This window comes from Mucilaginibacter sp. P4_A11, assembly GCF_056402535.1.
This window is the reverse complement of record NZ_JBFUHE010000001.1, coordinates 1-461373: the sequence shown is the minus strand read 5'-3', so window position 1 is coordinate 461373 and position 461373 is coordinate 1. Positions and strand designations below refer to the sequence as shown.

Annotated in this window: 413 protein-coding genes, 3 tRNA genes, 1 pseudogene and 2 riboswitches (1 of these 419 only partly in view); of the genes and pseudogenes, 203 read left to right on the top strand and 214 right to left on the bottom strand. The window is 42.5% G+C overall.

Annotated elements, in window-relative coordinates:
* Both AC1DUD_RS02085 and AC1DUD_RS02080 read right to left on the bottom strand, forming a co-directional pair.
* Nucleotides 1–1380 carry the 5' portion of a S8 family serine peptidase gene (locus tag AC1DUD_RS02085; protein ID WP_477370943.1) on the bottom strand. 2358 nt of this gene lie to the left of the window's left edge, so only the first 1380 of its 3738 coding nucleotides appear in the window; the start codon lies at nucleotides 1378–1380; its stop codon lies beyond the left edge, outside the window.
* A 109-nt stretch (nucleotides 1381–1489) separates the two neighbouring features.
* Nucleotides 1490–3139: an NAD+ synthase gene (locus tag AC1DUD_RS02080; protein WP_477370940.1), complete on the bottom strand. Its 1650-nt coding sequence runs from the start codon at nucleotides 3137–3139 to the stop codon at nucleotides 1490–1492.
* A 136-nt stretch (nucleotides 3140–3275) separates the two neighbouring features.
* Here AC1DUD_RS02080 and gldB point away from each other — a divergent pair, with 136 nt between their 5' ends.
* Nucleotides 3276–4313, top strand: a complete 1038-nt coding sequence (gene gldB, locus AC1DUD_RS02075; RefSeq protein ID WP_477370937.1) for a gliding motility lipoprotein GldB — start codon at nucleotides 3276–3278, stop codon at nucleotides 4311–4313.
* Between the two features lie 67 nt (nucleotides 4314–4380).
* On the opposite strand, the gene AC1DUD_RS02070 is transcribed toward gldB, so the two are convergent.
* The 13 genes from AC1DUD_RS02070 to AC1DUD_RS02010 form a co-directional block, all read right to left on the bottom strand.
* Nucleotides 4381–4578 carry a hypothetical protein gene (locus AC1DUD_RS02070; RefSeq protein ID WP_330859575.1) on the bottom strand — a complete coding sequence of 66 codons (198 nt, stop codon included), beginning with the start codon at nucleotides 4576–4578 and terminating at the stop codon, nucleotides 4381–4383.
* A 61-nt stretch (nucleotides 4579–4639) separates the two neighbouring features.
* Nucleotides 4640–5509, bottom strand: a complete 870-nt coding sequence (locus tag AC1DUD_RS02065) for a DUF4349 domain-containing protein (protein WP_477370934.1) — start codon at nucleotides 5507–5509, stop codon at nucleotides 4640–4642.
* Between the two features lie 176 nt (nucleotides 5510–5685).
* Nucleotides 5686–6276 (bottom strand): hypothetical protein, encoded by a 591-nt coding sequence (locus tag AC1DUD_RS02060; protein WP_477370931.1) that lies wholly within the window; start codon nucleotides 6274–6276, stop codon nucleotides 5686–5688.
* A gap of 154 nt (nucleotides 6277–6430) precedes the next feature.
* Nucleotides 6431–6817, bottom strand: coding sequence for a hypothetical protein (locus tag AC1DUD_RS02055; protein ID WP_477370928.1), 387 nt, complete (start codon nucleotides 6815–6817; stop codon nucleotides 6431–6433).
* A 586-nt stretch (nucleotides 6818–7403) separates the two neighbouring features.
* Nucleotides 7404–8057, bottom strand: a complete 654-nt coding sequence (locus tag AC1DUD_RS02050) for a hypothetical protein (protein ID WP_477370924.1) — start codon at nucleotides 8055–8057, stop codon at nucleotides 7404–7406.
* 95 nt (nucleotides 8058–8152) lie between these two features.
* The gene (gene atpG, locus AC1DUD_RS02045) at nucleotides 8153–9040 is read right to left on the bottom strand and encodes an ATP synthase F1 subunit gamma (protein ID WP_477370921.1); all 888 of its coding nucleotides are present in this window, start codon (nucleotides 9038–9040) and stop codon (nucleotides 8153–8155) included.
* 125 nt (nucleotides 9041–9165) lie between these two features.
* Complete coding sequence (gene atpA / locus AC1DUD_RS02040; protein ID WP_477370918.1) at nucleotides 9166–10740, bottom strand: F0F1 ATP synthase subunit alpha; 1575 nt, start codon at nucleotides 10738–10740, stop codon at nucleotides 9166–9168.
* 42 nt (nucleotides 10741–10782) lie between these two features.
* Entirely contained in the window at nucleotides 10783–11325 is a 543-nt protein-coding gene (gene atpH, locus AC1DUD_RS02035) for an ATP synthase F1 subunit delta (protein ID WP_477370915.1), read from the bottom strand.
* 120 nt (nucleotides 11326–11445) lie between these two features.
* The gene (atpF, locus tag AC1DUD_RS02030) at nucleotides 11446–11940 is read right to left on the bottom strand and encodes a F0F1 ATP synthase subunit B (protein ID WP_477370912.1); all 495 of its coding nucleotides are present in this window, start codon (nucleotides 11938–11940) and stop codon (nucleotides 11446–11448) included.
* A 98-nt stretch (nucleotides 11941–12038) separates the two neighbouring features.
* On the bottom strand, nucleotides 12039–12248 hold the full coding sequence (gene atpE / locus AC1DUD_RS02025; protein WP_091171878.1) for an ATP synthase F0 subunit C: 210 nt from the start codon (nucleotides 12246–12248) through the stop codon (nucleotides 12039–12041).
* Between the two features lie 45 nt (nucleotides 12249–12293).
* A complete protein-coding gene (atpB, locus tag AC1DUD_RS02020) occupies nucleotides 12294–13376 on the bottom strand; it encodes a F0F1 ATP synthase subunit A (RefSeq protein ID WP_477370907.1) in 1083 nt (360 codons plus the stop codon).
* A gap of 14 nt (nucleotides 13377–13390) precedes the next feature.
* Nucleotides 13391–13771, bottom strand: a complete 381-nt coding sequence (locus AC1DUD_RS02015; RefSeq protein ID WP_477370904.1) for a hypothetical protein — start codon at nucleotides 13769–13771, stop codon at nucleotides 13391–13393.
* 4 nt (nucleotides 13772–13775) lie between these two features.
* The gene (locus AC1DUD_RS02010; RefSeq protein ID WP_477370901.1) at nucleotides 13776–14006 is read right to left on the bottom strand and encodes an AtpZ/AtpI family protein; all 231 of its coding nucleotides are present in this window, start codon (nucleotides 14004–14006) and stop codon (nucleotides 13776–13778) included.
* A 117-nt stretch (nucleotides 14007–14123) separates the two neighbouring features.
* Here AC1DUD_RS02010 and porW point away from each other — a divergent pair, with 117 nt between their 5' ends.
* The 3 genes from porW to uvrC all read left to right on the top strand — a co-directional run bounded on the left by porW (nucleotide 14124) and on the right by uvrC (nucleotide 21310).
* Complete coding sequence (gene porW / locus AC1DUD_RS02005; protein ID WP_477370897.1) at nucleotides 14124–17042, top strand: type IX secretion system periplasmic lipoprotein PorW/SprE; 2919 nt, start codon at nucleotides 14124–14126, stop codon at nucleotides 17040–17042.
* A gap of 3 nt (nucleotides 17043–17045) precedes the next feature.
* Complete coding sequence (locus AC1DUD_RS02000; RefSeq protein ID WP_477370894.1) at nucleotides 17046–19310, top strand: transglycosylase domain-containing protein; 2265 nt, start codon at nucleotides 17046–17048, stop codon at nucleotides 19308–19310.
* Between the two features lie 188 nt (nucleotides 19311–19498).
* Nucleotides 19499–21310 (top strand): excinuclease ABC subunit UvrC, encoded by a 1812-nt coding sequence (uvrC, locus tag AC1DUD_RS01995; protein ID WP_477370891.1) that lies wholly within the window; start codon nucleotides 19499–19501, stop codon nucleotides 21308–21310.
* 63 nt (nucleotides 21311–21373) lie between these two features.
* Here uvrC and AC1DUD_RS01990 read toward each other — a convergent pair whose 3' ends face one another.
* The 9 genes from AC1DUD_RS01990 to AC1DUD_RS01950 all read right to left on the bottom strand — a co-directional run bounded on the left by AC1DUD_RS01990 (nucleotide 21374) and on the right by AC1DUD_RS01950 (nucleotide 30819).
* Nucleotides 21374–22021, bottom strand: coding sequence for a DUF1919 domain-containing protein (locus tag AC1DUD_RS01990; protein WP_477370887.1), 648 nt, complete (start codon nucleotides 22019–22021; stop codon nucleotides 21374–21376).
* Nucleotides 22022–22525: 504 nt separating this feature from the next.
* Nucleotides 22526–22921, bottom strand: coding sequence for a hypothetical protein (locus AC1DUD_RS01985; protein ID WP_477370884.1), 396 nt, complete (start codon nucleotides 22919–22921; stop codon nucleotides 22526–22528).
* A gap of 373 nt (nucleotides 22922–23294) precedes the next feature.
* Complete coding sequence (locus tag AC1DUD_RS01980; RefSeq protein WP_477370881.1) at nucleotides 23295–23432, bottom strand: hypothetical protein; 138 nt, start codon at nucleotides 23430–23432, stop codon at nucleotides 23295–23297.
* A 737-nt stretch (nucleotides 23433–24169) separates the two neighbouring features.
* Nucleotides 24170–25153, bottom strand: a complete 984-nt coding sequence (gene porN / locus AC1DUD_RS01975) for a type IX secretion system ring subunit PorN/GldN (RefSeq protein WP_477370877.1) — start codon at nucleotides 25151–25153, stop codon at nucleotides 24170–24172.
* A 6-nt stretch (nucleotides 25154–25159) separates the two neighbouring features.
* Nucleotides 25160–26680, bottom strand: a complete 1521-nt coding sequence (gene porM, locus AC1DUD_RS01970; protein ID WP_477370874.1) for a type IX secretion system motor protein PorM/GldM — start codon at nucleotides 26678–26680, stop codon at nucleotides 25160–25162.
* Nucleotides 26681–26721: 41 nt separating this feature from the next.
* A complete protein-coding gene (gene porL / locus AC1DUD_RS01965) occupies nucleotides 26722–27525 on the bottom strand; it encodes a type IX secretion system motor protein PorL/GldL (RefSeq protein ID WP_477370871.1) in 804 nt (267 codons plus the stop codon).
* A 65-nt stretch (nucleotides 27526–27590) separates the two neighbouring features.
* Complete coding sequence (porK, locus tag AC1DUD_RS01960) at nucleotides 27591–28910, bottom strand: T9SS ring complex lipoprotein PorK/GldK (protein WP_477370868.1); 1320 nt, start codon at nucleotides 28908–28910, stop codon at nucleotides 27591–27593.
* 253 nt (nucleotides 28911–29163) lie between these two features.
* Nucleotides 29164–29922, bottom strand: a complete 759-nt coding sequence (locus AC1DUD_RS01955; protein WP_330858655.1) for a uroporphyrinogen-III synthase — start codon at nucleotides 29920–29922, stop codon at nucleotides 29164–29166.
* 18 nt (nucleotides 29923–29940) lie between these two features.
* The gene (locus AC1DUD_RS01950) at nucleotides 29941–30819 is read right to left on the bottom strand and encodes a DUF4271 domain-containing protein (RefSeq protein ID WP_477370865.1); all 879 of its coding nucleotides are present in this window, start codon (nucleotides 30817–30819) and stop codon (nucleotides 29941–29943) included.
* 486 nt (nucleotides 30820–31305) lie between these two features.
* On the opposite strand from AC1DUD_RS01950, the gene AC1DUD_RS01945 reads away from it, so the two are divergent.
* Nucleotides 31306–33180, top strand: a complete 1875-nt coding sequence (locus AC1DUD_RS01945; protein WP_477370862.1) for a glycoside hydrolase family 97 protein — start codon at nucleotides 31306–31308, stop codon at nucleotides 33178–33180.
* Nucleotides 33181–33303: 123 nt separating this feature from the next.
* On the opposite strand, the gene AC1DUD_RS01940 is transcribed toward AC1DUD_RS01945, so the two are convergent.
* The gene (locus AC1DUD_RS01940; RefSeq protein ID WP_477370859.1) at nucleotides 33304–34011 is read right to left on the bottom strand and encodes a hypothetical protein; all 708 of its coding nucleotides are present in this window, start codon (nucleotides 34009–34011) and stop codon (nucleotides 33304–33306) included.
* Nucleotides 34012–34121: 110 nt separating this feature from the next.
* Between AC1DUD_RS01940 and hemW the strand changes: the two genes are divergently transcribed.
* The 3 genes from hemW (at nucleotide 34122) to AC1DUD_RS01925 (ending at nucleotide 37055) form a co-directional block, all read left to right on the top strand.
* On the top strand, nucleotides 34122–35243 hold the full coding sequence (gene hemW, locus AC1DUD_RS01935) for a radical SAM family heme chaperone HemW (RefSeq protein ID WP_477370856.1): 1122 nt from the start codon (nucleotides 34122–34124) through the stop codon (nucleotides 35241–35243).
* Nucleotides 35244–35357: 114 nt separating this feature from the next.
* Nucleotides 35358–35903: a fasciclin domain-containing protein gene (locus AC1DUD_RS01930; protein ID WP_477370852.1), complete on the top strand. Its 546-nt coding sequence runs from the start codon at nucleotides 35358–35360 to the stop codon at nucleotides 35901–35903.
* A 270-nt stretch (nucleotides 35904–36173) separates the two neighbouring features.
* On the top strand, nucleotides 36174–37055 hold the full coding sequence (locus AC1DUD_RS01925) for a cupin-like domain-containing protein (protein ID WP_477370849.1): 882 nt from the start codon (nucleotides 36174–36176) through the stop codon (nucleotides 37053–37055).
* A 244-nt stretch (nucleotides 37056–37299) separates the two neighbouring features.
* On the opposite strand, the gene AC1DUD_RS01920 is transcribed toward AC1DUD_RS01925, so the two are convergent.
* A complete protein-coding gene (locus AC1DUD_RS01920) occupies nucleotides 37300–38274 on the bottom strand; it encodes a phytanoyl-CoA dioxygenase family protein (protein WP_477370846.1) in 975 nt (324 codons plus the stop codon).
* Between the two features lie 127 nt (nucleotides 38275–38401).
* On the opposite strand from AC1DUD_RS01920, the gene AC1DUD_RS01915 reads away from it, so the two are divergent.
* Complete coding sequence (locus AC1DUD_RS01915; protein ID WP_477370843.1) at nucleotides 38402–39253, top strand: helix-turn-helix domain-containing protein; 852 nt, start codon at nucleotides 38402–38404, stop codon at nucleotides 39251–39253.
* A gap of 5 nt (nucleotides 39254–39258) precedes the next feature.
* Here AC1DUD_RS01915 and AC1DUD_RS01910 read toward each other — a convergent pair whose 3' ends face one another.
* Together AC1DUD_RS01910 and AC1DUD_RS01905 are read right to left on the bottom strand one after the other, a co-directional pair.
* Nucleotides 39259–39744, bottom strand: a complete 486-nt coding sequence (locus AC1DUD_RS01910; RefSeq protein WP_477370840.1) for an adenylyltransferase/cytidyltransferase family protein — start codon at nucleotides 39742–39744, stop codon at nucleotides 39259–39261.
* Nucleotides 39745–39807: 63 nt separating this feature from the next.
* A complete protein-coding gene (locus tag AC1DUD_RS01905; RefSeq protein WP_477370837.1) occupies nucleotides 39808–40227 on the bottom strand; it encodes a YybH family protein in 420 nt (139 codons plus the stop codon).
* Between the two features lie 200 nt (nucleotides 40228–40427).
* Here AC1DUD_RS01905 and AC1DUD_RS01900 point away from each other — a divergent pair, with 200 nt between their 5' ends.
* The 6 genes from AC1DUD_RS01900 to AC1DUD_RS01875 all read left to right on the top strand — a co-directional run bounded on the left by AC1DUD_RS01900 (nucleotide 40428) and on the right by AC1DUD_RS01875 (nucleotide 47151).
* Nucleotides 40428–41306 (top strand): PfkB family carbohydrate kinase, encoded by an 879-nt coding sequence (locus tag AC1DUD_RS01900; protein ID WP_477370834.1) that lies wholly within the window; start codon nucleotides 40428–40430, stop codon nucleotides 41304–41306.
* 235 nt (nucleotides 41307–41541) lie between these two features.
* Nucleotides 41542–42639, top strand: a complete 1098-nt coding sequence (locus AC1DUD_RS01895; protein ID WP_110585920.1) for a vWA domain-containing protein — start codon at nucleotides 41542–41544, stop codon at nucleotides 42637–42639.
* 162 nt (nucleotides 42640–42801) lie between these two features.
* Nucleotides 42802–44307, top strand: coding sequence for a sigma 54-interacting transcriptional regulator (locus tag AC1DUD_RS01890; protein ID WP_477370831.1), 1506 nt, complete (start codon nucleotides 42802–42804; stop codon nucleotides 44305–44307).
* A gap of 14 nt (nucleotides 44308–44321) precedes the next feature.
* Nucleotides 44322–45605: a metallophosphoesterase gene (locus AC1DUD_RS01885; RefSeq protein WP_477370828.1), complete on the top strand. Its 1284-nt coding sequence runs from the start codon at nucleotides 44322–44324 to the stop codon at nucleotides 45603–45605.
* Between the two features lie 31 nt (nucleotides 45606–45636).
* A complete protein-coding gene (locus AC1DUD_RS01880; protein ID WP_477370825.1) occupies nucleotides 45637–46527 on the top strand; it encodes a UbiA prenyltransferase family protein in 891 nt (296 codons plus the stop codon).
* 3 nt (nucleotides 46528–46530) lie between these two features.
* Nucleotides 46531–47151 (top strand): class I SAM-dependent methyltransferase, encoded by a 621-nt coding sequence (locus AC1DUD_RS01875; RefSeq protein WP_477370821.1) that lies wholly within the window; start codon nucleotides 46531–46533, stop codon nucleotides 47149–47151.
* A gap of 342 nt (nucleotides 47152–47493) precedes the next feature.
* On the opposite strand, the gene AC1DUD_RS01870 is transcribed toward AC1DUD_RS01875, so the two are convergent.
* The 3 genes from AC1DUD_RS01870 to AC1DUD_RS01860 are packed head-to-tail and all read right to left on the bottom strand — an operon-like array spanning nucleotide 47494 to nucleotide 51735.
* On the bottom strand, nucleotides 47494–48186 hold the full coding sequence (locus tag AC1DUD_RS01870; RefSeq protein ID WP_477370818.1) for a response regulator transcription factor: 693 nt from the start codon (nucleotides 48184–48186) through the stop codon (nucleotides 47494–47496).
* 3 nt (nucleotides 48187–48189) lie between these two features.
* Nucleotides 48190–49836, bottom strand: coding sequence for a sensor histidine kinase (locus AC1DUD_RS01865; protein WP_477370815.1), 1647 nt, complete (start codon nucleotides 49834–49836; stop codon nucleotides 48190–48192).
* Between the two features lie 6 nt (nucleotides 49837–49842).
* The gene (locus tag AC1DUD_RS01860) at nucleotides 49843–51735 is read right to left on the bottom strand and encodes a S9 family peptidase (RefSeq protein WP_477370812.1); all 1893 of its coding nucleotides are present in this window, start codon (nucleotides 51733–51735) and stop codon (nucleotides 49843–49845) included.
* Between the two features lie 155 nt (nucleotides 51736–51890).
* Between AC1DUD_RS01860 and AC1DUD_RS01855 the strand changes: the two genes are divergently transcribed.
* Both AC1DUD_RS01855 and AC1DUD_RS01850 read left to right on the top strand, forming a co-directional pair.
* Entirely contained in the window at nucleotides 51891–53699 is a 1809-nt protein-coding gene (locus AC1DUD_RS01855) for a tetratricopeptide repeat protein (RefSeq protein WP_477370809.1), read from the top strand.
* Nucleotides 53700–53815: 116 nt separating this feature from the next.
* The gene (locus tag AC1DUD_RS01850) at nucleotides 53816–54118 is read left to right on the top strand and encodes a DUF4286 family protein (protein ID WP_477370806.1); all 303 of its coding nucleotides are present in this window, start codon (nucleotides 53816–53818) and stop codon (nucleotides 54116–54118) included.
* Between the two features lie 394 nt (nucleotides 54119–54512).
* Here AC1DUD_RS01850 and AC1DUD_RS01845 read toward each other — a convergent pair whose 3' ends face one another.
* The 6 genes from AC1DUD_RS01845 to AC1DUD_RS01820 form a co-directional block, all read right to left on the bottom strand.
* The gene (locus tag AC1DUD_RS01845) at nucleotides 54513–56294 is read right to left on the bottom strand and encodes a Kelch repeat-containing protein (protein ID WP_477370803.1); all 1782 of its coding nucleotides are present in this window, start codon (nucleotides 56292–56294) and stop codon (nucleotides 54513–54515) included.
* Nucleotides 56295–56809: 515 nt separating this feature from the next.
* Nucleotides 56810–57298, bottom strand: coding sequence for a molybdopterin-dependent oxidoreductase (locus AC1DUD_RS01840; RefSeq protein WP_477370800.1), 489 nt, complete (start codon nucleotides 57296–57298; stop codon nucleotides 56810–56812).
* A gap of 11 nt (nucleotides 57299–57309) precedes the next feature.
* Nucleotides 57310–58452: a cytochrome-c peroxidase gene (locus AC1DUD_RS01835; protein ID WP_477370797.1), complete on the bottom strand. Its 1143-nt coding sequence runs from the start codon at nucleotides 58450–58452 to the stop codon at nucleotides 57310–57312.
* A gap of 157 nt (nucleotides 58453–58609) precedes the next feature.
* Nucleotides 58610–60616 (bottom strand): TonB-dependent receptor plug domain-containing protein, encoded by a 2007-nt coding sequence (locus tag AC1DUD_RS01830; protein WP_477370794.1) that lies wholly within the window; start codon nucleotides 60614–60616, stop codon nucleotides 58610–58612.
* Between the two features lie 105 nt (nucleotides 60617–60721).
* On the bottom strand, nucleotides 60722–61057 hold the full coding sequence (locus tag AC1DUD_RS01825) for a winged helix-turn-helix domain-containing protein (protein ID WP_477370791.1): 336 nt from the start codon (nucleotides 61055–61057) through the stop codon (nucleotides 60722–60724).
* A gap of 48 nt (nucleotides 61058–61105) precedes the next feature.
* The gene (locus tag AC1DUD_RS01820) at nucleotides 61106–61618 is read right to left on the bottom strand and encodes a YdeI/OmpD-associated family protein (protein ID WP_477370788.1); all 513 of its coding nucleotides are present in this window, start codon (nucleotides 61616–61618) and stop codon (nucleotides 61106–61108) included.
* Between the two features lie 173 nt (nucleotides 61619–61791).
* Between AC1DUD_RS01820 and AC1DUD_RS01815 the strand changes: the two genes are divergently transcribed.
* A complete protein-coding gene (locus tag AC1DUD_RS01815; protein WP_477370785.1) occupies nucleotides 61792–62220 on the top strand; it encodes a nuclear transport factor 2 family protein in 429 nt (142 codons plus the stop codon).
* Between the two features lie 68 nt (nucleotides 62221–62288).
* On the opposite strand, the gene AC1DUD_RS01810 is transcribed toward AC1DUD_RS01815, so the two are convergent.
* Entirely contained in the window at nucleotides 62289–62948 is a 660-nt protein-coding gene (locus AC1DUD_RS01810) for a GDSL-type esterase/lipase family protein (RefSeq protein ID WP_477370782.1), read from the bottom strand.
* Nucleotides 62948–63439 (bottom strand): cytidine deaminase, encoded by a 492-nt coding sequence (locus AC1DUD_RS01805; protein WP_477370779.1) that lies wholly within the window; start codon nucleotides 63437–63439, stop codon nucleotides 62948–62950. The genes AC1DUD_RS01810 and AC1DUD_RS01805 overlap by 1 nt, the downstream gene beginning before the upstream one ends.
* Nucleotides 63440–63555: 116 nt before the next feature.
* On the opposite strand from AC1DUD_RS01805, the gene AC1DUD_RS01800 reads away from it, so the two are divergent.
* Nucleotides 63556–64017, top strand: a complete 462-nt coding sequence (locus tag AC1DUD_RS01800) for a DUF4019 domain-containing protein (RefSeq protein ID WP_477370776.1) — start codon at nucleotides 63556–63558, stop codon at nucleotides 64015–64017.
* A gap of 73 nt (nucleotides 64018–64090) precedes the next feature.
* Here the strand turns inward: AC1DUD_RS01800 and AC1DUD_RS01795 are convergent, their stop codons facing one another.
* Nucleotides 64091–65989 carry a DNA topoisomerase IV subunit B gene (locus tag AC1DUD_RS01795; protein WP_477370773.1) on the bottom strand — a complete coding sequence of 633 codons (1899 nt, stop codon included), beginning with the start codon at nucleotides 65987–65989 and terminating at the stop codon, nucleotides 64091–64093.
* Between the two features lie 143 nt (nucleotides 65990–66132).
* Entirely contained in the window at nucleotides 66133–66798 is a 666-nt protein-coding gene (locus tag AC1DUD_RS01790) for a hypothetical protein (RefSeq protein WP_477370770.1), read from the bottom strand.
* A gap of 344 nt (nucleotides 66799–67142) precedes the next feature.
* Between AC1DUD_RS01790 and AC1DUD_RS01785 the strand changes: the two genes are divergently transcribed.
* The 5 genes from AC1DUD_RS01785 to AC1DUD_RS01765 all read left to right on the top strand — a co-directional run bounded on the left by AC1DUD_RS01785 (nucleotide 67143) and on the right by AC1DUD_RS01765 (nucleotide 74467).
* Nucleotides 67143–69890, top strand: coding sequence for a DNA gyrase/topoisomerase IV subunit A (locus AC1DUD_RS01785; RefSeq protein WP_477370767.1), 2748 nt, complete (start codon nucleotides 67143–67145; stop codon nucleotides 69888–69890).
* A gap of 340 nt (nucleotides 69891–70230) precedes the next feature.
* Nucleotides 70231–70839 carry a PLDc N-terminal domain-containing protein gene (locus tag AC1DUD_RS01780; RefSeq protein WP_477370764.1) on the top strand — a complete coding sequence of 203 codons (609 nt, stop codon included), beginning with the start codon at nucleotides 70231–70233 and terminating at the stop codon, nucleotides 70837–70839.
* A 418-nt stretch (nucleotides 70840–71257) separates the two neighbouring features.
* Nucleotides 71258–71533 (top strand): co-chaperone GroES, encoded by a 276-nt coding sequence (locus AC1DUD_RS01775; RefSeq protein ID WP_121233304.1) that lies wholly within the window; start codon nucleotides 71258–71260, stop codon nucleotides 71531–71533.
* Between the two features lie 147 nt (nucleotides 71534–71680).
* Nucleotides 71681–73312 (top strand): chaperonin GroEL, encoded by a 1632-nt coding sequence (groL, locus tag AC1DUD_RS01770; protein ID WP_330862153.1) that lies wholly within the window; start codon nucleotides 71681–71683, stop codon nucleotides 73310–73312.
* 363 nt (nucleotides 73313–73675) lie between these two features.
* Entirely contained in the window at nucleotides 73676–74467 is a 792-nt protein-coding gene (locus AC1DUD_RS01765) for a mechanosensitive ion channel family protein (protein WP_477370758.1), read from the top strand.
* A 168-nt stretch (nucleotides 74468–74635) separates the two neighbouring features.
* On the opposite strand, the gene AC1DUD_RS01760 is transcribed toward AC1DUD_RS01765, so the two are convergent.
* Genes AC1DUD_RS01760 through AC1DUD_RS01735 form a run of 6 tightly spaced genes read right to left on the bottom strand, consistent with a single transcriptional unit; the run spans nucleotide 74636 to nucleotide 80756 of the window.
* The gene (locus AC1DUD_RS01760; protein WP_477370755.1) at nucleotides 74636–75982 is read right to left on the bottom strand and encodes a DUF58 domain-containing protein; all 1347 of its coding nucleotides are present in this window, start codon (nucleotides 75980–75982) and stop codon (nucleotides 74636–74638) included.
* An 8-nt stretch (nucleotides 75983–75990) separates the two neighbouring features.
* A complete protein-coding gene (locus tag AC1DUD_RS01755; protein WP_477370752.1) occupies nucleotides 75991–76968 on the bottom strand; it encodes an AAA family ATPase in 978 nt (325 codons plus the stop codon).
* 2 nt (nucleotides 76969–76970) lie between these two features.
* Nucleotides 76971–78152: a DUF4350 domain-containing protein gene (locus tag AC1DUD_RS01750; protein WP_477370749.1), complete on the bottom strand. Its 1182-nt coding sequence runs from the start codon at nucleotides 78150–78152 to the stop codon at nucleotides 76971–76973.
* Complete coding sequence (locus AC1DUD_RS01745) at nucleotides 78149–78913, bottom strand: DUF4129 domain-containing protein (RefSeq protein WP_477370746.1); 765 nt, start codon at nucleotides 78911–78913, stop codon at nucleotides 78149–78151. Before AC1DUD_RS01745 ends, AC1DUD_RS01750 begins: the two co-directional genes overlap by 4 nt.
* A gap of 7 nt (nucleotides 78914–78920) precedes the next feature.
* Nucleotides 78921–79793: a hypothetical protein gene (locus AC1DUD_RS01740; RefSeq protein ID WP_477370743.1), complete on the bottom strand. Its 873-nt coding sequence runs from the start codon at nucleotides 79791–79793 to the stop codon at nucleotides 78921–78923.
* Nucleotides 79794–80756: a stage II sporulation protein M gene (locus AC1DUD_RS01735; RefSeq protein ID WP_477370740.1), complete on the bottom strand. Its 963-nt coding sequence runs from the start codon at nucleotides 80754–80756 to the stop codon at nucleotides 79794–79796.
* 89 nt (nucleotides 80757–80845) lie between these two features.
* On the opposite strand from AC1DUD_RS01735, the gene AC1DUD_RS01730 reads away from it, so the two are divergent.
* Nucleotides 80846–81580 carry an RDD family protein gene (locus AC1DUD_RS01730; RefSeq protein ID WP_477370737.1) on the top strand — a complete coding sequence of 245 codons (735 nt, stop codon included), beginning with the start codon at nucleotides 80846–80848 and terminating at the stop codon, nucleotides 81578–81580.
* Here the strand turns inward: AC1DUD_RS01730 and AC1DUD_RS01725 are convergent.
* Complete coding sequence (locus AC1DUD_RS01725; protein WP_477370734.1) at nucleotides 81574–81915, bottom strand: DUF2752 domain-containing protein; 342 nt, start codon at nucleotides 81913–81915, stop codon at nucleotides 81574–81576. The two genes, AC1DUD_RS01730 and AC1DUD_RS01725, sit on opposite strands and share 7 nt — an antisense overlap.
* Before the next feature lie 17 nt (nucleotides 81916–81932).
* Complete coding sequence (locus AC1DUD_RS01720) at nucleotides 81933–82409, bottom strand: DUF5684 domain-containing protein (protein WP_477370731.1); 477 nt, start codon at nucleotides 82407–82409, stop codon at nucleotides 81933–81935.
* A 141-nt stretch (nucleotides 82410–82550) separates the two neighbouring features.
* Between AC1DUD_RS01720 and AC1DUD_RS01715 the strand changes: the two genes are divergently transcribed.
* The gene (locus tag AC1DUD_RS01715; protein ID WP_477370728.1) at nucleotides 82551–83978 is read left to right on the top strand and encodes an L-serine ammonia-lyase; all 1428 of its coding nucleotides are present in this window, start codon (nucleotides 82551–82553) and stop codon (nucleotides 83976–83978) included.
* A gap of 174 nt (nucleotides 83979–84152) precedes the next feature.
* Here AC1DUD_RS01715 and AC1DUD_RS01710 read toward each other — a convergent pair whose 3' ends face one another.
* From AC1DUD_RS01710 to AC1DUD_RS01700, 3 genes are read right to left on the bottom strand one after another with little or no spacing between them, the layout of a single operon-like run.
* A complete protein-coding gene (locus AC1DUD_RS01710) occupies nucleotides 84153–84872 on the bottom strand; it encodes an SGNH/GDSL hydrolase family protein (protein WP_477370725.1) in 720 nt (239 codons plus the stop codon).
* Entirely contained in the window at nucleotides 84872–85627 is a 756-nt protein-coding gene (gene lipB, locus AC1DUD_RS01705; RefSeq protein WP_477370722.1) for a lipoyl(octanoyl) transferase LipB, read from the bottom strand. The genes AC1DUD_RS01710 and lipB overlap by 1 nt, the downstream gene beginning before the upstream one ends.
* Nucleotides 85627–86268 carry a 4'-phosphopantetheinyl transferase family protein gene (locus AC1DUD_RS01700; RefSeq protein WP_477370719.1) on the bottom strand — a complete coding sequence of 214 codons (642 nt, stop codon included), beginning with the start codon at nucleotides 86266–86268 and terminating at the stop codon, nucleotides 85627–85629. The genes lipB and AC1DUD_RS01700 overlap by 1 nt, the downstream gene beginning before the upstream one ends.
* A 211-nt stretch (nucleotides 86269–86479) precedes the next feature.
* Between AC1DUD_RS01700 and dcd the strand changes: the two genes are divergently transcribed.
* Nucleotides 86480–87016 carry a dCTP deaminase gene (gene dcd / locus AC1DUD_RS01695; protein WP_112568810.1) on the top strand — a complete coding sequence of 179 codons (537 nt, stop codon included), beginning with the start codon at nucleotides 86480–86482 and terminating at the stop codon, nucleotides 87014–87016.
* A 186-nt stretch (nucleotides 87017–87202) separates the two neighbouring features.
* Nucleotides 87203–89920 carry an Ig-like domain-containing protein gene (locus AC1DUD_RS01690; RefSeq protein WP_477370716.1) on the top strand — a complete coding sequence of 906 codons (2718 nt, stop codon included), beginning with the start codon at nucleotides 87203–87205 and terminating at the stop codon, nucleotides 89918–89920.
* An 85-nt stretch (nucleotides 89921–90005) separates the two neighbouring features.
* Here AC1DUD_RS01690 and AC1DUD_RS01685 read toward each other — a convergent pair whose 3' ends face one another.
* Nucleotides 90006–90866 (bottom strand): DOMON domain-containing protein, encoded by an 861-nt coding sequence (locus AC1DUD_RS01685; RefSeq protein ID WP_477370713.1) that lies wholly within the window; start codon nucleotides 90864–90866, stop codon nucleotides 90006–90008.
* A gap of 101 nt (nucleotides 90867–90967) precedes the next feature.
* Here AC1DUD_RS01685 and AC1DUD_RS01680 point away from each other — a divergent pair, with 101 nt between their 5' ends.
* Nucleotides 90968–91249: an ATP-dependent Clp protease adaptor ClpS gene (locus AC1DUD_RS01680; RefSeq protein WP_112568816.1), complete on the top strand. Its 282-nt coding sequence runs from the start codon at nucleotides 90968–90970 to the stop codon at nucleotides 91247–91249.
* Nucleotides 91250–91267: 18 nt separating this feature from the next.
* Nucleotides 91268–91816 (top strand): histidine phosphatase family protein, encoded by a 549-nt coding sequence (locus AC1DUD_RS01675; RefSeq protein WP_477370708.1) that lies wholly within the window; start codon nucleotides 91268–91270, stop codon nucleotides 91814–91816.
* 263 nt (nucleotides 91817–92079) lie between these two features.
* On the opposite strand, the gene AC1DUD_RS01670 is transcribed toward AC1DUD_RS01675, so the two are convergent.
* Nucleotides 92080–93150, bottom strand: coding sequence for a branched-chain amino acid aminotransferase (locus AC1DUD_RS01670; protein WP_477370704.1), 1071 nt, complete (start codon nucleotides 93148–93150; stop codon nucleotides 92080–92082).
* A 129-nt stretch (nucleotides 93151–93279) separates the two neighbouring features.
* Entirely contained in the window at nucleotides 93280–94233 is a 954-nt protein-coding gene (locus AC1DUD_RS01665; protein ID WP_477370701.1) for a tryptophan 2,3-dioxygenase family protein, read from the bottom strand.
* Nucleotides 94234–94316: 83 nt separating this feature from the next.
* Here AC1DUD_RS01665 and AC1DUD_RS01660 point away from each other — a divergent pair, with 83 nt between their 5' ends.
* Nucleotides 94317–94796 (top strand): universal stress protein, encoded by a 480-nt coding sequence (locus AC1DUD_RS01660; RefSeq protein ID WP_477370698.1) that lies wholly within the window; start codon nucleotides 94317–94319, stop codon nucleotides 94794–94796.
* Here AC1DUD_RS01660 and AC1DUD_RS01655 read toward each other — a convergent pair.
* The 3 genes from AC1DUD_RS01655 to AC1DUD_RS01645 form a co-directional block, all read right to left on the bottom strand.
* Nucleotides 94793–96082 (bottom strand): HAD-IB family phosphatase, encoded by a 1290-nt coding sequence (locus AC1DUD_RS01655; RefSeq protein ID WP_243485261.1) that lies wholly within the window; start codon nucleotides 96080–96082, stop codon nucleotides 94793–94795. The two genes, AC1DUD_RS01660 and AC1DUD_RS01655, sit on opposite strands and share 4 nt — an antisense overlap.
* Nucleotides 96083–96161: 79 nt before the next feature.
* Complete coding sequence (locus AC1DUD_RS01650) at nucleotides 96162–97151, bottom strand: acyltransferase family protein (protein ID WP_477370695.1); 990 nt, start codon at nucleotides 97149–97151, stop codon at nucleotides 96162–96164.
* Between the two features lie 66 nt (nucleotides 97152–97217).
* A complete protein-coding gene (locus AC1DUD_RS01645; RefSeq protein WP_477370692.1) occupies nucleotides 97218–98186 on the bottom strand; it encodes an NAD-dependent epimerase/dehydratase family protein in 969 nt (322 codons plus the stop codon).
* 180 nt (nucleotides 98187–98366) lie between these two features.
* Between AC1DUD_RS01645 and AC1DUD_RS01640 the strand changes: the two genes are divergently transcribed.
* The 4 genes from AC1DUD_RS01640 to AC1DUD_RS01625 all read left to right on the top strand — a co-directional run bounded on the left by AC1DUD_RS01640 (nucleotide 98367) and on the right by AC1DUD_RS01625 (nucleotide 104292).
* On the top strand, nucleotides 98367–99548 hold the full coding sequence (locus AC1DUD_RS01640; protein WP_477370688.1) for a formimidoylglutamase: 1182 nt from the start codon (nucleotides 98367–98369) through the stop codon (nucleotides 99546–99548).
* A gap of 57 nt (nucleotides 99549–99605) precedes the next feature.
* Nucleotides 99606–100793, top strand: a complete 1188-nt coding sequence (locus AC1DUD_RS01635) for a redoxin domain-containing protein (RefSeq protein ID WP_477370685.1) — start codon at nucleotides 99606–99608, stop codon at nucleotides 100791–100793.
* Between the two features lie 102 nt (nucleotides 100794–100895).
* A complete protein-coding gene (locus AC1DUD_RS01630) occupies nucleotides 100896–102023 on the top strand; it encodes a redoxin domain-containing protein (protein WP_477370682.1) in 1128 nt (375 codons plus the stop codon).
* Between the two features lie 190 nt (nucleotides 102024–102213).
* Nucleotides 102214–104292: a TonB-dependent receptor gene (locus tag AC1DUD_RS01625; RefSeq protein WP_477370679.1), complete on the top strand. Its 2079-nt coding sequence runs from the start codon at nucleotides 102214–102216 to the stop codon at nucleotides 104290–104292.
* Between the two features lie 257 nt (nucleotides 104293–104549).
* Here the strand turns inward: AC1DUD_RS01625 and AC1DUD_RS01620 are convergent, their stop codons facing one another.
* Both AC1DUD_RS01620 and AC1DUD_RS01615 read right to left on the bottom strand, forming a co-directional pair.
* Entirely contained in the window at nucleotides 104550–107108 is a 2559-nt protein-coding gene (locus AC1DUD_RS01620; RefSeq protein WP_477370676.1) for a family 20 glycosylhydrolase, read from the bottom strand.
* A gap of 132 nt (nucleotides 107109–107240) precedes the next feature.
* A complete protein-coding gene (locus AC1DUD_RS01615; protein WP_477370673.1) occupies nucleotides 107241–108167 on the bottom strand; it encodes a cobalamin-binding protein in 927 nt (308 codons plus the stop codon).
* Nucleotides 108168–108360: 193 nt separating this feature from the next.
* Here AC1DUD_RS01615 and AC1DUD_RS01610 point away from each other — a divergent pair, with 193 nt between their 5' ends.
* The gene (locus AC1DUD_RS01610) at nucleotides 108361–108984 is read left to right on the top strand and encodes a LysE family transporter (protein WP_477370670.1); all 624 of its coding nucleotides are present in this window, start codon (nucleotides 108361–108363) and stop codon (nucleotides 108982–108984) included.
* Between the two features lie 88 nt (nucleotides 108985–109072).
* Here AC1DUD_RS01610 and AC1DUD_RS01605 read toward each other — a convergent pair whose 3' ends face one another.
* The 5 genes from AC1DUD_RS01605 to AC1DUD_RS01585 all read right to left on the bottom strand — a co-directional run bounded on the left by AC1DUD_RS01605 (nucleotide 109073) and on the right by AC1DUD_RS01585 (nucleotide 113200).
* Nucleotides 109073–109999: a bifunctional riboflavin kinase/FAD synthetase gene (locus tag AC1DUD_RS01605; protein WP_477370667.1), complete on the bottom strand. Its 927-nt coding sequence runs from the start codon at nucleotides 109997–109999 to the stop codon at nucleotides 109073–109075.
* A gap of 76 nt (nucleotides 110000–110075) precedes the next feature.
* Nucleotides 110076–110798, bottom strand: coding sequence for a tRNA pseudouridine(55) synthase TruB (truB, locus tag AC1DUD_RS01600; RefSeq protein ID WP_477370664.1), 723 nt, complete (start codon nucleotides 110796–110798; stop codon nucleotides 110076–110078).
* A gap of 250 nt (nucleotides 110799–111048) precedes the next feature.
* Nucleotides 111049–111843: an undecaprenyl-diphosphate phosphatase gene (locus AC1DUD_RS01595; RefSeq protein ID WP_477370661.1), complete on the bottom strand. Its 795-nt coding sequence runs from the start codon at nucleotides 111841–111843 to the stop codon at nucleotides 111049–111051.
* A gap of 93 nt (nucleotides 111844–111936) precedes the next feature.
* A complete protein-coding gene (locus tag AC1DUD_RS01590) occupies nucleotides 111937–112230 on the bottom strand; it encodes a DUF3098 domain-containing protein (RefSeq protein ID WP_477370658.1) in 294 nt (97 codons plus the stop codon).
* Between the two features lie 91 nt (nucleotides 112231–112321).
* A complete protein-coding gene (locus AC1DUD_RS01585) occupies nucleotides 112322–113200 on the bottom strand; it encodes a permease-like cell division protein FtsX (RefSeq protein ID WP_121233334.1) in 879 nt (292 codons plus the stop codon).
* Nucleotides 113201–113621: 421 nt separating this feature from the next.
* On the opposite strand from AC1DUD_RS01585, the gene AC1DUD_RS01580 reads away from it, so the two are divergent.
* Nucleotides 113622–113825 carry a hypothetical protein gene (locus AC1DUD_RS01580; protein WP_477370655.1) on the top strand — a complete coding sequence of 68 codons (204 nt, stop codon included), beginning with the start codon at nucleotides 113622–113624 and terminating at the stop codon, nucleotides 113823–113825.
* Nucleotides 113826–113956: 131 nt separating this feature from the next.
* Here the strand turns inward: AC1DUD_RS01580 and AC1DUD_RS01575 are convergent, their stop codons facing one another.
* Nucleotides 113957–115708, bottom strand: coding sequence for an ABC transporter ATP-binding protein (locus tag AC1DUD_RS01575; protein ID WP_477371796.1), 1752 nt, complete (start codon nucleotides 115706–115708; stop codon nucleotides 113957–113959).
* A gap of 208 nt (nucleotides 115709–115916) precedes the next feature.
* Nucleotides 115917–116726, bottom strand: a complete 810-nt coding sequence (gene truA / locus AC1DUD_RS01570) for a tRNA pseudouridine(38-40) synthase TruA (RefSeq protein ID WP_477370652.1) — start codon at nucleotides 116724–116726, stop codon at nucleotides 115917–115919.
* Between the two features lie 129 nt (nucleotides 116727–116855).
* Between truA and AC1DUD_RS01565 the strand changes: the two genes are divergently transcribed.
* Both AC1DUD_RS01565 and AC1DUD_RS01560 read left to right on the top strand, forming a co-directional pair.
* Nucleotides 116856–117323, top strand: a complete 468-nt coding sequence (locus tag AC1DUD_RS01565) for a DUF4293 domain-containing protein (RefSeq protein WP_477370649.1) — start codon at nucleotides 116856–116858, stop codon at nucleotides 117321–117323.
* 372 nt (nucleotides 117324–117695) lie between these two features.
* Complete coding sequence (locus AC1DUD_RS01560) at nucleotides 117696–119567, top strand: DEAD/DEAH box helicase (protein ID WP_477370646.1); 1872 nt, start codon at nucleotides 117696–117698, stop codon at nucleotides 119565–119567.
* 141 nt (nucleotides 119568–119708) lie between these two features.
* On the opposite strand, the gene AC1DUD_RS01555 is transcribed toward AC1DUD_RS01560, so the two are convergent.
* From AC1DUD_RS01555 to AC1DUD_RS01535, 5 genes are all read right to left on the bottom strand, one after another.
* A complete protein-coding gene (locus AC1DUD_RS01555) occupies nucleotides 119709–120029 on the bottom strand; it encodes a hypothetical protein (RefSeq protein ID WP_477370643.1) in 321 nt (106 codons plus the stop codon).
* 47 nt (nucleotides 120030–120076) lie between these two features.
* Nucleotides 120077–120388, bottom strand: coding sequence for a hypothetical protein (locus AC1DUD_RS01550; protein WP_477370640.1), 312 nt, complete (start codon nucleotides 120386–120388; stop codon nucleotides 120077–120079).
* Nucleotides 120389–120420: 32 nt separating this feature from the next.
* Nucleotides 120421–121428, bottom strand: coding sequence for an NAD(P)H-dependent glycerol-3-phosphate dehydrogenase (locus tag AC1DUD_RS01545; RefSeq protein ID WP_477370637.1), 1008 nt, complete (start codon nucleotides 121426–121428; stop codon nucleotides 120421–120423).
* Between the two features lie 329 nt (nucleotides 121429–121757).
* A complete protein-coding gene (locus AC1DUD_RS01540; protein WP_477370633.1) occupies nucleotides 121758–123095 on the bottom strand; it encodes an efflux RND transporter periplasmic adaptor subunit in 1338 nt (445 codons plus the stop codon).
* A gap of 36 nt (nucleotides 123096–123131) precedes the next feature.
* Entirely contained in the window at nucleotides 123132–124577 is a 1446-nt protein-coding gene (locus AC1DUD_RS01535) for a TolC family protein (RefSeq protein WP_477370630.1), read from the bottom strand.
* 102 nt (nucleotides 124578–124679) lie between these two features.
* On the opposite strand from AC1DUD_RS01535, the gene AC1DUD_RS01530 reads away from it, so the two are divergent.
* Nucleotides 124680–125303, top strand: coding sequence for a polysaccharide deacetylase family protein (locus AC1DUD_RS01530; RefSeq protein ID WP_477370627.1), 624 nt, complete (start codon nucleotides 124680–124682; stop codon nucleotides 125301–125303).
* 149 nt (nucleotides 125304–125452) lie between these two features.
* On the opposite strand, the gene AC1DUD_RS01525 is transcribed toward AC1DUD_RS01530, so the two are convergent.
* A complete protein-coding gene (locus tag AC1DUD_RS01525) occupies nucleotides 125453–126247 on the bottom strand; it encodes an alpha/beta hydrolase (RefSeq protein WP_477370623.1) in 795 nt (264 codons plus the stop codon).
* A 180-nt stretch (nucleotides 126248–126427) separates the two neighbouring features.
* A complete protein-coding gene (locus tag AC1DUD_RS01520) occupies nucleotides 126428–127285 on the bottom strand; it encodes a helix-turn-helix domain-containing protein (RefSeq protein ID WP_477370620.1) in 858 nt (285 codons plus the stop codon).
* 159 nt (nucleotides 127286–127444) lie between these two features.
* Here AC1DUD_RS01520 and AC1DUD_RS01515 point away from each other — a divergent pair, with 159 nt between their 5' ends.
* The gene (locus AC1DUD_RS01515; RefSeq protein WP_477370617.1) at nucleotides 127445–128191 is read left to right on the top strand and encodes a class I SAM-dependent methyltransferase; all 747 of its coding nucleotides are present in this window, start codon (nucleotides 127445–127447) and stop codon (nucleotides 128189–128191) included.
* Nucleotides 128192–128195: 4 nt separating this feature from the next.
* Here the strand turns inward: AC1DUD_RS01515 and AC1DUD_RS01510 are convergent, their stop codons facing one another.
* The 3 genes from AC1DUD_RS01510 to bshA all read right to left on the bottom strand — a co-directional run bounded on the left by AC1DUD_RS01510 (nucleotide 128196) and on the right by bshA (nucleotide 131461).
* A complete protein-coding gene (locus AC1DUD_RS01510) occupies nucleotides 128196–129578 on the bottom strand; it encodes a voltage-gated chloride channel family protein (RefSeq protein ID WP_477370614.1) in 1383 nt (460 codons plus the stop codon).
* A gap of 57 nt (nucleotides 129579–129635) precedes the next feature.
* Nucleotides 129636–129700: riboswitch (Fluoride riboswitch) on the bottom strand.
* A 319-nt stretch (nucleotides 129701–130019) separates the two neighbouring features.
* A complete protein-coding gene (locus AC1DUD_RS01505; RefSeq protein WP_091215242.1) occupies nucleotides 130020–130211 on the bottom strand; it encodes a hypothetical protein in 192 nt (63 codons plus the stop codon).
* Nucleotides 130212–130318: 107 nt separating this feature from the next.
* A complete protein-coding gene (gene bshA / locus AC1DUD_RS01500; protein WP_477370611.1) occupies nucleotides 130319–131461 on the bottom strand; it encodes an N-acetyl-alpha-D-glucosaminyl L-malate synthase BshA in 1143 nt (380 codons plus the stop codon).
* A 176-nt stretch (nucleotides 131462–131637) separates the two neighbouring features.
* Here bshA and AC1DUD_RS01495 point away from each other — a divergent pair, with 176 nt between their 5' ends.
* The gene (locus AC1DUD_RS01495) at nucleotides 131638–132060 is read left to right on the top strand and encodes a VOC family protein (protein WP_477370608.1); all 423 of its coding nucleotides are present in this window, start codon (nucleotides 131638–131640) and stop codon (nucleotides 132058–132060) included.
* Between the two features lie 215 nt (nucleotides 132061–132275).
* Here AC1DUD_RS01495 and AC1DUD_RS01490 read toward each other — a convergent pair whose 3' ends face one another.
* Together AC1DUD_RS01490 and AC1DUD_RS01485 are read right to left on the bottom strand one after the other, a co-directional pair.
* On the bottom strand, nucleotides 132276–132740 hold the full coding sequence (locus AC1DUD_RS01490; protein ID WP_477370605.1) for a hypothetical protein: 465 nt from the start codon (nucleotides 132738–132740) through the stop codon (nucleotides 132276–132278).
* Between the two features lie 50 nt (nucleotides 132741–132790).
* Complete coding sequence (locus AC1DUD_RS01485; protein ID WP_477370602.1) at nucleotides 132791–133384, bottom strand: hypothetical protein; 594 nt, start codon at nucleotides 133382–133384, stop codon at nucleotides 132791–132793.
* Nucleotides 133385–133490: 106 nt separating this feature from the next.
* On the opposite strand from AC1DUD_RS01485, the gene AC1DUD_RS01480 reads away from it, so the two are divergent.
* Nucleotides 133491–133868 carry a hypothetical protein gene (locus tag AC1DUD_RS01480; RefSeq protein WP_477370598.1) on the top strand — a complete coding sequence of 126 codons (378 nt, stop codon included), beginning with the start codon at nucleotides 133491–133493 and terminating at the stop codon, nucleotides 133866–133868.
* 73 nt (nucleotides 133869–133941) lie between these two features.
* Here AC1DUD_RS01480 and rsmA read toward each other — a convergent pair whose 3' ends face one another.
* Nucleotides 133942–134721, bottom strand: coding sequence for a 16S rRNA (adenine(1518)-N(6)/adenine(1519)-N(6))-dimethyltransferase RsmA (rsmA, locus tag AC1DUD_RS01475; protein ID WP_477370595.1), 780 nt, complete (start codon nucleotides 134719–134721; stop codon nucleotides 133942–133944).
* A gap of 230 nt (nucleotides 134722–134951) precedes the next feature.
* Here rsmA and pdxA point away from each other — a divergent pair, with 230 nt between their 5' ends.
* A complete protein-coding gene (pdxA, locus tag AC1DUD_RS01470) occupies nucleotides 134952–136007 on the top strand; it encodes a 4-hydroxythreonine-4-phosphate dehydrogenase PdxA (RefSeq protein ID WP_477370592.1) in 1056 nt (351 codons plus the stop codon).
* Between the two features lie 84 nt (nucleotides 136008–136091).
* Nucleotides 136092–137279, top strand: a complete 1188-nt coding sequence (locus AC1DUD_RS01465) for a DUF5009 domain-containing protein (protein ID WP_477370589.1) — start codon at nucleotides 136092–136094, stop codon at nucleotides 137277–137279.
* A gap of 6 nt (nucleotides 137280–137285) precedes the next feature.
* On the opposite strand, the gene AC1DUD_RS01460 is transcribed toward AC1DUD_RS01465, so the two are convergent.
* Complete coding sequence (locus AC1DUD_RS01460; RefSeq protein WP_477370586.1) at nucleotides 137286–139190, bottom strand: DUF4153 domain-containing protein; 1905 nt, start codon at nucleotides 139188–139190, stop codon at nucleotides 137286–137288.
* A gap of 189 nt (nucleotides 139191–139379) precedes the next feature.
* Here AC1DUD_RS01460 and AC1DUD_RS01455 point away from each other — a divergent pair, with 189 nt between their 5' ends.
* Complete coding sequence (locus AC1DUD_RS01455; protein ID WP_121233488.1) at nucleotides 139380–140363, top strand: pyruvate dehydrogenase complex E1 component subunit beta; 984 nt, start codon at nucleotides 139380–139382, stop codon at nucleotides 140361–140363.
* A 95-nt stretch (nucleotides 140364–140458) separates the two neighbouring features.
* Here the strand turns inward: AC1DUD_RS01455 and AC1DUD_RS01450 are convergent, their stop codons facing one another.
* The 6 genes from AC1DUD_RS01450 to AC1DUD_RS01425 form a co-directional block, all read right to left on the bottom strand.
* Nucleotides 140459–141136, bottom strand: a complete 678-nt coding sequence (locus tag AC1DUD_RS01450; protein ID WP_477370583.1) for a YiaD family glycine zipper/OmpA-like lipoprotein — start codon at nucleotides 141134–141136, stop codon at nucleotides 140459–140461.
* A gap of 255 nt (nucleotides 141137–141391) precedes the next feature.
* Nucleotides 141392–142726, bottom strand: coding sequence for a sensor histidine kinase (locus AC1DUD_RS01445; RefSeq protein ID WP_477370580.1), 1335 nt, complete (start codon nucleotides 142724–142726; stop codon nucleotides 141392–141394).
* Nucleotides 142727–142730: 4 nt separating this feature from the next.
* Nucleotides 142731–143414, bottom strand: a complete 684-nt coding sequence (locus tag AC1DUD_RS01440) for a response regulator transcription factor (RefSeq protein WP_477370577.1) — start codon at nucleotides 143412–143414, stop codon at nucleotides 142731–142733.
* Between the two features lie 9 nt (nucleotides 143415–143423).
* Nucleotides 143424–144332 (bottom strand): hypothetical protein, encoded by a 909-nt coding sequence (locus tag AC1DUD_RS01435; protein WP_477370574.1) that lies wholly within the window; start codon nucleotides 144330–144332, stop codon nucleotides 143424–143426.
* Nucleotides 144322–144660, bottom strand: a complete 339-nt coding sequence (locus tag AC1DUD_RS01430) for a hypothetical protein (protein WP_477370571.1) — start codon at nucleotides 144658–144660, stop codon at nucleotides 144322–144324. Before AC1DUD_RS01430 ends, AC1DUD_RS01435 begins: the two co-directional genes overlap by 11 nt.
* 185 nt (nucleotides 144661–144845) lie before the next feature.
* The gene (locus AC1DUD_RS01425; protein ID WP_477370568.1) at nucleotides 144846–145784 is read right to left on the bottom strand and encodes an FAD:protein FMN transferase; all 939 of its coding nucleotides are present in this window, start codon (nucleotides 145782–145784) and stop codon (nucleotides 144846–144848) included.
* Nucleotides 145785–146586: 802 nt separating this feature from the next.
* Here AC1DUD_RS01425 and AC1DUD_RS01420 point away from each other — a divergent pair.
* On the top strand, nucleotides 146587–148032 hold the full coding sequence (locus AC1DUD_RS01420) for a glycoside hydrolase (RefSeq protein ID WP_477370565.1): 1446 nt from the start codon (nucleotides 146587–146589) through the stop codon (nucleotides 148030–148032).
* Nucleotides 148033–148262: 230 nt separating this feature from the next.
* Here AC1DUD_RS01420 and AC1DUD_RS01415 read toward each other — a convergent pair whose 3' ends face one another.
* On the bottom strand, nucleotides 148263–148739 hold the full coding sequence (locus AC1DUD_RS01415) for an Lrp/AsnC ligand binding domain-containing protein (protein WP_090532141.1): 477 nt from the start codon (nucleotides 148737–148739) through the stop codon (nucleotides 148263–148265).
* 152 nt (nucleotides 148740–148891) lie between these two features.
* Between AC1DUD_RS01415 and AC1DUD_RS01410 the strand changes: the two genes are divergently transcribed.
* From AC1DUD_RS01410 to AC1DUD_RS01395, 4 genes are all read left to right on the top strand, one after another.
* Nucleotides 148892–149002, top strand: a tRNA-Asp gene (locus tag AC1DUD_RS01410).
* Between the two features lie 325 nt (nucleotides 149003–149327).
* Entirely contained in the window at nucleotides 149328–149720 is a 393-nt protein-coding gene (locus tag AC1DUD_RS01405; protein WP_477370560.1) for a hypothetical protein, read from the top strand.
* Nucleotides 149721–149925: 205 nt separating this feature from the next.
* Nucleotides 149926–153348 (top strand): ThuA domain-containing protein, encoded by a 3423-nt coding sequence (locus AC1DUD_RS01400; protein ID WP_477370556.1) that lies wholly within the window; start codon nucleotides 149926–149928, stop codon nucleotides 153346–153348.
* A 218-nt stretch (nucleotides 153349–153566) separates the two neighbouring features.
* Nucleotides 153567–156608 (top strand): FG-GAP-like repeat-containing protein, encoded by a 3042-nt coding sequence (locus AC1DUD_RS01395; protein ID WP_477370553.1) that lies wholly within the window; start codon nucleotides 153567–153569, stop codon nucleotides 156606–156608.
* 119 nt (nucleotides 156609–156727) lie between these two features.
* On the opposite strand, the gene AC1DUD_RS01390 is transcribed toward AC1DUD_RS01395, so the two are convergent.
* The gene (locus tag AC1DUD_RS01390; RefSeq protein ID WP_330860296.1) at nucleotides 156728–157300 is read right to left on the bottom strand and encodes a porin family protein; all 573 of its coding nucleotides are present in this window, start codon (nucleotides 157298–157300) and stop codon (nucleotides 156728–156730) included.
* Nucleotides 157301–157493: 193 nt separating this feature from the next.
* Here AC1DUD_RS01390 and AC1DUD_RS01385 point away from each other — a divergent pair, with 193 nt between their 5' ends.
* The 6 genes from AC1DUD_RS01385 to AC1DUD_RS01360 all read left to right on the top strand — a co-directional run bounded on the left by AC1DUD_RS01385 (nucleotide 157494) and on the right by AC1DUD_RS01360 (nucleotide 163032).
* Nucleotides 157494–157709: a hypothetical protein gene (locus tag AC1DUD_RS01385; RefSeq protein WP_377021170.1), complete on the top strand. Its 216-nt coding sequence runs from the start codon at nucleotides 157494–157496 to the stop codon at nucleotides 157707–157709.
* Between the two features lie 63 nt (nucleotides 157710–157772).
* On the top strand, nucleotides 157773–159524 hold the full coding sequence (locus tag AC1DUD_RS01380; RefSeq protein WP_477370547.1) for a S41 family peptidase: 1752 nt from the start codon (nucleotides 157773–157775) through the stop codon (nucleotides 159522–159524).
* A gap of 125 nt (nucleotides 159525–159649) precedes the next feature.
* Nucleotides 159650–160156: a hypothetical protein gene (locus AC1DUD_RS01375; protein ID WP_477370544.1), complete on the top strand. Its 507-nt coding sequence runs from the start codon at nucleotides 159650–159652 to the stop codon at nucleotides 160154–160156.
* Nucleotides 160157–160407: 251 nt separating this feature from the next.
* A complete protein-coding gene (locus tag AC1DUD_RS01370) occupies nucleotides 160408–161283 on the top strand; it encodes an OmpA family protein (RefSeq protein ID WP_477370541.1) in 876 nt (291 codons plus the stop codon).
* A gap of 376 nt (nucleotides 161284–161659) precedes the next feature.
* Entirely contained in the window at nucleotides 161660–162235 is a 576-nt protein-coding gene (locus tag AC1DUD_RS01365) for a hypothetical protein (RefSeq protein WP_477370538.1), read from the top strand.
* A 140-nt stretch (nucleotides 162236–162375) separates the two neighbouring features.
* Nucleotides 162376–163032 (top strand): metal-dependent transcriptional regulator, encoded by a 657-nt coding sequence (locus AC1DUD_RS01360; protein WP_477370535.1) that lies wholly within the window; start codon nucleotides 162376–162378, stop codon nucleotides 163030–163032.
* Nucleotides 163033–163156: 124 nt separating this feature from the next.
* Here the strand turns inward: AC1DUD_RS01360 and AC1DUD_RS01355 are convergent, their stop codons facing one another.
* The gene (locus tag AC1DUD_RS01355; RefSeq protein WP_477370532.1) at nucleotides 163157–163657 is read right to left on the bottom strand and encodes a hypothetical protein; all 501 of its coding nucleotides are present in this window, start codon (nucleotides 163655–163657) and stop codon (nucleotides 163157–163159) included.
* Nucleotides 163658–163946: 289 nt separating this feature from the next.
* On the opposite strand from AC1DUD_RS01355, the gene AC1DUD_RS01350 reads away from it, so the two are divergent.
* From AC1DUD_RS01350 to AC1DUD_RS01335, 4 genes are all read left to right on the top strand, one after another.
* Nucleotides 163947–164336: an HYC_CC_PP family protein gene (locus AC1DUD_RS01350; protein ID WP_477370528.1), complete on the top strand. Its 390-nt coding sequence runs from the start codon at nucleotides 163947–163949 to the stop codon at nucleotides 164334–164336.
* A 68-nt stretch (nucleotides 164337–164404) separates the two neighbouring features.
* Nucleotides 164405–164905 (top strand): heavy-metal-associated domain-containing protein, encoded by a 501-nt coding sequence (locus AC1DUD_RS01345; RefSeq protein ID WP_477370524.1) that lies wholly within the window; start codon nucleotides 164405–164407, stop codon nucleotides 164903–164905.
* A 24-nt stretch (nucleotides 164906–164929) separates the two neighbouring features.
* Nucleotides 164930–165730 (top strand): hypothetical protein, encoded by an 801-nt coding sequence (locus AC1DUD_RS01340; RefSeq protein ID WP_477370521.1) that lies wholly within the window; start codon nucleotides 164930–164932, stop codon nucleotides 165728–165730.
* 12 nt (nucleotides 165731–165742) lie between these two features.
* On the top strand, nucleotides 165743–167134 hold the full coding sequence (locus AC1DUD_RS01335; RefSeq protein ID WP_477370518.1) for a hypothetical protein: 1392 nt from the start codon (nucleotides 165743–165745) through the stop codon (nucleotides 167132–167134).
* A gap of 202 nt (nucleotides 167135–167336) precedes the next feature.
* Here AC1DUD_RS01335 and AC1DUD_RS01330 read toward each other — a convergent pair whose 3' ends face one another.
* A complete protein-coding gene (locus AC1DUD_RS01330) occupies nucleotides 167337–168254 on the bottom strand; it encodes a hypothetical protein (RefSeq protein ID WP_477370515.1) in 918 nt (305 codons plus the stop codon).
* Nucleotides 168255–168590: 336 nt separating this feature from the next.
* Between AC1DUD_RS01330 and AC1DUD_RS01325 the strand changes: the two genes are divergently transcribed.
* Nucleotides 168591–170153: a glycoside hydrolase family 10-like protein gene (locus tag AC1DUD_RS01325; RefSeq protein WP_477370512.1), complete on the top strand. Its 1563-nt coding sequence runs from the start codon at nucleotides 168591–168593 to the stop codon at nucleotides 170151–170153.
* A 161-nt stretch (nucleotides 170154–170314) separates the two neighbouring features.
* Here the strand turns inward: AC1DUD_RS01325 and AC1DUD_RS01320 are convergent, their stop codons facing one another.
* The 4 genes from AC1DUD_RS01320 to AC1DUD_RS01305 form a co-directional block, all read right to left on the bottom strand.
* Complete coding sequence (locus tag AC1DUD_RS01320; protein WP_477370509.1) at nucleotides 170315–171103, bottom strand: DUF1835 domain-containing protein; 789 nt, start codon at nucleotides 171101–171103, stop codon at nucleotides 170315–170317.
* Nucleotides 171104–171296: 193 nt separating this feature from the next.
* Nucleotides 171297–174635 carry a vitamin B12-dependent ribonucleotide reductase gene (locus tag AC1DUD_RS01315; protein ID WP_477370506.1) on the bottom strand — a complete coding sequence of 1113 codons (3339 nt, stop codon included), beginning with the start codon at nucleotides 174633–174635 and terminating at the stop codon, nucleotides 171297–171299.
* A gap of 339 nt (nucleotides 174636–174974) precedes the next feature.
* Nucleotides 174975–175736 carry a phosphosulfolactate synthase gene (locus AC1DUD_RS01310; protein WP_477370503.1) on the bottom strand — a complete coding sequence of 254 codons (762 nt, stop codon included), beginning with the start codon at nucleotides 175734–175736 and terminating at the stop codon, nucleotides 174975–174977.
* 307 nt (nucleotides 175737–176043) lie between these two features.
* Complete coding sequence (locus tag AC1DUD_RS01305; RefSeq protein ID WP_110586176.1) at nucleotides 176044–177447, bottom strand: tetratricopeptide repeat protein; 1404 nt, start codon at nucleotides 177445–177447, stop codon at nucleotides 176044–176046.
* 238 nt (nucleotides 177448–177685) lie between these two features.
* Between AC1DUD_RS01305 and amaB the strand changes: the two genes are divergently transcribed.
* The 13 genes from amaB to AC1DUD_RS01240 all read left to right on the top strand — a co-directional run bounded on the left by amaB (nucleotide 177686) and on the right by AC1DUD_RS01240 (nucleotide 191645).
* The gene (amaB, locus tag AC1DUD_RS01300; protein ID WP_477370499.1) at nucleotides 177686–179227 is read left to right on the top strand and encodes an L-piperidine-6-carboxylate dehydrogenase; all 1542 of its coding nucleotides are present in this window, start codon (nucleotides 177686–177688) and stop codon (nucleotides 179225–179227) included.
* A 327-nt stretch (nucleotides 179228–179554) separates the two neighbouring features.
* Nucleotides 179555–181207 carry a S8 family serine peptidase gene (locus AC1DUD_RS01295; RefSeq protein WP_477370495.1) on the top strand — a complete coding sequence of 551 codons (1653 nt, stop codon included), beginning with the start codon at nucleotides 179555–179557 and terminating at the stop codon, nucleotides 181205–181207.
* A gap of 162 nt (nucleotides 181208–181369) precedes the next feature.
* The gene (locus AC1DUD_RS01290) at nucleotides 181370–181891 is read left to right on the top strand and encodes a YceD family protein (RefSeq protein ID WP_477370492.1); all 522 of its coding nucleotides are present in this window, start codon (nucleotides 181370–181372) and stop codon (nucleotides 181889–181891) included.
* Between the two features lie 16 nt (nucleotides 181892–181907).
* On the top strand, nucleotides 181908–182099 hold the full coding sequence (gene rpmF / locus AC1DUD_RS01285; protein ID WP_090534782.1) for a 50S ribosomal protein L32: 192 nt from the start codon (nucleotides 181908–181910) through the stop codon (nucleotides 182097–182099).
* A 16-nt stretch (nucleotides 182100–182115) separates the two neighbouring features.
* Nucleotides 182116–183054: a phosphate acyltransferase PlsX gene (gene plsX / locus AC1DUD_RS01280; protein ID WP_477370489.1), complete on the top strand. Its 939-nt coding sequence runs from the start codon at nucleotides 182116–182118 to the stop codon at nucleotides 183052–183054.
* 11 nt (nucleotides 183055–183065) lie between these two features.
* Nucleotides 183066–184055 carry a beta-ketoacyl-ACP synthase III gene (locus AC1DUD_RS01275; RefSeq protein ID WP_477370485.1) on the top strand — a complete coding sequence of 330 codons (990 nt, stop codon included), beginning with the start codon at nucleotides 183066–183068 and terminating at the stop codon, nucleotides 184053–184055.
* 254 nt (nucleotides 184056–184309) lie between these two features.
* On the top strand, nucleotides 184310–184783 hold the full coding sequence (gene accB, locus AC1DUD_RS01270; protein ID WP_477370482.1) for an acetyl-CoA carboxylase biotin carboxyl carrier protein: 474 nt from the start codon (nucleotides 184310–184312) through the stop codon (nucleotides 184781–184783).
* Between the two features lie 142 nt (nucleotides 184784–184925).
* Nucleotides 184926–186260 carry an acetyl-CoA carboxylase biotin carboxylase subunit gene (accC, locus tag AC1DUD_RS01265; RefSeq protein ID WP_477370479.1) on the top strand — a complete coding sequence of 445 codons (1335 nt, stop codon included), beginning with the start codon at nucleotides 184926–184928 and terminating at the stop codon, nucleotides 186258–186260.
* Between the two features lie 74 nt (nucleotides 186261–186334).
* Entirely contained in the window at nucleotides 186335–187201 is an 867-nt protein-coding gene (tatC, locus tag AC1DUD_RS01260; RefSeq protein ID WP_477370476.1) for a twin-arginine translocase subunit TatC, read from the top strand.
* Nucleotides 187202–187368: 167 nt separating this feature from the next.
* Nucleotides 187369–187806: a ribose 5-phosphate isomerase B gene (gene rpiB, locus AC1DUD_RS01255; RefSeq protein ID WP_477370473.1), complete on the top strand. Its 438-nt coding sequence runs from the start codon at nucleotides 187369–187371 to the stop codon at nucleotides 187804–187806.
* 120 nt (nucleotides 187807–187926) lie between these two features.
* Nucleotides 187927–189486, top strand: a complete 1560-nt coding sequence (locus AC1DUD_RS01250) for a M28 family peptidase (protein WP_477370470.1) — start codon at nucleotides 187927–187929, stop codon at nucleotides 189484–189486.
* A gap of 214 nt (nucleotides 189487–189700) precedes the next feature.
* The gene (locus tag AC1DUD_RS01245) at nucleotides 189701–191089 is read left to right on the top strand and encodes a LutB/LldF family L-lactate oxidation iron-sulfur protein (protein WP_477370467.1); all 1389 of its coding nucleotides are present in this window, start codon (nucleotides 189701–189703) and stop codon (nucleotides 191087–191089) included.
* 7 nt (nucleotides 191090–191096) lie between these two features.
* On the top strand, nucleotides 191097–191645 hold the full coding sequence (locus tag AC1DUD_RS01240; RefSeq protein ID WP_477370464.1) for a dihydrofolate reductase family protein: 549 nt from the start codon (nucleotides 191097–191099) through the stop codon (nucleotides 191643–191645).
* Nucleotides 191646–191939: 294 nt separating this feature from the next.
* Here the strand turns inward: AC1DUD_RS01240 and AC1DUD_RS01235 are convergent, their stop codons facing one another.
* Nucleotides 191940–193166, bottom strand: a complete 1227-nt coding sequence (locus AC1DUD_RS01235; RefSeq protein WP_477370461.1) for an MFS transporter — start codon at nucleotides 193164–193166, stop codon at nucleotides 191940–191942.
* A 279-nt stretch (nucleotides 193167–193445) separates the two neighbouring features.
* Here AC1DUD_RS01235 and AC1DUD_RS01230 point away from each other — a divergent pair, with 279 nt between their 5' ends.
* The 3 genes from AC1DUD_RS01230 to AC1DUD_RS01220 are packed head-to-tail and all read left to right on the top strand — an operon-like array spanning nucleotide 193446 to nucleotide 195641.
* Nucleotides 193446–194273, top strand: a complete 828-nt coding sequence (locus tag AC1DUD_RS01230) for a hypothetical protein (protein ID WP_477370458.1) — start codon at nucleotides 193446–193448, stop codon at nucleotides 194271–194273.
* Entirely contained in the window at nucleotides 194270–195232 is a 963-nt protein-coding gene (locus AC1DUD_RS01225; RefSeq protein ID WP_477370455.1) for a hypothetical protein, read from the top strand. Before AC1DUD_RS01230 ends, AC1DUD_RS01225 begins: the two co-directional genes overlap by 4 nt.
* Before the next feature lie 28 nt (nucleotides 195233–195260).
* Nucleotides 195261–195641, top strand: coding sequence for a hypothetical protein (locus AC1DUD_RS01220; RefSeq protein WP_477370452.1), 381 nt, complete (start codon nucleotides 195261–195263; stop codon nucleotides 195639–195641).
* Nucleotides 195642–195802: 161 nt separating this feature from the next.
* Here the strand turns inward: AC1DUD_RS01220 and AC1DUD_RS01215 are convergent, their stop codons facing one another.
* From AC1DUD_RS01215 to AC1DUD_RS01200, 4 genes are all read right to left on the bottom strand, one after another.
* Complete coding sequence (locus AC1DUD_RS01215) at nucleotides 195803–196699, bottom strand: SDR family oxidoreductase (RefSeq protein WP_477370449.1); 897 nt, start codon at nucleotides 196697–196699, stop codon at nucleotides 195803–195805.
* Between the two features lie 75 nt (nucleotides 196700–196774).
* On the bottom strand, nucleotides 196775–197353 hold the full coding sequence (locus tag AC1DUD_RS01210) for a Crp/Fnr family transcriptional regulator (RefSeq protein WP_477370446.1): 579 nt from the start codon (nucleotides 197351–197353) through the stop codon (nucleotides 196775–196777).
* 153 nt (nucleotides 197354–197506) lie between these two features.
* Nucleotides 197507–198328, bottom strand: coding sequence for an alpha/beta fold hydrolase (locus AC1DUD_RS01205; protein WP_477370442.1), 822 nt, complete (start codon nucleotides 198326–198328; stop codon nucleotides 197507–197509).
* Nucleotides 198329–198572: 244 nt separating this feature from the next.
* Nucleotides 198573–199469, bottom strand: coding sequence for a winged helix-turn-helix domain-containing protein (locus AC1DUD_RS01200; RefSeq protein WP_477370439.1), 897 nt, complete (start codon nucleotides 199467–199469; stop codon nucleotides 198573–198575).
* 103 nt (nucleotides 199470–199572) lie between these two features.
* Here AC1DUD_RS01200 and AC1DUD_RS01195 point away from each other — a divergent pair, with 103 nt between their 5' ends.
* Nucleotides 199573–200178, top strand: a complete 606-nt coding sequence (locus tag AC1DUD_RS01195) for a YceI family protein (RefSeq protein ID WP_477370436.1) — start codon at nucleotides 199573–199575, stop codon at nucleotides 200176–200178.
* Between the two features lie 39 nt (nucleotides 200179–200217).
* Here the strand turns inward: AC1DUD_RS01195 and AC1DUD_RS01190 are convergent, their stop codons facing one another.
* The 3 genes from AC1DUD_RS01190 to AC1DUD_RS01180 all read right to left on the bottom strand — a co-directional run bounded on the left by AC1DUD_RS01190 (nucleotide 200218) and on the right by AC1DUD_RS01180 (nucleotide 202488).
* On the bottom strand, nucleotides 200218–200598 hold the full coding sequence (locus tag AC1DUD_RS01190) for a VOC family protein (RefSeq protein WP_477370434.1): 381 nt from the start codon (nucleotides 200596–200598) through the stop codon (nucleotides 200218–200220).
* 63 nt (nucleotides 200599–200661) lie between these two features.
* Nucleotides 200662–201468: a helix-turn-helix domain-containing protein gene (locus AC1DUD_RS01185; protein WP_477370431.1), complete on the bottom strand. Its 807-nt coding sequence runs from the start codon at nucleotides 201466–201468 to the stop codon at nucleotides 200662–200664.
* Between the two features lie 156 nt (nucleotides 201469–201624).
* Nucleotides 201625–202488 carry a hypothetical protein gene (locus AC1DUD_RS01180; RefSeq protein ID WP_121232590.1) on the bottom strand — a complete coding sequence of 288 codons (864 nt, stop codon included), beginning with the start codon at nucleotides 202486–202488 and terminating at the stop codon, nucleotides 201625–201627.
* Between the two features lie 277 nt (nucleotides 202489–202765).
* On the opposite strand from AC1DUD_RS01180, the gene AC1DUD_RS01175 reads away from it, so the two are divergent.
* Nucleotides 202766–203440, top strand: a complete 675-nt coding sequence (locus tag AC1DUD_RS01175; protein WP_477370428.1) for a hypothetical protein — start codon at nucleotides 202766–202768, stop codon at nucleotides 203438–203440.
* A gap of 14 nt (nucleotides 203441–203454) precedes the next feature.
* Here AC1DUD_RS01175 and cysS read toward each other — a convergent pair whose 3' ends face one another.
* The 5 genes from cysS to mutL all read right to left on the bottom strand — a co-directional run bounded on the left by cysS (nucleotide 203455) and on the right by mutL (nucleotide 209625).
* Complete coding sequence (gene cysS / locus AC1DUD_RS01170) at nucleotides 203455–204921, bottom strand: cysteine--tRNA ligase (RefSeq protein ID WP_477370425.1); 1467 nt, start codon at nucleotides 204919–204921, stop codon at nucleotides 203455–203457.
* An 87-nt stretch (nucleotides 204922–205008) separates the two neighbouring features.
* On the bottom strand, nucleotides 205009–206115 hold the full coding sequence (locus AC1DUD_RS01165; protein ID WP_477370422.1) for an endonuclease/exonuclease/phosphatase family protein: 1107 nt from the start codon (nucleotides 206113–206115) through the stop codon (nucleotides 205009–205011).
* Nucleotides 206116–206988: a rhomboid family intramembrane serine protease gene (locus AC1DUD_RS01160; RefSeq protein WP_477370419.1), complete on the bottom strand. Its 873-nt coding sequence runs from the start codon at nucleotides 206986–206988 to the stop codon at nucleotides 206116–206118.
* 33 nt (nucleotides 206989–207021) lie between these two features.
* Complete coding sequence (locus AC1DUD_RS01155) at nucleotides 207022–207747, bottom strand: rhomboid family intramembrane serine protease (RefSeq protein ID WP_477370416.1); 726 nt, start codon at nucleotides 207745–207747, stop codon at nucleotides 207022–207024.
* Nucleotides 207748–207765: 18 nt separating this feature from the next.
* Nucleotides 207766–209625, bottom strand: a complete 1860-nt coding sequence (gene mutL / locus AC1DUD_RS01150) for a DNA mismatch repair endonuclease MutL (protein ID WP_477370413.1) — start codon at nucleotides 209623–209625, stop codon at nucleotides 207766–207768.
* Between the two features lie 127 nt (nucleotides 209626–209752).
* Between mutL and AC1DUD_RS01145 the strand changes: the two genes are divergently transcribed.
* Nucleotides 209753–211384: an amidohydrolase gene (locus AC1DUD_RS01145; RefSeq protein ID WP_477370410.1), complete on the top strand. Its 1632-nt coding sequence runs from the start codon at nucleotides 209753–209755 to the stop codon at nucleotides 211382–211384.
* On the top strand, nucleotides 211371–213188 hold the full coding sequence (locus AC1DUD_RS01140; RefSeq protein ID WP_477370407.1) for a serine hydrolase domain-containing protein: 1818 nt from the start codon (nucleotides 211371–211373) through the stop codon (nucleotides 213186–213188). Before AC1DUD_RS01145 ends, AC1DUD_RS01140 begins: the two co-directional genes overlap by 14 nt.
* Before the next feature lie 127 nt (nucleotides 213189–213315).
* Here the strand turns inward: AC1DUD_RS01140 and AC1DUD_RS01135 are convergent, their stop codons facing one another.
* Nucleotides 213316–214278 (bottom strand): AAA family ATPase, encoded by a 963-nt coding sequence (locus AC1DUD_RS01135; RefSeq protein WP_121232581.1) that lies wholly within the window; start codon nucleotides 214276–214278, stop codon nucleotides 213316–213318.
* A 4-nt stretch (nucleotides 214279–214282) separates the two neighbouring features.
* The gene (locus AC1DUD_RS01130; protein ID WP_477370405.1) at nucleotides 214283–215752 is read right to left on the bottom strand and encodes a peptidylprolyl isomerase; all 1470 of its coding nucleotides are present in this window, start codon (nucleotides 215750–215752) and stop codon (nucleotides 214283–214285) included.
* Between the two features lie 178 nt (nucleotides 215753–215930).
* Between AC1DUD_RS01130 and AC1DUD_RS01125 the strand changes: the two genes are divergently transcribed.
* From AC1DUD_RS01125 to AC1DUD_RS01110, 4 genes are all read left to right on the top strand, one after another.
* Nucleotides 215931–216524, top strand: a complete 594-nt coding sequence (locus AC1DUD_RS01125; RefSeq protein ID WP_477370403.1) for a hypothetical protein — start codon at nucleotides 215931–215933, stop codon at nucleotides 216522–216524.
* Between the two features lie 22 nt (nucleotides 216525–216546).
* A complete protein-coding gene (locus tag AC1DUD_RS01120) occupies nucleotides 216547–217131 on the top strand; it encodes a non-canonical purine NTP diphosphatase (protein WP_477370400.1) in 585 nt (194 codons plus the stop codon).
* A gap of 183 nt (nucleotides 217132–217314) precedes the next feature.
* On the top strand, nucleotides 217315–217482 hold the full coding sequence (locus AC1DUD_RS01115; protein WP_477370397.1) for a hypothetical protein: 168 nt from the start codon (nucleotides 217315–217317) through the stop codon (nucleotides 217480–217482).
* 49 nt (nucleotides 217483–217531) lie between these two features.
* Nucleotides 217532–218011, top strand: a complete 480-nt coding sequence (locus tag AC1DUD_RS01110) for a hypothetical protein (RefSeq protein ID WP_477370394.1) — start codon at nucleotides 217532–217534, stop codon at nucleotides 218009–218011.
* 161 nt (nucleotides 218012–218172) lie between these two features.
* Here AC1DUD_RS01110 and AC1DUD_RS01105 read toward each other — a convergent pair whose 3' ends face one another.
* Both AC1DUD_RS01105 and AC1DUD_RS01100 read right to left on the bottom strand, forming a co-directional pair.
* A complete protein-coding gene (locus tag AC1DUD_RS01105) occupies nucleotides 218173–219306 on the bottom strand; it encodes a lactonase family protein (protein WP_477370391.1) in 1134 nt (377 codons plus the stop codon).
* Nucleotides 219307–219387: 81 nt separating this feature from the next.
* Nucleotides 219388–220878 (bottom strand): pseudouridine synthase, encoded by a 1491-nt coding sequence (locus AC1DUD_RS01100; RefSeq protein WP_477370388.1) that lies wholly within the window; start codon nucleotides 220876–220878, stop codon nucleotides 219388–219390.
* A 231-nt stretch (nucleotides 220879–221109) separates the two neighbouring features.
* On the opposite strand from AC1DUD_RS01100, the gene AC1DUD_RS01095 reads away from it, so the two are divergent.
* From AC1DUD_RS01095 to AC1DUD_RS01085, 3 genes are all read left to right on the top strand, one after another.
* Nucleotides 221110–221895: a lytic transglycosylase domain-containing protein gene (locus tag AC1DUD_RS01095; protein ID WP_477370385.1), complete on the top strand. Its 786-nt coding sequence runs from the start codon at nucleotides 221110–221112 to the stop codon at nucleotides 221893–221895.
* 215 nt (nucleotides 221896–222110) lie between these two features.
* Nucleotides 222111–224957 carry an excinuclease ABC subunit UvrA gene (gene uvrA, locus AC1DUD_RS01090; protein WP_477370382.1) on the top strand — a complete coding sequence of 949 codons (2847 nt, stop codon included), beginning with the start codon at nucleotides 222111–222113 and terminating at the stop codon, nucleotides 224955–224957.
* 91 nt (nucleotides 224958–225048) lie between these two features.
* Entirely contained in the window at nucleotides 225049–226836 is a 1788-nt protein-coding gene (locus tag AC1DUD_RS01085; RefSeq protein WP_477370379.1) for a DUF885 domain-containing protein, read from the top strand.
* A 158-nt stretch (nucleotides 226837–226994) separates the two neighbouring features.
* On the opposite strand, the gene AC1DUD_RS01080 is transcribed toward AC1DUD_RS01085, so the two are convergent.
* The gene (locus tag AC1DUD_RS01080; protein ID WP_477370376.1) at nucleotides 226995–227879 is read right to left on the bottom strand and encodes a UbiA family prenyltransferase; all 885 of its coding nucleotides are present in this window, start codon (nucleotides 227877–227879) and stop codon (nucleotides 226995–226997) included.
* 132 nt (nucleotides 227880–228011) lie between these two features.
* On the opposite strand from AC1DUD_RS01080, the gene AC1DUD_RS01075 reads away from it, so the two are divergent.
* The 8 genes from AC1DUD_RS01075 to AC1DUD_RS01040 all read left to right on the top strand — a co-directional run bounded on the left by AC1DUD_RS01075 (nucleotide 228012) and on the right by AC1DUD_RS01040 (nucleotide 235192).
* Complete coding sequence (locus AC1DUD_RS01075; protein ID WP_477370373.1) at nucleotides 228012–228539, top strand: YceI family protein; 528 nt, start codon at nucleotides 228012–228014, stop codon at nucleotides 228537–228539.
* A gap of 20 nt (nucleotides 228540–228559) precedes the next feature.
* Nucleotides 228560–229669 (top strand): type III polyketide synthase, encoded by a 1110-nt coding sequence (locus tag AC1DUD_RS01070; RefSeq protein WP_477370370.1) that lies wholly within the window; start codon nucleotides 228560–228562, stop codon nucleotides 229667–229669.
* Nucleotides 229670–229672: 3 nt separating this feature from the next.
* Complete coding sequence (locus tag AC1DUD_RS01065; RefSeq protein ID WP_477370366.1) at nucleotides 229673–230797, top strand: NAD(P)/FAD-dependent oxidoreductase; 1125 nt, start codon at nucleotides 229673–229675, stop codon at nucleotides 230795–230797.
* 116 nt (nucleotides 230798–230913) lie between these two features.
* Nucleotides 230914–231612, top strand: a complete 699-nt coding sequence (locus tag AC1DUD_RS01060) for a methyltransferase domain-containing protein (protein ID WP_477370363.1) — start codon at nucleotides 230914–230916, stop codon at nucleotides 231610–231612.
* 9 nt (nucleotides 231613–231621) lie between these two features.
* The gene (locus tag AC1DUD_RS01055) at nucleotides 231622–232686 is read left to right on the top strand and encodes a sensor histidine kinase (RefSeq protein ID WP_477370360.1); all 1065 of its coding nucleotides are present in this window, start codon (nucleotides 231622–231624) and stop codon (nucleotides 232684–232686) included.
* Nucleotides 232687–232734: 48 nt separating this feature from the next.
* Entirely contained in the window at nucleotides 232735–233385 is a 651-nt protein-coding gene (locus AC1DUD_RS01050; protein WP_091209670.1) for a DUF47 domain-containing protein, read from the top strand.
* 21 nt (nucleotides 233386–233406) lie between these two features.
* The gene (locus AC1DUD_RS01045; protein ID WP_477370356.1) at nucleotides 233407–234417 is read left to right on the top strand and encodes an inorganic phosphate transporter; all 1011 of its coding nucleotides are present in this window, start codon (nucleotides 233407–233409) and stop codon (nucleotides 234415–234417) included.
* 37 nt (nucleotides 234418–234454) lie between these two features.
* Nucleotides 234455–235192 (top strand): DUF4197 domain-containing protein, encoded by a 738-nt coding sequence (locus AC1DUD_RS01040; RefSeq protein ID WP_477370353.1) that lies wholly within the window; start codon nucleotides 234455–234457, stop codon nucleotides 235190–235192.
* Between the two features lie 74 nt (nucleotides 235193–235266).
* On the opposite strand, the gene AC1DUD_RS01035 is transcribed toward AC1DUD_RS01040, so the two are convergent.
* The 3 genes from AC1DUD_RS01035 to AC1DUD_RS01025 all read right to left on the bottom strand — a co-directional run bounded on the left by AC1DUD_RS01035 (nucleotide 235267) and on the right by AC1DUD_RS01025 (nucleotide 239020).
* A complete protein-coding gene (locus AC1DUD_RS01035; protein ID WP_477370350.1) occupies nucleotides 235267–236640 on the bottom strand; it encodes a carboxypeptidase-like regulatory domain-containing protein in 1374 nt (457 codons plus the stop codon).
* Nucleotides 236641–236656: 16 nt separating this feature from the next.
* Nucleotides 236657–237226, bottom strand: coding sequence for an RNA polymerase sigma factor (locus tag AC1DUD_RS01030; protein WP_477370347.1), 570 nt, complete (start codon nucleotides 237224–237226; stop codon nucleotides 236657–236659).
* 228 nt (nucleotides 237227–237454) lie between these two features.
* The gene (locus AC1DUD_RS01025) at nucleotides 237455–239020 is read right to left on the bottom strand and encodes a M28 family metallopeptidase (RefSeq protein WP_477370345.1); all 1566 of its coding nucleotides are present in this window, start codon (nucleotides 239018–239020) and stop codon (nucleotides 237455–237457) included.
* Nucleotides 239021–239712: 692 nt separating this feature from the next.
* Here AC1DUD_RS01025 and AC1DUD_RS01020 point away from each other — a divergent pair.
* From AC1DUD_RS01020 to AC1DUD_RS01010, 3 genes and pseudogenes are all read left to right on the top strand, one after another.
* A pseudogene (locus AC1DUD_RS01020) lies at nucleotides 239713–239862 on the top strand (type II toxin-antitoxin system HicA family toxin); the annotation flags it as partial.
* Nucleotides 239863–239953: 91 nt separating this feature from the next.
* Complete coding sequence (locus tag AC1DUD_RS01015; RefSeq protein ID WP_477370342.1) at nucleotides 239954–240343, top strand: helix-turn-helix domain-containing protein; 390 nt, start codon at nucleotides 239954–239956, stop codon at nucleotides 240341–240343.
* 184 nt (nucleotides 240344–240527) lie between these two features.
* The gene (locus AC1DUD_RS01010; RefSeq protein ID WP_477370338.1) at nucleotides 240528–240971 is read left to right on the top strand and encodes a hypothetical protein; all 444 of its coding nucleotides are present in this window, start codon (nucleotides 240528–240530) and stop codon (nucleotides 240969–240971) included.
* Nucleotides 240972–241081: 110 nt separating this feature from the next.
* On the opposite strand, the gene infB is transcribed toward AC1DUD_RS01010, so the two are convergent.
* The 4 genes from infB to AC1DUD_RS00990 all read right to left on the bottom strand — a co-directional run bounded on the left by infB (nucleotide 241082) and on the right by AC1DUD_RS00990 (nucleotide 246549).
* A complete protein-coding gene (gene infB, locus AC1DUD_RS01005) occupies nucleotides 241082–244228 on the bottom strand; it encodes a translation initiation factor IF-2 (protein ID WP_477370334.1) in 3147 nt (1048 codons plus the stop codon).
* A gap of 65 nt (nucleotides 244229–244293) precedes the next feature.
* Nucleotides 244294–245529, bottom strand: a complete 1236-nt coding sequence (gene nusA, locus AC1DUD_RS01000; RefSeq protein WP_110587513.1) for a transcription termination factor NusA — start codon at nucleotides 245527–245529, stop codon at nucleotides 244294–244296.
* A 3-nt stretch (nucleotides 245530–245532) separates the two neighbouring features.
* Nucleotides 245533–245997: a ribosome assembly cofactor RimP gene (gene rimP, locus AC1DUD_RS00995; protein ID WP_477370330.1), complete on the bottom strand. Its 465-nt coding sequence runs from the start codon at nucleotides 245995–245997 to the stop codon at nucleotides 245533–245535.
* 126 nt (nucleotides 245998–246123) lie between these two features.
* A complete protein-coding gene (locus AC1DUD_RS00990) occupies nucleotides 246124–246549 on the bottom strand; it encodes a hypothetical protein (RefSeq protein ID WP_477370327.1) in 426 nt (141 codons plus the stop codon).
* A gap of 66 nt (nucleotides 246550–246615) precedes the next feature.
* On the opposite strand from AC1DUD_RS00990, the gene AC1DUD_RS00985 reads away from it, so the two are divergent.
* Nucleotides 246616–247221, top strand: a complete 606-nt coding sequence (locus tag AC1DUD_RS00985) for a murein L,D-transpeptidase catalytic domain-containing protein (RefSeq protein WP_477370324.1) — start codon at nucleotides 246616–246618, stop codon at nucleotides 247219–247221.
* Between the two features lie 33 nt (nucleotides 247222–247254).
* Here the strand turns inward: AC1DUD_RS00985 and AC1DUD_RS00980 are convergent, their stop codons facing one another.
* Together AC1DUD_RS00980 and AC1DUD_RS00975 are read right to left on the bottom strand one after the other, a co-directional pair.
* Nucleotides 247255–247815: a suppressor of fused domain protein gene (locus AC1DUD_RS00980; protein ID WP_477370321.1), complete on the bottom strand. Its 561-nt coding sequence runs from the start codon at nucleotides 247813–247815 to the stop codon at nucleotides 247255–247257.
* Between the two features lie 281 nt (nucleotides 247816–248096).
* Nucleotides 248097–250457 (bottom strand): S9 family peptidase, encoded by a 2361-nt coding sequence (locus AC1DUD_RS00975; protein WP_477370318.1) that lies wholly within the window; start codon nucleotides 250455–250457, stop codon nucleotides 248097–248099.
* 70 nt (nucleotides 250458–250527) lie between these two features.
* On the opposite strand from AC1DUD_RS00975, the gene AC1DUD_RS00970 reads away from it, so the two are divergent.
* Nucleotides 250528–251073 carry a GNAT family N-acetyltransferase gene (locus AC1DUD_RS00970; protein WP_477370315.1) on the top strand — a complete coding sequence of 182 codons (546 nt, stop codon included), beginning with the start codon at nucleotides 250528–250530 and terminating at the stop codon, nucleotides 251071–251073.
* A 240-nt stretch (nucleotides 251074–251313) separates the two neighbouring features.
* Here the strand turns inward: AC1DUD_RS00970 and AC1DUD_RS00965 are convergent, their stop codons facing one another.
* Both AC1DUD_RS00965 and pepT read right to left on the bottom strand, forming a co-directional pair.
* Nucleotides 251314–251808 (bottom strand): N-acetyltransferase family protein, encoded by a 495-nt coding sequence (locus AC1DUD_RS00965; protein ID WP_477370312.1) that lies wholly within the window; start codon nucleotides 251806–251808, stop codon nucleotides 251314–251316.
* Between the two features lie 115 nt (nucleotides 251809–251923).
* A complete protein-coding gene (gene pepT, locus AC1DUD_RS00960; protein WP_477370309.1) occupies nucleotides 251924–253174 on the bottom strand; it encodes a peptidase T in 1251 nt (416 codons plus the stop codon).
* A 77-nt stretch (nucleotides 253175–253251) separates the two neighbouring features.
* Between pepT and AC1DUD_RS00955 the strand changes: the two genes are divergently transcribed.
* The 5 genes from AC1DUD_RS00955 to AC1DUD_RS00935 all read left to right on the top strand — a co-directional run bounded on the left by AC1DUD_RS00955 (nucleotide 253252) and on the right by AC1DUD_RS00935 (nucleotide 257215).
* Nucleotides 253252–254001 (top strand): hypothetical protein, encoded by a 750-nt coding sequence (locus AC1DUD_RS00955; protein WP_477370306.1) that lies wholly within the window; start codon nucleotides 253252–253254, stop codon nucleotides 253999–254001.
* Nucleotides 254001–254354: an MmcQ/YjbR family DNA-binding protein gene (locus AC1DUD_RS00950; RefSeq protein WP_477370303.1), complete on the top strand. Its 354-nt coding sequence runs from the start codon at nucleotides 254001–254003 to the stop codon at nucleotides 254352–254354. The genes AC1DUD_RS00955 and AC1DUD_RS00950 overlap by 1 nt, the downstream gene beginning before the upstream one ends.
* A gap of 19 nt (nucleotides 254355–254373) precedes the next feature.
* Nucleotides 254374–254775, top strand: a complete 402-nt coding sequence (locus tag AC1DUD_RS00945; RefSeq protein WP_477370299.1) for a ribonuclease E inhibitor RraB — start codon at nucleotides 254374–254376, stop codon at nucleotides 254773–254775.
* Between the two features lie 64 nt (nucleotides 254776–254839).
* Entirely contained in the window at nucleotides 254840–256585 is a 1746-nt protein-coding gene (locus tag AC1DUD_RS00940; RefSeq protein ID WP_477370296.1) for a M14 family zinc carboxypeptidase, read from the top strand.
* Entirely contained in the window at nucleotides 256586–257215 is a 630-nt protein-coding gene (locus AC1DUD_RS00935; RefSeq protein ID WP_477370293.1) for a rhomboid family intramembrane serine protease, read from the top strand.
* On the opposite strand, the gene AC1DUD_RS00930 is transcribed toward AC1DUD_RS00935, so the two are convergent.
* Nucleotides 257184–258200, bottom strand: coding sequence for a hypothetical protein (locus AC1DUD_RS00930; protein ID WP_477370290.1), 1017 nt, complete (start codon nucleotides 258198–258200; stop codon nucleotides 257184–257186). The genes AC1DUD_RS00935 and AC1DUD_RS00930 overlap by 32 nt on opposite strands.
* Before the next feature lie 27 nt (nucleotides 258201–258227).
* Between AC1DUD_RS00930 and AC1DUD_RS00925 the strand changes: the two genes are divergently transcribed.
* The 5 genes from AC1DUD_RS00925 to lpxB all read left to right on the top strand — a co-directional run bounded on the left by AC1DUD_RS00925 (nucleotide 258228) and on the right by lpxB (nucleotide 261833).
* Nucleotides 258228–259238, top strand: a complete 1011-nt coding sequence (locus tag AC1DUD_RS00925) for a dipeptide epimerase (RefSeq protein ID WP_477370287.1) — start codon at nucleotides 258228–258230, stop codon at nucleotides 259236–259238.
* A 101-nt stretch (nucleotides 259239–259339) separates the two neighbouring features.
* Nucleotides 259340–259525, top strand: a complete 186-nt coding sequence (locus tag AC1DUD_RS00920) for a CsbD family protein (protein WP_091208858.1) — start codon at nucleotides 259340–259342, stop codon at nucleotides 259523–259525.
* 144 nt (nucleotides 259526–259669) lie between these two features.
* A complete protein-coding gene (gene surE / locus AC1DUD_RS00915; RefSeq protein WP_477370282.1) occupies nucleotides 259670–260443 on the top strand; it encodes a 5'/3'-nucleotidase SurE in 774 nt (257 codons plus the stop codon).
* Nucleotides 260444–260445: 2 nt separating this feature from the next.
* Nucleotides 260446–260712 (top strand): hypothetical protein, encoded by a 267-nt coding sequence (locus tag AC1DUD_RS00910; RefSeq protein ID WP_477370279.1) that lies wholly within the window; start codon nucleotides 260446–260448, stop codon nucleotides 260710–260712.
* The gene (gene lpxB / locus AC1DUD_RS00905; RefSeq protein ID WP_477370276.1) at nucleotides 260712–261833 is read left to right on the top strand and encodes a lipid-A-disaccharide synthase; all 1122 of its coding nucleotides are present in this window, start codon (nucleotides 260712–260714) and stop codon (nucleotides 261831–261833) included. The genes AC1DUD_RS00910 and lpxB overlap by 1 nt, the downstream gene beginning before the upstream one ends.
* Nucleotides 261834–262267: 434 nt before the next feature.
* Here lpxB and AC1DUD_RS00900 read toward each other — a convergent pair whose 3' ends face one another.
* From AC1DUD_RS00900 to AC1DUD_RS00875, 6 genes are all read right to left on the bottom strand, one after another.
* On the bottom strand, nucleotides 262268–263089 hold the full coding sequence (locus AC1DUD_RS00900; RefSeq protein ID WP_477370273.1) for a universal stress protein: 822 nt from the start codon (nucleotides 263087–263089) through the stop codon (nucleotides 262268–262270).
* A gap of 9 nt (nucleotides 263090–263098) precedes the next feature.
* The gene (locus AC1DUD_RS00895) at nucleotides 263099–264523 is read right to left on the bottom strand and encodes an inorganic phosphate transporter (RefSeq protein ID WP_477370270.1); all 1425 of its coding nucleotides are present in this window, start codon (nucleotides 264521–264523) and stop codon (nucleotides 263099–263101) included.
* 241 nt (nucleotides 264524–264764) lie between these two features.
* Nucleotides 264765–264929, bottom strand: coding sequence for a hypothetical protein (locus AC1DUD_RS00890; protein ID WP_158604167.1), 165 nt, complete (start codon nucleotides 264927–264929; stop codon nucleotides 264765–264767).
* 41 nt (nucleotides 264930–264970) lie between these two features.
* Nucleotides 264971–265099, bottom strand: a complete 129-nt coding sequence (locus AC1DUD_RS00885) for a hypothetical protein (RefSeq protein ID WP_477370267.1) — start codon at nucleotides 265097–265099, stop codon at nucleotides 264971–264973.
* A 32-nt stretch (nucleotides 265100–265131) separates the two neighbouring features.
* A complete protein-coding gene (locus tag AC1DUD_RS00880) occupies nucleotides 265132–265308 on the bottom strand; it encodes a hypothetical protein (protein WP_477370264.1) in 177 nt (58 codons plus the stop codon).
* A gap of 200 nt (nucleotides 265309–265508) precedes the next feature.
* Nucleotides 265509–266720 (bottom strand): MFS transporter, encoded by a 1212-nt coding sequence (locus tag AC1DUD_RS00875; RefSeq protein WP_477370261.1) that lies wholly within the window; start codon nucleotides 266718–266720, stop codon nucleotides 265509–265511.
* 680 nt (nucleotides 266721–267400) lie between these two features.
* Between AC1DUD_RS00875 and AC1DUD_RS00870 the strand changes: the two genes are divergently transcribed.
* The gene (locus AC1DUD_RS00870; protein WP_477370258.1) at nucleotides 267401–267658 is read left to right on the top strand and encodes a hypothetical protein; all 258 of its coding nucleotides are present in this window, start codon (nucleotides 267401–267403) and stop codon (nucleotides 267656–267658) included.
* A gap of 110 nt (nucleotides 267659–267768) precedes the next feature.
* Here AC1DUD_RS00870 and AC1DUD_RS00865 read toward each other — a convergent pair whose 3' ends face one another.
* Genes AC1DUD_RS00865 through AC1DUD_RS00850 form a run of 4 tightly spaced genes read right to left on the bottom strand, consistent with a single transcriptional unit; the run spans nucleotide 267769 to nucleotide 273072 of the window.
* The gene (locus tag AC1DUD_RS00865) at nucleotides 267769–268881 is read right to left on the bottom strand and encodes a DUF5074 domain-containing protein (RefSeq protein ID WP_477370255.1); all 1113 of its coding nucleotides are present in this window, start codon (nucleotides 268879–268881) and stop codon (nucleotides 267769–267771) included.
* 44 nt (nucleotides 268882–268925) lie between these two features.
* The gene (locus AC1DUD_RS00860; protein ID WP_477370252.1) at nucleotides 268926–269813 is read right to left on the bottom strand and encodes a cell surface protein; all 888 of its coding nucleotides are present in this window, start codon (nucleotides 269811–269813) and stop codon (nucleotides 268926–268928) included.
* A gap of 29 nt (nucleotides 269814–269842) precedes the next feature.
* Entirely contained in the window at nucleotides 269843–270985 is a 1143-nt protein-coding gene (locus AC1DUD_RS00855) for a YncE family protein (RefSeq protein WP_477370249.1), read from the bottom strand.
* 2 nt (nucleotides 270986–270987) lie between these two features.
* On the bottom strand, nucleotides 270988–273072 hold the full coding sequence (locus AC1DUD_RS00850) for a TonB-dependent receptor plug domain-containing protein (RefSeq protein WP_477370246.1): 2085 nt from the start codon (nucleotides 273070–273072) through the stop codon (nucleotides 270988–270990).
* Between the two features lie 102 nt (nucleotides 273073–273174).
* A riboswitch (cobalamin riboswitch) is annotated at nucleotides 273175–273375 on the bottom strand.
* Between the two features lie 119 nt (nucleotides 273376–273494).
* On the opposite strand from AC1DUD_RS00850, the gene AC1DUD_RS00845 reads away from it, so the two are divergent.
* Together AC1DUD_RS00845 and AC1DUD_RS00840 are read left to right on the top strand one after the other, a co-directional pair.
* A complete protein-coding gene (locus AC1DUD_RS00845; protein ID WP_477370243.1) occupies nucleotides 273495–274913 on the top strand; it encodes a cryptochrome/photolyase family protein in 1419 nt (472 codons plus the stop codon).
* Nucleotides 274914–275158: 245 nt separating this feature from the next.
* A tRNA-Ala gene (locus tag AC1DUD_RS00840) sits at nucleotides 275159–275232 on the top strand.
* 166 nt (nucleotides 275233–275398) lie between these two features.
* On the opposite strand, the gene AC1DUD_RS00835 is transcribed toward AC1DUD_RS00840, so the two are convergent.
* The gene (locus AC1DUD_RS00835) at nucleotides 275399–276112 is read right to left on the bottom strand and encodes a hypothetical protein (RefSeq protein ID WP_477370240.1); all 714 of its coding nucleotides are present in this window, start codon (nucleotides 276110–276112) and stop codon (nucleotides 275399–275401) included.
* The gene (locus tag AC1DUD_RS00830; protein ID WP_477370237.1) at nucleotides 276067–276660 is read right to left on the bottom strand and encodes a hypothetical protein; all 594 of its coding nucleotides are present in this window, start codon (nucleotides 276658–276660) and stop codon (nucleotides 276067–276069) included. The genes AC1DUD_RS00835 and AC1DUD_RS00830 overlap by 46 nt, the downstream gene beginning before the upstream one ends.
* 354 nt (nucleotides 276661–277014) lie before the next feature.
* Between AC1DUD_RS00830 and AC1DUD_RS00825 the strand changes: the two genes are divergently transcribed.
* Nucleotides 277015–278013, top strand: a complete 999-nt coding sequence (locus tag AC1DUD_RS00825) for a type I glyceraldehyde-3-phosphate dehydrogenase (RefSeq protein WP_477370235.1) — start codon at nucleotides 277015–277017, stop codon at nucleotides 278011–278013.
* 158 nt (nucleotides 278014–278171) lie between these two features.
* On the opposite strand, the gene AC1DUD_RS00820 is transcribed toward AC1DUD_RS00825, so the two are convergent.
* Together AC1DUD_RS00820 and AC1DUD_RS00815 are read right to left on the bottom strand one after the other, a co-directional pair.
* Nucleotides 278172–279215 (bottom strand): NAD(P)-dependent alcohol dehydrogenase, encoded by a 1044-nt coding sequence (locus AC1DUD_RS00820; RefSeq protein ID WP_477370232.1) that lies wholly within the window; start codon nucleotides 279213–279215, stop codon nucleotides 278172–278174.
* Nucleotides 279216–279308: 93 nt separating this feature from the next.
* Nucleotides 279309–280187: a helix-turn-helix domain-containing protein gene (locus AC1DUD_RS00815; protein WP_477370229.1), complete on the bottom strand. Its 879-nt coding sequence runs from the start codon at nucleotides 280185–280187 to the stop codon at nucleotides 279309–279311.
* Nucleotides 280188–280370: 183 nt separating this feature from the next.
* Here AC1DUD_RS00815 and AC1DUD_RS00810 point away from each other — a divergent pair, with 183 nt between their 5' ends.
* Nucleotides 280371–281306: a DUF6268 family outer membrane beta-barrel protein gene (locus AC1DUD_RS00810; protein WP_477370225.1), complete on the top strand. Its 936-nt coding sequence runs from the start codon at nucleotides 280371–280373 to the stop codon at nucleotides 281304–281306.
* A gap of 32 nt (nucleotides 281307–281338) precedes the next feature.
* Nucleotides 281339–281569 carry a hypothetical protein gene (locus AC1DUD_RS00805; protein WP_477370222.1) on the top strand — a complete coding sequence of 77 codons (231 nt, stop codon included), beginning with the start codon at nucleotides 281339–281341 and terminating at the stop codon, nucleotides 281567–281569.
* 40 nt (nucleotides 281570–281609) lie between these two features.
* Here AC1DUD_RS00805 and AC1DUD_RS00800 read toward each other — a convergent pair whose 3' ends face one another.
* From AC1DUD_RS00800 to AC1DUD_RS00780, 5 genes are all read right to left on the bottom strand, one after another.
* Nucleotides 281610–285860: a hybrid sensor histidine kinase/response regulator gene (locus AC1DUD_RS00800; RefSeq protein WP_477370219.1), complete on the bottom strand. Its 4251-nt coding sequence runs from the start codon at nucleotides 285858–285860 to the stop codon at nucleotides 281610–281612.
* A 267-nt stretch (nucleotides 285861–286127) separates the two neighbouring features.
* The gene (locus AC1DUD_RS00795) at nucleotides 286128–287636 is read right to left on the bottom strand and encodes a carboxylesterase/lipase family protein (RefSeq protein WP_477370216.1); all 1509 of its coding nucleotides are present in this window, start codon (nucleotides 287634–287636) and stop codon (nucleotides 286128–286130) included.
* A gap of 12 nt (nucleotides 287637–287648) precedes the next feature.
* Complete coding sequence (locus tag AC1DUD_RS00790) at nucleotides 287649–289247, bottom strand: S8 family peptidase (protein WP_477370213.1); 1599 nt, start codon at nucleotides 289245–289247, stop codon at nucleotides 287649–287651.
* A 115-nt stretch (nucleotides 289248–289362) separates the two neighbouring features.
* Entirely contained in the window at nucleotides 289363–291033 is a 1671-nt protein-coding gene (locus AC1DUD_RS00785) for a tetratricopeptide repeat protein (protein ID WP_477370210.1), read from the bottom strand.
* Nucleotides 291034–291098: 65 nt separating this feature from the next.
* Entirely contained in the window at nucleotides 291099–292844 is a 1746-nt protein-coding gene (locus AC1DUD_RS00780) for a PQQ-dependent sugar dehydrogenase (RefSeq protein WP_477370207.1), read from the bottom strand.
* Nucleotides 292845–293043: 199 nt separating this feature from the next.
* Here AC1DUD_RS00780 and AC1DUD_RS00775 point away from each other — a divergent pair, with 199 nt between their 5' ends.
* Nucleotides 293044–294360, top strand: coding sequence for an amino acid permease (locus AC1DUD_RS00775; RefSeq protein WP_477370204.1), 1317 nt, complete (start codon nucleotides 293044–293046; stop codon nucleotides 294358–294360).
* A 6-nt stretch (nucleotides 294361–294366) separates the two neighbouring features.
* Here the strand turns inward: AC1DUD_RS00775 and acs are convergent, their stop codons facing one another.
* Nucleotides 294367–296295 (bottom strand): acetate--CoA ligase, encoded by a 1929-nt coding sequence (gene acs / locus AC1DUD_RS00770; RefSeq protein ID WP_477371794.1) that lies wholly within the window; start codon nucleotides 296293–296295, stop codon nucleotides 294367–294369.
* A gap of 487 nt (nucleotides 296296–296782) precedes the next feature.
* On the opposite strand from acs, the gene rpmB reads away from it, so the two are divergent.
* From rpmB to bshC, 6 genes are all read left to right on the top strand, one after another.
* Nucleotides 296783–297016 carry a 50S ribosomal protein L28 gene (gene rpmB / locus AC1DUD_RS00765; RefSeq protein ID WP_022830076.1) on the top strand — a complete coding sequence of 78 codons (234 nt, stop codon included), beginning with the start codon at nucleotides 296783–296785 and terminating at the stop codon, nucleotides 297014–297016.
* A gap of 82 nt (nucleotides 297017–297098) precedes the next feature.
* A complete protein-coding gene (gene rpmG / locus AC1DUD_RS00760; protein WP_022830075.1) occupies nucleotides 297099–297281 on the top strand; it encodes a 50S ribosomal protein L33 in 183 nt (60 codons plus the stop codon).
* Between the two features lie 95 nt (nucleotides 297282–297376).
* The gene (locus AC1DUD_RS00755; protein ID WP_022830074.1) at nucleotides 297377–297541 is read left to right on the top strand and encodes a DUF4295 domain-containing protein; all 165 of its coding nucleotides are present in this window, start codon (nucleotides 297377–297379) and stop codon (nucleotides 297539–297541) included.
* Between the two features lie 185 nt (nucleotides 297542–297726).
* Nucleotides 297727–298692: a signal recognition particle-docking protein FtsY gene (ftsY, locus tag AC1DUD_RS00750; protein WP_477370198.1), complete on the top strand. Its 966-nt coding sequence runs from the start codon at nucleotides 297727–297729 to the stop codon at nucleotides 298690–298692.
* A gap of 108 nt (nucleotides 298693–298800) precedes the next feature.
* On the top strand, nucleotides 298801–300135 hold the full coding sequence (rimO, locus tag AC1DUD_RS00745; protein ID WP_477370195.1) for a 30S ribosomal protein S12 methylthiotransferase RimO: 1335 nt from the start codon (nucleotides 298801–298803) through the stop codon (nucleotides 300133–300135).
* A 135-nt stretch (nucleotides 300136–300270) separates the two neighbouring features.
* Nucleotides 300271–301887 (top strand): bacillithiol biosynthesis cysteine-adding enzyme BshC, encoded by a 1617-nt coding sequence (bshC, locus tag AC1DUD_RS00740; protein ID WP_477370192.1) that lies wholly within the window; start codon nucleotides 300271–300273, stop codon nucleotides 301885–301887.
* Between the two features lie 280 nt (nucleotides 301888–302167).
* Here the strand turns inward: bshC and AC1DUD_RS00735 are convergent, their stop codons facing one another.
* The 7 genes from AC1DUD_RS00735 to AC1DUD_RS00705 all read right to left on the bottom strand — a co-directional run bounded on the left by AC1DUD_RS00735 (nucleotide 302168) and on the right by AC1DUD_RS00705 (nucleotide 308887).
* Entirely contained in the window at nucleotides 302168–302485 is a 318-nt protein-coding gene (locus AC1DUD_RS00735) for a 2Fe-2S iron-sulfur cluster-binding protein (protein WP_477370189.1), read from the bottom strand.
* A gap of 2 nt (nucleotides 302486–302487) precedes the next feature.
* Complete coding sequence (locus AC1DUD_RS00730; protein ID WP_477370186.1) at nucleotides 302488–303498, bottom strand: NAD(P)/FAD-dependent oxidoreductase; 1011 nt, start codon at nucleotides 303496–303498, stop codon at nucleotides 302488–302490.
* Nucleotides 303499–303575: 77 nt separating this feature from the next.
* A complete protein-coding gene (locus AC1DUD_RS00725) occupies nucleotides 303576–304475 on the bottom strand; it encodes a LysR substrate-binding domain-containing protein (protein ID WP_477370183.1) in 900 nt (299 codons plus the stop codon).
* A gap of 150 nt (nucleotides 304476–304625) precedes the next feature.
* On the bottom strand, nucleotides 304626–305087 hold the full coding sequence (locus AC1DUD_RS00720; protein WP_477370180.1) for a MaoC family dehydratase: 462 nt from the start codon (nucleotides 305085–305087) through the stop codon (nucleotides 304626–304628).
* A 57-nt stretch (nucleotides 305088–305144) separates the two neighbouring features.
* Complete coding sequence (locus tag AC1DUD_RS00715) at nucleotides 305145–306761, bottom strand: ATP-dependent DNA ligase (RefSeq protein WP_477370177.1); 1617 nt, start codon at nucleotides 306759–306761, stop codon at nucleotides 305145–305147.
* On the bottom strand, nucleotides 306758–307849 hold the full coding sequence (locus AC1DUD_RS00710) for a ligase-associated DNA damage response exonuclease (RefSeq protein WP_477370174.1): 1092 nt from the start codon (nucleotides 307847–307849) through the stop codon (nucleotides 306758–306760). The genes AC1DUD_RS00715 and AC1DUD_RS00710 overlap by 4 nt, the downstream gene beginning before the upstream one ends.
* Before the next feature lie 135 nt (nucleotides 307850–307984).
* Complete coding sequence (locus tag AC1DUD_RS00705; protein WP_477370171.1) at nucleotides 307985–308887, bottom strand: S66 peptidase family protein; 903 nt, start codon at nucleotides 308885–308887, stop codon at nucleotides 307985–307987.
* Between the two features lie 138 nt (nucleotides 308888–309025).
* Between AC1DUD_RS00705 and metG the strand changes: the two genes are divergently transcribed.
* The 5 genes from metG (at nucleotide 309026) to AC1DUD_RS00680 (ending at nucleotide 314108) form a co-directional block, all read left to right on the top strand.
* Nucleotides 309026–311098, top strand: a complete 2073-nt coding sequence (gene metG, locus AC1DUD_RS00700; protein ID WP_477370168.1) for a methionine--tRNA ligase — start codon at nucleotides 309026–309028, stop codon at nucleotides 311096–311098.
* 136 nt (nucleotides 311099–311234) lie between these two features.
* Nucleotides 311235–311306: transfer RNA gene (locus tag AC1DUD_RS00695), tRNA-Arg, on the top strand.
* A gap of 259 nt (nucleotides 311307–311565) precedes the next feature.
* Nucleotides 311566–312861 (top strand): site-specific integrase, encoded by a 1296-nt coding sequence (locus AC1DUD_RS00690; protein WP_477370165.1) that lies wholly within the window; start codon nucleotides 311566–311568, stop codon nucleotides 312859–312861.
* Nucleotides 312862–312957: 96 nt separating this feature from the next.
* Nucleotides 312958–313464 (top strand): DUF6922 domain-containing protein, encoded by a 507-nt coding sequence (locus AC1DUD_RS00685; RefSeq protein WP_477370162.1) that lies wholly within the window; start codon nucleotides 312958–312960, stop codon nucleotides 313462–313464.
* Nucleotides 313422–314108, top strand: a complete 687-nt coding sequence (locus tag AC1DUD_RS00680; RefSeq protein WP_477370159.1) for a nucleotidyl transferase AbiEii/AbiGii toxin family protein — start codon at nucleotides 313422–313424, stop codon at nucleotides 314106–314108. The genes AC1DUD_RS00685 and AC1DUD_RS00680 overlap by 43 nt, the downstream gene beginning before the upstream one ends.
* 388 nt (nucleotides 314109–314496) lie before the next feature.
* Here the strand turns inward: AC1DUD_RS00680 and AC1DUD_RS00675 are convergent, their stop codons facing one another.
* The 3 genes from AC1DUD_RS00675 to AC1DUD_RS00665 are packed head-to-tail and all read right to left on the bottom strand — an operon-like array spanning nucleotide 314497 to nucleotide 316185.
* Entirely contained in the window at nucleotides 314497–314658 is a 162-nt protein-coding gene (locus AC1DUD_RS00675) for a hypothetical protein (protein WP_477370156.1), read from the bottom strand.
* On the bottom strand, nucleotides 314655–315707 hold the full coding sequence (locus AC1DUD_RS00670; RefSeq protein ID WP_477370153.1) for a serine/threonine-protein kinase: 1053 nt from the start codon (nucleotides 315705–315707) through the stop codon (nucleotides 314655–314657). The genes AC1DUD_RS00675 and AC1DUD_RS00670 overlap by 4 nt, the downstream gene beginning before the upstream one ends.
* A 1-nt stretch (nucleotide 315708) precedes the next feature.
* Nucleotides 315709–316185, bottom strand: a complete 477-nt coding sequence (locus AC1DUD_RS00665) for a hypothetical protein (RefSeq protein WP_477370150.1) — start codon at nucleotides 316183–316185, stop codon at nucleotides 315709–315711.
* 290 nt (nucleotides 316186–316475) lie between these two features.
* On the opposite strand from AC1DUD_RS00665, the gene AC1DUD_RS00660 reads away from it, so the two are divergent.
* A complete protein-coding gene (locus AC1DUD_RS00660; protein WP_477370147.1) occupies nucleotides 316476–317663 on the top strand; it encodes an ATP-binding protein in 1188 nt (395 codons plus the stop codon).
* Here the strand turns inward: AC1DUD_RS00660 and AC1DUD_RS00655 are convergent.
* From AC1DUD_RS00655 to AC1DUD_RS00640, 4 genes are all read right to left on the bottom strand, one after another.
* Complete coding sequence (locus AC1DUD_RS00655) at nucleotides 317652–319190, bottom strand: hypothetical protein (protein ID WP_477370144.1); 1539 nt, start codon at nucleotides 319188–319190, stop codon at nucleotides 317652–317654. The genes AC1DUD_RS00660 and AC1DUD_RS00655 overlap by 12 nt on opposite strands.
* 5 nt (nucleotides 319191–319195) lie before the next feature.
* A complete protein-coding gene (locus tag AC1DUD_RS00650; protein WP_477370141.1) occupies nucleotides 319196–319396 on the bottom strand; it encodes a hypothetical protein in 201 nt (66 codons plus the stop codon).
* A gap of 156 nt (nucleotides 319397–319552) precedes the next feature.
* Nucleotides 319553–319969, bottom strand: coding sequence for a hypothetical protein (locus tag AC1DUD_RS00645; RefSeq protein ID WP_477370138.1), 417 nt, complete (start codon nucleotides 319967–319969; stop codon nucleotides 319553–319555).
* Nucleotides 319966–320541 carry a helix-turn-helix domain-containing protein gene (locus AC1DUD_RS00640; RefSeq protein ID WP_477370135.1) on the bottom strand — a complete coding sequence of 192 codons (576 nt, stop codon included), beginning with the start codon at nucleotides 320539–320541 and terminating at the stop codon, nucleotides 319966–319968. Before AC1DUD_RS00640 ends, AC1DUD_RS00645 begins: the two co-directional genes overlap by 4 nt.
* Before the next feature lie 47 nt (nucleotides 320542–320588).
* Here AC1DUD_RS00640 and AC1DUD_RS00635 point away from each other — a divergent pair, with 47 nt between their 5' ends.
* From AC1DUD_RS00635 to AC1DUD_RS00595, 9 genes are all read left to right on the top strand, one after another.
* Nucleotides 320589–321101 (top strand): multiubiquitin domain-containing protein, encoded by a 513-nt coding sequence (locus tag AC1DUD_RS00635; RefSeq protein ID WP_477370132.1) that lies wholly within the window; start codon nucleotides 320589–320591, stop codon nucleotides 321099–321101.
* An 11-nt stretch (nucleotides 321102–321112) separates the two neighbouring features.
* Complete coding sequence (locus tag AC1DUD_RS00630) at nucleotides 321113–321481, top strand: hypothetical protein (protein ID WP_477370129.1); 369 nt, start codon at nucleotides 321113–321115, stop codon at nucleotides 321479–321481.
* The gene (locus tag AC1DUD_RS00625; RefSeq protein WP_477370126.1) at nucleotides 321478–322977 is read left to right on the top strand and encodes a ThiF family adenylyltransferase; all 1500 of its coding nucleotides are present in this window, start codon (nucleotides 321478–321480) and stop codon (nucleotides 322975–322977) included. Before AC1DUD_RS00630 ends, AC1DUD_RS00625 begins: the two co-directional genes overlap by 4 nt.
* A 257-nt stretch (nucleotides 322978–323234) precedes the next feature.
* On the top strand, nucleotides 323235–323993 hold the full coding sequence (locus AC1DUD_RS00620) for a hypothetical protein (protein ID WP_477370123.1): 759 nt from the start codon (nucleotides 323235–323237) through the stop codon (nucleotides 323991–323993).
* Nucleotides 323994–324248: 255 nt separating this feature from the next.
* A complete protein-coding gene (locus AC1DUD_RS00615) occupies nucleotides 324249–324512 on the top strand; it encodes a helix-turn-helix domain-containing protein (RefSeq protein ID WP_477370120.1) in 264 nt (87 codons plus the stop codon).
* Nucleotides 324509–324826, top strand: coding sequence for a hypothetical protein (locus AC1DUD_RS00610; protein WP_477370117.1), 318 nt, complete (start codon nucleotides 324509–324511; stop codon nucleotides 324824–324826). The genes AC1DUD_RS00615 and AC1DUD_RS00610 overlap by 4 nt, the downstream gene beginning before the upstream one ends.
* Nucleotides 324827–325232: 406 nt before the next feature.
* Nucleotides 325233–325769, top strand: coding sequence for a BfmA/BtgA family mobilization protein (locus AC1DUD_RS00605; RefSeq protein WP_477370114.1), 537 nt, complete (start codon nucleotides 325233–325235; stop codon nucleotides 325767–325769).
* 39 nt (nucleotides 325770–325808) lie between these two features.
* Nucleotides 325809–326150 (top strand): DUF5712 family protein, encoded by a 342-nt coding sequence (locus tag AC1DUD_RS00600; protein WP_477370111.1) that lies wholly within the window; start codon nucleotides 325809–325811, stop codon nucleotides 326148–326150.
* Nucleotides 326128–326784: a DUF5712 family protein gene (locus AC1DUD_RS00595; protein ID WP_477370108.1), complete on the top strand. Its 657-nt coding sequence runs from the start codon at nucleotides 326128–326130 to the stop codon at nucleotides 326782–326784. Before AC1DUD_RS00600 ends, AC1DUD_RS00595 begins: the two co-directional genes overlap by 23 nt.
* 373 nt (nucleotides 326785–327157) lie before the next feature.
* On the opposite strand, the gene AC1DUD_RS00590 is transcribed toward AC1DUD_RS00595, so the two are convergent.
* The gene (locus AC1DUD_RS00590; RefSeq protein ID WP_477370105.1) at nucleotides 327158–327586 is read right to left on the bottom strand and encodes a helix-turn-helix transcriptional regulator; all 429 of its coding nucleotides are present in this window, start codon (nucleotides 327584–327586) and stop codon (nucleotides 327158–327160) included.
* A 275-nt stretch (nucleotides 327587–327861) separates the two neighbouring features.
* On the opposite strand from AC1DUD_RS00590, the gene AC1DUD_RS00585 reads away from it, so the two are divergent.
* Together AC1DUD_RS00585 and AC1DUD_RS00580 are read left to right on the top strand one after the other, a co-directional pair.
* Entirely contained in the window at nucleotides 327862–329268 is a 1407-nt protein-coding gene (locus AC1DUD_RS00585) for a hypothetical protein (RefSeq protein ID WP_477370102.1), read from the top strand.
* A 22-nt stretch (nucleotides 329269–329290) separates the two neighbouring features.
* Nucleotides 329291–330193, top strand: coding sequence for a HEPN domain-containing protein (locus AC1DUD_RS00580; protein WP_477370099.1), 903 nt, complete (start codon nucleotides 329291–329293; stop codon nucleotides 330191–330193).
* Nucleotides 330194–330486: 293 nt separating this feature from the next.
* Here the strand turns inward: AC1DUD_RS00580 and AC1DUD_RS00575 are convergent, their stop codons facing one another.
* The 3 genes from AC1DUD_RS00575 to AC1DUD_RS00565 all read right to left on the bottom strand — a co-directional run bounded on the left by AC1DUD_RS00575 (nucleotide 330487) and on the right by AC1DUD_RS00565 (nucleotide 333284).
* A complete protein-coding gene (locus tag AC1DUD_RS00575; RefSeq protein ID WP_477370097.1) occupies nucleotides 330487–331005 on the bottom strand; it encodes a cupin domain-containing protein in 519 nt (172 codons plus the stop codon).
* Nucleotides 331006–331095: 90 nt separating this feature from the next.
* Complete coding sequence (locus tag AC1DUD_RS00570; protein WP_477370094.1) at nucleotides 331096–332358, bottom strand: epoxide hydrolase family protein; 1263 nt, start codon at nucleotides 332356–332358, stop codon at nucleotides 331096–331098.
* 68 nt (nucleotides 332359–332426) lie between these two features.
* Nucleotides 332427–333284 (bottom strand): SDR family NAD(P)-dependent oxidoreductase, encoded by an 858-nt coding sequence (locus AC1DUD_RS00565; protein ID WP_477370091.1) that lies wholly within the window; start codon nucleotides 333282–333284, stop codon nucleotides 332427–332429.
* A gap of 264 nt (nucleotides 333285–333548) precedes the next feature.
* Between AC1DUD_RS00565 and AC1DUD_RS00560 the strand changes: the two genes are divergently transcribed.
* Nucleotides 333549–334583 carry an SDR family oxidoreductase gene (locus AC1DUD_RS00560; protein WP_477370088.1) on the top strand — a complete coding sequence of 345 codons (1035 nt, stop codon included), beginning with the start codon at nucleotides 333549–333551 and terminating at the stop codon, nucleotides 334581–334583.
* A 49-nt stretch (nucleotides 334584–334632) separates the two neighbouring features.
* Entirely contained in the window at nucleotides 334633–335433 is an 801-nt protein-coding gene (locus tag AC1DUD_RS00555) for a helix-turn-helix domain-containing protein (RefSeq protein WP_477370085.1), read from the top strand.
* 61 nt (nucleotides 335434–335494) lie between these two features.
* Here the strand turns inward: AC1DUD_RS00555 and AC1DUD_RS00550 are convergent, their stop codons facing one another.
* From AC1DUD_RS00550 to AC1DUD_RS00540, 3 genes are all read right to left on the bottom strand, one after another.
* Nucleotides 335495–336565, bottom strand: a complete 1071-nt coding sequence (locus AC1DUD_RS00550) for a SphA family protein (RefSeq protein WP_477370082.1) — start codon at nucleotides 336563–336565, stop codon at nucleotides 335495–335497.
* Between the two features lie 102 nt (nucleotides 336566–336667).
* Nucleotides 336668–337060, bottom strand: a complete 393-nt coding sequence (locus tag AC1DUD_RS00545; RefSeq protein WP_477370079.1) for a hypothetical protein — start codon at nucleotides 337058–337060, stop codon at nucleotides 336668–336670.
* 161 nt (nucleotides 337061–337221) lie between these two features.
* The gene (locus AC1DUD_RS00540; RefSeq protein WP_477370076.1) at nucleotides 337222–337800 is read right to left on the bottom strand and encodes a Crp/Fnr family transcriptional regulator; all 579 of its coding nucleotides are present in this window, start codon (nucleotides 337798–337800) and stop codon (nucleotides 337222–337224) included.
* Between the two features lie 216 nt (nucleotides 337801–338016).
* On the opposite strand from AC1DUD_RS00540, the gene AC1DUD_RS00535 reads away from it, so the two are divergent.
* The 5 genes from AC1DUD_RS00535 to AC1DUD_RS00515 all read left to right on the top strand — a co-directional run bounded on the left by AC1DUD_RS00535 (nucleotide 338017) and on the right by AC1DUD_RS00515 (nucleotide 342460).
* Nucleotides 338017–338421: a nuclear transport factor 2 family protein gene (locus tag AC1DUD_RS00535; protein ID WP_477370073.1), complete on the top strand. Its 405-nt coding sequence runs from the start codon at nucleotides 338017–338019 to the stop codon at nucleotides 338419–338421.
* Nucleotides 338422–338518: 97 nt separating this feature from the next.
* Nucleotides 338519–339499 carry a hypothetical protein gene (locus AC1DUD_RS00530; RefSeq protein ID WP_477370070.1) on the top strand — a complete coding sequence of 327 codons (981 nt, stop codon included), beginning with the start codon at nucleotides 338519–338521 and terminating at the stop codon, nucleotides 339497–339499.
* A gap of 922 nt (nucleotides 339500–340421) precedes the next feature.
* Entirely contained in the window at nucleotides 340422–341153 is a 732-nt protein-coding gene (locus tag AC1DUD_RS00525) for a hypothetical protein (protein WP_477370067.1), read from the top strand.
* 49 nt (nucleotides 341154–341202) lie between these two features.
* Nucleotides 341203–342189 carry a hypothetical protein gene (locus AC1DUD_RS00520; RefSeq protein ID WP_477370064.1) on the top strand — a complete coding sequence of 329 codons (987 nt, stop codon included), beginning with the start codon at nucleotides 341203–341205 and terminating at the stop codon, nucleotides 342187–342189.
* Nucleotides 342190–342241: 52 nt separating this feature from the next.
* Nucleotides 342242–342460 (top strand): hypothetical protein, encoded by a 219-nt coding sequence (locus tag AC1DUD_RS00515; protein WP_477370061.1) that lies wholly within the window; start codon nucleotides 342242–342244, stop codon nucleotides 342458–342460.
* A 198-nt stretch (nucleotides 342461–342658) separates the two neighbouring features.
* On the opposite strand, the gene AC1DUD_RS00510 is transcribed toward AC1DUD_RS00515, so the two are convergent.
* Together AC1DUD_RS00510 and AC1DUD_RS00505 are read right to left on the bottom strand one after the other, a co-directional pair.
* Entirely contained in the window at nucleotides 342659–344293 is a 1635-nt protein-coding gene (locus AC1DUD_RS00510; RefSeq protein ID WP_477370058.1) for an ABC-F family ATP-binding cassette domain-containing protein, read from the bottom strand.
* Nucleotides 344294–344471: 178 nt separating this feature from the next.
* Nucleotides 344472–345296, bottom strand: a complete 825-nt coding sequence (locus AC1DUD_RS00505; protein ID WP_477370055.1) for a 3-keto-disaccharide hydrolase — start codon at nucleotides 345294–345296, stop codon at nucleotides 344472–344474.
* A 1007-nt stretch (nucleotides 345297–346303) separates the two neighbouring features.
* On the opposite strand from AC1DUD_RS00505, the gene AC1DUD_RS00500 reads away from it, so the two are divergent.
* Nucleotides 346304–347512, top strand: coding sequence for a sensor histidine kinase (locus AC1DUD_RS00500; RefSeq protein ID WP_477370052.1), 1209 nt, complete (start codon nucleotides 346304–346306; stop codon nucleotides 347510–347512).
* Here the strand turns inward: AC1DUD_RS00500 and AC1DUD_RS00495 are convergent.
* Nucleotides 347495–349882: a T9SS type B sorting domain-containing protein gene (locus AC1DUD_RS00495; RefSeq protein WP_477370049.1), complete on the bottom strand. Its 2388-nt coding sequence runs from the start codon at nucleotides 349880–349882 to the stop codon at nucleotides 347495–347497. The two genes, AC1DUD_RS00500 and AC1DUD_RS00495, sit on opposite strands and share 18 nt — an antisense overlap.
* A 216-nt stretch (nucleotides 349883–350098) precedes the next feature.
* On the opposite strand from AC1DUD_RS00495, the gene AC1DUD_RS00490 reads away from it, so the two are divergent.
* The 7 genes from AC1DUD_RS00490 (at nucleotide 350099) to AC1DUD_RS00460 (ending at nucleotide 355984) form a co-directional block, all read left to right on the top strand.
* A complete protein-coding gene (locus tag AC1DUD_RS00490; RefSeq protein ID WP_477370046.1) occupies nucleotides 350099–351139 on the top strand; it encodes a methyltransferase in 1041 nt (346 codons plus the stop codon).
* Between the two features lie 78 nt (nucleotides 351140–351217).
* Complete coding sequence (locus AC1DUD_RS00485) at nucleotides 351218–351799, top strand: Crp/Fnr family transcriptional regulator (RefSeq protein ID WP_477370043.1); 582 nt, start codon at nucleotides 351218–351220, stop codon at nucleotides 351797–351799.
* Between the two features lie 175 nt (nucleotides 351800–351974).
* Nucleotides 351975–352841 (top strand): alpha/beta fold hydrolase, encoded by an 867-nt coding sequence (locus tag AC1DUD_RS00480; RefSeq protein WP_477370040.1) that lies wholly within the window; start codon nucleotides 351975–351977, stop codon nucleotides 352839–352841.
* Between the two features lie 158 nt (nucleotides 352842–352999).
* Nucleotides 353000–353521, top strand: a complete 522-nt coding sequence (locus AC1DUD_RS00475; RefSeq protein WP_477370037.1) for an N-acetyltransferase — start codon at nucleotides 353000–353002, stop codon at nucleotides 353519–353521.
* A 20-nt stretch (nucleotides 353522–353541) separates the two neighbouring features.
* Entirely contained in the window at nucleotides 353542–354459 is a 918-nt protein-coding gene (locus tag AC1DUD_RS00470; RefSeq protein WP_477370034.1) for an aldo/keto reductase, read from the top strand.
* A gap of 395 nt (nucleotides 354460–354854) precedes the next feature.
* Nucleotides 354855–355229 carry a hypothetical protein gene (locus AC1DUD_RS00465; protein WP_477370031.1) on the top strand — a complete coding sequence of 125 codons (375 nt, stop codon included), beginning with the start codon at nucleotides 354855–354857 and terminating at the stop codon, nucleotides 355227–355229.
* Between the two features lie 128 nt (nucleotides 355230–355357).
* On the top strand, nucleotides 355358–355984 hold the full coding sequence (locus AC1DUD_RS00460) for a class I SAM-dependent methyltransferase (RefSeq protein ID WP_477370028.1): 627 nt from the start codon (nucleotides 355358–355360) through the stop codon (nucleotides 355982–355984).
* A gap of 61 nt (nucleotides 355985–356045) precedes the next feature.
* Here the strand turns inward: AC1DUD_RS00460 and AC1DUD_RS00455 are convergent, their stop codons facing one another.
* The 3 genes from AC1DUD_RS00455 to AC1DUD_RS00445 all read right to left on the bottom strand — a co-directional run bounded on the left by AC1DUD_RS00455 (nucleotide 356046) and on the right by AC1DUD_RS00445 (nucleotide 357882).
* Complete coding sequence (locus AC1DUD_RS00455) at nucleotides 356046–356348, bottom strand: putative quinol monooxygenase (protein ID WP_477370025.1); 303 nt, start codon at nucleotides 356346–356348, stop codon at nucleotides 356046–356048.
* 66 nt (nucleotides 356349–356414) lie between these two features.
* Nucleotides 356415–357083 (bottom strand): type 1 glutamine amidotransferase domain-containing protein, encoded by a 669-nt coding sequence (locus AC1DUD_RS00450; protein ID WP_477370022.1) that lies wholly within the window; start codon nucleotides 357081–357083, stop codon nucleotides 356415–356417.
* A 223-nt stretch (nucleotides 357084–357306) separates the two neighbouring features.
* Nucleotides 357307–357882 carry a Crp/Fnr family transcriptional regulator gene (locus tag AC1DUD_RS00445; RefSeq protein WP_477370019.1) on the bottom strand — a complete coding sequence of 192 codons (576 nt, stop codon included), beginning with the start codon at nucleotides 357880–357882 and terminating at the stop codon, nucleotides 357307–357309.
* Between the two features lie 229 nt (nucleotides 357883–358111).
* On the opposite strand from AC1DUD_RS00445, the gene AC1DUD_RS00440 reads away from it, so the two are divergent.
* Nucleotides 358112–358894, top strand: coding sequence for an FkbM family methyltransferase (locus AC1DUD_RS00440; protein ID WP_477370016.1), 783 nt, complete (start codon nucleotides 358112–358114; stop codon nucleotides 358892–358894).
* A gap of 204 nt (nucleotides 358895–359098) precedes the next feature.
* On the opposite strand, the gene AC1DUD_RS00435 is transcribed toward AC1DUD_RS00440, so the two are convergent.
* The gene (locus AC1DUD_RS00435) at nucleotides 359099–359356 is read right to left on the bottom strand and encodes a hypothetical protein (protein ID WP_477370013.1); all 258 of its coding nucleotides are present in this window, start codon (nucleotides 359354–359356) and stop codon (nucleotides 359099–359101) included.
* A 284-nt stretch (nucleotides 359357–359640) separates the two neighbouring features.
* The gene (locus AC1DUD_RS00430; protein ID WP_477370010.1) at nucleotides 359641–359829 is read right to left on the bottom strand and encodes a VOC family protein; all 189 of its coding nucleotides are present in this window, start codon (nucleotides 359827–359829) and stop codon (nucleotides 359641–359643) included.
* Between the two features lie 150 nt (nucleotides 359830–359979).
* On the opposite strand from AC1DUD_RS00430, the gene AC1DUD_RS00425 reads away from it, so the two are divergent.
* The gene (locus AC1DUD_RS00425) at nucleotides 359980–360594 is read left to right on the top strand and encodes a DUF1349 domain-containing protein (protein WP_477370007.1); all 615 of its coding nucleotides are present in this window, start codon (nucleotides 359980–359982) and stop codon (nucleotides 360592–360594) included.
* Nucleotides 360595–360963: 369 nt separating this feature from the next.
* Nucleotides 360964–362553, top strand: coding sequence for a ribosomal protection-like ABC-F family protein (abc-f, locus tag AC1DUD_RS00420; RefSeq protein ID WP_477370004.1), 1590 nt, complete (start codon nucleotides 360964–360966; stop codon nucleotides 362551–362553).
* 198 nt (nucleotides 362554–362751) lie between these two features.
* Here the strand turns inward: abc-f and AC1DUD_RS00415 are convergent, their stop codons facing one another.
* The 8 genes from AC1DUD_RS00415 to AC1DUD_RS00380 all read right to left on the bottom strand — a co-directional run bounded on the left by AC1DUD_RS00415 (nucleotide 362752) and on the right by AC1DUD_RS00380 (nucleotide 373864).
* Entirely contained in the window at nucleotides 362752–363837 is a 1086-nt protein-coding gene (locus AC1DUD_RS00415) for an efflux RND transporter periplasmic adaptor subunit (RefSeq protein ID WP_477370001.1), read from the bottom strand.
* A gap of 6 nt (nucleotides 363838–363843) precedes the next feature.
* A complete protein-coding gene (locus AC1DUD_RS00410) occupies nucleotides 363844–367089 on the bottom strand; it encodes an efflux RND transporter permease subunit (protein ID WP_477369998.1) in 3246 nt (1081 codons plus the stop codon).
* Between the two features lie 13 nt (nucleotides 367090–367102).
* Nucleotides 367103–368497 (bottom strand): TolC family protein, encoded by a 1395-nt coding sequence (locus AC1DUD_RS00405; protein ID WP_477369995.1) that lies wholly within the window; start codon nucleotides 368495–368497, stop codon nucleotides 367103–367105.
* A 155-nt stretch (nucleotides 368498–368652) separates the two neighbouring features.
* Complete coding sequence (locus AC1DUD_RS00400; RefSeq protein ID WP_477369992.1) at nucleotides 368653–369051, bottom strand: hypothetical protein; 399 nt, start codon at nucleotides 369049–369051, stop codon at nucleotides 368653–368655.
* Between the two features lie 114 nt (nucleotides 369052–369165).
* Nucleotides 369166–371424 (bottom strand): response regulator, encoded by a 2259-nt coding sequence (locus tag AC1DUD_RS00395; RefSeq protein WP_477369989.1) that lies wholly within the window; start codon nucleotides 371422–371424, stop codon nucleotides 369166–369168.
* Between the two features lie 24 nt (nucleotides 371425–371448).
* A complete protein-coding gene (locus AC1DUD_RS00390) occupies nucleotides 371449–372045 on the bottom strand; it encodes a DUF6436 domain-containing protein (protein ID WP_477369986.1) in 597 nt (198 codons plus the stop codon).
* Nucleotides 372046–372230: 185 nt separating this feature from the next.
* Nucleotides 372231–373316, bottom strand: coding sequence for an acyltransferase family protein (locus AC1DUD_RS00385; RefSeq protein WP_477369982.1), 1086 nt, complete (start codon nucleotides 373314–373316; stop codon nucleotides 372231–372233).
* Nucleotides 373317–373405: 89 nt separating this feature from the next.
* Nucleotides 373406–373864, bottom strand: a complete 459-nt coding sequence (locus tag AC1DUD_RS00380) for a DUF1569 domain-containing protein (RefSeq protein ID WP_477369979.1) — start codon at nucleotides 373862–373864, stop codon at nucleotides 373406–373408.
* Between the two features lie 166 nt (nucleotides 373865–374030).
* On the opposite strand from AC1DUD_RS00380, the gene AC1DUD_RS00375 reads away from it, so the two are divergent.
* The 6 genes from AC1DUD_RS00375 (at nucleotide 374031) to AC1DUD_RS00350 (ending at nucleotide 377897) form a co-directional block, all read left to right on the top strand.
* On the top strand, nucleotides 374031–374447 hold the full coding sequence (locus tag AC1DUD_RS00375; protein WP_477369976.1) for a hypothetical protein: 417 nt from the start codon (nucleotides 374031–374033) through the stop codon (nucleotides 374445–374447).
* A gap of 78 nt (nucleotides 374448–374525) precedes the next feature.
* Nucleotides 374526–374978 (top strand): carboxymuconolactone decarboxylase family protein, encoded by a 453-nt coding sequence (locus tag AC1DUD_RS00370; RefSeq protein ID WP_477369973.1) that lies wholly within the window; start codon nucleotides 374526–374528, stop codon nucleotides 374976–374978.
* Between the two features lie 21 nt (nucleotides 374979–374999).
* Nucleotides 375000–375344, top strand: coding sequence for a YciI family protein (locus AC1DUD_RS00365; RefSeq protein ID WP_477369970.1), 345 nt, complete (start codon nucleotides 375000–375002; stop codon nucleotides 375342–375344).
* A gap of 44 nt (nucleotides 375345–375388) precedes the next feature.
* Complete coding sequence (locus AC1DUD_RS00360) at nucleotides 375389–376633, top strand: RNA polymerase sigma factor (RefSeq protein WP_477369967.1); 1245 nt, start codon at nucleotides 375389–375391, stop codon at nucleotides 376631–376633.
* A gap of 276 nt (nucleotides 376634–376909) precedes the next feature.
* Nucleotides 376910–377383: a transcription elongation factor GreA gene (greA, locus tag AC1DUD_RS00355; protein WP_477369964.1), complete on the top strand. Its 474-nt coding sequence runs from the start codon at nucleotides 376910–376912 to the stop codon at nucleotides 377381–377383.
* A gap of 121 nt (nucleotides 377384–377504) precedes the next feature.
* Nucleotides 377505–377897: an HIT family protein gene (locus AC1DUD_RS00350; protein WP_477369960.1), complete on the top strand. Its 393-nt coding sequence runs from the start codon at nucleotides 377505–377507 to the stop codon at nucleotides 377895–377897.
* A gap of 79 nt (nucleotides 377898–377976) precedes the next feature.
* Here the strand turns inward: AC1DUD_RS00350 and AC1DUD_RS00345 are convergent, their stop codons facing one another.
* Nucleotides 377977–378513: a hypothetical protein gene (locus AC1DUD_RS00345; protein ID WP_477369957.1), complete on the bottom strand. Its 537-nt coding sequence runs from the start codon at nucleotides 378511–378513 to the stop codon at nucleotides 377977–377979.
* 132 nt (nucleotides 378514–378645) lie between these two features.
* Entirely contained in the window at nucleotides 378646–379146 is a 501-nt protein-coding gene (locus AC1DUD_RS00340; protein WP_477369954.1) for an RICIN domain-containing protein, read from the bottom strand.
* A 306-nt stretch (nucleotides 379147–379452) separates the two neighbouring features.
* On the opposite strand from AC1DUD_RS00340, the gene AC1DUD_RS00335 reads away from it, so the two are divergent.
* Nucleotides 379453–382026, top strand: coding sequence for a TonB-dependent receptor (locus AC1DUD_RS00335; protein ID WP_477369950.1), 2574 nt, complete (start codon nucleotides 379453–379455; stop codon nucleotides 382024–382026).
* A gap of 76 nt (nucleotides 382027–382102) precedes the next feature.
* On the opposite strand, the gene AC1DUD_RS00330 is transcribed toward AC1DUD_RS00335, so the two are convergent.
* On the bottom strand, nucleotides 382103–383374 hold the full coding sequence (locus tag AC1DUD_RS00330) for a DUF1501 domain-containing protein (protein ID WP_477369947.1): 1272 nt from the start codon (nucleotides 383372–383374) through the stop codon (nucleotides 382103–382105).
* Nucleotides 383375–383391: 17 nt separating this feature from the next.
* Nucleotides 383392–385338, bottom strand: a complete 1947-nt coding sequence (locus tag AC1DUD_RS00325) for a DUF1800 domain-containing protein (protein WP_477369944.1) — start codon at nucleotides 385336–385338, stop codon at nucleotides 383392–383394.
* 167 nt (nucleotides 385339–385505) lie between these two features.
* Here AC1DUD_RS00325 and AC1DUD_RS00320 point away from each other — a divergent pair, with 167 nt between their 5' ends.
* From AC1DUD_RS00320 to AC1DUD_RS00310, 3 genes are all read left to right on the top strand, one after another.
* Nucleotides 385506–385877: a hypothetical protein gene (locus AC1DUD_RS00320; protein WP_477369940.1), complete on the top strand. Its 372-nt coding sequence runs from the start codon at nucleotides 385506–385508 to the stop codon at nucleotides 385875–385877.
* A gap of 139 nt (nucleotides 385878–386016) precedes the next feature.
* Nucleotides 386017–386484, top strand: a complete 468-nt coding sequence (locus tag AC1DUD_RS00315) for a response regulator transcription factor (RefSeq protein WP_477369937.1) — start codon at nucleotides 386017–386019, stop codon at nucleotides 386482–386484.
* Between the two features lie 111 nt (nucleotides 386485–386595).
* On the top strand, nucleotides 386596–387135 hold the full coding sequence (locus AC1DUD_RS00310) for a DUF4199 domain-containing protein (protein WP_477369934.1): 540 nt from the start codon (nucleotides 386596–386598) through the stop codon (nucleotides 387133–387135).
* A gap of 46 nt (nucleotides 387136–387181) precedes the next feature.
* Here AC1DUD_RS00310 and nadD read toward each other — a convergent pair whose 3' ends face one another.
* The 3 genes from nadD to AC1DUD_RS00295 all read right to left on the bottom strand — a co-directional run bounded on the left by nadD (nucleotide 387182) and on the right by AC1DUD_RS00295 (nucleotide 389394).
* Nucleotides 387182–387754: a nicotinate (nicotinamide) nucleotide adenylyltransferase gene (nadD, locus tag AC1DUD_RS00305; protein ID WP_477369931.1), complete on the bottom strand. Its 573-nt coding sequence runs from the start codon at nucleotides 387752–387754 to the stop codon at nucleotides 387182–387184.
* Between the two features lie 90 nt (nucleotides 387755–387844).
* Nucleotides 387845–388426, bottom strand: coding sequence for a guanylate kinase (gene gmk / locus AC1DUD_RS00300; protein ID WP_477369928.1), 582 nt, complete (start codon nucleotides 388424–388426; stop codon nucleotides 387845–387847).
* Nucleotides 388427–388518: 92 nt separating this feature from the next.
* A complete protein-coding gene (locus AC1DUD_RS00295; protein WP_477369925.1) occupies nucleotides 388519–389394 on the bottom strand; it encodes a YicC/YloC family endoribonuclease in 876 nt (291 codons plus the stop codon).
* Nucleotides 389395–389629: 235 nt separating this feature from the next.
* Between AC1DUD_RS00295 and AC1DUD_RS00290 the strand changes: the two genes are divergently transcribed.
* Nucleotides 389630–390439, top strand: a complete 810-nt coding sequence (locus AC1DUD_RS00290; protein ID WP_477369921.1) for a hypothetical protein — start codon at nucleotides 389630–389632, stop codon at nucleotides 390437–390439.
* Between the two features lie 16 nt (nucleotides 390440–390455).
* Here AC1DUD_RS00290 and rnc read toward each other — a convergent pair whose 3' ends face one another.
* From rnc to AC1DUD_RS00275, 3 genes are read right to left on the bottom strand one after another with little or no spacing between them, the layout of a single operon-like run.
* Nucleotides 390456–391181, bottom strand: a complete 726-nt coding sequence (gene rnc, locus AC1DUD_RS00285; protein ID WP_110586156.1) for a ribonuclease III — start codon at nucleotides 391179–391181, stop codon at nucleotides 390456–390458.
* Nucleotides 391182–391191: 10 nt separating this feature from the next.
* Nucleotides 391192–392445, bottom strand: coding sequence for a beta-ketoacyl-ACP synthase II (fabF, locus tag AC1DUD_RS00280; protein ID WP_477369917.1), 1254 nt, complete (start codon nucleotides 392443–392445; stop codon nucleotides 391192–391194).
* A 20-nt stretch (nucleotides 392446–392465) separates the two neighbouring features.
* The gene (locus tag AC1DUD_RS00275) at nucleotides 392466–392702 is read right to left on the bottom strand and encodes an acyl carrier protein (RefSeq protein ID WP_031266521.1); all 237 of its coding nucleotides are present in this window, start codon (nucleotides 392700–392702) and stop codon (nucleotides 392466–392468) included.
* Nucleotides 392703–392856: 154 nt separating this feature from the next.
* Between AC1DUD_RS00275 and AC1DUD_RS00270 the strand changes: the two genes are divergently transcribed.
* Together AC1DUD_RS00270 and pyk are read left to right on the top strand one after the other, a co-directional pair.
* Nucleotides 392857–393276, top strand: coding sequence for an IPExxxVDY family protein (locus AC1DUD_RS00270; RefSeq protein ID WP_477369915.1), 420 nt, complete (start codon nucleotides 392857–392859; stop codon nucleotides 393274–393276).
* 65 nt (nucleotides 393277–393341) lie between these two features.
* Complete coding sequence (gene pyk / locus AC1DUD_RS00265; RefSeq protein WP_477369912.1) at nucleotides 393342–394781, top strand: pyruvate kinase; 1440 nt, start codon at nucleotides 393342–393344, stop codon at nucleotides 394779–394781.
* A 593-nt stretch (nucleotides 394782–395374) separates the two neighbouring features.
* On the opposite strand, the gene AC1DUD_RS00260 is transcribed toward pyk, so the two are convergent.
* On the bottom strand, nucleotides 395375–398227 hold the full coding sequence (locus AC1DUD_RS00260; RefSeq protein ID WP_477369909.1) for a response regulator: 2853 nt from the start codon (nucleotides 398225–398227) through the stop codon (nucleotides 395375–395377).
* 223 nt (nucleotides 398228–398450) lie between these two features.
* Here AC1DUD_RS00260 and AC1DUD_RS00255 point away from each other — a divergent pair, with 223 nt between their 5' ends.
* The 3 genes from AC1DUD_RS00255 (at nucleotide 398451) to AC1DUD_RS00245 (ending at nucleotide 400557) form a co-directional block, all read left to right on the top strand.
* Entirely contained in the window at nucleotides 398451–399257 is an 807-nt protein-coding gene (locus AC1DUD_RS00255; protein WP_477369906.1) for a shikimate dehydrogenase family protein, read from the top strand.
* Nucleotides 399254–399832 (top strand): gliding motility lipoprotein GldD, encoded by a 579-nt coding sequence (gldD, locus tag AC1DUD_RS00250; RefSeq protein WP_477369903.1) that lies wholly within the window; start codon nucleotides 399254–399256, stop codon nucleotides 399830–399832. Before AC1DUD_RS00255 ends, gldD begins: the two co-directional genes overlap by 4 nt.
* 164 nt (nucleotides 399833–399996) lie before the next feature.
* Nucleotides 399997–400557: a hypothetical protein gene (locus tag AC1DUD_RS00245; RefSeq protein WP_477369900.1), complete on the top strand. Its 561-nt coding sequence runs from the start codon at nucleotides 399997–399999 to the stop codon at nucleotides 400555–400557.
* A 529-nt stretch (nucleotides 400558–401086) separates the two neighbouring features.
* Here the strand turns inward: AC1DUD_RS00245 and AC1DUD_RS00240 are convergent.
* Nucleotides 401087–401791, bottom strand: coding sequence for a Crp/Fnr family transcriptional regulator (locus AC1DUD_RS00240; protein ID WP_477369897.1), 705 nt, complete (start codon nucleotides 401789–401791; stop codon nucleotides 401087–401089).
* A gap of 412 nt (nucleotides 401792–402203) precedes the next feature.
* Here AC1DUD_RS00240 and AC1DUD_RS00235 point away from each other — a divergent pair, with 412 nt between their 5' ends.
* Complete coding sequence (locus tag AC1DUD_RS00235) at nucleotides 402204–402437, top strand: hypothetical protein (RefSeq protein WP_477369894.1); 234 nt, start codon at nucleotides 402204–402206, stop codon at nucleotides 402435–402437.
* Nucleotides 402438–403265: 828 nt separating this feature from the next.
* Here the strand turns inward: AC1DUD_RS00235 and AC1DUD_RS00230 are convergent.
* From AC1DUD_RS00230 to AC1DUD_RS00220, 3 genes are all read right to left on the bottom strand, one after another.
* Nucleotides 403266–403634, bottom strand: coding sequence for a hypothetical protein (locus tag AC1DUD_RS00230; protein WP_477369891.1), 369 nt, complete (start codon nucleotides 403632–403634; stop codon nucleotides 403266–403268).
* Between the two features lie 189 nt (nucleotides 403635–403823).
* Nucleotides 403824–404234 carry a response regulator gene (locus tag AC1DUD_RS00225; RefSeq protein WP_477369888.1) on the bottom strand — a complete coding sequence of 137 codons (411 nt, stop codon included), beginning with the start codon at nucleotides 404232–404234 and terminating at the stop codon, nucleotides 403824–403826.
* 573 nt (nucleotides 404235–404807) lie between these two features.
* On the bottom strand, nucleotides 404808–405260 hold the full coding sequence (locus tag AC1DUD_RS00220) for a cupin domain-containing protein (protein WP_477369885.1): 453 nt from the start codon (nucleotides 405258–405260) through the stop codon (nucleotides 404808–404810).
* Between the two features lie 90 nt (nucleotides 405261–405350).
* Between AC1DUD_RS00220 and AC1DUD_RS00215 the strand changes: the two genes are divergently transcribed.
* Nucleotides 405351–405980 (top strand): Crp/Fnr family transcriptional regulator, encoded by a 630-nt coding sequence (locus tag AC1DUD_RS00215; protein ID WP_477369882.1) that lies wholly within the window; start codon nucleotides 405351–405353, stop codon nucleotides 405978–405980.
* A gap of 164 nt (nucleotides 405981–406144) precedes the next feature.
* On the opposite strand, the gene AC1DUD_RS00210 is transcribed toward AC1DUD_RS00215, so the two are convergent.
* The 3 genes from AC1DUD_RS00210 to AC1DUD_RS00200 form a co-directional block, all read right to left on the bottom strand.
* Nucleotides 406145–407014: an SDR family oxidoreductase gene (locus tag AC1DUD_RS00210; RefSeq protein ID WP_477369879.1), complete on the bottom strand. Its 870-nt coding sequence runs from the start codon at nucleotides 407012–407014 to the stop codon at nucleotides 406145–406147.
* Between the two features lie 35 nt (nucleotides 407015–407049).
* Entirely contained in the window at nucleotides 407050–407997 is a 948-nt protein-coding gene (locus tag AC1DUD_RS00205; protein WP_477369876.1) for a polysaccharide deacetylase family protein, read from the bottom strand.
* 87 nt (nucleotides 407998–408084) lie between these two features.
* The gene (locus tag AC1DUD_RS00200) at nucleotides 408085–408834 is read right to left on the bottom strand and encodes an SDR family oxidoreductase (protein WP_477369872.1); all 750 of its coding nucleotides are present in this window, start codon (nucleotides 408832–408834) and stop codon (nucleotides 408085–408087) included.
* Nucleotides 408835–408940: 106 nt separating this feature from the next.
* Between AC1DUD_RS00200 and AC1DUD_RS00195 the strand changes: the two genes are divergently transcribed.
* The 4 genes from AC1DUD_RS00195 to AC1DUD_RS00180 all read left to right on the top strand — a co-directional run bounded on the left by AC1DUD_RS00195 (nucleotide 408941) and on the right by AC1DUD_RS00180 (nucleotide 411820).
* Nucleotides 408941–409345: a winged helix-turn-helix transcriptional regulator gene (locus AC1DUD_RS00195; protein WP_477369869.1), complete on the top strand. Its 405-nt coding sequence runs from the start codon at nucleotides 408941–408943 to the stop codon at nucleotides 409343–409345.
* Nucleotides 409346–409442: 97 nt separating this feature from the next.
* The gene (locus tag AC1DUD_RS00190) at nucleotides 409443–410375 is read left to right on the top strand and encodes a bifunctional helix-turn-helix transcriptional regulator/GNAT family N-acetyltransferase (protein ID WP_477369866.1); all 933 of its coding nucleotides are present in this window, start codon (nucleotides 409443–409445) and stop codon (nucleotides 410373–410375) included.
* A 16-nt stretch (nucleotides 410376–410391) separates the two neighbouring features.
* Nucleotides 410392–411342, top strand: a complete 951-nt coding sequence (locus AC1DUD_RS00185) for a ketopantoate reductase family protein (protein WP_477369862.1) — start codon at nucleotides 410392–410394, stop codon at nucleotides 411340–411342.
* A gap of 292 nt (nucleotides 411343–411634) precedes the next feature.
* The gene (locus tag AC1DUD_RS00180; RefSeq protein WP_477371792.1) at nucleotides 411635–411820 is read left to right on the top strand and encodes a LuxR C-terminal-related transcriptional regulator; all 186 of its coding nucleotides are present in this window, start codon (nucleotides 411635–411637) and stop codon (nucleotides 411818–411820) included.
* 121 nt (nucleotides 411821–411941) lie between these two features.
* Here AC1DUD_RS00180 and AC1DUD_RS00175 read toward each other — a convergent pair whose 3' ends face one another.
* From AC1DUD_RS00175 to AC1DUD_RS00145, 7 genes are read right to left on the bottom strand one after another with little or no spacing between them, the layout of a single operon-like run.
* A complete protein-coding gene (locus AC1DUD_RS00175) occupies nucleotides 411942–413471 on the bottom strand; it encodes a glycoside hydrolase family 32 protein (protein ID WP_477369859.1) in 1530 nt (509 codons plus the stop codon).
* A 26-nt stretch (nucleotides 413472–413497) separates the two neighbouring features.
* Nucleotides 413498–414982 (bottom strand): glycoside hydrolase domain-containing protein, encoded by a 1485-nt coding sequence (locus AC1DUD_RS00170; protein ID WP_477369856.1) that lies wholly within the window; start codon nucleotides 414980–414982, stop codon nucleotides 413498–413500.
* 50 nt (nucleotides 414983–415032) lie between these two features.
* A complete protein-coding gene (locus tag AC1DUD_RS00165) occupies nucleotides 415033–416424 on the bottom strand; it encodes a DUF4960 domain-containing protein (RefSeq protein ID WP_477369853.1) in 1392 nt (463 codons plus the stop codon).
* Nucleotides 416425–416440: 16 nt separating this feature from the next.
* Complete coding sequence (locus tag AC1DUD_RS00160; protein WP_477369850.1) at nucleotides 416441–418162, bottom strand: RagB/SusD family nutrient uptake outer membrane protein; 1722 nt, start codon at nucleotides 418160–418162, stop codon at nucleotides 416441–416443.
* Between the two features lie 19 nt (nucleotides 418163–418181).
* Nucleotides 418182–421271 (bottom strand): SusC/RagA family TonB-linked outer membrane protein, encoded by a 3090-nt coding sequence (locus AC1DUD_RS00155; RefSeq protein ID WP_477369847.1) that lies wholly within the window; start codon nucleotides 421269–421271, stop codon nucleotides 418182–418184.
* 39 nt (nucleotides 421272–421310) lie between these two features.
* Nucleotides 421311–422219: a carbohydrate kinase family protein gene (locus AC1DUD_RS00150; RefSeq protein ID WP_477369844.1), complete on the bottom strand. Its 909-nt coding sequence runs from the start codon at nucleotides 422217–422219 to the stop codon at nucleotides 421311–421313.
* An 11-nt stretch (nucleotides 422220–422230) separates the two neighbouring features.
* Nucleotides 422231–423556, bottom strand: coding sequence for a sugar porter family MFS transporter (locus AC1DUD_RS00145; RefSeq protein WP_477369841.1), 1326 nt, complete (start codon nucleotides 423554–423556; stop codon nucleotides 422231–422233).
* Nucleotides 423557–423906: 350 nt separating this feature from the next.
* Here AC1DUD_RS00145 and AC1DUD_RS00140 point away from each other — a divergent pair, with 350 nt between their 5' ends.
* From AC1DUD_RS00140 to AC1DUD_RS00120, 5 genes are all read left to right on the top strand, one after another.
* Nucleotides 423907–426663: a hybrid sensor histidine kinase/response regulator transcription factor gene (locus tag AC1DUD_RS00140; RefSeq protein ID WP_477369838.1), complete on the top strand. Its 2757-nt coding sequence runs from the start codon at nucleotides 423907–423909 to the stop codon at nucleotides 426661–426663.
* 537 nt (nucleotides 426664–427200) lie between these two features.
* Complete coding sequence (locus AC1DUD_RS00135) at nucleotides 427201–428727, top strand: PAS domain-containing sensor histidine kinase (protein ID WP_477369834.1); 1527 nt, start codon at nucleotides 427201–427203, stop codon at nucleotides 428725–428727.
* A 1-nt stretch (nucleotide 428728) separates the two neighbouring features.
* A complete protein-coding gene (locus AC1DUD_RS00130; protein ID WP_477369831.1) occupies nucleotides 428729–429100 on the top strand; it encodes a response regulator in 372 nt (123 codons plus the stop codon).
* 177 nt (nucleotides 429101–429277) lie between these two features.
* A complete protein-coding gene (locus AC1DUD_RS00125) occupies nucleotides 429278–429646 on the top strand; it encodes a response regulator (protein WP_477369828.1) in 369 nt (122 codons plus the stop codon).
* An 80-nt stretch (nucleotides 429647–429726) separates the two neighbouring features.
* Nucleotides 429727–430257 (top strand): DUF892 family protein, encoded by a 531-nt coding sequence (locus AC1DUD_RS00120; RefSeq protein ID WP_477369825.1) that lies wholly within the window; start codon nucleotides 429727–429729, stop codon nucleotides 430255–430257.
* 5 nt (nucleotides 430258–430262) lie between these two features.
* On the opposite strand, the gene AC1DUD_RS00115 is transcribed toward AC1DUD_RS00120, so the two are convergent.
* Together AC1DUD_RS00115 and AC1DUD_RS00110 are read right to left on the bottom strand one after the other, a co-directional pair.
* A complete protein-coding gene (locus AC1DUD_RS00115; protein WP_477369822.1) occupies nucleotides 430263–431384 on the bottom strand; it encodes a PAS domain-containing sensor histidine kinase in 1122 nt (373 codons plus the stop codon).
* 90 nt (nucleotides 431385–431474) lie between these two features.
* A complete protein-coding gene (locus tag AC1DUD_RS00110; RefSeq protein WP_477369819.1) occupies nucleotides 431475–433106 on the bottom strand; it encodes a PAS domain-containing protein in 1632 nt (543 codons plus the stop codon).
* 607 nt (nucleotides 433107–433713) lie between these two features.
* Here AC1DUD_RS00110 and AC1DUD_RS00105 point away from each other — a divergent pair.
* The 6 genes from AC1DUD_RS00105 to AC1DUD_RS00080 all read left to right on the top strand — a co-directional run bounded on the left by AC1DUD_RS00105 (nucleotide 433714) and on the right by AC1DUD_RS00080 (nucleotide 437175).
* Nucleotides 433714–434475, top strand: a complete 762-nt coding sequence (locus AC1DUD_RS00105; protein ID WP_477369815.1) for a hypothetical protein — start codon at nucleotides 433714–433716, stop codon at nucleotides 434473–434475.
* 210 nt (nucleotides 434476–434685) lie between these two features.
* Nucleotides 434686–434955 carry a helix-turn-helix domain-containing protein gene (locus AC1DUD_RS00100; RefSeq protein WP_477369812.1) on the top strand — a complete coding sequence of 90 codons (270 nt, stop codon included), beginning with the start codon at nucleotides 434686–434688 and terminating at the stop codon, nucleotides 434953–434955.
* Complete coding sequence (locus AC1DUD_RS00095) at nucleotides 434952–435269, top strand: hypothetical protein (protein ID WP_477369809.1); 318 nt, start codon at nucleotides 434952–434954, stop codon at nucleotides 435267–435269. Before AC1DUD_RS00100 ends, AC1DUD_RS00095 begins: the two co-directional genes overlap by 4 nt.
* A gap of 342 nt (nucleotides 435270–435611) precedes the next feature.
* Nucleotides 435612–436163 carry a BfmA/BtgA family mobilization protein gene (locus AC1DUD_RS00090; RefSeq protein WP_477369806.1) on the top strand — a complete coding sequence of 184 codons (552 nt, stop codon included), beginning with the start codon at nucleotides 435612–435614 and terminating at the stop codon, nucleotides 436161–436163.
* Between the two features lie 2 nt (nucleotides 436164–436165).
* Nucleotides 436166–436495, top strand: coding sequence for a DUF5712 family protein (locus tag AC1DUD_RS00085; protein ID WP_477369803.1), 330 nt, complete (start codon nucleotides 436166–436168; stop codon nucleotides 436493–436495).
* Nucleotides 436492–437175, top strand: coding sequence for a DUF5712 family protein (locus AC1DUD_RS00080; RefSeq protein ID WP_477369800.1), 684 nt, complete (start codon nucleotides 436492–436494; stop codon nucleotides 437173–437175). The genes AC1DUD_RS00085 and AC1DUD_RS00080 overlap by 4 nt, the downstream gene beginning before the upstream one ends.
* 467 nt (nucleotides 437176–437642) lie before the next feature.
* Here AC1DUD_RS00080 and AC1DUD_RS00075 read toward each other — a convergent pair whose 3' ends face one another.
* On the bottom strand, nucleotides 437643–439190 hold the full coding sequence (locus tag AC1DUD_RS00075; protein ID WP_477369797.1) for a hypothetical protein: 1548 nt from the start codon (nucleotides 439188–439190) through the stop codon (nucleotides 437643–437645).
* 394 nt (nucleotides 439191–439584) lie between these two features.
* Here AC1DUD_RS00075 and AC1DUD_RS00070 point away from each other — a divergent pair, with 394 nt between their 5' ends.
* From AC1DUD_RS00070 to AC1DUD_RS00045, 6 genes are all read left to right on the top strand, one after another.
* Complete coding sequence (locus AC1DUD_RS00070; protein ID WP_477369792.1) at nucleotides 439585–440871, top strand: glycoside hydrolase family 99 protein; 1287 nt, start codon at nucleotides 439585–439587, stop codon at nucleotides 440869–440871.
* A 281-nt stretch (nucleotides 440872–441152) separates the two neighbouring features.
* The gene (locus tag AC1DUD_RS00065; protein WP_477369789.1) at nucleotides 441153–444311 is read left to right on the top strand and encodes a SusC/RagA family TonB-linked outer membrane protein; all 3159 of its coding nucleotides are present in this window, start codon (nucleotides 441153–441155) and stop codon (nucleotides 444309–444311) included.
* A 10-nt stretch (nucleotides 444312–444321) separates the two neighbouring features.
* Nucleotides 444322–446112, top strand: a complete 1791-nt coding sequence (locus AC1DUD_RS00060; protein ID WP_477369786.1) for a RagB/SusD family nutrient uptake outer membrane protein — start codon at nucleotides 444322–444324, stop codon at nucleotides 446110–446112.
* A 14-nt stretch (nucleotides 446113–446126) separates the two neighbouring features.
* Nucleotides 446127–446864 carry a DUF3823 domain-containing protein gene (locus AC1DUD_RS00055; RefSeq protein ID WP_477369783.1) on the top strand — a complete coding sequence of 246 codons (738 nt, stop codon included), beginning with the start codon at nucleotides 446127–446129 and terminating at the stop codon, nucleotides 446862–446864.
* 516 nt (nucleotides 446865–447380) lie between these two features.
* Nucleotides 447381–450689, top strand: a complete 3309-nt coding sequence (locus AC1DUD_RS00050) for a glycoside hydrolase family 2 protein (RefSeq protein WP_477369779.1) — start codon at nucleotides 447381–447383, stop codon at nucleotides 450687–450689.
* A 373-nt stretch (nucleotides 450690–451062) separates the two neighbouring features.
* The gene (locus AC1DUD_RS00045; protein ID WP_477369775.1) at nucleotides 451063–453657 is read left to right on the top strand and encodes a Kelch repeat-containing protein; all 2595 of its coding nucleotides are present in this window, start codon (nucleotides 451063–451065) and stop codon (nucleotides 453655–453657) included.
* 428 nt (nucleotides 453658–454085) lie between these two features.
* On the opposite strand, the gene AC1DUD_RS00040 is transcribed toward AC1DUD_RS00045, so the two are convergent.
* Both AC1DUD_RS00040 and AC1DUD_RS00035 read right to left on the bottom strand, forming a co-directional pair.
* Nucleotides 454086–454349 carry a hypothetical protein gene (locus tag AC1DUD_RS00040; protein WP_477369772.1) on the bottom strand — a complete coding sequence of 88 codons (264 nt, stop codon included), beginning with the start codon at nucleotides 454347–454349 and terminating at the stop codon, nucleotides 454086–454088.
* Entirely contained in the window at nucleotides 454349–454765 is a 417-nt protein-coding gene (locus tag AC1DUD_RS00035) for a helix-turn-helix domain-containing protein (RefSeq protein WP_477369769.1), read from the bottom strand. The genes AC1DUD_RS00040 and AC1DUD_RS00035 overlap by 1 nt, the downstream gene beginning before the upstream one ends.
* A 184-nt stretch (nucleotides 454766–454949) precedes the next feature.
* Here AC1DUD_RS00035 and AC1DUD_RS00030 point away from each other — a divergent pair, with 184 nt between their 5' ends.
* The 4 genes from AC1DUD_RS00030 to AC1DUD_RS00015 all read left to right on the top strand — a co-directional run bounded on the left by AC1DUD_RS00030 (nucleotide 454950) and on the right by AC1DUD_RS00015 (nucleotide 458731).
* Entirely contained in the window at nucleotides 454950–456404 is a 1455-nt protein-coding gene (locus AC1DUD_RS00030) for a hypothetical protein (protein WP_477369766.1), read from the top strand.
* Between the two features lie 15 nt (nucleotides 456405–456419).
* The gene (locus tag AC1DUD_RS00025) at nucleotides 456420–457001 is read left to right on the top strand and encodes a hypothetical protein (protein WP_477369763.1); all 582 of its coding nucleotides are present in this window, start codon (nucleotides 456420–456422) and stop codon (nucleotides 456999–457001) included.
* A gap of 27 nt (nucleotides 457002–457028) precedes the next feature.
* On the top strand, nucleotides 457029–457931 hold the full coding sequence (locus tag AC1DUD_RS00020; protein WP_477369760.1) for a HEPN domain-containing protein: 903 nt from the start codon (nucleotides 457029–457031) through the stop codon (nucleotides 457929–457931).
* A 224-nt stretch (nucleotides 457932–458155) separates the two neighbouring features.
* Nucleotides 458156–458731 (top strand): hypothetical protein, encoded by a 576-nt coding sequence (locus AC1DUD_RS00015; RefSeq protein ID WP_477369757.1) that lies wholly within the window; start codon nucleotides 458156–458158, stop codon nucleotides 458729–458731.
* Nucleotides 458732–459213: 482 nt separating this feature from the next.
* Here AC1DUD_RS00015 and AC1DUD_RS00010 read toward each other — a convergent pair whose 3' ends face one another.
* Together AC1DUD_RS00010 and AC1DUD_RS00005 are read right to left on the bottom strand one after the other, a co-directional pair.
* The gene (locus tag AC1DUD_RS00010; protein ID WP_477369754.1) at nucleotides 459214–459765 is read right to left on the bottom strand and encodes an ORF6N domain-containing protein; all 552 of its coding nucleotides are present in this window, start codon (nucleotides 459763–459765) and stop codon (nucleotides 459214–459216) included.
* An 84-nt stretch (nucleotides 459766–459849) separates the two neighbouring features.
* The gene (locus AC1DUD_RS00005) at nucleotides 459850–461067 is read right to left on the bottom strand and encodes a site-specific integrase (RefSeq protein ID WP_477369751.1); all 1218 of its coding nucleotides are present in this window, start codon (nucleotides 461065–461067) and stop codon (nucleotides 459850–459852) included.
* Nucleotides 461068–461373 lie beyond the last annotated feature (306 nt).

Sequence of the window (461373 nt, the reverse complement as noted above, 5' to 3'; positions counted from 1 at the left end):
CTTTTCGCTCACTATGCTCTTACCGCCGTTATCCGTCAAAGCCTGTGCAGCTTCGGTCATGTTAAGCAGGCCCCAGCCATAAACATAATCGGGCCCAACATTGCCGGCATCAAAAGCGGTATGGCAAACCAGTCCTTTCAATGTAGCCGATCTCATAAATGCCCCGCCGTTTTGTTTGGCGTAATATTCCTGTAGTAAATAAAGCGACCCGGTAATATTAGGAGCAGCCATTGAAGTGCCCGATAAGGTAAGGTATGAAGTTGTATTGTCAATCCCTACCGAAAGCACGTTTACGCCATCGCCCACAATATCGGGTTTGATGCGGCCGTCATCCGTTGGCCCCCAACTGCTAAAGGGGGCTATAACCACATTTTCTCTTATTTTAGGCCCGTAAGGAAGCGAATAAACTGCACCTACCGTCAGTATATTTTTGGCGTTACCGCTTGTGCTTATGATATCGTACCCATCATTATTGCTGATCCCTGCCGGACGCGCTCCCTTGCTTACAAAAGTTTGATCAGTTTTGCTTTTGTAACCGTAATAGGTTTCACCTATCGCCGGGCCATTGCTTGAACGTTCGTTACCGGCCGATTCCACAATAAGATAATAAGGTGCATTGTAGGCAATCTTATCCCAGTTGGCTGTTTTTGAGTCGTAGAAACCAAAATTATAATCCACCGTATCGCCAGGTAAACCATTCCATTCCCAGCGACCTGCAGAATCATTATAATCCCAGCCTGCAACCACACCATATGAGTGATTTGACAGCAACAGGTTAGCTGCTGCGGCACTCATTTCAGTTTCATCGTCATTAAAATCATATGATTGCAATGTAGTTGCCCCGAAAGACATTCCTTTGGCGGGGGCATAAACACCTTTAGCAATCATAGTACCAGCCACATGCGATGAATGGTCATTAACCGCCGCATTATTTTTAAGCGTGATGTTTTTCCCTGTAAACTCCTGATGCGCTTTATAAACCGAACCACCGTCCCAAATAGCCAGTTTATTAGCCAGAAAATCTGACGATCCTGACAGGTTTAAACCCAGAGAACCGCCGGGCTGTAAAGTATTGGTACCGGTAGTAGCTGCCGCCGTTGTATTATTATGTGTTATGAGGTATATGGGAAAGCCAAGTTTATTAACTCCCTGCAAGGCAATAAAATTACCATTTTTTGATCTTCGGGTTAAGGTCCAGCCGTGTGTTTGCGCCAACGATGCGGCTTTGTTATATGATGTTTTAAAAGCCGCGCTTGTTTGATTTGAGAGTTTGGTCAATTCGGCTTTGCCGGCCTCTGTTATCAAAGGTTGTTGGGCCATAACATCGCCTGCTATGAATAACAAATAGCAAAAAGAAATAATTGTGTAAAGTTTGATCATTGGTTTGAAAGATAGGCAATTTTAAGAAAAATCAGCCTTAACTAAAACAAAACAACCAACGCTTTACAATATTCGTAAACTTGACAATTAAAGAGTGAAAATTTAGCTGTTACGACAAGTATTTTCCCACAATTGGCATCCTGCGGCCCATCCCAAATGCTTTTGGCGACACCCTTAAAATAGGTGGGGTTTGATAACGCTTATGCTCGGCCGAATTAGTAAGCTTGATAACCCGGCGAACAGTTGCTTCGTCATAACCCATCCTGATGATCTCGGCTGATGAGCAACGGTTTTCAATATACTCGGCCAGGATCTTGTCGAGCACATCATATTCGGGCAACGAGTCAGTATCCTTTTGATCGGGCCTTAACTCTGCAGATGGTGGTTTAACAATAGAGTTAATGGGGATGATCTCCTTATCACGGTTAATGTATCGTGCAAGGTCAAATACCTGGGTTTTATAAACATCGCCAATAACCGAAATTCCGCCGCACATATCGCCATATAAAGTACCGTAGCCTACGGCAGCTTCGCTCTTGTTACTGGTGTTCAGTAAAATGTACCCGAACTTATTACACATCGCCATTAATAAAACAGCCCTGCTGCGCGACTGGATATTTTCTTCGGCGATATTAAACGGCAAGCCATCAAACTGCGGGTTTAATGCTGTTTCAAATGCCTCGGTGATGCTTTTAATAGGTACTATTTCGTGCTTGCAGCCAAGGTTATCAACCAAATCCTGCGCATCTTTCAATGAATGATCTGTTGAGAAACGTGAAGGCAGCAATACAGCCATCACATTTTGCGGGCCAAGCGCCTCGGCTGCCAAAGCACATACCACAGCCGAATCGATACCGCCCGACAGACCTAAAATTGCCTGCTTAAATCCTGACTTATAAAAATAATCGCGGATACCAAGAATAATCCCCTGGTAAATCTGTTCTATATCGCCGGGGCGCTGGGATTTTATAGTTGTGGGATGATCAAAGCTTAGGGCGTTATCATCGTTAAGCGTGTAGTAAGCTAAACTTTCTTCAAAGTAAGGCATTTCGTCAATCAGCTTACCGGTGTTATCAAACACTAAGGAACCGCCATCAAATATCAATTCTGTTTGGGCGCCTACGTGATTAACATACAACAAAGGCAGTTTGTAACGACTGGCATTGTCACTCAATATCTCTATACGTTCCTCATCATGGTTGTAGGCAAAAGGCGACGCCGCTATGTTAATCATTACATGCGGGTTCTGATGGATGAGTGTGTCCATCGGGCGGGTAATATACAGCGGGTTCTCGATGGTATTCCACAAGTCCTCACAAATAGTAAGGGCTATACGCTTGCCTTTAAACTCGATACAGCTAAACTCGGTCGAGGGCTCAAAATAGCGGTATTCATCAAACACATCGTAATTAGGCAGCAGGGCTTTATTTACCACGGCTTTCACTTCGCCATTCTCAATAAAATACGCCGAGTTGCTCAGGTCCTTACCTTCTGTTTTATGATTAGGGGTTGGCAGGCCTATGATACAGGCTATGTCCACACATACTTCCGCTATCTTTTTAGCAGCATCATCGCACAAACCTATAAATTCATCAAACTCCAAAAAATCGCGTGAAGGGTAGCCACAAACACATAGTTCGGCAAATACAACCAGGTCGGCACCATTATTTTTTGCCTTGATGATATGATCGATGATTTTATTGGTGTTCGATTCAAAATTACCTACGTGATAGTTGAGCTGTGCTAACGCGATTTTCATAGTATATGTATATTTAGTCAGAAGTCTTTAGTCAAAAGTCAAAAAATACGACTCGCAACTCAGGACTACCGACTATTGACTTAACAATAGTAGCAACATTATGCAAATAAAATTACTTTTGCCCTAAAGGATAAAGATGAACCCTACCCGGTATATAGCAAAGCAAATTTACTTAATTTTTTCCATCGGCCTGATATTAAGCGCCTGTACGCACAACAAAAAAATTGATGTGAGCAATATCAATGCTGATGTTAAAATTGAGCGGTTCGACCATGATTTTGATGCCATGCGCAATAAACCCATGGCTTTGCAGGCTGCGTACCTGCAAAAACAATATGGCAGCTTTTACCCCGATTTTATTGAACGTATTTTACAGGTTGGCAGTACTAAGGATACCAGTTATTTTAAAGCCTTGCACCAGGTGTTTGCAGGCAAAGCTTATAATGATCTGAAGCACGATGCTGACGCTGCCTTCCCCAATATGGATCAGCAGAATGCCAGCCTTACCGAAGCATTTAAATACATTAAATATTACTATCCGCAAAAACGCCTGCCGCGGGTATATGCCTATATTTCGGGCTTCCAGGCGCAAACTACCATTGGCGATGGCTATTTTGGTTTAGGTATAGATCTTTTCCTGGGTGCCGATTCGCGCTTTTATCCCTCACTTACCAATGCCTTTCCGCATTACCTGTCAAAATGGTTCACCCCTGATAATATTACGCCACGGGTAGTTGAAGGTATGGCACGGGAGGATATGTTTCCGGAAGATGATAATGATAAGGCCCTGCTTAATAAAATGATCTACAACGGCAAGATCATGTACTTTATGGACAGGGTACTGCCAGATATGGCTGATAGCACCAAGATCCGATATACTACCGAACAGTTAAAATGGTGCAATGAGTTTGAAGGTAAGATCTGGGGGTATTTTTTAGAACAAAACCTGCTGTACGAAACCGATTATCAAAAAATTCAAAAATATCTTACAGAAGCTCCTTTTACTCCCGGTCTTGGCGAAAAGAATGAATCGGCACCAAAGCTTGCTGTTTGGACTGGCTGGCAAATAGTAAGGAAATATATGGATAAGCACCCTGAGGTTACGCTGTCTCAACTAATGGCCGACAAGGATGCGCAGAAACTCCTAAACGAATCGGGATATCATCCTAAGTAAAAAGCACAAAAAAAGCGCCTTCAAATTGAAAGCGCTTTTTTTATATCATTTCCCTGTTACAGGTTTGTTACTTTATGATTGTGAAAACGCATTTTAAAGCGATCAGGATACCAATGATCAAAATAATATTTGATATAGAGGTAAACATAAAGCCAGTGTTGGCATCGCCGGCAAAACGCAGGAACACGCCTACTATACCGATAACAATAGCTACAGTTAATAATTTGTAATGACCTTCTGCGTTAGCATTTTCCATTGATTCCATGGTACCGATTTTTAATGTTTGCGCAAAAATAGAAATGTTTACCGAAAAAGCGACAAAGTTTTTATGATTTTATGCCGCTGGCAAACCATGCCGGGTGTTTACGCTTATAATAACGGTACAACATCCATAAAACTACAGACAGTACTATAAACACCCAGATGTTGGCTAAACCTAACATTACCTCGATAAACAGTGCCCAGCCGTTGTTCATGGCTATGGCCAACCGCTTAAAGAAAGGCAATTGATAAGCTGAAGGGTCGTCATTGGCTATTGTTTCCTGTACAATGGTGTTACTTTGATAAAAGCTCAGGCTTATGGTGCTATATTTAACTTCGGCATCGGTACGCATGTTTCCAATTTGCTGGTCAACCATATCATCTTTCAACAGCAACACGTTAACCGGATTTTTGATGATCACCTTGCCTTGCTTTTGCTGAGCAACCAGCTCCTGCCGGTTTTTGAGTTTTAATTTTTCGGAGAGATAGTCCAGCGTGCGGTCTTCAATATCCATTTTACGCATGGTGACGTACATACCCATATGCGCTACTTCGGTCATGTAATCCTCCAGCTTGTCTGAAGGGACACGTACGGTCATATCAGCAGTGGTACTGAAAGCCGAAACCCGCTTCACCGAATCATTGCTGATGCGGATATCCTCGCTCCTTTCAATATTGGCCTGCATCTGGTGGTGCATTACCATTCCGTTGATCTTCGCGGTGAGGGCGGCAATTGCATCGCCGGTTTGCTGAACATTTTTTACTTTAAAGCGAATGTCGGCGGTTTTTACCAACTTGGTGGATGCTGTTACTACCGAGGTGGTATCAGCAGCAGATGCCTTGTCTTCTCTCAGTGGTTCGTACTTTGAGCTACGCCCACATGCGTCCAGCAGCAACACGCCCGCCAGCAACGCCAGGAATAATTTTGTTTTCATAACTGTTTAATTTTCTTTGGTATACATTGATACCAAAGAGTGGCAGGAGGTAACCCAGCACGTTGATTTTTGTTATGATTACGTTGATTTCGCTGATTGGTCTGAACCGGGATTTTTTGGATTAGGCTGATTTTTGGATTTTGTTTTGATATCGGTCGAAGTTTGAGTAACAAGACTTAGCTATTACCTACCAATGCCTTTTGCTCCTTTGATTTAATATGAGCAAAATCCTCTTTCTTAGTGAAATACTCCAGGCCTAAAATTAGTAATGTCGACGTAACGAAGTTTATCTTTTGAGTTATTGGTAATAAGTTCCAATCACTTATGCCCCATAGGTATACGCTGTAATAAAAAATCAAAAGGCTAACTACACAAAAGACTTTAAATAGATGAAGCCTTGTTTTTAGGATAAAAACTGTGATGATAAATAAACACGTCCAAAACAAACTGGTAGATGTGATCAACATCAAGTCGTGCCAGGGTGTTACAGTTAAAAACGTAAACAGGATATTAGCTATACCTAAATATTTTATAATGTAAGCGGCATTTTTGTCGGGCAATTTCTTCGACATGTTAATGAAAAACAAGGCATAACTCAATGGGAATAGAAGCATTCCGGCATATGCCCAGATTTTCGAGGTATTTTCGGCACCGTTTAAAGCCCTTGTTGCAAACAGGTTGCTGATGAAATTTCTTTGCCAGTCAAAGCCCGTAGAATATTCATTATACATTGATCCACCCGGATAAACCGAAATTGCGACCATCATGAAAACTGAGGAAATTACTATTCCTATTAAAACTGAATATCTCTTAATCATCTGGCTGGGCGGTTTATAACTGCCAATGAGATTAAATCATTGATATATTGTTACAATATGCTTTTTTACCTGATGAAGTTGCGCTCGCCCGGGCTTAAATACACTACCAAAGTCCCTTCTTCAGGATATATTTTTCTCTTAACAGTTGCGTTATGAGAAAGGATACAATACCCACTGCAAATATCCATTGATGGTATTTAATCATCCCGCAAATAAAAGGGCTACTAATGATCAGCCATTCTATCATTAGCCTAATCTTAAGGTTTTTCTTATGGGAGACTATAAGGATTATATCCAACACAACTAACGATACGATTAAGAAAGCCCAAAACATCATTCCATAGCCGATAACTAAAAATAACGCAGCAGCTATTGCCTGAAAAATATTGTAAGATAAATTGGCCTGAGTTAAATTCAACCCAACGGAAAAGACAAATACACCAGTAAACACGCCGAGAAGAGTCATCCAATTGGTTAGTATAATTTTCATACGTTATTGTTAGCCCTCGACCTATAAAAGATTAATATACTACCAACAAGCATTATTCCCCCACTTAGCAACCATAGCCAATATCCCAATTTATAACTAACTATTTTGGAGTAATTCCCGGCCTCATCTGAGATTATCTGTTTAAAAAATAAAAATGAAAGCATTAAAACTACGGGTATCACACTGGTAATAACCGCCTTAAACGGTTTCTTCCTGAAAGAAAACCATGAAATGAATAAGAGAGGATTTGCCAGCCAGCTAAAACCCGCGCCTCCAAAACAAAGTCCCAATGGCCCCACAATCAATGCCATGGCCGAATTGCCACAAGAAGCTGTTGTGCAATAGCATTCTTGCGTCAGCGATATTGCAAATACCAAAATACTTAAATTTAATATTACCTTTTTAAATTTGATCTCGTTCATTATTTAAGTCGATTCTGACTCGTTCACTGGTATTCATGGAAAATGTATTTGCGGCCCATTGATACGAATATAGATTTAGGTAACTGGTTTCGCAAGCAGAATGCTTGCTTCATTTTAGGACGAAGTTACGCTACGCTAAACTTCGACCAGTATCTGGTTTTGAATTAAATTAGAGACAGAATTGCTATACTCCATTTTTTCCCTTCCTTTGAATATAAACTAAATGTATATGCGTCGTCCCATTTACAGTTAGCATAATATATGAAGTCTCCAAAATAAGGCTCAATTTCAACAAGAGTTTCCTCCTTTAAAATACTTCCATCTTTTCTTGAAATCACCCCGGTTGCAGTAAACTTATCAAGGTCCCAATAACACTTAACGTATCCTATAAACCCCCTCGTTGGTGATTTATAGTTCTTATCTCTTACCTTGAACCGATATTCCAGATTGCTTTCAATACAATTTTTATATGCATTTGAAAAGAGTTCGACGTTCCAATTATTACATTCCCCTAAATCCATCATTGTGGCGTGTAAAAGTTCAAGCAAGCGTCTCTTTTTCTCGTAATCTTCCAAAGACAAAAAGCCTTGTATATCAAAATATTTACCAACTACAAGCACATCTACTGCTAAACCAACCAAATTGCCGTCGTTATCTAACGCCCTGATATCATCATCAATCTCAATAACAATCTTCTGATACCTCCCCGTATCATATCCTTTTAAATAAGACCAATATTGCTCCTGAACGCACCAGGTCTGCTTGTTCATCTCCTTTAACGGACCTTTGGTAGAAATTACAATTTCCTTTAATTTCATATCACTATAAGACAAGTCAAAATTCAACTCTAAAATATCAAAAACAAAAAGGCTCTCCTCCCGGAAAGCCTTTTCTATATAAAAGTATTTTAAACTTAGTTGCCGCCTGAAAGGGCTGCTGCACCGCTCACGATCTCGGTAAGCTCGGTAGTGATGGCTGCCTGGCGGGCCTGGTTGTATGATAGCTTCAATGATTTCAAAAGCTCACCGGCATTTTCAGTTGCTTTGTCCATCGCCGTCATACGGGCACCGTGTTCAGATGCATTTGAATCCAATACAGCACGGTACAGTTGGATCTTGATATTCTTAGGGATCAATTGCTCAACAATTTCCTGTTGTGATGGCTCAAGGATGTAATCAACATTAGCTGTCTTTACTTCTTCCTTCTTTTCAGGTTTTGGCACAGGCAATAATTGCTCGGCAACAAGGTATTGTACAGCCGCGTTACGGAAATGGTTATAAACAAGCTCCACACGGTCGTAATCACCGTTAACAAAGCCCTTCATAATACTTTCTGTAATTTTTGAAGTATTTTCAAAGTTAAGAGCAAGGTACAGGTCGTTATTATTACCTATTACGTTGTACTTACGCCTTTGATAAAACTCCTGGCTTTTTTTACCGATAGCAACTATCGAAACATTACCGGCAGCAAGCTGCTTTGAATATTTCTCGGCAATCAGGTTGTTAGCTGTTTTAATAACGTTAGCGTTAAAAGCACCGGCCAAACCACGGTTTGATGATACCACAACTACCAGTACACGTACCGGCTCACGTTCCTGAAGATAAGGAGAAGTATTATCCTCCAAACTTGCAGATAAGTTAGCCAGCAGGTCCTTTAGCTTATTGGCATAAGGGCGCAGCTGAATAATAGCGTTAGTAGCACGTTTCAACTTAGCAGCCGAAACCATTTTCATGGCCTTGGTGATCTGCTGGGTTGATGATACAGACTTGATCCTGTTTCTTACTTCTTTTAAATTAGCCATTCTTTACGATGTGCAAATTTTAGATGTGCAGATGTGCAAAAATTGCCCACCGCACGATTATTTAATTAAAATCAATTTGAGAGATATGCTAATCTGCACATTTGCAAATCAGCATATCAAAAAGATTAATACCTTCCTACAAGTTCTTTAGCTACTGTTTCCAGCACGCCGGTAAGCTGGTCATCAAATTTACCTGCTTTAAGGGCAGCTAAAACCTCAGGATGACGGGCCTCTAACTGGTCGGTAAATTCTTTTTCAAATTCCCTTACCTTGCTCACAGGCACGTTACGCATCAGGTTTTTAGTACCTAAGTAAATGATAGCAACTTGTTTTTCAACAGATACCGGTGAGTATTGACCTTGTTTAAGGATCTCTACGTTACGGATACCTTTGTCCAGTACGTTTTTAGTTGAAGCGTCAAGATCCGAACCGAATTTTGAGAAAGCCTCAAGCTCACGGAACTGCGCCTGGTCAAGTTTCAAGGTACCGGCAACTTTCTTCATTGATTTGATCTGCGCGTTACCACCTACACGTGATACCGAAATACCTACGTTAATAGCCGGACGAACACCTGCGTTAAACAAGTTTGATTCAAGGAAGATCTGACCATCAGTAATTGAAATTACGTTGGTTGGGATGTATGCAGATACGTCACCAGCCTGTGTTTCAATGATTGGAAGAGCCGTCAATGAACCACCACCTTTAACGATACCTCTGATTGATTCAGGCAGGTCATTCATTTGCTGCGCGATAGAATCATTTGCGTTGATCTTAGCGGCACGCTCTAATAAACGGCTGTGCAGGTAAAATACGTCACCAGGATAAGCCTCACGGCCCGGTGGACGACGTAATAATAACGATACCTCACGGTAAGCAACCGCCTGTTTTGACAAGTCATCATAGATGATCAAAGCAGGGCGACCAGTATCACGGAAGTACTCGCCGATAGCAGCGCCGGCAAACGGAGCAAAGAACTGCATGGTAGCAGAGTCAGATGCGTTTGCAGCAACGATGATTGAGTAAGGCATAGCGCCGTTCTCTTCAAGCGTACGAACGATGTTAGCAACAGTTGATGCTTTTTGTCCGCAGGCTACATATATACAGATAACAGGCTTGCCTGCATCATAAAATTCTTTTTGGTTGATGATGGTATCGATACAAACCGCAGTTTTACCTGTTTGACGGTCACCGATAACCAACTCACGCTGGCCACGGCCGATAGGGATCATCGCGTCGATAGCTTTGATACCGGTTTGTAATGGCTCGGTTACCGGCTGACGGTAGATTACGCCAGGAGCTTTACGCTCAAGCGGCATCTCGTAAGTTTGACCGGTGATTGGGCCTTTACCATCGATAGGTGCACCCAAAGTATCAACAACGCGGCCAAGCATACCTTCGCCTACATTGATTGATGCAATCCTGTTGGTACGTTTAACGGTATCACCTTCTTTAATATCGTCAGACCTGCCTAACAATACCACACCCACGTTATCTTCTTCAAGGTTAAGTACGATGCCTTGCAATCCAGTGCCAAATTCAACCAACTCGCCCGACTGTACTTTAGTTAATCCATAAACGCGTGCGATACCGTCACCCACCTGGAGTACAGTACCCACTTCTTCTAATTCAGATTCTGACTTGAAGCCGGCCAACTGCTGACGCAAAATTGCTGATACTTCGTCTGGTCTTACCTCTACCATTGTTTAAAATTTATTTAGAGTTTTACTTTTAATACTTATTAATTATGCTTGAACAGCAAATTCCTTTTTCAATTTCTTCAGGCTTGCAGCAATGCTGGTATCAACCTGCCTATCACCAACGGTTAAAACAAAACCGCCTATCAGCGCCGGATCAACCTTAGCATCTAATACAACGGTACCGCCAATGCTCTGCTGTAACTCTGCAATCAGGATTGCTTTATTAGCTGCAGAAAGTTCCGTAGCCGATGTAACATTGGCTTTGGTGATGTGGTTTTTAACGTTGTACTGGTTAATGTACTCGCCGGCAGTAAAGTATAATACCTCGCCGCGGCCTTTGTTAACCATTAGCTTAAAGAAAGCGAGTGTAGTTTTGTTAACCTTATTTAAAAATATCTCGTCAAGGATTTTAACCTTTTTTGAGTGAGATATAATAGGATTAGCCAATACTGCTACCAGTTCGGGGCTGCCCTTCAGGGTTTTTAAGAAAAGGTCCATATCGGCTTTGATCTCCGGAACAATTCCTTGTTCCTGTGCAAGATCAATGATCGATTTGGCGTACCTGGTTGCTACCGTTATTTCTGACATGTTTTTTTATTTCGGATTTCGAATTTTCGATTTCGGAATTTTTATTTTGAATTTCGGCTTTTAAACTGGTCAGCGAATACCCGGACTAAATCCGAGATCCTACATTCCAAATCCGAAATCTTATAACTTCACTTCTTTTAACAACTGGCTTACCAGTTCGTCCTGCTGCTGCTGATCTTCAAATTGCTTGCGAAGGATCTTCTCAGCAATCTCTAATGATAAGGTAGCAACCTGATTTTTAACATCAGCTAAAGCGATAGCTTTTTGATTGTTAATTTCAACACGGGCAAGCTCAATCATACGTGCGCCTTCTTTGTGTGCTATTTCTTTAGCATCTAATACTATTTGCTCTTTTGCTTTACGGGCTTCAGATAATATCAGGTCGCGCTCGGCACGGGCTTGTTTAATCAATGATTCGTTTTCATTGGTTAAACGGCTCATTTCTTCTTTAGCAGCTTCCGCTTTTAATAAAGCATCTTCAATTGAACGTTCACGCTCGCCAATGGCGGCCATGATGGGTTTCCAGGCAAACTTAGCTAATATAAAAAACAGAAAAGCGAAAGCTACTGTAGTCCAAACAACTAAACCTAATTCCGGGGTAACTAATGGATTCATTTTATATTGATCTCTTTTTCTACTTTAATAAAACATTTTAATAAGAACCGCCCCGGGGCCAACCGCTCCGGCGACGATTCTTAATTTTTTTGAGCTGACTAACGTAAGCCCAGGAATGATACTACCACACCGAACAGAGCAGCACCTTCAATAAGAGCTGCAGCGATGATCATGGCAGTTTGGATTTTTGAAGCAGCTTCTGGCTGACGTGATATACCTTCCATGGCTTTACCACCAACCTGACCGATACCGATACCAGCACCGATTACCGCTAAACCTGCACCTAATGCTGCAATACTTCCAATCATGATTTTAAATTTAAAATGTTAATATATATTATAGTTATTTACTAATTAATGATGGTGCTCCTCGATGGCAGTACCAATAAACAAGGCGGTAAGCAAGGTAAAGATGAATGCCTGCAACATGGCTACCAACAATTCAAGCACATCCATAAACACCACGAAGGCTACAGATACAGGCGCGATAGCCACAGACTTAAACACGAATATCAGCGATATTAAGCTAAGCACAATAATGTGACCGGCAGTAATGTTCGCAAACAAACGAATCATTAACGCGAATGGTTTTGAAAAGATACCCAATATCTCAACAACCCACCATAATGGCCACAACCAAACCGGCACAGAACTTGGCACAAAAATATGCGCCCAGTAATGCTTGTTACCGTTAAGGTTAACTACCAGCAAGGTAATCACCGAAAGCACGAATGTTACAGCGATATTACCGGTAAGGTTTGAGCCACCCGGAAAAAACGGCACCAAACCGATCAGGTTATTGATCAGGATAAAAAAGAACACGGTTAATAACAACGGCATAAATCGCGCATATTTATAACCGATATTAGGCAACGCGATCTCGTCACGCACAAATAAAATAACCGGTTCCAGGAACGATTGCAAGCCCTTTGGTGCTTTACCAACACGTTTTTTGTAACTTGAAGCTACACTCAGAAAAACAAGAAGCAATATCGCCATCGATAATAACATCGAAACTACGTTTTTAGTGATCGACAGATCGAAAACTTTAGCTGTAGTATCTTCTGTTTTATCTTCGCCGGTTACTGCCTTTATTTTATCATGCACAAGGGCGTATTTGTGGTATTTACCTTCGTGAATTTTTTCACCTTCTTCAAACACCGACGACATGAAAACTTCAAGTCCTTTATCAGTGTAAAGTATTACCGGAAGCGGCATCGCAAGTTTTCCACCGATGTGGAAATAATGCGAATCCGAAATATGCTCCATAATGGTTTCAGTCGGATCAAATTTGGCTTCTTCCTTTGTTTCGGTGGCAGACTCAGCGGGGGTTTTTTCTTGTAAAGCAGACGCCTTTACAGATATAAACAGCGAAAAAACGCTTAAAACGATACCTAAGGTGATTTTTTTTGAGTTCAAAACAGGCCTAAAATCCATTAGCAGAGAGTTTTTTACTTTAATTTTTGGTTGCGCAAGGTACACAACAAACCGTAAATTTCAAAGGCTATGTTTAAGAAATAAACGTAAAAAAAATTGGCCAGAAAAATCCCGTTGTTAGGCTTCACCTTCATCAGAAAAAACAAAGCGAAAAACATTGCCGCTAAAATCTTGACGGTAGTAGCCGCAAGGAAGGTTTGAGTGTACAACGAATAGTTGATCTTACCCACAAAATTCACCAGAAAAACGGTGATAAATGTAAGCATCGATATAAAAAAAAAGATGAGCCAGAAGCGCGGCACAAGCCAGTTGGCATGGCCGGTATAATTAAGCAAAACCGGGGGGATTGCCGTGATAAATACAAACAGGATAAAAGAAAAGATAACTCGCAGCAATTTTTTAGTTTTTTACAGATCGTATAACAAGGAATAATGCAATAAACACACCGGCAAGTGAAAGTGCGGCAGTAACCCACTTCACTTTATGTCCGGCACTTTCGTCAATTTTATAACCTGCGAAAGCACAAATACCGATAACCACGATCATCTGGAACGCGATACCGGTAAACTTAGCGTAGTCGCTAACTTGCTTACCTGCATCCTCCTCGTTATTTTGTTCATTTTTGGGCATGCGCAAATTTATTAAACCTATTGCATAATCTTTAGTATTTTAGCAAGGCTTTTTAACTATCGTATTGCATTGAGGCGATTATTACTACCCTATAAATCAAACATCGGCATTTTTTTATTGTCTGCTCTTATACTGGTAGCGGCCGGTTGCTCGCTTGAAAAGCAAAGTGGCTTTAACCGCACCATGCAAAACCTAACTGCACATTACAATATATTATTTAATGCCAATGAAATTTTAAGGCTTAAGCAGGAAAGCTATGCAACCTCATTTCCTGATGCTTATAGTGAATTGTTAAATGTATATCCCGATACTACTGCACAAACCGGCACACCTGATAAGGATTTAGAAGAAGCCATTATAAAAGCCAACAAGATCATCAGCATTAAAGAGCAAAGCCATTATCTGGGTGATGCCTACCTGGTGCTGGGCAAATCCCGCTACCTGCAAGCCAATTATTTTGATGCTGTTGAATACTTTAATTATGTAACCCGCTCATTTGGCAAACAGGCCAACCTTAAACAGGAAGCTTTGGTATGGAAAACCCGCGGACTCATGTACCTTAACCAATTGCCTTTGGCCAAACTGGTAATTGATTCGGCCGTAAAGGATATCAACCCTAAAAAAAATATTACTGCCGATGTTTACGCTACTAAGCTGCAATACGACATCATCACCCAAAATTACGCCGAAGCCGAAGAGATGGCTAAACTGGCTATTAAATACAGCTATATCAGTAACCTTAAACTCCGCTGGACTTTCATCCTGGGCCAGTTACAGGAGCTTAACCTAAAACCGGACGACGCCTACGAAAGCTATACCCGCATAGTTAAAAGCAACGCCAGCTTTGAAATGGCTTTTAATGCCAACCTTAACCGGATCCGCATCCACGACAATCAAAATGGCGTTAAGGCAAATAAGATCGATCTGCTGCGTGCCTTGCTTAAAAACAGCGACAATACTGATTTTTTCGACCAGGTATATTACCAGATTGCTGAGCAGCAATTTAAAGCAGGAGAAATCGACAACGCCCTGAAAAGCTATAAAAAATCGGTAAGGGTAAGCACTAAAAATCAAAACCAAAAAGGGCTTTCCTACCTGCGCATTGCCGATATCAACTTTAAAAACAAGGCCGATTATGCAAGCGCGAAGCTTTACTATGATAGCACCCTCAATAACCTGTCGTTAAATTACCCGGGATACCAGATCATCCGCAAAAAGGCCGATAACCTGCAGATCCTCACCCGCCTGCTCGAAACCATATCGCGCGAGGATACCCTGCAAATGCTTGCGGCCCTCGATGAGAAAACCCGCGACGCCCGTATAGACGAAATGGTAGCCCGCAAAACACGCCTGCAGCAACAAGCCGCTTTGGCAGCCAGCGCCGGAGCAGCCAGTGCCAATAACGGCGTTATGTCAAACGGCTTCGACAGAAACAACAACTCATCTTCTTCCAACAAAAACAGCGGCAATACTTTTTACTTCTACAATAGCAGCGCTGTAAGCCAGGGGTATAATGACTTTAAGCGTTTATGGGGAAATCGCAAGCTTGAAGATAACTGGCGACGCAGCAGGCGGTCAAATACTGGCATACCAACAGCTAATACTGGCATCGGCTCGCAGGTTAATGACCCTGATGCACCCGTTGGCAGTGTTGCCTATAATAGTACCAATGTATCAGCAGGCACTTACAGGCAGGATATCGTTAAAAACCTGCCCCTTACACCTGCCTTGCTTCAGCAATCAAATTTCAGGATCTATAACGCCTATTTTGAAATGGCAAATTTTTATCGCGATGTACTCGGGGATAAAAAGGAAGCCATAGCCACTTATGAAACTTTACTTGCCCGTTTCCCTCAAAGTAGTGATAAGCCTTCTATCTATTACAACCTGTACAGGCTTTACGCTGATATCGACGCGACAAAATCAAATGACTATAAAAACAGGCTTCTGAAAGAATATCCCGAAAGTGTATTTGCAAAAGTTATTCTCGATCCTGATTATGCGCGTAAGCTGGCCGACGTAGATGCCGAGTTTAATGGGTTTTATAACCAGGTGTACGACCTGTATGCTCAAAGGCAATACACACAGGTGATTGACAAGGCAAACGATCTGCTCAATAAATATCCCAGCAACCGGTATGCTGCCCAGCTTTATTACCTGAAGGCCATCGCCGCAGGGCATATGGAAAAGCTCGCTCCTTTCCAGGCCGACTTACAGCTCATCGCCTCAAAATATCCACAGGATAAGCTTATCGCCCCGCTGGTTAACCAGCACCTGGCCTATATCGATTCGAACAAAGCCGAGATAGCGGCCCGCCCGGTGGTATTGTTTAATGATGATCCTAACGAAATCCCATTCACGCCGCCGGTAGCTTACCAAAAACAAACAGAATACCGGCCGCCATACACCCCAACTGCTCAAAACGTAACCCCGCAGCAACGCCTGCCCGAACGTGATACGCGCGAAATAGCCGGGGCAAAAACATCAGCACCTCAAATTCAGCAGGCGGTAACTCAACAGCCCAAGCAGCTTGCCACCATACAAATTCCTTTGCCGCAGCATAAAATGCCCGATACATCACGGGATATTTCAGCGCAGCCTGTACCAAAACAAATAGATACGGTGGCCGCTGTGCGTCCGGCAGTGATCAGCAACGCGCCGGCTGTAAATTATATATTCAGTAAACGCGACAGCAGTAATTATTACTTTGTGATAAATGTAGCCAGCGGTACAACTAATCTGGCCTCAACACGTTTTGGTGTAGGGCAGTTTAACCGTACGCGATATACCCGCAGCGAAGTTATTCACCATGTAAAAAGCATTGGTGATAATAACCAGTTGATATATGTTGGCCGTTTTAACAGCCTTGCCGATGCTAAAGATTATGCACGCACCATTATACCCCTGCTTCCTGATATTATGAAGGTGCCAAGGGATAAATACAGCTTTTTTATCATTACCAAAGAAAATCTGGATAAATTAGCAACCCAAAGTATATTGGATAGTTATTTTGACTACTACCAGAAATTTTATTAAAAAATGAGAACCACTAACACAAGGTTTAACTCGAAGAATCAACTCCAGCCCGCAGATATAAGACGATACAACTGGTACATATGGCGTATCGTGATAGCCCTTTTTGCCTTCGTGGTTATCATGATAACACTCACCATTTTTGATGTGTTCGGTCAGCTGCCATCTTTCCGCGATCTGGAAAACCCTAAGAGCAACCAGGCTACAGAGATCATCTCGTCTGATAAGCAGGTATTGGGCACTTATTATATTCAAAACCGCTCAAACGTTACTTACCGTGAGCTATCGCCAAACGTGATCAATGCTTTGGTCGCTACGGAAGATAAACGCTTTTATGATCACTCGGGCATTGACTTTGGCCGAAGCTTTACCATATTCGCCCATTTGCTCATCGGACAAAAACAGGGCGGCAGTACCATAACACAGCAGCTGGCACTTAACCTTTTTTCTGAAAGATCGGCCAATCCGTTTAAACGTATAATCCAAAAGTTACAGGAATGGGTTACCGCCGTTAAGCTTGAACGCCATTATACCAAAGAAGAGATCCTGACCATGTACCTGAACACGGTTGATTTTGGTGCTTATAATACGTATGGCATCAAGTCGGCAGCACGTACTTATTTTAATACTACACCTGATAAATTAACACCCGATCAGGCTGCGTTGTTAATAGGTATGGTTAACGGTCCCGGTATTTATTCGCCCATTCGCCACCCGGACAATGCACTCAAAAGACGCAACCTGGTACTTAATCGTATGGGCGAGCAAAAATATCTGAGCGATGGCCAGGTGGAAGAGTTTAAACAGAAACCACTTGGTTTAGATTTTCACCAGAACAACCATTTTGACGGTTTGGCCCCTTACTTCCGTTCAGTACTAAAAAAGGAGCTTCAAAAGATCTTTAAGGAACAGAACATCAACCGCCCTGATGGTTCGCCTTACGATCTTGACCGCGACGGCTTAAAAATATATACTACTATTGATGCTACTATGCAGCAGTATGCTGAGGATGCACAACGGGAGTACATGAAAGATCTGCAAGCTCAATTTAATGATCACTGGCGCGGACGTAACCTGTACAAAAGCATTCATAACTTTAAATTTTTGCTTGACCAGGGGATGCAAAAGTCGGACAGGTACAAGCAACTGAAACAACAGGAAAAATCTGATGAGGAGATTGAAGAAAACTTCAAGACCAAAACAATGCTTAACCTGTTTACCTGGCATGGGAATATCGATACAATGATGCGCCCAATGGACTCCATCATTTACTGTAAAATGCTTTTACGTAACGCGCTCATGAGTATGGATCCAACAACCGGTTATGTAAAGGCCTGGGTTGGTGGTACCAACTTTGAACACTTTAAGTATGATCAGGTAAAGAACGGTACACGCCAGGTAGGTTCAACAGCCAAACCGTTTACTTATGCTGTGGCTATTGATAATGGCTACTCGCCTTGCATGAAGATCAATAATGTACCCGATACCATCCGTGGTTACGGTGCGCCATGGTGTCCCCGCTCATCACCATCTGAAACTTTGCCGGGCTTTATTACTTTAAGGCAGGCATTGGCACATTCACAAAACTGGGTTACTGCCCACGTTATGGGCGAAGTAAAGCCTGAGCCTGTTGTAGATCTGATCAAGAAGATGGGCATCACCAGCGCCGTTCCGCCTTATCCATCAATTTGCCTTGGTACATTTGATGCTTCCGTTTTTGAGATGACAGCCGCATACTCTGCTTTTGCCAACCATGGCTTGTGGACAGAGCCTACTTATATTTTACGCATCGAAGATAAAAACGGGAACGTGCTGTACACCCACACCCCACGCGTAGTACAGGCCATGAACCCGCAAACGGCCTATGTAATGACCTATATGCTTAAAGGCGTTATTGAAGATGGCACCGGCTCAAGGTTAACTTACAAATACGGTTTACGCAATCCTATCGGCGGTAAAACCGGTACAACCCAAAACAACTCTGACGGCTGGTTTATTGGTATAACTCCACAACTGGTTACCGGCTTATGGACAGGCTGCGAGGACCGCGATATTGCTTTCCAAAGCACCCGCCTTGGCGAAGGAGCCAACAGTGCCCTGCCGATATTTGCCATGTACATGAAAAAGGTATACGCTAACCAGGCATTAGGCATTAAAAAGAATGTTGACTTTGATGCCCCTGCAAATGGTGTAAGTATCATACTGGATTGTGGAGCCTACAACCAGCAACAACAGGGAACTACTGAAGTGGATAAGAAATTGGGATTTTAATTATTTTTGTTTAATCAGGAGGATATCTCCAACCGTCATTGCGAATCTAAAATATGTCATTGCGAGCGAAGCGTGGCAACCGCACAGAAGCATAGCTGCTCTGTATAGTATGCGATTGCTTCGTCGTTCCTCCTCGCAATGACATATTTCAAATTCGCAATGGCGTTTTCATTAAAACCTGTGATCCAGTGAGTGAGAAATTTGACTATAAAAGTGCTTTAAAAAACATCCCTCACAAACCCGGGGTTTATCAATACTGGGATAGTGAGCAGGAACTGATATATATTGGCAAGGCCAAGGATTTGCGTAACCGTGTCGGGTCGTACTTTAATCAGGATATCCACATCAATGCCAAAACACGGGTACTTGTATCCAAGATCCGTGCTATAACTTTTACTATTGTTGATACCGAGGTTGATGCCTGGCTGCTGGAAAACAGCATGATCAAGAAGCATCAGCCGCGCTACAACGTAATGCTTAAGGATGATAAAACCTACCCGTGGATCATCATTAAGAACGAAAATTACCCGCGCATTTTCTGGACACGCCGTATCGTAAAAGATGGCTCCAAATACCTTGGCCCCTATGCATCCGTGAGCATGATGCACAACATTTTGGGCCTTATCAAAGAAACTTATCCCCTGCGTACCTGCAACCTGCAGCTCACCCGCGAAAATATTGATAAGGGTAAATTTAAGGTTTGTTTGGAATACCAGCTGGGTAACTGCAAAGGCCCCTGCCAAAACTACCAGACCGAAACTGACTACGATAACAGTATTGAAGAGATCAAAGATATCCTGAATGGCAAAATAGGTGCTGTGCTTCGTAGATTAAAAAGCGAGATGGAAGCCGCTGTCATGGAAATGAACTTTGAGCATGCCCACCGCCTTAAACGCAAGTTTGAATTGTTGGAAAATTATCAGAGCAAGTCAACCGTTGTTAACTCGTCTATTACCGATGTGGATGTGTTCAGTATTGCATCGGAAGAGAAAATTGCTTTCGTCAATTTTCTTAAAGTAATGAACGGCACCATTATCCAAACGCAAACCATCGAGCTTAAAAAACGACTGGATGAAAGCGACGAAGAATTGCTTACACTGGCCATATCCGAGTTCAGGAGCCGTTACAGCAGCGACAGCAAGGAAATCATCGTGCCCTTTGATATTGACCTTGAGGATCATCCAAACATCAAATTCACGGTACCCAAACTCGGCGAGAAACGCAAGCTGCTTGATCTTTCGCAAAAGAATGTGCAATTCTTTAAAAAGGAAAAGATAGATCAATACGAAAAGCTAAACCCCGAGATCCGTACCGAGCGCCTGCTTACGCAGATGATGAAAGACCTGCGTATGAACCAGCTCCCGCGCCATATTGAATGTTTCGATAACTCTAACTTCCAGGGCAAATACCCGGTATCTGCCATTGTGGTATTTAAAGATGGTAAACCTTCGAAAAAAGATTATCGCCACTTCAACGTTAAAACTGTTGAGGGTCCCAACGACTTTGCCACGATGGAGGAAGCTGTACACCGCCGTTACCGACGTTTGTTGGACGAAGGAACAGAATTACCACAACTGATCGTGATTGACGGAGGCAAGGGCCAGTTATCATCGGCCATGCATAGCCTTAAGTTATTGGGTATTGATAAAAAGGTAACCGTAATAGGCATTGCCAAACGCCTGGAGGAACTTTATTACCCTAATGACCAGTATCCGATGTACCTCGACAAAAAATCGGAAACCCTTAAAGTAATCCAGCACCTGCGCGATGAAGCCCACCGTTTTGGCATCACCTTTCACCGCAAAAAACGCGACCAGGGCACACTGGTAACGGAACTTGAACTAATAGATGGTATAGGTAAAACCACAGCCGAAAAGCTCCTTAAATACTTCAAATCGGTAAAAAAAATACGTGAAGCTAATGAGGAAACGCTGCTTGAAGTAGTAAACCTAAAACAGGCCAAAGCGATGCTGGCATATTTTAACGCAAGTGCGGTTTAAGTGGTTAAAAACAATTGATTCTCCTGTCTCTCGAAACGACAGGATCCTCTCATAACCTTGTCCTTAACTTACATTATTTAAAACGTCATTTTTATTCAGCCATTTAACCGGGTCAAAGTCAAATCTATATCCCCATTTATTTGTATAAATATCGCCTATCGATTTTTTACTCCTATAACGTTTTAGCCGAACCCCACACTTTATATTTTTATAATGCTCATTTGCGTAAAAAAATATTTTGTTTTTGAAATCTAAGTTGTCAAATTCCAGAGCTAATTCTGGCGTACAAAGATTAAGGTCGGAAAATTTAAAATACAGATTGCTATAATTAATTCTGGCTTTTCTTCTGTTCCAATTATCTCTCGCTTCCTTTTCATTTTTATAATGAAGAAAATGAATCTCCACATCGTCAATAAGCCCTATAGGATATGCCACGGAGCCAATATTGTATTTGGATTTTTTAATGAAGGTTATCTCTTTGCTCATATAAACCTGAAAATTTTGGATTAGCTTAATGTAGCATGGCGAGTAAAAGAAAAGCCCTACAGTTGGAGTTAAATATTTCAAATTTAACTCTTCGTAAATACCACCGCCCCAACAGTCATTCGAAAAAATAGTAAAATCAGTGTTATGATTCTGTCTTTTTTTAAGCGACCTATAAACTGGTTCAATAACTCTATTTTCTAATACTTTAATTAATTTAAATATCATAGTTAAATATCAATCGTCAGTTATTATTTTATCTATAATCCCTCTTCAAAAACTTAAAGACCAATTAATTTTAAGGTTTATAGGTATCATTAACCCTGAAAAGATGATCTGGTTGATAAGAAAAAATCAATTTTAAATAAGACATGCCTGAAAAGCAAAAATAAGATATTTACGTCACTCGCTTTTAAGAAGTTAAAAGTAATTGATTACCCTGTTTTCAAAATGATATCCAATTAAAAAAACGATAGACATAAAAGCGCTCTTGCTGTCCACTAACAAGTTGTATAAGAGCAGTGTCAAATATGTTTAAGTTTGCGGATATTTTTCAATTCATCATAATATCCGGGAACAATGAATCTCCTGATATACTGCTGCGCACTTACATTATTTTAACGCAGGGGCGGAAGCAAAATTGAATTAATCCTCTTTTCCACAATTTATACTGAAACACAAAGGCCCGGTTCAATGAACCAGGCCTTCTTTATATGGTGGAGAGTAATTTTCTTACTGGGCTATATAGAATGATTTTTGATCGCCATCCTGGTAAACGTGGATTGATTTTTTAACTACCTGGTTGTTTGTAGTGATTTCCATAGTGTATTCACCATCTTCCAAACCGGTTAACACATAACCTTTGCTTACGTCAGTTTTGCTCGGTACAAGGTCTTTCAACAAAAGCTCGTTGTTTTTATTGTAAACTTTTACAATTGATTTTCCGCTTTCTGATTTAACAAAGTCAACTTTAATACCGCGGTCGTGGTCAAGGGCTTTAAAGCTTACAACTTCTTTGGCTTTAGGGGTAACATCTATTTTACCTTCGTCGGCTTTGGCTACTGTAGTAGCAAATACACCTGCAGTTAATAATACAAATAAGGCTGATAATTTTATTGAGGTTTTCATGATCGTAAGGTTTTAATGTCTTAAATATGTTGTGTTGTTGTTTTCAATGATCAAATGAACAACATATATTTTGATCGCTAAAAAGTGTTATACCAGCTGTTGATATAAATAGACAAAGCCCCGAAAGCTCTCTGCAAACCCTAAAAATGCACTATTTACCCACATTTTAGGCGTTGGTCGAAATTTAGGGGGAGTTGGTAGAATGGTTTAAGCAATTGGTCAGGCGGAAGATGAAATTCGCATATAAAATACTCAGCAGCGTTGCGCCGAACTTGCTTCGGCACTCCACGGGACAAGTAGCCGATTTGCTTAGCATGGTTGCTTAGTACGTGGAGTGTTGAAACAAGTTCAACATGACATAGTTAAAATAGAATCATGCTGAGTAGGTAAAATCCAGGGACTTTGAAGGGGAAAAATGACTTTGTCCTTCTGTCATGCTGAGGTACGAAGCATCTTCTTCGCCCTGTACAGCGGCTATGCTCATTGAAGAAGATCCTTCGTACCTACCCATGACATAATAAATAAAAAATGTTCCCGTCAGCAGGTAAGCTTCGGGCGAAAGCGGGCAGAACAATGGAGGCCTTAAGCGCGGGAAAGGGTATAGCAAGTTTTTGCAGAAGTTCGGCTGAGTGGGTGCGAAGCAGGGCAAAATAATTGCAGCCCGTGGTTCTGTCCGATTTGCAGGGCAAAGGCCTGTGCGCAAAGAAGCCTATCTGCTGACTTGATTTTTTGGGTACTTTTGTATCAAGACAAAAGTACCTGGCCCAGCGCGGCCAAGAGCGCGACGAAATAAATCCATAGAACAAAGACCGTTACCTCCCTGTTGGGAATTGCTTCGTACCTTATAATGACACGATCGTAAGTTGTTGATTATTAAGTATGTTTTTTGATCAATTTTATAACATGGGCGTTGCCTGCGGCCCGGGCTTTCCGTTACAAGTCCTCGCCTTTCCTGCCCGCACTCCCTATACACGCTGTGGGCTTTACACTGCAATCCCTAACGCGGCCCCCGCACAACATCGCTAAAATATATGTTGCACGTCATCACGATTTTTTTCAGGATTTCCCTGATGGTTACTCGCAATGACGTGGTGAAGATGGCATTTCACCTTCAGAGCCCGCCGGACTTTAAACTCAACATAACTGATTGCTCTTAGGAATCATGATAAACCTTAACAGGCATATAAAACAAAACAGGCGATGAAAATTCATCGCCTGTTTTATAAAATCTCGTTTAATCTTAATCTATTAGTACTGCCAAAGGTTAAGTTCCCAATCAAGAAGGGATTTTTTGATCCTTTCCGATTCGTAAAGCTTATCGATACCCTGAGCATAGTCTTTTATACGTTCATCTTTGTCGTTACTTTCTTTTACGATATAACTGGTAAAGATGCGTTTGATAAATACATCATCGAAGCTTAGGCCGGTGGCATCGCTGCTACGGCTAACAACCTCTTTGGTTGCAAGTATAGGGCGCGCTTCAGGGAAATATACCCAAAAAGCAGGCTGATAATCCACATCAAGTGTACCGGTTCCTTTTGGCTTAATCAATGGGGCAATACCTATAATGCGTGGCTCAAATACCGAACGTTGTTTATCAAAAATCCAATCTTCTTTAATGCGGAACTTAAGTACGCTATCAGGGTTAAATTCGCCTGCAACAAGGCTTGATGATATAACGTTATTGTCCTTGTCGCGTTTTTCAACCACGCTGCTGTCAGATGCTAAACGACCGCGGGCCTGAGCACCTGTTAAAGGTGTAGTGAAACCGTCGCCTCCCGGATCATCTTTTTTGCCCGGTGTTGGGTCATAAGCTGTAAGCTCACCCCTGCTAATGGCATCAAGCAGCACGTCGATTAAACGGCCTTTCGGCGAAGCCAGGTATTGGTTCATCTTCTCGCGAACATCAATTTCACGCCAAACACGTTTTGCAAACGCCACATCATTTTCACGCAAATTAGGATAGGGAGTTACCTTAGCATTGATGATGTTGCTTCTTTTGTAGTACCCATCAAGCGGCCTGTCAAAAGGCTTTGCAGCAATTTTACGTGCTGTATCAAGCGGCTGCTGGCTGGTAACGTTATCCGGTTGAACCTGTACAGGTTTCTGTGCTGTTTGTTTTGTTCTTGCTGTGGTTGTTTTTTTTGCCGGCGGCCTTTTAGTACGCTTTTTCTGTGCATAAGCACTTACACAAGCAAGACACAGGATAACAACTAAAATTCTCTTTTTCATACGCCTTTAATTTGCGGATAATACAATCGGGTCAAGTGACCGCGGTGAATGGTCAGGGCCTACCGCGATGATATCCTTGAATATAACCGTAGTTCCTGGGGTAACTGTATTTAAAGCACTGTGCATAGCGCCGGTTAACTCACCGCCCGAACCTGATAAGATAATAGCATCCTGGCGTGGTTTTACAACCAGCATAGTAAAGTGCGTTACATTAAATTTAGCATCAAAGTCAAAGTTATCTAACTGGGCAAAAAGCCTGTCTTGTGCTTTGATATTGGCCGAGCTGGTGTTACCACCGCTTTTACCTGCAAACTGTGGTTTAGGGTCGGGGATCCGTTTGATACGGAACTCTGTTGAACCCAGTACCATACCTTTTTCGCCGGTAACAGTAAGCGTCGCTTTACCAATGCTGCTTACCGTAGCAGTGTAATGACCGCCTGATCCGCTTAATGAGCCACTGCTCATCCTTAGGTTGATGCTTCCGGTTGGAACACCCGGCGCCGATACTGAGATCGGGTTAGGTACACCAATATAAAGTACGTTCATTTTATCAGGAGAAACTACTGCTGATGGCCTTGCAACCATATAAGACGCCGTAATAGGATACGTTTTCGGTGGACCCTCAACCTGTTTAACACTTAATTGACCAGTCCAGGTATGTAAACCCTCGCCACTTGCGGTAGTTGTATAGGTACCCACACCATTAGATGTTGGAATCGACGACCCACCTACAGTAATTGATGGATTTGAATTTTGGTCATACGCAGTTAAAAATATTTCAGCTTTATATTGCTGACCAGCTATTACATAGCTGCTTGGTGCAACCGCAACAGCCTTAAATTGATTTAAGGTAACCTGCGCCTGGTCAATTTTGCCTAATATTTTTTTGACAACCTCATTCTCAGCATTCTTATTGTCGGTTTGTATTTTTGCAAGGGTCGTAATTGCTGCACCCAACGGAATACCATCGCCAAAATAAGCCTGTTGCCAGGTTTTTGAAGGAATTCCCGGACGCTTTGGAGGGTTAATTGCGTTCAAGGAAAAATTCACCCCAACGCTATCTTTAGGCCCTAAAATTGACATTAATTTAGCCCGGGTTGATTCTATCTTCTCTTTTAAAACATCCGCTTTTTTATTGTTGATCATTACCTCCGGAGATATATCCAGATTATCTCTGGCTTCAATATCATCTATCTCGGGGTTAATGCCGCCGCCTTTTTTAATTAATTCTGCTTTTAGTTCTTCAACGTAGGCATTCAACTCATCGGCAGTTTTGCTGGCTTCTCTTGCTCTTTTAAGTAATTCTTGTGCTTTTTCGGGCTGTTCTTTTAATTTGGTAGCCTCAAAAGCACTGTAAGTAGTTTGTAAACTGGTAGTGACATTTGTTCTGGATGCATCCAGGCTTCGCGTTATATTTTTGAAAGCGTCAAGTAAACTATCCGGCACATTAAGGGCTATGAGGCCCAATAATACCAGGTATAGTATACCTATCATTCGCTGTCTTGGGGTTTCCTTACCTCCGGCCATCTATTATAAATCTTTTCTGGTAATCAATCAATTAATTATAATTAAACGCGCGGCTGGTTCATGGCAGTAAGCATGTTACCATAAATGGCGTTTAATGATGACAGGTTTTTAGCCAAACGACCTACCTCTTCCTTAAACTGTTTTGAATCATCCATTGATTCATTAAAGTTGTTCATGGTGAGTGCAAGGTTCTGGTAAAATTTATTCATTGATTTTAAGTGCGCGCTTGAATCCTGTAATTCAAGTTCGTAAACTGCGTTCAGTGCAGAAAGGTTTTTAGCCAATTGGTTAACCTGGTCATGGTAAGCCTTTGAATCAATATTTGAATTAGCCATTTCGGTTAAGTTAGCCGATGCCTTTTCAAACGAATTGCTCAACTTATCATAACTTGCTGTTGCATCTTTAACTTTAGCAGTAAAAGCTATAGTAGCTTCGCCAGCGTCTGTAACGCGTGATATAGCGGCTACTTTATCGCCAAATGTGCGTAAACCATCACCCAGGCTGCGAACCAGATCAGGGCCAATTTTAGCATCTTCCATCATTTTATCCAAAGCAGCAGTTGTTGACGGCCCTGCATTACTGCCACCGCCTCTTACAGTTATTTTGGGAAGTTCGCCCTGAAAATCCTCACTTAATTCAGGATATACGCGTACCCAGTCAATTTCCTTTTCATCCCTCTGTAAACCCAATAAAAAGAATAGTACCGCTTCTGTACCCAAGCCCAATGTAATAAACTCAGAGGCAAATTTCCAGTGTTGTATTTTAAACAACAAACCGATAATTACTACGGTTGCACCCAATGATATTACGTTCCCAATTCCGAATGGTTTTTTCTTTCCAGCCATAATAATTCAGAAATAACTTTTTTTTATTTTTTGATTTGATTGTTACTTGCCTTAACTAATATAAATTAGCGTTTGTCTGTAATATCGCGGCCCAGATAGTGGGTCACGCAACGGAAACCGATGTATGATTTTGCGGTATCCTGGTATTCATAAGAACGGGTAGAATTTTGAAGAAAATATCCTATATCTTTCCATGAACCGCCGCGCACAACTTTACGTTTCAGCACTTCGGGATCGGTTGATTTGGCTTCGTAATTAAAGGTTGGCGCAAGATCATGCACAAATGTTGATGCCGATTCGTCAAAAGCAGATAATGTCCACTCGGCCACGTTGCCTGCCATATTATACAAACCGTAATCGTTAGGAAAATATGAACGAACAGCCACAGTATAAGGGCCGCCATCATCAGTATAATTACCGCGACCAGGCTTAAAGTTTGCCAGCAGACAGCCTTTAGCATTTTTTATGTACGGGCCACCCCATGGATAATCGGTGCCGATCCTTCCGCCGCGGGCAGCGTATTCAAACTCCGCTTCAGTTGGCAGGTTGTAAGGTGCACGGTGCGGTAAGTGGCGCTTATCTTTATAAGCATCATTATAACGGGTACGCCATACGGTGTAAGCCCTCGCCTGCCTCCAGGTAACACCAACTACAGGGTAGTTACGAAAAGCGGGGTGTGAAAAATAACCTTCAACCATTGGTTCATTGGCTGCATATGAAAAATCACTCAGCCAAACCAGAGTGTCAGGATACACCGCAACTGTATCGCGCAAAATGAAGTCAGAACGACGTTTGGTTTTATCGTTATGATGATCGGCGGCATCGCGCAGGGTAAACAACGCGTAGTTATATTTAAGCAAGCGCACATCAACCTCGTTACGGTCAAACACACGGTCATCGCCCTGATAGTACATACCTTGTAATTTCTGAGTGTTGTTTGCCTGGCCTTTTTTGTCGCTCCAGATAGGGTTTTTCTTTACAAAATCCCAGTTGATAAATCTTTTACCACCAGCATTGTTGTTACCCGCACCGCCTTTTGGCTGAATAAAGTATTTGTTATCATTTATATAGCTGGTAATAGCTATCGAATCGCGCACCCAGTTCACAAACATCTTATACTGGCTATTTGTGGTTTCGGTTTGATCCATAAAAAACGGCGAAATCGTAACCTGTTTAGTTTGCGCTATCTGGGCAAATGTTACGTCCTGATCGGTTTGCCCCATAAGGAAACTGCCACCCGGAATATAAACCATGCCATAAGGGACTTCGGCCCTGAACGATCTTGCAGGTACACCTACAACCTCACCCCTGTCACCGCCTCCGCGGCCACAACCACTTAATACACCACCTGCTAAAACAACTATTAAAAAGTATATCTGCTTCATTTTACAATTCAAAATCAGTTATATAACTATAACACAATGCGACGCCCGAATATATTACATTTTACTCAATGTAAGCTATAAAAAACGATATTTTGCCCCTATGAATCGATAAACTGTATACTTATCTTATCAATACAGCACAAAACGCCATATAATTAACAAACCGCTAACCAATTGTTAATATGACAATTAGTTAGCGGTTATACGGGCAAATACTGCAAAAAGTTGCAGCCGGGTTAAATAAATTTCTAATTTATTTGTTCACAAGCTTTACATATTGCTCAATAGCCATGGTCATTGATGGCGCGCCAGGGGTTGGAGCGGGTATATCCAAAATCAAATCGGCCTCAAGCACAGCCTTATGGGTAGTTGCACCAAAGGCGGCAATGCGGGTGTTGTTTTGTTTAAAGTCGGGAAAGTTTTTATACAACGACTGTATACTTGACGGGCTAAAAAATGCAATAACATCATAAAACACATCGGCAAGATCAGAAAGATCGCTGCAAACAGTACGAAAAAGTACCGCGGGTGTAAAGTTATATCCGTTCTCCAGCAAAAAGCGCTGGGTTTCTTCAGCAGCAACATCCGAGCAAGGGTAAAGGAATTTTTCGGACGAATGCTTTTTCAATACCTCCGCAAGATCGGCAGCGGTTTGCTTGCCAAAAAATATCTTACGCTTACGGTATTGGATATACTTTTGAAGATATAGCGCAATGGTTTCTGAAAGACAAAAGTATTTCATTTCAACCGGCACCTCAAAACGCATTTCCTCGCATATGCGAAAAAAATGATCGGCCGAATTACGACTGGTAAAGATTACTGCGCTAAAATCAGCCAGGTTGATCTTCTCTTTTCTGAAATCCTTTGCGGGCACGCCTTCAACATGAATAAATGATCTGAAATCAATTTTCAGGTTAAGCTTTTTAGCCAGCTCGGCATAAGGATTTTTATCATTTTCGGGCTTAGGCAAAGTAACCAGTATGCTTTTAACCTTTTTCTTTCTATCTTCCAATTCAGTGCTTTTAATAACCTAAATTTTAATATTCAATGCCTTTATTAAAATCAAAACAGGGCAAATTTCGAGGGCACAAAGATACGTAAATAAATAAAACTTATGAAATCGAAAGGTAGAAATTATATTTACGCTGCTCCTGATGTATTGCCATATAAAAATTACGATAATTATAATGAGTGTTGCGATTAGTAATACCGGGATATATTGGGCCCCAAGCAGGCTGAAGCAAATAATCACCGGCAAAAAAGCAAACGCGATGTTAAAATAGGTAAGATGAAGGATATTGAGGTATTCGCTCACCAGTTTATTAATATCAAACACAAACCCTAAAAACTTGAGTATTAAAAACTTGAGTGAAAATAATACTATAATTACAATGGTAAGAAAAGTAAACAGGCCGCTTCCTGCAATTTTATAATAAACGCCTTTGTATGCGGCCAGCTGATATAAAAACAAACTGAACGTAGCACAAAATAATAAAAACAAACCCAGGAAAGCCCAGGAGCTAACGGGGCTCTCTTCTTTACCGGCTATTGAAAGCACACGTTTACTGTAAAAAGAAGTGAACACGTTGCTTACATCTTTGCTCAGGGCAAGGTTAAGGATAGCTGTATATAACAGCATAGCAATAATGATCACAATAACCCAGGGATCACGCGAAGGGCGATTATGACCTTCCATTACCCGGCTTTTTGACCTTGAATGAAGATCCAAAAAGCCATAACCATGATACAATTCGCGGGCAAAAACGCTGTCGGCATATGCTGCACGCATGGCGGCATCAGGCGCCCTGAGGTATCGCATGGCAACAGAGTCGGCAATAAATTTATCCCTGTTTTGCATGGCGTTAGCCACCGAATCAAGCACTGAGTTGCCCGGTCTAAAACTACGCACAGGTGATTTTAAAGGCGTATCAGCCACCGTTGAATCTTGTTGCGCAAAAGCAGCAGCACCATTCAACAAAAACAGCAGGCAACACCAAATAACCAAACGGATTCTCAAAGCTTAAACGGGGCTTATTATTTTTTGCAAAAGTAGGGTAATTATCTTAACCAGAATTTTATGAATTAATATTTTTTTGAAATTATTTAGAAGGTTAATCCTGTGTTTCTTATTAAAGGTCGGATTCTTATAAAAAAAAGTCTAATTAATACAATCGGAATAGAAGTTGGCAAAATATATTTGTTGTTACATAAGCTGCTATAGGTAACCTTCTAACAAATTGATGGAAAATTTTAGCTAAACCTAAAGATTATTAACAACCTAATGGTCAAATAATCTGCGTTGAGATCAAAACCAATAATTAAACAATTAACCCAAATGCCGATCAGGAACATTTAAATTTTGCATAGTTAATTTAAATGCCAAAAAGTGTAAATTATGAAAATAAGCACCCGATTATTGTTATTAACCCTGTGTTTATCTTACAAAGGATATGCCCTGCAAAACACCATTATAGTTAGCAGCCCCAATAGGCAAATTAATGTCAGCATATTCATTTCAAAAGGCAAATTGCTATATAAAGCAGCAGTTAATAATGCAATGCTGATAGCCCCGTCTCGCTTGGGTTTAACTGTTGATGGTACCGACCTGGGTGTTGAAACCAAATTTGCCGGCACCCCTTCAAATAAAAAGATCAAGGAAATTTATAATATCAATGGCTCGCACAAAATGGCACATAATGAAGCCAATGAGACCACAATTCCGTTAATAACGGCCGAGAAGAAATTCAACTTGATTGTACGCGCTTATAATGATGGTATAGCTGTACGTTACACAATCCCTTATCATACAAAACACGTCGACGCAGACTCAACCTCATGGAAATTTTCCGGAAAAGTAGCGCAGATTGCATGGTCGGATTATAGCGAAAGTTATGAAGGCTTAAGCCATGTAACCACGTTGCCGTCTGTTCCCCAAAATACGCCAATAATGGGCCCCTTAACTTTTAATGTGAATGGCCTTTTTGCATCCGTTTCAGAAGCAGATTGCGAAGACTTTTCAGACATGTCTTTTATACGTCATGAAAACTCTTTTCAAGCAAATTTCCCCTTTGCACCTAACGGATGGGAAGTACAACCGGACAGTAGTGCCAGACATGCTGTACTTAAAGGTATTTATGAAAAGCAAAAAGTATCTCCCTGGAGAACAACCATCATAGCCGCAAATTTAACTGAGCTTGTAAACTCAGACCTGCTCACGAATCTGTGCCCGGCACCGCAAAAAGACAGCGACTTTAGTTGGGTAATGCCAGGCCGTTGTTTATGGCAATGGTGGAGCGTTGGCGCCCCCAAGTTTGCCGACCAAAAAAGTTGGTATGATGCGGCGGCTAAATTAAATTGGGAATATTATTTGGTGGATGACGGGTGGCGAAATTGGAGCGAGCCGGGTAAAGATCAATGGCAGCTTTTGGGAGATGTGATATCATACGGAAAAAGTGTTGGCGTAAGATCAATTGTTTGGGTTGATTCTAAAGAAATGAGATCGGCGGCGGCACGCTATGCGTATCTAAAGCGAATCAAAGATTTGGGAGCGACAGGTATTAAGATCGATTTTATCCCCTATGCAACATCTTCCATTATGCAATGGTACATGGGTACCATGCAAGATTGCGCAGACCTTAAACTGATGCTCAATTTTCATGGAAGCGTAAAACCAACCGGATTGACAAGAACCTACCCTATGGATATCACAAGGGAGGCAGTTAGGGGGAATGAATATCATATGACACGGTATAAAAGAGTTGCACCGTTAGACCATGATGTATCTGTGCCGTTTACGCGTTTTACAGCAGGCGCGGCAGATTTTACTCCTGTAATACTTAACCAGGAACAACTTACATCGCAAAAATTTACCTGGGCCCATGAGTTTGCTCAATCCATTGTATATCTTTCTCCTATTACGCATTTCGCGGATGAATATAAATTTTACCTGGAGAGCCCGATGTTTGATTTATTTCAACAGATACCTACAACCTGGGATGAGACAAAAGTTTTAAGCTGCACCCAAATGGGGAAAATTGTTGCTTATGCACGCAGAAAAGGAAACACCTGGTGGATTGGCGTAATGAATGGTGCCGATGCACATGAAATCAAAGTTCCTCTAAACTTTCTGCAGCGCGCAACAAAAGGGGTACTGATATATGACGGAGCAGATACCAATGCGTCTAGTCACCGTGAAGAAAGATTAGTCAATCCCAAAGACACGCTTACTATAAAACTATCGCCCGGAGGTGGCTTTGTAGCTATGTTGTAATAAACAAGGCGTTATATGACATGTGGCGTGCATAGAGCATGCCCACATGCCAGGCCATGTTAGGCACTTCTTTTTTATAAGAATGCGTAATTGATACAAAAGACATCACCAGTTAAAAGTACTTTACTCCGTAACACCAGTAGCAGCCCAAAATACCAGGTAGCCGGCTTTTTCTTTTTTTACGGTAACTCTTTTAAGAGTCCGCTTGCGGTCGGGGTGGATATTCAACACATCGATGTTATGATGATCGCTTTCAGTCATTTTATTTCCATGCCCCCATTTAGCCAGATCATGTACTGCGTAACTCAGGTTAGCATCACCTTCGGGGATATCATTATAATAATCGGGCACGGTAAAATCTTTGATCTCATAGCCATCGGCATAGGTTAGCGTAATATTCAATTGCGACTCCCCCTCAGAGCTGGTAAGGCTCAGATAGAAACCTGAATATTTTTCATGGGGTACTTCAAAGCTGAAGCTATCTGCACCAGCTATGTTACGGGTTTGGTTACCCTTGTCGCCATTTTTGTAATGGAGCAATATTGTTGGATGAGACGGATTTGCAGGTATCAGCGGATCATCAGCCAGGGCATGTGGTGTTTTATCTCCGTTTAATAATGCGGCGGCCATTGTTAAGTAGCCATCGCCCTTCCCTCCTCCGTCGATACCTATAACCCAGCTTTGGAGTTTGCCATCGGTAACCGTAGTTACCGGACGGGCGTTAAACAGCTTATTGATATTAACCTGGATTGTTTTACCTGCTTGCTGACTATTAGCTACAACGGCGTACAGCAGGGAGATGATTAAAAAAATAATGCATTTAAATTTCATGATCCTGTATAATTGGTAGCTAAAGATAGCGTAACGAAGATATCCCTTCAATCCCGGTTATTACAAATACCTGTTTTATTCAGAAAAGATAATTGCATTACCTTTGCCGCATGGCAGGCATCTACATACATATTCCCTTTTGCAAGCAGGCTTGCCATTATTGCGATTTCCATTTCAGCACATCATTAAAATACAAGGACGAAATGCTGCATGCTTTGGTCAGCGAGATCAAACTGCAAAAAAGCTATCTCAACGGCGAAACCATCGAAACTATTTACTTTGGCGGAGGCACCCCTTCTGTTTTGGATGGAGATGAGATCAGCCAAATCATCAACACCATTACCGAATTGCACACCGTGTCATCTACAGCCGAAATAACTTTAGAAGCTAACCCTGATGATCTGAAACCGGATAAACTCAAAGCGCTGAGACAAACACCGGTTAACCGCTTCAGCATAGGTATTCAATCATTTTTTGATGAGGACCTGGTTTGGATGAACCGTGTACATCGCGGGCAGGAAGCAGAATCATCGGTAAAGCGCGCCCAGGATGCCGGCTTTGAAAATATCACGGCCGACCTGATTTATGGCTACCCTATGCTCAGCGACACAAAATGGAAGCAAAACCTGGATAAGATGTTTGAACTTAACATTCCGCATGTATCCACCTACTCGATGACCGTGGAGCCACAAACCGCGCTGGCGGCTTTCATCAGCAAAAAAAAGCAGCCGCCCATGAACGAGCACCAAAGCGCCGAACAGTTTATGGTATTGATGGATACCATGCAGGCACATGGCTTTGAACACTATGAGATCTCCAATTTTTGCAACCCCGGCCAGTATTCGCGCCACAACTCCAATTACTGGAAAGGTGTAAAATATTTAGGCATCGGCCCATCGGCGCACTCTTATAATGGTGATACCCGGCAATGGAACGTAGCCAATAACGCCAAATACATGCAGGCACTCGAAACCGGAAAACTACAGGCAGAAACCGAGGAATTAACCGAAGCGAACCGCCTGAATGAATATATCATGACCTCATTACGTACCATTTGGGGGCTTGATCTGGCTAAACTTAACCAGATAGCCAAAGGGGCATCTGATGAATTATCAAAAGCTGCCGCCGAATATTTCGACAGGGAATGGATCATTCAAAAGGATAATGTTATTTATCTTAGTGCAACGGGTAAACTATATGCTGATAATATTGCGGCAGGTTTATTCTTTTAAACCTATTTGCCTGGTAACAGTCAATACATTGTTACAAAGCAAAATGATCGTTAGATCTGTTTAGCTTTACTAATCGTATCTTTAAATGGTACTTTATCCTGACTATTATAAATTATGAAAAAACTAATCATCGCGGCTTTTGCATTACTGGCTTTTGTCGCTGCTCCAAAAGCTTATGCCCAAAAAACAGTTGGTGGCGCGGTTATGTCGGCTGCTAAAAACATTGTACAAAACGCATCGGGCTCAAAAGATCACACCACACTTGTAGCTGCTGTAAAAGCGGCAGGCCTGGCGCCAACACTATCAGGCGCAGGGCCTTATACTGTATTTGCACCTACCAATGAGGCTTTTGCGAAATTACCTGCCGGTGCTGTTGATAACCTGTTAAAACCAGCCAACAAAGCAAGTCTGATCAAAACTTTAACTTACCATGTTATCCCGGGTAAACTGAGCTCGGCCGATTTGTTAACTAAAGTGAAGGAAGGCAAGGGTAAAACCGAGTTGAATACCTTAAGCGGCGGTACTATTACTGTAATGTCGCAGGGGGCAAAATTGTACCTGGTTGATGAAAAAGGCGGCAAATCATGGATCACTATTGCCGATGTCGCACAAAGCAACGGCATTATCCATGTGGTGAATGCTGTGTTGATGCCTAATTGATCCGGTTGGCGATAAGCGGTGCGTGGATTGCAGCTGTATATAGCGCAAGCTTGAAAACATAATGAAAACGCGCTTAAAAAAGGGCAATATAAACTCAGGATATTCGAGGCGCCAACAATCTACTTACTGCCGGCAGGCCATAATATTGCGATATAGTTATACTACTTTGGGGTTTATTTCGTTATTTTGAATGCTTTTAAATAAGTAGGAAACAATACTGTAACTTTATTTTAAAATTGGCGTAACTCCCCTAAAGTAATAAAACTATATATGTGCTTCATTCTTAACCCGATCGATACGGTTGAAAATATTTCTCCCGAAGACTTTAAGAAGAATTATTTAGACCCTCGTCGCCCACTGGTTATCAAAGGGCTTACCAAAAGCTGGCCTGCCCGCGAAAAATGGACTCCCGAATATTTAAAACAGGTTGTTGGCAATAAAGTGGTGCCACTGTATGATAACTCAAAGGCCGATCCGTCAAAGCCTATCAATTCATCGGCAACCGAAATGCCTTTTGATGAGTATATCGATCTAATCCGCAATAAACCAACCGAGTTAAGGATCTTTTTCTTTAATATATTCAAACAAGCACCACAGCTATTAGATGATATTGTATTGCCAAAAGACCTGATGGGTGGTTTCTTGGAGAGCATGCCTGCCATGTTCTTCGGTGGTTCAAACTCGGTTACCTTTTTGCACTACGATATCGATCTTCCGCATATTTTTCATACCCACTTTGGTGGCCGCAAACATGTGATCCTATTTGAGAACAAATGGAAACGCCGTTTATACTGTATTCCAAATGCTACCTATGCTTTGGAGGATTATGATGTACTAAACCCTGATGTTAAAAAATTCCCGGCGCTCGATGGCGTAGAAGGCATTGAGGTTTTCCTTGAACATGGTGACACCCTGTTTATGCCTACCGGTTACTGGCACTGGATGAAATACGTTGATGGTTCATACTCACTAAGCCTGCGTGCCTGGGATGCAAGTATCAGCCGTAAAGCGGCAAGTTTGTACAACCTGGCTATTAAAGGCGGGGTTGACAGCGCGCTAAAAATGATGTTCAAAGGCAAATATGCCAAATACCGTGAAGGCCTTGCTGTTAAATGGGCAAACCGCGAACTGGCCGCGGGGAAACCTTTTTAAGCCGAAAGTATCAAGTTTTAAGTCTTCAATCATGATATTAAATAGCGATGGATTTTATCCATCGCTATTTTTTTATCTATTACCCGAAGGCCGTGTCCCCACGGCCGGCTTATATAGCAAATGCGCGTGAGGACACGCGCATGGGAGAATAATACCCCCCCCGAGGCCGTGTCTCCACGGCCGGCTGCTTTGCTTGCAAATGCGCGTGAGGACACGCGTATTAGTGATAACTGAACGAAATATATTACCACCTATCCAACCCCAAAAGCTTTTTACCAAGTTCACTCAGTTCAGCTACAGAATTCTGTTTTTCACGCTCCAGCGGATCGCCGGGGAACGCGTAGCCCTGCATGGCCTCACGGCTTTGCCAGCTGTTGATACGCCACTGCCTTAGCTCTTCATTATCTTCCTGGGCGGGCATCATGGATATGTATTGAGCTATGCGCACTTTATCATTACTCTTATTAGGGCGGATACCGTGCGGCTGCAGGCTGTTAAATATTAGCAGGTCACCTGCCTCCAGTTTCACTTTTACGGTTTCAAATCCGGTGGTATCGGGTTTATAGTGATCACGGTCATCGGGTTGGGTTAACTTCCAGGTATCGTATGTTCGATATAGTTCAGGGATACATTGAAAACCGCCCATATTTTCATCCATTTGATCGGCAAGGGCCAGCACCCCCTGCACATTTTGAGGTTTGGTTTCAGGATCATAATCCCAATGAATAAAACCTTTGTATTCAAAACCAGGGCGAAGCGGGAAATTGAGGTTGGCTCTATCTATTGTTACCCATAGCTTCTCCGTGCCCCAGACATCCGCAAAAGCCGCATGAACTTTTGGATATTGGCGGTTATCCCACATAAACTGCTGGTTATAAATTTCAACCATGCCGGTGTTGTTCAACTCGCTCATCTGCATTTGCGCATTGGGCTTTTTATACCAGGTTTCTATGTCACTGGCATCTTTGCCTTCGTATTGCCATAGGTAACTCGCCAGTTTTTCAACTTGTGTTTTAGGCACTGCGTTTTTGACGATCACATAACCGTTCTCTATCCAAAATTGCCAGTCTGCCTCGCTAAGCACTTTTAGCGGTTCGTTGTTGCTACGTTTATTCAGGCCTACCTGGCTTGATTTTGCAGTAGAAGGATTGCCGGGGATCTCTTTATGGGCATTCGCAGGTGCGGTTGCCATGGTCATGGTTTCGTTTTCGGTCTTCATAATTTCATATTGATTTATAATTCAAAATTATACCTGAATTGAGGGCAGCTTATCCTGCACAATGACCAAAATTTGTTCTGTATTGATCAATTAACTATCTTTAATAAAACCAAATGTCCAATACAACATGGATAAGATCCAGTTAGAGAAGGTAGATTTTGAACCGGGCAAATCGTTCAAACTTTTTTCGCCCAGGCTCAGGAACACGTTCCTGTGGCATTATCACCCGGAATATGAATTGGTTTATGTGGAGGCCGATGCCGGGATCAGACACGTTGGCTCACATATCTCCGGCTATACCCAGCATGATCTGGTACTTATTGGCAGTAACCTCCCCCATCTTAATTTTGATTACCGGCTCCGGAGCGAATACCACCAGATAGTGGTGCAGCTAAAAGAAGATTTCATGGGAACGGCGATAGGCACGGCACCCGAATTTTCGGCCATCGAGCAGCTTTTTAAAAAGGCGGCAAATGGAATTGCTTTTTACGGCGATACCCGGACTTTGGCCGTACAAAAGCTAAAACTATTACCGGGCATGAGTTCGTTTCAGCAATTAATGGGATTGATGGAGGTTTTCAATATCCTGGCTGGCTCAAATGAGTTCACCATATTAAACAATGACGAGTTAAACCTGCAATTCTTTTTAAAAGACAAGATCAGGATGGGGGCTGTTTATGAATATATCGGTAGCAATTATAATCTCAAGCCCGATGTAAATGTGGTGGCGGCTAAAGTGAATTTTACAACAGCAGCCTTTTGCCGCTATTTTAAAAAGCAAACCAAAATGACCTTCACCGATTTTGTGAATCAATACCGTGTCGATGTAGCCAAAAACCTGCTGATACAGGATAAAAATGTAACCGAAACCTGTTATGCTGTAGGCTTTGAAAGCCTATCATATTTCAATAAACTATTCAACAAAATAGTCGGCGAAAACCCTTCCGATTTTAAAAGGGATTGGGTTGGTAAAGTATAATTAAATTACTCCACCTGGTTTTTATAATATTCCTTAACCGCGTCGGGTAAAAGATGCAGGTATAAATTAGGCTCTTCCCTGATCCTGGCCGCCTGTACCGGAACAACTTTGCAGGGCTCTTCGTAAATAACGCTTTCACAATCTAAAAACCGCCCCATGTAGGCACCATAAGCTTCGGAAGCAAATATCACGTCAATGGGTGGTAGCTTCTTTTTAAGATAGCTGGCCCAGAGCCTTGACATATTTTCTATCGTATCGCCGATACCCGGCAGCATGGCCTCATCGTAACTTAATAATACAGGTTTAACCTTTTCATTATCCGCGTAAGTTTTTTCGAGCCAGCCAAGCCTGATAGCCCCATCAATGGGCTCATCATCGCTGGCACCAATAACCACTACAAGCTCATCACAATGCTCAAGCGCGTAACCAATCAAAGCCATATGCCCTATGTGCAGCGGCAAAAACTTTCCAATTACCAAACCTCTTTTCATGCAGTAGTATTAAATCAACACCTCGTTTTTTATCTAATCACTCATCTCCAACCACTAATCTCTCTACGAAGTATGGTCACAAACTATTTTCCACTCACCCTTAATTTTCCTGAACCACAACGTAAAATAGCCACCAGGCGTGTCTTTTTCGCGGGTCAGCTTCCATCCTCCTAAAACAAAGGCATTGGTTGCATCCAGTACTTTTACCTGTATAATATTGAAAGTAAGCTGCCCCATAGCGGCCTTATCAGGATATGTTTGCTTGTAGTGTTCAAGTGTTGTTTGCCAACCGTAAGTGGGGGCTGTTTTCCCAACAAAAACCAGCGAGTCTGATTTCCAGTAGGTTTGCATAAAACCTTCAATATCGCCGCGGTTCCAGGCTTCTTCCTGTGTGTGCATCACTTTCAGGATGGCTTGCCTGTTTTGCGCAAAGCAACACGTGGCGGCAAGTATAAACACAAAACTCAGTAATATTCTTTTCATATAATAAAGGTAGCTTTTTGTCTGAACCTGAATTTTAAGAATTACCCGAATTAACAGAATTAAAAGGAAATATTCCACTAATTCTTTAATTCCTTCAATTTAGGTCTGCACAATATGCATGATGCCGGTTCAGACAAAAAATAAAATCCAACTTAATACATTATATTTGGGTTTCATCGACACTAAAAACAACATCAACTATGGGAAATCAGGTATTGAGCTTCGGCGAAGTTTTATGGGATGCTTTTGGCGACGGAAAAAAGGCCGGAGGTGCACCTATGAATGTAGCCCGGCATCTGGTACAGCAAGGTGTAAAAACTACTTTCGCAAGTTCGGTAGGAATGGATAGCTCTGGTGATGCACTGATAGGCTTTTTAAAAACCAACGATCTGTATTCAGACCTGATTCAGCAGGACGATGAATTTCCAACCTGCGAGGTTACCGTACAGCTTGATGAAACCAACACCGCCACTTATATTATTCCCCAGCCTGTTTCCTGGGACAATATACAGCCCTCGGCTGCACTCACTAAAGCGGCGCAGGCTGTAAAAGCCATTGTATTTGGCAGTTTGGCCTGCCGCACAACCACCACACGCGAAACATTATTAAACCTGCTTGATGAAACCCCGGCGTTGAAGGTATTTGACGTAAACCTTCGTCCGCCGCATTATACATTATCAACTATTGAAACATTGGTGGCCCGCGCCGATGTTGTGAAAATGAATGAAGAAGAGGCTAATTTGCTCATCGGGGGCAGCAGCGCTTCTCTTCGTGACCAAATCGGTGAATTTCGTTCAAAATATCATAGTCAAACCATTTGTGTAACCCGCGGCGAACATGGCGCACTGGTATGGCATGACCATGAATTTTATGACAGCCCCGGCTGCCCAGTAAAAGTAGCCGACACCGTAGGTGCCGGTGACGCTTTCCTGGCAACCTTTGTAGCTGGCTTACTTTCCGGCAAACCTATGCAGCAAGTGGTTGATAAAGCCTGTTCAGTCGGCTCATACGTAGCCAGCCAGCGCGGCGCAAACCCTGTTTATCCGCCTGAACTGCTGAACAGCTTGGCATACATTTAGTAGATAACTACTACCAGCGTCATTGCGAGGTACGAAGCAATCCCCAGGAAGCAGAGCGGCTAAGCAGGTCTCCCTGTAAAGTCGGGGGTTGCTTCGTACCTCAATGACGTGGCGCAGAACACATCAAAGTGTCTCTCCTTAATTGTCATACTTACCTAACAATTTACTTTATCACTGCCGCGGCGAAACTTTTCATGAAAATATTCCGTTCCTTTATGTACAGAAAGGACAAAATATGCGCGGTTTTGGATTTTCCAAATTTAAGCCCAATCAAATCCCTAAAGGCGGATTTGACGAATTACTAAAATTATTCCTCGAGTTGCTCAACTATACATCGGGCGATGCTGGCGAAGCTTTAGCCTGGCTTAACGAACTCGATAAACAATACAACCTCACCAACGATGATTATGGCATGGGCGATTTCATCGACGAGCTTAAACAAAAAGGTTATCTTGATGAGGACAATCAGAACGGCGAGTTTAAGATCACAGCAAAAACGGAGCAAAGCATCAGGCAGTCGGCCCTGGAAGAGATCTTCGGCAAGCTAAAAAAATCGGGCAAAGGCAATCACCGTTCTCCGCAATCGGGTCAGGGCGATGAAAAAAATGCTGAACGCCGCGAGTTTGAGTTTGGTGACAGCCTTGACCAGATAGATATGACACAGTCTATCCACAACGCCCAGGTTAATCATGGTATCGGCGATTTTATGATGACCGAACGCGACCTTGAAGTAGAGGAAATGGATTACAAAACCCTTACTTCAACCGTGCTCATGATCGATATTTCGCACTCCATGATCCTTTACGGCGAAGACAGGATCACCCCGGCCAAAAAAGTAGCTATGGCCCTTGCCGAGCTCATCCGCACCAAATACCCTAAGGATACACTGGACATTGTTGTTTTTGGAAACGATGCATGGCCTATAACCCTGCAGGATTTACCCTACTTACAGGTTGGCCCTTACCACACCAATACCTATGCAGGCTTGGAACTGGCTACCGATCTGCTCCGCCGCCGTAAAACGCATAACAAGCAAATTTTCATGATCACCGATGGCAAGCCAACCTGCTTAAAGGAAGGTACCCGGTATTATAAAAACAGTATCGGACTGGACAGGAAAGTGGTTAACAAAACCCTTAACATGGCCGCCCAATGTAAAAGGTTAAAAATACCTATCACCACATTCATGATAGCTAAAGACCCTTATTTGCAGCAGTTTGTGCGTAAATTCACAGAAACAAATGGTGGCAAAGCATTTTACAGCTCCCTGAACGGTCTTGGTGAATACATTTTTGAGGATTACATCAGGAACAGGAGAAAGACTGTTCGTTGAGTTTTTAGTCGGGAAGTCCGACGTCCGGAAGCCCGGGAGACGAATAACAACTGTTTTTTAAATTAAAAATAAACTTCCGGATTTGCGGACCTACCGACTTTCGGACTAAACAAACACTTTCGGACTTGCGGACTTTCCGACTTCCGGACTATAAAATTAAGAATGAGTAAATTATTAGATATAAAAACCCTCGGCCAGTTGAAGCAGACAGGCTACAAAAGCCGTTCGGTTAAAGATGAATTACGTGCTAACCTGATTGAACAGCTTAAAAAACGCGAAGGTGGTTTTGAGGGCATTATAGGTTTTGAAGATACAGTTATTCCCGACCTGCAAACTGCTATCCTGTCGCGCCATAACATTTTACTGTTAGGTTTACGCGGCCAGGCTAAAACCCGTATTGCCCGTTTGCTGGTTAACCTGCTTGACGAGTATATTCCATATATTGAAGGATCGGAGTTATTCGATGACCCTTACAATCCTATTTCGTGGTTTGGCCATAGCATCATAACCGAAAAAGGAGATAATACCCCTATTGGCTGGATTCATCGTTCTGAGCGTTATACCGAGAAACTGGCTACTCCTGATGTTACTGTGGCTGATTTAATTGGCGATGTTGACCCTATTAAGGCGGCTACTTTAAAATTAACCTATTCGGACGAGCGTGTGATCCACTTCGGACTGATCCCCCGTGCACACCGTGGTATTTTCGTGATCAACGAACTGCCCGATCTGCAGGCCCGGATCCAGGTATCACTGTTCAATATCCTGCAGGAGAAAGATATCCAGATCCGTGGTTTTAAACTGCGCTTACCTTTGGATATCCAGTTTGTGTTTACTGCCAACCCTGAGGATTATACCAACCGTGGTTCGATAGTTACACCGCTAAAAGACCGTATCGAAAGCCAGATCCTGACACATTATCCACGTTCGGTTGAAATTTCACGCAAGATCACCCAGCAGGAAGCATCGCTTACTGATGATCAGCGGATAGCCATCGAAGCTGACGGCTTAGTAAAAAACCTGGTTGAGCAAATTGCTTTTGAAGCCCGTAACTCCGAATACATCGACAAAAAATCAGGTGTGTCTGCACGTTTAACTATCTCGGCTTATGAAAATTTGATCAGTAATGCCGAGCGCAGGATGATCATCAACCACGAAAAAACAACTTTCGTACGTATCACCGACTTTTTAGGTGTCATCCCTGCCATCACCGGTAAAATTGAACTGGTTTATGAGGGCGAGCTGGAAGGACCTGGCAAAGTGGCCAACATCCTGATAGGCAAAGCGATCAAAAGCTTGTTGCTCTCATTTTTCCCCGATCCAGAAAAGGCCAAAAAAGCCAAAACACCTAATCCATATGCTGCTATCATTAACTGGTTTGGTGATGGTAACAATGTTGCTTTGGTTGACGATATGCCATTGCAGGAGTATAAAAAAGCACTGGAAGAAGTTGCCGGATTGAAAGACTTGGTAAAAAAGATCCACCCGCGCTTAGGCGAAAGCCAGCAATTGTTGCTGATGGAATTTGTACTTCATGGGCTTTCGGAGTTTTCACAATTGAATAAAGGTTTCCTCGATAATGGCTTCGCGTTTTCGGATATGTTTAACAGTTTGTTTAACTTGCAGCCCGATGACGACGACCTTGATATTGACGAYGACAGATATTAAACATTTGCGCTAATATGATATTAAAAGCGCTGAGTATATTATTCTGGATCATAATTGAGCTGCTGGTTGACCGGTATGTTTTACAGGGCATCCGCGGCGCATTCCAAAAATGGCGACTGCTTCAATCAAAAGCATTCGCCATTTTTTATTGGGCAAGCTCTTTTCTTACGGTTGCCGCACTTTTAACCGGCGCTTACATCACCATAGCTGGAACTGGCGTACGTGCCGCCTGTTTACTGATAACATTTATCCTGCTCATATGTAAATTCACTTTTATCCTGTTCATTTTTGCCGATGATATCAGACGGAAGGTTTTACTGAAAAAGAGAACAGCGGCTTCTGCAACTACCTCTGCTACCCCAACTGCTACTGATATAAATGCCATCCCCCGTTCGGAGTTCCTGTTAAAAGCCGGTTTACTGGCCGCAGCTGTTCCATTGGCTGCTATTAAAAAGGCTATGCCTAAAGGCTCGTATGATTATCATGTGCTATACCAAACCATGTACCTGCCTAATTTACCAAAGGCCTTTGATGGTTTAAGAATTGGCCAGATCTCAGATATTCACTCAGGCAGCTTTTATAATAAAAAGGCAGTACTGGGCGGTGTTGAAATGTTGTTGAAAGAAAAAACTGATCTGATATTTTTTACCGGCGACCTGGTTAATGGCGAAGCATCAGAAATGACCGATTACCAGGATATTTTCAGCAAGGTAAAGGCGCCACTCGGTGTCTTCTCAACCCTCGGCAATCATGATTATGGTGACTATGGCGATTGGGATTCGCCGGTAAATAAAAAGAAAAACCATGACGACCTGATAGCAACTCATAAAAACATGGGTTGGGACCTGCTCCGCAACGAAAACCGCCGACTTAAAGTAGGTGGCGAGGAAATAGGGCTTTTGGGTGTTGAAAACTGGAGCGAATACAGCCGCTTTCCGAAATATGGCCGTATGGACCTTGCAGTAAAAAACACCGATGACCTCCCGGTAAAGCTCCTGCTTTCGCATGATCCATCGCACTGGAGGGCCGAGGTGCTGCCTAAGTACCCGCAAATCGACGCCATGTTTGCCGGTCATACTCACGGTATGCAGTTTGGTGTGCGCACTGAGCATTTCCAGTACAGCCCTATCAAGTACGTTTATAACGAGTGGGCCGGTCATTACCAGGAAAACAAACAACAATTATATGTAAATGTAGGCTTTGGCTTTGTTGGTTTAACCGGTAGAGTTGGAATATTGCCGGAGATTACGATATTTACACTAAAAGCAGGCCGCGATCCATCACAACCAGTTTCTTAACGACCAGGCATAGACTGCTACACAGTTATCGATGAAGAAATTATTACAACCTGTATTAGATTTCCTGCTCTTTAGTAATATTTTTATGTCGCTTTGTGCAGTAGCACAAGCCCTGTTAACCTTTCATTTAATCGGATCAAAACCATCGCTTCCTGTTTTAGGTTTATTATTTACTTCAACACTGGGCATTTATAATTTTTGTATCCTGATCACCCGGCCAACCAAGCCTCAAAGGTCACCATATAGAAGGGTGCGCTGGTTTTTTGCACACTATAGATTGATGGTAACCTTTACCATTGTTTCGCTGCTGTCGCTGATCCCGCTATTCTTTATCATTACCACCGAATCGAAGATCCTGCTTATATTTCTCAGTATTCTTTCTTTTGGCTATGGTCTGCCCCTATTCACCGTAGGTGAGCACAAATTTGGGTTAAGAAATATCCCCGGTTTAAAGCCTTTTTTGATAACCCTGGTATGGACAATGAGCTGTGTGCTGTTCCCCGTATTGGAGGCAATGCACAACCACCTTACCGATATCTCCATGCGGGATACTACTATACTTATAGCCAAACGCTTTTTATTTATAGGTGCACTAACAATCCCCTTTGATATCCGCGATCTTTTTGACGACCGCAAAATGGGCCTTAAAACCATCCCCGTAGTTTGGGGCGAAAAAAATGCCTACCTCTTTTGCCAGGTATTGCTTGCGGGTTACATTGTTTTGATGTTCCTGTTCAGGCAAAACGGCTTTAGTCTCGATTTTTTTGCGCTTACCCTTACCATGATCCTCACAGGCTGGCTTATCTTCAGATCGGCCTGGGAAAAAAATGAATACTATTATTTTTTTTACATGGATGGCGTACTGATATTACAGTATGTAACGGTAGTAGCATTCAGCTTTCTCAAATACTTTTTCCATTAAACCATGGCCGCCAATTATAACAACTCGGCATGGTTTTATGACAGGCTTTCGAAATTGGTATATGGAAGGGCGTTAATAAAAGCCCAGGTATATTTATTACGCTTTATTTCGCCGGCAAGTAAAATACTCATAGCAGGCGGCGGAACAGGATGGATACTGGAAGAGCTTGCTAAAATACATCCATCAGGCTTAGATATTACTTATGTGGAGATCTCAGCAAATATGACTGCACTCTCGCAAAAAAGGAAAACCGACCAAAATACGGTAACATTTATTAATGATGCAGTTGAAAATGTAAAGCTCCTCCCCGATTTTGATGTAGTAATCACGCCTTTTTTGTTCGATAATTTTGTGGATGTAACGGTTGATAGTGTCTTTAGTCATCTGCACAATCTCCTCAAACCCGGTGGGCTCTGGCTCAATGCCGATTTTCAACTTACCGGCCGCTGGTGGCAAAATGTACTGCTCAAAAGTATGTTTATTTTTTTCAGGTTACTCTGCGGGATAGAAGCCAGCAAGTTACCGGCTATTGAACAACGCTTCAATACTACGGGGTATAGCATTATTGATGATAAAACCTTTTTTGGGGATTTTATTACAACGAGGGCGTATAAAAAGGCTTGACCCTTTCTTCCAAACGTCATTGCGAGGCACGAAGCAATCCCTTACTATACAAAGAAATTTCATGTTTCCTCAGGGTCTCTCGCAGAGGACCCTGAGGTTCACAGCTCTCCAAACATCTAACAGGATATTCGGAACAACGAATTTGCATGGCGTATACATCAGGGTCCTCTACGAGAGACCCTGATGGGACGGTGAATGTCAAGGGTGTACAGGAAAGCTTGACCCTTTCTTTCAAGCGTCATTAGGTACGAAGCAATCCCCGAGAAGCAGAGCAGCTATGCAAGTTTCTCTGTACAGTTTGGGATTGCTTCGTACCTCGCAATGACGAGTATTTTAAGAGTACTACTGATTATAAACAAACTTATACCCAATCCCTCTTACAGTTTGTAAGTACTGCGGCGAATCGGCATTGGTTTCTATCTTTTTACGGAGGCGAACAATGTGCATATCCAGTGTGCGGGTGTTTACATCGGCGTTGTAACCCCAAACTTCCATCATCAGTTCTTCGCGATTTATTACCTTATTTTTATTTTTGAGGAAGTAAAGCAGGATCCTGTTTTCGAGGATAGTAAGCTCTATCTTACGGCCATCGCGGATAAGGAGGTGTGTGTTGGGCAGGTGCTCCATATTGGCAAAACGATATGATTCGGCCTTTTCACTGTTGAGCGAAAATTTGATCTTGTTTTCGATCAGGGCCACCAGCACATCCATATTATAGGGTTTAGTGATGTAATCAGATACCCCAAAGTTATAAGCCTCTATCTTGTCAACATCCTGGGCTTTGGCAGTCATCATGATAATGAGTTTGTCAAAACCTTTTTCACGAATGTTTGCACAAACCTCCGAGCCTGGCTTACCGGGCAGCATCCAGTCTAACAGTACAATATCAGGCTGATCGGTCAGGATCATGGCTTCGGCGTCGTTACCGTTACCAGCTTCCAGTACCTTATAACCTTCTGACTGCAAACGCTCTGCAACCAGGAAACGCAGGTTTTCATCATCTTCAACCAGCGCAATTTTAATTTCTTTGTTCATATCTTAATTTTCGTATGGAAGCGTAACTATAAATTCCGAACCCTCGTTAACCTTGCTGTAAACGGCTATTTCCCCGCTCATAAAATTAACCAGTTCTTTACAAAATGCCAAACCCAGGCCAACGCTCCCGTTTTGATTGTATTGGTTCTCTATCCTGTAAAACTTTTTAAAAACGTTATTCAGTTCACTTTTAGGTATCCCTATACCTTTATCAGCAAACGAAAATACAATATTGCGTTTTTCCTGCGAAATATTGATAAACAGCTCCTTTTGCTGAGGGTGCGAGTACTTGTATGCATTTTCAATAAGGTTTTGGAAAACACTCCCTAATAATACCGGATCGGTATAAAAAGTTTCAACCGCATTGATTTTAAATTTAAGATTAAAATCGGCATACTTTATTTTAAATGTCTCAATATATCTGCCAATAAAATCCTCTATGTCAATCTCTTCCTTTTTTAAAGTAATGGATTTATTTTCAATCTGGGTAAATGAAAGCAGCTTGTTCATAAGCTCGTTCAGCTTATCGGCTTCTTCGTCCAGTATTTTACCGTAATGACGGCGCTGTCTTTCGGTAAGTTCCCCGTCGCTGCGCAAATTTGACCCTGCTATCTTAATTACGCTTACTGGTGTTTTAAACTCATGGGTAAAGTTGTTAATAAAATCATACTGCAACTTAAAAAGCTTCATATTCACATTCAGGTTACGGTAAATAAGCCAGCCTATCAGCATTAAAAACAACGTCATCAACAATACGATAGCCCCGATGGGCATAAAGCGACGGTTAATTTCGGCGGTTAAGTACCCATGTGCCGAGCTAAAGAACAGCTTATAATCGGAAAAAGCGCCCGGGAATGATACCTCCGTGATCAGTTTATCGCCTTCACTGTCGATAGGATCGTAAACAACCGGAGTTATCGAAACATTCTCATAAAGTTCGGGATGTGCGTTTTTTACCTTCATCAGGTATGGGTCGAGGTAAAAGGTCATCATATTTTGTTTGTATGATGCTCCTCTTCTATTCCCTAACACCTGCAAATCGCGGTAAATACGTACGTCCTCTCGACGCAGGATGTTGGTATAACTTATCTTGTCGGGCTTTACATCCCAAAAAGCCTTAAAAAGTTCGTCCTGGCTTGATACACGCGATGTATCAGAAAAAGCTACATAGTTACTCAACTTAATAGCCATCTCCCTGAAATCATCCTCATTTATCGTTCTACGCTGTTCGGCCCCATAAACCTTATCGTTAACATGCCAATACTGATAAACTGCCTTAGCCGCTATGCTTAAATTATTTTTGCGTACGGTCATGCTGGTTGTGCCGCCAACAAGGGCATCATAAAATATAACCCGGCGCACAAAGCCATAGTCATGAAAAACCGAGGCCGCATATTTACCAGCAGACGCCGAATCAAGAAAGCCCTGGTATGAGGTTATCTCGGGAATTTTATTTTGAAAAAACTCATTGTATGGTTTAATGGTTTGTTCCAGTACCTCTATTTTTTTTGAGGCAAACTCGTTTTCAACATACTTGGCAGTAAGGTTATAAGATATAAACAGGGCTACCACAAAAGTTATGGATATGAACACCAGGAATATGGTGATCAGTGTGAAATTTTGCCGGTAAGCGTTTTTCTGTATTGCCATGTCGGCTTATGGTTTAACCCGCATATTCTTATCCAAAAACTTCTCTATTTCGGCATACATTTCCATACGGTTATGCTCGCTCCTGAAATATGCACGCTCATTGGGTTTTAAAAAATATTTCACATCAACGTTGCGTTTACGCAGCTCACGTACAAACTGGTTAAGCTCACTGATATTTGCCCGCTGATCTTTGGCACCCTGGAATATGATTAAAGGTACCTTTATTTTGTCGGTATGAAAAACCGGCGATATCGCCCGCAGCTGATCGGCATCTGTTTCGGGGTTGCCAACCATTTCGTAGGTCATTTTTAAATATGGCTTAACAAATGGCGGTGCATCTTTGATATAGGTAAAAAAATTAATGAGCCCATATTGTACCACAGCACAGCTGTATAGTTCAGGGTGGAACGATACCCCGTAAAGCGCCGAAAAGCCACCAAAACGACCGCCAAATATGGCTATCTTTTTAGGATTGGCTACTTTGGTATCAATAAGCCAGTGTACCCCATCGGTAATATCATCCTGAATTTTGCCGCCTACCTGCTTATATCCAGCACTGCGAAAAGCCTTACCATACCCCGTTGAGCCCCGATAGTTAACCTGGAAAACCGCATAACCCCTGTTAGCTAAAAACTGCACCTGGTCATCATACCCCCAGGTATCGCGCCCCCATGGGCCATCATGCGGCATAACTACTATTGGGTAATTATCTTTTTTATCGCCCAAAGGCAGGGTTAAATAACCGTTAATCAGCAAACCATCACGTGCAAGATATGATATGGGCTTCATAGCACACAGTTCGGCCGGTACCAGGCTTGAATTTATGTCGCTTAACTTAGTCAACTTACCGCTGCTTTTTTCAAAAAGATAATACGAGCCCGGGTTACGGTCGGTATAGGTATTCAGTATAAACTTGTTCTCCGAGCTATCGCGGTCAACCACCCTGATCTCATTATCCTTTAGCTGTTGCTGAATGGTATGGTACATTTGCTCAACATCAGGTGCAAGAAAATGCTTGCGTGGTGTAGCCTCATCCCATCCGGTAAATTCTATACGGCGCTTATTTTTTGAGTACTCAAAACTGGTGATGTCTGCTTTGCTGCAGCTAAAAATTGTCCGCTCTTCTTTACCATCTTCGGCATTGATCTCAACAAGGGCCATCTTGTCGCGGTTTACATTTGAAAGCGCGTAGAAATAATTTTTAACGCCGGTAAAAGCTATAGGCTTTACGGCATTTTTAAAATTATTTTCGATAATGGGCTTAAAAGGCTTATCCTCATCCGCTCGAAATAAAATGGTTTCATTAACCCCGTCAGACGCTCTTTCTAACCTGATCTTCCCATCAGCATCTGCAAACCATTCAGTAATATTGCCCGGGTTAAGCAGGTAAGTCTTCATTTCGCCTGTTTTTACGTTAAGGCGATATACGTCAAAATTACCGGGATCGCGCTCGTTGGTTTTAATAGTGATGATATCGGGCTGTTGACGGTTCCGGTTAACCAAACCCACCCTTACATTACCGAGCGATAATATAATCCGGCTTTTATCGGTAGCTACATCAAAGGCATACATCTTAACCGAATCGGTAGCTATCAGGTCCTGCGAAAAAACAAGCTGGTTATTGAAGGTCCAGAAATAATCACCACGGATAGAATAATCCTCAAATTGGGTAACCATTCGCTCCTTACCATCGGCTAATGATTGTATAAAAATGTTCTGTTTATCCTTAAATGGCTTAAGATACGACACATACTTACCATCGGGCGAAATGCGGTAAAAACTTCTTTCGGGTGTTTTGAAAAAGTCAATAATAGGTATTTGCCTTACTTTACTCCTATTGCAGGAAAAGAAAGCGACAATGCAACTTACAACAAGAAAAAATCTGACCCGGCTAAGCATAGCTACAAATACCCTATTTTATTATATTGAGTCAAATTAGATAAATAAGTTCGATGTTATCAAGATGTCACTATAATTTTACCCTTATATGCCGTTATATAAATAATACAGCAAACCCGTTTAAGCAATCCTATTAATTGATTATTTTTGAACAGATGAGGGCTTTATATATTGTTATTATTCTTGCTTTTTGCTTTAGCACCCGGCTGCTTGCGCAGGACAATGAACTGCTGCTGGCCAAACAATACAGTGTTAATGGCGAACCGCAAAAAGCGCTCGAAATTTACCAAAAACTCTACAAGCAAAACAACGAAAATTATTACAGCGTGTATGTAAATACGCTGCTCAATCTTAAGAAATTTGACGAGGCCGAGAGCATTACCAAAAAGCTGATCCGCCGCCATGCTGATGACCACCAGTATGCTATCATGCTGGGCAATATCTACACACAGCAGGGAAACATAGGCAAGGCCGATGCTATTTATGATGACCTGATCAAAAGTCTCCCCGCCGATCAGGGTGAGATAGCAGCTTTAGCGTCACAATTTTACCAAAGCGCCAATATTGATTATGCTATCAAAATTTTTCAGCAGGGTCGTAAGCTTTTAAAAAACGACAATGTGTTTACCTACGAGCTTATCAACCTCTATCGTTTTAAGCGCGATAAAATATCGCTCACCGAAGAATATCTGAACTTTTTGCCTCAAAATCCAAACTTCATAAACCAGGCCGAAAACGCCTTTTCAAATGTGTATGAGGGCAGTACTGATTATGACATGCTTAAAACGACGTTGCTGAGGCGTATTCAAAAAGATCCGCAGCAAACCATTTACGTTGATCTGCTTACCTGRCAATACCTGCAACAAAAGGAATTTGACCTGGCCCTTAACCAGGCGCTGGCCCTGAGCCGCCGGCAAAATGACGATGGTAACAGCATTTATGACCTGTGCCGCACCTTCATCACCAATGAAGCTTATGACGAAGCCATCCGCGGGTATGAGTATATCATCAGCAAAGGAAAAACAACACCACTGTACATCCCGTCGAAAATTGAGCTTATCAATACCAAGAACCTTAAAGTAACATCGGGCAAGTACCTGCCCGAAGATCTGCTTGGGCTTGAAAAGGATTATAATGACCTGCTTACCGAGTTTGGCCGCAACAGCAGTACTGCATTTGCCATGCAAAAGCTGGCTAACCTGCAAGCCTTTAAACTGCACAAACTAAAGGATGCCCAAAAACTGCTGGAAGAAGCTACTAAACTCAGCGATATCAGGCCTGCCCTACTTGCCGATTGCAAGCTCGACTTAGGAGATATTTACCTGCTCAATAACCAGCCATGGGAAGCCACCCTGCTTTACAGCCAGGTTGAAAAGGATTTTCCGGGTACTGCTATCGGTCAGGATGCTGTATTCCGAAATGCGAAAATGGCCTATTACACCGGCGACTTTACCTGGGCAAAAGGACAGTTGGATGTGCTAAAAGTTGCAACGTCGCAGTTAATAGCAAACGATGCACTTAACCTGCTATTGCTGATCCAGGATAATCTTGCTGCCGATAGCAGCGGTGCAGCACTTAAAATGTATGCCCGCGCCGATCTTCAGATCTTTGCTCAAAACCCCGAGAATGCGGTAACAATACTGGATAGCATTGGTAAAAAGTTCCCTAATAATAGTTTAGAGGATGATATCATGATGTCGAAATCGCGCATCCTGATCCAGCAGAAGGATTATGCCGGTGCAGTGCCATTATTGAAGAAAATACTTGAACAGCACCCTGCCGACCTGTGGGCCGATGACGCCGTATTTATGTTAGGCGATATCTACGAAAACAGGCTGAACGATAAAACCACAGCTCAAACCTACTATCAGAAAATTATAACCGATTACCCCGGCAGCCTCTGGATCAACGAAGCCCGCAAACGCTTCAGATTATTGAGGGGCGATAAACCGGATGCATCTTAAGTTGGTAAATAGTTGATTAAGTTTAGTAGAGAGTGGTTTTCTAATTACTCTGAGTGGGCCAACCATTCACCTAATCAACTACTCTCCCAATCAACTTAAATAACTAATTTTGCAGCATGATTGTATACAACGACACCATAATACTTGAAGAATCCATTCACGAAGAATGGCTTAACTATATTAAAACCATTCATATCCCGGCGATAATGGCTACCGGGCTTTTCAACTCATACCGGATCTTAACTGTTATTGATTCACCTAACGAGGGGGTTACCTATTGCATCCAATACAATGCGGAAAGCATCGACCATTTTCAGCAGTTTTATATGAACCACCTGCACAAATTTCGGGCTACCCACCAGGAAAAATTCAACGAAAAGTTTGTGATGTTCAATACCCTGATGGAAGAGGTGGAATAAGGTTCCACATTAATTACAGGCTGTGTAGAATAATTTTATTATTAAAAAACCCCGCCTGACCACAATAATCTGATGCTAAAAACCGGGTGTAGATTCAGGTATCACCTTAAAGGGGTGGTATTCTATCCAAAAACGAAATACGTAGATTTAGCGTACCTAACAACACTTTAGCGCACGCGAGGGTAAGCATAAGTCGGTTAAAATCCGACCTATGCTTGCCTCGCCTATTTCTGCGAGAGTATATCTTAATCTGTATCGATTAATTATAAATCAAGTCGATACAGACATATAGTTTCAGAATGAGTCTGTAACTTATCAATTAGTCAACCTGTAAATCAGGTATCATAGCACCACGCATTAACTATGCGCTACCGCAAATATGCAGCTACTGTACTTATTGTACAAACGAAACAAAACTTTTGGTTCCCTGACTAAAACTTGGCGTGTAATACTTATAACCGCCTAAAACATACGCTACGTTATTTATACTGGTGGCCGAGGCGTTGTATGCGATAGCGTCTAAAATGCGCTCCTTCTTTGTCCAGCTATTAGTCGTTGGGTCAAACTCATATACAAAAAAGGATATACCATCTACTGTATTATAAAGTCCACCGCCAATATAACCTTTACCGTTTAACGCAAAATTAAAACCAGCCATGTTACCTGCTTCTTGTGGTATATCGGCCATTTGTTTCCAGCGCTCGCTATTGAAATCAAACTGCCATAGGTCTTTTAACATAGGTTGAAAACCAGTTCCGCCTCCGCCCACTACATAACCCTTGTCTCCAATGCTGAATGACATAGGACTTTCCCTAAGCGGCCCCGGAAAATCAGCCATCTTCTGCCATCTGTCTGCTGCGGGATCATACCTCCAAACATCCGGCACAAGAACCGAATTAATCCTGCCGCCTACCAGGTAAGCATATTTATTATTGCTTATAACAGCCTCATTCCCGTTATATATTTGCATTTGGGCGGTCATTGTCCATGTGTTACTCTGGCGATTGTATGCATAAAAACCAGATGTAAAACCAGAGTAGACACCGTCGCTAATAATACCCATTCCTATAAATATTTTATTGGCCAGCACAAATGACTTCATAAACCAGGCGGGCGCCGGATAATTAGCGAGCTGTGTCCATTTATTTGTCGCAGGATCATATTCCCACCAGTCCTTGAGCGCACCTGCTTCTCCAAAACCCAAGCCATAATATAATTTATTATTCATGCTTTGAGCCACCGCATACATGCGTCCCACACCGGGAAACGAGTTAAGCGGTTTAAAATAACGATAAACATTGTAGTTGTCATTAGATGTAGTGCCCAAATTAGTACCTGTTGTAATGTTAAGCGGACCTGTATCAGACATTGTTAACGAACTTGCTTTGACAATCAATCGGGTTGTACTGCCTGATATTACATCCAATAGTGTATTGCCAATTTTAACCTTATTCAACCCCACTTCAGGATTAAAATATTTACCGGTTATAGATAAGGTATCATTATAGTAGAGATTTTTTAACCCCGACAGGATCTGCGGCTGAGCCAGCGATAACGATACAGAATTACTTACTTGCCCGTAGATAGACACTGTTAATGAATTTAAGTTATTAGTAAGCGTTGCCGGAACTTTAAAATAAACATCTGTCCCTTCTATTTTATCTGGATGAAGACTGACATTGCCATTAATAATTATATTAATATCACCCACAGCAGTGATTTTAAGGGAGGGTATGGTAAGCTTAGCCAAATCACCCCAAGTGTAGTTAGTAAACAAGTAAGAAACTATAGGAGCTTTCGTACCTAAACTCGTGAACGAGGTGACATTGCTATAATGATAAGCCCCGGCGTTGTCCTGGTAATAAGCTTTGGCATAATAAACCGAATCTTTATTAAAACCACTTGTAGCTGTATAAGTAAAATCAGTCGTCGGTTTAGTTCCATATTTAAACGATACACCATCACTTAGTGATACGCTGTTGTTTTTGCCCCATACAAAACCAACCTCTTTAACCTTCTCTATCTGCAAATTCTGCAATTGGCCGTTAAATTCAACACCTGTACTTTGACTGCTAATATTGATGGAGATCTGAGGCAAATCGACCGATGCCTTTTTGTCCTTTTTACAGGCTGTTAACACGATGCCCAGCATCAAGAAAAGTAAAATTGGTTTCATAAATTGTGATAAAGTTGAGGCGAAATTAACGAATTAATTTAAGGAGGAAAATTAAACTTCAGGTCGGAATAACGGATGGAATATGCATGTTTTATATGTTCGTTATTTAAAAGATTAATTGGGATTCTATATATAATGCTTCACATTATATATAGAATGATGTGATTTATTTCACAATAAAGATTGCTATTTATTTTGTTTCTACCGTCCGCCCCCTGATGTGACCCGGCAATATCTTAACTTAATAACATTGCTTATAAAGGCTACTTGCTTCATTTGGGTTAAGGAGCAAGTACCTCAATGCTACTGCCATTAACTATTGCAAGCTGCTTGGTTTGGAAATTAAATACAATTTGCACCAACTCTTCCTTATTAACAATACTTGAACGCTGCCCGCCATCATTAACCGATTCTATTTTTTCTAAAACTTCGCCGGTATTGATATTAATGATCTTGCAAAATTTAAACGTATTTCAGAAAATTAAAAGAATTAATGGTTTTATGTTCCATTTAACTTACTTCGCAAACATCACCTTCATAGCCGTAACCTGTTTTATACAGCGGGCCGGCTTCTTTTCATCCTGAACAATAATGCGAAACGGGCCATCAGCCGGGGCTAAGGGTTGGCCATCAATTTTATCAGCGAGAATAATGGCGCGATCAGTAAAACTTTTATCCAGTTCGGCAAGGGCGAAAAGCACCTGGTAACCGTCGCTGGCTTCCACTAAAAGAAATTTAGCAAGGTTTTCGCCGCGTAGTTCGGGACCTAAAGTAACACCTGCTTTTGCCAGGATCTCAGATACTATCACGCCCGAATAGGTATGATCTTTCCCATCCCTGTCTTTACGGGTAACTGTGGTTTGCTTGTATTGCTGCAGGTCCGCACCGCTAATGCTGAGCGGGGTTGTTACCTCTCCGGTTACTTTTACTACTGCTTCTTTTGTTTGGGCTCGGGCTGCCAAGCCTGTTATTAATAATAAAAGAACAACGGCGTATTTTTTCATGTGTATGATATTTAATTTTTTGTTGATTGATGCGGATCTGCAAAGCGCTTATCGGTTATAAAGGTAGAATCGGTGAGCATATTCAGAAAGGCTATCAATTGTTTTTTTTCTTTGGGCAATAACTTTAATGACTTACCCCCCACCTCGTTTGATTCACCCTGCAAAAAAGCACTTAGCGATACTGATTGTTTAATGTGTTCGCTGTAATGGTCAACAACCTCGTCGAGAGTTTTGAAACGACCATCGTGCATGTAGGGTGCAGTTAAAGCTATGTTACGCAGGGTTGGCACCTTAAAGCGGCCCCTGTCGGTAACCAAACCTGTAAACGCGGCCATGCCTTCGTCTTTTGAGATGCTATCGAGGCCGTTATTATGGAAAAGTTCCAGGTAAGTTTTTGGTCCGCCATGGCAATGGGTGCAATTAGCGCCGCGGATCCCTTTCTCCGGGTTAGGGCCGCGGTTAAAAAGTTCCATTCCTTTTAATTCATCATCAGTAGGTTGATAAACATTACGCAAATATTGATCATAGCGTGAGTTAGCCGAGATCAGTGTACGTTCAAATTGTGCTATTGCCTTTACTATCCGTTCACCGGTTATTATGCTATCGCCATAAACAATTTTAAACAGGCCGGGATACAACTTAGTATTGCTTAGTTTTTGCACCGACACCGATATCGCCTGCCCCATTTCATGCGGATTGGTCAGCGGGAAAGCAGCCTGCTCTTCAAGCCCTGCGGCACGGCCATCCCAAAAGAATCTGCGTGCCCACAGCAGGTTAGCCAGCGACATGGAATTACGCGTTGCCAAGCCATTGTTAACGCCTACACTTAATGCCTTACCATCAGTAAAGGCTTTTGATTGCTGATGACAGCTACCACATGATATGGTATTGGTTGAGGATAGTTTAGGCTCATAAAAAAGTAACCGCCCTAAATAAACACCCTGCTGTGTGGTAGGGTTATTGGTAGGCACATAGATCCGGTTACCAAAATTAGCAGGGTAATGAAATACGTAATCGCCCATGGGTACTACTGGGTCGGTGCCGGTGTAGGCTGTTAAACCGGCAACAACGAGCAAAAGGCATACTATTAGGCAAGCTTTGCTCCTTTGGGGAACAAGCGATATTTTATATTGTGCCTGGAATAATTTGCTCATGTGATAAATTAATATCAAATCGTCATTGCGAGGAACGAAGCAATCGCGAACTATACAGAGCGGCTCTGCTAATCGGGGATTGCTTCGTTCCTCGCAATGACGGTTATTCATTTTGTGCCGTTTCTATAAAACTGCTTTTAAGTGTTATACCTTAAAATTAGTAGTTAAAAATTACGTTGGCAAAGTAATTTCTGCCCATTTCGGGATAGCCTTCAACCAGTGTATAATTTCTGTCGAAGAGGTTGTTAACTCCACCTTCTATAGCAAATCCTTTAACCAAAGTGATATGTGCTTTTACATTGGTCAGGTAAAAAGCGCCTGATTTTGTGCCGTAACTGGTGCTGTATCGTTTTGAGTTATATTCTTCAGATGCCAGGAAATACAATTTGGCAAGCGGCGAATACTGTAACGACGCAAACACTTTATTTTTTGGCACGTCGGTAAAATGGATCTGCGGTGCTGAAAGATTATTACGCACTATTAAAGTATAATTAGCATCAACCCTTAACTGCGGGATGATCGGGTAACCCACTGCAAACTCGGCACCATAATATTCCGCGCGACCAACATTTTGCACCTGCGACTGGTTAGTTTTAGTTACCGGGTCAACTGCTACATTATTTACTGTTTGGATACTGTTATTGATCTTACTGTAAAAACCCGATGCCTGTATGGAAAGCTTGCCGCCAATAAGCGAGTGATAGCTCAGGTCATAGTTCAGCGCATCTTCAGCTTTCAGATCGGGGTTAGGGATAGCTGTGCCAAATTTGTAAGAATAACGGTCTTTAATAGTTGCAAAACGGGTTTTACGAGCTACTGAAAAACTTAGTGAATTGGCATTATCAACATCATATTGTATTAAGCCCTGAACATTCCAGGCACCGTTGCTGTTAGCCGGCAAATCGCTTACGGTGCTGTTGGTATATTGCTGGGCTTGAGTGCTGCGCCTGTCATTATAAGCTACACCTGCATTTACCTTTAATGCCGATGTAATGTGATAGGTATCTTCGGCACCTATATAAAAGTTGTTATCTGCATCCCGGCGGGTTGGCTCACCTATGTTGTGCTCGCGGTGTACATCCTGCTTGTATTGGGCTACAACGCTAAAATTGTTATTCTTTAGGTCGGTGTTTTCAAAGTTAACGTTGCCGCCTAAAGTGTAATCGTCATAAATACTCCTGAAGGCATAAGGTTTGGTAATGGTATTGTATGATGCATTGTCATAACTGTCAATCTCGTTTTTAAACTGATCATAGTACCAGCGGGTTTTGATCACGTTTGTACTGTTGAGTTTGTTGTTGCTTAACAGGTACAGGCCGCGGGTATCCCAGTTTGGCCATTTCCAATAGCGTGGGTTTTTAAATAAAGAGTTCTGGGTATCGTCGCCGGCATAAACAGGCGTGCCTTTTGTACCGTGGTGATAGGTGTAGCCTACGGCATATTCCTGCGATGCCGTTGGGGTGAACCCAACTTTGCCGCTCAGGTCAACATCGTTACTATATGAATTATCCCGGTGACCGCCGTCTTCATTTTTAACAGGTGTAAATTTTGATGATAACGGGAAGTAATCGCGTTTCAATTGCGAGGCCGATACCTGGTAATAAAACTTACCAAAGGTGCCACCAATATTGGTATTGAGCCTGTAAGCACCGCTCAGGTAACCGGCAACCGCATTCAATTCAAATGGCTTTGCCGGTTTACGGCTGATAAGGTTGATAGCACCACCTTCAGCATTCGGGCCAAACAATACAGATGAATATCCTTTAGATACGTTGATCTCCGATAAATTAAAAGTATTGTAGCGGGCAAGGTCAACATAACCATCATAAGGTACATAAAGCGGTACGCCATCCAGGTAAACGGGCACCTGCCTGATATCAAAACCGCGCACATTAATAGCCGACTCATTCCTTGGCCCTACAGCGGTAAGTATAACACCGGGCAACAAATTAAGCGCATGTGAAACATCATACCGGTTATATAAATTAAGCGTATGGGCATTTAGTTTGCTTGACCTTATGCTGTCTTTTATGCCTACGATATTTACCTGGCCAAGGTTAAAAACGCGTTTGCTGGTATCTTGCGTTTGACCTATGACTTCGCTATTAAGAAGCATGAATAAAGCAATGAAGAATAGAGATAAAATAGGTAATTGTTTTGTCATAGCATAGTTTACGTTATGTTTTTTAAAATATAACGTAAAAATGCAAAATTGAATTGACAATTTATTTAGTTATCATTATGGGGAAACGATAAAAGCTTCAAACCTTTACTTTTTACCGTTTTCTTCTAAAAACTGAACGAATTTTAGCTGCAAATCCTTAAACTGCGTAATAACGTCCTGTCCAAAAGGCGTAAGCAAAGCCACACCACCACCCTTTCCTCCTCTTTTTGAAATTACCAGTGGTTGTTTAAAGCCATCGTTCATGTGATTGACCAAATCCCAGGCCTGTTTGTATGACATTTTCATTTGCAGCGCAGCCTGCCTGATAGAACCAGATGCATGGATCCGCTCAAGCAACTCGACACGACCATGGCCGAGCAATTTATCGTCGCCAATTTCTATCCAGATGCGGCCGTTAAGTTTAAACGAGGGGATTTCCATCAACAAATATTAATTATCAAATTTATTAAAGCTGATGCATTGCATATGCTATTCTCTTGCTTTTTTTTGAGCACGAAGCATTTGCCCATAATCCATACGGCGCACCATAGCGTTAACTGTTTGTGCTATCCGGTTGGCGCGGGTAATATCGGTTTTGGCACTCTCTATCCATTTTATAAAATACCCCCGGTGACTCTCGGCAAGGCCCTGGAAAAACTCGCCGCCTTCGGGTTCGTATTCAAAACATTCTAATAAATCATCAGGAATAACGTATTTGAAATCATAATCGGGCTCAAGGCGTACCCGGAGCATGGCACCGCGATGCTTATGGATTGCTTTACAGATCTCCCTTCGCAGGGCCATAATAAAATTTCCTTCGCCCATGGGCATCAAAGCCATGCCGCGCACTTCAAATTCATCCAACTTACCTTTTACCCGGAATGATTTTTTATTCCCGGGCTTCATTTCCTGCGCCACATCAGCCGGAATTTCAATGTAGGTCCACCCGGTTTTTTCGCCCTGTTCGGCAAATTGTAATATAATGGTATTAAAATCAACCATAAGTATTATTTAGCGGCATATTGTCCTCATCATTCCTAAAAAATATGCGAAAATGTTAAATGTTTGTTAAATCGTCATATTTAGTTGTATACGCTGTAACGTAACACATAGTAGCGATGTCTTATGAGTATAAAAACAATTTAGAATTTAAAAACCTTAAAAACAACAACAATATGAAAACCTTAAAATCAATCATGCTTGGCTTAGCCTTATTAGTAATAGGCACTGCAGCAAAAGCTACAAATAAAATAGAAGGCGATAATTTAACCAAAAACTACGCCATCAACACTTATATAGATGCCATGACCCGCGGCAAAATACAAGGCTTCAGCGATGTGGTGGATCAATCGGCAAAATTTAGCATGCTGCGCGGCACTAAAGTATTAAGTTTTAGCAAAACCGAAGTAGTTGACTTATTAAAAGCCAACAAAAATACCGAGCAGGATTGCGTAACCAGCACTTCAATAGTTGAAAGCAATAATGACCTGGCTGTAGTAAAAGTTGATATGAAATACAGCAGCTTCACCCGCAGCAACTATGTAACAGTTACCAACACCGGCAGCGGCTGGAAAATCACAAACGTTTACAGCGTTTTTAAATAAGTAAGTTTTAGTTTAGTGTTTAATATGTAAGTAGGTAAAGGCCCCGTTGGTGCGGGGCCTTTTTTATTTTATTTCACCAACGGATCCAGCACCTTTTGCCATTTATCATAGCCTTTGCTGTTTAAGTGCAGATAGTCGTCATTAAACAAGCTCGAATCGGGTTGGGTAGTGCCTGGCTTGTAAATAGATGGTACCAGGTCAACATAGTAACTTTTAGGTTTTCCTTTCAGGTAACTTTTCACCAGCTCGTTAGCTGCATAAACAACATCATAATATTTAGCACGCACCGGGCTTGGTTTTATCGACATAAAATACACCTCGGCATTTGGTAATTTCTGATGAATCAGTTCCCATAGTTTTGCAAATGAAGCGGCAACGGCCTGGGCAGATTTACCTGCTGAAATATCATTTTCGCCTGCGTAAATAAAAATTTTGCGCGGCTTGTACGGGAACAAAATATAGGGTGTGTAAAAATCAGCTACCTGCCATAACTCGCAGCCGCCTACTCCTCTCCTAACAATAGGTTTACCAGCATAGCGCTGTTCCAGATCAGTCCACTTGCGGATAGATGAACTGCCTATGAATAAAATACCGCCCGGTTTTGGAAAGCTCAGGCTGTCCTGGTGTTTAAATGCCCTGATCTCATTATCAAACGGGAAGCCCTGCTGAGCCGATACACCGGCGCTGAATGCGAGGCCTATGAAGAGTAAAAAAAGCTTTATTTTCATTATGGGGTAGCTATACGTTCTTCAAAAAATAAAAACGGCAATTGATTTTCAATGCCTTTGATGATCCATATCGGGCCATCTTCGGCATGCAATATAATTTTTATTGATTGATTTTGCTGCTTTTCGCATTCAGCTAATACCTGCAAACATGAACCACACGAGGTAATTGGCTTCACAATAGGAAAATCATCTGAATGGGCGGTTACCGCCATGGCCTCAATAGAATCATCGGGATGGTTGGCGCCCCAGTTAAATAATGCCACCCGCTCGGCACACAAACCCGATGGGTATGCTACATTTTCCTGGTTACTGCCATAGATAATTTTACCGCTTTGCAAACGTAATGCTGCACCAACACGGAATTTTGAATATGGAGAATGTGAATTTTTCAAGGCTTTCTGCGCTTCGAGGCACAGCTCACGGTCGGCTTTATGGAGATCAGCCAATGATTCATATTCATCAAAGGCTATTTTAATTTCATGACTTATCATATGTTATCAACCCTTGTTAAAAAATCGGGGGAAACAAGATAAGGATTATTTAGTAAGAATAAAAGTTTAAGAAGATTTCTTTACTTTTATTTTATTATCTAAACTCATTCGCACATATGCAATTTATTAAATCATCTAAGTTCATCTGCTTCACGTTATTGATCACTACCGTTGTTTTAAATGGGTGCAGCTTTAATAACACCTATATCAACCGGGAAGAGGATAAAAAAGACGGGGAAAAAGTTACCAATAAATTTTTTGAGCTTATAAAAGCAAAAAAATATAATGACACTTTTAAGCTTTACAGTAGTCAGTTTTGGACAGTTACATCAAAAGATAAATTGCTTGAAATGTACACTGCAACAGAAAACAAACTTGGCGACCTTGATTCAACAACGGTAAGTAAATGGGAAACACGCCGGGTTGTGGGGACTAACCCATCAGCAGAATATGTTTTTGCATATAACACAAAACACAGCAAATATAAAGCGGTTGAATCAATCAGGCTTGCAAAAGAAAAGGACGGTTCAATAAAAATCCTCGCCTATAATATAAACTCCGACGGCTTTTTTAAATAAAAGACACAGGTCTGCACAAAAAATTAGAGGATTACAGGCATTTTCTGTAATCCCCTAATCAGGCAAATTAAGTTTACACTGCCACCGGCAATTCTTCCTCTGCCTCAGCTTCTTTAGCTATTGTTGGATTGATGCTTTCATCATCCTTTTCAACCCGCAGGTTGTTTACAATGTGCATTTGGCGGGTTGGCGTGTTTTTGCCCATGAAATACTCAAGTAATGCTTTGATATTAGCATCCCTTAATATCACCGGGTCAAGGCGCATATCTTTACCAATAAACAAACCAAACTCTTCGGGCGAAATCTCGCCTAAACCTTTAAATCGGGTGATCTCGGGCTTATTGCCCAACTTAGCTATGGCGTTACGACGCTCTTCATCGCTGTAGCAGTAAATGGTTTCTTTTTTATTGCGTACCCTGAATAGTGGCGTTTGCAGGATAGAAACGTGACCGGCTTTCACCAGGTCGGGAAAAAACTGCAAAAAGAAAGTCATGAGCAGCAGGCGGATGTGCATGCCGTCCACGTCGGCATCGGTAGCTATTACAATATTATTGTACCGCAGACCATCTAAACCGTCCTCAATATTCAAAGCGTGCTGCAGCAGGTTAAACTCTTCATTTTCGTAAACCACTTTTTTGGTTAAGCCAAAGCAGTTGAGTGGCTTACCCTTTAAGCTAAATACTGCCTGGGTCATTACATCACGCGATTTGGTGATGGAACCGCTGGCCGAGTCACCTTCGGTGATGAATAAGGTTGTATCCTGTTTACGTTCGTGCGTATCTTCAAAATGCAGTTTGCAATCGCGTAATTTACGGTTATGGAGCGATGCTTTTTTGGCGCGCTCGTTAGCCAGTTTTTTGATACCGGCAATATCCTTGCGCTCACGTTCTGACTGGAGGATCCGCTTTAACAGCGCATCAGCAGCAGCCTGGTTTTTATGCAGGTAATTATCAAGCTCTTTCTTAACAAAATCGTTAATAAAACCACGCACAGAAGGGCCATCAGGACCAATATTTTGTGAGCCCAGCTTGGTTTTTGTTTGTGACTCAAATACCGGCTCCTGAACTTTTATGGCAATTGCTGCAACTATTGATGCCCGGATATCGGATGCATCGTATTCTTTTTTATAAAACTCACGCACAGTTTTTACCACCGCCTCACGGAAAGCCGCCTGGTGCGTACCGCCCTGGGTAGTGTTCTGACCGTTAACAAACGAGTAATACTCCTCGCCGTATTGCTGGCCGTGGGTCATGGCTATCTCAATATCCTCACCTTTAAGGTGAATGATCGGGTAACGTAAAGTTTCGGCATCGGTATTCCGGGTAAGCAGATCATAAAGGCCGCGCTCCGAAAAATACTTTTGGTTATTAAAGTTGATGGTAAGGCCTGCGTTCAGGAATACATAGTTCCAAATCATACTTTCAACAAACTCCGGAATGAAACGGTAATGTCTGAAAATAGTATCATCGGGTACAAAGTTGATGGCAGTACCGTTGCGTTGGGTAGTATCTTTTTCACTCTCATCACGAATGAGCTCACCTTTGGCAAATTCAGCCAGTTTGGTACGGCCGTCACGGTATGATTGTACTATAAATGAATTGGAAAGCGCGTTTACCGCCTTGGTACCCACACCATTTAAACCTACCGATTTTTGAAAGGCCTTGCTATCGTATTTACCGCCTGTATTTATTTTGGATACGCAGTCAATCACTTTACCTAAAGGGATACCGCGGCCATAATCACGAACCGATACTTTATGATCGCTCATGTTAACCTCAATAGTACGGCCCGATCCCATCACAAACTCATCTATCGAGTTATCCACAATTTCCTTGAGCAGTACATATACGCCATCGTCATAAGCAGAGCCATCGCCCAGCTTACCAATATACATACCGGGACGTAAACGGATGTGCTCCTTCCAATCGAGGGAGCGGATACTATCTTCACTATAATTAACTGGTTCTGCCATGTATATAAAGTAGAGAATTTAAAACAGCGCAAAATACGCCTGATTGCAAAAATAAAACTTCCGGCCCAATTAACGGGAGACCAGATATCAACTTATTAACATTTGGGTAATCGAGGAAAAGAGGAAGGACCGTGCGATTCCCCCTATGGCTTAAACTTCAAACAATTACTTGCCTTATCCACGTTTTTAAAAAACTCGGGGCCCTTGTCATTAGTAAAGCAAACGGCCATAATAGTGCCGGTATGATTACGCTGTAAGGCAATAAGCAGGGCATATTTATAATGCTTGGTAGCCGGAAAATCAAGCAGGTTTAACAGGTACGATTTACCTGCATCTGCTTTGTACCTGTTTAAAACATTAACCGGTATGCTCCGGATAAAATTATCCCTTTCGCCGGTAAAAGCAGTAGCCTGAGCCCTGCTCATATTGATATATATCGAATCAGGGTTTTCTGTTTCCCGGTCAATATCATACTGCCCTTGCTCGTAGCTGGTATAGTTTTGTTTCTGAGATTTTACCTGGAACCACACCTCAAAATCCTGTCCCGGTAATTGCAACGCATAGTCGAATGAAAAATCTTCATCGTTCGGGGCCTGGATCTCTTTAAAACCTTTTGGCGGTGTGTAAATTACATTGGCCTGGGCTAAAAGTCTGTTAAACTCTTTAAACTGATCTGTAGCAGTTGTTTTTGATCTTGTAGAGCCTGGTTTAGCTTTTGTGCTTGTGTGCTTTTTAATATTTTGGGCATATAACGACCGGGGTTTTACCTGAGCTATGCTTTTTGTAAAACACAGCAATGATAAAGCCATAAGTAATAAGGGCCGGTTTAACTTCAAAATAGTTTTCATTTAAGGGGTAGACAAGGAAAAATCCCCGTTTAAAGCACCATAGGTAAATATATAAACAAATTAATTAACAACACCCACACCTATTCAAATTAACCGTCATGCTTTAACGGTAATATCAACTAATTATTTGTTGTACTAAAGATTTTTTTACGCTTTCAATTTACAATTGTTGCCTGTTAAAATCAACACAAACGTAACAATTTCGATATAATTTCAAATTAACTGTGCATTAAAATATGGTCTGCCTCATCTGCACATCAATACATAATCCGTATCTTTACAAATCCAAAAGTTTTTATTGAATAATGAGTGAAGATCTGCATCAAAACGATACACCAAACCCTAATGAAGAAAAACTACACACCGTTACCTCACTCGATGGGTTATATGAAAACTGGTTTCTTGATTATGCATCGTATGTAATTCTTGACCGGGCCGTTCCGCATATTAATGATGGTTTAAAGCCGGTACAACGCCGTATCCTGCATTCGTTGAAGGAAATGGACGACGGGCGCTTTAATAAAGCAGCCAACGTGATCGGTAATACTATGAAATATCACCCCCATGGTGATGCTTCCATTGGGGATGCCATGGTACAGATAGGCCAAAAAAACCTGCTGATCGATTGTCAGGGTAACTGGGGCGACCCGGTAACCGGCGATTCGGCAGCTGCTCCCCGTTACATTGAGGCACGTTTATCAAAATTTGCGCTTGATGTTGTTTTCAATGCTGATACCACCATTTGGCAGGCCAGCTATGACGGCCGTAACAAAGAGCCTATTACCCTGCCGGTAAAATTCCCGTTACTGCTTGCACAGGGAGCCGAAGGTATTGCGGTAGGTTTGGCTACCAAAATATTGCCGCACAACTTTATTGAACTGATCGATGCTTCTATAGCTGTATTGAAAGGCGAACGCCCTAACTTGCTGCCTGACTTCCCGACAGGTGGTATGGCCGATGCTTCTTTATATAATGAAGGCCAACGCGGCGGAAAAGTACGGGTAAGGGCAAAAATTATTGAGCGTGATAAAAAAACGCTCGCCATTACCGAAATTCCTTTTACTACCACTACCGGTAGTCTGATAGATAGCGTGATCTCAGCCAATGATAAGGGCAAGATCAAGATCAAAAAGATTGAAGACAATACTGCCAGGGATGTGGAGATCATCATCCACCTTGCACCGGGTATATCGCCCGATGTAACGATCGATGCCCTTTACGCTTTTACAGATTGCGAGGTATCTATATCACCAAACACCTGCGTAATACAGGATGATAAGCCCCGCTTTATGAGCGTGAACGATATGCTTACCGAAAGCACGTTTTTCACCAAAGACCTGCTTAAACAGGAACTGGAGATCAGGCTGAAAGACTTGATGGAGAAAATTTTCTTCAGTTCGCTGCTTAAGATTTTCATACAGGAGGGGATGTATAAAAACCCCGAATACGAAAACTCAGGTAATTTTGAAGTGGTACTGGAGGTATTGAACCGTTTGTTTGAGCCTTTCTTCCCGCAGTTTTACCGTACTATCCTATCCGAGGATTATAAAAAGCTGATAGATAAACCTATGAGCAGCATCACCCGCTTTGATGTTAAAAAAGCGGATGAGCAGATGAAAACCCTCGAAAATGAGATCAAACAGGTAAAACATCACCTGAAACATCTTACCGAATACACCATTGCCTGGTTTGAAAAACTGAAGGAAAAATACGGCAAGGACAGGGCACGTAAAACCGAACTGCGCACCTTTGATAAGGTTGAAGCTGCACAGGTAGCGTTGGCTAACATTAAGCTATACGTTAACAGGGCCGATGGCTTTATTGGATCAGGCCTGAAGAAAGATGACTCGGTTGAATATGTTGGCGATTGCTCGGATATTGACGAGATCATTGTTTTCAGGGGCGATGGCCGCTGCATGATCACCAAAGTGCAGGACAAGGTCTTTGTGGGTAAAGACATTATCCATGTTGCTGTATTTAAAAAGAACGATGAGCGCACCGTTTACAATATGATATATAAAGATGGCGAAAGCGGCATCAGCTATATCAAGCGCTTCTCGGTAGTTGGTGTAACGCGCGATAAAGAGTATGATCTCACAAAAGGCACCAAAGGTTCAAAAACATTATATTTTACTGCCAACCCTAATGGCGAAGCTGAAGTAGTGAACGTAGCACTTAAGCCACATGCCAAACTTAAAAAACTACAGTTTGATGAAGACTTTGCAGCCATAGCCATTAAAGGCCGAGGTTCGATGGGTAATATCATTACCAAATACCCGGTTAAAAAGATCATGCTGAAAAGCAAAGGTGTATCAACGCTGGCCGGTCGTAAAATCTGGTATGATGATATTTTAAAACGCCTTAATGCCGATGGCAGGGGCAAATATCTTGGCGAGTTTGATGGCGACGACCGCATCCTGAACGTACTGAGCAATGGTATTTATGAGCTCACCAGTTTTGATCTGAACAATCACTTTGATGATAAGATGATCCTGATAGAGAAGTACAATGTACAAAAAGTTTATTCGGTTATCCACATCGATGGTAAATCGAAAAACTATATGGTTAAGCGTTTTACATTTGAAAACATAGCGCTTGGCAAGCAGGTAAGCATCATCAGTGATGAACCGGGTTCAAAACTGGTACTGATGGCCCAAACCGCTCCGGTGGTTAGCGTATTGCAACTTAAAGGCAAGGATCAAACACCCGAAACCATTGTACTTAACCTGGCCGAAGTGATTGATGTTAAAGGCATGAAAGCAATGGGCAACCGCCTGTCACAACATCCTATAAAATCAGTTGAGCTGATCAGTGACGGTGCCGGCGCGGATGAAGTGGAAACTAATCCGGTTGAAGAAGAGGCTTCAGAGCCTTCGGAAATCAGCGAAGATCAGTCCGCAAAATCCCAGGATGAGGCATCAACAGAACCTGCATCAAAATCAGCGGAATCGCCTGATCAACCGGCGAAATCTACTCCTAAAAAAATAGATTTTGAGATCACTAACCCTGATGATATAGATATTGACGACCAGGGACAGTTAGGACTGTTTTAGCACAAAGCCACCGGCAGAAATGACCGGTGGCTTTTTCATTTAGTGATAAAGAACAAAAACATTTGTACTCCGCTATCCTATACTCAATGCATTAGCAAAAAAATCATTTTACAGCTATAAACAGCATTGTTTAAAGCTGTATTTTCTTTATTTTTGGATATTACTAAATCTTATATCATAAACAGGCATGTACTTCGGCGGCGGCAATTATTATTATATCGTCTTTATTTTAGATGCAATTTGTGCGATACATTCTATAAGGCGTGGCACGCAGCAAAGATGGCTTTGGATAATTTTTGTATTACCGGTATTCGGCAGCCTTTATTATATCTACAGCGAGATGCTTTCCAACCGTGGTATCCGCGCACCCAAGATCAATGTAGAAGCAGTAATAAACCCCGGAGCAAAAATTAAACGCCTTGAAGAGGAGGTAAGGTTTACAGATACCTTTGCTAACCGTGTAAAATTGGCAGATGCCTATCTTGAAGCTGGCCTTACAGATAAAGCTCTTGAAATTTATAAAAACAGCCTTACCGGCGCCTTTGCCGAAAATGAACATGTAATGGCACAGTTAATTGTGGCTTACTTTGCAAAAGGTCAGTATAATGAGGTGATCCCTATTGCCAAAAAACTGTACAAGTTGCCCCAGTTTGCCCGCTCGAAAGCGCATATTCTTTATGCCAAATCGCTTGAATTTACTTACCAGGCAGAGCAGGCCGAAAATGAATTTAAATTAATGAAAGGCCGCTACTCCTACTTTGAGCCCCGTTATGAATATGGCCTATTCCTTAGCCGCGCTGGCCGTGATGAGGAAGCATGGCAAATTTTCACTGATATGCTTAATGAGCAGGCGCATTTGAGCCCTGTTGAACGCAAAAGCAATAAGATATGGTTTGCTAAGGCCAAGGATGAATTGAAGAAATTATCTGCGGCGAGGAAGACGGCTTAAGACTCGTTCAGATACAACATTCTTTCTTAACCGCTCCCGACCAATAAAACTGATTGTCATTTCGACGAACAGGTGAGGGAATACGCGTGGGCAGTGAGGAGAAATCTTATACGCCCTGTATAAATCATACATTATCGCTCTGCAAAGCGTACAGGATTTCTCTTTCGCCCTACCACGCACTCCTCCCCATGCTCTATCGAAATGACACTTTTTTAAAAGCATCATCCCTACCGTCATCCTTAAGTCATACTGACATCCTGACATCATCAGGTTAAAAAATTGTTAAGCCGCAAAACGCAAATAACCTTTTGCTGACATTAAAACAGTTTAACCTGTCAATACTTGCCATAATGCTCACTTGGCATAATTGATGCTGCATATTGGACTGAAAACTTAATAAAAATAAACAGTTATAACTATGTCATTAAACATTAAACCTATCGGCGACAGGGTTGTGGTGGAAGCTGCAGCTGCCGAAGAGAAGACCGCTTCAGGTATCTTTATTCCTGATACTGCAAAAGAAAAACCTCAGCGTGGAACTATAGTTGCTGTAGGACAGGGAAAAGTTGATGAGCCTTTAACCGTAAAGGTTGGTGACCAGGTTTTATATGGTAAATATGCCGGTACTGAAATTTCTTACGAAGGTAAAGAGTACTTAATTATGCGCGAAACCGACATTTACGCGGTTCTTTAATCAATTAGTGAATTAGTGAGTTATTGAATTAGTGATTTATTCCTGTTCAAACCCACCGGTTCAAAACCAAAAAAATCAAAAAAATAGATTATTGGATGCGAAATCAATCACTCATTCGCTAATTCAATAATTCAATAATTAAAAATCATGGCAAAACAAGTTAAATACAATGTTGAAGCACGCGACGCCTTAAAACGCGGTGTGGATATCCTTGCTAACGCAGTTAAAGTAACCTTAGGTCCTAAAGGCCGTAACGTAATCATCGACAAAAAATTTGGCTCACCAGCCATCACTAAAGACGGTGTTACTGTAGCTAAAGAAATTGAATTAAAAGACGCCCTTGAAAACATGGGTGCACAAATGGTTAAAGAAGTAGCTTCAAAAACTGCCGATATTGCAGGTGATGGTACTACTACTGCTACCGTTTTAGCGCAAGCCATTGTAACCGCAGGTATTAAAAACGTAGCTGCCGGTGCAAATCCAATGGATTTAAAACGCGGTATTGACAAAGCTGTTATAGTTGTTGTTGAGAATTTAAAAGCTCAGTCACAAACTGTAGGTGAAGACAATAACAAAATCAAACAAGTAGCTTCTATTTCTGCTAACAATGACGAGGTTATCGGTTCATTGATCGCTGAAGCTATGGCTAAAGTTGGTAAAGACGGTGTGATCACTGTTGAAGAAGCAAAAGGTACTGAAACTGAAGTTAAAACTGTTGAAGGTATGCAGTTTGACCGTGGTTACCTTTCTCCATACTTCGTAACCAACGCTGATAAAATGGAAGTTGAGTTGGAAAATCCTTACATCCTGATCTACGATAAGAAGATCTCTTCGATGAAAGAATTGCTTCCAATCCTTGAAAAACAAGTACAAACAGGCAAACCATTATTGATCATTGCTGAAGATCTTGATGGCGAAGCTTTAGCTACTTTGGTAGTTAACAAGATCCGCGGTTCACTGAAAGTTGCTGCTGTTAAAGCTCCGGGCTTTGGTGATCGTCGTAAAGCTATGTTAGAGGATATCGCTATCCTAACTGGTGGTACTTTGATCTCTGAAGAAAGAGGTTACAAATTAGAGAACGCTGACCTTAGCTACTTAGGCACTGCTGAGAAAATCGTTATCGACAAAGATAATACTACTATCATCAATGGTGCTGGTTCTGCAGAAGAGATCAAAGGCCGTGTTAGCCAGATCAAATCACAAATCGAATCAACAACTTCTGATTACGACCGCGAGAAATTACAGGAGCGTTTAGCCAAATTATCTGGCGGTGTTGCTGTACTTTACGTTGGTGCTGCTACCGAAGTTGAAATGAAAGAGAAAAAAGACCGTGTTGACGACGCTTTACACGCTACACGTGCCGCTGTTGAAGAAGGTATCGTAGCTGGTGGTGGTGTTGCTTTCATCCGTGCGGTTGCTGCTTTAGCTGACCTTAAAGGTGATAACGAAGACGAAAACACTGGTATCCAGATTATCCGTCGTGCTATCGAAGAGCCTCTACGTCAGATCTGCGAAAACGCTGGTATTGAAGGTTCAATCGTTGTGCAAAAAGTTAAAGAAGGCACTGCCGACTTTGGTTACAACGCACGTACCGATAAATATGAAAACCTGATTGCTGCAGGTGTTATTGACCCAACTAAAGTAGGTCGTGTAGCTTTAGAAAACGCAGCTTCAATTGCAGCTATGTTGTTAACAACAGAAGTTGTATTGGCTGATGATCCTGAAGATGCTCCAGCTGGTGGCCCACCAATGGGTGGCGGCATGGGTGGTATGATGTAATACCTCCGCATCCGGAAACGGGTGTACCAAAATATATACTATTCAAAACCCTGTATGCTTTTGCATACAGGGTTTTGTGCTTTAAAAGAACCTGTTATAGTCATGCTAAGGTAAATCAACAGTCATTTGTTAATCATTTGATTAATTTCTGAATATTAGGCATCTGTTAATCTGTAATTTTGCATAACAAATCTGATACAGCGCCAAACAGGCACAGGATTTGAATAATGCAGGTCATGAAACGTCTATCTCAAAAAACTAAACAAATACAAAGCACCCTCGTTGAATGGATGCTATTCAAGGGCCCCGAGCTCTTCGTTTCCCTGTACAGTTAACAGATAATTATTACCTTTGCGCCCAGTTATGAAACTGGACGAATTTTACAAAGAATTCCACACTTGGCTTATACACCGCGGGCCCAATTATTTAGGTGGAATAATCATATTTTTCATTGGTATTTGGTTTATTAAATGGCTGCGTAACCGTTTGCGTACGCGTATGGCCAGGCGCGGGATACACTCATCGCTGCAACCCTTCTTTTTAAGTCTTACCATTACCGCCATGTATGTACTACTCGTGATATGGGTAATGAACATCATAGGCTGGGAAATGACCATTTTCACCACCATTATAGGCGCCTTCTCCGTGGCAGCGGGTTTAGCCTTATCCGGTACCTTTCAAAACTTTGCAGGTGGTGTATTGATCCTCTTACTAAAACCATTCGAACTTGATGACAGCATTGTAGCCCAGGGGCAGGATGGCCGGGTGGTATCTATACAAATGTTTTATACTGTGCTCATTACAGCCGATAACAAAACCGTGATCATCCCTAACGGAAAGCTGTTTAACGAGGTTATTGTAAACATAACCCGCGAAGGCCGTCGCCGCCTTGATTTTGAAATGCGTGTAGGCTATAACAATGATATGGAAAAAGCAAAGGCTATCATGACCAACGTTGTAAATGCCAATAATGATATCCTGCATGATCCGGCCGCACGCGTAGGCGTTATCAGCCTGGATAACGATTGTGTTAGGTTTACCATTAACGTTTGGGTTGATCCGGCCAATTTCCTCAACGCCAAAATAAACCTGCAGGAGCAAATGCTGAAAGAGCTTGCAATAGGCGGTATTAATTTCCCTAAGCCGGGATTTTGATATTAGATACAAGAAGACAAGATTCAAGAGACAAGAAATTACAGAAGCAGGAAAGAATAGAAGCAGGAAGTCAAGAAGCAAGAAAGCCCCAACAGAATTATCTTTTGGGGCTTTCTTGTTTATTCTTTTTCTTTTCTCTTGATTCCTGATCTCTTGACTCTCAAAAAACTATATTTTCTGCTTGGCCTTTATTTCCAGGTAACGGTTTACCGTATTGATAGTAAGGTTCTGTGGTGCTGTTAATATCGACTGGATCCCGTAGCTGGCCAGTTCTTTTACCATAAGCTTTTTGTCGTAAGCAAACTTTTCGGCAATGGTTTTTATATAGATGCCTTCAACATCTTTGGCCGGTTGTTCGCCCAGGGTTTTTAACTCGGTATTTTCAAAGAAGACTACCAATAATAAATGAAACTTAGCTATGCGCCGTAAAAATGGCAGTTGTCGTTGCAATGCGGGGAGACTTTCATAGTTGGTAAAAAACACTACCAAACTGCGTTGCTTTAATACCAGACGCGTTGTAGTATAAAGCGCCTCCATATTGGTTTCAAGGTAACGGGTCTTCTCCTTATATAAAACCTCAAGGATCCTGTTAAGCTGTGCATAATTCCTGTCGGCAGGGACTACCGAACCTATCTTTTCCCCTACAGTGATCAGCCCGGCTTTGTCTTCTTTAAGCAAGGCTACGTTGGAAAGTACGAGGCTGGCGTTAATAGCATAATCCAGCAAGCTAAGCCCTTCAAAAGGCATCCGCATAGCCCGCGACTTGTCAATGATGCAGTAAACATGCTGTGATTTTTCGTCGGTATAAGAGTTTACCATCAGGTCGCCGCGCCGGGCTGTAGCTTTCCAGTTTATGGTACGGTAGTCATCGCCCGTAACATACGCCTTTACCTGTTCAAACTCCATACTGTGGCCAATCTTCCTGATCTTTTTAATGCCGATATCAGTAAGCCTGTTTGAAATGGCCATCAACTCATACTTACGCATCTGTAAAAACGAAGGGTAAACAGGCAAAGTTTCGGCCTGTTCAAAATTATGTCGTTTAGATACCAGGCCAATGGCCGAACGTACAAATACCCGGATAAAACCAAACTCATATTCACCGCGACGTGTTGGCCTCAGCATATAATTGATCTGCTTACGTTCGCCTGGGGCAAGTGTAGTAGCAAACCAAACATCCCGTTTTTGAAACTGTGTGGGGATCTCGTCAATAATACCGGCGTTGATCCTGAAGCCATACCTGTTTTCGATGTAAATACTCAGCTCATTCTCATCGCTATTGCTCAGGCGTTCGGGGGCAAGTCGTTTGGCAAATACGCCATCGGCTATGCGGTAAATGATGAACAGGTCGGTGAGCAGCAGCACCAGCAGTGCGTAAAAAGCTATATCGGGTATAATACCCAACCAGGGAAAGAAAAACGAAAGCAAATACAACACCACGCAGGCCGCAACCGCACCGAATAAACGGTTAGTTAAAAACAGGTTGGTATAAAATAATCCGTATAGTTTTTTCACGCGCTTTACTATCGTGGCACTTCAATTTTTTGTATTACCTGGGTTATCACCTCGTCGGGAGTTACGCCTTCCATCTCCTTATCAGGTGTTAGCATAATACGGTGACGTAACACGGGCGCAGCAACATAAATAATATCATCGGGCGTAACAAAATCACGGCCCCTCGTAGCAGCAAGCGCCTTGGCGCCGTTCACAATAGCCAGGGATGCACGTGGTGAACCGCCCAGCTGCAAGGATTTGCTGTTACGCGTTTCGTGAATGATCTTCGCTGTAAACTCTAATATTTTATCTTCAACATGTAATGCCCTCACCTGCTGGCGTAGCTCGTTAATATCGGCGGCTGACAATGTTGGCTGGATCCGGCTAAGCTGATCGGTAGTTTTTTGCTGATGCTGACGGCTCAGGATAGCTATTTCTTCTTCCAATGTAGGATATTTCACTTCTATTTTGAACAAAAACCTGTCCAGCTGAGCTTCGGGTAAACGATAAGTACCTTCCTGCTCAACCGGGTTCTGTGTAGCGAAAACAGTAAAAGGCTCTTCCATTTTATAGCGGTGCCCATCAATAGTAAGCTGCCTCTCCTCCATTACCTCAAACAAAGCCGACTGCGTTTTTGCCGGTGCACGGTTGATCTCATCTATCAGGATAATATTCCCGAATATCGGCCCCTGCTTAAATTCAAATTCGGTTGTTTTAGGATTAAAAACAGAGGTTCCCAATATATCCGATGGCATCAGATCCGGCGTGAACTGGATGCGTGAATACCGGGCATCAATAGTTTTAGCAATAAGCTTTGCCGTAAGTGTTTTAGCAACGCCTGGTACACCCTCAATAAGAATATGCCCATCGGCCAGAATCCCGGCAATAAGCAAATCGATAGAATCATGCTGACCTACAATAATGGTTGCCAACGTAGCTTTTATTTGCTCGACAGCTTTGCTGAGTTTGGTAAGATCGGTACGCTGTTCAAAAAATTCGTTTTCCATATTTACCTGGATTGGTTATAAAATTGTTCAATAAGTTGATTGAGCCTGATAAGCTCCTGATCGGTTACAATATCATGGGTGCTGATAAAAATAAATACACCGGATAATCCACGGGCGAGATCTTCAGCAACACCGGTGCGGTTAACCAGTTCTTCTACAAACTCGGGACCGGGACGGTTAGTCTTTAGCCGGTAGGTTTCGCGGGCATAAGCCCAGAAATACTGCATCTTCTTCCGGGCAATATTAATATTATCCCTTCGCTCATAGTAAACCTGCCCTACTACGTTAACAAAATCAACCGTAGAGTTTTCAAGCGGTTTAATGACAGGGATGATCCGCTGACGCCTTTTAATTTCGTACAGTACAAAGATGAGCAGACTAAACAAAGCAAGATAGTAAGCAGCTTTTAACTGTGCATTCCCCAGGAATACCCGCATCGGCGAATCATCCTCCCCCGAACCCTGGCTATAATATTCGTCCCAAACTATTTCCGGTGTTTTCTTTACCATAGATAAAGCTGTAGAGGCCCATTCGGCCCCCTGCGGTTTCAGCAGACTATAATTAGTAAACATGCCGGGATTAGGCGTTAAGTACAAATTTCCCTTGCCTATCGGGTATTTCAGCAAGTTGGCTTTATGATCGTCCGTTTCACCAATAACTACAGCACGTGTGGTATCAAATTTGTCGTAATAGCCTGCAGTTATTCCTTTATCAACAAAGTAATTCACTTCGGGCGATAAAGCCGGGTTTACAAAATGTATTAAGGTGTGGTTGCTTCCGTTAACAGCAAACTTATTGGCAATTTTTATTTTAAGTTCTTTTTCAATATCGGTACCCAAAAATCCTGCGGCGATAAAAACGTCATTACCGGCAGCTAAATATTTTTTAAGCTGTTTAAAATCGGGAGTGGTAATATTAAGGCTTGCAGCTATGATAATGTACGATGATGCTTTGATCGAATCTTCAGTAATGGTGTTATAGATAGGATCACGCTTAGGTTTGATTGCCGAGCCTGGAAAAATATCCCCCGCACGGTCATAAAGCACCCTTGTACCATATGGTATCTTATCTGCATTACTGAAAGTTGGCGTCCAGTTAACTTCTTGGGGTTTATTCAGGTTTGCTATGATGTAAATGGCAAACAGGGTAGTGGCTATTATAAAATAGATCTTTAGGTCCTTCATAACAGTTGCTTTTTAAAGTTTTGAAACAACTGGTTAATATTACCAAAGGCAGCACCATCAATATTAAACCCGCCATACCATACATATTCAAACTGCCTGGTTAGCGATACAAAAGACTGCCGTACCGACGGATTATTAAGTTCATATACATAAACCGAATTGGTTTTTTCAGGCTGCCACTGTATAAGGCCGTTGTCACTAAGCTGTTTCAGGCTCCGCAGGTAAAGCAGGCGAACAGCCAGCCGGTAATTATGACTGGCAATAGCTTTTTCAATCTCCTCGTCAAAATTAATTTCATGAATATTCTCTGTGGATTCGGTATAGGCCAGCGGCGTTTTGCGCGACTTGCTCAGCAGCAGGTTGCCCATATCCATACCCAAAAGTTTCATGATGAAGAAAATGATGGCACCTACAGCCAGTATCAAAAAGAAGTATTTTAGGAAAGTTCCAAAACCGGGACTTATTCTTAGGCTGCCAAACAAATTTTGCCAAAACCAATTCCAAAACCGGTCCCAGAAAGACAGCCCTTGTTCCCCTCCCTTATCATTGTATTGATAGTCCCTGTCGGTCCGGTATTTATCAAGCGCACTCTCCTTAAAACGGCGCACATTAACCTTTGAGCTATCCATACGCACAACTGCAGGCTTCTTTTTAGAAGTGCTGTCGACCTTTACGGATATAGCCTTTCCATTAATTTTGGCCACTGCAGGGTTAAGTGCAAAGCACAACAGTATCAATATGATCAGTAGCGGCTTAGGCATAACTTAATTAATATTGTTCGGCAGGCAGGTCGTCGGCCTTATCGGGGTTTGTACCAAATGCTTCTATGCGGCCCAATATTCCCGTGCCGTCTTTTCTTTCTTCAAGACTGAAATAGCATAAAGCGATGGCAATGGTTGGGATGGCGTAAGTAAGCAATAAAATATTTTGAAGCATGCTGAAAAATATCACCGCGGCAATTGAAAGATATTTGAAAGAAACCAGGATCCTTACTGATGCGACAAGCATCAAAGGTACACTGGCAATTGAGTTACTTATGCTTACTATCAGTGAGCAAACAAATATGATCCCGAAAACCACCCACCAGTGATCTTTTATAAGCCTGAAACCTTTGTTAAAAGAATATCCAAACGAGGCATTTTCCATGATCATGGTAGGCAAAATGAGGTAAAATATAGGGGTGAGGTATATACCAGGTATTATGCAAAACAAAAAGCCGAAAATGAGCAATATAAATAACAATAACCCACTTCCCAATGAACGAAAGAAGTAATATTTAAAATACCCCCAAACCTCCTGTGCGGTTGGCTTTCCCCCTTTTTTTTCGAGATAAACGGCAACAAAGCATAAGGTAGTAAGATATACAAAAAACTGCGCCAGCAACATCACAAAACCATTAGCTGCGGCACTTAAACCTACTTTAAGTGTATTGTTATAATCTCCCCTGGTGCCAGGATCAAGGCTATCAAAGACAGACAGTTGTGAAAACGCTGTTGTAACCGTACCAATCAACACAAAAAAGCCGCAAATAACAAGTAATGACGCAAAAAGCGGCTTAAAATTCTGTTTCAGAAAAGTGAAGGTATCATTTATTATTTCGCCGAAATCACGGATCCGCCTCAGTTCAACAATATATTTCATTTAATGATCGGTATTAGTATAGCTTAGGTTTTTATTCAATTTTGCCGGATAAAGTATCACATACCATATCATGAATAGTAATGATGAGGCTAATATAATAATACTTAACCAAACCGGCATTTCGGTATGGCGTGTTACAAAGCTTTCAAAAAAGGCTGCCAATAGTATAATAGGGATGAGGCCTACTGTTATTTTTAACCCTTCAAGCGCTCCCTTTTTTAATGATTGCAACCGGGTATATGTTTTTGGAAATAACAAGCTGTTACCAAGTACCAGCCCTGCGCCTCCGGCCACAATAAACGACGACATTTCAAGCGTGCCGTGGATCCAGATCACGAGTATGGATTGAATCCCCAGCCCTTTGCTAAAAAAATAATATTGGAACGAGCCAAGCATAACCCCGTTCATCAAGCTGGCATACAACGAGCCTACGGAGAAAAATAAGCCCATCACAAAAAAGCGGAGTTCAACATATACGTTGTTGGCCGCTATCATCAAAAACATCAAGCCTGATGAGCTGCTTTTATACACGCCGAAAGGGTCGCCTTTAGCAATGTTATCATTGGTCATATCCACATAGTCATCCCCAAGGATAAGCCTCACAAAATGATTGTCATATTTTGCTGAAAGAACACCCATGCAGGTAAAAATCACAAAAAAGATGAGCGAATATAATAACTGCCTACGGTGCCGGAAAAACAGCAATGGCAATTCGTACCGCCAGAAAATGGCAAACCGGTTGCTTTTTTCCTTTTGATTTTTGTACATATCCTGGTGAAAGGTTGATGCAAGCCCGTTGAGGTACTTTGTTGTGTTTGACTGCGGGAAGAAAGTTTTGGCGTAGGCCAGGTCGTCGGTAATAGCTATAAATGCGGCCGCAAGCTCGTCCGGGTCGGTTGGCTTATCGATTTCATAGGCCTTCCATTTTTCGGTATTTTGTTTGATAAACAGCGCCTCACGCATTTTGAAAGCAGGTTATATTTTTTGTTAAAATACTCACAAATCTTTAATATGCAATCATAATTTACATCAACAAATATATCTTTGTTAAGATGCAAACCATAACCGTACACACAACACAAAATATTGATATAGACTATGAGATTGCCGGACTTGGTGAACGTATAGTTGGCCGGATAATCGACTACGCCATTTTCATAGCTTTCTATTTCATCTTTATTTTTCTGATCATAGGTAAAATGCCACAAACTGCGCTGATCATATGTGGAATTATCATGGCAGTGGTGTTTATATTTTATGATTTGCTTTGCGAAACCCTGCTTAACGGCCAAAGCGTTGGCAAACGTGTTATGAAGATCCGGGTGATCAGCCTTGATGGCAACCGTCCCCGTTTTGGTCAATACCTGTTAAGATGGCTGATGCGAATGGTTGATTTTGGCATTACCCTTAATCTTGGCGCGCTGCTTTGCGCACTGGTAACCGAAAATGGCCAGCGTATAGGTGACCTGGTTGCCGGAACAGTTATGGTAAAAACACACCCTCGTACCAAGATAGACAGTTTAACATTCAGACCATCAGATGATGGTTATGAACCCATATTTAAAGAGGTGGCCGAATTGCATGATGATGATGTACGGTTAATTGCCGACGTTGTGCACAATTATATGAAAACACACAACGCTATGGTAGTATACAACATGGCGGTGAAGCTGAAAGAACATCTCAAAATAGCCACATTACCTTCCGAAATGAACGACCTGCAATTTTTACAGGCCATTATTAAAGATTACAGCCATGTAAGCGCCATGTCTGAGCCTTATCAATAAGCCACGTGACCATACAGGTGCCACATTTTTAAAAAATAGCTAATGAGCACAATACTGCCGTTTATCATGAAGACTGTTTTCTTGATAATGGCTTTTTCATTATCGAGTTTAAAAAGCCTGTCGGCAATGCCGTATAAAAAAAACAGGATCAGCGGAATTGCTGCAGGATATAACAGAAAGCTTTTTTGAAGATCGCCCCTGATGAGGGCTATAACCGAGCGCTGAAAACCGCAGCCCGGGCAATCAATGCCAGTAAGATATTTAAAAGGACAGGGCAATAAATGCCCCTGCAGCCAGTGGATAAAACCAAGCTGACTGCAGGATGCATATATCATGATATTGTTTAACCACATTAATAATTTTGTGGAGGTGGATTGTTCTGATTATTGAATGGATCGCGGTAATCATTCGGGTTGAATGACCTACCTTGCGCTTCTTTGGCTGATGGGCCTAAATATTGTGCGCTGCTAAACGCCAGTATTGGGAAAAATATAAAAGGTAAAATGAGCAGGCCAACAGTAAAACCTTCGCTTTTACCAAAGCTTTTGCTTAGCAGGTTCACCATCCAAATGGCAAAAATAATATTGGCGCATGGCACAAGCAATAATATAGCAAGCCACCACATAGGCTTGCCAATTATTTCAAGCCATACAATAGTGCTGTAGATAGGAATAATTGCTGACCAACCCGGTTTGCCGGCTTTGGTATAAATCTTCCACATACTGATAATAGATATTAAACCAACAATAAGTGCCGGTATCAAAATCGCCCCCATTAACGCACCAATCATAGTGCCCGACATGTCGGAAGAAGAAGTGTAAGAATCCATAAGTTTTGTTTAGTGTTTAAGTTTTAAGGTTATTATTTGTTTAAGTTCACCGCAAAATATAAATTTTTTCTATCAAAACGATTAGTGACAACGGATTTATTACATAGCCTTTAATTGTAATAATGTTTAATTTTGACCTTGATGCAAAGAGAACAGATTTCGGTTTTTGACATGTTTAAGATAGGCATAGGCCCGTCAAGTTCGCATACGCTTGGCCCCTGGCGTGCCGCGCAGCAGTTTGTACAGTCGCTTGAGCAGCAGGGGGCACTACCGCTGGTGCAGCAGGTTAAGATATTATTGTATGGCTCATTAGCCAAAACCGGGCATGGGCACGGGACGGATATAGCTATATTATTAGGTTTAAGCGGCGATGACCCGGTTACTTTTGAGGTTGACCAGGTAACACCTAAAATCGAACACATCAAAAGTTCACATCAACTGATACTTGGCGGTATTTTGCCAGTGAGTTTTTATGCTGATGATGACTTGATGTTCCTGTTCAATGAAAGCTTGCCTTATCACCCAAATGCGGTAACCTTCCAGGCATTTTTAAATACAGGTAAGGCCATATCAGAAACTTATTATTCCATAGGTGGTGGTTTTGTAGTGAAGGAGGGCGATTCGGGCCAGTCTAAAGCGGAGGTAGATCTGCCATTCCCTATCGATACTGCTTCAGACCTATTGCATTGGTGTATCAAAACCGGCTTGCGGATTTCAGAAGTTGTGGCCGAAAACGAACTGGCCTGGCGCAGCGAACAGGAAACCCGCACGGGTGCATTGAATATCTTCAGGGCACTAAAAGAGTGCATTTACCGGGGCTGTCATACCACCGGGCAGTTACCCGGCGGATTAAATGTTGCGAGGCGGGCTGCCAAATTAAACGCCAGGCTTATCGGCAATAATAAATACAGCAATTATGACGAGTGGGTTGCGGCCATCCGGAATACCGGCGATAGCTTTAAAAACACTTTAGACTGGGTTAGCTGCTTTGCCTTGGCTGTTAATGAAGAGAATGCTTCGTTCGGCCGGGTTGTTACCGCGCCAACAAATGGTGCAGCAGGCGTGATCCCTGCCGTATTGCAGTACTACATTGCCTTTTGCGATGGAAACACAGAGCAAAAGATCGTTAACTTTTTATTTACCGCAAGCGAAATTGGAAGCATCTTTAAAAAAGGTGCTACTATATCAGCAGCAATGGGCGGTTGCCAGGCCGAAATTGGTGTATCATCCGCCATGGCCGCGGCTGCATTGACCGAATGTATGGGCGGCACACAGCGCCAGGTACTCATGGCAGCTGAAATTGCTATGGAACATCACCTCGGCCTAACCTGCGACCCTATTGGCGGCCTGGTACAGGTGCCCTGCATCGAACGGAACACCATGGGAGCTATCAAAGCCATAACAGCATCACAGCTGGCACTGCAAAGCAACCCGGAAAAAGCCAAGGTAAGCCTGGATGCGGTGGTAAAAACCATGTGGCAAACCGCGCTGGATATGAACTCAAAATACAAGGAAACAAGTGATGGTGGGCTGGCGATCAATATCCCGATCAGTTTGCCGGAGTGTTAGGTTTGAGTAATTAAGTTTCCCCAGGCGACAATATCTCCAAAACGTCATTGCACGAAGCAATCCCCGATTAGCAGGTCCGCCCTGTAGAGTTCGCGATTGCTTCGTTCCTCGCAATGACGCCTTTTTTACCAACCGTTGAGAAAATCTTTCGAGAAGCAACAATGAATTTCAACTTTACTTCTTAGCAAAAACAGCGCCTACATCTACTTTCAGTTTATCAACCCACATTCCATACATTTTACCCGATGGATGCAAACCATCACTCGCCAGTAATGTAGGATCATTTGCCGCTAATTTGGAGATGACCGTAATTTCAACGTAATTAACCTTAGCATTGGCACTTATCTTACGATTAATGTCATTGAACTGATCTATCTCAGGCCCTATTACGGCATCATTACCGTGTGCAAAAGGAGTGACCCCATAATCGGGTATGGACAATACAAATACATGTTCCCGGACACCGCCTGCAAATTTGATGGCGGTATTTAAAACCTGCTCAAATTTAATGCGATAATTTTCCTGGCTCAATCCGCCGTACTGATCGTTAACGCCTATCAGCAGGGTCACCACATCATAAGTATTGCCTTTGATATCGCTTTTGTCAATAGCCTCTATCAACTGGTCGGTTGTCCAGCCGGTGCGGGCTATGATGGTTGGTGTATTTACCTTAAATCCGCTCAACTGGTTAGCCAGTTGATTAGGAAATGCCTGTTCCGGAGGCACAGACTGGCCAATGGTGTATGAATCGCCGAGGGCAAGGTATGTTAGGGTATCCTGTATCACGATAACTGGTTTTGACGGGGGATTATAGCTAACCGGCACCGGCGTGTTTTTGCCGGCACAGGCCGATAATGTAACTGCTGTTAGTAAACTTAAAAATATTCCCTTCATTATAATATCTCCATACCAAAAAGTACGGAAATATGGTGTTTAAGGATTTTTTTAACTTCATTAATATCAACCTGTTGGCCAAGCTCCTGCTGTATGGAAGTAACAGCCTTATCATCGATACCGCAGGGCACTATGTTTTTAAAATAGCTAAGATCGGTATTTACATTAAGTGCGAGGCCGTGCATGGTTACCCAGCGACTGCAACGTACGCCCATGGCGCATATTTTGCGGGCTTTTTCATTATCGGCATCAAACCAAACACCGGTATAACCTTCGTAGCGCCCGGCTTTCAGTCCAAAATCAGCCAGGGTAAGGATCACGGCCTCTTCCAGCGTACGCAGGTACAGGTGGATATCGGTAAAAAAATTATCAAGGTCAAGGATAGGGTATGATACAATTTGTCCCGGCCCGTGATAGGTAATATCCCCGCCCCTGTTTATCGGATAATAAACGGCATGCTTTTCTTTCAGGCCTTCCTCATCCAATAATAGATGCTCGGGTTTGCCGCTTTTACCAAGAGTATATACATGCGGATGCTCGCAAAATACCAGGTGGTTAAAAGTTTCGTCGGCTTCAATAGTTTCATAAGCTACGGTGGCCCCGCCACTTTTTGCTGCCGTTTCATAAGCCGTTTCGCGGTTCCGGTTTTCAATTTTGGTTTTAACCGTTTCGCTGAAGATAGTTTCCTGCTTATCCCAGGCTTGCTGGTAATCGATCAGGCCCCAATCCTGAAAAAATACTTTTTTATTTTTCATCACTCGCCCTTTACGTAGCCTATCATATAATCTTCATACTGAAGATAGCCTACAGTATAATCAATGGTGGTATCTTTTTTATTTAATTGCGCGTTCACAACGCCATGGTGCTCAAACTGAAAAGGCTCTAAAAAAATATTATCGGCAAATGAAACCTCCTTTTGTCCGTTGCATTTATAAACAGCCTCCTTGGCGCACCAGCAAACATACAATTGCTCAATCTTTTGCGGGCCGTCAATAAAAGCCAGTTCCCCATCGCGCATAAACTTATTGGCAATTCGTTCAACCTTTTGCTTGATCTGCTCAATGTCTATCCCAACCTTATGCGTTTTGCTGATCATTACAGCCGCGTAATCAAACGAGTGGCTTAATGAGATATGGTAAGGCAGATTAACCAGGTAAGGTTTACCGTGCTCATCAACCTTGCAGTCAATATACTCGTCGGTACGGAGCATTTTGCGCAGCAGCACACGGGTGCCCAGCCAATGCAGATGGCGCTTGCCATTGCTCAGGCTTTCAACAAAATCCTTTTCCTCCTGATCCAATTGTAACTGGCTGTACAGGTCGGCAGCCTCCTCCTCGATACGCCAGAGTGCAAACTCGGTATCATCATCAATACGCTGCCTGTATGCTATCGCCATAAAAGTAAAATTGCAAAATAGGTTGCAAACATATGTCAAAAAAATTAAATTGTATACATGCAACTACATATTGGTAATTAGCTGACATATATATGGTTTAGCGATGGTTTCCGCGCTATCTGAACGTATTTTACCTGCCTATATTGTTCACAAAAGCCGGCAGCAATTGGGCTAATTTTCCTAATTTAGCGCCAGCAATAACCTGCCCCGTATGATACTATCTGATAAGCGCATCCTCGAAGAAATTGAACAAGGCCATATAATTATTGAACCATTTAACCGCGAATACTTGGGTACCAATTCATACGATGTGCATTTGGGCAAATATTTAGCTACTTACCGCAACCGGGTACTTGATGCTAAAGTTCATAATGAGATTGATGGCTTTGAAATTCCCAAGGATGGCTTTGTGTTGCAACCTAACACGCTTTACCTTGGGGTAACTATGGAATACACCGAAACCCACCGCCATGTGCCGTTTTTGGAAGGTAAATCAAGCACAGGCCGTTTAGGCATCGATATCCACGCGACAGCGGGCAAGGGTGACGTTGGTTTTTGTAACACATGGACGCTTGAAATTTCATGCGCCCAACCCGTACGTATTTATCCGGGCATGCCCATCGGCCAGCTTATTTATTTTGTAGTTGAAGGCGAGATCGAAACACTTTATAACAGCAAGGCCAACGCCAAATACAACAACCCAACCACACGCCCCGTTGAAAGTATGATGTGGAAGAATAAGTGGTAGTGTTTTAAGTATGAAGTCTCAAGTCGAAAGTCTTGAGTTTCAAGTGTAGAAAAAATCGAATTTTAACTTCAGACTTAGTACTTGCAACTTTAGACCCAAGACTTCCGACTTAAAACTTAGTAATACACTTGTTATAAAAGCGAATGTACTTTTTGCGTATCTTGGTAGTTCAAGATTTATCTTTCTATGAACTTCAAACGCCTATCGGTTGGGATCCTTATCACCCTTGTTGTTGGTGCTACCTTAGCTTTTATAAAACCCGAAGATGAACTGGTAACAAAAATCATTGCACAGCTTGATAAATGGCGTGCCGAGCATCCGCAGGAAAAAGTTTACCTCCACTTTGATAAACCCTATTATGCCATTGGCGAGGACATCTGGTTTAAGGCCTATGTTACCATCGGCAGCGAACATAAACTTTCGGCTTATAGCCAAACCCTGAATGTAGATCTTATTGATGATAATGACTCGATAAAACGCAGCCTTAAACTACCGCTGACAGCAGGCCTGGCAGCAGGCGATTTTGCCCTGGCAGATAGTATGGCGGAAGGTAACTACCGCATCCGTGCCTATACCAATTGGATGCGTAATGAAGGCGAGGCTTACTTTTTTGATAAAACCATAACTATAGTAAACGGCATTAGTAACAAAGTTTTCACCAAAACCGCCTATACCTACAGTACACTAAACGGCAAACAAAAGGTAACTGCTGTTATTACTTATACCGACCTTAACGGCATAGCTTATGTTAATAAGCCTGTAAACTATGAGGTTGAAATAAATGGTAAATCCATCTCACGCGGCAAAGGCATAACTGATGATAAGGGTAACCTTACAGCCAGCTTTACTAACAACCTGCCGGTTTCCATAACATCAGGACATATCAATACTGAAGTTAAACTCGATGATAAACGTACAGTTGCTAAAGCAGTACCTATAAAAACGTTATCCAATAAGGTTGATGTTCAGTTTTTCCCGGAGAGTGGAAATTTAATTAACGGCGTTTTTGAAAAAGTAGCTTTCAAAGCTGTTGGGGCCGACGGACTGGGAGTTGACATTAAAGGCTTTATTACCGACGATCAAAACAACCAGATCTCAGCATTGGGCGAAAGTCATTTTGGTATGGGCAGCGTAAATTTCGAACCCGAAAGCGGTAAAACGTATAAAGCACATATTACTTATGCCGATGGTTCGGAAGGTATCTTTGATTTGCCCAAAGCGGTTGATAATGGCTACGTGTTAAGCATTAACAGCATGCGCGACGATAAGGTATTCGTATCTATCATCCCCGGAAAAAACTCCGGTAACGGTACTCCCTCCTTATCAAGCCTAACACTGATAGCACAAGCGGGCGGCGAACTTTGTTATGCAGGTAAAAGCAAGGATGGGGCAACATCCTTTTCGGCCGCCATCCCTAAAAATAAATTCCCATCAGGTATAATTCAGTTTACTTTATTTTCGGCAACCGGCGAACCTTTGAACGAGCGCCTGATTTTTGTTCAAAACCCCGACCAGCTTAAGCTTGCAGTTACCACAGAAAAGCAGAGCTACAAACCGCGCGAAAAAGTTACCGTTAACCTCAATGCTAAAACCAGCGAGGATAAACCCATTATAGGCAGCTTTTCAGCATCGGTTATTGATGAGTCGAAGATTACCACAGACGAGGCAAATGAGATTTCTATATTTTCAACCTTACTGCTTACATCCGATCTGAAAGGATATATTGAAAAGCCAAACTATTACTTTACCAACGTAAGTAATGAAACCAAAGCCAACCTGGATGTACTGATGCTTACCCAGGGCTATCATCGTTTTGAATGGAAACAGCTGCTTGCTGACAAATTTACACCGATCGTGTTCAGGCCCGAAAAATCACTTGAAGTAACTGGCCACCTCAAAACTTTTGGCGGTAAACCTGTGCCTAACGGCAAGGTTACCTTGTTTTCATCATCGGGAGGAACTTTTATTATTGATACCGTTGCCGATGCCAATGGTAAGTTCACTTTCAAAGATCTTGTTTTCAGGGATAGTATCAAATTCGTGATCCAGGCCCGCACTGCAAAAGACCGCAAAAACCTCGACATTACCCTTGATAATGTAACTCCGCAACCTGTTGGGCCAAATAAAAACGCGCCCGATCTGCAGGTGAACATCTATGACGGAACATCAGCTTATCTATTAAACAGTAAAAAATTATATGATGAGCAGGTAAAGTACGGCATAGGTAACCATACCATAGTATTGAAAGAAGTAGTGATCCGCGAGAAACGGGAAAATCCTTTTAAAAATTCGGCTAACCTTAATGGAGCCGGTAATGCAGATCAGACACTCACCAGTAAAGACCTGATGTATGGCGGCGGAATGCTTTCCCAGGTACTACAGGGCAGGCTTAATTTTGTAACATTCAGGAATGGGATCCCCTATTCAACCCGCAGCCCAAACACACCAATGCAAATCATTTTGGACGGCACGTATGTTGAACCTGATTTTTTAGACAACCTTACTCCGAGTGACGTTGCTACTGTTGAGGTATTAAGGACGATTGGGAACACGGCCATCTATGGTTCAAGAGGCGGAGGTGGTGTTTTAGTAATTACAACGAAGCGCGGTGGCGAAACTGTTTACAACAAATACGCGCCGGGCATTGTTACGTATGCCCCTAAGGGATATTATAGAGCAAGAGAATTTTATTCGCCTAAGTATGATGATCCTAAAACCAATACTCAAATGCAGGACCTTCGCAGCACCGTTTACTGGGCGCCGGGCTTGTTAACCGACAAAGACGGTAATGCATCCATGAGCTTCTTTAATGCCGATGCTAAAGGCACGTACCGCGTAATAATTGAAGGTATTGATGCCGATGGTAATTTGGGCAGGCAGGTTTATAGGTATAAGGTGGAATAGTATTGAGTCCGGAAAGTCCGCAGTCGGGAAGTCCGAAAGATTAAGCAATGCTTTCTTCTTTCGGACTTTATTGTTTGAAACAAACTTATTTCGCACTCAAATAATACTTCTCCCAAAAATCAACTGACTTTGCCATTTCGCCTGAACCGCCGGCTGCACCACGTCCTGCACCACCGCTCATTCCGCCGCGACCGCCGCTTCTTCCGCCACGGCCACCGCCCATGCCACCTCTTCCGCCGCGACCGCCTCCGCCGCCAAAGCCTCCGCCGTCACCTTCTCCTGCACCACCGCCACCTGCCGGGCGCTGAAAACCATTGATCTTAAAATTAAAAGCCCATTCACTCTTAAAGGTATCATTACCGGCATGGAAAAAACTTAAAGGGATGGCAGCTTCGTAAACCAGGTCGCCGTTGGCATCATAATTAATAGCGGTTTTGATACCATATGTATTTGATGTGGTGATCATCTCATCTTCAATATCCTTAAACCCTACAACCTTAATATATCGCAGCTTGGTTATACGTTCGCGCATTAGCTCGTCCCGGTCGGCCTGGGTAATTTCACCGTTATCATCTTTTGGCTTTGGAAATTCCAGCTTTTCACCTGGTGCCGCTAACGGAAAAGTAAGCGTAAAACTGTCTTTCTTTTTCCCTTTAGGATCAATAGTTAACGTAATGCCGGCATTTAACACCTTCATTTTATCAAGCCGGTCACTTACCCTAATGGCAGCATACAGGTAATCTTTATCATTAGCTAAGGCATAGTTTAACCGCTTTTCTTCGTTATAGTAACGCAGACTATCGCCCCATTCTTTCAGGTCGCCATCAACATTAATATTGGCGGGCGGGCCCTGAAGGATATTTTTAGTGCTCTGGGCCGATGAATAATGGGGCGTTAAAAGTAGGGCAGCTAAGGCTAAAACAAAAGCCGGGTATGCTTTTTTCATGTGAAATATTTTAAGGGGGTTATGTGTAACATGATTTTTAAGACCATGGAACACGATTTTAACACTTTTATTATTGTTTTTGAGTAAATTTGTAGTTACGTATGCCAACCGAAGTACAGGAAGAAACATTTACTCTCGAAGAGTTACTTGCAGGACTTAAAGAGACACATCGTTTAATACTCTGGAACGATGATTTTAACACTTTTGACCACGTGATCCACTGCATGATGAAATATTTGGATTACTCCGAACCACAAGCAGAAAAGATAGCATGGAAAGTACATAACGAAGGCAAATGCGCCGTACTTGAGGGCTCCTTTACGGAAATGGAGATCTATCGTAAGATTCTTCAGCAGGAAGGTTTAACAGTTTCCGTAGAATAAACATTAACAATAACCGGCATGATAAAAAAACTTCTTTTACTTTTTTTGATAGTCGGTTGGGCAAGCCTGACCGCCTGCGGCCAGGGAAAAAACCTGAAACTGGTATTCATCCGCCATGCCGAAAAGCCTGATGCGGGCGATAATCTTTCCTGCGCCGGGTTTAACCGGGCGCTTAAACTGCCCGAAGTTTTAAAAGCCAAATTTGGTCTTCCCGATCATATTTATGTACCAGCTTTGAATTTGGGCAAATCTACCCCGCGCTCAAGGATGTTTCAAACCGTATCCCCATTAGCTGTAAAATACAACCTGACTATTAACAGTAAATTCCAGGAAGAAGATGCTAATGGTGTTGCTGATGACCTATCCTCCAAAAAAGGAACCATTCTTATTGTTTGGGAGCATAGCCAGATCAAACCTATACTAAAAGCCCTTGGTCTTAAAGTTAAAGACCTGCAATGGCCGGATAATGATTTCGACAGCATCTGGATAGTGACCTTCAAAAAAGGCAAGCCATCATTAGCAATGGATAAAGAAGGGATTACACCAGCCGCGGGATGTAGTTTTTAAGATAATCTTTAATCATTAACAAGCGTCATTGCGAGGCGCGAAGACAACCGACCGCAGGGAGCTCATTAATACCTATAAAGATCAAATTATAATTATTAATAATCCCCGATCGGCAAAGCCGCTCTGTTTAGTTCGCGATTACTTAGTTCCTTATAATGACGAGAAGAAGATACCCTCGCCGACACTCGGGCTGCGCAAAATATATAGAATGCAAAACGCCCCGGAAAGTCCGGGGCGTTTTGCATTCTATATCTCGCTAATGATTATTCACTAACCAGGTAATTCCAGTTATGAGTATCAGGAGCGGTGCCATATTTAATAGCATCCAGCGTATCAAACACCTTGTTCGAAAACTCACGGGTTTTAGGATCGCTCAGGAAATATTCTTCACCTTCATAGCTGATGGAAGCTACAGCGGCAATGGTAGCGGCAGTACCGGCACCAAAGGCATCGGTTAGTTTGCCGTTTTTAGCACCTTCAATAATTTCGGCTACCGAAATCTTGCGTTCTTCAACAGTGATACCCCACTCTTTAGCTAAGGCAATAACGGTATCGCGGGTTACACCATCCAATATGGTATCTTTTGCTTCGGCGGTGATCAGTTTACCATCTAACAGGAACATAGCGTTAGCTGCGCCCATTTCTTCAATAAACTTGTGTTCTTTAGCATCTGTCCATATCAGCTGGTCAAAACCTTCTTCGGTTGCTTTGCGGGCAGGCAGCATTGAGCTTCCGTAGTTACCGGCAGCTTTGGCATAGCCCATACCACCTTCGGCTGCACGGGTATAATGTGTTTCAATTTTAACACGTAATGGTTTTGAAAAGTACGGACCAACCGGGCCAACCAACACCATATATTTATAAGTAGAAGATGGAGTTACACCCAGGTAAGGATCGGTAGCGAACATAAACGGACGGATATACAAAGCGTGGTTTGGCTGTGAAGGTACCCAATCGCGGTCAAGGTCAACCAGGGTAGCTATACTTTGCAGGAAGATCTCTTCGGGCAAAGTTGGCATACAAAGGCGTTCGGCAGATTTATTGAAACGAATAGCATTTTTATCCGGACGGAAAACAGTAATTTTTCCATCGGCATGTTTATAGGCTTTCAGGCCTTCAAAAAACGCTTGTCCGTAATGAAGTGCTGAAATTGCAGGGCTGAGACCAATTTCGCCGTAGGGAATGACCGAGAGATTTTTCCATTCACCATCTGCGTAATCGGCCACAAACATGTGGTCAGAAAAAGTTTTTCCAAAAGGTAAGTTGTCGAAGTCCGTTTGCTGCAAACGGGAAGCAGTGGTCCTGCTGATCTTGATGTCCAATGTCTCGGTCATGGCATTAAAAATTAATAAATAATAGAAAATGGCAAGTTAGGCATTTTTATATCCTATGCCAAAAAATTACAAGCTTAAATGGTGATTATCACATATTAAAATATCATTTTGACAATACAATTGCCAACCTTAAATCGCGCTCAATACATCATCAACCCAGGCTTTGCCCCAGTTATCTTTCTCCTCATCTGTCCATACCCAGGGATAAAAAATCCTTTTTTGAAAACGCGGCGGCAGGTATTTCTGCCAGTTGGTACCGCCCGTTGCTTTAATATCTTCAGGTTCGCGGTTCAGGTAACGCACCGCCGATTTATAATGCGAAAGCGGCCAGTTCACGTTTACGTTGATATCCAGCTGGCGTAATTCGTTACGCAATTCGGGACTTAGCTCCGAAGCTGATTCAAACTGTTTAGCCAGTGTATTAAAGTTATGCGTAACAGCAGCCTTGCCCAGTTCTATAAACGTTTTTGAATATTTTTTTTCGAATTGTTTAAGTGTTAGCGTTTTTTTGCCTGTGGATAGTTCAGTGGCCCCAAACTTCCAATACAGGTATTCAAATTGTTCGTCAATAGTAGCGTGCTGCAGTTCCTCGCGTTTATCTTTGGCAACCAGATTTATAAAATCGGTAGCATAGATCTCGATCATACGGTATTGACCCGACTGAAAACCACTTGCCGGCAATAACGACATCCTGAACTTCAGGAACTGTTCCTTCTCCATGCCATCAACCATAATCTCGAACGAGTGCGTCAAAGCACCAAAATACCGGTTGATGCGTTTTAGCCGCGCGGTAAAAAACTCGGCAGTCAGCGGGCTTGCTTCAGCAATTTGTTTACATTCGTGCAGGGCCAGCTTAAAATACAGTTCGGTGATCTGGTGATAAATGATGAAGATCTCCTCGTCGGGAAAAGGTGTTTTAGGATTTTGTAAACTCAGCAGGGTATCCAGGTGGATATAATCCCAATAGGTTAAAAAATCGGCATAAAGCAGACCATCAAGATAGGAGTTCATATCCTGGCCCATGGCTTCGTACTTTTCCTGCAGTTGGTTTAAGCGGTCTTCAATTTCGGGAGAGAAATGCATGTCCCAAAGGTAATAAAATACTATAGTGCTAAAACATATCCGTATTAGGTTGTTATATTTGATACAAGCCTTATATTATTCTTATGAAGATCAGGAAGATACTCATCGGCATTGATGAAAGCGAGTTTTCACGTTATGCAGCAGCATACGGTTTTGATATAGCCCATAGCTATGGCGCAGAAGTTGGCCTGGTACACATAGTTGAACCTATAGTGGTGCCAACCGATACCCAGGATGGCTTACTGGGAATGCCATTTGATCCCAATTTAAACCTGCCGGGCACGGAATTGGAAACACTGCAGGTTAACCGGTCTGCAACGCTGCTGGACCAGGCAGCAAAGGAATGGGGCGAAGGGTTGGAAATAGCACAATTTACCCAATACGGCTCAACAACTGAAGGAATTATTGAATGCAGCAAGGAGTTCAATGCCGACCTGATAGTTATAGGCACTCATCGCCGCACCGGTATCGATAAATTTTTCTTAGGTAACGTTGCCGAACAGGTGGTCAATAAATCCTTGATCCCCGTACTGGTTGTTCCTTATATCGAAGCAAAAGATTAATACAAAAGCCTGAACTTGATTGTATGTTCAATGGCTTTTAGCTCATTCAGCACTTCGGTATCATAGCCTGTATTAACATCGGTAATTACATAACCTATTTGCGGGTTAGTAACCAGGAACTCGCCCACAATGTTAATATTATGGCGGGCAAATACATCGTTAATCTTAGCCAGGATACCCGGTACGTTTTTATGAATGTGAATTAACCGGTGGGCATTGTTAACACGCGGCGGCTGCAAATCCGGAAAATTACAGCTGGTATGTGTTTTACCCTCATTCATGAAAGCCATTACCCTTTTCGGAAGGAAGTCGTTACTATGTGGGTTATGCCTCGGGTCGTCAAATATAATGATCCCGTTTTCTACAGCGGCATCGGCCAGCTTGCGGTTACATTTTCCAAAAACACCGATCACTTTCAGCCTGCCTGCATTTTGGACCTGCTCGGCGCTTGGCTGATTCTCTTCGTCGCAAAACAGCACACCGGCTTCTTCAAGGTATTTTTCTTCAACACTTTCGCGGTGACGCATGTTATACCCTTCTTTTTTAAGCTGATCCAATGCGTCTTCATCAACATTACCTACCACCAAACATTTAATGCGGTTTTTAGGATAAGAGATGGCGCGTGGCAGCTTATTCAGATACAGGAATTCATCAAAGCTGGGGGTAATATGGTCGGCTTTTTCGGCTACCGATTTACGTTCGATATTTTCAGTAAAGGCAAAGAACTTTTTGATCATGCCCGATTCCTTTAACTGGAAATCAGAATAGCCATCACCGATACCATAGATATCGCCCGGTAACTGAAGCTCTTTCAAAAGCTTCACCTTTCCGCCTTCCTGCGAAAGCGGATTTTCGCGATCGTAGCCTATGATATTGCCTTCCTCGTCAAATACAAAAGTATTGGCGTAGATGTTTTCTTTTTTTATGTGATATTCGGTTACTACCGGGGTAATAAACTCTTTGAAACCGCCGGATACGATCAAAACCTCGTCCTGGTGATTTTTAAAGAAGATAGTATTACGTGAAAAAGAAGTAGAAACTTTCTTTTTAAGATGGCTGATCAGTTGTTTTAAATGGTCACGGTTGGCGTTAAGCAGTTTCACCCTGCGCTCTAAACTTTCGGTAAAGGATAGCTTTCCTTCCATCGAGGCATTGGTCAAATCTTCAATCTGCTTGTAGATATCTTCGCGGTCGGGACGATTTTTGAGCGATATGCGGGCCAGTTCATCAAGGGCCTCAACCTGTGTAAAGGTGCTGTCGAAATCAATAATAAAGTACTGTTCCATCTTGGGTGCAAATGTGCGAAAAAATTTGCTGATAGAACAGGTAGAATTTATAGGTAATTATTCATGATTGTTTAACGAGCTATCTACTCAGCCGCTTGCCATATTTTATAGCTGGCAACTCAATATATTTATGCATTAATTTTGAAAGCCATACCAGCATTACCAATAACACAAGTTCAAAAGGGATACAGTAAACAAGGTTTTGCTTTATGGTCTCCGTTTTAAACTGGTTAAAAATATAAATACCGATAGGTACATGGATCAGGTAAAGGGAATAGGATACGTCACCAAGCCGGCTTAAAAAGTTATCTTTAAGCGGCACAAAATGGTTGATCACAATTAATAAAACAGTAACCGAACAGGCCAGCACGTAATAAAACTCCTGATGTGTTGTATAAAAGCCGGCTATTGAAAAAGCAAATAAAATGGCTGATAGCAATTTTTCCCGGGCTGAATAATGAAGCAACTGGTAAACCGCAATACCAATACTAAACAGCGGCCAATACCCCAAAAAGAAAAGCACGCCCGATTTATATACAGGCAAAACAATGCTTAATAAAGTTACAAGGAGTAGCGCAATGGTAAAATACTGCTTTTTAAAAAAAGAGCAGATATAAACCACTATATAAAAGAAAGCCTCAAAAGATAATGTCCAGTATACCCAGTTTAAGGTAGGTATACCTGTTACAGGTTTGGTGAGCAAACTTAAAGTCGCGCCAAAACCAGCGATACTTTTAGGAAATACAACAACCGAATTTGCGCCTGTCAGCACCCTCAACAGCGATACTATTATAAATATCAAAAGCAGGCTAAACCAATACGGCGGAAAGATCCTGAAGAAGCGCCTTATGATAAACTCGGATGGCTTTTTGGCATGCTGAAGGGCTATTAAAATGCAATAACCACTTATAGTAAAAAATATGGGGACACCTAAATACCCCCATTGGCAAACATAATAATACCAATTGTGGGTATTAGTAGCTGCATATTCAAAATGAAAAAGTACAACCCCGGCAGCAGCGATAATCCTTAATAAATCTATCAGGTGGTTTCTTTTGTCGGCTTGCATTGGTTATGGATGCTGCAATGTAGTATTATGAAATTAATAATTGCTAACGACTTTAACGGCGAATGATCAGGCAAGGGCCTTGCAAATTTCCTTAACAGTTAAGCTGATGGGCTTAAACTCAATACCGATCGCTTTTTTAATTTTTGAATTATCAAACTCGCGGGTTAGAGAGGCTGCCTGCGCCGAGGTTTTATCGATGGCCGGATCGCCACCGGTTATAGCCGAAACAAAAGCTGCTCCGCGCAAGGCCAGTTCCATTATCCATGGTTTAGCAAAAACAGAGGGTGGCTTAATACCAAATCCATTTGCTATCTCAGTAACCATACCTTTATAATCGCGATTTTCGGCACTGATGATGTAACGCTCGGCTGTTTTATCACTGTTCATTAAACCTACCATACATTTGGCAACATCTTCTACATCAACAAAACCTATGGTGCCGGAGGTATAAAATTTAAGTCCCTTGCGTACCGTGTTGAATAAAGCACCGCTGCCTTCGGTTCCGGCACTTGCACCTATTATAAGCGAGGGGTTAACAATAACAGCGTCCAAACCTTCAGCAATGCCGCGCCACACTTCCATCTCACTCTCTAATTTGGATATGGCATATCCATCATTTTCTGTTGATTGCTCCAGGTGATGGTTTTCTGTGATCAATTCGCCGGGCTTTGCACTGCCGATAGCCGCAATTGAGCTTACATGCACCAACTTTATCCCCCGCTCATTGCAAAGGTTAACCAGGTTGGCTGTCCCGGTAACGTTGGTGCTGATCATTGGCTTTTTATCTGCCTGCTTTAATGATACCCAGGCGGCACAGTGATAAACCTGTGTAATACCATCAAGCGCATCTGCAAGCGCGAAAATATCCATCATATCGGCATCAATCCAGTCGATATTTTGCTGGTAAGGCAATAATAACGTAGGGATAACTGAACTTGCCCTTTTGGTACAACGGATCCGTTGGCCGGTAGTAATTACCAAAAGTTTTGCCAGTTCGGCCCCAAGAAAACCAGTTGCGCCTGTTATTAAGATCATGATGCAAATGTGCAGATTTTTAAGCAGAAAGCTTGAGGCCGAAAGCTCAAAGCTTTTAAGCGAAGCAGAAAGGAAAGCTTAAAGAGGAAGCCTTGATCTTAGGCTTTCTGCCTTAAGCTTTCCGCTTTCGGCTAAAAAATCTGCACATTTGCACATCTGAAATCTGCACATTAAACAATTATGTCATTAGCTGATTTTTTTACGCCGATTGATCTTAAAAAGATAGCTCCTAAAAAAGGCTATTACACCAGCCAGCTTGGCGATAAAATTGTGCATTACTCTGTGGATTTCCCTGACCTGGAAGAGAAAACGGATATCGCCATCATCGGCGTTATGGATGATCGTAATGCAATTGGCAACCCCGGCTGTTCGCTTGGACCTGATTACATCCGCGAAAAACTTTACCAGCTAAATGAAGGAGGCTACTCGGTAAAAATTGTCGATCTGGGGAATATCCGTGCCGGCGAAAAGGTAACAGATACCTACTTCGCCGTAAAAACCGTAGTGAGTGAGCTGATCAAAAAAGATATTATCCCGGTTATTTTAGGCGGCGGACAGGACATCACCTATGCCCAGTATCTGGGCTATGAGGAGCTTGAACAAAAGGTTGACCTGGTGGTGATCGACTCGCATTTTGACCTGGATGAAGATGGACATGGCGACAGTATTGAAACTACCTCCGGCTCCTATCTCAACAAAATATTCCTGCATGATCCTAATTACCTGTTCAATTTTAGCAATCTTGGCTATCAAACCTATTTTGTAAGCCAGGACAGCCTTCGGGTAATGGATAAGCTTTTTTTTGATGTACACCGCTTAGGCGAACTGAGCGGCAACATTGCTGTTACCGAACCAACCATCCGCAACGCCAGCATGATAAGTTTTGATATTGGTGCCATCCGCGCTGCCGATGCTATGGGAAATGCGAATGCCACACCAAATGGTTTTTATGGAGAAGAAGCCTGCCAGCTTTGCCGCTATGCTGGCTTTAATGATAAACTTACCTCGATAGGCTTTTACGAGTTTAACCCGGCTTATGACAGCAACGGGCAAACCGCCTGGCAGCTGGCGCAAATGATCTGGTATTTTATTGATGGTTTTTATAACCGCAAGCGCGATTTTCCACTCAATCCAAAATCGCAATACCTCATTTATAAAACCAGCTTAACCCACGAAGACCAGGAAGTAGTATTTGTAAAAAGTAAAAAATCCGACCGCTGGTGGATGCAGGTGCCCTACCCTTCGGCGGGCTCTCCTAATGAGCGTTTCCATTTGGTACCCTGCAGCTATGCCGATTATAAAACAGCTACTTCAGGCGAATTACCTGATCTTTGGTGGCGTACCTATCAAAAATTAAACTGATATTCACAATTTTAACCATGCTCCAACGTTAGCAGCGTAGAGTTTTTATATATTTTAATGAAGAAATTATTTTTTTATATAGCCGCCATGCTGCCGGTAACGGTGTTTGCCCAGGCTACAGATACTTTTGTTATTAATGGTAAATTAGGCAATGTTACTACGCCTGCTAAAGTATATTTATCATACCAGTTAGGTGCTAACAATGTTACCGATTCGGCCAATGTGGTTAACGGCGCATTTTCCTTTACAGGCACTATCATTAACCCTGTTAACGCCACAATAGCTGTAAACTACAAAGGCTTGCCTCTCGAAAAATTCATTGACGGTAACTATAAATATGCCGATAATGGGAGCCTTATTTCAAAAACTGCTGACGATATAGATTTCTTCCTTGAAAAAGGTACAATTGCCATTACCAGTAAAGATTCGATAGATAAAGCCCAGATCTCTGGTTCGCAACTCAATATTGATAATGTAAAACTTCAGGCCCAGTTAAAAGCCATCAATCAAAAAGGCGAAAAACTAATGGCCGAAGCTAAAGCAGCATCACCCGAACAACAAAAGTCGGCAGCTTTCAGGACTGCTATGCAGGCGAGATATAAAGCATTGCAAACAGAACAGAAAACGACCTTAAAAAGCTTTATTGCGGCTAATCCTAATAGTTATTTAAGTTTACTTGCATTGACCTCGGTAAGCGGTCCGGCTCCCGATGTTAGCGAAGTTGAGCCATTATATAATTCGCTATCTCAAAATATCAGAGACACCGAGGCCGGAAAAATGATGAAGGCACAACTTGAGGCCTTGAAAGTAACCGCCATCGGTTCTGAAGCACCGGATTTTATCCAGAACGATGTTAACGGCACCCCGGTAAAGCTGTCATCATTCAGGGGTAAATATGTTTTGCTTGATTTTTGGGCATCCTGGTGCGGCCCTTGCCGCCAGGAAAATCCCAATGTGGCACGTAACTATGCAAGATTTAAAAACAAGAACTTCACGGTTGTGGGAGTCTCTTTAGACAGGCCCGACGGCAAATCGGCCTGGCTGGCTGCCATTAAAAGTGATGGTCTGGATTGGACCCAGCTTTCTGACCTTAAATTCTGGAATAACCAGGCTGCTGCCTTGTATTCGGTAACATCAATCCCTCAAAATTATCTGATCGATCCACAGGGAAAGATTATAGCAAAAAATTTACGTGGAGAGGATCTTGATGCCAAATTAGAGCAATTGTTTGGAAAATATAATTGATTCAATGTTATAGCCTGTTAGCGGCTATATCCATTACCATGTCAAATTCACCATTGAGTTAGCCGGTTATTTTATAGCCGGCTAATTTTATTATATTGCGTTATGAACTTGACCTCAATTAAAAAAATAGCATTAACTGCAATTGCAAGCGTACCGGCTTTAGCTTTTGCACAAGATTCCCAATATACCGTTCAGGGTAAAATTGGTGATTACAACGCCCCCGCAAAGGTGTATGTACAATATCGTAAAGATGGTAAAACAGTAGTTGATTCGGCAGTATTAAATGGCGGCAGCTTCAAGTTTACCGGTAAAACAGGCACAACACCCTTAAGCGGTTATATTCTGTTTAATCCCAAAGGTACCGGTCTGCATAGCTCAGAAGATTATCGTTCTCTTTACCTGGAACCTGGTACCATCACGGTAACAGCAACTGATAAAATTGCCGATGCAAAAATAGAAGGTACCAAAACCAATAACGATAACGAAAAATATAACCTGGCCGAAAAACCAATTAACGATGCTTACGAAGCGCTTGGTGCAAAACGCAAAACAGCAACGCCCGAGCAGCTGAGCGCCCTAAATGCCGAAGAAAAAAAGATAGATGATCAGGATGCATTGGTAAACAAAAAATTCATCCAGGAAAACCCAGATTCATATGTGAGCCTTAACGCACTGGAATCATATGCTTACAGTGCCGATTACGTTGATATTGCCCCATTGTTCAACAATTTCAGTGCAGCTATTAAAGCAACCGAAGCTGGTAAGAAATTTGCCGAACGCCTGCCAAAATTAAAAGCAGTAGCATTGGGCGCTACAGCACCTGAATTTGCCGAAGCCGATACTGCCGGAAAAATGATCAGCCTTTCGTCATTCCGTGGCAAATATGTGCTGATAGATTTTTGGGCCTCATGGTGCGGTCCCTGCCGCCGCGAAAACCCGAACGTGGTAAAAGCTTACAATACCTATAAAGGCAAAAACTTCACTATTCTTGGTGTATCGCTTGACAGGCCAAATGCTAAAGATAAATGGCTGGCGGCTATCCACAAAGATGGCCTTACCTGGAACCATGTATCTGACCTTAAATTTTGGGACAGTAAAGCAGCCGATCTTTATGCAGTACGCGGCATCCCTCAAAACTTTTTGTTAGATCCCAACGGAAAGATCATAGGCAAAAACTTAAGAGGCGAAGACCTTGAGAATAAGCTTGCCCAACTCTTTGGAAAGATCTGATTATATTATTAGTTATTAAACATAAACGCCTTAACAAAAACAATTTGTTAAGGCGTTTATGTTTAACCCGGGTTTACTCATTTAGCTAAGCAAAAGGTAAAGAGCTTGCAACATCAAGATATTTACAAACCGGCGATATGCTTTATAAGTATAAACGCCTATTTTTGATGGTCATCCCTATTGTCAACCTATGCTAAAACGCTTTACTCTTGTAACTTTTATACTTGCTGTTGTTACTACAGCCTATGCTCAAAATAAAAAACATCCTAAAAGAGATACTACTGAACTTAAACCCGTAATAATCAAAGGCTACCTGAGTGATCAGCCGGTTATCAGCGTACCGGCATCAGTGAGTGTACTTAATGCCGCGCAACTTAGGATCCAGCCCGATAATTCATTTGTAAACGCGTTGAACACTGTTCCGGGGGTACGTACCGAAGAGCGTTCGCCGGGGAGTTACCGTTTATCTATCAGGGGGAGTTTATTACGCTCGCCTTTTGGAGTAAGGGATGTAAAAATCTATTTTGACGATATCCCGCTTACTGATGCCGGGGGCAATAGTTATCTGAATGCTATTGATATAGCTTCTATACAAAAGGTTGAGATCTTGAAAGGCCCCGATGGCAGCTTATTTGGGGCCAACTCAGGCGGGGTAGTAATCCTTAGTCCGCTTAACCGGTATAACGACAGCACTTATATTTCGGCAGGGGTAAACGGGGGTTCGTACGGGCTGTTTCACGAGAAGGCTGCAGTGCAATTAAAAACTACCAATTACCTGCTCAATATCAACCAAAGCTTTCAAACCTATCATGGCTACAGGCAAAACAGCGATACGCACCGCAATTACCTGCAACTGGCCGATAGCTGGAATTACAGCGGCAAAAATACGTTGAAGGCACTGGGTATCTATTCCGACTTGGCCTATCAAACACCGGGAGGTTTAAACCTTGCGCAATATAATACCGATCCGCGATTAGCCCGTCAGCCTACGCCGACATTGCCCGGGGCTATTCAGCAACATATCGGCATCACCACAAAAATGTATTTAGGCGGTTTAACTAACGAGTATCATTTCAATGATCACATCCGCAATGTGCTGGCTGTTTTTGGCAACCATGTTGATTTTGCAAATCCCTTTATCACCAATTATGAGCAGAGGAGCGAAAACACCTATGGTTTCCGCACTTACTTTGAGTTAACGGGTGATAAAAAACCGAGTTTAGACTGGAAAATAGATCTTGGTTTTGAGTGGCAGCAAACCAACTCGCATATTGCTAATTATGGCAATAAAAAAGGTGTAAAGGATACCACGCAAACTATTGATAATATCCACACCAACCAGCATTTTGTGTTTGTGCGCTATGCTGCCGATGTTTATAAACGCCTGCACATTGAAGCTGCTGTAAGTTTAAATGATTATGGTTATGATTTTAAAAACCTATACCCGCTTAATCAAAATAATTATACTGATCGTAACTTCAGTGCACAATTGATGCCGAGACTGGCTTTATCATACCAGATTATCAACGCCCTTGCCTGGCGGGCAAGCGTAAGTCGCGGTTACTCCAGCCCCACCACAGCCGAAGTACGGCCAACTGATAATATTGTGAATACAAGCCTGCAGGCCCAATATGGCTGGAACTATGAAACTGGCTTTCGCCTGCGCAACAGCGACGAAACTTTTATGCTTGATGCATCGGTTTACTACTACCGTTTAAATAACGCCATAGTACGCCGCCTTAATGCCAATGAAACCGAACATTATATCAATGCCGGTGGCACCAACCAGTTAGGTACCGAAGCATCGTTGTACTATTGGATCATCCGCCCGGGTAAATATGGCTTTATCCGCGGATTACAGTTCAATGAATCATTCACATACAGCCATTTCAGGTTCAGGGACTATATTGTTACCAGCGCCAACTATTCAGGCAATAACTTAACCGGTGTACCTAAAAACGTATTTGTAAGCAGTGTGCAGATCAGGTTTCCTGAAAGCCTGGCCTTGTTTGTGCAGCATACCTTTACTTCAAAAATCCCGCTTAATGATGCCAGCACTGTTTATGCACCAAAATACAATCTACTGCAGGCAAGGGTTAGTTACCAGCCAACCATCGGTCGTAAAACACGTTTTGAAATATTTGCTGCCGCAGATAACCTGCTAAACCAAAAATACAGCCTGGGTAATGATTTGAATGCGGTGGGCAATCGTTATTATAATGCGGCACCGTTAAGGAATTACTCGGTGGGGATGAATTTTATGTATTAATAAATGCAAGTTCAAGCGTCTGCGCTTGAACTTGCATAGGGGTTGACAGGGTTAACACAACTCGTGGCTAACATTTACTTATATAGTTAATAATCAATTGATTGTTTTTTATACATAAAATATGTTAACCCCTTTTTGTCTAAATATTATCTACTAAATTTCAATTCATAGGTAACACAACACCAAGAGTGGTTAATTTGATTTATGATACGGCCTCTTTTCCGGCTTGCAAACTGCAACCCAAACTGTAAACTGAATTACGGATTCAGATTATTGCTTCCTCCCTCAGCCACATTACCACCCCTGCCTTTAGGATCAAAAGCGCGGAACTTGATAGTCCCCCCATTATAATTAACCGGACCGGTATAAATTTTACTACCGGCATCAGGGTCTTTACCATTGGTGGTATAACGAATAGTTAATCCCGGGAACTCCACATTGCTCAGGTATTTACCATCCTGTAAACTAATACCCGGTTTCGGTACACGATAATCATAACCGCCATTGTAATAAGTTAAGCGTGGTAATTCGCGTTTGCCCAGAACATTCAGAAAGTTTGACCATGCTACCTGGTACGCCTCTTTACTTTTTGCTGGATCTTTTTCAGTAGCCCAGGCCGGGTCCTGTGCCCAGGCACGTTCAGCTAAGCCAAGTAAGCGCGGAAAGATCATATAATCCATCCGCTCAGGGCCTTTAACTGTCTCAGCCCATAATGCGCCTTGCAGACCTACAATATTACTTTTACCATAGTCGGTAAGGCGCTGCTTGCCGATGAAGATATTTCTGTTTATCGGGTTGCCTTGTTTATCAACATCGGCGTTTTTAAAATAATCGTATGGGATAAAAGAATAGAATTTATCTATACCCAAAAACGCCCCCCAATAATAACCAGGCTCATCAAACGATTTATAGTTGGCCATATCAAAATACAGGTTTGTAACGCATGTTAACACAACCTTGTAACCGCTATTGGCTAAACGATAAGCCAAATCTTCCTGCCCGGCGCCCAACACGTTATTCCAAACGTCAACCTGTAGGTGTTCTTTTGTAAAATCCGGATTAGGTACGTAAGCCGGCTGACCATCGAGCGTGGTTTTACGGAGCGCCATTTCTTCCCAACCCGAAAGCAGGATGCCTTTAGCTTTCAGGATCTCATTAACACGGCCATAAAAGTAATACCAAAGATCGTTGGTGATTTGTATTTCGGGATGAGTGGCTTTAAGTGTTAAATAAGCCGGTGATTTTTCCCATACATTAGCAGGAACCTCATCACCACCGAAATGAATAGTTGGCAGCGGCGCGCCTGCCTCTTTGTAAGTATTGATGAGGTCATTTACAACAGTCTCCACAAAGTTATAGGTTGATGGCAGCGATACGTCTATCACGTTATCGTTCCAGTATTGTACGGAGCGATAATCGGATTTATCGTTCTGGTCATACAACAAATATTTTTCTGCTTCTGTCTTTTTGCCCTCTGCTATCAGGCGGTCATAGCGGGCATTCATTGCTTTAATAGCTCCGCGGGCATGACCTGGAGTTTCAATTTCAGGAACTACCGTGATATGACGGTCGCTGGCATATTTCAGGATCTCGATATAATCTGCTTTAGTATAATAGCCAGTACCAAAAGGATTGTTAACCTCCGGGCCAGAGCCGTGTGAAGGTGGTAAATGATGCTTGCTATCCAGCGTATGACCCCGTTTTGAGGCAACCGAGGTAAGCTCCGGTAACGACGGGATTTCTATCCTCCATCCTTCATCATCGGTTAAATGCAAATGCAGTGTATTCAGCTTATACAGGCTCATAGCCTCCAGCAGTTTCAACACCTGTTGTTTTGATTGAAAGTTACGGGCTACGTCAAGCATTACTGCCCGATGAGGAAAACGCGGCGCATCTACAACCTCTACGCATGGAATTTTTACCGAGGATGGTGTTTTAGCCAAAGCAATCGCCGGAATCAGGCTTTTGAAGGATTGGATACCGTAATATATGCCGGCACTTGTAGATGCCCGGATAACTACTGCAGACGGCTTCACACTTAACTCGTAAGCTTCATCACCCAAACCGGCTTTATATACAAATGAAATGACATTACCCAAGGATTTGCCAGTCTCCTTTTTTCCGAAGATGGTAGAAATGTAATTACGCAAAACCACAGCCTCTTTACCGAACCGCGCATCAGCAGAGGAAATTTGAACGCCCGAAGAAAACGAAAAACTGCCGTTGATTAGGCTATAACTTACCGGTGTAGGAAAAACTTTCACTAACTGATCGGCAGGAATATCGGCAACTGTTTTATTTCTGTCGTAAACAATTTCAGGGGTTATTAAGCCCTGGTAAGTTGGCTTGTAGGGCGTAATGTCATATGAGCCGAAAGAATAGCCTTTTTCAGGTGCTTTATCCCAAACAAGGTAAGGGCCTTCGGGTGCATCGGTAATATTCACTACAGGATCATCGCACACAAATTCAATACGGGCAGTTTCCCCGGGTTTCAGGTCTTTAAAACCCGATGTTGGGGTTATGCTGTACATATCGCCGTTAACCTGTTCGATAAGGGCATTATTGCTCACAGCCGCTTTGGTAAACCCGCGGCCCGAATTAAAATAGATCTTCCATCCCCCGGCAGGTAAAACCTCATGGCTTTTATTGGTAATTACCAATGCTGTGAGTGCCTCATTTTTATTTTGATAGTTATTGTCCATCACCTGCCAGTTGAGGTGCAGGTCGGCTATGTTCGGTTTTTTATCGTCATTCATTTTAAAACCGCTGCAAACAAAAACCGCGGCGATAACCATCATCGTAAAAATTTTGTTCATAATTCATCCTTTGCCTGGGAGATAGCAGACAGGTAAATATAATTACTTTTTAAATTATTTTAATAAGTAATTTTAGCTGTGTAGATGTTATAATTGCTTACGCCATCGCGGGTTTAGCGATAGTATTTATTATTAAACCGAAAACTTGATCCAACCCTCACCTTCATACCCAAATGCGAATTGTTTTGGGCGAATAATCTCGGCCAGGATCTCTATCGAGTCTACAATCCTTGGGCCGGGGCGATTAAAATATTGATTACCATCAGCAATATAAAACCTGTCATTTTTCACAGCTTTGAGCGATGCAAAACCCAGGCGGTCCAAAAGCAGGTTGATCTCGCGCATGGTGCGTTCAATACTGAAACCACAAGGCATTACCACAATAACTTCAGGGTCCTGCTGCAGGATGGCATCCCACTCAATATATGGCGAATGCTTGCCCTCCTGCGCCAAAACCGGCGTTCCGCCGGCTATACTTACCAGCCCCGGTACCCAGTTACCGGATATCATTATCGGCTCCAGCCATTCTATACAGGCTACTGTGGGTTTGCTATCAGCAAATTTCAGTTTATGCTTAATGATGTCAACACGCTCCTGCAGACTTTCGAGCAGATCGTCACCTGCCTGTGGTACGTTTAAGGCGTTGGCTATGGTGGTTATATCGTTAAATATATCATCGAGGCTGTTGGGTTGCAGCGAAATGATCCGCGCCTGTTTGTCCAGGTAGTTTTCCAATGCTTCTTCCACATCTTTTAATGATACCGCACAAACATCACACTGGGCCTGCGTTATTACTACATCAGGAGCGATAGCTTTGATCTGCTCACGTTTTACAGTGTAAACCGAAAGTGCATCGGCCAGGATCTCCTTCACCTTTACATCAATATCGGCACTGCTTAAACCATCAGGAAAATTAGCTTCTGTACATACAGGCAACTGCTTTACCGACTCCGGAAAATCGCACTCGTGTGAGCGGCCTACTAAACTCTCTTCAAGTCCTAAAGCACAAATTATTTCGGTGGCGGCCGGCAGTAATGAAACTATTTTTTCAGTTGGCATGTTAACAAATTAAAGATTGCAAATGTAAGGAAGATGAACTGATGTGCAAATGTGCAGATTCCAGATGTGCAGATTGTTGAATTGGGATGAAAAACCATTATGCCTTAATTGAAAATCATCTGCTCATTTATACATCTGAAATTTGCACATCTGCTCATTTGTCAACTCCGATTAACAACCTATCTTTGCTGCGATGATATTTCTAACATTCTTCATCGGGCTTATAGCTAATTTTATAGGCTATATACCACCCGGCAACATAAACCTAACTTTAGTACAGATTACCATAAACCGTGGAATAAAAGAGGCTGTGCGTTTCATTACAGCTTTTTCGGCTGTCGAATTTTTCTTTACTTATTTTATCATGCATGCCGCCCGCTGGCTTTCGGGGCAGTTGAAACTGGGTACTATCATCGATTGGATCATGGTAGTACTTTTCGGTGTTATGGGTTACCTTACCTGGATCCATCGGAATACGCCGCCCAAATCCAATTATTCTGAACATGCCAGTATCAAATATGGCATATTATTAGGCTTTTTAAACCCCGTGCAGGTACCTTTCTGGATGGTGACAGGCACATACCTGATCACACATGAGTGGATCCTCGACGGCCGTGTGGCACTTGTAATTTTTAGTTTAGGCTCGGCGGCGGGCGCTTTTTTATGCCTGTTCATTTACGCTAAATTTGCCAAGTATATTCAGGAAAAATTCGCGCTAAGTAACAAGCTTATCAATACCAGCATAGCGATATTATTTTTCGCTTTTGCTGCATATCATGTTGTAAAGCAGATCTATCTGTCGTTTTTTAAGCATTAAAATCTTGATTTTCCTGATTTGAGGATTGCCTGATACGATCGATACTAAATTCAAGGTAATCCTCAAATTCTAAAAATCATGGTTCAGATCAAAATTCAAGATTCAGCACATCAACCTTATCCTGAGCTAACTGCACTTTCAGCTCATCGAGCGATGAAAACTTAACGTCGCCGCGGATATAATGGTGAAATTCCATCCGGATGGTTTGGTTATAGATCTCCTCGTCAAAATCAAAGATATTCACCTCGATATTGCGGGTAAGTCCATTAACGGTTGGGCGGCTGCCGATATAGGCCATTCCTTTATATTTTTGATCAGCTACGACGACTGTAACTGCAAAAATGCCATCGCCAGGAATAAGCTTATACTTCTCTTCAACCACAATATTGGCTGTTGGATAACCGATCTGTCTGCCGATCTGGTCGCCCCGGACAACCTTTCCGGTAATAAAGAAAGGGTAGCCTAAAAAAGCATTAGCCAAATCAATATCGCCACTTAATAAAGCGTTGCGGATACGGGTTGAACTGATGGCTACTTCGTTAATATCCTGTTCGGGGATCTCTACTACATCAAAACCATAAACAGGGCCAAGGCGTTGCAGGTCTTCAAAACCGCCTTGCCTATCTTTACCAAAGCGGTGGTCATAACCTATCACTATTTTTTTTGTACCGATCTTATTCACCAGCACATCGCGGATATAGCTCTCGGCACTTTGATTGGAAAAATCTCTTGAAAACGGGGTTATAATGAGATGGTCTACCCCGAGACGCTCCATGAGCTCAGCCTTTTCGGCAATAGTGGTTATCAGCTTAAGGCTTTCGTCCTCCGGATGTAAGATCATACGCGGATGTGGAAAGAAAGTAAGGATTACCGTTTCGCCGCCTGTACTTTCGGCCAGTTCCTTAATACCTGATATAATTTTACGGTGCCCAATGTGTACCCCATCAAATGTACCGATGGTGACTACTGCATTGTTTACCGCTGTAAATTCGTCAATATTATTGTAAACCCTCATTATATGAGTAAAACACAAAGTTAATTTTTAGTTGATGGGATTAACAACCGGAGTGTTTGCGCTTTGTAAATTTCTTTTACCGCGCTGTATGTACATCTGATACTTTTAATTCCCTGACGGTATTTACCAGTTCCATCACTTCCCAGGCATCCTCAATTTTGAAATTGCCGCTACGTGTGCGCCTTAATTTCGACAGATAAGCCCCGTTATTCAAAGCAGCTCCAAAATCATTCACCAATGAGCGAATATAGGTGCCCTTGCTGCACACCACCCTGAAATCAACTTCGGGCAGTTCAATACGGGTTAGCTCAAATTCCATTATGGTCACATTACGCAGCTTTAGCTCTACATCTTCACCGCGGCGTGCCTTTTCGTACAAGCGTTCACCATCAACTTTGATGGCGGAGTGTGCAGGAGGATATTGCTGGATGTCGCCGATAAACTGCCCACAGTTATTACGCAGCATTTCTTCGGTGAGTTGGCTAATGTCGAAACTTTTATCGGTTTCAGTTTCCATATCATAGGATGGCGTTGTCGCGCCCAATACCATAGTACCGGTATATTCCTTTTCTTCCGCCTGGAAGGTATCTATCTGCTTGGTCATTTTACCGGTGCAGATGATCAGCAAGCCTGTAGCCAGCGGATCAAGTGTGCCTGCATGACCAACCTTTAACTTGAGCGGCTTAAACGAATTGCGGAGTTTGCCAACAACATCAAAGCTTGTCCACTGATATGGCTTATTAACCAATAAAAGCTGGCCTTCGGCAAATTCATCTATTTTAGTGTACGTATTCTTCAAATCTACTATTTACCCGGATCAAATTATCCGTTTTTGCAAAGGTACGATTTTAGGATTGATTGCAGGAGAGAGGGGAATTTGTCGGGCGGTCAGTTAACTCACCCCGACATCGCTGCGCTTGTCACCCCTCTCTGCTTCGCAAAGAGGGGGATTTAATTTTTTATGTTTTTTTTTCCTCTTTCCGGCGAAGCCGGAGAGAGGGTGGTCCAGCGAAGCGTAGACCGGGTGAGTGTACTATAGAAGCGAAAATCTATATCGCCTGTAACTGGTGTCCGCTCAACATGAGGCCAATGATTATTGCGCCAACTATAATACGGTACCAGCCGAATATTTTAAAGCCTTTACGCTCCAGAAAAGTTATGAATGTTTTTATGGCGAGCATAGCAACAATAAATGCTATAATGTTACCGATTGCCAAAAGTTTGATCTCTTCGCCTGTAAAAATGTGACCTTCCTTATGAAAGTCATAAAGCTTTTTAGCGGTTGCGGCAAACATGGTAGGTACGGCCAGGAAGAAAGAAAACTCAGCAGCTGCAGTACGGCTTAATTTCTGGGTCATACCACCAACAATGGTAGCTGCCGAACGCGACGTGCCTGGGATCATGGCCAAACATTGGAAAAAGCCAATTTTAAGTGCGGTTAAATTACTGATGTCTTTTTCTTCTTTAACCACAGGCTTGTTAAACCATTTATCAACAAACAATAAAATGATACCGCCTACAAACAGGGTGATACCCACTACGTAAACGCTTTCGAGCAAGGCATCTATCTTTTTACTAAACAGCACGCCAAACACAGCAGCCGGTATAAAAGCAATAAGCAATTTTAAGTAAAAATTAACCGATTGTAAAAACCTTTTCCAGTACAGGACCACTACTGATAAAATAGCGCCTAACTGAATAGCAATGGTAAAAAGTTTAACAAAAGGATCGGCAGCTATGCCCATTATTGATGAGGCAATGATCATGTGCCCTGTCGACGAAACAGGCAAAAATTCAGTTATCCCTTCAATTATTGCAAGGATAATAACGTGGATGAGATTCATTGGAGATTTTAAGGGGTTGAGGTAGAGGTATACGTTATTTACAGCAGATGTGTTTAAAATAAAACAGATCTGCTGTAAAAATGAGCGTAGTAATTAATTAGCCGAAGGCTTTTTAAGAATAGCGAAGAAACCTAAAGCAAAGCCACCCAAAACTACTATTGGGGCAATAACTATTTTGGTAGTACTGTAAATATCGGTAGTACCCGACATCAGCACAAAGCCGAAAGCCACTACCGCTACGCTGATGATCAGCATCCTGTAATTGCTTTTATCGAATATAAATTGCACTGGCTGAGCAGGCGCAGCAGCTTTTGCAGTACCCGCAGTTGCCGCTGATGCAGTGACAGTTGCTTTTACAGGAGCGGCTGGTTTAAATTTTTGTGCCATATTTTTTTATTACTGAATTATTAAGTTAATGAATTAATGTTTGAAAGCCCCCAGGGCAAAACCTTTCAGTTTTAACCTTTCGCCTTTAACCTTACCTGTACAGATCGTATATTTTTAAACGTAAAAACTTGTTAACTGCTAAAAAGGTACTAAAGCCTGATATAAAAATACCCAGGCCAACAACCCCTAAAAACACAATACCAAACTCGGTGTAGTTTTGTAAAAACACCAGGTCGGGTACATTATCGTAAGCTACATACAGGGTAGCTATCAACAGGATAATAGCGATTAATCCGCCTAATAAACCGTGCCAGATGCCGTACAGTAAAAAAGGCTTACGGATAAATCCTTTGGTTGCCCCAACCAGCTGCATTGATTTGATCAGGAACCGTTGCGAATAAATGGCCAGCCTGATTGTATTGTTGATCAACGCTACCGACAGCACCACAAATATCCCAGCGAACGTAAGGATGATCAAACTGATCGTTGTTACGTTCTGGTTCATCTGGTCAACCAGTGATTGTTGGTATTTAACCTCTTTTATCAAGGGATTTTTAAGCAGTTCGGCTTTAAATTTTTCTATGTCCTTGTTATTGGCGTATTCAGCTTTCAGATAAACATCAACCGATTGTGATAGCGGGTTATATCCTAAAAACTTTACGAAATCTTCGCCAAGATCTTTTTGCAGGTTACGGGCGGCAAGCTCTTTACTTACGTATTGAGTTTGCTTTACGATCACATTGCCGTCCAGTTGCTTTTGAAGCTGCAATACATCGCTTTCGTGGGCGGCATCATCAACAAAAATATTAAGCACTATATTTTCTTTAACATAGCTCGAAATATTTTTAGCATACACCAGTATTAAACCCAGCAACCCTACCATTAACAGCACCATAGCAATACCAAATACCGTTGAAATGTATATGGTTTTTGTTTTTTTAGAGGATGCGCTTGCTTCGAATTCTTCCATTTACTTGCTTTAGATATGAGATGTGCGACATGAGATTTGAGACAACTCCTTCCCTCATGAGAACATCATATTTGTGCGAAAATAAGAAACCCACCCTAAAGGTAAAAGTTTATTGCTTATAAATATTGTTTAATAACGCTTTAGCTAAACAGATTTAACATTTATTAACAGCTTACCGTTGATTTCGTTGATTATTTGAACTATGCTTTTTAGGATTTGACGATTAACCTGATATTTTTCTCTGAACCGGAATTTACCGGATCAAAGAATGACCAGAATTTTAAAGCGATAAGCAAATTCCATAAATTCTTTAATTCGGGTTCAGACAAATCCCATCAAACCCTGGTTCAGACAAAATAAGCTGCAAATTCTGATATAAATCTGGAGTTAAACAAACCGCCTTTGCCGTTGTTGTTAACTTATGACAAAGCCAGCAAACGAAAAAGACAAACCTTCACCATCAGATACCCCTACCCACAGGCCGGCTGATGATGGGCATAAAAGCAAAGTGCGCAAAGAAGATAAACAATATCATGCCGATAACCCGCATGGCGGCGATATTGCCAAGAAGCATGAGAAAGAGGAACAGCCGGTTCATTCGGTTAAGAGTGTGCCGGAGAAATAAAAGGCGTATTTCGCGATGTCATTGCGAGCGATAGCGTGGCAACCGCATACTATACAGGGCGGCCATGCCTCCGTGCGATTGCTTCGTACCCTTACAGCAATGACGACCTTTTTTTGCCCTCAGATCCAGACTTACGACTTAACAATCCCTGCCGAATTAAACTGCAAATCATACAACTTGCGGTAATGGCCGTTCTCAATTTTGAGTAATTCCTGATGAGTGCCCATTTCCATGATCTCGCCATGGTCAAGTACAATGATCCTGTCGGCATTTTGAATGGTTGAAAGCCTGTGGGCTATCACTATGGCTGTGCGGCCTTCCATTAATTTATTGATGGCATTCTGGATCAGGATCTCCGTTTCAGTATCAACAGATGATGTTGCCTCATCCAAAACTAAAATTGCCGGGTTATAAACCAAAGCCCGGATAAATGAGATTAATTGCGATTGCCCGGCCGAAAGTGTTGAGCCGCGCTCCATCACATTATAATCATAGCCGCCCGGTAGCCGTTCAATAAAATCATGCGCGCCAACATCTTTGGCTGCGGCTATAATTTGATCGCGGGTGATGGCTGGGTTATTCAGGCTGATGTTATTGGCAATAGTATCACTAAACAAAAACACATCCTGTATCACGGTTGCTATCTGCGAACGCAGATAGTTCACATCATAATCATGAATATCATGGCCATCTACTTTGACGCAGCCTTTTCCTATTTCATAAAAACGGTTCAGAATGTTAATGGTTGATGATTTACCGGCACCTGTTGCACCTACCAAAGCCAGTGTTTCACCGGGTTTGATGTGGAAACTGATATTTTTCAGCACCCAATTTTCATCGTTATAAGCAAACCATACTTTATCAAAGCTGATCTCGCCCTGTAACCTGCCGGTTTTTAGCGTACCCTTATTTTCGGCCACCTCGTCGGTATCTAATACTTTAAAGATCCTGTCGGCACCTACCATACCCATTTGCAGGGTATTAAATTTATCGGCCAGTTGGCGGATAGGCCTGAATAGCATATTGAGCAGCACGATAAAGCTGGTTATTAAACCGGGAGTAATGCCCTTGCCCGATGATGTTATAGTTAACAGCTGACTGTCAGACAGCATCCGCTTACAACCATACCAAACCAGCAAGCCCATACACACGGCAAACAGAATTTCCACTACCGGAAAAAATATCGAATAATACCAGTTTGAGCGGATATTGGCATCACGGTATTTTTCATTCACCGCTTTAAACTTGCGCATTTCCTGGTCTTCCCGGGCAAAGATCTGGATCACACTGATGCCAGAAATATGCTCGGCCAAAAAAGTGTTAAGCCGGGCCACCTGGGTACGCACCTCCTGGAACGATGATTTGATAGCCTCCTTAAATACATAGGTTGAAGCAAACAGGAACGGCATCGGGATTAATGTAATCAAAGCCAGTTTCCAGTCCTGCCAAAGCATATAGCCTATTACAGCAACCACCAGCAGCATATCACCCATAATAGAGATCAATCCTTCCGAAAAAATGTCGGCAATGGTTTCCAGGTCGGATACAGTACGGGTAATGAGCATACCGATAGGGGTACGGTCAAAGTATTTTAATCTTAAGCTGGTGATATGGTTAAAAATATCGATCCTTAAATCGCGGATAACATACTGGCCCAGTGCATTGGTTAAGTAAGTTTGATAATACTGGGCAATGGTTTGAATGATTAGCTGGCCTACCATCAGCTCAACCATAAAAACGAGACCGTTATAGTCATCATTCAATATATTGACATCCAGTGTACGCTGAATCAGGATTGGCTGCAGCAAAGCATTGGCCGCTATAAAAATGGTCAGGAAAGTAGCTATAACAAACGTTTTGTTATAAGGCTTAACGTAATGCATTACCCGGCTCAGCAACTTCCAGTCCAGGGCCTTTCCGGTTACGGCCCCCCCGCCCCCTGAAGGGGGCGCCTGCTTCGTGCCTCCCTTGCCCTCTAAAGGGGGAGTGTCTTGCTTATTATTTTTTATGTCTTCGGCCACTATATCAAATGTAAGGTATAATTATAAATCTTAAAATCACTTTCTCCGCTATAGTTCCCCCTTTAGGGGGTCAGGGGCGGGCTAATGGGTATGGATATTTCACCTCCGTCAAATACAATCCACAGGCTGGTACACTGGTACCGGCATTTGAGCGGTTTTTACTTTCAATAATTTCACGAATGCTTTCGGGTTCCCTTTCTTTTTTGCCAACCATCATTAGCGTACCCACAATGGCGCGTACCATGTTGCGTAAAAACCTATCGGCAGTAATATGGAAAACGATACCGTTATCAGTTTGTACCCATTCGGCACGGGTTATTTTACAGTTATTGGTTTTTACCTGCGTGTTTGATTTGCTGAAACAGCTAAAATCAACATACTGCATCATGATAGCCGCGGCCTGGTTCATCAGTTCAAGATCGGGCACATCGCGCAATTGCCATGAAGCGCCTTGCAAAAAAGGATCTTTATTAAAATGGATATGATATTGATAAGAACGTGCCGTAGCATCAAACCGGGCGTGAGCATCGGCATGTACGGGGATAACGTTTTTTATGGCGATATCAGGGGGTAACAGGGCGTTGAGCCCCTTCACTTTTTGTCCATAGTCAATAGCCGATAGACCATGGCTTGAGGATTGACCATCGACCATGGACCATGGACTATGGGCTTCCACATCAAAATGTGCAAAGAATTCTTTGGCGTGTACACCTGTATCTGTACGGCCGCAGCCTGTTGTTTCTATGGGATGGCGCAGTATAGTGCTCAGGGCTTTGTTTAACAGTTCCTGAACGCTTACGGCGTTTTGCTGCACCTGCCAGCCATGATAAGCGGTACCGTTGTAGGCCAGTTCAATAAAATAACGCTGATTGATGCTCACAAGGGCAAAGTTAATAATCTGTAGACTATGCCGGCTTCATAATTTGGTCATAGTATTTCAGGGCTGCAACAAATCAGCTACACTCTATAAGCAAAACAATTATATTTGCCCATATAATAATTAAATACTATGCTTCAACGCATCCAAAGCATTTACCTTTTGTTTGCCAGCCTTGTGCTGTTCGCCCTTTTCTTTTTTCCACTTGCGCATAATGTTTATATCGATGATAAACCATCCAGTATTATGGTAACCGGTATTTACCAGGATGTTAACGGCGCGCAGCAACATACCCAAACATTTGTGGCGCTTACCGCGATAACGGCTATCGTAGCCCTTGTTCCGTTGGTTATCATTTTTCTATACAAAAACCGCAAGCAGCAAATAGCTTTTTGTTATAGCGCCATGCTGGTGCTTATTGGCTACAGCTTCTGGATGGCCCAAACTGTTAAAGGCGCCGCTGGTAACATCACGCTTGATACCCATTCTATGGGCGTCGGCTTGTTTCTGACCTCATTAAGCATTATACTGATTATCTTTGCACAAAAAAGCATTAAAAAAGATGAAAAGCTGGTAAAATCGGCTGATAGGTTGAGGTAAGCCCAGGTTAATGTTAAGTCAACAGTACTAAGCCGGAAGTCACAAGTCTGGCTTTTCTCTTTTCTATACCTGTAACTTAGGCTAAGGGTTAGGCCTTTTTGCGATCCGAAGGTAAAAAACAAATGAAAAATCTGTGTTTTCTAGCTTCCCTAAAGGCTTACTTATCAAAAAAAGGACTTTAAAGATTGGCAAAAAAGGCAATACATATTATGAAATCATTAATTAACTGGTTTTTTTTCAGCCAATTAGTGGTTTATTTACAATAATACAGCTAAACTTCAATCTATCCTAACTTACCTATTGGAATTGTAAAATACTAACACTATCTTTGCGCCCGATTTGGCGATGTTGCCAAATTCGTTATTTTAATTCATGAACAACCCATTTATTGAACTGGGAATCCGTCATGATATTGTTAATGCCATCTCTGAGTTAGGATTTGAAAATCCTACACCAATCCAGGAGCAGTCAATCCCGGTATTGTTAACAGGCAGCAACGATTTTGTCGGATTAGCCCAAACCGGGACCGGAAAAACTGCTGCCTTTGGCCTACCACTGTTGGAACTGCTTGATTTCGAAGAAAATCATCCACAGGCACTTGTCTTATGCCCAACACGCGAACTTTGTTTACAAATCGCGAACGACATCAAGAATTACTCCAAAAAAATGAACAACGTACATGTTGTTGCCGTTTATGGAGGTGCAAGCATTATGGATCAATTACGCCAGATCAAACGCGGCGTACAGATCGTAGTAGCTACACCGGGACGTATGCTTGATATCATAAACCGTAAGGCTATCGACTTTTCGGCTGTGAAGTATGTAGTATTGGATGAGGCTGACGAAATGCTCAATATGGGCTTTCAGGAAGACATTGATAGTATCTTATCTACCACACCCGAAGAGAAAAAAACCTGGCTATTCTCGGCCACAATGCCTGCAGAAGTTAGGCGGATTGCCAAAAAGTACATGAACAATCCGTTTGAGCTTACTATGGGCGAAAAAAACACCGGCAATGTCAATATCGAGCATGAGTACTATATAGTACGTGCCCGCGACAAGTATGCCGCGTTTAAACGTATTGTTGATTTTAACCCGGACATTTTTGGTATCGTATTTTGCCGTACCAAAATTGAAACCCAGGAAATTGCCGAATCGCTGATCAAAGACGGCTACAATGCCGATTCATTGCACGGTGACCTTTCGCAACAACAGCGTGATAAAGTAATGAAACGCTACCGCGAGCGCAGCCTGCAATTATTAATTGCTACCGACGTTGCAGCCCGTGGTATCGACGTTAACGACGTAACACACGTTATTAACTATTCATTGCCCGACGAAATTGAAAACTATACCCACCGCAGCGGCCGTACAGCCCGTGCAGGTAAAACAGGTGTATCTATCGCTATCGTTAATGCTAAAGAATTAGGTAAGATTCGCCAAATTGAGCGTGTTATTGGTAAAAAGTTTGTAAAAGCTGAAATCCCTACAGGTTTTGACGTTTGCGAAAAACAATTATTCTCTATTGTTCACAAAGTACATAATGTAACTGTAAACGAAGAGCAGATTGAGCAATACCTGCCACGTATTTATGACGAGTTTAAAGATTTCACCAAAGAGGATTTCATTAAACGTTTTGCATCAATTGAGTTTAACCGCTTCCTTGATTATTACAAAAACGCTCCCGACCTGAATGCCAGCGTTGAAGAAGGCCGTACCAGGTCTGAAGATCGCGGTGAACGTGGCAATGGAGTAAGAGGCAACTTTACCCGTTTATTTATAAACCTGGGTTCGGTTGATGAATTTAACCGCGGCGATTTGTTGGGTTACATTTGCAACACTACCAAAATCAGCGGCCGTACCGTAGGTAAGATCGATGTTAAAGGTGTGTACTCATTCTTTGAGGTTCAGAACGAAGACGTTGATAAAGTTATGGCCAGCTTTAAAGAAGCCGAACATAAGGGGCGTCCGGTAAGGATCGAGATCTCAGGCGAAGGCACTAGTGATAACCGTGGCGGCGGCGAACGCCGTGAAGGCGGTTACCGTGGTGGCGAACGTCGCGAAGGTGGTGGCGGTTATCGTGGTGGCGAGCGTCGTGAAGGCGGCGGTGGTTATCGTGGTGGCGAGCGTCGTGAAGGCGGTGGCTACCGTGGTAACGAAAAGCGCGAACATACTGGCGGTGGTTTCCGTGATTTTTCCGGCAAACCCCGTGAAGATCGCCCTGAACGCAGAAGGAGATTTTAATCATCCATCATAAAAAAACCACCATGTGCAAAGCATGTGGTGGTTTTCATGAGCTTCCTTTAGTAAGAAGCATTAGTTTTAGTTTAGTTTTGTTAACAAAGCCTTTTAACCGCTGCACACGGGAATAAAGGCTTTTGTTGTTTAACGGCTAAATTCAACAATATCCGAATCAGGATAACAAAGTGTTAGCTTATTGTCGGTAAGCTCCTTAATACAGAACTTGGTATAAGGCCTGCTCCCCTGGTATGAGGTGTAAATAGTATCTTTTTTCACAAAATAATCCTCTTTACTGGCCTGTCCGTCATCCATAATAAAATCTTTATCCGTTATTGAAAGCTTGGTTGAACCATCTTTTGATTTCCAGTTACCTTCTAGCTTTTTATTGGGTGCCGGAGCGGTAGAACAAGAATAAACCAGTAACATGCCTGCAACTGCAGCAACTATCGGAGCAAACTTTTTCATGACGGATCAGGATTTTTTAGAACGGCTTATGCCTTTGTCGAATTTAATTATTGAGCAGGTTTATCGATCAGCTCGGATTTTTTTACGTACACACGATGCCCTTTCTTATTCACATAAAAATAGTGCGAATACTTATCAATGTAAATGGTTTCACCATTTGGACCAACTTTGCCGGCATATTTTTTGTCAGCTACTGTAGCTGCGCCTTTGGCTGCTATTTCAGATGTTTTGTGGCCTATCTTTTTGGTGGTCTTACTTATTTTACCACCAAGGGTTGAATCCTTATGGGTTTGGGCAAAGCCCGGACTTACCATAAATGTACCTGCAGCAAACAAGGCTATTTTAAACAGATTTTTCATAAGTGACAGTAATTAAGTTTCTTTTAATAAAATCAGCTCAATTTCTCGGCCAAATTTCTCATTTCTATCACAGGTGAGCGTTTTTGATATAAAATAGCATAAACAGCCTCGCAAATAGGGATGCTTACCCCATATTGCTTATTAACCTCGTGTAGGCAATTTACTGCATAGTAACCCTCAGCAACCATGTTCATTTCCAGTTGGGCAGATGTTACTGTATATCCCTTACCTATCATATTACCAAATGTGCGGTTACGGCTAAACTGCGAATATGCAGTAACCAACAGATCACCAAGGTATGCCGACTCTTTAATATCCCTGTCAATGGGGTGCACGGCGGCCACAAAACGCTCCAGTTCGCGGATTGCATTTGATATTAGTACTGCCTGAAAATTATCGCCATAGCCCACACCGTGGCAAATACCACTGGCAATAGCGTAAACATTCTTTAAAACAGCGCCGTATTCCGTACCATATATATCGTCGGAAATATTTGTTTTGATGTACCGGGTATTAATCATACCTGCAAACTGCGATGCCAGTTCAGTATCTCCGGAAGCTATAGTGAGGTATGATAGTTTTTCTAACGCCACTTCTTCGGCATGGCAGGGTCCGCTGATCACCATAAAATCACCAAACGATATATCGTATTTTTGATGAAGAAATTCGGCAATTATCAGGTTTTCGTCGGGCACTATGCCTTTAATAGCCGATACTATTTTTTTCCCTTTCAGATCGGCAGCCGTAATATCTTTTAACGCTTCTTTTAAAAACGCAGCAGGTACATTAAGCAATACAATATCGGCAGCCGCGATAAGCGGTTTCAAATCGGTAGATATATTTTGTTCGGGAAGTTTGATCTCAACCGAGCTCAGGTAGTGCGGGTTGTGTGCAAACTTTTGCAGATGCTCCACAGCTTCGGCATTGCGCATCCACCAAAAAATTTCTTTTTCGGTAGTGTTGTCGATAAGCATTTTAATATTGGCCGTAGCCCAGCTTCCTCCGCCAACAACTGTGATCTTGTTTAATTTTTTATCCATCAATAAATAATAGAAAATCTATGTGCCAGGTTTTAATCGGCTAAGCAAATTAATGAAATATTATGCAGATTGGCGAATAAGAGAAAATGCCTTAACACTGCCGCAGGTTTAGCGATAGCGTAACCTGCGGTTAAACAGCGTGGAAGCTTTCAGCTTCAGTAGCTTATTTAAGCTGGAAGCTTAAACCATGATACACCACGGGTTACACTATCGCTAAACCCGCGGCAGTTAAACATTTCTGTAATAAAACAAAAACGCCCGGCTTTCGCCGGGCGCTAAATTCTAATTTCCTCATCTGCACATTTGAAATCTGCACATCTGCATATCAATTACTTATTATTATCTGCATTAAACAGTTTCGATTTATCCACTTTTTCAACAGCCTGTCCATCGCTAAGTGTTTTTGAAATAGCTGAGTATGGAGCCGACACAACCTCTTCGCCTCCTTTAAGGCCGGATAAGATCTGGATGTAACTATCATTCTGGATACCGGTGGTTACCTGTACCTGTTTCAGCTTACCTGCGTTCAGTACAAATACATATTCTTTAGCTACCGGGCTAATTTGTGGCTTGCTTTTATCATCATCAGCTTTCGGCGGACCATTATTTTCTTTCTTTTCCTCACGGGTAGTTACCGATTGAATTGGTACTGATAAAGCTTTAGCCGAGTTGGTGCTGATATCAACAGTAGCTGTTAACCCCGGGCGGAATGGAGAAGGATTATCTGCCGTTTTCTTTAAAAGGGCAACGTATGATTCGGCATTGATCCTCACTTTTACAGTAAAATTGGTTACTTGGTCGGCAGAGGTACCTACTACGTTTGCCGAACTGCCTATTTCAGTTACCACACCTGTAAACTTTTTACCTAAAAATGCATCCACTTCAATTTTTGATGAATCGCCAAGAGAAATGCGGTTGATATCATTCTCGTTCACATCAACGTTAACATCCATTTTACTCAGGTCAGATATGGTCATGATCTCGGTACCGGCAAACTGCTGGGTACCCAAAACACGCTCACCTTTTTGTATCGACAATTTTGAAACCACACCATCAACCGGCGAATAGATAGTAGTTTTGGCCAGGTTATCCTGCGCTTCTTTAACCGAAGCCTGTGACTGGGCTAAGCCGTATTGTGAACCTACCACGTTTTGTTTGGCGGCTTCAAAAGATGCTTTAGCACCTTCATAAGTGGCTTTAGCATTTTCAAATTCCGAAATGGTTAATACCTTTTTATCAAAAAGCTCTTTACTGCGTTTATAAATACCTACCTGGTTGGTATAAGTAGCTTCGGCCTGTTTAAGCATCTGGCTTGAGTTACCTACACTGGCTTTTTGGGTATTGTATGATGCAATAGCACGGTCATAACCTGACTTTAAAATGTCGGGCCTGATCTTACAAAGCAGCTGGCCTTTTTTAACAACATCGCCCTCTTTAATTGGTAGTTCAACCACCTCACCCGATACTTCGGGGCTTATCTTAACCTCAACATGCGGTTTGATCTTTCCACTGGCCGATACAGTTTCGTTTATCTCGCGGGTTTCGGCTTTTTCAGTAGCCACCTGGGTTAGCGCGGGCTTACCTATCATGCCCGTTGCCTTAGCAATGATCAGCAGGAGAATCAGTGCGCCAAGACCTATCAGAATATATTTAGTAGTTTTTCCCATGACGGTGAATTTGGATATTTTACGGTTAAGATTTTATTAAAGTGTTATAGGGTTGCCTAAATAATAGTCAATGACTTTGCTCCTGAAAATTACCTGGTATTGCGCCTCAATCATATCAAACTGAGATTTGTTGAGATTGGTTAACGAAGTATTGTAATCAAGCGAGTTAACCAAACCAACAGTATAGCGTTGCTGTATAATATTAAATGCATCTTTATTGGCATTGAAGGTTTGCGTCGCCGATTGATAGCGTTTATCAGCAGCCTGCAAATCCCACACCGCCTGGTAAATAATCTTGCTCAGGTTATTGCGGGCCAGTTGTGCCGTCACTTCAGCATTTTGGTTTTGAAGTTTTGCTTTCCGGACAGCGGTACGAGACAAGAACCTGTTGAAAATAGGGATCTGCAAACTTACCCCTACCGATTGGTTAAAGTTATCACTCAGCTGCCTGAAGAACGGATTGCTCTTGAAACCAACTTTGTAATTAGGCACCACAACCGCTTGTTGTGAATTTTGTACAAAACCCACCGTATCAAACCGCCCGGTTGGCGTAGCGCCAAAAGGTGTGTTTTTGGCATCAGAAAAGTATGATCCGGCAGCGCCAAATAATACTACAGATGGATAATAATTACCCCTTGCAATTTTAACACCCTGCGCAGCAGCTTTCTGACGCTGTTCCGCCAATAATACATCGGGGTTTACAGCCATCGCTGTTTTCACAACTTCCTGTGCGTCATATATGGTTTTAACATTGTTCAGCTTACTGATATCGGGCCTTTCCACTTTAATATCAGCGCCTGGGTCCATCTCCATGTATTGCTTTAAGGTAAGTAACGATTGCTCCAACTGATTTTCGGCGTTGGTATAGTTCAGATCGTTAGTCGATAGCTGTGCTTTAGCCTGCGACAGATCGGCAAGGGTTTGGTTACCTACATCAAAGTTTTTCTGCGAACGGTCTAAAGCTATTTTGGATACATCAATTTGTTGCTGAGCAGCTTTTACTAAATCCTGGTTGGTCAATACCAGCAAATAAGTAGTAACAACATTTAATATCAGATCATTCTTTACCTTGGCAACGTTGGTTTTATCGGCATCAAGCAGGATCTTGTTCTGGATTACCGTATTACGCAACTGCCCGCCCTGGAACAGGGTTACCTGTGAGGTAAAGTTACCATTAACGGCCAAAATACGCTGGTTGCTGAACTGGTTGGTTGAAGGGTCAATATTACGGCCAAAATTGAATGAACCCTGTGGGCCAGCAGCTAAATTGGGCAGCTGGTTATATTTCGACTGCTTAAGATCTTCGTTGGTGATGGCGGCTGTAAATTCGGCCTGTTTAATGGTTAGATTGCGTTCAAGGGCCAGATCTACCGCTTTTTGCAAGCCTATTACTTCCTGCGCGCCGGCTTTAATGCCGCATACTGAAAATATAATTGTGCAAATGAGCGTTGCTTTAACTGATAGTAATAATTTTAGTTTCATAAGGTTTTTCTATACAATGGTAAGCAACTGTTCATTACATTGCAGTGTTTATTTTTGTTAAATGTTGTTAATAGGGATAAAAACACAAACTACCTAATCTGTATGTACCTGGTTAAAACTCCCTGGCTGCTGAAAAAGCTTTATCCCGAACTTACCTGGGATATAAAATCAACTAACCGTTGCATTTATCTCACTTTTGACGACGGCCCTATACCAATTGTTACACCGGCAGTATTAAATATTTTAAAACAATACAATGCTAAAGCCACCTTTTTTTGCATTGGCGACAATGTACGCAAACACCCCGACATTTTTGAACAGGTAAAAGCCAGCGGCCATGCCATAGGCAACCATACTTTTAACCATCTCAAAGGCTGGAAAACCGATACCCAAACTTACCTTGATAATTTTTTACAGGCCGATAAATTATTGAATACCCCCCTGTTTCGTCCGCCTTACGGAAGGATCAAAAGAGAACAGATCCGGGCGCTGAAAACGGCCAAACCCGACCTGAATATTTTTATGTGGGATGTGCTCAGCGGCGATTTTGACATGGCCCTTAAACCCGAAGATTGCTTGAAAAGTGTGTTAAAACATACCGAAGCCGGATCAACGGTGGTATTTCACGACAGTATCAAAGCGTTTAAACGGCTGGAGTATGTATTGCCGAGGGCATTGGAGGCTTGGAGTAAGGAGGGGTATAGTTTTAGCCCCCTGGCCCCCTGAAGGGGAAATTTTAAAGAACAAGCCATAAATCCTAATAAAAACGTCATTGCGAGGCACGAAGCAATCACTAACGATATAGGGTGGACCTGCTAACCGGGGATTGCTTCGTGCCTCGCAATGACGTGCTGGGGCTGCTTCTTATTGCTTTTTTATTTTTTCACAGATGCATTTTCTGCAGCTTTGATAATCACAGCGGCAACAGCTTTAGGTTGCGATATAAAAACTACATGGCTTCCTCTTATTTCGGTTATTATAGTATTTGAACGTTTGTACATGGCACGCTCGATATCAGGGTTGATGCTTTTATCCTCGGTAGCAACTATACCGTAAGCAGGTTTAGTTTTCCATGCGGCGTTAGTGATCGGTGTACCAAATCCTTTTGCATAAAAGGCACCTTGTGAAGCATACATGAAATCAGCGTCTTCTTTGCTGATATCTGCACAAAAACCGGCGTGAAATTTTGCTTTGTCATAATAAACAATGCCTTTATCATCAGGAGTTAAAACACCATTTTCAGGAGCCGGAGGTGCAGTTTGTAACCACTGGATAGATGTTTCACCCTTATCTGGCTGCAGTGCTGCGATATAAACAAGAGCCGCTACTTTTGGGTGATTACCTGCTTCAGTGATTACTGTACCACCCCACGAGTGGCCAACCAATATTGCAGGGCCGTCCTGTTTATCGAGTGCAACTGTTACAGCTTTAACATCGTCTTCTAAAGAAGATAATGGATTTTGCACCACAGTAACATTGTACCCTTTTTTGGTAAGTTCGGCATATAATGCTTTATAGCCAGATCCATCGGCAAATGCTCCGTGAACCAATACTACGTTTTTAACAGCTTGCGCTTTTACTGAAGAAGTAAAACCTAAGACTGCTGTAAACGCTAATGCCAGGCTAAGCAAACCTGCTTTGATACTGTTTTTTAATGTTGGAGTTTTCATATTGTTTTAATTTTAAATGTTGTGTTTGATTTAACAATACAAAAGTGCCCCAAATGCGGCAGGTGGGAAATGTCGCCAGTTCCCGAAAGATTGTAATTTCTTCCCGAATCATCCAGCAAGCCTGCTAAAAATGAAAAAAGCCGGTAAATAATTTACCGGCTTACACTAAAAAGGCTTTTATTATGCCAGTACAGGCTGTAGTTTTTCGTTTCGGAATTCAGCAGGCGACTGTTTGGTATGCCGTTTGAAAAAATTGCAGAAATAGGCAGGATCTTCAAAACCCAATTCATAAGTGACTTGCTTAACCGACTTACTGGTATAACTAAGCAACCGCCTGGCTTCAACAATAATACGCGACTGGATCACTTGCTGTGGTGTTTTGTCGTTATAAAGTGAGAAAATATTCGATAGTGTTTTGGGCGATTTATTCATCAGTCCAGCATAAAAGTTGACCGAATGCTCGCTTTTGAAATTCATTTCAACCAACAGGTTAAATTTCCGGAAGATATCCAGTTTTTGATCCTGGTTATTTTCTGCGGGGATATATTCTGTGCGGGCCATTTGTGTTACCATGATGATCAGCCGCTTTAATAACATGATCAGCATGTCATTCTGAATATTATCTTTAATATGCAGTTCCTGGGTAAAAATATCAAGTAATACTTTAAGCTTTGATTGGTTGGGATCATCAATGGGAATGAACAACAAATTACCCATGCCAAAAAGAAAACCTACACAGCTAACCTCGGTATCATGATCAATCAGGCAATAGAACTCCCTGTTAAACTGCCAGGCGATGATATCTGCAGATCTTTCGAAGGTAAAGGTCTGGTCGAACATAAGCGGCAGCAGCGTATTGTTATTAAATTCATGATCTGCGCCATCTATATTAATAATTTGGCTTGCGCCGGTATTCCAGGCTATGGTAAAATATTTCTTTGCTTTATCGCGGGTATAAAAAAAGTGGTCAAAATTTTCTTCCCCGCTGATCAGTAACAGATCGCCGCCGGTTTTATGGTCGGAAACAATTAACTTCATTGATTTTTTTGGTGTTAAAGATAAAGCAGATTGATGAGGTTTGAAGAGGAGTGGCATGCTTTTTACACTTCGGAAGCTTTCCGGACTGCTTCGGGGAAATCTCATTCAACAAAATAACAGGGTTTTGAACTATTGCCGAATTATCTTTCCTTTGCACCCATGAGCAACGAACTCACCGACAAGGCATTTTGGGCCGGTTACTGGGAATCAAAAAAAGACCTGGCTTTTAATGTACCGGCTAATTATACTTTTCATAAACTGCTAAAAAATATTACGGATGTTAACAAGCCAGCATCAGCTATTGAGCTGGGTGGTTTCCCTGGGTATTTTGCAATTTTTCTGAAGAAGTATTTCGGATTAAAAACCACGCTGTTTGATTTCTATGTTCATCCAAAAGTTTTGAAGGAGGTACTGGATGCCAACCAGCTTAATGATCAGGATATCGCGGTTATTGAAGGCGACCTGTTTAAATATCAACCTGAAACTGAATATGACCTGGTGCTTTCATGCGGATTGATAGAGCATTTTAATGATACCAAAGGCATTATTGAAAAACACCTCTCCTTCCTTAAACCCGGGGGTACGCTGTTCATCACCCTGCCTAACTTTACCGGCGTTAACGGATGGGTACAGCGCAACTACGACCTTAATAACTACGAAAAGCACAACATCGGTAGCATGAACCCGATATTACTGGCTGGCTACTGTAAGGAACTCGGGCTAAAAAATGTTGAGGCATATTATTACGGCAAGTTTTCGGTTTGGCTGGAAGATAAGGCCAATAAACCGGCATTGGCTAAAGCCATCACCAAACTGGTATGGATAGCCGGCAAGGTTTTCACCAAAATTATTCCGGTTGAATCAAAGCTCCTATCACCTTACATTGTAGTTACCGCCACTAAGTAAAGCTTTAACTGCTCCCTTTCCGGAAATTATATTTTGCCAGTTTATGGTATAAATATCCGCGTCTCTTCATCGCTTCCGAAAGGGTTTTATCATCAGTTATGCCATCACTTAGCTTGTTGACCCCAATTCTTTGAGAACCATATATGCCGGTATGTCCGCTGAAAAGATAAGCGGTAAAGCAGGCCACGGCAAATAGCAAAGCGTGCTCGCCTCCAAAAAGCTCTATCCCCATAAAAGTGCAGGCCAGTGGTGTATTGGTTGCGCCCGCAAAAACAGCTATAAAACCTAATGCTGCAAATAAACTTGCTGGCGCATCGAGTAAGCCGGATAAAGTGTTACCTAAAGTAGCACCGATATAAAACAACGGTGTTACTTCGCCGCCTTTGAAACCTGTACCAAGCGTTACGGTAGTGTAGATGGTTTTCCATAGCCAGCTCCAGGTATCGGCACCGCCGGCATGAAAAGCTGACGGAATAGTGACAGCGCCTACGTGCTCAGCATCTACCCCTAAACTTAAATAATCGGGCTTACCATTAATAAAAGTGAATGCAATGATGACGAGCCCGCCGATAAAGGGAATAAGCCAGGGCGTTTTTACATATTTAGTAGACAAGCTTTTAATGCCATGCACCATTTTTGCAAACAGGTAGCTGGCCAACCCGAATGCGATAGAAGCTACGATAGTTTTGATTATCAGCAACAAATCGGTTGAAATATAGCCCGAAAACCAATGCGGAATAACCGGTAAGATATCGATATGATAAGGGGTATGATGAACACCCCAGGCTGCTACCGTAACATCACCAACAATGCCAGCAATAAGGCATGGGAGCAAAGCATTATACTGCATCCGCCCAATGGTTAGTACCTCCATGGCGAAAACGGCGCCTGTTAATGGCGTGCCAAACACAGCTCCGAAACCTGCCGCTATGCCTGCGGTAAGTAAGGTTTGCGTATCGGCTTTATTCAGCTTAAGCCATTTGCCTATCATTTGGGCTAAGCTGCCGCCGATTTGCACAGCTGTACCTTCGCGTCCGGCCGAACCGCCAAACAAATGCGTAATTATGGTAGTGATCAGCACCAATGGGGCCATGCGTTTAGGGACGCCGCCGCCGGGGTTATGAATTTCGTCAATAATTAAATTATTCCCCTTTTCGGCCGAGCCGCCAAAGAGTTTATAAATGAAAAATATCGCTATGCCCGCCAGCGGCAGCAAATACAACAGCCAGTTATGAGCAAACCGAAAATGAATAGCCAAACTCAGCAGCCACAGGAACAAAGCTACCGCGCTGCCTATAACAGCGGCAATAGGAATGACAATGACCGTCCAGCGGAGGGCGTTTTTAAGGATTGCGAAATGTTGAGAAGAGAAAAGCTGGTTATTCATAATGCTGATATTTATTTACCCACAAAAAATTAGCACAGGGTAAAACCTGTGAGTTAATTATCTGTAGGCGCCATCAGCTTTTCAGGGCGGTTAAGTAGGAAGACACCATTTCCTTTTGATGAGGCTAAGATAGCTTTCTTTTGTTAAAAATAAAATACGGGGATTCGCTTTAAACAAAGTATAAACAGGAGGCACCTACGGAGCCTAATACACTTGGTTCATTTTTCTATAAACATGGTACTCCTACGGAGTTTGGAACGGCATGTTCACAAAACTCCGTAGGAGTACCATGTTTATAGCTTACGCAAGTGAGATGATACCGGGCTCAGTAGGTGCCTCCTTTTTAAAACTCATTCAAAACAAAATAGCCTTACTTAACACGTATGTATAGTAAGGCTATTTTTCCTGGTCGGTTGAACAGACCGGCTCAAGTTGTTCTACTTAAGCAATGCTTAGTGTTTCCACATCCTTCAGAGCCAGAAGCATTAATTTACCCTGGTATTCCACCCAGATGTCGGCGAAACTATTCTCATCGTACCCCATAAATTTTAATGGATGGCCTATGTGAAGGTTTTTCCATTTTTTTCCGATGTACTTAAGGAGTTGTCCGCTTTTTAGTGTGTGCTTTGCCATAAGTTTTAACTTTTAGGAGTGAAAAACTAAATTAATTAACGAAATCGATAAAATTTAACTTTTAAAGAATATTTCTTGAATTGTATCAGGTTTATTACAACTGTTGGTTAAACAGCCTTAGCTTTATTTTGCTCAATTACCTCAAGGTAAAAATTTTCGTATTTGGGTAAAATGCTGGCTAACTCAAACTCCTTGGCGCGTGCCAGTGCATTTTCTTTAAATTTAGCTAAACGTTCTTCATCTTCCAAAATAAATATTGCTTTTTCTGCCATACCATCTACATCTCCAGGCTCTTTCAAAAAGCCCGTTAATCCGTCAACATTTAACTCGGGCAAACCACCTGCATTACTACTGATCACAGGTACTTTACAGGCCATAGCTTCAAGTGCTGCCAAACCAAAGCTTTCTGATTGTGATGGCATTAGGAACAGATCGGATACAGAAAGGATTTCTTCAACTGCATCCTGTTTACCTAAAAAGCGCACATTATCGGTAACCCCCAGATCACGGCAAAGCTGCTCGCACATAGAACGTTCGGGACCATCACCCACCATCAGCAATTTAGAAGGGATCTTTTTGATCACCTTGGCAAAGATCTTCACTACATCTTCGGTGCGTTTTACTTTACGGAAGTTAGAGGTATGCACCAGGATCTTTTCCCCCGAGGGAGCAATGGCTTTCTTAAAATGATCTTTTGGCTTAAGGCTGAACCTGGTAAGGTCGATAAAGTTAGGAATCACCAATATATCTTTCTTAATATCAAAAAACTTGTAAGTATCATCCTTTAGGTTTTGCGATACAGCTGTTACGCCATCGCTTTGATTGATGGAAAAAGTAACAACCGGTTTAAAGGTGCGGTCTTTACCAACCAATGTGATATCGGTACCATGCAGCGTAGTTACCACCGGGATATAAATGCCGTAGGTCATCAGGATCTGCTTAGCCATAAACGCTGCTGACGCGTGAGGGATAGCATAATGCACATGCAATACATCCAGTTGCTCATGCCGAACCACATCAACCAATCTGCTCGCCAAAGCAAGCTCATAAGGTGGAAAATCAAACAACGGATAGTTCGAAACCGAAACTTCGTGGTAGAAGAGATTTTCGGAAAAGAGGTCCAGCCGCGCGGGCTGGTTATACGTTACAAAATGTACCTGGTGACCACGGTCTGCAAGGGCTTTACCAAGTTCAGTGGCAACAACCCCGCTTCCGCCAAAGGTTGGGTAACAAACAATTCCGATCTTCATTAATATGTTTTAATTGGTGCAAGTTTAACAGCAATTTACATCAAATGTGTTAAGCTTGTGTAAAATGATGGATGGATGATAATTACCGCATATTTAACTTAACGGCGTCACCAACCATTCGCCACGCTAAACGTTTAAACTTATATCAAACCAATAATAAACAGCTGATTATCAACATGAGCAACAGTATAAATTTAACAATTAACAGCATACAACATATCGGCATACCGGTAACCAATATTGAAGCATCACAACAATTTTACAACAGGTTAGGCTTTAACAATGTAATGCAGGCACCCTTTACTGATAATGTTGGCACCGGCACCTGTGTTATGATGCGGCGTGGTAACATGATTATGGAACTTTATCAACTGCCGGAAGCTTCCTTGGCAGAGGTCCGCTCAAGATCAAACGGCCACGTTGACCATGTGGCTTTTGATGTGGATGATATCGACCTTACATTCGAAACTATTAAAGAAGCAGGTTTTAACATTCTTGAACCTGAACCGGTGTTTCTTCAATTCTGGCAAAATGGCTGTAAGTATTTCAACATCACCGGGCCGGATTGCGAAAGGCTGGAATTTAATCAGATATTGTGATTTCGGAGTTCGGATGTTCGATTTCGGATTTAGATAATACAAATTAAATGCTTTACCATCCTGATCAAGAGCTATTTGCAAACAAATGATCGAATTGCATATGATACCTGATGGCAGGTAGCTCATGACTCCACAATTAATATAAGCTCGCAAAGCCGCAAAGTCGCTAAGAAAAAACTTTGCGTCTTAGCACCTTTGCGAGAAATTAATAGGCTCTAAAACGGCCGGAACAATGGCCTGCTTATCAACGGTGAAAACGACCACGGGATAGAGCTAACTATTACCACCAGGGCAATAGTTAACCAGATAGCCATAGTTTTAAATTTCTCCTGATCAGTTGTTTTTCGTTTGGCTTTTGCTGAGGCGATAGTGATCAGTGTAATACCTATGAGCATCATGGTAACGTGCTCCATGCCAAAAAACCGGATCTGCCGCTCGTGCACCGCTTCTTTAAAATGACTGATGAAATAATTTGCTATCGGACTAATAAAATACAGCCAAAGCCCTACAGTTAATTGGATATGGGCAATGGTGGCGGTGATAACCCGCGTCCGGTCGTCGAATTTTGAATAAACTTTATTGCCAAGCCATCCGGCATAAGCGCGGTACAATGCAAAAAGTAAACTGACCAAAACAAACCAGCGAATGAGGGAGTGGAGTGCTAAAATAAATGCGTACATATATCATAGTATGACGAACAGCAAAAGAAATAATTTTATCCCGAATAAAATTATTTTGATGCCAGTCCTCTTATATAAATAGTGCCTGGTTTATCGTTGGGATTTGGTTTATAAACACCACCTTTACGTGCTTCAGGTGCCAGCATCCATATATTGATCGTAACATCTGATGATGCATCTTTATTCTTTTTCCAGGTTAGGTTTATTTCGTTGATATCCTGAGCTGAAACGAGTAAATTTTCGTCATCAGTAAAATAGCCATCAATAGCAAACCTGGTTTTGCCATCTATATTAAACCTCTTTTTTATATCACCAAGCGTATTTGTTTCAATTTTCACACCTTTTTTAAGGGTTATCATTATAATACCAAACTTGCTCAGGTTGGCCAGATTTGCCGGAACACTCCCATCCTTCAACACTGTTAATGAACTGATATCGTTAGGGTTTATATGACCAAGACCCATAATGATATTTGAGTTAATCATAATTAATGGTTGGTTCTCCTTCGCGTCAGGTAAATGGCGATATAACGAATCCGATGCATTAGCTTCAATGTGGCTTTTGACAGCATTTGTGCTATCTACTTGAGCTATTACACTAAATGCGCTAAAAACTGCTACTAATACCGTAATAAGTTTCTTCATGATGATAATTTATGAATAAGATGTAAGTAATATGCTATTTCCATAAATTAAACTGATTTTTTAACACGATTTGTATTTTAGCTCTCTATTAAACCTGGCCTTAAAAATGAATAAAATTCAAGTCCTGTTAACCTGCTTTGCTTTATTTTTTTTAGCACTATTCAGTTATATATATTATGAATATTCTACGTTTGACGATAATCAGATCAGGTCCTACACCCACATCAATCGCTATAAAATAGAATCAGTTAGGCATGGCTATTACCAATGGTATGTCCATATTATGGTTAATAAAAGCGATGGCAAACGAATCTTCAGATTATATCCCTTTGAGCATAAGTATTACTCGCAGGAAACAACCTATATTCAGAATAAAGCAGGTTCATGGTACTACCGTATATCTAAAACAGGGTCATTGTATAGTGTGATTGCGTTAAGCTCCGATATGCAATCTGTTGAAATATATGAATTCACCGGCGACTAACACCTGCTTACAAATCTAATCATCAATCCCTTACATGCTAACTCAAGCCCAGTGCCTTTGGGGAAGCTAAAACCTATCTCGTTGCCGAAACCAGGTTAGTCAACTTTACAAAGTCATCAACGCTCAAACGCTCCGCACGCAGGTCAAGCACCGGCTCATCGGTTAGTTTCTCTTTGTTAATAAGTGATGATATAGCGTTGCGCAAAGTTTTTCGGCGCTGGTTAAATCCGGCTTTTACAATTTGCCAAAACAGTTTCTCGTCGCAATCAAGTGTTTGCTTATCATTACGGGTAAGTCTGATTACTGCCGAAAGTACTTTTGGCGGAGGATTAAATACTCCGGCCTTTACGGTAAACAGGTACTCAACTTTATAATAAGCCTGTAAAAACACGCTGAGTATGCCGTACTCCTTGCTGCCTGGTTTTGCGGCACAGCGTTCGGCAACTTCTTTCTGAAACATGCCCACTACCTCAACCACCTGCTGGCGGTTATCAAGCACTTTAAACAGGATCTGCGATGAGATGTTATAAGGAAAGTTGCCGATGATGGCAAAGCTTTCCGGAAAAATGCTTTTAAAATCAAGCTCCAGGAAATCGGCATTAATGAGGCGCGTACCCAATTGCGGGTATTTCTTTTTCAGGAAATCGTATGATTCGGTATCGATATCAATAAGCGATGTTTCGTACGCGGTTTTTTGCAGCAGGAAATCAGACAGTACGCCCATCCCTGGCCCCACTTCAAGCACATGACCGAACCGCCCTTCGGGCCTCAGACTGTCAACGATCTTTGCTGCTATGTTTTTATCAGTAAGAAAATGTTGCCCTAAATGTTTTTTTGCCCTTACCAATGTCATTATTAATCAAATATTTGAGCAAATTAAATCATATTTGTGCTTTTATCAGGAACTGTAAGCTTAAAATCTTTTATTTGCGAGATGAAAGCTTAAAGCTAAAGGCCTAAAGCCGAATGCTTAACGCCCGATTTGATGTAAATTTAAATAATAAACAATCACAATTAGAATCAGTGAAAATCATCAATTAATGGGTGAAATCATAAACTAATCGGTGAAATCAACATATAAAAATGAGCGATAAATTAAAAATTGGGATCAGCATTGGCGATGTAAACGGTATCGGGTTAGAGATAATTATTAAAACTTTGGCCGATAGCAAAATTTATGATTATTGTACGCCTATTGTTTACGGGCATACCAAGGTGGCTTCATTCCACCGTCGTGCAACCCATGTTAATGAGCTTAATTTTTTAGTGATCAATGATCCTTCGCAAACACATTTCCGCAAACCCAATATGATCAATTGCTGGGAAGAGGATGTTAAGATAGAGTTGGGTCAGGTTACCGAAGCAGGCGGCAAATACGCTTTTAAATCGTTGGAACGTGCCGTGTATGACCTGAAAGAAGGTTATATAGATGCATTGGTTACCGCTCCAATCAATAAGGATAATATTCAAAGCGAGCAATTCAACTTTCCGGGCCATACCGAATATTTGCAGCAATACGATGGCGCTGCCGAATCGCTGATGTTTTTGGTGAGCGATACTTTACGTGTTGGTGTAGTTACCGGCCATATCCCGGTATCTAAAATTGCCGAAAGTATCACTGCCGAAAAAATATTGGCCAAATTAAAGCTGATGAACCATAGCCTGCAAAATGATTTTTGGGTACGCAAGCCAAAGATTGCTGTGTTAGGACTAAACCCGCATGCCGGCGATAACGGCCTTATCGGCAACGAAGAAAAAGATATCATTATACCGGCTATCGAAGAAGCCCGCTCAAACAATATCCTTGCATTTGGCCCGTACTCGGCCGATGGCTTTTTTGCCAACGGTACTTATCTGCAATTTGACGCAGTGCTGGCCATGTATCACGACCAGGGCCTGATTCCTTTTAAACAGATAGCTTTTGAATCGGGGGTTAACTTTACTGCCGGTTTAAACTTTGTGCGCACCTCGCCCGATCATGGTACCGCATATGATATAGCAGGTAAAAACCAGGCCTCAGAGATCTCTTTCCGCGAAGCGTTATTTACCGCTATACACATTGTAAAAAACCGCCGTGAAGGAGTCGAACTTAATGAAAATCCGCTTTTATTTAGCAAGCTGAGTCGCGACAGGGATTAAAAAAAGCCATGTAATAAGTAATGTTTCAATTTAATTGCCGTTAAATTAAAACATTTACGCCGCTATGTGCATTTACATGTCTGAATGAGTAATTTTCTGAGTCGTATACGTTCAATTGATGCTTTCCGTGCTGTAACAATGTTCCTCATGATATTTGTGAATGACCTGGATGGCATTCCGAATACCCCAACATGGCTAAAACACGCGGGCTCAAATGTTGATGCGCTGGGTTTGGCTGATACCATTTTCCCTGCATTTTTGTTTATCGTCGGGCTCTCAATCCCCTTCGCTTTTCAAAACAGGTTAAAACAGGGCGATAATTTCAAATTGCTGTCGCGCATAGTCAGTCGCTCATTCGCGCTCATTTTTATAGGTTTTTTTCATGCCAATATGGAAACCTATAATGAGGCAACAACCCTGTTGCCTAAGCCGGTTTGGGAAAGCCTGGTTACATTCAGCTTCTTCTTTATTTTTTTAGATTACAGCAAAGATACATCTCCAACAAAACGTTATTTGTTACAGGGTTTCGGCGTATTGTTACTTGCTGGTATGGCCGCCCTGTACCGCACCAGCGATCCGGGACATACCTGGTTGCATTTTACCTGGTGGGGCATTTTAGGCTTAATAGGTTGGTCGTACATGCTTTGCGCCCTCATCTATTATTATTCCGATGGTCATTTGTGGGTTCAGCTGGCGGCATGGATGTTTTTCATTTTCTTTAACCTCGATGTTCACTTCGGCTTTCTTGATTTTTTAGACAAACTACAGGGCTATATCTGGATTGCGGGCAACGGCGCTATGCAATCATTCACCATGGCGGGGGTATTTATTTCAGTGTTGTACATGCGCCTTAAGGCCAATAACGAAATGAAGATGCTTTGGGTAGCCATGATCCTGATAGCGATAATTTTATTTAACCTGGGCTTTATAGTGCGATATTTTAGCGGAGGCATCTCCAAAGAACGCGACACCCCCTCATGGGTGCTCATTTGTACCGGGATAAGCCTGGTGGTGTATGCGTTTTTTATTTTCCTGATTGATGTTAAAAACAAATACAACTGGTTTAAGGTGATCGAACCCGCCGGCACCAACACTTTCACCTGTTACATAGTACCTTTCCTGTTTTATCCAATATATGAAATGAGCAGGATAGGCTACCCCGAATACCTGAGCCAGGGCACCGGGGGCCTTATTAAATGTATTGTATTTGCCTTTGTGATGGTATGGCTTACTGGTTTGCTGGATAAGATCAATATCAGGATTAAGATATAAACAACATTACTTTATTTTGATGAGGTATTTTCCCATAATAGATGTTATCACAGTCCCTTCTTTAGGTTTACGTTCAAAATCTATCCTTTCAAATTTTAATGTAACCTTATACCGATCTGTTTCCTGAGTGATTTGCATAAAAGCTTCCGGGAGTTCATACTCATGTCTCATATCGGGGATGTCGTTTTTTTTCTCGTGATAGATTGCCATTTTAGCGGTATCTACCAGTATATTATCTATTATTTGAATTGGTTCAAACCGCAGCATTTCACCATTGATCTTTAAAACATAACTTTTTCTGTTAATATTGGTTTGCATGATCTCCATCCCTCTGAATTTATTAACCAAACTATCTGTCGATTCATAATTGTCCAGCATGATATCATAATCTTTTACGACAGTGATATTGCCTTTCTTATAAAAAAGGTATTGTTCTGCCATGGGTTCGTCGGTACCGGTTGTATTACTGTAAGCATAGTAGGTTTCGAAATGATGTAAGCCAAGTTGTTTTTTAGCCCAATCAAATTTATATCCACGTAATTCATCCCTATCAACAATTAAGTTAGTGTACTTCCCTTTTTGTTTCCCTAATGAATCGGCAACTATATTAAGGTCTCTTTTAAAATAAGGCTGTAAAGCGTTAAGGTCATATTTATAAATAAAATAACTAAGCCTTTCAACGCCCACGCCCCCTTCTCTTTTACCAATCTTTGTGCTATCAACAGGCACCAGCTTCCCATCCTTAAATCCATTATGTTTTTTAAAGAAGCTGACAACCATACCCCTTTGTGAATACATACTCATGGTAAACGCACTTTGCGGCCCGTAGATACTAAGTAGGGTTAGAATACAGAGTGAGATGGGAATAATCTTAATATCCTGCTTTTTAAATAGTAGAAAATAAAGCGAAATGAACAGCAGCCACAAAGCAAGTGCTATCAAAAAATACCTGAACTCGGTAACACCATAACTAAATACCCTTGTGCCTACGGCCACAAATAGCAATACCTGCAAAGGGATAAGCAAAAAGTAGAAACTCCGGGCATAGGTTTTAAGCCATTTGTTTTCATTTTGCTCGCGGATGGGATATACCAGTAATAATGATAAAATACCGAATACTGCATAGCCCAATATGAGGTTTGATACAAGACCTTTTGGTAATTTCCATTCAATCAGGATCTTCACTTCGTAAGCCAGCAAAATGATCACATATACCGTTGATAGCGGGATAAGCACATACTGGGTAAAGATCTTGAGCCCTTTAGGATAGCTTTCATCTTCATTAAGTACAGCAGTCTCTGTTGGCACCCCGGCTAAAAAGAAAAGGGTTGTGAACATTCCCGTTATCCACACCCATAAAAGCTGGTAGGTATCCCACTCAAACTTAAAATTAAACAGGAAGTTCGTCGCACCAATTGCTGCGGCCAGGCCGGCAAATAATACTACTCCGTATAGCATACTTGCTAAAAAACGTAAAAAGAGCGTTTTGTTAAATTGCCAAAATCCCTGTACCTGGCCTTTGCCGGTAAAAGCTGCAAAAGAAACCATTAAGTGGAATGCCAGGCTAAGCAGGAAAAAACGGGTATAGTCGGCTTGCCGTTCAGGGGGATTGATCATGAAGATGAATAGAATTGCTATTCCAGCGGCCGCAATTTTTACGATGACTTTTTTGCTCGCTTCCCAGCTTTTACTTTGAGTATATAGCGTAGCCGAAAGACTAAGCAGAAAACCAAGGTTAGCTATCATGATAGTACGCATACACCAGTTTTCACTTACACGATTTAGGCGATTAAGCTCGATCTCTATTGTTGCAGCTATTGTACCCGCGAAAGCAAAAAGGGTTTCAAATGGATAGCGTTTGATAGTATTTCCAGCGCTTTGTGCCAGGTTTTTTAACGACGGGAATTTCATTAGCGTAAGGTTTAGGAACTAATGTAGTATTTATTTGTGTTTTTAGGTCTCTAATTCGGGTTTTGCAGCTTGGGAGATTGAGTAAGATGTAAAATATATGTATTAAAAATCAAACCAATACCACGGTTAATTGCATTTAACACATTAGTGTTTATATTTGCGTTCGCAAAAAAACATCATTTTACTATAATGAGAGAAATACAATTCAGAGAAGCGCTAAGAGAGGCCATGGTCGAAGAAATGCGCAGCGACGAGAATATATACCTGATGGGTGAAGAGGTTGCCGAATATAACGGCGCGTACAAAGTAAGCCAGGGAATGCTGGACGAGTTTGGTGCGAAACGTGTTATAGATACGCCTATCTCTGAATTGGGCTTTGCCGGTATCGGCATTGGCTCGGCGATGAACGGCTTACGTCCTGTCATCGAGTTCATGACTTTCAACTTTTCACTGGTAGCTATCGACCAGATCATCAACGGCGCTGCCAAGATGATGTCGATGAGTGGTGGTCAGTTCTCGGTGCCAATTGTTTTCCGCGGCCCAACCGGTAACGCGGGTATGCTTAGCTCTCAGCACAGTCAGTGCTTTGAAAACTGGTATGCCAACTGTCCGGGCTTAAAAGTGGTTGTTCCATCAAACCCTTATGATGCCAAAGGCTTGTTAAAATCAGCTATCCTTGATCCGGATCCGGTTATTTTTATGGAATCGGAATTAATGTACGGCGATAAAGGTGAAGTTCCTGAAGAAACCTATTATATCCCACTGGGTAAAGCAAAAGTTGTTAAAGAAGGTAGCGATGTTACTTTGGTTAGCTTCGGTAAGATCATGAAAGTGGTTATTGCTGCTGCTGCTGAACTTGAAAAAGAGGGTATCCATGCTGAAGTTATCGACCTGCGTACTGTACGCCCTATTGATTACGCTACAGTTATTGAATCGGTAAAGAAAACAAACCGTTTGGTAATTATTGAAGAAAGCTGGCCTTTAGGTTCAATTGCTACCGAGGTTGCATTCAAAGTACAAAAAGACGCTTTCGATTATCTTGATGCTCCTATCCTGCGCATCATGGGTGGCGACGTTCCACTTCCTTATGCTCCAACTTTGATCCAGGAATATCTGCCAAACCCTGAAAGGGTGATCAAAGCGGTTAAAGAAGTATTGTACGTTACTAAATAATCGTTTACTCAAATAAGTTATAAAAAGAATCCCCGACCTGTTGCAGGCCGGGGATTTTTTATAAACTATTAATCTGTACTTATTATACTTTTTAATTATTGAGCTTGTTTAGCCTGTTCTTTCATTTTATCATTGGCTACAATGGTGATCTCCACCCTGCGGTTTTGCGCACGACCATCGGCAGTGGTATTATCAGCAATCGGCTCACTTTCGCCTTTGCCGGTCACTGTCATACGTGAAGATGATACATTGCCTCCAGCCAGGTATGATTTTACAGCATCGGCCCTTTGTACCGAAAGAGTTTGGTTATAGCTATCAGAGCCTGTGTTATCTGTATGACCAATGATGGTAATATTAGTTTCCGGATTTTTCTGCAATGAAGCTGCAAGATTTTGAAGGTTAGTTTGAGCGGCAGGTTTCAGATCTGACTTATTGGTATCGAATAATATACCTGAATCAAACTTAACCAGAATACCCTCCCCCTCGCGGGTTACTGTTGCGCCCGGCACTGTTTGTTTAATTTCGGCAGCCTGCCTGTCCATATTACGGCCAATAAAAGCACCAGCGGTACCACCAACTGCACCACCTATAATGGCACCTAAAGCGGTATTACCGGCAGCTTTACCAATAAATGCGCCTACTGTGCCGCCTGCACCTGCGCCAATGGCAGCCCCTTTTTGTGTTTTTGTAAGTGAATTACATCCTGAGCCTAATATGCCTGCTGTAGCTAATGCTATACCAAGGGTGGCTACTTTTAATTTAAGCGTTCTCATTTACTTGTATAATTATGTTATGCTGTACAATTTACAAAGCAGATGCCAAAACAAGGCTATGGCAGTTTTAATAAGCACATTCTTTAAAAGTACATCCCCCATCAATCATAGCAACATTTTTTTAATGAGAAGTAAACTTAATTTCAACCAAGTAAAGAATGCTGAATTATTGATTTTCTTTGCACTGCCCGATTTTTAGTACAAAACACCAGTAAAATTTTTGCTACAGTACAATTTGGCATACCTTTTACAGTTTCAGGAAACTACTATTAGGGTAGCAGGAAAAACAAGCTTAAAGGTACTCCCTTTATCTTTTTCAGAAATCACTTCAATTTCAATATCGTGAAAGGCGGCAATTGATTTTACAATAGGCAGTCCCAGTCCAAAACTATCCTGCTGTAATGACTGTCTGAATTTTTTGAAGCGGTTAAAGATCAAAGGGATGGCGTCTTCGGCAATACCGATGCCTGTATCAGCAATACTGATCATATATTTTTCGTGTACAGCCACCCCGGTTACCTTAATGCTGCCGCCCTCATTATTGTATTTGATGGCATTGTTAATAAGGTTAAAGAACAGGTTAAAGAGTAAAAATTTATTGATATTGACAAAATGCCAGTTATCGGGCATCGACATTTCGTAGTTAATATTTTTATCCTGCAGGCGGATGGATATCTCGTCGTAAACATCCTGCAGCAGTTCGGATACCGAAACTTTATCTTCTTTTAAAAACTGTTCGTTCTCAATCTGCGAAATAAGCAGCAACGTTTTGGTAATACTTTTTAACCGGTTCAGGATCTTTTGCATTTCCAACAACCTGCCTTTAAGCTCGTCGTTTATATCCTCCTCCTCAAACATGTTCTCAATTTTCGACTGGAGAATGGAGATTGGCGTCATGAGCTCGTGCGATGCATTGGAAATAAACTCCCGCTCTTTATGAAACTTATCGGCAATAGTTTCGATCATGTTATGGATACTGATATCCAGGTGCTGAAAATCGGATGTGGTGGTGCGTACCTGCCGGTAGGTATGAAAATTAGGGAACTTTTGCCCTACAAGTTTGGTCTTTATAATAAGCCTCAAGGGTTTAAGCACATAGGTTGAATACACCTGGTCGGCCAGTACGGTTAAGAGGATCATCCCCAGCAATACCTGGAAAGCGATGTTTTGCAGCGGTACGCTGGTTTCATCCAAAGTATCGACGCTTTTGCCTATCTCCAGCAGGTAGTTCTTGTTTTTAACTTTAAAAGTATGGCTTAGTATCCGGTACTCTAAAGTATCGCCTTCGCTAAAAAGACGCTTGCCCCTTTTTATTGTATCCAGGAAATAATCTGGATCAACCTCATCCAAACTAATGTACTCTTCCTTAAGCGGAAGGTAACTGCCATAGCCTTCGCCGTTTTCTATGTAAGTTTCAATGCCCTTGCTTTTTACAATTTGCAGCAGTTTGTTCTTTTGTTTGATCAGCTTACTATCGACATAGTTGCGGCTAATATTTTTGATCAATACGGGAACAAGCAATACAAATAGTATCACGATAACCAGCTTGGAGATGGCGTTAAAAAGAGTAAGTTTTGTTCCTAATTTCAAATACTCAGGCGTTGATCTTTATTTTATAACCCAAACCACGTACCGTTTCCAACCAGTCAGGCGGGGCATAAGCATTTAATTTTTTACGGATGTTTTTAATATGCGCGTCGATATAGTTGCTGTCGTAATCATTATTCACCACGCTGCCCCAGATATGTTCGCTAAGCTGCATACGGGTAAGCGTACGGTTTTTATGCAAAATTAAATAGGCTATAAGGTCAAATTCTTTTTTGGTGATGGTATTAACAACGCTGTTATAGTAGGATATAGTACGTGCCGTGAGGTCGATGAGGAAACCGCCCAGTTCAACAATATTGTTCTTAACCCCAAATTTACGCCTGATGATGGCCTGCATGCGGCTTTGAAGCTCAAGCAACGAGAACGGCTTGGGCAGGTAATCGTCGGCACCAAGATCAAGGCCTTTGATCCGGTCATTAATTTCAGCACGCGCGGTCAATATGATGCAGGCCGCGTCCGAATTAGTCTTTTTTGACTCCCTGAGCAGGTCAAGACCGTCATAATCGGGCAGGCCAAGATCTATTAATATAAAATCGTACAGGTTGGTAGCAATTTTTTCGGATGCTGAAGTACCGTCAACACAAACCTCGCAGATGTAATTATAATTTGAAAGAAAGATCTCCAGTTCGTGAGCAAGTGCTTGTTCGTCTTCTATTATTAAAACATTCATGTATTATAGCTAATAAAAAACGTAGTAAAAAGTTAAATTATAAAACGACTCGCGCCTGTTAAGCAATACCCCTTCCACGTTAACCGGGATAGAATATTTGTATGAAAATTCAAAAGTATAATGCGGGCGGTTATAAGCCACTGGGATCTTGAAACTATAATTAAGCATATTGAACCGGCGGTTACGGCTGGCATAACGCGGATCGTACTGAATTGAGATATTGGCCGCCTCATCCCTGAAATGATGATCAAGCGAATAGCGCTGAACAAAATTCTGCGTTCCGAGGATAAAATTAAAGGAAGGGTTAAAGGAAAGAAAATCCTGATCGTCAAAAATACTCCAGCTGCTCTCCCAGTATTTAGAATTGCTTACCGTCAAAAAAATATCGTTCGATTTGCCAAAAAGATAATCAAGCACGGCACTTGTTTTCAGATATTTCCAATCATACGAGTTTTTAAAGTTGATATCGTTAGATGAGGCTGACTTAATAACCTGCGCCGCATCCCGGGCAAAAAAGAAACGTGTATAACTGGCCGAGCCAGAGAAGGCTTTTGAAAATTTATAAAAATAACCGCCTCCCAAATCAACCTCATCAACAGGGGCATAACCTAAAACTTTAAAGGCCGAACCGTATAAAAAAATACCTGATTTGGTATTATAGATCAGATCGGCAGTAACAAAAGGATATTTTACCGGCCCCGTGCGACCAAAAAACAACACATCGCTGCCATAGCTTACCCCGGCCGAAACCGACCGTTTACGAATGATGGTGTCAGAATCGGCTACTAAAGCATGCTTACCGGCAAAAAGGCGCAAATCAATATCCGCACCAAATACGGTACTGCTTGCAGCCACAAAAAAAAGTAAGCAAAGGTATTTCATCAATATAGTAAATTGTTTAACCTGTTTAACTGCCATTTCTCCTCGGTATTTCGGGTGGGCGCTCCATGCCTTCGGGCCGGCGCTGCCTTTTAGGTTTGGGCTTGGGCGGTACGCCGTCGTCATCAACAGTAGCCGGCTTCGCCTGCCGTTTTGCCTTGGCTATTTCCTTGATCTTCTTCTTTTCATCCTCTTGTTGCTTTTTTGTTTTGGTAGTATCGGCCGCTAATGAAGTATACGACCATATAGCCGGCCTTTTGTTACCGGTATAAGCAGATGCATCAATGTTTTTTGTAAGGGCATTGGCAAATGATATACGTGTTGCAAATATCAATAACAGGACAATATACGCAAACCACTTTATCATTGAGGAGAAGAAAAGGTAAAAATAAGGCTCAAATAAGGGTCAATTTAAATGTTTACACCAAAATGAGAAAGGTACAACAAATAACAATTCATTTGCAGGGGCACTTGTAAAAATGCCGATGCAAATGAATAATAACAAATCACAATTATGATGAAAGGTTATGATTGTACTTTAACGTTTGAAAATTAAAGCGTTATATCTTTTGATGGATAAACCCGGTTTTGATCATCAATGATAACGCAGGCAACCTGGTTAAGCTGATTGATCATATACAGACCGGCATTAACACCTATGGTGAGTATTGGTGTAGCCAAAGCATCGGCAAATTCAGCGGTTGGGCTAAGAATGCTTACGCTTGTAATGCCGCTAACCGGGAAACCTTTTTTAGGGTTAAACACATTAGTGAATTTTTTATTGCTGATGCTTGCATATTTTTCAGCATTAACCGAAGTAGCAAAAGCAAGGTTGCTGATTTCCAGGTCGGCAAATGGTTGATTTTGCTGAGTGCTGTCAGCATCGGCAACTGTCCATGGCTGCAGGTTTGGCTGTAAGCCCCATGCAAGCAGATCGCCACCAAAATTGATAACACCGCTGCTTACACCATTCATTTGCAATATATATTTAGCCCTGTCGGCAGCGTAACCTTTACCGTTTGCGCCAAAGCCTATACGCATCCCTTTTTCTTTCAGAAATACAGTTTGCATCGCAGCGTCAAGCACTATATTTTTGTAGCTGGCGAGTGACAGCGTACGTTTGGCAGTTTTTACCGATGCGTTTTCAGTTGCTATTTCGTTAGCTGCATTATCGGCCAGGTAAGTGATATCAAAAGCACCATAAGTAAGCTCAGATATTTGAAGCGCCCTGTCAATAAGCCTGAAAGTTTCGCCGTCGGCTTTTACCGGGGCAATACCGGCCTTACGGTTTATCTGGTTGATGCTGCTATCGTCGCTAAAAGCAGAAAGCAGTTTTTCAACCCTGTTAATTTCATCAATGGCAATGTCAATTTGCTCATCGGCCAGCAGGGGGTTATTGCCCACTACACTAATTTCAAATTTATCGCCCATTAAACGTGCATTACGTTTGTAGACTGTTAAATTATCGGTTAAAGTTTTTATAGCCAGCATAATACTATTTTTTAAAATATCTAAAAATGAACACCAGATGCATCGTAAATACCTTACGCAGGTTAAATCGATTACGCTACATCAATCCTTTACAAAAACTAAAGTAGCGGCGCTTTATGAAATTGAGATGAAAAAGGCCTTTTGATTAATGTAATTGACTGATTTTGACATTTTTTAACACTTTAATGATAAAAGAAGAATAGGCGCAAGGAAACGTCAACGGCTGGAAGAGAAATTATAGCAAGGCTATTATCTTATAGATTAACAATTACACTCAACTCCATAGCCCTATACTTTCACGTCCCATCATGGTCTCTCGTAGATTCAAGTTAACCCACAAAATTGTTTTGTCGTTTAATCATTAAGGCGTTTTGTTTTGCCTCTCTGGGGCAAAGGGTATTTCTATACTTTTTATACTACAAAACCTTTTGCACCTCTGGTGCATCTGTCCTTAAGTATCTCAATTAATGCCTGATTATTTTGTAAAACGTTGCCGGCCCCAGCGGGGCCACCTGTTTATAGCATTAAAAGGGGGCATTTTTTGGCTCCGTAGGTGCCTCCTATTGAAATTTCAGGTTGGTGAATTTTGTGGGTTAACTTGAATCTACAAGAGACCCTAAGGGGACATAATCTGATTCGAGCTTAAAACATCTTTTTCTCTTGCTTTATATAAACTCTCAGCAGGCTATAGCACTGAACATCAGGAAAGTAATATAATCCATACAAAACCTAATTGTGTCCATTTTATCAGTTTGCTTTATTACCGAAAATTACAAACCAATTATTAATCAAAGAAAAATTCATGAGAAAGAATCAAATCCTTTCGGCAATGGCTATGACACTGGCCTGTGCTGTTTTGTCCTGTCGTAAAAATGCTGCGCCACCTACTCAGCAGCGAGTGAATCAGCCAGTTATAAATGCCATTCAAAGCGGGGGAAGCATAACTGTTGGGATAGGAAACCCACTCCAGAAGATTGACCTTGTAGGGGCTGGCTGCTACTTTTACAGTGGGCACCTGGTAAACGGAATAACTAATTTTACTGATGCAAGTAACTGGCTTTGGCATGACCTCAATGTAAACGTTTTTAAAATTGTTCTTAGAGCTAATGGCGTGGAGGATGTGAATGATAACGCAGATCCGAATAATACAGATTTTTCTAAGTTTAATTTTACTGGCAATTCTAACCTTGTTGACCAGGTAACAGCGTTAAAAAAAGCGCTGCTGATAAATCCGGGAATTAAAGTCTGGGCTATTGTATTATCGCCACCTAAATACCTGAAGACCAACAATAGTGTTAACAATGGCGGAACCCTTAATGCCGCCGTAACAAATGCGTATAGTGAATTCGGCGAATTTTTGTATGCTCATATTAAAAACTTAAAAGACAATGGAATAACTGTTAATTATTTGAGTTTAATGAATGAGCCCGATTATCCGTCTTCGGCTGTGCCTTATGAATCGGCAGAGTTTACAACAGCTCAGGCCCAAAGTGCATATACAAATACTGCCGGCTGGCTTAAAACTAAATTACAGTCACTGAGTATCCCTGTACCGGTTTTTGCATCTCCGGATTGTATTGATGTAACCCATACCGGGTCTTATGTATCGGCTCTTAATGCTTCGGGAAACGTGAGTTTTTTCACCACTCATCAATATTCCGGCAGCTCTGCTGCTAATTTCTCAGCAGCCTCTTCGGCAGCGGGAGCAAAGGGCCTGTATATGACGGAGTGGCACGCTGGATTTGGTATGGGAACTACGCCGGATGAACTAACCGCTGCCCTTGACCTGGTTAATAAATTTCACGATGCATTTAGAGGCGGTTCTAAAGGCTGGCTGTATTTTGAATGGGGTAACCCTGAAACTAACTTCGGTGGACTGCTGTATACTCCCTGGGGAGCACCGGCGGTACGAAAGAAAAACTACTACGTTTTTCAACAATATACTGCTAATCTGCTTAACGAAAATTATATTCCTACAACCTTAACCGGTATAACGAATTTTGGAGCTGATAACGTAAGTGCTTTTACAACATCAAACAAGGCGGATATTAATGTAGTTAACTGGAACACCGATGCGCAAAACAGGGTTAGACTGTACTTTGGTGGCAACATAAGTACAATAAGGATTTACAGGACAAGTGCAACAGAAAATAACCAGTTAGTTTGGAGCCAGGATAATGTGAATCAAAATTATTATGACATTGATTATGCCGGAAAATCCTTCACTACAGTAAGGGTAACATGGTAGTCAACTCAGGAGAATATTCCCTTTTAATTTAAAACAGAATATTTTTAGAAATTGATTTGAGCCTTAGAAGCTGTTTAAAAACTAAAAATGCGTCTTTGCTTCGTGAGCGCGCAATCACAATTTATTGACATACCATTTAAAATCGCTTTTTTTAGGTTTTTCATAAAAAACAAACGCCCATAGCCCGATAAAAACCAGGCTCTGGGCGTTTCAATAATTTGAGTAAAAATTTATTCCAGCGTTATTTGCCTCCTGATACTTTCTTCAAGCGAAATGAAGGTTTCGGTACGTTGAATGCCTCTTACACCCTGGATCTGCTCGTTCAAAACTTCGCGCAGGTGCGTGGTATCATGACATACGATCTTAGCAAAAATGCTCCATTCGCCGGTAGTGTAATGCAGTTCAACAATCTCTTTAATTGTTTTTAGCTGCTTCACCGCTTCATTATACTGTGATCCTTTTTCAAGGTAAATACCCAGGAATGCAGTGATGTCATATCCTAACTTTTGCGGATCTACCTCAAGGCTGGCCCCTTTTATTACACCCATCTCCTCTAACTTTTTCATCCGCACGTGTATGGTTCCGCCAGAAACAATCAACTCTTTAGCTATCTCGGTGTATGGAGTGGTAGCGTTTTTCATTAATATTGATAAAATCTGGATGTCGAGATTATCAATTTCTAAATTTTGAGCTTTTCTGTGGGACATAAATTTGAATATCTATATTGAAATACAAGTTTAATTAAAATTCGATTAAAAATAAAATATTTTTGTTGAAATATTTGCAAGAAATAGATAGTCCTATTAAATTTGTATCAAGCAAAAGGGAAATGCTTACCTGTTCTTTAAACGATAAACAATGTTGGGTGGTGAAATTTTTGGCAGACACACCTCCTTGTCCCGGTGGCGGAGATTATGGAAAACCCGTAAGGGCTAACCACTCTGTGAAGGTTCGAATCCTTCCCCAACAGCAAGTTTAAGCACTAAGTTCAAAGTCAGAAGTCGAAAGGCTTAAGACTAAAAGCTTAGGACTTGAAACTTACAACACTGTAGGATGGTGAAATTTTTGGCAGACACACCTCCTTGTCGCGGTGGCGGAGAAATTGGGAAACTTTTAGCAATAAAAATAACCACTCCGTGAAGGTTCGACTCCTTCTCCTACAGCTCTTCTCATAATTTAGGTTTATAATTGGTTAGTAAAGGCCCCTGCCCATCAGGGGCTTTGCTGTTTCTAAAGGTTTTTTTTACGATATTTCAGGCAAAAAATAGCGTAAATTAGCTTACCAAACCAACCTGATGACACCTTCCGAATATATCAACGAACAACCGGCAGAAAAACAAGCGCTTTTAACAAGCATACACCATACAATTACCGATAATGATCTTTCAGTTATACCTGGTGTTGAAAGCATGATGGGCAAGCAAATGATCCTTTATAAAGAAAGGGGTTATATGAAATATGGGCTTGCTGTGGTTAAAAGCCACATGTCGCTGCATTGTATGCCCATTTACATGAACCCGGCGCTACATGCAAAATACAGCGCATTACTCCCGGCAGCTAAATTTCAAAAGGGCTGCATCAACTTCACCAATGCAACAGAAGCCCGCCCCGAAATAATTTCGGCGCTTATAACTGATTGTTCCGCGATCAATATTGCCGATATGCTCGAAAACCGAAAGAAGAAATAATCCTCCGTATAAAGAACGCGGCAAAACTGTCAAAATTACATTAAAAAATATTGTGTCATTTTTACACATTGGGTATTGTTTCGTAAAGATTTAGTTATAAATTTGGTAGGCAACAATTTATTACAATCGATTGAGTAGATTGCAGCAGAAACCCTAAATTCATCAAACTTAAAACCAATTAACCCAAAACTCACTATAAGTCGATATGAAAAAAATCGTCCTGATGGTTCTTGTAGCGTTTAGCTGCATTTACTTATCCTGTAACAAAACACGCCCTAATAAGCCTCGGGTACTTATCTTTTCAAAAACCATGGGCTTTCACCACGCGTCCATCGATGCCGGTATAGTAGCCATCAAAAAACTCGGTGCCGAAAACGGTTTTGATGTGGATACCACAAAAAACTCGGCCATGTTTAATGAGGATACTTTGAAAAAATACTCAACTGTTATTTTTTTAAGTACCACTGCCGATGTGCTTGATTACAGGCAGGAAGCAGCTTTTGAACGTTACATACAGGCCGGAGGCGGTTATGTAGGTATCCACGCTGCCGCTGATACCGAATACGACTGGGGCTGGTATGGCCGTTTGGTTGGTGCCTGGTTTTATGACCATCCCGGCATTCATGATAAAAACCCCAATGTACAGCCCGGCACCTATAATATAGTTGATGCTAATAACGATGCTACTAAAGATCTGCCGAAAGTATGGAAACGTACCGACGAGTTTTACAGCTTCCGCAAACCATTGGCCGAAGATGTTCACGTGCTCATCACCCTTGATGAAAGCACTTATAAAGGCGGTAAACGTATGGGCTTGCACCCCGCCACATGGTTTCATGATTTTGATGGCGGCCGCGCGTTTTACACAGCCATGGGCCATACCGACGAATCTTATAAAGAAACCGGCTACCTGAAAATGCTGCTTGCCGGTATCAAATATGCAATCGGCGAAAATAAGGAACTAAATTACAGCAAGGCTAAAACCCAGCTGCCGCCGGATGAAGACCGCTTTAAAAAGACACAATTATCAACCGGTGAATTTTTTGAACCTACTGAAATGACCATATTGCCGAACTTCGACATTATGGTGATCCAGCGCCGCGGCGAGATCATGCTATACAAGCACGATACCCAAAAGGTAAAACAGGTTGGCTTTTTCGATGTATACTGGAAAGCCCACGTGCCCAATGTAAATGCGGAGGAAGGTATGCTTGGACTTGCCAAAGACCCTGACTTTGAAAAAAACAACTGGATCTACATTTATTATAGCCCTGCCGATAGCTCCGTGAACCGCCTTTCAAGGTTTACATTTAAAAACGATACGCTGGATAAAAAAACTGAGAAAGTTATTTTGGAGGTAAAAGCCCAACGCGATATTTGCTGCCATACAGGTGGTTCGATAGCTTTTGGCCCGGGACCTGATAAAACCCTGTTCTTCTCGGCCGGTGATAACTCAACACCATTTGATGAAAAAGGACAGAAATATGTAAGCAGCGGTTATGCTCCACTTGATGACAGACCAGGCCATTTACAGTTTGATGCCCGCCGTTCGGCTGGCAATACCAATGATCTTCGCGGTAAAATTATGCGTATCAACCTTAAGGATGACGGTACATATGAAATTCCCGAAGGCAACCTGTTCCCGAAAGGCACCCCAAAAACCCGTCCTGAAATTTATGTTATGGGCGACAGGAACCCGTACCGTATAAGTGTTGACCAGAAAAACGGCTACCTGTACTGGGGCGAAGTTGGCCCGGATGCGCATAACGATAGCCTTGACAACCGTGGCCCAATGGGTTATGACGAGGTTAACCAGGCTAAAAAAGCTGGCAATTTTGGCTGGCCATATTTTGTGGGGGATAACAAACCTTACCACCTTTATGATTATGCTACAGGCAAATCGGGCCCGGGATTTGATCCTAAGCACCCGGTTAATAATTCGCGTAACAACACCGGCTTAACTGATCTGCCTCCAGCACAACCAGCATTTATCTGGTACCCTTATGGCCCATCTGCTGATTTCCCACAGGTTGGTACAGGCGGTCGTAATGCTATGGCCGGTCCGGTTTATTATACCGATATGTTCCCGGAAGAAACCCGACTGCCTGATTATTATAATGGCAAGTTTTTGGCATATGACTGGATGCGCGGCTGGATAAAAGCCGTTAGTTTAACTCCTGAAGGTGATTTTGATAAGATGGAACCTTTCTTCCCGAAATTGAAAGTAAACTCCATGATTGATATGGAAGTTGGCCCCGATGGCAGGCTTTATGGTTTGGAGTACGGCAGCGGCTGGTTCTCCCATAACCCCGATGCCGGTTTGTTCCGTATCGACTATATCTCAGGAAACCGTCCGCCTGAAATTTCATCCTTCAAGGCTGATAAAACATCGGGCGTGTTGCCATTCACAGTTAAACTTGCTGTCAAAGCTGCCGATCCGGAAAAGGACAATATTTCCTACACCTGGAACCTGGGCAATGGCGTAACGAAAGAAACCACCACGCCGGCGCTAAGTTATACCTACACAACAGCAGGCGATTTCAAAATCACCGTTGAAACAAAAGACGACAAAGGTGCATCAAGCAAAAGCGCGCCTGTTAGCGTATACGCGGGCAATGAACAGCCAACCGTTAGCATTAACATTACAGGCGGTAACAAATCATTCTATCTGCCGGGTGTACCGTTTAAATACGCGGTTAACGTAACCGACGGACCGGATACTAAAGCAGTTGATCCGAAACGCATTTATGTGGGATTAGATTACATTGAAGGTTTCGACAAAGCACAGTCGGCAACACAGCATGAACAGGGAGAACCTGAAAACCGCGGCAAAACGCTCATGCTCACTATGGATTGCAAAAGCTGCCATAAGGAAGACGGCAAATCAATAGGGCCATCATTTGTACAGGTTGCGGCCAAATACAAAAAAGATCCTAATGCCATGGCCAAGCTTACCCAAAAGGTAATAAAAGGCGGTGCCGGTGTTTGGGGCGAAACAGCTATGTCTGCCCATCCAAACATTAAACAAGGCGACGTTGACCAGATCATCAACTGGGTACTATCATTGGATAAGAGCGATCAAAAACCATCGTTAGCAGCATCGGGCACTATTTTGCCTGCCCCACCTGAAAAACAACAGTCGGCAGCCTTAGTTTTATCTGCCAAATACACTGATGACGGCGGTAATGATATCAAAAAACTAACCGGAAGCGCCATTGTATCATTAAACAGCAGTACTTATCAATTTAAAGGCACTGAAAAATTCAACGGGTTTACCGCCTTTAAATATAATGGTATTAACCTGATGATCTACCCGGCTGCCGAAGCCTGGTTTGAGCTGGAGAACATCGATCTTACAGGTGTACGCTCTATCAACCTTACCAACTTCTGGCAGGCACCGCCAACTGCCCCGCTTAATTTTGAGTTGAGGCTCGATTCAGAAACTGGCACACTTGCAGGTAAAGGCAGCATGCCGGTACCGGCTAAAGATGCCAAAGGCGGCGCTGTACATGTAACGCTTACGCAGGTAACGGACGGCAAAATGCACAAGCTGTTCTTTGTATATAAACCGGCGGGTAAAGCCGCTATGACAGCCGGGGTAACATCGGTAGTGTTTAGCGCTAAATAGCTTTGGCATGTTATTAAGGAAGGCGTTAGATGGTTTTCACGCCCTCGCCCGATATAATTGAAAGCTACTTCAAATCCTAAAACAAAAAGACCGTATCATAACTAAAATGATACGGTCTTTTTGTTTTGCGGCTAATTTACCGGCATCAGAAGATAGTTTCGGATCATTTTAATATTATATCTTAGCGCAAATTTTTCAACTTGAACCTTGCACTTTTTATGATATTACAACGTATCGGTGCTATTTTATTATCAGTTTTGCTATTTATAACTGTTAATGCCAACGCCCAAGCTCCGGTTATAAACGTATTTACTCCCACAACCGGGCCTGTTGGTACATTAGTTAATATTTATGGTGCAAACTTTGGCGCTAATATTTCCGTCAATACGGTCTATTTTGGAGCTGTAAAAGCAAATATCACATCCGCAAGTACTACACATTTAACAGTTAATGTTCCGAAAGGTGCAACTTGCCAGCCAATTACAGTTACCAGCAATGGCCTTACCCGCTACGCCGAACAGCCTTTTATAACTACGTTTAATAACCCACCTTTTACAAGCAATTCATTAAATGGGAAGATTGATTTTCAATCCGGAAATTCCCCTTATGGAGTCGCCATAAAAGATTTGGATGGGGACGGCAAGGCAGATATTGTATGCGTTAATAGTGGCGGTAATAATGTTTCGTTTTTAAAGAATAACAGCCAGCCGGGTGTACCAGCCTTCACACTGGCCGCTCAAAAAGTAGTAAATAATTATTCAACAGGCTTAGCTGTTGATGATTTGGACGGAGATAGTAAACCAGATGTTGTAGTTGCAAACTTTAGTAACAATACAATTTCTATATTCAAAAATACATCTGCCAATAACCAAATTAATTTCGATAATGCTATAACATTTAATACAGGTCAAAGCCCATACGCCATCGCTATCGGTGATTTTAATGGAGATGGTAAACCTGATTTAGCAGTCACAAATGAGTATAGTTACCCATCATACATCTCTGTATACACTAATTCAACACCGGCAAACGGCCCGATTCCTTTTTTAGCGGAAAAGGATTTTCCTTCATTAACCAATTCAAGAGGGATAAGCGCAACTGATGTAGATTTAGACGGCAAAGCGGATATCATTGTGGCGAGTCAAAACGGTTTTGTTTCAGTATTTAAAAATACATCCGCAGGCAGTTCCATTAATTTTGATGCAAAAATTGACTACAGCGTGCCATCAAGTGGCGGAGGGGCTGAAAGTGTTGTGGTTTTAGATTTTGATGGAGATTTAAAACCGGATATTGCAGTTGCGGATAATGATTTGCCCGGAAGTGTTTCCATATGGAAAAACAATAGCTCGGCAGGTTCAGTGTCTTTTGTAAACAGGCAGGATTTTTCTACAGGCCAAAACCCTTTTAGTATCTGCGCGGGCGATATCAATGGTGATGGAAAAACAGATCTTGCTGTAACCAACCAGGTTGATAATTCGATATCAGTGCTCATAAACAGTACTTCATCGGGCAATATCAATTTTAACAATAAATTAGATTTTGCGACGGGTAATTACCCCAGAAGCGCTGTTATGGGTGACATAGACGGAAATGGCAGGCCTGATCTTATTGTTGGAAATAACTCAAGCAGCACTGTGTCCGTTTTACTGGCAAACGCCCAAAAACTGCCGTCAATAATTACCTTCCCTCCTCCCCAGACAATGAATATCGATAATGACAATATTCTGCATCCGGGAGCAACCAGTACAAATACTGAAACTCCTATCACCTATACCAGTAGCAATCCAGCCATTGCTTATGTAGATGCAGCGGGATTGATCCATGTGATTGCTCCGGGCGTAACGGTAATAACCGCATCGCAAAACGGCAATGATAATTACAACCCGGCAACTCCGGTACAGGAAACTTTTACAATCAAAGAGATCATGTTCCTTGATTTGCCACCGTTTACAACCAAAACAACATGTTCCGCAGACTTCAATGCAAACGTTAGCAGAAGCAATGCAGTAATGCCTATAACTTATACCAGCAGCAACCCGGCCGTTGCAACTATAAACGCCCAGGGTTTAATCCATATTACAGGCTCCGGAACCACCATTATTACAGCAAATCAAAGCGGCGATGACTTGCACAATGCCGCCACTCCGGTATCGCAGCAACTAACTGTCATTTTGCCGGTTAGCCCAACAGTAACTATAGATGTTGATAATAGCCCTGCATGTACGGGCGCGTCCATTAACCTTACGGCAACTCCAACAAACACGTCGGGCGGCACAATAAGCTATCAATGGCAGGTAAACGGTGTAAACACGGGAACAAACAGTCCGGTACTGACTTTAACTTCGGCGGCAGCTACGGATGTTTTTAGCTGCACTATTACAGAAGCTGCCTCCTGCGCGTTACCAGCCAGTTCGAATAACATAACCAACATAGTCTTTTTACCTAATCAAACCCCTTCGGTTGTTATTACATCGTCCGCTCAAACCCCGGTATGTACCGGTACATCTGTCAGCTTCACCGCGGTGCCAACTCCCGGAGCCGGCAATGTAATTTACCAGTGGAAAGTTAATGGCATACCCGCCGGTAATGGCCTCCCCACTTTTACCACGAATACACTCAGTAATAATGATAAAATCAGTTGCGACATAACCAATACCAGCAGCCCTTGTCTTGCTAATGCCAATGCTACGTCAAACGTCATTTCGGCAAGTATAATCAATAATTCAGGCCCTGCACTAACGGTTTCAATAAGTGCTTCGGCAAATAACATTTATGAAAGCACCCTGGTTAGTTTTGTAGCTGCACCATCAAATGCAAGCATGGTAAGCAACTACCAATGGCAAATAAACGGCATAAATGCCGCAAATGGCAACAGTTATATGTTTAACACTAACCAACTAAAAAACAATGATGAAGTAACCTGCATAATTACCAGCACCGATGCCTGCAGCGTACCCGTAACAAGTAGCCCAATTAAAATAACGGTACAACTGCTAAATGTTGCTATACCAAACACTTTTAGTCCAAATGGCGATGGGGCGAATGATTTTTGGAGCATTCCTGCTTTATCCAACTACCCTAACTGTTCAGTAAAAATTTTCACCCGTTACGGCCAGGCGATATATGATACAAAAGGATATGGCAAACCCTGGGACGGCACTTATAAAGGAAAATTATTGCCGGTGTCAACCTATTACTATATTATTAAACTGGATAATAAAACCCCGCCTTTTAGTGGCTATGTTACTATCATTAGATAGAGACTACGGCCTAATAATAGGTAAATGCATATAATTAGGCATAAAACAGGGCTGATCACAATTAATGATACAGCCCTGTTTTATGTTAATCAACATGTTCTCGCGAACATTAATCAAACTTAAAAAATCTTGAAGCCCACACTCAGCGCCCAAAGGTTTTGGCGTTTGGCAAAACTGTCGCTTACTTTGGTTAAACCACCTTCGTAGCGTAAGTCGGCAGTGATTGAGCCGATATCAACACCGGCACCCGCCTGGAAGCCGAGGTTGCTCTTGTTAAAGTCATTCGCGGCATTACTGATATTATTACCAAGACTTGTGCTTTGATCAAGCGTGTAGGTATAAATAGGCCCTGCCATAATACGGAAGTTCAGGTCTTTTTCGCCAAATGATTTACCTATTAATAATGGTACGTTCAAATTAGTGAACCTTACTTTACCACTAAAGGCGGTGTTATTATCATTCGATTCAAATTTACCGCCGGTACCGCTCAGGTAAAGCTCGGGCTGTAAGTAAAGGCTGTTACCAAAACGGGCAAACAATCCTGCCTGATAGCCGGTAAGGTTTTTATCACTAAAATTATCGGAGCCGATTTTCGAAAAATTGACACCACCTTTTACACCTAAAGAAAATTGTGCTTTTGCGCTGATGCTTACCGCTATCAGTAATACTGCACTTAATAGATACTTTTTCATGATTTTCAATGTTAAATGTAAAGCTGTAAACGCACATGATCCTTTAAATTGTATACAGCCCACGTTATTAAATTAGTATAGTTTATAACCCGGCCAATATTAAGGCCGTATTAGGCATTATCAATACACGAGCCAAACATTTAAACAGCAGCAACTTGGTATTTTTTATATTTTTGCTGAAAATAAATTAAACATGGCTGAAATCAGTATTACAAACAAGGATTGGGAACGCGTAAAAATTAAAATTCAACGTAAATACAACCATCTTACAGACGAGCAGTTGAAATATAGCGAAGGACAGGAAGAAAGCTTGATTACCAAACTGATGGACCTGGTAAACCGCGACCGTAAATATGTGGTTTTCACCTTACAAAAAGCTTTGGTTAATATTGATAACAACAGGCTGTAAAATAGACACTACGGTTATACAAACTGGATAGCTTTTTTGTATTTTTATTTTTTTCGAGGATAAATGATGAAACAGGGTTTAGTGTTCAAAAAAGGATACAAAAAAGTGGGCTTATTTGCAGGTATTGCATTGCTGGCCGCAGGCATAGTGGGTTTTAATGACGACCTGTTCCAGATCTCGAAGAACCTTGATGTTTTTGCCTCCGTTTATAAAGAGGTAAATATCAACTACGTTGACGATATCAATTCGGCTAAGCTGGTGAAAACCGGTGTTGATGCCATGCTTGATGGCCTTGACCCTTACACCGAGTTTGTACCCGAATCGGAAATTGAAGACTACAAGCTCCATTATGTAAGCACCCAGTATGGCGGCATCGGCGCCAGTATTTTTGTGCGTAACGGAAAAGTATTTGTATCAGAAGTTTTTGCTGGTTTCCCCGCTCAAAAGGGAGATGTGCACCCAGGCGACCAACTCCTTAAGATCAACGATGTTGACCTTAACGGTAAAGATAACGACCAGGTAAGCCAGTTGCTTAAAGGCTCAAAGGGAGCTGCCATAAAACTATTCATCAAGCGCGATAATACTCCTCAGCCTTTTGAAAAAAACCTGGTTCGCGATGAGATCAAACAACCCAACGTATCATACTTTGGCATGGTTGATGGCAACATGGGCTACATTAAGCTGGATAAATTTCTCGAAAACTCGGCAGCCGAAGTCACCAATGCACTTACCGAATTAAAAAAGAGAAACCCTAACGGTATCATCCTTGATCTTCGCTCAAATGGTGGCGGCATATTGCAGGAGGCTGTTAAAATAGTAAACCTTTTTGTGCAGAAAGATGTGGAGATCGTATCGCAAAAAGGGAAAATAAAAGAAAAGAACTTCACTTACAGTACCATCAGCGCACCGCTCGAGCCCGATTTGCCTTTGGTAGTGTTAGTTAACAGCCATTCGGCATCAGCAAGCGAAATTGTTGCCGGTTCATTGCAGGATCTTGATCGCGCGGTAGTTATCGGACAGCGCAGCTATGGCAAGGGGCTGGTACAGCAAACTTTCAATTTACCTTACAATAGCCTGGTAAAAATTACCATCGCCAAATATTATGTACCATCGGGCCGTTGCATCCAGGCGCTGGATTACACTCACCGCAAGGATGATGGCAGTGTGGTAAAAGTGGCTGATTCGCTTATCCACGAATTTAAAACAAAAAACGGCCGCTCTGTTTATGATGGCAGTGGTATCTATCCTGATCTGTTTATCAAACAGGAAAAATTTGCCAACGTTACCCAGGCATTAGTAGGCAAGCTATTAATATTTGATTATGCAACCGTTTACCGCGACAAGCATTCCAAAATTGCCGATGCCCGTTCGTTTACGCTATCTGATGGTGACTACAATGATTTTATAAAATACCTGGCTGATAAAAATTACAACTATACTACCGCGTCAGAAAAATTACTGACCAGCTTAAAGGTTGAAGCCACCAGGGATAAACAGTTTAACGATATTCAGGGGGAGTATGAAGGCTTGAAAACCAAATTGATCGCCAGCAAAAAGAATGACCTTATCCAACATAAAGACGAGATAAAGCAAGTACTTGAAAATGAAATAGCGTCGCGTTATTACTACGAAAAAGGCCGCTACGAAACCAATTTTAAATACGACAAGGAACTTGCACAATCTATAAAAACAATGCAGGATAAAGCCCAGCTGGCATCTATTCTTAAAGGAGAAGGCAGTTATAAAATTATTGGGAAACCGGTACTTGCTATGGCTGGCAAAAAAGCTGCCGACAAAGATAACGACGACGAATAATCTGAACATCAGTTAGTTTTAATCCAACTAAGATATTGTAACCAATTAGTTACCCGTTGCAACATGTAACGGGTTAAACTTTTATGCGCTGTTATTGTCATACCTACAACAAACAATCACACAACATGAAAAAGATAATTTTAACAGCTGCCATTTTATTAAGCAGCTTAACTGTAAAAATAGCCAGCGCCCAAATAAGTTTAAATATCAATATTGGCAGCCAGCCCGAGTGGGGCCCTGTAGGTTACGACCATGCAGATTATTACTACCTGCCCGATATTGATGCTTATTACGATATCAACGCCCATCAGTATGTTTATTTTGATAACAATGCCTGGGTACATGGAGGTATTTTGCCGCCACGTTTTGGGAACTATGACGTTTACCGCAGCTATAAGGTTGTTGTAAATGAGCGCAACCCATGGGTTAGGAACGATGTTTATAAACGTAAGTATGCTTCATACCGCGGCCGTCATGACCAGGTTGTAATTCGCGATAGTCATGACGAAAAATACCGCAACCATTATGTTGATCGCAAAACAACGCGCAGAGTTGATGTAAAACATAAATCAAACGGTAATAAACGTGGTCATGATGATCATGACAACCACGGCAACGGTCACCGCGATTAAGTTTTTGTATTGTTATAATTTTGATTGTTTTTATGAAGGACTGTCCCCCAAAAAGGACAGTCCTTTTTACGTTAAATCCATGCTATATCTACCGTAAGGGGCAAAGCCCGCCTTCGGCACAAAAGTTGCCGCGTTATGTCACATTTGGGTTAACTTTTATAGTTTGTTCACATAGGTTTACCTGTAAACAAACATTATATTCGTTACTTAGTTAACCGATTTATTGTTAAACGATTTAATCAATTTACATTATGAAATATCGAATATCCATTGTGGCGCTGCTGGCAATAGCAGTATTAAGCCAAAGCTGTGTAAGCAGCAAAAAGTACAAAGAACTGGATGCTAATTACACCCAATTGCAAAACAGCACCCGCGACCTGAGCGTAAAATATCAAACCAGCGAGCAGGCCCTTGCCGTAGCTAACAGCCGCAACAAAAGCCTTGAAGAACAAATAGCGCAGCAGAAAAATAACGTAGTTGCCTTGCAAGATGCCTTGAACAAATGTTTAAATTCGAGCAGCCAGGGCAATGTGAACATCTCTAAACTGGTTGATGAGATCAACAGTTCAAACCGCTACATACAACAATTAGTTAATGCTAAAAACAAAAGCGATTCACTCAACATGGTGTTAACCAACAACCTTACCCGTTCATTAAGTGCGCAGGAAACCCAGGATGTTGATGTTAAGGTGTTGAAAGGCGTAGTTTACATCTCACTGTCTGATAACATGCTTTATAAGTCAGGTAGTTATGAAGTATCTGACAAGGCCGGCGCTACTTTAAGCAAGATTGCCAAGATCATTACTGATTACAGCACTTACGATGTGCTGATTGAAGGTAATACTGACAATGTGCCTATCTCGCAGAAAAACATCCGTAATAACTGGGACTTGAGCGCTTTGCGTGCGTCATCAGTGGTGCAGGCATTGCAAACCACTTACCAGGTTGATCCTAAACGCTTAACCGCCGGCGGCCGTGGCGAGTACAATCCTATTGCAGATAACTCTACCCCAACCGGTAAAGCACAAAACAGGCGTACACAGATCATCATTACTCCAAAATTGGATCAGTTTATGGACCTGATAGGTAAAGCACCAGCCGATCAGCCTGCTCCGGCAAAACAATAATTTTAGTTTAGCTACTATATATAAAGCCACCTCAACAGGGTGGCTTTTTTCGTGTACAATTATTTTTGTATGTTTTTACATACAATATGCATGGGCCAGGTCAGGTGATTCGTTGTTACCCAAAAGTTTTGCCTATCTACATAATCATCAATTAATGCCAATAAAACACAGCTTTTTTAATTCGGAATATCACTCATTTAATTAAGACGGAAAATCACTGACAAATACCTTATTACAAGTAATTAATAATGCTTCGTTACACTAAGGTTACGTTGGCAATGGCATTTATTTTGAATAAAGGGAACAACTGGTATTGAAACAAGTTAAACCATGGGCTTTAACCATAGTCATACCAATATAACTTATTACACGCTTTATGAAAAAGATCATTTTATCGGCAGTTATTTTATTGAGCTGCTTCACTGCAAAAATAGCTTCGGCACAGGTTAGCGTTGGCTTGGGTATTAATATAGGCAGCCAGCCCGACTGGGGGCCCGTAGGATATGATTATGCAAACTATTACTACATGCCTGATATTGATACTTATTATGATGTGCCAACCCACAATTATGTTTATTACGAAAACAACGTATGGGTACACCGCAGGTACCTGCCAGTAAGATATCGCAATTACAACGTTTACAATGGGTACAAGGTTGTTGTTAATGACCGTAACCCATGGTTTCGCAATGCTTACTACAGAAACCATTATGCCGGCTACCGCGGCCGTCATGATCAGGTGATCATCCGTAACAGCCGTGATGTAAGATATGCCAACCATTGGCGCGGAGGCGATCGTGGCTGGCACGGCGGTAACCCAAATAGGGGCGGATGGCATGGTGGCGGCGATCGTGGCCACGGTGGTTGGCACGGCGGTGGCGATCATGGACACGGTGGTGGAGGACACGGTGGCGGTGATCATGGCCATGGAGGTGGTCACGGACACCATTAAAAATTGTATCATAGAATGCAAACAGGCTTCCGAAAGGAGGCCTGTTTGCATTAAGGCTATCTGCAACTAATTAGTAACGTTTAACGTGTTAGAAGCGTCATGCTTTTGCTTATGTTTGTATTTTATCAAATTCATCACTGATGTATACGCTTTCGGAAGAAAACTATTTAAAAGCTATTTATCGCCTTGCATCACAGGGGAAAGATTTTAAAATAACGCCTACTGCTATAGCCGAATCACTTAATAACAACCCCGCCTCGGTAGTTGATATGATTCGTAAGCTTACCGAAAAACTATTAATTGAATATGATAAAAAAAATGGAGTGAGGTTAACTCAGCAGGGGGCAAAGGATGCAACTTTGATTGTACGCAGGCATCGCCTTTGGGAAGTTTTTTTGCTGGAGAAATTAGGCTACCACTGGGATGAGATCCACGATATCGCAGAAGAACTGGAACATATTAATGATGCTACCCTTGCCGACAGACTGGATAAATTCCTTGGCTTCCCGGAATACGATCCTCATGGCGATCCCATCCCTAAAGCCAATGGCAAAGTACCCAAACCCTATTCCGTAAGCCTGTCAGCGCTTAAACCCGGCTCCCAAAGCCAGGTTGCAGCAGTACGTGACACCAGCAGCTCGTTTTTGCAATACCTGCAAAAATTGAACATCGGCATTGGTACAAAAATTCAGCTGATTGAAAAGATCCCCTACGATAATTCTTTGGTGATAAAAATAGAAGACCGCGAGGATACCACGGTTTCTCAAAAGTTTGGCGAGAATATTTTGGTGGACTAAAGGAGCTTAAAGCAGAAAGCTGAAGGCTGAAAGCTTCGAAAAAGCAGAAAGCTTAAAACAAAATGCTAACAGCAACTTACAAGAAAGGAAGCTTTGAGCTTTCAGCCTTCGGCTTTAAGCTCAACTATGGTTTCCCTGTTATCGTTGATGATTGGGCAAGTTCGGCGTCAACATCTACATCAAAATACAGGCGGTAGATCTCCCACTCGTTTTTAGGTTTGTAAAACATAAAAGTGATACGGGCTGGCTGCCCTTCATGTTTAAGCAGGTAACTGTACAATACCAGGCTATTTGATGCCTTGCGCTGCAAGATGAGGTCTTTTCCCAGGTATTTCCCAATAACACTGCGCATAGAATCTATCTTAACAATGAGCCCGGTGAGCCGGGTCGAGTCCATCAGCTTATTGGTTTTAAAAATGTCAATTACCGCTCGTGCCGTGCTTTGCTTATCGTATTCTTTAAAAAATTTATCGATATGTGTTTGCACCCCGGCTACCGGAGCCGCTGCCGGTGTTGCTGTCGAGGCTGCCGCCTGGGTTTGTGCCGAAGCAACGTTACCGATGAATACCAGGACTGATACTATAAAAAATAAGGGCTTAAATGCTTTAAAGTAGGTATACCGCATGTTAAAAAAAAGTTATTTTTTAAAAGTAGGTATTTTTTATAAATCCCCCAATATTGAGCTTTTAAGATGTTCAAAATATGATATTGTAGTGGTGCATTAAATGCAAATCACTTATACATTGGTAGCACCCGTAGTACCTAAGAAGGATAACAAAATAAAGAGGCTGACGTTTCCATATAGGGATCAATAGATATGTCAAAATCACTATTTGCACATTTGTTGAAGCCAGGGTTTGTCCAAACTGATAAAACATTTTGTAATCAACAAGTTAATCACCTATTTTTGCAACATGGTAAAAAGATCAGGAGCAATATTACTCACTCTGCTGTATACAGTTACAGTGCTGGGCTTTGCTCTTAATTTCCATATTTGCGGCGACTATGTAGCATCAGTAAAAATTGATGCACCTGCTGTTAACTGTAAAATGGACCAAAAAGGCGGCAAAATGAAATGCTGCAAGGATAAGCAGGTTGAGGTAAAGGTTAAAGACGCTCACCAGGGCGAATCGACTTCGTTTTTAACAAAAATGTTTGGTTTTGAATTGCCAAGCTGGTCGTTCGATAGTCTTTTCCCCGCGTTGCAATCTTCTTCTACTGACAAATTTTATGACCGGGGCCCGCCCGATCAACCTGTACAGGGTATTGCCACCTTTATCCTTAATTGCATTTTCCGTATTTGATCTGTTAATTGTTAACCCGGTAAACCTTATCAGTAGTTTATTATCTAACAATTATTATAACGATCAACATGAAATCTTTAAAAATATTCATCATCATATTTTCGCTTTCTGTAACCGCAGCTAAAGCTCAATTCACCAAAGCCGAATTACAAGTTAGCGGCCTTACCTGCGCCCTTTGCGCTAAATCAACAGAAAAAGCCTTACGTGCGCTGCCATTTGTTGGCGAGATCAAAACCGATCTGATCCGCAATACTTATCTTATCACTTTTAAAAATGATGTGCCTGTAAATTTCGAGCAGATCAGCAAAAAGGTTCAGGGCTCGGGCTTTTCGGTTAACAGTTTAAAAGCCACTTTTAACTTTGCCAATACAAAGGTTGCCGAGAATACTTTCAACTATGGGGGAGATACCTACCGCCTGCTTAACGTTGCCGACAAATCATTTACCGGCGATGTTAACTTTACTGTGGTTGATAATGGCTTCGCGCCTAAATCGGTATCTAAAAAATATCTCGGCCAGGTTACCGATACCGCCCCCGCAAGCGGTCGCGTTTATCATTTAGCTATATAAGGCTTTTCATTTAACATCATTTTTATGAAAAGGATATTATTGGCTTTTTGCCTTATGGCAATGGCCTGTCCTGTGTTGGCGCAGGAACTGTATGTAAATACAGAGTCCGCCAGCAATATGGCAACAGGCTCATTAGGCATCCGTGTTGAAAACCAGGGGTACTTTACACCAACGTACAAAAACCGCAATACCATTGAGACCATGTATGGCGTTAGCCGGCATTTAATGGTGCATGGTTCTGTTTACATGTCTGACTATTATAGCTCCAATCAACATTTTGAAGGCGGCAGCGTATATGCCAAGTACCGGTTTCTATCTATCGATACCGTTCAGCGGCATTTCAGGGGCGCATTTTTTGCCAAGCTGTCAAGCATCAACAACCCTATAGTTAATCGGGAAATCACTTTAGAGGGGGATAACAGCGGTGCACAGGGCGGCGTGATTTTCACTCAACTGCTGCATAAGCTCGCGCTTTCGGGATCTGCAAGTTATTTGCGTGCTTTTGACAATAGCGGAAATTATGAAGTGCCGGTAGATAGGGTACGCAATGCTGTCGCCTATACCCTATCGGGAGGCTATTTGCTGCTGCCCCGAAATTATCGGGATTACAAGCAGGTGAACTTAAACCTGTATTGTGAGTTATTGGGCAAAACTAATCCCGGGCATGGCGAAAGCTACCTGGATGTTGCCCCCGCCCTGCAACTGATCTTTAATAGTACTTGCAGGCTTGATTTCTCATACCGCACGCCTATCTATAACGATATGCAGCGGAACACCAAAAACATGTACCTCATCAGGCTGGAGTACAACTTCTTTAATCTTTAACCCTACAAAACGATGAAAGCATATATTTTGCTCATCCTCATGTTCCTTGCTGCTGCCGGCGCATCAGCCCAGCACCAGCATAACATGAAGATGAGCGATACTACAAAAAAGAATCTGCGCATGAACAGCACCAAGCCTATGATAATGGACGGCATGGACATGGGTGATATGAAAATGGATACGCCCATGCACCGTATGGTGATGACCAGCCAGTTCTCACGCGATCTGCCCATGAATCGCGACGGCTCCGGTACCTCATGGGTACCGGATGAAACTCCGATGTACGCCTACATGATCCACGGTAAAAAATGGATGAGCATGGTTCATGGCAGTTTTTTCGCCCGTTACAATAACCAGGATCTTTTTAATTCCGGCAAACGCGGAGGCAGTAACAGGATAGATGTACCTAACTGGCTTATGTTCATGACCCAGCGAAAGGTTGGTAATAATGGTCTGTTCTCTATTAACACCATGTTCTCCCTTGATCCTCTTTTGGTGGGCAATGGCGGCTATCCCCTCCTGTACCAAACTGGCGAATCATATAAAGGACAAAAGTTGGTTGATAAACAACACCCGCATGATCTTTTTTCTGAGTTGAGTGTGGCGTATACCCAGCGTGTAGCTAAGAACGCGGATATCTCCCTGTCATTCGGCTATCCGGGCGAACCGGCTTTAGGTCCGCCGGCATTTATGCACAGGCTATCGGCCATCAATGATCCCGATGCACCGCTTGGTCATCATTATCAGGACGCAACACATATTACCTTTGGCGTGGCTACATTAGGCTTCCGCATTAAAAATGTCAAACTGGAGGGATCGATATTTACCGGTCGCGAGCCTGATGAGCACCGCTATGATTTTGATAAGATGAGGTTTGATTCGTACTCGGTCCGTTTATCTTACAACCCATCTAAAGAATGGGCGCTACAAGTATCTGATGGATGGATTCACAGCCCGGAAGAAGCAGAGCCAGGGCAAAATGTGAACAGGTTTACTGCTTCGGCCATTCATACCAAAATGTTAGGTAAAAACAGTTATGTGGCAACCACAGTGGTTTATGGTCAAAATCATTATTCAGACAACCATAAAACCCAGCCATCTGTATTGTTGGAGAACACTTTCCAGCTCAGCAAAACGGCAATTTACGGCAGGTATGAATTTGTACAGAAAGATGCCGAGGAATTGGACATGCATGACGCCTATCCACTTAATCCTAATTTTAATATCAATGCTGTAACGCTGGGTGTAAACCACATTTTGCGCAGTTTTAAAAACACCAATGTAACCGGCGGTGTGCAGGCTACACTCAACGTTTCGCCATCGGCATTAAAACCGCTTTACGGCAGTGCCCCGGTTGGGTTTGAGGTTTATTTAAGGATAAGCCCGGCGCTGATGAAAATGTAAATTCCCCTTATGTCATTGCGAGCGCAGCGTGGCAATCGCATGCTATACAGGGCGGCTACGCAAACCCTCTCTGTAAAGTCGGGGATTGCTTCGTGCCTCGCAATGACGATTTTTTAAACAATGAAGCCCGGCTTGCTACAGCAAACCGAGCTTCTCTTTTATTCGTGAAATTCGTCCTAATTCGAAAAAATTAGTGCCGAAATTATTTAAGCGTTACACCTGTTTTACCCATAGTGCCGCCATCAGCATACAGCATAATGGTATAAGTGCCTTTTTGGAATGGCAGGGTTGGGTTAATCCAGTCAATGGTGTATTGTGAGCCATCATCTTTAAAATCAATTGATGTTTTGTAGGTGAATTGCAAGTCCTGGCCATCCGCGCTGAAAGTGCCCGAATCAGGTGCAGTGATCAGGTTGCCGGTTGGGTCAATAACACGTACATAAATATCATGCAGTGCTTTTGTAGCCAGGGTATTGCTTGCCACGGTGAAATTGATTTTCAGCTTTTTAGCCGGGTTTGCCCGGGTAACATCAACTTCTTTACCGCTCCCTTTAATTTTATAGGCCACCACATCTGACGTTGCCAGCTTGAGTGCCTGGGCCACTTTAACTTTGGCGCCAAGATCTTCGTTTTGTTTGGAGAGGGTATCCACCTTCTTGGCAACCGTTGCGAGGTTGGTTTTTAAAGTATCCCTTTCATTAGTAAGGTTGGTGTTTTGTTTCTTCAACTCATCAATGTCGGCAGTGTACTTGGTTACAAAGTAGCGAAGCTGTTTTACATCCTCCTGTACTTTGGCAAGTTCCTGTGCGGTGAGTTTCCCTTTAGCCAGTTTGGCCCTCAAAATTTTGATGGTCGACTTTAAGGAATCGTTTTTAGCGGTTAGCGCGGCGGTCATTTTGGCTTTGCCTGCAGTGACCTGTTCAACCTGCGATTCAAGACTGTCCAGTTCGGTTTGCAGCCTTGTTTGCTCATCATGCTGATAAACTATTTTTTTATCGGAGTTGTTTTTTTGCAGGTACAGGTACACATCGGTACCCAATAAAGCAAGTACTACTACAATAAGAAAATAAATAACGTTTGAGTTTTTCTTAGGTTGTTGTTGCCCAGATTGGTTTTCCATAGCAATTAAATGTTAAGTTTTAGCATAGTTAAGCAAGTGGTATAACAAAAGCTTAGCTATAGTGTTTAATTTTTAGCGAAATATCAACTGTCATTGACGTAAAGCGCTTTCCTGCAAGCATATACAGGTGTGTTTATTTTTAATGGTTAACATATTGAACGTTAAAACACTAAAAATATGATTTAAAAAAATTTATTACATCAATTGTGTTAGGCGTGGTGCTAAAATAAATACAAAATGTTTAAAACACAATACAGGTTCAATTTTTATACTTCATAATAAACCTGCTACGTTATGAGTTTATATCTTTGCAGCTTTCTAATTTAATTCTATTTAATGCAAATATACCAACGGTTCATACTCCTGACCATAATCCTGTTTACAAATTTAACAGTTAATGCGCAGCCGGCTGAGCTTGTACCGGCCCCGGTTGATGTAAAAATGCAACCCAAGCGCGAATTCAGAGGGGTATGGATAGCTACCGTGGTTAACATCGATTGGCCAACCAATTCCAAATCGCCATCCGAAAAGCAAAAACAGGAACTTATCGATATCTTAAACTCGCATCAGGAAACTGGGATTAACGCCGTTATGCTGCAGGTAAGGCCCGCTGCCGATGCTTTTTATGCCAAAAGCCGCGAGCCATGGTCAAAATATTTAACAGGCAAACAGGGCCAGGCGCCCAGCCCTAACTATGATCCGCTTGAGTTTGCCATCACCGAAGCGCATAAGAGGGGCATGGAATTGCATGCCTGGTTTAACCCTTACCGTGCAACGTTTGATGGTAACTTCGCAGCACTTAGCCCACAGCATATCACCAAAATAAAACCTGAGTGGTTTTTTACTTATGGCGGGATAAAAACATTTAACCCCGGCCTGCCCGAAGTGCGTGATTATATTGTGCAGGTGATACTGGATGTGGTAGATAATTACGACATAGACGGTGTACATATGGACGATTATTTTTACCCATACCCCATCGCCGGGCAAAAAATAAATGACGATGAAACCTTCAAAAAATACGGCGAAGGTTATGATAATATTAAAGACTGGCGCCGCCATAATGTTGATCTGCTGATAAAAATGATTGCCGATAGTGTTCACGCGCACGATCCTAATATTAAATTTGGTATCAGTCCTTTCGGCATTTGGGCTAATAAGGCTCAAAATGAAGAAGGTTCTGAAACCAACGGCGGTTCGTCATATTATGAAAACTATGCCGACACCCGTAAGTGGGTAAAAGAAGGCTGGATAGATTATATTAATCCGCAGCTTTACTGGCAGATAGGTAACCGTGCCGCCGATTTTCAAAAGTTGTTAAGCTGGTGGAGTGATAATACTTATGGCAGGCACCTCTACATAGGCCAGGCCGCTTACCGCATCAACGAGCGCAAGGTACAGGCTTTCAGAAACCCGGCGCAGTTACCCCAGCAAATAGGCCTGATCAGGGATAATCCAAGAGTACAGGGCAGCGTTTATTTCAGTTCTAACTCCCTTACCAGCAACCCGCTCGGTTTTACCGACTCATTACGCGACAATTATTACCAGTACCCTGCCTTACCGCCGGTAATGCTATGGCGCGACTCGATACCACCTAACGCCCCACAACAGGTTACCGCCAGAGCGGCAGGTAAAAGTGTTGCGGTGAGATGGCTTACCCCAACACTGGCTAAAGATGAGGAGCCTGTTTACGGCTATGTGATTTATCGCTTTAATGACGGTGAAAAAATAGATATCGACAACCCTAAAAATATCCTGAAGATCAAGTATGATACCGCGCTTGGATATGACGATAATACGGTTATTAAAGGCAAAACTTATTTCTATGTGGTCACGGCACTGGATAGGATGAAAAATGAAAGTGAGCGATCACCAACTATCGCGGTCACGGTGCCGTAGGAGGACTTTTTAAGATTTTAAAAGATGGGCTTGTGCGATTCCCTCCTTTGGGAGTGTGTAGGGAGGGGGTTATCTCCTTTTGCTTATTAATGAACAGGGCATAAAAATTGCTCCCTGCCATTGCACAATCAATCGCACCCCTCTCCGGAGGGAATTAAGTATCAAATCTCTATCAATCCCTTTTCCTTCAATTTATTGAGGTAGATATCAATCTCCGAATCGCCCATACCAAAAATACTTTCGGTTTTCCAAAAGGCAATGTAAATGGCTGATTTGGTTTTAGCTCCCTTGTTATAAATATCCAGTAATTTTTGTTCGATGTAGCTTAATCCATCTGCATTGGTTTGCATGCGTTTCAGGTGTGCTTTTAATGCCGGTTTGAGTAGCGGAATGCCGCCCCAAAAGGTGTTTTCATTAAGCCATTTTTCCAACCCTACAAGGTCATTATTTACATACAGCCTCCAGGCATCAAAAGCGAGGCCCAGTTCCCATTCATTCAGGCGTTCGCGGGCATCATATAGTTCTTCAAATTGTTCGCCGGTTAGTTCGCCAAGGCCTTTTTTATTATCGAATTGAATGCAATCAGCCAGGCAAATGAGGTAAATGGCCGGGGCCGACATATCGGTTTTGAGCGAGAGCATTTCCAGTACACCTAACAAGTTCACCTGGCAGTGCAGATCAAATTCAAACCACAGGTTGATCTCTTTATACTGGCTGTTTAGTTTGCCCAGTTCATCCAACACTTTATGCTGATAATCGCCCTCCGGCGCATTAAATGAGCTGTTGATCCAGTCGCGGCGGGCACTCCAAAAACTTCCTGACAGGATATCCTCCTGTAGCGGGCCTTCCGAAAACACTTCACGCCAAACCATAACATCACCGTCGAGCCCGGTTTGATCAAAACCATCTAAAGCGGCATCACCATTTAGTATGTGTAGGATAGAGTTCATGAAAGCTAAGTTAAAAATAATTAGCCCCTCAGCGCCCTAAAGGGTGAGTTTTTTGATTTGCTATGACAATACTAAAAAATCTTGCGTATAAAAACAGCGTATAAATCGACATAAGTTAAAACAAACAAGCCCCGCCGGAGAGGCGGAGCTGTCACATAATTAACTATTTATAATTGATTGAAAAAATCCGTATTTAAGAGCAACCCATAGAATTGCCGCAGTTTAAACATTTGTAGCAGGTGCCCGAACGTACCGTGGTATGCCCGCAAACGTTGCAGCTTGGTGCATCGCTTTGTACGCCCATGCTAACGTCGAAAGATAAGCCTTTTCTTTGAGCATTTGAAGAATTATCTGAAGATACCTGATTATGGGTAGATGGCTGGAAAACGTTGGTTTCATCAGCATTAAAATCCTCATCGCCCATTTGCGGATTGCCTAATACGCCATTCTTATCGGTAATGATGTGTACAAGATCGGTACGGTCCTGGTATTCATAGCCCAGCATCCTGAAAATGTAGTCGATAATGGATGTTGCGCTTTTGATATTGGTATGGCCTACCACCATGCCGGCCGGCTCAAAACGGGTAAACGTGAATTTTTCTACATACTCCTCAAGCGGTACACCGTATTGCAGGCCAATAGAAACGGCTATTGCAAAACAGTTCATGAGTGAGCGAAAAGTGGCCCCTTCTTTATGCATATCCACAAAAATCTCGCCCAGGGTGCCATCCTCGTATTCGCCAGTGCGTACAAAAACGGTTTGCCCGTCAATACTGGCTTTTTGTGTAAAGCCGCGGCGTTTATAAGGCAGGTGTTTCTTTTGTACCACCCGCGAAAGCTGGCGCATAAAGGCCGTATCCTTCGATTTTTCCATGATGGCTATGGCCGCTTCAATAACCTGCTCGGGGGTTAAGTCGCTCAATTTTACGTTGGCCGCTTCGCCTAATACTTCCTCTACGGTATCCAGTTTTTCGTCAGCTTCCTCTTTAACATTCGATTTAGTTGAGAGTGGTTGCGACAGTTTGCAGCCATCGCGGTAAAGCGCGTTGGCTTTTAAGCCCAGTTTCCAGGAAAGTTCGTAGCAATCTTTGATCTCATCAACTTTAGCCTCGTTTGGCAGGTTAATAGTTTTGGAGATGGCGCCTGAAAGGAAAGGTTGCGCGGCGGCCATCATTTTGATGTGGCCATGGGCGTGGATATATCGCTCGCCTTTTGCGCCGCATTTATTGGCACAGTCAAAGATAGGATAGTGCTGCTGCTTCAGATATGGAGCCCCCTCAATGGTCATGGTGCCGCAGATATATTCGTTTGCTTCGGCAATTTGCTTTTTGCTGAAACCAAGTGTTCTTAATACGTTAAAATCCGGCGCGTTGTACTGCTCGGCGGTGATCCCTAACCGTTTCAAACATTCTTCGCCCAGCGACCAGATATTGAACGCAAAGCTGATCTCAAAAGCAGTTACCAATCCTTTATCCAGTTTTTCCAGCTCATCGTCGGTGAAGCCTTTGGCTTTAAGCGTATCTATATTGATATGCGGTGCCCCATTTAAAGTTGCCGCTCCCTTGGCGTAATTAACAATAGCGGTAACCTCATGCTCCCGGTAACCTAAATTACGCAAAGCTTCGGGCACAGCCTGGTTAATGATCTTGAAATAACCACCACCGGATAGTTTTTTGAATTTCACCAGCGCAAAATCAGGTTCAATACCGGTTGTATCGCAATCCATCACCAAGCCAATTGTACCCGTTGGCGCAATAACGGTGGTTTGAGCATTACGGTAACCGTATTTTTCGCCCATTTCAACAGCCTTGTCCCATGCATTGCAGGCGGCCGAAAGCAGGTAATCGGGGCAATGTTTTTGCTCAATACCCGGAGGGGCTATCTCCAGTCCCTCGTAGTTCTCGGTAGAGTTATAGGCGGCATAACGGTGATTACGCATTACCCGCATCATGTGTGCCTTGTTATCATTATACCGGCTAAAAGTGCCCAGCTCCCTGGCCATCTCGGCCGAAGTTGCGTAGGCAGTGCCGGTCATGATAGCGGTGATAGCGCCACCGATGGCGCGCGCCTCATCGCTGTCATAAGGAATACCGTTTACCATCAATGCCGAACCCAAATTGGCGTAACCAAGGCCAAGAGTACGGTAATCATAAGATAGCTGCGCTACTTCTTTGGATGGGAACTGCGCCATCAATACCGAAATTTCCAGTACGATAGTCCACATCTTACAGGCATGCTCAAAACCTTTTACATCAAACACCCGGGTTTGCGGGTTAAAGAAATGGGCAAGGTTAATGGATGCCAGGTTGCATGCCGTATTATCCAGAAACATATATTCCGAACATGGGTTGGACGCATTGATCCGGCCACCTTCGGGACAGGTGTGCCATTCATTAATAGTGCTGTCAAACTGCACACCCGGATCGGCACAAGCCCAGGCCGCAAAGGCGATATCGTCCCAAAGTTTTTGCGAGGAGATGGATTTAACCGTTTTGCCACTCATACGGCTGGTTAAATTCCAGGCCGAGCCGGTTTTAAGCGCCGTAAAAAAACTGTTGGGGATCCGCACCGAATTATTGGAATTTTGACCGGATACGGTCCGGTAAGCTTCGCCCTCATAATCGGATGAATAACCGGCAGCTATCAGGGCAGCAACCTTCTTTTCTTCCTCTACTTTCCAGTTCACGAAACCTTCAATTTCGGGATGGTCGAGATCCAGGCAAACCATTTTGGCTGCCCTGCGGGTTGTTCCGCCCGATTTGATGGCGCCTGCTGCCCTATCACCAATTTTCAGGAACGACATCAGGCCGGATGAATAGCCACCGCCGGATAATTTTTCATTGTCACCCCGGATTTTAGAGAAATTGGTGCCAACCCCCGAGCCGTATTTGAAAATGCGGGCTTCGCGAACCCAAAGGTCCATGATGCCACCCTCGTTCACCAAATCGTCATCGACCGAAAGGATAAAGCAGGCATGCGGCTGCGGGCGCTCATAGGCCGAGGTTGATTTGCTCAGCTGCTCTGTTATGGGATCAACATAATAATGCCCCTGCGGCTTACCTGTGATGCCATACGAGGCATGAAGACCGGTGTTAAACCACTGCGGCGAGTTTGGCGCAGCCAGTTGCCCAACTATGGTATAAACTATTTCATCGTAAAAAATTTCAGCATCTTTTGGGCTGGCGAAATAGCCATAGCGCATGCCCCAATCCTTCCAGCAGTTGGCCATGCGATGGGCAACCTGTTTAATACTTTTTTCAGATCCGGTTGTGCCGTCTGACTGGGGTACGCCAGCCTTACGGAAATATTTCTGCGCCAGGATATCAGTAGCAACCTGCGACCAGCCCGCAGGCACCTCAACATCGTTCATCTCAAACACTGCATCGCCGGAGGGGTTACGAATAACCGACGATCGTTTTTCATATTTAAACAGGTCATAAACGTTAGTGCCTTCTTTGCTGAAATAGCGTTCTGCTTTGAGTCCTTTTCCGCTGTTTGCCGCGGGTGTTTTACTGGTAATATTTTTAGCCATAGCTTGTACAGATTATGATAAAATTAACTGAGTAGGTGCAACACTAAAAAAGGGTCAGGGGTTTTAACTCAAAGCTATTAGTATGCTGAATAGCATAATAGGTGGAGTTTTCCACAGGGTTGACGTCTATTGCGGCGGATTGGGTTTTAGGAATTGAAATTTACTGCTTATCAGCTACTTGCCGTGTTAATAACTATGAATTGTATAGGTAAGAATAGAGCGTCATTGCGAAGAACGAAGCAATGAAATGGTGGAGAGGGGGGTTGCTCTAACCAAAAAGAAAAGCCCCCGGATTACTCCGGAGGCCTGGTTAATTGTTATATTAAGATCAGTCAACAATTACATCTCTAAAAAGTGGTCGAACGTATCGCTGCGGATACCAAGGCGCAATGTTTCCAACGGGATGATATCTGCCGGAGCAATATTGCCTAAGCTTACATTGGCGCCTATCAGTTTAATAAACCAAACCTGCTGTGCTTTTTGCGGGGCTTCCCAAATGATGGTTCCTTCGGGAATTTGAGTCAGGATTTCATCAACCAGGCCCTGGCGTACCTCGCCCGAATCGCGGTAGATGCCTACATTCCCGCTTTCACGGGCTTCAGCAATTACTTTCCATGAACCCGCCTCAATTTCAGCGTTCATAAGTTTGATCCATTTATAAGGGGCAAAGATCTTTTGTACATCTTTTGAGCCTACTTCAGATATCACAGTAACCTGTTTGGCCAGCTCGCTGATGTATTTACATTTTATATCATGCTCAATAGTGATCGATCCGTCGGATACTTCGCAATGTTCCAGTTGGTATTTATCCAGTAAACGACGGTAATCATCAAACTGGTTACGTACAATAAAAGCCTCGAATAAAGTGCCACCGAAATAAACCGGGATCCCGGCATCGCGGTAAAGCTTTAGCTTTTCTTCAAGATTAGGGGTAACATATGATGTAGCCCATCCCAGTTTCACAATATCCGTATAAGCGCCACCTACTTCAATGAAATCCTCAACCTGGCGTAAACTAAGGCCTTTATCCATCACCATGGTAATGCCTTTATCGCGTGGTTTAGTTGTACGGTCAGGAAGATGATTAATAGTGTAGTTCATTGTAAGTATTTGTTATAGCCTATAACTAAAAGTTCTAACGAGGCAAAGGTCGCAACAAATATGCAGATGTGCAAATTTCAAATGTTAAATGATCTTAAAGCTCATGGTAAATTCATTGTTGATAGTGAGTGGTTGATTGAGTTGATTAGGTGAGTGGTTGAATATGTTGCAATTGCTAACACAATTTAGTTAAAGTACAGCTGCAGCTTATTGCCTTTAAAAGACAAAAGACGCATAATGTGCGTCTTTGTCTTTTATTTTTTAGGTGTTCAAAACCATTCACTCAATCAACCACTCACCAATATCCCTATTTCGTATACCTGTTAATGATATCCACAATCACCTTATTCTTTTGCAATTGCGGCAGGTAATCAAACAGGATGTAATGTTTTTCCGGATCGGCGGCTAAAGCATACTCCAGGTTGTTTAGGGCTTCGTTGTACTCGCCTTTAGCAAACAGGTAAGCCACCATACGGTAGTAAAGCTCAGCGGCTTCAGGGTTATTTTTGATAGCCTGAGCTATGATCTCGATAGCTTCATTAAGCTTTTGCTGCTCGTAAAGTATAGATGAATAATCCAGCCAGGCATCAATATCAAGCGGGTTTAATTCAACCACTTTTTCGTAAGCCTTTTCTGCTTCATCTAAATGGCCAAGTTTGTATTCAGCATCGGCTATAGCAAACCAGTAATCGGCATTGGCTATATCCAGGTCAAGTGCTTTTTTGTAAAAGTGCAGGGCCTCAAAATAACGTTCCTCAAAATCAAGTGTAACACCAATTCCAAACCAGGCATCGGCCAGCTTCGGATCCATCTTAACCGATTTTTTGTAAAAAGCGCGTGCATCATCCATTTGCTCCAGCTTTTCGTAGCACTCGCCAATAGCACAATAAGTATCGGCATTGGGTTGCTCGTACTCGAACGTGTGGCGATATACTTCTATAGCTTCAGCATATTTTTCGAGGTTAACCAGTGCATTACCTTTATTGAAATAGGCTGATGCAAAGCTGTCCTTAATTAATATGGCATAATCATATGCGTCGATAGCTTTTTCAAACAGGCTCAGCTTGGTATAGGCATTGCCTAAATTGTACCAGGCGGCATAGCTGTATGGCTCGTTATCGATATATTGCTGATAAAACTGTACGCTTTCCTGCTGGTTGTCCATTACGTCGTAGCAAAAAGCCAGTTCGTAAAGGGCATCCTGGTTTTCCATATTTTGCTTAAGGCAAAGCTTAAGGTAGGTTATGGCAGTATCATAATCGCCCATGTTTTGGTAAACGTAGGCAATATGCAGCAGGATCTCGTCGGTCTCTTCGGCAAGATCAAGGGCCTTTTCATAGTTTTCCAGCGCCTCCGAATAACGTTCCAGGCTTTCATACAGGTTACCGCGGATGATATAAATATCCGCGTCAGATGCTTCAAGCATAGCAGCTTTATCCAGTGCGGCAAAAGCCTCCGGAACCTTGTTGCTTACCACAAGCAGTTGGGCCTGTTTGATCAGGAAAATTGCCGCAAAAGGGTGCTGACTTCTCGCGTACTCTGCTACCTGTAATGCCCTGGCCGGATCATTTTTTTCGATGTAGTAGTCGATAATGTTCTCAAACGCCTGGGCATCAAAAAAGTACAAGTCCTGATTTCTGATCATTTCCTCGTACCGTTCTACCGAGAATTTTGGGTCTTCGGTAAAACCAAATTCAAATTCTTCTTCCATTCAATTTTGTTTGCAGAACATCCGCTTTAGGTTGACAAATTGCCTTGTAAAGACTTATTGAGTTCAAATTACAATAAGTAAGCCTCCAAAATGCAATTTAGTTTTCAACATTCAAACATTCTTAACAACTGTTCAATACAAAGCATTGATAATTAATGACAATGGATGCAACAGGCAAGCGATGAGTGATTCTAAAAAATTGCCCTAAAGATTTCTACCTTTGACAAAAGTAGCAATTATGGAACCTAATATTTCAGATATCCTAAAACGTTTACATATAAACGATATTAATGATGCCTTTAGTACAGGCAGCACCTGGGGCTGCAGTGCCGGTGCTGCGGTAAAAGATATAACATCACCGGTCGACGGTAAAAAAATAGCTTCGGTACGCCTGGCAACCGAAGTGGATTATAACCACGTTGTTGAACAAGCCGCTAAAGCATTTAAAACCTGGCGTAAAACCCCGGCCCCAAAGCGTGGAGAAATTGTGCGCCAGATTGGCGAGGCCTTACGTGCTGCCAAGCATGATCTGGGTACCTTGGTATCATACGAAATGGGCAAAAGCCTGCAGGAAGGCCTGGGCGAAGTACAGGAAATGATTGATATTGCCGATTTTGCCGTAGGCCTGAGCCGCCAGCTTTATGGTTTAACCATGCATAGCGAAAGGCCAGAGCACCGCATGTATGAGCAATATCACCCGCTGGGCATTGTTGGGATTATTTCGGCATTTAACTTCCCGGTGGCGGTTTGGAGCTGGAACTCGCTATTAGCCTGGGTTTGCGGCGATGTGTGCATCTGGAAACCATCAGAAAAAACGCCCTTAACCGCTATTGCCTGCCAGCATATAGCACAGGAAGTTTTTAAAAAGAATAATATTGAAGAAGGCGTGTCATGCCTGGTAATTGGCGAACGTAACATTGGCGAGCTTATGGCTGCCGATACTCGCGTTCCGTTAGTTTCGGCCACCGGCTCAACCAGGATGGGTAAAGCAGTAAGTGCTGCTGTTGGTGCAAGATTGGGTAAAAGCCTGCTGGAACTTGGCGGTAATAATGCCATCATCATCAGTGAAAATGCCGACCTGGACATGTCGCTCATTGGGGCGGTATTTGGAGCTGTAGGCACTGCCGGGCAGCGTTGTACCAGCACCCGCAGGCTCATTATTCACGAAAGTGTTTATGATGCATTTAAACAAAAGCTGGTTAATGCTTACAAACAGATCAGGATAGGTAACCCCTTGGATGAGCATAGCCACATGGGCCCGCTAATCGATACTGATGCCGTTGCTTTATATCTTGATTCGATTGAGAAATGCAAGGCCGAAGGCGGCAATTTTGTAATTGAGGGCGGCAAGCTTGAAGGCGCGGGCTATGAATCGGGCTGTTATGTAAAACCTTGTATTGCCGAGGTTGAAAATCACTTTAAGATTGTGCAGCATGAAACATTTGCACCCATCCTTTACCTGATCAAATACAGCACTATTGAGGAAGCCATTGATCTGCAGAACAGCGTTCCGCAGGGCTTATCATCGGCTATCATGACCAATAATTTGCGTGAGGCAGAACAATTTTTGTCGTATGCTGGTTCTGATTGCGGCATTGCAAATGTTAACATCGGTACATCGGGTGCAGAAATAGGCGGTGCATTCGGCGGTGAAAAGGAAACCGGCGGCGGCAGGGAATCAGGCTCAGATGCATGGAAAGTTTATATGAGGCGCCAAACCAATACTATAAACTATTCAAAAACGTTGCCTTTAGCCCAGGGGATAAAATTTGATTTGTAAATTCTGAACCCGGATTTGGGGGGATTTTTAAGATTTATGGGATTTGCTTGTCTTATTTTAATAAGCATGACAAGAAATAAAATCCTGCCGATCCCCATAATCTACCCAAATCCCGGTTCAGATAGAGTTCGCGTTAGGGATAGCAGCGGATACCGGCCATGTGGCTAAGGCCTGTGCAGTATGAGCGGATAGCCCGGCCGCAGGCAACGCCATAAAAATGATAATTAACATTAATGATAACCGGCACGTAAAAGCCAGAAGAATAATAAACTAAAACGATTCATTAAAGTCTTATAAATTAAATAAGACATATTATAAATACTTTTCATGTTCAATTTTTGTAAGTACGTAAGCGCAACCACTTTATCAGCAGCATTATTAATTAATTTACCCGCGTCGGCACAACAAGCGCCGGTGGCCGATCCCGCCCCGCCAAAAGCCTGGCACCTGCTTGATTTAAAGGAAAGTAGCTTTTACGGTATCAGCCTAAAACAAGCTTACTCATTTGTACAGGGCAAAAAAAGCAAAACTGTTGTTGTGGCAACTATTGACAGTGGTGCCGATACCTCGCAAACGGACCTGAAAACAGTGTTGTGGGTTAATAAAAAGGAAATTCCGGGAAACGGCATAGATGATGACCATAACGGTTATGTTGATGATATACACGGCTGGAACTTTTTGGGCGGGCCCGGAGGCAAGGCCGATTTTACCGAGACTACCGAGGAGGTGCGTGAGTATAATAAACTTAAAGGCAAGTATGCTTCTGTTACCGATTCGACTGCCGCGCCCAATAAAAAAGAGTACGCTTACTGGCTACGTGTAAAAACGGTCTATGATTCAACGGTAAATAAAGCCAATACCGAGATCGGTCAACTTTCGCCGGTAATGAACGCACTGATGGTTACCAGCGGGTACATTAAACGCGGTCTCAATTTACCAGCGAATGGCACTTTTACACAGGCCGACCTGGTTAAGGTTAAAGCTACTAATGACACTTTAAGCCAAAGTAAATATGTTTGGGAATCGGTGTTTTCACAAGAGGGTGCAGGTTCTAACAATGCCAAGATCATAAAAGACCTGAGCGAATATCTTGCAAAACTCAACAATGATATCTCACCTGATCTTACTTCGCGCAAGCGTATTGTAGGTGATGATCCGGATACCATGGATGGCAAACCTTATGGCAATAACCTGGTGAAATTTGCTGATGCAGCGCACGGAACAGGTGTGGCCGGGCTTATCGGTGCTGTGCGTAATAATAACTATGGCATCAATGGTGTGGCCGATAATGTTAAGCTGATGATCATTAAAGCTGTGCCTAATGGCGATGAGTATGATAAGGACATAGCTAATGCTATCCGCTACGCGGTTGACAACGGTGCCAGGGTGGTTAATATGAGCTTTGGCAAAAAGATCTCTCCGCATAAGGAGTGGGTTGACGCGGCCTTTAAATATGCCGCATCAAAAAATGTTTTATTGGTGATGGCTGCCGGTAATGACAACCAGGATATGGATACCCAGCCCGAATTTCCGAACGATACTTTTTTAGACGGATCATCAACAGACGCCGATAACGTGATCAGTGTAGGGGCTTCGGGGCCTAAGTTAGGTCAGAACCTTGCCGGCGATTTTTCGAACTATGGTAAAAAAAGCGTTGATATCTTTGCACCGGGCGTTAAAGTAACTTCTATCACTACGGATGCCGAAGTAGACACCGAAGACGGCACCAGCTTTTCATCGCCAATAACAGCGGGTATAGCTGCTTTGATATTAGAATATTACCCAACCCTAAGCGCCAAACAGGTAAAGGAAGCCATTTTAGGTTCGGCTACTCCGCTTACCGGCACTATGGTATTAAAGCCAGGCAGCAAAACCGAAAAGGTTGATTTTACAACGCTATCAAAAACAGGTGGCATAGTAAATGCTTATAAAGCGTTGCAACTGGCCTCAAAAATGAAACCCGGGGTTTTGTCAAACTAATTTTATATAGATATAACAGTGATTTTTGAGCCATGCAAAAATCACTGTATTTCAACCTTTTACCCTTTACCATTCCTCTTTTACCTCCCCATAAGGCCAAAATAAAAAAACACTTTCCAGTTATGGTATTTTTCCCTACATTTGCGGGCTAATTGTTGCTCATTGAAATCGCTTAAAAAATATTCGATTCCCTTTTCGGGGCTTAAACTGGGGAAACACTTGTTTGAGTATGACATACAGGATGACTTTTTTGATGAGTTTGAATATTCGCTCGTTAAAAAGGCAACCCTGCACTGTGAAGTTGAACTGGATAAGCAGGAAACTATGCTGATCCTGAACTTTAAGATAGACGGCACAATTGAAACCACCTGCGACAGGTGTTTGAAGGTGCTTCCAATACAGCTTGATATTACTGAACAGCAGATAGCTAAGTTTAGCGATGAGCCGGTTGATGAAGACGAAGAGATCATAGCGCTGGGTAAAAACGATCATGAGATCGATATATCTGCGCTGATATATGAATACATTAATGTTGCAATACCGTTTACATCGGTTTGCGGCGAGGGTAACACCTCAACTTGTGATAAAGAAATGCTCGATAAGTTAAACAGCTTGTCGGCAAATGGTGAACAAAGTGAGCAAGCAGACCCACGGTGGGATGCGCTCAGGAAAATGAATAAATAATTAATATTAGGATATTATGCCACATCCAAAGCGGAAATTTTCGAAATCAAGGAGAGATAAACGCAGAACGCATTACAAAGCGGAAGCTCCAACTTTAACTACCTGCCAAACTACAGGCGCTGTGCATTTACCGCACAGGGCGTACACTGTTGATGGTAATGTTTACTACAACGGTAAAGTTCTTATTGAGAAAGCAGCAGTAGCATAAGTTTAATTTTCTGAAAATGAAGATTGGCTTAGATATTATGGGCGGTGATTACGCTCCCAAAGCAGCTGTTTTAGGAGCTATCGAAGCTTATAAAACTTTATCTGCCGACCAGAAACTGGTACTTATTGGCGATAAGGAAGTTACAGTAAGTATTCTTCAGGAAAACGGTGTAAGCCCTGATAACTTCGAGTTTGTACATACAACCGAAGTTATTGGTATGGGCGAGCATCCTACCAAAGCTATTGTTCAGAAGCCTGATTCAAGCATATCAGTTGGTTTCCAACTGCTTAAAGCTGGCGAAATTCAGGCTTTCTCATCGGCTGGGAACACCGGCGCTATGCTTGTTGGCGCCATGTTCAGCGTAAAAACTATTCCGGGTGTTGTACGCCCGGCTATGACTACTATTGTACCCAAACTTAAAGGAGGTTTGGGTATTTTGTTGGATGTAGGTGCTAATGCCGACTGCAAGCCTGATGTGCTTGTTCAGTTCGGTGTACTCGGCAGCTTATTTGCCCAAACCGTTTATGATATAGCTACCCCCCGGGTTGCACTTATAAACATTGGCGAAGAAGAGGAAAAAGGTAACATCCTTAGCCAGGCCACCTACCCATTAATGAAAGCAACAACGTTATTTAACTTTGTTGGCAATGTTGAAGGACGCGACCTTTTCAGTGAAAGCGCCGACGTATACGTGTGCGACGGTTTTACCGGCAATGTAATATTAAAGCTGGCCGAATCGTTTTACGTTATAACAAGGAAGAAACAGCTGAAGGACGAGTTTTTTGACAGATTTAATTATGAACAATACGGTGGCAGCCCGATTTTGGGTGTAAATGCCCCTGTTGTTGTTGGTCACGGCATCTCGAGCCCAGAGGCAATAAAAAACATGGTCCTTTTATCAAGGAACATGGTTGAGAGTAACCTCGTTGATAAAATAAAACAAGCATTCCAGTAATTTTATAAAAGATGAGTAAAGTTCATGCCGCTATTACCGCTGTACATGGTTACGTTCCCGACTATGTATTAACCAACCAGGAGCTGGAAACAATGGTTGATACAAATGACGAGTGGATAACCAGCCGTACCGGTATCAAAGAGCGACGCATATTAAAAGGCGAAGGCCTTGCTACATCTGATATGGCGGTCCATGCCGTTACCGGGTTACTAAAAAAACGCGGTATCGGTGCCGATGAGATCGACCTTATCATCTTCTGCACTACCACCCCTGATATGATATTCCCGGCTGCGGCCAACATTTTAGGTGCCAAAATCGGTGCTAAAAATGCATGGGGATTTGATTTGCAGGCAGCCTGTTCGGGTTTTCTTTTCGGCTTAACATCAGGCGCTCAATTTATTGAAAGCGGTAAGCACAAAAAAGTATTGGTAGTAGGCGGCGATAAAATGTCGTCTATTGTTAATTACGAAGATCGTGCTACCTGTATCATTTTTGGCGATGGCTGCGGTGCCGTATTACTTGAACCAAATGAAGAAGGTAACGGCGTTATCGATTCGGTATTGAAAAGTGACGGCGCAGGTGCGCAGTATTTAAATCTTAAAGCCGGCGGTTCACTGAAACCTGCAAGCCACGAAACTGTTGATGCCAAAGAACATTATGCCTACCAGGAAGGCCAGGCGGTGTTCAAATTTGCAGTAACCAACATGGCCGATGTTGCGCACGAGGTAATGGAGCGTAACCACCTCGCAGGTGACGATATTGCCTGGCTTGTACCACATCAGGCCAACAAGCGGATCATTGATGCTACGGCAAACCGTACAGGCATCAGCCCCGATAAGGTGATCATCAATATTGAGCGTTACGGTAACACCACCAATGGTACCATCCCACTTTGCTTGTGGGAATGGGAAAGCAAGTTTAAAAAAGGGGATAACCTTATTTTAGCAGCTTTTGGCGGTGGCTTTACCTGGGGTTCGGTATATTTGAAATGGGCCTATTGATGTGCCGATTATAGATGTGTAGATTTCAGATGTACAAATTCCTTTTAAAAAGCATATTTGATATATCAAAAAATTAAAACATCCGTAAAAAGCGCATGTTATTTGCTTATGAACAACGTAAATGACAGGCTACTTATAGTAATCCGTTCACTAATTAATCAACATAGTAATCTGCATATCTGCACATTTGCATATCTGCACATTTGAGTATAACTTAGATATAAACTTTGTCCCAAACCAATTAATCCTTAAACATGGATATTAAACAAATTCAGGACCTTATTCGCTTTGTTTCCAAATCGGGCGTGAACGAAGTATCAATCGAGCAAAAAGATTTTAAGATCACAATAAAAACCAACGAGGTACAGCCTACGGTGGTTCATGCTACAATACCAGCCGTAACACAACCCGTTACTCCGGTATTGGCATCTGCACCAGCTCCGGCTCCTGTTGAGCCTGCTGCACCTGCCGGTCCTGATACATCGAAATACATTACCGTTAAATCTCCAATGATCGGTACCTTCTACCGTTCATCAAGCCCGGATAAACCTTTGTTTGTTAATGTTGGCGACGAGATAAAACCAGGTTCTGTAGTATGTATCATCGAGGCTATGAAACTCTTCAATGAAATAGAATCAGAAGTTTCAGGCCGTATCGTAAAAGTACTTGTTGATAACGCCTCACCTGTTGAGTACGATCAGCCACTGTTTTTAGTAGAACCAGTTTAATTGTTAAGTTGATTAGGTGAATGGTTGATTAAGTGAGTAGTTCTACTGCTTTATAAATCAACCTTTCATTATTTAAGCTAATTAAGTGTTTGAGAACCTAATCAACCACTTAACTCAATCAACCATTAACTAACATATACTTATGTTTAAAAAAATATTAATAGCTAACCGCGGCGAGATCGCCCTTCGTATTATCCGTACCTGTAAGGAAATGGGCATAAAAACGGTTGCTGTATATTCAACTGCCGATCGCGACAGTCTTCACGTTCGTTTTGCCGACGAAGCTGTTTGTATCGGTCCGCCGCCAAGCCGCGATTCATATTTAAATATTCCTAACATCATTTCAGCTGCCGAATTAACCAATGCCGATGCAATCCATCCTGGCTACGGCTTCCTGTCTGAAAATGCTAAGTTCTCGGCCATTTGTGCTGAGTATGGTATCAAATTTATTGGTGCAACTGCCGAGCAGATCAACCAGATGGGTGATAAAGCTTCAGCTAAGGATACCATGAAGAAAGCCGGTGTGCCAATTGTTCCAGGTTCTGATGGCCTGCTTGCCGATGTAAAATCGGGTATCGCTATCGCCAACAAAATTGGCTACCCTGTTATATTGAAAGCTACTGCCGGTGGTGGCGGCCGCGGTATGCGCATTGTTTGGAAAGACGAAGAGTTTGAGAACGCCTGGGATTCGGCCCGTGCCGAGTCTGGTGCAGCTTTCGGTAACGATGGCCTATATCTTGAAAAATATGTTCAGGACCCACGCCACATCGAAATTCAGGTGGTGGGTGATCAGTTTGGTAAAGTATGCCACCTTTCTGAGCGCGACTGCTCTATTCAACGCCGTCACCAGAAGCTGGTTGAAGAATCACCTTCGCCTTTCATGACTGAGAAATTGCGTAAAAAAATGGGTGAGGCCGCTATTAAGGGTGCCAAAGCTGTTTCATACGAAGGTGCAGGTACAGTAGAGTTTTTGGTTGATAAAGACCGTAACTTCTATTTCATGGAGATGAATACCCGTATCCAGGTTGAACACCCGGTTACCGAAGAGGTGATAAATTTCGACCTGATCAAGGAGCAAATTAAAGTTGCTGCAGGTATTCCTATCTCTGGTAAAAACTACGAGCCAACAATGCACGCCATCGAATGCCGTATCAATGCCGAAGATCCGTTCAATAATTTCCGCCCGTCACCAGGTAAGATAACCAATTTTCACTCACCGGGTGGTCATGGCGTACGTATCGATACCCACGTGTACACAGGTTACGTTATTCCGCCCAACTACGATTCAATGATTGCTAAGGTAATTTGCGTGGCTCAAACCCGCGATGAAGCATTAAGCACCATGGAACGCGCATTGAGCGAATTTGTGATAGAAGGCGTGAAAACAACCATTCCATTCCACTTAAAATTATTGAAGGATCCAAACTTCCGCGCTGGTAACTTTACCACCAAGTTTATGGATACATTTGAATTATAAAAATAAATTCAAACTATCTTCATACAATAAAACGTACTTAGCACGATAGCGTTGATACAGYGGTATATATTACAATGAGCGAGAACAAGATCATCAAGGCCATAAAGGATAAAGGAAAAACGTTAGAGGCAGAAATGTCGTTCTTTGATCACCTCGAGGCCTTAAGGGGGCATCTTATAAGAGCTTCGATAGCGATTGTAGTATTTACCGCTGTTGTTTTTTATTATTACGACTGGATCTTTGATACCATCATCATGGGGCCCAGCAAGTCAACTTTCTGGACTTACCGCATGCTTTGCAAAATTGGCGCTGCCCTGCATCGCGACGGCTTTTGCGTTAGTAATGTAAAAATCCGCCTGATCAACACCGAGCTCGCTGGTCAGTTTACGCTTCAGATCAACTCGGCATTAATAATCGGTATCACGCTGGGTGTTCCTTACCTGATCTGGGAAATCTGGCGTTTTATAAAGCCTGCATTACACGATAAGGAACGTAAAGCGGCTACTGGGTTTGTATTTTACGCCTGCTTGCTTTTCTTTTTAGGTGTCCTGTTCGGTTACTATGTAATCACACCAATGTCAATCAACTTCCTGTCGGGCTACACTGTAAGCGCGGCTATTGAAAACTTAATTGATACGGACTCTTATCTATCTTCAGTGGCAACCCTCACACTTGCTACGGGCATTGTTTTCCAATTGCCTATATTGGTTTATATATTGGCTAACCTGGGCATCATGACGCCCAAATTCATGAAAGAAACCCGCCGGTATGCTATTGTGGTTATCCTGGTCATAGCCGCTGTGGTTACTCCGACACCAGATATGCTAACCATGACCGTGGTTAGTATCCCGCTGTTTGTGTTATATGAGGTAAGTATTATTGTAGCTGGCCTTGTTGAAAAACGTAAGATCAAAAAGGAAGAGGAGTTCGATAAAGCATAATCCCCTTTTTAGCTCATTGATAAATTTTATTGAACGGAGTAGCGAATAAAAGTGAGATCTGCATATTTTCCGGTTGAATTACCCCTCTTTTTGAGTGAGCACAAATTGCCCCGTATATAACAAATTATTTACCTTTAAAAAGTAGTAAAACGTTATACTTTTGTTAAATGAAGCAAGGACTAAAAATCGCTATAGGTTCGGATCACGCCGGGTATGAATACAAACAAATTTTAACAGAAGCTCTTTCATCTGCCGAAGTAAAAGATTTCGGTACCTATTCTTCCGAGTCGGTTGATTACCCTGATTTTGCGCACCCTGTAGCTAATGCTATTGAAAGCGGCGAATGTGAATTGGGAGTCCTGATATGCGGCGCCGCCAATGGTGTGGCCATAACAGCCAACAAACATCAGGACATCCGCGCAGCAATTTGCTGGAAAGAAGAAATTGCCGTACTGGCCCGCAGCCACAATAACGCCAACATTGTTTGTATACCTGCCCGCTTTGTTACCCCCGAAGAAGCGAAGGCCATTGTAACTACATTTTTAAATACTGAATTTGAAGGCGGCAGACATGCCAACCGTGTAGAGAAAATTGCGTGCGCTTGATTTAGGTTAAAGGCGAAAGGTAAAAGGTTTTCTATCTCTTCCTTCGCTTTGCAAGATGCAACTACCTTTCACCCTTAACCTTTCCGCTTTCACCTTAAAAAAGAACTATTAACTAAAAGAATGAATAAATTACCATTATTGCTTATCGCGCTGGCATCGGCAACGACAGCTTGTGCCCAGCAGAATGCCACGGCAGTAAAATACGCCGGGCTGATAACTGCCGAGGATGCGAAAAAGCACCTGAGCATCCTCGCTTCGGATGCATTTGAAGGGCGCGAAACCGGTAAACCCGGTGCCGAAAAAGCCGCTAATTATATAGCCGGCGAGTTTAAAAAACTAGGATTACAAGCTCCTGTTAACGGATCGTACTTTTTTGATGTGCCCCTTACCGAAAATGCTTTAAAAGTAACGGCATTCACCGTTAACGGTAAATCATTTGAGTATGGAACCGATTTTTATTTAGGCGGTGCATTCCCCGATAAAAGCACATCTGTAAGCGATATTGTTTTTGTTGGTTACGGTACCGATGCCGAAATTGGCAACACCGATCTGACAAGTAAAATTGTACTTTGGATTAACGAAGATAAGCCAGAGGCCGGCGCTACACCAAACACCAGCTATCGTATGAGTACCGCGCGTACAAAAGTGGTTAAGAATTTACAAAGCAAAAATCCGGCTATCATATTAGCTGCCAACCCAGGTATTGCAGCAGCACTGGCCCGTTTTGGCAAAAGTGTAACAAGTCCGCGGTTAACTATTAAGGATGAAACAGCAAAGCCGGCAAATACCAATGCTCCTGTATTTAACATCACCGCAACCTTAGCCGACGCACTGGTAAAACCAACAGGTAAAACTTATGCCGATCTTAAATCTGCTTCGGCAGCAGCGGTTACTCCTGCGGCAGACATTAAAAATAACGTGGTTATAAACTACGCTACTACAAAAAATGATGTAAAAGCAGTTGACGTATTAGGCTACATGCCGGGTACCGATCTGAAAGATGAAGTACTGGTCTTTTCTGCACACTATGACCACATCGGTTTAAACCCTGATGAAAAGGCAAAAGATAAAGTAAATAACGGTGCCGACGATGACGGTTCTGGTACTACCGGTATTTTGGAAATTGCCCGTGCTTTTTCTAAAGCAAAAAAAGACGGTCACGGTCCGCGTCGCAGTATCCTGTTTTTAGGTAACGTTGGCGAAGAGAAAGGTTTGCTGGGGTCTGAGTATTATTCAGATCATCCTGTATTTCCATTAGCTAATACCATTACCGATTTAAATATTGATATGATCGGGCGCGTTGGTGAAGAATACATCGGCAAGCCTGACTCTGCAAACTATGTATACCCAATCGGTTCGGCTATGCTGAGTAAGGAATTGCATGAAATTGGTGAAAATGCCAACAATACTTATACAAAACTAAAACTTGACTATAAATATGATGATCCAAATGATCCTAACAGGTTTTACTATCGCAGTGATCACTACAATTTTGCGAAACATGGCGTACCAATTATCTTCTACTTTAATGGTGTACATGCCGATTACCACCAGCCAGGCGATGAAGTAAGCAAGATCAATTTCCCGCTGTTAGCTAAACGCGCTCAACTGGTATTTTACACAGGCTGGGAACTGGCTAACCGCGATAAGCGTCCCGTAGTGGATGCTGCCGGGAAGTAGTGAGTGGTTGATTATGTTGAATAGGTGAGTAGTTCTGCTTGCTGAAAATATTTTTGTAGAGGCGCATCACATGCGCCTCTTTTTGTTAAAGGAGAATTGATTTGCTAAAACCATACGCCCAATAAAATTTTCAAGAAATAAAAAACTACTCACCTATTCAACATAATCAACCACTCACCCAAAACTTAAAAACAAAAAACCTATTTTCGCATATATGGGAGCAACCGCTGAAGAATTTTTGGTAAAATCGGAGGAGAAGGCATTCGATGCCGATCATCGCCGGATTATCAATTTCAATATTGACCGGTACAATACAGCGGTATCCAGGGGGCTGTCGCGCGTTATCAATTTAGATAATGCCAAGAAAAAAGGCCATGTACTCAAATGGAAGGTGATGGAAAACCTGGATAAATTCCTTCCGGAATTTGAGGCTAATTTTCAGAAGCGAGGCGGCAAAGTGATTTGGGCTAATGACGTAGAAGAAGCCCAGCGGGAGATCCTGAACATCATCAAAAAGGCCAATGCCAAAACCGTAGTAAAATCAAAATCGATGGTTACCGAAGAAATTCACCTCAATGAGTTTTTAGAAGGCAACCAAATTGAATCGCTTGAAACGGATCTTGGTGAATACATAGTGCAGCTATTAGGGCAAAAGCCTTACCATATTGTTACCCCGGCTATGCACCTGAGCAAGGAGGATATTGCTAAACTTTTCCATGAAAAGTTTGGAACCCCTATTGATGCCACGCCCGAGCAAATTACCCTGAAAGCCCGTGAGCTGCTTCGTGAAAAGTATGTTCAGGCCGATGTAGGTATCACCGGTGCCAATTTCCTGCTGGCCGATACCGGCAGTATTGCTATCAGCGAAAATGAGGGCAATGCACGTCTCTGTACTACGTTCCCTAAAATCCACATCGCTATTGTTGGTATTGAAAAGATCATCCCATCCATTACCGACTTGGATTTGTTTTGGCCAATGCTGTCTACCCATGGTACGGGGCAAAATCTTACGGTTTACAATACCATATTAAGCGGTCCGCGCCGGCAAAATGAAACCGACGGCCCCGCAGAAATGTACGTAGTGCTGTTAGATAATGGACGTACTAATCTGCTGGCAAAAAAAGACCAGCGGCAGGGACTTTATTGCATCCGCTGCGGGGCCTGCCTTAACGGGTGCCCTATTTACAAGAACATTGGCGGGCACACTTATGCTACCACTTACAGCGGCCCTATAGGCTCCATCATTACCCCGCATACACAGGGTATGGAAAACTTCAAGCACCTGAGCTATGCCTCAAGCCTTTGCGGTAAATGCACCGAGGTTTGCCCTGTTAAAATAGATATCCATAAAATGCTGCTCCTTAACCGCCGCGATGCAGTGAACGAAAACCTGGTGACCAACAAAGAGCGCTGGGGCTGGGCCATCTGGAAAAAGGGGATGCTTAAACGGAAGCTTACCGATTTTTTTGGCGGCGGCATGAAAAACTTCCTGCTTAAAACTTTCTTTAAACGTACCTGGGGGCATTTACGTGAAATACCACGCGTCGCTGATAAGTCATTCAGCAAGCAATGGCAGGAAATGAATAATTCACCCGAAGAATAAACGGCTCATGCGTAAAATAATCTTAAACCTTGCTGTGAGCCTTGATGGCTTCATTGAAGGCCCTAACGGCGAATATGACTGGTGCTTTGCTGATCAGGATTATGGTATGACGGAGTTTTTAAACAATAGTGATGCCATTTTCATAGGCCGCAAAAGCTATGAGCTGCTCATGAGTACCGATCCTGAGATGTTCGGCGCATTCAAAATGTACGTTTTTTCAGATAGTTTACAGCCATCTCAAAATCCCAATACCGAAATTATTAACAGTGCCGTTTTTAAAGCGAGAGTTGATACCATCAGGAATGAAGCAGGTAATAACATATGGTTGTATGGCGGCGCAAGTCTGGTTTCTTCTTTCATTGACCAGGGATTGGTCACAGAGTTTATGCTTTCGGTACACCCCATTATTTTAGGCGGAGGAAAACCGTTATTCACTGGTTCAAAAGATCGTGTAGAACTTATATTACTGAGCAGCGAACAATTTTCGAGCGGTTTGGTACAGCTTAGGTATGCCATCAAACCCAAATTTGATCTGAGCATGCTTGATGGGATGTAGCATTTGCTCCAGTACAGCTCCTATATAAATATAATGACAGCTTGGTCCATTTATAGAAGATGTGGTCAACTCCAGCATCCTCATTCTTTAAAAAAAGAAGCGCCCCGGAAAAGAAACCTTAAAGGGTTCAATTTCTAAAATGATCACACAAATAACCGCGGACAGCCGAGTAAACCTCTACCGAGCCTGTAGCCGCATAGCGCTCAGTTACATCTAAAAGAACCCGGTGTGCAAAAGCAAAGCGACTTTCAACAGCCCGGCTCACCAATTATCGATTGTTCGCTTAACCAGTTGTTATTCGTTAATTGAGGTTTTGGGATTTCGATTCAATCTGAATAATATCAGCATTACTGCAACAGACAACAAAATAAACACTAAATAGCTATAACTCAGATTACGCTCATCTTTTGCCGGGATGACAGCAACAACGATATAAGTAAGCAGTGAAAGGATCACATATACCATACCACCGGTAAGCCCGCCAGACATAGCCGCGTTTTTTGGAAACCGGCCTAAACAATAGGTGAAATAGTTATTATATGTAAATCCCGCTCCTATGTGTATCACAAAGGCAAACAAAACCATTACATAAACATTGCCCACAAAGTTTACGCTGACAATCATTAAAACTACAACTAACAGCTGTAACAAAATATTAACGAACAGTTTACCAAAAAATGGCCGGCTGATCAACGCCTTGCCAATAAAGCCGCCTACCATCCAGGCCAGGCCCAAAATAAGCGAGCAATAACCTGCAACCACCGGCGTGAAATTAAAGTGATGCTCAATAATAAACGGCCCTGTCATATTGTACATGATCACCATGGAATAAGCAAAACACAGCATCAAAATGCCAAGACTAAACGTAGTTGTTTTGATCATTTCAGTATACAGCCCGGCTATTTTCTTTAAATGAAATTCTGTACGGTGACGAATGGTTTCACCGCTGTATATCATCTCCAGCACAGCTATAACCGAAGCCAAAGCTGCCAGAAAATAGAAGTTAGACTGCCAGCCGAGCGTGCTTTGAAAATAACCGCCTAAGAACGGCGCTATGATAGGCCCGGCCGACCAAATGATGGTGAACATGCTCAGGTAATGTTTTAACTGCCCGCCTTCGTATACATCTACGAAATAAGCACGTTTAGCCACTACTATCATTGCAACTGCAATACCGTGGATGATCCGCATGGCGTAAATAACATAAATATTATGTGTAACGGCTATAACCACACTGGCCAAAATAAATACCACCAATGCGCCAAGGCTAAACTTGTACCGGCCATATGAATCCAGGATGCTACCCAAAAATAATTGCGATACACCGTAGCTGATCAAAAACAGCGTCAGGGTTAATTGAACCTGTATGCTGCTGATGTGCATATCCGCACCCATGCTGGGTAACGAAGGAATATATATGTCGGTAGCAAAACCTGAAAGCGGCAGCAAAGCGAACGCCAGTACTGTAGAAACAGTACGGTTTTTAAGCTGAGGTGTTGTTATAGCGGTTGTTGTAAGCATCGGCCGCAAAATTAGCAATACCTAAAATGAAGATTGTTGGCTGGAAGTAATAAAGAACCTATCATGTTTACTGATTGAGTGGCAAGTGAAAAAATTTAAATCCTGCACAAAGAATTAAGGTACACCTTTAACGGTGCGGTTTTGTATTAAATCATGATGATCAGAAGCGCTCCGGTTTTCGTTATTTCACACTATTGCACAATAATTCCTAAGAGTTAAAAATTTGTAAATTATAAATTAAATTATATCTAACTTTATAATACACAGTATTTTACTGTTATGCCTGCAGAAGCCAATAAAACCGTTTCACCTTTAAGTTGGGTTATTATAACCGGATTGGGCTTCGTGCTGTTTGTGGCGGCTGCTGTAGTACTCATGATCTTTAGCAATAAGGCTGCGAATTTAAGTCCGCAGGTTTATTTTTTTCTGTTGGTTTTTGTTGCCCTAATTGCATCTGGTTTTTTATTTGGGGCCTTAAAAGCACATGCAAAATATAGCGGTAAATTGTATAATGGCACTTTGGCGCTCGGTGGCCCTGCCGTGATCTTTTGCCTGATCATTTATTTCGGCCTGAAACTTTCGCCCGTGGCCGATTCATTCGATGTTAAATTTATCGTGTTTGGCGATGAAAGTAAAAATGAGCTGGTAAATGGCGGGTTGCTTAAAGTACTGTTCAATAAGCCCGACTCGGCAAGGATCGAGAACGGCGTAGTAACCTTTAACGAACAGCCTGCAAATTTATTGGGAAAAAGTATTACTGTTACTCCCGCGGTAACCGGCTATTACCGGCAAAGCCAGCAGGTAACCATTCCGATTGACGGGCGTACGCCTATCGAACTGCATCTTAAAAAACAGGCCGATTCCTTAACCGTGAGCGGTTTGGTTGTAGATATGCAGGGGCAACCCGTACCGGATGTATTGATTGTACTGGCTGATGGGCTTTATAAAACCAATGCCGATCAGTTAGGTAACTTCAGCTTAACTTTGCCGATAAAAGATGGGACTGAACTTCCGGTGAGGATTTACCGGGGAAACAAGCTGCGTTTCAACAGCACACAGATCTTTTCTTCAAAAGTACCGCTTACGCTTCAGCTTAATAAGCTATGAAAAGGGGCATTTGCATAGTAAGTTTATGCATGGCCTGGCTTAGTAGCTACGGGCAGACGATCATTTTTAAAGGCGAGCTTTTAAGCAGTAACGCCTTGGTAAAAAATTACACCATCACTATCGACGGAAACCCGGCGACGACAAATGAATCCGGTGTATTTACCGCCGCTATTAACAGCAACACCACCCAGGTACAAATTAAAACTTCCGACAAAAGTTATATCATCCTATACCCCTTAGGAGGAAGGGTGCTGATACCCAAAAATCCATCGTTATTAACGCAGATAGTACTGGAGAGTTTTCAATCAAGCGGGCAGATCAAGAGTTATATGGCATCGTTGTCGCAATTAAAGGATGCAGCTAAAAAGGGGCAATCTGATACGAAAGCTTTGCAAACAAAAATTGATTCTATTGCTGCCAATCTTAAAAAATTAGGGTATTCTAATGATGATTTGCGAATTGCCCGGGAAAGACAGGACGGAATAGATTTGTTTTACCCCGAGATCAGCGCGGCCCTGCAAAACTATATTCTGCAAGCTCAAACTTTGATGATCGCTTTTAAATTTATAGGTGTATATGCATTTGTGAATGTTAATGCGCTAACGCAATATGCACAAACCCAAAATGGGTTTAACCAGGCATTTGAAAAATTATATGTCAACTATCCCACCTATTCAAAAAAAATGACCGATTACTGGGATGATCCGTCACTTTCCAAAGCCTTTGAGGGGATTGCTGATACGCTGATCTATGGTATCGGCAAAAATAAAATAGTCCCTTTAAATGATCTTAAAAATCAGATCAACCAATATTTCCAGAATCAGATAGCTGATAAGGACAAAGACAAACTAAAAAAGGAGATTCAATCACAAATAGAAACACAGGTTCCGGCTATCTCTGACCAGCTTATCGCCATGGAACAACGTGTAAAAGATTTTCTGAGCCGGTTAAAAAACTAATATTCATTAATAACTAAAGCATTTAATCATGAAAAAGTTAAATTCCCCCCTGTATGTTATTTTGATTGTTATTATGGCACTTTGTACCTCCACCTGTGGTAAAAGCGGTGATGGCGGCGGTGGTGGCGGTGGCGTTATTGTTCTTCTGGGCGATCTGATAGGTTTCTGGCAAACCGATAGCGATTCGTTTACGTTTGGCAATCAGGATGGCAAGCTTAGTGGCTCAGGTACCGTTGGTGGCAGAAGCGGAGATGTGACCAATAGTAAAATTGAAAAGTATCAGTTTTCTTTTGATCTCGTGTTTAACGATGACAATAGCGTAAAAAGCTACACCGGAACCATAGATGAGTCAAAGAAGGTTATAAAGTTAACTTCAGGAGGAACAACCACTACTTTTAACAAGCAGTAATACGTTGATTACAAATCAATTGTTCGCGAATTCCATGACAAATAAAAGCTGGTATGTTACTGGTATGCATTCATAATAGTATAAAAAAGAGGCAGTAGCAATTTCACATTGTGTGAAATTGCTACTGCCTCTTTTTATAGCCTGAAAGCTTAGTCAAATGTCTATTTCAAAAAATACCCTGCAGCGCCAATATCGGCAATTAACCCTGCCCCTTTAGGCTGCCAATTTAAGGCCGCCCGCGTTTTATCGCTTAATGATGGGCAATTCATTGACGCAAAATGCAGAAACCAGCCAAAATGTGCTGCAGCCTCATCACTTGTTTTACTAAGCACAGGTAAATGCAGGCCCTCGCCAATGGCTTCGGCAATTTCCCGGAATGCGATGCCTTCTTCAGCTACGGCATGAAATACACGGAGTTCTGGTTGCTTTTCAACGATCAGGCGGTATAAAGCCGCGGCATCTGAACGGTGAACGGCTGGCCAGCGATTGTTCCCTTCAGCGATATAAGCCGATTGGCCTTTTTCCCGCGCCATGTTAATGATCATCGGTACAAAACCGTGATCGCCTTCACCATGTACACTTGGCGGCAGACGTACAGTGTAAACTTTTACGCCTTTTGCAGCTACAGCCGCAGCTGCCTCTTCCGAAGCTACCCTCGGAATAACATCTGATGTAGCCGGTGGTACATCATCTTCGGTAGCCAAACGGCCATAGTTCAAAAGGCCAACGCCAGAGGTAATCACTAAAGGCTTATCTGAACCTGCCAATGCATCGCCCAACGCTGTGATTACCAGTCGATCAGCTTCACAGTTAGCTTTGAATTGCGAAAAATCATGATTAAAAGCCGTATGGATCACGGCATCACAAGTAGCGGCACCTTTCTGAATAAACTCCAGGTCATTAATATCGCCGCGATATACTTCAGCACCGGTTGATGCCAGTTGTTCGGCCCCCTTATCTGAACGGACAAGGCCCAATACTTCATGACCTGCGCCTAAAAGTTCTTTTACTATTGCTGAGCCTACAAATCCAGAGGCTCCGGTTACAAATACACGCATAAATTAAATGATTTTGTTAATGCAAAATTCACCAATAAAAACCCGCTAAAGATGGTCAGCTGACCATAATTTCAATTAACGCTGGAGCTGCGCGTGACGGATCCGGGTAAGGGTTTTTATCGAGATGCCAAGATACGCGGCAATCATGCGAAGGGGTAAACGGGGCAAGTAGTCTGGAAAAGTTTGCACAAAGTCTTCGTACTTTTCTTCAGGTGTTGCACTTAATGATAATAGGATCCGCTTCCGGCTGTAATGGGTGTTGCGGGCAATGAGGTCCTCCGCAAATTTCTTCAGCTGTGGGATTTCTGCCCGCAACATTTCAAAGTCCTTTTTTTGCCAACAGAGTATCGTGCTGGGTTCTGCCGCTCCTATGCTCACTTGCGATGGGATCTCCCGGTCGTAACTTTCAACATCCAATGTCCAGCTGTTTTCTGGCGAGAATTGCAGGATATGCTGATTCCCGCTGGCAGAGATATTGAAGGTATACAGCAATCCACTTATGATAAAAACCTTATGCCTGCAAATTTCGCCTGCACTAAAAAGGAGTTCGTTGCGGCGCAGCTTCTTTAACACAGCGAGGTTACTGATTCGGCGGATAGTCTCTTCTGATATGTCACTTCCCGATCGCAGGTATGTTTCAAATTCCGGATGCATTATTCAAAAATAATAAACATTTCGATAGCGAACCTCGATAACTAAAGCATAAGCAACGATCAACCATGGGTTATGATCGTTAATTGGTATTAAATTGCAAACGGCTGTCTCTTTCGGGACAGCCGTTTGTATAATACAGTAATTGATAAAGAATTATTCTTTAATAAAAGCTAAAAGATCTTTATTAATGGTTGCAGCCTCGGTAGTTGGCATACCATGCGGAAAACCAGGATAAGAAATCAGTTTGCCGTTTTTTAAATGTTTAATAGATTTTAATGCTGAATTTGCAAACGGAACGATCTGGTCATCTTCGCCATGCAAAACAAGTACGGGAATATCCACACTTTTAAGGTCTTCTGTAAAATCTGTTTCCGAAAAGGCTTTAACGCAATCATAATGTGCTTTTATTCCGCCCATCATGCCCTGGCGCCACCAGTTGTCCCTGATACCTTGTGATATTTTAGCTCCTTCGCGGTTATAACCGTAAAATGGCAGGGTAAGATCCTGGTAAAATTGGTTCCTTTGAGTAGCAGTGCTTTCACGGATTCCATCAAATACAGCAATAGGAACACCATCCGGGTTGCTTTCGCTTTGAACCATAACAGGCGGAACCGCACTGATCAGCACAGCTTTAGCTATACGGCCTTTTCCATATTTAGCAGCGTAGTGGATAACTTCGCCACCGCCGGTAGAATGCCCGATATGGATGGCATCTTTCAGATCAAGCGCCTCAACAAGCTCAGCAACATCTGCTGCATAAGTATCCATCTCGTTGCCGGTTGCGGTTTGGCTTGAACGGCCATGTCCGCGGCGGTCGTGAGCTATAACTCTGTAGCCTTGTTCAAGGAAAAAGAACATCTGCGCGTCCCAGTCATCGGCAGATAAAGGCCAGCCGTGATGGAAAACCAATGGTTGCCCGGTTCCCCAATCTTTGTAATAAATCTCGGTTCCGTCTTTTACTGTAATTTTACTCATTTTGTTTTTCAATTATGGTGTTTAATAAAATGCTGAAGATGCAGGGCTGTTTTGAACAAATTATCGATGAACACAATGATGATTTTCAGACCCAAATGTTTAAGCTCAGTCAAGGCCTATCGACAGTTTAAAAGTAGCAAATTAAAGATGGGATGCCCGGAAATCAATCAAAATTTACCTCCATATAATAAATAGCGCATTTTCTTTGACAGATTGATGGGTACTTTGTGTAGCCACAAAGTGGTTATTCCTTGATTTCCAGCTTATATCCCTTACCGTGTATATTTACCAGTTTAATAGCGGGATCATGCTCCAGCTTTTTACGTAATTTTGATATGAACACATCAAGGCTCCGGCCAACAATTACGCCTTCATCTTCCCATATCTCTTTTTGCAGCCTGCTCCTTTCAATGATCACATTTGGCGACAGGGCAAAGATGAGCAGCAGTTTATTTTCCTTTAAGGTAAGCTCGGCAATCATTCCGGCACTCTGCAGTTGTCGTTTGTCCGGGTTAAACAGAATTTCACCTATTTTAAGACTATTATCCGGAGCAGGATCGTTTTCAATTGGTTTTTTCCTTCCTTTACCCGACTTTGAAATTATAAGCCCGATAAACGCTAATAAGGGTATACCGCCAATTAAATAACCTTTTTGAGGTATATTCCATCCCTGGCTCTTAAATTTAAGGTTGATAATGTAGCAGCTTTTAGGCTGCTTCCGCCCTGAGCAGGGCATTATGTTGTCTTTTTTATTTTTGAACATGGCATAGCCGAATACAACATCCTTCCCCCCGCAATTTAAAACGTTCACAATATAGTCTTTAGCGAGGTTATCCTTTGCCAGCGAACTGCTGATTGCTTTTTCAAGCGAATCGGGCTGAAATGAAAATTCATTCTCAAACCGTAACTGGTATTCATTTTCGGCGATCTTTTTTACCGGGAGCACCCGCGATGTACTATCCCCTGAATATAACAATACCTCATGCCCTATTTTCCTCAGCAAAATCTCTTGCCGGGCCGCATCAAAACCATCGTCCCCGGCAAAGCTAAAAGCCGCACATAAAAGGGTCATGAACAGCAGGGAACCAAGCCCCAGCAAGCGTTTGGTGTTCTTATTCATGGATAATTTCAAGCCGGCCATATTCATGAGGATTTAATTTACAAAGTTTACAATTTTATTTACAATAACCATTGTAGCAAACGCACTGTAGCTGAGTAGGTTTACCGCACAAATCAATTACACAATGTTAAAAATATACACGATTATCCTGTTGCTGGCTATGAGCTGCTTCTCTGCCGGCGCACAGCAAACCTACCACTTAGATATCAAAAAAAGTAAAGTTTTATGGGATACCCGCAAAACAATGGGCGGCCATCATGGCTATCTGCTTTTTAAATCGGGCAGCCTGGATTATACAGCTGCCGGCGAGCCTAAAACCGGTGCCTTTACCCTGAATATGAATGCCATATACAGCACCGATCATGCCGATGCTGCCGGGAATAAAAAGGTAGATGAAGAATTAAAAAAAGAAGGCTTTTTTGCAACAGAACGGTATCCGGAAGCAACCATGACTGTTAAGGAAATCACACGCATCGGCCAATCAACTAACTTTAAGGTGACTGGTGTGCTTACCATAAAAGGGATAGCAAACCCTATTGAATTTTCGGCAGCTATTATTAAAAAGAAAGATATCATCAGCGCTACGGCTAATACCACAATTGACCGCGTTAAGTGGAATATCGATATGCAGCCGAAACGGGAGGCATGGGATTTCGTTTCGGCCTTAAAAAACAAGGTTGTTGCCGATGAGATAGCTATTTCGTTGAACCTTACATTTACGGCTAATTAAATACCCGCAACGCGTAGTTAATGATCTATGGATCTTCTTTTATAACGGATTGGTTATCCACCAGGTGTTCCCGAACGGATCTTTTACGCCTGCGCTGCGCCCATATGATTGATCGGCTGGCGGGATGATATTTTCAGCACCATTATCAAGGGCTTTTTGATACGTTTCATCACAGCTATCCACATACACAAACATCCCCGCATTTTGCTGCTGATAGGTGTCGGTACAATCGGCAAACATGATGGTACTTCCATTTATATTAATTTCGGCGTGCATAATGGTGTTTTCATCTCGCATGGCTTTGAACTGTTCGATTGCGTTAAAAACTTTTTGGGTAAAGTCGATAAATTTAGCGCCGTTTTTAACAACGAGGTAAGGCATTACAGCCTGGTAGTTTTCGGGAATGTTTATTGTTGACATAGCTTGTTTATTTTTATTCAAAATTAGCGCTCTCACAATCCCCAAAATTGTAAAAACCGGACATTATGAATCCCGGTATTCGGTTCCCTCGGCCTTGCCCGAAAAATAATAACCAGGATGATAGCCTGTAAATTCTTTTACATCATGAATAAAGTGCGACTGATCGTAATACCCGCATTCCATCGCTATTTGCGTTAGTGTTTTATTGGCACTGTATTGCCGCAGCGCATCCTGCAGGCGTACCAGCCTCATGTAGGTTTTGGGACTAAAACCTGCGTCCTCCTTAAACTTGCGGTCAAATTGCCTTGCCGATAGGTTGTAAGCACCGGCCAGCTGGCTAACTGTTCTGTATTGTTTATTGTGGATCACATCCCTGATAGCTATCGCCATTCTATCGTCTTTTAAGCCATTTTGATGCAGGCGGGCCGTTAAAAATGCAGACAGGATCTCTGCGCGCTTATAGTTATCTGATGCCAGGATAATCCGCTCTTCCAATTCGCGGCCGGGGCGGTTTAAAAAAGTATCGAAATCAAACGCGAGGTTACTGGTTTGGCTGCTTGGGATATTAAAGAAACAGGGTATAGCGAAAGGATAGATATAGGCACCAAAAATCCCGAAGCTTTCTGTTGTAATAAACCTGCGGTATTGTGTGGTTTGGAACTGGATGCCTGATGGCCCGGCATTTTGTCCGGTTTTGTCCGTTAACTCGTCAAATGCCGAGCGGTAATGAAATACCATTTCGGTACAACCATCAGCAACAGAACGATAAATGTATGAGGATTCATCTGCATCAAGTTCATGTTCAAGCACCCAGTAAAATCTTACATAGGGTTTCAACTCGGTCGGTGGCTGGATGGTATAATAACGCATTGCTATTGGGATTGCGAAAATTCAATTTACGAATTAATCCCGAATCTCCAGCCAACTATCTTTAAGTCAGCAGTATGTAGTCTAAAGTCACAAGTCGGATTTTTTCAATACTTAGAACTTATGACTTTAGATTACAGGCTGCGTCATGACATGACACTATTCATTCTCAATAGGTGAAAAGATCTCAAGCAGAATATTCCATCTTTTAGCTTTATCAATTTCCCATACCCTAACGTAATTGTAGTTGCCCACAACATTACCTTTGGTGATACGGGCGTGGCCATAAGTATAAGCCAGGTCATTACTGGCAGACCGGCCGCCATCGGTAGTTTCGGCAGTGATGCTGATGGCCTCATTATTAATAAATTTCATTACCACGTCGGTTCCGGTCATTGGCGGAAATCCCGGGAAATAATAGCGGCCCTCGGGGCTTAAAAATTCCTTGTAGCTGGCCATTGCCGATAAGGTTAAACCATGGTTAAAAGTTTTATCGGTACCAATGATCACATTTTTGGCGCCAAATGGGTCCTTACTTGGACCTGAACGTTGTGCCGGATCTGGTTCTTTAAAATCAGTAACGGCTTCTTCTTCGGCTTCAGGGTGCTGGATACCGAGGTCGATAAGTAATTTTAGCTTCCCGTCGGTATTAGTACGCCAAACAGATACATAGTCGCCATATACCTTATCGTCATCGGTTTTACCGTTTTGATACACATAAGGACCAGCGGTGAACGCCAGGTCGCCATTGGCCGAGATCCTTGCAAATTTAGGCTCCCAGCTAAGTTTGCCGGCTTGCTTATCAATCTTACTATAAAAATCAACAATCTTTACTGCATCAGGTTTAAATATGATGCCTTCAGGATCGGCAACTGCCAGGAAGCCATCTTTTATTCCTTTACGTTCAACTAACTTATCAAAAGCTTGTTCAACACTAACTACCTTGTTTACATTAACAGCGTCCTGCGCCAGGGCAAAAGCACTATAACCAATAAATGTAGCAGCTAATATTATTTTCTTCATATTTATATTCGGGTTTTAGGGAGCAATTTAGTAATAAATTTTAAGTCGGAAATGCAATAGTCAAAATGCATGCAACTGCTTAATATCATTTAACAGATGCATCATTTTTGCTTTATGCTGAAACGAAGATAGGGGAGAATAATTGCAAAGAGCGGGTTTGATCATATAAAATATGCGTAAATAATTAAATTTACTTAATAATGAAGTTCAATAAAAAAACACTTAACTTCATAACCAATCTTATCCGTTTTTGTTTAAACCAATATAAATTGCCTTCATGAAAAAGTATAAGTTGTACTGTATATCTGTGCTTTTGTTGTTCTGCTTACAAGCTAAAGCCCAATATTTATCTGACTACTCGGGCAGGCCATATTATTTAAAAACTTATGCCGAAATACAAGGCAGCCCCTTACTAAGCGATAATTGGGTAACCGGAACCGTTAGCTTTGCCAACGGGAAAACGGCTACTGCTATTTTAAATTATAATTTGTATGGCGATGAATTACTGTTTAAGAACCCTAAGGACTCGGCAGTTTTATCGTTTGTTGATCCCGTTAAAAGTTTTTCACTAAAGGATGATACAATTGAAGAGAGTGATATTACCGCCCCCACTTTCAGCAGCGGCTTCCCTGCTGCCGATGATCAAACAGCAAAAACATTTTACCTGGTTGTAGGCGAGGGGAAAATAAAACTGTTAAGATGCTACAAAAAAAAGGTTGTTGAGTCAAAAGATTTCAGTTCCCAAATTACCACAAAGTCATTTCTGTCGGCTAATGTTTACTACCTGTTCAGTAATAACCAAATGGTTAAGATCAAGCCTAACCAAAAAACGATACTTGCTGCAATGAATGATAAAGCTGCCCAGGTGCAGGATTATATCAAGAAAAACTCCGTAAATTTTAAAAGCGATGCTGCATTAGCTAAATTATTCAGCTACTACAACTCGCTTTAAAATATGATCTGATATCAGGCTTTGCTCCAGGTAGTGCCTTCTTTGCTGTCTTTTAACTGGAAACCTATTTGCGATAACCCGTCCCGGATCTGATCTGAAGTGGCGTAATCTTTATTGGCTTTTGCGCCGCTGCGCAGATCAACAATAAAGTTTAACACTTTGGGCAAGTCGTCATTAGCGGCCTGCTCGTTTTGTAAGCCGAGTACATCAACCACAAAGGTGTTTATCAGGTTAGTTAACAGCTCAAGGTTCGCGGCATCAATTTTCAGCTTACCATCATATACCGAGTTGATAATGCGCGATGCTTCAAATAGTTCGGCGATTAATACCGGGCTGTTAAAATCATCATTCATGGCCGCGTAGCAGCGTTCCAGCAATGGAGCAATTTCAACCTCGGTTGTGGCAGATGCTTTTAAGCCATCGTTGAGCAGGGCAAAGGCATTCATGAGGCGTTTAAAACCTTTTTCGGATGCTTCCATAGCTTCGTTTCCAAAATCAAGCGTGCTGCGGTAGTGTGCCTGTAGCATGAAAAACCTGACAGTCATGGGACTGTAGCCTTTATTCAGTATCGAGTTTTCGCCGCTAAATAATTCATGCGGCAAAAAGCTGTTGCCTAATGATTTCGACATTTTTTGCCCGTTTACCGTAAGCATATTGGTATGTACCCAGTAATTGGCGGGGTTAGTGCCGCAGCAAGCTACATTTTGAGCAATCTCATTGGTATGGTGCGTAGGCACAAGATCCAACCCGCCGCCATGGATATCAAAGTGGCTGCCAAGATATTTCTGGCTCATGGCCGAGCATTCCAGGTGCCAGCCAGGAAAGCCCACACCCCATGGCGAAGGCCATTTCATCAGGTGTTCGGGTTTCGCTTTTATCCATAACGCAAAATCAAGTTTGCCGTGCTTATCCTGCTGACCGCCAAGTGTGCGGGTATTGTTTAAAAGATCTTCAAGGTTGCGACCGCTTAGTATGCCGTAATCCTGGCTTTTGTTATATTTTTCAACATCAAAGTAAATGGAACCATCAACCTCATAGGCATAGCCCTTTTCGAGGATTGCTTTTACCATTTCTATCTGCTCAATGATATGGCCGGTGGCTGTTGGCTCGATGCTTGGCGGCAGGTTGTTCAATACCTTCATCACATCCCTGAAACCAACGGTATATTTTTGTACTATTTCCATGGGCTCAAGCTGTGCCAGCTTGGCCTTTTTTGCAATTTTGTCTTCGCCCTCGTCGCCTGCATCACCTTCAAGGTGACCCGCATCGGTAACATTACGTACGTAGCGCACCTTGTAGCCAATGGCTGTAAGGTACCGGAACATAAGATCGAAAGATATATAAGTGCGGCAGTTGCCTAAGTGAACATCGCTATAAACAGTAGGCCCGCAAACATACATGCCAACATGCGGCGCGTTGATGGGCTTAAATAATTCTTTTTTACGGCTTAAAGTATTGTAAACAAACAAATTTTGTTGCATGAGCGCAAACTTACGATTTTTTCAATTTTAAGCTACTGCCTGCTGAATTTCGGATTTATTTTTACAAATGCAGGGCAATGATTTTATTTAGTTCAATACCAGGTCGCTGCGCACAGAATAATGGTCAGAAAGTTTCTTTTCAATCACCTTATAATTAAAAACAGAAAATTGCCGGCTGCTCATGATATAATCTATCTGGTAATTAGGAAAATCGCCGTTGTACGTACGCCCAAGACCTGAGCCTTTCTCGCGGAATGAATTGTTTAAGCCTTTGGCCATCTGGTTAACTGCGAATGATGACGGCGTATCATTAAAATCGCCGGCTATAATATAAGGATATGGGCATTGGGCAGCGTGCGCCTTGATCTTAAAAACCTGTTCGGCCCTTTTCTTAAAGGCTATTTTTAGTTTGCTTCCCAGTTTCTTCGTCGATTGAATATCAGTTTTGCCTTTTTTTGATACACTATCAATGTATTTATAATCCTCCGGGCCAAAATTGATGGACTGCAGGTGCACATTATAATACCTGAAAATTTTATCACCCTTTTTTATATCGGCATATAAGCATTGGTTTCCGGATGTTCTATCTGCCGCAAGGCGGATCATTCCTCTTGATACAATAGGAAATTTCGAAAAAATAGCCATACCAATAGCTTCGAGGCTGTTGAAATTAAATGGCTCAAAATAAAAGTTATTGCTGCCTAATATCTTACAGAGGGAATCTCGGGTTTCGTACTGTCCTTTGTTGCGTGTGTAAAACTCCTGGAAACCTATTACATCCGGCTGTTCGCTGTCAATGAGCGACAGTATCTCATGTTTGGTAGATATGTCATTACTGAAACCAAAATGCTTAAAGTTATGCACGTTGTAGGTCATAACATGCACTACATTCAGGCCCGGGGGTAACGAAAAACTTGATTTAAACCTGAACCCGATATTATTATTAAGTACGCCCCAACCAATTAAAATACTAACCAGCGAAAACAAAAACTGCCAGCGTTTGCGTAGCAGCCAATAAACCATCATAATTACATTGAGCAGTAATATAGGAGGATAGGCAAGCCCGAAGAAAGCAAATATCCAATACTTGCGTGGATCAATGGAGGGGGCTAAATATCCGATCAATAAAGCAAAACAGAAAAACAGGTTTATCCATAATAACACCCTGCTAAAAATACTTTGCTTTTTTATCATTTAGTCCTGTTTGCTTGCGCGCGATAAAATTTCCCGTTCTTGTTTGCTTAAACTATTGTAACCCGATTGCGATATTTTATCTAAAATACGGTCAACCTCTTCCTGGCGTGGATAATCAGCCGCGTTTTTTCCCATATTATTTGAAACTACTTTTAGTTTGGATCTTGGCTTAAATAGCTTTGCTATACCGCCTACCCAGTCATGCCCTTTTTGTAGCTGCTTAATATACACAAATCCCATTAATGCACCGCCAAGGTGGGCAATTTCACCGCCGGCGTTTGCACCAACTATGCCCAAAAAATCAATAACAAGGATCACTAATACAAGCCATTTTAATTTTACTGGCCCAAATAAAATTAGCGATATGGTATAATTTGGCAGTAAGGTGGCGGTTGCCACAACAATGGCCATTACGCTGGCCGATGCCCCAACTATGGTACTGCCTTGTGCAGCGTTAACACTGGTGAATGCAGGCAGCAGGTTCAGGGCCAGCAGATATAACAATGCACCGGCAAGGCCGCCCATTAAATACAAACCTATAGTACGCTTATTGCCAAGATACTCTTCAAAGATCTGTCCCATCCAATAAAGCCAAAGCATATTGAACAGGATGTGGAGTACGCCGGCATGCATGAACATATACGTTAAAGGTGTCCAGAAATGCTTAAGCAGATCAGGCAGGTATGCCGGCATATTCAGATATTTATCGGCATAAAGTAAAATGATACTACCACCAAAATGAGTTAGTAATTGTTCAACTATTGCCGAAATATTGATTACCAGAAAAGCAATCACATTAATGCCGATAAGCAGGTTTAGCCTATTGCCAGACCGCAGCATTTTGTAGTGGATATTTTGCCAAAGGGTGCTCATAATAAAGCTGTATTACAAAGATAACTACTGTTATTAATAAAAATTGTTTGGTCGTTGTAATCTCCAAATTTTAACCAATAAAAACCCGATAAGCGCCCCGCCAAGGTGTGCAAAATGCGCCACCGAATCACCTGAAAATTGTTTAACACCTAAAAATAATTCTATAACCACATACACAGGTATAATATATTTTGCCTTTATGGGAACGGGGATGAACAATATCATCAATTCGAGATTTGGGAACAGCATGCCAAAGGCTATCAGCAAACCAAATATTGCTCCCGATGCACCAACTATTGGTGTCCCATAAATATCAAAAAGTTTTTGCGCATTTGCACCATACTCTAAATAAGATGACTGAAGCGCAGGATGAGCTATAGTAAAGCTGCCAGTTATTCCATGTACTTCTATAGCCTGCACTATTATTTGAAAAATGATTGCACCTATCCCGCATAAAAAATACAGTTGAAGAAATCTTTTTGGGCCGATAGCGTATTCTACAATCGGGCCGAAAGAAAACAGGGCAAACATATTGAAGAAGATATGGCTCCAACCGCCATGCAGGAACATGTAAGTGAAGATTTGCCATAGATAGAAGTAAGGTGAATTAAAATAAAAACCGCCTAACAGTGGCACTATTTTAGCATCATAAAATTGCCCGAACAGCACAAATGGCAAAAAACATATTATATTTATGATCAGCAGGTTTTTAACAACAGGTGTTAGGTTAGCAAAAGGTGATTGATTGTATCCGTTCATATATAATTTAGCCTGGGGCTATTTTTCAAATCGTTCCATTAATTCGTTCATGGTAAAGGTACTGATTACGGGCTTACCATTCAATGCCTGGTTGGGTGATTGACAGGCGAAAAGCTGGTCGATAAGCTGGTTCATTTCCTCAAGTGATAATTTGGTGCCTGTTTTAATAGCGCCATTACGGGCCAGTGATCGGGCCAGGTTATCACGTTTATCTAATTTAAGAATCGCCATATTGTTTTTAAAACCTTCCAGCAAATGTTCTAAAAGTTCATGCTCACCAACATTGTTCAGCTCGGCAGGGATTCCCTCTACTACCACCGTATTTTTTCCAAACTCGCGGATGTCAAAGCCCAGGGCCTTGATATCAGGTAAAAGTTCTCTTAATAACTCAAAATCGCTGCCATTTAGTGTAACCGACTGCGGAAACAGGCTTTGCTGGCTTACGCCCGAATGATTTTGCAGCTGCAATAAAAAACGTTCATATAAGATCCGCTCATGTGCAGCTTGCTGGTTAATGAGCATAAAGCCAGATTTTATTTGCGACAGGATAAACCGGTTATGGATCTGGAACAATTGCCGCTCACTTGGTTTGCTTACATCCTGCTCATCAACTGCTATGGTTTTTTCCTCGTGGATCTCGTGCTGAAAAAGGGTTTCTTTTTTTGAGATCTCATACAAGGTATCCCAATTTTGCGGGATCGCGTCTTTTTTATATCCTCCGCTATCCCTTAAAAATGGATGCTCCTGCCTGGGCTTTTCTTCCTTATTGGCAAAAGGGTTAAAGTTTGGATTAAAGGAAATAGTTGGGGCAATGATATCTTCAAATGGCTTAGGAGTGATGAGGTGCTCAATACTGTTTTCCTGGTCAAAATCCAGGCTGGGGGTAATGTTATATCTCCCTAACGACCGTTTTACCGCCGAACGGATGATAGCATAAATAGCTTTCTCGTCCTGGTATTTGATCTCTGTTTTAGTAGGGTGTACGTTGATGTCGATCTTGGAAGGATCGATATCAATAAACAGTACATAAAACGGAAAGCAATCATCTGGCAACAGTTCTTCAAACGCAGTTGTTACAGCGTGGTTAAGATACGAGTCCCGGATGAAGCGGTTGTTTACAAAAAAGAACTGCTCGCCGCGGGTTTTACGCGCAAACTCAGGTTTACCTACAAAGCCACGCAGCTTGATAATTGTTGTATCTTCTTCAACCGGAACAAGTCGCTGGTTATAATTATTGCCAAACAGGTGTACAATACGTTGTTTAAGCGTAGTACCCGGCAGGTGATAAACCTCCTGGCTGTCATGGTGCAACGTAAAAAAGATCTGCGGATGCGCCAGGGCCACACGCTGAAATTCGTCAATAATATGGCGCATCTCCACCGGGTTGCTTTTTAAAAAGTTACGGCGGGCGGGGGTATTATAAAACAAGTTTTTTATGGAGATGGATGTACCGGTATTGGCCGCACAGGGTTCTTGGCTTATTACTTCCGATCCTTCAATTATGATGCAGCTGCCCAGTTCATCTTCATGACGGCGGGTTTTAAGCTCCACCTGGGCAATAGCGGCGATAGAAGCCATTGCTTCGCCTCTGAAACCCATGGTGCGGATGGCAAACAGATCTTCGGCCTTGCGTATTTTGGAGGTAGCATGGCGCTCAAAGCACATGCGGGCATCGGTAAGGCTCATGCCGCAGCCATTATCAATAACCTGTATCAATGATTTACCGGCATCTTTAATAATAAGCTGGATCTTATCCGCGCCTGCATCTATAGCGTTTTCAACCAATTCCTTTACCGCAGAAGCCGGTCGCTGAACTACTTCGCCTGCGGCAATCTGGTTGGCAACGGCATCCGGTAAAAGCTGAATAATGTCTGACATCTAAAAAAAATTCCCTTCAATTTCTATTTCGATGCTAAATTAAATATTTGATGGCATAACTTTATGATTTGATAGTTGTATATACTTTTGTGGCTTAATACAATTACAATAAACATACAATCACTTTATGAAGAGACTATTGCCCGCGCTGCTATTACTGGCAGCGGCCTGCAAACAGAAGGAATACAATGCCGATATGCTGGTAAAAAACGCGGTTGTATACACCGTAGATAGCAATTTTACAACAGCAAGCGCATTTGTGGTAAGCGGAGGAAAGATACTTGCAGTAGGCAATGCCGATTCCCTTGAACAAAAATATAATGCCCGCGAAGTGATTGATGCACAGGGAGCTGCGGTTTACCCCGGCTTCATCGATGCCCACGCCCATTTTTATGAATATGGTATGGGCCTGCAGGAAGTAAACCTGGTAGGTACCCATAGCTGGCCCGAGATCATTGACTCGGTAAAAGCCTTTGCCGACCGTAATACCGATGGCTGGATCATCGGCAATGGCTGGGACCAGAACGACTGGACAAACAAACATTTTCCGGATAAGGCAAAGCTGGATTCGCTGTTCCCCATGCGGCCGGTGATACTTAGCCGGGTTGACGGTCATGCGGTTATCGCTAACCAGGCTGCATTGAACATCGCCGGCGTTAAACCAGGACAAACCATTAATGGAGGCGAAATAGAAACCAGTAACGGAAAGCTAACCGGCATCCTGGTTGATAATGCAGTGGGTATAGTTACCCGTAAAATCCCTGAACCTACAGCGGCTATTATAGATACTGCCCTTCTTTCGGCACAGAAAAATTGTTTTGCAGCGGGGCTTACCACAGTTGATGACTGCGGACTGCCTTATACTATGGTCAACACCATCAATGAACTGCAAAATAAAGGCGACCTGAAAATGCGCATGTATGTGATGCTGGCCGACAGGCAGGAGAATTATGAATATCTGTTTAAGCGCGGCATCGTTAAAACACCGCGGTTAAATGTAAGGGCTTTTAAAGTTTACGCTGATGGCGCTCTTGGCTCAAGAGGTGCCTGCCTGCTGCAACCCTACGCCGATTCGGCCAAATGGAGCGGCTTTTTGTTGAGTACCCAGAAACATTTTGAAGAGATAGCGCCTAAAATAGCAGCCCACGGCTTCCAGATGTGTACCCATGCCATCGGCGATTCGGCAGTGCGGGTAATGCTTAAAGTTTATGCGGCCAATTTAAAAGGCAAAAATGACCTTCGCTGGCGTATCGAGCATTCGCAGGTTGTATCACCACAGGATCTGGATAAGTTTGGTCAGTACAGTATCATCCCATCGGTACAGCCTACGCATGCAACATCAGATATGTATTGGGCCGGAAAAAGGCTGGGCAACGAGCGGCTTAAAACAGCTTATGCCTATAAACAATTGCTGAAGCAAAATGGATGGCTGCCGCTGGGTACTGATTTCCCGGTCGAGAACATTAACCCGCTTTATACGTTTTATGCAGCGGTTGAGCGTAAAGATCTGAAAGGTTTTCCTGAAGGTGGCTTCCAGCCCGAAAACGCTTTGAGCAGGATCGAAGCATTAAAAGGTATGACCATCTGGGCTGCCAAAGCCAACTTTGAAGAAAAGGAAAAAGGCAGCATTGAACCCGGTAAGTTTGCCGACTTTGTGATATTGGATAAAGATATCATGAAAATAAAAGGCAACGAGATCCCGACAACCAAAGTGACAAAAACCTATATAAACGGAGTTAAAGTATATGATAAAAAATAAATGGGGCCGTGTTCCTTTAGTACTATTAGGGTTTGCATTATTTAATACCGCTTGTGCGCAAAACCCGCCGTTAACAGGGCAGGCTTTCATTGCCGAAGAAAGATTGGTTGGCAATTCAACCGTGTTGCTTAACAATGCCTCCTATTTGGTGCCTTTGCAAAAGCTGGAGGATTTGAAAATTGCCAGTGTGCATTTCAGTAACCAGTATGCCACCGTTTTTGACAGCCTTTTAAACAAGTACAATAAGGTTGATCTGTTTGATGGTACAACCTATTCGGGCAATAAAACGCTGGCGAACTTAACATCCGACCTGAAGTTTTATAACACCATCATAGTACAAGTAAACGACGCTGATCTGGGTAACCCGGATGTGCTCGATTTTATCAGCTCCAACCAAAAAAACAAGAATGTAATAGTCGCTGCTTTTGGTAACGGTTCAGTATTGGGCAAACTTGATGTTATTACCGCCCCGGTGATCTGGACAGAACGGGTATCCCAGGTATCGGCCATCTACAGCGCCGAAGCTATATTTGGGGGGGTAGCTATCTCACAAAAATTAACAAAAAACTACAGCGCTGTTTATAAAACGGGGATGGGTTTTACCACCGATAAAACCAGGCTCCAATATACCGTTCCTGAAGAGGCAGGGATAAACGCCGCAAACCTGCAGGGTATCGATAAAATAGCGCAGGAAGCTATCCGTGAACATGCTACTCCGGGCTGCGTGGTATTGGTTGCCAAAGATGGTAAGGTGATATTTAATAAAGCTTATGGCTATCACACCTACGATAATGTAATGCCCGATAAGCTGACCGATATTTTTGATCTTGCCTCCATGACCAAGGTATCGGCCACTACCATGGAAACCATGCAGCTTACCGATCAGGGTAAACTAAGCCTGCAGAAAACCCTTGGTGATTATATTCCTCTTGCACGCAAAAGCAACAAAAACGATATCCAGATCCGCGAAGTGTTGTTGCACCAGGCCGGTTTGATCCCCGATATCCAGTCGTTTGAGAAGGTGAAACCAACAGATCACAGTACAGATTCATCCACAGCATATCCAACAAAAGTATCCGACCATTATTATTTACGGAAGGACTACTATAAAGATGTAATGTTCCCCGAAATGCTGAGCTCACCGTTGAAAACCCGTGGACAATATGTATATAGCGATGTGAGCATGTTGTTTATGCAGGAGGTAGTTGAAAATATTACAGCCATACCACTCAATGTATATGTACAGCAGCATTTTTATACCCCGCTGGGGATGCAAACCGCAGGCTTTTTACCGTTGTACCGCTTTACCCCCGACAGAATAATCCCTACTGAAAATGACAAGGAATACCGCATGTCGTTATTGGATGGTTATGTGCATGACCCAACGTCCGCCCTTTTAGGCGGGGTTGCCGGACATGCTGGTTTGTTTGGCAGTGCCAATGACGTAGCCATACTATATCAAATGGTTTTAAACAAAGGCAGTTACGGCGGCACGCAGTACTTTAAACCGGAAGTAGTTGACCTGTTTACCTCCAAACAATCCCCGGTAAGCCGCCGCGGTTTAGGATTTGACCGCTGGGACCCAATAGCCGATAGACATTATCCTTCAAAACTGGCTTCAGATCAAACTTATGGCCATACCGGCTTTACAGGTACCTGTATCTGGGTTGATCCTAAATATAACCTGGTTTACGTGTTCCTGTCAAACCGGGTAAATCCATCGGTAGGCAGCAAACTGGGCAGCCTGAATATAAGACCAAGGATCCAGGATGTGGTGTATGAGGCGATAACGAAGGGATTGTAGAGGGATTTCGGAACTGGGATTTTCGATTTCGGAATTGGTTTTAAAAGAAGAAGGTCTTGCGGTTTATTGCCACAAGACCTTCTTCTTTTTTATCGAGACTATTAAAAACTAATCTCTAACCACTACTCTAAAACAACTGCTCAATAATATCAGCAGCTGATAAGCCTTCGGCCTCGGCGTGGTAGCTTCTTACTATGCGGTGGCTTAAAATGGGTTTGGCTACGGCCTGTACGTCTTCAATATCGGGAGAGTATTTGCCATTAAGCACCGCGTGGCATTTAGCACCCAGTACTAAAAATTGTGATGCTCTTGGACCTGCGCCCCAGCTTAGCAAACGGTTAATTTGAGGTGTAGCAAACTCGCTGTTAGGACGGGTTTTCGACACCAGCTTCACCGCATATTCCATCACATTATCGGTAACCGGGATGTTGCGTACCAGTTGCTGAAAATAGATGATCTGCTGGGCGTTTAATATTTTATTTACTTCTACTTTATTGGTGCTGGTAGTGTTTTTAACAACCTGTAATTCCTCTTTGAATGAGGGATAGCTAAGGGCTACGTTAAACATGAACCTATCCAGCTGGGCTTCAGGTAAGGGATAAGTGCCTTCCTGCTCAATAGGGTTTTGGGTTGCCAGTACAAAAAATGGCTGTGCAAGCTTGTGGGTAACACCTGCCGCCGTAACTGCTTTTTCCTGCATGGCTTCAAGCAGGGCTGCCTGCGTTTTTGGCGGCGTACGGTTTATTTCATCAGCCAGGATAATGTTTGAGAAAACAGGGCCGTGGATGAATTTAAAGTTACGGTCTTCACCTAATATTTCAGAACCGATAATGTCCGACGGCATCAGATCGGGCGTAAACTGGATCCTTTTAAAATCAAGGTCAAGTACCTGCGATACAGTTTGCACCAGCAAGGTTTTTGCAAGCCCCGGTACGCCAACCAATAAACAATGCCCGTTACTGAAAATAGAGATCAGCACAAATTTGATCACTTCATCCTGGCCAACTATTACCTTACCTATTTCGGCACGAATTTGCTGGTAGGCCTGCTTTAAAGCGTCTGCAGCTTCTACATCAGAACGGTGTTGCATAAAGTTATTTAGATGATGATTTGATTTTGGTTTCAGGGATTACCAGCGTGGGGTTAGTATTTACCCATTTCTTCAACACATCATATGATTGATATTCTTTATCAATTTTAATGAAAGTTTCCTTGCGGCGTTTTTCAAACCACTGCGATACTGTTCTGTTAACCTTATCATTATAGGCATATTCCTTAAGTTTAGGAAAGTCCTGCTCTAAATTAGCTTTATGGGCATTGGTGGCCGATTTAAGCATCAATATTTTATAGCTCTTTTTACCATCGGCACCTGTAAAGATATCGGGTTTTGAAATGCTGCCAACTTTCATGGTGTCGGTAATTAGCGCTACTTTAGGATCAAGTTTATCGGTTGGGATAAATGTTGAGCGGCTTTGAACGTCTTCTGCGTTCAGCATCATACCGCCGTTGTATTTGGTATCCTTATCGTCGGAGTAGTAGGCGGCCGCGCTTGAAAAGTCAATAGCCATATTTTTATCTTTTACAAGTAAGGTGTAGATACTATCGGCTTTCGCTTTAGCCCTATCCAAACTTGCCTGGGTAACAATTGGTGTGATAAGGATGTGCCTTACGTGCACCTGTTCACCGCGGCGTTCAATCACCTGTAAAAAGTGAAACCCGAAATCCGTTTCAAAAACCGGAGAAATCTCTCCCGCTTTCAGCTTGAAGGCGTTTGCAGTAAATTCCTTAACAAAGGTGGTACGGTCGGCAAAGCCAAGATCACCGCCTTCAGGCGCCGAACCCGGATCCTGTGAATAAAGCCGCGCCAGTGTACCAAAGTCTTCACCTTTTTTTACACGTTGCCTTAACTCTTCTGATTTTGCTTTATAGAGATCTTTTTCTTCTTTGTTTAGTTTGGGCTGAAAAACGATCTCACCTACTTCAATCTCTTTGTTAAATGAAGGAAGGCTGTCTTTCGCGATCCCGTCATAATACTTTTTAACATCCTGGGGCGTAACGTTCAGCTTTTCGGTGATGTGCTGCTGCATTTTCTGGGCAACCATTTGCTCCTTCAGATCGGGCCTGATCTCGTCTTTATATTGAATAACCGAGCGACCTAAGAAAGCCTCCAGTTTTTCCTGTCCACCTGCACGCTGCGTCATTTCACGCATACGACGGTCAACATTGGCATCAACATCTTCTTCTTTTACCTCAATACTATCAATAGCAGCCTGTTGGGCAAGCAGCTTTTGGGTTAGCAAGGTTTGTAGGATCCGCGCTTTAACGGTTGGGTCCGGCTGGTTTCCCTGTACCAGGAAGTTGGCGTATGACAGTTCAATATCTGATAACAGTATTGGGCTGTTACCAACCACTGCTGCAATTTTATCAAGCGTTTTGCCTGGTGTGGTGGCAATAACCGAATCGGCTTTAACCAGTTTTTTTGCCGACGTATCTGATGCTACCTGTGCCTTTGCAAATGTTATTGTTAAAATAAAACTTAGTACTAATACTCCTAACTTTCTCATGTAACGCTGTTATGCTAAATAAAACGGGATAGTTAACCCGTTAAAAACTACGAATTTCGGTAAAATTTATTAATTATAGCCGAACAAATATTTTCTGCAAAATCAGCCGGCTATAATTGTGCTAATATGCCTATAAAGCTTGAGATCGTTTAACTACTTTTGGTTAAAATTTGTTAAAGTGAAAGTTGAGAACCCGGCCGCGTTTCGTTTTTTGTTAGAGGATGAGCTTTACCTGCTCAATGCAGATAAAATGTTATATGATAAAATTGTTGAACCCGAACCTACCGCAGCAGTACCATCATCCCCTGTTATTGAACATATTAAACCCGAGCCCGTAACAGCCACTCCTTCCTTACCCCCTGAACCTCAGCCTGTAATACAAACGCCGGTTGCCGAATTTAAGTATCAGGGCAAAAACTTAAAGAACTTCCTGGTACTTACTCATTATAAGGCAGATGGTTTTATAAAAACCGAGCATTTAACTGCTCTTGAAAACATCCTTAAGCGTAAAGACCTTGGGCCCGATGATGTAGCCATATTCAACCTGGCCAACTATAGTGAAACTAAATTCAGTCAGTTAAAGCCCCTTTTTAAACCAACCAAAGTGCTTGTTTTGGGAGGAGATGCCCTGCCACAGGATATCAAAGTACTTAAGCCGAATAAGCCGGTAACCTCAAACGGCATTACGGTGCTTTATACTTACTCGTTTGATGAGATGATGGATAATGTGGATCATAAGAAAACCTTTTGGGAACTGGTAAAAACGTTATAAATAAAATTTGCCTAAAAATAATATGCAGCAATTAGTTTTTGCTACCAATAACCGCCACAAGCTTGATGAAGTTTCGGCCAAGCTCAATGGGGCTATTAAATTGTTAACTCTTCATGATATTGGCTGTTATGATGATATTGAGGAAACCGGCACTACGTTTAAAGCCAATGCATCCATCAAAAGCCATCATGTATACACCGAATATAAGCTTAACTGCTTTGGCGACGATAGCGGACTGGAAATAGATGCCCTGAACGGTGAACCGGGTGTTTACTCGGCCAGGTATGCAGGCACGCACGGTAACCATGCGGCCAATATCAGCAAAGTGCTTGATAACCTAAAAGGCGAAACCAACCGCAAAGCCCGTTTTCGTACCGTAATTTCATTGATCTGGAATGGAGAAGAACATTTTTTTGAGGGTACAGTTGAAGGAACCATACGGCAAGCATTAAGCGGGAACGGTGGTTTTGGTTATGACCCTATTTTTGAGCCCGAAGGATACGATATTACCTTTGCTGAAATGAGCATGGAGCAAAAAAATGCTATCAGTCACCGGGCCAAAGCTATGGAGCAGTTAATAGCATTCTTGAACAAGGCCGGTGAGTAATTTCCTGGGATAGTAAATTATTTCACATTGAACTTAACAGCGTTATAAAGCAGTGCTTTGCTATTGATAGACTTTGTTTTTTAAAATTGATAAAACGTTTAATCGAAATTTATTCAATATTTTAAAAATTAACGCAACCTTACATGTATACACCCCGTAAAATAGAGCTATAAGGAATAACCTATGAACATTATTAAGCAGATCGGTAAAATTTTATCGGACAGGGACACCAATCCCAAGTTTATTAATAGCCTCAAAAAGGTTCGGGAAGCCGACCAGATTGCCGAATCAATCAATAAAAGGTTAAACGAATTAGAAAAGCGCACCCGGCAGCAAACTGTGAATTTATAGTTGTGCACTTTGGCAGGATTTATGCTATTTATGCATAAAATATACTGTCATGAAAAAGTTAATTCAAACCTCAATCGCAATCTTCTCGCTTATTTTGGTCATTTCGGCCTGCTCGTCAACCAAAAGCACAACTACATCTAATGTATCGCGCGGTAAATTTGTTGGCACCTGGACCTGTAATAATGTAAGTTATGACGGTCTTGTACAAAATGCAGTACAAAGCGTATTTGACCAGGCCCCTCCCGAAGCTTTTGTAGGCAGCACATGGAAACTTACCAATAGCGGTAACGGAATTTACACGTTAACCAACGGAACATCCCAAACCATATTTTGGTCGGTTTATAACGGCGGTACAACCGGTACCCAATTCCAGTTCAAAAAACTTTACGAAGGCGATAAAGCCAAAAACGTAGCCGAAGGTTACCGCCTGGATATTGCCACTAATGATGGATCAACCATGACCCTAAAATCCCCTGTTACTGTAGGTAACAGCACAGGGTACATTGTTTATTCGTTTACTAAGAGTTAAGCTTAAAGCCGAAGGCTGAAAGCTTAACGCAAAAAAGGAAAAGCTCAAAGTAGATATACTGCTTTGAGCTTTTCCTTTTTATATCAACGAACTTTTGGCTTTAAGCTATTGGCCCTAAGCTATTCAAATGCTTTAAGCCTTCGGCTTTCAGCTTTCAGCTACTACTCAGCTGGTGCAAATTTCAAGCATACCGGGTTGCCAATATCAACTCTGATACCTGTTTGGGCAAGTTTGCCTGTGTTTTGATCTATCTTAAATACCCACATGTTATCGCTGTTTTGGTTAGCTACTATCAGGAATTTACCTGTTGGGTCTATAGCGAAATCGCGCGGGTTTTTACCGTAGGTAGCCTGGCGGGCCACAAAAGTAAGCAGGCCTGTTTCCTGGTTTACAGCGTATATATTAATCTCATTCGTTTCCAAACGGTTTGAAGCGTATAAGAAACGGCCATCGGGCGACAAATGGATAGCTGCGCCCGCGGTTTGACCGGTAAAGCCATCGGGCAGCATCGTGATAGATTGTTTTTGCTTTAACTGGCCGTTTTTATAATCAAACGCAATAACATTCGATCCCATTTCTGTTACCAGGTAAACGGTTTTTTTATCAGCAGAAAACTCCAGGTGCCTTGGGCCTTCGCCGGGGGTAATACTTACAAAGGCAGGTGTTGCGGGTTCAATACGGGGCTCTTTTGACGGGCGGTAACGGAAAACGTTTATTTTATCGGTACCCAGATCATTATACAATACATATTTTTCATCGGGCGTAAGAACGGCCATGTGCGCATGGGCCGATTCCTGGCGCTCTTTATTTACACTATGCCCATCATCGTGCACTGTCTGTATCCCGTTTGCTATTGAACCATCTTTGTTTAATGGCATTACCGCAACATTACCACTTGAATAATTGGCTACAAGCAGGTTTTTCTGGGCTTTATCAACCGATATATAGCATGGATCGGCACCTAAAGTTGATTGCTTGTTAATAAAAGTCATTTTGCCGGTTTTAGGCTCAAATGAAAACGCGCTTACTTCGCCTTTAGGCAATTCATTAACAGCATAAATAAATTTGTTATTAGCACTTAATGTTAAATATGATGGGTTATTAACCCCATCAATTTCACTAAGATAAGCCAGTTTACCTGTTTCGGCATAAAAGCGGTACACTACAATGCCTTTACTTTTACCGGTAGTGTAAGTACCTACCAGAAGGTCAAAAGTTTTAGGGCCAGTTTTTTTATTTTGCGCGAATGTGAGTGCCGGTGAAAGCATAGCTATGATCAAAAGAAATTTCTTCATGGTTGATTATTGATGGTTATTGCTGTGCAAGATAGCAAAATAGACAAAAAAAATGCCCCGCGGATTAGCGGGGCATTTTTTTTATTTCATCAGGTGTTTTAACTGAATTACCTCTTTTTCATCAAGATAACGCCAGCGGCCACGTGGAAGATCTTTTTTGGTAAGGTTAGCGTAGACCACCCTGTCCAATTTTACTACTTCGTAACCAAGGTGCTCAAACATACGGCGCACAACACGGTTTTTACCGCTGTGAATCTGGATGCCAACTTCGCGTTTTGAACCGCCTGTTACATATGAAACTGAGTCGGGCTTAATCACGCCGTCTTCAAGCTCAACACCAAAGGCAAGTTTGTTCATGTCGCCCTGGCTTAAACTTTTGCTTAGTTCAACCTGATATAATTTAGTGATGCTGTTACGAGGATGCGAAAGCTTATCGGCCAAATCACCATCGTTTGTCATTAATAACAAACCGGTGGTGTTACGGTCGAGACGGCCAACGGGATAAATGCGCTCACGCGTTGCTTTTTCAACCAGGTGCATTACGGTACGGCGTTCTTGCGGATCGTCAGTTGTAGTGATATAATCCTTTGGTTTATTTAATAGTACATAAACCATTTTTTCGCGTTTCAGCGTTTCACCGTTATATTTAATAGTATCCTTAAACGGATCAACTTTGGTACCTAATTCGGTTACCACTTCGCCGTTAACGGACACCACACCTGCGGCAATCAGCTCATCAGCTTTACGGCGTGAGCAAATGCCTGCATTTGAGATATAGCGGTTCAAGCGGATCAGGCCGTCATCTTCTGATTTTTTAGCAGGAGCATTTTTACGGCCACGCATGGTTTTAGGGGCATCCTGTTGGTTTTCCCTGTCATGCGGCCTGTGTGCCGGCCTTTCGCCAAATGGTGATTTCTCTTTAAAACCACCTTCACGTTTTTTAAAGCCGCCTTCAGTTCCTCGTGGTGCAAACTTACGATCGCCGCCTTCTGTTCCCCTTGGTGCAAACTTACGATCGCCACCTTCTGTTCCTCTTGGTGCAAACTTGCGTTCGCCGCCTGCATCACCGCCAAAGCTTCTTTTAGGTTTACCCTCAAAGCTTGCTGATGAACGGGTACGTGGAGATGAGTAAGGTTTCTTTTCGCCTTGTGAATCGCCGAAGCTTCTTTTTGGTCTATCGCTATCACCGGTTGTCGGTCTGCCGCTGTAAGGTTTACGCGGGCCGCCGCTGAATGATTTTCTTTCGCCTGTGCTATCACCACTAAAGTTTCTTTTTGGCCTGTCTTCACTGTCGCCGGTTGGCCTGCCTGAGTATGGCCTTGGCTTAGCGCCTGATCTTTTAGCGCCAGATGATTCACCGCCCCTAAAATTGCTTTTGGGCTTATCGTCACTGAACCTGTTGCTTTGAAATGTTTTTTCCGGTCTGGAAAGTATTTTTTTCTCTCCGTTTGGAGTAGCTTTACCTTTTGGGGTTGATGCTGATTTTTTTGGTCGGTCGTCGGATTTTGAACTCCTTGATGACGACTTTCCGGGTTTGTCGTCGCGACTACCTGCTGGTCTCTTAAATACCATAATTTTTTGTTTAGCGCTTTCGCAGCGTGAGGGTCAAAGTTACGCTTTTTTGCCAATTTTTATCTAAAAAGATCAAAAAAATATCCTCTTGCAAAATCGCCGTTTAAACGCTTTTAAACCCTGTTTTTGAACCGAAAACCACATCTAAAAAAGTTAGCAAAATCCTAAGTATTTGATTATGTGATTCGTATGACGTACCTTTGCAGCACATTCTACCAAATGTATAGTTAAATGATAGGAAAAGAAATGATTAAAAAACACTTACTTACGTGCTCCGTAACGCTGGTGCTGGTTCTCATTTCCGAGCTTAATATTTTCGGTAAAATTGTTACCGAAAAAGCTGCAAAAGCAGCGCCTTTAAGCCATCGAACCTCAGATTTTATTTTTCTCAAAAGCGCAAAGGCGGTTGCTTACAACTTTGCCAATGAAGCTTTACCAGCTAATGACGAAAGGGTTACCCGTAAACTTAACAAATCGCTCAGGCAGCACGACTATAAAAGTGTGCAGAGCAACGTTTTACACAGGAAAGCCGAACTATGGTTCCCTATTATTGAACCGATTTTAAAGTTTTATGGCATCCCTGAAGATTTTAAGTATGTACCCCTGGTCGAATCAGGCCTTAAATCGGGTACATCATCTAAAGGGGCATCGGGTTTTTGGCAATTTATGCCGGGTACAGCACGTACCTACGGACTAAGAGTAGGCCATGGAGTTGATGAGCGGAAAAACCTTCGCAAATCAACCATTGCAGCCTGCAAGTATATCAAAGAACTATACGATGAATTTAACAGCTGGACACTGGCGGCTGCTGCGTATAACAATGGCTCGATCAAATTAGCGCGTGCCATTAATAAGCAAAATGAAGATAACTACTTCCGCATGAAGCTGAACCGCGAAACCGGTTCATATGTTTATAAGCTTATTGCTATGAAAGCAGTTATTGAGCAGCCAAAGCAGCACGGATATGATAATTATTTTTATATCCCGCCTGCATCACAGTTGCTGGCAATTAATTAATAGCAGGTAATCATACTGTAAATTAATTAAAAGATTACATTACGGAGCACTTTGAGGCCGGTCATCCTGGATGGATGATCGGCCTTTTTTGCTTATATTTGTAGCAAACTATTGATGGTTTAAGCCAAAAATTTTAGGAAAGCAGCGTTTTGTAAAAAACTGGTAACTATAATAATTAGCTTCAAACAATGTCAATAAATCCATATTAATAAAGTATGAGTACAAAACCTCTTGTTGACCTGGGCGAGCAAAGTGAAGTTGAAGTTTATGGTGCCCGGGTGCATAACCTGAAAAATATAGATGTTTCGTTTCCGCGCAACAAGCTGGTGGTAATTACCGGTTTAAGCGGCAGCGGCAAATCGTCATTGGCATTTGATACTATTTATGCCGAAGGTCAGCGCCGCTATATGGAAACATTTTCGGCTTATTCGCGGCAGTTTATGGGCGGCATGGAAAGGCCTGATGTAGATAAAGTATCGGGCTTAAGCCCGGTCATTGCCATTGAGCAAAAAACCACCAGTAAAAACCCGCGCTCCACTGTAGGTACCATTACTGAGATCTACGATTTTATGCGTTTGCTCTTTGCCCGTGCGGGTGATGCTTACTCTTACACCACCGGTGAGAAGATGGAACGCATGAGTGAAGACCAGATCCTGAAAACCATTAGCGAAAAATTTGACGGACAACCGGTTAATATCCTGGCACCAGTGGTAAAGGCGCGTAAAGGTCACTACCGCGAATTGTTTGAATCTATCCGTAAGCAGGGCTTTCTAAAAGTTTGGGTAGATGGAGCTATTACCGATGTTGAACCCAAAATGCAGGTCGACCGTTACAAGATCCACGATATTGATATTGTGGTTGACCGTTTGGAGGTAAGCGAAAAGGACAGCAAACGTTTATATACCTCCGTTCAGCAGGCTTTGAAAATTGCCAAGGGCATTATACGTATTGCCGATAAAGACAATAATGTATCCTATTATAGTAAATACCTGATGGACCCGGTTTCGGGTATCTCGTATGATGAGCCGCAGCCAAATACTTTTTCGTTCAATTCGCCCTACGGTGCCTGCGAAAAGTGTAATGGCCTGGGTTATATTTTTGAGGTTGACGAGGCTTCGGTGATCCCTAACCCAAAACTGAGCATTATGAACGGCGGTTTGGCCCCTATTGGTGAGTATCGCGAAACATGGATCTTCCAGGTGTTGAAATCGCTGGCTAAAAAATATGAGTTTTCGTTATCGACACCTATCGAAAAACTTAACCGCGACCAACTGGATATGATCCTGAACGGTGCACCTGAAACATTGAGTGTCGCCGTTGAATATAATAAATGGAACGTTCAAAGCTATCAGATCACTTTTGATGGTATCATCCGGATGCTGGAAGAACAGCAGGAGCGCCGAAACGACGAAGGCATGGACGATATGGAGAACTATCGTGTACTCCGTACTTGCCCGGTTTGTGAGGGCGCGAGGCTCAAAAAGGAGTCGCTGCACTTTAAGGTGGATGGCAAAAATATCTTTGAGCTGGCCTGTATGGATATCAATCATCTGCAGGAATGGTTTGATGGCCTGGAAGATCGTTTATCTGAACGCCAGAATGTTATAGCCAAAGAGATCCTGAAAGAGATCCGCGCACGTATTGTGTTTTTGCTTGATGTGGGTTTGAGCTATTTAACACTTGATCGTACGGCCAAAACCCTTTCGGGTGGCGAGGCGCAACGCATTAGGCTGGCTACGCAAATAGGCTCTCAGCTCATGAATGTGATGTACATTTTGGATGAGCCGAGTATCGGTCTGCACCAGCGCGATAACGAGCGTTTGATCAACGCCCTCAAAAACCTGCGCGACCTTGGCAATACTGTGTTAGTTGTTGAGCACGATAAAGATATGATACTGGAGGCTGACCATGTAATTGACATGGGCCCGGCTGCAGGTGTACACGGCGGGCAGATAGTGGCACAAGGCACGCCAGCCCAGCTCATGAAAGAGCATACGCTTACTACATCATATATTAATGGAGAACGCGAGATAGCAGTTCCTAAAAAACGTAGAGAAGGAAATGGCAAAACCCTGAGCCTGAAAAAAGCTACCGGCCATAACTTGAAGAAAGTATCGGTTGATTTTCCTTTGGGTAAATTGGTTGGTATAACCGGCGTATCTGGCAGCGGTAAATCAAGCCTGATCACCGAAACTTTGTATCCAATACTTAACCATCATTTTTTCAGGGCTAAGAAGCAACCGTTGCCTTATGAAAAAATTGAGGGATTGGAGCATATTGATAAAGTAATTGAGATAGATCAAACGCCTATCGGTCGTACGCCGCGTTCAAATCCGGCTACTTATACCGGGGTGTTCTCAGATATCCGCAACTTGTTTGTCGCTCTGCCCGAGTCAAGGATCAGGGGTTATAAGCCTGGCCGTTTCTCGTTTAACGTAAAAGGCGGTCGCTGCGAAACCTGCCAGGGCGCAGGCATGAAGGTAATTGAAATGAACTTTTTGCCTGATGTACAAGTACCCTGCGAGGAGTGCGGTGGCAGAAGGTACAACCGCGAAACATTGGAAGTGCGCTACCGTGGTAAATCCATCAGTGATGTGCTGGATATGAGCATTGAGGATGCTACGCCATTTTTTGAGCATATCCCGGCTATCTACCGTAAAGTAAAAACACTGAACGATGTAGGCTTGGGCTATATCACCTTAGGCCAGGCATCAACCACACTATCAGGCGGTGAAGCGCAACGTGTTAAACTGGCTACCGAACTATCCAAAAAAGATACAGGCAATACCTTTTATATACTGGATGAGCCTACCACAGGTTTGCACTTTGAAGATATTAACGTGTTATTAGGCGTGCTTAACCAACTGGTTGATAAAGGAAATACCGTTTTGGTTATTGAGCACAACCTCGATGTTATTAAAGTGGTTGACCACGTCATAGACCTTGGCCCCGAAGGCGGCTCCGGCGGTGGCAATATCCTGTTCTCCGGCACACCCGAAGGTTTGTGCAAAGTGAAGAACAGCTTTACCGGTAAGTTTTTGAAAAAAGAAATGGGGTTGTAGGATTAAGAACTATAATTTGCTGAAGGAGATTTGTCGATAAGATAAATCTCCTTTTTCTTTTTATTAGCTTTATCTTTTTAACAACACCCTCATGAAAAAAATATTACTCATGCTATTTATAGCAGGTTCATTTGCAGCCTGCAACCAGCCTAAATCAACCGATGCAGACAGCAGCATCCCAGCTAACAAAGATCTGGCTAAAGTTTTTGAAGATTATTTCCAGGATGGCTTAAAGCTTTATCCGCTAAATGCTACTTACATCGGCGACAGGCGTTATAATGATCTGCTGCCTAACGATGGCTCAGCTGAATTTTTGAAAAAGGCCTATGATTATAACTCGGTTTACCTGTCAAAAGTAAAAAACTTTGAAAGGGCGGAACTAAATGCTGATGATCAGCTATCCTACGATATTTTCACCTACGAGGTACAGCTGGCGCTTGACAACTTTAAGCATCATTTTGAGTACATGCCTTTTAACCAGTTTTATGCCCTGCCAATTACTATGGGGCAACTGGGTTCGGGATCCGGGGCACAGCCTTTTAAATCGGTTGTTGATTATAACGACTGGCTGAAACGTTTATCAGCATTCCAGATCTGGGCTGATACTGCTATCTCTAATTTTAATAAAGGAATTAAAACGGGTGTAGTATTGCCAAAATCACTGGTTGTTAAAATGATCCCCGAAATGCAGGACCTGGTTTCAAAAGATGTAGAGAAAAGCTTATTCTATGGACCGGTTACGAACATGCCGAAGGATTTTTCGGATGCGGATAAAAAGCAGCTAACCGAGGCCTATAAAAAAGCTATTACTACTGTAGTCAACCCAACATACCAAAAACTGGCCGATTACCTTAAAAACGAGTATTTGCCACATGCGCGCGCTACTTCAGGTTTTTCGTTACTGCCGGATGGTACAGCTAAATACACCTACTTAGTTAAACAGCAAACCACCACCGATAAAACCCCTGAAGAAATTTATCAGCTTGGACTAAAAGAAGTTGCCCGCATCCGCGGATTAATGGATAGCATTAAGACCAGTGTAGGCTTTAAAGGCGACCTCAAAGCGTTTTTCGAGTACATGAAAACCGACCCAAAGTTTACGCCTTATAAAACGCCGAAGGACGTACTTGATGCTTTCGAGAACATTCATAAACGTATGGAGCCAAACCTGAAGAAAATGTTTAACCATGTGCCTAAAACGCCATTCGAGATCAGGCAAACTGAGGCTTTCCGTGCGGCATCGGCAAGTGCGGAGTATAATCAAGGGTCGGCAGATGGCACCCGTCCGGGAATTTTTTATGTACCGATACTGGATGCTACCAAGTTTAATACTACATCGGGTATGGAGTCATTGTTTTTGCATGAAGCTATTCCTGGCCACCATTACCAGATCTCGCTAACCCAGGAAAATGCATCATTGCCAAAATTTCGCAGGTTTGACGGCGGGGAAACTGCCTATGTAGAAGGCTGGGCCCTGTATTGCGAATCGTTGGGTAAAGAGCTTGGTTTATATACCGATCCATACCAGCATATGGGTGCGTTAGGAGATGAAATCCACCGCGCTATCCGTTTAGTGGTTGATGTGGCCATCCATACCAAAGGCATGACCCGCGAGCAGGCTGTTAAATACATGATGGATAATGAAGCCATCAGCGAGCAGGGTGCAACCGCCGAAATTGAACGTTACATGGCTATCCCCGCTCAGGCACTAAGCTATAAAATAGGCGCACTCAAGATCCGCGAGTTGCGCACTAAATATGAAAAACAATTAGGCAGCAAATTCAACATCGCCGAGTTCCATGACCAGGTGTTGAAAGACGGAGCTATGCCAATGGCTGTTTTTGAAGCGAAGATGGATGCCTGGGCTGCGAAGCAGTAGTAGAAATTGCTATAATACAACACGTCATTGCGAAGTACGAAGCAATCCCCGAGAAGTAGAGCAGCTATGCAAGTTTCTCTGTACAGTTTGGGATTGCTTCGTACCTTACAGCAATGACGTTTTGGGTTAGGCGTTGTTCTTAGGATTATGTATCTCCTTCAACTAAACACAGCCAACACCCCAAAATAAATCAGCATACAACCCGAGCTGATAAAGTTCATCCGCATGGCATTTTTAAAGTTGGCGTTCTCCGTCGACTTGCCCACCTTATAAAACCAGTAGTTGAAAAAAATGAATATTGGCGCGGCACACAGCAGGAAAAAATAAAAATTAAGCATCATGCCGGCCAAATGCCAGTAGTAATAAGATAAGGCTATCCCTGCCGCAAACAATACCCCCGAAAAAATAAAAGAGCCTTTATAGCCTAAAACGATACTGAGCGTTTTATCTCCCCGCCTGCCATCTTCCTCGTGCTGGTAAACCTGGGTTAGCGGATACGAGGCCCCAATCAGGCAGGAGCTGATAGCACCGGGAATAATTAAGCCTAAATCCCAATGACCAAACAGGCTTATCCCGGTAAGGGCGGTGTAGGTGGTATAATAAATAAAACATCCCTGGAAAATAAACACTGTCAAAAAGCTAATAATAGGATATTTCTTTAAGCGGGTAGCCGGATGGCTATAAAGCTTTGACATAATGCCATAAATGAGTACCGCAAAGGCAAATTCCCAGCTGATGATAAAACCAAGCAAAAACGCTATCGCTTCCAGTAAAATAGAAAAATAATACAGGCTGATATCTACTTCGGGCGGTTTGGCTAACAGGGCAATGCTATCTTCATCCTTATCAAAATAGCTGTTGTAGCCGTTACTGGCCGGGAAAGCAAGAAAATGCCATATGAAAAATACAAGCACAGCTGTCGATGTTTTTACGGTATTGGCCTGGCTAAAGGCAAACAGGTACACCGGCAGCAAAAAAACAGAAAATACAAACCGCAAATGCGCCAATGCCGACCGGGTAGGAATAAATTGATTAAATTTCATCGTTGCTGTTTTGCTGGTAAATACTCTCAAAAGCAATTTATAGTTGCCCCGGTAACGTTATAAACTTACAACCTTTAATATAAAAAATTGTACAGCATAAATTATTATGTTTGGAAACAACGTTAATGTAACATGAATAAGAAAATTTATATAGCTATACTTTTAATTTTTGCGGCCACAGCGGGCTTTGCGCAAACAGTAACTAAATCAGACGTTAGCTTTAAGATCAAAAACCTGGGTTTTAATGTGGCTGGTACCTTCAGTGGTTTACAGGCCGATATTAGGTTTAAACCCAATGATTTGGCAGGTAGCTCTATTGAAGCATCCGTTGCTTCAAGTACCGTGAATAGCGATAACGAAAGCCGCGATAACCACCTTAAAAGTGAAGATTATTTTGATGTAGTTAAATACCCTAAGATCACGCTGAAATCTGTTTCATTTAAACGTAAAAGCGGGAGCAACTATACCGGCAATTTTAACGTAACTATAAGAGATAAAACAAAGTTGATCGAAATACCTTTTACCTACGTGGAAACTGGTAATACTGCTCAGCTGAAAGGAAGCTTCCTGATATTAAGGACGGATTTTGGCATAGGCGGCAAAAACCTGATCCTTTCAAATGAGGCTAATGTTTCGGTTGAGGCGGAGATCAGCAAATAAAACAGGTTTAACTATTTTTAATGGAGAGTTGCATCAGTGCTATCGGGATAGCAAATCCCGCCAATCGTATTGCCCAGCAGGATATTTACCATTTCATGGCTAACGCCTTTGGATTGGATGCAACTAATGCCACGAGGTTAAAAGGTATTTATGATCACTCGGGAATTGACTACCGCTATTCGGTGATTCCTGATTTTGGATACCATGACCCTGCCGATTTTACCTTCTTTGAGCAATCAGCCGGGCTCGAACCATTTCCCGATACACAAAAGCGATTGAAGCTTTACGAAAAAGAGGCCATTGCCATCGCGATGGATGCAGCTAAAAACTGTCTTCAAAATTTCGATGATGACATTACAGAGAATATCACTCACCTGGTAACTATTAGCTGCACAGGTATGCATGCGCCGGGAATTGATATTGAACTGGTCGACAGGCTGCAACTGAACCGGGACACCGAACGTACCTGCATTAATTTTATGGGTTGCTATGGTGCCATAAACGGCCTTAAAGTGGCCGACTATATTTGTCGTGCCGATGCCGATGCTAAAGTGCTTGTAGTGAGCGTGGAACTTTGTACCCTGCATTTTCAAAAAGCGAATACCCTGGATAACTGGGTTGCTAACTCCTTATTTTCGGATGGTGCGGCAGCCGTATTGGTTGAAAATACAGCTAAACGGTTGGGCAATGGTAATTATCTCTCGCTCAAAAATTTCTATTCAGAATTTGTTACCGAAGCCCGGAACGAGATGGGCTGGTATGTTGGCAATACCGGGTTTGAAATGAAGCTTACCTCAAAAGTATCCAAACAGATCAAAAAACATATCAAAGCGCTTACCGACAGATTTCTGCTGAAGGCAAAAACTTCCATGGGAGATATCACGGCTTACGCCGTCCATCCCGGCGGGCGTACCATTTTAGAGGCCGTTGAAGATGCCTTGGAACTTCCTGAAGAAAGTAATGCCTTTGCCTACCAGGTTTTGCAGGAGTATGGCAACATGTCGTCAGCTACAATCTTGTTTGTGCTGGATAAAATGCTAAAGGCGGGTAATCTGGTTGATCAAAAGATCCTGAGTTTCGCTTTTGGTCCGGGGTTAACGGTTGAGGGGATGATACTTGAAATGCATTAAGCCATGAGCGATGTAATTGTAATTGGTGGTGGTTTGGCAGGATTGTTCAATGCCATATTGCTGAACCGTGCCGGGCTTAAGGTTACAGTCATCGAAAAGAAGACCTACCCCATGCACCGCGTTTGCGGCGAATATATCTCCAACGAAGTGATCCCTTTTCTGTCTTCGCTTGATATTGATCTTAACGAACTTAATGTAGCCCGCATTAACCGCTTAGAGGTTACGGCATCATCCGGAACTAAACTTTCGCAAAAACTCGACCTGGGTGGTTTTGGCTTAAGCCGGTTTACATTTGATAATTTCTTGTACCAAAAAGCCCTTGTCGAAGGGGTTGATTTTTTAGTTGGCACCCGGGTAGAGGATATCCGTTTCGCCGCTGAACAGTTTGAGGTAGTAACTCCGGGCAAAACATTAACCGCCCCGCTGACTATCGGTTCGTTCGGTAAACGCTCCAATCTCGATCAGAAACTTAAACGGCCATTCTTTTATAAACGGAGCCCGTACCTCGCCGTAAAATTTCATTTGCAGATGGATTTCCCTACGGATCTCATCCAGCTTAATAATTATAAAGACGGCTATTGTGGTGTAAGTAAAACCGATGGGGACAGGTACTGTATGTGTTATATGGCCCACCGTGATGACCTGCGCAAATACGGTACTTTACAGTCCCTGGAAGAGAACGTGATCCGCAAAAACCCTTATTTAGATGAGATTTTTCGCAATGCTAAATTTTTGCTGGATAAACCCGAGGTGATCAACGAGATCTCGTTCGAGAAAAAAGCACCTGTTGATAACCATATCTTCATGAGCGGAGATACTGCCGGGATGATAGCCCCGTTATGCGGCAATGGTATGACCATGGCCATCCATTCGGCCAAAATTCTTTCAGAAAAAATTATTACGCACTATAAACCGGGGAACTTTAATCCTGAAAAACGCACCAGCCTTGAGCAGGATTATACTCAAAGCTGGAACAAACAGTTTGCTCAAAGGCTTTGGGTAGGCAGGCAGTTACAGCGTTTGTTTGGTAATGATAACATGACCGCCGTTACTTTAAATACACTCGGCCACCTGCCTTCGGTAGCACAATACCTGATTAGTAAAACCCACGGCCAACCATTTGCCTAACTTAAGCGTATTATATTATAGAGTCTGTTAATAAATTTCACCAAAGGTTGATAAATGACTTTAAAAAAAACATCAGCTTTAGGCTTTATGCATTCTGCTTTTAGCTTTCATATTATATGCCCGATTTAAGTTACCGAACAGATACCCCGGAAATCATGGATGATTTTGATCTGCCATCGGCCGAGATCACACCAGTGCTTGAAGGCCTGGGAAAAATGAATGCCCTGTTTGGCGGCCATAAAAGTATTATCAAGTCATTAAAGAAATTCGCTGTAAGTAATGGCTATTCTGTAAGCGACTGGGGCTGCGGAGGAGGAGATACCCTGATTGCCATCGCCAAATGGGCTAAAAGCAAACAAATCGACCTTGAGTTGAACGGAGTTGACGCAGCACCGGCAGCGGTTAACTATGCCCGGCAGCAAGCTGGAGGATATAGAAACATCAGCATTACCCAAGCCGATGTTATTGACGAGGCCTACCTCATCAAACCGGCCGATGTGATTATCTGCAGCCTGTTCACCCACCATTTTGATGATGAGCGCTGGGTTAAACTTATTAAAAATATGGAGGCATCGGCACAAAAAGGGATCATCATTACCGACCTGCACAGGCACTGGCTTTTATACCATGCCATAGTGTTCATAACCCGGGTTTTTACCCGCAATGCCATGGCCCGAAACGATGGCCCGCTTTCGGTTATGCGGGGCTTTAAAAAACACGAATTATTAGCTTTATTAAAAAAAGCACAAATTGATAACTTTAAATTAACATGGCGCTGGCCTTTCAGATGGGAGTTAATCATCTATAAATCGTAGCTTTACGCTATGAACTTGCGTGTACTGGTTTTAACAACCTCGCTTGGCGTGGCAATTACGCTATCGGCCGTTAACTTTTATTTTCAGCATAAATGGTATGATGTAATGGTTACTTTTTCGGTAGCCCTTGGTGTAAGTTACTTCGTTTTTTACTACCTCATCGAAAAATACATCTACTCCCGTATCAAGCTAATTTATAAACTGATCCACAATTTGAAGTTAGGCCGCGATCTCAGGGATGCCCTTGGAGAACATGTAAGCGCTAACCCCATTGCCGATGTGGAGCAGGAGGTAAAAGAATGGGCCAAACAGAAAAAGACAGAAATAGATGAACTGCGTAAACAGGAAAAATTTCGCCGCGATTTTTTATCCAATATCTCGCACGAGTTTAAGACCCCGCTTTTTGCTATACAAGGCTATATAGAAGCCCTGCAGGATGATGACATGGAGGATAGGGAAATGGCCCGTCAGTTCCTGGAGAAAGCCTCAAAAAATGTAGACCGTCTGAGTTACCTGATTAAAGATCTTGATGAAATTTCAAAGCTTGAATCGGGTGAGATGCCTATTAATTACACCAAATTCAAGATCAATGACCTGATAAAAGAGGTTTTTGAATCGTTGGAGATCAAGGGCAAGCAATACCACATCAAACTTATATTTAAACAAAAATATGATGAACCTATTGTGGTAAATGCCGACAGGGAAAAGATAAGACAGGTATTGGTAAACCTGATAGATAACTCGTTTAAGTACGGCAAAGAAGAAGGCAGCACTTCGGTAAGTCTTTTTGTATTACATGACCAGGTTTTGGTTGAAGTTACGGATGACGGTATCGGCATTGAAGAGAAGTTTTTATCACGGTTATTTGAACGCTTTTTCCGTACCGACAGCAGTCGTTCAAGGCAGATTGGCGGCTCAGGGTTAGGGCTGGCTATTGTAAAGCATATTATTGAAGCCCATCAGCAAACCATAAATGTGCGCAGTACCGAGGGGCTGGGCTCAACCTTTGGTTTTACACTGGCGAGGGCTAAACAAACCATCCCATTCCCGAATTTACCTGCACTAAAAAGTTAACAATAATTTAACATACTAACCGTACCTTTACACCAATTTAAAATCACTATGTCGCTTAACAGTATATTCCAGTATTTTGTACCCAAGGATAAAAAGATATTCTTCCCGCTGTTTGAACAAGCCGCAGCCAATGTTGTAGCCATGGCAACAATACTGGTTGAAGCAGTTAACTCCAACAACGCCCAAACCCGTGAGGACCTATACAAACAGATTGACAAACTGGAAAATAAAGGCGACGAATACACTCACCAGATTTACCTGGAGCTTGGCAAAAACTTCATCACACCGTTTGATCGTGAGGATATCCATGCCCTTGCAACAGCCATTGATGACGTAGCCGATTATATACAAGGCGCTGCAAACCGCATGAGCCTGTACCGGATAGATGATTTGAATGAGCATATCCGCAAACTATCTGACCTGATATTGCAGGCCAGCATTGATTTGGAAAAAGCTGTAAAAGAACTGAAAGATCTCAGAAATGTACGCAACATAGCCGATTCATGCATCAGGATAAACAGTGTTGAAAACCAGGCCGATTATGTTTTTGACCGCGCCGTAGCCGATCTGTTCCTGTACGAAAAGGATGCGATCCGCCTGATCAAATACAAAGAAATATTAGCCGCTCTGGAAACTGCCACCGATATGTGTGAAGATGCAGCTAATGTTATGGAGTCAATCTTAGTTAAAAACGCTTAAGTAAATCTTATCCCCAGCTAAATGGTTACTTCCCTACTTGTAGTTATTGTTGTACTCGCCCTGTTGTTTGATTATACCAATGGCTTTCATGATGCAGCTAACTCAATTGCTACCATCGTATCTACCAAAGTGTTAACGCCTTTTCAGGCTGTGTTAATGGCTGCGGTATTCAACTTTGCCGCTTACTTTTTTATCAAAGACCATAAAGTAGCCAATACCGTATCAAAAATTGTATTGGAGCAGTATGTTACCCTGCATGTGATCCTGGCAGGTTTAGTAGCCGCCATCACCTGGAACCTGTTTACCTGGTGGTTCGGAATCCCTTCCAGTTCGTCACACACCCTTATTGGCGGCTTCGCCGGAGCCGGTATGACCAATGCGCTTTACATGGGCGCTAATGCCCTCCATGCTGTTGAAATGCAATATGTACTTAAAATTGTTGCTTACATCGTATTGGCGCCGTTTATTGGTTTGATCATAGCCTATGTTGTAACCATATTAATACTACACCTGTGCAAAGCTGCAAGACCAGCCACTGCCGAACGTTGGTTTAAGCGTATGCAGTTGGTGTCATCGGCAGCATTAAGCTTTGCTCACGGTGGTAACGATGCACAAAAAGTGATGGGGATTTTATATGTAACCCTGATTGCTTCAAAGGTTATTAAACCGGGCTCGGTAATGCCTGAGTGGATCCCGTTAGCTTGTTATTCGGCTATTGCTGCCGGTACTATGTCGGGCGGTTGGAAAATTGTTAAAACCATGGGGTCAAAAATAACCAAGGTTACTCCGCTTGAAGGTGTAAGTGCTGAAACCGCTGGTGCTATTACATTATTTATTACCGAGCGTTTCGGGATCCCGGTGTCAACAACACATACTATTACTGGTTCAATTATTGGCGTAGGCTTAACCAAACGTGTATCCGCGGTACGCTGGGGCGTAACCATTAATCTGGTTTGGGCCTGGATCATTACCATACCTATTTCGGCACTCATAGCAGCCGGTGTATTTGCATTGTTACATTTCTTTGCATAGGCAAACCGACGGTAATTTTGTTAGCTTTACTCTTACTATGAAAACAAGACTGATCATTATTCCCGCTTTAATAGCCTTTATTACCTTAACCAGTTGTGATACGCTGAACCAGGTAGCCAACGCCACCGTACAAAACCAGGGAACACCCTCGTCTCTTGAAATTGGTAATGGTTTAAAACAAGCCCTTGAAATAGGCACCGGAAAAAGTTCAGATCAGCTATCGGCACTTAATGGTTTTTTTGGCAATGCCGCCATTAAAATCCTTTTTCCGCCCGAAGCTCAGAAAGCAGAAAAAACTTTACGCGGACTTGGTTTAAACAGCCTTTGCGATAATGTGATCCTTTCGCTTAACCGTGCTGCCGAAGATGCCGCAAAGCAGGCAAAGCCTATTTTTGTTGATGCCATTAAGCAAATGACCCTGCAGGATGTTACCAATATTTTATTGGGCAGTCAGGATGCAGCAACACAATACTTTAAACGCACTACCACAGCAAAATTAAGTCTCCAATTTAAGCCTGTTATTCAAGGCAGCTTAAACAAGGTGAACGCTACCAAATACTATACAGATGCAGCCCAGGCCTACAATAAAGTACCATTTGTAAAAAAGCTAAATCCGGATATTACCGATTATGTTACCCAAAAAGCTATCGACGGCTTATTTGTGGAGATAGCTAAAGAAGAACTTAACATCCGCCAAAATCTTGGTGCACGCACCACACCTTTATTGCAAAAAGTGTTCGCTTTTGCTGATAAGAAGAAAACTACCGGACAATAAGACAACACTAAAAGATATAAAAAAGGCTGTGTCGAGAGTAGATCGACACAGCCTTTTTTATTAGGAATGATTTCTTATTTCTGCTTTTGGAATTTAACCTTTACAGTAACAACCTCGGGCTTGTTGTTGGTGCTGCCAACCCATGAGGGGCCATTTTTAATGAGTTCGATAGCCTTTTGATCAGCCGTTTCATTCAGGCTCTTTTTAACACTGAACTCATCGATTATGCCACTCGGAAATACCGTAAAGGTTACGGTAACCGTGCCAGTAGTATTATCAGGCAATACTGCATTGGTTTGCAGGTATTTTTTCAAACTGCCCCAACCCAACTGCGGATGTGCCGCCGTGACGCTTACATCGCTATTGTCATCATCTCTTTTAGATGTAGTTACTACCACTTCACTCAACGCCCTGGAATCGGGCTTAAGCGCTACTTTGACACTATCACCGCGTGTTGCACTAATCTGTCTTGGTTCGTAACCAATATAAACCACGTCAAGCGTAGCTTTATCACCCGGCGAGCTCAGTGCAAATTTCCCGTTTACATCAGTTACCGTACTTCGATTGGTGCCTTTGATCCTGATTGCTGCGCCAATCAACGGAGAGCCATCATCTCTGGAAATAATGGTACCGGCAATGTATAACGACTCGGCTGCCGCTTTGCCACCAAAAACAGTTGTCGGTGAAGATGTAACGCCATCAACCTTTCCGGGCAATTTAAATTGCAGCGGGCCTTTTGATTTGGCTACGGTAGTATTCGCTCTCAATAGAATCGCATCCGAGCTTGCTGTATCTTTTTTAACAATTGGAGCTGTATATCCGGCTACTATCCGTTCACTTAAATTGCTTTCTTCTTTTAGTACAACCTTATCTTTGGCTGCTGGCGCAGGAGCTACCGGTTCTGCCAACATATTGCTGCCTGCCGGAGGGGTGATACTGCCGGCAGTTTTATTATCACCGGCCGAGATCTCCTGTTGATAAAGCGCATTAGCCGATTGCTTTATTTTTCTTGTTTTTTTGGTTACCGCAATTAAAGGTGCCTGCACAGTTCCTGGCAGATTTGTATTCGCTTTTTTAACCGTGTCGGTTATTTTTATGGTATCGGCAGCGGCAGCCAGAGGCGGCGTAGAATTTTTGTTTTCTGCAATATTATTGCTCTGCAATTCGGGTTTAGACGCCCTGTTAAGATAAAGACCACCTAAACTTAATGCAATTAAAACCGAAGCCGCAATGGGCCAAACAGTCCATGGTATTACACGGCCTTTATTTTCTCCTGTACGTTGCTGCAGCCTCGCTGTAAGGTCGCCAAGGTTTAATTGTTGACTTGTCCCCATGTTTTCATATCCTTCCAATGCATCCATCAAAAAAGGGTCGTTTAGTGCCTCCATCTCCAGTTTATGCATAGCACGGGCATCAAGCTCTCCGTTGAGATACTTCTGTATTTGCAATATATTTGCCTTTTTACTATGCACTGTTCCGTTCGAGGCAAATTTTCAAATTCCTTTTACCGTTCTGGATATAGCTTTTTACCTCATTTAAAGTATATCCGGTTATATCGGCAATTTCTTTATAACACTTCTCTTTTAAATAAAACAGGTCGATACTTTGTTTTTGTCCGCCGTTCAGGCCTGCTATACAATTTTCCAAAGCTTTCAACGCTTCTTCCCTGTTATTATCATCAGGATGCAAAAAGGGGGTAAATTCCATAACTTCATCTAAATTAACCAACTCCATCTTTTTACCGCTCCGCAGCTGCATCAAACAATAATTACGCCCAAGTACATAAACCCAATTCCTGAACTGGTTAATTTCATGCTTTTTAACCTTATCAACCAATTCTTCAAAAATGCCCATTACAGCATCTTTGGCCAGTTCTTCATCCTTCAGATATTTAAGGCAAACGCCATAAACAAGGGGCATATATCGTTCATATAAGCTGCCCAAAACTGTTAGGTTACCGCTTGCGCGATAATCACTAAGTAGTTCCTCGTCTGTTGATTTCCCTTGCTTTTTGGGTTTTATAAATAGGTTCATTAAACATACAAAATTAATTTATTTAAACGGTTTATGGAAATTAACTGCCTGCATACTGCTGTATTAAAGGAAAATAAACAAATAACAAAATATTTTCAACAAAGATCTCCTAAAAAAGAAGGTAAGGTTATTGTACAACAATCAAGAGTAAAATGTGATTAAAAAAGATTTTAAATAAAAAAGCGATGCTTCACGGCATCGCTTTTTTATTTAAAATTACAGCAATTATTACCTTGCCGGTTGTGGTTTTGGTAACTCCTTACGCGGGATCATTTCAGCGCGTTGTGAGGTATGATAAACAAACGAAGCAACAATTGTAGCAGCTTGTTTAAGATCGTCTTCAATCAGGCGATCGTAAGTGTCCTGGTTGCTGTGGTGGGTACGCGTACCGTAGTCAATGGCGTCCTGGATAAATTGGAAGCCAGGAATACCCACCGCATCAAACGAAAGGTGATCTGTACCGCCTGTGTTGCGGATGGTAAGTGTGGTTGCGCCAAGATCTTTAAAAGGCTCGAGCCAGGCTTTAAAGATAGGAGCTGCAGCCGAATCGCCCTGTAAGTATACCCCGCGAATTTTGCCCGTACCGTTATCCAGGTTATAGTAGGCCGAAAGTTTTGCCTGCTCAGGTTTTAATTCCATAGTTTTAGGATCGCCGAAATGATTAGCTACATATCCGCGCGAACCAAACAAGCCCTGCTCTTCCGAACTCCATAACGCGATACGGATAGTACGTTTTGGTTTGAAGTTAATGGCTTTTAAAATACGCATAGCCTCCAGCATTACCGCGCTGCCTGCCGCGTTATCGGTGGCACCGGTAGCTGCATGCCATGAATCAAGGTGACCGCCTATCATTACTACCTGGTCTTTCAGTTTTTTATCCGTACCCGGAATTTCAGCAACTACGTCATAACCCTGCAGGTCATCCGTAATAAATTGTGTTTTGATATCAGCTTCCAGTTGTACCGGCTGACCGCCTTTTACAAGGCGCAAAATGCGCTGGTAATCTTCGCTGCTGGTTTCAAGTTCGGGAGCAACCGCTTTGGCAGTATCAGCATATGAAGCGCCGTTGGTAGTAAACACCGTACCATCGGTACCGCGCGCCTGACTTAATACCAGCCCTGCTTTTTCATCAACCAAAAACTGGCTTAGCGCAGTCCTGAAAGCACGTAGTTTACGGAAAGAGGCCATCTGTGCTGCATTTGGATCAGCAACATTCCTGCGCGGACCAGCGGGAGCAGCTTTGGCGTTTTCCATTTCAGCAAGCTCCTCATCGGTGTAACGGGCGGCATCAACTTTCCAGGTACGCTCGGTAGGGGCCTTGGTATCAAATATCACAATTTTGCCGGCCAGCTTACCTTTGTATTGCTCAAGCTCGGCGGCAGAATCAGCTTTGATCAGGGTGACTTCGCCTTTGATCAAACCGTTTGTGCCGGGTGTCCAGGCTTTGGGGATGGCGATGATGGCATGATAGTAGGGAACCGTGATAGCTGCGTAGTTTTTTTGAACTTCCCAGCCTTTGCCGAATTTACCCCAGGCTTCCAATTTAGCGTTAGCCATTCCCCAGGTTTTAAGTTGATTAACAGCCCAGTTTTGAGCACGTTTTAATCCCGGAGAATTAGCAAGCCTCGGCCCCGAAACATCAGTAAGGTAAAACGCCGTTTCCATTACTTTTGAATGGCTAAGGCCTTCTTCCCTTATTTTTTGAACCATAGCAGCATCAACAGGTTCCTGCGCAAACGAGGGCACTGCAATACCCGCCGTAATTAAACACGAAAAGAGTAGTTTTAATTTCATATATAATAAATTATAAGATCAGTTAAAACAAACCTATTTATTATAAATTAAATTCGGGAATATATTGTGTTAAAAAAGTTGTTACACAGGATGGATTACTAAGGTCTCTGGCCAGAGTTACATAGCATGTGGTAGTGCCGGATATTGTCTTTGTAATTGTACGCCCGGTCAATGCTATCCGCCAGTTGGTGTTCAGTTTTTAAAGTGTGAACACATGATATTTTTTTCTAAAAATTAGCTATTGATAATCAGGCATTTATAATTTATAAAAAATCTAAAACAAACTACCCTGAACAGATGACCATTGATAACCAATGGGTTATAAAATCTTAGTTTAAAAGACTGAACACCCTGTTTTTAAAAGCTGAACACTGACAAAATATTGCCAGTAACTTCAATCTGAAATAAAAAAAGCATGCTGTTTGTGCGCTTTAGACACTCACGGTATTAATTCTCTTTTCAAGATTTACAAAAAGAGGAACAAATTAAGCAGGAAGCTTAACTCGTTTTAGGACGAAGTTACGCTATCGCTAAACTTCGACCAGTTCGAGCAACCTGTATATTGCACGCAAACGCAAGGTAAACAAAAGTTCACTTTTCCCTTGGCAATAAGTGAAGTTTTGTTTACCTTTAATGTTGTCTTAAGGAAGGAGAAATGAAATGTTCAGAATTACTTAAACTTATTAAAAAAAGCCGGATGGTATGAAGTTCGACAGGCGGGAAGTCATATTATATTAAGACACCCTGACAAAGCAGAAAACCTAATTTTCCCAAATCACTGGAGTGCTGAAATGGGAAAAGGGTTAGCAGAGAAATTGAAAAAGCAGGCGGGGCTTAAATAGTCTCTCTTTTTGCAGTCATATAGGTTTCTTGTATCCTAATTACAAGTGCAGATCCGGCGTTAAGGATAGATGATTTAATACTAAGCACATCATGAAGAACCACACATTCACCGTTGGCAAAACCAATACTGGCTTTGACGGATACTATGAAGAAAATGATTTAATAGTGGCTGTCACAACAGGTAACAATATAGCCGAATTAAAAAATAACGCTTTAGAGGCCTACAATTTATATGCTGAAGAATCGAAGAAAAAGCCGGCTACAATTGATCAAATTACATTTAAATACGATCTCGCATCATTCTTTGAATTTTATAAAGAGATCAATGCTTCAGCTTTGGGACAACGGATCGGCATACAAAAAAGCTTATTGTCTGAATATGTTAACGGTAAACGTACCCCTTCTGAAAAGCAGGTAAGCAGAATACTAAACGGAATTAAGCAATTGGGGAAGGAATTGAGTGAGCTGGAATTAGTGTAAAAGATAAATTGGAGCGGGCTTCCGCTATAGATTCTTCCATTTCAGAGATTCTAAATGTCCAGAATCCTATGGTACAATACTAATAGCATTTTTGAACGTAAAAGAATAATGATTTTAGGTCGATGGGATTATCTCATTCATATCAAATAAGGTAGCTTCCTTAAGCACATTAAACCCAATATAAATGAAGAGGTATATTCTTGATGGTAATATTTTCGATCAAATCTTAGATCAAAAGATCAACATCGCTTTAATTAAAAGCAAGGGCGATCTATATATTACTAATGTTCAGATAAGTGAATTAAAAAATATACCCGTTGATAATAGAAGAAACGAGATGCTTAAAATACTGAGCGATTTAAATCCTATTAAATTAAACCTGGAATCTGGTATTTGGTTAGACGATATTTACTGGGATGATGATCAGCCTTGGCTGGATAATATAGGTGATACATGCGGAGCTTTGTATGGAAATTCAAGAGGTACCAAAAAATGGAAAGATGCCTTAATTGGTGAAGTTGCAAAAAAGCAATCACTTATATTGGTCACTAATGATATTGGCTTTAATAAACGTGCAATAAAAAACGGTATTGACATGATTTTATTTGAAGATTTCTTAAAGTCATAATTATACCTAAATATCTCCTGCGTTATAACAAGCAACTACTATATTGTATTTAAACAAAAAAGGGCTCATCTTTTACAGATAAGCCCTTGATATTTTAAAGCTGTTGTTGTTTATGCCAGCTTGCGTTTAACTTCTACGTTTTCGTAAGCTTCAACAATGTCGCCTACTTCAATATTGTTAAAGTTGTTGATGTTCAAACCGCACTCATAACCTGTAGCAACTTCTTTCACGTCGTCTTTAAAGCGCTTCAGTGAAGCCAGTTCGCCGGTGTAGATCACCACACCATCACGAACGATGCGGATCTTACTGTTACGGTTAATTTTACCATCAAGTACCATACAACCTGCAATAGTACCCACCTTGCTGATCTTGAAGGTTTCGCGGATCTCAACGTTAGCCACGATCTTCTCTTCAAAGGTTGGTGCAAGCATACCTTCCATCGCCGCTTTGATCTCGTTGATCGCGTCGTAGATGATTGAGTACAGCCTGATATCTATCTGCTCGGCTTCGGCCAGTTTACGGGCGCCGCCTGAAGGACGTACCTGGAAACCGATGATGATCGCATCAGATGCCGATGCCAGCAATACGTCTGATTCGGAGATCTGACCTACCGCTTTCGAGATGATGTTCACCTGGATCTGCTCTGTTGACAGTTTCAGTAATGAATCTGACAAGGCCTCGATAGAACCATCCACGTCACCTTTAACAATGATGTTAAGCTCCTTAAAGTTACCAACTGCCAAACGACGGCCGATCTCATCAAGGGTGATGTGTTTTTGTGTACGTAAGCCCTGCTCGCGTTGTAATTGTAAGCGTTTGTTGGCAATTTCACGTGCTTCAACTTCGCTTTCAAGCGCATTAAACTTGTCGCCCGCTGTTGGTGCACCCTGCATACCCAATACCTGTACCGGTGTTGAAGGCCCTGCCGAGTCCACACGCTGACCACGCTCATTAGTTAACGCTTTTACACGACCGCTGTAGCACCCTGCCAGTATCGGATCGCCCACTTTCAAGCGGCCGGCCTGTACCAGGATGGTGGTAACGATACCACGGCCTTTATCCAACGCAGCCTCAATAACTGTACCTACGGCACGTTTGTTAGGGTTGGCTTTCAATTCAAGCAATTCAGCCTCAAGCAATACTTTTTCCAATAGCAGGTCAACATTTAAGCCTGTTTTGGCTGATATTTCCTGCGACTGGTATTTACCGCCCCACTCTTCAACCAAAATATTCATGGCCGAAAGTTGTTCCCTTACCTTATCGGCATTGGCGCCCGGCTTGTCAATTTTGTTGAAAGCGAAGATGATCGGTGCACCTGCAGCCTGCGCGTGGTTTATGGCCTCGCGGGTTTGCGGCATCACACTATCGTCGGCAGCTATCACTATAATTACTATATCCGTAACCTGTGCACCCCTTGCACGCATAGCGGTAAACGCTTCGTGACCCGGTGTATCCAGGAAGGTGATCTTTCCTTTATTATCAGGTAATGTTACTTCGTAAGCACCAATGTGCTGGGTTATACCACCCGCTTCGCCGCCTATTACGTTGGTTTTACGTATAAAGTCGAGCAATGAGGTTTTACCGTGGTCAACGTGGCCCATGATGGTTACGATTGGTGCACGTGTCACCAGGTCGGCCGGATCATCAGGCTGGTCAAGGTTGGCTTCCTCATCCTGCGGTTTCACAAATTCAACCTGGTAACCAAACTCGTCGGCCACAATTGAAAGTGTTTCGGCATCAAGCCGTTGGTTAATAGAAACGAACATACCCAGGCTCATACAGGTTGAAATGATCTGCGTTACAGATACATCCATCATGCTTGCCAGCTCGTTTGCTGTTACGAACTCGGTAACCTTCAATACTTTTGATTGAAGTTCCTGCTCCATTGCCAGCTCTTCGGCACTTGCAGCCACGTCATCACGTTTTTGACGACGGAATTTAGCACGCTGTGCAAACTTGCCCGACTTACCTGCGCCGCTTAAGCGTGCAAGTGTAGCCTTGATCTGATCTTGTATATCCTTTTCTGAAGGTTCTTCTTTAGGGCCGCTGTTTTGAGGAACATTGTTGTTACGGTTGTTCCTGAAATCCGGACGGTGGCCACCGCCTCCGCCTTGTCCCTGACCTGGTCCGCTGTTTCCTGGGGCACCGTGTGTACGGTTCCTGAAATCCGGACGGTTAGGGTTAATGGTACCTCCACCGCTTGGCTGCTGGCCTTGCGGATGATTACCGCCACCACCGCCTTGCTGGCCGTGAGGATGATTGCCACCACCGCCTTGCTGCGGATGAGGGTTACCCTGGTTATCTTTACGCTTACGTTTGCGTTTATGATCGGCCGAGTTGTTATTAGAGTTTGATGACGAAGCTACCGGGTTGCGTTTTGGCGCATTTACCGGCAACTGGATCTTACCAATAATGTTCGGGCCTGTTAAACGTTCAGCTTTAGCGCGGATCACATCCGGTTCCTGGCTTTCATCAGGCGCTGGTGCAGCCGGTGTTTCGGGAGCAGCCGGAGGTGTTACAACCGGTGCTTTTTCAACAACTGGTGCAGCAACAGGCGCTTTTGGCTCTTCGGCTTTAGGCGTTTCTGCAACAACAGGTGCTGCCGGTTTTGGTGCCTCAACCTTTGGTGGCTCAGGTACAACCGGTGCTACTGGTGTTGGCGCTTCAACCTTTGGCTCGGCAGGTGCCGGAGCTGGTGTCGGCGTTGGCGCAGGGGCCGGGGCCTGTGCAACAGGCTCAGGTTGTTTAACAACTTCCACTGGTTTTTCCGCAGGCTTCTCCGCCTGTGGCTGTGGCTTAGCATTCAGGTTGTTAAGGTCAATTTTCCCAATCACCTTAACACCAGGTAATACGTCATTGCGCTCTTCAGAACGTGCAGGAGCTTGTACTGCCGGAGCAGGCTCAGCCGGTTTTGGTTTCTCAACCTGCGGCTGTGCAAAGTGCCCTGTATTCTTGATCAGTATCTCTTCGTTCTCAAAATCGCGCGAACGGCGGTTCTCAACCGGCTTTTCAGGAAACTGTGCAGCAGGCTCTTCTTTCCTTATCTTTCCGATACTGATCTGCTTAGCTTCCTCCTTAATACTTTTGTCAACAGCAAATTCCTTTAACAGGGCATTGTACATATCGTTATCCAGCTTGGCCATAGGATGCTTGTCAACCTTGTATCCTTTGGTAGCTAAATAATCGACAAGGGTACCCATGCCAATGTTCAGTTCTTTTACTGCTTTAATTAATTTTATGGATTTGTCTTCTGACATTTAATATTACTTACTTTCTCTGCTTATTCGGTGCAAAAATACGATTTTAATTTTGCTTATTATGCTTATTCAAACTCCGCATTCAAAATTGATAGCACTTCTTTTACCGTTTCTTCCTCTAAATCGGTACGTTTTACCAGTTCACCAACGGTTAAGGCCAGTACTGATTTTGCTGTATCCAAACCAATGCGTTTAAATTCGTCAAGGATCCAGCTATCAATTTCGTCTGAAAATTCTTCGATGTCCACATCCTCGTCATGCTCATCGGCCTCACGGTAAACATCAATTTCATAGCCTGTCAATTTTCCGGCCAGCTTAATGTTATGTCCGCCACGACCAATAGCTAATGATACCTGATCGGGTTTTAAATACACGGCAGCTGTTTTTTTATCATCATCTAATTTAATAGAAGTGATCTTGGCCGGTGACAATGCACGCTGGATATATAGCTGAACGTTATTGGTAAAGTTAATAACGTCGATATTTTCATTTTTTAACTCACGTACTATACCGTGGATACGTGAACCTTTCATACCTACACAGGCGCCAACCGGATCGATACGGTCGTCATATGATTCAACCGCAACTTTAGCACGTTCGCCCGGTTCGCGTACAATTTTCTTGATGGTGATTAAGCCATCAAAAATTTCCGGTACTTCAAGCTCAAACAAACGCTGTAAAAATTCAGGCGCTGTACGTGAAATGATGATCTTAGGGTTACTGTTCAGCATGTCTACCTTAGATACAACAGCTTTAACGCTGTCACCTTTCTTAAAGTAGTCGGCCGGGATCTGCTCTGTTTTTGGCAGCAACAACTCGTTACCTTCATCATCCAATACCAAAGTTTCTTTTTTCCAAACCTGGTAAACCTCGCCTGTAACAATTTCACCTACGCGGTCTTTATATTTTTTGAAGATCTCGTCTTTCTCTAATTCCAGAATTTTTGATACCAGTGTTTGGCGGGCGGCTAAAATAGCACGACGGCCAAAGCTCTCTAAAGTGATCTGCTCAATATAATCATCACCAACTTCAAGGTCGGCGTCATATAAGTGAGCCTCGGCAAGTTCTATCTCCAGGTCGTCGTCCTCGCTAAAGCCATCTTCCATAACTTTACGGGTACGCCAGATCTCTAAGTCACCGTTGTCGGTGTTCACAATTACGTCGCAATTTTCGTCCGTACCGTACTTTTTCCTGATCATGCTTCTGAAAACGTCTTCCAGTACGCTCATCATGGTAGGGCGGTCAATGTTCTTGAAATCTTTAAATTCCTGAAAAGAATCAATTAAATTAATATTGCTCATTTTTTACTTAAATGATATTAAAACCTTTGTTTCTGTTATTTGCTCCATCGGGATAACGCTTTCAATAACCTGCGCCTTTTTCCCTTTTTCTTTTACTTTTTCTTCAATGGTGATGGCATCCTCGGTTAGGCCTGTCAATGTGCCTTCGCGTTTAGCGCCATCTTTCATTTTGATGCCCAGGTTACGGCCAACATTTTTGGCGTATTGCCTTGGCGACGACAGCGGAAAATCAATACCCGGCGATGAAACCTCGAGGTTATAAGCGGTTTCAATCACGTTTTCTTCTTCCAGATGGAAACCTACGTGCCTGCTTACCTGTACACATTCATCAATGCCGATACCGTTATCGCCATCAAGCAGTATAATCAGCTTACCGTTCGAGTGCATTTTTATATCCACTATAAACAGGTGCGGCTTGTCTGCTATTTTCTCTTCTACCAGTTCTTTTACCCTTTTTTCAATATTCATTACCCACCGGTGTTTTTGACTGAATAATTTTGATTGATAAAATAAAAGAGGGGACTAATTGCCCCCTCTTTTATTAACGGTTGCAAATATAATCAAAATTATTAAATTTTCAAGCATCAAGGTAGTTTATTGCTTAAAAATCAAATCTGTATAGTGCAGTGTACCGGGTTTACTGCGGCTTTTTATCAAATCGGTCAGCGTACCACCGGCCCCAAAATCATAATAACGAAAAAAGTAGGTTTGCTGTGTGCTGAAAGCTGTATCTGGTGTAAAAATAACTACATTATCTTTAACTGTATAGCGTCCTGGTTGTACAGGCTGCAGGTTTCGCATGCTGGTATCGGCAGGCATGCGGTAAACGGCCATTAACGTTTCCCAGGCCCGGGCAGATGAGTCGCGGCTGATCTCGCTGATAATAGCGGGATCGAACCCTGTAATTTGCAGTGCTTTTCCGTTATTAGCCGGGCTGATAGTTACCAATGTTTTGGTTGACGTTTCTGTACAACTGAACAAACACAACAGCAGGAGTAAAAGAGGAATATGTTTTTTCATTTGGCAAGATAGGTTTATTGTAATAAAAAGCGGATATTTCTGTTTACAACACAAAACCTATCGCAATTGAAACTGAAGCCTTTATTCCTGTTGATATCAATACTCTTCTGCTGTGTTAAAGTTAATGCCGAGATACCCCGGATCAACCTTGACCGCGTTAAGACAAAAGCTAAACAAAGCCTTGTATTTTGCCGGCAACGGGGATATAACACCCGCTATTGCATTTTAATTGATATGGCCCTGCCATCGGGCGTTAAACGTTTTGTGGTATGGGATTTCAGGAAAAACGAGGTGCTAATCTCGGGCTTGGTGAGCCATGGCTGCGGCCGGAACCCATGGAGCGGCGAATGGTCAAAAGATAAACCTGCATTCAGTAACCTGGATGGCAGCCATTGTACTGCTCCCGGAAAATACCAAATTGATGGCCGGGCCTATAGCGCCTGGGGAATCCACGTAAAATATTACCTTACCGGCTTGGAAAGCAGTAATAACAATGCTTTAGCAAGGCAAATCGTTTTCCACTCCTGGGAACAAGTATCTGAAACCGAAGTTTACCCCAAAGGGACACCTGAAGGCTGGGGCTGCCCGGCTATTTCAAATAATACCATGAAGGCTGTGGATGCTTTATTGAAGAAACAAAGGAAGCATGTGTTGTTGTGGATATATCAATAGCATAGTTTGCGACCGTGGGACACGGTAGCAGGGTTAAATTATACTCCTTCTTTCACTGTCAAGATAATTAAACTGGCTTTTCTCCAACTTTTCTTCTAAGGCGTCCAGCCCATTTTGCATTTTATAGTTCCGTTCTTGTAATGTTATGGGGATAAGCCAAAAGCAAGATATTGTTTTATGGTTATTGCCAGAATCAAACAACTCAAGATTAGGCCCATCTAAATAAGGTAAAGAAATTAAACCATAACTGCACTCTGAATTTCTCTGCCATGGCCGTCCAAAATTAACCGTATGCCCTAAATCGAGGTTTTGATCAACATTATGGAAATAAACTACACTTGTTAATAATTCTAATATAGAACTATCCTGAATGGCCGAAAATAAATGTAGTTCGACAGGTTTTTTATGCGTAAATACAGACATGCCACATGTTGCATAAGTCCACATTTTTCCCTTGTCGGTTGGTTTAAATTCTAAAATTGTAAGCTTATTATCAAGTTCATTGATAGGCCCCGTTGTCCATATCTTCTCTTCAAAGTTGCTCCCCCAATTTGATATATAATACTCTTTGATCAGTTTGTTGTAAATGCTCATCTTGTAAATGCATTTTTATTAACTTGTCCACCTCGCTAAGCGCATGAGATCCCGAAATAAATTCGGGACGACGGGTGGATGTAGGAGATTTATTTTTTCAATCATCTTGCGCTCGTTTGCGGTGGGATATAAAAACCATGTCATTGCGAGCGTAGCGCGGCAATCTCGTCGGATGCAGAGCGGATTTGCACAGTATTTATGCACGGCTGCGGGATTGCCGCGTCGCCTCCCTCGCTTGCCAACCATGCAGCTCCTCGCAAGTAGTCATTTTTTAATTTACTCTACTTCTTCAACGTTCCCTCAAACAATTTATAGATCCGTTTATACTCATCCGTCCAACTGCTGGGTTGTTCAAAGCCGTGATCCTCTATGGGGTATGAAGCCAGTTCCCAATTTTCTTTGTGCAGCTCTATCAGTTTTTGAGTAAGGCGAATGATATCCTGGTAGTTTACATTCTGGTCTATCATGCCATGCAGCATCAGCAGATTGCCTTTTAAACCGTTGGCAAAGTAAATAGGCGAGCTTTTACGGTAAGCCTGTTCATCAGTAAAAGGTTCATTCAATATGTTCGAGGTATACTCATGGTTGTAGTGTGCCCAGTCGGTAACGGAGCGGATAGCCCCGCCTGCCGCAAAAACATCAGGTTCGGTGAACATGCCCATCAGGGTAATGAAGCCACCATATGAACCGCCGTACAAACCAACATGCTTAGGGTTAACACCATATTTGTCAACCAGCAGCTTTACGCCGTCCACCTGGTCGGTGAGGTCTTTGCCACCCATATGGCGGTAAATGCCGGTACGGAAATCGCGGCCATAACCGGCGCTTGCGGTATAATCGATATCCAGTACGGTATAACCGTTATCGGCCAGCATGTTGTTGAACATATATTCGCGGAAGTAGTAGCTCCATGAATATGTAACATTTTGCAGGTACCCCGCTCCGTGTACAAATACAACGGCCGGTTTTGCAGGATCGGCTTTTTTAGGCTGATATAAACGCGCATAAACATCGGCACCGTAACGGTTTTTGAACGTGATGATCTCTGGGTCGCGCCATGGGTACGACAGGTATTCGGCCGAAACAGAAATGGTTATTTTTACCGCTTTTGCACCCGGTTTATTAGCCTGGACGTATAGCTCCCAGGGCCTGTTTGAATAAGAATAGCGAATAGCCAGCCATTTTTCATCGGGCGAAAGTGTTACCTCGTTGCCGCCCTTCATGCCGGTAATTTTAACTGGCGTGCCGCCGCCAACCGGGATGCTGTAAAAATGGGTAATACCAGGGTGATCGATATTGGCGGTAAAATAAAACGTTTTTTTATTCTGGCTCAACTGCAAGGTTTGCACTTCCCACTTGCCGCTGGTAAGTTGTTTTTTCGCTCCGCTGGTTACATCAACCACATAAATATGTGAGTAACCGCTGGCCTCGCTCTGGTAATAAAAATGGGTATCGTCAATAAAACCCGCGTTTCCGGGATCATCAATGCCGGGGCCTCCAATCCATGCTTCGTCACGCTGACGGTCAAGCAGGGTTAGTTTACCGGTAACCGGGTCGAGGCGCATGATCCAGCAATCCTTATTATCCTGTGACGATATAATTGCCACCGCATTGCTGCCGCTTTCATTCCACAAAACGCCATCGATGTTTACCGGCCTGTCAGCGTTTTGCTTTTGGCGGGCTTTTAATTCTTCGGGATAATCTTTTAAATAATCGGGCAGGTCTTTGATACCGGGGATCTCTGACGTAATAACCGGGTAAACAGCTTCACGGCGCTTATCGTATACAAAAGCCTCGGAAGTTGAAGATGGCCGGCCAACCTTTGAACGGTTAGGGATGTCCTCGGTATACCCGGATGCAGTAACATAGTTGGGTACAATAGCATTCTGTACCCCATCCGCACGTTTGGTGAGGCGATAAGTGATAAACCTGCTATCCGGGCTGATCTGTACCGCGCTAAGTCTTTTATCGCCAAAAGGAATCTCTTTTAATTTATCAGGTTTCAGCAGTGCGGTTTCTGTCGAATCCTTTTTTTCATCCTTCGCTTCTTTTTTAACGATCTCAAATAGTTCAAGCTGTTGCTTTTTGAGCCATTGTTCCTGCTCGTTGGGTTTATCCTTTGCTTTTATATCAGCTGTGGCCCGTACAAAATTGGTAAGCTGTACCAGGCTGCCGCCGTTCAGGTTCAGGGCGAAAAGGTTATTATCCTCCTTATAAATGATCTTTGTTTCATCGCCATTAAAAGCCGGACTATCCTCTTGCTCAACAGTGTTAGTTAACCGGGTTGTTTTATTGCTTTTTACATCGTACAAAAACAGGTCGCCATTTTTGCTGAACACTTTTTGGCTGTGTTTTTTGTTCCATTCGCCGTTAGCAGGTGTCAAATCGCGCTGCTCGGCAATGCTGACTTTTTGTACCCTGTTATCTGCCGGACTAACAGCATATAACCTTGTATCACCTGAGGCATCATCATCCCATTTAAAATAGATCTTTTTACTATCGTTGGCCCAACGGATATTGGAGGGCGAAACACCGATCCATTTCGGGTCGCGCATAATTTTTTCGATGGTAAGGGTATCCAGCTTTTGGGCAAAAGCGCCTGTTGCCGGGATCAGGAACAATAAGCTTAAAAGTTTTTTCATATCTCAATAAAGCATGCAATTTAACAGTTTAGCCAATGATTGCTATTTTTAAGCATTTTATTGTTACAATATGGAGCTACAGGGCTACGGATTTTTATTAAGGGCATGGCAACGGGGCGATGAAATATCACTTCAAAAGCATGCAAACAACCCTAAAGTATCGGCTTTTTTACGCAATAGGTTTCCGTATCCCTATACCCTGGATGACGCTTCATTTTGGATAAACCTGGTAAAAGATCAGCAGCCTTTAACCGGGTTTGCAATAGTAATTAACGGCGAAGCCTGCGGAGGCATTGGCGTTGAGTTATTTAGTGAAGAAAGCCGCATAACTGCCGAAATTGGTTACTGGCTTGGCGAAGAGCATTGGGGAAAGGGTATCATGACAGCGGCTGTAAAGCTGGTAACTACATACGCATTTGAACATTTCCCGCTGATACGGATTGAAGCCGGGGTATATGACAAAAACACAGCATCCATGCGGGTACTTGAAAAGACCGGTTATTTAAAAGAAGCCGTGATGCGAAAATCGATCATTAAAAATGGCGAGGTGATGGATAAGCACATGTATGTTATATTTAAGGATGACGCGGGTGAAATGGCTACTTTGTCATTTTGAATAACGGAACATCTTCTATACCATATCAAAAATCTTTCTCGCAAAGGCGCCAAGACGCAAAAGACTTTCTTAGCGGCTTCGCGCCTTTGCGAGATTATATAGAAATTAGTTGAGTCATCTGCTGAAAAAGGTAAAAGCCTCATCATTGGTGATAAAGATGGCAGTTTCAAAGCTGTACCCGCTAAGGAGCTTTTGAAAACGCTTCCTGCTAAATAGTCCATCGTAAAAAAGGGGAGGAAATTATAGTTCCTTCCGCATTACATAATCATTCATCCAGTATTTGCCAATAGCTATATCCTCTTCATATGCTATGCTAAACCCCATCTTTTCATAAAACGACTTGGCATTGTTATACCGGTTTACATTAAGTTCCAGCGTTTGCTTACCGGCACCCTTAGTTTTGTGAGCCACCTCATTGATCAGTATTTTTCCGTAACCTTTACCCTGGGTTTCGGGCAGGCAGTATAGCTTATGCAATTTATATATCTCCGGATTTTCCTCACGGGGTGAGTACGCTGCAAACGCTACAGGTTTACTATCTTCCTCCAGCAACAGGTAAGTTTGCAGATTTTCCTTTACCTGTTTGGTTATTTTATCTGCCGAGTAGATCTCGCTCAGCATAAAGGCTATCTGTTCGTGCTCAAGAATGGGGCCATAGGTTACCCACCATGTTTTATCAGCAATATCCCGGATGGTTTCCACGTCGTTTGCTGTGGCTGTACGTATCGTATACATCTATAAATTAAATTTCGTGTTTATAATGAAATACCATTTAGCCAAAAGTAGTAAGTCGTTAGTTCGAAGTCAAAAACAGACTTCCGACTTTGAACTTTCGACTTCTGACTTCATACTAACTTCTTTCTTCCCAAATCATGCACAGGTGCAAAATAGTTTCAACGGCTTTTTGCATATCCTGTACCGATACCCATTCGTGCCGGCTGTGAAATGCATGTTCGCCTGCAAAAATGTTAGGGCAAGGTAAACCCATAAAGGAAAGCCTTGAGCCATCGGTCCCCCCACGGATACTGCACAATTTGGCGGTCAAGCCGGTACGGTTTATGGCTTCCATAGCATAATCAACAATTTGCGGGTGCTGGTCAAGTACGCCTTTCATATTGCGGTATTGCTGGCTCACGGCAATATCAAACGTTGAACCGGGAAATTTCTTTAATACCTCACGGGCTGTTTGGCGGATAACCTCAACATGATCTGCAAGTTTGGCTTCGTCAAAATCACGAATAATAAAATCGATAGAGGCAGTTTCAACATGGCCTTCTATACCTACCGGATGCACAAACCCCTGCATGCCTTCGGTATGCTCCGGTGAAAGGTCATCGGGCAGGGAGGCGATAATTTGACCGGCAATTTTAATGGCACTTTCCATTTTACCTTTGGCAAATCCCGGGTGTGAGCTTACACCATTAATGGTAAGCCGTGCTCCATCTGCCGAAAAGGTTTCGTTCTCCATATTACCTGCGCTTTCGCCATCCATAGTATAGGCCGCAAAAGCCCCCAGCTTGGCAATATCCACATGGTCAACACCGTGGCCCACCTCCTCATCAGGTGTAAACAGGATCCGGATATCGCCATGTTTAATTTCGGGATGATTTATAAGTTGGTAACAGGCATCCATAATTTCCGCTACGCCTGCTTTATTATCGGCACCGAGCAGTGTTGTACCACTGGCGGTTATTACATCATTACCTATTTGGTTTTTCAAGTCGGTGTATTCCGCCATGCGGATCACTTGTGTATTATCATCCGGCAGCATTAAATCCTGTCCCTGGTAGTTTTTATGTACTATAGGCTTGACGTTCTTTCCGCTGCAATCGGGTGCGGTATCCATGTGCGAGCAAAAGCAGATCACCGGCACTTTTTTATCGGTATTTGACGGAATTGTAGCATAAACATAACCGAACTCATCCAAATGCGCATCGGTTACACCCATAGCCAACAGTTCATCAACCAACAGCCGGCCAAGATCTTTTTGCTTTTCTGTTGATGGAAATGAAACCGAAGAGGGGTCTGATTGCGTATCAATGGTAACGTAGCGCAAAAAGCGCTCGGTTACAGTGAACTTAATGAATGAGCTGAAATTCATATAAAGCTTTTATATTAGAGGAAATTTAGGCGGCGGTTAATACCATCTCCAATTGTAAATATTGATAAAATTATACTTTGAAAAAATATTTTCTACTTTTTGTTTTGGTTTGTGTCTCGGTTATGGCAAAAGCCCAAAGTGGTTACAATTATTATGAATGGGGAGTTGGTTTCGGTGCCAATTATGCTCGTGGTTTCGACGATCTAAAAAAGCAAGTCTGGCATCCCGGCGGTACGCTTAATTTAACGTACAACTACAGCCCCTACGTACCTATAGCGCTCGACTTTCATTTTGGCACCATTGAAGGCGGTGGCCTTACCCCCGCTACGGACGAATTTGGGCGTAAATCAAAAAATAATTTTTTAGCGCTTGCCCTCCGTGCTGATTTGCAGATGGGTGAAATCATTGATTATGACAATAGCGGCATCTTAAACGTACTTAAGAATTTTTACATAGGTACAGGTATAGGTGCAATAAAAAATAAGATGGCGTTTGTGCAGCGTTCAAATCCGCCGGGATATGAAAACCACGGACCAGTTGGAGAAATAGAGGGTTTCCAGGGAAAAGACAAGAGCATTAACCTGATGATCCCTTTACGTTTTGGGTATGAATTTAAAATTTATGATGATTACGACCAGGTAGGTTATACTATAACCCTGGGGGTACAGCACAGTTATACTTTCGGCGAAGGGCTTGACGGGTACAATGACAACCCTCAAAAATTCAAGAACAACGCGCCCGACCAGTTTGTTCAATACAGTATCGGCTTCAAATATAATTTTGGCAATACGGTATCTTATACCAAGCTGGTCAGAAACTTCAGGTAATGAACATAGAAGAGCTGCGTGATTATTGTTTGCAAAAACCGGGGGTTACCGAAGGTTTCCCATTTGGCGAGGATACACTGGTTTTTAAAATAGCCGAAAAGATCTTTTTATTAACCGGCCTGCAAACAGGCGACAAGTTCAACGTTAAATGCGACCCGGAATGGGCCGTTGAGCTCCGTGAGCGCCACCCCGAAGTGCAGCCCGGCTACCACATGAATAAAAAAATGTGGAATACCGTGCAAATGAACGGTTTACTCACCCGCAAACAACTGTGTGAAATGATAGACCATTCTTATAATGAAGTGGTTAAAAGCTTGCCGAAGAAAGTGCAGGCGGAGATAGCTACGTTATAGGTAAAAACATATTATCCTCATGGGCTTATTCAGTTTTTTCGGTAAAAAGGATAACGGACAATTTGTATCGGCAGAAGCGTTTGAGGAAAAATCGGCAATACAGCTTAATATGTTGCCGGTACTTATGGAAAAGCTCAGGGAGTTAAATGTTGATGAAGAAAGGGAGTTGATGCTTGAGTTTTTCTTTTATACCAATACCTATCAAAAAGCCGGGGCATTTGCGCAGGAACTATCCAATTTAAACTACCAGGTAAAATACGGCGTTTCTGAAGGGGATAAAAAGCTCTTCATTATTACTGGATGGACAACCAAAGTAAAAATGAAAGACGCTGCTGTAGCAGTCTGGATTAGGCAGATGTGCGGCCTTGGCTATAAATTTGATTGTGAGTTTGATGGCTGGGGCACTACTCCCGATCAGTAATATTATTGTGTACCTGCACGCCTAATTAGCATTCTTAAACTATATTTGAGCAACGTATTTACTCATGAAGATAGTTTTCGTCGCCCTCATAGCCTGTTTCGTTACCTTGTCTGCCAAAGCCCAGCTTACCCCCTTTGAGTTAAGTAAGGATAAAAATTATACTGCTACCTACTCCCAGGTAATTGATTACTATCAAAAACTTAATAAGCTGTACCCGCAGCAAATGAAGCTGATTAACTACGGTACTACCGATGTAGGCAAACCTTTAACCCTTGTGGTGCTTTCAAAAGATAAAGTATTTGATCCGACTGCTGTTAAAAAACAAAACAAGCGGGTGCTACTCATCAATAACGGTATTCATCCTGGCGAGCCGGAAGGCATCGATGCCAGCATGATGCTGGTGCGTGATATGCTGAAAAATAACACGCTGCCGAAAGATGTGGTGATCTGCCTTATCGCGCTGTATAATATCGACGGTAACCTTAACCGGGGATTGAGCCGCGTAAGCCAGAACGGGCCGTCGGCTTATGGCTTCAGGGGAAACTACCGTAATCTCGATCTGAACCGCGATTTTATTAAGGCCGATAGCCGCAACGCTTTAGCTTTTACCCAGATCCTGACCACCTGGAAACCGGAGATCTTTTTGGATAACCACACCAGCGATGGAGCCGATTATCAGTATGTAATGACGCTTATTGAAACCCAAAAGGAAAAGCAAAATCCTATTTTGGCGGAGTATACCACCAAAACACTTACCCCATACCTGTACGGTAAAATGAAAAAGAGCGGGTATGAAATGATTCCTTACGGTGCAGGTGAAGAAGGCTTGCCGGATTCGGGCATTGTAAGCTTTTTGGAAACCCCGCGCTTTGCTACCGGTTTTACTGCTCAGCATAACATCATCAGCTATATTACCGAAACGCATATGCTTAAATCTTTTGACAAGCGTGTGTACGCCACTTATGATTTTATGCAGCACCTCATTGAAATTAACCAGCGAGACGCCAAACTGATAGGTGAACTGAAACGCAAAGCCGACGAGCAGGTAACACAGCAAAAAAACTTTGCATTGAGCTGGGCGGTTGATATGGATAAGGTTGATACTATCACTTTTAAAGGCTATGAAGCAGGCCATAAAACCAGTGAGGTTAGCGGCTTACCAAGACTGTATTATGACCGAGATAAACCATATACCAAAACCATAAAATATTACAACACATATAAAGTTACTGCCACTGCTGATAAGCCGGTCGCCTATGTAATTCCGCAGGCCTGGGGCAAGGTAATTGATCTGTTTAAGCTTAACGGTGTGCAAATGAAGCAGCTGGCTCATGACACCACGCTTAATCTGCAAATGTATTACATAGCCGACCTGAAAACGCCGGCCAGGCCTTTTGAAGGGCATTACCTGCATACTGGTGTAAAGCTGAACCCGGTTGATATGCCAGTTAAATTTTATACCGGCGATTATGTAGTATATACTAATCAGCCAATTAACCGTTATATCGTGGAAACGCTGGAACCACAGGGTGTCGACTCATTTTTTGCGTGGAACTTTTTTGATTCGGTACTGGGTGAAAAAGAGTATTTTTCGGACTATGTTTTTGAGGATATTGCTGCCGATCTGCTAAAAAAAGATCCTTCAATTAAACAAAAATTGGACGATGCCAAATCAAAAGATCCGCAGCTGGCCAAAAATGCCGAAGCTCAACTGATGTTCGTGTACCGCAATTCGCCTTACTTTGAAAAAACTTTTATGCGCTACCCTGTAGGCAGGCTTTTAACTAATACCAAACTCGACCTTAAATAAATGGAATATTTACAAACGGCCCCGGTGGCCTGTGCTATTTTCGCAATAACCATCCTGACATCAATTTTAGCTTTTTCAAATAATAACTTGTACGGTCGCATGATGCTGCATCCTTATACCGTTTCGCGCGGAAAGGATATCCACACCATCATCACCAGCGGGCTGATTCATCGCGATTGGATGCACTTGCTTTTTAATATGCTGTCGTTTTACTTTTTTGCTTTTGGGCTTGAGCCTTTATTGGGGCATGTTCAATTTGCCATATTGTACACCGTGAGCCTGATACTGAGCGACATGCCTACCGTGCTTAAACACAAAGATCATTACAGCTATTACAGTTTGGGCGCATCCGGAGCGGTAAGTGCGGTTATTTTCAGTGCCATATTATACAACCCGCTGGCCCAAATGATGATCTTGCCGATACCAATTCCTATCCCAGCAGTAATATTTGGTGTGTTATATTTAGTATACTGCCACTTCGCTTCTAAATACTCGCGCGATCAGATCAACCATGATGCACACTTTTATGGAGCGCTGAGCGGCTTAATGATCACCATTATATTTCATCACGAAATTTTGCCTGATTTTTGGCAGCAGATTACAATGGCAGTTTCAAATCTTGGCCATTAATAAACTCCCCATCAGTATTAAATAAAAAGCTCATAGGTTTTTCGGGGTTCTTGATGATCTCTAACAGCAGGAACCCCCAGTTTTTCCAGAAGTTCTCCAGCACCTGTCCGTAAGTTTTATTCATCCAGTCGTCAAACAGGGGCTTACTGCTGGTGCCACGCAGCGGCAGGGCTTCTAATGATATAGTTTCGCCAATATTGAAAATATCATACTCGGGCAGGCGGTTAAACAGGTAAGCCGAATAAAAGAATCTTGCGTTCAGCTCCTCAAACTGAATGGGATGCAGGATATGATCTGCTATTTTATCCAGAGCTTCTTTATGGTAACGGGCATTGGCGCCATTATCCTGCAGGCAAATGATCAGTCCAAAATCTTCGATCCGTAGCGAAAACGTAAGCGTATTGATCTCATCGCGGTAGCCAAAAACGTTATCGGCATTATCCACCTTAAATAAAACCAGGCTGTAGGGCTTAAAGCCATCAAACTCAATAGGGAGATTGAGGCTTTGCAGCATCATGTGCAGATTGTTGAATTTATGGATGATGGATTGCGATATATTAAACTCCTCGCCCTGCGAATGCTGGAGTTTAATGCCGGCCTGGATCTCGTTAAAAATAATTCCATACAGCAATTTACCCGCCCACAGAAATAATTTATCCTCGTCAATCGCTTTCAAGGCCTCATAACCGGTATCGAAAGCAGCCGCAATTTCGCTTTCAAGCGGCTCAAGGTAAAGCTCATTAACTTCGGCAGTGCAGGGCAGTTTAAGATCTTTATAGGTCGCCATGCTTTCATCAAGCAGTTTAAATGGCTTATCTTCCAGTTCATAACGGCTCATGAGCCATTGCGGAAATACCTGGATCTGTTCCTCGGGCGAATTAAGGATTTGCCCCGTAAGGAAACATTTATTGTTACTGAAATTGAAATTGGTGAACGGTGAATAAATTTGTGCCGGCATGGCCGCAAAGATAAGCACGATTTTCATACTAAAATTTTAGCTTTGGTTTTTAACATGGAACTGACATATCAACCCTACGAGCTTCTGCTGAAGCATGCTTTTACGATAGCCAAATTTTCGCGTACCTCTACACCGGTTATGCTGGTACAGATCAGTCACGAGGGTAAAACAGGCTACGGCGAGGCCTCAATGGTGCCCTACATGGGCGAAAGCCATCAAAGCGCTACCGATTTTTTAAGCAAGGCTGATATCAGTCAATTTAGTTATCCTTTTGATTTTGGAGCTATCATCAATTATCTTGATACTATAGCCCCCGGCAATCCGGCAATTAAAGCAGCCATTGATATTGCGTTGCATGATCTCGACGGTAAACTGAAGCAACAATCCTGCTGGCAATTGTTAGGCAGCAACCCGGCGCTGATGCCTGTGACCAGTTTTACAATAGGTATTGATACCCCCGAAATGATCATCAAAAAAGTGAAAGAGGCCGAAGGCTTTAAAGTGATCAAGGTTAAGTTGGGTAGGGATAGCGATAAAGAATTGATTAATACTATCCGTTCAGTAACTGATGTGCCCCTTTATGTGGATGCCAACCAGGGCTGGACAGATCTGCAGCAAAGCCTTGATATGACTTACTGGCTGAATGAACAAGGGGTACAATTGATAGAACAGCCCATGCTCAAAACCGATCCCGACAGCAATGCCTGGCTTACCGAGCGCAGCCCAATTCCTATTATTGGCGACGAGGCTGTTCAACGATTTGAAGATGTGGAAAGAGCTAAGGGTGTTTATACCGGGATCAATATTAAACTGATGAAATCGGCCGGGTTGTATGAAGCAAAGCGGATGATAGATAAAGCCCGCGAGCTTGACCTGAAGATCATGATCGGCTGTATGACCGAAACCAGCTGCGCCGCCCTTGCAGGATTGTCCATAGCCCCGCAAGCAGATTGGGTTGATCTGGACGGGCCTTTTTTAGTAAGCAATAACCCTTATGTAATGCCAGAGTTTAGTGAGGGAAAATATATACTGAATGATGATGCAGGGTTAGGGTTGAGATTTTAAGTGCTTTTGGCATTCTGCTTTTAGCTTCTATATAAATCCAATATCCCAAAACCTTCCTTGCCACTTATCGGTTATCCTAATACATCTAAATAAAAAACATCATGGATAAATTAGAAATAAAAGGCGGATGGAACGAGCTGAAAGGAAAAATCAAACAAGCTTACGGCGACCTTACCGACGATGACCTTACCTGGCAGGAAGGTAAAGACGATGAAACACTTGGCAAGCTTCAGCAAAAAACGGGCAAAACCCGCGATGAGCTGGTGAAATGGATCAATAGTTTATAAAATTTGAAAAGCTCCGGGAACGGGGCTTTTTTATTGGAATAGTTTGGACACTTCAATATCAAAGCAGTATAATTTCCAACGATTATTAATTTCGTCGAAACTATTATCTCTAACTACATTGTTGAGGATTGTTAACTTTGCCTGATGAAAGTTACCAAACCAACCATACTTGTTGTAAATGACGATGGCATTACCGCGCCGGGAATTAAAGTCCTGATGGATGCCATGGCCGAAATTGGCCGCGTTGTAGTAGTTGCTCCGGATAGTCCGCAATCGGGTATGGGGCACGCTATTACCATTGGCAAACCGTTGCGATTAGATCAGGTTGATATTTACGAGGGTATAGAAATGTACCGCTGCTCCGGCACCCCTGTTGATTGTGTGAAGCTGGCTGTTAACAAAATCTTTAAAGGCCAAAAGCCTGATCTTTGTGTTTCGGGGATCAATCATGGTTTAAATAACTCTATCAATGTATTGTATTCAGGTACCATGTCGGCAGCGGTTGAGGGAGCTATTGAGGGCATTCCATCAATAGGTTTTTCTTTGGATGATTATACCTTACAGGCCGATTTTGAGCCTTGCATTAAGTTTGTAAAAGAATTGGCTTTGCAGGTTTTGGCCAACGGTTTGCCGCAAGCCAGCTTATTAAACGTAAATTTCCCGAATACAAAACATATTAAAGGGATTAAAATTTGCAGGCAGGCAGCAGCCAAATGGGCCGAAGAGTTTGACGAACGTGTTGATCCGCATAAAAGGCCTTATTATTGGCTTACAGGTGTTTTTCAATTGAACGATGGCGGCGAGGACACCGATGTTTGGGCTTTGGATCAGGGCTATGCTTCGGTTGTTCCCGTGCAGTTCGATATGACTGCCCATCACGTTATTCCCTATTTAAACAACTGGAAATTCAACCTATAAGCATGCTTAATAAAAACAATACATCCACAGGCTTATTACTGGGGGCTATATTGCCGGGCATAAGCCTGCTTGTTTTTTGGTTCCTGCTTAAAAATCAGGTTGTTTTTATGAACAAACCGGGCATCCCATACTTTACCGCCTTTGCTATTAACTTGTTCATCATTCGTTATTTTTACGGTAAAGGGGCTGATAAAACGGGAAATGGTATTGCTATGATCTCGTTTTTGTTTATGCTGGCTATATTCATATTTAAACTGCAATCCCGATAATGAAATATTACCTGGTAGCCGGCGAAGCCTCTGGCGATTTGCATGGGGCTAATTTGATAAAAGCCCTCAAAGCGCTTGACCCGCAGGCCGATTTCCGTTTCTTTGGCGGCGACCTGATGCAGGCCGAAGGCGGTACACTGGTAAAGCATTACGCCGATATGGCATTCATGGGTTTTGTGGAAGTGATTGCCAACCTGCAAACCATCCTCAAAAACATGAAGTCGTGCAAGCAGGATATCTCGGCCTATCAGCCAGATGTGCTGATATTGATAGATTTCCCCGGTTTTAACCTCAAAATAGCGGAGTACGCCAAAGCGCAAGGCCTTTTGGTCTGCTACTATATTTCGCCAAAGGTTTGGGCCTGGAACCAGAAACGGGTGCTCAAGATCAAACGCATTGTTGATCACTTGTTTTGTATCCTGCCTTTTGAGGTAGCGTTTTACAAAGAATGGGGAATGGAGGTTGATTATGTAGGTAACCCGCTGCTTGATGCCGTTTCGGCATTTAGAAAAGACGCTGGCTTTCTTCAAAAAAACAATCTTACCGGCAAAAAAATCATAGCACTGCTACCCGGCAGCCGAAAACAAGAGATTAGCAGGTTACTGCCGGATATGATTGAGACATCGGTTAATTTCCCTGAATACCAGTTTGTAATTGCAGGGGCCCCGGCTTTCCAGGCAGATTATTATGCACCTTATTTAAGCGGAGCAAATATTCCAATTGTATTCAACGCTACTTATGATCTGCTAAATCAAGCTCATGCGGCTATTGTAGCTTCCGGTACCGCAACACTTGAAACAGCATTGTTTAATGTGCCGCAGGTAGTGGTTTATAAAGGAGGGAAATTAACCATTGCTATAGCCCGCATGCTGGTAAAACTCAAATTTATATCGCTGGTAAACCTGATCATGGATAAACAGGTAGTAAAAGAGTTGATCCAGGAAGAATGTACCGCTAACAAAATAGGCGAAGAGTTAAATCTGATCGTCAATGATGTAACCTATCGCCAAGACATGCTTGATAATTACGACGAGCTTGATGTGCGTATGGGGCAACCGGGTGCCTCGGCCAAAACAGCCGGGTTGATTGTTAAATATACTAAGGCGGGTAAGATAGTGTAACGAACTCAGCAACTCTTAGAAATAAAACGGCGTCATTGCGAGGAACGAAGCAATCCCAAACTTTACAGAGTGGCTCTGCTAATCGGGGATTGCTTCGTTTCTTATAATGACGTGATCGTAAGTTATTGATTATTAAGTGTGTTTTTAAAATAGATTTTATAACTTGGGCGTTGCCTGCGGCCCGGGCTTTCCGTTACAAGTCCTCGCCTTTCCTGCCCGCACTCCCTACACACGCTGTGGGCTTTACACTGCAATCCCTAACGCGCCCCCGCACAACATCGCTAAAATATATTTTATACGTCATCACGATTTTTTTTAGGATTTCCCTGATGGTTATTCGCGATGACGTTGGAGTATGGTGATATAAAGTCTATTAATTAACCTAATTGGTTAACCATAATTAACTTTTGGCTTTAGCATTCCGCCTTTAGCTTTTATTCGTGCAATATCAATATCGCCTTAACCGATTTGTTCATCACCTGGTTAACCGTGCTGCGCGTAAACAAACGGTATACAATATTATGGTGATGTTTCACAAGGCAAAGCATATCTGTTTCGTGCGACTCGATAAAATTCATGATCCCGTTTAAGGCGCTGCTGTCCTGGATATAATTAAATTCAAGATCAGTATGCTTGATCAGGTCGCGCAGACGGGCTTCCCAAACCTGCACGTGCTGTTCATCGGTTTTTTCGGCCACATAAAGCACCTGCATTTTAGCCGAGCCAAACGCCTTGATCATCTCATTAAGCGCATTCACATCAACCGCCGAAAGCCGGGTCTCAAAATCGGTAGCCAATGTTATCGTCGGCACGTTCTCAAATTTGCTTTCCAGCGGGATGATCAGCGTAGGGAACTTTATTTTGGTTACCACCATGCTGGCATTACTACCCACTATACCGCTGATGCCAGTGGCACCCATAATACCCATTACCAGTAGCTCAACCTCGTGCGTATCAACATACCGGGTTATTACGGCCTTTAAAAAGCCTACGTCGCAAAGTGTGGTTACCTTAACGTTTTTATACTTCTCATCTTCGGTATAAATACTTACCCATTCTTTTAAAGCCTCGCGCTTGTTATTGTAATAGTCTTCAATAAAAATGGCGTTGTAAGTGCTGTTGTTGATCCCCTCGGTAGGGTGTATGGCGTGTATGGCGCAAACTTCCCGGCCTAATATATTGGCCAGCTCCATGGCGTAGGCCATTGCGTTTGCAGCGCATTTTGAAAAATCGGTGGCTACCAGTATCTGTTTCATTTTACCGTATTATATAAACAAATGAAAAAGCATGAATAATAAAAATGCTAAAATTATCGCAACCGGCAAAGTAAGTACCCATGCTAACCCGATGTTTTTAAGCGTATTGTTATTTAAATTCCCTTTGCCGCCTGATGCAACCATCGCTCCGGCTATCCCACTTGAAAGCACATGCGTAGTACTTACAGGCAAACCCAAGCCTGTACTCAAACCAATGGTTGATGCTGCTATGATCTCCGACGTTGCACCCTGGGCATAATTTAAATGTTCGTTGCCTATCTTTTCGCCAATGGTAACTACAATCCTTTTCCAGCCTATCATGGTTCCTATACCAAGCGAAATGGAGATAATAGCGATAACCCAAATTGGTGCAAAATCAGTTACATGTTCAAGTTCGTTGGCAGCAGTGGTAAGCACTTCCTTGTCCTTTGCCTCCAGGTTTACCTTGCTATCTTTAATTACAGCCCTGATATCTTTAATTACCCCTTCAACCTGTTTACGGTAGCGGTAAGTTTTTGCTACCTCTTTTTCGTTTTTTTCGGCCAGCGATGCTTTGGTTTGATTGATGGCTGCGGCCAGTTCAGTTAAAACGGGTTTCTTTTCGTCATTGTTACCAAGCCGCTGATTGATAACCTGCTCCGTTTGGTTCAGGGCCGATAAAACTATATCATTAGGTACCGCGTGGTTTACTGCAAAACGGGCCGGTAAAAACGCTATCAATATCAGCATAAACAAGCCCACTCCTTTTTGTCCGTCGTTACTGCCGTGGAAAAAACTTACCAGCGTACAGGTAGTAACCAGTAAAAGGCGGATGTGTATAGGCGGCCGGTCGTTTTCGCCGCTGGGGATATGAAATAATGAGTGTGATTTGGTTACATGTTTCAGAAATAACATCAGCAATACTGCTGCGCCGAAACCTATTATCGGCGAAAGTATGAGTGATGAGCCTATTTCACCGGCTTTGCCCCAGTTTACGCCAGGCCCATTATAATATAAGGTAAAGGCAAGTCCACCGCCAATCATAGCACCTATCATGGTGTGCGAGCTTGAACAGGGGATGCCCAAATACCAAGTACCCAGGTTCCAGATAATAGATGACAATAACACGGCAAGCACCAGGCAGGCACCAACACTTACAGGCAGGGTCATCAGCGTATCTAAGGGTACCAGTTTTAAAATGCCCATAGCTACAGTAACCCCACCAAGGCAAACACCTAAAAAGTTCCAGAAGCCTGACCATGGAATAGCATAAACCGGCTTCAGGGCTTTGGTATAAATAACCGTAGCTACGGCGTTGGCAGTATCATGAAAACCATTCACGAACTCAAAACCGATAACTGCCAGTATACAAAGGAGAAAAACAACGAGCAGCGAACCGCTCAGATCCACCTGGCCAAGGAAGGGGAGAATAACCGCGGGGATTGAAAAATGCATAAAACTTTATTTATAACCGGCGAATCTGTTTCGCCTGCCGCTTTAATTCCAAATAACCGTTATAGCCGTTTCCTTTAGATGACCCGAGTGTTAACATATTGTTATTTAATATCATACAGACTTAACACAACATTAAATCTACACCAGGCTTGTGCAAAAAAATAGAGCCCTGTTTTTTACAGGGCTCTACGTTTTCATAGGTGATGTTAGTACTCGATAGGTAGATGTAGATATATGTTGATCAAGCGGCAGACAGCGTTTGCTGTGCTGCTACCTGCTTGTTGTTGCTCATGAATTGGGTTTTAGCCCGGTAGTTTTTCAGATCTTCCCTTAACAGCTCTAATAATTCGGCGTCAAAGCGGGCAAGTAATTTAGTTATTGCTGGTGTTGGTTTATATGCTTTCATAGGTAGATGGAGTTATAGGTAGTGTATATTTTATGTTTAGTTTAAGCTGCCGGTGTTAAGTATGGTGCTTTAGATTTAATAGCTTTCAGATCGCTCATGATGATATTTTTAAGCGTGTTGTCAAAGCTGGCTATAAGTTTGGTAGTTGATGTTTGTTTTTGCGTTTTCATGTTGTAGGTTTTTAATATTTTAATGTCTTTGTTTAGTCTTTCTTTTGTTCTTCTTCGTTTTCGCTGAGGTTGTCGTGGCGGCGTTTAGCTTCTTTATACTGCCTCAGTATTTGCTCCTCATCTCGCGGGTCTGAAGTCTTGGTTGGCTCCACCGGATTTTCCCATTCTTTCTCTTCTTCAGTTTTAACCGCTTTGTCTTTTGCTTCCATACCCGCTGCGTTTGATCAGTACTTCTCCAAATCAATGCCAAACTTTTATGGAAAGACATAAAAAGTCATTAAAACTTCAGATTTATTTTACAATAAGATGTAAATAATTGAAAATCAATGATATTTTTTTAGATGAATTTTTAACTTTTTTTGATCAATTCAATCAAAGCAGTCATCAGAAGCCAATTAACAGGCAAGTATTAGCGAACACTCGTTGCAACAGCGGACGATTTCCTGTAGCTAAACAAATGCACTATGATCACTATTACCGATAAGATAATACCGATAGCACATACCCCGTTCCACTCGTAGTTTTTCCAAACCAGGCTGGCGAAAAAGGTGCCCAGGGCCCCGCCTATAAAATAAGACACCATGTATACTGTATTGATCCGGTTGCGGGCTTCAGGGATCAATGCAAAAATGATAGACTGGTTGGAAATATGCGTAGCCTGAACGCCCATGTCCAGCAGGATAACCCCTATAATGAGCCCGATGATACTATGACTCGAAAAATAGAATACAATAAAGGAGATCAGGATAAGCGCAAGTGTATAAATTGATAGCTTGTGTGCGTCCATTTTATCGCTTAACCTGCCCATAAAACCAACGGCCACTGCCCCGAAAGCGCCAACCAGGCCAAACATACCTGCGGCCGYGCTACCTTCGTTAAACTGTGGTTGTCTTAACAGGAATACCAACGTTGTCCAAAATGCGCTAAAACTGGCAAAGCATAAAGCTCCGCGGAAAGCCGCCAGCCTTAATTTAGGCTGGGTTTTCACCAAGTGGATCAAGGATTTCATCAATTTTCCGTAATTACCTTTATAATCAGGTTCAATTTCGGGCAAAAACAAAAATATCATGAGCCAGATGAGCAACATTAGCCCGGCGGCTATATAATACATGCTTCGCCAGCCAAAATGTTCGCCTATAAAACCACTTAGTGTACGTGATAGTAAAATACCAATTAGTAAACCGCTCATCACAAAACCGATCTTTTTACCCCGCTCATGAGGTTTAGCCAAATGTGCAGCCATGGGGATCAGCAACTGCGGAATTACTGATGATACACCCACCAAAAAACCCGCTATCATGAGTATAGTTACCGATGGTGCCATGGCGCTGGCTATTAATGATATGATCATGAGGATAAAATCTATCAAAATAAGTCGCTTACGCTTAAGCATATCGGCCAGCGGCACTATAAATAGTAAGCCTGTAGCATAGCCTATTTGTGTAAAAAGCGATATTTGCTGCGCTTTTTTGTCGCTTACACCAAAAGTATGTGCCATATCGGCCAGTAAGGGTTGGTTATAATATATATTGGCCACCACTAAACCTGTAGCTATGGTCATGATCCATAAGGTTAAGGGGGTAAGATGCGGATGTTGTTTTGCGGTAGGTGTTGAAGACATATTTTAAGAGGCAGCTTGTTTGGCTGCAAAAATGTTAAAGCATCTTTAAAAAAAAGCCTTTGTAAAGTAATTTTTATAACGCAGTTACGTTTAGGACATAAATTGTTTTAGCAAACAATAGTTCTTTGAAGAAGCTAAATAACAAGATTGATTTGAAAAAAGAGCTATTTTTGGATATTTAAATCAAAAAATCACTAGTTAAGTGATTTTTAAAGCCACCAATAGGTTTATTTTTAATTTTAATGCCATCTTAAGCCCTCATTTTAATTTAAAAATCATTTAAAATTAAGTTTTTGTAAATTTTAAAATCAAAATAGCTTGTTTTTTGTTCTAAAATATAGTCGAAAGTAAATTCATTAAACAATTTTCAAAAAATTAGTAAATTAATAATGAATTATTCTTATTTTTGACAATAAGATATCGGAAGAGAAAGTAATTAGTAAAACTTACAAAAAAATTACAAAATATATTTTCCGAATCTAAAAACTTAGTGTTACTTTTACACCGTGTTAAAGATAACACCACATAAAAAGTCTTCTCATAATTTAGGTTTATAATTGGTTAGTAAAGGCCCCTGCCCATCAGGGGCTTTACTTTTTTAAAAGCTTTTTACTAATCCCATCGTTTCAGGCTGTATATTTAAACCATCTCAGCTATTGCTGATTAACAACACCTTCGTTATGGCATTTGCACAAGAAAAATATTGTATTATCAAAAGCGTTAAACATGCTTTTTCAAGCAAGGTAGATATCCGCGCCGACTTTGGTATGGACATTAACTTCAGTAAAGAATTTGAAACGGTTGAAAAATACTCATCTGTAGTGGATGCCATGAACTACATGGCCACTCATGGTTGGGAACTTGTTAACTCAATCGCGTCTGCAAATACCCTGGAGATGCATCACATCATGAAAAAAAGAATTATGGAGACAATTTAAGTTCAATTACCTGTAGTGGCATCCCAAATAAAACTTGACTACTATTTCAGTATAACAAAAAAAGCTTAGGTCGCGGGACCTAAGCTTTTTTCGTATTGTAAGCTTCAGGATTAACGAAATACCGGGACAGCCGGGAAATAGTAACCTGAATACTGTAGGTCGCCAACTTGCGTACCATTCAGGTCATAAAAATACAGGTCATTAACGCCATAATTAGTACCAAAGCCCGATTTTACCGTATTAACTGCCAGCTGATTGGTTTGTGGAACATAACCAATACCTGAGCCATACAATTCTTTTCCTGTTGGTATAGTAATAAACGGACTTGTTAAAGAAGCTGCATTGCCATCAATATACCTGTAAATAGTAGTAGCTCCGCTAAACGTGCCGTTGTTGGCTATGTAAACCGTATTGTTTTGAGTAGATGCTGTAATTGAGCCCGGGTGCCATGCAAACCAGCTGCCGTTTGCAGTAAAGGGTAATGTAACCGTTGTCACCGCCAAAGTAGTCGGGTTGATCTTAATCAATGAAGTGCCGCCTGCTGCCCATACTGAGCCATCCGGAGTTTTGGTGAAAGCAACCACCATGCCCGATATGGTTTTAGCAACCGAATAATCGGCCGCGTTAAGCACTACTACGCCTTTGCTTTGCGATAATACAAAAATGTAATTGCCCGATTTGATCATATCCCCAACACTGCCTGTTACGCTGGTTAATTTTGTGCCGGTAGTATAGGTAGTTAAATTAAATGGATAGATACCACTTGCCGAACTCAGTAAACCCTTAGTAGCATCAATGCCAACAAAAGCCTGCCAGTTGTTGCTACCAACAGCGGCAATGCGGCCAAGCTCTTTAAGTGAGTATGAATCAGCAACCACAACGGGGCCGCCAACTTTTGATACCAGGAACAATTTGTTATTATATATTGTTCCATACTCTAAAGTTGAAGTAGCCGGATCAAGCGTTTTGCCGGGATTTTCTTTAGTAAAAATACTGTCCTGCTTGGTGCTCGTAGTAAAGCTGTAAAAGCTTACGCTCCCGGTACCGTGACCGTACCAGCCTTCGTTAATTAAAAAGAACCCGTTGTCATACTTTCCTAATGATTCGGTTTTAAGCGTTTTCTTATTGCTTGAGCTTACCGCGTCCTTTTTACATGACGAAGCGACTAAAACCAGTAACGAAAATGCAATCGCGCCAAGCTTTGTTGTAATTGTTTTTTTCATGATGATGATTTTTATAATAGTTGTTATTCGAATTGTGCAGTAGATTATTTAAGCAGGCTCAGATCGGCAGCGCCTGTAAATTCGGTTGACTGCTCGCCCAGCCAGCCCATGTTGGCCAGGATACCTGTTTGAACTTTGATAAAATCAATCCCCTTCAGGTTTACCTTATTGCCTTTATCATCAATAGCGCTGCTGATATCAATTTTATCCCCGCCGCCTGTGTTATCGGCATAGCCATAATCAAATGATGCACTAGTGATGTAAGTAGGATCATCCATATTAATATTGCTCGTTGGCAGCAGGCTTCCCGTTAAAGTGTAGGTATTTGTTTTAAGACCGATAGGGTAATAAGCCTGGGAATGGAACATATTGGTTTGCACAACACCGGTGTTGCCTTTATTATCTTTCCATGGCACGCTGCAGGTATCGCAGGCCGGGCGGGTATAGGTTACCGAATAATTGCGGGTATAACCATCTTTATAAAAAGCACTGCCTTTGATCTCGTACCAGGTATCATCAGGCTTGCCATTGCCATTTTTATCCTCCATTACCCAGATAACGCCGGGCTCAGCAAACTGGGCGAAAGCATTTCCATAAACAACAAAGTCAGTTTTGTCATCGGCGTTAAGTACGGTGTGATCAAAGCCTACCACGATGTAACCGCCCCAGCCGCCGAGGCTCACAAGGCCTTGGTCGGTTTTAAGCGTGGCTTTGGCAGCGGTGGTATCGCCGAGGCCTGTATTAGTGAATTGTCCGGGTGCGGGGTTAAAATCGAATAAGGTGGTTACGTAAGCATTGCTCGAGGCGGTTATTGGGCGGATAGGCGCTTCCTGCGGACCGGTTTCTGTAACTTTATCTTTTTTGCATGATACCCAGGTAAGGGCGCTTAGTGCGCCTAATATCACGAGCAGTTTAAGTTGTTGTTTTTTCATAAAGAGTTTGTATTTAAAAATGAATTGAATTAATAAACAAAGGCCATGTGAGCCGGGATATCACCCGCCTGAACCTTCCACTTCATAACCCCGTTTTTGTCGAAGCAGTAAAGCGTGCCCGAAGCCACGTAATTACCGGCATCGGTAACAAAAACGTCTTTAGTAAGCGGGTTAACGGCTATGCCATAGGGCACTACTATTTTTTTATCAGTGCCGTCGGTAATAAATTTGCTGCTCAGTATGGTTTCGTCCTTTACATTGAGCATGGTGTAACTAATGGTGTTTTTTTGTTGCGGATAGCTCCATTCTGTACTGTAGATATAAGCCGCATCGTCATCTATCCAAAGGTTGCTGGCAGCTATGTCAAATGTTTTTTTAATTGCATCGGTTTGGGTATCGATAACAAACAGCTTGGATGGAATCGTATAATAATCGCCGCGCGAGGTAACATAGATATCGCCGTATTTATCGGCTTTTAATCTGTCGAGATTGATAGCCACATCAATTCGTTTAAGCTCTGTGAACGAGGCCAAATCAATTACCGAAACTGTACGCTCATAATCCGGCGGACTATAACCGCCTGAGTTTGCTATGTAAAGCTTTTCGCCAACAATCGCCATTTCCTCCGGCTGGCGGCCAACCGTGACCTTTCGCTCTATCTGTAAGCTGGTGGTATCAATTTCGGCAACGATGCCGTTGGGGGCTTTAGGATCTCCAACTTTGCCGAGATAGGCGCTTACATAGGCATTATTTTTATGGAAGGTTACATAACGGCAATTGGTAATATCTATCTGGGCTAACTTTTTCGCGGTTTTTACATCCAGCACCTCCACCTTATTAGAGATATTGACCACCACATACATCTTTGAACCGTAGATACCGATGTCATTGCCCACATCGCCCAGGCCTTTAGTAACGGAGGGATTAGCTTCGTTATAGATATTTCGCTCGTAAACACCGGTACGGAAGTTCATAAAATCTAACGAGGCCTTGTTCATGTTCATATTACCCTCGTTAAGCAGGTATATCCCTTTGATCACACTCGATGGATCCGGCGCAGCAATCTGTTCAACCTGTTTAGGTATTACTTGCGGTGCCTTCCGGCATGATGCCGCAAGCAATACCACAAACAGGGCAACGGGTAGATATAGGGCTATTTTTGATGTTTTCATGGTTAGATATTATAGCTTAGTTTGAAGCGATAAAAACGCCGGGGCATCGGGAAGTTGGAGATGATTTCCCTGTCCTGGTTCAGGAGGTTATTTACCTCGAGGGTAAACCTGGTTTTACGCTTATATATTTTGGTGAGATAGCTTGCCGAAAGGTCATGCGTGTACCAGGGTGCTACTGTATTATCACCATGGTTTACATCATTACTCTGCTCATCGTAACGAAGTCCGTTATATAAATAACTGTAATTGAATTGGAACCGGCGATAATCTGCCCCTAAAGTGAACGAGCCGCTGTGCATGGGCACATAAGGAATATTATAGCGATAGGTAATACCCCCTTCTTTATAAAAAGCCTGTTGATAGGTGTAATTGAGCCCGGCAGTGATAGTAAGCTCATCAGCAATATTCCATCCGGATTGGATATTGATCTCCGCTCCTTTTATGTGCACATCGCCCACATTGTACATCACCCATCTGAACAAATTGAGGCCGGGAACAGCTATAATTTTATCCCTTACCTGGTTATAATAAGCATCAACCTGTACAGAAAACGACTGAAGTAACCGGTTTTTAAACTCATGGTTATAGGTAAAGCCAACATCGTATTGCTTAGCGTATTCAGGTTTAAGCAGGGTGTTTCCGATCAGCGTATAATAAAGATCATTAAAAGTGGGCAACCGGAAGATGTTTTTATAAAATGCCCGGAGCATCAGGTCGTTATTGTCAAGCAAGCGCCATCCGGCAGTTACTGTTGGCGTATAGGCTGTTTTACGCCCCGCCCCGGTATATTCCTTTACCTGATCATTAACAAAAGTACCAAGTAGTGATGCCTGCAAATTAAGCCTTCCTACCCTAAGCTGCGAAGCCATTGAAACCAGTTCTGTGTAGCGGGTTGGATACGGGAAACGGTATAAGTTAGCGTCGAGATTGTTCATTTGGAAATCGACGGAGAGCGCGATATCCCAAACCGGCAAAATGCGGTAACGGTTGGCTATAGAAGTATAAAGTTCATGCTGGTAAAAGCGGTTATCCAGGAAACCTGTGGTAGTCACAAATTCCGGATCCAGGTAGCGTTCGTAGTTGTCACTATATTTGGCTACCGCTTTAAAGCTATATCGGTTAGCCGTATTGCTTTCATAATTGGCCTGGATAAATTGGTCGCGGTCCCACTGCCTCTGTGAATAATTGAATTTGTTGGCAACAATTGCTCCCGGTAAACCCCGATCTGAAATATAGCTGTATGCTTTCACTGCCCACCTGGCGCTATCGGCCGTACTGCCGGTAAGACCAGCTTCTACTCTGTAGGCTTTTATATCTCCATTGTTGCGCACCGCGGTTGTGTCATACACCCCGTTAGTATACCTGAATTTGTACCGGCCGTTTGATTGGATATATTCGGCACTAATAGTACTGCTGATTTTATCATTGAGCTTCTGCTGCCACAGCAAGGACGGATTTAACAAACCCATCGACCCGGTTTTATAACTCATGCGGATGTGGGTATGCTCGCCCGGCTCAAATTTGGGCTTTGCCGATTGCAGATATATGGTGCTTGCCGCCGAGAAGGCTTTGGCCGGTTGAAAGATCTCGCTTCGTTGACCGTTGTAAAGATCTATCTCCTCAATGTTATCCAACGAAAACCGGCCAAGGTCAACCTGCCCGTTTTGAGCGTTGCCTAATTGTACGCCATCATAAAATACGGCAACATGATTGGTGCCCAAACTGCGCACATTGATGGTTTTTAAACCGCCTACTCCCCCGTAATCCTTAAGCTGAACGCCGGTGAAAAAGCGCATGGCATCGGCCACAGAAAAACTATTGAGGCGCTGTAGCTGATCGCCTTTTAAAACCTGTACGGGAGTGGGGGATGTATTGCGGATGTCGGTTTTGACGGCACGGATCTCCACCTGTTTAAGGTGATTGATCTTAACAGAATCTGTTTGGGTAGTATCTTTTTTATGAACCGGGGATTGCGCCGAAACTTGAAGGCAACTGCAAGCTGTTGTTATCCCAAAGGAAACAAGCCATAATAAACCTTTGATACAGCCATTACGCGTTGCGAACGTGTGGCGCACAGTTAATTTCATGAGTGTTGTGGGTTAAAAAACCTCACAGCAAACAGAACGAATTACAAAAAATGAAATACACGAAAGGTATCCTCATTCCAGCTTCAATCCCCGAAAGCTATGAATTAATATGTGCTGGTGGCAGGTCTTCTGACTTACTCCCCCCGGCCCTGTCTTCCCATTCCGAACATATCGGAACAGTGACAATAAGAATGGGCTTCGGTGTTATGGAGCTTACAGCTGCGGGACAGTCCCGGATTTACATCGGGTTCCCTTTTAATCGCGGGCGTTAATTATCCGCGAACCAAAAGCAGGGCAAAGGTATATATTAAAAGTTTAATTAAACAAGTTGCAGTTTGCAACAAGGGTATTACACCGCTAATGAGGTAGTAAAATACAATAAGATAATGCAAACATAGCTGACTATATTTTATTGTTTATGTATGTCAGAAAACAGCGTTACACTCATTTTTCCGCACCAGCTATTTAAACATCATCCCGCAGTAAAGCAATCCCGGCAGGTTTACCTTATGGAAGAAACGCTGTTTTTTAACCAATACAATTTCAATAAAAAAAAGATTGTACTCCACCGGGCATCAATGAAGTTTTATGCTGATCACCTGTCGGCCGGTAAAATAGCGGTTAATTATATTGATGCCCAAGATCCACGCGCCGATGTACGCTGGCTTATAACGTCATTGGCAGAGCAAGGTATCGAACAGATTTATTATACGCATACTGCCGACAACTGGCTGGAAAAAAGACTGAACAGTAGTTGCGAAAAACATAACGTGGAACTCCACAAATATCAAAGTCCCAATTTTCTAAACAGCGTTGATGAAGTAGCTGATTTCTTCGACAAAAAGAAAACCTATTATCAGACCGACTTTTATATAGACCAGCGCAAACAGCGTAAAGTTTTACTTGAGCGTAATGGAAAGCCAGTCGGTGGTAAATGGACCTATGATAGTGAAAACCGACTTAAATTTCCCAAGAACAAGGTGGTGCCCCTGCTTGATGTTCCACCGGAAAACGAATATCTGAAAGAAGCACAACTTTATGTAGATACACATTTCCCTGATAACTACGGCAGCACAGCATCGCCTTTTGGCAACCTGGGCGGGTTTTATCCAACCACGTATGATGAAGCTGAATGCTGGCTCGAAAATTTCCTGCAGCAACGCCTTCATGATTTTGGCATTTATGAGGATGCAATGGTGGCTAATGAAAGTTTCTTATATCATTCGGTGTTAACCCCCATGCTCAACATCGGCCTTCTTAATCCGCAACAGGTAATTGATAAAGCCCTGGATGTAGCTGCCGATTCGGATATTCCCTTAAATTCTTTAGAAGGTTTTATAAGGCAGATCATGGGTTGGCGCGAATTTATACACATTGTTTATGAGCGTGAAGGGGTAAGACAGCGTATCAAAAATTACTGGGGATTTAAACGCCGTATACCTCAATCATTTTGGCAAGGCAATACGGGGATACATCCTGTTGATGTGGTAATTAAAAAAGTTTTGGTTACCGGCTACACACATCATATTGAGCGTTTAATGGTTATGGGAAACTTCTTTTTACTGTGCGAATTCCATCCCGATGATGTTTACCGGTGGTTTATGGAAATGTATGCAGATGCCTACGATTGGGTAATGGTGCCCAATACTTACGGCATGACCCAATTTGCCGATGGCGGCCTCATGATGACCAAACCCTACATTAGCGGCAGCAATTATTTATTAAAATGGGCGATTGGAAAAAAGGTGAATGGCAGGAAACCTGGGACGGCTTATTCTGGCGGTTTATGCACGTACACCGGAATTTTTTTCTGCAAAATCCGCGCCTGGGCATGCTGGTAAAAACATTTGATAAAATGCCCGCAGAAAAGCAAAATAAGCATTTAAATGACGCCGAAAAGTTCCTGAGCCAACTTGACAAACAGGTTCACTATTAATAACAATTCATAAATTCCTGTAAATGAATTATCTAAATTTAAATCACATCTATTTTGAAGCTCATTTTTAAATGGATTACTCATTTTTCAAAAAAAGTAGATTTTATGCTTCAAATGTTTACAACTTATAATATATTTGCGACCCAATACGGGGGATTAGCTCAGCTGGCTAGAGCGCTTGCATGGCATGCAAGAGGTCATCGGTTCGACTCCGATATTCTCCACTTTGATAATTAAGGCTTTACGAAAAATCGTAAGGCCTTTTTTGTTTCTGGTAAAACATGAAATAATTTAAAACAGTATAGTATAACGAGCTAATTGACATTAATTACGCCAAATTTCAGTCAAGTCTTCACTGTTATCAAAGCAGAACTCTTACAAACCAAGCCATTAGTGACCAACATAAGCTTTTTTAATTTTTCTCGTTGTATAGTAAATCAGCGGAGTGATAATTACGACACCGACACCGCATAAAAAAGCAATCCAAAAGCTAAAATCTCCCGGTGTCCATAGCCTCACAAAAAGGGCTATAATTGAAATGCAAGGCAAAAGCCAGGACGAGAAAATCGTTAGCAATCTATTTATCATTCCATCATAAAGGCCTACCCATGGAAATACTACGCCTGTTTCCTCGCTGCTATTTGTACTAAGTTGTTCGAGTACAATTACCAAATGGGAATGATAGTAAAGCATAAACAAAAGCATAATTAATGGACAGCCGATTAGCACCAGGTTCTGCGGAAATGATAATCCTAAGACTGTAAGCTTTTCGCTGGCTTTCTTTTCCTCTAATTTACCTTGCAAAGCGAAATAGGCCTCCTGTGGCGTTTTGTTCATCACCTCACCCCAAATTTGCCGCATGGCCGGGAATATTGTTCCATTTTTCACAAACTGCCCCACACCCTTGGTTGTATCAGTTTTTTCAATCCAATCTGCAACCGTCAATACTTGTTGTTTTATCATATTGCCGCGAATTCCACCCTTAACGTAAACTGTGCGGCCCCCAGATACACTCTTGAATTCAGCTGTGAATCGTGATAAGCCATTGAGCAACAAACCTAATGTACTGGATTTATCCTCAATTCCATCCTCTTCATTCGCCAATCTGAATCCACTAAAACATAACCTTTGGCAATAGTATCGAGAAAACCAAGCTTGATTAAATTTTCCTTTAAATCGGTTGTGTTTGGTTCAAAAAGGTAGAAGTTGGAATAATTGGAGAGCTTTTGTCCGACTTCGGCGATCGTACCTGTAGCTGTTTGCTCCAATTTGTCTTCGTCAAGCCCCTGAAGGTCTGCGAGTAACTTAATCCCTTTTTTGTCCTGTGTTATCACGTCCTCATTAAGATAGACAATTCCTGTGATGCCTTTTTTTCCAACAACTTCTTTAATCGTTTCAATAATTTTTAGCTGTTCGGCTTTTTGGCCTGCCACCATGTCGAGGTAATTGAGATACCCCGTGATTTTTTTACTTTCCCCATACTGCATAAAGGCTTTTAATTCAGCGAGGCTGTTTTTATATACTTTGGTTTCATCAGGAGATAAGGCAAAAAGCAGGATGGTAGCAGAAAGTAAAAGTAACACGCGATGGTAATCCTTAATGATCTTAAGATATTCTTTTAAGGGGTTGTTTTCAGGTTTGTCTTCAGGCATGATAATAGGTTTAATGTGGTTGTTTTAGCGGCGATATGTTATTTAAAAATAATAAAATTTCATCTATGAGACCCGTCGTCATATTGCTTTTATATTATTTCTGTAGACAGGCTTATGGAAAGAGCAGAATCTTCCAGCAGCATTAAGACAAGTTGAACTAATTGTAAAATGGCTCAATGCAAAAGGGGGACACCCAGATAAAAATGATTATAGAGTTAAATGATCATTTAAGGGATATTGCCAACAAGCAAATCTTTCACCGTTTTAACATTTCTTGGTAATTATCATGATATGGTCGAACATTCACAGATACCCCGCCTTAACTTTATAGCACGATAACTTAAAATTCTATCTATGAAAAAAATTGCAATTTATGGCTTTGGACGTATCGGCCGCCAGCTGTTAAGGATCGGGCTTGACCGGGACCTTTTTGTTCCATCTGCGGTAGCGGATGTGAAAGATCTGAAAACGCTGACCGCATTATTCAGTGTCGATACCAATTATGGCTATTGGAAAGGGAAGGCCGCGTCTAATGATAAGGGCTTTGTTCTGAATGACCACGAAATAGCCTATGTGGATTCCGCAGCAGGCGTACCGGATTGGGGATCTTTAGGCGTCGAACTGGTGGTTGATTGCTCCGGTCGCGCAACCAAAAGGGAAGGCGCACAGGCGCATTTGAATAAAGGTGCAAAATATGTGCTGGTTAGCGCACCCAGCAAATCGCTGACCGACTGCGATGCCGTCCTTTTGAAGGGCATTAACCTGGCTCAATTCGATGTGGAAAAACATCATATCGTTAGCATGGGGAGCTGTACCACCAATGCACTGGCAGCACCAATCAAGGTAATCCGCGAGACTTTCGGTATTGAATACGGTTTGTTTTCAACCGTTCACTCTTACACCAACTCTCAATCGCTTACCGATCAGCCAATGAAGGATCGCCGCGATTCCTGGGCTGCTGCCGAAAATATTATTCCTTCTTCATCAGGTGCAGCTAAAGCCCTCCAATTTATTTGGAGTGACCTCAAGGTGACCGGGAAAGCCTATCGCGTTCCGACAAGGACTGGAAGTATTGCTGAACTGAACCTGATCACTACGAGGCCATGTACTGTGGAAGAAGTAAATGACGCGTTCCGCAAAGCCGCCCAAGGCGAGCTACACGGGGTGCTCGACGTGCTCGAAGATGAATGGTCATCAGCAAGGATAGTTGGAGACACTCACTCGGCCATAATGGACCTTCCATTGACATTCAAACAGGGAGACCTGCTCTCCATTGCTTCATGGTATGACAATGAATGGGGCTTTAGCAACAGACTGGCAGAAGCAACCGAATTCATCGCCTCAAAAATTTAAATATTGAATCATCCTGAAAAGGGTTGATTTACGATAATCCCGGTTGCGCAAGTAACCGGGATTTTTGTTTATAATATTGTTGGGGAAGTTATGTCAGTAGCAAAAGAAAAGGCGATGACTGTCCGCCATCGCCTTTTCTTTAAGTTTTATTTCATCAATTAGATAGTCGCCATGTCGATCACGAAACGGTAACGCACGTCGCCTTTCAGCATCCGGTCATAAGCTGTATGAATATCTTTCATATCAACCAGTTCGATATCCGAAACGATGTTATGTTCGGCGCAGAAATCAAGCATTTCCTGCGTTTCGGGAAGACCACCAATCATAGAACCGGCAAGGCTTTTGCGACCGCCAATAATGCTGAAAGCAGCAATCTCGGCAGGTTTGGTAGGTACACCCACACATACGTGTGTACCATTAGTTTTCAGCAACCCAAGGTACACGTTCAGATCATGATCGGCAGAAACGGTATCCAGGATGAAATCAAAAGTACCGGCTACGGCTTTCATTTGCTCAGGATCTGAAGTTACTACGAAATGATGAGCACCTAATTTTTTTGCGTCTTCTTCTTTTTTTGCTGAAGTGCTTAATACAGTCACTTCGGCACCGAATGCTACGCCAAACTTAACGCCCATGTGGCCTAAACCACCAAGACCAACAACAGCTATTTTGTGCCCTTTGCCAATGTTCCAGTAACGTAATGGAGAGTAAGTGGTAATCCCCGCGCACAATAAAGGCGCTACTGAAGCAAGGTCAAGCTTATCAGAGATCTGGAGAACGAAATCTTCATGAACTACAATAGTGTTTGAATAACCGCCGTAAGTAGGGGTTTTGTGATCCTGTTCGTAACCGTTGTAAGTTTGTGAGTGACCGTTGGTGCAATATTGCTCCAAACCATCCTTACAGTTATCACAAACACGGCATGAATCAACCAGGCAACCGGTACCGGCAAGGTCACCAACTTTGAATTTTTTTACGTGATCGCCAACTTTAACCACGCGGCCAACAATTTCATGACCGGGAACCATTGGGAATATCGAACCGCCCCACTCATCTTTAATTTGGTGGAGGTCGGAGTGGCAAACACCGCAAAATAAAATGTCAAATTGTACATCATGAGGACCAACCTCACGGCGCTCAAATGTCCATGGTGCAAGATCTCTGTCTTTGGTTTGTGCAGCGTATGCTTTTGTTTGTATCATATTAAAATGTTTTATGATACAAAGATGCTGACTATAACAAAGGGACGGTATTTTATAAAGTCCAAGTTATTTGACTATTCTGTCCAAATTACTTTACTGCATTTGTACAGTTGGCCGGTGGGCTGATGGTGAGCAGCCATGATGTGCTTTATAAAGGCGCGAAAAATGAGCAAGATTCTCGAAACCAAGCGAATAGCAAACATCTGTTACAGCCATATCTGCCGTGAGCATTTCTTTTGCTTTGGCTAAACGTTTTTCACGGATCCATTGTGCCGGGGTAACCTGGTAAATGGCAAAGAAATCGCGTTTAAAGCTGGAAAGGCTGCGCCCCGAAAGATAGGCCAGTTCAGTAATAGAAACGGGCGAGGCATAGTTATCCATTACCACATTGCGAATATCACCATGCACCTGCTGTTTAAGCTGCAATAATTGCTGAAGCATGTTTCTGTCCACATGCACAAGGTCATAAAGCAACTCCAGCATTTTTAGCCGCATCAGCGAACCATCAATGCTTTCGGGTTCTTCAAAGTATGGGACCACCGATTCAAAAAATTTACGCAGGCGCTCCTTTACTGGCTTCACTGCAACCTTTGCCGGCTCAACCGTTTCTACCGATTCAATTTTGGCCATTTTAACAAAATCGCGCAAAAACTCATCCTTCAGGAAAAACATCAGGCTGTTATAGGTCGAGCCTTTTTCGGGGTTCCCCATTTTATCATAGTTGATCTGGATAGCTTTTTTCAGCATCACCATCTCGTTTTTGGCTACAATATATTCCATGTTACCATGAGTAATGGTATTAGTGCCTTCTAACACTACAAGCAGCATATGATCTTCCAGAAACATCGAGCCGCGGCTACGATGCGTAACCGTACATGATTCCACTATGGATAAGCCATTTAGTTTGATATCCCTGTGGTGATAAGGGGCACAAACCAATTCGTCGGGTACTTTAACTGCTTTTTCTTTCATTTCAAATAATGGGTAAAGCTACGGGATAATCCACAAACAAACTTTTCTATTTCGTTCAAAAAATTTGACTATGCGGTTCAATGTGCATCCGGTCGAAAAATATAATAAACAGCAATAGGGGTAAGTTGGCTCGGGCGTGTTTAAGGGACAAATTCAAATAATATTTAACAACACACAATTGTAATGAAAGTCACATCCATAATCTATCTTGTTACCATTTTAGTATCCTTTAAGCTTACCGCCGGTGCCCAACAACAATTGGCAACAAATACCGATACTACATTTAAACCAAAAATCGGATCGTTTGATGTAGGTTACTCTTACTCGCCATTTACTGTTAACCATAAAAAGATGAGCATTCAGCAAACGAATGCCTCGCTATCCGTACCCCTTATAAATAATTTTAAAGATGGGAAACTCGATTTCTTAATGGCCGGAGTTAGCTATAGCGGACTTACTTTATCCGGCATGGGCCAAACATTCGGCGGCACAGAGTTTTACTCTATTTCAGTCCCCATCACTTTTCAAAAATCGTTTTCCCAAAAGTATGCCTTGCTGGTATCCGCAATTCCCACCTTATCGTCTGATCTGAAAGACGTTTCGGGCGATGACATGTCATACTCTGCTTTTGCTATGCTCAAGATCCGCACTTCAAAAACTTTTTCTTATGCTATCGGAGCAGGTTATTCACGCCAGTTTTTTGGTTCCATATTACTTCCTGTTATTGGGATAGACTGGCAGATCAGCGATAAACTAAGCCTCAGCGGCACACTACCTGTTTCTGAAAAACTGAAATACCAGCTAAGCGATAAAAGTATCATCGGGCTCAGCAGTGATTTTGGTATAGGCGGAGGCTCGTATCGTTTATCAAAAAAAACAGGCTCCAATTATTTACAGGTGCAGCAATATAAAAACACGCTCTTTTACAATTACCAGCTGGCTAAAAACTTTTCGGTGCAGATAAGCGGCGGTTACAATTTTGTGCAAAAACTCGATCTGTATAACAAAGATCAAAAAGTTAACTGGGCACCATTTAATGACCTGAACAAGCGCGTACCGCTGGCCGAACTGAAAAAGACAGGAATCACTGTAGAATCGGGGATCAGCTACCGTTTTTAGGTTACTTCTTTTAACATTAAGTCAGGCATAGTATGGAAACAACCATTAATTCAAGGGTAGAGGTTTTTAAAACCAATGTTGAGGATTCGGCCAAGGCAAAGATGTTGGTCGACGCGCTTCAAAAGCTGATCACTAATAGTCGCGTAAATTTTGATCTGGAAGATTGCGATAGGATATTAAGGATTGAAGGCCTGGATATTTCGACTCAATTAGTCATAGGCATCCTTGAAGATCATGGTTATCTATGCCAGCTGATTGAATAAGAACTAAAGCTTTTAAGGATTTATTACAAAAAGGTGCAGGTTATCCCAAAACCTGCACCTTTTCCAGTATAGTTACCAGGTCTTCCAAACGCATGGGCTTGGAAAGATAATCGTCCATGCCGCCTTGCATACAGATTTCGCGGTCTTCCTGCATGGCGTTGGCTGTCATAGCCACGATGTAAGGCTGATTGCCGCCCTGCAAGCGAATTTGAGCAGTGGTTTCCAGTCCGTCCATTTCGGGCATCTGGATATCCATTAAAATAATATCATAATATTTTTCGACGAGCTTTTCTAATACAATAACGCCATTGGTAGCCATATCAGGCTGATAGCCCAATTTGTTCAATACACGCTCTATCAATTTTTGGTTTATCGGGTTGTCTTCGGCCACCAGGATCCGGAGTGGATACTCTTTGGCGAAATCAGCCGACAATACACTTTTAGCCGCAATTTCGGGTGTTACCGTGTTGTCCTGGTTAAATGCCTTCTGGATGCTCATGCATAGGTGATGCTGCTTAACCGGCTTAACCAATATAGACGAGAACACCCCCGGGAATTTACTTTTGGTTTCATCGCCAATAGAGCTCAGCATCACAATGGGCAGCTTAGGGCATTTAACCTTCACCTGGTTTGCAAGGCCAACACCGTCCATTTCGGGCATTTCCATATCGGTGATCAGCAATTTAAAGCTATCGTCCTGATGCAGTATGGCTAATGCCTCGGCACCTGATGAGGCTGTTACCGGTTCCAGTTTCCAATGCTCGAGCTGTGTGCGGAGGATAAACAGGTTCGTATCATTATCATCAACGATAAGTACCCGTAAACCCGTTAATGCAGCCAGGTCACAGAGCAATGGCGTGCGTACCGGGTTCTTGCTTTTAATGGTCTTGATAGAAAAGCTAAATACCGAACCTGCGCCATATTTACTTGTTGCCGAAATATCGCCGCCCATTAAATTCACCAGTCTTTGACAAATAGCCAGCCCAAGCCCGGTACCGCCGTATTTGCGGGTAGTTGATGAATCAACCTGCGAAAATGCTTTGAACAACCGGGAGATCTTTTCGTCAGCGATCCCTATACCGGTATCTTTAACGCTGAAACCAATCTCGGCCTCTTCACCTATCTGCTCCTTTAAAAATACTTTAATGAAGATCTCCCCTTTGGAGGTAAATTTAATAGCGTTATTGATGAGGTTGATGAGCACCTGTTTTATCCGCAGGCTATCACCTACAATATATAGCGGAACATCAGCGTCGATATGATAAATGAGGTCTATCTTTTGCTGGGCCGCCCTTTGGGCAAAAATATCCATCACCTCTTCGATGGTATGGCGCAGGTCGAAATCCTCATGCTCCACCTCCATCTTGCCCGATTCGATCTTTGAAAAATCAAGGATGTCATTGATTACGCTCATCAAGCCCTCTCCGCAACTAATGATGGTATCGGTATATTCCCGTTGCTCATAGTCCAGTTTGGTTTCGGCAAGCAGTGAGGCCATACCAATAACGCCGTTCATTGGCGTGCGGATTTCGTGACTCATGGTTGCCAGGAAGATACTTTTGGCCTGATTAGCCTTTTCGGCTTCTTCACGTGCCTGTTGTTCCTGCTCTTTTTGTACAACCAGTTTACCATTAAGCTCATGCAAATGCTCCGACTGAACATGTAACTCTTCTGACTGGGCTTTTAACTCCTCCGATTGCGCCTGCAGTTCTTCGTAAGCTTCCTGCAATTCATCTGATTTTACCTGGAGCTCACCGGCTTTTTGAACAACCTCGCGCGTACGTTCCTGTACCTGTTTTTCAAGCTGTGCTTTCTGCTTCTGAATAGTATTGATACGATAGGCATAAAAGCCATACGCCGCCGCTATGATCAGCAACAACACCAGCAACCTGAACCACCACCTTACCCAAAACGGCGGGGTGATCACAATAATAACTGATGCACCTAAATTATTCCAAACCCCATCGTTATTGGAGGCCTTTACATGAAAAGTATACGTTCCCGGATCAAGATTGGTGTAAGCAGCCCTCCGCTCCATACCTGCCTTTACCCATTCTTTATCCAATCCATCCAGCTTATACTGATACTGGTTGTTGCGGCTAACGATGTAATTAAGCGCAATGAAATTAAAGGCAATTGATGATTGATCGTAGTTGAGTGTTATTTTGGAAGTAAAGCTGATATCTGTTTTCAGCAAAGAATCTTTATCACCAGGTACTACGGATTTATTGAATAGCTGGAAATCGGTTAAGTAAACCGGTGGGATAAATGTATTTGCTTTGATTTTTTCAGGGTAAAACCTGTTGAAGCCTTTAACACCACCAAAATACATTTCACCATCGCGGGTTTTAAGGTAAGCATTGGCTTCAAACTCCGTACCCTGTAAGCCATCGTAAGTATTAAACTGCTTATTGTCGCCGGTTTCGGGGTTTAGGCGATTGATGCCGGTTGATGTGGAGATCCAGAGGTTATGTTTTTCATCCTCAGCAATCCCTTTAATAAAATCAGTGCTTAGGTTTCCTTTGGCGATGAACAGGTTGAATTTGTTATTGGCTTTATCAAACAGGTATAAACCTGCCATGCCAATCCAAACCCGGCCTTTGCTATCGGTAAAAATTACCCTCGAATCTGTTTTCTTTTTTTCGTGATCAAAATAATGTGAGAAACGGCGGGTGTTAAGATTATAACAATTGAGACCGCCATCATCGGTGCCAAACCAAACATTACTATCTTTATCCTCACCTGCCGAAACAACATTATTTCCTTCGAATGAGGTTTTTCCATCCGGATCTTTCAGCACGCGGGTAAACTTGTGCGTTTTGGTATCCAATAAATTAAGACCTCCAAAATAGGTAGCCACCCAAAAATTGCCCCGGCTATCCAGCAGCATGCGTTGCATAAAATCTGAACTTACCGCGTTCCGGTCGGCAGCATTGGCTTTAAAACGGGTAAACTTTCCGGTTTTCGGGCTCATGAGGTTAATGCCCCCGCCCCAGGTTCCTACCCAGATATTACCTTGTGCATCTTCGGCTATATCCTGTATGGCATTGGTTGAGATACTTGAAGCGTCATAAGGGTTAAACTTATACTGGCGAAACTGCTCTGTTTTACGGTTGAACAAGTTGAGACCTCCGCCATCAGTACCTACCCAGATATTGGTTTTGCTATCTTCAAAAAATGCTTTAACATCATTATAGCTTAAGGTAGTTTCATTTATACCCTGCCTGTACAGTTTAAACTTATCGGTTTCGGCAGTATAAAGGTTAACCCCACCGCGATGAGTGCCTATCCAAAGGTCATGCTGCACATCCTCATAAATTGCCGAAACAGTGGTATTGGAAAGACTACCAGCATTTTCGGGCCGGGGGAAATATTTAACAAACTTTTGGGTTTTGGCATCAAACCAGTTCATGCCCTGGTTAATGGTACCTATCCAGATATCGCCATCCCTGCCGCAAAGTACCTGCAGAACAAGGTTGCCGGATAAACTGCCACTATCCATATCATCATGAACAAACAACTTGAAATTTTTGCCCTCCGCATCAACCCTCACCACACCCTGTCCATTGGTACCTATCCAGATGTTGTTGGCTTTATCGGCAGTGATGGAAGTAATATCACAGCCCGCAACAGGTCCGCTAATGGTCAATGGTTTAAATAAGGATTTAACAGCATCATATACACAAAGGCCATGACGAGTGCCTACCCACAAAACACCTTTGTTATCTTTATAAAGCGTATTTACCGTATCGCAGCTAAGCCCCGAGCTACCGTGCCCAAAATGAACAGCTTTGCCAGTCCGGGTATCAAGCAGACTGACACCGTTTCCCTGAGTACCTACCCATAAATGATCATCATCTTTAGCTGTTACAGCAGTAACAACTGTGTTTTTAAAACCCCAGGCCGAAAATTTATTGGTAACCGGATCAAACCGGTTAAGATTATAGTTGGTACCTATCCAAAGTTTATGGGCGGCATCTTCATAAATGCAATTAATGAAGCCATCACTAATGCTGGCTTTATCGGCAGGGTTGTTTTTGTAGATGATGAACTTTGAACCGTCATAACGGTTTAAGCCATCGCGGGTGCCAAACCACATAAAACCGCGGCTATCCTGAAAAATGCAATTTACAGTACTGTTTGAAAGCCCTTGTTCATTGCTGATATGTCTGAACCGCGAGTCGGAGATCTGTGCAAATGAAATGAGTGAAACCCCCGAAATAAAAAACAGTAAAAGCACCAGAAATTGTGTGGTGCGCAGGCGATATGCCGCGAAGTTTGGATCAGCCATTTAACGTTAGGGGTGTCATTAAGTAACAGCAATAATACTTAAATTATCTCACAATAATTTATGAAACTCTTTAAGCATCTTGCATATACGTTATTAATATGCTAACCGGATTTTGATTTAGCTATATTTTTTTCAACTGTTTATACGTGTATACGGTAATTATCGCAATTGGGTTTTGAAAGCAAATACAGCTTCACCGGTTGCTCATAAAGCTATTGTTAGATAATCAGCAGAGCGGAATAAGATGGAAGTTCATGAAGAAAACGCCTATTTCAACACAAAGCACGAAGAAGGATTGGCCTTATCATTATAAATATTGCTAAGTTGCACCGGCACCGAAAATGTATCAAAAACCATAATACTGTTTTCGCCGGCTACAAAATGAGGCCATTGTTTATCGTTGACCAGGCCGGGGGCCTTGCCTTTTATAAAGTTAACCCAGGTTTGGTGGATCTGACCGGCCAGCTGTAGTTCTGTTTGATTGAAGTTGTTTTGTTTGGGTAAAAACCAAACATAGCCTAATTCGTCGGCATGGGTAGCGCCGGTACCATCCCGCTTATAGTCAAAACGGTACATCCAAACATGGTTGCCTGCCTGCGCTAAAGTGCTGGCAAGCCGGTAACTGTGCATCTGGTACATGTATTGGGTAAGTACTTTTAGGGCTGCACTATCAGCATTTCCGTTTTTAGCGTCGGCATTATAATTTGATAAAACATAACGGTAGTTATCACCGAACCACCCATAAAGAACCGTGCTATCGGGACGGTTGAGGCGTTTATCGAAGCCCATGAACATTTTACTTTCAAACTTATTGGTACCGATCAGGAAACGTACTTTGTCATTTCTGTTTTTGCGAATGTATTGATACGGATCATCTAAAATAACTGAGCCATCTATCACCGGGCCAAAATAGTTGGTACCCTGTGCTCCATTGCTGATATTAGCCTGGGCAGCGATAAGTTTTTCGGCGGAGATGTTGAGCAGTTCGCCCGGTTTGGTGATACCCAGCTTAGTCATGAGCCGCTGCCTGATACTTTTAGCAGTAACAGTGTCCCTGATGCATTGCACCGCGCCGCTTTCTAAAATCTGTTGATTAAAATATCCTTTAGCCTGGGGGGTAGCCTGTAAGGCGCTGGTAAGTTTAGCCCCTGCCGATTCGCCCATTACGGTGACATTGGAAGCATCGCCACCCATAGCGGCAATATTTTGCCTGATCCATTTTAGTGCCATGATGAGGTCAAGCAGGCCGTTATTTCCTGACGATTGGTAGCTTTTGGCCACATCGCCCAGGTACATAAAGCCAAAAACACCAAGGCGATAGTTGATGGTGACGGTAACAACACTATCGTCATCAGCAAAAGCGTGGCCGTTCATTCCCATGCCAGAGCCGCCTGTAAGCGCGCCGCCGTGCACCCATACCAGTACCGGAAGTTTAGCGTCCTTTGCTATAGTAGGTGTATAAACGTTTAAAGAGAGACAGTCTTCACTGCCTTTGAGCCCGCCTGCTCCGCCGCCTTGCGATGCCGGATTCCCAAATTTTTCGCAGGAAAGTGTGTCTTTCCACGGAGCGGCTGGTTGGGGAGGCATAAAACGTAAAGAGCCAACCGGTGGTTTAGCATACGAAATGCCTTTAAACACTAATGTTGGCCCTTCTTCAATACCCTTGATCCATCCGCCTGATACTTTTGTTACAACTGTTTGGGCTTTAACGCTAAAGCTAAAAATGATCCCGAACAAAAAAGTGCATGCCCGTATCCGGCGGATGATGTTTTTCATAAAAAGGTTGCTCTAATAAGTGGCAGCCAGCTGAAGCGCGTTATAAGCATTAACAACACCGCCGGTTACACAAATATCAGCAAACGGAACCTCTTTTTTAGTATCGCCATCTGTAATCACAACATTATGTGATATTTTCACTACCGATTTCATGATGATCTCCTTAACCTGAGTAGCTGTCAGTTTAGGATAGTACGAGCGGATCAACGCGGCTAAGCCGGTTACAACCGGTGCCGCCATACTGGTACCATCATGCTCGCCATAGGTTGATTTTGGTGTGGTTGAATTGATAGCAACTCCAGGTGCAAATACATCAACGCTGGTTTTGCCATAGTTGGAGAAAGATGCTTTCAGCGTTTCATCATCTTTAGGGCCTGATGCCCCTACCTCAATCCATGCACCTGCCACACCGCTTTTATCTTCGTAAGCCCGGTTAGGAACGTTGAGTTCAACCTCGGTATTGTTGTTGTCATTGCCGGCGGCATGTACCAGCAGCACGTCTTTGCTTAACGCAAATTTTACGGCCTCATCTACCGCTTTTTTATCGTACGAATAACTTTTGCCAAAGCTCATGTTGATTACCTTAGCACCATTGGCAGCGGCATAACGAATGGCGTTAGCCACATCTTTATCACGTTCGTCGCCCGTAGGTACGGTACGTACCGACATGATGGCTACATCATTGGCCACGCCCATAATGCCGAGGTTGTTATCCCTTACAGCGCCTATGATACCCGCAACGTGGGTGCCATGGTCGGCATCCGGGCCGGTTACATCATTATTGCCATAAAAACGCTCATTTGTGTTATTGTAGTTATCACCTACGGTATCCCTCGAATTGAAATTAAGGTTGAGGTGATAATCCAACTGCTCTTTGAAGTGGGTTAAGCCCCCGTTTACCTCTTTTTCCCTGAAATCGGCTACATTCTTAAACTCGGGTAGGGCACTTTCCAGCACACGTTTAACATAGGCTTCGCCATTGTCTTTTGGCTCAAACTTTTTAATATCATCAAGGCTTGGGTTTTTATTACCCAATTTGGCCAGTACGCCATCAAGCAGGGTATTGAATTTATTGATGACGGTATATGTTTGCTGAGCTTTGGCAAGTTGTTTGTCCATGTCGGCTTTCATAGCGCCGTATGCTTTAAAATCGGCAAGGTCTTTTCCGGTAAGTTTGGTACTGTCAACATTGGCAAAGCGGGTGTTGTTGATGCGCACAAGACGGGTAAGCTCCAGGTTATCATAATGTACATCGCCCTTTGCCGAACCTATAAAATCCCATCCATGGATGTCATCTGCATAGCCGTTTTTGTCATCATCCTTTTTATTTCCGGCGATTTCTTTCGGGTTATTCCAGATCACTTTTTTAAGGTCCTCATGATTAACATCAACACCGCCATCAATTACAGCTACCAGCACGGTAACGTGTTTTTTGCCTTTTAGCAGTTCGTTGTAAGCTTTTTCGGTACTGATCCCAAAAACGGAATCAGTTTTAAGATCGAGGTTTTGCCAGTTAGGTTTAGTTTTTGGCGCTTCCTGTGCATAAGTGAATACAGGTAAGCAAAGCCCGGCTACCAGCACAAGCTTTTTAAGCGGAAAATTATTGATCATTAATACTTTCAGTAATAGTTATATACGGTACAAAAACTCTAAAGTAGGTTTTTAATTGTTGAAAAAATGTGCGGGGTTGGTGATTTTAACACCTTTTCGGAAAATTATTTTCTTATTACTCCGTCTTTTGTTCAAAAATGTGTTCAATTATAAACTTTGATTCCTCTACGTGGACCTTCTTCCTGATCAGTGCACGCAAATCATCGGTGGCGCCATCCCTTATCTCATAGTTCTTTTCTTTACAGGTTTTTATAAAACCTATATACAATTGTTTCGCTTTGTCTACTTCGCCTTTTGCAAGTGTGGCAAGTGCTATATTAAACATGGCATAAGTAGCATCCTCCTGATATTTCAATGTCTTATAAGAGTATTTTATGCATTCATCAAATTTACCGGCACAATAACTTGACCACCCCAGGTTACCTAAAGCGGTAGCATAAGTACTATCAATACCTACGGCCGTTTTTGCGGCATCAATAGCTTCCTGGTATTTGCCCGATTGAGTATAACTTAAGTTAAGCCCCACGTAAGCGTATTTATAGGTTGGATCGATTTTTACTGCTTTTTGATGATATGTTATAGCTGTTTCATATTCTTTTTTCTGATAGTAACAATCGCCTATCCTATCATATGGAAAAGGGTATGATTTATCAATACTAATAGCCTTTTGGAGATCTTTTATAGCATCATCAAGTTTATCGAAGTAATAATAAGCGTCGCCGCGGTCAACATAAAAAACACGTTTTTCAGGTTTTAAGTTTATGGCCTGTGTATAAAGACTTATAGCTGTTTCGTATTCGTTCCTATCGCAGTAAATATCACCTTTCAGGTTGTAGCCATCACCATCATCGGTATTTTGATTGATGTGTTGATTGATAAAATAAAGGGCGCTATCGGGCATATCCATTTTTCTGTAGCACCTTGTAAGCTCATAATATGTCCAATTATAATTTGGCTTGAGCTGCAGTGTCAATCTCAGATCGGTTACTGCGTCCTTATATTTTTCAAGATCAATCAGGCATTCGGCCCGGTCATAATAAAGTACAAAATAACCTGGAAAAAAATTAACTGCCTTATCGTAATCAACCGCAGAATTTTCAAGTTGCTCAAGGTTATAATAACACTTGGCACGCATCTGGTAAGCGTGGGCATATTGCGGCCATACAGCTACTATCTGATTACAATATTTTATACATTCCTGGTATTTATCTTCATCAAAAAGCATCTCTGCCTTCATGATATTTGCCGAAATAAGGCCGGAACTTTCCTTTAGTAACCTGCCCAACTCGGCATTTGCACCTGATTTTCCTTTAAATGATGTAGTAAGTAATTTTAATCGTTTAGTAAAAACGGTATTAGGGGCTCTTTTAAAAAAACCATCCAAAACATTATCAGCATTTTTATCCCCGGGCTGCGTGGTAAATACCAATTTGAAGAAAGCTTTTCCCAGTTGTGTTTCGGCCGGCGAAAGATTGCTGCTGTTAATATCTTCAATAAGACTAAAAACTTCGTATCCCTGGTAAGGCATGATCCGCTTTACATCTTTTTGCATCCTGATATTTTTTATGCTTTTGGATAACAGCACCATGCCTTTATCAACACTATCCTGCCTGAAGCAGGTAATAGCACCCTTTAAATATGATGCGTAATCGCTGATCTGGTAGCCAGGTGTAGCCATTAGTGAGGGACTTTTCTTGCCGGAGGTATCAGCAGGAGCCAAAGCAGCGGCGGTAAAAGGACTTAAAACAAGCAGCCCAAAAACAATTAATCTACATGATAAGGTCATGCAATAAAAATAACATATCCGGTTAATATTAAAAAACGAAAATGGGCTCCTGCTTTAAATCCTTTTTACTTTTCTGCCCTGATCTTTTTAACCTCAGCCGCTGTAACCAGACTGCTGTTATTGCCAAAATTATTGCGGATGTAAGTAAGAACCGCCGCGATGTCGGCATCACTCAAAAAGTTATGCTTGGGCATTGCGCTATTGTAGGGGTGGTTCTTTACTTTGATCGGCCCGTCCAAACCATTCAATACTACCCTTATCACCAAATCTTTCTCCATGAACTTGCCACCGGTAACCCATTCCGACCCGCTGAGCGGCGGGATCATGTTACCATCCCCCCGGCCATTTTTTTGATGACAGTTGGCGCAATAAGTATTGTAAATTTTAGCACCACCTTTTAGCATCCCGGTTTGCAGGTCGCTTTTCAACACATCAGGCAATCTGAAGCCCGGCAGTTTTTTACGCAACTCCATTTTGGCAAGCTCGGCTTTGCCGAACCCTGCTTTATTGCCGGCGTAGGAGATCTTCCAGATCTTTCCTTCTTCCGTTTCGCTGATGTATAACGAACCATCGGGGCCCATTGCCAATCCCATAGGTCGGTAAACAGCATCGCTCACACTTACTACTGTATTTTTGCCGGTAAAGCCATCAGCAAAAATTTCCCATTGGCCAGTGGGCTTACCGTTTTTAAAGGGTACGAAGCATACAAAAAAACCAGCCTGTGGGTAAGGCGACCTGTTTGTTGAGCCATGAAAAGCGATGAAAGCCCCGTTTTTATATCTCGCCGGGAATTGATCGCCGGTATAAAAAAACAAATCGTTAGGTGCCCAATGCGCAGGGAAAGCCATGATAGGTTGAGCGTATTTAGCACCATTACCGGCCTTTATGCCATCGCCGCCATATTCGGGGTTCAGGAGTTTTTTCTTTTTAATAGGATCATAATAATAGTAAGGCCAGCCTACATCGGTACCCTTTTTTACTTTAATAAACTCTTCGGCAGGCAGCACAGCGCTTTGCCAGGCACTGAATATTTTAGGGAACTGTAAACGCAGGTCATCACGGCCGTGGGCAACCACATACAGGCAATTGTCGGCAGTGTTCCAGTCCATAGCAACAACGCTGCGCATACCGGTAGCATAACGGATCCCATCGGCCTGTACCTGGTTAGGTTTGGCTTCATCAAATTGCCAGATCCCCCCATACTGCTTTAACAATGGACATCCCTTGATCCCCTTTGAACCGGGAACCCTGTTTTGCTGCTGGCAGGCGTTTGAAGGAGCCCCAAATGCAACATACATATGTCCGGCATTATCAAAAGCGAGAGGCTTGGCGTCATGCTCATGTGGGGCGGTAGCATCATGCAAGATCAATTCGAGCGGGCCATCGGGTATCAGCGATTTCGGGTTTAATTTGGTGCGATAAACGTTTTCCTCCGAACTGAAATACAGGTAACCTTTATGTACCCGCATCCCGGTACCATAGGGGCCCTTATCTTCATAATCGGCAAATTTTTTTATGAGGTCCGCACGCCCATCGCCATTGGTATCACGCAGGGCGACATTGCCGCCGATAGAATCAGGGAAACGAAGCTTTACATAGATATCGCCATTGGTATTCACCGCAATATGCCTTGCTCTGCCCTCCAGGCTATCAACCACTACTACAGCTTTAAATTTGCCGGGCAGGAATAAGCCGCCATTGGAGGTATCCTTTGCCTTCGGCGTTAGTCTCTTTCCGATATCTTTAAAACTGATTACAGACAGTGCGCACAGGATCAGCAAAATACCAATAGCAATTGTTTTGTTTTTCATTTTTGAGCCGAACAGGTTATCTAAATGCGGAAGCATTGCTTAAAAAGCAACATCCTGCTATAAAAGCAATTTTGCAGGTAAATGTTTAGGCAGGTTCTTATTTTTTATTCGAGAGGTGGCTATAATTGCATAAAGTTGAAGAGTGCGGAGGGCTCCGTATTATCCGGAAAAATCCTATCTTTTCGCCAAACAAAGATCCATGTCCGAAATCCTTCCCGAAAAAAACAAATTAGGCCTGTGGACCAGCACCTCACTGGTGATTGGCAATATGATAGGTGCAGGCATTTTCCTAATGCCGGCGGCTATGGCTTCATTCGGAAGCATCGGCTTGCTGGGCTGGGTATTTTCGGCAATAGGGTCATTCTTTTTGGCGAAGGTTTTCAGCAACCTGAGCAAATTGCTGCCTCATGCTACCGGAGGCCCTTATGCGTACACCCGTGATGGACTGGGTGATTTTATCGGTTTTTTGGTGGCCTGGGGATATTACCTTGCGGTTGCCTGTGCCAATGCGGCTATCACCATATCATTTGTAAGTGCCTTAAGCACGTTTTTCCCGGTGCTGGCCAGCAGCAGTGCTATTGCCGTGGCTGCCGGTTTGTGTTCCATATGGTTACTGGCTTATATCAATACATTGGGTGTTGTTACCGGCGGAAAGCTGCAATTAGTTACCACCATTTTAAAAGTATTACCGCTGCTGCTGGTAGCTGTGGGTGGCCTGTTTTTTATTAAAGCTGTAAACTTTAGTCCTTTTAACAGCAGCGGCGGCAGTATTATCGGCGCCTTGCAGGCAACAGCTACCATGACCATGTTTGCGTTTATCGGTATTGAAAGCGCTACCGTTCCATCTGGCAGTGTGGAAAATCCTGAGAAAACCGTAGCCAGGGCAACTATGCTGGGGCTGCTCATTACTACCTTTATTTATATATTAGGGAGTGTTAGCGTTATCGGTATTATCCCGGCAGCGCAACTGCAAAAGTCACTTACGCCTTATGCAGATACGGCGGTGATCATCTACGGCAGCAGCGCCCGGTACTGGGTAAGTGCTGGTATCGCCATTGCTGCTTTCGGCTCGCTCAACGGGTGGACGTTACTGCAGGGGCAGGTGCCTTACGCTATTTCAAAAGACAAACTTTTTCCGCCGATATTCAGTCGCACCAATAAAAAAGGGGTACCTTATATGGGTATTATCATCAGCAGTATCATGGTGTCGCTGTTCATGACTATGAATTATACCAAGGGACTGGTTGCGCAGTTTAAGTTCCTGCTGCTACTCTCGTTGTTGAGCGTTTTGATCCCTTATTTATTATCGGCAGCGGCTTACCTTGTTATCAGGGTACGGAAAACCCCACAGGCTGGCGGTTGGGCAGGAGCTATGGCACTGGCCATAATGGCTTTTGGCTATTCGCTTTGGGCCATTGCGGGAGCCGGACAGGAGGCAGTATATTATGGCTTCCTACTGCTTATGGCCGGCATCCCGTTTTATGTTTGGGCCGCATTCAGAAAAAATGCGAAGTAGTTTTTATTATAATGCTCCGGCTTTGATCTCGTCAACTACCGATGGATCAAGCAGGGTACTGGTATCGCCAAGGTTTGAAGTATCGCCTTCTGCAATCTTGCGTAAAATACGACGCATGATCTTGCCCGAACGTGTTTTTGGCAAACCGGTCACAAACTGGATCTTATCCGGTTTGGCTATAGGCCCGATGATCCGCGATACCGTCATGATGATATCCTTGCGGGTGATCTCTTCATCGCCGTGCTTATCCGGGCTCACCACGTAGGCATAAACACCCTGTCCTTTAATATCGTGCGGATAACCAACCACTGCCGATTCAACCACGCTGCTGTGCATATTAATGGCGTTCTCCACTTCGGCAGTACCTATACGGTGACCGGATACGTTCAATACATCATCTACGCGCCCGGTAATGCGGTAATAACCATCCTGATCGCGTAAGCAACCATCACCGGTAAAATACATGTTTTCGTAAGTAGCGAAGTATGTAGTACGGCAGCGTTCATGGTCACCATAAGTGGTGCGCAGCATACCCGGCCATGGGAATTTGATACAAAGATTTCCGCTTACGCCGTTACCTTCAATCACCTGTCCGTTTTCGTCAACTAAAACAGGCTGTACACCCGGTAAAGGCAGCGTAGCATAACCCGGTTTGGTTGGGGTGATGCCGGCAATAGGCGAGATCATGATACCGCCATTTTCAGTTTGCCACCAGGTATCAACAATAGGGCAACGGTTTTTTCCGATGTTATCATCAAACCAGTGCCATGCTTCTTCATTAATAGGTTCGCCTACCGAGCCTAATTTTTTAAGCGAGCTGAGATCTTTATTTTTTACCTGATCAAGCCCAAAGCTCATTAACGAGCGGATAGCCGTTGGCGCGGTATATAATATGTTTACTTTAAACTTATCAACAATCTCCCAGAAACGGCCACAATCAGGGAACGTTGGGATACCTTCAAACATTAATGTAGTAGCCCCCTGCGAAAGCGGACCATATACTATATATGAATGACCGGTGATCCAGCCGATATCTGCAGTACAAAAATATACCTCGCCCTGATTGTACTGGAATACGTTGGCAAAAGTATAACCTGCATAAACCATATAACCGCCGCAGGTATGAACCACACCCTTCGGTTTACCGGTTGAGCCTGAAGTGTACAGGATAAACAGCATATCTTCGGCGTCCATAACTTCGGCTGGGCAGCTTGGGTTACCTTGTGTTTCAACTTTCTTAATTTCATCTTCCCACCAAACATCACGGCCTTTGATCATGGAAACCGGTGTACGGCTACGGGTAAGTACAATTACTTTTTTAACCGAACGGCATTGTACCAAAGCATCATCAATTACAGTTTTAAGAGGTACTTCTTTAGTGCCTCGTTTGCCCCCGTCGCAGGTGATCACAATGTTACATTCAGCGTCATTGATCCTATCAGCAATAGACTGCGCCGAAAAACCACCAAATACTACCGAGTGGATGGCGCCGATACGGGCACAAGCTAAAACAGCAATGGCCAGCTCGGGGATCATAGGCATATAGATACAAACACGATCACCTTTTTTAGCACCGTTGTTTTTAAGCACGTTGGCAAACTGGCAAACTTTATCATGAAGCTGACGGTACGTTAATATACGGTGATCTTCTTCCGGGTCGTTGGGTTCCCAGATGATGGCCGGTTTATCGCCAAGGGTCTCCAGGTGACGGTCGAGGCAGTTTTCGGTAATATTGAGTTTTGCCCCCTGGAACCATTTGATCTTAGGCTCCTTAAAGTTCCAGTCCAATACGGTGTCCCACTTTTTTTGCCATAAAAAATTATCGGCAATGCCGGCCCAGAATTGTTCGGGCTGCTCAACACTTTGCTGGTAAACTTTTTTGTACTCTTCAAATGATGTAATTTTCATCGGTTGGTTGGTGTTTGGTTGGTTGATGAAGCTGTTATGCGCTTATATTGTTTATTTGCTTTTAGCTTATAACGCTTTCATACTGGTTTAAATGGTGGGCGTAATTTAATAATTTATGTGCGATGTGTAAACTAAAATCGCTACTTTTTAAATTTTTTTAAGAAGTAGCGATTGAACGAATAACGGCTCTATATTTTGGTATTGTTATTGGGTTGATGCGGTGGCCGCGTTAGGAATAGAAGTGGAATGTCCACAGCGTGCGATGGCTATTGTCTGAACTCGAATTTATGGAATTTGTTTAGCATTCTGTCAATTCACGAAATTCCATAAATTCGAGTTCAGACAATAGCAAACACAAGAAAAAATAACCTGTTATTAACTAATTAGATAGGTGTCTGGCATCATCAAAAATCTTTTTTGAAAATTTTTCAAATCACTATTGAATATTTGGTTTAAAAGTCTGATATTTGCAAACTCTTTTTGGATAAAGGGTTGATAATTAAAAATATTTGTCATGTCAAGAATTTGTGATCTAACAGGAAAAGGATCTATCGTAGGTAACAACGTTTCAAACTCAAACGTTAAAACAAAACGCAGGTTTCATCCTAACTTGAAACTTAAAAAGTTTTATATTCCTGAAGAAGATAAATGGATTACCTTAAAGGTATCTACTTCTGCTGTGAAAACTATCAGCAAAAACGGTATTACCGCCTGCATCAATAAATTTGTTAAAAAAGGCTACATTTAGTAGTTGGCTTTCAAGTTTAGCAGTATAATAAAATTGAAAAATTGCGTAAGCCGCGAGGTTACACGTACAACATAAAAATAAAATGGCAAAAAAAGGCAACAGGGTTCAGGTGATTTTAGAATGCACCGAACACAAAACAAGCGGTATGCCAGGCATGTCTCGCTATATCACCACTAAGAACAAGAAAAACACTACCGAAAGATTAGAGTTGAAAAAATTCAACCCTGTTTTACGTAAAGTAACTGTTCACAAAGAGATAAAATAATTGGTTGATGAAGTTGATTGGTTGATTAGGTTAACATGCTAACAACAATTAACTTGCTAATTAAATCATTCACTAATTCAAAAAATTAACAAGAAATGGCAAAGAAAGTAGTTGCAACCCTGAAAGTAGCAGGTAAAGGCAAAGAATATTCAAAAGTGATCACTATGAATAAATCACCTAAAACCGGTGCTTATTCATTCAAAACCCAAATTGTCCCTAACGATTTAGTTAAGGATGCAATTGCAGGTAAAACTATCTAATCATCTTTTGATTAAAATATTGAAGCCGTCTTGTTTTTACGAGAGGGCTTTTTTTGTTAGATGTTGTCTGAATCAGAATTTACAGAATTAATAAATTGACAGAATGCTGTTTAAATTAATATCTGATATTTCTGAAAACATATTTAAATTCAGAAAATTCTATAATTCTGAAAATTCTGATCACCATGGGATTATTTGATTTTTTTAAGAAAAAGGAAAATACGCAGCAAGACCAGCAGGCGCTTGATACCGGTTTGGAAAAAACCAAGGATAACTTTTTTTCAAAGATCACCAAAGCCATCGCCGGTAAATCAACCGTTGATGATGATGTGCTTGATGAACTGGAAGAGATCCTGGTTACATCCGACGTTGGCGTAAGCACCACACTCAAGATCATCGACAGGATCCAGGCCCGCGTTGCCCGCGATAAATACGTAAGCACCAACGAGCTGAACACCCTGTTGAAAGATGAAATTCAGCAGCTGCTTGCCGAAAACAACAGCAACGACTTCCGCAATTTTGAATACGGCGATCATAAACCATATGTAATTATGGTTGTTGGCGTTAATGGCGTAGGTAAAACCACTACCATAGGCAAACTGGCCCACAAGCTTAAGCAAGCCGGTAACCAGGTGGTATTAGGCGCTGCCGATACCTTCCGTGCAGCAGCGGTAGACCAGATTAAACTGTGGGGTGAGCGTGTTGGTGTAAAGGTTGTTGCACAGGCTATGGGGTCGGACCCGGCTTCTGTTGCTTATGATACCCTGCGCTCGGCAGTTGCCAATGGAGATGATGTGGCTATTATTGATACTGCCGGTCGTTTGCATAATAAAGTTGGTTTAATGAACGAGCTTACCAAGATCAAGAACGTAATGCAAAAGGTGATCCCCGGTGCCCCGCATGAGATATTGCTGGTGTTGGATGCTTCAACCGGTCAAAATGCGATTGAGCAATGTAAGCAGTTTACCGAGGCTACCAACGTAAATGCATTAGCACTTACCAAGCTTGATGGCACAGCCAAAGGCGGTGTTGTAATTGGTATATCAGATCAGTTCAAGATCCCGGTGAAATATATAGGTGTAGGCGAAGGTGTGGATCACTTGCAGCTATTTGACAGGCAGGCGTTTGTGGATTCGTTATTTAAACAATAAAGACATAAAAAACGCGTCATTGCGAGGTACGAAGCAATCCCAAACTATGCAGATTCGCTCTGTAAGTCGGGGATTGCTTCGTACCTCGCAATGACGATTTTATAGAGTATGAGGACGAAAGAATTAGATAAGCCCAAAAAGATAGCCAAACCCCGTGTAAACGTGGTTACGTTAGGCTGTTCAAAAAATATTTACGATTCGGAGATATTGATGGGCCAGTTGAAGGGCAACCAGTTTGATGTGGTGCATGAGGCCGATAAGGTAGGCAAAAATGATATTATTGTAATTAACACCTGCGGCTTTATTGATAATGCCAAGCAGGAATCTATTGATACTATTTTACAATACAGCGAGCTAAAAGAACAAGGCAAGGTAGGCAAGGTAATTGTAACCGGTTGCCTGAGCGAACGCTACAAACCCGAGCTTGAAGCCGAAATTACCAATGTTGATGCCTATTTTGGTACCAATGATCTGCAGAACCTATTAGCTTCTGTAGGAGCTAACTACAAGCATGAGCTCATTGGCGAGCGATTATTAACTACCCCTTCGCATTTTGCATATTTCAAAATTGCTGAAGGCTGTAACCGCCCCTGCTCATTTTGCGCTATCCCTCTGATGCGTGGCAAGCACCTGAGTTCACCAATTGAACAGTTGGTTGAAGATGCAAAGAAGCTTGCTAAAAACGGCACAAAGGAACTAATCCTGATTGCACAGGATTTGACCTATTACGGTCTTGATCTATACGGTAAACGTAACCTTGATGAACTGCTTCGCCGTTTATCTGACGTGAATGGTATTGAGTGGATCAGATTGCAGTATGCTTATCCTTCAGGGTTCCCGATGGAGATTCTGGATGTGATGAATGAGCGCGAAAACATCTGCAAGTACCTGGATATGCCGTTGCAGCACATTACTGATAATATGCTGAAATCAATGCGTCGTGGTATCACCAAGCAGAAAACTATTGATATTGTAAACGAGATCCGCGATAAAGTACCGGGTATAGCAATGCGTACCACGCTGATCACCGGTTATCCCGGCGAAACCCAGCAGGATTTTGAAGAGATGGCACAATGGGTTGAAGATACTAAATTCGACCGCCTGGGCTGTTTCACTTATTCGCACGAAGAAAAAACACATGCGCATAGTTTAATTGATGATGTGCCTGAAGAAGTAAAACAGGAGCGTGCCGATGCTATAATGGAAATTCAGCAAGGCATTTCTTTCGATAAAAACCAGGAAAAGATTGGCAATACCTACAAAGTGTTGATCGACAAGAAGGATGGCGGCTACTTTGTTGGCCGTACCGAATTTGATTCGCCGGAGGTTGACAATGAAGTTTTAATTGATGCCAGTGTTGATTACGCTACCGTTGGAAGCTTTGTTAACGTGAAGATAGACAGCGCCGAAGACTTTGACCTTTATGGACAAATTGTAAAATAATAGTAATTTGCAGCTTGCTGTTAAGCGATTTGCGATATATAATCTAATTTCGACACCAGCATTTAAATTATTTATTTGCTGGTGTTTTGTTTTAGGGTTAAATCCGAGATCGAACATCCCAAATCAAAGATAAACATGGACGCTTCCTGCATAAGTTATAAAGACACCGGTTTTTTTTCGCACACAGTTACCGAATACATTGAAAACCGTGCTGAACTACAACCCTTTTTTGGGTACCGCCCTGATATGGCCGGCTTTGCTGAGTTTTTAAAAAACAAGAAGGTTGTTGCTGACCGCGAGGTGCTGGTACGTGTTTTAACTAAGCAGTACGAATGTTTAGGCAAAGAGCCCGGTAAGCTATGTACTTACTCAACCGCGCTTACTGCTCAAAACCTGGAGCTTTTAAAGCTTGATAACACATATACCATTACAACTGGGCACCAGTTGAATATCTTCGCGGGGCCTTTGTATTTCCTTTATAAAATTGCTACCGCCATTAAACTGGCACGACAACTCAAGGCTGCTCACCCTGATAAGAATTTTGTTCCTGTTTACTGGATGGCCAGCGAAGATCACGACTTCGCCGAGATCAACTATACTAACATAGGCGGTAAAAAAGTACACTGGTGGTATGAGGCCTCAGGAGCAACAGGTCGTATCGACCCGGTGAGTATTCGCCAGGCACTTAACCAGTATAAGGGCGTTTTAGGCATGGAAGGCCATGCTATCGACCTTGCCGAAATTGTTGAAACAGCTTATACTAAATTTGATAAGTTGGCAGATGCAACCCGTTACCTGGTTAACTCTTTGTTTGGCCAATATGGTTTGGTGATCATCGATGCCGATGATCATGAGTTAAAGAAACAATTCGCCACCATTATTGAGCAGGACATTATAGGGCAGCATAGTTTTAAAAACATCAGCGAAACTAACCAGAAGCTTCATGAGCTTGGTGTGCATATCCAGGTTAACCCGCGCGAGATCAATTTTTTTTACCTGAAAGAGCAGCTTCGTGAAAGGCTAGTTTTTGAAAATGACAGCTACCAGGTTCTCAATACAGAGATAAAGTTTACCGAAGCCGAGCTTAAAAAAGAGATAGCAGAATACCCGGAACGCTTTAGCCCTAATGTGGTGATGCGCCCGCTGTACCAGGAATGTATTTTGCCCAACATAGCTTACATTGGCGGTGGCGCAGAAGTAGTTTACTGGCTGGAACTGAAATCGAACTTTGATCATTATAAAATTGATTTTCCTATCCTGATCCTCCGCAACTCTGCATTGGTGATCAAAAAAGAACAGGCTGCCAAAGTTGAACGCATGAACCTTGATGCCATCGACCTGTTTAAACAAAGCGATGCCCTGCAAACTTACTGGATCAAAAAACACAGCGGCCATAACCTGAGCATTGCCGAAGAATGGCGCGAAATGGAAAGCCTGTTCGAGAAAATAAAGCTTCGCGCTTACAAGATCGATCCTACACTTTCTCCTTCGGCTGCGGCCGTACAGGCTCGCCTTAAAAAGGCAATGGATAACCTCGAAAAGAAGCTCATCCGCGCCGAAAAAAGAAACTATAGTGTGCGTTTAGAACAACTAACCGCCGTTAAAGCCGAGCTGTTCCCGAAAGATAGTCTGCAGGAACGCTCTGAAAACTTTGGTCTGATGTATGTGAAATGGGGACAAACTTTTATTGATGAACTCATCCGCCTGTTTGACCCGCTTGATTTTAAGTTTACGGTGCTGACGGAGAAGTAAATCTTTACTCGTCAAGTTCTTCAACGGGAAGTAATCCCAGCTCTACCTCGTCATTGCGAGGCACGAAGCAATCGCGAACTGTACAGCGTAACTTGCAAAGCCGCTCTGCTCATAGGTGATTGCTCCGTGCCTCGCAATGACGCGTGCTCTATTGCTTCCTTATGATAACAACGAAACCCCGCTGCCAGAAAGAAAAATAGTAAACCGGCAACAGGGCTTGCAACACAAAATACAAAGATTTTAAACCCTACCCAAGACTTTGAACTAAAGACTTCAGACTTTACTCTTCCCCTACAAGCTTAAATACCATACCATCCATATCCTCAGTGATCCTGATTTGGCAGGCCAACCGACTGGCTGGCGGGGCATAGGGTAGCGTATCCAACACGTCAAGTTCAGTATCTGTAGCAGTAAAATATTCTTCAGGCCCTTCAATAACCTGTACGTGGCACGTAGCGCAAAGCGCCATGCCGCCGCAGGTGGCCAGTATATCATATTCGGACGCCTTCAGCACTTCCATCAGACTCAGGTTAATTCCTTCGGGAATTTCAACGGGTTTACTGCCGCCGTCGCGGTCAATTATGGTTAAATTTATCATGGCTAAAAGGCGCTTACACCGTAAACCGTGGTGTATTTAAAACTCAATTTTTGCTCGGGGTAAACATATTTAAATGCACTTTGAGCCATCAATGCACCCTCGTGAAATCCGCATAATATCAGCTTAAGTTTGCCCGGATAGGTGTTGATATCGCCAATGGCATAAATACGCTCAATGTTGGTACTGTAATCGACAGTATTTACCGCTATTGCTGACTTATCTATATTCAGTCCCCAATCGGCAATAGGGCCAAGCTTAGGGCTAAGACCGAAAAGCGGAATCAGGTGGTCCGCTTCGATATGACTTACCTGCTGATCACGATCAAGCAGGGTAATTTCTTGCAAACGGTCATCACCAGTTAAAGCAACCACATTTGATTTCAGGATGAGGTCAATTTTACCTTCCCTTGCCAGTTCAAATACTTTTTCGGCACTGTCAGGTGCGCCGCGGAAAGTATCGCCCCTGTGTACAAGGGTAACACGCTCGGCTACGTTGCTCAGAAAAATGGCCCAGTCAAGTGCAGAATCACCACCACCGGCCAGCACCACTTTTTTATTGCGGAAATGCTCGGGGTTCTTCACCATATATGCTACGCCTTTGCCTTCAAAATCGGTGAGACGGTCAATTTCCGGTTTACGGGGCTCAAAGCAGCCGAGGCCACCGGCAATTACTACTACCTGGCAATGAACAACTGTACCATCATTGGTGATGATATTGTAGGAGCCGTCATGATTACGTTGTAGGTTTTCCACTCGCTCACCCAAACTAAAGGTTGGATGAAATGGAACTATCTGTACCATCAGGTTATCTACCAGTTGCTGTGCGGTAACATCTGGATAACCAGGAATATCATAGATTGGTTTGTGTGGATAAATTTCGGAAAGCTGACCACCAACCTGCGGTAGCACATCAATAAGATGGCAGCGCATTTTGAGCAGACCAGCTTCAAAAACAGCAAATAAACCAACAGGCCCAGCGCCTATAATGCAGATATCGGTAGTAATTTGTTCCATGTATGATCGCCTTTGATTCAGCACTCAAATTTGCGGCTAAAGCAACTGGTAATCAAATGATATAAAGTAATACGTGATTACTTTAAGTTATAACTGGCGAGGCAAAAACGTTTAAAAAGTTCGATCAGTTTGCTGTGTTTACCATGCAGCTGTATGAACTGGAACGTGCGGAAGATCTCCAATCCTTTCACATCAATAATGGTGAGCTCATTGTATTTTAATTCGCTCACTACCGATTGAATGGAAAGGAATGTAGCTGTTTCTGAGTATAAAAGGTATTGCTTTATGGCGATACTGCTCTCCAGCTGGATCTCGATATTAAGATCTTTAGGGTTGATCTGTACACCGGCAAGTGCATTAAAAATAACATCCAGCGTACCCGATCCGGCTTCTCTTAAAACCAGTGGAATAGCCGGTAATTGTTTAGGTGTGATCTCTGCCTTTTTCGATAACTTATTGTTAGCGCTGGTTACCAATACAATCTCATCCTTAATAAAATCGGTATAGGATAATTGCGGCGAATGGGCTGCTCCCTCTACAATGGCAATATCTATTTTTTCGGCCAGCACCAGTTGCGAGATCTGGTCGGTATTGGCCTGGATAAAATTGAAGGTAACTTTGGGGTATGTTTTTTTAAACATGGCCAGCAGCTTGGGCAAAATGGTTTGTGCTACTGTAGTGCTGGCCCCAATATGTAGCGTACCGGCTTCCAGGTTGTTAAGTTGTGCCAGTTCAGTTTCAAGATCAGTATAGGTTTGAAAGATCTTTTCGGCATACTTCTCAAGAATTTTACCGGCAGTGGTAAGGGCGATGTTATTACCATTACGTTTAAACAACTGCTGGCTTAACTGGTGTTCCAGTTCTTTAATGTGTTTGGTAACAGCAGGCTGGGTAATAAACAGTTCGGATGCAGCCTTGGTAAAGCTCAAACGCTGTGCAACCGTATAGAAAACCTTCAGCCTGAAATCAAATATCATTGAGGCAATTTAGGAATAAAAGGCTAATTATTCCACAGGCTTACGTGGCAAGTCATTGCTTTGCACCTATCCATAATCCAGACTTACGAAGTTTTAAAAACTTCGTAAGTCTTCAGATTTAAACACCCATTTATAATATTTAGACTGTCCTTATCCAATAAAATGGTATAAAAACACAACGTCGCCGGCAAAGGCGGGTTTGCGCTGATCTTTTATTTCGAGTTCGATGGCCATGGTAGCTTTGATAACACCGCGAAGATTAAGCAAACCGGCCAATTTAACTTTTAACCGCACTTCGTTATCAACCAATACCGGTTGGGCAAAACGCAGGTTTTCGATACCGTAGTTAATTTCCATTTTCAGGTTTTCGATCTTTACGATCTCTTTCCACAGGTAAGGGATCAGCGATAGCGTAAGATAGCCATGCGCTATAGTTGATTTAAAAGGGCTCTCGGTTTTGGCCCTTTCAGGGTCGGTATGGATCCATTGGTGGTCAAGGGTTGCATCCGCAAATTTGTTGATCTGCTCCTGGGTGATGGTGTGCCATGATGAAACACCAAGGTCGTTACCAACCTGCTGTTCAAACTCCTGGAAATTACTGATTACAATCATATTGGGTTATTAATAGTTAGGGTCTTTTGAAGCGCCAAAGGTATAAAATCTAACGCTTTATTCGCCCAGTAAAGCTTTCAGACTTTCCAGTGTATCGGCTTCTTCTTTAGGTTTATCGTGCCGCCACCGCAGGATCCTCGGAAAACGTAACGCGATGCCCGATTTATGCCGGGTTGATTTATTGATGCCTTCAAAACCTATCTCAAATACAAGCTCAGGCTTTACGGTACGTACCGGGCCAAATTTTTCGATAGTATTACGTTTTATAAAATAATCAACCTTGTTGATCTCTGCGTCGGTTAAGCCTGAATAGGCTTTGGCAAACGGTACCAGCTTGTCGCCATCCCAAACGGCAAACGTGTAATCGGTGTACAGGTCGGCCCTTCGGCCATGGCCTTTTTGCGCGTAGATCATCACCGCATCAACCGATAACGGATCGATCTTCCATTTCCACCAGTCGCCCCGGCGACGGCCTACCTGGTAAGCGGCGTTTTTACGTTTCAGCATGATCCCCTCGGCTATCATGGCGCGCGACTGCTCCCTGATGCTGCCGAGCTCCTCCCAGCTTTCAAACCCAATCAGTGCCGAAATGCGGAATATTTCGGGGTATTGAGTTTGCAATTGTATCTGCTCCAGGATTTCCCGCCTTTCGGATTGTGTTTTATAGCGGATATCTTCGCCGTTATATTCCAGGCAGTCGTAAGCAATAACGGCTACAGGACTTTCTTCTAAGATTTTTTTGCTTAAATTTTTCCTGCCGATACGCGTTTGCAGCACATTAAAAGGCATTGGTAGCCCATTTTGAAAACTAAGGATCTCCCCGTCAATCACAGTACCATCGGGCAGGGCATTCAGGAAAGGGTGCAGTTCGGGAAACTTTTCGGTAGCAAGGTCCTCGCCCCTGCTCCAGATAAATATTTCGCCACCCCGCTTTATCATTTGCGCACGAATGCCGTCCCATTTCCACTCGGCCTGCCAGTCGGCGGCATCGCCGAGGGCGATACCTACTTCGGCGGGCGTTTTTTGTTTCTCGGATGTTTCCTGGATGGGATAGGCCAGGAAGAAAGGGTAGGGACGGGAGATATTTGCAGCGGCATCCTGTTCCTCCATTAATTGCGAAAACTGGTAGGTTTCGGGTAACCAGCTTCCCATGATCCGATGGGTTAGCGCGGCAGGTTCCAACCCGGAAATATCGGCCAGCGCTTTAATCACTAAATTTTGCGATACCCCAACCCTGAAGCTGCCGGTAAGCAGTTTGTTAAACACAAAACGCTCCTGGCTATCAAGCATGGCCCATGATTCCAGCAGCCATTCCTTTTTTTGCTCTTCTGTTTTATCATTGAGGTTATTGATCTCGGCTATCCATTCGGTAAGGGTTTTACTGCTGCTTTCATTGCTTTGGGGCATGAGCAGGGCCATGGTTTCTGCGAGATCCCCCACAACGTGATAGCTTTCCTCAAACAACCAGGCAGGGATGTGCGATGCTTCAACGGCCCAGTTACGTACCAGGGTAGAGTTGATCTGCCGTTTCGGCCGCCGGCCGGTAAACAGGGCAAGCATGTGCATTTTGTCGGTATCGGGTACGGCGTTAAAGTAGTCTTTCAGTACTTTAACCTTCTCGTTGGTTTTGTTGGTTTCATCAAGCGAGAGAAAGAGTTGGGCGAAGGCTTTCATAACACCCCTCCTAAATCCTCCCCTGGGGAGAGGATTTTCTTTCCCTGTTCTTCAGCGCTTGAAGCCTCTCCTTCGGGTAAGTTGGAGGGGTTTTCTTCCTCCTCGCCGCCATATAAAGTATGCACCTCATGCGCATCAAAACCTATCTCATTTAAATATCTTGAAAATGTTGCAGTGTAACCGTGGGTGAGGTAAACGCTTTCGCAGCCGGTGGCATCAATAGCACTGATGAGGCCATCCCAATCGGCATGATCAGAGAGGACAAAGCCCCTGTCGGCAGCGCGGCGGCGCTTGGCCCCACGGATAGCCATCCATCCAGAGCAATAACCAAAACTATAAGGCTGAAATTTCCGCATCCAGGGCGTACCTACTGATGATGGCGGCGCTATGATGATACCTTTGCGCACTTCTTCTTTTGAGCTTTCCTGCGTGATCCTTTCCGTTGGGTTTAACAATACGCCGTTGCGGCGCAGGGCTTCGTTGGTATTTTCGATAACGCCGTGGGTGTAAACTTTGCCGTTAAACAGATCGAGGTTTTGCAGAATACGCTGGGCTTTCCCTAACGAATAGCCTACCAGCACGGTGGGCACCCCGTTGTGTAGATTTCCGCGCCACCAGTTATTGATCTCGTTAAAAGTTTCTACTTGCGGCTTCCATTGATAAACCGGCATCCCAAATGTACATTCGGAAATAAAGTGATGGCATTTAACCGGTTCAAAAGGCGTAGAGATCCCATCATCCTCTACCTTGTAATCGCCGGAGACTACCCAAACTTCGCCCTTGTATTCAATACGGATCTGTGCGGAGCCAATTACATGCCCGGCAGGATACAGGGAAACGCTTACACCGTTTTTCATCACGGTTTCACCATATTCCACAGTTTGCAGGTTGATCTCGCCAAGGCGGTACAGCAGCACCTCGCGTGAGAGATGATGGGCTAAATAATGTTTATGCCCCACGTAAGCATGATCGGCATGGGCATGGGTAATTACGGCATCATCAACCGGTTTCCATGGGTCGATATAAAATTTCCCCTTCGCACAGTAAATCCCTCTATCAGTAAACTCAAGCAGCGGTTTTTTAGCCATGATGTATAAACTACTGATAAGCAAATTAGTTTGCCCCTCGGCCCCGTAAAGGGGGAGCTTGTCTTAAGTCTGAGGTGAACTTAAAAGCATAGGGTTATGCGATTCCCCTCTTGAGAGGGAAATTTTAAAATCTCGTTACACAAATCGCAACGCCGCCTGTTTTTCGTCAACCTGTAAAGTTACCATACGGCCCAGCACCAGGCTATTATTATCCGGGATATGCCCTGCCGGGAAATCAAAACATACCGGATAACCGTAATCTTTAACAATATCCATCACTATCTGCGGCACGGTTTGACCAAAGGGGATCTCGTTATCTTTAATATCGGTAAAGCCACCTACTACCAGGCCTGCAAGATTTTTTAATTTACCCGCCCTATCCAACATGCGCAGCATTCTATCCACCGAATAAAGGTATTCGCCTACATCTTCAATAAACAGGATCTTGCCGGCGTAATCCAGATCAGATACCGAACCTGAAACAGACACCAATATAGATAAATTACCGCCTATAAGGATACCTTCGGCTTTGCCGGGCTTATTAGTATGGTATGTTGTAAACTCATAACTCAACTCTGCGCCAAACAAGGCCCGCCTCAAAGTATCTATCGATTGTTTGGATGCATCCGGAATATTAACCGGCATTTGCCCATGAATGGTTTGTGCACCGTAATTGGCAAACAAGTGGGCATGAAGCACTGTGATATCACTAAAGCCGATGAGCCATTTAGGATTTTGCGCAAACCGGCTAAAATCAACCTTGTCAATCATCCTCACGGTTCCATAACCACCCCGGGCAGCAATGATGGCCTTAATACTGTCGTCATCAATAAAACGTTGCAGATCCGCCGCACGTTGATCGTCATCGCCGGCAAACTGGTGAAACGAGGCGTTTACCGTATCGCCCAAAACAACTTCCAATCCCCAGCTTTGTAACAGCGCAATGGCGTCGGTCATAGGGTTGGGCAGCTTTTTGGCGGGGCAGGTGATAGCTATATTATCACCTTTTTTGAGGTATGGGGGTTGAATTTGAACCATGATTATAAAGATTTAACGATTGCCTTGATCATTAAAGTGAAAATTTCAGGAAATCCTTAAACCATGAGCATCATGGTTCAGGTATTTTTCCCACTTAAATGAATTATCTTTGCACACTATTTACCAAGGCGATATTTAATGTCACAACTCAACAAATATAAACGATTCACCATTACATCGGCCCTGCCTTATGCCAACGGCCCCTTACATATCGGTCACCTGGCAGGTGCTTACCTGCCGGCAGATATTTTTGTGCGGTATTTAAGGCTCAAAAAGAAGGATGTAGTGTATATATGCGGCTCGGATGAGCATGGCGCAGCCATTACCATCAAAGCCAAAAAAGAGGACACTACCCCACAAGCCATTATTGATAAATACCACAAGCAAATAAAAGATAGTTTTGAGGAGTTTGGGATTGCGTTTGATATTTATCACCGTACTTCATCGCCCATTCATCATGAGTTGAGCCAGGAGTTTTTCCTGAACCTGTATGAAAAGGACGAGTTTATTGAAAAATTCTCAGATCAGTATTTTGACGAGGATTACCAGCAATTCCTGGCCGACCGTTATATCATTGGTACCTGCCCAAATTGCGGTAATGAAAATGCCTACGGCGATCAGTGTGAGCGTTGCGGCACTTCGCTTAGCCCAACCGACCTGATCAACCCGATCTCGACCCTAAGCGGTAAAACGCCTGTGCTTAAATCAACCAAACACTGGTACCTGCCGCTTGATAAATACCAGCCATGGCTGGAGCAGTGGATTGATACCAAAGAAGGCAGCTGGAAGGTAAACGTTTTTGGCCAGTGCAAATCATGGCTTAAATCGGGCCTGCAGCCGCGCTCCATGACCCGCGACCTTGACTGGGGCATCGATGTGCCACTGACCGAGGCCAAAGGCAAAAAGCTTTACGTGTGGATGGATGCGCCTATCGGCTATATTTCGGCCACAAAGCAATGGGCAATTGATAACAATAAAGACTGGAAACTATACTGGAAAAAACAGGCCGACGAGCAGGATGATGCCTGCCTGCTGCATTTTATAGGCAAGGATAATATCGTGTTCCACTGTATTATTTTCCCATCGATACTGCATGCCCATGGCGAGTATATTTTACCACAAAACGTGCCTGCTAATGAGTTTTTAAATTTGGAGGGCGACAAGCTTTCTACTTCACGTAACCACGCGGTTTGGTTGCATGAGTACCTTGAAGAATTCCCAGGCAAGCAGGATGAGCTGCGTTATGTGCTAACCTCCATCCTTCCTGAAACCAGCGACAGCGAGTTTACCTGGAAAGATTACCAGGCCCGCGTTAATAACGAGCTGGTGGCGATATTAGGCAACTTCGTGAACCGGGTAATGATATTGATGCACAAATTTTACGATGGTAAAATTGAAGCAGATACCGACAGGATAGAATTTACCGACGAAAGCCTGAGCAATGGCATCGGTGAATATTATGATGAGATAGAAAAGAACCTCGAGGCTTATCGCTACCGCCAGGCTTTACAGGCTGTAATGGATATGGCCCGCCTGGGTAACCGCTATCTTACCGAAAAGGAACCGTGGAAAACCATTAAAACAGATCCTGCTGCTGCTAAAGAGGCACTGCACAACTGTTTGGTGCTGATTGGCCATTTAGCTACTGCTGCACAGGCGTTTTTACCGGCTACGGCTAAAAAGATCATCACTATGCTTAACCTGCCTAACGAGCCGATAACTTACGATCAGGAAATGTATTTCAACAACGGTCACCAGTTAAACCCGGCGGCTTTGTTGTTTGAAAAGGTTGAGGATGACGTAATAGAAGCCCAGCTTAAAAAGCTATCTGATAAGAAAGCTGCTGCCGTGCCACCAAAATCGGCCGACGTATTACCTGCAAAGGAAAACGTAAATTACGAAACCTTTGCTACCATGGATATCCGTACCGGTACCATTTTAACGGCCGAAAAGGTTGCCAAAACCAAAAAGTTGCTAAAACTGACCATTGATACCGGTATTGACGAGCGTACCGTAGTATCGGGTATTGCCGAATATTATGAGCCGGAAAATATCATCGGGCAAAAAGTAAGCATCCTGGTAAACCTGGAGCCAAGGGAGATCAAAGGCATTGTATCGCAAGGCATGATCCTGATGGCCGAAAACAGCGAAGGCAAGCTGAGTTTTGTTGCCCCAACCGAAGATTTCCACAACGGCGCAGTAATCCGATAGATGTGCAGATTCAAATGTGCAGATGTGCAAATGAAGCCAGTTTTAAATTTTGAATTTTAGGGTGTGATTTTTCATTGAAAAATTGCACCTTTGCAAACTAAATAAAAGATCGGCCTTTTAAGGTTGATCTTTAAACGGTCCCGTAGTTCAACGGATAGAATAGGAGTTTCCTAAACTCTAGATATGAGTTCGATTCTCGTCGGGACCACATACGCTTAATTCAAAAACAATCAAAAGCCTGTAAATCAAATATTTACAGGCTTTTTGATTTTGGGAAAATGGCCATTTTATGCATCTTTTTTCACTGTTCTGGTGAGTTTTAGAGCGTTTTTTGGCCACTTACCGATTTACTCACCAAAAGTGTCATAATTCATTGATTTTCAACCTATTCAAAATTTGAACATCTTGATTTTCGTGGCCTGTAAATGTAGGTTTGTAATGATTTGTGAACAAAAATTGGTGAGTAAATGAAGACTAAAAATTTTAACCTGCTTTTTTACCTAAAGAAGGTAAAGGGCTATGAATCAGGTGATTTACCTGTGTACTTGCGTATTTCCGTGGACGGAAAACGGAGTGAGGCAACCATCGGGCGAGGAATCGAACCTGAAAAATGGGACGAAAAACGTGGAAAAGCGCGTGGAAATACGGAGGATGCCAGGAGTTTAAATGCCCATTTGGACAGTATCCTGGCGAAGCTGAAACGTATCCATACACGACTGCTGGACAGCGAAGAAGAGATCACGGCCGATACTTTGCGGAACGAGCTGGACGGCAAAGGGAAAAAATCTAAAATGTTGTTGGAGATTTTCAGTGATCATAATAAACAGATGGAATCCCTGATCGGCAGGGGCTTTGGTGCCAATACACATAAAACTTTTAAAAGCTCTCTTAAACATGCGCGGGAATTTGTTGAATGGAAGTTTAAACGACCCGATTTTGAATTGCGGAAAGTCGATTTTAACTTTATAAAAGATTATGATTTCTTTTTGCGGACTGAAAAGAATTGTATCCCAATTTCTGCCGACAAATATGTTAAGCACTTAAAAAAGATCATCCTGCTTTGCCTGGCCAACAGGTGGATAGTAGTCAATCCTTTTTTACATTATAAATCGACCGCAAAGCCTTCTCCAAGAACTTTTTTAACAAAGCACGAGTTGGACCTTATCCGAAATAAAGCGCTGAGTATTGAACGGCTGAATCTCGTACGGGATATTTTTATTTTCAGCTGCTACACGGGACTGGCCTATATTGATGTGCAAAAATTGACTCCCAACGAAATAGCTCAAGGCGACGACGGCAAATTATGGGTGTTTACCAAAAGACATAAGACGGATAGCCCATCACATATCCCCTTATTAAAAGAGGCGTTGGAAATTATAGAAAATTACAAAGACCACCCTGTATGCGTACGCAGGTCATTACTGTTACCTGTACTGACAAACCAGCGGATGAATAGTTATCTGAAAGAAATAGGAGATTTGTGTGGTATCACCAAAACGTTGACCTTTCATATGGCCCGACATACTTTTGCCACTACGATTACTTTGTCTAATGGAGTTCCTATGGAAACGGTTTCAAAAATGCTCGGACACAATAGTATTAAGACAACGCAACATTACGCCAAAGTGTTAGATAGCAAAACAAGCGAGGATATGCAGAAGCTTGAAGAACGGCTTTATGATAAGGCTATAACGACCAACAACATTGAGACTACGGAGCCGGAACAAATTGAAATGGGGCGTGTAGTCCGCATGTTTCGTTAAAACACATGCGCCGTTGTCAGATTAGAACTTTTTAAAACTTCAATTGACAATATTGTACAATATTGGTTTAAAGGTTATTTCACATATCTTTGTATAATGCAGCAACAGACGGATCAAAACCGGCGCGTATTGGTAGTTCAGTGGAAAAAACTGGCCGAACATAGTTTGGAAATATTCTCCAGCCTGAAAAATTTCTGTGACAGTCATCCCGCCTATAACTATAACACGCTCAATAACTACCTGTCAAAGAGAAAGATCCCGTTTGAAAATGACGAAATTCGCATAGAAAGAAAACCGGTGAAACAACGATCCGCTAAACCCGACCTGCCGAAACATTTATTCTGGGAGTTTGACTATGATAAAATGGACTGGCAGCGGAGTTTTCGTACTGTTATAGAACGTGTCATCGAAAGAGGGCTACCTGCCGATTGGGAAACAATGATCAGCTTTTACGGCAGGAACCGGGTTATTAGCGCATTAACAGAAGATATACCTTATTTAACCGACCACGGCATGGAAGCCGCTTGTACTTATTTTCAGTTGAGTAAAACTCAACTCAAATGCTATACACGGAAACAGTTACGCCAGGAACACTGGAATTGATCCATCGGCTGATGGATGATGAAAAATTAAAACAATTTTATTTGGTAGGAGGCACTGCACTATCATTAATGCTTGGGCACCGGTTATCAATTGATATAGATCTTTTTACGGCCGATAGTTTTGATGGTTTGGAATTGGCTAAACACTTAAACGATAATCATCAGGCAACTATCTTAAATGCACGTAACAATTTTTTAACTGGTCATATTAATGGTGTAAGGCTGGACATGTTGTTGCACAACTACCCTCACGTAAATCGAGTACTCGATCCTGAAGGTATCCGAATGCTCGGTTTGGAAGATATCGCTGCTATGAAGATAAACGCCATAGTAGGGAATGGTACACGGTTAAAAGATTTTGTAGATATCCATTACCTATTGAAAGAAATGCCCTATCAGCAGATTGTTGAGGCCTACTTAACTAAATACCCTAATACGAATAACCATCAAGTGAGGATGTCGTTGCTCCATCACCAAGATATAGATTTTACAACTGAGATTATGCTTATCAAGGATGAATTTAAATGGTCGGTTATTGAAAAATCGATCAAAGCTGCCATTGCTGACCATGAACTCATTTTACAAAAGAATATCGTCCAGAACATTAAACGCAGACCTAAAAAGGGCTTCGGTCGTAAAATGTGATTTGATATGCAGGCAGGATAGAAGTGCTGATCGTGAACATACAAATTGTATTCTACAGTTGATCAAGAGCAAGGACTTCGTAAGGATGTATTGGATCGATAATTAGGACGTGCGGCTAAACTGAAACTTGCCTACGAGAATCGAATGGAGCCTTTAATTATATGAATTCAGAATTTTACACACCTGGCAATTCACTACTCACCGCGTTTTTTGATACAGATTAATCGCAAATCCTCAACGTAAAGATAGTCATTTTGCAATTATTTTGAAAGTATAATTATGCTTTTATAAATTTAGGAGCGACTGTAAAACCCCTAAACTCAAACGCAATTTGGCAGCGTTTTTTCACACTAGCAATATCCCTTATAATGTGTCATCATTGATGATACTATTTTTTTTCTATAAACTTTATTTTCCAAAATCCATTTAATTTCTCAATTGAGTGATCTTTTGCTATCGGTTGGAACGGAGAGGTTTTTTGATCGTTTAGGGCCGGATATAAATTCGCTTCACGTGTAAGCTTTTTATTTATAATGACCTTCTTTTTCATGAAAGATTTTTTAAAGCCTTGGTTATATACCTTTTAATATCCTTACTAATTATATTAGTACTGCAATAGTCGGAAACTTTTGTCGCTTTTCCGCTATTTTTCATCGTCTTTTTAGATAATACATCAAAATTGTTGCCATTTTTTGACATCTCCACAGTTAAAACTTTGTCCTCTAAGTTAAGCCTCCATTCTGCGCCGTTTAAACTTGGAATATATTCCCAATCAAGTAAGTCGGTTACGGAACTCAAATCATTAATCAGTTGTAATGCAGTTTGATATCTATCAGATTTATCGGGCGAAATCGCTTTATTAATAATTTTAATTAAAGAGGAAGGAATATGCCATAAATAATCAGACCTGCTGGGGAACTGTCCCGCCAAAATTTGTTGAACATACATTTCCTCGTCTTTAATACTCGAAAGTTGCTTTTCAAAATGCGAAATCCCGTTACATAGCTTATATAATGTTAGGCCTGATAAATAAATATCAAATGAATATGTAAACGCGATTTCTTGAAAAAATTCAGGTGGCAAGAGCTTACCATAAATATATTCCTGTTCGGCTTTATCTAAAAGGTTCATTGCTTTAGCCAGGCCAAAATCTGCAAGCACTGCTTCGTTATTAGTAGTGATGAAGATATTGTCGGGTTTAATATCGAAATGCATTAACTTTTTAGAGTGGATATGATTTAACCCTGATAAAAATTGGAGAGAATATCTGATTATTTCACGTATGGTCAAGAAGCGTATCTTGATTATATCATTGAGCGAACCTTTTTCATACAAAGGCATTGCAATATATGCATGATCATTATCTTCACACCCATATATTACTTTTGCCACATTGGTATGCTCATTATTATATAAGATTTTGGCCTCCTTATAATAATCCCCTGCGTATGTTAAACTGTCTTTTTTTATTTTCTTGATGACTATTTCGCTATCCAATTGAATATCATAAGCAATAAAAACTTGTGAATTTTTTCCGGCTGCGCCAATTTCTTTTCTTGTTTCGAAATTTAAAGTTGTTGTTTGTAGTCCTAACGGCATATCATATAAGATTTAATGCGCTGAATGCGGATAGTAAAGCTTCTCTGTGTTCTGGTTTATAAATTGACCAATCATCAATATCATTGAATTTTTGACTCCCATCAACATACGCTTTAAATAAATTTCTCTCGAAACCGACTTTAGCAGAAATATTAGAAATTTGGCCGGAGTAATAATGACTGACAGTCGAACTTGCAAGAAGTTCCTGGATTACCGCCTCAATACTTATTCTGAATCGATTAGGAGACTGAGCATTTGCCTCTGTAACTCTAATACAAGCAAGATTTACATTAAACTCACTAAGTATATCCAAAAAAGTATTTCTTATAAATTTCAGTTGCTCAGGAATAATGAGGGCAGACGGGACGACCACTTTATCAATTACCAAAATGGCAATTGCGTCATTCTGTTCTTTAACGATAGCGTAGTAAATACAACTTGGAGCCGATCTCAGCCCGATAGATATTTTCGTATTCAATTATGATGGCTTATGGTATATCGATAAATGTACGCTTTAAAAACTATTATTAAAACATCCTAATATGAAAGTGCAAGAAATACTAACATAAGGTAACCGAACTAATTCATTGCATTTGTTTGGACAATTAGTCGATTTCGCAAATAATATTGGAGGCAGCTTTCATTTTTATTACAAAAATAATTACAAACTAATATTATTTAATTCGGATAATAAAAATATTTCGTTGTGGTTAGATCTTTAGGATTGGGAAAAAAAATATATTATTTTTAAGTCCAGTTAATTTACTAATGACTAAAGGAGACAGGTTAAAGCTGTTAGAGAAGGTGTTTTCACCAACAGCTCCAATTAAAGAAGAAAGTTTTTTTTCGGGGAGAATGCTTCAATTAAGACGAATTGTTGAAGCTATAAACCAGGAGGGTCAACATGCAATTGTTTATGGTGAAAGAGGAGTTGGCAAGACTTCTTTAGCAAACATTATGATAAGCTCTTTCACAAATCTTTACCCTATTAAGGTAACTTGTAATAGAAAAGATACTTTTTCGTCGTTATGGTCGAAGGCGTTTAAAAAAATACCTCATTCGACTACAATTGCAGGTGTTGGTTTTAAACCAATGGATAGGCATACTACATTTTCATTGGATGCAATTGCCGATTTCGGAGGAGTAAATTTAGCTTCCGAAATCGAAAGAATATTGGGGGAATACCCCGACAGCAGATTCCTTTTTGTTTTTGATGAATTTGATAATATTTTAGACCAAGACACAAGAGAAGCTTTTGCAGACCTCATCAAATCTTTTTCGGATAATATTACGAACACGACAATTGTGCTAGTCGGAATAGCAGACACAATTGAGTCATTAATAGGCAGCCACCAATCCTTAGAACGATGTTTAAAACAGGTTAAGATGCCTAGAATGTCTGATGAAGAGTCAGAAACTATCATATCAACTGGCTTAACCTCGTTAAACATTGAAATCGACAATTTGATAAAGAATAAAATCGTCGAATTCTCGTCTGGTTTTCCTCACTATATCCATCTATTATGTAAATATGGCGCGAGAGAGATTTTAGAAAATGATGCGACTAAATTTACCGAAGAGTATCTAAAAGTAGCTATTATTAAAGGAATTGAAAATACTAACGAACAGCTAATTTCATCTTATAGAAAGGCAATAGTGGGATCTAGTAATACAATTAAATGGCAGAATATTCTTGTGGCGTGTGCACAATGTGAAGTAGACGAATTCAATTGTTTCAGTATTTCTGATATTGTTGAACAATATAACATAATAAGCTCCGCATCAACAAAAGCAGGAGGTATTGCTTACAACTTAAAACAAATTTGCTTGGAAGAACGAGGAGCAATCTTAGATAAGATCGGTAACGGCCTAAACACTAGATATAGATTCTCGAATCCAATGATGCGAGCTTTTATTAAGCTTAAAATAAATTCTGAATTGCAGCTAACTAAGTAAATTTATTAAAAATTGTATATATTTCATTCCACCAGCTACTTTAAAAAGCGAAATTAATTCATTTCCATTCTCCTGAATATAAGCCAACAAGTGATTTTGGACTTCTGGATCAAAATAGCAGATAACATCTTCACCCAACATGCCGCTACTAACGTCTGTCGCATCGAAGGTGAACTCCATGAATTTAGCATCTTTAAAATAACATGTAGCAACCCACAAATACTTTGGCATACTCTTACCTAACAATTCTATTTTCTCCTCTGCGTCCAAACTGGATTGGTGTATGGTTTTCTTAAAGCCTTCGCTATAAAACAGTTTAATATCCCAATGAAGTGGAACATCTAATTGATTCTCAAAGGCTCTTATTAATATCCCATTTAACGCTATGACAATGACTTCAATATTTTCGTAGGATATTCTTATTTTAGGATAAACAGGAATAATCATATTTACCACATAACTTAGCCAGTTGCGTTCATGTGCATTTGTCCAAGGACTTTCAATGCTTATCCCGTCAGCCAACATTTTGGACCAAGCAAAGGGACCAAATTGATCATCATGAACATACATTTTTTCAATACGGTTTGCAAGCCAAAGTGATTCAGAATTAAGTTCGCTTAAAGGACTGCAGAATTTATGACCAGATACAGCAATGGCATGGTAACCATAGCTATCGCCAATGGGTACTTTTATACCTAATATTATCGGAATTCCAATTAGCTCGTATGCGTTAAGGATCTTTTTTAAGTACAAAGTCGGTACAAAAAAATCTTCGTTACCCTCATTATCGCTATGAAGACACGTTCCTACTCTTACCTCGGGAGCCAAACCGGAATTATTAATTGCTTGTCCGATTTGAGTGACATCTAATCCCTTATTAGGAAAAAGTCGACTTCCGTCATTTGACAGCCTATCTGCATCTTTTGTGATCTCACTTGGAACTTTTAATATAGTATTGAAATCAATTGACGCTTTGTTTAGCATGGACCAGATTGCCGTTGTTGCGCAAGCTGCCAATATACTGTCCTGTTCTTGAAAGGCCAAAGAATTTACAACGAGTTCTTTACCAAAAAAATGAACCTTATAATTACGAAGCCCCCAAAAGCGCCTCAAGTAGTTTTCTGGGCCATTTTCGTAGACCTTTAGGACAGTATAACCAACAACAGTAATGGGAATAGGTTTTACAACAATAAACCCTAAATAAGCCTCCCAAAAGGCTTCTTCGTCAATATTTAATAATGCCCCTTTTAATTGGTCAATATCAAATTCTGAGGAAAAAAAATGGATCCTTTTACAATATTTAGGATAGTCTTCGAAGCAAAACGCATAATAAGATGCAAAGTCGTGTAGAAAATCCTTGCTGATATAGTGCTCCTCAATTACAAAAGTTTTTGCCATAAGTCCATCTTCTCCTAAGTACCGATTGAAATACTTAAACTGATGTTTATCCCTAATTACAAAATCATCCGTATATTCATTGGAAAGCGCAGCGGCAAATGTATCTTCCGAAAATGAAAAAACTTCCACAAAAACTATAGTTTTATAGTTATTTTAAGTTGTTGATTGTTTAAATCTTTCAACTTTAAAACGTCTTCTTGCTTTTTCTTTGTGGTAGTTATAAACTGTTGAAACTCGTTTCTATCCTCTATGATCTTGCCTGGAACTAAAGTTGCTCCCTGCTTTAGAATATCTGTGAAGCCAAGCTTATTCATTTTATTTGAATTAAAATCCATTGGGGCGTTTTTTTGAGGCTGCAAAGGTAATGTTTATATCGCAATATAAAGTATAACTATTACTTTAGCCTCTAAAGTATATAATTTTTTATATATAAACTACAATATCAATAATTAAAAAATGTTTTAATCAATTGTTTTTAAGTGGATTGCTTGTTATTTCTTAAGGCTTTTATTATCTAACCTATGCGATAAATCGTTCAAGTCAAGCTTTCCTTTTACTTGCATCAATACTTCTTGATCAAATGTTGCATTGGTGCCAAACTGTACAGGCAGCGAATGTTTTTTAAAATAGCCATTAAGAAAACGACTCGTTTTTTCGGGTGATTGAACCAAGAGCTGACTAATTTTAATCTTTACTGTATTAAATAGATTATCATCTGCTTCATTTTTAACTTTATCTTCCAATAACTTTTGATACTTATCTATTTTATCTAAGGAGTTTTTTAGCATAGTTTGTGGATTAATCCCAGCTGCCTCAAGTAAGTAGTTTGATTCATTGTGGTCATTTTCACTGATTTCTAAAAGAGCATCGTAGAGCTGGCTATTTAAGCTTTTTTCCTTTTTACTCATATGTTTTTTATTTGAGAATATTCTTTCAATTTTCTATGTACACGTTTTAATATATTATAAACTCTATTGATATTCCAATTAAGTTCGTCACTAATTTCTCTAGGCTTGAGACCATCTTTCAAGCAATCAAAAACCCGCAAAGCTTCATCATCTTTTTGCAGTATAGATTTTATTTCTTCTTCAATTTCTTTTATGATGAGATCTTTTTCTGGATTACTCCCTGATAGCGAATCAACCACTTCTCCTCCGTTCGGAATTGCCTCAGTAATCTCCACCTCTTTCGAATTAATAAAATTAGATATTAGACTATCTACAATGCCCTTTAAAAACGAATATAACTCTTGGTAATAATCTAAATTCCATTTGCGCTTTTCCTCCCAAACCATCTGTATAGCTTCATCAGCAATCTGATTTGCCAAATTATTAACATCGTACATGTCAGCAAGAAAACTATACCGTTCCAATTTATTTAACGAATAATAATGAAGCTTAGGTATTAATTTATTCCAGTCTTCCGCTTTTAATCTATGTAAAAGCTCCTTGCCCTTTAGTATGTTTTTATTTAAATCCATTAGCTATCAAACATATATGCTGTAAACTTAATTTTTTTTTCCATTGGATGGCAAAAAAAAAGGGCTATTCAGCATTTAATAGTGGAAGGCTTTTAAACTTCCCCAAAAAAATGAATTTACAACAATTTGAAATCCGTGTAAATGAGAAGCCCTTCCAATGGGATCAGCCGCAAATTTTAGGCATGGAAGTTTTAAGATTAATCGGTTTAGTTCATTCGAATGATTATGAAATCCTGATTAAATTAAAAAATAAAGAATTTGAGCCCGTAGAATTAACTGAGTCTGTCGACCTAACCGATCCTGCTGTGGAAACATTTTTTGTTAAGCCTTATCCGTCGGTGAGTTTTGAGCTTGACGATGAAGATTACCCGTTTGCTCAAGTATTCATGACACCGAAGGAAATCATGAATATTGCTAACGTTGATGCCACTAAATTTTATTTGAAACAAATTCTAGGGCATCAGGAAATAACTTACAAACACGATCCCGATCACATTATAGCAATGCATGACAAAATCAAATTTTGTACATGCAAAACTGGTAACACAACTGTTTCTTAAGTATGGGAAATATGACGATACAAGAGCAGTTATCTGTTTTAGGATATGACTCAGTAGTTTATACATCTGATCTTTCCTATCCAGGCGGCTTTGTGGCATTCAAGTTTAGAATACCAATAGGTAGATTTAGAGGGCAGGAAATTGAGGTGGCTGTAAATGCCCCTCACTTTCCGTCCATTCCTCCATCAGGTCCTTATATCAAACCGCATTTACTGCCAGCGGGGGTCGCTGGACAACATCCGTTTGGCGGTGTGCATGATAGAAAAGTCCCAACAGAGGAATTCCAATACTGGAGCAGGCCATTCAATGAGTGGTCGGATTCTGATCAGACAATGAAAACTTACATCGCATTTTTAAGAACTTTATTTGATTTCGAATGAATTACAGTATAGCTATAACAGAAGAAAACAACGAACTACTCAAAAAGCACCTCATCAGAACAGATGGGCAAGAAGATTTGTGTTTTGCTTTATACAACACAACAACTGGGTTTACGAGAACGACCGCTATAATCAAGGAGATAATCTTTCCCGGAAAGGGAGACAGATCAGTTCACGGGAATGTTAGCTTTACGTCTCAATATTATGACAGAGTTTCCGCGGAATCCTTAAAGAAAAGATGTGGAATTTGTTTTATCCATAGTCATCCTTCGAGCGGGTGGCAGGGCATGAGTTACGATGATATCGAGGCTGAGAAAATGCTGTCACCACGAGTAAAGGCAGTTACCTCGTTGCCGCTCGTTGGGATGACATTGAGTAATGACTTTATTTGGAGCGCACGATTTTGGATTAAAGAAGGCCCCAAAATCTATGGCCGACATTTTTGCGCTCAGGTTCGGGTATCAGGAAAGAAATTGCACATGTCTTATTATGATGAGCTTTATCCAAAATACTTTTTTGGAGCTGAATTTACCAGGACTATTTCTGCTTGGGGGAGTGATAAGCAAGCAAATTTAGCTAGATTAAAAGTTGGTATAGTTGGATTAGGAAGCGTTGGATCCATAATTGCAGAAACGTTGGTGAGGACAGGGATAAAAAATATCACGTTAATCGATTTTGATATCGTTGAAGAAAAAAATTTAGACCGATTGCAAGGATTAGGCAGAAGCTCTGTCGGCAAACACAAAGTTATTGCGATACAAGAGTACCTGAGGCATATTGCCGTGGATAAGGAAACAAATATTTTAGCGCTTCCTTTCAGTATTGCAGAAAAAGAAGGAATTCAAGCGGCATTAGATTGCGATGTTTTATTTTCGTGTGTTGATAGACCTTGGGCAAGATTTATTTTAAATTGTTTGTCATACGCTAACTTTATACCTATTATCGATGGTGGAATAGAAGCGAATCCCAATAAAAAAGGTGATAATATTGACCAAGCTAGATGGAAGGCTCATACTATAGGGCCCGGTCGATCTTGTTTGCTTTGTATAGGACAATATAGACCAGAAGATGTCGCATTGGAGCAATCCGGCCTTTTAGAGGACCCTCATTATATTAAAAATTTACCAAATGATCATTTCGTCAATAGAGGAGAAAATGTTTTTGCTTTCAGCATAGGTCTTGCCGGTATCGAGATGCAGCAATTTTTATCATTAAGTTTACAGCCCAGAAACCAATACTGTGGTCCAAAGGAATATAACTTTAACTCCGGAAACATAGATAGTGATTTTCCTTTTAACTGTAAAGATGACTGCGAATATAGTTTAATTGCTGGCGACGGCGACAAAATTAATCATACTCTTATCGCAAGACATAAGCTAGCTGAAGATTCAAGACGAATTGGAACATTTAATTCAAATCTCAAGATAAGTGGTGAGAAAATTAGAGTACTTAAAAAAATCAAAAAAATGTTAACTGATTTCTTTAAAACAAATTAAATCAGAATACTTTCAATATAACAGTGATTTATGATTCATCGCTCGAAGCGGTAGTTAATTCCGTAAAGTTAATAGGGCGGTCTATTTCATTTGCCATCGCTACTTGAAATAAGTACAACATCTTCTTAGTCAAATCACCTAAAAAAAGGCATTTTGCAACTATTGCAAAAATTTTTCCTTTTCGCTTATTAAATTGATTATAGCAGAATAAGTATAGATGGAATTTATCGTTATTTATTGAGTTTTACTTCTACTTTATGACTTCAAATAGTTACTTTAAATTCCGCGGCCGCTTTGAGTTAAATCCTCACCGATATGATATCGGCTGGCTGATATTTACAGACAGGATTTTCGGTTTAAATTTCTTTGTCAACAAGATTTATAAGATCAAAAAAGATGAGTACGCTACGTTTTACAATTACCAGTTAAATCACTACCTTGAGGGAAACCCAGGACAGGAAGAGGCTTTTTTCGATCATGTTTATGATATTGTAACCAACAGAATCAAATTTTATAAAGGTCTAAAGCCATCAGGTAGCTCCTATGCCAAAGGATTAATTTATACAGCTAAGCTGGAAGTGTTCCTGACATTTCTTAAAAGCATTGATCAGTGGCATAAAACGCAACCATTGGAATCAGTCATCGCTGATAAAAATAAACAGATTGACCAGTTAGAAGCAAGGATCAAAGAACTGGAGAACCAGGTTAAAGAATACGTTAAATATGAAGCCGGTGAAAAGATCGTCATCAGCAAAGATGGTCTGCCAACGCTTATTGATCTGATCGACCAGATAAGAGAATTGAAATTGCCAAACGGTAATAAACTGGTGAACAGCCAAACGGCAAGCCCCTGGTATAAACTCATCGCCAAGCACTTTTTGAATGGTGATAAACCAATAGCTATCGGCACTGCCCAGAACTATTTCCCGGCTGATAAGGGCAGCCCGCCACCGAAATACACAATCGTCTCTGAAAAAGATAAACTCTTCAAAATTATCCAAAAGCCTAAGAAATAGGCTTTTGGATTTTTGTTTGTGACCAAACGCCCCCAATGGTCATTCATTTTACCCCTTTTGCTTTCACATTTGCCTCCATACTGTTCAACGGCCCGCTTTGTATTCGGGGATTGGACAGCTAACCTGCTGTGCGTTATGATCTAGCGCTTATACCGGGAAGGTGCTGATCATAATTATCCATAGTAGGGATAAACTTTCCTGTAATGCAGAGTACTTGCAGGTATTTAGAATAACGATTAAAACAAGGAGGAACAGATGAATGTGGAACTGATCACCAAAGGGGATTTACTGGAATTTAAGAGCGATCTGCTCGACGAGATTAAAAGGATTATAAAGCCGGGACAGGCCAGTACTAAGAAATGGCTAAAGAGTGCGGAGGTAAGAAAGCTTTTAGGCATCTCGCCAGGCACACTTCAAAACCTGCGGATCAACGGTACACTGCGATTTACCAAAGTAGGCAGTATTATGTATTACAAACTGGAAGACATCAACAAGATCCTGGAGGGTGGTGGCAAATGAAGTTGCAGGAGGAAATTGTTAAAGAACTTGCCGGTTATGCAAGCCTGATCCGGCGCATGGAAAAGGATAACCGGCTGCTGCCAACCCATCTTAGTTTGTTTACGGGTTTGTTTGTCTGCTGGCAACGGAACGGTTTTGTAAGTCCGTTCGGTGTGACCCGGAAAACGCTGATGGCGTTTTCCAAGGTCGCATCCATTGCAACATATCACAAGTGTATCAAAGAACTCGATGAATATGGTTACATACGTTATCAGCCGTCATACCATCCAAAACTCGGCAGCCATGTTTACTGGCCTGCCGGTTGGGAAGTGTAGCCCGGTATTTTATATCGGCATAGCTGTATACCGCGCTACACGAATAACCGCATATCGGAATAAATGGTTATTCCGATATAGGTATAGTCAGATATCCAGCTATATAGTGCATAAATCCGGTGCAGCCAAAGGCTGCACCGGTAATGATTTGCTTCGCAAATCAAGAGGAAAGCGGTTGTCGCTTCGCGAAAGCGGAGCAAGCGGAAGTTGGGCAGAGCCCTACTTTGCTTGCCCTACGCTTCGCTACGGGGGTTTTACGTATCCTCCGGGGATACTTTAGGGCGTTTCCGCCTATGAAATAAAAGAAAACAGGATACTATGGGGTATCCTGTATATAGGAATAAAGGCGTAACTGTATAAACAGCTATGCCGTCAATAGGAAAAGATTAACATGCAAGATATCAATGTGAGATCAGTGAGATACCCGGTCACGGTAGATCAAAAGTTTGAAAAGATCGCCCTTAAACTGGGCAGGACTAAGCGGCAGGTCTTTATCCAGATGGTCGATTACTTTTATAAAAGCAAGAAAGACCCCCAGGACCTTAATGATGAGTTATTAAAAAATGCACTAATGAAGAACCACCAGCAGTATATCGGTTTTATCAAAAGCCAGGAGAATATGCTGCTCATTCCGATCAAAACGGAAATGGATCGGGTATCGGTATCACAGGCCAAGATCATCGAAAGATTTAATACGCAAATCCTCAAGGCGAATACGGACTTGCTGAATAATCAGCATGCACTGGGGCAAAAATTAACTGGCATAGATGCGCTGATGGAAACGATCTCGAAAAGCCAAAAAAGTAAGGAACACCTGAAAAAACAGTTCCTGTTCATCCTTGACGGTTATATCAAATCAAGGGAAGCTTTTGGGATGATGACATCGAGCCGGGAAAAAGATGAGCTGATCGCTATTACCAGATCGCAGGTCAGTTTACTTTAATCATGTATTTAATTTCCCTTTCAGGAGGTAGGGAATTTTATGTTTATCAATATTACGGACAGCAAAGAAGCAGCAAACAAAGGCAGCAGCGCAGGGCTGGTAAATTACCTGGAAAAAGAAAACAGGATCGATATAAAACAGGAACCTGAATACTGGTTCAATGGTCAGCAGATCAGGATAGAGCCTTATCAGGTCATGCGCAGTATTGATAATAATGTCGCTAAGCTGGGCAAAGATGATGCTAAGTTTTTCCTGGTCAATATCAGCCCGAGCCAGAAAGAGATCCGGTTTCTGAAAGAGCAGTATGGCGAAGAGGGTGCTAAGGAACAAATGAAAGGTTTTGCGGTCAGGGTGATGGATGCCTACGCAAAAAAACTTTAACCGGGATGGTGTGAACAGTAACGAAGACCTGTTATGGTTCGCCAAGCTGGAAAACTACCGTTATTACAACTATAATGACCCGGAAGTAAAACAAGGTTTGAAACAGCGGGGAGAACGTAAAGAAGGCGAACAAATGCATGTGCAGGTTATCGTCAGCCGTAAGGATATAACCAATAAGATCAAACTTAGCCCCATGAATACCTCAAGGGGAAAGAATGCGGAGCATTCAAAAAAGATGGGGCAGTTTGACCGGGTAGCATTCAAACAAAGCGGGGAATCCCTTTTTGACAGCCTTTTTGGATTTGATAGGCAGCTTAAAGATACGATGGCATACGCCAATGTTCAGAAGAACGGGGAGCTATCGCAGCGGGAGCAGATGGGTGTGTTGGCGGAAGGCGCTTCGCAGAATTATGAAAGCAGATCGGTGGCTAATGAACTTGCCCAGGGTGTTGCGGAGGGCTTATTTACGACAACGGCCGGGATGTTGTCCGCAGCAGGTAAGACAGCGGCAAGCTTCCTGGAAGTGATGCTGGAACCGATGTATACGGGAGGTGCTAATATTGTCCCGGAAAGCGAGATGGAGAAAAAGAAAAAACGAAAGAAAAAATCCCAGGGTCAACAAGTGTCGCGTTGAACAAGGGTGCTGATGCTATAATAAACAAATATTTTTTTTGATATAATAAAGCGGCAAAGCGGCTGCGACAGGCGGCTTCTTTTCACCACGCGCTGCGCTCCGGGTTCCATTACGCCGCCAGCCTCGCCTCCGCACGTGCAGGAGTGTATTCGTTCCTCATACACACCTGCCTTTCCCCGGCGCGCAGTTGTCGGTTAGTCACAGCACCGCAGTCACAAAATTAGCTCACGCAGGAAAACGGTAAAGGGTATATGAACGGGGCAGGGGTGTTTTGTTTTTTTATTGGATTGCCCCGCCCTTGACCGTTTCCCTGCTTTAAGCTCCGGTTGTTTAAGCGGTGCAATGACTGGGTGTGGCTGTAATAAAAGATAACTTATAGTCCCTTCGATTGCTTAAGTAATTCAACTTTTTCTCTTTCGCTGGCAAGGAGGCGCTCGTAAAGTTTTTTGTTCTCTTCAATAACCTCAAGCCACTTTTCGATTGGATTAAAATTACATTGATAATTTAACACCGGCCCAGCATGGATTACCGCATTATCATAATTGTTTTGGATATTGTGGATAGCCGTTTCTTCATCGAAGTTCTTGATTGCCTCAACTGGTACTTTCAGAATAGCAGCGACTTGATTCAGCAGATCATCTTCAATAACCTCTTTCTGTTCAAGTAGCGACACCCTTTTCTGACTCCATTCCTCACCAAGTGCATAGGCTAATGCTTCTTGTTTGAGGCCCAGCATTTCACGGAAACGTTTAATGTTACGGCCTTGGTGTATATTCTTTGGTGTGTCAGTAGTTGCGCTCATGGGTCAGATATGTGATAGTATGATATATAAACAAATGTAACAAAAAAATATGCTTGTGTTGAAAAGCCTGTTTTAGAAATAACAGGAGGATAAATTATGCCCTGATATTTCTTCGATAGAAACAGCCGGGAATGGTTTAGCATTTTCTGTCTTGCCAACTTTGTACTGCCGGTCAATAAAGTCTGGTGTTAATGAAATTGGTTATGTATTGCGGTGTTTATGCTCCCTGGGACCACTACCCCAAATTTCTTCGCCAATCAGAGGTAAGAAATCCAATGATCGCTCTTAAAGGTCTCTTCGATGCGAATGATGTCGAAGACCATTTCACCAGGCTGAAAAAGTGGCGACATTACGTTGTTAATAATGAGCATTATGATGACGAGCGCTTCGGGCCGGGAAACCTGCTCTATGATTACGGACTAAATTTGAGGCTACTGGAATCGCTTTACCTCCTGTTATTGGAAGACGAGGAGCCGTCCTATGGTGATGATAAGATTACGGAAGAACAGCTTGCCAGCGAAAAAGAGGAATGGGCCTGGTATCCCAATGATCTTACTAAGAAGGAATTGCTTAACCCGTACCTGGTCATAAAAGCCGCCTTTAATGAAATACAGCCGGAAGCGTTCAGAGATCATCTTTGGGAATGGATAAATGCGGCTTTATCAAGTAACGCGATAGACGAGTCTGTAACTCCCGGCGAAATCATTACGGTTTATGAGCACATTAAAAAAATGTACTCAGCAGCGTGGCTGATCTTTCAGCGAGAAACGGCGCAGCCATTTTTGAAAGGAAATCCTGTAGAGGAAAACAAGGCGTTACCTGAACAGGACGATAAAAAAGCTTTAACCGTTATGGCAGACCCGATCAGAAAGAATGTTTCGATTAAAGCGACGCCTGCCCAAAAACTTGGGTTAAAAGAGGTCACCAAACTGATCTTAAAAATAGAGCCCACCGTACAGATGGTATGCCACTTCCATACTTCTGAGGAGCCTTTCATTTTTTTCCTGCTGATCATTGTTGCAAACGACCAGGCTTTTACTAATGATGAGATTGCCGCCAAAATTGAACGGAACTGCGCACACCTGGTGCCCATAGTGGCATTTGTTAAAAAACAAAAGTGGTTTGAAAAACCAGAGCGTGGAAGTTCAAGCTTTTACTATTATGCCTTTAGGCTAAAGGACGTCACCTACCAATCTACATCCGTAACGATACCGGAGTATCCCAAATACGGTCCGTATATGACCCAACAAGAGATCGATGAAATATGGGATAGAACGGGTCATCATGGACATGAACTGTACTTTAAAGCACAGCAATTGCAATTGGACAAGAATTACACCGAGTGTCTTTCAACAGTAAAAGAAGCCATAAACTATACACTGAAATCAATGATTGCGATGATGACAGGCTTCATGCCGGCAACAAATGATCATAACCGGTTATTGAAAATGTCGCTGCTTTGTTCCGTAAAGATCTGGGGGATTTTTCATAAAGATTCAGAATCCAGTATTAGCGCTATGGACTTGCTCAATCTAAATGAACCTCTCTTAAATGGCCCTATAGCACAAACAGAGAATGAAGCTGGTATGAATGTATTGATGCTGAATGCTTACCTCCTGAATATGATAGCAAGGGATGAATACCAGGAGCGCATGGCAGATGTGAACCACCATTCAACCTGATAACTAAAAAAAAGTTTTTGAAATGGAAAAAAAGTCAATAAAACTTAGCGACGGGCAACATAAAGAACTGCGGGAAATTGCAAAAGTATTGACCAGCAATTATCAAATTGAAAAGGTCATCTGCTTTGGCGCGTTAAGTTCCATGACTACAGCTAACACCTGTTTTATGCCGCCAGATCATAGCATGAAAAATACCTATTATCTGTTAGTCCTGACCACAGAGACCAAAAGGATTGAATATGTCATGCAGGATTTTATCAGTAGCCATTTTCCCGGCGTATTTATCATTGCGCATGGGCTGTCTACGGTGATGGAGGCGGTGTACAGGTACGACAGGTTCTTTGTGAATGCCTGTCTGAATGGCCTGTTGGTATACACGTCAGATGGATTTACTATGTCGCCCGAATTCAACGCTGAAAATATGGAGGGAAGTTATTTAAAAGACGAAGAAGCTTTTTCCCGAATGTACAGCATGGCTTCCGGCTTTTTAGAAAGCGCACTGGATTGCTTCGAAAAAGGATTTTTCAATAATGTGGCTTTCCTGTTGCACCAAGCGGTAGAACAGGCCTGCCGGGGATTGATCCGGTTGTATACCGGCTACCGGGCCGATATTCACAACATTGACCGTTTGTTATACCTGTGTGAATGTTTTTCCGCCGAACCTGCTATGCTTTTTAAGCGGCACTTTAAAGGAGATAAAAGACTGTTCCGGGTATTGGCCGGAAGTTATACAGAGGCAAGATACAGGGATAATTACCAGGTTATGGATCACGATGCAGATCAGCTTTGCACGCTCGTTAGAGCGTTTCTTGATCTCACTTTGGATTTGTCATCAAAAGAACCGAACCGGGAAACTGCTAAGAGCACAGTGGTAGAACAGGTAGCGGTCGTGGATTATTCCCCTGCCCTGCCTGCCTCCCTGTGAGTATCAAATCTTGTTGGGATATTATATAAAAACGATATAACCGAAAATAATCAGTTAAGACATTGAGGTTGACAGCCAGGGGCCGTGACATTTGTCCGGCTCCCCTGTCCCCTGATCCTCCAATTAATGATTGAGATTAAATATCTGTTCAAAACAGCTAAATAAAACGAAGATGTATTGCGGAGAAACAGCGCCATTTATATCACAGACCAAGTAATTCGATAAGCTGTCCTTTTAACTTAATTTAAGATTTCCGCTGATTTAGCTATTTCAATTATGTTTATGGTTTCCGCCTAATATAAGTTGAACGCCTCTCCCTTTACGATGGCTGCGACCTGGTCATCAGTAAGCGGTGGCCCTAAAATATCCATGCCGGCTTTATAGGCCACTTCTGTTAATTTAGCAGTATCTTGAATTGTAAGATTGTCTTTTGCGATATCACTTATAAACGTCTCAAATTCACCTGGGGCGGTTATAACTGTCATGTGTACCGGTTCATCACCATAAGCCCTCCAGGTATGGGGAACGGTTTTTGGTAACATGATTGTATCACCTGGTTTAGCAACTCCAGATTTCTCCGGGGTCCATATAACTATTGTTCCTTGTTTAAGGATGAGAATTTCATCCTCATTGCGGTGCAAATGAACAGGCGGGCCAAAGTTTCTGGGCGCTTTATAATCTTGTAGCATAACCTTACCTAGTGTTTCCGAACTGGAAACAATGGTTCTTGCCTGTTCTCCCCAGGAAGTCGTGAACATCTCATCTGATGGATTATCGATTTTAACTATTCTTTTATTTTCTGTGGTTTTCATAGTGTTTTTGCTTTAATTTTTATAGGCACTTTAATGTTTGTCATCTAATAAATAAATCCGCTCTCAAATCGAATTACAGCCAAATCCGTATTATTTAGTTTTGCGAAAAGACCTGAATGCCTCTCTCAGGTCATTTGTAAACAATTCCGGTTGTTCCATTGCCGCAAAATGGCCGCCTTTTGGCATTTCCTTAAAGCGAACTACATTGTAGCCACGCCTGGCCACTGACAAGGGCGCGTGGGTAAAGGCAAAGTCGTAAGGGTATTTAGAGATCATTGTGGGAACGCTGACATAGCCCGGCCAGGATGATTTCATTTCGGTCATTGCGCCACGATAATACCAGAAACTGCCATCAATGCCATTCTCATTGATGATATAAAGCATGATGTCAGTCAACAGGCGGTCTTTCGATATTACTGCATCCAGATCACCTTTATTATCTGACCAGGTCCAGAACTTTTCCGCGATCCATGCTGCGGTTCCCAGCGGACTATCATTAAGCGCCACTGCCGGCATCATCGGTTTACGGGCCTGCATCCGCCAATAGTCCATACTGGCCGTTCTGAAATCGTCACCTGCTTTGAAGTACGCCCTTTCCTCTGCTGTTTGTTCTTTTTCAGGTACAGGAACACCGGGGAAGAAGTTAAGATGAATACCTTTTACGTTTTCCGGGTAGTTGTGGGCCATCAGAATGGTCGCGCCTGCTCCCCAGTCACCGCCCTGGGCGTAATAGTTCTTGTACCCGATCACTTCGGTCACCAGTTTATTCCATAAACGGGCGGTCGTAATACCGTTAACCGGTTTACTCGGCATGGAAGAAAATCCGAATCCTGGCAACGCAGGGATGATCAGCGTAAATGAGTCCTCCGATTTACCGCCATATTTGGAAGGATGGGTAAGCGGGCCGATGACGTCAAAGAATTCGAACGTGGAACCCGGCCACCCGTGTGTGATGACCAGAGGCAAAGGGTTCTTGCCTTCACCTTTGATATAATAGAACTGAATATCCATGTCTTCGACATGCGCTTTGTAAAGCGGGTAGCTGTTCAGCAGTTTCTCCTGCTTGCGCCAGTCATATTGCTTGATCCAGTAGTCCCGGAGCCCGGCAAGCCATTTCATATCCATACCGGTTTCCCAGTTGGATTCCGCACCTTCTGAGGCAGGCATTTGTTTAGGTATCCGTGCATTTTTAACCCGTTCCATAACAGAATCCAGCCTTGCCTGGGAAACTTTAATTTGAAAAGGTTTTACTAATTCGGGCCGGGCAAAATCAGCCTTGCTGGCTATATTTTGGGCTGACGAAACAGCCGCTGATGAATTTAGTATCATGGTTAATAAAAGGAACTTTTTCATAATGATCGATTTTTATAGGTAGATGAATAAGCGCCCGGGAGCGAATTGCCTCCGGACCGCCGCGTTGATCAGGCTGTGTATTTTGCCAGCCATTTAGCCTTAGTAGCGGCTCTTGCGTCGATGAACTCCTGGTCGGTTCCCTCGGCAATAGCGTCAAGCGGGAAACGTAAGGGGCGGGTTCCGTCCTGCATGCTCACCAGATTCAGAATACCGTCTGCAATAGTTTGCGGGTCCATGTTGTACTGCGCCATTTTACCGAAAAGCGCGGTACCAATGGCATTGAATTGTTCAGCCGCCGCGTCGCCGTAGGCAGCGGTGATCTCCGGCTTATCCGAATGCACGCCGGCCTTTGATCCGTTGGTCATTTCGGTAGGATAAACACCCGGCTGAATAGTTACGTTCTCTATGTTATATTCAGCCAATTCATCCTGCAAGCCTTCCGATATGGTTTCAACACCGAATTTAGAGGCCAGATAAGGAACCATGAATGGCAGGGTATGGCCGCTTGCACCGGAAGTAATGTTGATGATCAGGCCTTTCTGGGCCCGGCGCATGGCGGGCAGCACTTCCTGGTAAGTCCTGATGACGCCATAGAAATTAACCTCGAACATTTGTTTGATCTGATCGATGCTGTAAGCCTCCAAAAGGCCGAATCCTGTTACTGCGGCGTTGTTTATCAATACATCTACACGTCCGTATCTAGCCAGCACCCCGGCAAAGGCGTTTTTAACCGAATCGTTATTGGTTACATCTATCTCAACCACATCCACCTTTGGTAATGCGGATAGTTCTTTTGCAGCAGCTGCATTTTTTCCGGCGACGTCGCGCATGCCAGCTATAACGGTATAACCGGCTTTTGATAAAGTAATGGTGGTTAATTTGCCAAAACCTGTACTTGTTCCTGTGATGAAAATTATCTTTTCCATGATTTTATTTTATTTGTTTTTGATTACTCAAAATTGCGTACAAGCGGTTAGCCCCACATTGATGTATGATAAAAAGGAGCATTGATAAATGTCAATCGAAAGCGCCGGGAAAGGTGTGAAAAAGACGAGCAGACCGGTTGAAATTCATCGGTCAGTCAAATCGCTATACTTAAATATGGACGTTACAACAAATAAAAATTGAACACCACAACAAAGTCCAATAGATAAATTAGCCGGAGATTTGCTTAATTAATTACAACAGCAATGGAACAATCGAAAAAAGAAACAGTATTGGTTACCGGAGGATCCGGCTTCGTGGGCAGTTACTGCATTATACAGTTACTAAAGGAAGGATATATGGTCAGAACGACGATCCGGTCATTAGATAAAATAGATTCATTAAAAGAAACACTTTTGGCCGGCAGGGCTGAAAATATGCAGAATCTGACCTCTATAGCAGCTAACCTCACGAGCGACGAAAATTGGGATCAGGCTGTCAAAGGATGTGATTACGTTCTTCATGTGGCTTCCCCTTTTCCGGCAGGAGAGCCTAAAGACGAGAATGAGATCATTATACCGGCAAGGGACGGCGCTTTAAGGGTTTTGCGCGCAGCGCAAGCCGCAAAGGTGAAGCGTGTGGTTTTAACATCGTCGTTTGCAGCTATAGGCTATACCATTGATCCTAAGAACCATGTTTTTACAGAGGCCGACTGGACAGACCCCAATGTAAAATTACCGGCCTACATCAAATCCAAGACGATCGCAGAACGTGCTGCATGGGATTTTATGGAAAACAACGCCGGTGCTATGGAATTGGTTGTCATTAATCCTGTTGGAATATTCGGACCGGTTTTAGGAAAAACTTTTAGCAGTTCGATCGGTATGATCGTACAGTTACTTTCAGGAAAGATGCCCGGAACGCCGAAACTATCTTTCGGCATTGTGGATGTTCGTGATGTAGCCGATATCCATATCAAAGCAATGAAAAATCCGGCAGCCAGCGGCCAGCGGTTCCTGGCAACTTCAGACGGAATGATCTCATTTCCGGGAATTGCCAAAGTTTTAAAAGCTGATAGTAATTTACTTGTTGACAAAGTGCCGTCTAAAGTTCTGCCGAACTGGCTGGTAAAGGTCAGTTCATGGTTTAAGCCGGAATTGAAACCTATTGTCCCGCAGTTGGGTGTGGTGAAAACGCTGTCAAACGCAAAAGCTAAATCTGTTCTGAACTGGAGCCCGCGACCCAAAGAAACGACCATTAAAGAGACGGCAGAAAGCCTGGTCAAATTTAAGATCATATAAGTTCCCTTTATTATAGGCTTTTAACATTTGATTTGCGAAATTTGATCATATGGTACCAGCGCATGAAAACCCTCAAATACTGATCTCCTGTTACTACAAGAAATCTGTAAATGGCGAGGATATCGTTAACCGGCATGCTTTTGCTTATCAGATCACCGGAAGCCTGACTGTTCAGGACGGACGCGAGAAGGTGATCTTTGAACCGGGTGACTTTCGCTTCAACGTCCGGAACAGGTTGGCCAAGTTCGTTAAACAACCTGGTGAAAGTGACCCTTTTAAATCACTTTCACTGCAATTTGACGAAGGAACGCTGCGGGAGTTTGCCGACGAGCACCATCTGACGGCTGAAGCGACATCTTATGTTCCACCCTCGTTCCAACTCAAAAAGCACCCGCTTCTTCAGAATTTTGTGGATTCACTGCAGCAGTCGCTTCCCTACTTCAGTGACGGAAACAACGACCTGATGAAAATAAAATTGAAAGAAGCTTTGATCGTTCTGCTTAAAGTGCAGCCTGAATTAAAAGATATACTTTTCAACTTTCAAACTCCGGGCAAGATCAACCTCAAGGCTTTTATGGAGCGGAATTTCCGCTTTAATTTAAGCCTGGCGCGGTTTGCCTATCTTACCGGCCGGAGCATATCGACCTTCAAACGAGATTTTTTAGGCGAGTTTTCAATGACACCGGCAAAATGGTTGCAGCAGAAAAGGTTAGATGAAGCTTATTATTTACTGAAAGAGGAAAAGTTTAAAACCACCGATGTCTATGGGGAAGTGGGGTTTGAAGACCTGTCCCATTTTTCATTTGTGTTCAAGAAACATTTTGGAATCAATCCCTCCAGTATTTCCTGATCGCCTGTACGGCAAAAAGCCTCCGATCAGGAAGCTGTTTTTGATCCTTGAAAGAAAATTATTATTTTGATAGCGGGATAGCAATACGCAATGTTGGCCTGTTTCCTTCAAAACGGTTTCTGGCACCGGTTTCAAAGAACATTTTCGCTTCGATCATTACACCGTTCGGGGCAAAGTAAGCCAGTCCGGGGCCAAGGCCCAGGACGCGTTCTTTAGTACTTCCAATACCAAATTGGTCTGCATAATAATGATGGTTCCCGGCATAACTATCCTGGCTGAGCTGGTTTAAAAAGTACGCAGCGGCTTCAACTTTAAAGCCTTTAGCTAAAGTATAGTCAACAGAATAGTTTCCATTATAGTAGATCCCCGGTTTATTTTGCTGACCGATAATATGCGCATTATAATTGAACTGGTTTCGTGAACTCAGGCTAAGCTTATCGCTCAGGAATAATGTAAAAGCATGATAAGCACCAAAGGCGTAAAGATGTGAAGACGCATTTATATTATACCTGCTGTCATATGATCCGGTCGGAAGCGTTACATCAAACTCGACACGATGGAAAAAGGGTTTTCCAAACAATTTTTTATCCGACCATTGAATTGCTGTTCCCTGTACGATGTCCCCAAGGGCACCCGGGTTTACAGTTGGTGCCGGCCCGTTCAGGTTGGATGAGTTGATCTGTACTACAGGTACAATTACCGTGAATCCCAGGTTCCCGCCCAGTAATTTCACAGGTGCCAGATAAATAAGCTGGTTTAGAGAAACCACCGAATTGATCTTTAGAGCTGATGAAGTCCTGTGACCTGATCCATCTGCAAAATGTTTGGTGTCAAAAGCCTGTACGTAGCCCTGATAAACCCAGCCCGGTTTACCGGCAAAGCCGTCATACACATTGGACAACCCAAGATTGGTTGGTGGTAAGACCGGGTCCTGGGCAAATGCGTAACCTATATTGACAAATAAGCCGATAAGAATGGCCGCAAAAATTACCCGGTAGGAAAAGCCATCTGATCGGGAAGCTAAAATACTAAACTGCTCGATGGTCGATCCCTGATTATTAAGGGCTGTATAATGCTCAAAGATTTCCTTGAGATCTTCGGCACTTTTATGATTTAGAAATGGAGTTTTCATACAGCAAACCTACTGCTGCAGGGAAAGCTCCCGAATGATGTAAGGCAAGAAATTAGATTGACAAATATCAATTGGCGCTATTACCGCCAGTGATCAGGTAATTTAACTTTCGTTTGCTGGGTTCAGATCCTGGTACAAACCAATTACAGTTTCATTGCTCAACAGCAAATGACAATAAATAAATGCATTACATACCGTTTCGATGTTACCCAAAAGTTCAGCTCCCGCATTTTGCATCAATGATAACATTTCGTCCAAATTGTCAACTTTAAAGCCTACAACCACGTTTGTGTTTTTAAACAGGTATTCCGGATAGCAGGCTCCGGGTCCGTAAAACTCCATTATTGTTCCGTCCTCCATGCTATAAACTGTTAATCCCGGCTGAACCGGAATTTTCTTCAGTTTAAGCCCTTCGGACAACAATATTTTAAACAGGTCACCATCAGCGGTACCCGTTTTAACCGAGATCCGGGTTATCGTTTTTGTCTTTTTCATATGCAATTTCTTTTAAACCGGGATTGGCCGGCCGCAGCGATAAGATTGCAATTGGCCTTTTCCGGCAAACAAAATTGAAAGATCGAAACCAGTAAAAAATTGATATAAAATAAAATAGCACTTGATAAATGTCAAGTGCTATCAATATTGCGGAAGTTAAATCAGCGTTTAACGATCTGTTTTCTGACCCGGCTTAACGTCTCTGCGGTAATGCCCAAATAAGAGGCGATCATGCTCTGCGGAACGCGCATGGTGAGATGGGGGAATTTTTCCAGAAAATTTAAATATTTATCTTCAGCGGTCAGACTGATAAAAGTATGGATCCTGTTTTGAGCAACGAGGAAGCTTTTTTGTAATATGGCGTTGATCATATTGTTGAAAGCGGGCACCTCGGCACATAGCCTGTCAAATTTTTCTTTGCTGATCAGGGCTACTTCCGAATCTTCGATCGCATCGATATTATAGATCGACGGCTGGCCGTTTTGAATGCTTTCGCGGTCGCCGATCCACCAATTCTCTATAGCAAAATTTAAAATGTGTTCAACCCCTTTTTCATCAACCGTATAGGTGCGTAAGCAGCCTTTGGTGACAAATGAGTGGTTTTTGACAACATCTCCTTCCTGGGTGAGATATTGTCTTTTCCTGACTTTTTTTATAACTGCCGCCGCCGCAACTGTTTCCAGTTCCTCGGCAGTATAGTTGCCTTTTCCTTGTAAATAAGTTTTAAATACCTCGATCACTATCTGTTTTTTTCGGTGAGTAAACGATTAAAGATAATGAAGAAATTTTTTTATAAAAGGATTGTGGTGCAGGAATAGCATTGGCCTGCATAAGTCATTTGTAAACAATTGATATAAATCAATCTTATTTCTTACGATAGGTCAATGGAGGCGGCCGATGAACAAGCCATTTTTGTAGTGTTAAAACAACATAAAAAATTTAAATAAAATAAAGACATGAAAACTGCAAAAGAATTATTACTGGACTATCTGGAAAATGTAGGTAACCCTGATTTTCAGATCGAATTATTTGCCGACGATGCGGTATTTGAACTGCCATACCTTGCCAGCCTTGGCATACCGGCCCGTTGGGAAGGCCGTGAAGTGCTATATAACTTCTTAGGCAACCTGCCAAAGACTTTCCCTGGATTCAAATTCAAGAACATTCAGATCCATATTGATACACCCGATCAGGCTTTTGGCGAATACGAGGCAACTGCTGTTATTGCATCAAATGGCAAAGATTACGCTCAACACTATATGGGCCGTGTAGTAGCCGAAAACGGTAAGATCAAATTGATCCGGGAAGCTTTGAATATGGTACCGGTCGTTAGGGATATTAAAGGCATCGCTATTGACTAAACAATAATAAAGCCTCCTGCATCAGTTGTGAAATAAACCATTTGTGCAGGAGGTCTTTGGTATCAACCGTTTTAAAATTATTTTAATCTTTATCCTCATGAAAAAACGTCGTGTACTTAATTTATGCTTCCTGAATATCTTGTTTTTTTTTGTTTCCCTGAACAGTTTTGCTCAGCGTAATATAAAAGAAGGCACTTCAATGACCTTACTCGAAGTGCAGAAAAAATATGACCTCGATCCTTCCCGTCCTTTGTTAAAACGTATTGCCAGGACACCAGATAAGGTTATTAAAATGTTCCGTGACGCAGGCATGTCTCCCACCGAACACCAACTGACGAGAGAAGAAGTAGCCATTGTTGATTCGGCAATTGCAGCGCTTCCGCCTTTGCATCAGCGGGTTTTGAAACAACATTTAAAAAGTATCAGCTTTTTAGATAATATGCCTAATACGGCGCTGACCTCAACGATTACCGAAGATGAAGGGGTCAACCTTTACCATATCACTTTCCGGGCTGGTATACTCCATCAAAACATAACCGAACGGGTAAATGAAAAAGAGGCCACCTGTTTCTCTGGAGGCGACTCTACAATTTCAGTTTCGATCCAGGCCGGCCTGTTAAAAGCATTGACCTATGTTTTGCTTCACGAGGGAACACACGTAGTAGATGGCTCAATGCATCTAATTTCAGAAGGGGGTAAACCACATATGAATGATTTTACCAGGAAGTTTTCAAAAGGAATATGGAGCAACATTAATACACTTCAATGGCCTGTCAAAGATTCGATAGTTTTTAAAAGCCGGTTTCGGCCGGGCGGACGCCGCTATACCTACACAGAGGCTTCCCAGGTTTATGCTGAACTTGTCAAAACACCCTTTGTGTCATTGTATAGTACAGCAAGCTGGCACGAAGACCTTGCGGAACTCTTAACAGTATACCATCTGACTCAAGTTTACAAACAGCCATTCCGCATCACCATACAACAATCGGGAAAAGTGGTGCAGGAATTTGAGCCGATGAGGTCACCTTTCGTGAAGAAACGACTAAAACTGTTGCGCCGGTTTTATGAAAAGGCTTAGCTTTTAAAATTGTAAAAATATTATTGATAATTTAGAATTCAATGTTTAATGAAAGCTAACAAGATAATCCTTGGCACCCTATCTTCTCGCTAAAAAATGTCGGTGCTTGTCCCTAATGCGCCAATATGTGGATCAGTGTCATCCGGAATAGATAAATTTATCTGTTCCCACTTTCGCATCCTGAAATTACATCTAATCTGAATATCAAAACGTTATGATTAGCGGGTAATCGATTAATAACCAAGATAAGATCGAGCCCATCGAACCCTTGGCAGTTACAAATAACTAATTTAAAGATGTGTTATAAATAGGGCTCAAAAACATTCAAAAACTCAGACAAGTGTTAAAATAATTTCCCTTTCGAATATAGTCCTGGCGGCATTTTTCGCCTCCGGTAATTCAATGCTAAAGGCTTTATAGTCCGATTATTTTATTGTTAGTCAACGAAATTTAATCCCGTATAAAACACACTTTGATGGTATCTTAAAAAATAATCCTTAAATTTGGATATAACATTTACAGCCAGGGCTTATGAAACACTGGTGAGTTTTTGAAGAAGATATACGCAAAAACAGCGTTTAAAGCATATAGGCCGATGGAGTTCGATTCTCGTCGGGACCACATTTTAAGTCAAAAGCCTTTAGACGGAAGTCTGAAGGCTTTTTGACTTATTGGACATTTGAAGAAGTTCGGTGATAAACACTGACCATAAGTTAAATGGCTCATTCTCCACTTGTGTCACAGCTCAAATCATCGATTGCAAACATGATGCTAAAAGACAATAAAAGCTTAAGCCGCCTTTGTTGTTTCTCCTATTATTAAACCAGTTTTGTTTCGCTTCAAACATGCCCAAAGGATGGCGTTTTGGTATTTTTAATAAAGTACAGGAAAGGTTAACTTTATAATCTAAACTTTATCAAATATGAATACTCAGCAGAGTAAAGGCAGCAGATATAAACTTGAACTTAAGGATATTGCGGACCTTACAGCAGCGGTCATAGCATTGGCTATCATTTTCTCATTAACTCGCAATTACATTTATTACGTGCTTTTTTTACATGTTCCAATTTTTCAATACTGTGAAGTCGGCGAAATAATAATGCTTGAACCTACGGTTATATGGTGGATATTAAATTATGGCACTATGCGGGTGGCTTCCGAAATACAAGAATCCCAAGCACTTAAACAATGGGAGCGACTAACTTTTCCTTGGCTATTTTATTTATTTTACGTGATTTTAATTTACTGGGGATATAAAAATATACCTTCCCTTTCAATCATAATGAGTTATAAATTTTTTCTAAAACACTGGTGGTTAATTATAGGGTTGATTGTGTATGTCTTGGTGGTATTACGAGCAAAAAAAGAGGGAAACGATTATTTTAAAATGAACCCTTTATTAGCCATATTGGCGATATCTATTTGGTTTGGCGTTTTCGACAGCTGGGCCAGTTACGAATTGCTGCAAAAAGCTGACGGGCATCTGCACCAGGTAATACTCACCAAAGAAAATAGGAAAATTACGCTTGATAATAGATTAATTTACGCTGGTAGGACAGCTAACTATTTGTTTGTCTACGATGCAAAAACAAAGTTTACTCGAGTGTTTAAAACCGACGATTTTCGAACTATTGATTACGATTCTGAAAAATAAATTAATAAAGAACAGGAAAATATATCTTTATTAACTCAAGCCCTATACAATGACGCCTTTTCAGTTTTATTTTTCGCTTATACTAACCACCCTCTTAGTATTAATTACTGCGTGGTTTTCATATAACAAAGAACGAAGCAAAGCAGATTTAGCTGTTTTAGGAATTGCGATCGTTGGCGCGGTACTGAGTTTTTGTACAGGAAGTGCTGCCTACCAAGAATCAAAGCGAAATGCGGATAGTGCGAGCGTGTGGAATAGCAGGTATGTACAACTTCAAAACCGGACTTTAGATACAGCTACAGCAATAATTGATTCGCTCAACATTGCTATCGATACATCTCGAAGCCTAATAAAGGGAAATAATAAAATTTTATTCGGGCAAAAAACAAGTCTTCAAAAGCTGGATAAGCAACTGACTTTAAGTATTGGTATTCAAAAAAGCGTCAACTCTTCGAGTAAGAAATTAATTACTACAGTAGATAATGCCACCAAAACTTTAAACGACAATCTTACCGGTGGTGACGGTTATTGCGAGGCCATAATTATACCCGATGGTACCGGATCAGGAGAATTTAATATTGCTAATCTATCAGATATACCCATTCCAAATGTTGGCGTTTATTTTAATAATTATTCAAGGGATCTTAACTGTCCGCACACGTATTTCAAAGGGCAATTAGTATTAGATTCAGCATGTACGAGTAAAAACGCCGGAGAATTAACGATACCTAAGATCAATAGGCTGGATACAGTAAGAATATATGGTAGCAACTTGGTTGTAGGGAATATTACTAAAGTAACCAAATTTACCATACGATTCAACTTGCCAAATAAACTCTATTGGCAGCTTTTGATGGTGCAAACGCAGGGACACCATATAACTTGGATGTCCGTCTTACTAACTGTGCAAGGCAATAAGCGTAAAATTTTCCATTACAACAGTTTAGGAGCTAAACAGACGAATTGGGACAAGGAATTTGATCGTCCTTTACAAATTTATAATTCCAGTCACATAGAATCCTTAAAAGATAATTAAAACAAAAATCCCCTAAGTCTCGCGCCTTGGGGATTTAAAACTAATCTACAATATGAAAACACTAACATATGAGCATGTTACGCGGCAGCGTCACCTTTACCTTTTGCAGGAGCGGTGTTTTTGTCCCCAATTATGGCTATCGGCATTGATCATGACCTCGACTGTTGAGGTTGATACCGTAGGGATATCAAGGTGCCATGTACCTGACTTCAAACACCGGCAGGCATCTATCGGCCACGTTGTAGTTTTAGCTACCTCCGGCCTGCTTTAACATTTAAGATAGTAATTGAATTAAAATGGAGTCAAATTATCATCTAACCCCACCGTACAACTCAAATCACCCTTAAAGAGTTCGAATTTTATAGTTTAGCGATCATTGAAAATATCACCAAAAACACAAAAACCTACAGGTCAAATGATTTGCCGGCTTTGTTTTATGATCGAAAACACAAGGAGGTGATTTAATTTTCTACCCCTGCTCAATCTGCTTCAAACTATCCATTTTCTTATAAGCCAAAAACCCTTTGATGTCTTCAAAATGTTCACGGACGCGTTTATTACCAAATTCGAATACTTTTTTTACCAGTCCGTCCAGAAAATCCCTGTCATGCGATACCAAAATCAGGGTTCCGTCAAAATCCCTTAGGGCATCTTTGATGATATCCTTAGTCTTCATATCCAAATGGTTCGTTGGCTCATCCAGGATCAATACGTTTACAGGCTCCAACAGCAGTTTGATCATGGCCAGGCGCGTTTTCTCGCCGCCTGAAAGTACTTTGACTTTTTTAGTGGTATCATCGCCGCTAAACATAAATGCCCCCAAAAGATCTTTGATCTTTACGGATCCATCACTTAGCGGAATCTGGTCGATAGTTTCAAATACAGTTAAATTCTCATCTAACAAAGCTGCCTGGTTTTGGGCAAAGTATCCGATCTTGGCATTGTGACCCACTTTTAAAGATCCCTGAAAATCGATCTCTCCCATGATGGCTTTGATCATGGTCGACTTCCCTTCTCCGTTTTTACCAACAAAAGCCACTTTTTCGCCCCGTTCAATTACCATAGCCGCTTTCTCAAATACAACATGATCTCCATAGGTTTTTGTCAGCTCTTCAACCATTACCGGATATTGACCGGAACGCGGCGATGGCGGAAATTTCAATCGCAATGCCGAAGTATCCACTTCATCGATCTCAATAACCTCAAGCTTTTCAAGCATCTTCACGCGCGATTGCACCTGTAAAGTTTTAGAGTACGTACCCCTGAACCGGTCTATAAATTCCTGGTTATCGGCAATAAAACGCTGCTGTTCCTCGTAGGCTTTCAATTGGTGTACTCGGCGGTCGGCACGCAACTGGAGGTAATGTGTGTATTTGGCTTTATAATCGTAGATCCTGCCCATGGTCACCTCAATGGTACGGTTCGTGATATTATCTACAAAAGTACGGTCGTGCGAGATGACCATGACTGCCTTTGCCGAGTTTACCAGGAAATCCTCCAGCCATTGTATACTGTCGATATCCATGTGGTTGGTAGGCTCATCAAGCAAGATCAGATCAGGTTTCTTTAACAGGATTTTAGCCAGCTCGATACGCATGCGCCAACCGCCCGAAAACTCGGAAGTTTTACGGGTAAAGTCTTTACGTTCGAAACCTAAGCCTTTCAGCACCTTTTCTACCTCTGCATCATAATTCACTTCTTCCTGCGAATAAAATTTTTCGCTCAGTTCCGATACCCGTTCAATCAGCTTCATGTAGTCGTCACTGTCGTAATCAGTGCGAATGTTGAGCTGCTCATTCACTTCGTCCAGCTCTTTCTGCATCTGATTGGCTTCATCAAAAGCTTTCATTGTTTCCTCAAAAACGGTAACGTTATCCTGGGTAAGCAAATGTTGCGGTAAATATGCTATTACCGCGTCTTTTGGGCCAGTTACGTTGCCAGTAGTAGGTTTGGCAGCACCGGCAATGATCTTGAGGATGGTGGACTTGCCTGCGCCATTCTTACCCATCAGGGCTATCTTATCGTTCTCGTTTATGGAGAATGTTACGTCACTGAATAAGGTGGTTCCGCCAAATGAAACGGATATGTTATTGACATTAATCACAGTATGCTAATATTGAATTTTGCGCAAAGATAAGTGAAACACACAGAATTATGGCAGGGGAATGAAGGGCGATATCATCAGGGAAATCGCCTTTGAAATAATTCGATTAATTTGGAAAAATTAGTATAGAAACAGCCTCTCCTGCCCGATTGGTCAAAAGCAAAGGCTGTTTTAAATTCTAATGCTCTTCAACAGGCAGTTGTTTGATCTCGATGTTTCTGAAATCTACCGGCTGGCCTTCACTTTGTAGGGCTATATAGCCACTGCTCAATAATTTGCCGTCTTGCTTATATTTAGGGTCGTAACCTGTTACTACGCCACCGCCGATAGTGGGTTTTGAGTATTGCAACACGGTATCGCCGTTAATAATATGTGTAATTAGCTTACTCCCCAAAACAATCAGCTCACCTTTAACCCATTGGTCGCCATCGTAAGTTTTTGATGTGGAGTTGATACAATGATCAGGCGATACCTTTCCTTTATAAACAACATCCGTACCCGGCGAACACATATTGCCTGTTGGCCTTGATTTACCATCGCCAAGGCCACCTAAAAGCTGCATTTCAATTGAGATTGGCCAGTCCTGATCTTTTAGCATGGTATGCGGGTCCTGCGAGTGGAACATTACACCGCTATTAAGCAACGTATAATCAGGTGCGTCTGGTTGCTGTTTACCCACAAAACGGTATTCGAAACGTAAATGGAAGTAAGAAAAAGGCGTTTTATAATATAAGTGGCCAAATTGATTGTCAAAGTTACCGTACTGATCATAACGGATTTTAATAATGCCATCCTCTACCCTAAAGGTATTACCAAAGTTTTCGCCTGTTTCATGGTGATTGATTTTAACAAACCAGTCGTTAACATCTTTGCCATTAAAAAGTTTCTTCCAGCCCTTGTCGGCATCGTTGTTGCTTAGTTGTTTAGTTCCGCTGCAACCTGATAACAGGCAGCTGGCTAAAATTAAGATATAGCGGATTTTGGTAATTGAAAACAGGTTCATACATATTGATTTGATTGGTTAAATGTAGTTATTGGTATTGGTGGGCACAACACTATTCGTTTAAATTTGAGGTCCCGGAAAATCGCTTTTAAACAGTAAATGCGATTGGGCGTGGCAGCTAAGTCTCACCCCGGTCCTCTCTAAAGAAGGGGAGCACTTTTTCTTAAAGAGGCTGTATCATAAATCAAATTGACCGCCCTTGGTGTTGTATTACCTATAATATTTATACAAGAAGGGATTAACATATTTTTTGCATAAAAACCACTCAAATATCTTATTATTAACTACATATACAAATATCAACCCTGAATTGTGTTAACCCTGTTAACTCCTTTTTAGTAGAGTCAATCCAACCCAAAACTATATATCGCTTAAGTATGTGAATAAGTCATAAAAAGCGGCTGATCATGATTTATGATACAGCCTCATTAGGTGAGGCCGTAAGCGGCTTTTTTAAAAAGCTATTTCACTGGTTGAGGTTCCATTTTTTGATAAAGTAAAAACATCAACTGCAAGTATAAAAATCCTTTATTTTTAAATTAAATCACTGTATTTTAGATAATTAATTTACCCGCCTGGGTAAACCCTGCCGAAAGGCATTACCAATTTATTAAACCGATAATTATCAAGAAATGGAACAGCAACCTAACCAACCATCGCCAGAAAATATTATGAAAATCGGCACGGGCTTTTAAGTCTCAAAATATTTCGCCATGGATTTTAACATTCACCGTTCTTAGGTTGGCCAATTCTCTTTAAACTAAAATTAATTTTTTTTCGTATAGTTGCTAAATGGTTCACATGTCGCAAATCGCGACGAGCCCATACAAAAACAATTCAGTGTTTACAACCATCTCAACATTAAAAAATTAAGCGCTTTTTGGTTCAAGCTAACGGGAGAAACGTCAAGTTTCAGTTTAGAGAGTAGGGTATTTCATTCTATAACTATCTGCGCGATAGTTCTGGCTTGTTTTTATATTCCTTATAACATTTTTGCCGGGCTGTATGTGGCTGCATTATCCTGTTTTATAATTGCATGCTTCTTTTTCTATCAATATTACTATTCCCGGTATCATCATAAAAAGCATAACAATATTGTATTTGGCTTAACAGGCCTGCTTCTTTTTTCTGTTAATTATTTTGCCAATTCGGGTATTAACGGCTCTACCGATTTAATATGGCCTGCTTATTTGCTGATGTTATTTGCTATTTCGCCTTACAAGCATTATTTAGCATGGCTGGCGATCTACATATTTGCCTTCCTGATACTTCACATTGTGGAATACCATTATCCTGCCCTGGTGCAATATCCTTTTACTGCAGGAAAGGGGCAATTTATTGACCGTGTCACCGCATTTCCGCTACCGGTAATTGCCATTTATTTCATTATCAGCTTCATTAAGCGTAGTTACGATAAAGAAAAGGCAATGGTTGAGTTGAGGAATGAAGAGATCACATTGCAGAAGAGCCTCTTAGAGCAAAGTAACGAGGAAAAGAATAAGCTCATGTCAATCATTTCGCACGATATGCGGGCACCGCTTATTAATATACAGGGTTACCTGGAGCTGCTTAATGAACATGAGCTCGACAATACCCAGCGATTAGAGCTGGAGAAAGATCTGCTAGCTGCTACCAATAATACTATGCAAATGCTGTCAAACCTGCTTTATTGGACAAAATCTCAAATGGAGCGGCCGACGGTAAATTTGCAGGAAGTCAACCTTTCTTTTGTATTAAAAAGTACATTAGAGATGGAGAAAATGCTGGCTGTAAAAAAAGGCATCTCTTTGAGCTATGATATTGACGATAAGATAACGGTAGTTGCTGACATTGATATGCTGCAATTGGTAGTGCGCAACCTGGCAAATAACGCAATTAAATTCACGCAAAAAGGGGGTAACATCACTATAAGTACTCAAACAATGCCCGATAAAGTTAAATTGACTGTTAGCGATAACGGAAAAGGCATTGCCGAGGCCGAGCAAGAGCACATTTTCATGGTAACATCAGATCCTTCTTTTGGTACCAATAACGAAAAGGGCGTTGGTTTAGGCTTGTTGCTATGTAAGGAGTTTATAGAACGGCAAGGTGGTAGTATTGGTTTCGAAAGCGTTTTTGGGCAGGGCTCCAGCTTTCATATTTTTATTCCGTTAAAAGCTGGGTTACATCACGGGGGCGCTGGTAATCCACCGGGTTTATTACCTGATAACTGTTAAGCTACCCGATAATGGCGTCGTTCCATTTTTAAGATCAATAATATAATAATAGGTACCAACCGGTACGTTTGTATTTTTATACTTCCCATCCCAGGCAGTAATATAACCAACAGAAGTATAAATACGTTTCCCATACCTGTTAAAGATATTTACAGCGCAATTAGACGGTAAGCTGAGCGATGATAAATTCCATGTGTCATTAATTCCGTCGTTATTAGGAGTAAATGTATTGGGTATTACCAGGACTTTAGGCTGTATATGGAACGAGAGTACATCACCTTTAGTAATCCCATTTTCATTTTGGGCAACTATCCTGAAATAATAAGTAGTTGCAGGAGTCAAATCAATCTGGCTATTGGTAAAATTAACTGCCCCTGTATTGGCAATAATGGGGTTTGTACCCGTTGTAATATCAGCAGTTATGGCCCCTGCGAGCGTTGGTGATGTGCCAAACTCAAAATGCACCTCTGTTTCACTCCCATTATCATTAGCCAGGCCGTTTAATGTTGCTGTTGACGATGATATAAGAGTTGCTGGCTTTGTTTGAGCAACAGGAGGTGCCGGCGGACGGTTTGGGGTAACAAAACTTAATATATTCCCGTTTGCTGCACCTCCTGCATTATCGGCGTTTATTCGGAAATAATATGTGGTAGCTGACATCAAATTGTTGAGTACGCTTGTATAGCTTGTTATACCTGTTCCGGCATTTAGCGGATTAGCTCCCGATTTTAACGGGGCGATAATGGAGCCACTAAGATCAGGGTTGGTACTATACTCGATGCTTACATTAGTTAAGGAGCCGTTATCTGAAGCCGTGCCATTAAGTGTAGCCCCTGAAAAAGATGTTTCCGTAGCTGGTAAGGTTACAACCGAAGGAGGCAATATCGGAGCTGTTGCAAAAATCCACGCGGCTCCTTGCCAATCGTTATCAGATCCTCCGCCGTTAATGGATGTCTTGCCATCAGCACTGATTGCAACAGCTGTACCTGACAGCGAATATTGCCCCGTATCATACCCTACCAATTGGCTCCCCTGCAGTACCCAGGTATTGCCATTTCGGGTAAATACCCAAACGCCTCCCCGGTAATGTTCGCCAAAACCATATTCACCCATAATAGCTGTATTGCCATCTGCCGATAAAGCTACAGTGGTGCCTTGAAGCGATTCAGAGTCGGCTCCCGGGCCAATTAGTTTAGATCCCTGCTGTACCCAGGAGTTGCCATTTTTAACAAAGATCCATGCTCCGCCTTTTTGCCCTTCGTCATGCGGTCCGCCAATCATCGCTACATTACCATCTGCACTTAAGGCCACAGCCCTTCCCTGTAAGCCTCCGGATGCTTGCAGTCTGCCACTTTGTTCTGTCCACACACCGTTGTTTCGCGTAAAAATGACACCCGTACACAGAGATGATACCGGAAGGTCAATACTTCCGCTAACTAAGATCGTATTACCGTCTGCACTTAAAGCTATGCTGGAATGAAATCCGCCGCCGAATACTTGTTTAAAATTTGAAAGTCCGCTTGGTACGTATTTGGGGCCTTGCTGTGTCCATGTACCCGTATCATGTGTGAACACCCAAAATGCCCCCCTGAAAAAATCATCTCCAGTACCATAAACAACAGCCGTATTACCATCGGCACTTAAGCATACGTCTTGGCCTTGGGAGCAAGCACCTGTATTTCCTGTACCTATTAGTTTTACATCTTGCTTCCAAACATTATTTTCACGCCTAAATATCCACGATGCGCCTACCCCGTCGCCTCCTTGTCTATCCTCAATTCCTCCAACAAGCAACGTATTTCCGTCGGCACTAAATGATAGCGCATTCCCGAATATTAACTGATTATTTAAACTGATATTGCCATTATCAGGGAGGATTTTAGCTTGTTGGGTCCAAGTTGTACCTGTGCGGGTAAATACCCAAACTCCTCCAATTTGATTATTGTCACCCGTTCCGCCAACGGCTGCTGTATTCCCATCAGCGCTAATAGCTACCGCGTTTCCTTGTGCTGCTTTGCCTATAGCCCCTGTTCCTACAAGCTTATTCCCTTGTTGCAATGAAGGATAGGGCGTTGGTGTTAAAATGAATTTAGGCGTAGAGGATACCGAACCTTTACTGGTAGTAACTGAAATAGCCCCAGTAAGCGTACCCGGCATGATCATAATAACCAATTTTGATGCACTACTGGATACTGTTATACAAGCTTTTCCCGCGATGCTCGCTTTTCCGTTATCCAGATTGCTGCCATTTATGGTGACCACAGTACCTACCGGGCCCGATGATGGTGCAAATAAATTTATTGAAGGGGTTTGAGCATATGCTTTTATAAAGGCGCATATAAAAAGTAGGGAGAATAATATGCGCGTCACGCTACGAAGAATTTGATATTATTTAATGGCACTAATATATAATCTTATCAAGTTATAACCAAAACCGCCGGTAATATGAATAGAGTATGCCCTTCGTAAAGTTTCCTTTCATCTTAAATTAAATCCCTGTAAATTAGATAACTAATTTTAATCCGCCCCCGTGTCAAAATTCCTTGCCAGCCATCACCAATTTATTAAACCGATAATTATCAAGAAATGGAACAGCAACCTAACCAACCATCACCCGAAAACATCATGAAAATCGGCACAGGCTTTTGGGCCTCCAAAATTCTTTTAACTGCCGTAAATTTTCAATTGTTCACCACGCTTGCCGAAAAGAAAACCATGAAAGCCAAAGAGGTAAAAGACATATTGGCACTCAAATGTACCGACAGAAATGTTTATGACTTTTTGGATGCTTTAACGGTGTTTGGTTTTTTAAAGCGCGAAGGTGTTTTGGATACGGCTGTTTATTCAAATGCTATCGACACGGACACATTTTTAGATAAAAACAAGCCATCATATATTGGAGGGATCCTTGAAATGATGAACAATCGTTTATATGGATTTTGGGGGAACCTGGCCGAAGGGCTGCTGACCGGGCTTCCGCAAAATGAAGCAAAAAGGAGCGAGGACTTTTTCGGTTTGATTTACTCTGATCCTGAAAAATTAAAAGAATTTACCAATGCCATGAGCGGCATCCAAATGGGTAATTTTATGGCCTTTGCTCAAAAGTTTCATTTTGCAAATTATAAAACATTGATTGATGTGGGCGGTTCGGCCGGGCTGCTTTCATTGATGGTTGCAAAGCATAATCCCCATATGCATTGCACCAGTTTCGATTTGCCTCCGGTTGAGCCTATTGCTAACGCTACTATACAACAATTCGGACTGGCAGATCGGGTAAAAACCGCCAGCGGTGATTTCTTTACTATGCCAATACCTAATGCCGATGTTGTGGTAATGGGAAACATCCTGCATGACTGGGACGAGGAAAATAAAATAGCATTAATGCGGAAAGCTTATGACGCACTCCCCGAGGGTGGTGCGTTTGTAGCTATTGAGGGTATAATAGATGATGAAAGAAAGCAAAACGTTTTTGGGATGATGATGAGTTTGAATATGCTCATAGAAACCGGTACCGGGTTTGACTACACCTTTGCCGACTTTAACCGTTGGGCAAATATCACCGGTTTTAATTCAACCGCGCTTCTTCCCTTGACAGGGCCATCAAGTGCGGCAATTGCATACAAGTAACGTTGCATCAGCAAGTTTTACAATTGGTAAACAGGCTTTGTGTTTCCTGCTATATCTATTTGATTAGTTTTGCTGAACATGTTTGAGGCCTTCGAAAAGTACTTACGCCAATGGGTTGCGATTTCTGACGAGGAGATGGCGCTGATCCGTGCCGCGAGTGTGGAAAGGAAAATCCGCAAGTGGCAATCTATTTTACATGAGGGCGAAGTATGGAAAATTACGTGTTTTATCACTACGGGCTGTTTCCGCCTGTATCGGTTTAGTGCCGATGGAACAGACCACACACTGAGGTTCGGTGTGGAAAACTGGTGGATCAGCGACCAGGAAAGCTATAATCATGAAAAACCTTCCGAATATAACATTGAAGCTTTAGCGGCCAGTACTGTTGTTGTTTGGACCAAGGAGAAGTGGGAAGAGCTAAAGGAAACCATCCCCGCGTTGAAGCTATTCAATGAAAAACTTTTAGCGCGGGGCTATGAAACCAGCCAGCAACGGATCTATTCGCTGATCAGCAATTCGGCCGAAGAAAAATATCTTGAGTTTCAAAAAACATACCCCAAGGTTTTCAATAGTGTTCCCCTGCATATGGTTGCCTCTTATCTCGGTATCTCCCGCGAAACCTTAAGCCGTATCCGAAAAGAATTCACCCGGCGCGATTAGTTAGATAAGTACTATCCCTCTCTAAATATTTCCGATTTTATTGCAAAAAGCGTGACAAATGTCAACGCCATTTTGTGTCATATGGCTTCTTTTCGGGAGGCCGTTACGCCCCACCTTTGTTCTGTCGCCCGGCAGTTCGGGTAAATAATTTAAACAGAATTTTTTTAATAAAATCATGAAAACTAATATCGAATACACCGCATCAACTGTTCCTACTCAGTTCGTATCCGTAAATGGTACTCCGTTCGCTTACCGCCGTTTCGGCAATAAAGCAGGCTTGCCACTGATACATCTTCAGCACTTTACCGGCACCATGGAAAATTGGGATCCCAAAGTATTAGATGCCCTGGCCCAGGATCGTGAGATCATTATTTTCAATAATAGAGGAGTTGCAAGCACCAGCGGCGAAACACCTGACAGTATAGCGGCCATAGCTCAGGATGCCGTTGCATTTATTGACGCGCTTGGTTTAAAAAAGATCGATCTTCTCGGCTTTTCTATGGGAGGCATGGTAGCTCAACAGGTCACACTTGACAGGCCCGAGCTCATCAACAAATTGATCTTACTGGGTACAGCTCCACGCGGCGGCCATGAAATTGACGATTTTACCCCGGAGGTTTGGGCCATTTTTGCAAAAGAATTTCCTTCCGAATACGAGATCTTGCTGGAAACCTTGTTTTCGCCAACCCCAACCAGTCAGCAGGCAGCTAATGAATTTTTGAGCAGGGTAAAAAATGGCAGAACCGAAAACCGTGATAGTAAGATCAGCGAACAGGTAGCCCCAGCACAATCAGCCGCAATTAAGGGCTGGGCCAGTATTGACCCTGGTGATTATACTTATTTGAAGGCCATCAAACAGCCGGTGTTTGTATTAACCGGGCACAATGATATTATATTCCCTACCGTTAATTCATTTTTGCTCCAACAGAATTTGCCCGATGCACAACTGATCATCTACCCAGATTCCAATCATGGCGCGCAATATCAGTTCCCCGAGCTGTTTGTTAAGCAACTGACCGCCTTTCTTGAGGGCATAAGGTAAACCATAGGCAAAAGAACGCCTCTTAATATCATCTCAAAGTAAGAAACCCGGTGCTGGCTGGAATCCTCAAATATCTGGCGCTTTAGGTTAACTGAAAAGAAAAATGCGTGCCTACTTTTACATAAGCAAAAAGACAACGCAGATTTGATTAATATAAGATGGTCACTAAAATTGTAACAAAATTCATCATAGGAAACGAGCAAGGCATTAACGACTTGCTCGTTATAACTATAGCAATTGCTGGAGAACGGTTTAAAGGAAAAGTTCCTGATCAGGAGTTTGAAAATTATATTAATACAAACTTTAATAAAGACGCACTGATGATTGAACTAAACAGCATGTCCAATCAATATTTGATGGTTTATGCTGACGATGAACCTGCGGGCTATGCCAGGGTAACAACCAAAGGAATAAGGCCGGAACTTTTTGCGCAAAAAACATTAGCGAGAATAGCTGATTTTGGCGTATTGGCTAAATATACCGATCCGCTAATTAGCAAATCGTTATTTGAAAAAAGCCTTTCTATATCAAATATGCAGCAAGTGGTTTGGATAAGCGAATTTGAAGGTAGCCCTTATTTGGATTTTTTTGAAAGCTACGGATTCAAAAGGAACGTCGAGATTTCTGCTCCGGAGCAATTATCCATCCAGCCTGTTTATCTTGTTAAAGAAAAGGCCTGAATTTTAAAACATATAGTAAAATGAAGACAGCAAACAATGCTATAAATATGCCCGGTCTTGGGTTTGGCACCCTAATCCCCGATCCGGCCGAAACGATCCGCGCTACCAGGTACGCGCTGGAAGCCGGCTTCAGGCACTTTGATTGTGCAGAACGGTACCGCAACGAGAGTGAGGTAGGCGAGGCGCTGGAAGCAGGAATGGCCGCCGAAGGGATTGCCCGTGAAGATATTTTTATGACCACCAAGCTGTGGAACACCAACCACAGGCCCGAGCGCGTGGAAGCTGCCTTTAAAGGGAGTTTGAAAAGGCTCCGGATCGACTATCTGGATCTCTATCTCATTCACACCCCATTTGCATTTCAACCGGGAGACGATCAGGATCCGCGGGATGAAAGAGGGAATGTCATTTACGATAAGGGCGTGACTTTGCTTGATACCTGGAAAGCGATGGAAGATTTGGTTGACGGTGGCAAATGCCGCGCTATCGGTTTGTCGGATGTTACCCTGGAAACACTGATGCCCCTTTATGAATCTGCAAGAATCAAGCCGGCAGTGGTGCAGGTTGAATCGCATCCCTATTTGCCTGAAACAGAGCTCCTGGAATATTGTAAAGAGAAGAACATCATACTTTTGGCTTTTGCACCATTGGGCCATGGAATGCGGCCCGGGCCGCTGGAAGATCGCGCTGTTTTGGCCATTGCCGAACGGGTAAAAAAAACACCGGCCCAGGTACTGCTGGCCTGGGCACTTCAGCGCGGTACAACTTTACTTACCACCCCTCGCACCGCCGCCCGTGCTAAAGAGAATTTTGACGTTTCGCCCCTGCCGGAAGATGCCTTCAATGAAATTAACAACATCCAAACCAGGCAGCGGTTTAACCACGTAGTAAAGACCGGAGTGCCGGGCTTCATTCCACGAGTGGAAGACTCCGCAAATTAATTTTGCCGGTAGTGCATTTGAAACACCGTTTGAAAGCCTTTGGATGAAAATCTGAAGGCTTTTGTGTTGATTGTATCGGCTATTTACGTAAACTCTCCTGGCTAAATATGCTAAATCCGGGTCTGTATTTCGTGATATAAACTCCCATTTGTCGAAATATAGTGGGGATTTATTGGGATTTAAGTTTTAAACATCTGTGTCTCAATCTGTCGCATAATGGCTCTGCAATTGCAAACTCCCGCAATGCAGCGGTAAACATCCCATAAAAAGCAGCTAATAGGTGTTGGTTGTGGCTTTGCTGGTACCGGGGGCTGTGATAACGCCATCCGTCAGAAAAATAGATATAATTTCTAATTACATAATAACCAAATAATTAATCTTTTTAAATTAATAAAATGAACGGCGAACAATTAATTGAATTAACTAAAGATCTCATTTATCAGGCAACGCATTTTAATGTACCTTATGTTGAGGAAGTTTATTCAAATAAACTATTAATAATCAGAGTTGATGAAAATGGAGTGGCTGATACCATGAATAAAGAACAGCTCGTAGGTTTTGTGAAGGGAAATAGAGAATCAAATGCGGCGCCGTTTTCAACAGAAACTGAGTTCCATTACGCGGTATGCGATGGGGACATGGGTATAGTGGTTATTACCCGCGATTTGAAACTGAATGGAAAATCGGATCCCAAATTCTTTACCCTGATTTGGGAGTATTCATCGGGAAGGTGGCAGGTTGTCAAAGAATCGTCTGTTGCGCGCAGGTAGTTTTTTCCAAAGAAAAATATTCCATCATTAGGATCGATCTGTTAAACCAACATCAGCGAGTCAAACATTTATTTACCGTTTTGATTAAGTACGCAAATGCCTAATTTGGCATAATACAGAGAGTTCTTATGAAAAATGAAACTGAAAAACCTGAGTTTTGGGAAAAAAGCTTTGTCGAAAAGCAGGAAATGTGGGGTTTTGAACCATCAAAGTCTGCTGTACTGGCAAAGGACTTTTTCGTTGAAAAGTTGGTAAAAAATATACTCATCCCAGGGGTTGGCTACGGACGAAATGCACAGGTTTTCAAGGACAACGGAATAGCCGTAACTGGTATTGAGATCTCAAAAACGGCTATTGAAATGGCTGAAAAACATTACGGAACAGATATGATCATCTACCACGGTTCCGTAACCGATATGCCCTTTGACCCCAACCAATATGACGGGATCTTTTGCTATGCTTTAATTCATTTACTGGATAGCGGTGAACGAAAGAAATTGATAACCGACTGCTACGATCAGCTGGCTGATAATGGCTATATGGTCTTTACAGCTATTTCTAAAAAAGCACCAACCTATGGACAGGGCAAGTTTATCAGCACGGACCGCTATGAGATCTTTGACGGAGTCAATATGTTTTTTTACGATAGGGAATCGATCAATGTGGAATTTGGCGAAGCCGGATTATTTGAAATTGCTGAAGTCACCGAAAATTATCCCTTCTTTTTAATTAAGTGCAGAAAGGGGCAAAAGTAGTTAGAGGCCATAAAAATGTCCCTATTAAATCAACAGGGACATTTTGTATTACAGATGATCATTAAACATCTAATTCCGTTGCCACAACCACCTCCCGGTTTTCAAGTAGCGGGACTATCTGTCCCAAAACAATATTTTGAAAATATTCGGATGCACGGTGAGCTGCTACAGCTGCTTCATCTTTGTATCCTTCAAACAAAACCAGTGTATTAGCATCGGTGTTGCTTTGGTGAAGCTTATAAAACAGATTGCCTTCTTCGGCCCTGCTTTGTTTGGTAACTTCGGTAAGTAGGTTGAGCACGGTATCTAATTCGCCTTCTTTAACCTGCCATTTGGCAAAAACATTTATAGCTTGTTGGTTCATCTCTTTTATTTTTTATAACCCTGCTCTCTCATCAACCCCAAAAGAGCAGATGTCAAAGTTATACTATTAAGCTTCTAAAATTTTGATTACGCTTTCGGCGACACCTTTTGCCGATGCAGGGTTTTGACCGGTAACTAAACGACCGTCGGTAACAACGTAGGCTTGCCATGGGGCATCGGCACTGTATTTAGCACCGCGTTGTTTCAAGGCATCTTCCAGCTCAAACGGAACATCTTCTTTGGCGTAGTTTTTTTCTTCGGCAATACTGAAGCCGGTAACGTTTTTACCATTAATCAGGTAGCTGTCATCGTTCAATTTTACATTGATCAATGCTACCGGGCCATGACATACGGCACTTACTACGCCGCCTTTTTCATACATGCCCGATAAAATGTTTTGCACGGTGGTATTCTCGGGCATATCTACTACCGGGGCCAAACCGCCGGGAACAAATACGGCATCATAATTTGCTACCGATACCTGGTCAATTTTTTGAGTGTTTTTCATGGCAGCCGAACCTTCTCCGTTAAGGAAGGCGATGTTTAGCTCATCATCCAGTTCAACCATATCTATCGGGGCTTCGCCACCGTTCACGCTAAATACGTCGATATCGTACCCCTGTTGTCTAAAAGTCTGATATGGGTTGGCAACTTCGGTAAGCAGGTTTCCGGTAGCGCGGTTGTGTGGACCAATTACATTTGCACTTGATACCACAAATAAAATTCTCTTTTTCATGACTTTAAAATTTAAATTGTTATAGTAATGGATAATTGTTTTGTTGTTTGATTTACATAACAAATGTCCAAAATTAGGCCCCTCGCAAACAAGGAAGCAAGTCACAGAAAAAGTGTGACGCGGATCACACTTTTGATAGGTTTTATTTGCCGTAATTTTATAATCGCCTATTTATAAATAACTTAAATTGCAAAAAGCAAGCTACGACTAAGCCCTGAATATATTATTTGATCTTACTATTAGAGTAAAGCCTGCTTAAAGTCTCGCGGCTAACGCCGAGATATTCGGCTATGTATTTTTTAGGGATCTTTTGCATCAGGTGTGGATAAAGCTGGCCAAACTCTTCATAGCGTTGCTGTGGTGTACTGGCAAGCAGTGATATGATTCTGCGTTGCAGCGCAACATATCCATTGGTAAGCTTTGCCCTGAAAAAATGTTCCATCTTATGCAGTTCGGCCGATAAGGTTTCGCGGCCATGCAGGGTGAGGCACAACACCTCAGCATCCTCCATACATACTATGTGGAGCGTTGCTTTTTTATCTTTAAAGTAAGCCTGGTAGTCGGCCATCCACCAGTTCTCTCCGGCAAATTGCACAATGTATTCTTTGCCTTCCCTGTCCAGATAAAACATCCTAAAAACGCCCGAAAGGATCAGGTATTCAAACGTAACAGTATCGCCCTCCTGGGTAAGATATTGATGTTTCTTTACCCTTTTGTAGGTGAAAAATGGTTTTACAAAATCAAACTCCGCATCGCTGATCGGGATTACGTCTTCAATGTGTTTGCGGAGTTTATCCATTTTTTATAATACGCTCTGTAAAGAAAAATCCCCCATGCTATGATCCCGAAGAATGGGTTTAAATATAGGCAAAAGTTTTAAGCAGATCAGTTTATCCCGGCCAAACGCATTGGGTATGCAGTAAACCAGCTTAAGAATCGTTTTAATTTTCATTTTAAATGCTGTATTTCCACTTAGGGATTAGGGAAAAAGCTTTAAATTGCACCAGACACTTAAGCCCGACACATTAATGAGAGAATTGATAAAAAAGTTATTAGGATCGAGTATTCGCCTACAGCTTAGAAGACTATTTCCGTCCAGGATACAAAGAGAGGCCGATAAGGCTGCAAACGATGAAGCGAGGTTCAGAAGTAAGTTTTATTCAAAGTTTGTAAAAAGTGGCGATATCTGCTTTGATGTTGGTGCTAATATGGGTAACAGGGTTTTACCATTGCTGACTATCGGGGCAAAGGTTGTAGCGGTAGAACCACAGGCGAACTGTTACGAATATCTTAAACAAAAGTTTGGTAAAAGAATCACTGTAGTAGGTAAGGGTCTTGGCGCTGTGGAAGCAGTAAAGAAATTTCATGTTTCAAATACATCTGTATTGTCATCATTTTCAGAAGAGTGGATAGATTCGGTTAAGGATGGCCGGTTTAACAGCTATACCTGGGATGAGCCTATAAACCTGGAAATAACAACAGCCGACAAGCTGATCGAGGCATTTGGCCTACCGTCATTTATAAAAATAGATGTTGAAGGGTATGAGCTCGAAGTATTGAAAGGGTTAACGCAACCTGTAAAGATGATCAGCTTTGAATACACCGTTCCGGAACAAACAGACCGCGCCATTCAATGTATTGACCAGATCCTTACACATAATCCCAATATCGAATGCAACTACAGTTCAAATGAAAGTATGCAATGGGGGATGGAAAAATGGCTATTGCCTGCCGAAATGAAAAGCTTCATCACGAGTAACAATTTCATAAGCACAGGTTTTGGGGATATTTATGTAAGAACAAAAATTTAAATACAGATTTACCATTCTTCACAGCCTCCATAATTTAATTTTGGAAAAATCAGGCGGACTGACTCTGGCCTTGTCTGTTTTAACCCTGAACATAACAGCACGCCCTGTGCCTTCATCTGCCTGTACAGCTGTACTTTCGATGTGTATAGATTAAGGCAATCTCATACTCCACCTGGATATTGCATTAAGTTGGGGCTGAGCTTTTCAATTCTTTGTTTTACTAAATTTCCTTCTAAACCGTGAGGCTATTGATTCCAGATCGCGTTTTCCAATAGCTTCGGGTTTATGGAATTGAGATAAAACAAAGGCTTTTGAAAGTTGAATTGTGCCGTTGGTAGTTTTAACTATTACTTCATCTCCGCGTTCCGCATGGTTTTTATAATTTCCAATTTGGGGGTTAATACCGGCAACTCGCATCAATAATTCAACTATAGCATAAAGCGGTAGTTTGTTTTGAGACATACATTAGCTTATGTTGTTTAACACTAAGTTAAGTATATTTTAATAAATAATAAACACGCAGACTATTCATGTTATTAGTTAACATCAAATTTATATGCATCCGGGAGGGGAGAACGTTTTCCTGTCATTCTTTATAATCGGCAAAGTAAAAGATATTGCCATTATTATCTACCACGGCAAACTGCCGCAATCCCCAGGGCATCATCTTTAACCCGCCATTTGGGTGGATGAGGTTCAGTTTTCCATACTCTTCGTAAAGCTGCTCAATTGGTTACATAGATATATCAGCCCATGTTGTGGCAAGCTTCCGGATCATCATCACACGGAAATAAATGCACATTGATGCCATGCCGGATAAATATAAGGTAGCCGTTATTGCCGGCACAAAAAGTAAAGCCCAATTTTTCGGTGTAAAAAGCGATTGTTTTGCCCTCGTCAACAGAGGCCAGGATTGGTGTTGAGCGTTTAAACACGGTAGCGTGGATTAATTAGCCTAGCCCAAATTTACAATGATCTAAATAGTAATAAATGATGGTGCTTCATTAATTTAATGATTTTAGTTGATTTACTACTTATATAACGAGTATCATCATCTCCATTCATTATTATCATAAATTTACCCCATGAAAAAACTAACCTTGTTAACCTTATTTGCCCTGCTCAGCAAATTTGGTTTCGCACAAAACTTAAATAATATGCAGTGGTACAGTAAACCTCAAAAATCATCAATTGAAGGCAGCACACTGCATATGACTGTCGACCCGGCAACAGATTATTGGCGGGTAACCCATTACGGTTTTATCAGGGACAACGGCCCTTTTTATTTTACAGAACAGGAAGGCGATTTTGAAGCAAGCGTAAAAATTACCGGTGCTTATAAAGAACTGTTTCACCAGGCCGGCTTAATGGTAAGGATAGATAACAAAAACTGGATAAAAACCGGGATTGAATATGTTGACGGCGTACAAAATGTAAGTGCTGTAGTTACCCGCGAAGTATCAGACTGGTCGGTAGTGCCAAGGCATGACAGTCCTAAATCTGTTTGGCTGAAATTGCTGCGCAAAGGCGATTTTGTGGAAATCAAATATTCGTTTGATGGCGAAAAATATGATATGCTCCGCCTGGCATATTTTCCGCCCAATGTAAAAGCGATGGTTGGAATGGTAGCAGCAGCGCCGGGCAAACAAAGTTTTGATGTTCAGTTTGAAGATTTTAAAGTACAGAAGGTAACTAAGTAATTTTTCCGTTGAGCGACCCGATTGCAAACAACAAATGAAAAATTTTTGCACGGATTTTTACGTATTAATCGAATTACACGAATTTTGAATAGTCCCAATACAAAATTCGTGTAATTCGATTAATTGTGGGAAGTTTGAAAAGCATTCGTGTGGAAATTTTTCTGTATTAGATTTAACCCAAACAGATCTAATTCAAACTTGATTTCACAGATCACAACTGCGACAATAACACTTTTCAATCCTTTTTACTACCTTTGCAACCGGTAACCAACCATTCCCTTTATGTGATAAAAATTTCTTTCAGGACAAATAACCAGTGCCGTTAATCTAACGCCCGCTGCATTTATTCACCTTTTTAAGAAAGAAATTATGCTTATTCTTCACGATATTACTTATATACATCCCAACCGTGATCTTTTATTTACCGGTATAGATCTCGTAATCAATAAAAGCGATAAAATAGCCCTAATCGGTAATAACGGTACCGGAAAATCAACCCTGCTTAAAATATCGGCCGGAAATTTGAAGCCGGCCAGTGGCGTAGTAAAAACTGATTCGCGGCCATATTATGTGCCGCAAATCTTCGGTCAATACAATGAGCTAACTATTGCTGAAGCCCTGCAGATAGCCGACAAACTAAACGCCCTGCAGCAGATCCTCGACGGCAATGTAACCGACGAGAACATGACCGTACTCAATGATGACTGGGCCATTGAAGAACGCTGCCAGGAAGCTTTTATCCATTGGCAGCTTACGGATCTTGATCTGTCGCAAAAAATGGGGACACTTAGCGGGGGGCAAAAAACAAAAGTGTTTTTGGCAGGCATCGCCATTCATCGCCCCGAAATAGTTTTGCTGGATGAGCCAAGCAATCATCTGGATACTGCAGGCCGCGAACTGCTCTATAACTATATCCTGTCTACCAATAATACACTGGTAGTGGTTAGTCACGACCGTACCCTGCTTAACCTGCTCAACACCGTTTGCGAACTAAGCAAGCGCGGCATAACCACATACGGCGGCAACTATGATTTTTATGCTGAACAAAAGGATATTGAAAGCGAGGCTCTGAACCAGGATGTAAGGAGCAAGGAGAAAGCGCTCCGCAAGGCCAAAGAAACCGAACGGGAATCCCTGGAACGGCAGCAAAAACTGGATGCCCGTGGTAAAAAGAAGCAGGAAAAAGCGGGTGTGCCTACCATTATGATGAAAACCCTGAAAAACAGCGCCGAGAAAAGCACATCAAAAATACAGGGTGTACATGCCGAAAAAACCGGGGCAATTGCACAGGAACTTAGCCAACTGCGTACCCGTTTATCTGACATCGATAAAATGAAAATGGATTTTGACAATTCGGCACTTCATAAAGGAAAGGTATTGATAACAGCTAATGACCTCAACTTTGGATATGGAGAAAAGTCGCTTTGGGATCCACCGCTAAATTTCCAGATCACCAGTGGCGAAAGGTTAGTGATCAAAGGGGCAAATGGTTCTGGCAAAACAACTTTAATTAAAATGCTGCTTGGCAACCTGGAACCGCAGTTTGGGGCAATTGACCGTGCCGGAGTTAAAGCCATTTATATCGACCAGGATTACTCGTTGATCAATAACAAGCTTAGCGTTTATGAACAGGCGGAAGAATATAACTCGGGCATTTTGCAGGAGCATGATATCAAAATCCGTCTCAACAGGTTTTTGTTTACTAAAGATTATTGGGATAAGCCTTGCAGTGCCCTTAGCGGGGGCGAAAAAATGAGGTTGATGCTTTGTTCGTTAACCATCAGTAACCAGGCCCCAGATATGATCATCCTCGATGAGCCTACCAATAACCTCGATATTCAAAATATCGAGATATTAACATCTGCTATCAATGATTACCAGGGCACGCTTATCGTAGTATCGCACGACGAGTATTTTTTAAGGCAGGTAAATGTGGAGCGGGAGATTTTGGTAGGGTGATAAACATAAAGGCAGCCGTAAAGCTGCCTTTATGTTTACTTGAAATAGAAGTGTTATGAGCGGGGATTGTGCGATTCCCTCCCCTGGGAGGGTGTAGAGAGGGGTTTACGCATTATTGGACTATTAAAACGCATAAACCCCTCCCTGCTACTACACATGCCTTCCGCCCCCCTCCCTTGGGAGGAACTGAAAAACATTCTAATTAATCATTGCGCCGTCCTTTACCTCATCACTTGCATTTTTGAGGATAGTATCATCGGCTTTCAGGTTGCCGAATACTTCGGTTGAATCATGCCTTGTCAATCCTTCTTTGATATCTGTTAAAACAGCCTTGCCATTTTTTACCTCAATCACATATTCGCGTTCGGTTGATCGGATGATGGCGTTATTGGGAACAAGCAGTGATTTAGCGCCGGATAACATCGGGATCTTAACTTCAGCATACATACCCGGTTTTAATATTCCCTGGAGATTCTGTACATCTATCTCAATCGCTTCAGAACGCATGCTTCCTAAAGCATTCGCCGAGCGACTGATCTTAGCGGTTTGCTCCTGCCCGGGCATGGCGTTAAAAGTGAATTTAACAAGTTGTTTAAGATCAACTTTGTCAACGTAGTCTTCGGGGATATAAACCTCCAAACGTAGTTTACGGGTATCCTGCAAAATGAGCATAGGCAAATCTGTGCCTTTCCCCGGAGCTACCAAAGCACCCGGCGATACGTTACGTTGTATAATCATGCCATCAAAAGGGGCACGGATATTCAGATAATCCTGCATGGCGCGTACAGATGCAACAATAGAATTTTCTGAACGGGCCATGGCTTCATCGGCTTTCATTTTTGCCAGCGCGTTATCCAGTTCAAGCGGCGAAACTGAGCCAGGCTCTTTTGCGGCTTCTTTTAATCGCTGATACTTTTCCTTGCTGGCAACAGCATTTTCCTTGGCCTGCATATAGCGCGAATCGGCAGCCTGTAGTTGTGATTCCATTTCCGGTGCTTCTAAGGTAACTAATAGCTGCCCTTTTTTTACCAGTGTACCCCGGTCAACAAAAACAGTTTTCACAAACCCGTTTACTTTCGGGAACAGGTTTACCTCGTTATATGGCTTTAACTGCCCCGGAAGCCGGACTTCGCTTGACAGTGCTTTTTCGGATACTTTGCCGGTTTCATATCCGGTTACTTTTTTGGTGGATTTGGATTCTGTCATATCCACCGGTTTTTGATTGCCTGCACATGCGGCCATCAGGCTGATACTGCTTAGCAGTATGATATATTTTGGTTTCATGATGTTTTAGCTATTGGAAGTTTCAAGTTGTTGTGGTTGGTTAACATTTACATCCTTTAACAGGGATGGGGAATCATAAGTAGTTTTTTGCTGCACCCAGGCAAATACCTGCGGCAGTATAAATAGCGCAGCCAAAGTTGAGGCAAACAAGCCCCCGATAACGGCCCTGCCTAATGGAGCGGTCTGCTCGCCGGCTTCACCCATACCCGATGCCATTGGGACCATGCCGGCCATCATGGCCAAGCTGGTCATGAGGATTGGCCTTAGCCTGATTGATGCACTGGTAATGGCTGCCCTTGTCGAGTCTCTGTAATCGAGCCTTAACGTTTCGGCATTGGTCACAATTAGGATGGCATTTGCTACCGATACCCCTGTCGACATAATCATCCCCATATAACTTTGAAGATTAAGTGTTGAACCGGTAAGCAGCAAGGCTGTTAGCGAGCCCAATATTACCGCAGGCACGGTAGATAACACGGTAAGCGATAATTTAAACGACTGGTAATTGGCAGCCAGCAATAAAAAGATCACCAAAATGGCAAACATCAAACCGTTTTGCAGACTGTCCAACGTTTCAGTCAGCAGGCTCGACATCCCTTTAACTTCTGCAATTAAGCCTTTAGGAGGCGCACCAACCGATTTAATAACGTCCTGAACAGCAGCGGTAGCCGTGCCCAGGTCCTTTTTATAAATATTAGCGCTCACCGTTAAAAAGCGGCGCGGACCGGTACGGTCATATTCGCCGGGAACATAGTTAACCTTGAAGCTGGCAATATCGCCCAGTACCGGTGTGCTTTGCCCTTTTACCAATGGGATCTCCTTCAGCTCATCCATTGTATTCATCACATACTCCGGAATTTGAACCTGCACCTGGTAAGTGTAAGCCGATTTATCATCGAGCCAAAGATTTTTCTCCGTAAAGCGGCTTGATGAGGTACTGGCTGTAACAGAGCGGGCAACATCCTTAATATCCAACCCCAACTGAGCGGCCTTCAACCTGTCGAGCGTTATAGCTACCACCGGGAATTTTAAAGGCTGATTGATCTGCACATCCCGCAGGTAATCTATCTTTTTAAGCCCGGCCAAAACTTTGTTGGCATAGCCTTCTATCTGTGCCATATCTTTCCCCGCCACCCTTATTTCAATTGGGGTAGATGCACCCTGGCTCATGATCTTTTCGGTCATGTCAATAGGTTCAAAAGTAATACGGAGATCGGGTATGCGCGATGCAATGTTTTTACGGAGAGCATCCTTAAGCTCGTCCATATTAACATGATAGTCCTCGTCAAGATTAACCTGTAATACGGCCTCATGTGTACCGGTATTAAACACGTAGAGGTTACTTGTACCGTAGCTGCTGGGCACAATTCCCACATAGCCCGATGTAATAGCGACGTGATGATTTACGGTACTGTCGATGATCTGCAATACCTGTTTCAACCCATCCTCCGTTCGCTCAAGCCTTGTACCATCCGGCTCTTTGATCCTGATCTGGAACTGGCCGTTATTAAGCTTAGGCATCATGTCCTTGCCTATGGTAACAAAGCATACACCTGCAAGCAACAACACTATAACAAGGTAAACAGGTACAATTACACGTTTATTCGGCATCCATTTTTGCAGGATGTTTATGAAACGTATTTTTACCCGTTCAAACAGGTCATTCTTTTCGGGGTGTTTTTGTTCCTTCTGCAGATGACGATTTACCTGCCCTTCTTCGGGCCTGTCCATTGCCTCGCCGGCATGGGCGTGTAGTTTGCCCTGCTCATAGTGCTGATAAGTTTCGGCCTTGATGAGCCAGTTCGACAAGATCGGCACCAGCGTTTGCGCTATGATATACGACACGATCATGGTTAAACCGATAGATAACGACAAAGGCAGGAACATGGCTTTAGGCACACCGTTCATCATAAATGATGGTGCAAACACGGCCAGGATACAAAGGAGGATCAGCAACAGCGGGAACGAAATTTCCTGGCAAGCGTCATAAATTGCTTGCGCTTTGCTTTTGCCCATCTCCAGGTGCTGGTGAATATTCTCAATAGTTACCGTGGCCTGATCGACAAGAATACCGATGGCAAGCGCCAGCCCGCTTAAGGTCATGATATTGATGGTTTGGCCGAATAAGCCAAGCAGCAATACGCCCAATAATATAGAAACCGGGATAGTGATCACTACGATCAAACTGCTTCGCCAGTCGCGCAAAAACAATAATACCATTAGCCCGGTAAGCAAAGCGCCCAAACCGCCTTCTGTTAACAAGCTTTTCACGGCATTTATCACAAATATGGACTGGTCAAACTCGTACGAGATCTTAACATCATCGGGCAAAAGGCCTTGAATTTCCGGGATCTTCTTTTTCAAAGCCTGCACCACGCTCCAGGTGCTTGCATCGGCGGTTTTTACCACCGGCAGATAAATGGAGCGCTTGCCATTGATCAGCGCATAATCAACGGTAACGTCGGTAGCATCGGCAACACGCGCAACATCTTTTATTAAGATTGGTACGCCGTTTTTGGTTACTACCGGAATGTTGCCAAATTCATCGGTCTGGTTGATCAGCGTATTAACCGTAGTTACAAACATGGTGTTACCTAATCGCAGGTTACCCGAAGGCGACATCACGTTAAACCTGGCTAAGGCACTCACCACTTCATCGGGCGTAAGGCCATAGCTTCTGAGTTTGTTAGGGTCAACATTTAAAGTGACCGACCTTGCATTTGAACCAAATGGTGGCGGAGCCGATAAACCCGGAACGGTTGCAAACATCGGCCTTACCTTAGTGGCCGCCATATCGTAAATATCCTTCAGGCTGCGATTAGGGGCCGACAGCACCAGTTGTCCAACAGGCAACGATGAGGCATCGAACCTTACCACCTGCGGCGGCAATGCCCCCGGAGGGAAAAAGCTCATTACGCGGCTTACCTGTAAAGCCACCTGGGCCTGGGCTTCGGCCATATCGGTGCTTTCGTAAAAACTCAGCTTCACCATGGTTAAGCCCTGGATGTTTTTACTGGTGATACTTTTGATGCCGTTCACATACAGAAACTGATCCTGCAAACGGGTTGAAAAAAAACCTTCCATTTGCTGGGGCGACATGCCCCCGTATGATTCAATTACATAGATGGTGGGCAGATTTAATTTGGGGAAAATATCTATTGGTATATTGATAGCACTAAGCACTGCAAAAATGAGCAGGCTTAAGGTAACCACCACCGTGGTGATGGGCCTTTTAAGTGCGGATGTGACCATTGACATAGCTAAATTATTTTAAAAGGTTTAATACAGAACTCACCTGGTTTTCAGTAATGGCTTTCTGGAACAACGCGTTCGAGTAAGCATATTTAGCCTGTACATAATCTGTTTCGGCGCGGTAAAGGATGTTTAGTGCTGCATTGAGTTCAATAATGTCAGTTAAGCCGTTTTTATACAACGACAGCTTTTGACGATAGCCATCAGTAGCGGCCTTAAGTTGATGAGGGATCTCAAGCAAACGCTCATGCGCTGTTTGCAGTTCCACATTTGATTGATTGGCGTTTACAGCCAGCAGTTGCTTTTGTTCTTCCAGCTTTTTCCGGGTATAATCGGTATTAGCGCGTTGTGTCCTTAGCTTTAACTGCCTGCGGCGGATATCAAACAGATTATAGGTAACACCTATACCTACCAGGTAATTATTCCTGTCGAAGCCCCAACCACTGCTCAGGCTGTTAAAATGATCATTAGCATCAACACTTGAACCCCGGCCCCAAACAGCGCCTTCCAACATTATTTTAGGGTTGTAGCTTTTCTTAACAAGCTCTTCGCGTTGGAGGCTGTTTTGATACACAGATTTATAATAGTTGATCAAAGGGTGATTCGAGGTATCAACTGCTGATGATTGCAGGTTATTTTCTGTACCGATGAGGCTCTGCTCAAAAGTAGTATCGGGCACAATAGTTTGGTACGGCAAACCGCTAATGGCCGATAGCTGTAATTGAACCTGTTTTAGCTGGTTATTAAGCTCGATATAATTCAAACGGGCTTTTGATAGTTCGGCCTCTGCAATACTGGTATCAACTCCGGCACGTACCCCGCTTTTGGCAAGTGACTGAACGGAGCGCCGGATCTCTTTATTACGGTTAATATTACGGGCCTGAATGGAAAGAAAATTTTCCAGTTTTAACAATAACAGGTAATTACCAATAGTGTAGGCCTGTAGCTGATACTTTGAATCGGCAAACTGGTTTTGTTGTACCTGGATATCGGAATTAGCCACTTTGTTCTGGGCACGGTAGGCACCAAAATTATAGATCTCCCAATCGAGCGCGGCCACACCTACATTGGCAGATACAGTGGTCGTGTTACTTTCGGTACGTACCCCCCTTGAATCGGAAGGAATGATACCGAAGCCAAAATATGGCCCGGCAACGTTATTGTTGGTACCGTAGTCGGCCTGATAATTTAATTTAAGATTGGGCAACCAGCTGCTGCGGGTTTCCGTCGCCATGGCTTGTTTTATCGCTATTGCCGCCGAATCGGTTAGTAAGGTTGGCGCGTTTTGGCTTACGCTGTTAAGCAGCGTTTTTAAACTAACCGGTGTATTATTTTGCTGCTGTGCGTAGCTACAGACCGTAATTAACAAGCCTACAAACACACAGCAGAATTTCTTTGAAATTCGCATGTTTTTATTTTCCGGAATATGCTTACCGGTAAATGCCTACGCAGCCAATCATCAATGCAGATTGATAGCTACAGCAGAAAATACCGGTAAACGATGGATAATTAATTAAAAAAATGATGATGGATCTAAAGGCAGAGCGCCTTCAACCATTCAGATCAAATGCGAAAAGTGCAAAGGGAAAGATAAGTATATCGATAGCCGGGCGTAAGCCTGAAGCTTCGAATTAATGGCTTCGGGAACGATTTCCAAAGCTGCAATATAAAAAACAGCAATATAAAACTGCTCACAATGGCAGTGATCAAATCAATAACGGATTTCTTTTCCTCAAGGGTTGATTTATCCGGCCTTTGAACATAGCTTGATTCATTAAAACTGCGGTGAACGCTTTCAATTTTTCGTTTAAAAACTGAATTAAATGCTGTTGAGTGTGTACTTGGCAATTCCGTTAGTCGTGGAAGAAAGAAAACATGGCTGCTTGCAATGAGCAAATAAAAAGCCATTACTGCCAAAACCAGTAATGATTTCAAAGACTCCGGTTTCCTCTTTTTCAGCATATTAACTTAACCTATGCAAAAATGAAAAAAAATACCAATTTGTTTTGCAAAAGTATTGTTGCAATTATCGATCGCTTCCCGATCATTTCTGCAATGAAAAAGATTAAAGCTTCATCAACCCTGACGAGCTGCTGCTTTATTACTCACTACAGTATACCATTTCGAGAGTTTATTCATTAGTTCATCAAGCTTTACAGGTTTGCTCAGGTAATCATCCATACCGGCTTGTAAACACTCTTGTTCGTCGCCGGTCATGGCGTTAGCTGTGAGGGCTATGATGACCGGTTGTTTAATATCTTCTTTACGGATCGCACGGGTGGCTTCAAGGCCATCCATTACGGGCATCTGCATATCCATTAATATCAGCCCATAATCGTTTTTATACAGGGCTTCCATAGCATCGAGCCCGTTTTTAGCCATCCCGGGCTTGTAACCCATTTTGCTTAAAATGTGTTTGATAACGTGCTGGTTAATCTCATTATCTTCGGCTATGAGGATGTTAAACGGATATTTATCGCTAAAATCAACCGACAGTTTGGGTTTAAGCTGTTTATCATCATTTTGATTCGCGTTGCTCCTGAGCGCCATAAAAACCTGCTTGCCAAGCACCTGCTGTTTAATAGGCTTACTCATGATAGAAGTGAAAAGCGCCCGCCTGTCTTTTACAAAATCCTCCCCTACTGAACTTAACAATATGATCGGCAAGTGATTGTACTCATCCCTGATGATCTTAGCCAGCATAGCCCCATCCATCACAGGCATATGCATATCGGTAATTACCAGGTCAATATCTTTGTTCTTTTGGAGCACCACCAAAGCCTCCGCCGCAGATTCGGCAGTTACAGGTTTAAGGTTCCAATTTTCAAACTGGCGTTGCAGGATGGACAGGTTGGTTTGGTTATCGTCAACCACCAATACTTTTTTACCATGTAATTCGGTAAGGTCAAAGCTTGGCGATTGCTGATGAGATATATCTCCGGGATATGCGTTTATAGTAAAGGTAAACTTTGCCCCAACCCCCGGTAAGCTTAAAACACCTATGGTGCCCCCCATTAGCGTAACCAGTTTTTGGCATATGGCCAAACCTAAACCGGTACCGCCATATTTACGCGTGGTGGATGAATCAACCTGTGAAAAGGCACGGAACAAGCGGTGCAACTTATCTTTCGGGATGCCAATGCCTGTATCCCAAACATCAAACTGCAATTTCAGCAAGCCATCAGGCTGTTTTTCCAAACAGCTTACTCTAATACCCACTTCGCCTTTTTCGGTAAACTTAATGGCATTGTTTACCAGGTTTATAAGCACCTGTTTAAGTCGCAAGGGATCGCCGATAATGCTGGGTGATATATCTTCATCGATCTCGTAAACCAGGTCGAGCCCCATTTGTCCGGCTTTAACGGCAAACATATCCATTACGTCTTCAATGCTTTGCCTTATGTTAAAGTCTTCCTGCTCCAAGTCAAGACTGCCTGCTTCTATCTTTGAAAAATCAAGAATGTTATTAATAACGTGAATGAGCGTTTCGCCGCAGTTGATGATGGTTTCGGTAAACATCCGCTGCTCTTCATTAAGTTCGGTTTCATTCAACAACGCCGACATACCTATAACCCCATTCATAGGTGTACGGATCTCATGGCTCATGGTAGCCAGGAAGATGCTCTTTTCCTGGTTAGCCTGGTCTGCGGCGAGACGTGCTTTTTGAAGTTCATGGTTGGAATGATGAAGCTCCTCGTTTGCTGCGGCCAAAACCTCTTCATTATGCTTACGCTCAAGCGATAATTGGGCTTCGCGTTGCAGATCAACCATTTCGAGGGTTTGCACGATTCTTAACTCATTGTACTTACGCAGCTGGTAAGCCCAAAGCCCGCATATGAACATGATAACACCGGTAAGCAATACGTGAATCACAAACGTTTGAAGATCAAAGTAATTGAGTTGGGTAAAAAATATATTCCCGTAACCGATATCCTGCAGATAGCTGAAAGTAGCATGATGTATAACAACCACTATAAGCAGCGGGACCTGCAGCTTCCAGTTTTGATAGGTGATAAGTAATGCGCTTGAAATAAATGCAAAAAAGTGCATCTCAAACATGCCGTGCATCTGGTAAATGTATTGGGCCATAAAAATACCCAGTACGGCAGCCAGCACATATTGATAAAGAGCAGATTGAGGCAAAGCTATTTTTGCAGTATAGTAAGCCAGCAGACACAGGCCTCCTACTCCAAAAGCTATAAGCCAGGTATCATAAAAAAAGGCCAGTGCTAAACCAACTATAAAATGCACAGGCAAAAAGTAATTCATTAACCTGTCTGAGCGGTCTTTGATCTCTGTTTGAAAATTGATGTTTTGGGCTATGGCTGCAGTCACTATTATTTAAAACTTAGGGGTATGTTAATTATGACAATCGGGCAATCGACAGCCATATGATATGAGTGCCAATTTATTAAATGTGAGTCGGGTATTGCTACTAAGTAAACCGTTAATTGCTATTTTGGCAAAACTCGTTTTTTCGTCGGTGCAGTAACGGCTTACATTATAGTTACCACGATAGTACAATTTGCTTGCTGTATCAATTAGTGCAACCTGTGGTGTTGAATAAACCCCGCAGGATTCGGCAACGGAAGGATCAAATATTACGGGCAGCTTCATGCCGAACTTATCCTGAATCTCGCTTTCGGTAAAATGTTTGTTGCTCATGATCACAATGGCAAAATTTACCTGTCCGCGGTATTGCTCGACAATAGCTTTAAACTGCTTAACATTAAATCTGGAGCATGGGCAACCGGGATTAAAAAAATGCAGGAACAGTGGTTTGCTGTGATCTTTAAAATGCTTGGGATTGATAGAGATTATTGAACCTTGCTTTACCGGCTTGTAATTTTCGGGAATAGGCGTGGGCAGCTGATATTGCAGCTCATTATACCAAAATAGTGCGCCAACAACAGCGAAAAGTATAACAAGCCAACCAATAACTAACGTTTTTCTCATTGTGCCAAAGTTTTCTGCACATCAACAAAAACTGTTGAAAAAACTGCAAAAAGCCATTTGTAAAAATACTGTTTTTAGTGTATAAAAAACACTTTTTCAGCGCTTTAAACATACAGGTTTTAGGCTTAATTGTACTGGCGAACCACCCTTTAACCTTTGATTAAACTGACGATTATGCCCTCTACTTACTTAATGTTTTGTTTTCTCTTTTCAGTTAAATAACGGCGTAATGGAACATCGTACGCCTTCATAACAAGATAGGCAAATGCTACCAATATGATCAAGCCGGGTATAATAATATACGCCAGGTGGATAGCATCGGGCTTGTTTGCAGCATAATAGCTACCAAAAAACCACATCACAACATAATGTGTCATGTACAAGGGGTAGGAGATATTACCCGAGAAAACGCATATTTTACGTAAGCCATCGTTAAGAACAGCACCTGCCCCTAATGCCACCAGTAACGGAAAATAAATGATGACTACAAAAGGCTCGGTTAGCCAGTTCCAGGATGAGAATGGCATCAGGAAAGCCAGCATCAATAAAATCGACAGACCGATAAAGCCAAGCCTGTTTTTGATGATCAGGTTATACCGGTAAACCAACAAACCAGCGGTAAAAGAATAAGCTATCCGCACACCGCCGTCCCAAAAAGTACCGCCGCTCCAACCGCCCATCAAATTACCCGAACGGCCGGCCACATAGCAAATACCCACCGCCGAAATCACGGCCAGCACTATGAGATAACGCCGGGCAAGGCGGTAAAGCACAAGCGCATACACAATATTGGCTACATATTCCCAAAATAACGACCATGCGGGTGCATTAAAGCCAAACAAGTTAAAATATCGCTCGGTCATCCCAGGGTTCGGGATCATGAATATCGAACTAAGAAATAACAGTAATATGCTGCCCGCGCTGCGTGCTATAGGCTGAGTAGCAAAGGGATCAAATAAAAAACCTAACAAGCCCAATACCGAGCCCATGATAACAAGCGGGTGCAGCCTGATCAACCTCGACTTAAAAAATTCTTTAATGCCCATTTTGCCTATCCTATCGTCATAGGCATAGCCAATTACAAAGCCCGACAGGCAAAAGAAAAAATCAACCGCCAAAAAACCGTGACCTATAAAATCCTTGCTGTAATCGGAGTAAGCGATCTCCATAAAATGGAAGGTAACAACAGCTATAGCTGCTACTCCCCGCAAGCCGTCAAGAATTTCAAAATGCTGTTTGGTTTTAAGGATTCCGGAATTTAGTTTTTCCATAGTAGCAAACCAGGTTGAGTGCAGGAACCTGATTTGCTAAGTAAACAAAAATTTGCCGGATGAAGACCCTGCATTTTCAAATAGGTCCCTTAACAACCAAACTGGGTAAGATGATGGTCAACATGTTTATAAAACATATTATTCCACTCAGTAAGTGTTAACGGGCCAAATGAATGCGACTCGCGGCCATCGAAAGCACTTTCGCCTAATTGCTGCGTTTTGCGGATATAGGCTATCAAGCGTGTTTTTTCAGTATTAAAATCCCTCTCACCGGTAATCAGGAATGCAGGTGCAGTAGGGTTGTTACGCTTATAGGGCGTTTCACTTGTTACCTTATTTTTAACCAGCATTTTCAGGATCAGTTTCATGAAGGCACCCGGCTTTGGATGCTTATCTTCATAAACCATTTCGTATGTTACACAGCAATGCGCCAGCATTTGTGCAACGTTCATTTTACCCCATTGTGGTGAAGTTTGAGGGGTAAGTTTATTAATGCGGCTGATCACATCGTCAGCTACCTGTACAGTGAAAATATTGGGTAAGGCCATGAAGGAAAGATAGGTACAATTTGTGGTTTTGAAAATGGGATAATCATACAAAACAGAATGCATCAAGCTTGATATCTTCCCACAAAATCGCCAAAAACTAAATCTTGTTAAATCTCATATCAGTTTTTTAGCATAGATTTATTGCTAAATCTGCATTATCACGTTTATGAAACCAATAAATAAATTACTCTTAACCGGCTGTATAGCAATTACACTATTTGATGTTTTAGGCTCCATTATTTCAAAACAATTTAATTTTAACTATACGTATTTATTCTTTGTTTCATTCTCTATTTATACTATTTGGGGCTTTCAGGGCACCCGTATCATCAATCTAAAAAATGGTGTTTGGATTGCCGCCTTTACAGGTTTCTTTGATTCAACAATAGGATGGAAAATTTCTATGCTCTTACACGCAAATACGGGGAACATCAAAAATTCGCCCACTACTCAAGCCTGGCTTGTAACCATTATTTTTGTAACGGGTTTGGCGGCGTTATGCGGGCTTGTTGGCGGCGCGATAGCAAATGCAATCAAAAAGAAGCCGATTAATTCACACGCTGATTTACCTCCCAAAAAATAAAAATTATTTTTTCTCCATTTTGTCCAATCAGCACAGCATGGTTGTCATTAGGTTTTAACAACATAAATTTAAAACAAAATGGAAAAGAGAATCAGCATTTGGGAAAAAGGACAAAACGCATTAAAGCCATTATTCGGCATGGGTGCTTACCTTGCAAAAAACTCGCTTGAACATGCTCTGCTTGAACTGGTAAACTTCAGAGTATCCCAAATTAATAAATGTGCTTATTGCCTTGATATGCACTATAAAGATGCCCGCGCCAAGGGGGAAACCGAACAGCGTTTATACGGACTGAGTGCATGGGAAGAATCACCTTATTATACCGAACGTGAAAGAGCTGCCTTTGCCTGGGCCGAAGCTGTTACCGCCTGCCATGTAACCGATGAAGTATACAGCATCGCCAAAGCACAGTTCAGTGATGAAGAACTGATTGATCTTACTATGGCCGTTACTACCATTAACACCTGGAACCGCGTCAATCTATCGTTCCCCAACGTAGCTGGTACTTACCAGGTAGGTCAGTTTGCTTAAACAGCTTATTAACATAGCCTTATGAATGAGTTTTTGTTAGTGATCCACAGGGATCTGAAAAGTAACGACGCCAGCCCTTCGCCCGAGCAAATGCAGGCGGCTATCAAACCTTTCCAGGATTGGATAGGCGGCATAGCGGCCCAAAACAAACTGATAGGCCCGCCAAAACGCTGGGATGGCGATGGTAGGGTGATCAAACAAAATACGGTGATCAATGGCCCTTATGCCGAAATTAAAGAATCAATAGGAGGTTTGTTCCTGATCAGGGCCGAAGATTATGACGATGCTGTTGAAATTGCCAAGGGCTGCCCGATATTGCAATGGGGAGCTACGGTTGAAGTGCGAATGGCTATTCCTTCTGTATAAAACAAAATGCCTTTGTATTTTTGCAAAGGCGTTTTTATTTACCTATGCAACCTAAAGAACTTCTACCCCACCTGTTCCGTACCGAATACCGCAAAATTGCAGCAGTACTTTGCCGCCTTTTCGGTATCGAACATATTGAAATCGCAGAAGATATTGTGAGCGATACTTTCCTTTCAGCCACCGAAAACTGGAGCCTGAACGGGTTGCCCGATAACCCAACGGCCTGGCTTTATACCGTAGCTAAAAATAAAACCAAAAACTACCTGAAACGGGATACTATTTTTAAGCAAAAGCTTTCGCCCGAAATAAAATATACCACCGACAGCACAGGTGAAATAGAGATTGATCTATCAACCAAAAACATCGCCGATAGTCAGTTGGCCATGATCTTTACGGTTTGTAACCCGGTTATCTCAGCCGAATCGCAGGTGGCCCTTGCCTTAAATCTGCTTTGTGGTTTTGGCATACAGGAAATTGCGGATGCTTTTTTAGCAAACAAAGAAGTTATATACAAACGGGTAAACCGCGCAAAAGAAAAGTTGAAGGAAGCAGGCATCCAAATCAAACAGCCAACCCTAAGCGAGATCGGCAATCGGCTTGAAACTGTTTTGACAACTATTTACCTCCTGTTTTCTGAGGGTTATTACTCTATTTCTCAAAACATCACGCTTCGCCAGGACCTTTGCGCCGAAGCCATGCGGCTTAATTACCTGCTTATAGAAAACCATGCCACCAATACGCCGGCAGTGAATGCCTTGTTTGCGCTAATGTGTTTTCATTCATCGCGGTTTGAAGCACGCACCAATGACAATGGCGCCGTGATCCTTTATGAAGACCAGGACGAATTACTCTGGGACAGGGATTTAATTAATAAAGGCATCTATTACCTAAGCCAGGCCTCAACCGGAACAACTTTAACTAAATATCATTTAGAGGCTGGCATTGCTTACTGGCATACTATTAAAGAGGATATCCCCGAAAAATGGGAGAATATCTTGCAGTTGTACAATAACCTCCTTATCATGGAATATTCGCCTATAGCAGCGCTGAACCGTACATTCGCCCTTGCCAAAACAAACGGCAAACCAGCCGCTATAGCCGAAGCCGAAAAGCTGAACCTGAGCAATAACCATTTTTATTATTCGCTGCTGGGCAACCTGTATACCGGCATAGATAACCAAAAAGCATTGCAGCATTACGAAACCGCTATGAAGTTGGCTACATCTGCAAATGATAAGGCGACAATAGCTATTAATATAGATCGGCTAAAAAAAAACTGGAATAGTTAAGGATAAACAGGTGGCAATAAGAACTTTGAGTTATGGCAATGTTAATCTTTGATAAAAATTAAATATCATAAGCACAATAAAATTCCCTCCTCAAAAATTTGGATTATAAAACTTAAATCACTTATCTTCGTTAAATACCAAAAAGCAAGACTATGCAGGCAGCAGGCTTACATAGTCTTGTTTGCTTTTATAAGCGTTGCGTCCTTTCTTATAAATGGGGAAGGGCGGTTTTTTTTGGATAACCAACAGTAATAAATATTAATTAATTTTTGCGTTATGGCAGAGGTATCATACTATACCAAGGAAGGTTTAGAAAAATTAAAAGAGGAACTACAAAGATTAAAAACAACCGGCCGTTCCGATATATCAAAAGCTATTGCCGAGGCACGTGACAAAGGCGACCTTTCGGAAAACGCCGAGTACGATGCAGCAAAGGAAGCACAGGGTTTGCACGAGGCTAAAATTGCACAGATGCAGGAAACCCTGGCAAACGCCCGTTTGCTCGATGAATCAAAGATAGATTCTTCAAAAGTACTGGCTTTATCTGTTGTTAAGATCAAGAACCTGAAAAATGGTGCTACCATGAGTTACCAGCTGGTATCAGAAAGCGAAGCCGACTTAAAAACCGGTAAAATATCAGTTGCATCCCCAATAGCCAAAGGCTTGCTTGGCAAAAAGGTTGGCGAAAAAACTGAGATCACTGTACCTGCAGGTAAAATTGAATTTGAGATCCTGGAAATAAGCAGGTAAGTGATTAGGGGAGTGGTTGATTGGGGGAATGGTTTTATCCGGATTTCCCAATTAACTACTCACCTGATTATCAAAAACCCAACCACTCACCCAATCAACACAATCAACCACTCACTCCACCATGACCATCTTTTCAAAAATAGTCGCAGGCGAGATCCCCGCTTATAAAGTGGCCGAGAATGATGAATTCCTGGCTTTTTTAGATATTTTTCCGCTTACGGAAGGACATTTGCTGGTGATCCCTAAAAAGGAAGTTGATTATCTTTTTGATCTGGACAATGACACTTATACCGGCTTGCAGCTATTTGCCAAAAAGGTAGCTATCGGCCTAAAAGAAGCCGTTCCCTGCCCGCGGGTTGGCGTTGCTGTTATGGGGCTTGATGTTCCCCACGCGCACATCCATCTTATTCCGATGAATGATATGAGCAGTATTAACTTTTCGCTCCCCAAGCAAAAATTCACGCCCGAGCAATTTAACGCTACCGCCGAAAAGATCAGGCAGGCAATTGGTTAATCAAAGATTTTTATACAAAAGCTGCATCCATATATATTGATGCAGCTTTTTTTGTTTGCACGTAGAAGCTATCTATAGGTTACTTAACCGCCGGCGTTGGAAAATGCCTGATCTTTTCATCATACACCAGGATCTTTCCGTTTTTGAGTAAAACATCATCTACATAGTAAAGTGAATCTTTTTTACCTTTTTTATCAGTCCATTTTTCAACGTACCAAAGTGTAACCCAGGTATCTTTTTTATCGGGATAATAAGTGGTCTTCCATGAATCAAACTCCTTGGTAACGGTAACCATATCGCCGCGTACCCGGGCAAGGATATTCACCAGGCTGTCGCGTTTGCCCTTAAAGTAAAAATTGTCGCCTATAAACGATACTGTATCCGCAAAGTTTTCGGCTGCGCCTTTTACATCACCGGCAATGTATTTTTTCAGGCAGTTAAGTACGATAAGCGCATTCTTTTCATCGCCCTTTTCCCAATGGATATCATACCGTGGTTTAAACGGAAAATCAAGTTTAGTGACACTATCGGTTTTGGGCTCATTGTTTGCCGTGTTGCTTTTGCAACCGACAAATAATGCGCATAGCAACGTAACGAGTAATAGTGAAGGCTTCATGATGTATCAGTTTTAAAACGAAATGGTAATTGATGAGCTGATTGAATTTCCAGAAATGAATATACGAAATTCATTTTAAAGCATTGATTATCAATTCAATTAAACCCATTTAGAATACCTTTCTCCAGATGCCTACATAGTAGGCGATTGCTGGTAGATATCCCAATACTGATTCTTGGTATTAGTTTTTTCAGCCAGGATTATTTTTGAGTTCACGCTGCCCTTTTTGTCGGATGGGGTAAGGTACAGATCGGTGCCTTTCAGCTTAATCAGGAAGGTATCGTTATCTATCGGCTCAAACTCATATTGCTGGATAGAGTTATCAGCATTAAGCGGTTGCTCTTCCAGTGCTACTCCCTCATTGGCCTGGGCTACGGGCTGAAAAGTTTTGCTGGTGAACAGGTTCTTTAATTTATAAGTATTACCCTCTACATGTTGAAAATCCCAGGTCATGCATTTCCAGTTTTCAGGATAATAGGCAACCAGTGGGGTCCCGTTATCTGAACGTGCATCCTTTACCCGTAACAGCATCCCCGTTTGTTCATTTTTTATAGCGTAGGTCCCCTTAATTTGTTGAGCCGATGCTGCAAGACCAGGCAACAGGAAGCATAACAGCCAGGCAAATCCTTTCATAGGTATATCGATTTAAACAAATTTAGCAACAAACCATAAACGACTGTTATACAAATCGATTCAGTTTTTCGTCGATATGTATCAAAGCAGTGCCATTTTTACTCAGAGTGCTCAATAACCTCAAAAAATAACTTATTGTAAGGATTAGCCTAAAAGTACGACCAACAATAGCCTGGTAGCGATTAAATCATATAAAACTCAGCAGACCACTCATTAAATACTTTAAAAGATTGAAAATGGTTATGCTTTTAAAAATATAACGCTATTTTAAGGCTTATTTTAAAAAGGTCGCAACCAAAAAATTAAATGAACAAAAAACTACTCCTTACCTTACCATTATTAAGCACTGTTTGGGCCGTTAAGGCGCAGGATAGCCTAAAAAGGGTCCCGGCAGACACTGTCAACATTAAAAAGAAACAACTTCAGGAAGTGGTTGTAAGTGCTTCGCGTATCAGCGAAAGCATTTTACGTTCGCCTGTGAGTATCGAAAAAATCAAAGCCTCCGCTTTTAAACTTTCGGCAGCACCATCATTTTTTGATGCATTGGAGAATGTAAAAGGCGTACAACTAATCACCCCCAGCCTCGGTTTCCGCATTATCAATACCCGCGGCTTTGCCAATACCACCAACGTGCGTTTTACTCAGCTGGTTGATGGCGTTGATAACCAGGCGCCACATTTAGGGGCACCCATTGGTAATGCACTTGGCCCGAGTGATCTGGATATTGAAAGCGTGGAGATCATTCCCGGCACGGCATCTGCCCTTTACGGTTTAAATGCCATTAACGGGTTAGCCAACTTTATCACTAAAGATCCCTTTACTTCACCGGGTATTACTATTCAGCAAAAAACAGGCATTAACCATGTTGGCGATAAAGAAACAGGTGTGAAAGGTTTTTCAGAAACCAGTTTCAGGATAGCAGAGGTACTTTCGCCAAAATTTGCTTTTAAGCTGAATGGTACTTATACTACCGGTTATGATTGGATTGCAGATAACACAACCGATCAAAATGCTGCTGCCAATGCTAAACTGGGCATTCCCGGCGGCCCGCAGAACCCGGCTTATGACCCCATTAATGGTTACGGTAATGAGTCATCCGACAGGAAAACCATTACCCTTGGCGGCAAGCAATACTCGGTAGCGCGTACTGGTTATGCCGAAAAAGATCTGACGAGTTATGGCCTTCACAACGTAAAACTGGATGCCGCACTGGCGTATAAATTCAGCCCAAAAACACAGCTTACCTACACTTTTCGTTTTGGAGACCTGGATAATATATACCAACGGGCCAACCGTTTTAGGTTGAAGGGCTACACCCTGCAACAACATGCGCTTGAACTGAAAAACGACATTTTCCAGGTGCGTACTTATCTCACTATTGAAAATACGGGCAAATCATATAACCTACGCTCGGCAGGCGAAAACATGGACCGCAACTTTAAAAGTGATAATGACTGGTATGCCGATTTTACCAAAGGCTTTAACAATTCAACATCGGCAGGAGCAAATGTGCAACAAGCCTTAAACCAGGCCCGCCAGTTTGCAGATGCAGGCCGTTACCAACCCGGAACAACTGCTTTTAAAAACACGCTTGATAAACTGGCCGATATTAATAATTGGGATGTAGGCTCGGCGCTACGTGTAAAAGATGATTTGTTTCACATAGAAGGACAGGTAGACGTTTCAAAGGCCATATCGAAAGACTTTATCAAAGAAACAGGCCTGGACCTGCTTGCGGGCTTCGATCACCGTACTTATATTATACACCCGGACGGCAATTATTTTATCAACTATGTACCGGGCAAGGAATTTAGCAATCTTGATTACAGCAAAACAGGTGGTTTCATTCAGGCATCAAAAGAACTTTGGGATAATAAGCTCAAATTATCCGCCACGCTGCGCGGGGACAGAAACGATTACTTCGACCTGAAACTGAACCCGCGTTTTACACTGGTATTTTCGCCGGCAGTGGAGCATAACATTAGAGTATCATTCCAAAGTGGCTACCGGTTCCCGAGTATTTTCGAAGCTTTTTCTAACGTAAACAGTGGCGGGGTTAAACGCATTGGCGGTTTACGCGTGGTATCAAACGGCATTTTTGAAAATTCATACCTGCGCACCTCTATAGATGCTTTCCAAACAGCAGTTAAAAATGATTTCAACCAGGGAATTTCAACCAATACCGCCATTGAAAAAGAAAAAGGATTATTAAAAAAGAACCCCTATACCTACCTGCAACCCGAGCATATCAACTCGTTTGAGGCTGGTTACAAAGCCCTGTTCTTTGATGGAAAACTAAGCGCCGACGCAGATTTTTATTACAATAAATATGATCACTTCATAGCCCAGGTTGAGATCAATGTACCCAATACACAAAAAGCCGATTCAATCCCTTACTACCTGAATGACAAAACCAAACAAGGGCGTTACCGCGCATGGACAAACTCACAAAGTAAGGTTACCAATATTGGTGGCAGTATTGGCTTAACCTATCATTTGCCCGCTAATTTACAATTATCGGGCAATGCCTCATACGCTAAATTGCAACGTACAACCAATGAAGACGCGCTGGAAGATGGCTTTAATACCCCTGAGTGGATCACCAACTTTTCTTTTGGTGGTAATAGAGTGGCCGGTAATTTAGGGTTCAACGTAACTTATAAATGGCAAAGCGGATATTACTGGCAGTCATTTTTAGTGAATGGCAATGTTGATCACTACGGCACAATCGATGCCCAGATTAACTATGATTTCCTGAAAACTAAATTGAATGTAAAACTGGGCGCAAGCAATCTTACCAATAAATATTACAATTCATTTTTAGGCGGCCCGTCTATCGGTGGGTTTTATTATACTACACTTACTTATACTATTCAGTAGATTTTTTTGCCCTTTCGTTTCAGACTTACGAAGTTTTGAAAACTTCGTAAGTCTCTAAGAGCACCCTTTTTTAATCCTATCTCCTCATTACATTCACCCGCTCCCCTTTCCAATCCGGGAAAAGCATATGATCATTATTTATAGCGAGATGCTTATCAGCAACTGAACTGAATACGCTTCTGAAATCGGTAGTTACAGAAAGGTCACGGCCATCTTCAAGATTTTCAACGGCAAGGGGCTTTACATCGCCATAAACCAGACCACCGCTTACATCATTGCCTAAAATAAAGTTACAGGAAGCGCGGCCATGGTCGGTACCGCCTGTCCCGTTCTGGTGTACCGTACGACCAAACTCTGTCATGGTCATTACCGTAACATCATCCTGGTAGGTGCCAAGATCAGTCCACAGGGCCATCATACTGTTGCTCAAATCGGCAACGTTACGGGCAAAGATGCCATTTTCGGTACCCTGATTAAAATGGGTATCCCACCCGTTCGATTCGGCAAAAGCAACTTCAAGGCCCACATCCATTTTAATAAGCTGGGCTATTTGCTTTAACGAATTACCCAGTGCCGAGTTCGGATAAACCGCAGCATTGGCTGGAGTATAATTTTTAATATCGGTTTTCTGAAGCATCTTCATAGCCTCAAAGCTTTCCTTTCCGGTTTGTTTTAACAATCCCGATGCGGTTTGATCATACAGGTCTTCAAAGCTTTTTGCTGCCATATTAGCACCGTTTGGGTTACCGCGCATCTGGATGGCAAAATCCTGTAAATTACTGATGGCTACTGACGGGTTATCGCCATAAAAAGAACGCGGCATGGCTGATGTCATGCTCACCGCAGTAAAGGGAGTAAGTGCATCATGCCCAAGCAAACCCACAGCCCGGTTGAGCCAGCCGCTTGATGTGCCTTTATTAAAAGGCGTGCCCGATTCCATATAATCCTGTGCGTCAAAATGCGAGCGCGTATTATTGGGTGAGCCAATACCATGCACTATACCCAAACGCTTCTCGCGGAACATGGGTTCAAAAGCCTTCATAGCCGGGTGCAAACCAAAGCGTCCGTCCAGGTCAATAAGCGAATTTCCGGCACCGCTTTTTGCTGCCGACATAAACAGGTTTGGCCGTGCAGCTTTTAAATATTCATCAGTAAAAGGGGTAACAGCCATCAGCCCATCCATAGCCCCACGCTGAAAAATACAAACCAGCGTTTTTTTCTTTTTATATGGCGATAATATCTTCTCGCTCGCGGCGGTCTCGGCCAAAAAGCCGGGAATACCACCCAGCAAGCCTACACCTAAAAGGGCCAGTCCGCCCGATTTTAAAAACCCTCTTCTTGATACCATGTTTTATCCTCCTGCTGTTAACGCCTTTGATATTCGGGTGAACCAATGATTACCCCAACCACCTGTGCCAGCATCGAATTATTGCCGGTTGCAGTTTGCATCGCCATAAAATTATTTTTTCGTTTGCCTTTTAGGCCTGCTTGCTGATCCATCATTTCGTTGCTATCGGTAGCCGGCGCCATGGTTGCAACAGGAGTTTTGGCGCTGGCGTCGTTAACTTTTTCCATCAGTTTCGGATCATTGAGCATTGGCCTGAGCCGCTTAATGGTTTCATCAAGCTTTCGGCCCGGCATAATAATTTTACTATAGGTGATGAGCGCTGCCTGAGCGCTTTCGGGTTCGTGATGATTATTGAGCGCAGCGAGATCAACCTTTACTCCGGGTATCCTGCCCGATGCAAGGGCCAAACCAAAGTTCATCCGGTTAAGCAACGCACCGGTATTGATCCAGTACTGGCCCTTATCGGGGAAACCGGTTGGGGCCTGGTAGTAGTACATTTTTTCGCCCATTTTATTGATCCAGTTAAACAACTGGTAGGGCTGGCTAATGTCAGCATGTAATGAACGTACTGAACCTATAGCCAGTTCAAAAGGCGACTTTGTTTTTTCCCTCACAGCTGCGGCGCTCCAAAATTCGGGCGCATCAACCATCGTGATCAGCACCTGTTTAATATCGCCATCCTTATTTATAAAGGTGCGGGCCATTTTATCGATAAGGGTTTGCGGCGGGTTATCGCTCACAAAACGAATAGCTATTTTCTTCGATATAAATTTAGCTGTAGCCTGTTGATGGGCCAGCATGGTAAGTAATTGTACGCCTTCATCATAACCACCTCCGGCAGCAAAGTAATGGCCTAAAACCATTTTTTCACCATTATCGTGCCTGTTAGGATTAAACAAAAAATCGCCGTCGTGTACAAAGCCCCGGCTTTGCAGTTTTTCCTCACCAATACGGTCTATTAATTTTTGACCGGCATTACCGTAAGCCCCCATTGGATAAACCGACCACCCGGTAAGTACTTTAGCGGCTTGTGTAACATCCTGCTGTGTATAACCGCCGTCAACGCTCAGCGTGTGCAGTTCCATTACTTCGCGGGCATAGTTTTCATTAAGTCCTTGTGATTGTTTCCCCTTTTTTAATTTAGGCATATTAGCAAAACGCCCGGTATCGGTATTTTGCATCTGCTGTATTAACCGGCGACGTACCAAACCATTACCTTGCTTCACGCTATCATTATTTCCCGAACTGCTGAAGTTGTCAAGGTAGTACAGCATAGCCGGCGATTTGGCTGTAGCCAGTAACAGATCATTAAATTTACCCAATGCGTTAGGACGGATAACATCGCGCTCATAAGCGGGGATAAACTGCGAACAGTCATTTTTAACAACAGATACATTGAAGTGATTAAACCAGAAGCTGGTCATCACCTCCTGCAACTGGTTATTGCTGTAAGCAGCCCTTAATATTTTTTGGTTGATGAACTGGCGTAACAGCTCCTGTTCGGGCTTTAAGCCGTTTTGCTGCATATAGTTTTGCAGCTGATCGCGGTAAGCTTTACGATCTGTTTTTACCGAATCTTTGTTAACTACGCCATCCTTTACGGCCTTCCGCAAAACCTGGGCACCTTTGGGATATTGGGTAAGCACTTCGGCATTACTAAGCTTTAGGGCATCGTATTTATCCAACAATTGAGTAAGGGAATCATCTGGCAGTTGCGCATTCAATTGAGTAGCAAACCATTTTTCAGGTCCTATTTGGGCAACCTCTTCTACTTCACCGGGTGTCGCACCGTAGGTAAAACGGCTTAATAAGTGGGCTGCAGCCTGTTCAGAAGTGAGACCAGCTTGTTTATATGGAAACTTTAAACCGGCATTATCCGAATAGCCGGGCAAAAAGGCAGTAAATACGGTAAACAAACACAACAATACAACAAAGCCACACCAGTACTTAACAGCCTTTTTCATAGTTCCCGGGTTATTAATTAAAAGATTTAACTTATATGCTACCGTATGACCATAAAAAGGTCCGTTGGTTTAATTTAATTGTAAAACAAACTTAAATACATAGCTTTTTAAACCAAAACTCAGCTATATTGTCAATACCTTTAATTATCTGCAAAAAATAGAGAACCATGAAAAAACTACTAATGATACTGGCCCTGGCCGGCGGACTAAGCTTTAGCGCAAGCGCGCAAAAAAAGGTTGAAAAAACTCCAGCTCAAAAAGCGGCCAATAAAACCGAGCATCTGCAAAAAAATCTGAAACTGAATGCCGATCAGGCCAAAAAAGTTAACGCCGTCCTGTTAACCCAGTTAACGAGCATTGATAGCCTCAAAAAACTAAAACAGGACAAAAATACAAGCCACCTGGCCGATCAGAAGATCAAGCAAAGAGCTAATGCCAGTTTAAATAAGATTTTCACTGCTGAACAGCAAAAAGCCTATGCAAAACTAAAAGCCGATAAAAAAGCTAAAAAAGACGCAGCAAAAAAAGACGACGAATAATCTGAACCGGGATTTGGGGGATTTTAGGATTACCTGGATTTATTTGTGGCTGTCTCGTTAGAGGCGGCCTTTTTGTTTTTCAGGCTTTTCGTGCTTTGTTTAAAATATCCTAATTTTAAGGTAAATCGTTGACTAAAACATGGCTTCAAACCCGCTGGCAAAAAATAAGCTTACCATATTATATGGCTTGTGCCTTGCTGTACTATTGTTTTTGCTAAAATGGCTGGAATTAAAGTTTGTAATAGCCAACAATGCTTATGAGGTTTACATGGGCACCATTGCAGTATTTTTTACTGCGCTTGGTATCTGGCTTGCGCTAAAACTCACCAAACCCAAAACCGTAGTAATAGAAAAGCAGGTTTATATTAATAGCGGCCCTGAATTTACTTTCAATCATGTAGAGGTAGAAAAACTGGGGCTCAGTAAGCGCGAGCTTGAGGTGTTACAATTAATGGCCGAAGGGCTTAGCAATCACGAAATTTCAGAGCGGCTGTTTGTATCGTTAAATACTATCAAAACACACTCGGCAAAGGTGTTTGAAAAAATGGAGGTTAAGCGGCGCACCCAGGCTATTGAAATGGGAAAGCGGCTTAGCATTATACCCTAACCGGGCATCATTCTTTAGTACTAAAGGGTGAAATTTTACAAAATCATCCTAAAGTATGAGCCCGAAAAATTTCCGATACGCCAAATTTGTTCCATCAAAACATAAAAGGATATGAAAAAGAATGTACTTGTTTTTGGATCAATAGCAGGCTTGGTCACAACTATTGTGATGGTTTGCTCAACGGCGGCTTGTTATATTAATGCCGACTATCATGGTAATATGTGGCTGGGATACGGCTCCATGATCCTTGCCTTTTCTATGATATTCGTAGCTGTAAAAAATTTCCGGGATAAATATAACGGCGGGGCGATCAGTTTTGGGAAATCGTTTCAGATAGGGTTTTATATCGCTCTTATCGCGTCAACTATATACGTGTTAACGTGGCTTATCGAGTATTACGCGTTTTTTCCAAATTTTATGGAGAAGCTAACCGCCTATACGTTAAAACAGGCACAGGAAAACGGCGCCACTGCGGCCGAAATTGCTAAAACAAAAGAACAGTACGCAAGCTATGCCGAAGCATATAAAACTCCGTTTGGCGTTATTTTGTTTACTTATATTGAAATACTACCCGTGGGCCTGGTGATGGCGCTCATAGCTGCATTAGTATTAAAGCGCAAAAATGCTAGTCCGCAGTTAGCTGCTAATTAAAACAAAATGCACCGTATTGCTGCTCTGCCTACGGTATGCAGGTCACTTACCTATACAAGCTTTTGCTCTCAATAAATTTCAAAACCGGATCAGGTACAAAAAATTGAACGTTCTTTTTTTCGGCGATTGATTTACGGATAAATGTTGCCGAAAGTTCCATAAGCGGTGTCATGGTAATGGTAACTGAAGGATGGTCGGCCAGTTCGGCATTTTCATAGCCAGGGCGCGGGTACACGTAAATGCGATAATCGCGCAGGATCAGCTTGTAGTTTTTCCATTTATGCAGGGAGCCCAGGTTGTCGGATCCCATGATGAGGGCAAATTCATGCTCAGGATACTTTTCCTTTAAATGTGCAAGGGTATCTATTGTATATGACGGCTGGGGCAGCTTTAATTCTACATCGCTCACACTAATATTAGTTGCATTATCAGTAGCCAGGCGCGCCATCTCCAGGCGATCATAGGTGTTGATCAGATCGCCATATTTTTTAAATGGATTTTGGGGCGATACCACCAGCCAGACCTTGTCAAGTGTGGTATGGTTTGCCATGTAATTGGCTATGATCAAATGCCCTATGTGAACAGGATTAAACGAACCAAACAGTAAGCCTATTTTCATGTGGTGCCCCCTAACCCCCTAAAGGGGGAATTAAAAGTTTAGTAGATTAAAAAGTCCCGGTGTACAAAATGAGTTTTTTGTACTCCCCCTTCAGGGGGCCGGGGGGCCAATAAACGCGCTCACTAATTCCTTCGCCTCTGTGCAAGCCGTTTCAAGATCGTAATTTTTGAGTATAATATCAAATTGCGGAGCGTATTTAAGCTCTTTTTCTGCTTTGGCGAAGCGTTCTTTCAGTTTTTCTTCACTATCGGTACCACGGCCGGTCAATCTTTCAATTAAAACCTCAAGTGATGGCGGCTGAACGAAAATGGCCAGCGCCTGCGGTCCGTATTTGCGTTTAAGGTGCAGGCCGCCCTCAACATCAATATCAAATATTACCGTTTTACCTTTTGCCCAGATACGTTCAATCTCGGTACGGAGCGTACCATAAAAAGTTCCTGTATAAACCTCTTCAAATTCAACAAACTGCTTTTTGGCAATACGATGCAAAAATTCTTCTTTGCTTATAAAATAATAATCCTGTTCATGCACCTCATCGCCACGACGCTCACGTGTAGTGGCCGAAATAGAAAATTCAAGCTCGGGGATTTTACCAAGCAAATGATGTACTATTGTGGTTTTGCCAGCACCCGACGGAGCCGAAAATATGATAAGTTTACCTTCTTTGGACATTGTTCATTAGTTCATTAGTTCAGTTGTTCATTGGTAACATAGTCCACAAGATTTGAAAAACCAATGAACTAATGAACCAGTGAACTGATGAACTATAATACGTTTAACAGTTGTTCTTTAATTTTTTCAAGTTCTTCTTTCATGCCTACCACCAGTTTCTGGATGTTGGCATCATTGGCTTTTGATCCTAATGTATTGATCTCGCGGCCAATTTCCTGCGAAATAAAACCCAGTTTTTTACCGTTTGCATCGGCATTTTTAAGGGTTTCGATAAAATACTCGCAATGTGCTTTCAGTCTTACCTTTTCTTCAGTTATATCAAGCTTATCAATATAATAGATCAGTTCCTGTTCAAAACGGTTTTGATCAATAGCTTCGCGGCTTGCAGCCTCTGCTAAAAATGTATTAAGACGCTCACGGATCAATGGAACCCGTTTGGGATCTTCGAGTTCAACAAGTTCAAGATTTTTCAATATGGTATTGATGCGGCCTTTTATCTCCTGTTCAATAACATTACCTTCCTGCGCCCTGAAATCCTGAAATGCGGCCATAGCCTGCTGAAAAGTTTTTTCAACGGCTTTCCATTCATCCTCAGAGATGGTATCCTCTTCGTATTTTACAACTTCGGGTAAGCCTAAGGCCAGCTGCAACAGGTTACCTGTTGGTTCGCCAAGTTCCTCACTTACATCTTTAAGCTGATTGTAATAATGCTTAAGCAGATCTTTATCGATACCGGCCGCTTTTACCGATTGGCTTACCTGCTCTGTATTGATGGATAAATTAACTTTACCGCGTTCAATAAGCTTGCTGCAATCATTACGCAGCTGAAACTCTTTTTCGGCAAAGATCTTCGGCAAACGAAGCGATAATTCTAAAAATTTGCTATTCAGGGATTTAACCTCTACGGTATATTTTGTATTGCCCGAATCGAAACTGGCAATTCCATACCCTGTCATGGATTTTATCATGCGCAAAGATAGGGTTTTAGTTGGAAAGTCTGAAAGTCCGCAAGTCGGGAAGTCCGTAAGTCAGAATAACAGGATGTTTTTTAGATTTTTTGGTAAAAATCCACTTTTTCAAGTGCGGTATTACGCTTTCACACTTTCGGACTTCCCGACTTTCCGACTCCTTTCCTCTCCCCTTTAACACTTTTTCACATTTGGAATAAAATACAGTTCCTATATTTACGTTCAATTATCACTGATGCGCAACTATTTATACCTGCTTGTAACAGGCGTTTTATGCCTTATATCCGTTCATGTTTCGGCCCAGGAGTTTACGGTAAAGGGTGTTATCTCCAAAAAGGTAACTAATGAGCGCGTAGGACAAGTTTTTGTTAAAGATCTGAACACCAAAACCCTCATACTTAGTGATGATGTAGGTTGGTTCAGTATAAAAACCCGCGTTGGCGACACGCTGCTTTTTAGCAGGGACGACTATACCCCGCAAAAAATTGTGGTGCTGAACAACAGCGACATGCCCGTTTATATGCAGCCTATTATAAAGCTTGACGAAGTGAAAATTGTTGGCCAAACCAAAAGGCAGGAGATAAACGAGGTTTTGAAAGATTACAAGAAACAAGGTTCTACTTACAATGGAAAGCCGCCGGTATTATCTTTTTTGAGCAACCCGGTAACCGGGCTTTACGAGCTTTTGGGCACAACGCCTAACCGCGCACGCCGTTTCGCGCAAAATGCACAGAGTGAACTGGAACAGGCCGAGATCCATAAACATTACAACATCCCATTTGTGAAGCAATATACCGGCCTGGCTACAGACAGCCTTGCCCGCAAGTTCATGAACTATTATACGCCTACATATAAGGATATTAAAGCGTGGACGGATTATGACCTCATCAAGCATACCATACGGGCGTATGAGTATTACAAAAACAGCAGTGATAAAGAAAAGCTGGAGAAACTAAACAGCCCTACATTCATCGTACCTGATACCGCCGTAAAGCTGGGAGAAGGACCGGTGGAGCTTAAAAAGGAAAAGCAGCCACCGCTTTAACCAAAGGTATCTTGAGTTAAATACCCAAAGCTTCGCAGGCTTTTTCGGCGGCAAGTTTCTCGGCGTTCTTTTTGCTGAATTCCTTGCCTGAGCCCATTACTTCACCATCAACATTGGCTTGTACGGTAAAAAGTTTGGTACTTTCACCATCCTGATTAGTTACCAGTTCAAAAATGATGTCGCGGCCATGGCGCTGGCACCATTCAATAAGCTTGCTCTTGAAATTTGTTTCCGTTTGCTCAAGGGTATGAATATCAATATGAGGTTTTATGATGTGATTGATCAGGAAATTTTTAGTAAAGTCATACCCTTTGTCCAAATAAACTGCACCAATCAGGGCTTCAAAAGCATCTCCCAGCAATGACCCCTGCCTGCTTGAGTTAAGCATTCGGTTATCATATTCAATAAGCTTATCAAAGCCAAGTTTCTTTCCGAGCGCGTTGAGGTTAACACGGCTCACTATTTTTGAGCGCAGTTCGGTTAAAAACCCCTCATCTTCATAGGGATATAATTTAAAAAGCACTTCAGCAACAACACTGCCCAAAACGGCATCACCCAAAAACTCAAGGCGTTCGTTACTGTTCTTCACCCCTTTCTTGATGTTTTGCGCTACCGACTTATGGCGAAAAGCCATTCGGTATAAAGACAAATTGCCCGGCACAAAGCCGAGCAAATTCTTTAAAATTTTAACATACTTTCTGTTGGGTGATATATAAAGCTTGTAGAACCGACTGATAGGCATCAAACCACAATTAATCTTCGTACTTTTTAAATATTACAGAAGCATTGTGTCCGCCAAAACCAAATCCGTTGCTTTGCACAATATTAATATCGCGTTTTTGGGCGGTATTGAAAGTGAAATTGATCTTAGGATCAAAAGTCGGATCATCAGTAAAGTGATTAATGGTTGGAGGGATGATACCATTTTTCAATGCCAGTATCGATGCAATAGCTTCAACCGCGCCGGCAGCACCAAGCAAATGGCCTGTCATTGATTTGGTTGAGCTAATGTTGATACGGTAAATATCATCGCTAAACACATCCTGTATTGCTTTAATTTCCTGCGGATCACCGATTGGGGTTGATGTGCCATGAACGTTCACATAATCAATATTTGCAGGGGTAAGGTTAGCATCTTCAAGGGCCATACGCATAACCAGGGCAGCTCCTAAACCATCAGGGTGAGGTGCTGTCATATGGTAAGCATCGGCGCTCATGCCGCCACCAATCATTTCGGCGTATATTTTTGCGCCGCGGGCTTTAGCATGCTCTAACTCCTCTAAAATAATAGTACCTGCACCTTCACCGGCCACAAAACCATCCCTGTCCAGATCAAAAGGACGCGATGCCGTTGCCGGGTCATCGTTACGGGTTGATAATGCATGCATAGCGTTAAAACCACCTATACCGGCTTCGTTGATAATAGCTTCAGAACCACCGCTGATGAACATATTAGCTTTACCCAAACGGATATAGTTAAATGAATCGATCAATGAGTTATTTGATGAAGCACATGCCGAAACGGTTGTGAAGTTAGGACCGCGTAAACCATATTTAATAGATATATGGCCGGGGGCTATATCGGCAATCATTTTAGGGATGAAGAACGGGTTAAAACGTGGTGAACCATCGCCTTTAGCAAAGGCCGTAACCTCATCAAGGAAGGTTTTTAAACCACCAATACCCGAACCCCAGATAACGCCAATGCGGCTGGTATCCAGTTTTGAAAAATCTAATCCCGCGTCTTTTACGGCTTCTTCTGTTGAGAATAAGGCGTATTGTACAAAGGGATCCAATTTACGGGCGTCTTTACGGCCCAAAAAACCATCCGCGTCAAAGCCTTTCACTTCACACGCGAACTTAGTTTTGAATTTTTCGGTATCAAAACTTTTGATCAAGGCAGCGCCACTTACTCCATTGATCAGTCCGTTCCAATAATCTGAAACAGTGTTACCAATAGGAGTAAGTGCTCCAAGCCCGGTTACTACAACTCTTTTAAACTCCATTTAATCCAGTTAGGGAGTTCTTATTTAACGTTTTTTTCAAGGTAAGCAACTGCCTGGCCAACAGTACCAATAGTTTCAGCCTGATCGTCAGGAATAGCCACGTTAAATTCTTTTTCAAACTCCATGATTAATTCCACGGTGTCTAACGAGTCGGCACCAAGATCATTGGTGAAACTCGCTTCTGGCGTAACTTCACTTTCGTCAACACCCAGTTTTTCTACGATAATAGCTTTTACTCTTGAAGCGATATCAGACATAGTCTTTATAGTTTAATGATTAATAAAAATTCAGTGCAAAGAAAAATAAATTCTGTCAATAAACAAATCTAAAACTTTTACAATATAAATCTCTAAACAAAATTTTATTGAAACAGTTTGTATTAGTAATTTTGACGGCGTAAAAGTAATGATTTTGAACAGGAAATTTTTAAAGTTTGAGATCGATTTTGATTTTGTGCTCATTGCAGTAACAAGCTCACTTAAAGATTATAGGGTTTGTTTTCTTATAAACAAGTACTTAAATTTTAATTTCTCAAAAACTGATGACCTGGAAGTAGATATTTATCCCGGGGCGGAGCCTGTTTTGTTTTCACTATACCGCTACACATGGGAAACCACCGAAACAGATTTCTTCTTTATTGGCAATAAAGGCTCAGACGGCTACCTCGTGCCTGAAATAAAAAGTGCCGACTATTTTTTAATGATCCGCAACTATATAGATGATAATGAGCTTGATACAATCATCTCTTCGCTCAATAAAATACCAGAGATAGTAGCAGCAGTAAAGATTGACCCAAAAAAAATAAAATCACGGGAAAATCTGTTATTTTAGCGCCGAATTTAAAAAGGTGTTGGTTTTACAATCATTAAATATCCTCCAGTTTTAACCCGAATAATATGGAACTATACTATAATCGTACAAAAATTGTTGCCACCATGGGGCCGGCATCAGCTAAAAAAGATGTTTTATTAGCGATGATCAAGGCAGGTGTTAACGTTTGCCGTCTTAATTTTTCGCACGGTAAGCCCGAAGATCATAAGGTAGTGATCGATCTTATCCGTGAGATTAACGAGCAATACAAAACAAACGTAGGCATCCTGGCCGATTTACAGGGCCCAAAGATCCGCATAGGCCTGGTAAAGGATGGCGGTATTCATTTAGTTAACGGAACGCACATCAAAATTACCACACATGAGTGCATTGGTAATGATGAGCAAATCTATATTACTTATGATACCTTCCCACAGGATGTGCAGGCAAATGAGATTATTTTGCTTGACGATGGTAAATTACAGTTAAGGGTTATTGAAACTAACAAAATTGATACAGTTATATGTGAGGTTGTTCACGGTGGTATTTTAACATCACGTAAAGGTGTTAACCTGCCCAACACCAAAGTATCAATCCCAAGCTTAACCGATGAAGACCTGATCAACCTTGAATTTGCCCTTAAACAGGATGTTGAATGGATCGGTCTTTCTTTTGTGCGTACAGGCGAGGATATTATCGACCTGAAGCGTATTATAGCACGCAGCGGTTCGGCAGCTAAAGTTATCGCTAAAGTTGAAAAGCCGGAAGCTATTGACAATATCGATGCCATCATTGCTGCTACAGATGGCGTAATGGTTGCCCGTGGCGACCTTGGTGTTGAAATGCCGCTTGAAGAAGTGCCATTGCTGCAAAAAATGATTGCCCGTAAATGCCGTGCAGCTTCAAAACCGGTTATAGTAGCTACCCAGATGCTGGAGTCAATGATTACTACACCACGCCCAACCCGTGCTGAAGTAAATGACGTTGCTAACTCTGTATTAGATGGTGCTGATGCGGTGATGCTAAGTGGTGAAACATCTGTTGGTGAGTTCCCGGTTATTGTTATCGAAACTATGGCCAAAATTGTTCGTAACGTTGAAGAGCTTGGTTATCCGTTTAATGCTCCTAAAGAAGCAGTGACCAAGGATACCTCGTCTCCATATTTCCTTAGCAACGCACTTTGTGAATCAGCCGTTTATATTGCCGAGCAAAGCAATGCAGTGGGCATTGTTTCCATGACTACCTCAGGTTATACAGCATTTGAGATATCAAGCCACAGGCCTAAAGCAAGTACTTATATCTTTACGTCAAACAAACAATTGTTAAATGCGCTTAGCCTTGTTTGGGGTGTGAGGGCATTTTATTATGATCAGCTGGAAAGTACCGACCAAACCATAGCTGATGTTAACGACCTGCTTAAGGCCGAAGGTTTAATTAAAGCAGGCGACGTAGTTGTTAATACAGCTTCTACACCTATTATTAAACAAGGAAAAACCAATACGCTTAAATTAAGTGTTATTGAATAAGGACATTTAAGATCTTACTTTTAATGAAGAAGGCTCGCCGGGATAACTGGCGGGCTTTTTTGTTGAGATATAGGCAATAAAACAATGCCGGCTACCCGAAGGTAAACCGGCAAAGCACAATTAAAATCAGACATAATTCAGGTTTAGATTGAAAGTCCGATCTCTTTTGCTATCCTAAAAAATAAAAGGTAGATGTTTCATTAGATACACTTATCCCCGTTTATAAAAACGATTGAGACATTTGGCACAGCGGTAACGTTTTACAGCCAATTTCGGAAGCAATAGTTTAACAATCGCGGCCCTTTTTATCCGGTCACAAAATTTGTTTTTGCACCTTGGGCATATCGCTGTAGCTGCTTTGCCGATGGTTGGGATTGTACCGTTTTGTTTGCTATCGGCACCGAGCTTATCCTCATTAAAAGTCACAGTCATTATTTAGGGGGATTGTATCCCGCAAATCTGCCCAAAAGCAACATAATAAAACTGCCATTTAACTTCACAAAACCGCCATTTATGTTAAAAAAATCACCGTTTGAGTTAAAAGATACCTGAAAACTAAAAAGACTAACTAAAATGATAGTCAAACGTAACGCTTAAAGCAATTCGTTAACATCACGTCCATAATGTTCCTTAAACAATTTACTGAAGTATGCCGGGGTGTCAAATCCTGCGGCATAAGATACTTCGGCAATAGTGCGGTACTTGCCGCTTTCAATGGCCTCGCGTGCTATTTGTAACCGGATGGCCCGAATATATTTATTAGGTGTAAGCCCGGTAATTGATTTTATCCGGCGAAATAGTTGCCGTTCGCTGATAGCCATCTCATAACTCAGTGCGGCAAGGGTAAGATCCGTTTTTCCGGTATATTTTCGCACCTGGGCTTCCAACTCCTCAAGCCAGGATAAATCGGCAGGTGAAAGTATCGCATCGGACTTCTCCGCTGATGGTTCAGCCTGCTGGCTGTTATCAAAAGGAATCAGGTCGTCATCATCAGAATGGGTAACACCGGAGCGGGCCGCAGCGTTATTAATAAGGTTGGCTGCGCGTGCAAGTAGTTCGCTGCTTAAAAAGGGCTTGGTAAGGTAATCATCAACACCTGTGTGAAGCGCCTTGAGCTTATGCCGTGTATCGGCCAGCGCAGTAAGCATGATCACCGGGATGTTGCAATAAGCCGGACTTTGTCTCAGGGTTTCAAGCAAGGTAAAACCATCCATTTCAGGCATCATCACATCTGATATGATCAAACTGGGTGTTAAAGTAAGTTCCTGCAATTTAATTAGCGCCTCGCGGCCATTGTTGGCGGTAATGAGCCGGTACAACGGACGCAATATATCAGCAATATAGGCAGCCATTTCATGATGGTCTTCCACAAGCAAAACCAGTTGTTCACTGGTGCTTGCCCGCTCATGCCAGGTTACATTAAAAGTACTTTCGTCAACAGCAGGTCCGCTAGCCTGTTCCCCGGCAATTTCAAGAGGAATGTCAGCCTTAAATAATACGCCCTTTCCCCAGTTGTTTTCTACAGTGATACGGCCGCCCATCAGTTCTGTAAAATCGCGGGCTATAGCAAGGCCAATACCTGTCCCGCCCTCCAGCGGTGCGGTATCACGTTTGCCCTGGTAGTAACGGTCAAAAATATGCGGCAGATCATCGGGCAAAATGCCTGTTCCGGTATTGGCCACACTAAATTCTATTATATTCAACTTCATCATAGCTGAGATAATAATGACACCGCCGTGTGGCGTAAACTTGATAGCATTACCTATGAGGTTATTAACTATCTTTTCAAATTTTTCCTGATCGAGCGAAACAAAAAGCGTTGAATTGACCGAACTAACGAGTTTGTAATCGATCTCCTTATATTCCGCAGCAGAGGTAAAGCCCTGGTACAATGCTTTTATTAATGATGCCAGGGCGACAGGCCTGGCATTCACAGTTAACTTGCCTGCTTCCAGTTTACCAAGGTCAAGCAATTCATTAACTATATTAAGCAGCTTTTTGCTGTTGCGTATTATAGTGTGCAGCATGTTGAGCTGCTCTTGTTCATAATTATTAAAAGCCATTAGCTGCGTTGCCGGCCCCATGATCAGCGTTAGCGGAGTACGTAGTTCGTGGCTTATGTTGGCGAAAAAACGCGTTTTCATAGCATCCAGCTTTTCCAGCTGGCTATGCTCCTCTRCAAACAAGGCCGCCTCTCTTTTCTTTTTTAAAATGAACCAGCGATAGCTGATAACAGATACCATCACTATAACCAGTGCAAGTGCAATTAAAAAATTTCGTTGAACCTCAACCAGCCTGGTTTGATTGGCCGCTATCAGCAGTCGTTTATCAGCCTGGTATTTTTTATCCAATTCTGAAGCGTCCCTTGCCTTATCAAGCGCGGTAATGCTGTCGTTAAGCCGCTGATACAGGTAATTGTACTTAAAGGCATTTTTGTAATCACCGATGCCTTTATAACCATCGGTTAAATGGTTATAGATGTTTTTTTGTATGGTGATATTACTTTGCGCCTCAGGCTGGATAGCGACGGCCATTTCGCCATATTGAACTGCCTTTTTAAACTCTTTATGATCAACGTACATGGTCATGAGCTCGTTGAGGTTATGTTTCTCGAGGGTTTTAAAATCTCCTTTTCGGGATATTTCCAGCGATTGTATCAGGACGTCTTCGGCCTTTTTATCTTGCTTGGTCATGAGGTATAGCCGGCCCAGGTTGCCCTGGTAGCGGGCTATGCTAAAATCTGAAAGGAAATGAGCATATTTTTTATCAAGCACCTGCTCCATTAGCCGCGTTGCTTCGGTCAAATTAGCCGGCGATGACATACTCCGCTCAGAAAGTATATTAGATATGTTACTTAGCGCAAAAATATAAGAGGCTGTATCCATTATGCTCAAAGCATCTTTTGAAGCCTGTTGGGCATAAGGCAGTGCCTGTTTGGGGTTATCTATCGATCGGTAAATATCTGCTATACAGGCACGGCAATCAATACTCAAAGCTTTCCATCCGCGGCTATCACAATCCTTTAATATTTTAAAAGCAACGTTTAAGGCCTCAACCGTTTTGGCTTCGCGGCTAAGCATGTAAGCCACCATTATCGGTGCCTTTTCGTAGGTGAGTGAGTCGGCCGGGGTAGAAAATTTGGTAGCTTTGCGGCCAAATATTAAGGCCTCATGTTCATTGCCTATGCCGTATGCCTGGTAAGCCTGTGCCAGTAATACGCGGGCCTCAAAAGGTTTGTTGTTATTTCTCCTTGCCGAATCGATAAGCCTTTTTGCAAGCATAGCCGCCGAATCCTGGCTTTTCATGCCCCGGAGTATCTTTAATACCGGTTCTTTATTGGCCTTGGGTTTACCTTGTGCCTGAGCAGTAAAACTGCTTAAAATAATAAAACAGAAAGGGATGATCCTTCGGAAAAGACGGGTAGCGTAAATTGTAATAGGGGTCATGATATTGAGGCCAAATTACAATTTTATCGGGGCCGAATATTACCTAATTTGAAATAAATTTCCTTATAAATAACTTTTATCCAGAATATTTTCTTGCTTATTCTTTTTAAATCAATAATTAAATTTGGCTGTTTTGTTGTTAATATTACGCCATTAAAGCTATATGCCCGGCCTAAAATTATAATTGATTACTTTAGCGGCTGGTATTGTTATAAAATTGACCATGAAACACTACGGACTAATCGGGTTTCCGCTCTCCCATTCATTTTCAAAAAAGTTTTTTACCGAAAAATTTGAAGCCGAAGGCATTACAGATGCACGTTATGACCTTTATCCTATTGAACATATCAAGGATCTGCAAGACCTGCTTGACGAGCACCCCGATATTTGCGGCCTTAATGTAACCATCCCCCATAAAATAAATGTGTTGCCTTTGTTAGATTGGATAGAGCATGATGCCCGTACAGCCGGTGCTGTAAACTGCATCAGGGTAACTGCCGAAAGCCCGATCCAGGCAGCATTTTCAGGTGAGATTGGGATTAAGGACCACGACTTCAGGCTGGAAGGGTACAATACCGATATTTACGGGTTTGAGGAATCATTAAAGCCTTTAATTGGCGATGGTAACCAGGATGCTTTAGTTTTGGGCGATGGTGGTGCCGCGAAAGCCGTAAAGTGTGTGCTGGAAAATTTAGGTATCGCTTATAAGGTTGTAACCCGCAAGCCTACGCACCATGCGGATAATATACTGTTTAAAGACCTTAAGCCACACCATATCCTGCAGCATAAACTTATTATCAATACAACGCCTTTGGGTACCCATCCCAATGTTGATGAATGCCCGCCCATACCTTATGACTTTATTGGCGAAGACCATATTTTATACGACCTGATATATAACCCCGAAGAAACCTTGTTTTTAAAACAAGGGCGTGAGCGTGGCGCTGCCACTAAAAACGGCTACGAAATGCTGGTTTTACAGGCCGAAAAATCATGGGAGATCTGGAACTCAAAGGAGAAACATCCATGAAGTACGTAACTTTACTGGTAACGGCATTATTATTTTTGGCTGCCTGCGGAGGTAATCATGACTATTCGCCTAAGCCACGCGGCTATTACCGTATTGCATTCCCCAAAAAAGAATACCGGGACTATACTGCCGGTTGCCCGTATACTTTTACTTACCCAAAATACGCCTATATCGAACCCGATAAAAAGCGTGGTGCCAAACCTTGCTGGGTAAACATGCAGTTCCCGCAATTTAATGCTACACTGCATTTAAGCTATCAGCCAGTTACCTCAAAAAGGGAATTTAATGAGCTGGTGGAAGATGCCCGGACTTTTGCCTTTAAGCATACAGTAAAAGCCACATCTATTGACGAAGGTATCATCCATTATTCCGATAAGAAAGTTTATGGCATTTATTACACGATAGATGGCAATGCCGCTTCATCCGCCCAGTTCTTTTTAACAGATAGTGTGCATAACTACATCCGCGGGGCGCTATATTTTAACAGCGAACCCCGGCTTGATTCCATACAACCAGTGCTTGGTTTTATAAAGCAGGATATAGCCGTTATGATCAAAAGTTTTAAGTGGAAGTAGAGTGCCGGAGGCAAGATACTAATCAAACAAGCTGAAGGCATTGTTGACGCCGCCACTCTTTCAAATTAATTATTATCTCTTTTCGAACAGTTGACAAAACAGGTCTTGGCATCCGTTGTTACTGATATACGCGGGATTATAATCCTGCCATTAATCAGCAAACAATGAAACTCATCAAACTCAATAAAATACGTACTGATATCCGGCTGCATACTGAAAACCTTGCCAATAGCGGGTTCAGGAAAATATTTGAAGGCATTGATCAGCTTAAGATAAAAAACGGTGTTGATAAGTTGGGGCTCGAAGGCTTTATCAACCAGTGCGCCTGCCTTGCGGCGGGCTCGGGTGCTATGGCCGGCAGTGGCGGCATGTTTACACTTGTAGCAGGGATCCCCTTTGATTTCATCAACCTGATCACCCAGCAGTTCAGGGCCACTATGGGCATCATGTATTATTACCGGGGCACCTACGATAATGGGTTCGACGATTTTATGTCATTAGTAGCAACATCTGTAAGGGTTGAAGCTGGTGTGGCGATAACAAAGAGCATGATGGAAGGTATTGCCGAACGGATGCTCATGATATTAGGTACCCGCACTGCCGAACGCCTCATACCCGTTGTAGGTGCTGTAATTGGCGGCACGGCAAACTACCTGTTTATTAAACGCATGGCCGAACAGGTAAAACGGATGCAAAAGGATTTTGTAGTGATTAAGGTGGGGTAGGGACCCCAGGTATTGACTTTGTAAACGATTTGGGCTATGGCCTGGCTTTTCTTGTGCATGCTTCTGCCGGTTAAAACTAAAGCAATGAAGCGAGACAGGCGACTTTCACTCAATCTTCAGCCCGCCTAAAAAACGCTTTAAAAGCAAAAAAGCCTTACTCTTCAGTAAGGCTTTTAGCGGAATGGACGGGACATGAACTATGTTCACTAATCGCTCATTATCAATATTTTACCAACTGTTATAAAAGCAACTCTCTTAAAACTCACTTTTATATTAAAGCTGTTTGATTTCAAATGATTTATACAAAAGTAGGAAATAAGGAGGTTGTTACAAAGGAAATACATGTAAACATTACTGTAATTTAATGAGCTGCGTTAAATACCTGTTGTTCCACGCCAACCTTTGTTGGATTCCGTTAGGCATTCACATTTAGATAAATTTTTATCATCCATGCACAAATTAACATAACATCGCCGAAACCATGAAGGTCTTTGGCTTTATATGTTCTACAATTGTTAATTGATAAGAACTAACTATAGTTGGCTCTTTTTACCAGAAGCTTGATATCTTTGATTGTAATTTCCCTGCCAGCGGTTTCTAAGATACCTTCTTCCTTAAATTCTTTTAATAATCTGATTACATTTTCTTCGGCGATACCGGCCATTCGGGCCAAATCTACTCTGGAAACGGTGATTTTAATGAAATCACCTTTTTGTTCATCCTTATATTTTTCACGCAGTACAACTAAGGCAATGGCGAGGCGCTCGGAAGCATTACTTTGGGCAATGACAGAAATAGTATTTGACAATACGGTGAATTCATGGCTTAATACTTTAAGTAACTGACCTGCAAACCGAGTGCATTTTTTGACAACCAATAAAAAATCATGGCTGGGTATATAACAGACACTACTAACCTCCATTGCTGCAGCCGAATCCGGATACCGTTCTTCCGATAGTACTGCGTGATAACCCACCAGCTCACCTGTATTGGCAACGTAGATGATTTGTTCCTTGCCATTCTTCCCTGACTTGTACTTTTTGATCTTCCCATTTAGAATTAGATAAATGCCGGACGGCACGGTACCTTCTTTAAATAAAATTTCTCCTTTTTCATATTTATGAACAGTGCTGTTAACAAGCAGCTGATCATATTCGGCTTTTGATAAAACATTTAATACAGAAGGTGTATTAAAACTCCAGCTATCAATTGGAAAAATACCCTTTAAGCTCATAAACAAAGATAAGCTAATGTAAAGATGATTTTTATCATCCTTAGAGCTGATATTAATTCATAATTCAGGTTAAACTATAAGTTAACTTTAAGGATTATTTACATCCGCCGGTAAAGCATTTCTTCAAGTAAGTTTATCACCATCTCTGGCATTTTAACTCATAGATAACCTATGATACCGAGTTAGCCATCCATTGTAACATTTATTTGAGATTTGCGCGGCTATTGATATACCTGAACTTATGAAAGCCGATACATCAAATTCTATTCTCCAAAGTCTAAGCGTGGGGAGTATTTCGCAAAATCTTGCATTTTACCTTGTGATCATATTGCTTGGATTGCTAATTAGGTTTCAATGTTTAATCTTGAAAAACAGGCAGAATTAATACTGAAATCTCCAATTCAATATATTTATGTGGAAACGATATAGATCAGTACAAATCCTGCTCCGGAAACTGGCAGGTAAACACATTATGGCTGCTGAAACCCAGGCCATCTGCTATGAAGTTTCTGGTCAGTTGGAATGCCATCAGCAATGGTTTGACTGCATGCCGGAAACCTGGAAACAAAGCACGCAGGGAAGAAGCTATAGCCGATTGCTTTACAGGCTATACTCCTGTATAAATAGCATTGAAAACATCGCATAGCTGTAAATTCCGGATTTGGTTTTTTATAAAGTTTTACAAGAAAAAAGTATTTTGTTAGCTTCATGAGTAATTGTAACAGGCCTATTTATTGGCAGGTGCAATGGCACTATCGAGAGGGACCCAAAATGAATATAATTGTATATCCAAAATCTGCTTGTCATTTCCGCATTACAGTGGCGTAAAGCAGTGAGGTACCAAACAATTGTTGCGGCTTAATGCTAAATGAAAAACTTGGCAATTTATTGCCGGTACTAAAGCCAGTCTTTTGCCCCTACCTACACTATTAAATACAATTGTAGAGATAGACAGATATTTTAGCTGAATATTTCAAATCTCGCTTATATCCCGTCGCATGTAATCGGGCTTTTTATTCTTCAGTTTGTTTCACAAATGCTGCAAAATCATCGTAGCTGCAGAAACAAGCCAGGGCGTCTCTGGTGTATGACGAGGGGGGAAATTTTGCTGGTACGAGATCATATATACGTAACAGTGTACTTTCCGAAAGCATGCGCTGTGTTTCGGCAAAGATCAAAGCTGCAAGTTCTGTACTATGAAATGGCAAAAATTCAGATATGCTCGCTTTCTCCAATACCAATATTTTGAGTCGTTCTATGTAGGTATCAATTGGCATCATACTCGTGATAAAGACTTAAACGTCTTCATAACATGGTAGGTTTCAAGTATAATAGCTATTTTTCACATCAAAAACTTTTGGGAATAAATCCGCTGCGCTATCCAATTTTGACACTTTTGTAGTTATTAATTTACCGCGCATCAACCAATCAGATTGAACGCCCTACTTTGACAGCTGCAAATAACTTGCGTAACCTAACCGTTATAATGATACCGGTTGGGTTCCAATGCTCCACTATATCTTGAATCATCATGATCACGAAAACTTTCTTCGTATTCGGTTTTACGTGAGGTGATTGAGATGAGGGGGATTTCATCGTTATACAATAAATTGTAGACTTCAAAGGCTAAGTAAGAATGCACTTCCCCTTTAAGGCTTTCTGCTTTACACCTTGGGTATTGCGGGCTGATCTCATAAATGAATGTTTCAAGCTGCTGGTTTAAGTCTTCCAGTTGGAAGATACCGTGTTCATGAGGTGCGATTAAAAGCGCGCGGCAATGTTCTTGGATGGCTTTTACCAAGTTGTTGTTCGGCGTTTTGTTATGATGACCCAATATTCTCATTGGTCTTAATTTGATGAATTGTAACGATTGAACGTAATTAAACAGAGCCAGGCATCGCGCCCGGCTTTGTTTCCCTAATTAATTAAACGTGTTAACTAAAACTGATCTTGAACAAAAGAATTCGCATAAAATCTATTGTAGCAAAAACATTGCAAATATAATCGAATTATAAGCTTTTCGATGGCCTATTTAATTTGACAAGAAAACGGATTGGATCTTCTCAAAATCAATCGGTTTGGATAAAAAGGTTTCAACCCGCGGGTTGGCTTGTGATTTAATGACATCCGTTTTGTTAATTGACGATGAAAACACATAAATTTTACTTTTATGCATCGGATCAATGCTCAAGCGGTTATATTCATCCATGAATTGCCAGCCATCCATCAATGGCATTGCCAGATCAAGAAAAATAAAGTCAGGCAAAAGGTCTGGCCCTTTCGCTTTCAGCGCTGTAAGCCTATCTATTGCCGCAAGGCCGTTTTTGCAGGTATCAATGACAGGATGATCGAGCGTTCGCTTAATCAATAACTTAAAGATGACCGCATCGATCTCTGAATCTTCAATCAGTAGAATTTTGGCTGACGGCTTTATAGTAAGCATGTTGCGTAAACGGCCCTGTTATCCAAAATGTTATACTGTAACGAGTTTGTTAGTTGTTAATACCTATCATGAAAATGAATTACGCGTTGTCCTCGCTTCCAATTTATTAATAATTATGGGGCATTTCTTGCGTTCAAAGCAATTTAAAGTTATATTCGTTGGCCGAAAGAAATGAACAATCACCTACGTCTTATAATGAATTAGCCCTCCTTCGTGGCGGGCTTTTTTCATTCTCATTAAATCCGCCTTAAGCAAGGCAGTCCAACAAGGCAGTGTAGCTGACTTTACGTCTCGTAATTACCTATCATATGATTTGCTGGCTACGGTATAGCTGGCGTTGAATATGGCGATTAGTGCGCTCGGAATTGGCTGATTATCTCACCTTGAAAATACATGTCTAACGGTAAGCCCAAATGCATTACAAAATGCTAAAAACCACTTTAGCACCATCCTCAGCCATACTCCTAAACCGCAAAGCAATCGAAAATTTACTTAACAACATACAATCTAAGTTCAATTGATTCTCTATTTCAGCTTGTTCAACGAGAAGTTAAAAGATTGGAAGGTTTAAATTTATGGACGTGCTCCAGGAGGTCCAAGAATTCTATCACCGATCTTTGCCATTACTTCCATTGCTTTCTGCATATCATGAGGTGTATTTGGCGCAATCATTTCCTCCCCAGCCTCAATGCCGACACTTGAGATCAGCTCTGCAAAGCCGCTTGGAGACGCTATGCACATCGCTTTGAAAGGTAATGAAGCGGATTCATTAACAACAGCATGCGGTATATTAGCCGGAATAAAGTCAGTATCTCCTGCCTTAAGCACATGGTGCTCGCCAGGTGTAAAGATGCCAACTTCGCCTTCCAAAACGATAATAGTTTCGGAATAGCGTGAGTGTATGTGTAACGGAGATTGAGCACCTGGAGGAAATGCTCCCTCTATCAAATCATATAGATTATTTGTATTTCCTCCGTTCATCAAAATTTGCTGCTTAGATCCAAACAGCCAGTAGCTTCGTTTCATAATAATCATTGATAAATTAATTAACAAATTTAAATATGGATTAAATGACCTGGGCTTAACATAGGGTAAGTTATTAACAATGCTGAAAAGATGATATTTGTAGCCGGACAAGATGCTGAGAAAGATGGTCCAATACAGATGAAAGACTATTTAATAAAAACCTTGCTTGAATATCGAAACATTAGCGAAGAAGACAGACAGATTATCGCAAGTGCTTTTACGCTGAAGCATTATAAATCAGGGCAATGGATTTTTAAAGCAGGACAGGTAGCACGTCACCTTGTTTATATTAATTCAGGAGTGCTGAAGATTACCATTCCGCATCCAGCAGAAAGAGATATTGTTTACTATTTTATGGAAGAACACCAGTTCATGACATTTTTGTACAGTTTATCCGGCAACGTGCCGACCCAACAAGGATTACAGGCAGCTACGGATGGGGACATATTGGAGATCAACGCTCAGGACTTAAACATCCTTTATCAGCAATTACCTTATTTAAAAGCAACAATCGATGAAATAGCGCAGCTGTCTATGGCGGAAATGGTTACCATGAAAAATAATTACTTGGCAGGAGAAGCTTTACAGAAATACGCTTTTTTTTTAAATAAACAGTCAAATATCGCGCGACAGGTTGCCTTGGTCGACGTAGCCTCCTATCTTGGCATCACACCTCAGTCCCTCAGCCGCGTGCGGAAAAAGTTCGTTTCTAATAAATGATCGTTTACAAGAACTATGTTATTATAACAAAGAGTTTTTAGCACCAATAATGGAGGCGGCCTTTGCACAAAGAATGAGCTCAGACGCTGAAATGTTCGCCAAAAAGGATTTTTGAACATGGTTACTTCAATTATTATACTTACTACATTCGCTACGATCTTCCACTAAATTAGTGTTGATTCAATATACGCTCTAAAAGTTGTAGTTCTTCTACCTAATAAGGACTCCAGATCTCCCGATTGATAGTCAAATTCACCTTCATCAATTGCTACTATCCAGTTCTTCAGAAATTCGGCAACTTTGTGAGGAGTTCCTTTGGCAACCAAGTCGTCAATATATTCTTGTGCTGTAATAGTTAAAAATGGAACAGGTTTTCCTCTTATATCTGAAAGGATTTCAACGATATCAACGAACGAAATAGCTTCACTGCCGCCTAATGAATATGTCTTGTTTTCATGCCCCTCTGTAGCAAGTATTTCGGCATGTGCCTCCGCCAGTTCATCTCTTGTTGCTGGTGCCATTTTCCCATTGCCGGCTGGAACATTTATCCCATTTTTATAGGGGTTGGAATCGTAATAAATCGATAAAACGTCTGTAAAAGGCGGGTGGTAAACGATGGTATGATCGAGCCCGGACGATCTCAATAATTCTTCAGTAAGCAAGTCTGATTCGGTAATTTCAGGCATTATTCGTCCGGAGCCTTCTTTGCGCATGATTGCCATATACAATACATGCTTAACCCCGGCCTGGCGGGCAGCGGTAATTACATTGTTATGTTGCGTAGCTCTATCCGTAAACGCAACTGCACTTGTAAGCATCACTTTATCCACACCTTTGAAAGCACTTAACAGGGAATCATAATCTGAATAATCCCCAAGGCGAACTTCAATGCCTTGGGCAATTAGTTCAGCTGATCGTTCCTTATTCCTGCAAAACCCTATGATTTTGCTTGCAGGAACTCCTTTTTTCAACAGGTGTTTTACTGTGCTTTTTCCAATTGTACCGGTTATTCCCGTTACTAATATTTTTGACATGATTTTATTCACTGAGGTTTAAATAATCTTTGTATTTAATCGCGGAGGCTTGTAGGATCCTTAAGGGTCATCTCAGCTATTTCGTCTTTTCGTTTAAAGGTGACGCCCGGATGCTTCTGCATGTATCCGATCAATTCTGTCGCAGCTTTCACCATTTGGGGTGTGCCGCTGACACGGTCATGAAAGGTCAGGGAGAGTTGTCTGCGTTTAGTTGCTGACTCTTCGTAAAGCTGATCGAACTCCATCTTGATTTGCGTGATGTACTGATCGGGAGAAAAATTTTTTAACTCGATCATGCCCAGATCATTGTTACGAACAGTGTACGGTACCACTGCAAAATCTTTTCCGTTAACTTTGATGATAAACGGCTCATCCCGGCTCAGGTCGTCAATGTGATAGATACACCCCAGTTCCTGTAATATTTTCAGCGTGTTTTCACTGCGTCGCAGAAAGTTAGCATTGTAACCAACCGCTGTTTGTCCGGTTACTTTTTTGATCGCATCCAAACCATCTTTAATGAATTTCTTTTCCTCATCGTAAGACATGTCGTATTCATCTTTCCAGGTCATGCCATGGCCTGAAGCCTCATGACCGCGGTCGAGAATTTCTTTAGCCAGGGAGGGGTTTCTTAAAACGGCGGAACCGACCATGTGCGTGGTGACCTTTATCCCTAATTTATCCCAGTTATCCAACATGCGCGGGATACCTTCTTTATATCCATATTCGTACCAGGTAGTTGCAGGTAGGTCCTTGTAACCAGGCTTCATGTTTGGAGGAAAAGGGCTTGGTGCGTTGTCAGGCTGGCCGCCTGCCTCGAACAGCATGGTAGCTGAAACCACCAGCTTTGAGCCATCGGCCCACTTTGATCGTGTAGGGAGATGACTCTTATTCAGCTTTTCTGCTGCTGCAATTTGATTTACTCCTATCAGGCCAGCCATAGATAGCAAGCCGGTTTGTTTGATGAAATTTCTTCTGTCTGTCATAACAATTATGGTTATTAGCGTACATTGATTAAATTCCCCTTTGCCGTTCCGCTTATCGGTGCAGCGCAGGGGAATTCATCATGCTATTTAGTTAAGAAAAGGCTGATTGAACTTGGCAACAGCTGACTGAGGATCAGCAAAATAATCAGCATATTGCTGAGCTGCTTCGCCAACAAAAATTTCGTAACGGTCTTCGTTAATGCCATTATAAATATCTTCGGCTGCTACAATCGGCGGCAAACCATATTGCTCTCCCCCCATGTCTTTGGTAGCATCGGTATTGATAAGTGATGGCATCACCTCAAATACTTTGATGTTGGTATCGGTTGACAAGGTTAAACGCAAAGCCACAGAATGTGAATGCAGAGCCGTCTTAGCATCCGAATAAGTTGGCAAAACCACCAGAGGGTGGAACGCCACATTTGATGTAATGTTTACAATTGCTGCCTCAGGTTGTTTCTTTAATAACGGCAGTAAGACTTCGATGAGTCTAACCGGTGCGAAATAGTTCGTTTCAAATTCCTCTCTTGCTTTTTCAACTGCATCAGCACCTTCGCCCAACTTATAGACGTAGCCGACACCTGCATTGTTAATCAGGACACTTAGGTCGCTGTAGAAAGTTTCCAGTTTTGCATTGAGCTTTTTAACGGAGGTTACATCTGTAACATCGCAGACAATGTAATTAATGCCCAATTCGTCAGCTGCTCTTCTGAGTTTCTCTTCATTTCGGCCGGTTATTATTACCCTATTGCCTTTTTCACTTAAAAATTTCGCTGTTGCGTAGCCAATCCCTGAACCACCACCGGTTATCAAGACTGTTTTGTTTGTGATTTCCATGACTTTATATTCTGATTTAATATTTAAATTTGCTTGCGATTTGCAAGTAAGCAAAGGTATATTTATTAACTTGCAAATTGCAAGCATTATTTAACATTTTAATGTCATGAAAGAAATTCAGCATAGATCGGACTGCCCTATATCTTTTTCTTTAGATTACTTAGGTGATAAGTGGGTACTGCTGATCCTTAGGGATTTGATTTTTACTAACAAATCCAGTTATGGCGATTTTTTAGCTTCTGATGAAAAGATCGCTACAAATATTCTGGCCGATCGGCTCAAACTGCTCGAAGCTAACAGGTTTATAAAAATTGCCGTATCGCCGGAAAAAAAAAATAAGTTCATTTACAGCCTCACAGAAAAGGGTATTGATCTGATCCCGGTAATTGTGGAACTAATGATTTGGGGATCAAAGTATGATTCGTATGAGATAAAAGGCATTGTAGGAAAATTAAAAGAAGATAAGGAGGGGACTATAAGGGAGATCAAGGCAAAAATATTAGCACGCTAAACAATTTTATCCCTCCCCACAAGTGGAAAACAAAAACAAGTTGACAATTATCAACATTTATAGTTGACAATCATCAACCTATTACTATATTTGCTTTATGAAAAACGAAGTAGAGCAAATTAGAAGTTTTAATCGCTTTTATACAGGCCATCTTGGGTTGTTGAATGAGCACATATTAAACGGGCCATATTCCTTAGCAGAAGCCCGTATCTTATTTGAGATTGGCCTGCGCCAACCCATAGCATCCCAGGAGCTGGCAACTTTGCTCGGTTTGGATAAGGGTTACTTAAGCAGGATAATTAAAATGTTCGGTATAGACGGCGTGATTGAACGTACGCCATCCAGGCAGGACTCAAGGGTGCAATATATCAGTCTTACAGATGAGGGTTCAAGTTTATTGAATGAATTACAAGGCAAATCTGACACACAGATAGAGGCGTTTTTAAAGAAGCTATCGCCGGACGAAACAGGAATGCTGGTCAATTCAATGAGGACCATTGAAAATCTATTATCAGCAGAATACAACAATCAAGTATTGTCACATCAAGTAATATATCGGGAAGGCTTAAAACCAGGCGATGTTGGTTATCTTATATATCTGCATGGTGTGTTGTACGCGCGAGAGTCGGGCTATTCTCAGGAGTTTGAAGGTTATGTAGTGAAAACCTTTTATGAGTTCTTAGAACATTATGACGCCGGTAAAGACAAAATCTGGCTGGCGACTTATAATGAGCAGATCATCGGCTGCATAGCTATCCTATCCAAGCCCGACAATGAGGCTCAGCTCAGGTGGTTTTTGGTACATCCCGTATTCAGGGGTACAGGGGTGGGTAAACATTTGCTGGCTATGGCTCTTGCGCATTGCAAAGAGCAGCAATTTAACAATGTATACCTTTTAACAACAGACGTGCAGCAAAAAGCTATTGCCATGTATAAAAAGGCAGGCTTCCAGCCTTCGGCCTCGATAGAAATGGAGCAATGGGGCAAAACGCTTCGTGAAGAACGCTATGATCTTAACCTGATCAATTAAAATTAACCCCTTTTTTATGAAATACTTAGTAATTGGCGCTGGTGGTACCGGCGGCCTTATAGGCGGCTATTTGGCAAAAAAACAGTATGATGTGACACTTGTAGCACGCGGCGAACATTTGCGAATAATCCAAACCCAGGGGCTTTCTATTAAGACCTACGGTAAGGAACCTGTTAGAATCACTACTATTAAAGCCATCTCAGCGCAGGAAATCGGAGATCAAAAGTTTGATGTCATATTTATATGTGTAAAAGCTTATGATTTGCCGCATATTTTAACGGTTCTAACAAGTGCAGCCCATACCAAGACGATGATCATTCCGATACTGAATTCACTTGGTGCAGGAAGCTATCTTCGTTCTGTGTTGCCCGAATTTCTCATATATGATGGCTGTATTTACATTACCGGTTATATCTCAGCACCCGGAGAAGTAAGCCAGAACAATCAGATCTTCAAAATCTTTTACGGGCTAGACGGGGCTGATTCTAAACCCAATCCGTTGAAAGAAAAAATGGAAAAAGACATGCTGGAATGTGGAATTCAAATTCGTTATAGTTCACTTATCACCAACGAAATATTCCGAAAACTGACCTTTACTTCAGCGTTTGCCTCGTGCGCTGCTTACTACAACAAACAGGCGGCAGATCTGCAATTAAATGGGCCATACCGGCAACTATTTGTTAGTCTGCTTCAGGAATTGAAGCAAATCTCGGATGCGGCCGGCTTTGGTTTGACAGAAAGTTTCTTCGAAGATAATCTGCGGATATTGGATAACCTTTCAGCAGATTTTACCGCTTCTATACAGAAAGACCTACTGCAAAAGAAGCCTGATGAAAGAAATGAGCTCATCTTTGATATGATCAGGTTGGCAAACAAACATGGTGTTCAAATTGCTATTATGAAAAAATTGCCGCGTTTTTTAACTACAAGCAGCTTGCTGTTCAGCGCGCATGAATTATCAGCTTAGATTTCATCTTGTCCGGAGATAAAAAAACGACTATTACATAAAAATAAAATAAATGTCTGCTTGTTGAAAGACTGGGAGATCGATCAATTCTTGAAAACAATCAGGCTCATTCAAACCGCCGATTAGCGCGCTCTACCTATTCAGTAATCTTTCAACTGGCGAAGTGAGACTTTTTGAAAAGGCCTTATAATGTAATTTATGACTATCCCTGGTCTGACGCGCCCGAAGGCCTGATTATAAATGCACAAACAGGTGCCATTATTGATAATGGCCCGGACCAGATTTAAGAGCTATTTTCGTACGCGCAAAAGAGATCATACAACTGATAAACCTTAGGTTGAGAAGTAAGGAAATTGCTCACAAGCTATTGTTGAGCATTCATACCGTTAATAGGCACAGGCAAAACATATTTCATAAATTTAACACGCAACGCAATAAATGGCTGTCGAGTAACGGAAGCAATTGGATTTGGTTTTAACAAATAAGTGTAACCGTTTAACTGAGCTGCGTAATGCGTATTGAATCATGAGAAAGGCGCTTCGATCTCACTGAAGCGCCTTATATCAACTAAATATTCAGGATATGGCTCCTGTTTTCTTTTATTTCCAGATGGGATTTAACCCAGAAATACTCAGGTTAATGAGATTTAATTGCCCGGTTGTATTAATTGCAAGGTTGTTGAAATCCTCGGTTGGAAAATAGATAGCGGTCATGGTGGTTAAACCTCCGTCAGCAAATAACTCAACAGATGACTTGTCGACCACGATATTAATATCTGAATTTTTAGCCGCGGTGAGCCGTGGCGCGGTGAAACGACCTGAAAAGTTTTTTTGAAAATGCAGTTTTCCGGCCTTGGTTCGGTCTATGTAATATTGATCTTTGTCAGGATCATAACCGATTAACAGTTCTTCTCCTTTTGCATTTGACAGCCTGATGCAATAATCTTTTAAGGTGCGAGGTGTCAATTTTAAAATATACCGACTTCCAAGTTTATTGCTATATGATGAAAGATCAAGAGAATGGTTAACTACACGTTGTTTTAACGCGATCGGTTTTTTTGCAATGTTTTTCAGCTCGGGAACCGGATTAGATGCCAGTAAAATTTCTCCTTTGCTTTGTTGCAGGCTAAGTTCACGCGATATGGTCGTAGCATTACGCCAGGCTTTGGTTGGAACCTGGTTGGCGTATTGCCAATTGCTCATCCAACCTAAAAATATTTTACGCTCGCCGGTATTACTCCAGGTAATCCCAGCGTATTCATCAGGACCATAATCCAGCCATTTTGTGCGGGTATTAATAGGAACGAACTTGTTGCCATCAAAGTTTCCTACAAAGTATTGTGTAGCAGAGCCGCCGTTCGGGCCGCCGGGGTTAAGGTTTACGATCAATAACCAATAAGTTTTCCCATTCATTTTTAAAGAAAACAGATCGGGGCATTCCCATACGCCGCCATGCGCACCCGCTTTTATCCCGAATTCACTTTCTTTTTTCCAGTTTTTTAAATCAGGAGCCGAATAGAACGAAATACGATCCTGGGTGGCCAGCGTCATTATCCATTTTTTTTCCGGAGCATACCACATGACCTTAGGGTCGCGAAAATCCCTGATTCCCGGGTTTTTCAATACCGGGTTTCCGCTATATTTCGTCCATGTGGCACCATTATCCAGGCTGAAAGCAAGGCTTTGATTCTCAAAGTCATCTCGTTTTTCGGCCTCTTTTTTCGGATCATGATGGGTAAATATAGCAACCATTGGTATTTGGCCATTTTTACCAAAACCGGAAGTATTGTTGGAATCAACAACAGCACTACCCGAAAAGATGTATCCAAGGCTATCCGGGTATAAAGCAATCGGCAATTCCTTCCAGTGGATCAGGTCTTTGCTTTCTGCGTGTCCCCAGTGCATTGGCCCCCATACGATGTCTTTTGGATAATACTGGAAAAATAAATGATAGGTATGATTAAAATAAACCATGCCGTTGGGATCATTCATCCAGTGCTGGGCCGGCGAAAAATGTTCCTGCGGCCGGTATTGTTCCTCATAAGCCTGGGGAGTCTTCTCCTGCGCATATATTAAGGATGACATGACCATAAATAGCGCAAGTAAACCGAAATTTTTTTTCTTTCTCATAGCAGTATGATGGTTTGACGCGATTCTTATTTTAAGCTGAATGATTTTATATTCTTAAAGGCTACCGATCCGTTGTTTGAAAATATGCCCCAGGATTGATTTTGCATAGAATAGATCCTGGTACTTAAGGCCACTTGGTCATTAACATACAAGGTAGCAATGGAATTCTCAATGATGACCTTAAAGTTATAATCTTTGCCCGCGATAAGTGTGAAGGGAACAGCTGATTCCGTCACCGTATTACCTGACGCTACCCTGTCGCTTTCGATATTTCCATTCTGAAAGCCCAATTTATAGGTTTGGCTGGCATCGCCATTGCTGCCGAGTAAAATACCGAAATTTTGTGGTATTGCTGTAAAGTTGACCGTGCCGCTGATCATGTACGAACCTTTGATGCTACCAAATAAAGCATAGCTTAATAATGAGGTGGAGGTCAGATTGTAATCGCTTCCGGATGTTGTGACATCACTGGTCTTGGTCGATATGGCAAATTTATTCGTTTTAGTAAAGGCCTGGATAACGGCGGCCGGAGCAGAAACAGCTAAAGTGCCATCTGCATTCTGGGTAAGCAGGTGAGTGCTCATATTGCCGGCAAAATCCTTGTTGCCATTGTCAGCAAAACCGCTTTTGGTGGGTACCCAACCAAAAAGATAGCGGTTTTTTCCATCCGACGCTGTTTTGGCGGCATAAAAGTATTTGCTATCCAACAGGTCGTTTGCCGGGGTTATCCACGGACCAGACGGAGAAGTGCTCATCCGGTAATGCGTAGCATTTTCCAGGTTGGTATCAGAAAACACCAGGTACCAATAGTTGCCCCATTTAAATATATCAGGGCACTCCAGCATGTCGTATTTATTGGGCGCGTAGAAAGTACCCTGAAATGCCCAGTTGGGTGATGCCAGGTCTTTGGTTGTATAGTAAACCAGTTCACCAGCATTGTTTTTTCTTGCACCCACCACCATCCAGTATTCTTGTGTGGCATCGTTGAAAAATATATTAGGGTCCCTGAAATTATTAAAATCATATCCGGCCGGCGGCGTAATCAGGAATCCCGCCTTTTTTGTCCAGGTATTCAAATCTGTACTCGTTGCATATAAAATACCTTCCTGGGGCCGGGCGGTATTTAGAAACAGGTAGTTGTGACCGGTATAATAACCGTAGTAGACATTTCCTTGTTTAATCACTGAACCGGTGCCCAAAGTATAATCCTCCTCATCAGCCCTTCCATAACCGATCATTTGTCCCTTGTTGGTGTAGTTCATCAGATCGGTAGTGGAGAATTGATACCAAGGGTGATATTGTGGCGCGTTGTCACGCCAATCCATCAGGAAAAACAAATGAAACGTGCTGTTGTCGTAAAATGGCATGACATCGCCTACGTAACCTTTGAACGGGGCGGGATAGACGGCGAATGCCGGCGCGGACGGATCATAAGATAGCTGTTTAGCGCTGTCTTTCTTGCACGATACCAGTATGGCATTCAGCAAGACAAGTAATATTAATTTCTTCATCATCAAATATTTTTTATAGCCTTACCTCTTAGTGAGGTAAGGCTATACAGTTATTGGGTTAGAATACCAATCGCGTTTTGCGTCAGTTTAATAATGTTTGGTTTGTAAGGGTTGGCAATACTTGGCGTATTGGTATTCGGGTCAGGCTCATTGAACCAATCATAAGCGCCCAAATTGATTACCAGCGTTTTGCCGCTGTTGTTTTTGGAAGGGAATTGGGCGATATTGACCGTGTTGTCCGTAGTTGAACCATCGGTTGATGCCAGGGCTATGCCACCGGTTTGCGCCTGCCAGCCGGCGGTATTGGTGTAACCGCCCCAGTCGCTGACCTTCCATTGCGCGGTATGATTTTCCCTTTCCGTTCCTTTGCCGAGCAAATAAGCTGTAGTAGGATTCGATGGGCTAAGCGTCAGGCCCTGGAACAATGGATTTGAAGCGTTTCCATTAAATGAAATACCCCAGTCGTTGTTCGCATCTATGCCGGGAGAAGCGTCGCCGAAAACGTTGTTCGGGCCTTTACCTTGCGGTATGATGCCTAAGGACGGTAAATATTGTACGGCGTACGTGGTCAGGAAGAAATTTCCGCCCGCTGCGTAGTATGCCTTCAAGGCTGTCAGTACATTCGCCCAGTTAGAGATATCGGGCAATGCCTGGCCACTGTCATAATGCCACCAAATCAATTTGTATTTGCTTAGGTTTACCGCACCGGAGTTGATCTGTTCAAATGAAACATACTCGACATGGGTATAATTGGCAAATAACCAGTCAGCAGCAGCTTTTTCATCGGGATTGGTGATGCCGCTGCGATTAGGGGCCGTTCCTATATAAGCGATGTAAGGTATCGCGGCCAACACCGTAACATTGACCGTATAGGTAACGGAGGTTACGCTGGAAGTCACCGTGTATTTGACCGGCTGGGTAAAATCCTGCGGGTTGCCAATGGCCGGGCTAATGGTTAAACCCGGTGAAAGCGTGATAGACGGCGCGATATGGCTAACACTGGTGCCTGGAGGAACCGTTACTGTGATGGTATGGTTAACATCATTAACTACTCCGCTAACGGTATCAATTTTGAAGCTCTGGAAAGCTTTTTCAACTGATGCCTTAACCGTATAAGTACTATAAATATTCCCATTGATTACCTTGTAAGTAACCGGGAGCGATAGATCCACAGTTTCACCAGAGGCCGGAGAAATGTTTGCGCCGCTTGCCACCATTACAGACGGCTTAATTTTTGTGACATCCGAGCCGAAAGGTAAAACGATACTGATCTGCTTGGTAGTGTCGTTGATCGTCGCGTTTATCCCGTTAGCGGTATATCCTGAAATTTTTACATCAGTATTCAAAACCAGGTCTGACTGGTTTTTTTTGCAGGCTGATATGAATAGGATAAAGCCCAGTATACCGAGCCACATCCGGTTTTTCAATATTGTCGATTTCATTTTTGTCTTTTAATTATTACCAACCTGAATTCTGTTTGTACAGGCCTTTGCTAAAATTGATCTGGTTTTGGGGAATAGGTAAATATTCGTCACGGTTCTTTTTGAAAACCGCATCCTGTAATTGTCCCACCCTCGATTTTTCAGCATTGAAGTAGTTGTTCAGATACTCCGCCGCTATGCCCCAGCGCACAAGATCAAAAAAGCGGTAACCCTCCATGGCAAATTCCATTCTGCGCTCATATCTCATGGCTTGGCGGGCGTAATCATTGGTCCAGTTACAGTTAACGCCCGGTTGATAGGTGCTGATCTTATAGTTTGATGTAGCTCCGCCGCCGGCCTGTTTTAACAAGGCCGTGCTGTTAGCCGCACGCTGGCGCACCTGGTTAATTAAGGGTAAAGCATCCATTTCGCGGCCCAGCTCAATCAGCGCCTCCGCTTTCATCAGTAGCACATCGGGATAACGGATGATCGCCCAGTTTTTGGAACTCGACATAAAAGGTGCAAATTTTTTAAACGCTGGATCATCGTAAGCAACCGTTTCCTTCATGCTCAGCAGCGGACCGTAAACCTGCGGCGCCCTTGACCAGGAAGCCTGGTAAATAAAATCTGTTTTATACTTGTAGGGATGCCCGGGAATGGCAGCCGTATGATCCATTCTCGGATCAAAAGAACTGGTAAAGTAATCACCGCTTGCTTCAATATCCGTATTGTTAAAAGTAGTAAACAGGGGCAATCCGTTGTTATCTGTCTGGAAAGCATTGATCAGGTTATGGCTAGGTACATGGAATCCGCAGCACCCGTATTGGGAAACCATCGGATAATCCAGCGAATGGCCGTTATCTACACGACCCTGCGGGGTACCGTCATTTTGGGAATACTGGATCGCAAACACCGACTCTTTGCTGTTATCAAAAGTTGATAAAAAATTATCTGCGAAATCAGCCAGCAAACCATATTGACCCGAATTGATCACATCATCACACAAAGTATTAACCTGTGTCAGTTTGGCCTTGTCAATGCTGGTTACATTATTATTGTCGTCCTGTGTGTACGCCTGGTAAAGGAGTGTTTTGGCTAGGTAAGCTTCTGCTGCGAATTTATTGGCACGGCCGGCATCGGTTTGTTTGGCAGGTAAATTGGCGGCTGCAAAACTGAAATCATTCGCGATTTTTGTCCAGAGCTGGTCGCTGGTATAGGTCCGGTTGGAAACCGTGTCGTATCCGGCCTTCGGTATGTTTTCATCAATATAGGGTACACGCTTATATAGGATCTTCAGCAGGAAATAGAAGTGTGCACGCAGGTAACGCATTTCAGCCTGGCGTTCCACTTTATTGGGATAATCTGCTGTAGTCATATTATTAATCCGGCCTAAGGCATCGTTTACCCGGTTGACGCCGATATAAAGCCGGTACCATGTATTATCCGTAGTCCCGAGATCGACACGGTTAAGGGAGAACGTTTCATAGGCATGAAAATCGGACACATCGCCGGTTCCGTCGCCACCTTTATAGGCGTCACCACTCCGGATGCTGCCATAAGCCCACATGCTGGTGTAGGGGGCTGCCCAATAGTCGTTGCCCAATGCCGAATAGGCGGCAATGACCATTTTATCGACATTCGTGGAAGTATTTAATTCCTCGCCGGATATTAAACCCTGCGGGGTCTCGTCCAGGTATTTTTTACAGGAAGCAGACAGCAGGCAGATCAGCACTGCGGCCATCAATATTTTTGTTTTCATTTTAATATCTTTTCTCGGTTTAAAAGGTCACATTAATACCCAGGGTGGCAACGATGGGGATGGGAAAGTTATTAACTGCATTTTCCGGATCAGTAGCCGTGTAAGAGTTGCTTTTGATCGTTAAAAGGTTACTTGCCTGGATAAATATACGGGCATCGCGGATCTTAAGGCCCTTAACCGCATTTTTTAGATCGTAACCTAATTGGATATTCCTTAACTTCAGATAAGACCCATTCTCTACAAAATAGGTTGATCCGCGGCCTTCGTTATTACGGTCAACCGTGGTAAGTGCAGGAATTGTTGCGTTTGGATTTTGTGGGGTCCAGGCTTGCAGCACCCTGCTTCCCCAATTCGCACCTGGTTGCAATGACGTAAAATCCGTGAGTACCTTGTAGGTGTTATATACACTGTTACCCTGCACACCCTGTAAGAAAAACGTCAGGTCAAAGTCTTTATATTTGATGCCGGCGTTAAAGCCGTAGCTGAAATTCGGGTCGAAACTGCCAATATAATCCTGATCCTTATTGTCAACCACACCATCGCCATTTAAATCTTTATAGCGGATCCGCCCAAGGCCTTTGCCGGGCTGTGCAGGAGAGTTATCTACTTCTGCCTGGGTGCTAAACAGTCCGTCAGCGACATAGCCAAAGATGGAATTTACTGACCGGCCTAAAATGGTCTTGTCCGTTCCGTTACCCGGATAAGAGGTAAGTACTGCTTCCGGCAGTTTTGTCACTTTATTGCGGTAAGCAGAGATATTAGCAGAGATATTAATGCTCAGATCCTGGCCAAGGTTAGTGTTATAATTCACTATAGCCTCAAACCCGGTGTTTTTAACCGAAGCCCCGTTTGCAGTCTGGTTTCCGCCTTCACCGATTACGGCCAGGTATGCCGGCGTGATCAGGATATCGGTCGTGTTCTTGATAAAGTAATCAAAAGAACCGGTAAGGGCATTGTTAAACATACCGTAATCCAACCCAAAGTTGTTCTGCGTAGCGGTTTCCCATTTCAGGTTAGCGTTGCCCTGCTGGGTTTGTACATAGCCCGAGGGCAGTTGCCCTGTACCCGCACCGGAGATGTCATAAGCGGTACCTCCATCAAATAAACCGGTAATGTTGGTGCCGTAAATCGGGGCATATAAGGTATTAATAGCATAATTCGGAGCTGACTGGTTTCCCGTCTGCCCCCAGCTATAACGCAATTTCAAGTCGGAAATTAAGGATATTTTGTTCTTGAAAAAAGATTCTTCACTTAATCGCCATCCCAAAGATGCGGCCGGAAAATAGCCGTAGCGGTTATTAATACCGAACTGGGATGACCCGTCCCGGCGTAAAGTAACAGAGGCCAGGTAACGGTCATTATACACATAATTGGCTTTTCCAAAAAAGGAAAGCAGTGAATTGCCTGCCCCGCCGCCACTATTGAGCACATTGGTTGTGCCTGCATTAAGGTAAGCATAGTCATAGTTTTCTATGGCATACCCCTGTCTGCTGCCCGAAAAGTTCTGATTGATCACTTTAATCTGCTCATGTCCAAGCAAAAAGTCAAGCTTGCTTTTTTTGAAACTCAGATTATAGGTCAGGGTATTTTGCCAGGTTAAACTGCCGTCATAGGCTGCGCCGGTATTGACCAGGTTAGACGGGTCGTTTAAAAAGCCGGAGATATATGATTTACGGATGGTGCGGGCGTAGTTGATTGCATAATCTACGCCAAAATTTGACCTGAAATGCAGGTTTGGTAAAACGGCCAGATCCGCGAACGCATTTCCAAATACCTTTCCAAAATTGTTTTTATTTTGTTTATTATCCTCAATCAAACGCAAGGGGTTTTGCCTGTCGGCCATGCCGTTTGAAGGACCGCCCCAGCCGCCATTGATGTCATAAACAGGGGTAGCCGGTTCATCAATCAATGCCAGGCTGGTAATATCCGTGGTCGGGAGTAATACATCCCGCATATAGGTAGCATTGAAGTTCTCCCCAATCTTTAACCGGTTATTGAAAAAGTTATAGTCAGAATTAAATCTTGCCGTAATTTTCTGGTCACGCGATTCTTTAATAATGCCCTGGTTATCGTAATACCCCAGAGAGAATAAAGAATTGCCTTTGTCACTGCCGTTAGAAACGGTCAAATTATAGGATTGTAAAACAGAGGTTCTGGAAATCTCATCAAACCAGTGAGTGTCCGCGGGTTTTAAGGTATGTCCGGCATCCAGGAATTCCGGCAATAATACCTTATTTAAAACCGGGTTATTATAGTTACCATTCCAATCGTATTGGTAGGTGCTGTTATTATTCGGGTTGGATCCGTCGTTGACAGCCGCCCGCCAATATGCTTCACCACGCTGCTGTGTGTTAAGTACATCAAGCTTGCTGCCGTAAAACTGAAGTGAGGTTGTTGCCGAAAAGTTAATACGGTTGGCTCCTGTCTTTCCTTTCTTGGTAGTGACGATGATCACACCATTGGCAGCCCTTGACCCGTATATTGAAGCCGATGCCGCATCCTTTAATACCTGTATCGACTCGATATCCTCCTGGTTTAATTCCTGTAAGCCCCGGGTGGTCGGTACGCCGTCAATGACATACAGAGGGTCGGTATTGTTTAAAGTCCCGATCCCCCTGATCCTTACGGCAACGTTGCCTGCAGGTGATCCGTCCGTCGATATGGTGACGCCGGGAATACGGCCCTGAAGTGCCTTAATTGCATTGCCGGCTGGGATATCCCGGATATCTTTTACATTGACAACCGTCACCGCGCCGGTGAGGTCTTTCTTACGTTCCTGTTGATAGCCTGTAACCACAACCTCATTGAGGTTATTGGATACCATATCGAGTGTGATGTTAGCCGACCTGGTTTCGGCAGTGATCAGCAGACTGCCCGGTTGCGCACCGATGTAGGTAAATTTCAGGTTCTGGCCATTCTGTGCAGCGATGCTAAATTTACCTTTGTTGTCGGTTGACGCAGATTTTTGCGTTTCGAGTACAGTGACGGTCACCGCTTCCAGCGGGTGCCCGGTTTGATCACTGACTGTCCCGGTAATCGTTCGGGACTGCCCATAGCTTATGCCGCAGCAGGCATAAAGAAGGGCACATAGTAGTAATAGTTTTCTCATTTCTCGGTTGTTTGGTTGATATTGGTTATATAGGCTCTTTTAGAATATTTTATTTCGGAATGCGATGTATTCGTCCAGGGTATATTCGGGACACCCCCCTTTTTTTGTTGCAATAAAGCCACCCATCGCTATCGCATTTTTTAATAATGTCTGTGGTGTTTCTCCCAGGTAATGATTCGCGATAAAAGCCGCCAGAAATGAATCTCCGGATCCAATGGTATCAGCTACCTCCACCTCTTTTCCCGCAACGTGATAAGCCTTATCCTGATTGTAGTAGGAAGCGCCAAATTCGCCTTTGGTAACGATGATCTCCGGGATATTAAAATGATCCTGGATAAAACGGATCTGGGCTGCCTCGTTCCAGTATGATCCCCTGAATAATACCTGTGCCATTTCCAGTTCGGCCTGGTTAAATTTAACGATGTCGGCTTTTTTCAGGAGATCTTCCAGCAGGTTGCGGTTAATAAACGGGGGCCGCAGGTTGATATCAAAAACTTTGATAGCATCACTCTCCAACAACTCAAACAACGTATCGCGCGAAACACTATTTCTCGATGCCAGGCTGCCAAAAACAAAATAACTGGATGGTCTGATCTGCGTTTTGATCGTTTGACTGTTAATGATGAAATCCCAGGCCACCGGAAAAATGATCTCATAAGATACTTCATTACCGTTATTCATTTTGGCAATCACTTCGCTGGTCGGGTAATCTGCATCTACCTGTAACAAATTTCTATTAATGCCCCACAGGTCCAGCAGGTTTTCGAGTTTCTGGCCATTTTCATCATTACCGATTTTACTCACCAGGCTGGTTGGCATCCCCAGTTTATTCAAGTGGTACGATACATTAAGTAAAGCCCCACCGGGCTGCGGTCCATCAGGCAAAACATCCCAGAGTACTTCGCCATAGCAAATGGCAGGTGTAGTTGTATTTGTTTCTAAATTCATTATCGTAAATATTAATGCATGACCATATTCGTTTCAATCTGCTCTAATGACCTGCCTTTTGTTTCAGGCATAAACCTCCAGACAAAAATCAACTGGCAGATCATCATGGTACCAAAAAAGGAGAAGGTTACTGTACCGCCCAGCTTCTCGGCGAAATAAGGAAAGGAAAAAGCGATCAGTGCTGCCATGATCCAATGCGTAGAACTACCGAGCGTTTGGCCTTTTGCGCGAACCTGGTTCGGAAATATCTCAGAAATAAATACCCAGATAACCGCCCCCTGCGAAAAAGCAAAAAATGCAATGAACACCATCATATAGGCAGGAACGGCAAATCCGTTAAGCTGACCGGAAAAAAAGGTGTAGGCAACCAGGAAAAGAGAAACGATTAATCCAACAGATCCGATCAGCATTAATATCCTGCGTCCTACCTTGTCTATAATATTAATAGCGAGCAAGGTGAATATAAAATTGATGGCACCGAGGCCAACGGTTGATAACAGGGATGAATGTGCACCAAGCCCTGCCATTTCAAATATTCGCGGCGCATAATAAATGATGGCATTAATGCCTGATACCTGATTGAAAAAAGCGAATAGAATAGCCAGCACAACAGGTGTCTTATATTGACCTGAAAAAAGGCTCTCATTTTTACCCTGATCAGTCAGTTTAGAGGCACTGATCGCAGCAAGTTCAGTGTCACAGTTCAGCGGGTTAATGATCCGCAGAATTTCCAGGGCTTTGGCAGTCTGGCCTTTTTTGAGAATAAGCCAGCGCGGGCTTTCCGGTATAAAATAGATCAATATTAAAAATAACAGCGAGGGAAACGCCTGGACGCCCAGCATCCAGCGCCAGGAGGCTTCACCACCCTGGCTGATGAGGTAGTTGGAAAGATAAGAAACCAATATTCCTAATACAACATTGAATTGGAACAAGCCAACCAGCCTGCCCCGGCGATCGGCAGGTGATACCTCTGATATATAAATAGGAGCTGTTACGGATGAGATGCCTACACCCAGCCCGCCAAGCAACCTAAATACTAAAAATATATACCAATTATCAGCAAAGGCGGTACCAATAGAAGAGAGCAGGTAAGCCGCGGCAACGAAGTACAGTGTGTTTTTTCTTCCAAACCGGTCTGACGGACGTGCACCTAATAAAGAACCGACGACTGTGCCTATTAAAGCGATAGAAATGGTAAGACCGTGCTCCACTACGGATAAATGCCAGAATTGTTGGATTGATTTTTCAGCGCCTGATATCACTGCAGTATCAAACCCGAACAGGAAGCCGCCAAGGGCTACGACCATGGACCAGGCCAGGACGGAGTGTTTTCTCATAAATTATTGGTGTTAATTGGTTAACAGTTCGAAATTAGGCCGATTACAATACAGCAGGTGAATGTTTTTGTACCAAAAATCTCAAAATTTGAACATTTTTATAAGTAATTGATTTTTAATTATTTAAACTAAAAAAAACAGTGGGTAATTGTAGAAATCTTTGTTTTTGTTACGCCCATCTCTTGTATGGTTACATATTTCTATACAGGATGCATCACCCTTTGAAAGCACAATTTTGTTATGCCGTTTCGTTATGGTTATTTTTACGATAGAAACATATCCCGCCAACCAATTGCGGAGATCTTGCCGGCTATTTTTTGACTATATTCCAATTATGTATTACAATTTATATGAGGTATTTTAAGACCATATTGTCACTTGTTCTTATTTTTTTCGTTTTCGGGTGCAGGCCGGTTAACAAAAAATCACAATATATTATAGGTTTTTCGCAATGCGTGGGGTCTGACCAATGGCGAAAGACAATGCTGGAGGAGATGAAAATGGAGCTTTCCTTACACCCTGGAGCTGACTTTATTTACGCAGATGCCGGCGGGAGCAGTAATAAGCAGGTTGCCCAGGTAGAGAAAATGATGGACGAGGGCATAGATCTGCTCATCATTTCACCCAATGAAGCCCGGCCATTAACCAGAATAGTAGAACAGGCGTATAATAAAGGTATTCCGGTGATTGTCATAGACCGAAAAACCTCTTCACCGTTATATACTGCTTATGTGGGTGCAGATAACTATCAGCTTGGCTTGATGGCGGGTACCTATGTTGGCGCTTCATTGAAAGGCAACATCAATTTATTAGAAATTATGGGGCTTCCCGGTTCTTCGCCTGCCATCGAACGAGACCGTGGTTTCGAGGATGGAATCCGCAGATACAAAAACATCAGTATAGTAAGCAAGGTCTATGGAAATTGGCTCAAAAAAGATGCGGAGGACCAATTAGTCAAAATAAACAATCTCCTTCCTAACGTTAATGCGGTATTTGCGCATAATGACGTTATGGCCAGCGGCGCACGCGAAGTGTTCAACCGGCAACGCTTGCCGCATCATACCAAGATTATCGGCATTGATGCCTTGCCTGGGCCAGGCGGAGGCCTGCAGATGGTTTCCGATAAAATCCTGGATGCCAGTTTGCTTTACCCTACCGGTGGAAAAGAAGCCATTACCACCGCGTTCCACATCCTTAATAAAGAATCTTTCGAAAGAGAGCATATTCTGCAGTCGCTGGTGATTGACTCCTCCAACGTACAATTAATGAAAATGCAATGGAGCAGGATTAACAGCCAGCAAAAGGATATTGAAAAACAAAAAAGATTGCTGGAGGAACAGGAAGCGGTTTATAATAACCAGCAGGTTGTACTTAACGTTATCATCATCACATTGGTTCTGGCCATAATTCTGGGAGGGCTGGCATTCTACTTCCTGATGGAAAACCGGAAGATCAATAGAAGCCTGGAGGTAAAAAATGCCGAGATTTTGGAACAACGTAACCAACTAATGGAAATGTCGGTGCGGGCGGAGGCAGCGACAGAAGCGAAACTCAATTTCTTCACTAACATATCACACGAATTCCGTACGCCATTGACGCTAATGTTATCACCAATAGAAGAACTTTCTCAAAACGAAAAGATCATCACGATTGCAGGGCGTCAGCTTAAAATGGTGCATCAAAATATTTACCGTTTGCTTCGCCTGGTTAACCAGTTGATCGATTACCGCCGGGTAGAATACGATAAGCAGCAATTGCAGGTTTCAGAGAACAATCTGGTCGAGTTTTTAAGAGATATCGTAGAAAGCTTCACGCATCATGCCGGTAAATTAAATATCAACCTTAAATTTTCACACGCGGAAAAAGAAATCAGATCATGGTTTGATGTAAATATGCTTGATAAAGTGTTTTTTAACCTGATATCCAATGCGATCAAGTTTAGTCCCGAAAAGGGACAGATCCGCATTGATATCAGAAAAGACGAATCTCAGGTTTATATTGACGTAGCGGATAGCGGGGTTGGTTTGAGCCCGGATGAGGAACTTAAAATATTTGACCAGTTTTATCAGGTCGATCATCACAAAGGGCAGGGATCGGGTATCGGACTTTCACTTTCCAAAGACATTGTTCAGCTTCATGGCGGCACGATTGATGTTCATAGTCAAAAATGGAAAGGAACTACCTTTACCGTTACTTTACCATTGGGAGCGCTACAGTTTAATGAGGAACAAAAATCAAATACGCCCCTAAGCCACGATGAAATAAGTGAAAAGTCGAAGATCTACCAGGCTGACCTTGAACGAATAGGTAACCTGGAATTAAATGAGGCGTTTGTTACTCCTAAAGAATATTCCGTGTTGCTGGCAGAAGACAATGCCGAACTGCTTTCCTACCTCAAGGAAAAATTATCCGAACAATATGATATCTATACAGCGGCTAATGGTAATGCGGCTTTAAGTGAGGCCTTTGAAAAAGTCCCCGACCTCATTATTGCAGATGTAATGATGCCAGGTATAACCGGGAAATTACTCGTAGAAAAGCTAAAATCAGATTTGCGTACTTCTCATATACCTGTGATATTACTTACCGCACAGGCAAGTGTGGAGCAACAAATTGACGGACTGAAATCCATGGCGGATATGTATATCATTAAACCGTTTAATTTTGCATATCTCCTGGCCAATATCCAGAATCTGATCAGGAACAGGTTGATATTAAAAGAGCATTTTTCCAGTGATATTAGTAGTGGCATGGATAAGCTTCCGCATTCAAAAGGTCTCGACAAAAAGTTTGTTAATGACTTTTCAGGAATAGTTGAGCAAAACCTGTCTAATGAGCATTTCAGCGTTGATGATATCTGTAAAATAATAGGTATCTCCAGAGTGCAGCTTTATCGCAAAGTAAAAGCATTGATGGGCTGTAGTATTACCGATTACATCTTGAACCGGCGTTTGAAAAAAGCCAAATACCTGCTCACCAACGAAAACTACACCATTGCGGAAATAACCTATATGATCGGCTTTTCTAATCCGAATTATTTCGCAACGGTTTTTAAGGCAAAATATGACTGTACGCCAACCGAATTCAAAAAGAACAAGTTTCATTAACGTTTGAGAGCAATGCAGATAACCGCCTGGTCCTATTTCAAAGTATTCGTAGTCCGGATCCTTGCCCACTATTGCTCCCCAGACTGAAAACTATAAAAAAGCGGCCTGAAAAATATTATAAACAATAATTTGGATTTGTGCTCAACCTAGAATACTGGACATAATTCGAACCATTTGGTAGAGCAATTAACGCTGTTAAATGAATTAAAAGTGCTTAAAAGGTTGATGTTAGTCAATGAATAACGCCTATATCTCTATTGGTATCTTGATGGAGTTGATATCATTTCACTAATTACTTCGCTTATTTATTTCTGTGTTATAAATAGGTTGCAACAATTGAAAAATTGTTCCGATCCTCTTTATAATGAAATGATAATTCATTTCGACCATCTGATGGTTAGTCAAAGATCCCTCATGAAAACACATATTCTAATATCTGCGGGCAATTAATTAAACCAGGAGTTATCAAACTATTTTTTATGTATCCTGTTGTTCGATTTATAATAGCTATATAGATATAGCAAGTACTGTTAATTTATGGATGATTTTTTAAAGCGTTTACCGCACACCGGACAAACAGATATCCGGTTATTTGCTGCAGCGGTTAGCGCCTCGAATAACGGCGTCGTGATCACCGATCATACCCAGCCGGATGAACCAATTATTTATTGTAATAAGGCCTTTGAGTCCATGACAGGCTATACTAATAAGGAGATCATTGGGCATAACTGCCGTTTTCTTCAGGATGGTGATGACGGCCAGAAAGCGCGACAAATTCTTCGTGAGGCGATAGAAAAAGGTGAGCACTGCTCGGTGGAGATACGGAATTACAAAAAAGACGGACGGCTGTTTTGGAATGAATTGACCATATCACCAGTAAAAGATCAGGATGGAAACGTCACCAACTTTATCGGAATTCAGAATGACATTTCACGCCGGAAAGAAGCGGAAGAGGCCTTAATTATAGAAAGAGATAATTTAGAGGAGCGCGTTTTAGAACGCACCGAAGATTTAAAGGAAAGCGAAGCCTATCTGGCCAGTATTATCGAAACGGTGCGCGAAAGCCTGGTTGTTCTTGACCGTGACATGCAGGTATTAAGTGTCAACGAACATTTTTGCCGTTTTTTTAAATCGGTAGAAAAGGACATCAAAGGGAAAGTGCTTTTTGAGCACAATAACGGCCAGTGGAACCTGCCTGAGTTAAAAAACCTGTTAATTAACGTGCTGCCAAATAATAATCCTTTTGAAGGTTTTGAAATAGAGAACGAGTTCCCTAAGATAGGGCGTAAATTACTGGTGCTTAACGCGCGGCAAGTCACTCTGAAGGGTAAATACCAGGACAGAATACTTTTGGCTATCGAAGATATTACGGAGCGCCGGGAAATTGAACAGCGTAAAGAAGATTTTATCAGTATTGCCAGTCACGAAATGAAAACTCCACTGACCAGTATTAAAGGCAATCTGCAATTATTACAGAGAAAAGCGCAGCAAAACAATGATACACAGTATCTAAGCGGTTTTGAAACAGCGGTTAAATCTGTTGCACGTTTGGAAAGGCTGATATATGACCTGCTCGACGTTTCAAAGATCCAGGCGGGCCGGGTGGCATTTAATTTTACGACGTTTCAGCTTGATCGTTTAATAAACGAAGCAGTGAGTGGCATCCAGGCAACTACCATTACCCATAATATTAAAGTCACAGGATCAGCAAATATTGAAGTCACTGCAGATTTTGGGCGATTAGAACAGGTATTACTTAATTTATTGAGTAACGCAGTAAAGTACTCTCCTGACGGGAAAGATGTTACCCTTCATACGATTATTCTGCCTGATTATGTAAAAATTTCAATTACCGATAAAGGGGTTGGCATTCACGAGCGTGATCATAAGCGAATTTTTGAGCGCTTTTATCGGGCTGATCAGATCTCGGAAAAGTTCCCCGGCGTGGGGATCGGCTTATATGTTAGTAATGAGATCATCAAAGAACATAAAGGCACCTTATGGGTAGATAGCAAGGAAGGCGAAGGTGCTATATTCAGTTTCACTATTCCTATTCATCATTAATATGGGCAAAATTTTGGTTTGTGACGATGAACAGGAAATATTGGACATCACCCAATTAATACTAGAAGATTCAGGTTATGAGGTAACTGCTACAATTAACAGTAGTGAAGTTATTTCGCATATTGAAAATCAACATCCCGACATTTTACTGATCGATCTCTGGATGCCAGGCTTATCAGGTGACCAGGTCATTTCGCAGCTTCGGAAAAACGTTAATATTGTCAATCTCCCGATCATTGTTATTTCAGCCAGTAAAGACGGGAGAGCCGTAGCATTTGCTGCCGGTGCAGATGATTTTTTGGAAAAACCTTATGACATAGACGCCCTGTTAACAATGGTAGCAAAGCATCTGGAAACCTCCCGTCAGATTTAAATTTTAATATTTTTCGAAAAACTGTTGTTTAATTTAAAGTACACTTCTATACACCAATGCTTTATGATTTAATCAAATAATTTACACTTAACCCTAAGGATTTGAGTTTATTGAACGTTAAAACATTTTGTTTATATTAAAAATCTTAAAGGGTACGGCATTTGTTGTACATTGAGCATGAACGCCACGCCTAAAAGAATACTCGTAATTGACGACGACGAAGATATTTTAGAGATACTGAATTTAATATTTCAGGAGGAAGGGTATGACGTTGTTTTATCCAACACAGGGGAAGCTGCTGATCATATTCATATCATTCACCCCGATCTCATCTTGCTTGATGTACGAATTGAAGGTTCGCCAAAAAGAGGTGATGAAATTTGTGCTGAAATTAAAGACAGGTATAAAGAGGAGCCAATGCCAATCATTTTGGTTTCTGCTGAAACAGACTTAAAAATGCTTGCTAATGAATGTGGTGCCGACCTGTATATCAATAAGCCTTTTGACATTTTTCAGTTGCTCAACCATGTAAAAAGTTTTTTATAATCTCTTGAGGTAATACTTAAATCAAGATAATTCCTGCGAGTTTTTGATAGGTTTATTATCTTTGAATTTATGCTGACCCTATGGAAGAAAATCAAAAACACCAGCAACCAGGTAAAATCAGCCTTGGCCCCAAAAAAATAAAGACTTACTTCGTTAAGCATTTAGATAAGATCTATTCAGCCAAAGCACATTTGGTACGTCACTTACCTCAGATAGCTGAAGGCGCTCATTTCACGGATCTTCGTCAGGCTATAATGGAAACATTAGAAGATGTTGAAAAGCAAATGGCCAGGATGGAGATCATCTATAACATTCTTGATGCGGAAATTTCAAAAGGCAACCATAGTGGACTGACAGGTCTCGTTGACGATGCGTTCGAGGATATCAAATTACACAGCGGCGACCCGGAACTTCGTGACCTGTCCATTGCATTCTACATGCAAAACATCGAAAGTATGGAAATGGCCTCCTTTCAGGTTTTACAAATGGCTGCGGTAAAGTTGAAAAACAAACAGATCAAGCAATTGATCAAAGAAAATTATGATGAAGCAAAAGCCGACCGTACCTTGTTATTATTAATCACGGCCAAGTATATTACAGCAAAGGAATAAAAACATCAGGCGATCGGGAGTGTGAACTTAAACGTACTGCCTTTTCCAATTTCGCTGTCTACCCAGATCTTGCCGTCGTGCCTTTGAATTATTTCCGAGCATAGATATAAACCTATTCCGAAACCGGTTACTTTTTCTGTTTCTTTACTTTCTACCCGGTAGTGGGGCAGGAAAACTTTTTCAACGGCTTCTTCAGTGATACCCATACCTTCATCCTGGATCCCTATTACTACTTTGTGTTCTTCCCTGCTGCATGTAACGTAAATAGCGGAACCTTTATCTGAATATTTAGCAGCATTACTCAGGAGATTGACAAGGACTTGTTCGATCTTATCCCGGTCAGCATTTATTTCTATATTGTCACACGGTGCTACCGTAATGTGATGAGAAGAGGTTATAAAAAGTGTTTCCTCGACGACTTCTTTAAGCAGGTTGTCCAAGCTGAAGGTCTGTTTGTTAATATGGATCTTTCCAACTTCCGCGCTCGATAAATTAAGCAGGCTGTTGATCATATTCAGCATTTTTCTCACTTGCTTATCCACTTTGGTTAATGCGCCGACAGCGAAGCTATCCTTTTGTTTCTGCGCCCAGGTTCCAAGCATTTGAACATAAGCCTTTAAAGCGGTGAGCGGAGTTTTCAATTCATGGCTAACCATTCCGATGAATTTACTTCTTTTGAGTTCATTTTTCTTTTGCTCGGTAATATCCATCACCAACCCCGAGAAGTAAGTTGTATTCTGGTCGAAATTTTTAAAGCCTCCAGTGATACTCAACCACCTGTTCTGTTGGTCATGATAACCGATAATAGGAAATTCTACATATAAACTACTTTGTACCTGAAATGCATTTTCAATAGCCGTAATTGTATTCTGACGGTACTTTTCCAATACCTGTTTCATGGCCACCCCAACAGAGATTTCTTCGTCCGCTCTGAAGCCGAATAGCTCTTTGGTTCGATTAGATGGCAAAAATTCCTGCGTTGCTGCATTTATAAGCCATATACCGACATTAGCTGAGTCAATTGCGATCTGGGCGGCGTCTATTTGCGGAAGTTTCCCGGCCTGGTAACCCCCAGGAATATCTTCGGCAAAGTCGGTATTGCTATTATTACTCAAAGCGTTCAGCAAGTTATGTGTTTTGCAAAAATACCATATTTTTAGTAGACAAACAGGCATCTTTCTTTCAGGTAAAATTACATATCTGCCGCTTCATGATAGTTAAAGTTGATCGTCAGGTTTAAGGTCGGCGTATTTTTCTATGATCCGCGTGGACTTTTCAGTGATCTGCCTGATGATCCCGTCCAGTTCGTTCGCAGATACCTGCATGTAACGGATGATATCATCCCGTTCTTTGTTATCGGCGGCGTCAGGTAACATTGGCAGCAAGCCCATTAGCCGGGCTAAAGGGGCGCGTACCATATGTGACTGTATCCAGGATATCTCTCGGAATGTCTTATTTTGCTCTTCCACTGACCGGAGATATAATTTCCGGGCGGTCACGTCCCTGCCGGTAATACAGGCGCCAACGATCCGTTCGCCCTCGCGTACCGGCGTTAGCGTGTACCTGATCCAGCTGACTGTACCGTCTGTGCGGAACATTCGGTCATAATCCACTGTATCACCTTGATAGACTTGATTGATGATTCCTTGGAAATAAGTCAACCGGGAGGTATCCACGTAGTCAAATATACTGCGCCCGATCTCGAAAGGGCTCTGGTCACGGTTAAATTTCATTGAATTTGATGCCTTGGGATTAAACAGCTTAACGAGGCAGCGCTCATCCAGCAATACAAATCCGTCGATCGCGCTGTCAAACAGCGCCCGCAGGTTACCTTCCGACTCTTTGACCTTGCAATTCGCCTCGAACACCTCCAACTGGTGTTCCAGTTGGGTAGTGATATCCGTGGCTTGTACTAGCCTGACCCGCCGACCGTCCAGGTTAAGCAGATTGCTTTCAACCTGCACGTAGATCATATCGCCGTTTTTATTCAGGTGCTGTGACACACCGCCATAATACTGGCCAGTATTCCTATTGGTGCGAACGAGTTCAGCTGTCTGGGCGATAGCCCCGGCGGGCCTGATCTCCATGATCGTCATGCTTAGAAATTCTGCTTTCGAATAACCGTAATTTTTGACCGCCGCTTCGTTGACATCGAGGAACTTGAAAGTATCGGTATCGAACAGCCACATCGGCAAGGGGCTCTTATAAAAGATCTGCCGGTAGCGTTCCTGGAGCTGAGTCTTATTGGTGATTGTTAATTGAAGGCCCTGAAATATCTTGTCGATCAGGAGCACGATAATGATACTTGCAAAAACGAGATTGGCGCTGAAAGCCATCCATTTACCGGGACTATATTCTGTTATAAGCGCTGAATGAAAAAGCCGGAAGGCGATGATGAAAGCGAACAATGCCAGCAAGATCACATTGGACAGCACAGAAAAATAAGCGTAAGGTATCGGGAATATCAAGGCAGAGAGTACTGTAATAAAAAAAAGATAAAAAACACCCGGACCAAGATACCCAAGCGTATTGATCAGGAAAATAGCTAAGATATAAAAAACGGTGATCACGCCGATCTTCCGGTAGCGCAACTGGAAGTTTGGCATAAAAGTAACCAGCATGATCAGTCCGAAGCTGAGCAGGTCGACGAAAGCTATAGCCTGGAAACCGTCCTTTAATGCCATAAACACTCCGGGTACTAAGGCGATCAGACTGATCGGCAGACAATAGATCAAAAAATTACAAAATAACTGATCCTGCCAGTACCTCAAGTCACGGTCATCGTTTTCTGATGAGCCAGCGATATTAGTCCTTATGGCGGATTCATAAATACGTAAAATTCGCTTCATAATGTGTTTTACGGAACGGAGCAGCTGGGAGTTCGGAACAGCGTTGCCATCCCTGCTAATTTAATAAAATCCCTGACAGCGCGCAGACTATTCGAGCCATTAAGACATGTAGAGCGATCTGGTATCACTTGAGGTCAATAAAAACATCAGGTCATTATTGCTCACGAATCCCTTAAATTTTATCATCTACCACAGGTATGAAATTAAAGGTATTTTCCCGTATACTTGAGTGTAACACGAAGTTACCCTATGCAAGAAACCGTAACAGGACTGTAACAGTCGGGCATTTGTTATTTATAAAGTGATTATTAATTAAGCGATTATAGATGTTTACGCTCTCGCTGTTAATCAGAGGGTCGCTTGTTCGAGCCCAGCTTCAGGAAGAAATAAAAAAAGGATATAACTATGGCGGTAGTCCCGAAACTGGGCTCGAACCGATAGCCAAATAGCGGAGAATGTTCTCAAATCACTCATCAAGCGGTTAGACTTTAGTTCTGTTAAGTACAATAAGACCATCAAAACTTAATATTTAAGTTGCTTCGATATTCTTCCGTTTTCGAAATGCGAATTTTACTTAAATTATTAACTTTAGGTTAAAGTCTAACCTATGCGAGAACAATACTTCAAACACCGGGCACCTTTTGATTTTAACAAAGAGTCCAATGATATAGGCCGCCCATTTTTTTGGAACAAAAAAGTTGAGGACAACCACTTTCTTAACCTACTTTATCGGAAGAGTGAACAACAATTTGATGAAGTGTATAACTACCATCTGCAATTCTTTCTATCTGAATACGATGATGCAACTCAGCAGGAGTTCTTCAGGTATGTGTGGGAGGTTATACAGGATGCCATTGCTCAATTAAGACATAAAGACAGATATAACTCTGACCATGCCGACAACTTCCGGAATAAATTTCACCTTAACCGGTTTACAGAATATCTTCAAAGCATTGATGAGTGGAACCTTGGCCGTACCCATGCTGAGATTATCGCAGAGAAGGAAGGTCAGATCAAAATTCTCAAAGAACAAGTGCAACGCCTGATGGATGAGCGCAGGCAGGCGGAAAAGTTAGATACTGATTACCCGATCAATATTGCCAGCGGTCATTTCCTCACTGTGGTTGATCTTTTCAAGAAGATCGAGGCACTAAAAGTTGGCGATAAGGAACTGGTATTTTCACAGATGCCCATCACCTGGGCCAAACTGATCTGCCGGTACTTTCAGGAAGACGGTGAACCGATTAAATTAGATCGTGTACGGCGCTATTACCCGCGTGACGCAAGTAACCCGAGCGGCAGGTCATCTGCTATTCCCCCGGAAAATCAGCACTTCAACATCACTCAAGCAAAACGCAGGGCAAGTTAAGAACGGATTTTAGGTTCACTTATCTTTTGCAGGCAAACGTTAACAATTGCCTCGAAACTATTCAGTACACTCTTTTTCAGCACTATGCTTTGGCTGCCGTTACCATAGCTTGGCCTACGGTAATGAAAAATATCGCTTTGCCCACACCTTTGCTTAGTACCCGGTATGGGCGGTACAAGTATTAACTAATGACTAACGAAGGAGGCGATTATGCAAGCAAGTGAACTGATCACTAAAGGAGATCTGAATGAATTTAAAAGCGAACTGTTAACAGAGATCAAAAGGCTGGTTCAAGTGGATGGCCAGGGCCATTCCAAAAAATGGCTCAAAAGTAACGAAGTAAGAAAGCTGCTGAAAATATCACCAGGCACCTTACAGAACCTGCGCATCAACGGGACATTGAGTTATACCCGCATCGGCAGCATCATGTATTACAAGCTCGAAGATATTAACAAGCTATTGGAAGGAGGCCTGCAATGAGTGATCCTAAAATTGTGGCCAGTGAACTTGCCGGTTACAGTAAGCTGCTCAAACGCATGAGCACGGATGGGCGGCTGAATACGACACACATCAGCTTGTTCAGCGCTTTATTTGTCCAATGGCAGCGCGGTGGTTTTAAAAGCCCGTTTTCTGTTACCAGAAAGACGCTGCTGGCTTTTAGCCGGATAGCATCGATTGCGACGTATCACAAGTGTATCAAAGAACTTGACGAATATGGTTACATCAGTTATCAGCCCTCATACCATCCAAAACTCGGCAGCCAGGTTTACTGGGCTGCCGGTTGGGAAGTGTAGACCGATAGTCAGATATTCAGCTATACGAATTCGGTGCAGCCCTTGGCTGCACCGTTCCTGATTTGCTTCGCAAATCAGGATGAAAAGCGGTAGTCGCTACGCGAAAGCGGAGGGAGCAAGGGAGCAAGGGAGCAAGGGAGCAAGGGAGCAAGCGGAAGTTGGGCAGAGCCCTACTTTGCTTGCCCTACGCTTCGCTACGGGGGTTTTACGTATCCTCCGGGGATACTTTAGGGCGTTTGCGCCTATGGAATAAAGGAAAACAGGATACCCGGCGGTATCCTGCATATAGAAATAAAGACATAGTTGCATAGACAACTATTTGACCGTTTTGAGAATATGAGTATGGAAGATATTAATGTGAGATCCGTGAGATACCCGGTTGCGGTAGATCAGAAGTTTGAAAAGATCGCCCTTAAACTGGGCAGGACGAAGCGGCAGGTGTTTATTCAGATGGTCGATTACTTTTATAAAAGCAAGAAAGATCCCCTGGACCTGAATGATGAGTTGCTAAAAAATGCGCTATTGAAAAATCATCAGCAGTATATTGGTTTTATCCGAAACCAGGAGAATATGCTGCTCATTCCGATCAAAACGGAAATGGACAGGATGATTGTATCACAGGTCAAGATCATCGAGAGTTTCAATACGCAAGTCCTCAAGGCAAATACGGACTTGCTGAATAATCAGCATGCTTTGGCGCAGAAGTTAACTGGCGTAGAAGCGCTGATGGGAACGATTTCGAAAAGCCAAAAGAGCAAGGAACACCTGAAAAAACAGTTCCTGTTTTTTCTTGACGGTTATATTAAATCCAGGGATGCTTTTGGGATGATGACCTCGGGCCGGGAAAAAGATGAGCTGATCGCTGTTATCAGATCGCAGGTCAGTTTGCTTTAATCATGTATTTAACTTTCCTTTCAGGAGGTAGGGGTATTATGTTTATCAATATTACAGATAGTAAAGAAGCGGCTAACAAAGGCAGCAGCGCGGGACTGGTAAATTACCTGGAAAAAGAAAACCGGATCGACCACAAGCCGGAACCAGAATACTGGTTTAACGGACAGCAGATCAGGATCGAGCCATATGAAGTAATGCGCAGTATCGATAATAATGTTGCCAAACTGGGCAAAGACGACGCTAAGTTTTTCCTGGTCAATATCAGCCCGAGCCAGAAGGAGATCAGGTTTTTAAAAGAACAGTATGGTGAGGAAGGTGCTAAAGAACAATGAAGGGTTTTGCGGTAAGGGTGATGAACGCCTATGCAAAAAACTTCCACCGGGATGGTGTAAACAATCATGAAGACCTGTTATGGTTTGCCAAGCTGGAAAACTACCGTTATTACGGCTATAATGATCAGGAAGTAAAGCAAGGCATGAGACAGAGGGGCGAACGTAAGGAGGGAGAACAGATGCATGTGCAAGTCATTGTCAGCCGAAAGGATATAACGAATAAGATCAAGCTTAGCCCGATGAATACATCAAGGGGAAAGAATGCGGAGCATTCAAAAAAGATGGGACAGTTTGACCGGGTAGCATTTAAACAGAGCGGGGAATCTCTTTTTGACAGCCTTTTTGAATTTGACAGGCAGCTTAAAGATACCATGGCGTACGCTAATGTGCAGAAGAATGGAGAGCTATCGCAACGGGAACAGCTGGGTGTTTTGGTAGAAGGTGCTTCGCAGAATTATGAAAGCAGGTCGGTGGTTAACAAACTGGCCCAGAGTGTAGCAGATGGTCTTTTTGCAACGTCGGCCGGTATGCTTTCGGCAGTTGGTAAAACAACGGCAAGTTTCCTGGAAGTGATGCTGGAACCAATATATACTGGAGGTGCTAACATTGTTCCGGAAAGCGAGATAGAGGAAAAGAAAAGACGAAAGAAAAAATCTCGTGGCCAGCAGATATCACGTTGAAGCAGTGTGCTATTATAAATAAATATTTCTTTTTTGACAGATGAATTGCCCATGCGGCTGAGGCAGGTGGCTCCATTGCACCACGCGCTTCGCTCCGGGTTCCATTATGCCGCCAGCCTCGCCGCCGCGCGTGCAGGAGTGTATTCGTTCCTCATACACACCTGCCTTCCCAGCCCTCGCATTATTGGTTAGTCACAGCACCGCAGGACACAAATATAGCTACGAATGAAAACTGTCAAGGCTATGTAAAACGGCAATCTCCGGTCCTTGACAGTTTCCATGCTAACAGCACCGGTTATTTAGGCGAATTAGCAGATCGGGCGGCATGGGCGGCTTGTATCAGGAGTATGTGATTCGCTTTTTTCGTTAAGAAGTCGGTTAGATGAAGTTATTTCCACCTAACCAGACTTTTTAAATAAAAGTTGTCGCCCCGTTTTTTATGTCGCTGTAGTGCGAATTTTTTTAGTCTATTGCACTTTAACAGATGAAATAATATCATTAGCACTCGGACTTAGACCTGCCAGACTCGACTTATCACTGGTGATAGTCCATGATGTACCCGAAAAATTATCGTCAGAATAGAGGATCACCGTACGTCCCGGCGGCACTTTTACCGATGATGCCCAATCGTTAGGTACGCCTTTGGCTGCAAGCTGGGGCAGGGTGTAAGTACCCACCTGTAACGGCTGCCCCATGCCGCCGCTATAATTGGTATCCTGGTAAAATATTACCCCGTTAAAAGGTGTAGGTTCGGCAGTGGTGTATGGGATCTGGCCTTTCAGCATTTTGCCCCCGTCGTTCACCAGGCGCAGGTAAAAATCAGATGACACATGGGTGCCATCGGCATCGAGCGTTAGAAAATATTTGCCAGCCGGTATCATCGAGGCATCTTCGGCTACTTTAAAAATAGATGTTGCCTCGTTCAATTCATCAAACATGGCAATGTAGGCACTGGTCACACCCGCGTTTCTGAAGGTGGCGAATTGCGCCCATAAAAAATCGCCATGATTGCGCGGGAACTGATTTTGGGCTGATGCAGGGCCATTGGTATTGTAAAACGCCGTTCCGGGGTAGGCGCAGGGTTGGTAATCCATGCCGTTGGCGTTACAAAAATCACGGTCGCCGGTTACCCATGGCGCATAACTGGCATCTACAGCCCTACCCACGGCCCAGCCCGATATCATGTTAAAGGCTTTGTAAGCGTTAATGAAGCCCGCCTTCGAATCGCCTGTGCCGGTGCGCCATTGCCCCGGTACCGAGCCGATCACATAACAGCCCTGCGCTTTAAAAAAGTTGATCAGATCCAGCGCATCTGTTACGCTTGATGGGTGGGAGGCATAGCCCAGGCCATAAATGCTCACTACCGGTTTGCCGTTTTGTTTGGCGTAGGCAGTTGATGTTAAAAGGTTAAGACTGCCTGCAATGGTATTGGTCCAGTCGTTTTTTATCGCAGTAAGGTCGCCCCAGCCAGAGGCATCGTACATAATATAAAACTTACGGCCGTAGGTTTCGGCAGCGGTACGCACCTTGCCGGCCATGCCATCGCGTTGGGCTTTGATGGTACTGCCCGGCGAGATCTCGTTGGCAAAACGTTGCAGTGCGGCACAATCAATACCATATTGCTGCATCCACTTAAAGTGTGTATTAACGGTAGATTGATCATACGATGAAAACATTTTGGCAGGCTGGCCATTGCCCAAATTTCCGGTATATCCCGGTTGGCCAACGCCGGCCTGGCTAAATGGCGTACCCGAATACGTATTGGTATACTCGCGGCTATCGGGCCACATTTCCAGGTTATCGTGTCCCCATGAGTTAAGCGGCGAGCCATCGCCGGCGGCAGAAAACCAACCCTGGTAGCCTACTGTGATTTTTCCTACCACATCGCCAACAGGCGAACCGTCAATTTGAGTTTTTCCTGTTGAAGTTTCCGGCTTATTGATGGGCTGATTCTTCTTACAGCTAAAAACTAAAGGCATTAATGCCGCGCAACAAATAATTAGATTTTTTTTCATAATAGATAATAATTGGTGATACTGTTTCCGGCGGACTGGGGATGCCCGGCCGGCAAATAAATTTTGTTGAATAAAATGGCAGGCAATATCCTTGCGCGCCACTTAGGCGTTGTTCATTCTTTTACCATAGGCTGATGTAAGGTTTGATTGGTTTATAATGGGGAATTTTGCCGGCGGTTAGCCGGGTTATCTAAAACCAAATCTCTGTAAGGAAATTAATTTTTAATTAATTATTGATTAGGTAGTAACCTTTGGTTTAATTTTTTATCCGGATGCTTTTTATTGATGTTATTTGGGGTATTTAAGCTCAATTAGTTCATAATTAAGTTTTTGTTAATCATTTCTGTGAACTTCGAAACGGTGTATCAACCAACACCTGTTAAAACCGTAAACTATGAGAAGAACAAAAATTACTTTATGCATTTGTATGGTGCTTGGCTTTTTTGCGATTGCAAAAGCGCAAAACAAACATGCCAAAACAACATTGTACCCCACCTACAAAGGGCTGGTAATGGCCGGCTACCAGGGATGGTTCAGGGCCGAAGGTGACGGCAGCGGAGCAAACCATTTTGCTTATGTCAGCGAGCAACGATCGGGCATTGATATGTGGCCTGATGTAAGCGAGTATGCAAAAACATATTCAACCCCATTTAAACAGGCCGATGGGCAACCGGCAAAGTTTTTCAGTTCGGTAGATAAAAGTACCGCCGATCTGCATTTTAAGTGGATGCAGCAATATGGCGTTGATGGCGTATTCATGCAGCGCTTTTTCGACAACGCCCGTCCCGAAAATCGTAAGGGTGATAAAGTTTTTCGTAATGCATTCGAAGCTGCATCAACCTACAAAAGGGCTATTGCCGTAATGTATGATTTGTCGGGCCTTGCAGGCAAAGGTGAGGATTGCTCAACCTTGATTGACGATTGGAAATACTTGGTTGATGAACTAAAAGTAACTAACCCCAAAGCAACAAACACTTACCTGTATCATAACGGCAAGCCGGTTGTAACTATTTGGGGCGTTGGTTTTCCGGATAGGCCATACAATATCCGCAATATCGGTATCGAACGTTTTATTGATTTTTTAAAGAACGATCCGGTTTACGGTGGCTGCGCGGTAATGTTAGGCGTGCCCAACTCATGGCGTACCCTCCGGGCCGATTGTATTAATGATCCTTATTTACACGATATTATTAAAAGGTGCGATATCGTACTACCATGGAGCGTACAACGCTACTCGCCGCTGCTGCATAATGATATGGACAGGTACCGCGATGATGTGATTGACGATATCAAATGGTGCCGCGATAACCATTTGGATTATGTGCCTTGCGTATACCCCGGTTTCAGCTGGCATAACCTGAGCCGTTATGAATTTCCGGATGATGTAAAGCCGGTTGGATCTATCCCACGGCAGAGCGGCAGGTTTTACTGGCAAATGTTATCAACCGCCATATCTGCCGGTGCCGAGATGATCTACGTAGCAATGTTTGATGAGGTGAACGAAGGGACCGCTATATTTAAAGGATCAGATAATCCGCCTAAGGTGGGAGATGGTACGGGTACGGCTTTCATCAATATGGATGGAAAACCATCTGATACTTATTTATGGCTAACCGGTGAGGCAGCCAAAATATTACGCCACGAAAAACCGCTGGTATATAAAATGCCCGAACGAAAATAAAAGCAAATAGCCGGCTACACGAAGGCCATTACCAATTTAGGTGATGGCTTTCGTCGCTTTAACACTAAACATAGATGGCCTTAAAAGATTAATATACCAGGTTCGCTACACTAAGTAAATTAATTGTGCGATTTTGATGCTTTTAAATGTATTGATAATCAGCTGCTTGAAATCAATTAATAAAAATTATTCCAACTAATTCAATATTAACTTTTTATTAATTACTACAAATTTCTTTGGGGTCATAATCAACTATAACCAGTTAACCAAAATTATGTACTATGAAGAAAATTTTATTATTGCTATTGGCATGGTGCCTCTCGGTGCCGTTGTTTGCGCAAGACGTACCGATAACCGGTAAAGTCATTGATCAATCGGGCGAGCCGCTGATCGGCGCGTCTGTAAAAGTAAAGGGGAGTAGCCAGGGCGTGGTTACAGATACCAAAGGTGCCTTCGCCTTAAAAGTAGCCGACCCCAAAGGTACCCTTACCGTTAGCTACATCGGGTATAACATGCTCGATGTAGATCTGAAGAACAACCGTACTATCACCGTAACCCTAACGGCGCAGCAGGGCAGCCTTGACGAGGTGGTGGTGGTAGCCTACGGCACACAGAAACGTGCCAATCTTACTGGTGCGGTATCAACGGTGGTTGCAAAAGATCTTGTTAAGAACTCCAATAATGATGTTACCAATACTTTAACCGGTCGTGCGCCGGGTGTAAGGGTAGCGCAGTTATCGAGTCAGCCGGGTAAGTTTGATAGCCAGATCGATATCCGTGGGTTCAGTTATGTCGATCCTAACGACGTGGAAGGTAATCAGCAGGGCGGTCCGTTGTTTATCATCGATGGGGTACAGCGCGATAAATCCGGCTTCGATCACCTCGACCCAAATGAGATAGAGAGCGTGAGCGTGTTGAAGGATGCAACCGCGGCCATTTATGGTGTTAAGGCGGCTAACGGTGTAATTTTGGTTACTACCAAAAAAGGTAAACAAGGAGCCATACAGGTTGCTTATACCATGCACCTCGGCAAACAGTTTATCACCAAGTATCCCGAACTATCAAGTGCATACCAGTATGCCACGCTTTTTGATGAGCAGCAGATCAATAATTTCATCAGCGGAAACCAACAAATAACACCGCCGCAATTCACCCCGCAGCAAATTGAAGATTTCCGCACGGGTAAAACGCCGAGTACTGATTTCCTGAAAGCCATCCTTAATAACTCCACCTCGCAGCAGCAGCATAATGTTACTGTTAGCGGAGGTAATGAAAAGTTAAGGTTTTTTGTTTCAGGAGGATATTTTGACGAAGGCGGTTTGCTGAAAACCAATATCGAATACGGCAAAAAATACAACTTCCGTACCGCTGTTGATGGGCAGTTGGGCAAAGGCCTCACCTTTAGTATTAACCTGGGCCTGAACAACGTAATGAGCAAAAGCCCTAATACTGCTATATGGTCGTTAATGAAGAATGCCTGGTCTATCAGCCCTACGCAATCGCTTTATTCAAATGGCGATACGCAATACCTTAACCAGTTTTACAATCAGCCAAATGACAACCCGCTGGGGCAGATCACTGAAAACTTAGCCGGTTACAATAAAACTAACGATAAAGCGCTTACCTCAACCTTTTCATTAAACTACGAGCTGCCCTTTGTTGAAGGATTGAGCATAAAAGGCCTTTTTGCTTATGATAACAGCTATACCTTTAATCGCAGCTTCCGCAAGCAGTTTTACCAGTACCAGTATGATAATACCACGCAACTGCAAACCCCATTCTCGCACCAGAGCCCATCACAATTGAATGAGTATTTCGGTCAGGGTATAACTAATGATCTGCAATTGTCGCTGAATTATAATCATCGTTTTGGCAAAAGCAATGTATCCGGTTTATTAATCTACGAGCAGATCTATCGTCAGGGTAATAGCAATAACGCCCAAACCCAATTTGTGATCGATGCTATCGATCAGCTTTCGGCTGGTAACCGCGCTACGGATGTGGTAGGCTCTGGCTACAGCCAAAGTGGTAATCGCAGTTACGCCGGTAAGTTTAACTATGATTACGCCGGTAAATACCTTGCTGAATTTGGTTTCAGGGAAGATGGTTCATCATACTTTCCAACCAAAAGTCGCTGGGGCTTTTTTCCTTATGGATCGGTAGGCTGGCGTATTTCTGAAGAATCGTTTATTAAGGATAAACTAAAGTTTGTAGATAATATCAAACTAAGGGCTACCTACGGTAAAGAGGGCGATGACCAGGCAGCTGCCAATACCTTCGCTTACTTAACCGGTTATATTTACCCAAGCTCGGGCTCCGGCTCATTGGCGGGTTCAGTATTTGGGCCGGGATTTGTAAAAGGCGTCGATTTCAAAAACGCGGCCAATGCCAATATCACCTGGTACACCTCTACCCAAACAGATATCGGTTTGGATTTTTCACTGTGGAATGGCAAGCTTACTTTCGAGGGTGATGTTTTTCGCCGTGAACGGAGCGGTTTGTTAGGTTCACCAATCTCTAACATCCCCGGCACTTATGGTGTAAACCTGCCGCAGGTAAACCTGAATGGCGACCGCACCCAAGGTTTCGAGATCGTATTAGGTCACCGCAGCAAAATAGGCGCTGTTGATTTTTCGGTATCGGGCAATATGTCGTACGCACGTACACAAAATCGTTACATCGAACAAACTCCGGCAAGCAGCGATGCCGATAACTATCGCAATAAAAGCGCTTACCGCTACAACGATATTGTATGGGGTTACAAAGTGGCCGGCCAGTTCCAGAATTTTCAGCAGATCTATGCCGCGCCCATCCAGGATGGTGCAGGTAACCGCAGCCTGCTTCCCGGCGACTTAAACTATGTAGACCTGAACGGCGATAATGTTATTGATGGTAAAGACCAAACCGTTATTGCCCGCAACGGCGGTAAACCGGCCATTTATTTCGGTGCCAACTTTGAACTGGGTTATAAAGGTTTCGATTTTTCGATGCTGGTACAGGGAGCTACCATGTATTCTGTTTCTTATCTCGATCAGCTTTCCCGTCCGTTCTATTTTCAGTATGCTAACCCGGTTTCAATTTATGCTGACAGGTGGCACCGCCAGGACATTTTTGATCCTAACAGTCCCTGGGTACCGGGGAGGTTCCCGTCAACCGGTCAGCGGCAAAATTATAAGGATGGCGTACCTAACTCGTTCAGCACTTTTGATGGAAGCTACGTGCGGATCAAAAGTATAGAGTTGGGTTACACTTTCGGTAAAAAGCTACTGGGCAGATTAGGCATCAACAGGTTCAGGGTATTTGCCAATGCTTACAACCTGTACACCTTTACCGGTAAAGGTCTTGACTTTATCGATCCCGAATCGTCAGGCACGCGCCTTTACAGTTATAGCTATCCTATCACCCTTAATGTTAACGCAGGTGTACAGGCAACTTTTTAAACCCGATATCATGAAAAACTATAAATATATCATCGCGATTTTTGTGCTGGCGGGATTAAGTGCCTGCCGCAAAAACCTGCTCGACGTGCAGCCAACCACGCTGCTCACCAAAGACCAGATTTACGGAAGCCCGGCCGGCGTAACGGCCTATTTCGCTTCCCTGTATAAAGATATGCCTATCGAAGAATATTCGTTTTGCAACGGACGTTTCGGACAATTTCCCGGCGATGGCCATCAATATACCGCCAACTGGAGCGACGAGGCTTTCAACTCCAACAACGCGGGCATCAATGAGGAAAACTGGGGTAACCTTTACAAGGCTATCCGTAACGTGAACACTTTTATCCAGGAGATAGCGGCTGTAACCAATGTTGATGCGCCAACTAAAAAACGCTATTCGGCTGAGGCTCATTTTGTGAGAGCTTACTATTATTTCGGGCTGGTGAAATATTATGGTGGTGTACCTATCCTTACCGAACCGCCAACGGATCCTAACGCTCTACTGAAACAACCCCGTAACAAAGAAGAGGAAGTTTGGGACCTGATTAAAAACGACCTGGAGCAAGCCGCCGCCGATTTGCCCGAAACCAGCGATTATGGCCGTGCCAATAAATATGCCGCCCTCGCGCTCGAATCGCGCGCTATGCTGCATGCAGGCTCGATAGGTAAATTTGGTACCGTACAGTTAGGCGGCGTAGTAGGAGTAAGCCCGGCTAAGGCTACCGAATATTTAACAGCTGCCTATAATTCGGCTAAAACCATTATTACAGATGGTAAGTACAGCCTGTTCAATAAGTACCCTACAGATCTATCCAAAAACTTCCAGTACCTGTTTTACGAATGCAAACCCGGTGATTCTAATACCGAGGCCATATTTTGTAAGGGCTATGATTACGATGCAACCCAGCGCACCCACTCGCAGGATCTGATGGTGCTGCCCGATTATATCCGCTCACCGATAGGCTATGATAACCGCCTCGAACCAACGCTTGACCTGGTTGAAAAATTCGAATCAAAAACAAGTACCGCCGGTGCCAACGAGCCGTTAAATATCGGCACACCGGCCAGCTATGTACATTATCCAACGCTAAGCGGCCCTTTTGAAAATAAAGACCCAAGGTTGATGGGATCTATAGTAGTTACCGGCACATCGTTCCGCGGCGCTACTATTACCGGTCAGCGTGGGGTTATTTATAATAACAAGGAATACAACGGCAACCAGGTGCTTCAATATTTTGATGTGAATACGTTATCGTTCACCTTAACACCAACCAACGTGGTAGGTACGGGTAACTCCAATTCAAATTCGCTTACCTTCTGGCTCAAAAAATGGACTGATCCCGTTACTGATCGTAACCTGTTGTATGATTATTCATCACGCACCTCATGGCTTGATCTGCGCTACGGCGAAGTATTGCTTAACTATGCTGAAGCTTCTTTCGAACTTGGTAAAGACCCATCCGAAGCTTTGGGTGCCGTTAACCAGTTACGTGTAAGAGCCGGCGTTGCATCATTAACAGCAATCAGTCGTGAAAAGATCAGGCACGAGCGTATGGTGGAGCTTTCGTTCGAGAATCGCACATTTTGGGATTACATCAGGTGGCGTACCCTTACCTCCGAGTTTAACATCAGGCAGGAATACGGACTGGATATTTACTATGATGTAAACACCAAAGATTATGTATTCAAAAAAGTTCCGGTAGGCGGCGGTAAAACTTACCAGGCCCGTAACTACTACTCGCAAATACCGGGCGGCGAACGCTCGTTAAATACGGCACTTATTGATAACCCCGGCTACTAAAAAATATTGAAATCATGAGATCATCCATAATATATACCTTAATTCCCTGCATGCTGCTTTTTTATTCGGGATGCAAAAAGTACGATAATTACGCGGCCCCTGATGCCGGTGTGTACGGAAAAGTAATAGACTCCGGAACCGGTGGTGGCATTGAAACCAAGCAGCCCGGCGGCGGCGATATTAGGTTTTTGCAAAATAACAAAGCCAAATATCCAAGTCCGCAGCCTATTGATATATCCATCAAGGCGGATGGTTCATATTCGACCACGCAGTTTTTTGCAGACAATTATAAAGCTTTCCCCTTGAACGGCCCTTTTATTTATGCCGACGATTCGGTAAGCGTGGTATTAAATCATAACCAAAAAACACAGCTCGATTTTAAGGTGATCCCTTTTTACAGGATAACCGCGGCTGTTGCGGATAGTACATTCAGCTACACGGTAAACAAAGCACCCGAAAACGATTCGAAACTGATTGAGTTGATATTTATGGTATGCAAAGACCCGGTAGTGAACGAAAATGTAAGCTCGAACGTAGCCGGGCCGGGTACTTACTACGCCAATTTATGGAAAGTACCTACAGACGGCACACCGGATGCTACAATTGTAGGCAAGCCGCAAACCTTTACTTTCCACTGGGCTGATACAAGGCTGCCTAAAGGCGAGTATTATTTCAGGATGGGGGCGAGGGCAGCTAATTCGCCTAACTCAACCTATAACTATAGTCCGGTGGTTAAGGCTACGGTGCATTAAAATAATACATTAATAATTTATTGCGAGTAGGTAAAAACGGGGGCATTTGAAGGAAATAACATCATGCCCGAATCGTCATGCCGAACTTGTTTCGGCATCTCACAGGATAGGTAGACGATTTGCTTAGCATGGTTGCTTAGCGAGTGGGATGTTGAAATAAGTTCAGCACGACATCTTTAAAAATGGGTGTCATGCTGAGCTTGTCGAAGCATGGTGGGGAAGGACTCTACGCGCGACCCTTCAACAGGCTACCCATGACATAATTAAAAATGGGTGTCATGCTGAGCCTGTCGAAGCATTGTGGGCAAGGCCTTTACGCGCGACCCTTCGACAAGCTCAGGGTGACAGGCCATCCCGTCTAATGTCATATCTCCTTCGGAGGCGGACGCTTTTATTTACTCAGGGTGACAGACCCACCCACCTAATGTCATATGCCTCGGCTTTTACCTACTTGCAATAACATTTTCAACCGCTTTCCCCAAAAAATTCAACCCGCCCATCCGGATTGATCACACTATGAAAAAGAAACTACTACTATTAAGCCTGTTTACCGCAACCGTGCTGCAAGGCTTCAGCCAGCGGTTACAATACACAGGCATATTTGCCCCATCTACCGGTTTTGTTAAAGAAGCCGAAAAACCCTATCGACAGGAACTCTGCCTGAACGGCTCCTGGCAATTCCAGCCTGTACAATTGACTGCCGGTTTCCGTGAGGGTAGTGACCCTGCACATGCATTACCGGCCATGCAGCCCGATCAATGGGATAAAACCCCCATCCGCATCCCCTCACCCTGGAACGTGAACAGCTTTGCTGATGAACACGGGCAAGGCGGCGATTTCCGCACCTTTCCATCATACCCCAAAGAATGGGAACATATAAAAATAGGCTGGCTACGCCGCAAGTTCAGCGTGCCTGCAAACTGGAACGGTAAGCGTTTATTAATGCATTTTGAGGCCTTGGCGGGTGATGCTCAAATCCTGATAAACGGCAAACCCGCAGGTGAACATTTTGGTATTTTCCTCCCTTTTGATTTAGATGTGACTCAGCTGGTAAAGCCTGGTGCCGAAAATGAAATAGCAGTTGGCGTTCGCAAGGCATCATTATTTGATAAAAATGGAAATTACGGAAGGCGTACTTACCAGGCAGGCTCATTCTGGGGACAGCATATTGCCGGCATCTGGCAGGATGTTGCTTTGATTGCTGTGCCGCAGGTGTATGTTAAAGATGTTTTTGTGAAGCCGGACGTACAAGGCGATCATCTTGCTGCCGAGATCACCATAAAAAACGATGGCGACCGGGATGCAAACATCACGGTAGATGCCGGAGCCTATAAATGGCAGGCTGATAATCCTGCCGATGCCGCCGAGCCCGCAGGTAAACTTGCAACTGCCTCTGCCTTGGATATATCGGCTGTGAAAGTTAAAGTTCCGGCGCATACCGAGAAAGTAATAACGCTTAATTCGCTGGTAGGTGATAAGCTTGCGCGCTGGTCGCCGGATGAGCCTAATTTGTATGCTTTGCTGGTCCGTGTTAACAATGGTAAGCAATTGGTGGATACCCGCTACACCCGCTTTGGCTGGCGTACCGTAAACATTAACGGTGGGCAGGTGTTGATGAACGGCAAACCCATAATTATGCGCGGCGATTCGTGGCATTTTTTGGGTATCCCGCAAATGACCCGCCGCTATGCCGTAGCATGGTTTAAAGCCATGCGCGATGCCGGGTTGAATGCCGTGCGTTTGCACGCCCAGCCATACCCATCCTTTTACATGGATGTTGCCGACGAGATGGGCATCATGGTGTTAGATGAAACCGCCATCTGGGCCAGTGATGGTGGCCCGAAAGTGGATGATCCTGACTATTGGAAGGATACCAAACACCATGTTGCCGAACTGGTACTACGTGATCGTAACCATCCATCAGTTTTTGGCTGGAGCGTATCAAACGAGGTAATGCCCGTAGTAGTGAATGTGATGCGTAACCCTACCTGGATAAAAGATACCCTGATCAATTATTATGGCATCTGGGCCGATATCTGCCGCAAACTCGATCCCACCCGTGCCTGGATCTCGGCCGATGGCGAAGATGATGCTGAAGGTAAACTACCCACCTACATCATCCACTACGGCGACCAAGGCACCATGGACCGTGCGCGCAAAAGCGGTAAACCCTGGGGAGTAGGCGAAGCCGGAAACGCCTACTACGGCACCCCCGAGCAGGTAGCCGAAACCAACGGAAACCGTGCCTACGAATCTTTTTTGGGCCGCATGGAAGGCGTAGCCCAATCATCCTACCAAAACCTGATGCAGCAGCGCGAGAGAGAATCTATCTATAATAGTGTATTTAACCTGGTGTGGTATGGCTTAAAACCGCTGCCAATCGGCCTTAAAGACAAAACCAAAGCCCCTACGCTTGAAGATGGGGTGTACTTTACAAATTATAAAGAGGATAGCCCCGGAGTGCAGCCCGAAAGGCTTGGTCCTTACAGCACAACGCTAAACCCGGGTTATGATCCTGCACTGCCGCTTTACCAAGCCTGGCCGTTGTTTGATGCCATTAAAGCCGCTGCCGAGAATAAGCCTTATGGGGTTGGTAAACCGGTTGCTAACCACGATGCTAAATCTGCGGTATCAGGTAAAGGTTCTCCTGCAACAATTATAGGAGGGGCCGGTAGCACTTTAGCCGCCGATTTGAAAAAGTTAGGTGTTATTGAACAAATCGACAAAGCTACTCCACATATTTTATTTATTGATGGCAGCAATCCACCATCGGCACAAAATAAATCAACCATTGATAAAGTGCTGGCAAGCGGCGGTACTGTACTGGTTTGGGGTGTAAGCAATACAGGTACCGCGACCTTGAATAAACTTTTGCCTTCGACGATAGAAGTAACAGAACGTAAAAGTTCATCATTATTGCCGGTATCGGCTAATAGTATAACAAATGGCATGGGCGCAGCGGATATGTATTTTTCTGAACTTAACCCTGCCGATATAGTTAGCAATGGTTTGGATGGCGAACTGGTTAAACAGGGCAAAATATTGCTAATCGCCAACAATACCGATTGGCAAAAATGGAACAAGCAAGCCGAGTACGCCAAAACCGCTATGGTAGTACGCTCCGAATTTGAAGCTAAACCATCGGGCGCGGCGATGATAGTTTATGAAAAAGGAGCCGGAAAGCTGGTTGTTACCACTTTGCCCGCCATCCCTAAGCTGTTAAAGGGGATAAGGCTTGTGAGGCAACTTTTAGGTAACGCCGGAGTGGCCCTGGCTGAAGGTACCGAAGGCAGCGTGCTGAATTCCAATGGTAATATTACCGGTGTATTATATGCAGGCAATTTTACGGCGAGATCGGCAGAAGAAGCTAAAACAAGAAACTTCGTTGATCAGGAAGCTGCCGATGAGATGAAAGACGGTGTTGAAATTCATCGTAAAATCTGGACATCGCTTCATGCCGATAAGGAAACTTTTGACCTTTCGGCCCTGGATGGCGGTGCAACCAACGGCAGACAGCAGGTAGCCTATTTAAGTTTTTGGGTATCAAGCCAACGTTCGCTTGAAGATTTGCTTGCCGAGCCGAATTTGCCGGTTGTGAACCTGCAGGTAAAAACAGGCGGAAGCGCAACGGTGTTTGTGAACGGTAAACAAATACTTGATGCCGAAACCGGCGGCGAAGCAAAAGAACTTAAGTTAAAACGGGGATGGAACCATTTTTTAATCAAACTTGTACGTAATGGCAGTAACTGGCAGTTAGCAGGCAAGTTGACATCCAATCAGCCGGAGTTTATTAAAACACTTGGTTCGGCGGTGCAAAAGCCGTAGAAGACCTGTATATAGCTGTTTTGCTGTCCTCCGACTTCGGACGACTATGTCAGGAGTTTACAACTCCAGTAACAAGCAAAAAAATATATTTATTTCATAACTATGCCTGGAGTTGCAAACTCCTGGCATAGTTAATTCGAAGTCAGAGACTCCGAACAGCATAATAGTTTTGTTACATTAAATTATGAGGCTGATACATTTTTAACCTAACCATCCCCTTTTTTACGAAAATCGAAATTCTTGCCCCCTTGCATGAATTTGCTATGCAGCATCGTGTTTTTAATTTAAATTTACCCATGCCATTTACCTATGGCAGCCAATTTTAAGCGTTGCTGTAGCATTGCCAATTAATAGATATTTGTTTGGGACAAGCATGGGGAAGTTTTATTTGCTTTTTAGTAAAGTTGTTTTTGTGCTATTTTTTTGCCTTTGGGGCCTTGATAGTCTTGCTCAAAACTATGGCTTAAGGTTCGCGAGCCATGAGGTGGTGCAGGATAAAAGAACATCGCTTGAGCTTAGTCCCGAAAAAGGTTTCTGCTTTAATGATAATTTCGAACTATCCTTTGATGTTTCCTTCTTTCCCGCGTATAATGTTTATTTCGGTTATGTGGTTAGGATTATTTCTGATGATAAGCACAATTTCGACCTGGTTTATAATACGGCAAAAAATCATTTCGAACTGGTAACGGGCGATAGGGAGCCGCAGATTAGTTTCGGTATCGATCAAAATAATCTCTATAATAAATGGAACCGGGTGCGAATACAGTTTGATGCCGGTAATAATCGTTTACAGGTTATCTCAGCAGGAAAAATCTATACTCAACAAAATATCCCCTTAAATAAAAATGCCTGTTACCATATCACGTTCGGGACCAACAACCATGGCGAGTTTGAGACTACCGATGTGCCGCCCATGAAAATCAGGGACATCCGGGTTGAACAGAAAGGGACAACCCAATACAGTTGGCCCCTCAATGAAACGGGCGGAACTATTGCCCACGAGAAGGTAAAACATCAGGACGCTGCCATCATTAATCCTACATGGGTATCATCCATGCACCAAAACTGGAGCAAAGCACAGGCTTTCACCGCCAACGGTATGGCCAGCGTAAGCTTTGATGCCGATGAGGAAGCCTTGTTAGTTATCGGGACTGATACTGTTTATACTTATGATATTAACAGCGGTATCATCAAAAAAAATGCGGCCGCCACAAAACTTAACCTTGTACAGGGTAACCGGGCCATATTTAATCCGCTTAATAAAAGTCTGTACAGCTTTTATACGGATGCCAAGCAGGCCGAAAAGTTTGATTTTAACACCAACACATGGTCGGGTAATTTTAAGCCGGGGCAGGTTACGCGTTACTGGCACATCAATAAAATCATTTCGCAGCGCGATTCATCCATGTACGATTTTGGGGGATATGGTTACCTGCTTTACCATAACGAGGTGCTTCAGTATCATTTTAATACAAATAAATGGGATAGCATCATTTACAAAGGTGATTTTTACATGCCACGTTACCTGGCCGCTACCGGCGCTACCGCAAAAGGTGATACTGCCTATATTTTAGGTGGCTACGGCAATGCCAGCGGAAAACAGATCCTTACGCCAAAGTATATGTATGATATGATGCGCTATACGGTTAGCGACCATACATTTAAAAAACTTTTCGATATAGCGCCGCGCGGTACTGATGGTTTCACTTTTGCCAACTCGCTTATTATTGATCAAGGGAATAAAAGTTATTATGGACTGATTTTTCCGCGGCATATTTATAATTCTACGTTAAAACTGATCCGCGGTTCGCTTAATAATCCTGCATATGAGGTGCTTGAAAGCGGGATCCCTTATAAGTTTCATGATGTACACTCCTTTGCTGATCTGTATTTTGCTCCACGGTCAAACAAATTTATAGCGGTTACGCTTTTACGGAGCGATGCCGGGCAAACGCAGGTTGAGGTGTACACTTTACTTGGGCCGCCGCTGTTTCAAACCGTGCAGTCAGGAAGCAATGTTACTAATCACGCTTCGATGCTTTGGGTAATTTTTGCAGTAATTATAGTTGGAGGAGGCGTGGTTTATTTAATCCGCAAAAAAGGCGGGAAAATGCCCCCCCCCGCAACTGCTAAGGCCACCCCCGTTGTTGTTGAACCTTCGGCAATGCAGGCACAGCCGATTGATCATCATCCCGAAATTATAATAGAAGAAGAGCCCGAGCAGCCATCTATCGAGCAGCAACCGTTAAAAAATGCTATCCTGCTGTTTGGTGATCTGCAGATATTTGATGCGCAGGGTGTAGAAATGACCAAACTGTTTACCCCGCTTATTAAAGAGATGTTTTTGCTGATATTGCTCAACACCATCAGGCTTGGCCGGGGGATAAGCTCTGAACGGTTAAACGAAATGTTCTGGATAGATAAATCTGAAAAAAGTGCCAGGAACAACCGCTCGGTGAGTATAGTAAAACTCAAAACCCTGTTAGAACGGATGGATCATTGCCAGCTATCTAAAGAAACCGGCACCTGGACAATCGATCTTGATTTGGAATTGGTGTACGTTGATTATCGTAACTATTTAAGCCTGGTTAAAAACAAGCGGAAGCTGAATAAAGAGAAGATCAAAGAGCTTTCAGGCATTACCCAACGTGGCCAGTTCCTTTCTAACAGCGATTATGAGTGGTTGGAAACGTTCAAATCCGAGATTTCGAACGATGTGATTAATACTTATCTCTATCACGCACGTTCGGGTGAGTTTAGCCACGATTCCGAATTTTTAATAGAACTGGCTAATTTCATTTTTTACTTTGATGCAGTTAATGAAGATGCCATGATGTTGAAGTGTAAAGCGTTTTCGGCTTTAGGCAAGCACTCATTGGCCAAACATACATTCGAGAATTTCAGTAAAACCTACAAATCTATTTATGAGCGGGACTTTGAAAAGGATTTCCAAGTAATTTGTTCCTGATAAAGAACATCGGGCTTTGTTTACTACAACTGCGGAGATGCTATTGGCAACAGGAAGACAGCTGCCAGCTTTTTGAAAGTGACGCTGGAACCGATTTTACCGAGGCACTAATATTATCCAGGAAAGCGAGACGAAGGAAAAGAAACGACGAAAGAAAAAATCCCATGGTAAACAAGTGTCGCTCCGCACGTGCAGGAGTGTACTCGTTCCTCCTACACACCTGCCTTTCCGGCGCACAGGCTATGGGTTAGTCACAGCACCGCAGTCACAAAATTAGCTACGCAGGAAAACGGTCAAGGGTATTTAAACCACGGCTATCGCCGTGGCCCTTGACAGCTTTCCTGCTAACAGCTCCGGTTGTTTAAGCGGTGATATGACTGGGTGTGTTTGTGATTATATAGCCAGTCGGCTAACATGTACAGGCAGACTCAATTCTGGAAATATCTGTTATAAACGTCTATAACTGCTTTCTTAAGTTCAATAGGTAAGTCCCGTTGTATCTTCCAAATGAGTTTGGCTGTATTAATATCACCGGAAGCAGATTGAACAACGTCAAACAGATCAAAAATTCCTTCAATCTTATGAAGTTCGAAGTAAGGTTCAAATCGTTGACCTATAACAGCAAATTCTTTATCGTTGATAAATGCAAATAACCTATCCTGGTAATTGCTTTCACCAGCATGATCATCCATTAACTCTTGTTCTTTAAGATTTCTACTTTTTCACGTTCGCTTTGAAGTAATTCTTGGTAAAGCCTCTTGTTTTCTTCAAAAAGCTCTATCAATTTATCAATTGGATTGAAAGTCGGGTAATAGTTGAAAAAAGCAGCCTGATCATGATTGTTAACGGTGTTTCCAATAATATTAAAGACAGCTTCTTCAGTAAAGTTCTTAATCGCATCAACAGGCACTTTGAGTATGGCGGCTACCTGTGCGAGAATATCATCTTCTATAGTTTCTTCGGCTTCTAACAACGAAACACGCCTTTGGCTCCAGTCTTCTCCTAACTCCAAAGCCAAGCCCTCCTGTTTGATGCCCAACATTTCCCTGAAACGTTTGACGTTACGACCGTGATGAATCTGGGTTGGTTTTTCGCTGGTAGTACTCATAGGGGGTTGTTTTGGTCAAAAATAAGAAAAATAATATATAGGCTGTTTATCTAAAATAGAAATAATACCCGATAAGATATCGCTTCCCGTGTTTAAGTTAAACCTTTTAAAGATGGTTTAGCATGTTATGGTTTATCAATTTTGTTTTGCCGGTCAATGCAGAGCGGCATCAAATTGAAGGCTTATGTATTGCGGTGTTTATGCTCCCTGGGATCACGCTCCAAAATTTCTGCGTTTATCAGAGGTAAAGAATCCCATGCTACCTGTAAAATATTTCTTTGATGCGCATGATGTTGAAGGTCATGAAGGAATATTAAAGCTTTGGCGTGATCATGTCGTAAATGACGGATTTTATAATCATCAAAGGTTTGGGCCAGGAGTTATTTATCACGATTACGAATTAAATGTCAGGCTTATAGAGGCTTTGCACTTACTAATGCTGGAGCATGAAAGTACGTCGTATCTTAAAGAGTCGGTAACCGCGGAACAATTAGATACCGAAAAGGAGAAATGGGATTGGTTTCCGTCTGGTTTATCAGAACAAGAATTATATGACCCTTACATCATAATAAAAGCTGCTTTTGAAGAAATAGAGCCACAGGAGTTTAGGGATCATCTTAGCGAATGGCTCGCTGCGGCATTATCGACTCAAGCAATTGATGAATCTGTGACACCGGGGGAGATTATCACAGTGTTCGAGCATCTTAAAAAACTCTACTCTGCCGCCTGGATAATCAGGCAACGCGAACACGATAAACCACTCTTGGGAAATAATGAATCTGAAAACATTAGAGGAACGAAAGTTATAAAATCGAATCAACCAATCCTTAGGGTCGTACAAACACCTGCAGAAAGGCTTGCACTCAAGGAGGTTACTAATGCGATACTTAAAATAGTGCCTTCGGTTAAGGCTATAATTCATATCGGCAGGCTTAAAAACCCGGAAGCATTTATGCTATACTTAATAGTTGACGATGCTAAAACCCCTATTGACCGTAATCTTAACAAGATAATTGAAAATGGAGTCGAAAATCTGATCACAATCATAACCGTAATTGAAAACATAGACGTTTTACAGAAACAAGGTGACGAAAAATCGGCGTTTCTCAGATATGTAATAGCGAAAGGTGTTATCGTTTATCAAGCCGTGGGTGTAGTTTTAAATGAGTTGCCGATAGTAGTTCCTTATGAAAATGTTAATTCTGAGGGAGGCTATCTTCAACAAAAGCTAAGAGAAGGCAGTATGTGTTACGACCTCATAGACTATGAGATCGAAGCCCAGAAGCCATTTGAATCGCTTTCGTTGATCGCCCAGTCTATGATTGCAACATTACAAGGATTGCTGTTTTTCATGACTGGTTACAAAACTAATATGGCTGAAATTGAGAGATTAACTTGGTTAACACAGCTGTTTACCAATGATATCGAAGAACGTTTTTGTCGTCTTGCCACATTAGAGGGTGATTTATATACTCAACTAATGAGTGCGCAACCTGATATTATTGGTAATGCACCTGATATATCACTCCCGGAAGTTTTGAAGTTAAAAATTGAGCTTGTTAATCAACGAATGATCGTTCGAAACCTAATGAGCATAGGCAATATCCAAACGGATACAGCCAATATTATTAATTTTTAAATTTTCAATTGTATTATGATGTATAGCGGCAAATATGTCCCATGGGATAGTTTTCCTAAAAGCCTAAGCTTTCAAGAATTACAATACCCACTATCCGTTTTGAAAGAGTTTTTCGACTCTGACTGGCCCGAAGGGCATATCGAAGATCTGAAAACCTGGCGATCATTTGTGATTTCACATAGATACTATACTCACGAAAAACTTGGTGCCGGGAAGCTGCTAAGCAAGTATCATTCTACTTTAAAACTACTTGATGCACTATACGTCCTGCATTTATTAAATCGGGAGGATCCAAGTGAGGCAGTAAGCGAAGAGCAGTTAATTGGCGAACGAAGCAATTGGCATTGGATGCCTGAAAATCTTTCAGAAGAAGAAATACTGAAGCCGTACTTGCTTACTAAGCGCATTTTCAAAAAAATTAAACCCCAACAATTCCGGGACTATTTGATGGAATGTATAGATTTTGCACTTGGCCCCAACCCTGTCAATTCAATGTCTGCAAAGGAAGTTATTTCTTTATTTAAAAAAATCAAAAAACTCATTTCTGTAGCCTGGATAATTCGGCAACGTGAAACTGAGACGCCAGTTTACAAATGAGCAAAGTATATAAAATGAATTTTCAATATGAAAAACGACCCAATTAAACTTACTGATTTACAAACTAAAGAATTGCAGGAAATTGCCAAAACGTTAACCAATCAGTATCAAATTCAGAAGATCATTTGTTTTGCTGCAATAAACAGATCAAGCGAGGAAACAACTGTTTTTGATCGTTCAAATGTTATTTCTGCAACCAATTATTATCTACTGGTAATGACTACTGAAATTACCCGCATAGAGCATGCAATGCAGGATTATATCAGTAAATTATTCCCAGGTACATTTGTGATCGCACACGGCCTTGAAACAGTAATGAACCTCGTTTACAAATACGACACTTTCTTTTTGAATGCCTGTTTAAACGGCGCATTAATTTATACATTCGATGGGTTTACGATGATTCCTGATTTTGACGAAGCGAAAGCTGAAGAAGCGATATTGAAAGATCGTGAAGCTTTTAAACAGATCAACAACCTGGCATCTGGTTTCTTAGAAAGTGCATGGCACTGCCTTGAAAACGATTTTGACAATAATGTAATCTTTTTACTTCATCAAGCCGTTGAGCAAGGTTGCCGGGCATTAATCAGGTTATTTACGGGATACCGTTCTGACATTCATAATATCAGCCGGTTGATTGATTTCTGCAATTGCTTTTCACCGGAACCGTCAGCGCTATTCCGGCGACATTTTGCAAAAGAGAAACACCTGTTTAAGGTACTTTCCGCAAGCTACTCGGATGCCCGCTATAAAGATAACTACCAGGTAGTTGACCATGAAGCTGATTTATTATGCACTCAAGTGCAAGCCTTTCTTGATCTCATAGAAGAACTGGCAAAAAAAGAGACCGCACCGGGTACTGCTAGGACCACAGTTGAGGCATCGGCAGAGGTCGTGGATTATTCCTCGGCCCTGCCTGCTTCGCTGTGATTGCTCTAAGGGGTGTCCATGGAACTTCATAAAACAGGGACTGGTATCGGCTAATGAAGTCAGTAATGTAATTTAATATGATTGACGATTGATTATAAAGAAACCGCACAGGGTACCGCTAAGGACGCAGCGAAAGTATCGGCAGAGGTCGCGAATTTTCCCGGCCCTGCCAGCTTCGCTGTGATTTTCATCAGGGATAATGACACGGATTTAAAATTAAAAAGATGTACGACAGACCAATAGCACCATGGGAGCATTTTCCAAAAACATTAACTATAAGCGAATTGCTTAATCCGTTAAAAATAATAAAGCAATATTTTAACACGGAACTACCAAGAAAGAAATTTGATAAGATCGATCAATGGCGGGATTTCGTTCTTAAATATGATTGTTACAACGATCCAAATCTCGGACCCGAGCCATTACTTTCAGTTTACGATGAGAATTTGAGGTTTATGGAGGCAGCATATCTATTTCTATTAAACCAGAATGATCTTACTTATTTTCCAGGAAGAATTTCTGAGAAAGAATTGGATGTAGAACGGCGAAAGTGGGAATATTATCCGGTAACACTTTCCGATGAAGAAATCATTGACCCATACATAACATTGGAAAATTGTTTCAAAGAATATCCTCCTCAACTTTACCGGGATCGTCTACATGAGTGGTTACATTTTGCTTTGTCTACTGAAACCAATTATGATGTCGTACCACCGGACGATGTTATATCTTTTCACGAATCAATTAAGCGTCTAATAGATGTAGGGTGGCTTTTAAAAAAAAGATTAAATAACCACTAAAGATTCAATTGCACATTTAATTAAAATTTCGCAGCGTTGGCGGGCGGTTTTGTTGCTCAGGCTGCCCCGCCATTTGGCCCGCTTAACTTTGAACTCAATTCAATATTATAATGTAAATAAATTTCAACCGAGGACTGGTAGGTCAATGAGGTGTTGCAAGATCACCTAATAGTGATCTTGCTCACCCTTTGGATTATTATCACGTCCGAAATCGTTTTAATAAAAGGGTAAATAATATTTAAACGTTCAATTGTGATAGTTCAATATGAATATAGTTGAAGAATTGAAAGAAGTCTTGTAGTATTTTCAACTCGCCCCATCCTATTTTTTTCTTATTACTATCAATTAAATCACTGTTAATTAATGGATAATTCTTCATATTTGAAGAATTGAAACTTGTTTAAGTTTCATTGTGATAAGGTTTAGGAAAAAGTCCCGACGGCGAGCGTTTAGGGACTTTTATTAAGTTCAACACGAAAATATCAATCAGTATCTGGCATATAGCCTATTCTTTTTCTTGGTTGCTTTTCAGATTTGGAATTATCTATGCGCTTCGATAGTTCATCTAGATAAGAGAACACAACTTCAATATTTTTATCCTGGACGTCAAGCTTTGTTCTGATACGTTCTATCTCCTGCTTCAACTCTGTGTTGTCTATAAGTATTTGACGTAAGCGAATAAAAATTCGCATGATCCTGATATTTACTTGAATCGCTGATGCGCTGTTTAAAACACTTGAAAGCATACTGATCCCTAATTCAGTGAAAACCATCGGCGCATATTTAATATTATAACCTTGTTTCAAGGTGCCATTTTGGCTCCTTGAAATTAGCGCATATTCATCCGGCGTTAGTTCAAACATAAAGTCTTCACCCGGAAACCTTTCTATATTCCTCCTGACTTGTCTCTTCAATTGTTTAGTCTCTACTTGATAAAGCGCCGCCAAGTCGCTGTCCAGCATTACTTTTTGGCCTCTTATGTAGTAAATCTGTTTTACTACGATCTCCTCGGGTATTAATTCACCATTTGCCATTGTCATCTTTATATTTAAATTATCAGAACCTTATTATGAGTCAAAATACACGGGATAGCGAACCATCCCGTATTCGATCATTGATCAGCTTGCAGCTAACTTCTGCTTCAGGAGGCTCATATCTTCACTGATCTTATGATCCATCACCTTAGCGTAGATCTGTGTAGTTTTAATATTGGTATGCCCCATCATTTTAGCAACGCTTTCTATCGGCACCCCATTATTTAGCGTTATGGTAGTAGCAAACGTGTGCCTGGCAATATGGAAAGTGAGTACTTTACTTATACCGGATAGATCAGCTATTTCCTTGAGATAGGCGTTCATCTTCTGATTGCTTAATACCGGCAATACCTTGTTATCGCATTGACATTGTGGGTTTTCGTGGTACCGTTCCATAATTTCGAGTGCGGAGGGAAGCAAGGGAATCCGGGATAGCGTATCGGTTTTTTTGCGGTTGGTGTAAATCCAACTTTCGCCATCAATTCCCCTTAACACTTCAGAACGTTTAAGCTTACTTACATCTACATAGGCAAGGCCGGTATAACAACTAAACAGGAAAATATCCTTAACCAATTTCAGTCGCTCCATTGGCATCTCCTTTTCCGAGAGGGCTTTCAGCTCGTCTTTTGTTAGCGCTATTCGGTTAACCTTAGAAGTCTTCGGTTTATAGTTGAGATAAGGATCGACGGTCAACCATCCATTGCCGAGGCATATTCTCACGATCTTTCCAAAATTTTTAATGTATTTGATCGCAGAGTTATTACCGCATTTGCGGATACTTCTTAGATAGTATTCAAAATCATTTAAAAAGGAAAAGCTGATTTTGGTAACAGGCAGGTCCGACACGTTGAATTGCCATTGCATAAAATCTTTGATATGCATCAGGCAAGTTGCGTAGCGCTGCAAAGTGCTTTTCTCAAACTCCTGACCTACCAAGTTTTGCATCTTTTGATTATGATCGGCGAATACTGCTGTAATTGTTCTTACATTATCGACCTTTCCGATAAACTTGTTCCTCAAAGTTTCAGCAGTGATTAATTCATTGTGCAGGGTCATGACCCGGTGACAATCAAAGGCCTTGGATTGTAATCCATCGAGATAATTGTTTAAGGCGCGGACATCTTCTTTCGTTCCTGTAAGTCTTCCGGCTTTATTATTCCAGCGGGACGGCTCACAGGTTCTCCCGATAGTGGCTTCTGATCGTTTGCCATCAACAGTAAACCGGAGATAAACGGGCATTGGGCCTGATTGATAGTTCTTTGGCTTTTTCAAATAGAAAAGCAGATTGACGTTTGTTCTCATGGAAATGAGGATTAATAGTGAAACAAAATTAATTTTCTCATCACTTGAGCGCAAGATGTTCATATACTGAACCGCCTGCATATCAAACAGTTGCAGAAGAGTTGGTGAGTCGTTGAGCTACTTTGATTGACTCACCGCATTACTCACTTGAATCATGATTCCAAATGAATAATTTGGTGTGGCTGAAAACAAAAAACCCTTCAAATGATATCATTTGAAGGGTTTTGCTCAATTTTAATATTGATTTAGCGGAATGGACGGGACTCGAACCCGCGACCCCATGCGTGACAGGCATGTATTCTAACC

Coding starts and splice junctions, on each gene's coding strand:
- AC1DUD_RS02080 (WP_477370940.1), bottom strand. CDS start 3,139: ATGAAAATCGCGTTAGCACAGCTCAACTATCACGTAGGTAATTTTGAA.
- gldB (WP_477370937.1), top strand. CDS start 3,276: ATGAACCCTACCCGGTATATAGCAAAGCAAATTTACTTAATTTTTTCC.
- AC1DUD_RS02070 (WP_330859575.1), bottom strand. CDS start 4,578: ATGGAATCAATGGAAAATGCTAACGCAGAAGGTCATTACAAATTATTA.
- AC1DUD_RS02065 (WP_477370934.1), bottom strand. CDS start 5,509: ATGAAAACAAAATTATTCCTGGCGTTGCTGGCGGGCGTGTTGCTGCTG.
- AC1DUD_RS02060 (WP_477370931.1), bottom strand. CDS start 6,276: ATGATGGTCGCAATTTCGGTTTATCCGGGTGGATCAATGTATAATGAA.
- AC1DUD_RS02055 (WP_477370928.1), bottom strand. CDS start 6,817: ATGAAAATTATACTAACCAATTGGATGACTCTTCTCGGCGTGTTTACT.
- AC1DUD_RS02050 (WP_477370924.1), bottom strand. CDS start 8,057: ATGAAATTAAAGGAAATTGTAATTTCTACCAAAGGTCCGTTAAAGGAG.
- atpG (WP_477370921.1), bottom strand. CDS start 9,040: ATGGCTAATTTAAAAGAAGTAAGAAACAGGATCAAGTCTGTATCATCA.
- atpA (WP_477370918.1), bottom strand. CDS start 10,740: ATGGTAGAGGTAAGACCAGACGAAGTATCAGCAATTTTGCGTCAGCAG.
- atpH (WP_477370915.1), bottom strand. CDS start 11,325: ATGTCAGAAATAACGGTAGCAACCAGGTACGCCAAATCGATCATTGAT.
- atpF (WP_477370912.1), bottom strand. CDS start 11,940: ATGAATCCATTAGTTACCCCGGAATTAGGTTTAGTTGTTTGGACTACA.
- atpE (WP_091171878.1), bottom strand. CDS start 12,248: ATGATTGGAAGTATTGCAGCATTAGGTGCAGGTTTAGCGGTAATCGGT.
- atpB (WP_477370907.1), bottom strand. CDS start 13,376: ATGGATTTTAGGCCTGTTTTGAACTCAAAAAAAATCACCTTAGGTATC.
- AC1DUD_RS02010 (WP_477370901.1), bottom strand. CDS start 14,006: ATGCCCAAAAATGAACAAAATAACGAGGAGGATGCAGGTAAGCAAGTT.
- AC1DUD_RS02000 (WP_477370894.1), top strand. CDS start 17,046: ATGAGAACCACTAACACAAGGTTTAACTCGAAGAATCAACTCCAGCCC.
- AC1DUD_RS01990 (WP_477370887.1), bottom strand. CDS start 22,021: ATGATATTTAAATTAATTAAAGTATTAGAAAATAGAGTTATTGAACCA.
- AC1DUD_RS01985 (WP_477370884.1), bottom strand. CDS start 22,921: ATGAAAACCTCAATAAAATTATCAGCCTTATTTGTATTATTAACTGCA.
- AC1DUD_RS01980 (WP_477370881.1), bottom strand. CDS start 23,432: ATGGGTAGGTACGAAGGATCTTCTTCAATGAGCATAGCCGCTGTACAG.
- porN (WP_477370877.1), bottom strand. CDS start 25,153: ATGAAAAAGAGAATTTTAGTTGTTATCCTGTGTCTTGCTTGTGTAAGT.
- porM (WP_477370874.1), bottom strand. CDS start 26,680: ATGGCCGGAGGTAAGGAAACCCCAAGACAGCGAATGATAGGTATACTA.
- porL (WP_477370871.1), bottom strand. CDS start 27,525: ATGGCTGGAAAGAAAAAACCATTCGGAATTGGGAACGTAATATCATTG.
- porK (WP_477370868.1), bottom strand. CDS start 28,910: ATGAAGCAGATATACTTTTTAATAGTTGTTTTAGCAGGTGGTGTATTA.
- AC1DUD_RS01945 (WP_477370862.1), top strand. CDS start 31,306: ATGAAAATAAGCACCCGATTATTGTTATTAACCCTGTGTTTATCTTAC.
- AC1DUD_RS01940 (WP_477370859.1), bottom strand. CDS start 34,011: ATGAAATTTAAATGCATTATTTTTTTAATCATCTCCCTGCTGTACGCC.
- hemW (WP_477370856.1), top strand. CDS start 34,122: ATGGCAGGCATCTACATACATATTCCCTTTTGCAAGCAGGCTTGCCAT.
- AC1DUD_RS01930 (WP_477370852.1), top strand. CDS start 35,358: ATGAAAAAACTAATCATCGCGGCTTTTGCATTACTGGCTTTTGTCGCT.
- AC1DUD_RS01925 (WP_477370849.1), top strand. CDS start 36,174: ATGTGCTTCATTCTTAACCCGATCGATACGGTTGAAAATATTTCTCCC.
- AC1DUD_RS01920 (WP_477370846.1), bottom strand. CDS start 38,274: ATGAAGACCGAAAACGAAACCATGACCATGGCAACCGCACCTGCGAAT.
- AC1DUD_RS01915 (WP_477370843.1), top strand. CDS start 38,402: ATGGATAAGATCCAGTTAGAGAAGGTAGATTTTGAACCGGGCAAATCG.
- AC1DUD_RS01910 (WP_477370840.1), bottom strand. CDS start 39,744: ATGAAAAGAGGTTTGGTAATTGGAAAGTTTTTGCCGCTGCACATAGGG.
- AC1DUD_RS01905 (WP_477370837.1), bottom strand. CDS start 40,227: ATGAAAAGAATATTACTGAGTTTTGTGTTTATACTTGCCGCCACGTGT.
- AC1DUD_RS01900 (WP_477370834.1), top strand. CDS start 40,428: ATGGGAAATCAGGTATTGAGCTTCGGCGAAGTTTTATGGGATGCTTTT.
- AC1DUD_RS01895 (WP_110585920.1), top strand. CDS start 41,542: ATGCGCGGTTTTGGATTTTCCAAATTTAAGCCCAATCAAATCCCTAAA.
- AC1DUD_RS01885 (WP_477370828.1), top strand. CDS start 44,322: ATGATATTAAAAGCGCTGAGTATATTATTCTGGATCATAATTGAGCTG.
- AC1DUD_RS01880 (WP_477370825.1), top strand. CDS start 45,637: ATGAAGAAATTATTACAACCTGTATTAGATTTCCTGCTCTTTAGTAAT.
- AC1DUD_RS01875 (WP_477370821.1), top strand. CDS start 46,531: ATGGCCGCCAATTATAACAACTCGGCATGGTTTTATGACAGGCTTTCG.
- AC1DUD_RS01870 (WP_477370818.1), bottom strand. CDS start 48,186: ATGAACAAAGAAATTAAAATTGCGCTGGTTGAAGATGATGAAAACCTG.
- AC1DUD_RS01865 (WP_477370815.1), bottom strand. CDS start 49,836: ATGGCAATACAGAAAAACGCTTACCGGCAAAATTTCACACTGATCACC.
- AC1DUD_RS01860 (WP_477370812.1), bottom strand. CDS start 51,735: ATGCTTAGCCGGGTCAGATTTTTTCTTGTTGTAAGTTGCATTGTCGCT.
- AC1DUD_RS01850 (WP_477370806.1), top strand. CDS start 53,816: ATGATTGTATACAACGACACCATAATACTTGAAGAATCCATTCACGAA.
- AC1DUD_RS01845 (WP_477370803.1), bottom strand. CDS start 56,294: ATGAAACCAATTTTACTTTTCTTGATGCTGGGCATCGTGTTAACAGCC.
- AC1DUD_RS01840 (WP_477370800.1), bottom strand. CDS start 57,298: ATGAAAAAATACGCCGTTGTTCTTTTATTATTAATAACAGGCTTGGCA.
- AC1DUD_RS01835 (WP_477370797.1), bottom strand. CDS start 58,452: ATGAGCAAATTATTCCAGGCACAATATAAAATATCGCTTGTTCCCCAA.
- AC1DUD_RS01830 (WP_477370794.1), bottom strand. CDS start 60,616: ATGACAAAACAATTACCTATTTTATCTCTATTCTTCATTGCTTTATTC.
- AC1DUD_RS01825 (WP_477370791.1), bottom strand. CDS start 61,057: ATGGAAATCCCCTCGTTTAAACTTAACGGCCGCATCTGGATAGAAATT.
- AC1DUD_RS01820 (WP_477370788.1), bottom strand. CDS start 61,618: ATGGTTGATTTTAATACCATTATATTACAATTTGCCGAACAGGGCGAA.
- AC1DUD_RS01815 (WP_477370785.1), top strand. CDS start 61,792: ATGAAAACCTTAAAATCAATCATGCTTGGCTTAGCCTTATTAGTAATA.
- AC1DUD_RS01810 (WP_477370782.1), bottom strand. CDS start 62,948: ATGAAAATAAAGCTTTTTTTACTCTTCATAGGCCTCGCATTCAGCGCC.
- AC1DUD_RS01805 (WP_477370779.1), bottom strand. CDS start 63,439: ATGATAAGTCATGAAATTAAAATAGCCTTTGATGAATATGAATCATTG.
- AC1DUD_RS01800 (WP_477370776.1), top strand. CDS start 63,556: ATGCAATTTATTAAATCATCTAAGTTCATCTGCTTCACGTTATTGATC.
- AC1DUD_RS01795 (WP_477370773.1), bottom strand. CDS start 65,989: ATGGCAGAACCAGTTAATTATAGTGAAGATAGTATCCGCTCCCTCGAT.
- AC1DUD_RS01790 (WP_477370770.1), bottom strand. CDS start 66,798: ATGGCTTTATCATTGCTGTGTTTTACAAAAAGCATAGCTCAGGTAAAA.
- AC1DUD_RS01785 (WP_477370767.1), top strand. CDS start 67,143: ATGAGTGAAGATCTGCATCAAAACGATACACCAAACCCTAATGAAGAA.
- AC1DUD_RS01780 (WP_477370764.1), top strand. CDS start 70,231: ATGCTTTCCAACCGTGGTATCCGCGCACCCAAGATCAATGTAGAAGCA.
- AC1DUD_RS01775 (WP_121233304.1), top strand. CDS start 71,258: ATGTCATTAAACATTAAACCTATCGGCGACAGGGTTGTGGTGGAAGCT.
- groL (WP_330862153.1), top strand. CDS start 71,681: ATGGCAAAACAAGTTAAATACAATGTTGAAGCACGCGACGCCTTAAAA.
- AC1DUD_RS01765 (WP_477370758.1), top strand. CDS start 73,676: ATGAAACTGGACGAATTTTACAAAGAATTCCACACTTGGCTTATACAC.
- AC1DUD_RS01755 (WP_477370752.1), bottom strand. CDS start 76,968: ATGGAAAACGAATTTTTTGAACAGCGTACCGATCTTACCAAACTCAGC.
- AC1DUD_RS01750 (WP_477370749.1), bottom strand. CDS start 78,152: ATGAAGGACCTAAAGATCTATTTTATAATAGCCACTACCCTGTTTGCC.
- AC1DUD_RS01745 (WP_477370746.1), bottom strand. CDS start 78,913: ATGCCTAAGCCGCTACTGATCATATTGATACTGTTGTGCTTTGCACTT.
- AC1DUD_RS01740 (WP_477370743.1), bottom strand. CDS start 79,793: ATGAAATATATTGTTGAACTGAGGCGGATCCGTGATTTCGGCGAAATA.
- AC1DUD_RS01735 (WP_477370740.1), bottom strand. CDS start 80,756: ATGCGTGAGGCGCTGTTTATCAAACAAAATACCGAAAAATGGAAGGCC.
- AC1DUD_RS01730 (WP_477370737.1), top strand. CDS start 80,846: ATGCAAACCATAACCGTACACACAACACAAAATATTGATATAGACTAT.
- AC1DUD_RS01725 (WP_477370734.1), bottom strand. CDS start 81,915: ATGATATATGCATCCTGCAGTCAGCTTGGTTTTATCCACTGGCTGCAG.
- AC1DUD_RS01720 (WP_477370731.1), bottom strand. CDS start 82,409: ATGGATTCTTACACTTCTTCTTCCGACATGTCGGGCACTATGATTGGT.
- AC1DUD_RS01715 (WP_477370728.1), top strand. CDS start 82,551: ATGCAAAGAGAACAGATTTCGGTTTTTGACATGTTTAAGATAGGCATA.
- AC1DUD_RS01710 (WP_477370725.1), bottom strand. CDS start 84,872: ATGAAGGGAATATTTTTAAGTTTACTAACAGCAGTTACATTATCGGCC.
- lipB (WP_477370722.1), bottom strand. CDS start 85,627: ATGAAAAATAAAAAAGTATTTTTTCAGGATTGGGGCCTGATCGATTAC.
- AC1DUD_RS01700 (WP_477370719.1), bottom strand. CDS start 86,268: ATGGCGATAGCATACAGGCAGCGTATTGATGATGATACCGAGTTTGCA.
- dcd (WP_112568810.1), top strand. CDS start 86,480: ATGATACTATCTGATAAGCGCATCCTCGAAGAAATTGAACAAGGCCAT.
- AC1DUD_RS01690 (WP_477370716.1), top strand. CDS start 87,203: ATGAACTTCAAACGCCTATCGGTTGGGATCCTTATCACCCTTGTTGTT.
- AC1DUD_RS01685 (WP_477370713.1), bottom strand. CDS start 90,866: ATGAAAAAAGCATACCCGGCTTTTGTTTTAGCCTTAGCTGCCCTACTT.
- AC1DUD_RS01680 (WP_112568816.1), top strand. CDS start 90,968: ATGCCAACCGAAGTACAGGAAGAAACATTTACTCTCGAAGAGTTACTT.
- AC1DUD_RS01675 (WP_477370708.1), top strand. CDS start 91,268: ATGATAAAAAAACTTCTTTTACTTTTTTTGATAGTCGGTTGGGCAAGC.
- AC1DUD_RS01670 (WP_477370704.1), bottom strand. CDS start 93,150: ATGACCGAGACATTGGACATCAAGATCAGCAGGACCACTGCTTCCCGT.
- AC1DUD_RS01665 (WP_477370701.1), bottom strand. CDS start 94,233: ATGCATTTCTCTCCCGAAATTGAAGACCGCTTAAACCAACTGCAGGAA.
- AC1DUD_RS01660 (WP_477370698.1), top strand. CDS start 94,317: ATGAAGATCAGGAAGATACTCATCGGCATTGATGAAAGCGAGTTTTCA.
- AC1DUD_RS01655 (WP_243485261.1), bottom strand. CDS start 96,082: ATGGAACAGTACTTTATTATTGATTTCGACAGCACCTTTACACAGGTT.
- AC1DUD_RS01650 (WP_477370695.1), bottom strand. CDS start 97,151: ATGCAAGCCGACAAAAGAAACCACCTGATAGATTTATTAAGGATTATC.
- AC1DUD_RS01645 (WP_477370692.1), bottom strand. CDS start 98,186: ATGATCTTAATAACAGGCGCAACTGGTTTTCTTGGGGCCGAACTGGCA.
- AC1DUD_RS01640 (WP_477370688.1), top strand. CDS start 98,367: ATGTCATTAGCTGATTTTTTTACGCCGATTGATCTTAAAAAGATAGCT.
- AC1DUD_RS01635 (WP_477370685.1), top strand. CDS start 99,606: ATGAAGAAATTATTTTTTTATATAGCCGCCATGCTGCCGGTAACGGTG.
- AC1DUD_RS01630 (WP_477370682.1), top strand. CDS start 100,896: ATGAACTTGACCTCAATTAAAAAAATAGCATTAACTGCAATTGCAAGC.
- AC1DUD_RS01625 (WP_477370679.1), top strand. CDS start 102,214: ATGCTAAAACGCTTTACTCTTGTAACTTTTATACTTGCTGTTGTTACT.
- AC1DUD_RS01620 (WP_477370676.1), bottom strand. CDS start 107,108: ATGAACAAAATTTTTACGATGATGGTTATCGCCGCGGTTTTTGTTTGC.
- AC1DUD_RS01615 (WP_477370673.1), bottom strand. CDS start 108,167: ATGCCAACTGAAAAAATAGTTTCATTACTGCCGGCCGCCACCGAAATA.
- AC1DUD_RS01610 (WP_477370670.1), top strand. CDS start 108,361: ATGATATTTCTAACATTCTTCATCGGGCTTATAGCTAATTTTATAGGC.
- AC1DUD_RS01605 (WP_477370667.1), bottom strand. CDS start 109,999: ATGAGGGTTTACAATAATATTGACGAATTTACAGCGGTAAACAATGCA.
- AC1DUD_RS01595 (WP_477370661.1), bottom strand. CDS start 111,843: ATGAATCTCATCCACGTTATTATCCTTGCAATAATTGAAGGGATAACT.
- AC1DUD_RS01590 (WP_477370658.1), bottom strand. CDS start 112,230: ATGGCACAAAAATTTAAACCAGCCGCTCCTGTAAAAGCAACTGTCACT.
- AC1DUD_RS01585 (WP_121233334.1), bottom strand. CDS start 113,200: ATGGAAGAATTCGAAGCAAGCGCATCCTCTAAAAAAACAAAAACCATA.
- AC1DUD_RS01580 (WP_477370655.1), top strand. CDS start 113,622: ATGACAAAGCCAGCAAACGAAAAAGACAAACCTTCACCATCAGATACC.
- AC1DUD_RS01575 (WP_477371796.1), bottom strand. CDS start 115,708: ATGCATTACGTTAAGCCTTATAACAAAACGTTTGTTATAGCTACTTTC.
- AC1DUD_RS01565 (WP_477370649.1), top strand. CDS start 116,856: ATGCTTCAACGCATCCAAAGCATTTACCTTTTGTTTGCCAGCCTTGTG.
- AC1DUD_RS01560 (WP_477370646.1), top strand. CDS start 117,696: ATGAACAACCCATTTATTGAACTGGGAATCCGTCATGATATTGTTAAT.
- AC1DUD_RS01555 (WP_477370643.1), bottom strand. CDS start 120,029: ATGAAAAAGTTTGCTCCGATAGTTGCTGCAGTTGCAGGCATGTTACTG.
- AC1DUD_RS01550 (WP_477370640.1), bottom strand. CDS start 120,388: ATGAAAAATCTGTTTAAAATAGCCTTGTTTGCTGCAGGTACATTTATG.
- AC1DUD_RS01545 (WP_477370637.1), bottom strand. CDS start 121,428: ATGGATAAAAAATTAAACAAGATCACAGTTGTTGGCGGAGGAAGCTGG.
- AC1DUD_RS01540 (WP_477370633.1), bottom strand. CDS start 123,095: ATGGGAAAAACTACTAAATATATTCTGATAGGTCTTGGCGCACTGATT.
- AC1DUD_RS01535 (WP_477370630.1), bottom strand. CDS start 124,577: ATGAAACTAAAATTATTACTATCAGTTAAAGCAACGCTCATTTGCACA.
- AC1DUD_RS01530 (WP_477370627.1), top strand. CDS start 124,680: ATGTACCTGGTTAAAACTCCCTGGCTGCTGAAAAAGCTTTATCCCGAA.
- AC1DUD_RS01525 (WP_477370623.1), bottom strand. CDS start 126,247: ATGAAAACTCCAACATTAAAAAACAGTATCAAAGCAGGTTTGCTTAGC.
- AC1DUD_RS01520 (WP_477370620.1), bottom strand. CDS start 127,285: ATGAAGTTAATTGTTTCCGACCATAAAACCGGCGGCGATCTGTTACTG.
- AC1DUD_RS01515 (WP_477370617.1), top strand. CDS start 127,445: ATGAGCAACGAACTCACCGACAAGGCATTTTGGGCCGGTTACTGGGAA.
- AC1DUD_RS01510 (WP_477370614.1), bottom strand. CDS start 129,578: ATGAATAACCAGCTTTTCTCTTCTCAACATTTCGCAATCCTTAAAAAC.
- AC1DUD_RS01505 (WP_091215242.1), bottom strand. CDS start 130,211: ATGGCAAAGCACACACTAAAAAGCGGACAACTCCTTAAGTACATCGGA.
- bshA (WP_477370611.1), bottom strand. CDS start 131,461: ATGAAGATCGGAATTGTTTGTTACCCAACCTTTGGCGGAAGCGGGGTT.
- AC1DUD_RS01495 (WP_477370608.1), top strand. CDS start 131,638: ATGAGCAACAGTATAAATTTAACAATTAACAGCATACAACATATCGGC.
- AC1DUD_RS01490 (WP_477370605.1), bottom strand. CDS start 132,740: ATGTACGCATTTATTTTAGCACTCCACTCCCTCATTCGCTGGTTTGTT.
- AC1DUD_RS01485 (WP_477370602.1), bottom strand. CDS start 133,384: ATGAAGAAACTTATTACGGTATTAGTAGCAGTTTTTAGCGCATTTAGT.
- AC1DUD_RS01480 (WP_477370598.1), top strand. CDS start 133,491: ATGAATAAAATTCAAGTCCTGTTAACCTGCTTTGCTTTATTTTTTTTA.
- rsmA (WP_477370595.1), bottom strand. CDS start 134,721: ATGACATTGGTAAGGGCAAAAAAACATTTAGGGCAACATTTTCTTACT.
- pdxA (WP_477370592.1), top strand. CDS start 134,952: ATGAGCGATAAATTAAAAATTGGGATCAGCATTGGCGATGTAAACGGT.
- AC1DUD_RS01465 (WP_477370589.1), top strand. CDS start 136,092: ATGAGTAATTTTCTGAGTCGTATACGTTCAATTGATGCTTTCCGTGCT.
- AC1DUD_RS01460 (WP_477370586.1), bottom strand. CDS start 139,190: ATGAAATTCCCGTCGTTAAAAAACCTGGCACAAAGCGCTGGAAATACT.
- AC1DUD_RS01455 (WP_121233488.1), top strand. CDS start 139,380: ATGAGAGAAATACAATTCAGAGAAGCGCTAAGAGAGGCCATGGTCGAA.
- AC1DUD_RS01450 (WP_477370583.1), bottom strand. CDS start 141,136: ATGAGAACGCTTAAATTAAAAGTAGCCACCCTTGGTATAGCATTAGCT.
- AC1DUD_RS01440 (WP_477370577.1), bottom strand. CDS start 143,414: ATGAATGTTTTAATAATAGAAGACGAACAAGCACTTGCTCACGAACTG.
- AC1DUD_RS01435 (WP_477370574.1), bottom strand. CDS start 144,332: ATGGCAGTTAAACAGGTTAAACAATTTACTATATTGATGAAATACCTT.
- AC1DUD_RS01430 (WP_477370571.1), bottom strand. CDS start 144,660: ATGATAAAGTGGTTTGCGTATATTGTCCTGTTATTGATATTTGCAACA.
- AC1DUD_RS01425 (WP_477370568.1), bottom strand. CDS start 145,784: ATGCTGGCTATAAAAACTTTAACCGATAATTTAACAGTCTACAAACGT.
- AC1DUD_RS01420 (WP_477370565.1), top strand. CDS start 146,587: ATGAGAAAGAATCAAATCCTTTCGGCAATGGCTATGACACTGGCCTGT.
- AC1DUD_RS01415 (WP_090532141.1), bottom strand. CDS start 148,739: ATGTCCCACAGAAAAGCTCAAAATTTAGAAATTGATAATCTCGACATC.
- AC1DUD_RS01405 (WP_477370560.1), top strand. CDS start 149,328: ATGACACCTTCCGAATATATCAACGAACAACCGGCAGAAAAACAAGCG.
- AC1DUD_RS01400 (WP_477370556.1), top strand. CDS start 149,926: ATGAAAAAAATCGTCCTGATGGTTCTTGTAGCGTTTAGCTGCATTTAC.
- AC1DUD_RS01395 (WP_477370553.1), top strand. CDS start 153,567: ATGATATTACAACGTATCGGTGCTATTTTATTATCAGTTTTGCTATTT.
- AC1DUD_RS01390 (WP_330860296.1), bottom strand. CDS start 157,300: ATGAAAAAGTATCTATTAAGTGCAGTATTACTGATAGCGGTAAGCATC.
- AC1DUD_RS01385 (WP_377021170.1), top strand. CDS start 157,494: ATGGCTGAAATCAGTATTACAAACAAGGATTGGGAACGCGTAAAAATT.
- AC1DUD_RS01380 (WP_477370547.1), top strand. CDS start 157,773: ATGATGAAACAGGGTTTAGTGTTCAAAAAAGGATACAAAAAAGTGGGC.
- AC1DUD_RS01375 (WP_477370544.1), top strand. CDS start 159,650: ATGAAAAAGATAATTTTAACAGCTGCCATTTTATTAAGCAGCTTAACT.
- AC1DUD_RS01370 (WP_477370541.1), top strand. CDS start 160,408: ATGAAATATCGAATATCCATTGTGGCGCTGCTGGCAATAGCAGTATTA.
- AC1DUD_RS01365 (WP_477370538.1), top strand. CDS start 161,660: ATGAAAAAGATCATTTTATCGGCAGTTATTTTATTGAGCTGCTTCACT.
- AC1DUD_RS01360 (WP_477370535.1), top strand. CDS start 162,376: ATGTATACGCTTTCGGAAGAAAACTATTTAAAAGCTATTTATCGCCTT.
- AC1DUD_RS01355 (WP_477370532.1), bottom strand. CDS start 163,657: ATGCGGTATACCTACTTTAAAGCATTTAAGCCCTTATTTTTTATAGTA.
- AC1DUD_RS01350 (WP_477370528.1), top strand. CDS start 163,947: ATGGTAAAAAGATCAGGAGCAATATTACTCACTCTGCTGTATACAGTT.
- AC1DUD_RS01345 (WP_477370524.1), top strand. CDS start 164,405: ATGAAATCTTTAAAAATATTCATCATCATATTTTCGCTTTCTGTAACC.
- AC1DUD_RS01340 (WP_477370521.1), top strand. CDS start 164,930: ATGAAAAGGATATTATTGGCTTTTTGCCTTATGGCAATGGCCTGTCCT.
- AC1DUD_RS01335 (WP_477370518.1), top strand. CDS start 165,743: ATGAAAGCATATATTTTGCTCATCCTCATGTTCCTTGCTGCTGCCGGC.
- AC1DUD_RS01330 (WP_477370515.1), bottom strand. CDS start 168,254: ATGGAAAACCAATCTGGGCAACAACAACCTAAGAAAAACTCAAACGTT.
- AC1DUD_RS01325 (WP_477370512.1), top strand. CDS start 168,591: ATGCAAATATACCAACGGTTCATACTCCTGACCATAATCCTGTTTACA.
- AC1DUD_RS01320 (WP_477370509.1), bottom strand. CDS start 171,103: ATGAACTCTATCCTACACATACTAAATGGTGATGCCGCTTTAGATGGT.
- AC1DUD_RS01315 (WP_477370506.1), bottom strand. CDS start 174,635: ATGGCTAAAAATATTACCAGTAAAACACCCGCGGCAAACAGCGGAAAA.
- AC1DUD_RS01310 (WP_477370503.1), bottom strand. CDS start 175,736: ATGAACTACACTATTAATCATCTTCCTGACCGTACAACTAAACCACGC.
- AC1DUD_RS01305 (WP_110586176.1), bottom strand. CDS start 177,447: ATGGAAGAAGAATTTGAATTTGGTTTTACCGAAGACCCAAAATTCTCG.
- amaB (WP_477370499.1), top strand. CDS start 177,686: ATGGAACCTAATATTTCAGATATCCTAAAACGTTTACATATAAACGAT.
- AC1DUD_RS01295 (WP_477370495.1), top strand. CDS start 179,555: ATGTTCAATTTTTGTAAGTACGTAAGCGCAACCACTTTATCAGCAGCA.
- rpmF (WP_090534782.1), top strand. CDS start 181,908: ATGCCACATCCAAAGCGGAAATTTTCGAAATCAAGGAGAGATAAACGC.
- plsX (WP_477370489.1), top strand. CDS start 182,116: ATGAAGATTGGCTTAGATATTATGGGCGGTGATTACGCTCCCAAAGCA.
- AC1DUD_RS01275 (WP_477370485.1), top strand. CDS start 183,066: ATGAGTAAAGTTCATGCCGCTATTACCGCTGTACATGGTTACGTTCCC.
- accB (WP_477370482.1), top strand. CDS start 184,310: ATGGATATTAAACAAATTCAGGACCTTATTCGCTTTGTTTCCAAATCG.
- accC (WP_477370479.1), top strand. CDS start 184,926: ATGTTTAAAAAAATATTAATAGCTAACCGCGGCGAGATCGCCCTTCGT.
- tatC (WP_477370476.1), top strand. CDS start 186,335: ATGAGCGAGAACAAGATCATCAAGGCCATAAAGGATAAAGGAAAAACG.
- rpiB (WP_477370473.1), top strand. CDS start 187,369: ATGAAGCAAGGACTAAAAATCGCTATAGGTTCGGATCACGCCGGGTAT.
- AC1DUD_RS01250 (WP_477370470.1), top strand. CDS start 187,927: ATGAATAAATTACCATTATTGCTTATCGCGCTGGCATCGGCAACGACA.
- AC1DUD_RS01245 (WP_477370467.1), top strand. CDS start 189,701: ATGGGAGCAACCGCTGAAGAATTTTTGGTAAAATCGGAGGAGAAGGCA.
- AC1DUD_RS01240 (WP_477370464.1), top strand. CDS start 191,097: ATGCGTAAAATAATCTTAAACCTTGCTGTGAGCCTTGATGGCTTCATT.
- AC1DUD_RS01235 (WP_477370461.1), bottom strand. CDS start 193,166: ATGCTTACAACAACCGCTATAACAACACCTCAGCTTAAAAACCGTACT.
- AC1DUD_RS01230 (WP_477370458.1), top strand. CDS start 193,446: ATGCCTGCAGAAGCCAATAAAACCGTTTCACCTTTAAGTTGGGTTATT.
- AC1DUD_RS01225 (WP_477370455.1), top strand. CDS start 194,270: ATGAAAAGGGGCATTTGCATAGTAAGTTTATGCATGGCCTGGCTTAGT.
- AC1DUD_RS01220 (WP_477370452.1), top strand. CDS start 195,261: ATGAAAAAGTTAAATTCCCCCCTGTATGTTATTTTGATTGTTATTATG.
- AC1DUD_RS01215 (WP_477370449.1), bottom strand. CDS start 196,699: ATGCGTGTATTTGTAACCGGAGCCTCTGGATTTGTAGGCTCAGCAATA.
- AC1DUD_RS01210 (WP_477370446.1), bottom strand. CDS start 197,353: ATGCATCCGGAATTTGAAACATACCTGCGATCGGGAAGTGACATATCA.
- AC1DUD_RS01205 (WP_477370442.1), bottom strand. CDS start 198,328: ATGAGTAAAATTACAGTAAAAGACGGAACCGAGATTTATTACAAAGAT.
- AC1DUD_RS01200 (WP_477370439.1), bottom strand. CDS start 199,469: ATGGCCGGCTTGAAATTATCCATGAATAAGAACACCAAACGCTTGCTG.
- AC1DUD_RS01195 (WP_477370436.1), top strand. CDS start 199,573: ATGTTAAAAATATACACGATTATCCTGTTGCTGGCTATGAGCTGCTTC.
- AC1DUD_RS01190 (WP_477370434.1), bottom strand. CDS start 200,598: ATGTCAACAATAAACATTCCCGAAAACTACCAGGCTGTAATGCCTTAC.
- AC1DUD_RS01185 (WP_477370431.1), bottom strand. CDS start 201,468: ATGCGTTATTATACCATCCAGCCACCGACCGAGTTGAAACCCTATGTA.
- AC1DUD_RS01180 (WP_121232590.1), bottom strand. CDS start 202,488: ATGAAGAAAATAATATTAGCTGCTACATTTATTGGTTATAGTGCTTTT.
- AC1DUD_RS01175 (WP_477370428.1), top strand. CDS start 202,766: ATGAAAAAGTATAAGTTGTACTGTATATCTGTGCTTTTGTTGTTCTGC.
- cysS (WP_477370425.1), bottom strand. CDS start 204,921: ATGCAACAAAATTTGTTTGTTTACAATACTTTAAGCCGTAAAAAAGAA.
- AC1DUD_RS01165 (WP_477370422.1), bottom strand. CDS start 206,115: ATGATAAAAAAGCAAAGTATTTTTAGCAGGGTGTTATTATGGATAAAC.
- AC1DUD_RS01160 (WP_477370419.1), bottom strand. CDS start 206,988: ATGAGCACCCTTTGGCAAAATATCCACTACAAAATGCTGCGGTCTGGC.
- AC1DUD_RS01155 (WP_477370416.1), bottom strand. CDS start 207,747: ATGAACGGATACAATCAATCACCTTTTGCTAACCTAACACCTGTTGTT.
- mutL (WP_477370413.1), bottom strand. CDS start 209,625: ATGTCAGACATTATTCAGCTTTTACCGGATGCCGTTGCCAACCAGATT.
- AC1DUD_RS01145 (WP_477370410.1), top strand. CDS start 209,753: ATGAAGAGACTATTGCCCGCGCTGCTATTACTGGCAGCGGCCTGCAAA.
- AC1DUD_RS01140 (WP_477370407.1), top strand. CDS start 211,371: ATGATAAAAAATAAATGGGGCCGTGTTCCTTTAGTACTATTAGGGTTT.
- AC1DUD_RS01135 (WP_121232581.1), bottom strand. CDS start 214,278: ATGCAACACCGTTCTGATGTAGAAGCTGCAGACGCTTTAAAGCAGGCC.
- AC1DUD_RS01130 (WP_477370405.1), bottom strand. CDS start 215,752: ATGAGAAAGTTAGGAGTATTAGTACTAAGTTTTATTTTAACAATAACA.
- AC1DUD_RS01120 (WP_477370400.1), top strand. CDS start 216,547: ATGCAGCAATTAGTTTTTGCTACCAATAACCGCCACAAGCTTGATGAA.
- AC1DUD_RS01115 (WP_477370397.1), top strand. CDS start 217,315: ATGAACATTATTAAGCAGATCGGTAAAATTTTATCGGACAGGGACACC.
- AC1DUD_RS01110 (WP_477370394.1), top strand. CDS start 217,532: ATGAAAAAGTTAATTCAAACCTCAATCGCAATCTTCTCGCTTATTTTG.
- AC1DUD_RS01105 (WP_477370391.1), bottom strand. CDS start 219,306: ATGAAGAAATTTCTTTTGATCATAGCTATGCTTTCACCGGCACTCACA.
- AC1DUD_RS01100 (WP_477370388.1), bottom strand. CDS start 220,878: ATGGTATTTAAGAGACCAGCAGGTAGTCGCGACGACAAACCCGGAAAG.
- AC1DUD_RS01095 (WP_477370385.1), top strand. CDS start 221,110: ATGATAGGAAAAGAAATGATTAAAAAACACTTACTTACGTGCTCCGTA.
- uvrA (WP_477370382.1), top strand. CDS start 222,111: ATGAGTACAAAACCTCTTGTTGACCTGGGCGAGCAAAGTGAAGTTGAA.
- AC1DUD_RS01085 (WP_477370379.1), top strand. CDS start 225,049: ATGAAAAAAATATTACTCATGCTATTTATAGCAGGTTCATTTGCAGCC.
- AC1DUD_RS01080 (WP_477370376.1), bottom strand. CDS start 227,879: ATGAAATTTAATCAATTTATTCCTACCCGGTCGGCATTGGCGCATTTG.
- AC1DUD_RS01075 (WP_477370373.1), top strand. CDS start 228,012: ATGAATAAGAAAATTTATATAGCTATACTTTTAATTTTTGCGGCCACA.
- AC1DUD_RS01070 (WP_477370370.1), top strand. CDS start 228,560: ATGGAGAGTTGCATCAGTGCTATCGGGATAGCAAATCCCGCCAATCGT.
- AC1DUD_RS01065 (WP_477370366.1), top strand. CDS start 229,673: ATGAGCGATGTAATTGTAATTGGTGGTGGTTTGGCAGGATTGTTCAAT.
- AC1DUD_RS01060 (WP_477370363.1), top strand. CDS start 230,914: ATGCCCGATTTAAGTTACCGAACAGATACCCCGGAAATCATGGATGAT.
- AC1DUD_RS01055 (WP_477370360.1), top strand. CDS start 231,622: ATGAACTTGCGTGTACTGGTTTTAACAACCTCGCTTGGCGTGGCAATT.
- AC1DUD_RS01050 (WP_091209670.1), top strand. CDS start 232,735: ATGTCGCTTAACAGTATATTCCAGTATTTTGTACCCAAGGATAAAAAG.
- AC1DUD_RS01045 (WP_477370356.1), top strand. CDS start 233,407: ATGGTTACTTCCCTACTTGTAGTTATTGTTGTACTCGCCCTGTTGTTT.
- AC1DUD_RS01040 (WP_477370353.1), top strand. CDS start 234,455: ATGAAAACAAGACTGATCATTATTCCCGCTTTAATAGCCTTTATTACC.
- AC1DUD_RS01030 (WP_477370347.1), bottom strand. CDS start 237,226: ATGAACCTATTTATAAAACCCAAAAAGCAAGGGAAATCAACAGACGAG.
- AC1DUD_RS01025 (WP_477370345.1), bottom strand. CDS start 239,020: ATGAAATTAAAACTACTCTTTTCGTGTTTAATTACGGCGGGTATTGCA.
- AC1DUD_RS01015 (WP_477370342.1), top strand. CDS start 239,954: ATGAAGAACCACACATTCACCGTTGGCAAAACCAATACTGGCTTTGAC.
- AC1DUD_RS01010 (WP_477370338.1), top strand. CDS start 240,528: ATGAAGAGGTATATTCTTGATGGTAATATTTTCGATCAAATCTTAGAT.
- infB (WP_477370334.1), bottom strand. CDS start 244,228: ATGTCAGAAGACAAATCCATAAAATTAATTAAAGCAGTAAAAGAACTG.
- nusA (WP_110587513.1), bottom strand. CDS start 245,529: ATGAGCAATATTAATTTAATTGATTCTTTTCAGGAATTTAAAGATTTC.
- rimP (WP_477370330.1), bottom strand. CDS start 245,997: ATGAATATTGAAAAAAGGGTAAAAGAACTGGTAGAAGAGAAAATAGCA.
- AC1DUD_RS00990 (WP_477370327.1), bottom strand. CDS start 246,549: ATGAAAAAACATATTCCTCTTTTACTCCTGCTGTTGTGTTTGTTCAGT.
- AC1DUD_RS00980 (WP_477370321.1), bottom strand. CDS start 247,815: ATGAGCATTTACAACAAACTGATCAAAGAGTATTATATATCAAATTGG.
- AC1DUD_RS00975 (WP_477370318.1), bottom strand. CDS start 250,457: ATGAAAAAACTTTTAAGCTTATTGTTCCTGATCCCGGCAACAGGCGCT.
- AC1DUD_RS00970 (WP_477370315.1), top strand. CDS start 250,528: ATGGAGCTACAGGGCTACGGATTTTTATTAAGGGCATGGCAACGGGGC.
- AC1DUD_RS00965 (WP_477370312.1), bottom strand. CDS start 251,808: ATGTATACGATACGTACAGCCACAGCAAACGACGTGGAAACCATCCGG.
- pepT (WP_477370309.1), bottom strand. CDS start 253,174: ATGAATTTCAGCTCATTCATTAAGTTCACTGTAACCGAGCGCTTTTTG.
- AC1DUD_RS00950 (WP_477370303.1), top strand. CDS start 254,001: ATGAACATAGAAGAGCTGCGTGATTATTGTTTGCAAAAACCGGGGGTT.
- AC1DUD_RS00945 (WP_477370299.1), top strand. CDS start 254,374: ATGGGCTTATTCAGTTTTTTCGGTAAAAAGGATAACGGACAATTTGTA.
- AC1DUD_RS00940 (WP_477370296.1), top strand. CDS start 254,840: ATGAAGATAGTTTTCGTCGCCCTCATAGCCTGTTTCGTTACCTTGTCT.
- AC1DUD_RS00935 (WP_477370293.1), top strand. CDS start 256,586: ATGGAATATTTACAAACGGCCCCGGTGGCCTGTGCTATTTTCGCAATA.
- AC1DUD_RS00930 (WP_477370290.1), bottom strand. CDS start 258,200: ATGAAAATCGTGCTTATCTTTGCGGCCATGCCGGCACAAATTTATTCA.
- AC1DUD_RS00925 (WP_477370287.1), top strand. CDS start 258,228: ATGGAACTGACATATCAACCCTACGAGCTTCTGCTGAAGCATGCTTTT.
- AC1DUD_RS00920 (WP_091208858.1), top strand. CDS start 259,340: ATGGATAAATTAGAAATAAAAGGCGGATGGAACGAGCTGAAAGGAAAA.
- surE (WP_477370282.1), top strand. CDS start 259,670: ATGAAAGTTACCAAACCAACCATACTTGTTGTAAATGACGATGGCATT.
- AC1DUD_RS00910 (WP_477370279.1), top strand. CDS start 260,446: ATGCTTAATAAAAACAATACATCCACAGGCTTATTACTGGGGGCTATA.
- lpxB (WP_477370276.1), top strand. CDS start 260,712: ATGAAATATTACCTGGTAGCCGGCGAAGCCTCTGGCGATTTGCATGGG.
- AC1DUD_RS00900 (WP_477370273.1), bottom strand. CDS start 263,089: ATGAAACAGATACTGGTAGCCACCGATTTTTCAAAATGCGCTGCAAAC.
- AC1DUD_RS00895 (WP_477370270.1), bottom strand. CDS start 264,523: ATGCATTTTTCAATCCCCGCGGTTATTCTCCCCTTCCTTGGCCAGGTG.
- AC1DUD_RS00890 (WP_158604167.1), bottom strand. CDS start 264,929: ATGAAAGCATATAAACCAACACCAGCAATAACTAAATTACTTGCCCGC.
- AC1DUD_RS00885 (WP_477370267.1), bottom strand. CDS start 265,099: ATGAAAACGCAAAAACAAACATCAACTACCAAACTTATAGCCAGCTTT.
- AC1DUD_RS00880 (WP_477370264.1), bottom strand. CDS start 265,308: ATGGAAGCAAAAGACAAAGCGGTTAAAACTGAAGAAGAGAAAGAATGG.
- AC1DUD_RS00870 (WP_477370258.1), top strand. CDS start 267,401: ATGGCATTTGCACAAGAAAAATATTGTATTATCAAAAGCGTTAAACAT.
- AC1DUD_RS00865 (WP_477370255.1), bottom strand. CDS start 268,881: ATGAAAAAAACAATTACAACAAAGCTTGGCGCGATTGCATTTTCGTTA.
- AC1DUD_RS00860 (WP_477370252.1), bottom strand. CDS start 269,813: ATGAAAAAACAACAACTTAAACTGCTCGTGATATTAGGCGCACTAAGC.
- AC1DUD_RS00855 (WP_477370249.1), bottom strand. CDS start 270,985: ATGAAAACATCAAAAATAGCCCTATATCTACCCGTTGCCCTGTTTGTG.
- AC1DUD_RS00850 (WP_477370246.1), bottom strand. CDS start 273,072: ATGAAATTAACTGTGCGCCACACGTTCGCAACGCGTAATGGCTGTATC.
- AC1DUD_RS00845 (WP_477370243.1), top strand. CDS start 273,495: ATGTCAGAAAACAGCGTTACACTCATTTTTCCGCACCAGCTATTTAAA.
- AC1DUD_RS00830 (WP_477370237.1), bottom strand. CDS start 276,660: ATGCCTGAAGACAAACCTGAAAACAACCCCTTAAAAGAATATCTTAAG.
- AC1DUD_RS00825 (WP_477370235.1), top strand. CDS start 277,015: ATGAAAAAAATTGCAATTTATGGCTTTGGACGTATCGGCCGCCAGCTG.
- AC1DUD_RS00820 (WP_477370232.1), bottom strand. CDS start 279,215: ATGATACAAACAAAAGCATACGCTGCACAAACCAAAGACAGAGATCTT.
- AC1DUD_RS00815 (WP_477370229.1), bottom strand. CDS start 280,187: ATGAAAGAAAAAGCAGTTAAAGTACCCGACGAATTGGTTTGTGCCCCT.
- AC1DUD_RS00810 (WP_477370225.1), top strand. CDS start 280,371: ATGAAAGTCACATCCATAATCTATCTTGTTACCATTTTAGTATCCTTT.
- AC1DUD_RS00805 (WP_477370222.1), top strand. CDS start 281,339: ATGGAAACAACCATTAATTCAAGGGTAGAGGTTTTTAAAACCAATGTT.
- AC1DUD_RS00800 (WP_477370219.1), bottom strand. CDS start 285,860: ATGGCTGATCCAAACTTCGCGGCATATCGCCTGCGCACCACACAATTT.
- AC1DUD_RS00795 (WP_477370216.1), bottom strand. CDS start 287,636: ATGAAAAACATCATCCGCCGGATACGGGCATGCACTTTTTTGTTCGGG.
- AC1DUD_RS00790 (WP_477370213.1), bottom strand. CDS start 289,247: ATGATCAATAATTTTCCGCTTAAAAAGCTTGTGCTGGTAGCCGGGCTT.
- AC1DUD_RS00785 (WP_477370210.1), bottom strand. CDS start 291,033: ATGACCTTATCATGTAGATTAATTGTTTTTGGGCTGCTTGTTTTAAGT.
- AC1DUD_RS00780 (WP_477370207.1), bottom strand. CDS start 292,844: ATGAAAAACAAAACAATTGCTATTGGTATTTTGCTGATCCTGTGCGCA.
- AC1DUD_RS00775 (WP_477370204.1), top strand. CDS start 293,044: ATGTCCGAAATCCTTCCCGAAAAAAACAAATTAGGCCTGTGGACCAGC.
- rpmB (WP_022830076.1), top strand. CDS start 296,783: ATGTCAAGAATTTGTGATCTAACAGGAAAAGGATCTATCGTAGGTAAC.
- rpmG (WP_022830075.1), top strand. CDS start 297,099: ATGGCAAAAAAAGGCAACAGGGTTCAGGTGATTTTAGAATGCACCGAA.
- AC1DUD_RS00755 (WP_022830074.1), top strand. CDS start 297,377: ATGGCAAAGAAAGTAGTTGCAACCCTGAAAGTAGCAGGTAAAGGCAAA.
- ftsY (WP_477370198.1), top strand. CDS start 297,727: ATGGGATTATTTGATTTTTTTAAGAAAAAGGAAAATACGCAGCAAGAC.
- rimO (WP_477370195.1), top strand. CDS start 298,801: ATGAGGACGAAAGAATTAGATAAGCCCAAAAAGATAGCCAAACCCCGT.
- bshC (WP_477370192.1), top strand. CDS start 300,271: ATGGACGCTTCCTGCATAAGTTATAAAGACACCGGTTTTTTTTCGCAC.
- AC1DUD_RS00735 (WP_477370189.1), bottom strand. CDS start 302,485: ATGATAAATTTAACCATAATTGACCGCGACGGCGGCAGTAAACCCGTT.
- AC1DUD_RS00730 (WP_477370186.1), bottom strand. CDS start 303,498: ATGGAACAAATTACTACCGATATCTGCATTATAGGCGCTGGGCCTGTT.
- AC1DUD_RS00725 (WP_477370183.1), bottom strand. CDS start 304,475: ATGATATTTGATTTCAGGCTGAAGGTTTTCTATACGGTTGCACAGCGT.
- AC1DUD_RS00720 (WP_477370180.1), bottom strand. CDS start 305,087: ATGATTGTAATCAGTAATTTCCAGGAGTTTGAACAGCAGGTTGGTAAC.
- AC1DUD_RS00715 (WP_477370177.1), bottom strand. CDS start 306,761: ATGAAAGCCTTCGCCCAACTCTTTCTCTCGCTTGATGAAACCAACAAA.
- AC1DUD_RS00710 (WP_477370174.1), bottom strand. CDS start 307,849: ATGGCTAAAAAACCGCTGCTTGAGTTTACTGATAGAGGGATTTACTGT.
- AC1DUD_RS00705 (WP_477370171.1), bottom strand. CDS start 308,887: ATGGTTCAAATTCAACCCCCATACCTCAAAAAAGGTGATAATATAGCT.
- metG (WP_477370168.1), top strand. CDS start 309,026: ATGTCACAACTCAACAAATATAAACGATTCACCATTACATCGGCCCTG.
- AC1DUD_RS00690 (WP_477370165.1), top strand. CDS start 311,566: ATGAAGACTAAAAATTTTAACCTGCTTTTTTACCTAAAGAAGGTAAAG.
- AC1DUD_RS00685 (WP_477370162.1), top strand. CDS start 312,958: ATGCAGCAACAGACGGATCAAAACCGGCGCGTATTGGTAGTTCAGTGG.
- AC1DUD_RS00680 (WP_477370159.1), top strand. CDS start 313,422: ATGCTATACACGGAAACAGTTACGCCAGGAACACTGGAATTGATCCAT.
- AC1DUD_RS00675 (WP_477370156.1), bottom strand. CDS start 314,658: ATGAAAAAGAAGGTCATTATAAATAAAAAGCTTACACGTGAAGCGAAT.
- AC1DUD_RS00670 (WP_477370153.1), bottom strand. CDS start 315,707: ATGCCGTTAGGACTACAAACAACAACTTTAAATTTCGAAACAAGAAAA.
- AC1DUD_RS00660 (WP_477370147.1), top strand. CDS start 316,476: ATGACTAAAGGAGACAGGTTAAAGCTGTTAGAGAAGGTGTTTTCACCA.
- AC1DUD_RS00650 (WP_477370141.1), bottom strand. CDS start 319,396: ATGGATTTTAATTCAAATAAAATGAATAAGCTTGGCTTCACAGATATT.
- AC1DUD_RS00645 (WP_477370138.1), bottom strand. CDS start 319,969: ATGAGTAAAAAGGAAAAAAGCTTAAATAGCCAGCTCTACGATGCTCTT.
- AC1DUD_RS00640 (WP_477370135.1), bottom strand. CDS start 320,541: ATGGATTTAAATAAAAACATACTAAAGGGCAAGGAGCTTTTACATAGA.
- AC1DUD_RS00635 (WP_477370132.1), top strand. CDS start 320,589: ATGGCAAAAAAAAAGGGCTATTCAGCATTTAATAGTGGAAGGCTTTTA.
- AC1DUD_RS00630 (WP_477370129.1), top strand. CDS start 321,113: ATGACGATACAAGAGCAGTTATCTGTTTTAGGATATGACTCAGTAGTT.
- AC1DUD_RS00625 (WP_477370126.1), top strand. CDS start 321,478: ATGAATTACAGTATAGCTATAACAGAAGAAAACAACGAACTACTCAAA.
- AC1DUD_RS00620 (WP_477370123.1), top strand. CDS start 323,235: ATGACTTCAAATAGTTACTTTAAATTCCGCGGCCGCTTTGAGTTAAAT.
- AC1DUD_RS00615 (WP_477370120.1), top strand. CDS start 324,249: ATGAATGTGGAACTGATCACCAAAGGGGATTTACTGGAATTTAAGAGC.
- AC1DUD_RS00610 (WP_477370117.1), top strand. CDS start 324,509: ATGAAGTTGCAGGAGGAAATTGTTAAAGAACTTGCCGGTTATGCAAGC.
- AC1DUD_RS00600 (WP_477370111.1), top strand. CDS start 325,809: ATGTTTATCAATATTACGGACAGCAAAGAAGCAGCAAACAAAGGCAGC.
- AC1DUD_RS00595 (WP_477370108.1), top strand. CDS start 326,128: ATGCCTACGCAAAAAAACTTTAACCGGGATGGTGTGAACAGTAACGAA.
- AC1DUD_RS00590 (WP_477370105.1), bottom strand. CDS start 327,586: ATGAGCGCAACTACTGACACACCAAAGAATATACACCAAGGCCGTAAC.
- AC1DUD_RS00585 (WP_477370102.1), top strand. CDS start 327,862: ATGATCGCTCTTAAAGGTCTCTTCGATGCGAATGATGTCGAAGACCAT.
- AC1DUD_RS00580 (WP_477370099.1), top strand. CDS start 329,291: ATGGAAAAAAAGTCAATAAAACTTAGCGACGGGCAACATAAAGAACTG.
- AC1DUD_RS00575 (WP_477370097.1), bottom strand. CDS start 331,005: ATGAAAACCACAGAAAATAAAAGAATAGTTAAAATCGATAATCCATCA.
- AC1DUD_RS00570 (WP_477370094.1), bottom strand. CDS start 332,358: ATGAAAAAGTTCCTTTTATTAACCATGATACTAAATTCATCAGCGGCT.
- AC1DUD_RS00565 (WP_477370091.1), bottom strand. CDS start 333,284: ATGGAAAAGATAATTTTCATCACAGGAACAAGTACAGGTTTTGGCAAA.
- AC1DUD_RS00560 (WP_477370088.1), top strand. CDS start 333,549: ATGGAACAATCGAAAAAAGAAACAGTATTGGTTACCGGAGGATCCGGC.
- AC1DUD_RS00555 (WP_477370085.1), top strand. CDS start 334,633: ATGGTACCAGCGCATGAAAACCCTCAAATACTGATCTCCTGTTACTAC.
- AC1DUD_RS00550 (WP_477370082.1), bottom strand. CDS start 336,565: ATGAAAACTCCATTTCTAAATCATAAAAGTGCCGAAGATCTCAAGGAA.
- AC1DUD_RS00545 (WP_477370079.1), bottom strand. CDS start 337,060: ATGAAAAAGACAAAAACGATAACCCGGATCTCGGTTAAAACGGGTACC.
- AC1DUD_RS00535 (WP_477370073.1), top strand. CDS start 338,017: ATGAAAACTGCAAAAGAATTATTACTGGACTATCTGGAAAATGTAGGT.
- AC1DUD_RS00530 (WP_477370070.1), top strand. CDS start 338,519: ATGAAAAAACGTCGTGTACTTAATTTATGCTTCCTGAATATCTTGTTT.
- AC1DUD_RS00525 (WP_477370067.1), top strand. CDS start 340,422: ATGAATACTCAGCAGAGTAAAGGCAGCAGATATAAACTTGAACTTAAG.
- AC1DUD_RS00520 (WP_477370064.1), top strand. CDS start 341,203: ATGACGCCTTTTCAGTTTTATTTTTCGCTTATACTAACCACCCTCTTA.
- AC1DUD_RS00515 (WP_477370061.1), top strand. CDS start 342,242: ATGAAAACACTAACATATGAGCATGTTACGCGGCAGCGTCACCTTTAC.
- AC1DUD_RS00505 (WP_477370055.1), bottom strand. CDS start 345,296: ATGAACCTGTTTTCAATTACCAAAATCCGCTATATCTTAATTTTAGCC.
- AC1DUD_RS00490 (WP_477370046.1), top strand. CDS start 350,099: ATGGAACAGCAACCTAACCAACCATCACCCGAAAACATCATGAAAATC.
- AC1DUD_RS00485 (WP_477370043.1), top strand. CDS start 351,218: ATGTTTGAGGCCTTCGAAAAGTACTTACGCCAATGGGTTGCGATTTCT.
- AC1DUD_RS00480 (WP_477370040.1), top strand. CDS start 351,975: ATGAAAACTAATATCGAATACACCGCATCAACTGTTCCTACTCAGTTC.
- AC1DUD_RS00475 (WP_477370037.1), top strand. CDS start 353,000: ATGGTCACTAAAATTGTAACAAAATTCATCATAGGAAACGAGCAAGGC.
- AC1DUD_RS00470 (WP_477370034.1), top strand. CDS start 353,542: ATGAAGACAGCAAACAATGCTATAAATATGCCCGGTCTTGGGTTTGGC.
- AC1DUD_RS00465 (WP_477370031.1), top strand. CDS start 354,855: ATGAACGGCGAACAATTAATTGAATTAACTAAAGATCTCATTTATCAG.
- AC1DUD_RS00460 (WP_477370028.1), top strand. CDS start 355,358: ATGAAAAATGAAACTGAAAAACCTGAGTTTTGGGAAAAAAGCTTTGTC.
- AC1DUD_RS00455 (WP_477370025.1), bottom strand. CDS start 356,348: ATGAACCAACAAGCTATAAATGTTTTTGCCAAATGGCAGGTTAAAGAA.
- AC1DUD_RS00450 (WP_477370022.1), bottom strand. CDS start 357,083: ATGAAAAAGAGAATTTTATTTGTGGTATCAAGTGCAAATGTAATTGGT.
- AC1DUD_RS00445 (WP_477370019.1), bottom strand. CDS start 357,882: ATGGATAAACTCCGCAAACACATTGAAGACGTAATCCCGATCAGCGAT.
- AC1DUD_RS00440 (WP_477370016.1), top strand. CDS start 358,112: ATGAGAGAATTGATAAAAAAGTTATTAGGATCGAGTATTCGCCTACAG.
- AC1DUD_RS00435 (WP_477370013.1), bottom strand. CDS start 359,356: ATGTCTCAAAACAAACTACCGCTTTATGCTATAGTTGAATTATTGATG.
- AC1DUD_RS00425 (WP_477370007.1), top strand. CDS start 359,980: ATGAAAAAACTAACCTTGTTAACCTTATTTGCCCTGCTCAGCAAATTT.
- abc-f (WP_477370004.1), top strand. CDS start 360,964: ATGCTTATTCTTCACGATATTACTTATATACATCCCAACCGTGATCTT.
- AC1DUD_RS00415 (WP_477370001.1), bottom strand. CDS start 363,837: ATGAAACCAAAATATATCATACTGCTAAGCAGTATCAGCCTGATGGCC.
- AC1DUD_RS00410 (WP_477369998.1), bottom strand. CDS start 367,089: ATGGTCACATCCGCACTTAAAAGGCCCATCACCACGGTGGTGGTTACC.
- AC1DUD_RS00405 (WP_477369995.1), bottom strand. CDS start 368,497: ATGCGAATTTCAAAGAAATTCTGCTGTGTGTTTGTAGGCTTGTTAATT.
- AC1DUD_RS00400 (WP_477369992.1), bottom strand. CDS start 369,051: ATGCTGAAAAAGAGGAAACCGGAGTCTTTGAAATCATTACTGGTTTTG.
- AC1DUD_RS00390 (WP_477369986.1), bottom strand. CDS start 372,045: ATGAGAAAAACGTTAGTTATTGGTTGGCTTGTTATACTTTTCGCTGTT.
- AC1DUD_RS00385 (WP_477369982.1), bottom strand. CDS start 373,316: ATGGAAAAACTAAATTCCGGAATCCTTAAAACCAAACAGCATTTTGAA.
- AC1DUD_RS00380 (WP_477369979.1), bottom strand. CDS start 373,864: ATGGCCTTACCCAATATTTTCACTGTACAGGTAGCTGACGATGTGATC.
- AC1DUD_RS00375 (WP_477369976.1), top strand. CDS start 374,031: ATGAAACCAATAAATAAATTACTCTTAACCGGCTGTATAGCAATTACA.
- AC1DUD_RS00370 (WP_477369973.1), top strand. CDS start 374,526: ATGGAAAAGAGAATCAGCATTTGGGAAAAAGGACAAAACGCATTAAAG.
- AC1DUD_RS00365 (WP_477369970.1), top strand. CDS start 375,000: ATGAATGAGTTTTTGTTAGTGATCCACAGGGATCTGAAAAGTAACGAC.
- AC1DUD_RS00360 (WP_477369967.1), top strand. CDS start 375,389: ATGCAACCTAAAGAACTTCTACCCCACCTGTTCCGTACCGAATACCGC.
- greA (WP_477369964.1), top strand. CDS start 376,910: ATGGCAGAGGTATCATACTATACCAAGGAAGGTTTAGAAAAATTAAAA.
- AC1DUD_RS00350 (WP_477369960.1), top strand. CDS start 377,505: ATGACCATCTTTTCAAAAATAGTCGCAGGCGAGATCCCCGCTTATAAA.
- AC1DUD_RS00345 (WP_477369957.1), bottom strand. CDS start 378,513: ATGAAGCCTTCACTATTACTCGTTACGTTGCTATGCGCATTATTTGTC.
- AC1DUD_RS00340 (WP_477369954.1), bottom strand. CDS start 379,146: ATGAAAGGATTTGCCTGGCTGTTATGCTTCCTGTTGCCTGGTCTTGCA.
- AC1DUD_RS00335 (WP_477369950.1), top strand. CDS start 379,453: ATGAACAAAAAACTACTCCTTACCTTACCATTATTAAGCACTGTTTGG.
- AC1DUD_RS00330 (WP_477369947.1), bottom strand. CDS start 383,374: ATGGTATCAAGAAGAGGGTTTTTAAAATCGGGCGGACTGGCCCTTTTA.
- AC1DUD_RS00325 (WP_477369944.1), bottom strand. CDS start 385,338: ATGAAAAAGGCTGTTAAGTACTGGTGTGGCTTTGTTGTATTGTTGTGT.
- AC1DUD_RS00320 (WP_477369940.1), top strand. CDS start 385,506: ATGAAAAAACTACTAATGATACTGGCCCTGGCCGGCGGACTAAGCTTT.
- AC1DUD_RS00315 (WP_477369937.1), top strand. CDS start 386,017: ATGGCTTCAAACCCGCTGGCAAAAAATAAGCTTACCATATTATATGGC.
- AC1DUD_RS00310 (WP_477369934.1), top strand. CDS start 386,596: ATGAAAAAGAATGTACTTGTTTTTGGATCAATAGCAGGCTTGGTCACA.
- nadD (WP_477369931.1), bottom strand. CDS start 387,754: ATGAAAATAGGCTTACTGTTTGGTTCGTTTAATCCTGTTCACATAGGG.
- gmk (WP_477369928.1), bottom strand. CDS start 388,426: ATGTCCAAAGAAGGTAAACTTATCATATTTTCGGCTCCGTCGGGTGCT.
- AC1DUD_RS00295 (WP_477369925.1), bottom strand. CDS start 389,394: ATGATAAAATCCATGACAGGGTATGGAATTGCCAGTTTCGATTCGGGC.
- AC1DUD_RS00290 (WP_477369921.1), top strand. CDS start 389,630: ATGCGCAACTATTTATACCTGCTTGTAACAGGCGTTTTATGCCTTATA.
- rnc (WP_110586156.1), bottom strand. CDS start 391,181: ATGCCTATCAGTCGGTTCTACAAGCTTTATATATCACCCAACAGAAAG.
- fabF (WP_477369917.1), bottom strand. CDS start 392,445: ATGGAGTTTAAAAGAGTTGTAGTAACCGGGCTTGGAGCACTTACTCCT.
- AC1DUD_RS00275 (WP_031266521.1), bottom strand. CDS start 392,702: ATGTCTGATATCGCTTCAAGAGTAAAAGCTATTATCGTAGAAAAACTG.
- pyk (WP_477369912.1), top strand. CDS start 393,342: ATGGAACTATACTATAATCGTACAAAAATTGTTGCCACCATGGGGCCG.
- AC1DUD_RS00255 (WP_477369906.1), top strand. CDS start 398,451: ATGAAACACTACGGACTAATCGGGTTTCCGCTCTCCCATTCATTTTCA.
- gldD (WP_477369903.1), top strand. CDS start 399,254: ATGAAGTACGTAACTTTACTGGTAACGGCATTATTATTTTTGGCTGCC.
- AC1DUD_RS00245 (WP_477369900.1), top strand. CDS start 399,997: ATGAAACTCATCAAACTCAATAAAATACGTACTGATATCCGGCTGCAT.
- AC1DUD_RS00240 (WP_477369897.1), bottom strand. CDS start 401,791: ATGAGCTTAAAGGGTATTTTTCCAATTGATAGCTGGAGTTTTAATACA.
- AC1DUD_RS00235 (WP_477369894.1), top strand. CDS start 402,204: ATGTGGAAACGATATAGATCAGTACAAATCCTGCTCCGGAAACTGGCA.
- AC1DUD_RS00230 (WP_477369891.1), bottom strand. CDS start 403,634: ATGAGAATATTGGGTCATCATAACAAAACGCCGAACAACAACTTGGTA.
- AC1DUD_RS00225 (WP_477369888.1), bottom strand. CDS start 404,234: ATGCTTACTATAAAGCCGTCAGCCAAAATTCTACTGATTGAAGATTCA.
- AC1DUD_RS00220 (WP_477369885.1), bottom strand. CDS start 405,260: ATGAAACGAAGCTACTGGCTGTTTGGATCTAAGCAGCAAATTTTGATG.
- AC1DUD_RS00215 (WP_477369882.1), top strand. CDS start 405,351: ATGATATTTGTAGCCGGACAAGATGCTGAGAAAGATGGTCCAATACAG.
- AC1DUD_RS00210 (WP_477369879.1), bottom strand. CDS start 407,014: ATGTCAAAAATATTAGTAACGGGAATAACCGGTACAATTGGAAAAAGC.
- AC1DUD_RS00205 (WP_477369876.1), bottom strand. CDS start 407,997: ATGACAGACAGAAGAAATTTCATCAAACAAACCGGCTTGCTATCTATG.
- AC1DUD_RS00200 (WP_477369872.1), bottom strand. CDS start 408,834: ATGGAAATCACAAACAAAACAGTCTTGATAACCGGTGGTGGTTCAGGG.
- AC1DUD_RS00195 (WP_477369869.1), top strand. CDS start 408,941: ATGAAAGAAATTCAGCATAGATCGGACTGCCCTATATCTTTTTCTTTA.
- AC1DUD_RS00190 (WP_477369866.1), top strand. CDS start 409,443: ATGAAAAACGAAGTAGAGCAAATTAGAAGTTTTAATCGCTTTTATACA.
- AC1DUD_RS00185 (WP_477369862.1), top strand. CDS start 410,392: ATGAAATACTTAGTAATTGGCGCTGGTGGTACCGGCGGCCTTATAGGC.
- AC1DUD_RS00175 (WP_477369859.1), bottom strand. CDS start 413,471: ATGAGAAAGAAAAAAAATTTCGGTTTACTTGCGCTATTTATGGTCATG.
- AC1DUD_RS00170 (WP_477369856.1), bottom strand. CDS start 414,982: ATGAAGAAATTAATATTACTTGTCTTGCTGAATGCCATACTGGTATCG.
- AC1DUD_RS00165 (WP_477369853.1), bottom strand. CDS start 416,424: ATGAAATCGACAATATTGAAAAACCGGATGTGGCTCGGTATACTGGGC.
- AC1DUD_RS00160 (WP_477369850.1), bottom strand. CDS start 418,162: ATGAAAACAAAAATATTGATGGCCGCAGTGCTGATCTGCCTGCTGTCT.
- AC1DUD_RS00155 (WP_477369847.1), bottom strand. CDS start 421,271: ATGAGAAAACTATTACTACTATGTGCCCTTCTTTATGCCTGCTGCGGC.
- AC1DUD_RS00150 (WP_477369844.1), bottom strand. CDS start 422,219: ATGAATTTAGAAACAAATACAACTACACCTGCCATTTGCTATGGCGAA.
- AC1DUD_RS00145 (WP_477369841.1), bottom strand. CDS start 423,556: ATGAGAAAACACTCCGTCCTGGCCTGGTCCATGGTCGTAGCCCTTGGC.
- AC1DUD_RS00140 (WP_477369838.1), top strand. CDS start 423,907: ATGAGGTATTTTAAGACCATATTGTCACTTGTTCTTATTTTTTTCGTT.
- AC1DUD_RS00135 (WP_477369834.1), top strand. CDS start 427,201: ATGGATGATTTTTTAAAGCGTTTACCGCACACCGGACAAACAGATATC.
- AC1DUD_RS00130 (WP_477369831.1), top strand. CDS start 428,729: ATGGGCAAAATTTTGGTTTGTGACGATGAACAGGAAATATTGGACATC.
- AC1DUD_RS00125 (WP_477369828.1), top strand. CDS start 429,278: ATGAACGCCACGCCTAAAAGAATACTCGTAATTGACGACGACGAAGAT.
- AC1DUD_RS00120 (WP_477369825.1), top strand. CDS start 429,727: ATGGAAGAAAATCAAAAACACCAGCAACCAGGTAAAATCAGCCTTGGC.
- AC1DUD_RS00110 (WP_477369819.1), bottom strand. CDS start 433,106: ATGAAGCGAATTTTACGTATTTATGAATCCGCCATAAGGACTAATATC.
- AC1DUD_RS00105 (WP_477369815.1), top strand. CDS start 433,714: ATGCGAGAACAATACTTCAAACACCGGGCACCTTTTGATTTTAACAAA.
- AC1DUD_RS00100 (WP_477369812.1), top strand. CDS start 434,686: ATGCAAGCAAGTGAACTGATCACTAAAGGAGATCTGAATGAATTTAAA.
- AC1DUD_RS00095 (WP_477369809.1), top strand. CDS start 434,952: ATGAGTGATCCTAAAATTGTGGCCAGTGAACTTGCCGGTTACAGTAAG.
- AC1DUD_RS00090 (WP_477369806.1), top strand. CDS start 435,612: ATGGAAGATATTAATGTGAGATCCGTGAGATACCCGGTTGCGGTAGAT.
- AC1DUD_RS00085 (WP_477369803.1), top strand. CDS start 436,166: ATGTATTTAACTTTCCTTTCAGGAGGTAGGGGTATTATGTTTATCAAT.
- AC1DUD_RS00080 (WP_477369800.1), top strand. CDS start 436,492: ATGAAGGGTTTTGCGGTAAGGGTGATGAACGCCTATGCAAAAAACTTC.
- AC1DUD_RS00075 (WP_477369797.1), bottom strand. CDS start 439,190: ATGAAAAAAAATCTAATTATTTGTTGCGCGGCATTAATGCCTTTAGTT.
- AC1DUD_RS00070 (WP_477369792.1), top strand. CDS start 439,585: ATGAGAAGAACAAAAATTACTTTATGCATTTGTATGGTGCTTGGCTTT.
- AC1DUD_RS00065 (WP_477369789.1), top strand. CDS start 441,153: ATGAAGAAAATTTTATTATTGCTATTGGCATGGTGCCTCTCGGTGCCG.
- AC1DUD_RS00060 (WP_477369786.1), top strand. CDS start 444,322: ATGAAAAACTATAAATATATCATCGCGATTTTTGTGCTGGCGGGATTA.
- AC1DUD_RS00055 (WP_477369783.1), top strand. CDS start 446,127: ATGAGATCATCCATAATATATACCTTAATTCCCTGCATGCTGCTTTTT.
- AC1DUD_RS00050 (WP_477369779.1), top strand. CDS start 447,381: ATGAAAAAGAAACTACTACTATTAAGCCTGTTTACCGCAACCGTGCTG.
- AC1DUD_RS00045 (WP_477369775.1), top strand. CDS start 451,063: ATGGGGAAGTTTTATTTGCTTTTTAGTAAAGTTGTTTTTGTGCTATTT.
- AC1DUD_RS00040 (WP_477369772.1), bottom strand. CDS start 454,349: ATGGATGATCATGCTGGTGAAAGCAATTACCAGGATAGGTTATTTGCA.
- AC1DUD_RS00035 (WP_477369769.1), bottom strand. CDS start 454,765: ATGAGTACTACCAGCGAAAAACCAACCCAGATTCATCACGGTCGTAAC.
- AC1DUD_RS00030 (WP_477369766.1), top strand. CDS start 454,950: ATGTATTGCGGTGTTTATGCTCCCTGGGATCACGCTCCAAAATTTCTG.
- AC1DUD_RS00025 (WP_477369763.1), top strand. CDS start 456,420: ATGATGTATAGCGGCAAATATGTCCCATGGGATAGTTTTCCTAAAAGC.
- AC1DUD_RS00020 (WP_477369760.1), top strand. CDS start 457,029: ATGAAAAACGACCCAATTAAACTTACTGATTTACAAACTAAAGAATTG.
- AC1DUD_RS00015 (WP_477369757.1), top strand. CDS start 458,156: ATGTACGACAGACCAATAGCACCATGGGAGCATTTTCCAAAAACATTA.
- AC1DUD_RS00010 (WP_477369754.1), bottom strand. CDS start 459,765: ATGGCAAATGGTGAATTAATACCCGAGGAGATCGTAGTAAAACAGATT.
- AC1DUD_RS00005 (WP_477369751.1), bottom strand. CDS start 461,067: ATGAGAACAAACGTCAATCTGCTTTTCTATTTGAAAAAGCCAAAGAAC.